This window comes from Bradyrhizobium sp. CCBAU 53421 (genome assembly GCF_015291625.1).
Classification (GTDB): domain Bacteria; phylum Pseudomonadota; class Alphaproteobacteria; order Rhizobiales; family Xanthobacteraceae; genus Bradyrhizobium.
Genome location: NZ_CP030047.1, coordinates 57,672 through 512,205 on the forward strand (window position 1 = coordinate 57,672; position 454,534 = coordinate 512,205).

The window sequence follows — 454,534 nt, forward strand, 5'->3', positions numbered from 1 at the left end:
TCGTCAACGGCATCGTCAAGCGCGTCGAATACGGCAGCGTGATCGTCGACCTCGGCCGCGGTGAAGCGATCGTGCGCCGCGACGAGATGCTGCCGCGCGAAGTGTTCCGCAACGGCGACCGCGTCCGCGCCTATATCTTCGACGTCCGCCGCGAGACCCGCGGTCCGCAGATCTTCCTGTCGCGCACCCATCCGCAGTTCATGGCGAAGCTGTTCGCGCAGGAAGTGCCGGAAATCTATGACGGCATCGTCGAGATCAAGGCGGTCGCCCGCGATCCCGGCTCGCGCGCCAAGATCGGCGTGATCTCGCGCGATTCCTCGGTCGACCCGGTCGGCGCCTGCGTCGGCATGCGCGGCTCGCGCGTGCAGGCCGTGGTGAACGAGCTGCAGGGCGAGAAGATCGACATCATTCCGTGGTCGCCGGACATCGCGACCTTCGTCGTCAACGCGCTGGCGCCGGCTGAAGTCGCCAAGGTCGTGATCGACGAGGACCGCGAGCGCATCGAGGTCGTGGTTCCCGACACCAACAACCAGCTGTCGCTGGCGATCGGCCGCCGCGGCCAGAACGTCCGCCTCGCCTCGCAGCTGACCGGCTGGGACATCGACATCCTGACCGAGCAGGAAGAATCGGAGCGTCGCCAGGCCGACTTCGAGAACTCGACCCGCGTGTTCATGGAAGCGCTGAATGTCGACGAAGTCGTCGGCCAGCTGCTCGCTTCCGAAGGCTTCACCTCGGTCGAGGAACTCGCGCTGGTCGATGTCAAGGAACTCGCCGGCATCGAAGGTTTCGATGAGGAGACCGCGACCGAGCTGCAAACCCGCGCCCGCGAATATCTGGAACAGCTCGAGGCCGAGCTGGAAGCCAAGCGCAAGGAACTCGGCGTCGAGGACGCCATGAAGGACGTCCCCGGCATCACCGGCAAGATGCTGGTGAAGCTCGGCGAGAACGACGTGAAGACGGTCGAGGATCTGGCCGGCTGCGCCACCGACGATCTGGTCGGCTGGACCGAGCGCAAGGAAGGCGGCGAGCCGACCAAGCATGCCGGGTTCCTCGATGGCATCGAGATCTCGCGCGACGAGGCCGAGGCCATGATCATGCAGGCCCGCCTGAAGGCCGGCTGGATCACCGAAGCCGACCTCGCCAAGCCTGCCGAGGAGGCCGAGGCCGCCGAAGCAGAAACGGCGTCGTAAGGAGATGCCCCACGGATGCTCGCTCAGGCTGACCCCGATCTCGACGATGGGCCGCGGACGCAAAAGTCCGCGACCACGCGGATGTGCGCGGTCAGCCGCGAGGTGCGTCCGATCGACGAGCTGATCCGGTTCGTCGTCGCGCCCACGGGCGAGGTGATCGCAGATCTCAAGCGCAAGCTGCCGGGCCGCGGATTATGGGTTTCCGCATCGCGGCGCAGCGTTGCGGAAGCGGTCCGTCGTCACCAATTTAGCAAGGGATTCAAGCACGATGTCCGCGTCGCGCCGACCCTTCCCGCCGACACCGAGGCCCTCCTGGTCCGCAGCGTCACCGAGGCCCTGGCGATGGCCGCCAAGGCCGGTCAGGTCGTCGCGGGCTTCGGCAAGGTCGAGGACGCACTCAACCGGAACGAAACTGCAGCCCTGATCCACGCTTCCGACGGCGCAGCCGACGGAATCCGCAAATTGGACGCGATCGTCAGGCAAAGGGGCGAAAAACGTGGTGAATCGCCGGTAATCGCCGTCGTCAATGTTTTGACGTCGGAAGAATTGGATTTGGCACTTGGGCGGTCAAATGTGATACATGCTGCGCTGCTCGCGGGCCCGGCGAGCAAGACGTTCCTGTCGCGCTGCCAGATGCTGGTCCGATACCGGATGGCCGACGACGACAAGACCGCCGAAGCGGCCAGAAATTCCAGAGCCTGATCCAGGAAGGCGGATGCCGTCTTTCCGACCGGATCATGCTCAGCAAACGACGACACGTTGAAGGATTTGTGCGGCAAACGCACAGCGAAACGAGATTAGGACTGCTGAATGGTTGATACCAAGACCCCTGGCGACAAGACTTTGAGTGTCCCGAGCAAGACGTTGTCGCTGAAGCCGCGCGTCGAGACGGGCACCGTGCGCCAGAGCTTCAGCCACGGCCGGACCAAGCAGGTCGTGGTCGAGAAGCGCGGCAAGCGCCGCGTCGGCGGCGACGGTCCCGGCGAGGCGCATGCGCCGGAACCCGTGGTTGCAAAGCCTTCGGCGCCCGCGCCCAGGCCGCCGCAGGGCCGCCCTGCGGGCCCGGCTCCCGGCCAACAACAGCGCAACACCCGCTCCGGCGTGGTGCTGCCGACATTGACTGAAGACGAGCGTTCCGCGCGCGCCAGCGCGCTGGCCGACGCCCGCCAGCGCGACATCGAAGAGCGCCGCCAGGCCGAAGAGGAAGCCAAGCGCCGTGCCGTCCGCGAGGCTGCCGAGAAGGCAGAGCGCGAGGCCGCCGAGGTCCGCCGCAAGGCGGAAGAGGAGCGTCACCGCCACGAGGAAGAGGCCAAGCGCAAGGCCGAGGTCGAGGCCAAGCGCCGCTTCGGCGAAGGCGAGGCCAAACCCGGCGCGGCGCCCGCCGCTGCTGCACCGGCCAGGCCCGCGACACCCGCACCCGCATCCGCTCCGGCCGCCCGTGCGCCCGCTGCCCGCCCGGCGACCACGACAACCGCGCGCACACCAGCCTCCGCGCCGAGGCCGGCGGCGGTTGCGGCCGGGCCCGACGAAGACGAGGGTCCGCGCCTGGTACGCCGCCCCGGCGGCGCCGTGCGCCCCGCCGCGGCTCCGAAGACCACCCACAAGCCCGGTCCGCAGAAGGAGCGCGGCCGCCTCACTCTGACCACTGCGCTCAACGCCGATGACGTCCGCGAGCGCTCGATCGCCTCGTTCCGCCGCCGCACCCAGCGCCTGAAGGGGCATGCGTCGAACGAACCCAAGGAAAAGCTGATCCGCGAAGTCACCATCCCGGAAGCGATCACGATCCAGGAACTCGCGAACCGCATGTCGGAGCGCGCGGTCGACGTCATCCGCATGCTGATGAAGCAGGGCGCGATGCACAAGATCACCGACGTGATCGACGCCGACACCGCGCAGCTGATCGCCGAAGAGCTTGGTCACAGCGTCAAGCGCGTTGCCGCGTCCGACGTCGAAGAGGGCCTGTTCGACGTCGTCGACAATTCCACCGACACCGAGCCGCGTTCGCCTGTCGTCACCGTCATGGGTCACGTCGACCACGGCAAGACGTCGCTGCTCGACGCGCTGCGCCACGCCAACGTGGTATCTGGCGAAGCCGGCGGCATTACCCAGCATATCGGCGCCTATCAGGTGCTGTCGCCCGAGAGCGGCACCAAGATCACCTTCATCGACACGCCCGGCCACGCCGCGTTCACCGCGATGCGCGCCCGCGGCGCCAAGGTCACCGACATCGTCGTGCTGGTGGTCGCGGCCGATGACGGCGTGATGCCGCAGACGATCGAGGCGATCAACCACGCCAAGGCGGCCAAGGTGCCGATGATCGTGGCGATCAACAAGATCGACAAGCCCGATGCGCGGCCCGAGCGCGTCCGCACCGAACTGCTGCAGCACGAGGTGCAGGTCGAATCGCTCGGCGGCGACGTCGTCGACGTCGAGGTTTCCGCCAAGAACAAGACCAATCTCGACCGCTTGCTCGAAATGATCGCGCTGCAGGCCGAAATCCTCGATCTGAAGACCAACTCGGAGCGTCCGGCAGAAGGCACCGTGATCGAGGCCAAGCTCGATCGCGGCCGCGGTCCGGTCGCGACCGTGCTGGTACAGCGCGGCACGCTGCGGATCGGCGACATCATCGTGGCCGGCGCCGAGATGGGCCGCGTCCGCGCGCTGATCTCCGACCAGGGCGAGAATCTCGAAGAGGCCGGCCCGTCGGTGCCGGTCGAGGTGCTCGGCTTCAACGGTCCGCCGGAAGCCGGCGACCGCCTCGCCGTCGTCGAGAACGAAGCCCGCGCCCGCCAGGTCACCAGCTACCGCGCGCACCAGAAGCGCGAGAACGCGGCGGCCTCGATCTCCGGCATGCGCGGCTCGCTCGAGCAGATGATGTCGCAGCTCAAGACCGCGGGTCGCAAGGAGTTCCCGCTGATCGTGAAGGCCGACGTGCAGGGCTCGCTGGAAGCGATCCTGGGCTCGCTGGAGAAGCTCGGCACCGACGAAGTCGCCGCCCGCATCCTGCATGCCGGCGTCGGCGGCATCTCGGAGTCCGACGTCACGCTGGCGGAAGGCTTCAACGCCGCGATCATCGGCTTCTCGGTCCGCGCCAACAAGGAAGCGGCCGCCGCAGCCAAGCGCAACGGCATCGAGATCCGCTACTACAACATCATCTACGACCTCGTGGATGACATCAAAAAGGCGATGTCCGGCCTGCTCGCGCCGACGCTGCGCGAAACCATGCTGGGCAACGCGCAGATCCTGGAAGTGTTCAACATTTCCAAGGTCGGCAAGGTCGCGGGTTGCCGCGTCACCGACGGCACCGTGGAACGCGGCGCCAACGTTCGCCTGATCCGCGACAACGTCGTGGTGCACGAAGGCAAGCTGTCGACGCTGAAGCGCTTCAAGGATGAAGTGAAGGAAGTGGTCTCCGGCCAGGAGTGTGGCATGGCATTCGAGAACTACGGCGACATGCGTGTCGGCGACGTGATCGAATGTTACCGCATCGAGACGATCCAGCGCTCTCTGTAAGTCCAAATCTTACGAAGAGCAGATCTTGCTAAGCGTTGGGTCCATTTAACTGAAAATGCGACGGCGTGGCCGGACTTTGGTCCGGCCACCAGCGCATTGTCTGATTGAAAGCAAAGCTAGGACATTGATGCCCGCGGCCACGGCCTGCGGGCGCGACGGTTTTGGAAAAGGTCATGTCCCGTCAAAAGAAGAGTTCCAGCCCAGGCGGCTCGCAACGTCAGCTGCGCGTCGGCGAAACGGTTCGCCATGCGGTTGCCGAAATTCTGTCACAGGGTGAGGTCCACGATCCCGATCTCGAAGGCCACATCATCACCGTTCCCGAGGTGCGTATGTCGCCGGACCTGAAGCTCGCGACGATCTACGTGATGCCGCTCGGCGGCCGCGACACCGAGACGGTGATATCAGCGCTCGAGCGCAACAAGAAGTTCCTTCGCGGCGAGATCGCGCATCGCGTCAACCTGAAATTTGCACCCGACATTCGCTTCCGCGTCGACGAGCGGTTCGACGAGGCGGAGCGCATCGAGAAACTACTGCGGACACCTGCGGTGCAGCGAGACCTTGCACCCGATTCGGACGACGAGGAATGACTGTGATGACGACCAACAGCGTGATCGACGCGAAGAATACCGACGCGCGCGACGCTGAGCGGGATGCTTTTGCCGGGCAGCGCAGCGACGATGCGCGCCGCACCAACAACGACCCGCGCCAGAAGCAGGGCAGGCAGAACCAGCAGCCGCGCCGCGACAAGCGCGACGTCCATGGCTGGGTGGTGCTCGACAAGCCGATCGGGATGACCTCGACGCAGGCGGTCGCCGTGCTCAAGCGCCTGTTCCAGGCCAAGCGCGCCGGGCATGCCGGCACCCTCGATCCGCTCGCCTCCGGCGGGCTGCCGATCGCGCTCGGCGAAGCCACCAAGACGGTTCCGTTCGTGATGGACGGCCGCAAGCGCTACCGCTTCACGGTGTGCTGGGGCGAGGAGCGCGACACCGACGACACCGAGGGCCGGCCGGTCCGGACCAGCGAGAACCGGCCGACCGCCGATTCGATCCGCGAGCTGCTGCCGCGCTTCACGGGGGTGATCGAGCAGATCCCGCCGCAATATTCGGCCATCAAGGTCCAGGGTGAGCGGGCCTATGATCTGGCGCGTGACGGCGAGACCGTGGAACTGAAGCCCCGCCCGGTCGAGATCCACGAATTAACCCTTGTGGAACACGGAGATAACGGACAATCCGTGTTCGAGGCCGAGTGCGGCAAGGGAACCTATGTCCGGGCCCTGGCCCGCGATATGGGCCGGATTCTGGGCTGTTTCGGCCATATCTGCGCCCTGCGGCGGACCCTTGTGGGCCCGTTTACCGAACGGGACATGATTCCGCTGGAACAGTTGGAGGCTTTATGCAATAGAGCCGCGTCTGGCGAGGGCAGCCTCGCCGACGCGCTTTTGCCCGTTGAGACCGCGCTGGACGACATCCCGGCACTGGCCGTCACACGGGCTGATGCGGCAAGGCTCCACAGGGGCCAGGCCGTTTTGTTGCGCGGACGGGATGCGCCCAATACTAGCGGCACAGTCTATGTCACGGTGGCAGGCCGGCTTCTCGCGCTTGCTGAAATTGGCAATGGCGAACTCATCCCCAAGCGCGTGTTCAACCTGAACGGACTGACTGCCGGTCCGGCTCGCAACAATGAAAGTAACTGACGATGTCGATTACCGCAGAGCGCAAAGCGGAAGTCATCAAGACGAATGCCACCAAAGCCGGCGACACCGGCTCGCCCGAGGTCCAGGTCGCGATCCTGTCGGAACGCATCAATAACCTCACCGAGCACTTCAAGAGCCATGTGAAGGACAACCATTCACGCCGCGGCCTCCTGAAGCTCGTGTCGACGCGCCGCTCCCTGCTTGACTACATCAAGCGCAAGGACGAGGCGCGCTACAAGGCGCTGCTCGAGAAGCACAACATCCGTCGTTGATTTGAGAAGCACGCGCGCGAGGTTCGCGCGCGTTTTCGCATGGTCGTCCGTGAACTCGGGCTTTCGAATTGTCGAAAGAGGATCATGCGCAACAGCATGGCAATCGCGCCATGCACACTAGCGTCCAGCAGCAATCCGGCCGCTGGACCGGGCAAGATGCCCAGATGACCGAAAGGATGGACGCCATCCGAAATCCAGGGACCATGGCAGGATCGCCGGATGCTGGTCGCGACAAGCGCATCAGTGTCTCGCCGTCTTGGCATGGTCTTTGTGTTTCAGGGCGCCGTGCTTTCGTGAAACCATGAAAGAAAACCGAAATGTTCAATTCACATTCCGTCGAGATCGACTGGGGTGGACGTCCCCTCAAACTTGAAACCGGCAAGATCGCCCGCCAGGCCGACGGCGCCGTGATGGCGACCTATGGCGAGACCGTGGTGCTCGCCACCGTCGTCGCGGCGAAGGCGCCGCGCGAAGGCGTCGACTTCCTGCCGCTGACGGTGGACTACCAGGAGAAGACCTACGCCGCGGGCCGCATTCCCGGCGGCTATTTCAAGCGCGAAGGCCGTCCGACCGAGAAGGAGACGCTGGTCTCCCGCCTGATCGACCGCCCGATCCGTCCGCTGTTCGTCGACGGCTGGCGCAACGAGACCCAGGTGATCGTCACCGTGCTCTCGCACGACATGGAGAACGATCCGGACATCGTGTCGCTGGTCGCCGCCTCCGCCGCCCTGACGCTGTCGGGCGCACCGTTCAAGGGCCCGATCGGCGCCGCGCGCGTCGGCTTCGCCAATGACGAGTTCATCCTCAACCCGACGCTGGACGAGATGACCGAGACCCAGCTCGACCTCGTCGTCGCCGGCACCGCCGACGCCGTGCTGATGGTCGAATCGGAAGCCAAGGAGCTCAACGAAGACGTGATGCTCGGCGCGGTCATGTTCGGCCACCGCCACTTCCAACCGGTCATCAACGCGATCATCGAGCTCGCCGAGAAGGCCGCCAAGGAGCCGCGCGAAGTCACCACGATCGACAATTCGGAGATCGAGAAGGAAATGCTCGGCATTGCCGAGCAGGAGCTCCGCAAGGCCTACGCGATTCCGGTCAAGCAGGAACGCTATGCGGCGGTCGGCGCCGTCAAGGAGAAGGTGCTGGCGCACTTCTTCCCGGAAGGCCAGGAGCCGAAATACGACAAGCTCCGTGTCGCTGCCGTGTTCAAGGAACTGGAAGCCAAGATCGTTCGCTGGAACATCCTTGACACCGGCAAGCGCATCGACGGCCGTGACGTCAAGACCGTCCGCAACATCATCGCCGAAGCCGGCGTGCTGCCGCGCGCCCACGGCTCGGCGCTGTTCACCCGCGGTGAGACCCAGGCGATGGTGGTGACCACGCTCGGCACCGGCGAGGACGAGCAGTACATCGACGCGCTGTCGGGGACGTACAAGGAAACGTTCCTGCTGCACTACAACTTCCCGCCCTACTCGGTCGGTGAAACCGGTCGCCTCGGCGGCACCAAGCGCCGCGAGATCGGCCACGGCAAGCTCGCCTGGCGCGCGATCCACCCGGTGCTGCCGCCGCATCACGAGTTTCCGTACACGATCCGCGTGGTCTCCGAGATCACCGAGTCGAACGGCTCGTCCTCGATGGCCTCGGTCTGCGGCGCCTCGCTGTCGCTGATGGATGCCGGCGTGCCGCTGAAGCGGCCGACCGCCGGTATCGCCATGGGCCTGATCCTCGAAGGTCAGCGCTTCGCGGTGCTGTCGGACATCCTCGGTGACGAGGATCATCTCGGCGACATGGACTTCAAGGTCGCCGGCACCGATCACGGCATCACCTCGCTCCAGATGGACATCAAGATCGAGGGCATCACCGAGGAAATCATGAAGGTTGCGCTTGGCCAGGCCAAGGAAGGGCGCATCCACATCCTCGGCGAGATGGCCAAGGCCCTGACCGCTGCGCGCGCCGAGCTCGGCGAATACGCGCCGCGCATCGAGACCTTCAAGATCGCCACCGACAAGATCCGCGAAGTGATCGGCACCGGCGGCAAGGTGATCCGCGAGATCGTCGAGAAGACCGGCGCCAAGGTCAACATCGAGGACGACGGCACCGTGAAGGTCGCCTCCAATGACGGCGAGGCGATGAAGGCTGCGATCAAGTGGATCAAGTCGATCGCCTCCGATCCGGAGGTCGGCCAGATCTACGAGGGCACCGTCGTCAAGGTGATGGAGTTCGGCGCGTTCGTGAACTTCTTCGGCGCCAAGGACGGCCTCGTCCACATCAGCCAGCTTGCGGCCAACCGCGTGCAGAAGACCTCCGACGTCGTCAAGGAAGGCGACAAGGTCAAGGTCAAGCTGCTCGGCTTCGACGATCGCGGCAAGACCCGCCTGTCGATGAAGGCGGTCGACCAGGAGACCGGCGAAGACCTCGAGGCCAAGCAGAAGACCGACGCGCCCGCGGCGCCGCGCGAGGCTGCCGGCGAGTAAGCCAAGACGAACTGACCATTACGAAAGGGCGGCCGCAGTGGCCGCCCTTTTTTCGTTTGGGGATTGGACGCAAATCTATCTCAGCTGATCGGGATGCGCGGTTTTGACCCGGGATTGTGACCGGCACTGTTGGAACCCGTTCACAACTTGCGCCTATCATCAGGACGGCCTTTCCCAGCATGGAGAATCACGATGTCCTCGATGTCCCGACGCCAATTGATCATCGCAGCAAGCGGCATTGCCGCGGCCGCCGCCTCGTCGCGCGCAGCGTTCGCGCAGACTGCGGCGCAGGCGCCGAGTGGTCCGTTCAAGATCGATCCACTCGCCTATCCGACCAACGCACTGGAGCCGCATATCGACGCCAAGACGATGGAGATCCATCACGACCGGCATCACCAGGCCTATGTCACCAACCTCAACACATTCGCCAAGGACAATCCGCAGATCGCGGAGAAGCCGGTCACCGATGTGCTCGCCAACCTCGGCAGCGTGCCGGACGCGATCCGCACCGGCGTGCGCAACAACATGGGCGGCCACGCCAACCACACGATGTTCTGGCAGATCATGGGACCGAACGGCGGCAAGGCGGACGGTGAGGTGCTCGCCGCCATCGACCGCGACCTCGGCGGCATGGAAAAATTCCAGACCGACTTCAACGCTGCCGGCGGACGCGTGTTCGGCTCCGGCTGGGTGTTCGTCACGGTGACCAAGGACGGCAAGCTCGCGATCGAGACGCGGCCGAACCAGGACAATCCGATCATGGACGGCAAGCGCGCGCTGCTCGGCAACGACGTCTGGGAGCACGCCTATTACCTGACCTACCAGAACCGCCGGCCCGACTACCTCAAGGCGTGGTGGAATACGGTGAACTGGAAGGCCGTGGCTGAGCGTTATGCCGCCGCCAAGGCCGGCACACTCGGCGTGTGAGCCGCCGCAAAGGCTCGCTCGCCACAAACGGCTACGCTAGAGTTGAAAGCTCCGCGAACTGATCGCAGGGCTTTCCCACCTTGTACAGCCGGAGCTTCGCACTCCGGATAGCGAGCGCCACGCAAACAATGATGACACTGCCGATCGTCCGCCCTGCCCGACCCGACGAACTTGATGCGATCGCGCGCGCCTGGATGGACAGCTGGGCTTCGACCGGGCTCTCGCAGGCCAGCGAAAGTCTGTTGAACGATCTGCGTGCCCGTCTGCCACGCGAGATCGCGGGTGGCTGGAGTCTGTTCGTCGCCGACGATCGCGGCGCCATCGCCGCCATGCTGGCACTGCACCTGCCGACCTTGCTGCTCGACCAGCTGATGGTCGCGCCAAGCCATCAGGGCCAGAGCCTCGGACGCCATCTGCTCGCATTCACGCGCCGGCAAATGCCCGACGAGATCTGGCTGAAATGCGTCCGCGAGAACGAGAAAGCGTGGCGCTGGTATGAGCGCGAAGGTTTTGTGTTCGAGAAAGAAGCGATCAATCCGGTCACCGGCTTCATGATGAAGCACTACCGGTGGAAGCGAACACCGCAAATTGGAGGCTAACCCATGATCAAGCTGTACTGGTCGCCGCGCTCGCGCTCGTTCTCCGCGATCTGGTTGCTGGAAGAATCCGGCCTACCATACGAGCGGATGCTGACCGACATCAGCACCGGCGCGCAGAAGGCGCCGGACTTCCTCAAGATCAATCCGATGGGCAAGGTGCCGGCGTTGACCGACGGTGACGCCCAACTCGCCGAGGCCGCCGCAATCTGCGCTTACATCGCCGACCGCTATCCCGAAACCAAGCTTGCGCCGGCCGTGACCGACCCGAAGCGCGCACGCTATCTGCAATGGCTGTTCTTCTCGCCGAGCTGCATCGAGCCGGCGCTGATCCAGCTCTTCACCAAGCTCGAAGTGCCGACCAGCACCGCGGCATGGGGCAGCGCGGCGCAGGTGTTCGACGTGCTCGATGCCGAGTTGCAGAAGGGGCCGTGGATCCTCGGCGAGCAGTTCTCCGCCGCCGACATCGCGATCGGTGCCGGGCTGAACTTCGCGGTGCGCGTGTTCAAGATGGTGCCGCCGCGGCCGTCATTCGAGGCCTATATCGACCGCTGCGTGGCGCGGCCCGCATTCCAGCGCGCAGAGAAGATCGCGGCGGGATAGCGCAGCGATGTAGCCCGGATGGAGCGAAGCCGTGAATTTCCGAACGGCCTAGCCTGGCACGACGCGCGGATCGACGTCCTGCGTGTAGTCGACGCCGTCGATGCCGAAGCCGAACAGGCGGAGGAACTGGCTCTTGTACTCCTGGAGATCCGCCAATTCGCCGAGCGTCTCGGTGGTGAGCAGCGGCCAGCGCCGCGACACTTCCGTCTGCACTTCGGGCGAAAGCTCCCAGTCGTCGACCCGGACGCGCTGCGCGTCGTCGAGCGCGACATCCTTGCCGAGCTTCGTGCGGAACAGGCGGTCGATCTGCTCGATGCAGCCTTCATGGAGGCCGAGCTGCTTCATCACCTTGAACAGCACCGTGCCGTAGAGCGGCACCACCGGGATCGCCGAGCTCGCCTGGGTGACCACGGCCTTCAGCGCGACGACGCGGGCGGCATCCGCATCAAGCCGGCCCCGGATCGCTTCCGCCTTGTTGTCGAGATCGACCTTGGCGCGGCCGAGCGTGCCGTTCCAGTAGATCGGCCAGGTCAGCTCGCTGCCGATATAGGTGTAGTTGAGCGTGCGGAAGCCCGGCGCCAGCACGCCGGCATCGGCCAGCTGGTCGATCCAGCGCTTCCAGTCATCGCCGCCCATCACCGCGACCGTGGCCGCGGTTTGCTCCTCGTTCGCAGGCTCGAGGGTGGTCTGGAACACTTCGCCGGTCTCGGTGTCGAGCGTCTTGATCTCGACCGGCGCACCCAGCGGCTTGATCACCGAGCGATAGGTCTTGCCGGTGTCCGGGTCGGTGCGGACCGGCGCGGCCATGCTGTAGACCAGCATGTCGAGCTGTCCGAATTTTTCGCGGACGCGCTCGATGAAGTCCTTCTTCATCTCGTCGGAGAAGGCATCGCCCTCCAGCGTGAGCGGCGAGCGTCCGATCTTCCCGGCCTCGATCTCGAAAGCGCGATTATTGTACCAGCCGGCGCTGGCGTTTCGCTTTTCCGAAGGCTCGCGCTCCAGCGACACGCCGATCGTATCGGCGCCGCCGGCGAAGGTCGCGACGATGCGGCTCGCGAGACCGTAACCCGTCGAGCAGCCCAGCACGGCAACGCGTTTCGGGCAGCCGGCGATCGGGCCCTGTTTCAGAACGTAGGCGATCTGTTCGCGGACATTGGTGGCGCAGCCGACGGGATGTGCCGTCGTGCAGATGAAGCCTCGCACGCGCGGTTCAATAATCATTCCCACCCCACTTCGGATCGTTGCAATGTCCCCATTCGCGGCCCGCGGGCTTCGCGCCGCAGGCGAGAGGATGTGAAAACCGGATCAGGCATCAAGCCGCTTGAACACCAGCGTGGCGTTGGTCCCGCCGAAGCCGAACGAGTTCGACAGCACCGTGCCGAGCTTGGCGTTGTCGATGCGCTTGCGCACGATCGGCATGTCGGCGAAGGCCGGATCAAGCTCGGTGATATGCGCGCTCTCGCAGACGAAGCCGTTGTTGAGCATCAGCAGCGAGTAGATCGCCTCCTGCACGCCGGTGGCACCGAGCGAGTGGCCGGTCAGCGCCTTGGTCGCCGAGATCGGCGGGCACTTGTCGCCGGTACCGAACACCTTGCGGATCGCCTCGATCTCCGGCGGATCGCCGGCCGGCGTCGAGGTGGCGTGCGGATTGATGTAGTCGACCGGCGTGTTCACCGTCGACATCGCCATGCGCATGCAGCGCTCGGCGCCCTCGCCCGATGGCGCCACCATATCGTAGCCGTCGGAGGTCGCGCCGTAGCCGACGACCTCGGCGTAAATCCTCGCGCCGCGCGCCTTGGCATGCTCGAGCTCTTCGAGCACCACGACACCTGCGCCGCCGGCGATCACGAAGCCGTCGCGGCTGATGTCGTAGGGACGCGAGGCGGTCGCCGGCGTGTCGTTATACTTCGACGACATCGCGCCCATGGCGTCGAACAGCACCGACAGCGTCCAGTCGAGTTCCTCGCAGCCGCCGGCGAAGATGATGTCCTGCTTGCCGATCTGGATCGTCTCATAGGCGTTGCCGATGCAATGGTTCGACGTCGCACAGGCCGAGGAGATCGAATAGTTCACGCCCTTGATCTTGAACCAGGTCGCGAGCGTCGCCGATGCGGTCGACGACATCCCCTTCGGCACTGCGAACGGACCGACGCGCTTCGGGCCCTTGGCGCGCGCGATGTCGGCGGCCTCTACCAGCGTGCGCGTCGACGGTCCGCCGGATCCCATGATGATGCCGGTGCGGATGTTGGAGACCTCGTTCTCCTCGAGGCCGGAGTCGCGGATCGCCTGTTCCATCGCAACGTGATTCCAGGCCGCACCCTCGGCAAGGAACCGCATCGCGCGGCGATCGATCACCTCGGCGGGATTGAGCGTCGGTGCACCGTGAACCTGCGACCGGAAGCCGAGCTCGGCGGCCTTCTCCGCACGCGTAATGCCCGACTTCGCCTCGTAGAGGCTCGCAAGCACTTCCTGGGTGTTGTTACCGATGGACGAGACGATACCCATCCCCGTGATGACAACCCGCCTCATGTTCGCCTCGCCCTGCCTTTATGTTGCCGCATGATGATCCTGCTCAAGATGGCGCCGTGCCCTGCTTGAACAAACCGACCTTCAAGTCCTTGGCGCGATAGATAATCTCGTCGTCCATGGAAAGCCACCCGTCGGCAATTCCAAGCACGAGCTTTGACCGCATCACGCGCTTGATATCGATGTTGTACACAACCTTGCGCGCGTGCGGCAGCACCTGTCCGGAGAACTTCAGCTCGCCGAGACCGAGCGCGCGGCCACGACCTTCGCCACCGATCCAGCCAAGGTAAAAGCCGACCATTTGCCACATGGCATCGAGGCCGAGACAGCCCGGCATCACCGGGTCGTTCTTGAAATGACAGCCGAAGAACCAGAGATCCGGTTTCACTTCGAGCTCGGCGCGCACCAGCCCCTTGCCGAACTCGCCGCCATTCTCCGAGATCTCGCTGATCCGATCGAACATGAGCATCGGCGGCAGCGGCAACTGGGCGTTGCCGGGACCAAAAAGCTCGCCCCGCCCGCAAGCCAGCAAATCCTCGTATTCGTAACCGCCGCGCCGATCCAGCATCCTCTTTCCACCTCTGATGTCCCGATGAAGCGCTTTTGCTTGGTCGGACCTTAATCTACCCACGGGAACCGGAATATCCCGTCCCGCATCTTGGCGCTACCTGGGTACGCCACCGGCCTGTTATCTCTGCCGAAAGCGCATATGTGGTCCGCGCGCTCTCTAACATACGGCTAACTGGGCGGCAAAGCGGCATTCCCATGATAAATTACCGCTTCTCCTTAGGTTTCTACCGCAGCTTGGATTCGTTCTAGTTGCGAAAAACTTGCATCTGATAGGCATCCTTTTTATATTTATGAGGAATATTGCCTGAGTTGGGTGCATAGAGTGGATATGAACGAGCAAGTACCGGCTGTGAACGATGATGCCGTGCACCCGGCTGCGCGGGGCGCGGGGCACCACCCTGCCCTGACCGGCTGCCCGTGGCATGACGTCAACGAGATGCTGCAGTCTGCCGGCCTCCGGCCGACCCGCCAGCGCATGGCGCTGGGTTGGCTGCTGTTCGGCAAGGGCGCCCGCCACCTGACCGCTGAAATGCTGTACGAGGAAGCTACGCTGGCCAAGGTTCCGGTGTCGCTGGCGACCGTCTACAACACGCTTAACCAGCTGACCGATGCCGGCCTGCTGCGCCAGGTCAGCGTCGACGGCACCAAGACCTATTTCGACACCAACGTGTCGACCCACCACCACTTCTATCTCGAGCACAATCACGAGCTGGTCGACATTCCCGACCCGAACCTCGTGCTGTCGAAGATGCCCGACGTGCCCGACGGTTACGAGATCTCCCGCGTCGACATGGTCGTGCGGCTGCGCAAGAAGCGCTGAGCCCGGCATCGGTTGTCATGCGCGGGCTTGACCCGCGCATCCAGCGCTCTCAATCAAGAATCTTCTTTGATGGATCGCCGGGTCAAGCCCGGCGATGACCAGTGGCCTGTTGCGTCAGTCCACCTTCTCGTCGGCGTAGACGCCCCACAGACGCTGCTGCTCGATCCAGCCGTCGAACCCGTTGCCGGTGACCCGGCACCAGTTATTGGCGCATTTCTTGACCTGGGCGACGACGCCGGCCTGGAGCCGCGCCGCGATGGCGCTGGTGGCGTCGGGACGATCGTACAGCGAGGCCAGATCGTCCTTGTTCTTCATCGTGACGACCGCGGTGCGGCGGCCGGACAGCAGGGAGTGATAGACCCAGCCCTCGGCGCCCTCGGAATCGCGCACCCGGCGCCAGTTCTCGAACTCGGCGGTGATTTCGACCGGCAGCCCCGAGCGCGTATAGACCCAGGCGACGTCATTGTCCTTGGTCGGGCCGGCGCGGACATTCACATGATCGGATTTCAGGCTGACATAGCGCGGAATCGGCAGGCCGCTGGTGGTTGGGCTCAAATCCTTGGCGGAATGTCCCGGGCTGACCGACGCACTCAGCATGCTCCCGACCAGGGCCACCAATGAACCGAAACGCCAGACCATCAACTCGTCTCCTGCCGAGATGCCCAACCCGCATTCGGCGAGCTGCAACCCAAACCCAATCGAAACCCATGCCCGAAGGCCGCTGCGCCTACGCTGTTCGTTCCCGCCCGCATGGCTCCGAGGGGTTCTTGTCTTGGCCCGGCCTTCTGCTAGAGAGGACGGAACGTCTGAGAGCCAGAACACCCGAATTTCCCGACGTCGCCCCTTTGCGAAAGCCGGGACAAGTATCGGGGAACCCTAGGAAACGCGAAGGAAACGCCGGGACAGCGCGGCTATCAGCAGTGTCGAACAACCGGGTTAATGAGGCCTCAACGGCTCGGTTTTTGACGGGCCGCGCGCCTCATGAAAGCAGGACATGTCGGTGAAGAAAAAGCCTCTCGTCGTCGTCACCCGCAAGCTGCCGGACTCGATCGAGACCCGGATGCGCGAGCTGTTCGATGCCAGACTGAATCTCGACGACACGCCGATGACGCCGGAACAGATCGCCGAGGCGGCGAGGACCGCCGACGTGCTGGTGCCGACCGTGACCGACCTGATCCGCGAAGACGTGATCAATCAGCCCGACTGCAAGCTGAAGATGATCGCCAATTTCGGCAACGGCGTCGACAACATCGACGTCACCGCGGCGCATGCCCGCGGCATCACCGTGACCAACACCCCGAAGGTGCTGACCGAGGACACCGCCGACATGACCATGGCGCTGATCCTGGCGGTGCCGCGGCGCCTGATCGAGGGCGCCTCGATCCTGACCGAAGGCAAGCAGCACTGGGCCGGCTGGTCGCCGACCTGGATGCTCGGCCACCGCATCGGCGGAAAGAGGCTCGGCATCGTCGGCATGGGCCGCATCGGCCAGGCCGTGGCGCGCCGTGCCCGCGCCTTCGGCCTGCAGATCCACTATCACAACCGCCGCCCCGTGGCGCCCATGATCGCCGAAGAGCTCGGGGCGACCTATTGGGAAAGCCTCGACCAGATGCTGGCGCGGATGGACATCATCTCGGTGAATTGCCCGCACACGCCGGCGACCTATCATCTGCTCTCGGCGCGGCGGCTCAAGCTGATCCGCAAGGAAGCCTATGTCGTCAACACCGCGCGCGGCGAGGTGATCGACGAGGACACGCTGATCAAGCTGATCGAAGCCGGCGATATCGGCGGCGCAGCCCTCGACGTCTATGAGCACGAGCCCGCGGTGAACCCGAAGCTGGTGCGGCTCGCCCGGGCCGGCAAGGTCACACTGCTGCCCCACATGGGCTCGGCCACCATCGAAGGCCGCGTCGAGATGGGCGAGAAGGTGATCATCAACATCCGAACCTTCCTCGACGCCCACAAGCCGCCGGACCGCGTGCTGCCGAGCATGCTATGATTTCGTAGCCGGGATTACGCCGCGTTCCATCTACGCCACGCAGCTCCAACCTCCCCTTGAAAAGGGGGGGTCGCTTTGCTCGCCAGAGCAAAGCGGGTGGGGATCATCTCTCTCCGCGAGCGACGGTGCGCGTGGCTGGACCCCCATCCCGACCTTCCCCCTTTCAGGGGGAAGGGGGGAGAGAGACCTGTAGCCCTGCCGTTGCACGGGCGAGCTGCCAAAATATCGAAAACAACCCCATGCAAAGTAGCCGGTGCGGCCGGCACCCTCCCCTGGAGGGGGAGGGTCAGCTCACATGAAGCGAAGCGGAATGTGAGCTGGGGTGGGGTGGGGTGATCTCTCAAAGCGGACAGCGTTCGAGTGGAGAGACTGTCACCCCACCTCGTGGCTCATTTCATTCGCGCCGATCCCAGAGCGAGCTTCGCTCGTCTCGACCCCTCCAGGGGAGGATAAGAACCATCTATCTGGTCTTCCGCCGCACCTGCTTGCGCCAGTCGGCGACGAACGCCACGAACGCGGCGAGTGCGGGCGGCGGCTGGCGGCGGCTTGGATAATAGAGAAACGGTCCGTCAAACGGAGGGCACCAGTCGTCGAGCACGCTGACCAGGGCGCCGGACTTCACGCCGTAGCGGACATAGCCCTCGAACGTCGCCCAGTAGCCGACGCCGTCGTGCACGGCACGCAGCGCGAGGCCGAGATAGGTCGCGATCAGCCTGGCCGGCGGTGAGACCTTCACGACGCGGCCGTTCTTCTCGAACTCCCAGTCGAAGATCGCACCGCTGCCGAAGCGGGTGCGGATGCAGGCATGCTTGAGCAGATCCTTCGGATGCATCGGCCGGCCGTGCCTCGCGACATAATCGCTCGACGCCACCACCGCGTAGCGCTGCTGTGCGCCGAGCGGGATCGCCACCATGTCCTGCGCCAGATGCTCGCCATAGCGCACGCCGGCGTCAAAACCCTGCGCGACGATGTCCACGAACGCGCTCTCGGCCACGATATCGAGATCGATCTGCGGATATCTGGCGAGGAACGGCGCGATCATCGGCGCCAGCACGAGATCGACCGCCGGCGGCGGCGCGTTGATGCGCAGCCGCCCCGACGGTTCGGCGCGCAGGCCGCGCACCTCGGTGATCGCGTCGGCGACGTTGACCATGGCCGGCGCGACCCGGGCGAGCAGCAACTCGCCGGCCTCGGTCAGCGCGACGCTGCGGGTGGTGCGGTTCATCAGGCGAACGCCGAGCCGCTCCTCCAGGTCGCGCAGGCGCTGGCTGAGGCTCGAGACCGAGACGCGGCTCTCCAGCGCCGCGCGTCGGAAGTTGCGCGTGCGCGCCACCGCCACGAAGGCGTCGAGGTCGCGAAGGTCGAAATCCTGCATTGTTCGATATAGTGAACAACCCATTCGGCATTGTCCAGCTTATCCCAAAGGCCGGATCGGCCCATATCAGCCGCGTCGTTTTGGCGGCGGATCATCCGTCGCAACATCTTGGGAACACCACCATGGACGCACGCAAACTCGGTTCCACCGGCCCGACTGTTTCGCTGATCGGCCTCGGCTGCATGGGCATGTCGGACTTCTACGGTCCGACCGACCGCAGCGAGAGCATCGCTACCATCCATGCCGCGCTCGAGGCCGGCATCACGCTGCTCGACACCGGCGACTTCTACGGCATGGGTCACAACGAGATGCTGATCGGCGAGGCGATGGAGAGCCGTAGCCGCGACAATCTCGTGATCAGCGTCAAGTTCGGCGCGCTGCGCGACCGCAACTACGGCTTCCTCGGCTACGACTGCCGGCCCAATGCCGTGAAGAATTTCGTCGCCTATTCGCTGCAGCGGCTCGGCGTCGATCACATCGATATCTATCGCCCGGCGCGGCTCGATCCCAACGTGCCGATCGAGGACACGGTCGGCGCGATGGCCGACATGATCAAGGCCGGCTGGATCAGGCATATCGGCCTGTCGGAGGTTGGATCCGACACCATCCGCCGCGCCCACAAGGTGCATCCGATCGCCGATCTGCAGATCGAGTATTCGCTGATCTCGCGCGGCATCGAGACCGACATCCTGAAGACCTGCCGCGAACTCGGCATCGGCATATCAGCCTATGGCGTGCTGGCGCGCGGGTTGATCAGCGGACACTGGTCGAAGCACCACGCAGGCGAAAAGGATTTCCGCCTGCTGAGCCCCCGCTTCCAGGCCGGCAACATCGACACCAACCTTGCGCTCGCCGATCGGCTGCGCGCCATCGCCGGCGAGATCGGCGCCTCCCCGGCGCAGGTCGCGATCGCCTGGGTCGCAGCGCAAGGCAAGGACATTGTGCCGCTGGTCGGCGCACGGCGGCGCGAGCGGCTGACCGAAGCGCTCGGCGCGCTCGACGTGAAGCTGACCGCGGCGCATCTTGCCGCACTCGCCGAAGCATTTCCGCCTGGCGCTGCCGCCGGCGGACGCTATCCGGAGGAGCACCTGCGGCACATGGACAGCGAGAAGCCTGCGACGGCGTCGTAACGGACTACCGATGCGCGCTCAGGTCGGTGATGCCTGGTGCATCACCGTTGAGCGGGTTCTGCGGATCGCGCGCGTAGCGCAGGGTTTCGAACCGCATCGCGCGCGCATCCACCATCAGGAGGCGGCCGACCAGGCCCTCACCGAAACCGACGATCTCGCGGATCGCCTCCAGCGCCATCATCGATCCCATGAGGCCGGCCAGCGCCCCCATCACGCCGGCCTCGGCGCAGGCCGGCACCGTGCCCGGCGGTGGCGCCTCCGGGAACAGGCAGCGATAGGTCGGGTTGAACACGCCGTCCCCATTCTTCTCGTGCGCGCGGATCGTGGTCAGCGAACCGTCGAACTGGCCGAGTGCCGCCGTGATCAGAGGCCGCTTGGCGAGGAAGCAGGCATCGGCGACGAGATAGCGGGTTTCGAAATTATCGGAGCCGTCGAGCACGAGATCGTAATTTCCGATCAGCGCCATCGCATTGTCGGCGGTGAGTCGCATCGGATGCGCCTCGAATTTCACGTGCGGATTGAGCGCATGAATCTGCGCCGCCGCGCTGTCGACCTTGCGCTTGCCGATGTCGGACGTCGTGTGGATGATCTGGCGCTGCAAATTGGAGAGCGAGACGATATCGTCGTCGATCACGCCGAGCCGGCCGACGCCGGCGGCGGCCAGATACATCAGCACCGGCGCGCCGAGGCCGCCGGCGCCGATCACCAGCACCGACGCATTCTTCAGAGCATTCTGGCCGGGGCCGCCCACCTCGCGCAGCACGATGTGACGGGCATAGCGTTCAAGTTCGTCGGCACTCAGCATCTTGATGTCCTGCGCGCTGTTCCCTGAACCGGAGCGCGGTTGTTGCCGACCAAGCAGATGTGCTTAATTGCGTGGACGTCAATGGTATCAGTCATTTCCCCCGGATTTGTCATGAGATTGATGCTTTCGGCAACATTGATGGTCGCCGCCATCGGTACTGCGCACGCCCAATTGACGCCGCCGACGACGGCCGGGGCCAAGCCGAAGACGGTGACGACCGTGCCGGTTCGTCCCGCGTTGCAGAAGCCGGAGGATACCGCGGGCGCGATGGCGCAGGCCGAGCGGCTGGCGCTGCAATCCGACCTCGCCTGGGTCGGCGAATATAACGGCGCGATTACCGGCGACGTCAGCGAGCGCATGGTCAATGCGATCAAGGAATTCCAGAAGAACCGCGGCGGCAAGCCGACCGGCGTGCTGAACCCGCAGGAGCGCGGCGTGCTCGCCGACACCGCGCGGCGCAAGCAGGAGAGCGTCGGCTGGCGGATCGTCACCGAACCCGCAACCGGCGCGCGGCTCGGCATCCCCACCAAGCTGGTGCCGCAGCTGACCAGCGACGCCTCCGGCGCCAAATGGACCTCGCCGACCGGCACCGTCCAGGTGCTGCTGGCCCGGCGCAAGGAGGCAAGCCCGACCACCGCGAAGCTTGCCGAGCAGGAAAAGAAGGAGCCGGCCGGCCGCACCATCGACTACACCGTGGTGAAGCCGGATTTCTTCGTGCTGTCGGGCATGCAGGGGCTGAAGAAGTTCTATCTGCGGGGCACCTTGAAAGGCGACGAGGTCCGCATCCTCACCATCCTCTATGACCAGGCGATGCAGACCACCGTCGAGCCGGTGGTGATCGCGATGTCGAGCGCCTTCAACGCATTTCCGTCCGGCGTGCAGGTCGGGCCGCCGCCGCGCAAGACCGTCGAATACGCCACCGGCGTCGTGGTCAGCGACGATGGCGCAATCATCACCGATCGCGTCGCGACCGACGATTGCATCGCGCTGACGATCCCGGGCTATGGCAATGCCGACCGGGTCGCCGCGGACAAGGAGCACGATCTCGCTCTGCTGCGCATCTATGGCGCGCGCGGGCTGAAGCCGCTCAACATCGCCGGCCAGGCGACGCAGACCGCGCTCGACATCACCGGCATCGCCGACCCGCAGAACCAGGGCGGCGGCGCGGCCGCGAGCAACGTCAAGGCCTCGGTGGCGCAACTCGGCGGCGGCGACCAGGCGCTGTCACCGCCGCCCGCGCTCGGGTTCTCCGGCGCGGCGGCCCTCGACGGCGGCGGCAAGTTTGCCGGCATTGCAGTGCTGAAGCCGGTCATCGTTGCAGGCCCGGCCAATGCTGCGCCACAGGCGCAGGCCGCTTTGGTGCCGGCAGAGACGGTGCGCAACTTCCTGAAGGCGCACGGCGTCACCGCGTCAGGCGAATCGGCGGACGCCAAGGCCGCCGTGGTCCGCGCGATCTGCGTCAGGAAGTAGAACTCCGTAGCCCGGATGGAGCGAAGCGCAATCCGGGGCGGCTCTCGCCGCCGGCGCGACCGGTCCCGGATTGCGCTTCGCTGCATCCGGGCTACGAGCTTTCGCGCGTATGACATCCACAGCTCTTCCCACACGTCGTCCTGGCGAAAGCCAGGACCCATAATCACCGCATTCAGCGATGAAACCGGATCGCGGCCCCGTCATCGCACAACAATGAGATCTGGGGTAATGGGTCCTGGCTTTCGCCAGGACGACGCTGAGGATGGTGCTCGGTTCAACCTGTCAAACAGCGTAGTCGACCTCACCTCAACGCAAACCGCACCCCGGCACGAGCAAGGCCGCCGGCAATGCCGACCGGCGTGCCGTCGGCGCGCCAGCAGGCCGCGCCCGACATGGTGCCGTCGCCGTGGAACTGGATCGCGTTCATGCCGCCGGCAACCGTCGGCACGACCTGCACCTTGTGGCCTTTCGCCGACAGCGCGGTACGAATGCTCTCCGGCACCGCCTGCTCGACCTCCAGCGCATTGCCCTCGGTCCACACCCGCGGCGCCTCGACCGCCTCCTGCAGGTCCATGCCGTGATCGATCAGATTGATCAGCGCCTGCATCGCGCTCGGGAAGATACGCTTGCCGCCGGGCAGCCCGAGTGCGTAAGCCAGTTTGCCGTCGCGCAGCGCCATCATCGGCGACATCGAGGTGGTGACGCGCTTGCCTGCCGCCAGCGACAGTGCGTGGCCCGGCCGCGGATCGAACAGGTTCATGTAATTGTTCGGCACGGTGCCGAGGCCCGGGATCAGGATCTTGGCGCCGAACAGATTGTTGATGGTCTGGGTGGTCGCGACCACGTTGCCCATCGCATCCGCCGCGGTCATGTGCGTGGTGTGCGCGCCTTCGAGCTGGCTGACGCCGGCACCCCACACCTGCGCACGATCGGGATCGATGGCGCGGCGGCGCTCGTCGGCGTAGGCCTTCGAGGTCAGCCGTTCCACCGGCACGTTGATATAGGCGGGATCGCCGCTTGCGGCTTCGCGATCGGCAAAGGCGATCTTCAGCACCTCGGCAAGATAATGGATCGTCTCGGCCGTGCCGAAGCCGAGGCGCGCGATGTCATAACCTTCGAGGATGTTGAGCATCTCCGTGATGTGCACGCCCGACGCCGCGGGCGGCGGGGGCCCGAGGATTTCCCAGCCGCGATAGTCGCAGCGGATCGGCTGCCGCTCGACTGTCTTGTAGGTCGCGAGATCGCCCTGCGCGATGAAGCCGCCATTCTTTTTCATGTAGTCGACCAGGATGTCGCCGAGCGGCCCCTGGTAGAGCGCGTTGTCGCCATGATCGGCGATGTATTTGAGCGTCTCGGCATATTCCGCCTGCACCACGCGCTCGCCCGGCTTCAGCGGCTTGCCGTCGGGCAGATAGATCGCCGCAATCGGCTTGTCCTTCAGCATCTCCGCGGCGCCGTCGGTGATGCATTCGTGCAGATAAGGCGTCGCCGCGTAGCCGCGCGCGGCATGCTTGATCGCGGGCTGCATCACGTCGGCCAGACTCATGGTGCCGAAGCGGCGCAGCGTTTCGCACCAGGCCTTCAGCGACCCCGGCACCGCGACCGCCTTCGGCCCGTTCAGATTCTCGTTGCCGACGGTGTCGAACACGTCATGCGCCGAACCGGGCTTCGAGGTGTAGGTATCCGGCTTCACCGCCTGCGGCACCGTGCTCTGGCCGTCGATGAAGCGATGGCTGCCGTCGGCGAGACGAATATGCGCCATGCCGCCGCCGATGATGCCGACCATCATCGGCTCGACCACGGTCAGCGTGAACAGAGTGGCGATCGCCGCGTCGATCGCATTGCCGCCGGCAGCTAACATCTCGGCGCCGGCGCTCGATGCCAGCGGATGATTGCTCACCACCATGCCGCGGCTGCTGGTAGCCGGCTGCTTCTCGCACTGAAAGCTGGTCGCGGCACGATCGCGCCAGTTGCCGTTCATCGCCATTGTGTTCTCGTTTTTTGGGGAGCGATGGGCGCCATGTTCTCCGGCCTCGCAGGCGCGGTCAAGCCGCCGCAACCTTCCTCGCGGCGGCATTCGCAACTGGGGTCACGTCGCCGCGCGATCGCGCAGCCAGGTCTCGCGCGTGACCTTCCACTTCTCCGCCCGTGACTCGCCATTGTGGTGCGAAAGCTCGACGAAGCCGACAAATTCGGCGCCGGTCTTCTGCTTGACCCGGCGCGAGGCGACGTTGGACTGCGCGTTGCAGACATGGAAGTGATCGAGGCCGAGCGTCAGGAAGGCGAAATCATTCACCGCGGCGATCGCCTCGGTCATGAGACCCTGGTTCCAGTAAGGCTCGGCGAGCCAGAACCCGCGATTGCCCTTGCGACCGTCGGCGCGCGGACGGAAATTGATGTTGCCGATCGCCCCGCCATCGCCGGCACGCAACACCAGCACCCATTGATAGCTTTCCTCGCCGGCGGCGATCTTGTCGAGCTCGCGCTTGATAAAGCTCTCGGCGCCGTCGTCGGGATACGGCCACGGCACCACGGTGGCGAGCGTCCTGATCACGTTCCAATTGTTGAAGTGACGCTGGATCGCTGCGGCATCCGACAGTGCAAGCGGCCGCAGGATCAGGCGTTGCGTCTCGATGCGTGGCGTCGCGAACATGCTATTTCTGGCACTTCGGGCACCAGAACGTGGAGCGGCCGTTCTGGGTGAAGCGCCGGACGATGCCCCCGCAGCCAGAGGTGCGGCAGGTCTCGCCCTCACGGTCGTAGACCTGGAACGAATGCTGGAAATAGCCGAGATCGCCGTTGGTCAAGCGATGGTCGCTGATCGAGGAGCCGCCGGCCTTGATCGCCTGGTTGAGCACCGAATGGATCGCGTTGACGAGCCGCCTGGCGTGGTCGGTGGGCTCGGCTTTCTTCGTTGCAAGCGTCGCGGCCAATCGCCGCGGCGACAGATGCGAGCGAAACAGCGCCTCGCAGACATAGATGTTGCCAAGTCCCGCCACCACGCGCTGATCGAGCAGCGCGGCCTTCAGGCTGGTCTTCTTGTTGTGGCAGGAGCGCGCCAGCATCGCCGCATCGAACTCGTTGCCGAGCGGCTCGGGGCCGAGCCCCTTCAGCAGCGGTTCATCCTCGATCGCATTGCGGGCGATGATCTTCATGTAGCCGAAGCGCCTGGGATCGTTGAACACGACGGCCGCGCCCGACGACATGTGGAACACGACGTGATCGTGCGCGCGGTCCTCGCTGCGCGGATGGTGGAATTGCCCCGGCGCCGCCGCGCCCTCCTGCTTCAGCACGCGAAACGAGCCCGACATGCCGAGATGCATCAGCAGCACATCGCCGGAGTTCAGGTCCGCCATCAGATATTTGGCACGGCGGCCGAGCCCGGTGATGGTCCGGCCCTCGAGGCGGGCGATAAAGTCTTTTTGAAACGGAAACCGCAAATCCTTGCGGCGGGCCTCGGCCTTGAGGATTTTGGACCCTTCCATGGCCGGTTGCAGGCCACGGCGGACGGTCTCGACTTCGGGTAATTCCGGCATGGCAGGCATTCACCTTTTGGAAGTGACGTGATAGCGCCATTGCGGCCGCCGCGCTATGGTTTGGCTGGGGCGTTTTCGAGCGAAGAAAACGCGACCAACAAGGGTAAGAGTTCTGAGTGATGGATCGGCCGGATCAAACCACCCATTTCGGCTTCAGGGACGTGCCCCTGGGCGAGAAGCAGACGCTGGTGAACGACGTGTTTCACAGCGTGGCGTCGCGCTACGACCTGATGAACGATCTGATGTCGGCAGGCCTGCACCGGGCCTGGAAGGACGTCATGATCACGGCGCTCGACCCGCCAAAGGGCGACCGGCCGTTCGCGCTGCTCGATGTCGCCGGCGGCACCGGCGATATCTCGTTCCGGGCCGCCAGAAGCGCGGGCGCCGGCTTCCATGCCACGGTCTGCGACATCAATACCGACATGCTCGCGGTCGGCCGCGAGCGCGCCACCAGGCAACATCTCGACGACCACGTGTCGTTCGTCGAAGGCAATGCCGAGACGCTGGGCTTCGCCGACCGTTCGTTCGACGCCTACACGATCGCGTTCGGCATCCGCAACGTGCCGCAGATCGACCTCGCACTGCGCGAAGCCTACCGGGTGCTCAAGCCCGGCAGCCGCTTCCTGTGCCTGGAATTCTCCACCGTCGACGTGCCCGGCCTCGACAAGATCTACGATCTGTTCTCCTTCAAGGTGATCCCGCCGCTCGGCCGCGCCGTCACCGGCGACGCCGAGTCCTATCAATATCTCGTCGAGTCGATCCGCAAATTCCCGCGGCCGAGCGCGTTCGCCGACATGATCGGCGCCGCCGGCTTCGCCCGCGTGAAGTGGCAGAGCCTCTCCGGCGGCATCGTGGCGCTGCATTCGGGCTGGCGTTTGTGATCTCTGCATTTTCCCACATCGCGCGCCTTGCCCGCGCCGGTTTCGTGTTTGCGCGCGAGGGCGTGTTCGGCGTCGTCGATCCCGCGCTGGTGCCGCCGCCCGGGCAACTCGCACTGAAGCTGGCGCGGCTGATCGAGCGCCGCACCGCCAAGTCCGGTCCGCGGCTGTCGCGCGCGCTGACCCGGCTCGGGCCCGCTTATCTCAAGCTCGGGCAATTCCTCGCCACCCGGCCCGACGTGGTCGGCGTCGCGATGGCGCGCGATCTCGAAAGCCTGCAGGACCGGCTGCCGCCGTTCGCGCAGGAAGAGGCCGAGACTGTCATCGCGCAATCGCTGGAACGGCCGCTGGCGCAGGCCTTTGTGCAGCTCGGTCCGGCGGTCGCCGCCGCCTCGATCGCACAGGTGCATCGCGCCGAGGTCGAGCGCGACGGCGTGCGGCACCAGGTTGCGGTCAAGGTGCTCCGACCCAACGTCGCCGCACGCTTCCGCCGCGACCTCAGCGACTTCTTCTTTGTCGCGCACAAGGCGGAGGCGCATTCCGCCGAGGCGCGGCGCCTGCGGCTGATCGAGGTCATCAACACGATGTCGCGCTCGGTCGCGATGGAGATGGACCTGCGGCTCGAGGCGGCCGCGCTGTCCGAGATGGCCGAGAACACCCGCGACGATCCGGATTTCCGCGTGCCCGCGGTGGATTGGGATCGCACCGCGCACAGCGTGCTGACGATGGAGTGGATCGACGGCATCGCGCTGAACGATCACGCCCGGCTGAAGCAGGCCGAGGTCGATCTGCCCGACCTCGGCCGCAAGGTGATCCAGAGCTTCCTGCGCCATGCGCTGCGCGACGGCTTCTTCCACGCCGACATGCATCCGGGCAACCTGTTCCTCGACGAGACCGGCCGCCTCGTTGCCGTGGATTTCGGCATCATGGGGCGGCTCGGGCTGAAGGAGCGGCGCTTCCTCGCCGAGATCCTGCTCGGCTTCATCACCCGCGACTATCGGCGGGTCGCCGAGGTGCATTTCGAGGCCGGCTATGTGCCCGGTCATCATTCGGTGGAGAATTTCGCGCAAGCCATCCGCGCCATCGGCGAGCCGATCCACAACCGTACCGCCGAGGAAATCTCGATGGCGAAGCTCTTGACGCTTCTGCTCGAGGTCACCGGCCTGTTCGACATGCAGACGCGGCCCGAACTGATCCTGCTGCAGAAGACCATGGTGGTGGTCGAGGGCGTGGCGCGCGGCTTCGACCCCAAGCTCGACATCTGGAAGATCGCCGACCCCGTCGTGCGCGAATGGATCACGCAGAATCTCGGCCCGGCCGGACGCATCCAAGGCGCGCTATCGGGTGTTGGCGAGCTCAGCCGCATCATCGCCAACCTGCCGTCGATCGCCAACCGCGCCGTGACGGTGCTCGAACAGTTGGAGACCATGACGCTGGAGGGCCACATGTTGTCGTCGGATTCGATCGACGAAATGGCCCGCGCCGAGGCCCGCAAGGCGCGGGTGCAGACCGTCGGCCTCTGGGTCATTGCGATCGCCTCCATCGCGATCTTTTTCGCCATCCGGGCGCACTGATTGCAATGCATGCACTATATGATAGCATCGCTATCATATTTGAGCATGATGCCGGGGGCATGCCATGGCCAGCCTGACCATCCGCAAACTCGACGACACGCTGAAGGCCTATCTGCGGCTGCGCTCCGCCAGGAACGGGCGCTCGGTCGAGGAGGAGATCCGGGTCATCCTCCGGGACCTCGCAGACGGCGGTACGGAGCCCGCTGAGGCGCCCGGCGCGGGTTCCCTGGCGGTTGCAGCCCCCGCTCCACGGGTCACCGGCGTGGCCGGCGAGCCCCGCGTGACCCTGATCATCGGCGGCGGCATCGCGGCCTACAAGGCGCTGGATCTGATCCGGCGGCTCAAGGAGCGGCACATCCAGGTCCGCTGCGTGCTGACCAAGGCGGCCCAGCAGTTCGTCACGCCGCTGGCCGCCAGCGCGCTGTCGCATGAGCGCGTCTACACCGACCTGTTCGACGCCGAGAGCGAGTTCGACGCCGGCCATATCCGCCTGGCGCGGGACTGCGATCTGATCGTGGTGGCACCGGCGACCGCCGACCTGATGGCCAAGATGGCGCAGGGCCACGCCGACGACCTCGCCACCGCCACCTTGCTGGCGGCCAACCGGCCGATCCTGCTGGCGCCGGCGATGAACCCGCTGATGTGGAACAACCCGGCCACCCGCCGCAACGTGCTGCAACTGCGCCGCGACGGCGTCCACACGGTCGGCCCCAACGCCGGCGAGATGGCGGAGGCCGGCGAGGCCGGCATCGGGCGGATGGCGGAACCTGTCGAGATCGCCGCCGCCGCCGACCGCATGCTGCGGCCACCGCAGCCGCGCCCGCTCGCCGGCAAGCGCGTGCTGATCACCGCCGGCCCGACCCATGAGGCGATCGATCCGGTCCGCTACATCGCCAACCGCTCGTCCGGCAAGCAGGGCTTTGCCATCGCCGCCGCCGCGCGTGCCGCCGGCGCCGAGGTGGTGCTGGTGACCGGCCCGGTCGAGCTCGGCGACCCCCAGGGCATTTCCGTGATGCGCGTGGAGTCCGCGCGCGACATGCTGCACCGGGTCGAGGCGGCGCTGCCGGTCGACGTCGCGATCTTCGCGGCTGCGGTCGCCGACTGGCGGGTCGCGACCGAAGGCAGCCAGAAACTGAAGAAGACCGCGGCCGGCATGCCGCCGCTGCAACTGGTCGAAAATCCCGACATCCTCGCGACGATTTCGAAGCTGAAGGAGAAGCGGCCGCCGCTGGTGATCGGCTTTGCCGCCGAGACCGAGCATCTGATCGAGAACGCCAAGGCCAAGTTCGCGCGCAAGGGCTGCGACTGGATCGTCGCCAACGACGTCTCGCCGGCAACCGGCGTGATGGGCGGTGACCGCAATACCGTTCATCTGCTCTCGCGCGAGGGCAAGGATGTCACCGTCGACTCCTGGCCGGTCATGACCAAGGAAGAGGTCGCGACCGCGCTGGTGTCGCGCATCGCCAGAGCCGTAGGAACCGCATCGTGAGCGCCACCATCAAGGTCGAAGTCCACCAATTGCCGCATGGCGCAGATCTTCTGCTGCCGATCTACCAGACCGCCGATGCGGCCGGCCTCGACCTGCTTGCGGCGGTGCCGCGGTCGGCACCGCTGCTACTGCTGCCGGGGCGCTACGAGATGGTTCCGACCGGGCTGACGATCGCGCTGCCGCCGGGCTATGAGGCGCAGGTGCGGCCGCGTTCCGGCCTCGCCGCCAAATACGGCGTCACGGTGCTGAACTCGCCCGGCACGATCGACGCCGACTATCGCGGCGAGATCAATGTGCTGCTGATCAATCACGGCCACGAGGTATTCTCGATCCGGCGCGGCGAGCGCATTGCGCAGATGGTGATCGCACCGGTCACAAGGGCCGAGCTGGTTCCGGTCGACGTGCTGCCGCCGACCGGGCGCGGCAGCGGCGGCTTCGGCTCGACCGGACGCTAAAGCGCGACGACAAGTGTGCGGACCTCTCCGCGAGATCACGCTTCGAACGCGCGCTCCGCACGAATACGGAGTCAATTCGCGTAAAATCCACGTCAGCCGCCGCATTTTTTCACAGCGGATTCTGCGTTCACGGTCTGGACTCTTACTCGCCGAGTCCCGTTGGGACTATTCTGGATTGATTCGAGCGCGACGGGGGGTCTTCGTCGGGCTGTCGGGTCCTGCTTGGGCATGATCCCCGGACAAACGTCCAACGTTTGCCGTGAGGGAATACCGGTTCTGCTGTTTTCCGGATCATGCCTTAAGGTTTGTGCGTTCTGGGGCAACATATGTCGGGCGTAGTCGCGGCAATGCGTCGAACCCTGCTGTCATGCACCTCACTGGCGCGCGACGGCATGCTTGGGCTCGCCATCACCGCATTGCTGCCGGCTCGCACCTCGTTCGCCGCCGAGAGCCTGGTGACCCAGGCGCTGTCGGATCATTTCGGCTTCAATCACCAGGAGGTCGCGGTTCTCGCGACGTCGTTCGCGCTGGTCGGCTTCTCCGCCGTCGCCGCGATCCTCCTGATGCGCACCCGTCTGCGCGCGACGCGGAACGAGGAGCAGCTGCAGTCCGAGATCACGGACCTGCAGGCGCAATCGGACCGGCTGCGCGCGCTGCTGTTCGTCGAACCGCAGGTGCTGATCTCCTGGGCCGCGGGCGACAACCGGCCGCAGATCTCGGGCGACGTCTCGCTGGTGATGTCGCAGGAGAGCGCGCCGCAACGCATCCTGGCATTCGGAACCTGGCTGCCGCCCGAGCCGGCGCTGCAGATGGACCACGCGGTCGACGCGCTGCGCGAGAAGGGCGAGGCGTTCCTGCTCAACCTCTCGACCTCGGCCGGCCGCGCCATCGAGGCGATGGGCCGCGCGATCGGCGGCCAGGCCATCGTGCGGATCCGCGAACTCGGCGGCCTGCGCCGCGAACTCGCCGAATCCAACCTGCGCTACAAGACGCTGCAGGAGGAGACCGAGCTGCTGCGCGATTTCGCCGCCGCCGCGCCGTGGCCGATCTGGGCCAAGAGCCTCGAGGGCAATCTGCGCTATGCCAACGCGGCCTATGTCCGCGCCACTGAGGGCAAGAGCGTGTCGGACGCGCTGCAGCGGAACCTCGAGCTGCTCGAAAGCGACCAGCGCAGCGAACTGACCCGCGCGCTGAACGACAATGCCAATTATGCCGCACGACTGCCGATCGTGGTCAGCGGCGAGCGGCGGATCTACGACGTCCAGGCGCTGAAACTCTCCGGCGGCAGCGCCGGCATCGCGATCGACGCCAGCGAAGCCGCGGCGCTGCGCGCGGCGATCGCGCGGATGGTCGAGGCGCACCGGCGCACCCTCGACCAACTCTCCTCGGGCGTCGCGGTGTTCGATGCCGACCGGCGGCTCACCTTCTACAACGAGTCGTATCGGCGGCTGTGGGGCCTCGACCAGGCCTTCCTCGACAGCAATCCCGACGATTCCAGCGTGCTCGACCGGCTGCGCGCCAATCGCAAGCTGCCCGAGCAGCCGGACTTCCGCGCCTGGAAGGCCAAGCTGCACGAGGCCTATCGCGCGGTCGAATCCGAGAGCTACACCTGGTTCCTGCCCGACGGCCGCGCCATCAGCGTCGTCACCACGCCGAACCTCGAGGGCGGCGTCACCTACCTGTTCGACAACGTCACCGAGAGCCTCGACCTTGCGCGCCGCTACGACCGCCTGACGCGAGTGCAGCGCGAGACCCTCGACAATCTCGGCGAAGCGGTCGCGGTGTTCGGCAGCAACGGCCGCGCGGAACTGTTCAATCCGCCGTTCGCCAAGATGTGGAAGCTGCCGGCCGATGCGCTGCAGGGCGAACCGCACATCGAGGCGGTGGAAGCGCTGTGCCGGCCGCTATTCGACGACGCCCTGACCTGGCGGACGCTGCGCGAATCGATCACCGCGATCGAGAACCGCGCCCAGGTCGCGCTCAAGCTCGAGCGCAGGGACGGCAGCGTGCTGAACTGCATGACCGTCCCGCTGCCCGACGGCAAGACCTTGCTGGCCTTCCAGGACATCACCGACACCGAGAATGTCGAGCGGGCGCTGCGCGAGCGCAACGAGGCGCTGGAGGCCGCCGACCAGATGAAGGTGGATTTCGTCCACCACGTCTCCTACGAGCTGCGCGCGCCGCTCACCACCATCATCGGCTTCGCGCATTTCCTCAGCGATCCCTCGACCGGACCGCTGACGCCGAAGCAGGCCGAATATCTCGACTACGTCACCAAATCGACCAACGCGCTGCTGGCGCTGACCAACAACATTCTCGATCTCGCCACCATCGACGCCGGCGCGATGAAGCTCGAGCTCGGCCCGGTCAATATCGGCCAGGCGATCGAGGCCGCCGCCGAAGGCATCCAGGACCGTCTCGCGACCGACCGCATCACGCTGAAGGTCGATATCGAGCCCAATATCGGCGCCTTCATCGGCGACGAGCGGCGCGTGGTGCAGGTGCTCTACAATCTGCTCGCCAACGCGGTCGGCTTCTCGCCGCATGACGCCACCGTCACGATCAGCGCGCAGCGCACCGAGCATAGCGTGGTGTTTTCGGTGACCGACGCCGGTCCCGGCATTCCGGCCGAGATGCGCGACAAGGTGTTCAACTGGTTCGAGAGCCATTCGCACGGCTCGCGGCATCGCGGCGCGGGGCTCGGCCTGTCGCTGGTCCGCTCCTTTGTCGAACTGCATGGCGGACGGGTGCGCGTCGATTCGACCGTAGGCCGCGGCACGACCGTGACCTGCGACTTCCCGATCGACCAGACCGCACATCGCAACGCTGCTGAATGACGGCGACCTCGACATTCTCGGTGGCGCTCGCGAACGAAACCGCGACGTCAGAGCTGATGGCCGACCTCGCGCTGCTGATCGGCGCCGGCGACGTCATCACGCTGTCGGGCGATCTCGGCGCCGGCAAGACCGCGGCCGCCCGCGCGCTGATCCGCTACATCGCCGCCGACGATGCGCTGGAAGTGCCGAGCCCGACCTTCACGCTGGCGCAGACTTACGAGCTGCCGTCGTTTCCGCTGGTTCACGCCGACCTCTACCGGATCAACGATGCCAGCGAGCTCGAGGAGATCGGGCTGTCGCCCATGCCGGACGACATCGTCGCGCTGATCGAGTGGCCCGAGCGCGCGCCCGACGCCATGCCCGCTGACCGCATCGACATCGCGTTCAGCCACCGTCCGGCGCTCGGATCGGCGGCGCGCGCGGCCGAGATCACCGGCTATGGCAAGGGCGCGGCGAAGGTCGCGCGGCTCCACGAGCTGCGCCAGTTCCTCAAGCGCGCGGGCTTCCTCAACGCCCGGCGCGAGCGGATGCCGGGCGATGCCTCGACGCGCTCCTATGCGCGGCTGCGCAACGACGACGGCAGCGTCATCCTGATGAACTCGCCGCGCCGTCCCGACGGCCCGGCGATCTACAGCGGCCAGTCCTACAGCGCAGCAGTGCATCTCGCCGAGGACGTCCGGCCGTTCGTCGCGATCGGAAACGGCCTGCGCAAGCATGGCTTCTCCGCACCCGCGATCCGCCACATCGATCTCGAATCCGGCTTCCTCATCACCGAGGATCTCGGCGCCGAGGGCGTGATCGAGGGCGATCCGCCGCAGCCGATCGCCGAACGGTACGAGGCCGCGGTCGACATGCTGGCGGCGCTGCATCGCGAGGTGCTGCCGGAGCAACTGCCGCTGACATCGCACGAGAGCTACGACATCCCCGTGTTCGACATCGACGCCTGGCTGATCGAGATCGGGCTGATGCTGGAATGGTACCTGCCCGACCGCGGCGTGCAGGTAAGCGAGGAGCTCCGCACCGACTTCCTCGGGATGTGGCGTGGCGTCTTGCAGAAGCCCGCCGCGGCACCGCAGACCTGGGTGATCCGCGACTTCCATTCGCCGAACATCATCTGGCTGGCCGAGCGCACCGGCATCCTGCGCGTCGGCATCATCGACTTCCAGGACGCGCTGCTCGGCCCTGCGGCCTATGACGTGGTGTCGCTGCTGCAGGATGCCCGGATCGACGTGCCCGAGCAGCTCGAGCTGTCGCTCCTGACCCGCTACATCAAGGCGCGGCGCGCCACCGACGAGAACTTCGATGCCGCAGGCTTCGCCGAGCTCTATGCGATCATGTCGGCGCAGCGCAACACCCGCCTGCTGGGCACCTTTGCGCGGCTCAACCGCCGCGACGGCAAGCCGCAATATCTGAAGCACCAGCCGCGGATCTGGACCTACCTCGAACGGTCGCTGGCCCATCCGGCACTGGCCACCTTCCGCATCTGGTACACAGCCAACGTCCCTCCCCCAGTACCTTAGTTTACGGGTTATTAGCCGTTTATTAGTCTTGGGTCTCCTAAGGTTGCGGAGGCCGCATGTCATCCAGGGTGCGGCCTGATCGGGGAGCAGGACCACACGATGGGGACGGAACGACGCAAGGGCGATCGTGTCACGTTTGAGCGCGGCATAGCCGCGCACATGATGGGCATTGACGGCACCTGGCGGCGCGACTGCACCATGGAAGACGTGTCGGAGACGGGCGCCAAGCTCTCCGTCGAAGGCTCGGTCGAGGGCCTGAACCTGAAGGAGTTCTTTCTACTGCTGTCGTCCACAGGATTGGCCTATCGCCGCTGCGAATTGGCGTGGGTCAATGGCGACCAGATCGGCGTCAACTTCCTTAAACAAGGCGACAAGAAGAAGAAAACTGCCAAACGCGGCGCGCAAGCCGACGTCTAGAGCATGATCCGGAGAGAGGAGACGGCTTTCCGGCAAGATCATGCTCCAACGGGCGCAAAGGTCGCCATTGCCGTCTTACGGCCGTCATGTCCCGTGACTATGGCGTCTGATCGATGTGCTTGCCGAATCGCCGTGATATGATCGGCGCATGAGAGATAATGACCGAGAATATCCGGAAGATGCCCGTCACTCCCCATAAAGCCATGGTGCTCGCTGCGGGTCTCGGCGTGCGCATGCGTCCCCTGACCAACACGATGCCGAAGCCGCTGGTCAGTGTCGCCGGCCAGCCGCTGCTCGACCATGTGCTCGACAAGCTCGCCGGCGCCGGCGTCAGCGAAGCGGTCGTGAACGTGCATTATCTGCCCGACCAGATCATCGAGCACGTCAAACCCCGCAGCCTCCCGCGCGTGATCATCTCCGACGAGCGCGACGAGGTGCTCGGCACCGGCGGCGCTGTCGTGAAGGCGCTGCCGCTGCTCGGCGAGGCGCCGTTCTTCCATCTCAACGCGGACACGATGTGGATCGACGGCGTGCGCTCCAACCTGGCGCGGTTGGCGGAAACCTTCGACCCCGCGCGGATGGATATTCTGCTGCTGATGGCACCGACCGCCTCGAGCATCGGCTATAGCGGGCGCGGCGACTATTCGATGTTGCCGGACGGCGCGCTGCGCAAGCGCCGGGAGAACCAGGTCGTGCCGTTCGTCTATGCCGGTGCCGCGATCATGTCGCCGGCGCTGTTCGCCGACGCGCCGGCCGGCGAATTCTCGCTGACCAAGATGTTCGACCGCGCCAACGAGCAGGAGCGGCTGTTCGGCCTGCGCCTCGATGGCGTCTGGATGCATGTCGGGACCCCCGACGCAATCCAGGCCGCAGAAGACGCTTTCCTGGAAAGCGTCGCGTAGAGCGTTTTCGAGCGAAGTGGATACCGGTTCGCGTGAAGAAAACGCGTCAAGACTAGAATCTGGCGCCGCCCTCAACCCTCGACATCGATAGCGAGCACCGCAAAACTCGCGAGCCAGTGTTCGCCCATATAGTCGCCGGCGATATGCGGCAGGCCGGCGTCGAGATGATCTCGCGCAGCATCGAGCAGGATCGGGCGACGCGCATCGGCTTCCGGCAACGCGCCGGCGAGCGCGCGCCAGCACCAGGCTCGGCTGAGATTGAGTCCGTCGAGATGCGCAAGCTTGCCGTCGGTGCGATCGGTGACCGTCGCGGGCCGGAACAGGGTTGCGGGCTTGCGCTCTGCGAGCCGTGGCAGGAAACGGTCGAACCAGGGCAGGAAGTCGCCCGGCGACAGCAGCCGGCGCATGCATTCCGCTTCGATCAGCGCGGACGACTGGAAATCGTCGCCGCTCGGCTCACCCCAGGCGGGGCAATCCTGATCGGCGCCGTACCAGCGCAGCGCGGTCTCGCGCAGCAGCGCACCGAGCGCATCGTCCTGCGTCACCGCGGCGTAGTCGGCGGCCATCCGGAGCCCGAACGCGGTGTTGAAATGGGTGCCGACCCGCACCGGATAGGTGGCGAGCGGCAGGAAATCGCGAAAGCGCTGGCCGAAGATTGCGGCCAGCGGCGCGATCTGCTCGCGCCAGCGCGTCTCGTCGAGCAGCGAGAGCTCTGCCGCGAGCTTCAGCAGCCAGCCCCAGCCGTAGGGCCGCTTGAAACCGCGCGCCGTCGGCGCCGCCAGATAGGCACATTCGGCCGCGACCTTCTCCGTGACAAACTGCGCGTCGAACAGAGTGCGGATCTCGTCCGCTACTTCGGACGCCGGATAACGGCGCAACAGCCGGGCGAGCATCCAGGTGCTGTGGACGCAGGAGTGCCAGTCGTAGCTGCCGAAGAACACCGGATGCAGCTCGCGCGGCGTGCGTGCGTCCTGCGGCCCGGCCAGCACATGATCCGGCTTGTTCGGATATTCGCGCGTGACATGGCCGAGCGCGATGCGGGCGAAGCGGACGGCGAGGTGTTCGGTCAGGATCGTCTCGCTCATGATGAGGCTTTCTCCCTGCGCTCGCGCCGAACCAGCATCTCGATCAGCCGCGGCATCATATAGATCGGAAACTGTGTGGCGGCGAAGAACAGCGCCGTCATCGGCGACACCGCCGCGCCCATCGCCGACCAGACCAGCCCGACATTGCGGTTGCTGAGAATGAGGCCCGTGGTCAATCGTTCGGCCAGCGGTCCCGGCGTGAGCAAGGCGCCGAACGCCTGCAAAGCGAGATTGCAGGCGAAGGCAAGGCCCACCAAGGTCAGCGCGGTGGCCGGCTGCGCTTCGATCTGTGCACGCACCCCCGCCATGGTCGAGATCGCGAACACGAGCAGCGAGGCGAGCACAAGCGCGTCGATGATATGCGAATGCTGCACCAATCGCGCAGCAGCCTGACGGCGCAGCAAGAGCGCCAGCGCGCCGGCGCCGACAACCAGCAGCGCGAGCCGCGCGGCGAGCGCCAGCGGATCGAGCGCAAGACCGGCAAACCCCGCTGCGATCAGCGGCACCGTCACCGGGGCCAGCGCCATCGACAGCAGCGTCACGGCGAGCGGAATGGTCGCGTCGAAGCCGAGCATGCGCGCGACCGCGGCGGTGCCGGTCGATGGCGGCGCGCACACCGACAGCACCAACGCGACGATCAGCTCCGGCCGGAATCCGGCGCCGCGTGCTACGAAGCCGACCGCAAGCGGGCAGGCCAGCATCGCCAGCGCCGGCAGCAGCAGCGAGACCAGCGGACGCCCCAGCGCCCGCCGGAACGCCGCGCCGTCGACCTGGAGAAAGGTCCCGAGCACCAGGACAAAGATCGCCGCCGCCATCAGCGGCCGCACGCTGGCCGCCAGGGCAGGGAAAGCCAACCCGGCCAGGACACCGATGACCAGCAGTGTCGGCCCGCGCGGCATTAATCTCGCGAATGATCGTCCCAAGTCGTTCCGCCTTGTCGCCATGTCCGGCGCGACCGTAGGCTCAGGCAAATCATTGTTGAAATCGATTATTCTTATAGCCAGTATTGTTGTAATGAATTTAGCCGCCGTCGATCTCAACCTGTTGGTCGCCTTCGAGGCGCTGATGGAGGAGCGCCACGTCACCCGCGCGGCCGAGCGCATCGGGCTCGCCCAGCCATCGATGAGCAGCGCCTTGCGCAGGCTGCGCGCGCTGTTTGCGGACGAACTGTTCCTGCGCGCCGGCGCCGGCATGCAGCCGACCGAGAAGGCATTGGCGCTGGCCGGGCCGATCGGCGAGGCGTTACGGCAGATCAGGGGCGCGCTGGCGCCCGACCGGAGCTTCGATCCGGCCATCGCACGCCGGCGTATCACCATCGCTGCGACCGATTATGGCGACCTCGTTCTGGTGCCGGAACTGAGCCGCTTGCTGCGCATGGAAGCACCTAATATCGACCTTGCCGTACGGCCGCTGACTGACACGACGGCAGCGCTGGCAAAACTCGAGCGCGGCGAACTCGATGCACTGATCGGCGGCCATCTGCCGGACTCGCCGCGCTGTGTCCGGCACCGCCTGTTCGAGGAACGCTTCGTCTGCATCCGCGACGGCGCGCGTGCGAGCCGATCGGAAGCCCTCAGCCTGGAGGATTATGCGACCCTGCCGCACGCGCTGTTCTCGGCGGCCGGCGGCGACGGGCTGCCGAGCGTGATCGACGCGCTGCTGGCCCGCCATCGGCTGAAGCGGCGGGTGGCGGTGACGCTGGCGCATGTGGTGGCCGTTCCCTTCGCCGTGGCCGGCACCGATCTCATCGCCACCATGGCCGAACGCGTCGCCCGGCGCTTCACGCATCTTGCCGAAATCGCCGTCGTGATGCCGCCGATCGACATCGCCGCCTTCGCGATCGACCTGATCCATACGGTCCGCGCGGCCGAGGATCCGGCGCTGCGCTGGTTCCTGGATGCCGTCGATCGCGCCGCCGGCCAGCTGCGTCATTGAGCTGTTATGGCTGACCTGCGGGGGTGGCTAACGATGGTCGCCGCTTCCTATATTGGCGCCTGATTCGAATAAGGCAGCCCATGCGCGTTTTCAGCGTTCCCGTCTCTGCGCCGTTCCTGCGCACCGTCATTTCGGCGCTGGTCGATGGCCGGCTGGTCCCGGGATTCGAGGCGCGACACGATCCTGCAAAGCTCGCCGGCGCCACGCTCTATCTGCCGACCCGCCGCGCCGGACGGCTGGCGCGCGAAATCTTCCTCGATGTGCTCGATTCCGACGCCGCGGTGCTGCCGCGCATCGTCGCGCTCGGCGAGATCGACGAGGACGAGCTTGCCTTCGCCGACCAGGGCGAAGACGTCGGCGGCGCCGCACCGCTGGAGATCCCGCCGAGACTCGGCGAGCTCGAGCGACGGCTGACCTTGGCACATCTGGTCGCGGCCTGGGCGAAGACACCGGTGTCGGCGCCGCTCGTGGTCGGCGGCCCCGCCTCGACCTTGCAGCTCGCCGGCGACCTCGCGCGGCTGATGGACGACATGGTGACGCGCGGCGTCGACTGGCGCGCACTCGACCGCCTGGTGCCGGACCAGCTCGACAAATACTGGCAGCATTCGCTCGAATTCCTGCGCATCGCGCGCGACGCCTGGCCCAGCTACCTCAAGGAGATCGGCCGGATCGAACCCGCCGCGCGGCGCGATCTGCTGATCGAGGCGGAAGCGGCCCGGCTGACCGCGCATCCCACGGGCCCGGTGATTGCGGCCGGTTCGACCGGCTCGATGCCGGCCACGGCGAAATTCCTGCACGCGGTGGCGAAGCTTCCGAACGGCGCCGTGGTGCTGCCCGGGCTCGACACCGATCTCGACGAAGATTCCTGGGACACGATCGGCGGCGAGCGCGGCGACGACGGCAGATTCAAAACGCCGCCCTCGTCGAACCACCCGCAATTCGCGATGCACGCGCTGCTCGACCGCTTCGGCATCAAGCGCCGCGATGTCGAGAGCCTCGCTGAGCCTGCGCCGCAGGGACGCGAGGTGCTGGTGTCGGAGACGATGCGCCCCTCGACCGCGACCGCGCAGTGGCACGACCGGTTGGAGCGACCCGAGATCGTGGCGCGGATTTCCGCCGGGATGACCAACCTCACCGTGGTCGAGGCGCCCAATCCGGAGATGGAGGCGCTGGCGATTGCGGTCGCGATGCGCGAGGCGCGGCATCTCGGCAAATCGGCCGCGCTGGTGACGCCGGATCGCGCGCTGGCGCGCCGCGTGATGGCCTCGCTGACGCGCTGGAATCTGGAGTTCGACGATTCCGGCGGCGACGCGCTGATCGAAACCCCGGCCGGCGTGTTCGCCCGTCTCACCGCGGAGGCCGCGGCCAAGGGACTGGAGCCGCCGACCTTGCTCGCGCTGCTCAAGCATCCGCTGTTCCGGCTCGGCGGCGCCCATGGCGCACTGAAGCGCGCGACCGAGGTGCTGGAGATAGCGCTGCTGCGCGGCACCCGGCCGCAAGCGGGAAGCGGCGGCCTCGCGCGCGACTTCGCGCGTTTCCGTGCCGAGCTCGTCAAGCTGCATGGCGGCGAGACCTCGTCGCTGCACGCGATGGAGCCGCGCGCCCGGCTGCGCGACAATGAGCTGAACCAGGCCGAGGGCCTGATCGCCAGATTGCAGGCAGCGCTGGCGCCGCTCGAAGGCATGGCGTCGTCGAAACCCTATGACTTCGCCGAGCTGGCCGCGCGTCATCGCGAGGCGCTGATCGCGCTGTCGGCCGATCAGAACGGCGTCGCCATCGTGTTCGAGGAGCGCGCCGGGGCGTCGCTGGCGTCCGCTTTCGACGAGCTGCTCGCCAAGCAGCAGCCGAGCGGGCTGGCGACGCCGCTCGCCGATTACCCCGAGGTGTTCCAGACCGCGTTCGCCGACCGCATGGTGCGGCGGCCGGAATCGGCGCGCGCGCAGCTCAACATCTTCGGCCAGCTCGAGGCACGCCTGACCGAATCGGATCGCGTCATCCTCGGCGGTCTGGTCGAGGGCGTCTGGCCGCCGGCGCCGCGGGTCGATCCGTGGCTGAGCCGGCCGATGAGGCACGAGCTCGGGCTCGATCTCCCCGAGCGGCGCATCGGCCTCTCTGCGCACGACTTCGCGCAGCTGCTCGGCCATGACGAGGTGATCCTCACTCACGCCGCCAAGGTCGGCGGCGCGCCGGCGGTCGCTTCGCGCTTCCTGCATCGGTTAGAGGCGGTTGCGGGCGAGGCGCGCTGGAAGGCGGCGACAACGGCCGGCGAAACCTACGTGCAATATGCCGCCGAGCTCGACCGGCCCGATACGGTCGAGCCGATCCCGCAGCCGGAGCCGCGGCCGCCGCGCGAGGCGCGGCCGCTGAAAATGTCGGTCACCGCGATCGAGGACTGGTTGCGCGATCCCTACACGATCTATGCGCGCTACATCCTGAAACTCGATCCGCTCGATCCCGTCGACATGCCGCTGTCGGCGGCCGATCGCGGCTCGGCGATCCACGAGGCGCTCGGCGAGTTCACGCAAACTTACGCCGACGCACTGCCTCCCGACACCATGCGCACGCTGCGCGAGATCGGCGCCAGGCATTTCGCACCGCTGATGGAGCGGCCGGAGGCGCGCGCGCTGTGGTGGCCGCGCTTCCAGCGCATCGCGGCGTGGTTCGCCGAATGGGAGCAGGCCCGGCGCGGCAATATTGCGGCGATCAAGGCCGAGATCCGCGGCGAGATCGGCATCCCGCTCGACGACGCCAGGACATTCGTGCTCTCGGCGCGCGCCGATCGCATCGAGCGACGCGACGACGGCAGCTTTGCGATCCTCGACTACAAGACCGGGCAGCCGCCGACCGGCAAGCAAGTGCGGATGGGCCTGTCGCCGCAGCTGACGCTGGAAGCCGCGATCCTGCGCGAGGGCGGCTTTGCCGAGATCCCGGCCGGACGCTCGGTCGGCGACCTCGTCTATATCAGGCTGAGCGGCAACAACCCGCCGGGCGAGCAGCGTTCGCTGGAACTGAAGATCAAAACCAGCGACACGCCGCAGCCGCCCGATGAAGCCGCCGACAGCGCGCGGCGCAAGCTGGAAGCGCTGATCCGCGCCTTCGACGACGAGAGCCAAGCCTACACCTCGCTGAACCTCTCGATGTGGGCCAATCGTTACGGCGCCTATGACGACCTCGCGCGGATCAAGGAATGGTCCGCGGCCGGCGGCCTGGGGATCGAGGAACGGTGAAGGCACCCAGACCCATCCCGCCGGCGGTGCGCGACGCGCAGGCGCGCGCGTCCGATCCGAAGGCGTCGACCTTCGTGTCGGCCAATGCCGGCTCTGGCAAGACCCACGTGCTGGTGCAGCGCGTGATCCGCCTTTTGCTGTCAGGCGTGCCGCCGGAGAAGATCCTCTGCATCACCTTCACCAAGGCGGCCGCGGCCAACATGGCCGAACGCGTGTTCACGACGCTCGGCCATTGGGTGACGCTGGATGATGCCGGGCTCGATGCCGCGATCCGCGAGGCCGGCATTGCGCATCCCTCCGCCTCGCTGCGGCGCGAGGCGCGAAAACTGTTTGCTTGCGCGCTGGAGACGCCCGGCGGGTTGAAGGTGCAGACCATTCACGCGCTGTGCACCCGATTGCTGCAACAGTTCCCGTTCGAGGCCAACGTGCCGGCGCGCTTTGCCGTACTCGACGACCGCGACCAGAACGAGATGATGGAACGCGCCAATCTCGCGGTGTTCCTCGAAGCGTCGCGGATTCCCGACAGCCCCATCGGCCGCGCGCTGCGAACGGCGATGGCAAATGCCGCCGACGTCACCTTCAAGGAGGTGGTCCGCGAGGCCTGCCTCAGCCGCGACCACTTCATGGCCTGGACCGATGCCGCCGGCAACGCCGCGGCCGCAGCCGCGCAGATGTCGGCCGCGCTCGGCGTTCCTTCCGATATTCGCATCGAGGATGTCGAGCGCGAGATCGTCGACGGACCGAACCTGCCGCGCGCGAGCTGGAAGGAGCTGGCGACGCTGCTCGACACCAGCAGCAAGGCGGACCAGAAGCAGGCCGAGCGGCTGCGCAGCGCGCTGACCTTTACCGGCGCGGCCCAGGTCGATGAATATCTCGGCGTATTCCTGACCGACGACCGCGCGCCGCGCGCGTCGGTCATCACCAACAGCTTCATCAAGAAGAACGCCGTCGCGGGCCATCGGTTCGAGGCGGAGATCGACCGGCTCGGCCCCTTGATCGAGCGCCGCCGCGCCGTGGTCGCGCGCGATCGCACCGAGGCGCTGATCCATATCGCGACCGCGGCTGCCGCGCACTACCGGCGCGAGAAGCTGGAGCGCGGCCTGCTCGACTATGACGATCTGATCGACAAGACGCTGGCGATGCTCGACCGCGTCTCCTCGGGCTGGGTGCATTACAAGCTCGACCGCGGCGTCGATCACGTGCTGATCGACGAGGCGCAGGATACCAGCCCGCGGCAATGGGACATCGTCGCGCACATCATCTCGGAATTCACCTCCGGCGCCGGCGCGCGCGACGGCCTCGTGCGCACGGTGTTCGCGGTGGGCGACGAGAAGCAGTCGATCTTCTCGTTCCAGGGCGCCGCACCGCGCGAATTCGATCTGCGCCGGCGCGAGCTGAAGCGGCGGTTCGAGGAGGCCGGGCTGAAATTCGATCCGGTGTCGTTCACCTATTCGTTCCGCTCCGGGCCGGTGATCCTGCATTCGGTCGACCATGTGTTCCGCGAGCAGGAGATCTTCCGCAGCATTCATGCGGTCGAGAACGGCTATCCGATCCATAATGCGATGACTGACGCCGGCCCCAGCCTGATCGAGCTGTGGGATCTCGCCGTCGCCGACGACCGCCAGGACATCGAAGGCTGGCGCGCGCCGTTCGATGGCGTCTCGGTGACCAGCCCCGAGGTGAAGCTGGCGCGGCGCATCCAGGCCGAGATCAAGCGTCTCGTCTCCAGCGGCACCATGACCGGCAGCGAAGGCGGACGGCGGCCATTGCGTTACGGCGACATGCTGATCCTGGTGCGGCGGCGCGGCAACGCCTTCGACGCGGTGATCCAGGCACTGAAGCACGCGGGCATCCCGGTCGCCGGCGCCGACCGGCTGAAGCTGACCGAGCACATCGCGATCATCGACCTGATGAACCTCGCCGACGCGCTGCTGCTGCCGCAGGACGACCTCGCGCTCGCTGTGGCGCTGAAGAGCCCGCTGTTGGGCCTCGACGACGACGACCTGTTCAAGCTGGCGTATCAGCGTCGCGGCTCGCTGCGCGAGGCACTGACCGCGCAGGCACCGAGCGACGAACGGTTCGCGGCGGCGCTGGGGCGGCTCGAACAATGCGAGCGCCGCTTCACCGCGGAGACGCCGTTTGCGTTCTACGCCTGGCTGCTCGGCGGCGACGGCGGGCGCGCCCGTATCCTGCGCCGGCTCGGCCACGAGGCCAATGACGCGCTCGATGAATTCCTCGAACTGGCGCTGAGCTATGAGCGCAAGGCACCGGCCTCGCTGCAGGGCTTCATTGCCTGGCTGCGCGCCGCCGACACCGAGGTGAAGCGCGACATGGAGATCTCGCGCGACGAGGTCCGCGTCATGACCGTGCACGGCGCCAAGGGCCTCGAGGCATCGGTGGTGTTCCTGGTCGACACCACGACCTCGCCGTCGGACACACAGCGGCTGCGACTGATCCATCTGCCGCAAGGCAACGCGGCGCCGAACGCGCCCGGCGTCGTGGTGTGGGCGGGCAAGAAGGCCGAGGATCCGCCCGGCGTCGCCGACGCGCGCAAGGCGATGCTCGGCGACACCGAGGACGAATATCGCCGCCTGCTCTATGTCGCGATGACGCGTGCGGCCGACCGGCTGATCGTCGGCGGCTGCATGCCCGGCAACATGAACACGGTGCGGAAATCCTCCTGGTACGATCTGATCACCAAGGGGCTCGCCAATGCCGGGCTGAAGCTCGAAGAGATCGAGATGCCGTCTGGCAAGGTGATGCGCTATTCGCGCCCGGACGACGCGGCCGATCTCACCGGCGCTGCGGCGTCAACGGCGGTAGCGCCGATCGCGCTGCCGTCCTGGCTGCGGACGGCGGCCGCACCTGAAGCCTCCGCGATGGGTGTGCTCCGCCCATCCGACCCGGCTGACGGCGACAGCCATCCGATCCGAACCGGCGAATCGGTGCTGCTGCGCGCCCGCGCCCTGCAACGCGGCACGCTGGTGCATCGCCTGCTGCAATCGCTGCCCGATGTCGCGGTGGAACGAAGGCTCGGCGCGGCGCTCGGCTATCTTGCGCGCAACGCCGATGGCTGGAGCGAGGAAGAGCGCGCGGCGCTGGCTCGCCAAGTGGTCGCCCTGACCGTCGATCTGCGCTTCGCGCCGGTGTTTGCCCCCGGCAGCCGTGCCGAGGTTTCGATCGTGGGCCGGCTGGAGCGGCCGGGCCAGCCGAAGGCGCTGGTCTCGGGCCAGATCGACCGGCTGATGGTGACGCCGAATGAGGTCCTGATCGTCGATTTCAAGACCAACCACGCCCCGCCAAAGACCGCCGCCGAGGCCCCCAAGGGTTATATCCGGCAGCTCGCGCTGTACCGTGCGGTGCTGGCAAAGCTTTATCCCCAAAGGATCATCCACGCCGCCCTGCTCTGGACCGAAACCCCTGAAATGATGGAGATTTCCGCCCACGCGCTGGACGCCGGGCTGGCATAAGTTCATGTCGGCGTGAGCGAGCTTGACCCGGCAAGGGGGCATTCATACGTTTGCCCCATGCTCCCGGGCGCGATTCTCAACCGCGCCCTTTGTCTCAACCGAACGAGGTACTCACATGGCCGTTGGCAAGGTTTCTGACGCCGATTTCGAAGCCGAAGTGCTCAAGGCGACCGGGCCGGTGGTCGTCGACTTCTGGGCCGAATGGTGCGGCCCCTGCCGCATGATCGCGCCCGCTCTCGATGAGATTTCCGGCGCGATGGGCGACAAGGTCAAGATCGTGAAGCTCAACGTCGACGAGAGCCCGAAGACCGCGTCGAAGTATGGCGTGATGTCGATCCCGACCCTGATGATCTTCAAGGGCGGCGAGATGGCCTCCCGTCAGGTCGGCGCCGCGCCGAAGGCCAAGCTGCAGCAGTGGATCACCGCTGCGGTCTGATCCGTTTCGAATTAGCTGATTTGTGCAAACGGCCGGCGTCATGCCGGCCGTTTTGCTTTGCGCAAGACGCCCTGCTCGGAAGCAGTGTTCTTGCAAAGGTCGGTGGATATGCGATGCGAGCCCACATATGGCCAATCTCGCCCGCGGCACGGTCAGTCGTCGCGGCATCCCGATCCTGCTGTCGCCCCGCCGCGAATAGGAACCCGAGCGATCGGCGCAAGTTCTGGTGTCAAATGGCCCTCAGGAGGGATCCATGTCGAACCCCAGATCAACCGCGCAGGTCGCGGGACATCCTATCCATCCGATGCTGATTCCATTTCCGGTCGTATGCTTTGTTTTGACCTTCGTTGCCGATCTCGCATTCTGGAAGACGGGCACTGACTTCTGGTCCAGTGCCTCGCTCTGGCTGCTTGGCATCGGCTTGATCATGGCCGCACTCGCCGCCGTCGCCGGCGTGATCGATCTCCTCGGAGACGATCAGGTCCGCAACCTGTCCGATGCGTGGCAGCACGCCGGCGGGAACGTGATCGCGGTGCTGATCGCGCTGTTCAATTGGTATTCGCGCTTCGAGCACGGCGCATCAGCCATCGTGCCGACCGGCCTCGCCCTATCGCTCATCGTGGTCCTGATCCTGCTGTTCACCGGCTGGAAGGGCTGGGAGATGGTCTATCGCGAGCATGTCGGCGTGTCCGACGAGGCGCATATCCACTAGCTGGCGAATCCGCCATGTAGCCCGGATTTCGCTGCGCTCCGTTCGGGCTGCGCGCCGCCGATTACCTGATCGGCGCCGCCGATTACCTGATCCATCCCGTCGCCAGCGCCGAGGCGAGCTCGGCCTGGCCATTGCGCCGCGCCAGCGCGGCCATCGCCTCGTGATCGTAGGGGATATGGCGGAAGGTCACCTGCCAGTCGCGATCGACCCGTTCGAGGATCGCGTAGCGCGCATCGGGCGAGCCGGCCTCGACGACATGCGGATGCGGCTTGCCGGCGCGATAGCCGGGTGAGCCGACGCTGCCGGGATTGACGATCAGCCGGCCGTCACGAAGCCGCACCGCGCGCGCGGTATGGGTGTGCGCGCAAAGGATCAGCGATTGCGTGACGCCGTCCGCCCTCGCCTCGATCGCTTCCAGCGCGGACATGCAGACTTCGCCGCCCGGCAGCACCGTGTCGAGCCAATAGGTCTCGTCGTCCTGCGGCGTGGCGTGACAGAGGAACACCGCGTCGCGATAGACCGCATTCGCCGGCAGCGTGCGCAGCCAGTCGAGATGCCGCGGCTCGAGCTGGGTATAAGTCAGCCGCTCCCAGGCGCCCATTTTCTCGTGCGGACGGTCGATCAGATAGCGGTCGTGATTGCCAAGCAGATGGACCGCGTCGAGCGCCATCAGCATGTCGATGGTCGGCCGGGCGTCGAGCGGCCCGCTCACCATGTCGCCGAGACCGACGATGTCGGAAATGCCCTGCGCGCGAATGTCCGACAGCACCGCTTCAAGCGCGAGATGGTTGCCGTGGATGTCGGCGATCGCAGCAAAACGCATGGTGTGTTGTCCTCCCGTAGCCCGGATGGAGCGAAGCGTAATCCGGGAGGGCTTCCGTGACGGATTGAAGGGCCCCGGATTTCGCTTCGCTCCATCCGGGCTACGACACCGACATCATGCAGGAGGCGTGCCGTTGGCCGCAAGCACCGGGCCGGCGAGGTACAGCGAGCCGGTGATCAGGATGCGCGGCGGCACCTCGTAGGCCAGCGTGGCGAGCCGTTGCAGCGCGGCGTCGACGCCAGTTGCGATCTCGACGCGCATGCCGAGCGCACGCGCGGCGTCGGCGAGCTTGTCCGGCGCCATGCCGTTGTCGCGGCCGGGCACCGGGACCGCGATGATATGGCGCGTCAACCCGGCGAAATTGGCGAGGAAGGCGTTGGCATCCTTGTTGGCCATCATGCCCGCGATCACGACCAGCGGCCGCGACACGCGCTCCTCGAGATCGCCGAGCGCCGCCGCGGCGACGCGGCCGCCCTCGGCATTGTGGCCGCCATCGAGCCAGACCTCGGAGCCCTGCGGTCCCTGGCAGACGAGGCTGCCCGCGACCAGCCGCTGCATCCGCGCCGGCCATTCCGCATTGACGATGCCGGCCTCGAAGGCCGCGATGTTGAGCTTGAAGGTACCGATCGCGCGCAAGGTTGCGATCGCAAGGCCCGCATTGTCGAACTGGTGCCGGCCGAACAGTTTTGGCGCGGCGAGATCCATCAGGCCACGCTCGTCCTGATAGACGAGGCGGCCGCGCTCGACGCCGACATGCCATTGCTGGCCGGCGGCATGCAGCGGTGCGCGCATGCGGTTCGCTTCCGCCTCGATCACGGCCATCGCATCCGGCGCCTGCTCGGCCGAGATCACAGGCACCTTGCGCTTGATGATCGCGGCCTTCTCGCCGGCGATCAGGGCCAGCGTATCGCCGAGGAATTCCATGTGATCCATGCTGACCGGGGCGATCACCGAAGCCAGCGGCGTCTCGACCACATTGGTGGAATCGAGCCGGCCGCCGAGGCCGACCTCGAGCAGCGCGACGTCGGCCGGATGCTTCGCGAACAGGCAGAACGCCACCGCGGTTTCCATCTCGAAGATGGTGATGGGATGGCCAGCGTTGATCCGCTCGCAATGCTCGAACGTCTCGCGCAGCTCGTCGTCGCCGACGAGCTTGCCGCCGCCGGTTGCACCCAGCCGGTAGCATTCGTTGAGCCGCACCAGATAGGGCGAGGTGAAGACGTGCACGTGCAGGCCGGCGGCTTCGAGGATCGCGCGCAGATAGGCGATCGTCGAGCCCTTGCCGTTGGTACCGGCGACATGGATCACCGGCGGCAGCTTGCGCTCGGGATGATCGAGCCGCTCCATCAGGCCGCGCATGCGATCGAGGCTGAGATCGATGCGCTTCGGATGCAGCGCCGATATCCGCGCGATCAACGCCTCGAACGAGGGTTGCGATGGGGCGGCGCTTGCGGTCACGCGTGCGGCGCGGCCGGCACCGTCTCCGGGGCCGTGACGATCTGGGCCGGCTCGGTGACGGCAACCGTGGGCTTGGACGCGGTTTCGAGCGCCGGCGCCCTGGTCAGCAGGCGGCACAGCCGCGCCAGCGTGGCTTTCATCTCGTGGCGATGCACGACCATGTCGACCATACCGTGCTCGCGCAGATATTCGGCGCGCTGGAAGCCTTCCGGCAGCTTCTCGCGGATGGTCTGCTCGATCACGCGCGCGCCGGCAAAGCCGATCAGCGCGCCTGGCTCGGCGATCTGGATGTCGCCAAGCATCGCGTAGGACGCGGTGACGCCGCCGGTGGTCGGATTGGTCAGCACGACGATGTAGGGCTGGCGCGCTTCGCGCAGCATCTGCACGCCGACGGTGGTGCGCGGCATCTGCATCAGCGACAGGATGCCTTCCTGCATCCGCGCGCCGCCGGATGCGGCGAACACGATGAAGGGCGACTTCTTCTCGACCGCGAGCTCGAGCCCGCGCACCATCGCTTCACCGGCGGCCATGCCGAGCGAGCCGCCCATGAAATCGAAATCCTGCACCGCGACCACGACGCCGGCGCCCTCGAGCTTGCCGTAGCCGACCTTGATCGCGTCGTTCAGCCCGGTCTTGGTGCGGGCATCCTTGATGCGGTCGGCATATTTGCGCTCGTCGCGGAATTTCAGCGGATCGGCCGTCACCTCGGGCAGCGCGACGTCGAACCAGGTCTCGTTATCGAAGATCGACTTCAGCCGCGCCACCGCGCCCATGCGCATATGGTAGTTCGAGCCGGGGATCACGAACTGGTTGGCCTCGACGTCCTTGTAGAACACGAGCTGCCCGGAATCCGGGCACTTGATCCAGAGGTTTTCCGGCGTCTCGCGCCGCAGGATGTTGCGGATCTTCGGCCGGACGACGTTGGTGAGCCAGTTCATGGTTCGCTCCGAAATGCGGGTCGGTCCCGCACCAGCTGGATATATGGCGGGCCGGGCGAACCCGGCAAGCCGCCGTCTGCGGCCTTGTTGCCGCAAAATGTGGCTTATTCAGCGGCCTGCTTGGCGCCCCGGACCCCCTGGGCCAGCGCCGACACCAGGTCCGCCACCGCGCTCACGGTCTTCGGCGTCGCGCGGCCCTCGGCATCGAGATTGGCACGCACCACATCGACGATCGCGGTGCCGACCACGGCGCCGTTAGCGTTCTCGGCGATCGCGCGCGCCGTCTCGGGAGTGCGGATGCCGAAGCCGACGCAGACCGGCAGCTTGGTGTGCCGCTTGATGCGGGCAACCGCTTCCGCGACCACCTTCGAATCGGCCGTCGCAGCGCCGGTGATGCCGGTGATCGAGACGTAATAGACAAAACCCGAGGTGTTCGCGAGCACCGCCGGCAGGCGCTTGTCGTCAGTGGTCGGCGTCGCCAGGCGAATGAAATTCAGCCCGGCCTTCAGCGCGGGGATGCAGAGCTCGGTGTCTTCCTCCGGCGGCAGGTCGACGATGATCAACCCGTCGACGCCGGCCGTCTTGGCATCGGCCAGGAAGCTTTCGACGCCGTAGATGTAGATCGGATTGTAGTAGCCCATCAGCACGATCGGCGTCGCGTTGTCGTCCTTGCGGAAGTCGCGGACCATCGCCAGCGTCTTGCGCAACGTCATGCCGCCCTTGAGCGCGCGCAGGCCGGCCGCCTGGATCGACGGGCCGTCGGCCATCGGATCGGTGAACGGCATGCCGATCTCGATGACGTCGGCGCCGGCCTTCGGCAGCGCCTTGAGGATGTCGAGCGAGGTTTTTGCGTCGGGATCGCCGGCCATCACGAAGTTGACGAAGGCGGAGCGGCCCTGCTGCTTCAGTTCGGCGAAACGTGCGTCGATACGGGTGCTCACTTCTTCCTCGCCTTCAAGATATCGCCGACCTGCGGCACGTCCTTGTCGCCACGGCCCGAGAGGTTGACCACCATCAGGTGGTCCTTCGGCCGCTGCGGCGCGAGTTCGGACAGTTTCGCGATGGCATGCGCGGATTCCAGCGCGGGGATGATGCCCTCCAGCCGCGAAAGCAGCTGGAACGCGGCGAGCGCTTCCTCGTCGGTCGCCGAGAGATATTTGACGCGACCGGTCTCGTGCAGCCAGGCGTGCTCGGGGCCGATGCCGGGATAATCGAGGCCGGCGGAGATCGAATGCGCTTCCTCGATCTGGCCGTCGGCGTCCATCAGGAGATAGGTGCGGTTGCCGTGCAGCACGCCGGGGCGCCCGCCGGCGAGCGAGGCGGCATGCAGCTGCGTCAGGCCATGGCCGGCGGCTTCGACGCCGAAGATCTCGACCGAGGGATCGTCGAGGAACGGGTGGAACAGGCCCATCGCATTGGAGCCACCGCCGATGCAGGCGATCAGCGAGTCCGGCAGGCGGCCTTCGGCCTCCTGCATCTGCGTGCGCGTCTCGTGGCCGATGATCGACTGGAAGTCGCGCACCATCATCGGATAGGGGTGCGGCCCCGCCACCGTGCCGATGCAATAGAAGGTGTTGTGCACGTTGGTGACCCAGTCGCGCAGCGCGTCGTTCATCGCGTCCTTCAGCGTCCGCGCGCCCGACTGCACCGGAACGACCTTGGCGCCCAGCATCTCCATGCGGATCACGTTGGGCTGCTGCCGTTCGACGTCGACCGCGCCCATATAGACCACGCATTCGAGCCCGAACCGCGCGCACAGCGTCGCCGTCGCAACGCCATGCTGGCCGGCGCCGGTCTCGGCGATGATGCGCTTCTTGCCCATGCGGCGCGCGACCATGATCTGGCCGAGCACGTTGTTGACCTTGTGCGAGCCGGTGTGGTTGAGCTCCTCGCGCTTCAGATAGATCTTAGCGCCGCCGAGATGCTCGGTGAGCCGCTCGGCGAAATACAGCGGCGAGGGCCGGCCGACATAGTCCTTCAGATAGACGTTCATCTCGGCCTGGAACGCCGGATCGGCCTTGGCGTCGGCGTAGGCCTTTTCCAGATCGAGGATCAGCGGCATCAGCGTTTCCGCGACGAAGCGTCCGCCGAAAATGCCGAAATGCCCGCGCTCGTCGGGGCCGCTGCGGAAGGAATTGGGCAGGTTTTGATTCATCGAACCATCAGTTCTTCTGGCCGCGTCGCGGCGCTGTTTCCACTCCCTCGCCCCGCTCTTGCGGGGAGAGGGTTGGGGTGAGGGGTTCTTCCAATTGCTCGATCGTCATTGCGGCGCCCCTCACCCGCCCGCGCGTTGCGCGGTCGACCTCTCCCCGTAAACGGGGAGAGGCGAAGAGGAGTCGGTTGCGCGTGCGGCGCGGATGAAGGCGCGGATCAGCTCGGGATCCTTGACGCCGGGCGTGCGCTCGACGCCCGACGAGACGTCGACCCCGCCGGCGCGGGTGACGCGGACAGCTTCAGCCACGTTATCGGCATTGAGCCCGCCGGAGACCATATAGGGCAGCGCGAGATCGAGATTTTCCAGCAGGTGCCAGTCGAACGGCGCACCGAGACCGCCCGGCCGCGTGGCATCCTTCGGCGCGCGGGCATCGAACAAGATCCGGTCGGCGACGCCGGCATAGCCCGGCAGCGGAGCGAGATCGGCTGCGGTCTCGACCGGCAGCGCCTTCATCAACGGCAGGCCGAACTTCTGCTTAATGTCTCGCAGCCGCGCGGTGGTTTCCTTGCCGTGCAGTTGCAGGATATCCGGCCGCAGCGTCTCGACGATGTTCTCAAGCGTCGCGTCGTCGGCATCGACGGTCAGCGCGACCTTGACGGCGCGGCCCTTGGCGCGGCCGCCGAGCTCGCGCGCGGTCTCCAGGCTGACGTGGCGCGGCGACGGCGGAAAGAACACGAACCCGACCATATCCGCGCCGCCGTCGAGCGCGACGTCGAGCGTCTCGCGCGTGGACAGGCCGCAGATTTTGACGAGCAGGGGCATGGTCTCGAAACGGGTCTTTCAAAGCGGTTTTCGGGCGTCCGGAACAGGGGCTGGCCCGGGTCCGACGGGGCGGGTTCTACAACGTCGCGCCCTGCTTGTCTCGCCCATTGGGCCCGTAAAACCCAAGCTGGGCCGGGGCCGAACGGCGCTGGGCGTCGTCCCGGGAGGCAGCGGCCCTGAGGTCGGCGAGCTCGGCGCGGACGTGGCGGGCGTCGGCCTCGTGCTGGCGGGCGGCGCGACGCCAGCGCCCTTGCTTGAACCAGGTTCCGATGCCGCCGGCGATCACGCCCAGGATCGCGGAGGCGATGATGACGACGAACAGCGGCAGTGTGACCGCGACCGTCGGCGTCACAGAGTTGAAGGGATCGAACGACACCGTCACCCAATGACGGTTGGCGACGGCAAAGATGATGAAGATCAGTCCGAGTGGAACGACGATGATTGCCGTGAAAAACCTTCGCATGACCATCTCTCGCCGCGATGGAGAAAGTGCGGGCAGATCGCCCGCCGCACGGCAACGCCGGACGTCGCGCTAAGCGTCCGCCTTGTCAGGCGTCAGCTTTGGGCGCTTCGATCTTGGAAGCTCCCGCCTCGGCCTCGTCGCGATTGAGGCGCTCGCGCATTTCCTTGCCGGTCTTGAAGAACGGCACGCTCTTCTGATCGACCGGCACATGCTCGCCGGTGCGCGGATTGCGGCCGGCACGCGCCGGGCGATGCTTCACCGAGAAAGCGCCAAAACCACGCAGCTCGACGCGGTCGCCGCGCGCCAGCGCTGCGACGATTTCATCGAGAATCGCATTCACAATATTCTCGACATCCCGCTGGTAGAGGTGCGGGTTGTGCTCGGCGATGCGCTGAACAAGTTCGGATTTGATCATCGAAAGTGGGATCCGGGCTCTTGCGGAAACCCATTTCCGTGAAAATGCCGTGCACTGTCAAGACGCTAAATCGATTTAGGACGTCGCGAAATCACGTGACAAATAGCCCAATTGGGGCATGCGGCGATTCCCGCAGAGCGGGAATACCCTGATCACTACGCCTTTCGCTCCCGACCAGAGCCTGTTCGTTCCGATTGAATCGGAACGGGCTCTAGATTTTTGCTTTGACGCGTTTTCTTCACGCGAACCGGTGTCCACTTCGCTCGAAAACGCTCTAGTCGGTTCCTCCGGGAGTCCACAGCGCCAGCATGCCGTCGAGGCCGAAGCGGTCGACCGCCTGGGCCACGCCGCCCTGCTCGATCCGCCGCGCGATGGCGCCGAGGCCGACCGCATCGAGCGTCATCGACGCTGCGGTGCGCAGGAAGGTCAGGTCGCTGAATCGCGGATTGAGCTTGTAATTGCGCACCGGCAGGTCGCTCTTGACCTTCTTCTCCGCAACCAGCCAGGCGATCGCGGTCTTCTCGTCCCCGAGCTGATCGATCAGCTTGAGATCGACCGCCTGCCGGCCGGTGAAGACGCGTCCATCCGCGACCTTCTCCAGCAGGGCGTCGTCCATGCCGCGCCGTTCCTTCACCAATCCACGGAACCAGGCATAGGAGTCCTTGACCAGGCCGTCGATCGCGGCGCGGGCCTCCGGGCTGGTCGGCTCGAACCCGTTGGGCGCGGCCTTCAGCGGCGAGGATTTGATTTCCTCCATCTTCACGCCGACGGTCTTGAGCAATTCGGACACGTTGGGAAACTGGAACAGCACGCCGATCGAGCCGACCAGCGAGGTCTGCTGGGCGACGATATGGTCGGAGGCAATCGCCGTGATGTAGCCGCCCGAGGCCGCCAATCCCTCGACCACGACGACGAGCGGCTTCTTGGCCTTCAACTGCACCAGCGAGTCGTAAAGCTGCTCGGAGCCCGCGGTCGTGCCGCCGGGCGAATTGATATGCACGACGACCGCCGCGTAGCTCGACTTGCCGAGCCGCTCCAGCGCCTCGACGCGCTCCTGGTCGCTGCGGATCAGTCCGTCGATGTTGATCCGCGCGATCGTGTTCGACGTCGCGAAGCTGCCGCGTCCGCCGGCGGCGATCACGCCCACGCCGACGATGGCCGCGATCGCAATGACCGCAGCGGCGACGCGCCAGAACGTCAGCTTGCGCCTGATACGGCGACGGTCGACGATCACGTCTGAATCCAGCGACATCCGATCTCTCCAGAAATGGTCAGCGCGCAATCCGCGCGTTTTGCAGTCGCAGCGTCACTTTCCGCTTAGCCAAATACATCAATTGCGACGCAATATGAAGAAAACAAGGCCCACACCTCCCCTTGAAAAGGGGAGGTCGCTTTGCTCGTCAGAGCAAAGCGGGTGGGGATCTGCTCTCTCCGCATGCAGCATCGCCTGCGGCTGACCCCCATCCCGACCTTCCCCCTTTCAGGGGGAAGGGGAAGACTCAAACAAAAGGGCCCCGGCTTGCGCCGGGGCCCCAATGTTCGCCTCAACGAGACGAATGCTTACTTGTCGGTGCCGCGGTTCTTCAGCGCGGTGCCGAGAATGTCGCCGAGCGTCGCTCCCGAATCGGAGGAGCCGTACTGCGCGATGGCTTCCTTCTCTTCGGCAACTTCCAGCGCCTTGATCGAGACCTGCACCTTGCGGGCCTTCTTGTCGAACTGGATGACGCGGGCATCGACCTTCTCGCCGACGGCGAAGCGTTCGGCGCGCTGGTCGTTGCGGTCGCGGGCCAGCTCGGACCGCTTGATGAAGGTGGTGAACTCGGTGCCCGAAATCCGGACCTCGATGCCGCTCTCCTTCACTTCGAGCACTTCGCAGGTCACGACCGCGCCCTTCTTGACGTCGCCCGGCTCGGCGAAGGGGTCGCCTTCGAGCTGCTTGACGCCGAGCGAGATACGCTCCTTCTCGACATCGACATCGAGCACCACGGCCTTGACCATGTCGCCCTTCTTGAAGTTGTCGATGACCTGCTCGCCCGGAAGCTTCCAGTCGAGGTCGGAGAGGTGGACCATGCCGTCGACGTCGCCCTCGAGACCCAGGAACAGACCGAACTCGGTCTTGTTCTTGACCTCGCCCTCGACAACCGAACCGACCGGGAACTTCTCGACGAAGACTTCCCAGGGATTGCGCATGGTCTGCTTGAGGCCGAGCGAGATGCGGCGCTTGACCGAATCCACTTCGAGCACCTGCACCTCGACTTCCTGCGAGGTCGAAACGATCTTGCCGGGGTGCATGTTCTTCTTGGTCCACGACATCTCGGAGACGTGGATCAGGCCTTCGATGCCCGGCTCGAGCTCGACGAACGCGCCGTAGTCGGTGATGTTGGTGACGCGGCCGGTGAAGCGGGCACCCAGCGGGTACTTGGCTTCGATGCCCTGCCACGGATCATCCAGCAGCTGCTTCATGCCGAGCGAGATGCGGTGCGTCTCGTGGTTGATCTTGATGATCTTGACCTTCACGGTCTGGCCGATGGTCAGCACCTCGGTCGGGTGGTTGACGCGGCGCCAGGCGATGTCGGTCACGTGGAGCAGGCCGTCGATGCCGCCGAGATCAACGAACGCGCCGTAATCGGTGATGTTCTTGACCACGCCGTCGATCACCTGACCCTCTTCGAGGTTCTGCACCAGCTCCTGGCGCTGCTCGGCGCGGGTCTCTTCGAGAACCGTGCGGCGCGACACCACGATGTTGCCGCGGCGGCGGTCCATCTTGAGGATCTGGAACGGCTGCGAGTTGTTCATCAGCGGCGCAACGTCGCGGATCGGACGAATGTCGACCTGCGAGCGCGGCAGGAAGGCCACCGCACCGTCGAGGTCGACCGTGAAGCCGCCCTTGACCTGGTTGAAGATGACGCCGTTGACCTTTTCGTTGTTCTGGAACGCCTTCTCGAGCTTGCCCCAGCTTTCCTCGCGGCGCGCCTTGTCGCGCGACAGCACGGCTTCACCGAGCGCATTCTCGATCCGGTCGAGGAACACCTCGACTTCGTCGCCGACCTTGAGGTCGCTGTCACGGCCGGGGCCGGCGAATTCGCGCAACGCGACGCGGCCCTCGGTCTTCAGGCCGACGTCGATGACGGCCATGTCCTTCTCAATTGCAACCACCTTGCCCTTGATGACCGAGCTTTCCTGCAGATTGCCGCCGGCAAAGGACTCATCAAGCATCGCCGCGAAATCGTCGCGGGTCGGGGTATAAGAAGACGCAGAATTCGAAACCATTTGATCTCCAGATGCGGAATCTCGCCGGCCATTCGGGTTGATGGGCGCACCGCGCGTGAAGTGTCAGGGTTCCGCAAACCCTGACGACCGCTCATTGCAGGAGGTGCAACAGCGGGCCGGCAGCAAGACTGCACGTTCGGTACGTTTTGATATTCCGGAGCCTGAAACGAAAATATCGACTTCAAGACCTGGGAGCGGGCGTTCCTCCAGATGCGGCGAGGGTTCAAACCCGGCGCCGGCCCGCTCAGACACGGCCTCGACACCGTCGATGCTGCTCCGAACGGCGCTGATATAGCTCCGGGGCCCATTTTGGGCAAGCCGGAAATGCCCGATTTACGGGCGCTTAAGGCTGATCTCGTCACCGGCGGCGCCGCAACGCCGGCCTCTCAACGCGCTGTTGACCGAGTCACACGAAATGCCCCGCAAGCGGCCGGCCCGGAACCGGCCCTTAAGCAGCACCCCATACGATAGCACCGCTCAAAACAGGGGGATTACCAATGAAAAGCTTTGTGGTGCTGGCGGCGATCGCCGTCCTGACCGTCGGAAATGCGATTGCCGGGATGCCCAATGCTACTCCGGCCGCGCCCGGCACGTCTGTCGTGGCGGCGCAGCCGCTGCTCAGCATGGCCGAGCAGGAATTGCCGTTCGACCGCTACTGGTCCAAGAACTAACTGATCCAACGCGGGTCCAAAGTGAACCTGGCGCGATGACCCCGTCATCGCGCTTTATCTTTGCCCCGGCCTGACCGATCAGCGCCGGGCGCGCGCTGCCTCGACGATGGCGATGGCAGCGCGGACGCCGGCCTCGATGTCGAGATTGGAATTATCCAGCGTGTGGGCGTCCGCCGCCGGCCGCAACGGCGCAATGGCGCGGTTCTTGTCCCGCTCGTCGCGCTTGAGGATGTCGGCCAGCACCGCCTCCTCGTCGGCGTCCTCGCCACGGGCGCGCGCCTCCAGGGTGCGACGCTGCGCCCGCACGCGGGGGTCGGCGACCACGAAGATCTTCACGTCGGCATCCGGGCAGATCACGGTGCCGATATCGCGTCCATCCAGCACCGCACCGGGCGGATCGGCGGCGAACTGGCGCTGGAAGCTGACCAGCGCCTCGCGCACCTTCGGAAAGGCCGAGACGACGGACGCGCCCTCGCCGACCTTCTGGGTCTTCAGGATCGGATTGCCGAACTTCTCGGGATCGAGCTCGAGCGCGACGGCCACCGCCAGCGCCTCGTCGTTGAGGTCGGCGCCCTGCGCCATCATCGCATAGGCCACCGCACGATAGATCACGCCGGTGTCGAGATGGCGGTAGCCGTAGTGGTGGGCGAGCCGCTTGCCGAGCGTGCCCTTGCCGGAGGCGGCGGGTCCGTCGATGGCGATGATCATGCGAAGTCAGCTCCGAGCGCGCGCATCATCGGAATGAAATCCGGGAAACTGGTGGCGATGAAGCCGGTGTCATCGATCTTGACCGGCCGATCCGAGGCACAGCCCATCACCAGCGCCGACATCGCGATGCGATGATCCATGTGGGTGGCGACGAGGCCGCCGCCCGGGACGTGGCCGCGCCCCTCGACGATCAGATCATCGCCGGAAACCTCGACCTTGACGCCGTTGACGCGCAGCATATCCGCGGTGGCTTCGAGACGGTCGGATTCCTTGACACGCAGCTCCTGCAAACCGCGCATGATCGTGGTGCCTTCGGCAAACGCCGCGGCAACCGCCAGCACGAGATACTCGTCGATCATCGACGGCGCGCGCTCCGGCGGCACCTCGACGCCCTTCAGCTTCGAGGCCCGCACGCGCAGCTGCGCCATCGGCTCGCCGGCATCGCCGCGCACGTCGCTCTCTTCGATCGAGGCGCCCATTTCGCGCAGCGTGGTGAACAGACCGGTGCGCAGCGGATTGGTCATCACATCGGAGAACACGACGTCGGACCCTTCGACGATCAGTGCGGCCACGATCGGGAATGACGCGGAGGACGGATCGGCGGGCACCACGACGTTGGCGCCGTGCAGCTCGGGCTCGCCGTTCAGCGAGATCCGGCGGCCGTGGCTGCCTTCCTTCTCCGAGGAGATCTCGGCGCCGAAATGCTTCAGCATCAGCTCGGTGTGGTCGCGGCTCGCCTCCTGCTCGATGACCGTGGTGATGCCGGGCGCGGACAGCCCCGCCAGCAGCACCGCGGACTTGATCTGGGCCGAGGCGACCGGCGTCTTGTAGACGATCGGCACCGGATAGCGGGCGCCATGCAGGGTCAGCGGCAGCCGGCCTCCCTCCCTGATGTCGCTGGTCCGGGCGCCCATCAGCTCCAGGGGATCGAGAATCCGGCGCATCGGCCGCGAACGCAGCGAGGCGTCGCCATCGAAAATGGCCGCGATCGGGCAGCCGGCCACCGCGCCCATCACCAGCCGGCAGCCGGTGCCGGAATTGCCGAAATCGAGCGGCGCGGCAGGCTGGGCGAAGCCGCCGACGCCGACGCCTGCAACCGACCAGGTAAACGGCGCCGTCCGCTCCACCCTGGCGCCCAGCGCGCGCATGGATTTGGCGGTATTGAGGACGTCTTCGCCCTCCAGAAGGCCGGAAATGCGGGTTTCGCCAACCGAAAGCGCCCCCAGGATCAGGGCACGGTGGGAAATCGATTTGTCGCCGGGAACGCGGACCTTGCCGGCCAGGGGGCCGCAAGCGCGTGATTCCAGCGGGGTCGGGGTGTCGGAATGGGCCAAGATTGTGTCCTCTCGCGCCGCGGCAGGTATCACATAGGCAACACCGCGTCACGCGCCCGTCACTTGCGCGCAAACCGCTATTGACAGCGGCTCCTCAACTAGCCAAGTGAAGCACCGTTTTTCAGCAAAATTCTGGGATGACCACGTTGGCCAAGTCCGAGCTCGGAACCAAGCGCATTTGCCCGACCACGGGCAAGAAGTTCTACGACCTCAACAAGAATCCGGTGATTTCGCCCTACACCGGTGAGGTCGTGCCGATCGCGCCCGTCGCGCCGCCGCGGGGCCGTGGCGCCACCGTCAGTTCCCCTGCGACCGCCGCCGAGATGCCCGAGGCGGCCGAGACCGAAGAGATGGTCTCGCTCGAGGAGGCCGATGCCGAGGAGAACACCGGCAAGGTCAAGGCCCAGGTTCCCGAATCCGAGGACGATATCGAGGTCGATGAGACGATCGACGACGATGACGACGACGATTCGACCTTCATCGCCGACGAGGAAGAGGGCGATGAGGACGTGACCGATATTATTGGTGACGTCGGCGGCGACGAAGAGACTTGAGAGAAGAGACTTGAGATCGGCGCCGATCTATGATCAACGGTGCTGCCGCGCGAGTCATCCAGGCCGCGCGGGCCGGGATTGATCCCCCAGGATCATCCCAATTGGATAAGGGGCCATAGCTCAGCTGGGAGAGCGCTTGCATGGCATGCAAGAGGTCGGCGGTTCGATCCCGCCTGGCTCCACCAGCCTTCGCTGGCTTCGCCAGCTTCGGCTCGGCAAGCCCTATCGTAGCGAAGGCTGCCGCGGCGTAGCCCGAAGGGCGAAGCCGGGCTCTCTCCAATATTCAAATGCGTTAGCATCGGCCCTATCAACTGGGTGGGGCCTGATGAAATACGTCTACATTCTCGAAAGCCTCGACGGCGTGCACTTCTACGTCGGTCTCACAGACGACCTGCGAGCTCGACTGGCCAAGCACAATGCTGGCGAAGTGCCCCATACATCCAAATATGGGCCTTGGCGGCTGAAGACTTACGTCGCCTTCAGCGATAAGAAACAGGCCGTCGCTTTTGAAAAATATTTGAAGTCCGCATCCGGCCGCGCCTTCGCCAAGAAGCGCCTCTGACCCGCCTGATCGCGCACCGCGCCAATCTCCGCCCCGCCCTTTTGATCCAGAACAAAGCTCGACAATCCATTGCCTGCTACCCTACGCGGCGCCAACGGACGCCAAGCCATGAGTGATTCCACCTGGACGGAATTCTTGCGGTGCCCGAGGTGCCAGCGCGCGGGCCATGCCCGGCTCTCGGAAATTGCGCCCTTCAGAAACCGGATCGAACAGGTCCCGGAGGGCTTCGAGATTCGTCACGACGAGCGCGGCAGCGATTTCCAGTGCGCAGCTTGCAGGGTGCCGGTGCTGCCATAGCGGGCGCGCCGCAGTCCGCGCCCGCTACTCCCCCAGCACCGCATTGAGCCGGTCGCGCAGTGCGACGATCTCATCCTTCATCGCCAGCAGTTCGCCGACCGTGCAGTCCGAAGCCGCGAGGATCGACTGCGGAACAGCCTTGGCCTTTTCACGCAGCGCATGGCCCTGCGCCGTCAGCGCGATCAGCACCACCCGCTCGTCTTCGGTGCTGCGGGTCCGCTTGATCAGCTCCGCCGCCTCCAGCCGTTTCAAGAGCGGCGTCAGCGTGCCGGAATCGAGGAACAGGCGCTCGCCGAGGTCCTTCACCGGCACGTCGTCGCGCTCCCACAGCGCCAGCATCACCAGGTACTGCGGATAGGTCAGCCCGAGCCGGTCGAGCAGCGGCTTGTAGACGCGGTTGAAGGCATGCGCCGTCGAATAGACCGCAAAGCAGATCTGGTTGTCGAGCCGCAGCGCCTGGTCCGCCGCCGTCGGTTTCCTGGCCATGATTCCCATCGAATCCATCTCGTTTCCGGGTCATTCTGGGCTCTCGGGACCGCGAATTCAATTGCGAACAATTAAATGTGAGGCTTCATAATTTATATTGTGTACAATCTATTTGCGTGCAATACATAGGCCATCGATTTCAAGCCCAGCCCACTCAAGTCCAGAACCAAGGGAGACCACGATGTCTGTGAACGTGCTCTACAAGACCAGCGCCAAGGCAACCGGCGGCCGCGACGGCCATGCGGCAACGCTCGACGGCGCGCTCGACGTCAAGCTCACCACCCCGAAGGAGCTCGGTGGCGGCGGTGGCGCGGGCAACAATCCGGAGCAGCTGTTCGCGGCCGGCTATGCCGCCTGCTTCATCGGCGCCATGAAGTTCGTGGCCTCCCAGGGCGGCCCCAAGGTTCCCGCCGACACCTCGGTGACCTCGACGGTCGGCATCGGCCCGCGCTCGGAAGGCGGCTTCGGCCTTGCCGTCGAGCTCGCCGTCTCGCTGCCCGGCCTGTCCCGCGCCGACGCCGAGGCGCTGGTCGAGAAGGCCCACCACGTGTGCCCCTATTCCAACGCCACCCGCGGCAATGTCGACGTCAAGCTGAGCGTCGTCTAATTCACTAACTACCAATGGTCCGCCACGTCCCGCGTGGCGGACTATTGCGTTTCAGCGGATCATTGCATTGCAGATGCCAGTTCGCTCTTTTCAGTTCGCTTGGCGAACGCACGCGCCGCCTGCTGCATGGGCCTGCGCCGACGGAAGCATTGCTGCCTCGCCTGAAGACCGTTAGCTCTGGGATCGCATTTTTCTGATCCCAACTGAGCGAAGGTTGCTTCCATGAATACCCCAGCGGCTACGGGCGCGATGACCGGACTGCGCGTGATCGATCTGACGCGCGTGCTCGGCGGCCCGTATTGCACCCAGATCCTTGCCGACCACGGCGCCGACGTGGTCAAGGTCGAGCCGCCCGCCGGCGACGAGGTGCGCGACTGGGGTCCTCCCTTCCACGAGGAAGACGCGGCCTATTTCGTCGGCATCAACCGCAACAAGCGCTCGATCGGCCTCGACCTCGCCTCCGAGGGCGGCCGCGCGGTGCTGATGAAGATGCTCGAGACCGCCGACGTGCTGATCGAGAACTTCAAGCCGGGCACGCTCGACAAATGGGGCATCGGCAACGACGTGCTGCGCGCGAAGTTTCCGCGGCTCGTGCATTGCCGGATATCGGGCTTCGGTGCGGACGGCCCGCGCGGCGGCAATCCCGGCTATGACGCGATCATCCAGGCGATGACCGGCATGATCGCGGCGACCGGCTCGCCGGAGAGCGGCCCGATGCGGATCGGCGTGCCGCTGGTCGACATCACCACCGGCCTCTATGCGGCGATCGGCATCCTGATGGCGCTGTCGGAGCGGCAGCGCTCCGGGCTCGGCCAGTTCATCGAGACCACGCTGTACGAGACCGGGCTTGCGATCATGCATCCGCACACCGCGAACTATTTCATGCATGGCAAGCCGCCATCGCTCACCGGCAACGAGCATCCGAACCTCGTGCCTTACGCGATCTTCCCGACCAAGACCGACAACATCTTCATCGGCGTCGGCAATGACGGCACCTTCCGCAAGCTCGCCAAGGAGATCGGCAAGCCGGAGCTCGGCACCGATCCGCGCTTTGCCCGCAACAAGGACCGCATCGCCAACCGCGATGCGCTGCGCGTCGAACTCGCCGCGGTGTTCAACCAGCACGAGGCCGAGCCGCTGTGCAACCGGCTGCTCGCCGCCGGCCTGCCGGCCGGCCCGGTGCAGAAGATCGACCAGGCGCTGACCAACCCGCACACGATCCATCGCGGCGACGTCATCGAGAAGGATTGGTACAAGGGCGTCGCCTCCCCGATCCGCCTCGAACGCACCAAGCCGAGCCTGCGCCGCACGCCGCCGAAGTTCAGCCAGCACGCTGCGGAAGTACTCGGCGAGTTCGGCTACTCCAAGGATGAGATCAAGGGCCTGGTCGACAAGGGCGTGGTCTGCGGTCCCCAGCGCAAGCGCTGACGTATCATGAAGAGCCAGGCGCCGGCTCGTATCGAACCGGCGCCAACGCATCGCCCCTGCGGTGCAACGTCGCGTCCGGCATTGCACCGCACGCACGCGACCGCGATGTCAGTCTTTTTTACCGCTTCCCTTCGCCTCGGCTTCCCCCCTACCATGGCTTTCGTTTATACGGTCATTTGAACGTCATCCGGCGCTGATAACGCGCGCAACGAAAGATGGTGTTCCAACCGGGAGGGGCTTTTGATGATTTTTCGACGATTAGGCGCTGCCGCGGTAGCTGCTGCCACGCTTGCATTCGCGTCGCCTGCGTTTGCGGTGACGGAGATTCAGTGGTGGCACGCGATGACCGGTGCCAACAATGACGTCATCGTCAAGCTGGCCAACGACTTCAACGCCTCGCAGTCCGACTACAAGGTGATCCCGACCTACAAGGGCGGCTACGCCGACACCATGAATGCCGGCATCGCCGCATTCCGCGCCGGCAACGCGCCGGCCATCATGCAGGTGTTCGAGGTCGGCACCGCAACGATGATGGCCGCCACCGGCGCCGTCAAACCGGTCTACAAGCTGATGGCCGACGCCGGCGAGAAGTTCGATCCGAGCGTCTATCTGCCCGCGATCACCGGCTACTACTCGACCTCGAAGGGCGAGATGCTGTCGTTCCCCTTCAACTCGTCGTCGACCGTGATGTGGGTCAATCTCGACGCGCTGAAGAAAGCCAACATCGCGGAGATCCCGAAGACCTGGCCGCAAGTGTTCGAGGACGCCAAGAAGCTGAAGGCGGCTGGCTACACCACCTGCGGCTTCTCCGGCTCGTGGGTCACCTGGGTCAATCTCGAGCAGCTCTCGGCCTGGCACAACGTGCCGCTCGCCAGCAAGGCCAACGGCCTCGACGGCTTCGACACCGTGCTCGAATTCAACGGCCCGCTGCAGGTCAAGCATCTCGAGAACCTGGTCGAGCTGCAGAAGGACAAGACCTACGACTATGCCGGCCGCACCAACACCGGCGAAGGCCGCTTCACCTCGGGCGAGTGCCCGATCTACCTGACCTCGTCGGCCTTCTTCGGCAACGTCAAGGCGCAGGCCAAGTTCAACTTCACCGCCGCGCCGATGCCCTATTATCCCGACGTCAAGGGCGCGCCGCAGAACTCGATCATCGGCGGCGCCTCGCTCTGGATCATGGGCGGCAAGTCGGCCGAGGAATACAAGGGCGTCGCCAAGTTCCTGACCTTCCTCTCGGACACCGAGCGCCAGGTCTGGATCCACAAGGCATCGGGCTATCTGCCGATCACCAAGGCCGCCTACGCCAAGGCCAAGGAAGAGGGCTTCTACAAGGATCAGCCTTATCTGGAGACCCCGCTGCTCGAGCTCACCAACAAGGAGCCGACCGAGAACTCCCGCGGTCTGCGCCTCGGCAACATGGTGCAGCTGCGCGACATGTGGTCGGAGGAGATCGAGCAGGCGCTGGCCGGCAAGAAGACCGCCAAGCAAGCGCTGGACTCGGCCGTCGAGCGCGGCAACCAGATGCTGCGGCAGTTTGAAAAGACCGCCGTCCGCTGACATGATGATGCCTTGAGGCCATCAACCGGCAGGCCGCAAGCGCGGCCTGCCATTTTGCCGAGATCATGCAAAAGCAAGCGATTTTCCAATCAAAGCTGTTGCCTTATGCGCTGGTTGCCCCGCAACTCGCGATCGTCCTGATCTTTTTCTACTGGCCGGCCGCGCAGGCGGTGATCCAGTCCTTCCTGTTGCAGGACGCCTTCGGCCTTTCGACCAGCTTCGTGTGGTTCGAGAACTATCTCGAGCTGTTCAAGGAGCCGGCCTATTTCGCGGCCATCGTGCGCACCTTCGCGTTCTCGTTCGCGATCGCGGTGTCCTCGCTGTCGTTCGCGCTGCTGCTCGCCGTCATGGCCGACAGGCCGCTGCGCGGCTCGACTCTCTACCGCACGCTGCTGATTTGGCCCTATGCCGTCGCCCCGCCGGTGGTCGGCGTACTCTGGGTGTTCATGCTGCACCCCTCGCTCGGCGTGCTGTCGCGCTATCTGCGCGCCATGGGCGTTGACTGGAATCCGCTGCTCGACGGCGACCAGGCGGCGGCCCTGATCATCCTCGCCGCGGCCTGGAAGCAGATCTCCTACAATTTCTTGTTCTTCCTCGCCGGGCTGCAGAGCATCCCGAAGAGCGTGATCGAGGCCGCCGCGATCGACGGCGCCCGTCCGATGCGGCGGTTCTGGACCGTGATCTTCCCGCTGCTGTCGCCCACCATCTTCTTCCTGCTGGTCATCAACATCGTCTACGCCTTCTTCGACACCTTCGGCATCATCGACACGATGACCCGCGGCGGCCCCGGCAAGGCGACCGAAACGCTGGTCTACAAGGTCTACACGGACGGCCTGCTGGGCGGAAATCTCGGCTCGTCGGCGGCGCAATCGGTCATCCTGATGGTCATCGTCGTCGTGCTGACGGGGATCCAGTTCCGCTTCGTCGAACGCAAGGTGACCTACTGATGGTCGAGGAGGAGGGCTTCCAGCGCTATCTGGCTCATATCATCCTGTGGATCGGGATCGCGATCGTCGCCTTCCCGGTTTATCTCGCGATCGTCGCCTCGACCCAGGACAACGCCGTGATCGCCAACGGCCAGATGTCGCTGTTGCCCGGCGGCCATTTCCTCGAGACCTACTACCAGACGCTGTTCGTCGGCACGAGCGGCTCGACCCGCGAGCCGGTGCTCAACATGATGCTGAACTCGCTGGTCATGGCGCTGCTGATCGCAGTCGGCAAGATCGCGATCTCGATCATCTCGGCCTATGCGATCGTCTATTTCCGGTTTCCGTTCCGGATGGCGATCTTCTGGATCATCTTCATCACCCTGATGCTGCCGGTCGAGGTGCGCATCTATCCGACCTACAAGATCGTCGCCGACCTGCATCTGCTCGACAGCTATGCCGGCCTGTCGCTGCCGCTGATCGCCTCGGCCACCGCGACGCTGCTGTTCCGCCAGTTCTTCATGACCGTGCCGGATGAATTGCTGGAGGCCTCGCGCATCGACGGCGCGGGCCCGTTCCGCTTCTTCTGGGATACGCTGTTGCCGCTGTCGCGCACCAACATGGCCGCGCTGTTCGTGATTTTGTTCATCCTCGGCTGGAATCAGTATCTCTGGCCGCTGCTGATCACCACGCGCGACGACATGCAGACCATCCAGGTCGGCATCCGCAAGATGATCACCACGACCGACGCGCTGACCGAATGGCCTGTCGTGATGGCGACCGCGCTGCTCGCGATGCTGCCGCCGGTGTTCGTCGTCGTCGTGATGCAGAAACTGTTCGTGCGCGGATTGGTGGAGACGGAAAAGTAATGGCTAACGTCACGCTGCGCAGCGTCCGCAAGACCTATCCCGGCGGCTTCGAGGCCATCAAGGGCGTCGATGTCGACGTCGGCGACGGCCAGTTCTGCGTGCTGGTCGGCCCAAGCGGCTGCGGCAAGTCCACGCTGCTGCGCATGGTCGCGGGGCTCGAGACCATCACCGGCGGCGAGATCGACATCGGCGGCCGCGTCGTCAACCAGGTCGAGCCCGCCGATCGCGACATCGCGATGGTGTTCCAGAACTACGCGCTCTACCCGCATATGAGCGTCTACAACAACATGGCCTACGGCCTGCGCAACCGCGGCATGGCCGAAGCGGAGATCAAGACCCGCGTCGAGGAAGCCGCGCGCGTGCTCGAGCTGTCGCCGATGCTGGAGCGCAAGCCGCGCCAGCTCTCCGGCGGCCAGCGCCAGCGCGTCGCGATGGGCCGCGCCATCGTCCGCCAGCCGAAAGTGTTCCTGTTCGACGAGCCGCTGTCGAACCTCGACGCCAAGCTGCGTATCGCGATGCGGGTCGAGATCCGCAAGCTGCAGCGCCGGCTCAACACCACCTCGATCTACGTCACCCACGACCAGCTCGAGGCGATGACGCTGGCCGACATCCTCGTGGTCATGAACGGCGGCCAGGTCGAGCAGATCGGCAATCCGCTGGATATCTACCAGAAGCCGGCGACCACCTTCGTCGCCTCCTTCATCGGCGCGCCGCCGATGAATTTGATGCCGCTGCGTTCGGACGAGCTGGCGTCCCAGATCGCGGCCGCAGATGGCGCCGGCATCGTCGGCATCCGGCCGGAGGACTTCGTGATCACCGGAGAGACCGCGTCCGGCGGCGTCGCGCTCGGCCTGACGGTCGAGGCGATCGAGCATGTCGGCGCCGAGACCTTCGTCTATGGCAGCCGCCAGCGCGAGGAGCAGGGCGTTGCCGCCAATCCGGGCGAGTTGCCGCCGGGCGAGGTGATCGTCCGGGTTCCCGGCGCCACTGGACCTGCCATCGGCGAGCGGATCCGGGCGGTCGCGCCGCGCGACAAACTGCATCTTTTTACCGCCGACGGCCGCAAGCGCGTCGGCCCGTAACCGATCGGGAAGAATTTACCCTCATGTTGCGGGCGTTTAGGCTGGTTTCGGGGCTGCTTGAACGCTATCCAGATCGCCCCCATATCCCTCACTGACCGGCGGGCCAGACGGCCCGCCGGTTGCATGGGGTGCCGCAAGGGCCCCTCAAAGTCGCTTCGAGAGGACTTTGTAATGTCTCGTGTTCCATCGTTGTCCAGTCCGTTCCTTCTGGGATTCGACGAGATCGAGCGTGCGCTCGACCGCGTCGTGAAGGGCGCTGACGGCTATCCTCCGTACAACATCGAACGGTGCGACCGTACCAACGGGCAGCCCGAGCGGCTCCGCATCACGTTGGCGGTGGCGGGCTTCACCCGCGACCAACTCGATGTAACTATTGAGGAAAATCAGCTCGTCATCCGCGGCCGCCAGCAGGACGACAAGGCTCGGCAGTATATCCATCGCGGCATCGCCGCGCGCCACTTCCAGCGCACCTTCGTGCTGGCGGAGGGGATGCAGGTGCTGGGCGCGGATCTGAAGAACGGGCTGTTGTCGATTGACCTGGCGAGGCCAGAACCTGAACGGGTCATTAAGACAATCGCTATCAATGAACACGAATAATAGAAACAAGGAGCGGACTCGACCGCTTATCTGACTGAGGAGTCGAGACCATGAGTGAAGTGAGTACCATCTTCCAATCCGATAACGTCAGCCCGGAAGCGCTGGCCCATCTGGGCGAGGGTCATATCGCCTATGTGAAGCAGGTCCGTTCCGAGGACGTGCCCGATCTCTTTCCGCAGGCGCCGAAGATCGCGCCGGGCCTCAAGCTGTTCGCACTGCATGCCGCCGACGGCACGCCGATCATGCTGACCGACAGCCGCGAAGCCGCGATCGCGAACGCCTGGAGCAACGAGCTGCAAGCCGTCAGCGTGCACTGACGCGGATCTATTAGCGGACCGCTGAATCAAGCATCCGCGAATTTTAATGCGCGGGCGTGCCTCGATACCGAGGCGGCCCGCGCATTTTTTTGCCGACGTCGCTTTGATCATTCGATCAAGGCCTGTCGTGCTCCTCGGAAATGTCCTTGTTGGTGTAGTCGGGCATCAACGCGGTCGCGACAATGCTGACCACCGCGCAGAACAGGATGTAGAGCGCGATCACATAGCCGGAGCCGGTCGCGGCCAGCAGCGCGGTGGCGATCAACGGCGCCGGTCCGCCTGAGATGACCGAGGAGAGCTGGTAGCCGATCGAGCAACCGCTGTAGCGCAGCCGCGGCGTGAAGCATTCGGCGATCAGCGCCGCTTGCGGACCATACATCAGGTCGTGCGGCACGAATGACAGCACGATGGCGATGAAGATCAGCGCCGGCGCTGCCGTGTTCAGCATGCCGAAATAGGCGAAGCCGAACAGCCCGGTCAGGACCGCGCCGATCAGGTACATCCGCTTGCGCCCGATGCGATCCGACAGATGCCCGGCCAGCGGGATGGTGACGAGCGAAACCAGGCCGGCACAGATCAGGCAGATCAGCAGGAAGTCGCGGTCTTGATGGATGACCTGGGTGCCATAGGCGAACACGAAGGCGAGATAGATGTAGGCCGGCGCCTGTTCGGCCATTCGCGCCAGCGCCGCCAGAATGATCGATCGCGGCTGCCTCCTGATCACCTCGATCACCGGTACGCGCGCGACGCGATTCTCGGCCACGATCCGCCGGAACGTCGGCGTCTCCATGATGCCGAGCCGGATGTAGAGCCCGATCGCGATCATCACGAGGCTGAGCAGGAACGGGATGCGCCAGCCCCAGACCAGGAACTGGTCGCCGGAAATGCGGCTGAACACCAGCACCGCGATGTTTGCCAGCAGCAACCCGGCGGGGCCGCCAAGCTGCGGCCACGAGGTGATGAAGCCGCGGTGCTGGTTGGTTCGCGCCCACTCCATCGAGAGCAGCACCGAGCCGCCCCACTCGCCGCCGACGCCGACGCCCTGGAGGAAACGGATCACGGTCAGGATGACGGCGCCCCAGATGCCGATCTGGTCATAGGTGGGGACGAGACCGACCGCCGCCGTGGCGAGCCCGGTCAACAGCAGCGTTGCGATCAGCGCCCCCTTGCGGCCGATGCGATCGCCATAGTGACCAAAGATCGCGGCACCGATCGGCCGCGCGATGAAGCCCACCGTGTAGATGGCGAAGGCCTCGAGCACGCCAACCAGGGGATCGGACTTGGGAAAGAACAGCTTGCCGAAGACGAGGCCGGTCACCGTGCTGTAGAGCAGAAAGTCGTACCATTCGATGGTGGTGCCTACCGTGCTGGCAATCAGCGCGCGACGCAATTGCGCCCGATGCTCGGCTTCCGGGAGCGGGGCGACTGCAATGTCCAATGTCGTCATTGTACATCTCCCTGGCCCGGCATATTCGGGCCATCTGGAATGCGTTTCGTCCCCCGGCCACGGCAGCGGACGAGGGTATCGATGCCCGGTTATTTGTTTGGTTGGGGCAGGGCCGCAATTGCGCGGGGCGTGCCCATGCAGGCCTTAGGGAAGCCGGTCCTGGATTGCGCGCGGCCTAACCGATCGCCATCGCGGGAATACGACATCCCTCATGACACGGTCTTGCGCTCGGAAATCTAGCCGTTCGGCGAACTCGGTAAATTCGACCTTGGTCTGTGGCGCTTGCCGTCGAACCTCTCGCAGGCGACCGCTGCAGCGCGGCGGCGGCCCGCGCCTTCATGGCGACGCGGTCGACGCGGTGAGCGGCGGCCCCATGTTGAGCTGCACTTCGCCCGGCACGTTGTAGTCGCGCATCAGCGTGCGGGTGTTGCGCAGGCCACATGATTCGCGCTGCACCACGAACATCCACAGCGCATGGCCGGCTTCCCGCACCAGGATGCGCCGCGCCTGTCGGGCGGATGCCGGTGCTTCGGCGCGCGGATGGGCCGCATCGAACTCACGCAATTTCGCAAGAGCTTGTTCCAGCGCGCGGCCCATGCGCCCGAGCGCACTCGCCCTCTCCTCGGCGAGCTCATAGGTGAGAACGTCGACGGGAACGCGATCAAGGCGAAAGTCGCGGGACATCAGCCATCCCTGGTTCGCACGCGCAATGTTGCGCACGACCGTCTTCTGGCGTCACCGGCTGGTTGTCAATAGCTGCTCCTGCCGCCCAATGCTGCACGTGCCACGCGGCTCAATTTGCCGGCTTCCGGTGCGTCGCTTGGACAGGCATGGCCGCGTCTCCGTTTCGCTCGGCGCATTTCCGTGCTGTAATCCGCTCCCGTGACCAAATGGTCCGCACAATCCCGAGCCTTGCAGAGGCCCACGCGATAAGGGGAATTTCCAGCAAGAATTATTCGCCGCCAAATCGATTGAAGGAGATGCGACTATGCAGAAGAGCTCGCTGATCAATCTCGTTGCGTCGGTGTCGATTTCCGTCCTGGCGACTGGTGTCGCGATTTCAGCGCAGGACAAGTACAGCCTGCAAGTACCGAACGGCCTCGCGTTCTCCGAGTTCAGGGGATACGAGGATTGGGCAGTGATCGCGATCAGCGAGAACGAAGGCGTCATCGCCGCGATCCTGGGCAATCCGGCGATGATCGGAGCCTATCGCGAGGGCGTGCCTGGCAATGGCAAGCCGTTCCCGGATGGCGCCAAGATGGCGAAGATCCATTGGATCCCGAAGAAGCAAGAAACGTATCCCGGTCAGCCAACGGTGCCGGGCGCGCAGCACGACGTCGATTTCATGGTGAAGGACAGCAAGCGGTTCGCAGACAGCGGCGGATGGGGATACGGCGCGTTCGAGTACGACGCGGCGTCCGATACGTTCAAGCCCGCAACGACAGCGGACAATCCGCCACAGGAGAACGACGCCAAGTGCGGCTACGCCTGCCACACCGTGGTGCAGAACCGCGACTACGTGTTCACCGAATACGGCAAGCGATGAATGCTGAATGATGCGAGCTAGGGCAATCTCGGTTCTGATTGAATCAGAACCGAAGCTCCGGACTCTCGTTTTGACGCGTTTTCTTCACGCGAACCAGTGTCCACTTCGCTCGAAAAACACACTAGCGCTCCGCCAGCCGCGCGCGGATGTCCGGCTTCAGCACCTTGCCGACCTTGGACCGCGGAAGATCGTCCCAGACCTCGATCTGCTTCGGCGTCTTGATGCTGCCGATCTGCTGCTTGACGAACGCCGCCAGCGCCGTCGCATCGACGGTGTGGCCGGCGCGCGGCTGCACCACCGCGACGATGCGCTCGCCCCATTTGTCGTCGGGCAGTCCGATGACCGCGCAATCCTGCACCGCCTCATGGACCCGCAACGCATTCTCGACCTCGATCGAATAGACGTTGAAGCCGCCGGTGATGATCATGTCCTTGGCGCGATCGACGATGTAGAGATAGCCGTCGCCGTCGATGTAGCCGATGTCGCCGGTGTGGTGCCAGCCATGCGCCGAGGCCTCGCGCGTGGCCCCCGGGTTCTTGTAGTAGCCTTCCATGACCAGCGAACCGCGCACCACGATCTCGCCGCGCGATCCCGCGGGCAGCAGCTTGCCGTCGCCATCCATGATGCCGGCCTGCACCAGCGGGCCGATCCGCCCGGCCGACGCAAGGCGCTCCATCGCGATCCTGCCGTCTGCATTGTAGTGATCGGCCGGCGCCATCATCGAGATCATCATCGGCGCCTCGGTCTGGCCAAACAGCTGCGCCATCGGCCCGATCCGCTGTAACGCTTCGGCGAGCCGCGTCGCCGAGATCGGCGCTGCGCCATACCAGAAGCATTGCAGCGAGCTGCGGTCAGTCGCATCGAGCCTCGGATGATCGAGCAGCATGTAGATCACGGTCGGCGGCAGGAAGGTGTGGGTGACGCGATAGCGTTCGATCAGCGCGAGGAACTCGCCGATATCGGGGTGATGCATGATCACGACGCGGCCGCCGAGCGTCATGATCGGAAAGCAAAGCACGCCGGCGGCATGGGTCAGCGGCGCCAGCGCGAGATAGATCGGACGGCCCTTGAACGGGTAACCCATCAGGGTCAGCGCGGTCATCGCCTCGATATTGCGCCCGGAGAGCATCACGCCCTTGGGCTTGCCGGTGGTGCCGCCGGTGCCGGGGATCATCGCGAGATCGTCGATCGTGTCGCGCTGATAGACATCATCGGCAAGCCCGCCGAGCCAGCGGTCGAATGACGGCGCGAACGGCAGCTCGGTATCGAGGCAGACCAGCGCGCGCAGCTTGGGCAGATCCTGCCTGACGGCTTCGACCATCGGCGCGAAGCTCGAATGGAACAGCAGCAGGTTGCAATCGAACTGGTCGAGGATGAACTTGTTCTCGGTCGCCTCGTTGCGCGGATTGATCGGACACCACACCGCCGCGGCGCGCGAGATGCCGAATACGCAGGCGAAGGCGAGCGGATCGTTGCCGGACAGGATTGCAACCTTCTCGCCGGGAGCGATGCCCGACCGCTCGAGCCCGCGCGCGATCCGGTAGCTCAGCCGCTGCACCTCGCCATAGCTGAGATCGCGGCCGTCCATGGTGAGACACGGCGCGTCGATGCCGAGCGAGGCTCCCTTGTCGAGATAATCGATGAAGCGCATGGCGGACCTCGCGCGAGGGGGCGGGTGACGCGCGACTGCGTCACCCGCGGGAGGGGCGTTTTCGCGCAAGGCGAAAACGCTTCAGGGAAGGCAGTGTTGAGCCCCGATCCGATCGGGGCCCAAGCTCAATCGTGCACGGTCAGGACCGGCTTGCCGACCAGGCCGAAGCTGCGCAATTGCCCGAGCAGCTCGTGATGGCCGAACGCCTGGCAGCCGGAGGCGAAGCCGACGCGCTTGGGCGGCTGCTGCAGCAAATACGCCGCGGCAAAGGCCTGCAGCATGCCGGTCTGCTTGTAGTTGCTGTTGCCGTAAATGACGCAGTGGGCGCGCCCCAGCGGGCCGGAGGCATACACCGAATCCATCGACTTGTTGACGCGCGGGTTCTCGCGCGGCGGCATCGTGTTCATCACGCCGGCCGCGGTCTGCGCCAGCGCGGCGTAGCGCTCGTCGGGCTTCATGTCCTTGGTCGCCTCCAGCGCGGCGGCGACGATCTGCGGCACGCCCAGCATCAGCGCGCGGTTGAACACGCCGCCCAGCACCTTCACATTGGCCACACGCGGATCGCGCTTGAACCATACCGGATGCGAGGTGCCGCCCCAGGGCAGCGCCAGCGCCAGCTCGTGCTGGCCGGGGATTGCGAGGTTGGTGAGGCCGGCATCGGGCTGATGCTCGACGTACTTGTTCTGCTCCAGATAGTAAGCCTTGGCCATCGCGGCGTTGACCAGGATGGTCTGCGTCGAGGCGATGGTCGGGCTGCCGCCCCAGAACACGGCGATATCAAGCGTATCGAGACCGGGCGTCTCCAGGCACAGCTGCGCGGCGATCTCGCCGGTGGTGTACATCTGCGCGATACCCGGCGACAGCAGCAGGCCCGCATTGGCGAACTTCGTGCCGAACTCCTGATCCAGCATGATCAGCCAGTCCTGCTCGCCGGTGGTGTCGGTGTAGTGGCACTTGGCAGCGAGGCAAGCCTGCACCACTTCGATGCCGAACTTGGCGAACGGGCCGACGGTGTTGAGCACCACCGAGGCGCCCTTGAACAGTTCGGTCAGCGCGGCCACGTTGTGCGGCACCGTCACCACCTCATAGTCCGCGGTCTCGATGCCGGCTACGTTCGACTTCATCGCGGCGTTGAGCTTGTCGGCGCTGCGGCCGGCGGCGATGAAGGGGATGTTGTACTCGCGCAGATACTCGCAGACCAGCCGGCCGGTGTAGCCGGACGCGCCATAGACGATGACGGGCTTCTTCTCGCTCATTGCGATCCTCCGAAATGGTTGTTGTCGGCTTTGCTGCTACATGCCCATGCCGCCATCGACCGGCAGGCCGATGCCGGTGATGAAGCGGGCATCGTTCGAGCACAGGAACACCGCGGCGTCGGCGATGTCGGAAACCTCGGCGAGCTTGCCGAGCGGCGTCTGCTCCACCACCGAGCCGACCGCGGCATTGACATCGGGGGCGAGGCCGATCTTCACGATGTCATTGGCGAGCTGCAGGCCCATGTCGGTCGGGATCAGGCCGGGATAGATGCAGTTCACACGCACGCCGAAGCCGAGCTTGCCGGCTTCCATCGCCGCGACCCGCGTCATGCGGTCGACCGCGGATTTGGTGCCGGAGTAGACGGCGATGCTCGGGAAGGCGATCGTCGCCGCGACCGACGCGATATTGACGATGGCGCCGCCTTTGCCCGCGGCTCCGCCTGGCCGCATCGCGCGGAAGGCGTGCTTCATGCCGAGCACGGTGCCGACGATGTTGACGTCGCACATGCGGCGCGCATCCTCGGCCTTGATCTCGCTGACCAGCGAGGTGATCTCGATGCCGGCATTGTTGATCAGGATGTCGTAGCCGCCGAGGGTTTCGACCGTCGCGGCGGCGGCCCGTTCCCATTGCGCGTCGTCGGTGACGTCGAGCTTGACGAAGCCGGTTTTGACGCCGGCCTTGGCGATCTCGGCGGCGCTTGCCTTGCCGGCATCGTCGAGGATGTCGCCGATCATGACCGCGGCGCCGGACCGCGCCAGCGCCTGCGCGATTGCCGCGCCGATCCCCCGGGCGCCGCCGGTGACCAGGGCTTTCCTGCCTTCAAGGCTCTTCCCACTCATGACGTAGTCCTCCCTTTGCTTGGTGATTTTGATCGGTGCCACGACCGGCGGCAGCTGCGGGCCCGCGGTCTGCATGGTCTCAGCGCATTGGTGGTGACGGCCGACGTCGGCGGGGCGCAGCGTTGGCGCGCCCGGCAGTGCATTTCCTCCTTGATATGGTTAGGTCAGCCGTCTTGACGGTTGTCCAAATTATTTCGCCAACCCTCGTCCAGGAACTTGACACTTGTCAAGCCTGAATTTGACAAGTGTCAAAGATGATGATTGTGAAGAGATGGAGTGCGCTGCGGTTCGCGCGGTATAAGTTGCTGCAGCGACGAGACAGAGGAAAGGCACGAGATGGCGCGGCAAGCGACAGGAGCGGCCCAACGCGTGGCGGTGGCGGCCGAGACGCTGCGCGACGAGAAGTTCAACGCGCGGCGCGTCGAGCTTGCCGAAGCCGCGCTGGAAACGCTTGGCGAGCTCGGCTTCGCGCGCACCAGCCTGCGCGAGATCGCGCAGAACTCCGCTTTCACGCACGGCGTGTTTCACTACTACTTCAGCGACAAGCTCGACCTGATCTGCTGCTGCGTCCGTCACTACAAGGCGAAATGCGTGACGCGCTACGACGAGGTGGTGACGACGGCACGCAGCCGCGACGAATTGACCGAAGGCTTCCTCGCCAAGCTCGCGGCGACGTTGCGCGACGAAGCCCGCATGCACCGGCTCTGGTACGATCTGCGCTCGCAGGCGATGTTCGAGCCGGCGTTCCGCAAGGACGTGCTCGAGATCGACAAGAGCCTCGAAGCGATGATCTGGCGGATCGCCACGCGCTACGCGGAGCTCGGCAACAGGAAGCCGGCATCGTCTCCGGCTGCGCTCTACGCGCTGTTCGACGGCCTGTTCCAGAGCGCGCTGCTCAGGCACCTCGCCAGCGACGAAAAGGCGATCCCCGATCTGCTCGACGAAGTCCGCCGTCTGCTGCCGACGATCTGCTGAAGCATTGCGAATGCGTCGTAGCCCGGATGAAGCGCAGCGAAATCCGGGATTCGCGCCAGCTGCGAGATTTTCCCCGGATTGCGCTTCGCTTCATCCGGGCTACGGGGATTGAGATGATCGCGCAGTGGCGCGCGCCATCGCGTGACGAACGAACTATGTCTTGATGACGGTTGCCCGAATGAAGGCTTCGCGAATGCGGATGACTACGCCGCGCTCGCCGGCGGCAGCGCGAGCACCGAGTAGATCGCCTGCGCATCGCGCGAGGCACGCAGCTTCTTGGCGACGTCCTGGTCGCGCAGCAGGCGGGCGATGCGCGCCAGCGCCTTGAGGTGGTCGGCGCCGGCGCCTTCCGGTGCGAGCAGCAGGAAGATCAGATCGACCGGCTGGCCGTCCATCGCCTCGAAATCGATCGGGCGTTCGAGGCGGGCGAAGAAGCCGAACAGCTTCTCGAGCTTGGGCAGCTTGCCGTGGGGAATGGCGACGCCATAGCCGACCGCCGTGGTGCCGAGCTTCTCGCGCTGCAGCAGCACTTCGAAGATCGCGCGCTCGTTCTGCCCGGTCAGCGCGGATGCACGCGCGGCGAGTTCCTGCAGCGCCTGCTTCTTGCTGATGACTTTCAAAGCCGGAAGTATCGCCTCGGGTGCGACCAAATCGGTAATCGGCATTGGGACGTTCCGAGGTGAATGAACCGTCAGGTTGCGAAATAGGCTTTACAGCGGCGGCGTCAAGAAGTTGAGGTGGGATGCGGGCTTAGCCCGGGTCCAGCTGGCAGGGCTTCTACTCCAACGTATCGGCGGTGCCAACACCTGCGAACCCTGTTCCGCCCCCCTTATTCCTGGAGGCGGCGGACCATAAGCAGGGCTGGCTTCGGACGTCAATGCCATCTGCCATATATCCTCAGGGGCCCACCGCCGGCGGATCGACCCAGCCGACATTGCCGTCCGTACGGCGGTATATGATGTTCAACCGCCCACTGCCGCCGTGCTGGAACACCAGGCAGGAGGCGCCGGTGAGATCGAGCTCCATGACGGCTTCGCTGACCGACAGCCGCTTCAGCGCGGTGGTTGCCTCGGCAATGATCACGGGGCTGTATTCGGTGACCTCGTCCTCGTTCTCGGGCGCCTCGATGACGTAGCTCGGCGCGTCGAGGCCTGCACTGTTAAGGCCTGCGCCGTTCAATTCGGCCAGCGCCGCGTTGGCGGCGTAGGTCTTGCGGGCCGAACGGTCCTTGAGCCGGCTCTTGTAGCGGCGCAGGCGCTTCTCGATCATCAGGAGCGCGGCGTCCGCGCTGGCATAGGCGTCGGCGGCGTTGGACTCGGCTTCCAGCGTGATGCCGGAATCCAGATGCAGCGAGCAATCGGTGCGGAAGCCGAAGCCATCCTTGCTCAGCGTGATGTGACCGGAATAGTTGCCATCAAAATACTTTCGCAGGACCTCGTCGGTGCGCTCGCTGACGCGCGCGCGAAGCGCCTCGCCGATGCTGATGCTCTTTCCCGAGATTCGAAGGGTCATTTGATGCCTCAATTGCTGGATGCCTCGATCACTCTTGCAGGAGCATGATGTTTGCTGGGCTTCCGGTCACCTCCCTTGCTGGACGACGTTTCGCCAGGAAAGATTGAGACTATCGCGATTTGACGCGAACGCAACGAGCGCTTGACCCGGTCCGTGCTCGGACGGGGTCATGCTCAAGAAATAACCTAAACGGGGGCTGTATCGCGCGAGCGGTCGGGCGAGGAGGCAGGAGCCGAAAGGGCATTACCGAGCATGCTCTGTTTGTCACGGCGGCGCTGCACCGAGGATGGTATCCGCATCGCCTCACGGTACTTCGCGACGGTGCGGCGGGCAATATCAATGCCCGAAGCGCGCAAACGTTCCACGATCGTGTCGTCGGACAGGATCGCCGACGGCGCCTCGCCGTCGATCAATTGCTTGATGTGATGACGCACCGCTTCGGCCGAATGCGCCTCGCCGCCGTCGGCAGACGCAATCGATGCGGTGAAAAAATACTTCAATTCAAAACTACCGCGATTGGTCGCCATGTATTTGTTGGCGGTGACGCGCGACACTGTCGATTCATGCATCTGGATCGCATCCGCCACCGCTTTGAGATTGAGCGGCCGCAGGTGCGCGACGCCATAGGTGAAGAATCCGTCTTGCTGGCGGACGATTTCGGTTGCGACCTTCAGGATGGTGCGGGCGCGCTGATCGAGCGCACGCACCAGCCAGGTCGCGTTCTGCAGGCAGTCGGTGAAGTACGACTTGTCACCGTCCTTGCGGATCGTCTTCGACAGCTCAGAGTAATAGGTCTGGTTGACCAGCACGCGCGGCAGAGTGTCGCTGTTGAGCTCGACATGCCAGCCGCCGTCGGGACCCGGACGCACATAGACGTCGGGCACCATGGTCTGCGTCCGCGACGTCCCGAACTTCAGCCCGGGCTTCGGATCGAGCCGGCGGATCTCGGCGATCATGTCGGTGATGTCTTCGTCGTCGACGCCGCAGAGCTTTCGCAGGGCCGCGATGTCGCGCTTGGCGAGCAGATCGAGATGCTCGACCAGCGCCTGCATCGCCGGATCGTAGCGATCGAGCTCGCGCAGCTGGATCGCCAGGCACTCGCTCAGGTTTCGCGCGCAGACGCCCGGCGGATCGAACTTCTGCAGCACCGCGACGACCTCGTCGACCGCTTGCTGCGACGCACCGAGCCGCTCGGCGGCCTGGCCGAGGTCGGCCGGCAGGTAGCCGGCGTCGTCGACCAGGTCGATCAGATACTGCCCGATCATGCGCTGCGCCGGCGCCGAGAACGCCACCGCGAGTTGTTCGGCGAGGTGGTCGGCGAGCGTCAGCTCGGCGGCGACGAACGCCTCGAGATTGTATTCGTCGTCGCTGGAGGCGCCGCCACCCCATTCGGTATAGACCGACGGCGGCGCGTCCTGGGCGGCGCGCGCGGCGGCTTCGGCAGGTTCCTCGGAGAACACGTTGTCGAGCCCGGTATCGAGCGTCTGCTCGATCTCGGCGCGGGTGCCGAGGTCGCGGTTCAGCCATTCCTCCTGACCAGGCTCGAAGGCCGCCTCGCCGCCCGAGCCGGCGGCCATGTCGGAGGAGTCGCCGTCATCGCCATAGCTGTTGGAACCGTCGGAATCGCCGTAGTCCGGCCGCTCCATGGCCGGCTCGCCCGCCACCAGCGGTTCCGGCCCGTCGGCCGCCCGCTCGAGCAGCGGATTGCGCTCCAGCTCTTCCTCGACAAAGGTCGACAGATCCAGGTTCGACAGTTGCAGCAGCTTGATCGCCTGCATCAGCTGCGGCGTCATCACCAGCGACTGCGACTGGCGGAACTCTAGTCTTTGCGTCAGCGCCATGGAGGCAAGATCGATTCCAGAAAGTTGGCTCGATTCTTGCTTATCTTAGTCCGCAGCCGTTGTACACGGCTTGACGGATGGGATTTTTTGGCTAGAGCCGGAATTCCTCGCCAAGGTAAAGCCGGCGTACATCGGGATCATTGACGATCTCCTCCGGGCTTCCCTCAGTCAAGATCTCACCGGCATAGACGATGTAGGCACGGTCGGTCAGGCCGAGCGTCTCGCGGACGTTGTGGTCGGTGATGAGCACGCCGATGCCGCGGTTGGTGAGATGGCGGACGAGGTCCTGGATGTCGCCGACCGCGATCGGGTCGATGCCGGCGAACGGCTCGTCGAGCAGCATGTAATTGGGGCGCGTCGCCAGCGCGCGCGCGATCTCGACGCGGCGGCGCTCGCCGCCGGACAGCGCGATCGACGGGCTCTTGCGCAGCCGCGTGATGTTGAACTCGTCGAGCAGCGAATCCAGCTCATGCTCGCGCTTCTTCTTCGAGGGCTCGACGACCTCGAGCACGGCGCGGATGTTCTGCTCGACCGACAGGCCGCGGAAGATCGAGGCTTCCTGCGGCAGATAGCCGATGCCGAGCCGCGCGCGCTGATACATCGGCAGCTTGGTGACGTCGTGGCCGTCGAGCTCGATCGCGCCGCGATCCGCCTTGATCAGGCCGGTGATCATGTAGAACACCGTGGTCTTGCCGGCGCCGTTGGGCCCGAGCAGGCCGACCGCCTCGCCGCGGCGCACATAGATGCTGACGCCGCGCACGACCTGACGGCTGCCGAAGCTCTTTTCCACGCTATGCACAGCCAGGTAACCCGGCCGCTTGATGAGCTGCGGCGCAGCCGGGGCGCTGCTCCTGGCAGGCCTCGCCCGCGCCGGGGCGGGCGCAGCTGCGGGCTGCGATCGCGGCAGCTCGACGCCGGGAACCGGCGCGGCGCGCGCCATCGGCGGCGCGTCGCGCACCGGCGACGTCAGCATCTCGCCGAACTGGTCGCCGAGCGCCGTGATGTCGTCATGCGAACGCGCAAATCCGGAGCTGCGTTTCGCAGGGCGCCGCCGGAACATGCCGAGAAAATCCACCATCCCCGCTTCGCTTCAGCCTTTCACGGTGATCCCGCGACCTTGCCTGTGGACCGATCGATTCGCACGCCAAGGCGCAAGCATGAGCCGGAAAACTGGATACCGGCCTTCCCTCGCGGCAAAAGCGGACGCGTCTGCGCGGAGATCATGCTCAAACAACACGGCAAAGCGCGATCACCCGCGCCTTGAATGAATGGATGCCCCTGTCCCGGCCAATATAACTCCCCCCTCGAAGGCGCATCGTTCGGCCGGGCCGCTGGAGTAGATACAGTCTCGCTCCGCGCGCTTCAACCTCGCGGCCGCAAAATATTATCTAATGCATTGATTCATCTTGATTTTGATGGCTTGGCGGAAGCTGACGGGAGGCTTACAGGTGCGGCCGGCGCCGGCGCGCCGCCGCAGTCCTGTCCCTGAACGACCATGGCCTGCACCCTGCCGGTGTCGGATTCCACGCGCGAGACGCCGGTCGTCATGTCCACGAGCAGACGGTCGCCGCGCACCACGTTCTGGCACTGCGTCAGCACCACCTGGCTGCCGCTGCCGCCGAGCATGGTGATCAAATTGGTCTTGGTGTCGAAGATCGCGGTGGTGCCGGTGACGACCTGATCCTTTTGGGTCACGACGACATCGCCTTTCGCTTCCAGCCGCTTGATCGAGGACGCGCCGGCGGGGCCGGGCGTCGCCGATTGCGGCGGCGGCGCCTTGGGCGCGGAGGCCCCTGGTGCGCTCGCCGGAGGCTGGGTGGATTTATCCTCGTAGAACACCACCAGCACCTTCGAGGTCATGGTGGTGTCGCCCTGGACGACTTTCACATTGCCGGAGAAAGTTGCCTCCTTCTTCTTGTCACGCATTTCGAGCACGGCCGCCTCGATCTGGACCGGCTGGTCGCGGTTCTGCGCAAAACCCTGCATGGCATTGGGCACGGACGCGGTGCCCTGTCCGCGCGCGGTGTCGAACGCGGCCAGAGCGAAGAGGGCGACGATTGCGGCGCGCGAAAGCATCGGCATGACGATCCTCGCGCCAGCGGCGCTTATTTCGACTTGCTACCCGGAAGCAGTTGAAGCGGCGACGGGGCGGGGGCCGCGCCGGGAGCCACCGGCGTTCCGCATTTGCCGTTCTGTCCGCCCTGCGACTGGATGAACAGGCCCTGCACCTTGCCGCTGTCGGATTCCACCCGCGAGACGCCGGTGGTCATGTCGACCAGCAGGCGGTCGCCGCGCAGCACGTTCTGGCACTGGGTCAGCACCACCTGGCCGCCACCGCCGCCGAGCATGGTGATCAAATTGGTCTTGGTGTCGAAGATCGCGGTCTCGCCGGTGACGACCTGATCCTTCTGGGTGACGACGACATTGCCCTTCGCCTCCAGCCGCTTGATCGAGGACGCGCCGCCGGGGCCCGGGGTCGCCGATTGCATCGGCGCGGCGCCCTTGGCGGCAGCACCCTTGGTGCCTGTCGGAGCAGGCGCCGGCGCCTGCGTCGATTTATCCTCGTAGAACACCACCAGCACCTTCGAGGTCATGGTGGTGTCGCCCTGCACGACCTTCACATTGCCGGAGAAAGTCGCCTCCTTCTTCTTGTCGCGCATTTCGAGCGCGGCGGCCTCGATCTGGATCGGCTGGTCGCGGTTCTGCGAAAAACCCTGCATGGCGTTGGGAACGCCACTCATCGAGCCCTGCGCGGACGCGGCAGCGGCTGCGAACAGCGCGAGCAGAAAGGCCGCAATTGCGATGCCGTGCGGAAAACGTCTCATCATCAAATTCATTTCGGGTTGGCGGATTTGCGCGCTTTCGGCGGCGGTGGAGGAGGAGCGGCCTCGGCGGGCGGGCTCGGATTGCTGTCGCCGAGCTTGTCCAGATTCATCACGACATTGCCTTCGAACCGCACGAGCTCGCCGCTGTTGTAGATCCTGAGGCGGTCGGAGGTCAGCGTGCCCTCAAGCAGCTTGACGTCGACATGCTCGTCCGACGACACGTTGCCCTTGTTGATGTCGACGAAGGCCTGCGTCAGCTTCGCTTCATAGCCGGTGGACGATTGCAGGAAGATATCCTGGCGCAGGTCGAGCAGCTGCTTCTTGTTGTCGAAGAAGCCGGTGCGCGCATCCATCGTCACCGTCGACTGATCCTGCTGCGCCACCTTGGCGCGGATCGTCTTCAGCTCGACATGGTCAGGGTCGGTGACATCCTGGATCGCCGCCTTGGCCCACATCTCATAGGGCCGGCCGTCGGCGGAGAAGCCGGCGATGTGCGGCGATTCCATCGTGATCTTGGTGCCTGAGACGACGAGGTTGTCCATCTCGACCGGCAGCTTGGGGATCATCTCACGGAATGGATTGTAGACCGAGACGAAGATGATCGAGGCCATCGACAGCCCAACCACCGCAGGCACGGCGATGCGCAGGATCCGCACCATGCGGCTGTGCCGCGCGGCGGCGGCAAAGCGCGCCTCGAGACCCGTAACATAGGTTGGATTCTGAACCGAATTCACCTGAGCTCCAGAGGCGCGAAACCGCCCCCATTCTAGCCGGAGCCGCCCGAATATGCAGCCCGGACCTCGCGTCGCGCCCCCAAGCCGGCTTCAAGGCGGACCACGCGTGAACAGTTTGGCCGAAACGGGGCGGAATTGGCCCCGCTGCGACGAATTCGGCGCCCAACATGAACGGGCGGAATCATGAATGGGCGAAGATGTCCTCGGCCTCCCAGCCGTCGAGATCGAGCCGGGCGCGGGTGGGGAGGAAATCGAAGCAGGCCTGGGCGAGATCGATGCGTCCCTCGCGCGCCAGCATCACATTCAACTTGTCGCGCAGCGCATGCAGGTGCAGCACGTCGGAGGCGGCGTACGCGAGCTGGGCCTCGCTCAGGCTCTGCGCACCCCAGTCGCTCGACTGCTGCTGCTTCGACAATTCGACGTTCAGCACTTCGCGCACCAGATCCTTCAGGCCATGGCGGTCGGTATAGGTGCGCGACAGGCGCGAGGCGATCTTGGTGCAATAGACCGGCGCCGGCATCACGCCGAACGTGTTGTAGAGCACCGCGACGTCGAACCGCGCGAAATGGAAGATCTTGGTGATCGCAGGGTTCGCGAGCAGCGCCTTCAGGTTCGGCGAATCGGTGTGGCCCTTCGGAATCTGGATCACGTCGGCGGTGCCGTCGCCGTTCGACATCTGCACCACGCAGAGCCGGTCGCGATGCGGATGCAACCCCATGGTCTCGGTGTCGATCGCGACGGAATCGGTGTAGCGAGTGAGATCGGGCAGGTCGCCGCGATGCAGGCGGATGGTCATGAAATAAAGCCTCGGGTCTCGGTTCGATTCGACAGACGACACTAGCCCCCAAACGCCCGGGATGCGAGCGGATAGGCGGGCACCGGGCCGCTCAGCCGGGGGTTACGCCCCGCTCTTGCCATATCCCGACAGGGCTGCCCAGCACCGCGCGAACCCTGTTGCATTTGGATCACGCTGCAATTCAAACGATTGGCGACGGGATGATCCGAGGCTCCGCGATACCCATATGGAGGAGCGGGCATTTCGCGGTTCTTGATCACACTTCCGCGCATTTTTTTGCTTGTTCGCGCCGATGAAATCCACGAACGGCGCCCTATCTCTGCCCAGCCGCTCGCACGTCCTACTCATCTTCAGAAATGAGCCTCATGTCGGAACAGACCATCGCCGCGCCGATCGACGCCGAGCCGCAGGAACGCGGCTTTTCGCGTTATCAAGCGTTCCTGATCGCGCTGCTTGCGTTCACGCAGTTCACCCTGATCCTCGACTTCATCATCATGTCGCCGCTCGGCGCCATCCTGATGCCGTCGCTCAACATCACGGCCGGGCAGTTCGGCGTCGCGGTCTCGGCCTATGCCTTCGCGGCCGGCATCTCCGGCATCCTCGCCGCCGGCTTTGCCGATCGCTTCGACCGCAAGCGGATGTTGCTGTTCTTCTATGTCGGCTTCACCTTCGGCACCGTGTTGTGCGCGGTGGCGCAGAATTTCCATGTGCTGCTGCTCGGCCGCATCGTCACCGGCCTGTTCGGCGGGGTGATCGGCTCCGTCGTGCTCGCCATCGTCACCGACCTGTTCCCGCTGCATCTGCGCGGCCGGGTGATGGGCTTCATCCAGACCGCATTCGCCGCGAGCCAGGTGCTCGGCGTGCCCGCCGGACTTTTCCTGGCCAATCACTGGAACTGGCACGTCTGCTTCGTCGCCATCGTCGGCCTGTCGATCGCGGCGATCGCGACCATCGCGCTTGTCATGGAGCCGGTCGACGGCCATCTCAAGCTGCAGCACGACCGCAACCCCTTCCAGCATCTGATCTCGACCGTGGCGCAGCCGCGCTACACGCTGGCCTTCCTGGTGACGACGCTGCTGGCGACCGGCGGCTTCATGCTGATGCCGTTCGGCAGCGCCTTCACCGTGCACAATCTCGGCATCGACATCGTCCATCTGCCGACGATCTATCTGGTCTCCGGCCTGTTCAGCATCCTGATGGGGCCGCTGGTCGGCCGCGCCAGCGATGCGTTCGGCAAATATCCGACCTTCATCTTCGGTTGCGTGGTGTCGGCCATCATGGTGCTGATCTACACCCATCTCGGCCACGTCTCGCTGCTGACCGCGATCATCGTCAATGTGCTGATGTTCGTCGGCATCTTCTCGCGCATGATCCCCTCACAGGCGCTGATGTCGGCGATCCCCGACGCCAGCCAGCGCGGATCGTTCAGCGCGATCTCAGCGTCGGTGCAGCAATTGTCAGGCGGGCTGGGCTCGGTGGTTGCCGCCGCGATCGTCGCCGAGAATGCCGACGGCTCGCTGCTGCATTTCGACCGGATCGGCTACGTCGTCGTGGCGAGCTCGATGATCTCGATGATCGCGATGTACTTTGTGCAGAAGCCGATCGCGCGGCGGGCGGGGCGACGGGTGGTGTGAGGGGAAGCGCCGACTCGACACCGACCGAGGGAATGTAGGCTCCGGTCATCACTTCGGGCCAGCTGCAGCCCGACACGCAGAGCATAGATAGCGGTCACGAGGCTACGGCCTCGCCGCACCCACCCTCCGGATGCTGAGCGATTTCAATCGCTTAAAAAGGGGTGGTGCCCAGGAAAGGACTCGAACCTTCACGGCCGTTAAGCCACTGGCACCTGAAGCCAGCGCGTCTACCAATTCCGCCACCTGGGCATGTGGAGCGGCTTAGTAAGGATCGGTTACGCGCTTGTCAAATTCGCGATCGAAAATTCAAATAGCCTGTACAGGATTGGGCTGATGGCGTATCGCGTGAAGCGCTAAATACGCCCAATCGCTCTCGAATCCGGCAGGAATGGACCTCATGGCATCGAACCTGGAAACGCTCGTCACGGTATTCGGCGGATCCGGATTTCTGGGACGGAACGTGGTCCGGGCGCTCTGCAAGCGCGAATACCGGGTGCGAGTCGCGGTGCGGCGGCCCGAACTGGCCGGCCATCTGCAGCCGCTCGGCCGCGTCGGGCAGATTCACGCGGTCCAGGCCAATGTGCGCTACCCGGCCTCGGTCGAGGCGGCGATGCGTGATTCGCATATCGCCATCAATTTGGTCGGCATCCTGGCCGAGGGCGGCGGGCAGACTTTCGATGCCGTGCAGGTGAAGGGCGCCGAGACCATCGCCAAGGCGGCGGCCGCGAACGGCGCCCGGATGGTCCACGTCTCGGCGATCGGCGCCGACGCGGATTCGCTGTCGGGCTATTACCGCGCCAAGGCGGAAGGCGAGAAGGCGGTGCAGTCGGCCCTGCCGCAGGCCACCATCATGCGTCCGTCGCTGCTATTCGGGCCCGAGGACGAGTTCACCAACCGTTTTGCGGCGCTGGCGCGGATGTCGCCGGTGCTGCCGCTGGTCGGCGGCGGCGTCAACAGGCTGCAGCCGGCCTATGTCGCCGACGTCGCGGATGCCGTGGCCGATGCGGTGGACGGCAAGGCGAAGGCAGGCGCGACCTACGAGCTCGGCGGGCCGGAAGTGCTGACCATGCGCGAGGTGATGCAGATCATCCTCAAGATCACCCAGCGCGACCGCATGCTGGCGCCGCTGCCGTTCGGCCTCGCCAAGCTGCAATCGTATGTCCTGCAATACGCGCCGGGGCCGTTCACGCTGACCCCGGACCAGGTCGCGATGCTGCGCGCGGACAACGTGGTGTCCGACGCCGCCAAGGCCGCCGGCCTCACTTTCGCGGGCCTCGGCATCACGCCTGACTCGATGGAAGCGGTCGCCCCGCAATATCTCTGGCGCTTCCGCGCGGCGGGGCAGTTCCAGAAGAAGAGCGCGTAGTTCACGCTCCCTAACCCCGTCATCCTGAGGTGCGAGCGCAGCGAGCCTCGAAGGATGAATCGGCCACAGTCGGGCCGTCGACCCTTCGAGACGGCCGCTTTGCGGCCTCCTCAGGGTGACGGTGATGGATGGTGCCTGTGGCGGCCTTTACCGTCCCATCGCCAGCGCGATCAGGCCGAGCGTGCCGACGATCACGCGCCACCAGGCGAAGAAAGTGAAGCCGCGGCGGGTGACGAAGTTGAGGAAGGCCCGCACCACGATCATTGCCGTGATGAACGACACCACGAAGCCGACCGCGATGACGCTGAGATTGTCCGAGGTGAAGTCGGCGCGGTTCTTGTAGAAATCGTAGACGAACGCGCCGACCATGGTCGGGATCGCGAGGAAGAACGAGAACTCCGCCGCCGAGCGCTTGTCGGCGCCGAGCAGCATCGCGGCGACGATGCTGGCGCCGGAGCGCGACACGCCGGGGATCATCGCAAGGCACTGCGCGACGCCGATCCAGAAATACATCAACAGCGGGAACCGGGTCGCGTCGTCCTCGTACACTTTGAGATCGAGCTGATCGACCCAGAGCAGGACGGCGCCGCCGACGATCAGCGTGAAGCAAACCACCCACGGATTGAACAGGAATTCCTTGATGTATTTGCCGGCGATCAGGCCGATCACGACGGCGGGCAGGAATGCCACCAGCACGCCGATGACGAAGCGGCGGTCGTCGGGATTGGAGAACATGCCGAGCGCGACGCGCCACAATCTGGTGAAGTAGAGCACGAGGATCGCAAGGATCGCACCGAGCTGAATCAGGATCGCGAAGCTCTTCCAGAAATTGCCTTCGCCCAGATTGAAGAAGCGTTCCGCAAGCAGCAGGTGGCCCGTCGAAGAGACCGGCAGGAACTCGGTGACGCCCTCGACGATGCCGAGAATCACCGCCCGCAGCATATCCGTCATCATGATCTGATCTGCCCTGTGTGGAAAACCGAATTCTTCTCGCTTATTCGCACATTGGCCGCAATCGCAAAAAATCGTCAAACAATGGGTTACCCGGCCGATTTGCTGAGCTATAGCGTTTTTGTGACCCGCACCATCTGCGGGGGTGGCTACCGGTTTGCGTGCTGACGCGACATAGAGACGAGCGGAACTTGCCTGGCAAAATCACACGGTCAGGTCACACAGGTTGATGGTTTCTTAAGCGCCGCGAAACTACCAAGGGCTCCATGTATACGCTGTATCACCATCCGTTCTGTCCGCATTCGCGCTTCATTCGCCTCGTGCTCGGCGAGTATGGCCTCGATCTGCGCCTGGTGGAGGAACGGGTCTGGGAGCGGCGCGAGGCGTTCCTGGCGCTCAATCCGGCGGCAACCACGCCGGTGCTGATCGCCGAGGGCTTTCCGCCGATCCCGGGTGCGCCAATCATCGCCGAATATGTCGACGAGACGCATGGCCTCGATGCCGGCGAACGGCGGCTGCTGCCGACGTCTTCGGCCGAGCGCGTCGAGGTGCGCCGGCTGATGGCGTGGTTCAACGAGAAATTCTTCGAGGAAGCCTCCAACCCGCTGGTGACCGAGCGGATCTACAAGCGCTTCATGAGCGAGGACAATGGCGGCGGCCCGCCGGCACCGGACATCATGCGCGCCGCCAAGGTCAATGTGCGCTATCATCTGAGCTATATCGGCTGGCTGGCGAAGACGCGGAACTATCTCGCCGGCGACCGCCTCACCTACGCGGACCTCGCCGCCGCGGCGCATCTCTCGGCGATCGACTATCTGGGCGACGTGCCATGGAGCGAGGACGACGCGGCAAAGTCGTGGTACGCGCGGGTGAAATCCCGCCCGTCGTTCCGCCCGCTGCTCAGCGAATGGCTGGCGGGGGTGCCGGCCTCGCGCACCTATGTGGACCTCGACTTCTGAACCAGGCGGTCCGGCTCTCCCCGTCCGATCTCAAGGCAGCGCTCGAGCGCGAGGCGCGCGCACTCGGCTTCGATGCCGTCGGCTTCACCACGCCTGATGCGACGGCAGAGGCCGGAAAACATTTTTTGGAATTCCTCGGCTCCGGCGGCCATGGCGACATGGACTGGCTCGCGGCCAGTCCGGAGCGGCGCACCGACCCGCGCGTGCTGTGGGGCGGCGTGCGTTCGATCATCATGCTCGGCGTCAATTACGGGCCCGACGACGATCCGCTGAAAATTCTCGCGCGCCGGTCGCATGGCGCGATCTCGGTCTATGCGCAGGGCGACGACTATCACGACGTGATCAAGAAGCGGCTGAAGATTCTCGCGCGCTGGCTCGCTGCCATGACCGGCGACGAGGTGAAGGTGTTCGTCGACACCGCCGCGGTCATGGAGAAGCCGCTGGCGCAGGCCGCCGGCATCGGCTGGCAGGGCAAGCACACTAACCTCGTCTCGCGCGAGTTCGGCTCCTGGCTGTTTCTCGGCGCGATCTATTCCGCCACCGAGCTGCCGCGCGACGAGGGTGAAGCCGATCATTGCGGCAGCTGCCGCGCCTGCCAGGACATCTGTCCGACCGCGGCATTTCCAGCCCCCTACAAGCTCGATGCGCGGCGCTGCATCTCGTATCTGACGATCGAGAACAAGGGTCCGATCCCGCACGAATTCCGCAAGGCCATCGGCAACCGCATCTATGGCTGCGACGATTGCCTCGCGGTGTGCCCGTGGAACAAGTTCGCGATGGCGGGACGCGAGCAGAAGCTCGCGGCGCGCGATGCGTTGCGCGCGCCTGCGCTCGCAGAGCTCGTGCGGCTCGACGATGCGGCGTTTCGCGCGCTGTTCGCGAAATCCCCGGTCAAGCGCATCGGCCGCGACCGCTTCATCCGCAATGTGCTGATCGCGATCGGCAACTCCGGCGATCCCAACCTCGCCGGTGAGGCGCGGCGTCTGCTCGACGATGCGAGCCCGCTGGTGCGGGGCGCGGCGGTGTGGGCGCTGTCGCAACTGATGCCGCGTGATGCGTTCGCCGCGCTGGCTTCACGCGCCGGCGGCGAGCCCGATCTCAGCGTGCAGCAGGAGTGGCGCGCGGCAGCGGCCTCTTGATTTCATCGCGCCGTTCCCGTCATGGTCGCACGCCATGACAAACCAGCCTTTCTTCACCAGACACGGCGACGGCTTCATGCCGACGTCAGTTGCGAACGGACCGTGGAGCCCGGAATCGATGCACGGCCGCGTCGTGATCGGCCTGCTCGGCTTCGTCATCGAGGAGCGCCACGGCTCCAACGATTTCGTCCCCGCACGGTTCACCGTCGACATGTTTCGGCTGCCTAACATCACGACGCCGGTCGAGGTGACGACGAGGCTGGTGCGCGACGGGCTCCGCATCAAGGTGATCGAGGCCGAGTTCGTCTCCGGCGGCACCAGCATGGCGCGCGCCTCCTGCCAGTTGTTGCGCAGGACGGAAAATGCGCCCGGCAATGTGTGGTCGCCGCCGAACTGGCAGGTCCCGGCGCCCGCGGAGATTCCGAAACCGGCCGATCCGAGGCTCGGCATGAACGGCAAATGGGAGACGCGGCCGATTGTCGGCCACATGGGTTCGCTCGGCGAGCGAAGGCTCTGGATGAGCGAAGTCCGCGAGCTCGTCGCGGGCGTGAAGATGACGCCGTTCGTCCATGTCGCGACCGGCGCGGATTTCGCGAGCCCCTTCGCCAACGCCGGCGATCAGGGCCTCGGCTACATCAACAGCGACGTCACGATCTATCTGCACCGTTTGCCGGTGAGCAACTGGATCGGCTTCGAGGTGGTCAACCATCACGCCACAGACGGCATCGCGATCGGCGAATGCTGGCTCTATGACGAGCAGGGACCGATCGGCACGTCCACAGTGGCAGCCCTCGCCCAGCGCAAGCCGATGACCAATCCGCCGCCGCCGTAAGCTCCCACCGTCGCGCAACTCATTCCAGATGCCGCCGCATCTCCGGCCGCGCCTTGAGCGCGGTGCCCTGCTTGCCGACGATCTTGGCGATCCGCTCCGGCGCGAAGTTCAGATCGAGGAACGCCGGTGCGGTGTTGGCGACCTCGTGATATTCCGTGATCTTGCCGTCGCGCAGCCGCATGATCGCGACGCCCTCGAACATCGCACGCGCGCCGTTGGCTTCCGGCAGGGTCGAGCGATAGCTGAACGTGTAGCGCGCGTAGAGCGTCGTGCCGTCGCTGATGGGATCGTGCATCACCCAGCGGAAATCGGTCGCGGTCCGGTAGAACCAGTCGTCGACCATCTCGGCGATTCTAGCGTGGCCCGCGAACGCGCCGTAGAACACGTCGTGATAGACGCCGTCCTCGGTGAAGAGGCTTGCGAAGGCCTTGCCGTTGCGCTGCTCGACCGCGTCGCAGAATGCGCGCAGCATCGTTGTTGTGTCCATTGGCGTCTCTCCCTGTGCGCGCGGCCCATCCTTCGAGGCTCGCTTTCGCTCGCACCTCAGGATGACGCCTATTTCCGTAGCCGTCACCCTGAGGTGCGCGCCCTTGCGCGCCTCGAAGGGCGGCGGCGTGGCTAGATCTCCGCCACTGCCGCGATGATGCGCGCGATGTCTTGCGGCCGCGACAGCCGGTGATCGCCGTCCTGGATCATGGTCAGCACCACATCCTCGGCCGGCAGCCGATGCACCAGCGCGAAGGCGTGCTTCCACGGCACGTCGGGATCCTGCGCGCCCTGCAGGATGCGCACCGGGCAACCGACGTCGATCTTGCTGCCGAGCAGGAGGTGGTTGCGGCCTTCCTCGATCAGGTTGCGGGTGATCGGATAGGGCGAGCCGTCGCCATATTCGGATGGCCTGAGCCAGACGCCCTTGGTCTCGATCTCGGCGCGGATCTCCGGCGAGAAACCCTTCCACATCAGTTCCTCGGTGAAGTCGGGCGCCGGTGCGATCAGCACGAGGCCGGCGAGCCGCGCCTTCGCGTTCCCACGTCTGGCGATCTCGCGCGCCAGCAGCAGCGCCATCCAACCGCCCATCGAGGACCCGATCACGACCTGCGGCCCGCTGCAGAACTGCGAGAAGACAGCGACGCTCTCCTCGAGCCAGCGGCCGATCGTGCCGTCGGCGAACTCGCCGCTGGATTCGCCGTGGCCGGAATAGTCGAACCGGACGCAGCTGCGGCCGTGCTCGGCGGCCCATGCATCGAGCGCGAGCGCCTTGGTGCCGGTCATGTCGGACTTGAAACCGCCGAGCCAGATCAGGCCCGGAGCGCCACTTGCGCTGCCGGGATTGCTCCCGGCACGGGCGCGTACCGCGATCCGGCGTGCCCCGCTGCCCTCGCCAACCTCGATGAAGGCGGGTTCCTGTTCGGATGCAGCGGTTTGGCTCATGGTTCGGTCACTCGCGTGTTAGGTATCTGCTTTTCAATCGTCTGATGGCAGCGGTCAACGGCAGCCGGGCCGCCTTGCGGAGCTGATGTGCCGGCCATATGTGCCGGGCGTGGCTAAAATGCCTCGCAATTGACGGTTTTGCCGCTTAAGGAAGCGAGTTCGCTTGCCCGTAGCAGCGTCTTGCTTCAAAATATCCGCCTTCCCTTTCACAACTTTGGAGAGTTACCCATTCGCCGTCCCAATAGAGCCCCGCCCACAGTCGCCAAAGACGGGCCGCGCACCAATGACGAGATTCGCAACGCACAGATCCAGCTGATCGATGCCGATGGTGTCAACAAGGGCACCGTCGAGACCATGGTGGCCATCAAGATGGCCATGGAAGCCGGGATGGACCTCGTCGAGATTTCGCCGAACACCAGTCCTCCGGTCTGCAAAATCATGGACTACGGCAAATACAAGTATTCCGCGCAGAAGAAGGCCGCCGAAGCCCGCAAGAAGCAGAAGGTCGTCGAGATCAAGGAGATCAAGCTCCGCCCGATGATCGACGATCACGACTATGACGTGAAGATGCGCGCGATGCAGCGCTTCTTCGAGGAAGGCGACAAGGTCAAGATCACCTTGCGCTACCGCGGTCGTGAGATGGCGCACCAGGAGATCGGCACCAAGCTCTTGGACAAGGTGAAGGCCGACGTTGCCGAGTTCGCCAAGGTCGAGCAGGACGCGAAGTTCGAGGGCCGCCAGGTCGTGATGGTGCTGGCGCCGCGCTAATTCGAATTAGTCGCTTTGTTGAAATGGAACAGCCCGCCAGGACCTCTGGCGGGCCGTTTCATGTCTGGAGGGCTCTCGTAGCCCGGATGGAAAGCAGCGAAATCCGGGAAGGTGCGCCCGCGGGTCGACCTGCCCCGGATCTCGCTTCGCTCCATCCGGGCTACGCGGTTCCGGCCGCGATTTCCGGCTTCAAACGTTGCAAAACCGCCGATCCTCTGTCATAAGCCGGGCCTTCGCCGCCCGGCTGATCAAGGGCTGCCGTGGCGACGTCCAGTGCAGGTTCTTTCAATTCGGAAAAAACCTTAGCACTTTCAACGCTCTAACGAGCATTTTAGCCGGCCGGACGCCCCTCGGGGCGATCTTCGTGCTGTGCGACAGGAGAGCTAAATGCCCAAGTTGAAGACCAAGTCGGGCGCTAAAAAGCGCTTCAAGGTGACCGCCACTGGCAAGGTCATGCACGCCCAGCGCGGCAAGCGCCATGGCATGATCAAGCGGACGAAGAAGCAGATCCGTCAGCTCCGCGGCACCCGCGTGCTGTTCAAGACCGACGGCGACAACGTCAAGAAGTACTTCTTGCCGAACGCCTGATCGCGCTCATCCGCTTGAACCCGGCCCGCGTCTGCGCGAGCCCCCGTCTCATCTTCCAGATCAAGGATTTCCGTCATGTCTCGCGTCAAACGCGGTGTGACCGCCCACGCCAAGCACAAGAAAGTCTACAAGGCCGCCAAGGGCTATTACGGCCGCCGCAAGAACACGATCCGCGTCGCCAAGCAGGCCGTCGAAAAGGCCGGCCAGTACGCCTTCCGCGACCGCAAGCGCAAGAAGCGCACCTTCCGCGCGCTCTGGATCCAGCGCATCAACGCCGCGGTCCGTCCGTTCGGCATGACCTACAGCGTGTTCATCAACGGCCTGTCGAAGTCGGGCGTCGTGGTCGACCGCAAGGTGCTGTCGGATCTCGCGATCCACGAGCCGGTTGCGTTCCAGGCGATCGCCGAGAAGGCCAAGGCGGCCCTCGCAGCCTGATCCGAGCATGATCCGGAAAAGTGGATACCGGTTTTCCCTCGCGACAAACGCGGAACGCGTTTGCGCGGAGATCATGCTCAAATAAAAGGGCCTAGCGGGCCTTGGGGCCCGCTTTCAGCGCCTTTTGCGAATAGCGCTGGGCGACGATCGCGCGGCAGAACGCTGTGAACGAGCGGTACATGGTGCCGCTTTCGTTGTCGTATTTGTGGTCGCAGCGCTTCAACTCGCCGGCGTAGGCCTTCTTCGGCGCGCCCTTGAGGCCGGACAGGAAGTCCGCCTCGCATTTCTTCTCGACCACCTCGCCGAACTGGACGTCTCCGCTGGCGCCGTATTCGCACGCCTCGAAAATCTTCATCGCGCGGTTGCAGCTCGGCGCCTTCTCGAGCTCAGCGATGATGTCGTCCATCTGGGTCGATTTGGCGGGACATTCCTCGGTCGCGGCATGCGCCGTGGCAAGCATCAACAGCACCGCCGGCACGGCCAGGCAAGATCGCAGCAACATCGCGTGGGTCTCCTTGAACTCCCCTTGGGTAGCCCGAGCGCCACGCGGGGTTCAATGCTGCCGGCCGTTGGGCCCGAAATGACCGGCTTTTTGCTTGACGTTACGGCCTTCGGGCGGCGACAACCCAGCCGAATTTTGGCGCATGGTTCGGAAGCCACCTCTTCCCGCCGGATCATGCTCAGCGCAGGAATTGACCGTGTCCGACCTCGCAACGCTCGAAACATCCATCCTCGACCAGATCGCCTCGGCCGCTGACGAGGCCGCCCTCGAGGCGGTGCGCGTCTCGGCGCTTGGCAAGAAGGGCTCGATCTCGGCACTGCTTGCTACCCTCGGCAAGATGTCGCCGGAGGAGCGCAAGACCGAAGGCGCCAGGATCAACCTCGCCAAGGACGCCGTCACCCAGGCGCTCGCGGCCAGGCGCGACGTGCTGAAAGCGGCCGCGCTCGATGCCCGGCTCGCCGCCGAGACCATCGACGTCACGCTGCCGCTGCGCGAGGCGCCGGCCGAGACCGGCCGCATTCACCCGCTGAGCCAGGTGTTCGATGAGGTCAACACCATCTTCGCCGACATGGGATTTGCGATCGCCGAAGGTCCCGACATCGAGACCGACGATTACAACTTCACCAAGCTGAACTTCCCCGAGGGCCATCCCGCCCGCGAGATGCACGACACCTTCTTCTTCAATCCGAAGCAGGACGGCTCGCGCATGCTGTTGCGCACCCACACCTCGCCGGTGCAGGTGCGTACGATGCTGACCCAGAAGCCGCCGATCCGCATCATCTGCCCGGGCCGCACCTACCGCATCGATTCCGATGCGACGCATACGCCGCAATTCCACCAGGTCGAAGGCCTCGTGATCGACAAGGGCTCGCATCTCGGGCACCTGAAATGGATCCTGCACGAGTTCTGCAAGGCGTTCTTCGAGGTCGACCACATCAACATGCGGTTCCGGCCGTCGTTCTTCCCGTTCACCGAGCCGTCGCTCGAGGTCGACATCCAGTGCCGCCGCGACAAGGGCGAGATCCGCTTCGGCGAAGGCGAGGACTGGATGGAGATCCTCGGCTGCGGCATGGTGCACCCGAACGTGCTGCGCGCCTGCGGCATCGATCCCGACGTCTACCAGGGCTTTGCCTGGGGCATGGGCCTCGACCGCATCACGATGCTGAAATACGGCATCGCCGACCTGCGCCAGCTGTTCGAGAACGACATCCGCTGGCTCGACCACTACGGCTTCAAGCCGCTCGACATCCCGACGATCGCGGGAGGCTTGAGTTCGTGAATCTCGTTCTCAACCATACTCGCATCGGGACTCTCTCCGTTCCCTCCCCCCTTGTGGGGGAGGGTCAGGGAGGGGGGTAGCCCAGGATGCCGCACGCAGTCGTCAGCGAACGTCAGCGCAACAGAGCGAAGCAGCTTCGCCAGACGATGACGCGCGCCGAAACGCTGCTGTGGCGCCATTTGAAAGCCAATCGAATGGACGGCATCGGATTTCGTCGTCAAACGCCGATCAAGAACTACATTGCCGATTTCGTCTGCTTCTCCGCAAATCTCATCATCGAACTCGACGGTGAGTCGCATGATTTCGAGGATCGCCAGAAGGCGGACGAACGTCGCGACGCGTTCTTCACCTCTGAGGGCTTCCGGGTTCTGCGCTTCACCAATGAGCAGGTGATGTCGAATCTGGAAGGAGTCGTAGAAGCGATCCGCGAGGCGACTCGCATCGGAGCAAGCGGCTCACCCCCCTCCCTGACCCTCCCCCACAAGGGGGGAGGGAACGGAAACACCGATCAAGATCAATTAGTCAACACCAACAAGAACCGAGGCATGCAGCCGTGAAGTTCACCCTCTCCTGGCTGAAGGAACATCTCGAGACCGACGAGCCGCTCGACAAGCTCGCCGACAAGCTCACCATGATCGGGCTCGAGGTCGAGAACATCGAGGACAAGGCGAAAGCGCTCGCGCCGTTCACCATTGCGCGCGTGATCTCGGCCGAGCAGCATCCGAACGCGGACCGGCTGCGCGTCTGCATGGTCGACACCGGCGACGGCGGCGCGCCGGTGCAGGTGGTGTGCGGCGCGCCGAATGCGCGTGCGGGGCTGATCAGCGTGTTCTCGCCGCCCGGCACCTACATCCCCGGCAAGGACATCACGCTCGGCGTCGGCACGATCCGCGGCGTCGAGAGCCGCGGCATGCTGTGCTCGGCGGCCGAATTGCAGATCTCGGAAGATCACGACGGCATCATGGAGTTGCCGGCGGACGCACCGCTCGGCAAGGGCTATGCCGACTGGGCCGGGCTCGGCGATCCCACCATCGAGATCAATTTGACGCCGAACCGGCAGGACTGCACCGGCGTGCACGGTATCGCGCGCGATCTGGCCGCGGCCGACATGGGCAAATTCAGAGATCCCGGCATCAGGCCGATCAAGGGCGAATTCCCCTGCCCGGTTCAGGTCAAGGTGGAAGACGCCACCCTGTGTCCGGGCTTCGCGCTGCGGCTGGTGCGCGGGGTGAAGAACGGCCCGTCGCCGGAATGGCTGCAGAAGCGGCTGACCTCGATCGGCCTGCGCCCGATCAACGCGCTCGTCGACATCACCAACTTCATGACCTACGACCGCGCCCGCCCGCTGCACGTGTTCGACGCGAAGAAGGTGCAGGGCAACCTCAGCGTACGCCGCGCCAGGAACGGCGAGACCTTGCTTGCGCTCGACGGCCGCACCTACACGCTCGACAGCAATGTCTGCGTGATCGCGGATGAGCATGGCGTCGAATCGCTGGCCGGTATCATGGGCGGCGAGGCCTCGGGCTGCGACGACAATACCACCGACGTGCTGATCGAGTCGGCGCTGTGGAACGAGATCAACATCGCGCAGACCGGCCGCAAGCTCGGCATCAATTCCGATGCGCGCTACCGCTTCGAGCGCGGCGTCGATCCGGCCTTCATGGTGCCCGGGCTCGAGCTCGCGACCAAGCTGGTGCTGGAGCTGTGCGGCGGCACGCCGTCCGAGAACGTCGTGGTCGGCAAGCAGTTCGGCGAGGATCGCGTCATCGACTTCCCGCTCAGCGAGGTCAAGCGTCTCGCCGGCATCGAAGTGCCGCTGGTCGAGGTGAAGCTGATCCTGACCCGGCTCGGCTTCATGCTGGCCGGCAACGGACCCGTCGTGAAGATCGCGATCCCGTCCTGGCGCACCGACGTGCAGGGCAAGGCCGACATCGTCGAGGAGATCGTGCGCATCGTCGGCGTCGACAAGGTGCCGATGACGCCGTTCGATCGCGGCGAGGAGCCCCGCAAGCCGGTGCTGACGGCGATGCAGCAGCGCACCCGCCGCGCCAAGCGTGCGCTCGGCGTCCGCGGCATGGTGGAGGCCGTGACCTGGTCGTTCATCACCAACGAGGCGGCAAAACTGTTCGGCGGCGGCCAGAGCGAGCTCGTGCTTGCCAATCCGATCGCGGCCGATCTCTCCGACATGCGGCCGAGCCTGCTGCCCGGCCTCGTCGCGGCGGCTCAGGCCAATATCAACCGCGGCTATCCAGATGTGGCGCTGTTCGAGGTCGGCCAGCTGTTCCGCGGCGACAGACCCGAGGACCAGCTCGTGGCCGCGTCCGGCGTGCGCCATGGCTGCGCCTCGTCGAAGGGCATAGGGCGGCACTGGACCGGCTCGACCACGGCGGATGCGATGGATGCCAAGGCCGACGCCTTCGCCGTGCTGGCGGCCGCCGGCGCACCGATGCAGGCGTTGCAGATCGTGCCGGGCGGTCCGGCGTGGCTGCATCCGGGACGTTCGGGCACCATCCAGATCGGCCCGCAGAACGTGCTCGGCTATTTCGGCGAGCTGCATCCGCGTGCGGCCGAGGCGCTCGGCGCCGACGGTCCGATGATCGTGTTCGAAGTGATCCTCGAGCGCATCCCGCAAGGCAAGCAGAGGGCGACGCGCGCCAAGCCGGTGCTGGAGCTCTCCGCGTTCCAGCCGGTGTCGCGCGACTTCGCCTTCATCGTCGACCGCGGCGTCAAGGCCGGCGACATCGTTCGCGCGGCGCAGAATGTCGACAAGAAGCTGATCACCGACGTGACCGTGTTTGACGTCTACGAAGGCAAGGGCATCGATCCCGATAAGAAGTCGATCGCGATCGCGGTGACGATCCAGCCGCGTGAAAAGACGATGACCGACCAGGAGATCGACGCCGTCGCCGCCAAGGTCGTCGCCGAGGTGACCAAGAAGACCGGCGGCACGCTGCGGGCGTGAGCTTCCCCAACCCTCTCCCCGTTCTTACGGGGAGAGGGTTGGGGTGGGGGCTCGCTCCGCAAAACGTGGTGAAGGGCGGAGCAAGTGGAGGCTCCCCCTCACCCGAAATTCAAGCTCCGCTTGAATTTCGACCTCTCCCCGCAAGCGGGGCGAGGTAAGATCACAGATCGCCTCCAAGCGTCCTCCCATGACCTCCTTCAGCCTGATCCCCTCCGATATCTCGGCCAGCATCGCGCTTGCGATCTGCGCGATCGCGTTCGTGTCGGGCACGGCGCGCGGCTTCTCGGGCTTCGGCTCGGCGCTGATCTTCATGCCGCTGGCGAGCAGCGTCGCGGCGCCGCGGCTGGTGGCGGCGCTGCTGCTGATCATCGATTTCGTCGCGGCCACGCCGCTGCTGCCGAACGCCTGGACCCATGCCGACCGCAAGGCAACCGCGGTCATGGTCGCCGGCGCGCTGGTCGGCGTTCCCATCGGTACCTATTTCCTGACCGTGCTCGAGCCCGTGACGACGCGCTGGATCATCTCCTGCTTCGTCGCGGCGCTGCTCGCGCTGCTGCTGTCGGGCTGGCGCTATCACGGCAAGGATCACCCCGCGCTCTCGATCGGCGTCGGCGGCCTCTCCGGCTTCTGCAGCGGCCTCGCGCAGACCGGCGGCCCGCCGATCGTCGCCTACTGGCTAGGACGCCCGATCTCCTCGGTGATCTCGCGCGCCAATATCGTGCTGTTCTTCGGCGCCTCGGATTTCTTCTCGCTCGTCAGCTACTGGTTCACCGGATTGGTCACGATCGAATCGATCAAGTTCTCGCTGATCGTCGGCCCGGTCTACGGCATCGGCGTCTGGTTCGGCGCGTCGCTGTTCGGCAAGGCCAGCGAGCAGGTGTTCCGCGCGATCTGCTACGCGCTAATCGCGGCTGCCGTCATCGTCGGCCTGCCGGCGCTTGATGGCATTTTGCGCGGCGGGTAGGGTCCGGAAAACAATACGGGAGAGAACCGATGATCGATCGCCGCAACGCATTGAAACTGGCGCTCGGCAGCGCTGCCATGCTCGCGGCACCGGCGGTCCGCGCACAGGACACAAAGCCGCGCACGCGCATCGTGTTCCTCGGCACCAAGGGCGGCCCGCGGGTCGGCATCGGCGCCGCCAACCCGGCCAATCTCGTCGTCGTCAACGACACGCCGTTCGTGATCGATTGCGGCATGGGCGTCAGCCGCCAGCTGGTCAGCGCCGGCGTGCCGATCCCGTCCGTGAAGTACATCTTCATCAGCCACCACCATTCCGATCACAACCTCGAATACGGCAATCTGTTCTACAACGCTTGGGCGGCGGGCCTCTCGACGCCGATCCATTCGTTCGGCCCCAAGGGCATCGAGGCGATGACAAAAGAATATTGGGAGCTCAACAAGTTCGACGTCGAGACCCGGATCGAGGATGAAGGCCGGCCCGATCCGCGCAAGCTGCTGGTCGCCAAGGACATCACCGACGGCGGCGTCGTGCTGAAGACGCCTGACGTCACCGTCACCGCGTTCCGCACGCCGCATCCGCCCATCGTCGACAACTTCGCCTACAAGTTCGAGACCCCGGACGGTGTGATCGTGTTCTCCAGCGACACCGCCTACAATCCGAAGCTGGCCGAGTTCGCCAAGGGTGCCGACGTGCTGGTGCACGAATGCCTCTACATTCCCGCGGTCGATCGCCTGGTGGCAAAGACCAAGAACGGCGCGACCTTGAAGAAGCACCTGCTCGACAGCCACACCTCGACCGAAGACGTCGGCCGCATCGCAGCCGCCGCCGGCGTCAAGACGCTGGTGCTGAGCCACTTCGTCCCCGGCGATGATCCCACCGTCACCGACGACGACTGGACACGGGACGTGAAGACGAATTTCAAGGGCCGCATCGTGGTGGCCAAGGATCTGATGGAATTGAAGCTGCCGGTGTGAGGCGGGCGCACTCCCTCCACCCTTCCGGGGCGTGCGAAGGCGGATGTGTGACTCAAAGATCGTGCAACAAACACGCTGCCGTCCCGGGCAAGCGAAGCGCGACCCGGGACCCATAACCACAAGCGATCATTGCAGCGCAACGCTGGGGCCACAGCTCGCTTCCGCAATTGGTTTCAGTGGTTATGGGTCCCCTGATTTCGCAGGGACGACATCGGTTGTGCGGCGGTCTACTACCCGAACATCTACCCGCGCTGCCCAGTCTACCCCAGCCGTCAATTCATCGGCCCGGCGGAGCGCGGCGCGCGGCGTTTGTGTTTTGCGGCGGGGGCTGCCGGCTCCGGCGTCGCTTCCTTCACGCCGCCGATCCTGCGCAGCGCGGCGTCCGCGGCGCGCTCGCCGCTATCCCAGGCGCCATCGACCGTTCCCCACAGCGTCTCGTGGGTGGCCTCGCCCGCGAGATACATCGCGCCGATCGGCTCGGACAGGATCCTGCGCGAGAATTGCGCGCCGGGCGCTGCGGCCGACATCGCACCGAGGACGAAAGGCTGCGCATTCCAGCGCGTCGCGCTGGTCTTCTTCACGGCGGCGCCGACCTCGCTGCCATAGAGTTTGCTCAGCCATTCCACCGCGAACGCAGTCATCGCCTTCTCGCCCTGCGCCGACAGGTCGCGGCCAAACGAGCCGGCCACATCGATCGTGCACAGCGAGGAGCCGGCGATGTTGCCGTAAAACAAGGCCGTCTTGGTCGAATTGCTCTGCTCGATGATGACGTCGTCGCGCGACAGCCCGAGCGGATTGCTGGGAACCTGCAACGCGATGCGATCGTAGCTGCCGAGGCTCAGCTTGGCGGCGGCGTCGAGCGCGCGCTTCGGAAGCTCGGGCGCAAACTTGATATTGCCGCTCGCGAGCACGTTGCTCGACACGGTGACGATGGCGGCGCGCGCGACAATCTTGCCGGATGCCGTCTCGACCGTCACGTCGCGATTGCTCCACAGGATGCGCTGCGCCGGCGTCGACAGCACGAGCGGCAGCCCCTCGCCGAGCTTTGCGATCAGCGCGCCGAGCCCCTGCCGGCAGGCGATTGCGGTGTTGCGATCCTGCGCGCGCACCTTGTCGACGGCCGAGAGGTCCTTCAGGTCCTTGCCGCTGAAATTGGCGCCGAGCAGGAATTCCGCGGTGCCGGCCCAATCGCCGAGATCCTTCGGCATGGCGGCGGCGCAGGCGATATCGGCCTTGCGCGCGGCGTCGTCGATGGCACGATTGGCGCGCACCAGTGCCGCCAGAAACTCCTCGGTCTCGCCGGGACGGGCGTAGCGCCGGCCGATGCGAATTTTCTGGCCGGCAGGCGCCGTGACGATGTCGAGGCCCGCGGAGCGCGCCAGCCGGATCATCGGATTGGTTTCGGGATTGTGCATCCAGCGCGCACCGCGGTCGAACGGCACGTCGAAGGTCGATGCATCGGTCTGGCAGCGACCGCCGACCTGGCCGGATGCCTCTACCACGATCACCTTGCGGTTCGCGGCGACGATCCGTCGCGCCGCGGCAATGCCCGCGGCTCCCGCGCCGATCACGACGATGTCGGCCTCGCGCGGCGGTGGCGCGGCGAGAACCCGCCCGCCGAGCACGGGCGCCAGCGCGAGAGCTCCGGACGCCGACAGGAAATCGCGGCGGGTCACTGTCATGACATAGCTTCTGGCATGGTTTCCGCCGACTTGCAGAGAATGGGAACGCTTCGCGAACTGTGCCGCATCTCACCGATCGCAGCAACCATCATGGTAAATCAATCATGATTGATCCGGCGATGGCATGAACTAAATTGCAACGGCTTGCGACCATGATTAAGTGAACAGAAGCGGTCGTAGAACCGCTGGGGGGAATCCATGGGCGTAATGCTCGATACCGTCGGTAAATGGATTGCGGGGTACCTGTCGAAGGAAGTCCCCGGTTACGAACCGTTCACGCCGAGCGACCCGGACCATCTGCGGAGCATCCTGCAGCCCGGCGATGTGCTGCTGGTCGAGGGCAACAACCGGATTTCCGGCATCATCAAATACCTCACGCAGTCGACCTGGTCGCACGCCGCGCTGTTCGTCGGACCGATCGACGGCGCGTTCGAGCCTGACGGCGAACAGCATGTGCTGATCGAAGCCAATATCGGCGAAGGCGTCACCTCCGCGCCGCTGTCGAAATACCTATCCTATCACACCCGCCTCTGCCGGCCGGTCGGGCTGTCCTTCGAGGACCGCACCACGGTGTGCCGCTACGCCATCAACCGCATCGGCTTCGGCTACGACACCAAGAACATCGTCGATCTCGCGCGCTATCTGTTTCCGCTGCCGATCCCGCAGCGCTGGCGCCGCCGGATGATCGCGTTCGGCTCCGGCGATCCGACCAAGATCATCTGCTCGGCGCTGATCGCACAGGCCTTCGACGCCGTGCGCTATCCGATCCTGCCCAAGATCACGCGCGCTGCCAGCCGCAAGGCGCGCCGCGAGATCCTGCACATCCGCGATTCCTCGCTCTACATGCCGCGCGACTTCGACATCTCGCCCTATTTCGAGGTCGTCAAACCCACCATCGTGCACGGTTTCGACTACACGGCCCTGCACTGGGCCGACAAGCAGAAGCCGCTCCAGGAGGTAGCCGGCGAATTCAGTGTGTTTCCAGAGCGCAAATCGCCGCCGCTTGTTCCTGAAGCGACTGACGAAGAGGCGCCGCTTCCGGCTGCGGAAGTGACCGAGGCCGAGAGCGCGTCGGTGTAACGGGCGCAGGCATCAGGCTCGGAATGTCGGGCGTTGGCCGCGTCAACCATGATCTGGAATCCGTCTCATCGTCCGGCTTCGACGTTGAGTTCTCGGTGCCACATCAATAGGGTGCGCGCGCTTCAAGCTTGCTTTCATCCGGTAGTTTTACGGTGCTTTCGATCATCAATTTCTCGGCGATGGCCGCGGCGTCGGAGAAGGACCCGGCGCGCTGGCGCCGTCCGTTGATCAAATGGCTGGAGGGAATCGAGACCGGATGGTCGATCCCGATCCTGCTCGTCCTGTTTGTCGCGATCTGGACCGCGTATCTCGTCATCGCCTATCTCGGCGCCGGCCTGCATCCCGACGTGCTCGAGACCTGGACGCTCGGCCGGCACCTCGCATGGGGCTACCCCAAGCATCCACCCTTGATGGGCTGGATCGCACGGGGATGGACGGCGGTCTTCCCTCTGGCTGATTGGTCGCTGCAGCTGATGGCGATGGTCAACGCAGCGGTGGCGCTGTGGGCGGTCGACCTGGTCTCGCGCCGCTTTGTCCGCGGCGAGAAGCGGGCGATCGTGCTGCTGCTGTTGATGCTGCTGCCGGTCTATCAATTCCATGCTCAGCGGTTCAACGCGAACACGGTGCTGCTGGCAGCCTGGCCGCTGGCAACTTACTGCTTCCTGCGTGCGTTCGAGGCGCCGAGGCAGCTCGGCTGGGCGATCGCGGCAGGCGCGGCGGCTGCACTCGCGATGCTCGGGAAGTATTATTCGATCTTCCTGGTCGCAAGCTTCGTCTTCGCTTCCGTGCTGCATCCGGATCGCCGCCGCTATCTGCTGTCGGCCTCGCCCTGGATCTCGACGCTGGCCGGCCTGCTCGTGCTCGGCCCGCATCTGCACTGGCTGGCCACCACGGGCGCGACGACGTTCGACTATGCGCTTGCGCATGCCGGCGCCGATCATGTCGCCGCGTTATGGGAAGTCACCTACTTCATCCTGGGGCTGATCGCGGCGCTCTCGATTGCGGCGGTGACCTGGGTGTTCATTGCCGGCCCGCGGCTGGCGCGGCTGCCGGCCGATCTCCGCGCGATGAACCCGGGGCTTCGCCTGTTGCTGCTGGTCGCAATCGGGACCATCCTGTTTCCGGTGATCGTCTCGCTCGCGGTCGGCACCGACCTGCCGTCGCTCTGGGCGGTACAGGGTCTCTTCCTGTTTGTGGTCCTGATCGTGTGCACAACGAGCTACCCGATCGAGCGCTTCTACGCGGTCAACCTGGCGGTCATGGTGGCGAGTATCGCCATTCTCGCGGTCGTTGTCGGCGCGCCGATCCATGCCCTCTATCGCAATGCTTACGGCTACGAAGAAGGCCGCGACTTCTATCATGCAGCCGCGGCGGAGCTCACGATGCGATGGCGCGACGCCGCCGGGACGCCGCTCGCCGCCGTCAGCGGCGACGATGCGCTCGCCTTCGCTGCCGCCTTCTACAGCCCGGATCATCCGCGCTATGCCCGGCCGTTCGCCTATCAATACACTTGGGGCTTGCCGCGCAAGACCACGCTCGATCGCGGCTGGGCCGCAATGTGCTTCGCCGACCAGCCGGACTGCCTGAGCTGGATGGCGCGCACGACGTTGCGCGCGACCGACGTCTTTCGCTCCGAGTTTGATGCCCAGGCGACATTGCTCGGCAGGCCCGGTCGGACACGGCGGATCGTGATGCTGATCGTACCGCCCTATCGCGAAACACCCCCTATGCAGCCCGACGTCGAGGACTTCAGTTCGATCCGCCGCACGCGCGACTGATCGGAACGTCCTCGCCAGCGTCAGACGCACGCGTGGGCATCGGCACGACTGAAGATGCTTACCTCGCCCCGCTTGCGGGGAGAGGTCGGATCGCATCGTTAGATGCGATCCGGGTGAGGGGGTACAGCTCCGTCCACGCGCTTCACTCGCGGAGAATACCCCTCACCCCAACCCTCTCCCCGCAAGAGCGGGGCGAGGGAGAAGAGCTACGCCGCCTTCGCCTTGGTGCCGCGCGGCAGGCCGGCGCGGGCGAGGCCGCCATAGAGCTGCTCGTTCGGCATCTCGGCTTTCAGGATCGACCGCACCTCGACCAGCCGATCGAGATCGATGCCGGTCGGAAAACCCTTGCTCTCACAGAGGAAGACGAGGTCCTCGAACACGACATTGCCGGTGGCGCCCGGCGCGAACGGGCAGCCGCCGAGGCCGCCGAGCGAGCCATCAAGCACGCGGGCGCCTTCGTCGAGCGCAGCGGAGGCATTGGCGATGCCCATGCCGCGGGTGTCGTGCAGGTGGACGCAGACCGGCCTGGCGCCTGCGATCTTCACCGCGCCTCGCGTCAGCTCGCCGACCTGCTTCGGCCCGGCATAGCCGACGGTATCGGCGATCGCGACCATGTCGACGCCGACCTCGTACAGCTTCTCAGTGAGGCGCAGCACCTCCTTCGGATCGACCGCACCCACGATCGAGCAGCCTAGCCCCATCGAGATCGCGGCATTGACCAGCGGCTTGTGCGCGCTTGCGTCGCGCAATTCACAAAGCCGCTTGATGTTCTCGATCGCCGACTCGCGCGAGCGGTTGGCATTGGCCTGGCTGTGCTCCTCGGTCGCCGACACCACCGAGGCGATCTCGGCAACGCCGGACGCCAGCGCCTCGTTGACGCCACGCTCGTTCAGCGCCAGCGCGACGCCATGCGCGCCGGGCAGCGCCGCAATGATGGCGACCACATCGCGTACGTCGACGAATTGCGGGAAAGTCTTGGCCGGCAGGAACGAGCCGACCTCGAAATGCCTGACGCCGGCGGCATATTCGTCGCGCACCCAGCGCTGCTTCGCGGCGGTCGACGGGAATGTCTTCACGAGCTGCAGGCCGTCGCGCAGACCGACCTCGCGCAGGCTCACTCTGTCGTTGGGATAGATATCGTGGACGCGGGTCATGTCAGCCTCACGCAGCGTTTCCGGTTGATGAAATCTTCTGTTGTGCGAGCTCGGCGCGGACCGCATCGGTATCGGCGCCAAGCACCGGCACCTTCAAGCCTTCGCCGATATGGCGGCCGTTCCATTCGACCGGCAATGCGGGAACGCGGAACGGCTTGCCGTCGGCGTTGAGATTGTTGACGAGCCCGCCGGGCCGCAGCACATGCGGATCCCCGAGCAGATCCTCCGGCCGATTGATCGGCGAGAAGCAGATGTTGAGCGCGTCGAGCCGCGCCGAAAGGTCGGCGACGTTCCAGCCCTTGATCACCTCGGCAACGCGCGGGATGATCCGGTCGCGCGCCATGATGCGGTCCGTGGTCGAGCGCAGCGTCGGATCGTCGGCGAATTCCGTCAACCCAAACTCGCGGCAGAAGCTCTGCCAATGGCCTTCGGTAACGACCCCGATGAAGATGCGGTCGCCGCCGGCGGCATCGAAGATGTCGTAGATCGGCCAGGCGTGCTCGCGCTCCGGCATCGAGCGCGGCTTGCGCCCGGTCATCTCGTACTCGACCATGTGCTGGGCGACCAGGAACAGGCAGTTCTCGAACAGGCCGATGCGGATGTCGGCGCCATCAGCCTTGCCGCCACGCTTCTGATAGAGCGCGGCGAGGATCGAGATCACGCCGAACATGCCGCCCATGATGTCGTTGGCGGAAGAGCCGACGCGCTGCGGCTTGTCGCGCGTGCCGGTCATCGCCGCGAGTCCCGACATCATCTGCACGACCTCGTCGAGCGCCGGGCGATGATCGTAGGGCCCGGAGAGAAAGCCCTTGTGGCCGGCGATGATCAGATGCGGATATTTCGCGCGCAGGTCCTCAGGCCCGAGTCCCTGCTTGTCGAGCTGGCCATCGCGGAAATTCTCCAGGAACACATCGGCGCCGGCGAGCAGCCGGTGCATGGTGTCGCGGTCCTCGGACCTCGCAAGATCGAGCACGACGCTGCGCTTGCCGCGATTGAACAGCGGGAAGAACGAGACGCCCATGCCGCCGAGCGAGCGGGTCTTGTCGCCGGCCGGAGGTTCGACCTTGATCACCTCGGCGCCGAGTTGCGCCAGGATCATGCCGCAGGTCGGCCCCATCACCATGTGGGTCATCTCGACGACCCTCACGCCTTCCAGCGGCAATCCGCTCCCGGTCATCGGTTTCTCCGTGCTCGTTGCGCTCTTGTTCAGACGCGTTTTCTTCACGCGAACCGGTACTCACTTCGCTCGAAAACGCTTTGTGATCGGCGCAGGTTAGGCTTCCGCACGCTATCTGAAAAATATAATCTGTCGAATAGTGCATTCGTCGTTCTAGAACGCAGAACCTTCATGGATTCGCGCCAGCTTCGCTATTTCATCGCGGTCTACGAGCAGCGCAACCTGTCGCGGGCGGCGGATCAGGCCAATGTCGCGCAATCCGCGCTCAGCCACCACATCGCCAATCTGGAGGCGGAATTCGCCACGCCGCTGTTCGAGCGCAAGCCGCGCGGCATGGAACCGACCGCGGCGGGCGAGCGGCTGTATGAGCATGCCCGCATCATCTTGCGCGCGATGGCCGCGGCCGAGCGCGAGATCAAGGAAGGCGGCAGCGCCATTGCCGGCGAGATCTCGATCGGCATGGCCAATTCCGGCATGAAGTCGATCGGCGTGCCGCTGATGCGGACCGTGCTGACCAAATATCCGAACCTGAAGCTGTCGCTGACCGAGAGCCTCTCCGGCGCGACGCTGCTGCATCTGATGAGCTCCGAGGTCGATCTCGCGCTGGTCTACAACCCGCCATCGGAAAAGGATTTGATCGCGGAGCCAGTGCTGGAGGAGCAGATGTTCTGCGTCGGCACCGAGAAGCTGATCGGCAAGAAGGGACCGATCACGTTCGAGCAGGTGGCGCAGCTGCCGCTGATCCTGCTGCGGCACGGGCTGTCGGCCCGCGCCCTGCTGGACGACCCCGTGCCGCTGAAGCGGCTGGAGGCCAATGCGATCCTGCACCTCAATTCGACCAGCGGTATGATCGGCGCGCTGACCGCGGGCCTCGGCTGCACGATCGCGACGACGCACTTCGTCAGCGAGCCATTGAAAGCGCGATTGCTGGTCGCACGCGAGGTGATCGAACCCAGGCTGAGCCGCACCCTCTATCTCTGCCGCTTGCGCAACCGGCCGATGACCTATGTCATGGAGGAGATGTGCCGGCTGATCCGCTCCCTGATCGCCGAACAGGTCGGGCGCGGCGCGTGGGAGGCAACGCTGCTGATCTGAGGCGCATTCGAGCGCGTCAGGCGCAGCGCTATCGAAAATATCGAACGTTTCCTTCGATATGTTCGTCTGGATTTCTGGCACCCGGCTGCCAAACATGCCTGGCCGGCACGCCTACGCAAGAAAGGCGGCCGCTGGAGCATTCGGGGAGGACCATCATGAGCGCCGTCGAACTCGGCTCGGTTGCCGATCTTGCCAACACGACAAGCGGACCTGACGAGATCTCGCGGCGGCTCGAGGCGCTGCCCACCTCGGGCTATGTCTGGCGGCTGGTGATCCTGCTCTCGCTCGGCGGCTGCTTCGAAATCTACGATCTGTTCTTCACCGGCTATATCGCGCCGGGCCTTGCCCGCAGCGGGCTGATGACCACGACGACGCAAGCGTTCTTCGGCTTCTCCGGCATCGGCGCCTTCGTCGCGGCGACCTTCGCCGGCCTGTTCATCGGTACCTTCTGCCTCGGCTTCCTCGCCGATCGCTACGGGCGAAAGGCCGTGTTCACTTATTCGCTGCTGTTCTACAGCGCGGCATCGGTGATCATGGCGTGCCAGACCACGCCAGGCGGCCTCTTGCTGTGGCGCTTCATCGCCGGAATCGGGATCGGCATCGAGGTCATCACCATCGACGCCTACATCACCGAGCTGGTGCCGAGCTGGATGCGCGGCCGCGCCTTTGCGATCAACCAGGCGGTGATGCTGTCGGCGGTGCCTGTTGTCGCCGCGCTGTCGTGGTGGCTGGTGCCGCTCTCGCCTTACGGCATCGATGGCTGGCGCTGGGTTGTGCTGATCGGCGCCGCCGCCAGCATGATCATCTGGGTGCTGCGGCTGTACGTGCCGGAGAGCCCGCTCTGGCTGGCCCGCCATGGCCGCGTTGCCGAGGCCGAAAAGATCATGCGGACGCTCGAGGCTGCATCGCCGGCGGCCGCGCCGCGCGCTGCGACTATGGCCGCGATGGCGCCGGCACGTGCGCCGGTCGAGACCGGTTACGCCGATTTGTTCCGGCCGCCCTACGCCTCGCTCGTCGCGCTGTTCATGATCTTCAACCTGTGCCAGGCGTTCGGCGTCTACGGCTTCTCCAACTGGGTGCCGGCACTGCTGGTCGAGAAGGGCATCAACGTCACCAAGAGCCTGCAATATTCCTTCATCATCGCCTTCGCCTATCCGCTCGCGCCGCTGCTGGCAGCAACCTTCGCCGACCGCTTCGAGCGCAAATGGATCATCTGCGGCGCGGCCGCCGCGATCTCGGTATTCGGCCTCGCCTTCGCGCAGCTCACCGAGCCGGCGCTGTTGATCGCCAGCGGCGTGCTGGTGACCGGCGCCAACATGACGCTGTCCTACGCCTACCACGCCTACCAGACCGAGGTGTTCCCGACCGCGATCCGGGCACGCGCGGCGGGCCTCGTCTATTCGATGAGCCGGCTCAGCGCGACCTTCTCCGGCTTCATCGTGGCGTTCATGTTGAAGGAGGCCGGCGTCGGCGGCGTATTCGGCCTGATCACCGCGGCAATGGTCATCGTGATTGTTACGATCGGTGTCTGGGGACCCAACGTCCGCGGCAAGCCGCTCGACGCCTAGCGCATTAACGCTCTAACCGCGACACACGCGGCACTTGCCGAAGCCATATTGGGTGGCTACCTCTCGCTCGTCAATTTGCAGAGGTAACCCGGTCATGTTCGACGCCGCCGTCAAGGCGCTTTCGCAAATCCTGTCGCCGCCGATGCGCACGATCCTGTGGCGCTCGATCGGGCTTGCGCTGGTGCTGATCACCGTGCTGGCGATCGGATTGCAGCGGCTGCTGAGCTGGTTTGCCGACGCCGGCGAGGTCTGGGCCGAAGGCATGCTCGGCCCCAGCTTCCATTCCACGCTGCACGTACTGTCCTGGATCATCTCGATTTCGGCGGGCCTTGGCGTCGTGCTCGGCGGCATCTTCCTGATGCCCGCGATCACCTCGCTGGTGGCGAGCCTGTTCGTCGACGACGTCGCCGACCATGTCGAGCGCGAGCACTATCCGGCCGACCATCCCGGCACGGCGCTGCCGGTCACGCTCGCGACCATCGAGGGCGTCAAGACGGCACTGCTCACCGTCCTGGTCTACCTGGTCGCGCTGCCGTTCGTGCTGTTTGCGGGCGCGGGCTTCATCATCTTCTTCATCGCCACCGCCTGGCTGCTCGGCCGCGAATACTTCGAGCTCGCGGCGATGCGCTTCCGCTCGCCTGATGACGCCAAGGCGATGCGCAAGGAGAATGCGGCGACCGTGTTCACCGCGGGCCTGTTCATCGCGGCCTTCGTCTCGATCCCGATCGTCAACCTTGCGACGCCGCTGTTCGGGATGGCGTTCATGGTGCACATGTACAAGCGGCTGTCCGGCCCGCGGCGCGAGCTGATCGAACCGGTGCGGCGAAGCAACGTGCCTTCGATCTAGGCCGCATCCCGAGGCACCTGCACCGATGCAGGCGTCCGATCGCGCGCCAATGGCACCAGCAGAAACCCGACAATAGCCACGCAGGCGAGCATCGCCCATGCCTCGTTGACGCTGAGCGCGAGCGATGCCCGCTCGACCAGCGGCCGGACAAACGCTACCGCCGCCTCGTCCGGCGGTCCCGGCGGACGGTTGATCAGCAACATCGGATCGAGGCCGATCGCCTGTGCCGCGTTGAGATCGCCTGCCAGCAGGCGTGCACGAAAATCCTCACCATAAATTGGGCTTCGCCCGTAGAGGATCGTATCGATCAAGGCGATCCCGATCGCGCCACCCAGATTGCGCGTCAGGTTGAACAGTCCGCTGGCGTCGGCAACCTCTGCCTCCGGCAGGGTGCCCAACGCAATGCGCGTCGGCGGCAGCAGGCAGAACATGATCGCGACGCCGCGCACGATCTGCGGCCAGAACATCTCGCCGAAATCCGCCGTGCGGGGCTGAAAAGCGCTCAAGCCGAGGCCGAGCGCGAACAAGGCGAAGCCCGCGCTCGTCAGCGCAAGCGCGCCGAGGCGGCTTTCGAGGATCGCCGCCAGCGGCGCGGCGACGAGCTGCGCAACCCCCGTGACCAGCATGATGGTGCCGATCTCGAACGCATCATGGCGGCGGACGAAGCCGAGGAAGACCGGCATCAGATAGGTCGATCCATAGAGGCCGATGCCGAGGCAAAAGCTCAGGGCGCAACCGATCGCGAACGAACGCCGCTTGAAGAGCGTCAATCGCGCGATCGGATCGGCCGCGCCGAGCGTGCGCCGGACCAGCAGCGCCATCCCGGCCATGCCTCCGGTCAGCAGGCTGAGGCAAAGCATCGAGGCCCAACCGCGCTGCGGTGCTTCCTTCAGGCCGATCATGAGGCTTGCAAGCACGGCTGCGAGCAGGACCAGCGACCATGCGTCCAGTCTGGCGAACGCGCGGAGGTTCACGCCCTGCTTCGGAAGCAGCAACGGCGTGACCGTGGCTGCAATCGTTCCCGGAACCAGGTTGATCAGGAACAGCCACGGCCATGACCAGGTCTGCGTGATCCAGCCGCCGACCACAGGTCCAACCGTCGGCGCGAGCACCGCGACGACACCACCGATCGTGGTAGCTACGGCATGAAGCCGTGCTGGGAACAGCATGAACACGGCCGAGAACACCGCGGGGATCAGCACGCCGCCGGAAAATCCCTGCAGCACGCGAAACACCAGCAGCACGGCAAAGCCACCGCTGAAGGCGCAGCCGAGCGAGGCGACCGTGAACAGGCTCACGGCGATCGCGAACAGCCATCTGAGCGACAGCGCATGGGTGAACAATCCGGTCAGCGGGATCGCGATCACCTCCGCGATCAGATAGGCGGTCTGGATCCAGCTCATCGCGGAAGGCGAGATCGCGAGCGCACGCTGAATCGTCGGCAGCGACGTCGCCACCACCTGGATGTCGAGGATCGCCATGAACATGCCGAGGCACATCAGGAGGAAGCCTGCCCAGGTCGCCGCCGATGGGCTGTCGGTTGGATGATCCGCGGGGTCGCTCATGGCGTGCTGACGCGCGGCCAGTCCGCAACCACGAGGGCACGGCTCTCGGCGCGAACTCGGATCGCAAGCACCGCGAGATTGAGCGCGGTGAAGATCAGCGCCAATACCGGCAGATGCAATGCAAGCGGAAGCAACGCGATTTCACCGACGACGACGGCATAGTTTGGATGCGGAAAATATCGGTACGGCCCGGATGCGACCAGCGGCGCGCCCGGCAAGACGATGATCCGCGTGGTCCAGCGCGACCCGAGCGCTGCGAGGATCCATAGCCGCAAGCCTTGCAGCAACAGAAAAGCCGCAAGCATGGCCAGGTTGACATCCTGGTTGCCGCCCCAGATCCACAGCGCGGTCAGCCAGGCTGCGTGAACCAGCACAATGAGCGGGTAGTGACCAGCACCGACCTCGATCGCACCGCGCGCCAGCAGCCGCGCCGTGTTGTGGCGTGCCAGCGCGAGCTCGCCGAGCCGCTGCAAGGTGACCAGCGCAAGGATGACCGGAGCAAGGCTCATGCCGCGTGCCTGAGCGCAACGCAGCTGAGCGTGAAGCCGGGCCCGAGCGCCGTGAGCAGCGAGCGCGGCGGCAAACCCCTGGCGCGGGCGCGTTCGAGCACGAAGAGAACCGTCGGGGCCGACATGTTGCCGCAAGCCGCGATGACGTCGCGCTCGTGATCGAGCGTGCCCTGGTCGAGCGCGAGCGCCCGCTCCAGCGCGGCGATCACCTTGGCGCCGCCCGGATGGCAGAGGAAGCGGTCGATGTCTTCGGCCGTCAGCTCCATCCGCGCCAGGATTTCGCTGACGGCCGGCCCGACATGGTCGCGGACGAAATCCGGAATGGTGCGTTGAAAGACGACGCCGAAGCCTTCCGGATCGACCGTCCAGCCCATGATGCCGAGCGTATCCGGCCACAGCTTTTCGCCGGTCGCCTCGACCCGCGTCGCGCCGCCGTCGCCGGCGCGCAGCACGATCGCCGCGGCGCCATCGCCGAACAGGCTGGCGGCAACGATGTTCGCCTTGGTGAGCTCGTCATGGCGGACCGCGAGCGTGCAGAGCTCGAGCGCGACCAGCAGCACGTTCGCGCCCGGCCGCGCCTGCGCCAGCCGCGCCGCGATCGACAGGCCCGACACGCCACCCGCGCAGCCGAGGCCGAACACCGGCACGCGCGACACATCGGTCCGCAGGCCGAGCTTGCCGGCGACGCGCGCCTCCAGCGTCGGCGTCGCGATACCCGTCGAGCACACCGTGACCACGATATCGATGTCGCTGCCGGTCAAGTCGGCACGGGTGATCGCCTTGCGGGCGGCATCGACGAACAGCGCCTCCGCGCCTTCCAGGAACGCCTGCGTCCGCTCCGGCCAGCCGCGCCGTTCGAGATACCATTCGATCGGCTTCACACCGTAGCGATGCTGGATGCCGGTGTTGACGAACAGGCTGGAGAGTGTCTCGAATTCGGGATAACGGTCGGCGAGAAGGTTGCGCGCGGCTTGCAGGACTTGTCCCTGATGGAACAGATGCGGTGGAACCGCCGTCGCCATGGAAACAAGCGCGGCCGTCTGCTTGGTCTCGATCATCGTGGCTCCAAGTTCCCCCGGTTGTGGAACCACGCGACGTGCAAAATATTTCAGACGCCCGCGAGATAGCTGGAGCGTCGCATTCACTATAAATTGACTCCAGCGGCGCTAGCCGCGCCGGGCCGCTCGCAAATCAGGAAGCGGCGGCGTCTTGCTTGCGCAGCATGTTCCTCACGAAGCCAAGCGGCGCCGGCGACAGTGGACCCTGCGGCGCCCGCGTGATCAGCGCGACCAGGAACAGCGCCAGGATCGCCAGCCAGAAGCACAGCCAGAAGCCGTCGATGTAGGCGAGCGTGTTGGCCTCGCGCTGCACGAGGGCCGCGAGCGTACCGACCGCGCGCCCCGTCGCCGCTCCGACGCCATGGCCGGAAAATTCGCCCGCCAATCGCTTCAGCAGGTTCACGACGTCGACATCGCCGCTCTGGACGTGCTGTCCGAGATAGTTCGAATGGATCTGCTCGCGGACCCGCAGCCAGGTCCCCATCAGGGCGATGCCGATCTCGGCGCCGCCGAGCCGCATGATCTGGATATAGGCCGCGAATGCCGTCGCCCGCGACGGATCGGAATTGGACAGCGCCATGATGATGATCGGCAAAAGCGTAAGCGCCTGCCCGACCGACGTGAGCAGGACGATGCCGACGAAGTCCTCGCGCGCCCAGACGTGGCTCAGCTGCGTGCCCCAGAGATTGGCGGCGGCGAATGCCGAGAACCCGAGCACCACGACGATGCGCGGATCGAGGTGGCGGAGCAGCAGGATCGAGATCGGCACCAGCACGAACATCGGCAGTGCGCCGTAGGTGAACAGCAGCGCGCCCGACTGTTCCGGCCGCAGCGCGCCGACGCTGCCGAGGAAATTCGGCACCAGCGACGAGTTCGACAGGCTGGTCAGCGTGTAGAGCAGGATGACGATCAGCGAGAGCCCGATATTGCGCGAGAACAACACGTTGAAATGTGCCCAGGGCCGGCGCGCGACCATCTCGTTGATCATGAAGGCAACGATCAACAGCCCGCCGCCGATCAGGAGCGCCATCACGGTGCCCGAGGACAGCCAGTCCAGCCGGTTGCCCTGATCGAGCCCGGCATAGACCATCGACACCCCGGCGCCGAGCAGCAGCATACCGCCCCAATCGGCATGGTGCAGCAGATCGCGATTGACCGGCTCGTTCGGCGTGCCGAGATACACCATCAAGCCCATCAGCGGCGCGACCACGACGCCCTGCCAGTACAGCCACTGCCAGCCGAGATGCTCGACATAGAAGCCGACCAGCGAGCTCGATGAATCCAGCGCGAAGCCGACCCGGATCGAATACATTGCGATCGCCGGCACCCACCAGCGGATCGGCAGGTTGCGCAGGATGATCATCAAGGTCGCCGGCACGAAGGTGCCGAGCAGCATGCCGTGCGCGATGCTGAGCACGATCAGCGTGGTGTAGTCGTGCACGAATGGAATGGTCAGCGAGACCACGGCGTAAACCAGGCTCGGAATCCCGAGCACGCGGCGCAGGCCGAACACGGTGGCGAGCCAGGCCACCGCGGGTGCGATGAAGATCTGGGAACCGATCGCCGCCGTCGAAAGCCAGGCGCCCTCGTCGAAGGTAAGCGAGAACGCGCCGCGCAGGTCGGGCAGACCAACCGTGGTCAGGCGGCTGTCGAAATTCGCCAGGAACGCGCCGAGCAGCACGGCGACGACGGCGAACAGCGGATAGCGCGCGACATCTCCGCGCGAGACCGGGCCGCTGTTACGGTCGTCATTTTCCGCCATTGGCGACCGCCTCGCCGGTGTTGATCCGCGTCACCACCGACATGCCCGGCAGCAGGCGCTCGAGCAGCGGCTGGCCCTTGTCGAACTGGATGCGCACCGGGATGCGCTGCACCACCTTGGTGAAATTGCCGGTGGCGTTGTCGGGCGGCAGCAGCGCGAATTGCGATCCGCTCGCCGGCGCGATGCGCTCGACGACGCCGCGCAGCGTCTGACCGGAGAATGTGTCCACGGTGACCTCGACCGGCTGGCCCGGCCTGACGTTGGTCAGCTGGGTCTCCTTGTAGTTGGCGATCACATAGACATTCGGCAGCGGCACGACATTGACCAGATTGGTGCCGATGTTGACGTAATCGCCCGGCTGCACCTGGCGCTCGCCGGTGATGCCGTCGAACGGCGCGGCGATCCTGGTGTAGCCGAGTTTGAGCTTGGCCGATGCCAGCAGTGCCTTGGCGGCGTCGAGATCGGCGGCACGCTGCTTCTTGGTGCCTTGCAGGACCTCGAGCTGATGGCGCTGCGCGGCGATCACCGCACGGCTGGCCTGCACGTCGGCCTCCGACTTGGCGTAGGATGCGGTGGCCTGCTCGAGCCGCTGCCGCGTGCCGGCGTCGGTTTGCGACAGCGACTGCTGACGCTCTTGCTCCTGACGTGCCAGGGTCTGCTGCGCCTCCGCAGACAGCCGCGAGGCCTCGGCCTGCGCGATGGTCGCATATTGCAGCTCGACCTGGTTGTTGAGGTTGTCGAGCGCGGCCTGCGCGCCGACCACACCCGCCTCGGCCTGCGCAACCTGCGCCTGATAGTCGGCAGGATCGATCTGCACCAGCAGATCACCGGCCTTGACGCGCTGGAAATCGGAGACGGCGACGGTCAGCACCTCGCCCGAGACGCGGCTGGAAAGCTGGGTGAGCTCGGCCCGGACATAGGCATCATCTGTGGTCTGGATTTTGGCGCTGCCGACCCACGCGTTCCAGCGCGAGGTCGCCACAACGACGAAGGCGAGCGCGACGAGCACCGCAAACAGCGGAATGGCGAAGCGGCCCCAGAAGCCCTTGGTCGCAGATTTCGGTGTCACTGGCGCCGTCGCCGGAGCAAGAGCCGGCTGGGTGACCCGTGAGGCACCGTCTTGAACCTGCTCAGTCACACTACACTCCTCAGTCACGCACCGGAACGCCGGACGAGCCTAATAACACATGATGACGATCATGGCTTAGACGGTCTTCTCCGGCCACCGGCAAAGATCATTGATCAGACAGACATCGCAACGCGGACCGCGGGCGAGGCAGGTATAGCGGCCGTGCAGGATGAGCCAATGATGGGCGTGCAGCATGAATTCGGTCGGGATCACCTTCTCCAGTCCCAGCTCGACCTCGAGCGGCGTCTTGCCGGGCGCGAGGCCGGTGCGGTTGCCGACGCGAAACACGTGGGTGTCGACCGCCATCGTGTGTTCGCCGAACGCCATGTTGAGCACGACATTCGCGGTCTTGCGGCCGGCACCGGGCAATGACTCGATCTCGGCACGGGTGCGCGGCACCTCGCCGCCGAATTCGGCGATCAGCTTCTCGGACAGCGCGATGACGTTCCTGGCCTTGTTGCGATAGAGCCCGATGGTCTTGATGTAGTCGCGCACTCTGTCTTCGCCGAGCTCAAGCATCTTCTCCGGCGCGTCGGCGACCGCGAACAGCGCCCGCGTCGCCTTGTTGACGCCGGCGTCGGTTGCCTGCGCCGACAGCACCACCGCGACCAGCAGCGTGTAGGGGTTGAGATGCTCGAGCTCGCCCTTCGGCTCGGGATTGGCTTTGCGGAACCGGTCGAAGGCCTCGTAGACCTCCTCCGCCGTCCATGGTTTTGGCTTTGCGGTTTTCTTGACGACCTTGGTCGTCGGCTTCCTTGCCGCGCGTTTGGACAGCGGCGTTGCCGCTTTCGCAGCTTTCTTCTTCGGCGCGGACCGAACGCTTGAGGTGCTGGCGCGTTGAGAGCGGATGATTTTGGCCATGAACGGGATATACTGATACGTCATGACCGCAGGCAACGACTTTGATCCGGGCCAAGACCCCAAGAAAGACCTCGGGGCCAATGACCTCGACGTCGATGCGCCCGAGGCTGAGCCGAAGCTGTTCTCGGCGCTGCTCACACCGCACCGCTCGCTCAACCGCACCGGCTTCATCGTGCTGATGTCGTTCGTCGCGGTGGTCAGCTTCGTCGCCGGCGCGGTGTTCTGGTGGCTCGGCGCCTGGCCGATCTTCGGCTTCTTCGGTCTCGACGCGCTGGTGATCTATTGGGCGTTCAAGGTCAATTTCCGTACCGCCAGGGCGAGCGAAGAGATCACCGTCACGCCGTCGGAACTGCGGGTGCGCCGGATCAGCCACCGCGGCCATGTGGCCGAATGGGTGCTCAATCCGCTGTGGGTGCGGTTCGAGCAGATCTCGCATGAGGAGTTCGGCATCGAGCGGCTTTATCTGGTGTCGCGGGGCCGCCGCGTCAGCGTCGGCAGCTTCCTCGGCCCGGACGAAAAGGCAAGCTTTTCCAAGGCCTTGACGGCCGCCTTGAACGCCGCGAAACGCGGTCCGACTTACAATCCCGTTCACTAGGCCAGCTTGTCAGAAATCGGGTGGTTTGGACGCGCCATGGCTCCTAAATCAGACACCATGATGACACTCGCCATACATGACCAGCGCCTGGCCAAGCCGGGCCTCCAGAGCGCCGCGCTGCGCGACTATGATTCGGTGCGGCGTGCCATCGCGTTCATCTCGGAGCACTGGCGCGCGCAGCCGACCATCGAAGCGATGGCCGATGCCGCCGCCGTCACGCCGGATGAACTGCACCATCTGTTCCGCCGCTGGGCCGGGCTGACGCCGAAGGCCTTCATGCAGGCGCTGACGCTCGATCACGCCAAGAACCTGCTGCGCGATTCCGCCAGCGTGCTCGATGCCGCACTCGACTCTGGTCTTTCAGGCCCGGGACGGCTGCACGATTTGTTCGTCACGCATGAGGCGATGTCGCCGGGCGAATGGAAGACCGGCGGCGGCGGCATGACGCTGCGCTACGGCTTCCATCCCTCGCCGTTCGGCACCGCGATCGTGATCGCAACGGACCGCGGGCTCGCGGGGCTTGCCTTCGCCGACCCCGGCGACGAGCAGACGGCATTTGCCGACATGAAGCGGCGCTGGCCGAACGCGACCTATGTCGAGGATACCGGCGGCACCACCGCATTGGCGCAACGGGTGTTCGATACAAGGCTGTGGCGGGCGGACCAGCCGCTGCGCGTCGTCCTGATCGGCACCGACTTCGAGGTGCGGGTGTGGGAAACGCTGCTCAAGGTCCCGATGGGCCGCGCGGTGAGCTATTCCGACATCGCCTGCAAGATCAACAGCCCGAAGGCCTCGCGCGCCGTCGGCGCCGCGGTCGGCCGCAATCCGGTGTCGTTCGTCGTCCCCTGCCACCGCGCACTCGGCAAGAGCGGCGCGCTGACCGGCTACCACTGGGGCATCACCCGCAAGCAGGCGATGCTGGGCTGGGAAGCCGGGCAGGTGGGCTTGCACTAAACCGACGCGCTCTTTCACCGTCACCCTGAGGTGCGAGCGGAGCGAGCCTCGAAGGGTCGATGGCCCGGCTGGTGGCCGTGCATCCTTCGAGGCTCGCAAGCGCTCGCACCTCAGGATGACGGGTCGACTATCGACCGCTTCGCTTACCCCGCCAGATCGACCTTCGACGCCACGGTGGAATCGGCGTTGAGCCGATAGACCACGGGGGCACCGGTCGCGAGTTCGCGCTTGAGGATCTGCTCCGGCGAGAGCTTCTCCAGCACCATGATCAGCGCGCGCAGCGAATTGCCGTGGGCGGCAATCAGCGTGCGCTGGCCGCGCAAGACGCCGGGCAGGATCTCCTGCACATAATAGGGCAACGTGCGCGCCAGCGTATCCTTCAAGCTCTCGCCGCCGGGCGGCGGCACGTCGTAGGAGCGGCGCCAGATCAGGACCTGGTCCTCGCCCCACTTCTTGCGAGCGTCGTCCTTGTTGAGGCCCGAGAGATCGCCGTAGTCGCGCTCGTTGAGCGCCAGATTCTTCGTGGTTGGCAGTCCGGTCTGACCGATCTGCTCCAGCATCAGCTTCAGCGTATGCTGCGCGCGGGTCAAATCGGACGTGAAGGCAACGTCGAACGACAGGCCCTGCGCCTTCAGCTTGCGGCCGGCGTCGTTGGCCTCGGCGATGCCCTGCTCGGTGAGGTCAGGATCCTTCCACCCGGTGAACAGGTTCTTCAGATTCCATTCGCTCTGACCATGACGAACGAGCACAAGAAGACGATCACTCATTTCAGATTCCGTTTTCGCTTGGCTGGATTTGATCTCGTCGAGCGGCAAAGCACGATGATATCTGGTTGAGTCAACATCGCGCTTTGGCTTCTCGTTTGAGCATGATCGTTTCGGAAAACCGCTTCACACTTTTCCGGATCATGCTCTAGTCACTCAACCCGAGAACGTCGGTCATCGAATACATGCCGGGCTTCTTGCCGTGCGCCCACAGCGCCGCCTTCAGCGCGCCCTGCGCGAACAGCGCGCGGTCCTCGGCATGATGCGACAGCGTGATGCGCTCGGAGGGGCCGGCAAAGATCACGCTGTGATCGCCGGCCGCGGTGCCGCCGCGCAGCGAGGCAAAGCCGATGTCGCCGGCGCGACGCGCGCCGGTCAGGCCGTCGCGGCCGCGCGCCGAATGCTGATCGAGCGCGATCTTGCGTCCCGCGGCGGCGGCTTCGCCGAGCATCAAGGCGGTGCCCGACGGCGCATCGATCTTGGACTTGTGATGCATCTCGAGGATTTCGATGTCGAAGCTCTGGTCGAGCGACTGCGCGACGCGCTTGACCAGCGCCGCGAGCAGATTGACGCCGAGGCTCATATTGCCCGACTTCACCACTATGGCACGGTCGGTGACGCTGCGGATCACCGCATCGTCGGACTGCGACAGGCCGGTGGTACCGATGACGTGAACCAGGCCGCGCTCGGCCGCGATCGCGACATTGGCGATGGTCGCGGCCGGCACGGTGAAATCCAGGATGCCGTCGGCGTTCGCCGACATCGACCACAGATCGGCCGACAGCTTGACGTCGTTGGCAGGAAGGCCGGCGAGCACGCCGGCGTCCTTGCCGAGCAGCTCCGAGCCCGGCGCTTCCAGCGCGCCGACCAGCACCGCCCCCGGGGTTTCGGAAATCACCCGCGTCAGCGTGCGGCCCATTCGGCCGCCGGCTCCCGCAACGATCAAACGCATGTCAGCCATGGCTCACCTCTCACCGCCGTATAAAGCATGATCCGGCAAAGGGGAAACCGGTTTTCCCTCGCGACAAACGCGGAACGCGCTTGCGCGGGGATCATGCTTAAACGGCGATCATCGGCGGCTGTTCCGGCCGGCCGAACCGACGGCCCGGTGTCCGGACCTACGGGCTGTCGTGCCCCTCGATGATGATGAGATCGGCGATCGAGTGCGGCTGCCGCACCTTGATGTTGGCCTGGTATTCCGGCGAATTGTAGCAGGCGAGCGCGGTGGCGTAGTCCGGGAATTCGATCACGACGTTGCGCGAGCGGCTCTGACCCTCCACGCCGGTGAACTTGCCGCCGCGCACGATGAACTTGCCGCCGAACTTCTGGAAGATCGCCGGGTTGGCCGCCATGTAGGGCTTGTAGCCCTCCTCATTGTGAACGTCGACGCGTCCGATCCAGTATCCCTTCGCCATCTCTGTTCTCCCTTGTTGTTAGTTCAGGCGAGTGCCTGGGCGATCTCGGTGTGAATGGCTTCGGCGGCGGCCTTCGGATCGGCGGCTTCCATCACCGGACGGCCGACCACCAGATAGTCGGCGCCGGCGGCAATGGCGCGGGCCGGCGTCATGATGCGTTTCTGGTCGCCGGTCGCCGAGCCCGCGGGACGGATGCCCGGTGTCACGAGGTTCATCCGATCGCCGACGATCTTGCGCAGGGCGGCAGCTTCCTCGGGCGAGCTGACGAGGCCGTCGACACCGAGCGCCTGCGCCTGCCTGGCCCGTGCTTCGACGAGATCGGAGACGTTGAGGCGATAGCCCGCCGCGTGCAGGTCGCTGTCGTCGTAGGAGGTCAGCACCGTCACCGCGAGGATCTTCAGGGCCGAACCCGCGCGCGCCTCGGCCGCTGCCTTCATGGTCTGCGGATAGGCGTGCACGGTGAGAAAGGTCGCGCCGAGAGCGGCGACGCTTTCGACGCCGCGCGCGACGGTGTTGCCGATGTCGTGCAGCTTGAGATCGAGAAAGACCTTCTTGCCGCTGCCTGCGAGCTGCTTCGCCAGGACAAGGCCGCCGGCATAACCGAGCTGATAGCCGATCTTGTAGAAGGTGACGGCGTCGCCAAGCCTGTCGATCATCGCCTCGGCGCTTGCGACCGACGGCAAATCGAGCGCCACAATCAACCGGTCTCTTGGAGCGATCCCTGGAGCGGTCTTGGCTGGCTGCATGTCACCTCACATCATGCGTTGGGAATGGTCGATCAGCTGGCGCACCAGCGCCCGCATCGTGTCGATGTCGGCCTGGTGCTTCAGACGATCCATATCGTCATAGGCCTGCTCGGCGAATGACAGCGCGAGCTGGTTCGGGATCACGGCGGCATGGCACGCGGTCAGGATCAGGCGCAGCGCCGCCAGCGCGCGGGTACCGCCGAGCCGGTTGCCGGACGCCGCTGCGATCGCAAAGGCGCGGCCGTGGAACACCTGGCCGCGGGCCTCGTGCTGATCCTGCACGCGGCTGACCCAGTCGATCGTGTTCTTCACCAGCGCCGGCACCGAGGAGTTGTATTCCGGCGTCACGAACAGCACGCCATGATGGGCGCCGATCATCCGCTTCAGATTGACGGCGTGCTGCGGCACGCCTGATTTGGCCTGCAGGTCGCCGTCATAGATCGGCAGCGGGAAATCGCCGAGCGAGATCCGGGTGACGTCGGCCCCGAGCTGCGCGAGCTCATGCGCCAGCACGGCGGCGAGCTTCGCATTGAGCGAGCCCGATCGAAGCGATCCCGGGATCACGAGGATTTTCAGCGCGGACATTTTGAAATCGCAGGTACAGGTCGCACCCAGCGCGACGGCGCTGGAAGCTCAGCCCTTGCGATACACCCAGACCCGCGCGGGCGGAAGGTTCATCCAGATCCGCTCGGAGGCCTCTGTGGACACGCCGGGCAGCGACTTTGGAATCGGAGGCGCCACCGAATAGGTGAACTGGACGAACGGCGCACCGGGCGCGAGTGCCAGGAAGGCGTCGCGGACCAGCTTCAGGCGGGTCAGCATCGGCTTGGTGACCAGCGGCAGGCCGGAGACCACGGCGGAGGCCGGCGTCTTCAGGACGTCCCACAGCGTATCGCGAAGCCGGTAGGCGTCGCCCTGGACCACCTTGGCTTGCGGATAGCGTTCGCGCAGCAAGGCACAGAAGCCGGGATTGTATTCGACCAGGACGAGACGCTTTTGATCGACACCGTGCTCGATCAGCGCATTGGTGATCGGCCCGGTGCCGGGTCCAAGTTCGACAACCGGCCCGTCGGCTTCAGGATCGACATATTGCGCCATGGTGCGCGCAAGCAGCCGTCCGGACGGCATCACCGCGCCCATATGCAGCGGCTTCTCGATCCATGAACGGAGGAAACGAACCTCGTCGTCGAGACGGAGGGGCTTCTTCGACGCACGCACGGACGATTGCAGAGGCATGTCGCTACCAGGCGGGACCGCGCACAATCGAGCGGTTGTCAGAAAACGGTCATAAACACGTATAGATCGAAGTCGTTACGGTCAAGCATAACGACTGCGGCTAGACGGAGCGGCTTCCGAAGAAGTCCTTGACCTTAGAGAAGAAACCCGCTGCCTCCGGTTGTGTTGCGCCGGACGAGAGTTTTTCGAACTCCATCAGCAATTCTTGCTGCTTCTTGGTCAGATTCTGCGGCGTTTCGACCACGACCTGGACATACATGTCGCCGGTCTGGCGCGAGCGGAGCACCGGCATACCCTTTGATGCGATGCGGAATCGGCGGCTGGACTGGGTCCCGGCCGGCACCTTCACCTTGGTCTTGCCCTTGTCGATGGTCGGCACCTCGAACTCGCCGCCGAGGGCTGCGGTCACCATCGAGATCGGCACGCGGCAGTGCAGGTCGGCGCCGTCGCGCTGGAAGAACTGGTGGGTGGTCAGCGACAGGAAGATGTAGAGGTCGCCGGGCGGGCCACCGCGAACACCGGCCTCGCCTTCGCCGGCGAGACGAATACGGGTGCCGTCCTCGACTCCCGGAGGAATGTTGACCGATAGCGTGCGCTCGCGCGTCACCCGGCCGGAACCGGCGCAGGAGGTGCAGGCGTCCTCGATCATCTGGCCGCGGCCCTGACAGCCGGGGCAGGTCCGCTCCAGCGTGAAGAAGCCCTGGGCCTGCCGGATACGGCCGGCGCCGCCGCAATGCGAGCAGGTCTTCGGCTTGGTGCCGGCCTTGGCGCCGGTGCCGGAGCAGGATTCGCAGGTCACCGAGACCGGAATCTCGATCTGCGCGGTCTTGCCCTGGAAGGCCTCCTCGAGCGTGATCTCCATGTTGTAGCGCAGGTCGGCACCGCGTTCGCGGCCACCGCCGCGGCGCTGCCCGGCCATGCCGAACAGATCCTCGAAGATGTCGGAGAAGGACGAGGCGAAGCCGGCGCCGAAGCCGGGACCGCCGCCGCCCATGCCCTGCTCGAAAGCGGCATGGCCGAAGCGGTCGTAGGCGGCGCGCTTGTCGCCGTCCTTCAATACCTCATAGGCTTCGTTGATTTCCTTGAACCGGACCTCGCTGCTGGCGTCGCCCGGATTCTTGTCCGGATGCCATTTCATTGCGAGCTTGCGGAAAGCCGATTTCAGCTTGGTCTCGTCCGCGTTCCGCTCGACCTCGAGGGTCTCGTAATAGCAGCGCTTGGTGGACATCCTTCAATTCCGTCCGAAGTTCATCGCGATCGCCAAAGATTGCGCCAGAGACTGCGCTGAGGATTGCGTCAAGGATTGCGCCTGTCTGGAAGATGCAGCGATCGCCTTAAAGAAAAATGACCCCCACTCCTCCGAGACGCGTCGCGTGCTCTTTGGTGTGAGGGTCATGATCGCAAACCCGCTTAGGCAGACTTCTTGTTGTTCTTGTCGTCGTCGACCTCGGTGAACTCCGCGTCGACAACGTCGTCCTTCGCAGCGTCCTTGGCCGCATCGGCCTCGGCCTGCTGCTTGTACATGGCCTCGCCGAGCTTCATCGAAGCCTGCGCCAGCGTGTTGGTCTTGGCCTTGATGGCCTCGGCGTCGTCGCCCTTCAGCGCTTCCTTGAGGTCGCTGACGGCGTCTTCGATCGCGCGACGGTCGGTGTCCGGGATCTTCGAGCCGTGCTCGGCCAGGGCCTTCTCGGTCGAATGAACCAGGCCGTCGGCATGGTTCTTGGCGTCGACCGCCTCGCGGCGCTTCTTGTCCTCGGCCGCATTGGCCTCGGCGTCCTTGACCATCTTGTCGATGTCGGCCTCGGACAGACCGCCGGATGCCTGGATCCGGATCTGCTGTTCCTTGCCGGTCGCCTTGTCCTTGGCCGAGACGTTGACGATGCCGTTGGCGTCGATGTCGAAGGTCACCTCGATCTGCGGCATGCCGCGCGGAGCCGGCGGAATGCCCATCAGGTCGAACTGGCCGAGCATCTTGTTGTCGGCCGCCATTTCACGCTCGCCCTGGAAGACGCGGATGGTGACGGCGCCCTGATTGTCTTCGGCCGTCGAGAACACCTGGCTCTTCTTGGTCGGGATCGTGGTGTTGCGGTCGATGATGCGGGTGAACACGCCGCCCAGCGTCTCGATGCCCAGCGACAGCGGGGTCACGTCGAGCAGCAGCACGTCCTTGACATCGCCCTGCAGCACGCCGGCCTGGATCGCAGCACCGATCGCGACGACTTCGTCGGGATTGACGCCCTTGTGCGGCTCCTTGCCGAAGAACTGCTTCACGACTTCCTGGATCTTCGGCATGCGGGTCATGCCGCCGACCAGCACCACTTCGCCGATCTCACCGGCGGTCAGGCCGGCATCCTTCAGCGCCTTGCGGCACGGCTCGATGGTCTTCTCGACGAGGTCGGCCACCAGCGCCTCGAACTTGGCACGGGTCAGCTTCATCGTCAGATGCTTCGGACCGGTCTGGTCCGCCGTGATGAACGGCAGGTTGATTTCGGTCTGCGTGGTCGACGACAGCTCGATCTTGGCCTTCTCAGCGGCTTCCTTCAGGCGCTGCAAAGCAAGCTTGTCGTTGCGCAGGTTGATGCCCTGCTCCTTCTGGAACTCGTCGGCGAGATAGCCGACCAGGCGCATGTCGAAATCTTCACCGCCGAGGAAGGTGTCGCCGTTGGTCGACTTCACCTCGAACACGCCGTCGCCGATCTCGAGGATCGAGACGTCGAAGGTGCCGCCGCCGAGGTCGTACACGGCGATCGTGCCGGACTTCGACTTGTCGAGACCGTAGGCGAGCGCGGCAGCCGTCGGCTCGTTGATGATGCGCAGCACTTCGAGACCGGCGATCTTGCCGGCGTCCTTGGTGGCCTGACGCTGCGCGTCGTTGAAATAGGCAGGAACCGTGATGACCGCCTGCTCGACCTTCTGGCCGAGATGCGCCTCAGCGGTCTCCTTCATCTTCTGCAGGATGAAGGCCGAGACCTGCGAGGGCGAATAGGTCTTGCCGTCGGCTTCGACCCAGGCATCGCCGTTCGATGCTTTGACGATCTTGTAGGGAACGAGCTTCTTGTCCTTCTCGACCATCGGGTCGTCGTAGCGGCGGCCAATGAGGCGCTTCACCGCAAAGAACGTACGCTCGGGATTGGTCACCGCCTGGCGCTTCGCCGGCTGGCCGACGAGGCGCTCGCCATCGTCAGTGAAAGCAACGATCGACGGCGTCGTTCGCATGCCCTCGGCATTCTCGATCACCTTGGCGTTCTTGCCATCCATTACGGCGACGCACGAATTCGTGGTGCCGAGGTCGATCCCAATGACCTTACCCATGGTTTTGATATCCTCTTTGCTACGGCAGGTTGGTTGGGCCCTGACGGCGCTCCGTACCGAACCCCCAGACGTTCACATACTCGCGATATTGCGACGGTGAGCCTGATATAGGAGAGAGGGTCCTGCCCGCAAGGACTGGCCGCAACGTTGAGGCCTGAAAAGACTGACGTTTGAAAGATTGTGTCAGCCCGGCCGCGGGGCCGGTTCAAGCCCCCGGCGAGCCCGAGCCAAGTTAACAAATCGGCAATGATGCCGCCCGCGGTCGACCGCAAACCTCCGCAGCGCGACGTCAGCGCTGTTGAGTGAACGCTCACAAACGTCGTATGCGAGAGCGGCGCACGGGTCGGGGGCGCGCTGTTTGGCCGCTGGCGGCCTCAGGTGAGCGTGCTCTGGGACATGCCAGGAAACTGGAAAGTACCTGCCAATCAAGGCGAAAAGCCCATGGAATCGAGCCTGCGGGCCGGAAGCGGAGATTTGGCGGCCTGTTGCAGGGCCATCAAAACCGCTAAAAGCGGTCCGACTGAAAGAGGCCATCCAGCCCTGCACCGGCCCCGTTGCGCGGCCACCAAGCAAAACCGGTAGATCCCCCATGACGTCTTTTCGAGTTCTCGTTGCGGTTGCCTTGCTGATTGCCGCCACCTGTCGTGGCTTTGCCGCCGACGTGGTGTTTCCGCCGGGCGCGCATGTCGGGATGAAACCGCTGGTGGGCCTCGTCCGCGCCAAATCGTTCATCGGCTTCGAGACCGAGGATCAGGGCGTCAAGGTCCTGATCGCCGACCTGCCGGCGGACGCCTACAACGAGGTCGTGACCGCCTTCAAGACCAACCCCGCCGGCACCGGAAACATCAAGCCCGAGAGCCTCGAGACGCCGGCCGGCCTCGCCTACTACACCGTGGAGAGCGCCCGCGACGGCGCCAGCAATGTGCGGCGCTATTCCATGATCCTGCCGGGGCCGACCTTCTCCGGCTATGTCGCGGTCCAGGTGCCGGAGAACGCGAGCAAGATCTACACCGACGACGCCGTCCGGCAGATGTTCGCCTCCGCCGAAATCCGCAAGGAGGTGCCGGTCGACGAGCAGCTCGGCATGATGCCGTTCAAGGTCACCGAGATCGGCAGCTTCAAGAATATCCGCATGCTGGCGCCGGGCGCGGCGCTGCTGATGGCCGACGGCGACGAGAAGAGCCTTGAGACCAAGCCCTTCATGCTGCTCGGCGTCATCGGCTCGGCGCCGGCCACGCCCGATGATCGCGGCCGCTTTGCCCAGCAGATCGCCACCACGATCCCCGGCGTGCGCGACGGACGGATCACCATGTCCGAACCGATCCGGATCGACGGCCAGCCCGGCTTCGAGACCCGGATCGACGCCGTCAGCGGCAAGGACAACACCCCGGTGACCATCGTGCAGTGGCTGCGGTTCGGCGCGCAGACATCGGTGCGGATCATCGGCAGTTCGCCGCGCACCGATTGGGAGACCGCCTTCCCGCGCTTCCGCGCGGTCCGCGATGGCATCCAGCCGCGCGGCTGATCGGCCGCCCGCAGCCCGATAGGAAAAATCCCGCTTTCGTCGTTCGCCGAACGGAACTAGCCTCCTCGCGCGGTATCAAAGCGAGGAGGGGCGCGATGTTGGATCGACGACAGATAGTTGCAGGCCTCGGCACGTTGGCGCTTGCGACCCTGATTCCCAAGAGTCTCTGGGCGGCTGCGATCAAGCCCGACGACGGCTCCGCGCTGCTCGTGATCGACGTGCAGAACTGCTTCCTGCCCGGCGGCAGCCTCGCGGTGAAGGACGGCGAGCAGGTGGTGCCTGTCATCAACAAGATCGCCAAGAGCTTTGCCAATGTGGTGATGACCCAGGACTGGCACACGCCCGGGCACGTTTCGTTTGCCTCGGTCCATGAAGGCAAGAAGCCGTTCGAGACCATCGACCTTGCCTACGGCAAGCAGGTGCTGTGGCCGGACCACTGCGTGCAGGGCACCGACGGCGCCGCGCTGTCGAAGGAACTCGCGATCCCGCAGGCCGAGCTGATCATCCGCAAGGGTTTTCACAAGGACGTCGACAGCTACTCCGCCTTCACCGAAGCCGACGGCAAGACCACCACGGGGCTTGCCGCCTATCTGAAGGCGCGCAACGTCGAGCGGGTTTTCGTCGCCGGGCTCGCCACCGATTTCTGCGTGGCATGGACCGCGCTCGATGCGCGCAAGGCCGGCTTCGAAACCTATGTCGTGGAAGACGCCTGCCGCGGCATCGACACGCAGGGATCGCTGGCCAAGGCCTGGGCCGACATGGACAAGGCCGGCGTCAAGCGCATCCAGTCGTCGGATATCGGGTAAGACGCTGCCTCGCGGGAGATCCGCATGGCCGAGCCTGCGGCGCCCGCCGAATTCGACTTCGCCTGGCGTCCGCCATCGCCGCGGATGGCGGGCCTGATTGTCGGGATCACGGGCTATCGCGAGACGGCCCCGGGCCGGTTCTTCCACCGCCAGACCGCGCCGCTCATTGTGCCCTTCATCGTCAGCTTCGGTTCGCCCTATCTGATCGCGCTGGCGCGCCAGCCCGGACCGTCCGACCTTCAGCTCAGCTTCACCGCGGGACTGCACGCCGGACCCGTCAACATCGAGTCCGACGGCCGCGCCGAGTCCGTGCAAATGGATTTCACGCCGCTCGGCGCCTATCGCTTCTTCGGAGGTGCGATCACCGAGCTCGTCGGGCGCATGGTCGATATTGGCGATGTGCTGGGCCACGACGCGCGGCGGCTCCGCGATCAGCTCGGAGCCGAGCCGTGCTGGCAGCACCGCTTCGATCTGCTCGAGGATTTCGTGTTGCGCCGCCTTGGCCGCGAACCGTCGGACGAGATCGCATTTGCCTATCGACAATTGGCGCGGTCGGGGGGTGGCGCGCGGATTGCGGCGATCGCGTCCGAGATCGGGTGGAGCCGCAAGCACCTGGTCGACCGGTTCAGGTCCGAGCTCGGACTGGCACCCAAGCCGCTCGCACGCATGATGCGCTTTCATCAGGCCTGCCGGCTCGCGCAGTCCGGCACGGCACGCGGCTGGGCCGCGATCGCCGCGGAGAGCGGCTACGCCGACCAGGCCCACCTCGCCCGCGAATTCGTCGAATTCGCCGGGGAGCCACCGACCGCCTGGGCGCGCCGGCTCGCAATGACCGATGGCCGGCTGGCTCATTCCGGCGACCTGCAGGCTGACGGGTAACAAACCTTCAAGCCGAAGCCGAATTGCCTCGTGCAGATTGGCGCCATCAGCCAAGGAGGTAAGCCGCCATGACGCACGACATCGAACCGCCCCGCATCTACCCGACCCTGCGCTGCAAGGACGCCGAGGCGATGATCGGCTGGCTCAAAGCTGTGATCGGATTCACCGAGCACGTGGTCTACCGCGACGGCGGCGTGATCCATCACGCCGAACTCGCTTACGGTTCCTCGATGCTGATGCTGGGCCAGAGCCGCGACGATGCCTATGGCGGGCTGGTCGGCGATCTCACCGGCCGCCGCACCGATTCAATCTACATCGCCGTCGACGATCCCGACGCCCTGCATGCGAAGGCGAGAGCGGCGGGCGCAAAGATCGAAATGGAACTGCGTGACACCGATTATGGCAGTCGCGATTTCGCCTGCCGCGATCCGGAGGGAAATCTCTGGAGCTTCGGCACCTATTGGCCGAAGGCGCATGAGAAGCCGCTGCCGTGAAGCCACGACAGCGCGCTCACACCTTCGCAGTCAAAGCCTGACGGATCAGACCGTGATATCGGCGTTCGGGGCGGCCTTGGCGCCGCCCTTGGAGACGCCGACCAGCGCCGGACGCAGAATGCGCTCGCCGATCATGTAGCCGGCCTGCACGACCTGCACCACCGTGCCCGACGGCACCGAGGTGTCCGGCACCTCGAACATCGCCTGCTGGAAGTTCGGATCGAACTTCTCGCCGATCGGATCGAACTTCTTCACGCCGTTCTTCTCCAGCGCGTTGAGCAGCGAGCGCTCGGTCAGCTCGACGCCTTCGATCAGCGCCTTCAGGCCGGGATCGGCGGCTTCCTTGGTCTCGGCCGGCACGGCGTCGAGCGCGCGCTGCAGATTGTCGGCGATATCGAGCACGTCGCGGGCGAAGCCGGTGATGCCATAGGTCTTGGCGTCGGCAACCTCGCGGCGGGTGCGCTGACGGAGGTTCTCCATCTCGGCCAGCGTGCGCAGCGTGCGGTCCTTCGCCTCGGCGAGTTCCTTGGCCAGCGCCTCGGCCGATCCCACCTCGGGATCGTCAGGCATGATGTAGGGCTTCGAGACCACGGGCTCACCCGTCGGCGCCGAATTCTCGGTGTTGTCATTGGCCCGGTTCGGATCGGTCATGGCTTGCCTTCTCGAAAACTCGCGTCGGTTCAAATCTTGGGGATTGCTGCCCGGCATATCGTGCTTGAGCGGCGAAAATCAAGCGCAACATGCCGGTTTCGGGAACAGGGACCTCCGGTTCGGGTGAAGAAAACCCGTCAAATGAAAGCGAAATCGCCTCCGGTCAGCCACCCAGCATCTTGCTGACGATGCGCGCGGCATAGTCGACGGTCGGGATCACCCGTGCATAGTTCAGCCGCGTCGGTCCGATCACGCCGAGCACGCCGACGATCCGGCCCTGGGCGTCGCCATAGGGCGCGATGATGGTGGAGGAACCCGACAGCGAGAACAGCTTGTTCTCCGAGCCGATGAAGATCCGCACGCCCTCGCCGCGCTCGGCACGGCCGAGCAGATCGATCACGCCGCGCTTGGTCTCGAGATCGTCGAACAGCGACTTGATCCGCTCGAGATCGTCCAGCGCATGCAGATCCTCAAGCAGATTGGCGTGACCGCGCACGATCAGCTGGCGGTCCTCGTTGGCGCCGCCGGACCAGCTCGCGATGCCGGCCGCGACGACCTTTTGCGTGAGCTGATCGAGCTCGGCGCGGTTTTGCGTCAATGCCGTCTCGAGCTCGAGCCGGGCTTCGGCCAGCGTCCGGCCACGAATCCGCGCATTGAGGAAATTGGTCGCCTCTGTGAGGGCCGAGGACGGCACGCCCGGCGGCAACGCCAGCACCCGGTTTTCGACCTGGCCGTCTTCACCGACCAGCACGACCAGCGCCTTCTCCGGCTCCAGCCGCACGAATTCGATGTGCTTGAGCCGCGCGTTCGACTTCTGCGTCAGCACCACGGCCGCGGCACGGGTCAGCCCCGACAATTGCGTCAACGCCTCGCCAAGCGCCGCCTCGACCGATTGGGCACGGCCGACGGCAGCCAGCTGGGTCTGGATCGATTGCCGCTCGGCCTCGGTGAGGTCGCCGACCTGCATCAGGGCGTCGACGAAGAAGCGCAGGCCGAGTTCCGTCGGCAGCCGGCCGGCCGAGGTGTGCGGCGCATAGATCAGGCCGAGCTGCTCGAGATCCGACATCACATTGCGGACCGAAGCGGGCGACAGCGGTAATGCGATCAGGCGCGAGATGTTGCGCGAGCCCACCGGCTCGCCGGTCGCGAGATAGCTTTCGACGATTTGGCGAAAAATGTCGCGCGAACGCTCGTTGAGCTGGGCGAGCCCGGCATGCGGCGCGATCAGGCCTATCGGATCGTGGTGCGTCACACTCCAGTCCTTCACAATTGCCACCTAATTTGTCGCTCCCGGAGGCCGGTGACAAGCATGCATTCGCGCCCCCGGCACCGGACCCTGCCAGGGGCCGAAAACCCCCGCCAATACCCTTGCCAAAACCCTTGCCGCTGCCGCTTCCCCCTCCTACAAGCACGCCCAGCCCTATCTCTCGGATTTCTGGAGGATTTCCATGCGGCCAAGCCGCCGTGCGCCCGATGAACTGCGTCCCGTGTCGCTGGAACGCGGCGTCGTCAAATATGCCGAGGGTTCCTGCATGGTGAAGTTCGGCGACACCCACGTGCTGGTGACCGCCACGCTGGAAGAACGGTTGCCGCCATGGCTGAAGGGCCAGGGCCGCGGCTGGGTCACCGCCGAATACGGCATGCTGCCGCGCGCCACCCTGGAACGCACCCGCAGAGAGGCCTCCGCGGGCAAGCAGGGCGGCCGCACCGTCGAGATCCAGCGGCTGATCGGCCGCTCGCTGCGCGCGGCCGTCGATCTCGAGGCGCTCGGCGAGCGCCAGATCACGGTCGATTGCGACGTCATCCAGGCCGATGGCGGCACCCGCACCGCCTCGATCACCGGTGCCTGGGTGGCGCTGGCCGACTGCATCAACTGGATGAAGACCCGCAACATGCTGAAGACCAACGTGTTGCGCGACAACGTGGCGGCGATCTCCTGCGGCATCTACCAGGGCACGCCGGTGCTCGACCTCGACTATGCCGAGGACTCCGAGGCCGACACCGACGCCAATTTCGTGATGACCGGCGACGGCCGCATCATCGAGGTGCAGGGCACCGCCGAGAAGACGCCGTTCTCGCAAGACGAATTCCTGGCGCTGATGGCCCTGGCGCGCAAAGGTGTCGCGCGTCTGGTCGACTTGCAAAAGATCGCGGTGGCGTAGTCTGATTGGTCATGCACCGCCGAATCACCGGAAGGCTCGTCATCGCCACCCATAATCCCGGCAAGCTTGCCGAGATGCGGGAACTGCTGGCGCCGCACGGCGTCGAGGCGGTGTCGGCCGGCGAACTCGGCCTCGCCGAGCCCGAGGAGACCGGCAAGACCTTTCGGACCAACGCGGCGATCAAGGCGCTCGCGGCGGCGAAGGCTGCCGGACTGCCCGCCTTTGCCGACGATTCCGGCCTCGTGGTGGATGCACTCGACGGCGCACCCGGCATCTACTCGGCGCGCTGGGCCGGCGAAGGCAAGGATTTCATGGCGGCGATGACGCGGATCGAGCGCTTGCTGCAGGAGCGCGGCGCCACCGCGCCGGCGCAGCGCAAGGCGCATTTCGTCTCGGCACTGTGCGTGGCCTGGCCGGACGATCACCTCGAAGAGGTCGAGGCCCGGGCCGACGGAACCCTGGTCTGGCCGCCGCGCGGCACCGCCGGATTCGGCTATGATCCGGCGTTCCTGCCCGACGGTTACACGCGGACCTTTGGCGAGATGAGCAGCATCGAGAAGCACGGCCTGCCGCCGCTCGGACTCGGCCTGTCGCATCGCGCCCGCGCCTTCGTGAAGCTCGCGGAGATCTGCCTTGAGCCACGCTGAACGAGAAGCTTTCGGCGTCTACGTGCACTGGCCGTTCTGCCTGTCGAAATGCCCGTATTGCGATTTCAACAGTCACGTGCGCCACGCGCCGGTCGACGAGGCGCGCTTCGTGCGCGCGTTCGCCCGCGAGATCGAGACCACGGCCGCGCGGGTGCCGGGACGCGAGGTCTCCTCGATCTTCCTCGGCGGCGGCACGCCGTCGCTGATGCAGCCGCAGACCGTCGGCGCCGTGCTCGATGCGATCGGCAAGCACTGGCAGGTCTCGCGCGACGTCGAGGTCACGCTCGAGGCCAATCCGACCAGCGTCGAGGCGACGCGCTTCCGCGGCTATCGCGCAGCCGGCGTCAATCGTGTCTCGCTCGGCGTGCAGGCGCTGGATGATGCCTCGCTCAAGGCACTCGGCCGGCTGCACACCGCGCGCGAAGCGCTCGACGCGGTTGCGATCGCGCGAAGCGCATTCGACCGTTACTCGTTCGACCTGATCTACGCGCGGCCCGACCAGACGCCGCAGATGTGGGCCGACGAGTTGAAGCAGGCGATCTCGGAAGCGGCCGAGCATCTGTCGCTCTATCAGCTCACGATCGAGGAAGGCACGCCGTTCTTCGGGCTGCATGCCGCCGGCAAATTGCAGACCCCGGATGAAGCGACCGCGCGCGCGCTCTACGATGTGACGCAGGAGGTCTGCGCTCGGGAGGGACTGCCGGCCTACGAGATCTCCAACCACGCCCGCACCGGTGCCGAGTGCAAGCACAACCTCGTCTATTGGCGCGGTGAGGAATATGCCGGCATCGGCCCCGGCGCGCACGGCCGGCTCGACATCGATGGCGTCAGGCACGCGACCGCGACCGAGCGGCGCCCCGAGGCGTGGCTGTTGAACGTCGAGGAGCGCGGCCATGGCGTCGTCACCGATGACAGCCTCAACAGCGAAGAGCGCGCCGACGAATTTCTCTTGATGGGGCTGCGGCTCGCGGAAGGCATCGACCCCAAGCGCTATGCGAAGCTCTCGGGCCGAAAGCTCGACCCGCACCGGATCGCGATGCTGCGCGAGGAAGGCGCGATCGCCGTCGACGCCGACGGTCGGCTGCGCGTCACGAAATCGGGATTCCCGGTGCTCGACGCGGTCGTCGCGGATCTCGCCGCCTAGACCAGAGCGTTTTCGAGCGAAGTGGGCACCGGTTCGCGTGAAGAAAACGCGTCAAAACAAGAAGCTGCCAAAATATCGAAAACAACCCCATGCACAGTAGCCGGCGGGTGCCGGCGCTCGACAGGGCAGCTTGACCGCCTGACGAAAATCAAGCGCCAAAACTCTTCGGCGAGCCTGCGACCGGCGTGCTGCCGCCTGAGGCCACCTTCATGACGGCGAGGCCGCGCTCGTTGGTGCCGTCGGAGCGGAAGCGGAACAGGCCGTCGATGCCGGCGAAGCCGGACGGATTGGTCAGCGTCTCCGGCGCAAAGCGCTGCGCGCCCTGGGTGCGCGCCAGCGCCGCCATCAGCGCCACGGCGTCATAGGCAAGCGTCGCGGTGCGCACCGGCTCGCCGCCGAACTTGGCGCGGTAGCGGCCGGCGAAGCTGCGGAAGCCGGACGGATCGGGCGCGGCGTAGAGGCCGCCCTGCAGGACGGGGCTCGCGAACACCCGCGGATTGTCCCACAGCCCGGTGCCGAGCAGCTGGATGTTGCGCAGATTGGCGCCCGCCGCGGTCAGCGCATCGGCGGTCGCGACCACCGAATCGCCGTCGTCGGCGATCAGCAGCGCATCGGCCTGGCCGAGCGCCTGGGCCACGCTCCGCGCCGGCGTTGCGCGATCGGCACCATATTTCTCGAATGCGACGACGCGGCCGTTCTTGCGGCCGACCGCCTGCTTGAACGCGGCCTCGACGACGTTGCCATAGGCGTTATCCGGCACCATCGCGGCGAATGACCGTTTCCCGATCCCGGCGGAATAATCGACGATCCGGTTGATGTCGGACTCCGGCAGGAAGCTCAGGAGGTAGACGCCGTGCCCGGCGACGCTCGAATCGGTGGAAAACGCGATCACCGAGGTTCCGCGCGGCCGCGTCAGTTGCGCGACGGCCGGCACGGAGCCTGCGAACAACGGGCCCAGGATGATCTCGGCCCCTTCGGATACGGCCTGCTGGGCACCCTGCGACGCGCCCTGCGGGCTGCCGCCGTCGTCCTTGATCAGAAGCTGGATGTTCGGGTTCTGAAATTCCGCGAGCGCCATTTCGGCGGCATTGCGCATCGACTGCGCGGCGAGCCCGGCATTGCCGGACGCCGACAGCGGCAAAATCAATCCAATTTTGACCTGCCCGGTGCCGACCGCCTGCGGCTGTTGCTGCGGACCGGCAGGACCGGCTTCCGGGTTGCTGCTGGAGAATTGGCTCAAGCTCTGCTGGATGCCGGAACAGGCCGTCAGCAACGGCGCGCCCACGATCAGGCCAAGCGCGGTCCGCCGGGTCGTGCCCGACGGCGGGGACGTGCGGTGATGCGGGCCTTCCATCGTCTCTCTTCTCTTGGCCGACCGTGATCGGCCAGGACTCCATCCAGCTCTGATGAGGCGGGTGGATTCAGGCATATTGTCGGCGAATAGTTAACTAAAACAAAAGGATTATGGCCCCGCGGCGCCGTTGCCGCAGCCTCCATTTCCCTCCCCTCAAGCAGCGTTCCGTCACTGCCCTTTGCGGATGTGGCGCTAGCGCCGCCATCCCTCTAGATTGGCATTATGCGCGCAAAAGCCAGTTCCCTCCACAGTTCGGATGCCACGACAAGCGCTTCGGCCAGAACCTTTTCGATCGGCGGCCAGCAACTCGCCGCGCCGAAAGCCAAGCCCGGGCTGCATCTGGTCGCGACCCCGATCGGAAATCTCGCCGACATCACCCTGCGCGCGCTGGAGACGCTGGCCGGTGTCGACGTCATCGCCTGCGAGGACACCAGGATTACCCGCCGGCTCACCGAGCGTTACGCCATCAGCGCCGAGCTCGCGCTCTACCACGAGCACAATGCGGCGCAGGCCCGGCCCAAGATCCTCGAACGGCTGGCGCAGGGCGCTGCGATCGCATTGGTCTCGGACGCCGGTACGCCGCTGATCTCCGATCCCGGCTTCAAGCTGGTGCGCGACGTCTGCGCCGCCGGGCATGCCGTCATCGCGGTGCCCGGACCGTCATCGGTGCTATCGGCGCTGTCGGTCGCGGCGCTGCCGACCGACCGGTTCTTCTTCGAGGGATTTCTGCCGGCCAAGGAGCATGCGCGCCGCGCGCGGCTCACCGAGCTCGCCCGGATCGATGCGACGCTGGTGATGTTCGAATCCGGCAATCGGGTGCAGGAGACGCTGCGCGATCTCGCCGCGATCATGGCTGGACGTGATGCCGCGATCTGCCGCGAGCTGACCAAGCTGCACGAGGAGATCAAGCGCGCGCCGGTGACCGAGCTTGCGGCAGGCGCGGACGCGCTGGAGACGCGCGGCGAGTTCGTGCTCGTGATCGGACCGCCGGCCGACGACGCCGGAGTGATGGACCAGGATGCGCTCGACGATCTGCTGCGCGCACAGCTCGCGCGCGGCAGCGTCAAGGATGCGGTGGCGCACGCGGTCGAGCTGTCGGGCCGGCCGCGCCGCGAGGTCTACGCCCGCGCGCTCGAATTGGCGAAAACCGCCGGGGACGGCGATGGCGAAGACTGACGGCGCCTCGCCCGAACGCGTCGCCGCGTTCCGCACCGGCCTGTCGGCCGAAAGCCGCGCCGCGGCGCTCCTGATCGCCAAGGGCTATCGCATCCTGGCGAAACGCTTCCGCACCCCCTATGGCGAGATCGATTTGGTGGCGCGCCGGCGCAATCTGCTCGCCTTCGTCGAGGTCAAGGCCCGGGCCAGCCTCGACGACGCCGCCTATGCGGTGACGCCGCGCCAGCAGCAGCGCATCGTCAATGCCGCCCAGGCCTGGCTGATGACGCATCCCGAACATGCCGAATTTGATCTCAGATTCGACGCCGTGCTGATTGCGCCGAAGAGCCTGCCGCGCCATCTGTTAGCGGCATTCGACGCAAGCCCTTAAAGTTACCCTCAGACCTCGCGGGACACGCTTATGAAATTGAAGATCGCCGTCCAGATGGATCCCATCGCGCGCATCAACATCCGCGGCGATTCGACCTTTGCGCTGCTGCTCGAAGCACAGAAGCGCGGCCACGGTATTTCCTATTACACGCCCGACAAGCTGTCGCTGCGCGGCGAGGAGCTGGTGGCGCCGGTGCAGCCGCTCACCGTGCGCGACGAGGTCGGCGCTCACTTCACGCTGAGCGAGCCGAAGCGGGAGGCCCTCAACGGCTTCGACGTCGTATTGCTGCGGCAGGACCCGCCGTTCGACCTCGCCTACATCACCTCGACGCATTTGCTCGAGCGCATCCATCCGAAGACGCTGGTGGTGAACGATCCGGCCAGCGTGCGCAACGCGCCGGAAAAGCTGTTCGTGATGAACTTCCCGCAGCTGATGCCGCCGACCCTGATCTCGCGCGACCTCGACGAGATCAACGCCTTCCGCGACCAGCACGGCGCCGTCGTCATGAAACCGTTGCACGGCCATGGCGGCGCCGCGGTCTTCCGCGTGATGCCGCAGGACATGAACTTCGGCTCGCTGTTCGACATGTTCTCGGTCACCTTCAAGGAGCCCTGGGTGATCCAGCGCTTCCTCCCCGAGGTGAAGCATGGCGACAAGCGCATCATCCTGGTTGACGGCGAATTCGCCGGCGCCGTCAACCGCGTGCCGGCGGCGGACGATCTGCGCTCCAACATGGTGCGCGGCGGTGCGGCCAAGGCGACCGAGCTGTCGGATCGCGAGCGCGAAATCTGCGCCACCGTCGGGCCCGCGCTACGCGAACTTGGTCTGATGTTCGTCGGCCTCGACGTGATCGACGGCAACCTGACCGAGATCAACGTCACATCCCCGACCGGCATCCGCGCAATTGCGCGGCTCAACGGCCCCGACGTCGCGGCCAAGATCTGGGATGCCATCGAGAAGAAGCGCGCCGCGAAATAATACTCCTCCCTTGTGCATTGCACATGCTGGCTGAAATTCAGCCAGCGTACGGGCGCGTGTGCGTTCGCCTTATTCTACTTGCCAGCTTGCGCCGGCGAGGGCAGCATTCTCTTGCCTGCGTCAGGTCAAGCGGCGGGCCAACGCGGGCGACAACGCGAAAACATCATAAAAATTGTGGAGGAAGACGTTATGACGCTCAATGTCTCACGACGATCCTTGCTCGCGCTCGGTGCCGGTCTCGGCGCCAGCACACTACTCGGCACCACTGCGCAGGCGCGCGCGCCGAAGCTCGGCACGCAGACACCCTATTGGCACCGCTTCGTGCTCGGCGACGCCGAAGTGACCGTGGTGTCCGACGGTCCGCTTCCGCTCGGCGATCCCTCCGGCACCTTCACCGGCGTGCCGAAGGAAGAAGTGAAGAAGATGCTCTCCGACAATTTCCTCTCGCCCGACAATGTCGTGCTCGAGCAGAACTCGCCGATCGTCAACACCGGCGACAAGCTGATCCTGTTCGACACCGGCATGGGCACCTCGAAGGCGTTCGGTCCGACCACCGGGCGGCAGCAGAAGAGCATGCAGGAAGCCGGCATCAAGCCGGAGGACATCGACGCCGTCGTGCTGTCGCACGCGCATATCGATCATATCGGCGGCATCGTCGGCGCCGACGACAAGCCGCTGTTCCCGAATGCGCAGTACTACATCGCGCAGAGCGATCTCGATTTCTGGACCGACGAAGGCAAGATGGGCAGTCCGTTGAAGGACTTTGTCGTGCACGCCCGCAAGAACCTGCTGCCGGTGCGCGACCGCATCGTGTTCTTCAAGGACGGCCAGGAATTCCTGCCCGGCGTGCAGGCGATCGCGGCGCCCGGCCACACCGTGGGCCACACCATCTTCATGGTGAGCTCGGGCGGCAAGTCCTTTGCCTTCCTCGGCGACCTCTCGCATCACGCGGTGCTGCTCTTGGAGCGGCCGCGGATGGAATTCTCCTACGACACCGATCCGAAGCAGGCGGCGAACTCGCGGGTCAAGCTCTTGGAGATGCTGGCCGCGAACAAGACGCCCGTGATGTCCTATCACTTCGCCTGGCCGGGCTACGGCCACGTCGCCAAGGCCGGCGAGGGCTTCCACTACTATCCCGAGCCGATGCAGATGACGCTGTGACGGCGGCGCATCCGGGGCGGCCCCCCTTCGCCTCGGATGTTCCCTTAATGTTCTTGCACTGCGCAGCCCGCTCCGCTACCTTGGGTGGCGGAAGATAGGGGCAGCATGGTCCAGCGGGTTTCTACCGTCGCATTCGAGGGGATCGAGGCCCGTGCGGTCGACGTGCAGGTCCAGGTCGCGCCGGGACTGCCGGCGTTCGCGATCGTCGGGCTGCCCGACAAGGCGGTGTCGGAGGCGCGGGAGCGGGTGCGCTCGGCGCTGATCGCCTCTGGGCTGGCGCTTCCCGCCCGCCGCATCACCGTCAACCTCGCACCGGCCGACCTGCCCAAGGAGGGCAGCCATTACGATTTGCCGATTGCGCTCGGCCTGATGGCCGCGATCGGCGCGATCCCGCCGGATGCGCTGAGCGGCTTCACCGTGCTCGGCGAACTCGGGCTCGACGGCTCGATTGCGCCGGTGGCGGGCGTGCTGCCGGCGGCGATCGGCGCCAATTCGCGCGACGAGGGATTGATCTGCCCGGCTGCCTGCGGCTCGGAGGCCGCCTGGGCCAGCCCGGACATCCAGATCATCGCGGCGCACTCGCTGATCCAGATCGCCAACCACTTCAAGGGCACGCAGGTGCTGTCGCGGCCGCAGCCGAAGGTGCGAGACCAGAACGAGGCGCGCGAGGAAGCGCTGCTCGATCTGCGCGACATCAAGGGCCAGGAAAGCGCCAAACGCGCGCTCGAGATCGCGGCTGCCGGCGGACATCATTTGCTCATGATGGGCTCGCCGGGCGCCGGCAAATCGATGCTGGCGGCGCGGCTGCCTTCGATCCTGCCGCCGCTGTCGCCGTCCGAACTGCTCGAAGTCTCGATGATCGCCTCCGTCGCCGGCGAGATCCGCGATGGCGCGCTGACCGCGCGGCGCCCGTTCCGCAGCCCGCATCATTCCGCCAGCATGGCCGCGCTGACCGGCGGCGGCATGCGCGCCAAGCCGGGCGAGATCTCGCTCGCGCATCAGGGCGTGCTGTTCCTCGACGAATTGCCGGAGTTCGATCCGCGCGTGCTGGATTCGCTGCGCCAGCCGCTGGAGAACGGCGAGGTATCGGTGAGCCGGGCCAATCACCGCGTCACCTATCCGGCGCGCTTCATGCTGGTCGCGGCGATGAACCCGTGCCGCTGCGGCCACGCCTATGAGCCCGGCTATTCCTGCAAGCGCGGCCAGCTCGACCGCTGCACTGCCGACTACCAGATGCGGATCTCCGGCCCGCTGATGGATCGCATCGACCTGCGGATCGAGGTGCCGGCCGTGACCGCGGCGGATCTGATCCTGCCGCCGCCGGCGGAGGGTTCGGCCGAGGTCGCCGCCCGCGTCGCGGCCGCGCGCGACATCCAGCTCGCGCGCTACGCGGCGGCCGGCATGCCGCATGTCCGCACCAATGCGGAAGCACCGAGCGCGCTGCTCGAGACCATCGCGCAGCCCGACGCGCATGGCCAGAAGCTGCTGCGCGAGGCCGCCGACAACATGCGCCTCACCGCGCGCGGCTATCATCGCGTGCTGCGGGTGGCGCGCACGCTCGCCGATCTCGACGGCGCCGAGACCATCGGCCGGCTGCATCTCGCCGAAGCGCTGTCCTATCGTGCATTGGCGGATGATCTGCGCCGCGCGGCGTGATCTCCCCCGTTTTCCACCCCGCGGCCCACCGCGTCAACGTGACGGTAGCCACTCTCATTTACGCTCCGCAAACCATAAGCACCGCGATCTGCGGCAAGCTTGGGTCGAGCGAGTTGTGTCATGTTGCGTATGAAGGTTCTGGCCTCGGTGGTCCCGCTTGCCGTGGCCGCGGTATTTGCCCGCGCTGAGTTGCTGCCGGGTCCTCGGCCCTGCATCGACGTGGGCGGCGCTACGATGCAGATCGCATCGGTCCCCTGGCAGGCCCAGTTTCACGTCAGCTTCACCGACGACCCCGGCCTTGCCACCGTCCGGGTCCGGATTGCCGACAGCGCCGAAGCCGCCGACTTCACCGTGATCGACGACATCGACGATGCCGAAGCCGGCGCCTGCGAAAGCAATTCGGTGCCGCAGCTGATCGGGATTTCCGGCCAGCCGACCGCAGCCGGCCCCGTCATCTATCTTTCCCGTGACGGTCCGTTCGACTACCGCGTCTACGTGCAGTCGAGGACGTTCTCGGTGCGCGATGCGGCGGCCCTGATCGTCAGCGCCCGCGGCGGACACCGCCGCCTCGAAGCGGCATCGCTCGCGCCTCCCGCGCATGTCCGCGGCCAGGCCATGGCGGAATTAACTACCCGCTAACCCTGTTCCGAGGGCGGCGCGAAACGGCCACCAACCTCAAGCACTTTGCAAGGTGCAAGACGCATGGTGATCACCAGATCGGGCTAGCTCAGGACCACCATTGATGGGGCGTTTCTTCCGGATCAAGTTACGCCTTCGCCGCTTCCTGCGACGCCATTCCTGGGTCGCGACGATCATCCGTTCCTTCACGATCTTCTCCGTCGCATTCGGCAGCGCCTTCGGGTTCATCTCCGGCGCCCTCTCGCCGCACAGCGGCTACGACCCCAATGCATTCGCGATCGGCGTCAGCTTCCTGTTCGCGCTCGCCTGCCTCTGGATCGTGACGCTCGGCATCCGGCTGCGGCTGATGCGCAGGCGGCTGCGCACCATCGCCATGCACAATGAGGCGATGGCCGACCGCAACTGGGAACTGCAGGAGGCCGAACAGCGCGCCTCCACCCTGTTCGAGGCACAGGACGATCTGATCGTGCTGCGCGACCTCGACGGCCGCATCACCTACGCCAACGACGCCTATTGCGCCCTGGCACAGATCCCGCGCGGCGAATTGATCGGCAGCACCGCCACGCTCAAGCTGCTCGAGCAGGGCGCGACCGCGCTCGAATCCAACGGCACACGGGCCTACGACCAGAAGATCGAGGGCCCGCTCGGGCCGCGCTGGATCGCCTGGCGCGAGGGCCTCGTGCGCAATGATGCCGGCGCGCCGGCGGAGATGCAGAGCGTCGGCCGCGACGTCACCGACCGCACCGAGAGCGAGCACGCGCTGGCCGACGCCCGCGATCAGGCGGATGCCGCCAATCGCGCCAAGTCGCGCTTCCTGGCGATGGCGAGCCACGAGATCCGCACCCCGCTGAACGGCATCATCGGCATGAGCGGGCTGCTGATGGACACCCAGCTGACGCCGGAGCAGATGACCTACGCCAAGGCGGTCAAGACCTCGGGCGACGCGCTGCTGGCGCTGATCGAGGAGCTGCTCGACTATTCCAAGATCGAAGCCGGCAAGATCGATCTCGAACACCGCGCCTTTGCGCTGTCCGGCCTGATCGAGGACATCACCGAGCTGCTGGCGCCGCGCGCGCAGGCCAAGGGCATCGAGATCGCCGCCTATGTCGACGAGCGGCTGCCGATGCAGGTGACCGGCGACGCCGCGCGGCTGCGCCAGGTGCTGCTCAATCTCGCCGGCAATGCCATCAAGTTCACCGCGACCGGCGGCGTGGCGCTGATCGTCGAGCCCGGCATCTGGCCGAACGAGATCAGCTTCCTGGTGCGCGACACCGGCATCGGCATCGCACCGGAAGCGCAGCAGCGCATCTTCCGCGAGTTCGAGCAGGCCGACGACCGCATCGCGCGCAGCTATGGCGGCACCGGCCTCGGCCTCTCGATCAGCGACCGCATCGTCAGGCGCATGGGCGGCCGCATCACGCTGGCGAGCACGCCGGGCGCGGGCTCGACCTTCGAGGTCTCGATCCCGCTGGCCGCCGCCGATACCGGCGAGACGAAAGGCTTCACCGCGCCGGACCTCGCCGGCCAGTCGATCATGCTGGTCGCGCCGCACAGCATCGAGGCCTCGCTGATCTCGCGGCGCTTGCAGCGCTGGGGCGCGCAGACCTGCATCGTGTCGGATGCCAATGTCGCCGAGGCGCTGCTGCCGGAGCGGAGCTGGCACACGGTCCTGATCGACCACGCGCTCGGCACGCAGGTGGTGGAGGCGTTCGCCGAAGCCGCCCGCATCCACGCAACCCATCGCATCGTGATGGTCACGCCGGCGACGCGGCAGGACCTTTCGGCCTCCGAGACCACCATGTTGACCGGCTATCTGGTCAAGCCGCTGCGCGCGTCGTCGCTCGCCGCACGCCTGACGGCGTCACCCGAGATCGCCGCACCAAGCCTCGTGATCGAGACGGTCGCCGAGTCCGCGCCGACTGCGCCGGCGGCCGCGCCGCCGCACAAGGGGCTCTCGATCCTGGTCGCCGAAGACAACGAGATCAACGCGCTGCTGATGCGCTCGCTGCTCGCCCGGCTCGGCCACACCGCCGTCATCACCACCAATGGCGAGCAGGCGATGGAATCCTGGCTTTCGGCGACCTCGGCCGGCACGCCCTACGATCTCGTGCTGATGGACATCCAGATGCCGCGCCTCAACGGCATCGAGACCACCAAGCAGATCCGCGCCCAGGAGTCCGGCGGGCTGGCCGGCCAGTCCGGACGTCGGACGCCGATCCTGGCGCTGACCGCCAACACGCTGGTGGAGGATCGCTACGCCTGCTTCGAGGCCGGCATGGATGGCTTCCTGATCAAGCCGCTCGATCGCGAGAAGCTGGAAGAAGCGCTCGCGGGCCTCGCCGCCGCGCGGCATATCGCGGCGTAGCAGCTGCAAACTCGCTGTCGTCCCGGCGAAGGCCGGGACCCATAACCACCGAATTTGGTTGTTGCGACCAGCAGCGGCCACAGCCCTGCAAATTGCTGGCGCCTGTGGTTATGGGTCCCCGCGTTCGCGGGGACGACAGCTGTGGATGCAGCCGACTTAACCGAACAACGACTACAGCCGCCGCAGCGCGACCGACTGCACCACGTGGTCGGCGCCCTTCTTCAGGACCAGCGTCGCGCGCGGGCGGGTCGGCAGGATGTTGTCCTCGAGATTGGCGAGGTTGGTGCGCTCCCAGATCGCGATCGCGGTCGCGGTCGCTTCCTCGTCCGACAGCAGCGCATAGCGGTGGAAGTAGGATCTCGGATCGGTGAACGCGGTGTCGCGCAGCGCCAGGAAGCGCTTGATGTACCACTCCCGCAGCACGGCCTCGTCGGCGTCGATATAGACCGAGAAATCGAAGAAGTCGGAGACGAACGGCACCGCCTTGCCGTCACGCGGCAGCCGCCCGGTCTGCAGCACGTTGACGCCCTCGACGATCAGAATGTCGGGCTGGTCGATCTCGACCCATTTGTTCGGCACGATGTCATAGGTCAGATGCGAGTAGACCGGCGCGCGCACGCGGCGCCGTCCCGCCTTGATGTCGCTGAGGAACGACAGCAGCGTCGGCAGATCGTAGCTCTCCGGAAAGCCCTTCTTCTGCATGATGCCCTGCCGCTCGAGCACGGCATTCGGAAACAGGAAACCGTCGGTCGTGATCAGGTCGACCTTCGGACGCGGCGACCAGCGCGCCAGCAGCGCCTGCAACACGCGGGCCGTGGTCGACTTGCCGACCGCGACCGAACCGGCGACGCCGACGATGTAGGGCATCTTGCGGTCGCGGATGTTGAGGAACTGGCGCTGCGAATAATACAGCCGCTGGGTCGCATCGACATAGATCGAGAGCAGCCGCGACAGCGGCAGGTAGATGTCCTCGACCTCCTGCAGATCGAGGCGGTCATGCATCGAACGCAGGCGATCGAATTCGCCCGGCTCCAGCGTCATCGGCGTGTCGTCGCGCAGATGCGACCATTGCTGGCGCGTGAAGATGCGATAGGGGTTGTATTGCTGATCTGGTGCCCGGATGTCCATGAGGCCGCCCCTCTCAATGCGCTCGATCATTTGCGCTAGTCGCGCTTGCGCGACGCCTTCTCTTCCAGTCCCGACATCGCGGTGCGCTTCTGAAGCGCCGCCTCGACATCCTCCAGCTTCACGCCACGTGACTTCAACAGAACCAGCAGGTGAAACACCAGATCGGCGCTCTCGGCGATCAGATGATCGCGATTGTTCTCGACCGCGGCGATCACGGTCTCGACCGCTTCCTCGCCCAATTTCTTGGCGCAATGCTCCGCGCCCTTGTCGAGCAACTTGCGGGTGTAGGACGCCTCGCCGCCCGTTGCAGCGCGGGCGTCGATGGTGGCGGCCAGATCGTGGACCGTGAAACGCGACATCAACTCAACTCAAGCATGCGCACCGGCACCGCGAGGGTGCCATCCCTAGGTGGGGACTTAGCATTTTTGTGACAAGGAGTCCCAGATCACTGTGTTTCCGAACCGCGCGCTACGGATCGAGCCGCATCGGCAGACCGGCGCGCACCATGTGATCCTTGGCCTGGCGGATGGTGAATTCCCCGAAGTGGAAGATCGACGCCGCCAGCACGCCGGTGGCGTGACCCTCGCGGACGCCGTCGACCAAATGATCGAGATTGCCGACGCCGCCGGACGCGATAACCGGTACGGGGACACTGTCCGCGATCGCCCGGGTCAGCGGCAGGTCAAAGCCCTGCCGCGTGCCGTCCCGGTCCATCGAGGTCAGCAGGATCTCGCCGGCGCCGAGCGCGACGACCTCCTGGGCATACTCGATGGCGTCGATCCCGGTGGCATTCCGTCCACCATGGGTGAATATCTCCCAGCGGTCCGAGCCGCCGGCCCGCTTGACCCGCTTGGCGTCGATCGCGACCACGATGCATTGCTCGCCGTACTTCTCGGCGGCCTCCTTGACGAATTCGCGCCGGCTGACCGCCGCGGAATTGATCGAGACCTTGTCGGCCCCGGACCGCAGCAGGGTCTTGATGTCGTCGACGGTGCGGACGCCGCCGCCCACGGTCAGCGGCATGAAGCAGGCCTCCGCCGTCCGCCGCACCACGTCCAGCATGATGCCGCGGTTCTCATGGGTGGCGGTGATGTCGAGGAAGGTGAGCTCGTCGGCGCCGGCGGCGTCATAGGCAATCGCAGCCTCGACCGGGTCGCCGGCATCGCGCAGATCGACGAAGTTGACGCCCTTGACCACGCGCCCGTCCTTGACGTCGAGGCAGGGGATCACGCGAACCTTGAACATGATGTTCTCCCGATAGCGTTTTCCAGCGAAGTGGGTACCGGTTCGCGTGAAGAAAACGCGTCAAACATAAGACTACGCGCTGCGGATCAGCTGAAGCGCGGCGGCGGGATCGAGCCGCCCGTCATAGAGCGCGCGGCCGACGATGGCGCCGGCGAGCTTCCTGGCGCGCGGCTCCAGCAGCGCCTTGACGTCGTCGATCGAGGCAAAGCCACCGGATGCGATCACCGGAATCGAAATGCGGTCGGCAAGCGCGATGGTCGCATCGAGGTTGAGGCCCTTGAGCAGGCCGTCGCGGGCGATGTCGGTGAAGATGATCGCGGCAACGCCGGCATCCTCGAAGCGCTGCGCGATCTCGAGCGCGGTCACATGCGAGGTCTCGGCCCAGCCCTCGACCGCGACCTTGCCGTCGCGCGCATCGAGGCCGACCGCAACGCGGCCAGGGAATTTCCTTGCCGCGCCCTTCACGAGCTCAGGATCGCGCACCGCCGCGGTGCCGATGATGACACGCGTGATGCCCTTGTCGAGCCAGGCCTCGATGGTCTCGAGGTCGCGGATGCCGCCGCCGAGCTGCACCGGCACGGTGACGGCCTTCAGCATCGCCTCCACCGCATGGGCATTCATCGGCTTGCCGGCGAAGGCGCCGTCGAGATCGACGACGTGGAGATATTCGAAGCCCTGCGCGGCAAAGCTCTTGGCCTGCGCCGCCGGATCGAGATTGAACACGGTGGCGCGCGCCATGTCGCCCTGCTCCAGGCGCACGCACTGGCCGTTCTTCAGATCAACCGCTGGAAAAAGAATCACGGCTTCCACTTCAAGAAATTGGCGATCAGAGCGAGGCCGAAGCGCTGGCTTTTCTCGGGGTGAAACTGGGTGCCGATCGCGGTGTCCTTGGCGACGATCGCGGTCACCGGCCCGCCATAGTCGGCGCGCGCCAGCACGTCCGCCTCGTTGGCGGCGTTGAGGTGATAGGAGTGCACGAAATAGGCGTGGCGCCCCTTCGGCCCGAGCGGCAGCCGCTCCAGCACCGGGTGCTCGCGCACCATGTCGAGCGTATTCCAGCCCATATGCGGGACCTTCAGGCTCTCGTCGCGCGGCTCGATCTTCTCGACATCTCCGCCGATCCAGTTGAAGCCCTCGGTGATCACGTGCTCCTTGCCGCGCGTCGCCATCAGCTGCATGCCGACGCAGATGCCGAAGAACGGCCGCGCCTTGACCCGCACCGCTTCGGTCAGCGCTTCCAGCATGCCGTCGACCGCGTCGACACCGCGGCGGCAATCGGCGAACGCGCCGACACCGGGGAGCACGATCCGATCGGCGCGATACACCGCATCGGGATCGCGCGTCACCTTGATGGCTTGCGAGTCCTCCATGCTGCGCGCGGCGCGCTCAAAGGCCTTCGCCGCCGAATGCAGATTGCCGGAGCCGTAATCGATGATTGCAACCGTCATCGCGATCCTCCTGGCTCTGGAAACAATCCGATGATGCCGCCCTGCGGCATCGGCGGGGGTTTTGAGAATGATTGACCGGGAACGTCCCGGGTCGGCGGCGGCCCGCCGCGATCGACGGACCGCTGGTCGTTGAAGCCGCCGCGATGCCGTGCGGTCCAGCGCTCGAAGAAGCGGTGTTCGGCGTCCAATACATTGTCGGCCACGACGATGTCGAGCTGGCGCCATTTGCGCCGCGACAGCGTCCAGCGTTGCAGGGTTGCCGCCTCCAGCCCGATCAGCACCATCAACACCAGGTCGACGAGGAAGATCGCGCCGCGGCCGATACCGAGCTTGGTCAGCGCAAAATCGATCGCGAAGGTCAGGACGAGCCAGCCGATCAGCGCCAGCCAGAGCCTGTTCCAGGCCAGCCAGATCACGCCGGCGACCGCGGCCCAGAAATGGAAGCCGTCGCGCACGAACACGAACTTGTCGGTCGCCGCGAGATCGGCGCCGTTGGCCACGGGGGCATGCACTGTATAGACCGGCATCGAACGCTCCGCCGAGGATGGACTTTTACTTACCGCATGATCTCCGGGACAACCGGTGCCACCGGGTCCGGATCATGCTCCCGGGGTCAGCCGCCGAGCTGACCCTTGGTCGAGGGCACTTCGCCCTGGGCACGCGGATCGATCGCAACCGCGGTCCGGAGCGCCCTCGCCAAACCCTTGAAGCAGGATTCGGAGATATGATGGCTATTCTCGCCATATAGGGTCTCGACGTGGAGAGTCACGCCGGCGTTCATCGCGAAGGCATTGAACCACTCGCGCACCAGCTCGGTGTCGAACTCGCCGATCTTGTCGCGCGGGAACTCGACCTTGAACACCAGCACCGGGCGGCCGGAGATATCGATCACGACGCGCGACAGCGTCTCGTCCATCGGCATGTGGATCGAGGCGTAGCGGGTGATGCCGGCCATGTTGCCGAGCGCTTGCTTCACGGCCTGCCCGAGCGCGATCCCGACGTCTTCGGTGGTGTGGTGGTAATCGACATGGAGGTCGCCATCCGCCTTCACCGTGATGTCGATGCGCGAATGCCGGGCCAGGAGGTCGAGCATATGGTCGAAGAAGCCGATCCCGGTCGAAACCGTGGATACGCCTGCTCCGTCGAGGTTGACCGTCACCTCGATGTCGGTCTCCTTGGTCTTGCGCTTGATGGTTGCGGTGCGCATGAAGATTAAGCTTTCCCGTGCCGAAAACGCCGGTCTTTTAACAGGCTGATGTCACCTTCGCTACTGCGGGATGACCCGGAAACGCCCCAACTTCGGGCCATGGTGACCGGAAATCCTTGTCGATTTAGTTTTGACGCGTTTTCTTCACGCGATCCGGTGCCCACTTCGCTCGAAAACGCTCTGATTTCCCCCGATTGTAACCCCCTGCCCGACCGCCTAAATCTGCCCGGAAGAGAGGTAACCTATGCAAGTATCCCAAAATGAGCTGCCGGTCTGGCATGGCACCACGATCTGCACCGTCCGCAAGGGCGGCAAGGTGGTGATCGGCGGCGATGGGCAGGTCTCGATCGGCCAGACCGTGATCAAGGCCAACGCCAAGAAGGTCCGCCGGATCGGCAAGGGCGACGTGATCGGCGGCTTTGCCGGCGCCACCGCCGACGCCTTCACCCTGTTCGAGCGCCTGGAGAGCAAGCTGGAGCAATATCCGGGGCAATTGACCCGGGCCGCCGTCGAGCTCGCCAAGGACTGGCGGACCGACCGCTATCTGCGCCGGCTGGAGGCCATGATGATCGTGGCCGACAAGGACGTTTCCCTGGTGCTGACCGGCACCGGCGACGTGCTGGAGCCCGAGTCCGGGGTCATGGCGATCGGTTCCGGCGGCAATTACGCCCTCGCCGCGGCCCGCGCGCTGGTCGATACCGACAAGGACGCCGAGACCATCGTGCGCCGCGCGCTGGATATCGCCGCCGATATCTGCGTCTACACCAACCGCAACGTGACGATCGAGACGATCGGCGGCTGAGCATGGCCGGCGCCTATCATTTCCGCCCGATGACGACCGCCGACCTGCCGCGGATCAAGCAGTGGCTGACGTTGCCGCATGTCCGGGAGTGGTGGGGCGATCCGGCCGAGCAGTACGCGCTGGTCAGCGGTGACCTCGACGAGGCGGCGATGGACCAATTCATCGTTAGCACCGAGGGCAACGATTTCGGCTACCTCCAGTGCTACGACCTGACGGCCTGGAATTCCGGTTTCGGCAAGCAACCAGACGGCACGCGCGGAATCGATCTCTTCATCGGCGAGCTCACCATGGTCGCGCGTGGCCACGGCTCGGCGCTTATCCGTGCCTTTGCCGACGACCGGCTGGCGCAAGGCGCGCCACGCATCGTCACCGACCCCGATCCGGCCAATGCGCGTGCCGTGCGCGCCTATGCGAAAGCGGGCTTTCGGGAAGCCGGAATGGTCGACACGCCCGACGGGCCGGCACTGCTGATGGTCCGCGACGCATGATGATCGCGCAAAAGTCCGGCACCGGCGTTCCGGCGTGGCAGTGGTTCGCGATTGCCGCCGCGCTGCTCGTGCTGCAGGCTGCGCTGCTCTATGCGATGGGCCGCCTGCCGATCTGCGCCTGCGGCTATGTCAAGCTCTGGCATGGCACGGTGCAGAGCTCGGAGAATTCGCAGCACATCGCCGATTGGTACACGCTGTCGCATGTGCTGCATGGCCTGTTGTTCTATGGCCTGACCTTCCTGGCGCTGCCTCAGCTCGCCTGGCCGGGGCGGCTGATTGTCGCGATGCTGATCGAAGGCAGCTGGGAGCTCGTCGAAAACTCCAACTGGATCATCGAGCGCTACCGCGCCGGCACGATCTCGCTCGATTATTACGGCGACACCATCGTCAATTCGGTGTCGGATACGCTTGCGATGGTTTTCGGCTTCCTGCTGGCGCGCAAGCTGCCGATCGCCGCGACTGTCGCACTCGGCGTTGTGTTCGAAATCGTGATGCTGCTTCACATTCGCGACAATCTGACACTCAACATCATCATGCTGATCCACCCGTTCGAGGCGATCAGGCAGTGGCAAGCCGGGCCGCCCATCCTTTAGGCGGATCATGACCACCGCTTGCCGAGACCCCGATTTCAACCTAGCTAGAGCCAATGACCGACTTCTCCCCCCGCGAAATCGTTTCTGAACTTGACCGTTTCATCGTCGGCCAGGCCGATGCCAAGCGCGCCGTCTCGATCGCGCTGCGCAACCGCTGGCGGCGGCTGCAGCTTTCCGGTTCCCTGCGCGAGGAGGTTCTGCCCAAGAACATCCTGATGATCGGGCCGACCGGCGTCGGCAAGACCGAGATCGCGCGGCGGCTGGCCAAGCTCGCGGGCGCGCCGTTCCTCAAGGTCGAGGCCACCAAATTCACCGAGGTCGGCTATGTCGGCCGCGACGTCGAGCAGATCGTCCGCGACCTCGTCGAGGTGGCGATCGCGCAGACCCGCGAGCGCAAGCGCAAGGACGTCCAGGCCCGCGCCCAGCTTGCCGCCGAGGAGCGCGTGCTGGATGCGCTGGTCGGCCCCGGATCGAGCCCGGCGACGCGGGAGTCGTTCCGCAAGAAGCTGCGCGCCGGCGAGCTCAACGACAAGGAAATCGAGATCGAGACGCAGTCGGGAAGCAGCGGCATGCCGATGTTCGAAATCCCCGGCATGCCCGGCGCCCAGATGGGCGCGATCTCGCTCGGCGACATCTTCGGCAAGATGGGCGGACGCAGCAAGACCCGCCGCCTGACGGTGGAAGGCTCGCACGAGATCCTCGTCAACGAGGAATCCGACAAGCTGCTCGACACCGACCAGCTGGTGCAGGAGGCGATCAACGCCGTCGAGAACAACGGCATCGTCTTCCTCGACGAGATCGACAAGATCTGCGTGCGCGAGAACCGCGCCGGCGGCGACGTCTCCCGCGAGGGCGTGCAGCGCGACCTGCTGCCGCTGATCGAAGGCACCACGGTCTCGACCAAGCACGGCGCGGTCAAGACCGACCACATCCTGTTCATCGCCTCGGGCGCCTTCCACATCGCCAAGCCCTCGGACCTGTTGCCCGAATTGCAGGGCCGCCTGCCGATCCGCGTCGAGTTGCAGGCGCTGACCCGCGACGACATGCGCCGGATCCTGACCGAGCCGGAAGCCTCGCTGATCAAGCAATATGTCGCGCTGCTGAAGACCGAGGGCGTCACGCTCGACATCACCGACGGCGCGATCGACGCGCTGGCCGATGTCGCGGTCGCGGTCAATTCGACGGTCGAGAACATCGGCGCGCGGCGGCTGCAGACCGTGATGGAGCGGGTGCTGGACGATATCTCCTTCACCGCCCCCGATCGCCACGGCGAGACCATCCAGGTCGACGCCGACTACGTTACCAAGCATGTCGGCGACCTCGCCAAGAACGCCGATCTGAGCCGGTTTATTTTGTAAGCGGCCACCGCAGTCGTCCCGGCGAAAGCCGGGACCCATAACCACTGATGCCCGTGTTGACCAAGACTCGGGCCGACATTCCTTCTAGAACTGCCTTCGGTGGTTATGGGTCCCGGGTCGCGTGGAGTTTATCATCGGGCGGCGCTTGGCGCCGACCTGGTGGCTTGCCCGGGACGACGAGAGTGGGCGATCGATGAGTCTGCGAGTCTGGGAGAGACCCTGGCGCTTGATGCTGGCCGTCAATGCGGCCGTGCTGGTCGGGGTGTTCCTGCACAAGATCGCGCTGCCGCCCTTCGTCCCCTACATCCACCTGCTGGTCGACTATCACTACGGCTTCACCAAGCGCGCGCTGGTCGGCGCGATCGTGTCGCTGTTCACCGACAAGGTGCCGGTATGGCTGGTGTTCGCGCTGGCCGGCGCGATCTGGCTGGTGACGCTCGGACTGTTCGTCAAACTGTTTCGGCGCACATTCGGCTTCGACGATGCGCATTGGCCGCTGTTCGTCTTCATCGCGGGCTCGCCGTTCTTCCTGAAGAATTTCATGCACACGCTCGGCCATTTCGACATCTATGGCTGTGCGCTGGCGATCGTGCTGCTGCTGATCCCGGCGCGCTCGGTCGTCTACGTGCTGATCGCGGCGCTGTTCTCGATCCTGCTGATCCTGGTCCATCACATCTTCGTCCTGATGTATGTGCCGACCATCACGGCGATCGTGGTGCTGCGCTTCTATCTGATGCAGAACGCGACGCCGCGGAACATCGCCGTCGGCCTCGCGGCGCTCGCCGCGGTCGGCATCCTGTTCCTGGTCGCGCAGTTCGCCGGCACGGTCGAGGTGCCCTATGACGCGTTCATCCGTCACCTGCAGAGCCGGATGGCCGATCCGTGGCGGACCGATCTGCTTCAGTTCGGTTACATCTGGTACCAGCCGCTGTCGAAGGAGTTCGCCGACACCTGGGCGCGGATGCCCTCGAACATCCTGGGCGTCCCGGTGTTTGCGCTGCTGATCTGGCTGCATGCGCCGCTGTCGCGCTATTTCGCGCGGCTGATCGGCGCGCTGGCGAACGAGCTGCATCGGCGGATCGTGCTCGCCGCGCTCGTCATGATCAGCGCAGGTTATCTCGTGATGTTCGTGACCGTGTTCGACTATTCGCGCTGGATCTCGAACTGGGCGGTTTGCATTTTCCTGATGCTGCATGCGGTGAAGATGCTGCCCGCGTCGAAGGACGTGCCGCCGATCCCGTCAGATGATCGCAAGACGACGGTCTTCGGCTGGGTCATCACGCTGATCCCGCGCGTCGGAATTGTCCGGCCTTTTTAGCGTTAGCCCCGCGCGCGCCGGACGCGGACGTAAAGCGCGCCCTCGCCGCCATGGCCGATATGCGCTTCCTCGAAACCGACGACGAGGGAGCGGAATTCCGGAAGGCTGAGCCATTCCGGAACCTGGCGGCGCAGCACGCCGCGTTCGGACTCCAGACCGCCGACCTTGCCCTTGCCGGTGATGACGAGCACGAAAGTGAGCCCGTCGCTGTGCGCGCGCTGCAGGAAGGTGAAGAGCACACGATGCGCGCGCATCTGGGTCATGCCGTGCAGATCGAGCCGCGCATCGATCTCCTGCCGGCCGCGCGACAGCCTTGCACGTTCGCGGCGACCGATCGGTGCCAGCGGCGGCACGTGTGGACGCGGCGCCGGCGCCGCCTTGGCTGACGTCGCCGGCTTGATCGGGATGGGCTTGGTCGCGGCGTGATGCGTGGCCGGGTCAGCGGCGACGCCGTGGGCTTTCGGTGCGGCCGGCTTCTTGCGCAGCGGCTTGACCTGCTTGGCGACGCTTTCCCAAAGCGCACGCTCCTCTTCGCTCAGCGCGCGCTTGCGCCGCGACGGAGCGGACGGATCGGGGATCGGCGCGGGTCGTTTCATTGATCGCGGTGATGGCGAGTGCGCCTGTAGCGCCGCTTCTCCGGTTGCTGCGGAATGTCGGGCCGGGCAACCGGCAACGGCACCGGTTCTGCCACAGGCGCAGCCTGCGCGACAGGGGTTGTTGCCGGAGCAGCGGCGGGCGCGGCATCCTTCGCGGCCGGGCTCTTGGCGGCGTGATTGGCCGCGTCCTTGCTCCCGGCCTTGGCGATGGTCACCGTCGGCACATCCGCAGGCTTCGCCGCCGCCTTGTCCTTCTGCGGATCGGTCTGCGGAAACAGTTTTGCGATCTTGGCCGACGGCCGCTCGTCAGGGATCGGCAGCTTGTGGCCGCGCGCGACGGGGTCGAGCCCCTTCGGCACCAGTATCACGAACTGCATATTGTGCCGCAGCCGGCCCGAGACCTTTCCGGCATCCGCGCCGGCGCCGAAATAGAGATCGGCGCGCGCCGGGCCAACGATCGCAGACCCAGTATCCTGCGCGATCATCAGCCGGTGGAACGGCGTCTTCGACTGCTCGGATTCGATCGGCAATTCGCCCGCGATGAAGAACGGCGTGCCGTAGACATGCAGCGCCTTGTCGACCGCGATCGAGCGGCCGGGCGTCAGCGGCACGCCCTGCGCGCCGACGGCCTCGTCCTTGTCGGACAGCGGCACCTCGCGGAAGAACACGTAGGCGCGGTTCTGCCGTCGCAGCTCCTTGGCGCCGTCGGGGTTCTGCTCCATCCACTCCCTGATCTTCTGCATCGACATCTGCTCCTTCGGGATGATGCCGCGCTCGATCAGCACGCGTCCGACCGGCGTGTAGGGATAGCCATTATGCGCGTCGTAATTGATGCGCAGCGTGGTGCCGTCCTCGAGCTTGATCCGTGCCGAGCCCTGGATCTGCGTGAACAGCAGGTCGGTCTGGTTCTTCAGCCAGCAGATCTCGAGCCCGCGGCCGGCGATCGCGCCGTCCTCGATCTGGCCGCGGTCGTAATAGGGCACCAGCTTGCGGCGGCCGATCTTGCGATACACCGGACCGCTGTTGGGCAGGCCGACGGACGCTTGCGTCTTGCCGCGCACGAACAGGTTGGACGGCCGGCGATAGACCGGAACATTGTAGACGTCGGTCTGGGTCCGCGATCCCTCGAGCACCGGCTCGTAATAGCCGGTGACGAAGCCGGCCTCCTCGCCGAGCCGCGAGATGCGCAGCGGCACGAAGTTCTGCTCGAAGAACTCCCTGGCTTTCGCGCCACTGGCGAGATCGAGTCCCTTGGCGATCCGGCAGGGATCGCGCAGCGAGCTGCCGAGCGCCTTCGACTCCGCGGGCGCGCCCTGCTGGGCCGCGATCGGCTTGCAGCTGGTGCGAAACGCCTTGTAGGCCGCGAGATGATCGTCGTCGCTCCAGCCGGCGACATTGGCCCAGGCCAGTGGTTCGTACTGGCTGCCGCTGAGCTGCAGCGGCAATTCCAGATCGGGATAGGGGATCGGGTGGGTGTGCTCGTGTCGCGGCGCGGCGTGCCGGCTCGACCTGTAGCGCGCGGCGATCGCCGCGGTGGAGCACACAACCGCGAGCGCGCAGCACGCGATCGCGAGGCGCCCGTAGCTGAGATGTTTAGTGAGCGCTTCCAGTGCCAACCAGCTTCCAGTTCGGATCGCGGGAAGTCGAGTCGCGGGCGAATGTCCAGATATCGGTGATGTCGGCGACCTTGTCCGGGCTGCCGTCGACGATGGTTCCCGTCTTGTCGCGGGTGACCGAGATCATCTGCGACACGAAGCGGACGGTCAGCTGGGTCGAGCGATCGCGCGTCTCCGCGCCGACGATCTCGGCCTTGTCGATCGACACGAACCGCGTCTCGGTCTTCTGCTCGTGCTTCTCGCGATCCTTGATCGCGGCCTCGAAGCTCTCATAGACCTCGGTCGACAGCAGGTCGCGCAGCGCACGGCGATCGCCATTGGCGAAGGCCAGCACGATCATTTCGTAGGCCGAGCGGGCGCCCGAGAGGAAATGCCGCGGATCGAACGAGGAATCCTGGAGGGCAACCGCGTCGAGACCCTGGGCCAGCGGCGTGCCGGGCTCGGCGATACCCTTCCAGCGTTCGGTGGGTTCGGCCGGTTCGGCGGGCGCGGCCGGGGCCGGCTGATCGATCACCGATCCCGGGATCGGCACGACGTTGTTATCCTGGCCGCGCTGCAGGACGTTGGGTGCTGCACGATCATACGGCGGCCGCTCGCTTCCCGTGCGCTGGCCAAGGACGCTGCGCAGGCGCAGGAAGATAAATACGGCCAGCGCCAGGAAGATGATGGTGTAGATATCCACGTCGAGTTCGCTTTCTGGTCTCTGCCGGCAACGGGCCGGGCATCAAAGCGTTCCCGGTGGGGAACGGCAGAGATTACATCACCGATTGAGTCCGCAGCATGTAGGCACGAAACTATGCCCGGCCAATGGCGCTTTTTGGCACGGGCAAGTGTAGCGCGTTTTGACCCCGGGAGGAAACCCGTTCCAAGCCGGAAATCGCGCATCTTCAATAATTTAGGAAGCCGTTAAGAGATTGGGCGGAGTTGCGCTCGCCGTCCGGTTGCCGGAGATTTGGCCACCGGCTCGCCCGGGGCGCGGTCGTTCGTCGTCCTTGTGGACCGAGCCGGGCCTATGATAGCCACTCGCCGGCATCGGCATTTCCAAACCTTAACGCGTGCCGTCGGACATCCTGTCCCGAGCGCCGCTCCTGGAGACATTTTCATGACCAATGGCAACGGCACCCCCGTCGAACAGCCCGCCCCCCAGCTCAACGTGCTGGCGCAGTACACCAAGGACCTGTCGTTCGAGAACCCGAATGCGCCGGCCTCGCTCGGCCAGCAACAGCAGCAGCCGGCGATCAACATCCAGATCAACGTTTCCGCCAACAACCTGTCGGAGAACGAGTACGAGGTGATCCTCTCGATCGAGGGCAAGGCCGAGTCGGCGGGCAAGGTGATGTTCAGCTTCGACCTCGCCTATGCCGGCGTCTTCCGGATCGTGAACGTGCCGAAGGAGAACCTGCATCCGCTGGTCATGATCGAGTGCCCGCGACTGCTGTTCCCGTTCGCGCGCGAGATCGTCGCGACCTCGGTCCGCGATGGCGGCTTCCCGCCCCTGTTGCTCGACCCCGTCGATTTCGTCGGCCTCTACCGCCAGAACATGGAGCGCCAGGCCGCCGCCCAGGCCGCTTCCGGCGTCAAGCCGAGCTGAATCACAGTTCGAGAAGCATAACGCCCGGCGAGGTGTAATCCGTCATCCTGAGGAGCCCGCACTTGCGGGCGTCTCGAAGGATCGACGGCCACCGGCCGGGCCGTCATCCTTCGAGACGCCGCTTCGCGGCTCCTCAGGATGACGGGGATATAGAGATCAAGCCGCCGGCGCTGCAGCAGGTGCCGGCGGCGGCAAATAATCGTTCCAGATCGGCTTGTCGCCGAGCGTCGCGACAAAGGCCCGGTGGGCTTCGCGATCCGCGTCGTTGACCCGCGCAACCAGCGGCGTCTCGCGCTGCCGCCGCGGCGCATCACCGTAGCTGCCCGCGCGTGCATCCGACGTTTTCGAGGCCAGGATGAGCTGCGACTGCCGCGCTCCGATCAGGTCGATGTAGACCTCGGCCAGCAGCTCGGCGTCGAGCAAGGCGCCGTGCTTGGTGCGGCGGGAATTGTCGATCTGATAGCGCGAGCAGAGATCGTCGAGCCGGTTCGACACGCCGGGGTGCTTGCGTCGCGCCAGCAGCAGCGTATCGACCAGCCGGTCTTTCGGGATCGCCTTGCGCTTGATGCGGTCGAGCTCGGCGTTGATGAAGCTGATGTCGAACGACGCGTTGTGGATCACCAGCGGCGTATCGCCGATGAAGGCCAGGAACTCGTCGACTACTTCGGTGAACAGCGGCTTGGAGGCCAGGAACTCGGTCGACAGCCCGTGCACGTTGAACGCTTCCAGCGGCATGTCGCGCTCGGGGTTGATGTAGACGTGGTAGGTCTGCCCGGTCGGCATGCGGTTGAAGATCTCGACGCAGCCGATCTCGACCAGCCGGTCGCCGCGCAGCGGATCGAGGCCAGTGGTTTCGGTATCGAGAACGATTTCGCGCATGTCGTGAAGGAATCCGGAAAAGCGGGCCGAATCAGGCGCGCCGCTCCGGCATCTTAACAACCTCGGCCAGAATGTCGCGGATGCGCGCCCGCACCGGATCAAGTCCATGCGAGGTATCCACTATGAAATCCGCGCGCTTGCGCTTCTCGGCGTCCGGCATCTGCTTGGCGATGATGGCATCGAGCTTGGCGGCATCCATGGTGCCGCGCGCCAGCACGCGCTCGCGCTGCAGTTCCGGCGAGGTGGTGACGACGACGACGGCATCGACGCGCTTCTCGCCGCCGGTCTCATACAGCAGCGGCACGTCGACGACGACGATCGGGTGACCGGCGGCCTCCGCATCGGCAAAGAATTTCTGGCGCGACGCGCCGAGCATCGGATGCACGATCTGCTCGAGCTGCTTCATTGCCGCAGGGTCGTGCACCACGCGTGCCGAGAGCTTGGCACGGTCGACCTTGCCGTTCGCAGTGGTACCGGGGAAGGCTGCCTCGATCGCAGGCGCGGCTTCGCCTTCGTAGAGCTGATGCACAGCCGCATCGGCGTCGTACACCGGCACGCCGGCCTCCATGAAGAGTTTGGCCGTGGTGGATTTCCCCATCCCGATCGAGCCGGTCAGTCCAAGAATCAGCATCGCATCAACATCGGTTCAGCATCTCTCCGTCGCCACGCCTCGGCACCTCACACCGCGAGCAGGTTTTCGCGGCGCAGGAATGCGAGCAGCGACAATAGCGGCAGGCCGAGGATGGTGAAATGGTCGCCTTCGATCCGCTCGAACAGATGCACCCCGAGACCCTCAAGCTGGTAGGCGCCGACGCTGGTCGTCACCGCCTCCCCGGCCTGGTCGAGATAGGCCTCGATTTCGCCGGCCGCGAGCCGCCGCATCGTCATCCGGGCGACGCTCACGTTGTCGAACAGGGTCTTTCCATCGCGCGCGACCGAGACGGCGGAATGCAACGCGTGGGTTTGCCCGGCGAGCAGGCCGAGCTGCTCGGCAGCCTGGGCACGGCCGGCAGGCTTGCTGAACATCCGCTGCCCCAGCGCCAGCGTCTGATCGGCACCGACGACATATTGACCCGGCTTCTGCCGCGATATGAACAGCGCCTTCTCGCGCGCCAGCAGCGATGCGATCTCGCCCGGTGCCGAAAGGCCGGAATTTTTCTGCACCGCGCGTTCATCGATATCGGCCGGCAGCGCCTCGAATTCGAGCCCGGCGCTTTCAAGCAGCATCCTTCGCGCCCGGCTTTGCGACGCAAGGATCAGCTTCTGCGGGCCGCGCCAGATGCTCATGATTTGGTGGTCACTCCGACGGCCGCGCGCGCTGGCGGTCGTTATAGAGCTTCAGGATCGCAGCCGCCGTCTCCTCGATCGAGCGACGCGTCACGTCGAGCAATGCCCAGTTGAACTTCGCGCTCAGGCGCCGCGCGAATGCGACCTCGTCGGCCACCGCCTGCTTGTCGATATAGGTGTCATTGTCGCGGTCGCCCATCGTGAGCAGGCGGTTCTGCCGGACCTGGATCAGGCGTTCCGGCGTCGCATGCAGGCTGACCACCAAAGGCTTCTTCAGATTCTCGAGCTGGTGCGGCAGCGGAATGCCCGGCACCAGCGGCACGTTGGCAGTTCTTATGCCGCGGTTGGCGAGATAGATCGAGGTCGGGGTCTTCGACGTGCGGGACACGCCGACCAGGACGACGTCGGCCTCCTCAAGGCCTTCGACATGCTGACCGTCGTCATGGATCATCGTGTAGTTCAGCGCGTCGATCCGGCTGAAATATTCCGCGTTCAGCACATGCTGCGCACCGACGCGTCCGGTCGTCGCGGCACCCAGATACGCCTCGAACAGCTGCATCACCGGCCCGATGATCGACAGGCTCGGCACGTTGATCTCCTTGCACTTGCCCTCAAGCCGACCGACCAGATCCTTCTCGAGCAGCGTGAACAGGACGATGCCGGGCGATTCCTCGATCTCGTCGAGCACGCGATCGAGCTGCTTCTGGCTGCGCACCAGCGGATAGACATGCTCGACCGCGGTCACGTTGGCGTATTGGGCGGCGACCGCGCGCGCCACGGTGATCAGCGTCTCGCCGGTCGAATCAGACACCAGATGCAGGTGGAAATAATTGGAAGTCGTCGGCACCAGAGCCCCTGTCTGTCCTGTGAATCCCTGTGGAGGTCGAGGAGAAGAATCCGGGTCCGCCGCCAGGCCTTTGTATATCTCGTCCCTTTCTTCACAGCACCGCGGAAAAGGATAAGTCGACGTCACGGCAAGGATGATAGTGAACCGGTGTGGATTTGTCTCTTGATAAGCTGGCCGCAGAGCCACGCAACCAATTGAGTCGAGCAACAGATTCCGGATTTTCGCCGCGGCTGGCCGGAATGTTGAGGGATGTGAACAAGCCCCGAAGAATGGCTGGATCGCATTGCATGAGTCAAATTCACCGCCACTAAGACTCAAACCTTAGATTCTAAAATTAATTAGGTTTAGGAGAGCCGTGTGTGCGGATATGTATCCGTCCCTCGCCGGCGGAGCATGGCTCGCAACGCCGAGACCGCCCGAGCTGTTCCCTGAAAGGCATCGCTGCGATGTTGTATGACTGGATCAAGGCCCTGCACATCGTTGCCGTGATCTCCTGGATGGCGGGCATGCTCTATCTGCCGCGGCTGTTCGTCTATCATTGCGAGGCCGAGACCGGCTCGACGCAGTCCGAGACCTTCAAGGTCATGGAGCGGCGGCTTTTGAAGGCGATCATCAACCCCGCGATGATCGTGACCTGGCTTGCCGGGCTTTATCTGGTCTGGGCCGGACACTGGTACCTATCGGGCTGGTTTCACGTCAAATTTACGCTGGTGCTCATCATGTCGGGTATCCACGGCTTTTTGTCCCGCTGCGTGAAGGATTTCGCCGCCGACCGGAATCAGCGGACTCAGAAATTCTACCGTATTATCAACGAGGTGCCGACGCTTCTGATGATCCTGATCGTGATCATGGTGGTCGTGAAGCCGTTCTAGACATCGCGATGCCTAAGAAGCATGCTTCAGTCCTTCTTGCGAAGGACGAATCGATTTTCTATATAAGGTTTATCCCACCCCACGCAGGCGGATGTGGTCGCGTTTCGGTTCTTTTCGGGCCGGCGCCGCATCAGGTTTGAAAGCCCAAACGGCACTTTCCTGGCTGAGACCTGCGGACCTTCCTTTGGCGTCCGCTTTTTCCAAGCCACCTCGCACCCCTTCCCTACTTACTTCCTCACAGGACGACCCCGATGCGGGAAATCAAACTCCAGGACCTCAAATCGAAAACGCCGGCCGAGCTCGTCTCGTTCGCGGAAGAGAATGGGGTCGAGAATGCCAGCACCATGCGTAAGCAGGAGCTGATGTTCGCAATTCTCAAGAACCTCGCCGCCGCCGAGACCGACATTGTCGGCGAGGGCGTTGTGGAGGTGCTGTCCGATGGATTCGGCTTCCTTCGTTCGCCCGACGCGAACTACCTGCCCGGTCCCGACGACATCTACGTCTCGCCGTCGCAGATCCGCCGCTTCGGCCTGCGCACCGGCGACACCATCGAAGGCCACATCCGCAGCCCGAAGGAAGGCGAACGCTATTTCGCGCTGCTGAAGGTCAACACGCTCAATTTCGAAGACCCGGAAAAGTCGAAGCACAAGGTCAATTTCGACAACCTCACGCCGCTGTTTCCCAATCAGCGTTTCCGCATGGAGCTCGAGGATTCCACCAAGAAAGACCTTTCTGCCCGCGTGATCGACATCGTCGCGCCGATCGGCAAGGGCCAGCGCGCGTTGATCGTGGCGCCGCCGCGCACCGGCAAGACGGTGCTGATGCAGAACATCGCGCACTCGATCACCGCCAATCATCCGGACTGCTATCTGATCGTGCTGCTGATCGACGAACGTCCGGAAGAAGTCACGGACATGCAGCGCTCGGTGAAGGGCGAGGTGGTGTCGTCGACCTTCGACGAGCCGGCCGTGCGTCACGTCCAGGTCGCCGAGATGGTGATCGAGAAGGCCAAGCGCCTCGTCGAGCACGGCCGCGACGTCGTGATCTTGCTCGATTCGATCACGCGCCTCGGCCGCGCCTACAACACCGTCGTGCCGTCATCCGGCAAGGTGCTGACCGGCGGTGTCGACGCCAACGCCCTGCAGCGTCCGAAGCGCTTCTTCGGTGCCGCGCGCAACATCGAGGAGGGCGGTTCGCTGACCATCATCGCGACCGCGCTGGTCGACACCGGCAGCCGCATGGACGAAGTCATCTTCGAAGAGTTCAAGGGAACCGGTAACTCCGAACTGATCCTCGACCGCAAGGTTTCGGACAAGCGGACCTTCCCGGCGATCGACATCGCCCGCTCGGGCACCCGCAAGGAGGAACTGATCACCGATCCGCAGGTGCTGAAGAAGATGTACGTCCTGCGCCGCATCCTCAATCCGATGGGCACCATGGACGCGATCGACTTCCTGCTCGACAAGCTCCGGAACACGAAGAGCAACTCGGAATTCTTCGATTCCATGAACACCTGAGGCCATAACACTTGAGGCCATGGGCCGAAAGGAAAGGGCGCTCCGCACAAGCGGGGCGCCCTTTTTCATGCTGCGGGTTTGCTGCAGCATAACGCAGCATGAATTGGGGTCGGCTGCTGCGCAGGCATTCATTTAACTGTCTGATATAATTTATATTTATATCCTGGCTTTGTGAGCAGGGTGGTGACACCGCAGCAAAATTGCTGCGCGGCTGCTGCGCAGGAAAGCAGGGCGCATGTTGCATTGCAGCATTATACCCTGGGGGCATGCGAGATCGAAGCGGCATTGCCTTTGCTGATTTGCTGGAAGAAATAAGCGATGCATCCGCGCGACCAGACCATCTTCGCACTATCCTCCGGCCGGCCGCCGAGTGCGATCGCCATTGTCAGGCTGTCTGGCCCAATGGCCGAGTCGGTCATTGCGGGACTTGCAGGCAAGATGCCGACCCCGCGAATGGCAACCCGCGCGCTGCTCCACGATTCGAACCATCAGCCAATCGATGACGCGGTCGTGTTGTGGTTTCCTGGCCCAGCGAGTGCGACCGGCGAGGATGTCGCCGAGTTCCATGTCCACGGCGGACGCGCGGTGTTGGCGGCGCTATTCGATGCCATCGCCGGGTTCGAGAATGTGCGGCCGGCCGAGCCCGGCGAATTCACTCGGCGGGCATTCGAGAACGGCAAGCTCGACCTGACCGAGGCCGAAGGCCTCGACGATCTGATCCACGCCGATACCGACCGCCAGCGGCGGCAGGCGCTGCGCCAGCTCAAGGGGTTGCTCGGCGATCGCGCGCGTGACTGGCGCGAGCGGATCATCGCGGCGTCGGCGTTGATTGAGGCCGGCATCGATTTCTCCGATGAAGGCGATGTGCCGGCGGAGCTGATCGCGCCGGCGCTCGAGCGGATCCGGGCGCTGCACCATGAGATAAAGGGAGTGCTTGCGGGGCAGGGGCAAAGTGAGCGGCTGCGCGACGGCCTGGTGGTCGCGATCGCGGGCCCGCCGAATGTCGGCAAATCGACCCTGATCAATCAACTTGCCAAGCGCGAGGTCGCGATCGTCTCGCCGCATGCCGGCACGACCCGCGACGTGATCGAGGTCCAGCTCGATCTCGACGGCTATCCCGTCACGGTCATCGACACCGCCGGAATCCGTGAGACCAATGACCCCGTGGAGCAGGAGGGGGTCCGCCGCGCCCGGGCCCGCGCCGCGGAAGCCGATCTCGTACTGTGGCTGGCGGACAGCGGCAGCGCGGAGGTGGGACATGGCGGCTCGACCCCAACCTGGCTGGTGCGGAACAAGATCGACCTCGTCAGGAACCTACGGGGCGAGGGAGGTAGCTATCCCGAATTCAGGATCTCCGCTGCCCGCGGCGATGGCCTCTCTGAGCTGATCGCCGCACTGGTCGGTTTCGCTCACGACTATTTCGCGACCAGCGAGGGAGGTCTGATCAGCCGGGCCCGGCAGCGCGGATTGCTTGAGGAGACCGTCGAGTCCCTTCAGCGCAGCATCGACGTGGTCGGGCAGGGCGAGGAACTCGCCGCTGAGGAACTTCGCCGTGCGGCCACCTCACTTGGCCGCCTGCTTGGTCGGGTCGACGTCGAGGACATCCTGGACGTGATCTTCCGTGAGTTCTGCGTCGGCAAGTAGCCGTCAGCCATCTGTTTCACGTGAAACATGGTTTCGATTTGGTTAAGAAGGCCGTGCTGTTTCACGTGAAACAATGCCCCTGAGGCGACTGACCTGTTTCACGTGAAACAGCCCGTGCCGTCATTGCGTGCGAAACGACGCAATCCATATCTCGCTGGGATGGCCGGGTCGCGGATCGCGGCCCCAACTTCGTTCTTCCGGCTTTCATCACTCCACGATAGAAGTCCCGCCATGACATCCAAGGCAGACTCATTCGACGTCATCGTTATCGGCGGCGGCCATGCCGGCTGTGAGGCCGCGAGCGCGGCCGCCCGGATCGGCGCGAAGACCGCCCTGGTGACCCATCGCTTCGCGACCATCGGCGCGATGTCGTGCAATCCCGCGATCGGAGGGCTCGGCAAGGGCCATCTGGTCCGCGAAGTCGACGCGCTGGACGGTCTGATGGGTCGTGTCGCCGACGCCGGCGGCATCCAGTTCCGCATGCTCAATCGCCGCAAGGGTCCGGCGGTCCGCGGACCGCGGGCCCAGGCCGACCGCAAGCTTTATGCGGCCGCGATGCAGGCGGCGATTGCCGAGACCGCGAACCTCAGCGTCATCGAGGGCGAGGCGGATGAGCTGATTGTCGTTGATGGACGCGTGACCGGCATCCGCCTGGGCAACAGCCGCCAGCTTGCGGCGGGTGCGGTTGTGATCACGACCGGGACCTTCCTGCGCGGTCTGATCCATCTCGGCGAAAAGAACTGGCCGGCTGGCCGGGTGGGCGAGGCGCCGGCCATGGGGCTGTCCGCCTCGTTCGAACAGGCCGGTTTTGTGCTCGGCCGGCTCAAGACCGGAACGCCGCCGCGTCTCGACGGCACCACGATCGACTGGTCCGCGGTCGAAATGCAGCCCGGAGACGAGCCTCCGGAGCCGTTGTCGGTCATGACGGACCGGATCACGACCCCGCAGATCCAGTGCGGCATCACCCGGACCACGCCGGCGACCCATGAGGTGATCCGGGCCAATGTGCATCGCTCGCCGATGTATTCCGGCCAGATCAAGAGCTCCGGACCGCGCTATTGCCCTTCTATCGAGGACAAGATCGTCCGGTTCGGCGATCGTGACGGTCACCAGATCTTCCTGGAGCCGGAAGGGCTCGACGACAGCACGGTCTATCCCAACGGCATCTCGACCTCGCTTCCGGAGGAAGTGCAGCTCGCGATCCTCGCCAGCATCCCCGGTCTTGAGCGGGTGAAGATGGTCCGGCCGGGCTATGCGATCGAATACGACCACGTCGATCCCCGCGAGCTCGATCCGACCCTTGAGACCAAGCGCCTGCGCGGGCTTTTTCTCGCCGGCCAAATCAATGGCACCACGGGATACGAAGAGGCGGCCGGGCAGGGCATCGTTGCCGGGCTCAATGCCGCATTGGCCGCCAGCGGGACCGATCCGATCGTATTCGACCGCGCAGACGGCTATCTCGGGGTGATGATCGACGACCTCGTGACCCGCGGGATCACCGAGCCCTATCGCATGTTCACCTCGCGCGCCGAGTATCGGCTGACGTTGCGGGCCGATAATGCCGACCAGCGGCTGACCGACAAGGGGATCGCGCTCGGATGCGTCGGTGGGGCACGCGCGGAGCGTCACCGGACCAAGATGGCGGCCTTGAATGCGGCCAAGACCTTGGCGAAGTCGCTCGCGATCACGCCGAATGAGGCTGCAAAGCATGGACTGGCACTCAATCGCGACGGCCATCGCCGGTCCGCCTTCGAGCTGCTGGCCTATCCGGAGATCGAGTGGCCGGCAGTCCGGGCGATCTGGCCGGAGCTGTCGGCCATTGACCCTGCGATCGCTGTGCATCTCGAGATCGATGCCAAATATGATGTCTATCTGAAGCGCCAGACCGCCGACGTTGACGCCTTCCGGCGTGACGAGGGCCTGGTCCTGACCGATGTCGACTATGCCGATGTACCCGGCCTTTCGAACGAAGCGCGCGCCAAGTTGCAGAAGGCGCAGCCGCGGACGGTCGGGCAGGCGGGCCGAATCGACGGCATGACGCCGGCGGCGCTAGGTATCCTGGCGGCCTATCTGCGGCGCGAGGCGCGACGGAAATCAGCCAAGGCGATGGCCTGACGTTTCACGTGAAACGGGAGGGATGAGCGCCTATCTTTTGCAAGGGCGAATCGACGGATCCCGGCGCTCTTCGGCCTCCCGCTCGGTTTTCATTTCGTCAGACGGTACGGCCTGCACCAAGAATGGCTCCTGCCCCGCAATCCGCACAACTCAGCGTCTCCGCCAAGGACAAGGCGGCGGCGCTCGCGCTGACGCCTGTTTCACGTGAAACAGAGGCCCGGCTCGATCGCTACATCGCCCTCCTTCTGGAGTGGCAGGCCAAGACCAATCTCGTCGCCCCCTCCACGCTCCCGAATCTCTGGACCCGCCACGTCTCCGATTCGTTGCAGCTCCTGAGCCTTGCGCCAACAGCAAGGTCCTGGGTCGACCTCGGCAGCGGCGGCGGCTTTCCCGGCGTCGTGCTCGCCTGCGCGTTGGCCGAGACACCTGGCGCGTCGATCCATCTGGTTGAGCGAATCGCCAAGAAGGCCGCATTCTTGCGTGAGGCGATTCGGGTCACGGCGTCTCCTGGGACGGTGCACTTGGCTGATATCGGGGATACTGTGGATAGAATCGCGGGCCCCATCGATTGCGTCACCGCGCGGGCGTTGGCTCCGTTACATCAACTGATCGGCTTTGCAGAGCCGTGGGTCAAAAAGGGCGCTAAGGCGCTGTTTTTGAAGGGTCAAGATGTAGATGCCGAATTGACCGAGGCTACTAAATATTGGAATATTGAGCCAAAGCTACACGCCAGCCGGACCGGCGGACAGGGCTGGATCGTCGAACTCGGGTCAATCGAGCGGCGCTAGGGGACTCCGCAAGAGCAAATGGTATTTTGGTATGACTGTGATGGACGAGGTTTATCAAGGGGATAAGGCGCTTCAAGCGCCGGGCCATCCGCGCATCCTGTCGCTCGCCAACCAGAAGGGCGGCGTCGGCAAGACCACCACAGCGATCAATCTTGGCACCGCACTCGCTGCGATTGGCGAGCGTGTGCTGATTGTCGATCTCGATCCGCAGGGCAACGCCTCGACCGGCCTCGGCATCGATCGCCGCAATCGCAGCTGCTCGACCTACGACGTGCTGATCGGCGAGGCGCCGCTGCGCGATGCCGTGGTCGCGACCGCGGTGCCGCGGCTGCATATCGCCGCCTCCACCATGGATCTCTCCGGCCTCGAGCTCGAGCTCGGCACCACGCCGGGCCGCGCGTTTCGGCTGCGCGATGCGATCGCGGGGCTGAACAACAACGTTTCGCCGGACTCTGATTACACCTACGTGTTGATCGACTGCCCGCCCTCGCTCAATTTGCTCACCGTGAATGCAATGGCCGCGTCGGATGCGATCCTGGTGCCGCTGCAATGCGAGTTCTTCGCGCTCGAAGGTCTGTCGCAATTGCTGCAGACGGTGGAGCAGGTGCGCTCGACGCTCAATCCGACCCTGTCGATCCACGGCATCGTGCTGACCATGTTCGACTCGCGCAACAACCTCTCCAACCAGGTGGTTGCGGACGTGCGCCAGTTCATGGGCAACAAGGTCTACGACACCATGATCCCGCGCAACGTGCGCATCTCGGAAGCGCCGTCCTACGGCAAGCCGGTGCTGGTCTACGATCTCAAATGCGCCGGCAGCGATGCGTATCTCAAGCTCGCCACCGAAGTGATCCAGCGCGAGCGCGAGCTGCGCGCAAATTGACGATGTGGAGGATGGGCGCAGTGACGCGATCCCCATCCTGGCCCGCAACGAGAGCGATGGGTTTCGCTGCGCGCGACCCGTCCTGCGATTCTGAAATTCAAGTCTGGAGTAGTGCGCGTGAATCCAAGGGAGCTCGCAACAATGGCCGATGAAGCGCGTTCGCGACTGGGGCGCGGGCTGGCAAGCCTGATCGGAGATGTCGGCGGCGAGGCGGCCGCGCATGTCGAGCGGCCGCGCTCGCAGCGCAAGGTGCCGATCGAATTCCTCAAGGCCAACCCGCGCAATCCGCGGCGCAGCTTCGCCGATGCCGAGCTCGGCGAGCTCGCCGATTCGATCAAGGCGCGCGGCGTGATCCAGCCGATCGTGGTGCGCGCGATCAAGGGCGCGCAGGACCGCTTTGAGATCATCGCCGGCGAACGCCGCTGGCGTGCCTCGCAGCTCGCCGGCCTGCACGAAGTGCCGATCGTGCCGGTCGAGGTGAACGATGCCGACGCGCTCGAGATCATGATCATCGAGAACGTCCAGCGCGAAGACCTCAACGCGATGGAAGAGGCGTTGGGCTATCATTCGCTCGCCGACGAGTTCAAACGCAGCCAGGAAGACATCGCCAAGATCGTCGGCAAGAGCCGTAGCCATGTCGCCAACATGATGCGGCTGACCAAGCTGCCCGCCGAAGTGCAGGCGCTGATCTCGAAGGGCGATCTCTCCGCCGGCCACGCCCGCGCGCTGATCGGCGTGCCGGATCCGCTCACTGCCGCAAAGCGCATCGTCGCCGAAGGCCTTAACGTCCGCCAGGCCGAGGCGCTGGCGCATGAGGAGGGCGTGCCGGAGCGCAAGCCGCAGAAGGCGCGGAGCAGCGCCGCGGCCAAGGTCGACAAGGACGCCGATACGCTGGCGCTGGAGAAGCGCGTCAGCGATGCGCTCGGCCTGACCGTCACCGTCAGCCATCGCGATCCCGGCGGCACCGTCCAGATCAACTACCGCAATCTCGAGCAGCTCGATGAGGTGGTACGGCGGCTGGAAGGCGGTTAGCGGTTTCGTCATTCCGGGGCGCGCGTCAGCGCGAACCCGGAATCTCCTTCCATCACCTCCAGATTCCGGGTTCATGCCTCGCATGCCCCGGAATGACTCCAATATCACCCCCGCCGCTTCGCATTCGCTGCGATCGACAGCAGCGCGCGCTGCGCGATGACCGCGGCGAGCGAGGCCTGCTTGCGCATGTCGAGCGCCGCGGTGGCGAGCTGATCGATCACGTTCACCAGCCGCTGCGGCGTGAAATTGCGCAGCGCGATCTCGACCGCCGGCTTGCGCGAGAAGTGCAGCCGCGGAAATCCGCCTTCGAGCACGACCGACGCCGGCGTGCCGTCGGCGATCGCGAGCGCCGATTTATGCAGCCACGCCGCCTGGCGCTGCGCGGCCGAGATGATCACGCCGGGATAGGTGCCGGCGACCATCGCCTTGGTGAACTCGGTTTCGACCAGCGCAGCGTTACCGGCGAACGCGCCGTCGACGATCGGATCGAGCTTCAGTTCGGAGGCGTCGGAGACCACGGTCATCACGTCGTCGAGCGTGATCTCGCCCTTGCCGTGTGCGAACAGCGCGAGCTTGCGCAGCTCGTTGCGCGAGGCCATGCGGTCGCCGCCGAGCAGCGACATCAGCACCGCGCGCGCATCCGCCGCGAGCCGCAGATTTGAAACCCGCAGCTCGTCCTCGATCAGCTTGGTCAGGTCGCGTTCGGTGTCGGGATAGCAGCCGATCGCGACCGCATTCTTGGCCCGCTCGCAGATTTTGCGCAGCGGGGATTCCGGCCTGAGCTCGCCGGCCTCGATCACGATGCGGCAATCCTTCAGGGCTGGGGTCTCGGTTAGCGTCTCGACACCGCTGGAGAAGTTGCGCGAGCCGGCGCGGACGCGGATCGCGCGGCGGCCGCCGAACAGCGGCACCGTCATGGCTTCATCGACCAGCCGCGACGGCTCGGCGGCGAGCTCGTCGCCATCGAGCCGCACCACCGAGAATGGATCGTTGGGATCGTCGACCGCGGAGGCCATCAGCGCGTCTGCGCGCTCGCGCACCAGGCCGAGGTCCGGGCCGTAAAGCAGGATGATCGGACGGCCGGCATCAGGCCGGGCGAGGAAGCTGTCGATCTCTTTTCCGCGAAGCGCGACCAATGCGGCGATCAGGTCCCGGCCGAGAAGAACGAGGCGAGCCGGGTCTGGATGTTGTCGGCGATCTCCTGCGCGGCGCGGTCCTCGGCGTCGCGGAGGGCGCGGGTCCGGGCGAAGCGCTGATAGGAGCCCGGCATGTCATAGGACACGCGCGAGAAGGTGGTGCCGGTCATGACCGATTTGTTCGACGCGATCTCGACCAGGTTGAACTGGGCGTCGATACCGTAGTTCTCGCTGGTCGGCAGCGCGGTGGTTGGATCGATCATCAGCGAGGAGCGGCTGGTATAGAAGCGCAGCACCAGCCGGTGCGTCGGCGGCGCGCCGGTGGCGGTGCCGTAGAGCTTGAAGGCGAGGGCGTTGCGGACCTCGACGCCGACCCGGGCCTCGCGGGACGCGTTCGCCTTGTCGACCGGGGGAACCTCGACACCCATCAGCTTTTCGCGCAAGGCGGACGACTGACCGTCGAGCGTGCGCTCGGCATACATCGGCTGGAAGCATCCGGCCGTCAGCGCGGCCAAGGCAGCCACGGCCACGAGCCGGGCGGCGATCCTGATCCTAGCCGACAACATTGACGATCCTCATGGGCACCACGATCACCTTGCGGACGGGTTTGCCGCCCAAGGCGGCTTTTACCGCATCGAGCGCCAAAACGGCAGCCTCTATATCCGCATTTTGCGCCGCCCGTGGCACGGTAACATCACCTCGTTTTTTACCGTTGACCTGGACGACCAGGGTCACCGTTTCGGAAACCAGTAGCGCCGGCTCAATTTTGGGCCAAGGGGCTTCCGTTACCAGGGTTCCGTGACCGATTGCGTGCCAACACTCCTCAGCCAGGTGTGGCATCATGGGTGCAATCAATTGTACGAGCACGTCAAAGGCTTCACGCGCCGCGGCCCCATAAATGGGGTCGCGCTCAATGTGACGCAGCGGGTCGTCCGCAATTTCGGACAGGTCACTGACAAAACTGTAGATTTTTGCCACTGCTGTATTGAAGCGCAGGCGCTCAATGCAACCGGACACGTCGGCTAGCACCTGATGCGTAATCATCCTTAGCGCTTTGGCACTTGGATGGTTATTGGCGACATCGGGCTTCGTGCCCGGCGGAGGCAGATGGGGTGCGACAGTGTTGATCAAGCGCCAAATTCGCTGGACGAAGCGGCCGGCTCCTTGAATGCCGTCCTCGCTCCACACGACATCCCGATCTGGAGGGGAGTCCGACAGCATGAACCAACGTGCCGTGTCGGCCCCATAACCGGTGATTATATGGTCGGGGTCGACGGTGTTCTTCTTCGACTTCGACATCTTCTCGATCGGGCCGATCTCGATGTCCTCGCCGGTGGCCGTCAGCATCGCGCGGCGGCCGTTGCTGCCCACCTCGATCTTCACCTCGTCCGGCGTGACCCAGCTGCCGTCGGCCTTCTGGTAGGTCTCGTGCACCACCATGCCCTGGGTGAACATGCCGGCGAACGGCTCGCTCATATCGATATGGCCGGTGGCCTTCATCGCGCGGGTGAAGAAGCGGCTGTAGAGCAGATGCAGGATCGCATGCTCGACGCCGCCGATATACTGGTCGACCGGCATCATCCGGTTGGCGACCGCGGGCGTGGTCGGCGCGGTTGCGTTCCAGGGATCAGTGAAGCGCGCGAAGTACCACGACGAATCCACGAAGGTGTCCATCGTGTCGGTTTCGCGCACGGCCTTGCCGCCGCACTGCGGGCAGTTGACGTGCTTCCAGGTCGGATGATGGTCGAGCGCGTTGCCCGGCCTGTCGAAGCTGACATCCTCGGGCAGCGTCACCGGCAACTGGTCGTCGGGCACCGGCACCACGTCGCACTTCGGACAATGGATCACCGGGATCGGGCAGCCCCAATAGCGCTGCCGCGAAATGCCCCAGTCGCGCAGCCGGAAATTCACCTGGCGTTCGCCGACCGGTGCATTACCGCGCAGTTCGCTCTCCAGCCGCTTCGCGACCTCTTCCTTCGCCGCTTCGATCGTCATGCCATCGAGGAAGCGCGAATTGATCATGCGGCCGTCGCCGTCATAGGCGGTGTCGGTGATCACGAACGTCTTGGGGTCCTGGCCTTCGGGGCAAACCACCGGCACGTTGCCGAGGCCGTATTTGTTGACGAAGTCGAGGTCGCGCTGGTCGTGCGCCGGGCAGCCGAAGATCGCGCCGGTGCCGTATTCCATCAGCACGAAGTTCGCGACATAGACCGGCAGCTTCCAGCTCGGATCGAACGGATGCACCGCCTTGATGCCGGTGTCGAAGCCCTGCTTCTCGGCGGTGTCGATGATCGATTGCGCGGTGCCGATCTTCTTGATGTCGGCGATGAACTCGGCGAGCTTCGGGTTCTTCGCGGCAGCAGCTACCGCCAGCGGATGATCCGCCGAGATCGCCATGAATTTTGCGCCGAACAGCGTGTCCGGCCGCGTGGTGAAGATCTTCAGCTCGCTCTCGCCGTCCGGCGTCGTCGCCGGATCCAGCGCGAAGCGGATCAGCAGGCCTTCGGAGCGGCCGATCCAGTTGCGCTGCATCAGCCGCACCTTGTCCGGCCAGCGGTCGAGACCATCCAGCGCTTCCAAGAGCTCCTGCGAGTACTTCGTGATCTTGAAGACCCACTGGCTCATCTCGCGCTGCTCGACGACGGCGCCCGAGCGCCAGCCGCGGCCGTCGATCACCTGCTCGTTGGCGAGCACGGTCATGTCGACCGGGTCCCAGTTCAGCTTGCGCTTCTCGCGCTCGGCGAGGCCGGCGCGCAGCATGTCCAGGAACATCTTCTGCTGATGCTTGTAGTAGCTGGGGTCGCAGGTCGCGAACTCGCGGCTCCAGTCAAGAGACAACCCCATCCTCTGAAGCTGCTTCTTCATCGCGGCGATGTTGTCGTAGGTCCAGGCCTTCGGCGCGACCTTGCGCTCGATCGCGGCATTCTCCGCCGGCAGGCCGAACGCATCCCAGCCCATCGGATGCAGCACGTTGTAGCCCTTGGCGCGCATGAAGCGGGCCAGCACGTCGCCCATCGTGTAGTTGCGCACGTGCCCCATATGGATGCGCCCCGACGGGTAGGGGAACATCTCGAGCACATAGTATTTCGGCCGCGGATCGTCGTTCTTGGAGGCGAATATCGCCTTTTCGTCCCAGGTGGCTTGCCAGCGGGGTTCGGATTCACGGGCGTTGTAGCGTTCGGCGGTCATGAAATAGCTGGGCTTTTGGTGATTTTCGGGTCCCGTCCGGGGACGGCGGACTAGGCCACAAAAGCGCCTGCGGGGTCAACGGCTTGGAGCCTGCCAAATGCTCATGGCCCGCCATCGGTGATGGTGAGGCCAGGCTGAGAAGGTCGCCCCACGGGAGCCCGTCGGGAACCCACCGCGCATGACGTCCGAGGAAGGCCCTGCATATCTCAGGGTTTCGGTTGCATGCCCTGCAGGAGGCGAAGCGGGTTGAGCGGGCCGATGGGGATCAGTTCGAAGCTCATCATGTGCGCTTTGCCCAACGGCAGCTTCTCGAGCATGTCGTGGGCGACAGCCGGATCGGTGGCGTCGATGATGAACGCAACGCCCCGCTTTCCTCCCTGCAGCGAGTACCACTGCTCGATCTTGCCATCGAGGTAGAGGTCGACCGTTTCGCGAACTTCGTCCGGTAGGACAGCAAACACCTGCGATTGTTCAAAGCCGGGATTGATGGTCCCAATGGCGAGAATCTTGGTTGTCGGCGTTGTCTTCATGGCGGCTCCTTGTGCGTTTGCGGAATTGAAGCCGACAAGGCAGCCCACAAGTGCCAATGCGGCGGCAGATACGAATTTCATGTTATCTCCCCTCTGTTGTTTCACTCAGGCGACCGGTGAACCCGTTGGGAGAGCATAGGCGAACGTTGCCGTGTCGGTTCAATCGATTTGCCGTGAGCACAACGGACCGGCGCGTCGGACTTCAGCTCAACGCGCAGCCGCTGGCGGCTCATCGGAATGCGGCGCGAACCTCATCGATGGCCCGTGCTGGGTTCTGCAAATGGGGGAAATGGCCCATGCCGGGAAGCAGGGTGAGCTCCGCACGCAGCCTTGCGGCGAACTCCGCTCCCATCGCCTTGTTGATGTAGAGATCTTCCTCGCCCCAAACCACTTTCACGGGTGTCTTGAGCCGCGCCAGTTGCGATTCGAAGTGATCCTGGTCTCGCGTAAAGTGCGAGTAATAGTGGGAGAACGCGTCCGCGGTCGTCATCGCTCCATGAGTCCATGCCCGGGACATGTCGTCCTTGAATTCGCGCGCGACTTCAAAATGCCCTTCCTTGGGCAAGCCCCGCGTGAAGGTGTTCTCCAGGATCTCGTCGCGATTGCTGTTCAGGGCGGCGCGGACCTGGTCCATCGCAGGCGCCGCCTTCAGGGCTTGCAGGCTCGCATACATGAACTGGGGCCGGTTGAACGGGGCGAAATCGCCCACGATGATCGTCCTTGCGATATCGGGTTTTTCAAGAGCCAGCAGAAGCGCCGGCAGCGCTCCGATATCGGTTGCGTAGATCGTGAGCTTCGATGTGTCGATGCCTGCCTTTCCGATGTATCGATCGAGAACACGCGCGTAGTCCTTCGGCGCATAGGAAAACCTGTCGGCCGTCGGCCGCGACGACAGGCCGTAACCTGGCCAGTCGAAAGCGTGGACCTCGTAGTCAACAGCCAGAGCTTCGGCGATACCCTTCCAGGCATGCAGCGTTTCCGGAAACCCATGCAGGAAGAGAACGGTCCCCTTCGGGTTCGCGTTGCGCAGAACCATGCGCCTGAGCGTGATATCCCCGTCGATCTCGAAGAAGCCGATCGCGTCGTCGTTCACTGGCTGTGACATGATGCATATCCCTTCGCTGCTTGGCGGTAATGGATAGGCTCTTCCGAAATTGATCGGTATCTGGCAGTATCGAGATACATTCTTCCAAAAAATGGAAGTAACAAATGGATCGCTTCGAAGGAATGTCGATCGTATTGGCAGTGGCCGAAGCCGGAAGCCTGACTGCTGCGGCCCGTCGCAGGAAAATGCCGCTGGCGACCGTGAGCCGCAAGGTGTCGGAGCTGGAAGCGCATCTTCGCACGAAGTTGTTCAATCGGTCGACGCGCGCATTCGTCCCGACCGATGCGGGGCTCTCCTACATCGCCGCAGCAAAGCGAATCCTTGCCGATGTCTCGGAAGCCGAGCGGGCTGTTGCCGGCGAGTACGAAACACCGCGAGGGGAGCTGAGTGTTTCGACGCTCGTCGCGCTCGGGCGCTCATGTCTGCAGCCGATTCTGTCAGAGTTCCTGAAGACGTTCCCCGAAGTGGACGTTCATCTCAATCTAGAGGACCGGACGGTCAATCTCCTGGAAGAGCACATTGACGTTGCGCTTCGCGTCGGCGAGCTGGCTGACAGCAGCCTGATCGCGGTCCGCGTGGGGGAAATCCACCGCGTGGTTTGTGCCAGCGCGGAATATCTGGAATCTCGCGGAATGCCCAAATCGCCTGACGACCTCCAGGCGCACGACTGCATCAGTTATCCGCCGATGCAGTCGCCATCGACATGGAGATTCAAACGAGACCGGACCGACTATGTGGTGCCCGTTCGGTCGCGCTTCGTCGCGAGCAATCTCGAGTCGGCGTGCGATGCTGCACGCGGAGGCCTCGGAATCACCGAGGCGTTCTCTTATCTCCTCGCCGACTCGATAAGTTCGAGGCGGCTGATTCCGCTTCTGCAGGATTTCCAGCCGCCGCCGCAACCCGTCAACTTCGTGTACTCGCCAAATCGCTTCATGCCGGCGAAATTGCGCGTGTTTCTCGACTTCGCGGTGCCGCGTCTCAGGGAGCGCCTCGCCGTACCAAACGGCATGACCTCGAAAGGCGGCCCCCGTAACCGTGCTGCTCGTGGATAGAATTGCTCGCGTCTTCGCCCTGCACGGCGAGCACGCTCAACTCGCAAGCGCCATTCCCGCTTCATCCAGCGTCTGCAGGAACCCGTGCTCGATCACGGCATTCCTGCCGCGGCGCTTGGCGGCGTAGAGGGCGGCATCCGCGGCTTCGATCAGGTCGCCCGGGCGCTGGGTCTCGTTCGGCTTGGTCGTCGCGACGCCGACGCTGACGGTGACGATGCAATGGCTCGACGGCGCGTGCGGCACGGCGAGGCCGAGCACTGCGGTGCGCACGGTCTCGCCGATCGCGAGCGCATGCGCGGCATCGGTGTTCGGCAGCAACAGGCAAAATTCCTCGCCGCCGTAGCGGCCGGCAAATCCCATGGTGTCGGCGGCGATCCCGGACAGCGTCTCGCCGATCCGGGTCAGGCAGACATCGCCTTCGGGATGGCCGTAGGTGTCGTTGTAGAGCTTGAAGTGATCGACATCGATCATCATCAGCGACAGCTCGCATTCATATTGCTGCGCCCGCATCCACTCGAAATCGAGCCGGCTCTGGAAGCCGCGGCGGTTGGCAAGGCCCGACAGCGCATCGATCGAAGCCATCACGGTGAGGCGGTCGTTGGAGGCGACGAGCTCGCGCTCGCGCTGGCTGAGCTGCGCCGCCATCGCGTTGAAGGCGCGCGCCAGCGGCACGAATTCCGACGGCAGCTTGTGCTTGGCGACCCGGGCCGACCAGTCGCCCTCGCCGAAGCGCCGCGCCATGCTGGTCATCAACTCGATCGGGTGGATCACCAGTCGCTCGGCGCCGACGAGAGCACCCAACAAAACGAAAAGACAGACGAAGCCAAGCTGCAGATAGGCGGTGCGGATCTCGCGGCTGATCGCCGCCGTCACCTTGGCCTCGTCCATGCTCACGATCAGGCGGGATTGCGTTCCGGTGATGCGGGCGAAGCTCAAGGTCCGCTGCGCGCCGTCGGACGCCGTGAACGAAACCGAGCCTGATGGTTCGTCATAGCTCAGCGCCTTCTCCGCGATCGCGGCCATCAAGGGGATGGTGTCGAGCGAACGACCGATCAGGCTCGCATGGTCCGCGGGTGCTGCGACCACGACGCCGGTCGAGTCGACCAGCACGGCCGACATGCCGGGCTGGCCGCCGAGATTGGCCATGATCTGCGACAGCCAGTCGATATTGATGCCGGCGACGACGACAGAGTCCAGTTCCGGATTGATCGCGGACACCGGATAGGCGGCCATCATCATCGGCCGGCCATTGGTCCGGCCGCGCAGATAGTCGCTGAACACGAAGCCGCGATTGTCCTGCGCCTTCTTGAAATATTCGCGGTCGCCGAGATTGAGCCCGACCTGGCTGTTGAGCGTCGAGCACTGCACCAGCCCGTCCCTCGAGACGAACATGATGCTGCGGATCCATGGCAGCACCGTCGGCAGGCTGGCGCGCAGCACCTCACAGCTCTGCCCGATGCCGCCGGAAGCGCGGATATAGGCGGCCGATTTCAGCATGGTCTCGACCGAGGAGACCACCTCGCGCTGGGTTTCGGCGGCGTGCGCGGTGAGGTTGGCGTAGCCTGCCGCGGCCTGCGCAATCTGCGTTGTGCGGAAATTCTCCAGCGTGCGGACGCGGTCGAGCATCAGGGGCGCGACCAGCATCACCGCAAGCAAGGCGAGCCGGGCACGAATGCCCAGAACCTTCTTGAGTCTGACCCGGTTGCGGTTGAAAGTGACGCCCGACATTCTATTCCCTTGCCCGCGTGCAGGGTAAAATGCAGGGCTTCAAAAAGCCTTTCCCGAATTTGGTAAAATTCGAGCCAACACCCGCATCTGTCAGAGAACGGCACAAGCATGACACAAAGCCCGACCGCGCCGTTATCGGCTGATTCACCACACGGCCTTGCCGCCGTGGAGCGGGAGATCGCGCACGCCTGCAAAGAGGCGCGGCGCGACCGCGCGTCGGTGACCTTGATCGCGGTGTCGAAGACATTCGCGGCCGACGCAATTTTACCGATTATCGGTGCCGGACAGCGCGTATTTGGCGAAAATCGCGTGCAGGAGGCTAAGGGGAAGTGGCCGGAATTGATCCAGGCCAACCCCGGATTGCAGCTGCATCTGATCGGGCCGTTGCAGTCGAACAAGGCCAAGGAGGCGGTCGCGCTGTTCGATGCCATCCATTCGGTCGACCGCGCCAGCATTTGCGAAGCGTTAGCCAAGGAAATCAAAAATCAGGGCAAGCATCCGGATCTGTTCGTCCAGATCAATACCGGCGAGGAGCCGCAGAAGGCCGGCGTCGCGCCGCAGGACGCGGATACCTTCATCGCCGCATGCCGCGACAAATATGGTCTTCAGATTTCAGGACTGATGTGCATCCCGCCAGTCGACCAGGCGCCGGCGCCGCATTTCGCGCTCTGCGCCAAGATCGCCGCGCGCAACGGGCTGAAGAATCTCTCGATGGGCATGAGCGCGGATTTCGCCGTGGCGATCCAGATGGGCGCGACCCATGTGCGGGTAGGCTCGGCGATCTTCGGGACGCGGACGGTGCCACACAACTAGTGTCGTTGAGCTGCTCGCTAGGATCACATCGAGGATTGCCGTCACCAGACCCGTCACCCTGAGGAGCGCCAACGGGTCCGCGCAAAGCGCGGCCCGATGACAGGCTCCGCGCGTCTCGAAGGGTCGACGGCCATCAGCCGGGCCGTGCATCCTTCGAGGCTCGCTCCGCTCGCACCTCAGGATGACGGTGTTGCACCAATTGGGATGTGGTCCCTGCGAAAGCAGGGACCAATAACCACCAATGGCCATCGTTGAGCGACGGTGGAACGACGAGTCCCTTCAACAATGAAAGCTGCGGAGTATGGGTCCCTGCTTTCGCAGGGACGACAGCTGCGTGCGTGGTGAGCGGGGTAGCCTACGCAAACCTCACCGACACCTTTCCGATCGCGCCGAAATCGGCCGCGAATACGTCGCCGGCCTGAATCGGCAGTGGTGGATGGCAGGTGCCTGTCGTGACGACCTCGCCTGCCCGCAACGTCAGCCCGAGCGCGCACAGCTCGTTGGCGCACCAGGCGAGCGCTGCGCGGGGATCGCCGAGCACGTTCTTGCCGTGGCCGATGTAGCGCTCGCCGCGCAGCGTGATGGTCGGGCGCTCCTCGACCAGGTCGATCGCGCGCCAGTCGGCCGACGTTGCAGGTCCGAGCACGAACAGATGCGCGCAGGCATTGTCGGCAATCAGCTGCGCTTCGCCGGCGGAGACGAAATCGGCGAACCGCGAATCCGGAATCTCGATCGCGGGATGCAGCGTGCCGACCGCATCGAGTACCTCTTGCACGCCGTACGGTGTGGTGCGCGGCACGAGATCGCGCGCCATGCGGAAGGCATACTCCGGCTCGCCGACACGCATCTCGTTGCCCTTCATCGATGCGGTGCCGCCATCTGCGATCAAGGTTTCAGCGAGGATGCGTCCGGCCAGCGGGCCGGCGACGTTGATGTGCTTCTGGCCGGCCTCGCTGGTCGCGGCGATCTTCCAGCCGAACAGTTTTTCGCGCGAGGTCTTCTCCAGCTGCGCCTGCACGGCGTAACCCTCGGCGCGGTCGCGCGGCCGCATCGCGCCCTCGAGCGCGCCGAGTTTCGTTCCCGCGTGCCAATGATCGTGCAGAACCTTTGCAGCGGCGGCGATCTGGTTGTTGTCGAGCATGGTTTTTCGCTTCCCCCGTGAGTCGTCCTTGGGAATGTTTTTGTGCTGCGCGCAATCTCAGCACAAACGCGTCGCGCCTGTCGCGTGGGAAAACCGATGCTCAGCCATTCGAGAATTTTACCCGATGACGATCCTGGTCCGCGGCGACATCCGCCGCAACAACCGCAGCATCGACGCCTTGGTCATCGAGACGCAGCCCGCGGTCGGCCCGAAATTCGGCCGCGCCAGATGCAGGAACACGGCGCTGCCGCGGCCGGCAATGCGCGGCGCGGCGTTGTGGTCGATCTCGACGATGAAGTCGTAGAGATGGTCCTCGCGGGTCAGGCGGTCGCCGCCCTGCTCGCGGTCGAGCCGGATCGGTTGGTTGTAGTGCCGGTCGGCGGGGTCCTCGCACCAGGCGTCCTCGCGGCGGATCGGCCGGGCCGGCAGCAAGGTCACGGGACGCCGGTGCCGGTCGGCGCGCCACCAGAGCTGCCGCGGATGGAAGATGCCGCGCGGCGTGCCGCCGTCGCCCTCGCGCTTGTTGGCGAGGATTCCGCCGCGTCCGAGCGCCACGGGAATGGTCCAGCCGTCGGCGGTCAGCCAGCCCCGGCGCGGGTCGCCCGCGGCGCGGTGGACCTCTACGGCGGAGAGCGGGCGATCACGTTTCTCTGTCATATAAGTGATTGAAATAGCTGATCTTCCTTTAAGAATCGTTCAAAACTGAGCTTGCCTTGGAAGCCCCAAACATTCTATCTCCCGGCATTACAGGACATTCACGTCCTGCCCCGCCGGATTTGAGGTAGACTGCGTTGCCTTGTGAATCGGTAACGACGGCCTACCTGAGCACGTATCTAGCCGATGCTACGGCCATAAGCGCCCTCCGCTTCTGACCGCCCCGCCCCCGAAGGATTGTACCTATGGCCAATGCCCGCAAGATCTTGATCGTGGATGACGATACCGATCTGCGCGATACGCTGGTCGAGCAGCTGTCCCTGCACGAGGAATTCGAAGCCTCCGCAGTCGACACCGGCGCCAAGGGCGCCACTGCCGCCAAAGCCAATTCTCCCGATCTGGTCCTGATGGACGTCGGCCTGCCCGACACCGATGGCCGCGAGGTGGTCCGCAGCCTGCGCAAGGGCGGCTTCAAGGCCCCGATCATCATGCTGACCGGCCATGACACCGATTCCGACACCATCCTCGGCCTTGAAAGCGGCGCCAACGACTATGTGGCCAAGCCCTTCCGCTTCGCGGTGCTGCTGGCCCGGATCCGGGCCCAGCTGCGCCAGCACGAGGCCAGCGAGGACGCGGTGTTCTCGGTCGGCCCCTACTCGTTCCGGCCCGGCTCGAAGATGCTCACCGGCGCCAATGCCCGCAAGGTGCGGCTGACCGAGAAGGAAACCGCGATCCTGCGCTTCCTCTACCGCGCCGGCCAATTGCCGGTGTCGCGCGAGACCCTGCTCCAGGAAGTCTGGGGCTACAATTCCGGTGTCACCACCCACACGCTGGAAACCCACATCTACCGCCTCCGCCAGAAGATCGAGAAGGACGCCGCCAACCCGGAAATCCTGGTGACGGAAGCCGGTGGCTACAAGCTGGTGCCGTGATACGCTCCGCGCTCAACGATTCGTGAAATCGAGGCGCACCGCGGTTACCGGACCTGAATGTCGATCGATGATGACGTAGCCCTGCTTGAGCGGGTCCCGACGATGCGTCTGTTGGGCGAGAGTTCCTTGCGCATGCTGGCGATCGGCTCCGAGCAACGTGACTTCAACGCAGGCGAAGTGCTGTTCAAGGTCGGCGACGCTGCAGATGCGGGCTATGTCGTGCAGCGCGGCACGTTCCGGGTCGAGGAAGGCGGCGCCGAAATCATCGCCGGTCCCGGTGCGCTGATCGGCGAGCTCGCATTGATCGTCGCGATGAAACGGCCCTCGACCGCGACCGCGCTGGAGCGCGGCTCGGTGATCCGCGTCGCGCGCAGCCTGTTCCAGCGCGTGCTGGAAAGCGATCCGGCCGCGGCCCGTCGTCTCCGCGACGAACTCGCGCTGCGGACGAGCCAGCTGGCGAGCGATATCCTGATGGCGGGCGGGAAGCTGAGCACGTAGTTGCTCTTAGCGACAATTCATCGATCCGTCACCCTGAGGAGCGCGCCCTTGCGCGCGTCTCGAAGGGTCGACGGCCACCAGCCGGGCCGTGCATCCTTCGAGACGCGCGTTCCGCGCTCCTCAGGATGACGGGTCAAGGTTCGGCGACGCCTTCAAACCTCCATCACCGCCGTGACCGGCACGTGGTCCGACGGCCGCTCCCAGCTGCGGGCGTCGCGGGTGATCTTGAAGTCGCTGACCTGATCCTTCAGCGCGCGCGAGACCCAGATGTGATCGAGCCGACGGCCGCGGTCGCCGACGGTCCAGTCGGCGGCGCGATAGCTCCACCAGGTGTAGACTTTCTCCGACATCGGGATCCGCTCGCGTGCGATGTCGAACCATTCGCCATGCGCTTGCGCCGCAAGCAGCTTCTCGGTCTCCACCGGCGTGTGCGAGACCACCTTCAACAGCTGCTTGTGCGACCACACGTCGTTCTCATGCGGCGCGACGTTGAGGTCGCCGACCAGGATGTGACGGTCGTCGCCGCGCGGATGCAGTGGCTCGCAACTCTTCATCTCGTCGAGGAATTGCAGCTTGTGCTCGAACTTCGGATTGAGCGCGGGATCGGGAATGTCGCCGCCGGCCGGCACGTAGAAATTATGCAGCACCAGCGGTTTCGAAAGCTGAGCTTTCTCGCCGAAGGACACTGATATGTGCCGCGAGTCGATCTTGTCGCAGAACGTCCGGATGTCGGTCGTCTCGAACGGCAGCCGCGAGACGATGGCGACGCCGTGATAGCCCTTCTGCCCGTTCAGCGCGACGTGCTCATAGCCGAGTCGCTTGAAGCGCTTCAGCGGAAACGCATCGTCGATGCACTTGGTCTCCTGCAGGCACAGCACATCCGGCCGCGCGCTCTTCAGGAATTTAGCGACGATGTCGATGCGCAGGCGCACCGAGTTGATGTTCCAGGTGGTGACGGAGAACCGCATGAGAGCTGCGTCTTAGCACGGTTCGCGCGGTGGATTTCAATTGTCCACAGGACGGACGCTTACCTCGCCCCGCTTGCGGGGAGAGGTCGGATCGCATGCAATGCGATCCGGGTGAGGGGGACTCACCGCGTACTCATACCTCTCGTGTTCGTGGAGGCAGCCCCTCACCCCGACCCTCTCCCCGCAAGAGCGGGGCGAGGGAGAAGGAAGGACGCTAGCCCGGCGAAGAACCCGGATAGGTCGTGAAGTCGATCTTGAACAGCCCGGGATCCGGCTTCTGCGTCGCGTCGAGATTGTAGACCGCAACCGTGGTGTCGTAGCCCTGCGGGTCGGTGACGGTCCACTGCTTGAGCTTGCCGTCCTTGGCGCCGATCATCAGCAGGAAGCGGCTGGTGCCGACCAGCGCCTGCTTCTCCTCGATCGTGATGCTGACGAACACGTCGTCGGCGGTGACGCTGATGACGTTGGTGTCCTTCATCAGGTCGATGCGGTCCGACAGCAGATAGCGCAGCGGGGTCTGCGACAGCGGATAGACGTCCTGGGTGGCGAGCCTGCGGTCGCGCACCGCGACCGACGAGCCGTCGGCGATCACCTCGATGGTGCTCGGATTGTCATACTCGAAGCGCAGCTTGCCGGGCTTCTGGATGTAGAAATCGCCCTTGGTCTTGGTGCCGTCGGGTCCGACCTGGACGAAATTCCCGACCAGCGTCTGCAGCGACGACAGATAGGCCGAGACCTTGGCGGCCTGCGCCTTCTGGTTGGCGTCGAAGGTCTGGAAGATGTTGGCGGGCACGTTGCGGCGCGGATCGGGAATCACCGGGTCCGGTGGTGCCTGGGTGGCGCCCGTGGTCGTCGGGCCCTTGTCCGCATTGCTCTGCGCGCCGGCGTCCTTGGCCTTCGGCGCAGACTTCGGCGTCGTCGGCGCATTCTGCGCAGTCGCGCCGCCGGCGATCGCGGCGGTGACGAGAAGAGCCAGCGCTGTGCGCGCGCCGCGGTCAATGAGATGTTTTGCCATCAGATATGTCAGGTCTCTGTTCGACGCTCGTCCCGCTTCGTCGGATTTTATCCCGCCTCTTCCGAGGGAGATATGGTTTTTCCGTGATGATCGCCCCCGATCAGAACTGGCCTTCTTCCTCCCCGACCAGGATTTCGCGCTTTCCGGCGTGATTCGCCGGGCCGACGATGCCCTCAAGTTCCATCCGCTCCATCAGCGAGGCTGCGCGGTTGTAGCCGATCTGCAGCCGGCGCTGGATGTAGGAGGTCGACGCCTTGCGGTCGCGCTTGACGATCGCAACCGCCTGCGTGAACAGATCGCCGCCGCCGTCGCCACCCATGCCGGTGGCATCGAACACGGCGCCGTCCTCGTCGGTCGGCTCTTCCGCGGTGACGGCTTCGAGATATTCCGGCTGGCCTTGCGTCTTCAGGTGACGCACCACCTTCTCGACTTCCTCGTCGGAGGCGAACGGGCCGTGCACGCGGCTGATGCGGCCGCCGCCCGCCATGTAGAGCATGTCGCCCTGGCCGAGCAGCTGCTCGGCGCCCATTTCGCCGAGGATGGTGCGGCTGTCGATCTTCGAGGTCACCTGGAAGGCGATGCGGGTCGGGAAGTTGGCCTTGATCGTGCCGGTGATGACGTCGACCGACGGACGCTGCGTGGCGAGGATCACATGCAGGCCGGCGGCGCGTGCCATCTGAGCGAGGCGCTGCACCGCGCCTTCGATGTCCTTGCCGGCGACCATCATCAGGTCGGCCATCTCGTCGACGATGATGACGATGTAGGGCAGCGGCTCGAGGTCGAGCTTCTCTTCCTCGTAGATCGCCTTGCCGCTCTCCTTGTCGAAGCCGGTGTGGACGGTGCGCGTCAGCTCTTCGCCCTTGGCCTTCGCTTCGACGAGGCGCGCATTGTAGCCGTCGATGTTGCGCACGCCGAGCTTGGCCATCCGCTTGTAGCGCTCTTCCATCTCGCGCACGGCCCATTTCAGCGCGACGACGGCCTTCTTCGGATCGGTGACGACGGGCGTCAACAGATGCGGGATGCCGTCATAGACCGAGAGTTCGAGCATCTTCGGATCGACCATGATCAGGCGGCACTGATCCGGACGCAGCCGGTAGACCAGGCTCAGGATCATGGTGTTGATCGCGACTGATTTGCCGGAGCCGGTGGTGCCGGCGATCAGCATATGCGGCGTGCGCGCGAGGTCGATGATGACGGGATCGCCGCCAATCGTCTTGCCAAGGCACAGCGGCAGCTTCGCAACCGACTCCGTGCTTTCCTTGGCGACCAAAAGCTCGCGCAGATAGACCTTCTCGCGATGCGCGTTCGGCAGCTCGATGCCGATCGCATTGCGGCCGGCGACAACGGCGACGCGGGCCGACAGCGCGCTCATCGAGCGGGCGATGTCGTCGGACAATCCGATCACGCGCGACGACTTGATGCCGGGCGCGGGCTCCAGCTCGTACAGCGTGACGACAGGACCCGGGTTGGCCTTGACGATCTCGCCACGCACGCCGAAATCCTGCAGCACGCCTTCCAGCGAGCGCGAATTGGCTTCGAGCTCGGCCTTGCTCAGCGGCTGGCGATCGCTCGCCTTCGGCGCGCTGAGCACCGAGACCGACGGCAGCTCGAACTTGTCGGAGTTCTTCTTCTTCGGCTTCGGCTCGGCCTTCTTGCGCGGGGCACGGGCGACGGGAGCTTCCTCCCCGTCGTCCTCTTCTTCCTCGTCGTCGAAAGCCTCGGCCTCGTCTTCGTCCGCGTCATGGTCCTCGGCCGCCGGTGCGATCGAGGGCGCCGTGCGGCCGCCGCCGATATTGGGCTCCTGGCGCTCGAACGCTGCGCTGCGGCCCTGCGATCCGCTCGACACCAGCGATCTGTAGGCGGTGCCGAACAGCCAGCCGAGCCGGGCTTTCGCGCTCATCAGCGCGTGGAACAGCCAGCCCAGCGAGACCGAGCTGCGGTCGTTGTCTTCGTCCTCGACGAACGGCTCGTCGTCGTCAGAGATCGGCGTCAGCTCCTCGTCCTGCTCCTTGGCGCCCCAACCGCAGGCGAACAGGAAGCATGCCGCCATCGCGACAAACAGGATCAGGCCGAGCACGACGCGATAGATGAAGCCGGGCGGGCCGAACACCACGGCCGGGGCGCGCAGCAGCGCGTCGCCGACCACGCCGCCGAGCCCGGTCGGCAGCGGCCATGCCGTATTGTGCGGCCAGCAGCTGGCAAACCCCGCCGCGATCACCGTGCACAGGATCCAGCAGCCGAGCCGCAACGCTTCGCGGTCGAACGGACGATGCGTCAGCATCCGCCAGCCCCACACCGCCACCGGCAGCAGCAGCATGATGGCGCCGAGGCCGAGAATCTGCATCAGGAGGTCGGCGCCGATCGCGCCGGGATAGCCGAGCACGTTGCGGATCGCGCGCGAGGTGGCGTGGCTCAGCGACGGATCCTGCACCGACCAGGTCATCAGCGCGGCGGTGATGGCGCCCGACAGCGCGATCAGGCCGAGCCCGGTGAGCTCGCGCAGCCGCCGCGCCAGCGCCTCGCGGAGCGAGAGCGGCAGATGGCCGACCAGGGGGATGACACGTTCGATCGCTGGCATACTCAATCTTCGCGCTTCGCGATTAACCCAGGGTTTCGACCAGGCGATGCATCGCCTCGGCCGTCGATTCACTGTCGGAGACCAGCGCAAGGCGGATATAGCCCGCGCCCGGATTGGAACCGTCGCTCTGCTCGCGCGCCAGATAGCTGCCCGGAATCACGCGAACGCCGGCGTCGCGATAAAGCCTGACGGTCACCGCCTCGTCGCCGCCGCGATCGGAGACGTCGAGCCAGACGCAGAAGCCGCCGGCGGGACGCTTGTAGCCGTAGCGGTTGCCGAGGATCTGGTCGGCGAAATCGAACTTGATGCGATAGAGCCTGCGGTTCTCCTCGACATGCGCCTCGTCGCCATAGGCGGCGACCGCGACGTGCTGCAGCGGTACCGGCACCTGCGGCGCCGCGACATTGCGCAGCTCGAGGAATGCGGCGAGAAACTTCCGGTCGCCGGCGGCGAAACCGACCCGCATGCCCGGCAGGTTCGAGCGCTTCGACAGCGACTGAAACGCAACGACATTTTTGAAGTCGGGCCCGGCGCATTCCAGCATGCTGCCCGGCGCCTCGCGGGTGTAGATCTCCGAGTAGCACTCGTCGGAGAGGATCATGAAGCCGAAGCGGTCGGCGAGCTCTTTCAGCCGCGCGAAATAGGCGCGCGAGGCGACCGAACCTTGCGGATTGGCGGGCGAGGCGATGAAGAACGCGACGGTGCGGGCCCATGTCGCCTCGTCGATCGCATCAAGGTCGGGCAGGAAGCCGTTGGCGAGCGTGGTCGGCAGATGGATCTGCTCGCAGCCGGCCGCGCGCGCGCCGGCGCCATAGGCCGGATAGAACGGATTCGGCATCAGGACCGCCGGCCGCCCCTTGCGCGGGGCAACGTAGCGCGCGGCCGCGATCGCCGCGAAGAACAGCCCCTCGCGGCTGCCGTTCAGCACCAGCACCTCGCTTTCCGGATCGACCGGACGCGGCAATTGGAACCGGCTTCCCAGCCAGGTCGCGACCGCACGGCGGAACGGCTCGATGCCCTTGGCCATCGGGTAGCGGCCGAACTCGGCAGTGTGCTTCGCCAGCACCGGCCCGACGAACTCAGGCACAGGATGCTGCGGCTCGCCGACCGACAGTGTAATCAAGGGCTTAGCTGGCTGGTACGGCGCCAGCAGTTCGGTGGTTCGCACGAATGGGGAGCGCTCGGCCTGGCCGGCGGATGTGGCATCGGCGGCGCCCTGCGCCAGGCCGGATGAGGCGGTCATTGCCATGATTGAAAAGCCAGCACTTTCACTGCGGTCGGAGGGGTGGGGGAGCCGACCGTAAACCGATCAAATCACCATAGATAGGGCGAGGTTAAGACGCGATTAACCATCGGCGGCGCCCACGGCGGGCCGCTGCGTGATATCAGCGCTCACCCAAGAAAAACCGCATCGAAAACCACAGCGAAATTGCTCCGAGACATGATCGACCGCCGCGCCGTCAGGGCGCTCATCATCACGAGCGCGCGCGAAGTCCTGCTGATGCGGATTCGCCCGCCGCACGGCGGCGCCTGCTTCTGGATCGCGCCCGGCGGCGGCATCGAGGACGACGAGACGTCGGAGGCTGCATTGCAGCGGGAACTGGCGGAGGAGCTGGGGCTGATCGATTTCGAGTCCGGTCCCGCGGTCTGGCGGCGTCACCACACCTTCAACTGGGGCGGCCGGCGAATCTCCCAGAAGGAAGAGTACCGGATCGTTCACGCCGATCGATTCGACCCCGTGATGGCCGACGAGGCCGAGACGAAGGTGCTCGATTGCTTCCGCTGGTGGCCGATCGCCGATCTATCCGGCGCCGAAGAGCGCCTCACGCCGCTGTCGCTGGCCAACATCCTTGAAAGCTATCTGCGCGCCGGCGCGCCGGCCGAGCTGCCGGACGAGGAAGTTCTGGTCGACTGACAGCGCTTGCCGCGCATTCGAGCGATCCGCTTTACCCGCCATTAAGGCCAGCGCGCGCGCGTCACGAGTTCCTTCAGCAATTGGCAACACAGCTCGACCGAATGATCCCGGTATTGCGAGGATTTGCGGACGGACATGGCCATCAGGATCGAGACACGCGGCGATGTTCTGCGCCGGACCGGCAAGGTGATGGTCACTGCCGCCGGCATGACCGCGGTGATGTCCTTCATCTTGGGCATGCTGGTGTTCGGCCGCGATCTGGCCGCGTCGATCACGGTGGGCCAGATGCAGCTGTTCGGGCTCACCGCCGGTGTCTTCATTTCGATCGCGCTCAGCGGCGCGATGTCCTGGCGTGCCGGCATGTTGATGCTGGAGCTCGCGCATACCCGCCGCGAGCTTGCCCAGATCTCGCAGACCGATCAGCTCACCGGCCTGTTGAACCGCCGCGGCTTCGACGCTGAGGCCGTCGCGGCGCTCGATCAGGCGCAGGCGGACGGTGCGTCGGTGGCGGTGCTGATGTGCGACATCGATCATTTCAAGTCGATCAACGATCGCTACGGACACGAGATCGGCGACAAGGTGCTGGTCGAGATCGCCGACGTGCTGCGCCAGTTCGCGATCCGGCATGGCGCGCTGGTCGCCCGCTACGGCGGCGAGGAATTCGCCGCTGTCGTGACCGGCCTGAGCCACGAGCAGGCCGCGCACGGCGCCGAGGAAATCCGCCGCGGCTGCGCAGGCCGGACCATCCTCGACGGCGTGACCCTGCTGCCGGTGACGATCAGCATCGGCTTCACCTTGAAGGATTCCGGCTTCGATCTCGGCAGCCTGATGCGAACCGCCGACCAGGCGCTCTACGCCGCCAAGCGCCACGGCCGCGACCGCGTCGAGCACGCCCGCGACGCGGCGTGAGCTTGTCGAGGCAATACGCGGTCGCTCGCGCCGGCGAGCCACAGTCTGTCGGCCCCTTCCCCCTGAAAGGAGGAAGGTCGGGATGGGGGTCAGCCGCAGGCGGCGCTCTGCGTTGAGAGAGCGGATCCCCACCCGCTTTGCTCTGACGAGCAAAGCGACCTCCCCTTTTCAAGGGGAGGTTTGAGCCGCGCACGCGATGTATCTACCGTGCCGGCAACTTCTCGAACGACGGCTTGCCCTCGGGCAGATGGTGGAAGGTCTGCTTGTCGCAGGTGTAGATCGTCATCTGCGGGGTGAACACGCTGGGGTCGTCGAGGGTGCCGACCTTCAGGATCGTGGCGGGCAGGCCCGGCACCTTGGTGACGAGATGGGTGCCGCATTCCGGACAGAACTCGCGCGTCACCGCGCGGTCGAGGTCCTTGCGGGTGAACTGCTTGGGCTCGCTGGCGGTGTATTTGAAGCCGGTGGCCGGCATCGCCATGAACATGTTCGGGCCGCCGCCGGTGATATACTGGCATTCGCGGCACAGGCATTGCGCCGCCATCATCGGTTCGCCCTCGGCCTCATAGCGCACGTTGCCGCAATAGCACCTGCCTTGCACCTTCATGACGTCCTCCCTGTTGGTCGTTTTGTTATTGGTAGCCTGTCCTTCCACAATGGCAGGCAATTTCGACATTATTTTCTCAAGCCGCAAAAAAAGAAAGGGGCTCCAACTTGCGCTGGAGCCCCTCAACGGCCCGGACATTGCCGGGTATGTGCCCGGACCGTAGTTCTGGGAACGACCGCTTGGGGAGGTCGCGCCCCGGGAGAACTCTTACATGTTGTAGGCGCGCTCCGTATGCTCGGTGATGTCGAGGCCTTCACGCTCGGTCTCGACGTTGGCACGCAGGCCGACGATCACGTCGACGACCTTGTAGAGGATCGCCGAACCGATGCCCGACCACACCAGCGTGGTAGCGACGCCCCAGCACTGCGAGATCATCTGCGCCGCGAAGTCGTAATCGGCGACCTTCGGCGGGATCGCGGTGTAGTCGATGATCCCCGCGCCGCCGAGCGCCGGGTTGACCAGGATGCCGGTGCCGAGCGCGCCGATAATGCCGCCGACGCAGTGGACGCCGAACACATCGAGCGAGTCGTCATAGCCGAGCGCGTTCTTCACGACCGTGCAGAAGAACAGGCAGACCACGCCGACCACGAGGCCGAGCACGATGGCGCCCATCGGACCGGCGTAACCGGCCGCAGGCGTCACCGCGACGAGGCCCGCCACCGCGCCCGAGAGCGCGCCGAGCAGCGAGGGATGGCCCTTGATGATCCATTCCGCGAACATCCAGGCCAGCGCCGCCGCAGCCGTGGCCACGAAGGAGTTGGTCATGGCGAGCGCAGCGCCGCCATTGGCTTCGAGGTTCGAACCAGCGTTGAAGCCGAACCAGCCGACCCAGAGCAGCGAGGCGCCGATCATGGTCATGGTCAGCGAGTGCGGAGCCATCAGCTCCTTGCCGTAGCCGGTGCGCTTGCCGATCAGGAGCGCGCCGACCAGGCCGGCGATGCCGGCGTTGATGTGCACGACGGTGCCGCCGGCGAAGTCGATCGCACCCTTCTTGAAGATCCAGCCGGCGTCGGCATTGACCGCGTCGAGGGCGGCCTGCGCCTTCGTCTTGGCATCGCCGTCAGCTGCGGCGGCAAGCGCCTTGGCGGCATCCTGGATCGCGTCCGGGCCAGCCCAGTACCAGACCATGTGCGCGATCGGGAAGTAGATCACGGTGACCCAGATCGGGATGAACAGCGCGATCGCCGCGAACTTCATTCGCTCGGCAAAGGCGCCGACGATGAGGGCCGGCGTGATCGCCGCGAAGGTCATCTGGAAGCACACATAGACGAGCTCCGAGATGTTGGCGTCGACCGAGAAGGTCGCAGCCTTGGAGTCCGTCGTGACGCCCATCAGGAAGGCCTTGGAGAAGCCGCCGATGAAGTCGGAGCCGCCGGTGAAGGCGAGGCTGTAGCCGTAGAGGGCCCAGAGCACGGTGACGATGCAGACGGTGTAGAACACCTGCGCGAGCACCGAGAGCATGTTCTTGGAGCGGACGAGACCGCCATAGAACAGCGCAAGTCCGGGGATGGTCATCAACAGCACCAGCACCGTCGAGGTCAGCATCCAGGCGTTGTCGCCCTTGTTGACGGTTGGCTCGGCGTAGGCGGCGGTCGCGGCGAACAGGCCGACTGCGAGGGCCGCCAGTCCCGCGCCATAGGGACGCTTGAACGTCATGTTATTTCACTCCTGAGGTCTTAAAGGTTGAGCGCGAAATCAGAGGGCCGCGGCATCGGCTTCGCCGGTGCGGATGCGCACGGCGTGTTCGAGGCTGATGACGAAGATCTTGCCGTCGCCGATCTGTCCGGTCTTGGCGGCGGAGGTGATGGCGTCGATGGTCTTGTCGACCTGATCGGAGGCGACTGCGACCTCGATCTTGATCTTGGGCAGAAAGCTCACCGCATACTCGGCGCCGCGATAGATTTCCGTGTGGCCCTTCTGACGGCCGTACCCCTTGACTTCCGTCACCGTGAGACCGTGAACGCCAATGGCGGTCAGGGCGTCACGGACCTCTTCCAGCTTGAATGGCTTAATGATCGCCATAACAATTTTCATGAGTCCTATCCCCGCTTGGGCCCGGTGCGAATGAGCACCGGGAGTTTCGACTGAGGTTCACCACGCGGAGGACATCCACTACGCGGGCACAGCCGGGACCCTTAGAATCAAATGCCGTGCCAAACGGCTCGGGTTCGCTAATGGATTATGAATCCGGACCTTTTCCCGCATTGCGGGAGCAAGCTGCCCCTGCGCTATTCCGTCGCGCCTAAAATATCATCACGTCTGTTTAAAATGCGGGCACGACAGGCTCTGGACACAATGATGCCCAGAGCTGCGGCAAGTTTGCGGTATTATGATAGTTTGTGCGGCGCGCCGGCGTCCGCTTCTGCGTCACGGCAACCTATCAGGGAGCGCTGGCGGTCGGATGTCCGTAGCAATCCGAGCCTCTCCCATCGCGCTTCCGGTCACTTCCCGGCCAGTTGACGCTCCAGTCCGGCGGTGTCGACCAGGTCCCAATGCTCGGCGAACTTGCTGTTCTCGACGCGCCAGATGTCGATGGTCGCAAACGAGATTGTCCTGCCGGTGGCGGCAAATCCGCGAACGGTGTGGTCGTGCGTCGCCGTATAGGTGCAGCGGGCGACGACTTTGTCGCCGTCGATGATCCGATCCTCGACGTGCATTTGAATATCGGGCCAGGTTTCCTGGATCCGATGAAAGTTCTCGACCTGCGCAGCTAGCCCGGACGGGCTGCGTCCCGAGTGCTGGATGTAGTTCTCGCTGAAGATTGTCGGGAACAGGGTGGTGTCGTGCGCATTGATCGCGGCCGCATAGCGATCGAGCAGCGCGGAGTTGGCGGCGCTCGCACCGGCCGACGACGCAGCTTGCGCCATTGAGCGCGGCGCGATCGCGGCAGCCGCGCTGGCAAGGGTGAGAAAACTGCGACGACTGGTCATCTCGAGACGTCTCCGGAGATAAGGGTTAGAGGTCAAATCGCAGGCGCGCTGTTGCAACAAGTGACGTCACCGCGTGAATGCTGGCGACGAGCACGGCGACAAGCGCGACCTCGATCCCGATTGACGCGATTGGGATCCAGTGCGAGATCGACCATCCGGCTTCGGACAGCCGAAGCGTGGTCAGGACGATATCGGCGAGCACCGAGCCCGTCAGCGCAGCGACGGCAACGGCCGACAGCATGAACGATCGCTGCAACCGGGTTTTGTCGAGCTTGTCCGACGGCATGCGGGAGGCGTAGACCCATGCACACAGTCCGACGATCAAAGCCAAATAGAACGCATAGCGGTCGAACGCGTATGCAACGACGCCGAGATCCTGGAATCCTGCAGGATTGCTCGCGGTCCAGCCTGTCGCACCGTACCACGCGACCCGCGATTTCATGGCAATGAATACGCCAAGCACGATCAGAGGGACGATTGGTCCAACGGCTCGGGATTGCTTCAGGAGCGACGTCGCCGCAAATTGCGCGGCAATGGTCTTTGCGGGGCCGAAGCGTTCAATTGCTCGCCGTTCCGCCTCCATGCGGTCGCTGCCAGGTTGGCGTTCTGCGGATTCGCGAAGATGCTCCTCGACCTCTTCACACACCCGGCGCGCCAACGCCCGATCAAACGACAGTTCACGCCCGAGCGCCTCGACATATTTGGCGATCAGGTGGGTCACGATTTCGGCTCCGCAAGGAGAGCACCGACCGCGCTCGAGAACTGGGCCCATGCAGTCTTGCGCTCGGTCAGCGATGCATTGCCGCGCTTGGTGAGCGCGTAGACCCGGCGGCGGCGGCCAATCGGAGACTTTTCCCAATGGCTGGAGAGCAGCTGCGATGTCTCCAGGCGATGCAACACCGGATAGACCGTGCCTTCCGGCAGATCGAAAGCTCCGCCACTTCGGCGTCGGATTTCATCGATGATCGCATAACCGTGCGCCGGAGCCGCCTCGACAGCGGCGAGCACGATCATGTCGAGATGCCCTTTGAGGATTTCGCCTTCCATACCTAGTAACACTAGGCAAAGATACACTAGGTGTCAAGCGCTCGTCGCCGCAACCTCTGTGCAACCCCGCAGGGAGCAGCAAACGAAGCGGGCGAGTCGAGCTGAGATCAGGCGGCGTCGCGCGCGGCAAACACCCTGTCGATCAGTCCCCATTCGAGCGCCTGCTCCGCCGACATGAAGTGATCGCGGTCCAGGGTCCGTTCGACGTCCGCCTCGGTGCGCCGGCAGTGTTGCGCATAAAGCCGGATGATGCGCCGCTTGGTCGCCTGCATCTCGGCGGCATGGATCTGGATGTCGGAGGCCTGGCCCTGGAAGCCGCCGAGTGGCTGATGCACGTGGAGGCTGGCATTCGGAAGCGCGGCGCGGTGACCGGGTTCGCCTGCCATCAGCAGGAACGATCCCATCGACCGCGCGGTGCCCATGCACAGCGTGTGCACCGGCGCCTTGATGAACTGCATGGTGTCGTACATCGCAAGGCCGCTGGTGACCACGCCGCCATAGGAATTGATATAGAGGTTGATCGGCTTGTTCGGGTTGTCAGCCTCGAGGAACAGCAGCTGGGCACAGACCAGCCCGGACATCGCATCATTGACCTCGCCGTTCAGGAAGATGATGCGTTCGCGCAGCAGCCTGGAATAGATGTCGAAGGAGCGCTCGCCGCGGGACGACTGCTCGACGACCATCGGGACGAGTTGCATCATGTCGCGCATCGGCGACCTCCATGTCTGCAGGTGATGAAGTCTCAGCGGGTGATGAAGTCTGGGATCAGGCCGCGCGCATCATTGTGCGGCTGTTGCTGTTGGCCGCTCGCGGCCGGTTTGCGCGCTCGCCGCAGGCTTGCTGGATGATGCGAAACCGGGTGCCGCCGGCCTCGTTCGGTTCGATCCGGAAGGTGACGTGACTCTCGCGAAACGGCGGCTCGGAATCGCGCAGCCGGTAACGCACCTCTTCGCCTGCGATCGATGATTCTGGCTCAGCGCCGGCGAGATCGGAATCCGGCAGCCAGCGCTCGCGCAAGGCCGGAATGGTGACGGCGCGCCATACTTTCTCAGGCGGTGCGTCGAGCTCGTATTCGATCACCAGGGCCGCGTCGGCGTCAGTCTCAACCGTGTCGCTCATTGATCCATGTCCTTCAAGAGGTCGGAGAGCGCTTCGATGCGCTTCGGCCAATAGGCGCGGTAGCGGGCGAGCCAGGTCCCGATGCTGGCGATCCCGTCCGGGTCGACTTCATAGTTCACGAAGCGGCCCTGGCGCTGCTCGCGCACCAGTCCGGCCGCGCGCAGCACCGCCAGATGCTGCGACATCGCCGGCTGGCTGATTTCCAATCCGTCGCGCAAGGCGCTGGCGTTCAAGCTGCCGCCGGCGAGCTTCTCGAAGACCTTGCGGCGGGTCGGATCGGCCAACGCCTTGAAGATATCGGTATCGACCATGACGACACATAAGCACATACTTATGTGTCGTGCAAGCCTGAACTGTCCCGTGCAGCGTGGCGTCGCGGCGCTCGGGTACTTTGCATGGGGTTGTTTTACGAATTCGCCCTCGCGGCGCCGATCTCGTCCCGGCGATACGAGCCCGGATGCTACTGCAACGCCTCGCCGTGCTGCGAGATGTCGAGGCCCTCCAGCTCCTGCTGCATCGAGACGCGCAGCGGGACGAAGGCGCTGACCAGCTTGAGCAGCACGAAGGTGATGCCGCCGCACCAGACCAGCGTGACCACGACGCCGTAGAGCTGGATCAGGAGCTGCTGCGGATTGCCCTCGAGCAGGCCGGAGGTGCCGCCGATCGCGGCGGTGGCGAAAATGCCCGCGAGCAGCGTGCCGGTCAGGCCGCCGATGCCGTGCACGCCGAACACGTCGAGCGAGTCGTCATACTGGAAGCGATGCTTCAGCCAGGTACAGGCCCAGAAGCAGACCAGGCCGGCAATGATGCCGATGATGACGCCGTGCCACGGCGCGACGAAGCCGGATGCCGGGGTGATGGTGCCGAGCCCCGCGACCGCGCCCGAGATCATGCCGAGCACCGACGGCTTGCGGCGCGTCGCCCATTCGATCGCGCCCCAGGTCAGCGCGCCGGCGCAGGCCGCAAGATGGGTGGCGGTGATCGCCAGCACCGCGCGCGAATTGGCCGCCAGCGCCGAGCCGCCGTTGAAGCCGAACCAGCCGACCCAGAGCAGGCCGGTGCCGACCACGGCGAGCGACAGGTCGAACGGCGACAGATTGTCATGGCCATAGCCGTGCCGGTTGCCCATCACCTTGGCCGCGACCAGGCCACTGATGCCGGCGGAGAGATGCACGACGAGGCCGCCGGCGAAATCCATCACGCCCATCGAGGCGAGGAAACCGCCGCCCCACACCCAATGCGCCAGCGGCACATAGACGAAGATGAACCAGCCGATCGAGAACAACACATAGGCCGAGAACCGCATGCGGTCGGCGACCGAGCCGGCAACCAGAGCCACCGTGATGATCGCAAACGTCATCTGGTACAGCATGAACAGCGCTTCCGGGATGGTCTTTGCCGCCGGATTGACGCTGTCCATCGTGATGCCCGCAAGGAACCAGCTGTCGAGCGAGCCGAGCCACGGGCCGTTGCCGACGAAGGTCAGCGAATAGCCGAACGTGACCCAGAGGATCGAAATGATCGCAACGGCCGAAAGGCTCTGCGCCATCGTCGCCAGCACGTTCTTCTTGCGCACCATGCCGGAGTAGAACAGCGCGAGCCCCGGGATCGTCATCATCAGCACCAGTGCGGTGGCGACGATCATCCAGGCGGTGTCGGCGGCGTTGATGCCGGAAGAGCCGGAGTCTTGCGCTGATGCCGGCGCGCCCCATGCGAGCAGGATTGCAGCAGTGATCGGCGCAGCTGATATCGCTGCACGAAGAGCTCGTGCCCCCATCATCATTCCCCGGCGTGTCGTGGTTTCTTGGTGCGGTTTTTGGCGTGCGCCGGCGTCGTTGCTGGCGGTGATCTCGAATTTAGAGCGCGTCGTTGTCGGTCTCGCCGGTGCGGATGCGCAGGGCGTGGTCGATCGGCGTCACGAAGATCTTGCCGTCGCCGATCTGGCCGGTGCGGGCGTGCTGGGTGATGACGCTGACCGCCTTGTCGGCGAGCTCGGTATCGACGGCGATCTCGATCCTGAGCTTGGGCAGGAAATTCACGACATACTCGGCGCCGCGATAGATCTCGGTGTGTCCCTTCTGGCGGCCATAGCCCTTCACCTCGGTCACCGTCATGCCGTGGACGCCGATCGCGGTCAGGGCCTGGCGTACCTCATCGAGCTTGAACGGTTTGATGATCGCGACGACGAGTTTCATGGTCAGGCCTTCATTCCCTTGAGGTTTTCCGTGTGCGCCCGTCCCCGGAGCGGCAATCTGCCGTCTCCGGAGCGGCAATTCGCCGTCCCTGGAGCGACAACTTGCCGCCACCAAATCTGGCAGCTTTCTGGGCAAATGGCACAAAAAACTTGCAGGTTGAAGGGGAAAACGTGCGCAGCGCGTGAACTCCGTCACTGTACGGGACGACAACCGTCGGCCAGAATATGGCTTTCCCGCCCCGGCCAGCGCCTCCCGCTGGCTCGTTCTCGCCACAGCGCGTGCACCCGCGCCCCGAGGAACCAATAAAATGTCGAACCGAAACTGGTTTTATGCATCCGAAGGCCAGCAAAAGGGCCCCTTGCCTGAAGCTCAGCTCCGCGACCTGATCACCCGTGGCATGGTGGGGGCCGATACCCTGGTGTGGACCGAGGGCATGGCCGGCTGGCAGAAGGCCGGAGAGATTCCCGGCCTCATTCCGAGCGCGGGCGCGCCGCCGGCGTTCCCGCAGGCCGGCGGACCGCCGCCGGTGGCGGCCTCGGCGAGCTATAGCGGCGGCGCATTGTCGGCCGACTTCCCGATCTGGGGCCTGTTCGGACGCAGCCTGCTGATGTTCATCGGCCAGATTTTCGTCATCCCCGCGCCGTGGACCGCGACCGGCCTGTACCGCTTCGCGATTCCCTATATCCGCGTGCCGGGCCGGCCGCATCTCGGCTTCACCGGGCAGCCGCTCGACATCTGGTACGTCTTCATCGTGCTCGGTCTTCTGACCTATGCCGGCGCGGCCAACAGCACGATCGTGTCGCTGCTCTCGCTGGTGGTGCAGGGTTTCCTGAGCTGGATGATCGTGCGCTGGATCTTCGGCCGTCTCAGCTCGAGCGGCCAGGAACTGCCGATCTCGTTCAACGGCAGCCCGGTCGTCTATGTCGGCTGGTACGTGCTGATGGTGATCGCGGCCATCACCATCATCGGCTGGGCCTGGGTGATGACGGCATGGCTGCGCTGGATCTGCCGCAACGTCGAAGGCACGCGCCGCGAGGTCAGCTTCAATGCTTCCGGGCTCGAGGTGCTGTGGCGAACCATCGTGTTCACCATCGGATGCGGATTCCTGATCCCGATCCCGTGGGTGCTGCGCTGGTACGCCAACTGGTTCATCTCGCAATTCGCGCTGACCGAGCGCGGCGCCTCTGCCAACGGCTAGGCGCGCTAAAGCGCGATGAGGTCAGGTTGAACCGTCATCGCGCTTCAGGTTCTCGTTTGAGCATGATCTCAGCGCAAACGCTCCGCGTTTGTCGCGCAAAAACCGCTTCGCACTTTTTCCGGATCATGCTCACGCCTTGCGTTCGCGCACCGAACCTTCTTGCGCGACGGACGCCACCAGCGTGCCGTCGGGCTTGAAGATCTGGCCGCGGGTCAGGCCGCGGCCGGACTGCGCGCTCGGCGAATCCTGCGCGTAGAGCAGCCATTCGTCGGCGCGGAACGGGCGATGAAACCACATCGCGTGATCGAGGCTCGCCGGCATCATGCGCCGGTCGAACAGCGTGCGGCCGTAGCGCGCCATCACGGCGTCGAGCAGCGAGAAATCCGACGCATAGGCGAGCGCGCACAAATGCAACGCCGGATCGTCGGGCAATTTCGCCGCGGTGCGGATCCAGACGTGGATGCGGCCGTCGTCGATCTTCTGGCCGAAATAGCGGCCGAGCTCGACCGGGCGCAGCTCGATCGGCCGATCGCTCTCGTAGTAGCGGCGGATGAACTCCGGCATCTCCTTGAACATCGGCTGCTTCGACACTTCCTCCGCGGTCAGCTTCTCCGGCGGCGGCACGTCGGGCATCTTCTCCTGGTGATTGAAGTTGGTCTCCTCATCTGAATGGAACGAGACCATGATGGAGAAGATCGCGTTGCCGTGCTGGATCGCGGTGACGCGGCGGGTGGTGTAGCTCTTGCCGTCGCGCAGCCGCTCGACCTGGTAGATGATCGGGATCTGCGGATCGCCCGGCAGGATGAAATAGCAATGAATCGAATGCGGCAGGCGACCCTCGACGGTGCGGCAGGCCGCGACCATGGCCTGGCCGATCACCTGGCCGCCGAACACGCGCTGCCAGCTGGTCTTCGGGCTGTTGCCGCGGAACAAATTCACCTCGAGCTGCTCGAGATCGAGGATGGACAACAGGTCGATCAGGCTCTTGGACATTCGGTGGCTTTCGGTCGGTTAAACGGTCATGCCGGGGCGATGCGACAGCATCGAACCCGGAATCTCGAGATTCCGGGTTCTCGCTGCGCGAGCCCCGGAATGACGATCGGTCTTGTTTCTGCCCCCTGTTTCGCCCAGCTATTATCAGGTAGCAAGCACAGTCTGACGGCGCGGGGCGCGTAAGGAAAAGGCATGCCGGCACAACGAAGTATCGTGATCTGCGGGGGCGCATTTGCAGGACTGGCGCTGGCCGTGGCGTTGCGCCAGGGGCTTGGGCCGGACATTCCGGTCATCGTGTCGGATCCGGCGCTGAGCCAGCGCCCGAGCCGCGATCCGCGCGCGACCGCGATCGTGGCGGCCTGCCGGCGGCTGTTCGAGACCCTCGGCGTCTGGGGGCAGGTGGCGCCGACCGCACAGCCGATCACCGACATGGTCGTGACCGATTCCAAGCTCGAGGACGCGACCCGTCCGGTGTTTCTGACCTTCGCCGGCAATGTCGAGCCCGGCGAGCCGTTCGCCCATATGGTCGAGAACCGCTATCTGATCGATGCGCTGGCGACCCGCGCCGAGGCCGAGGGCGTCGAGCTGCGCGCCACCGCGGTGTCGAGTTTCGATTCGCGGCCTGACGGCGTCAGCGTCCGGCTTGCCGATGGCACCGATATCGATGCGAGCCTCTTGATCGCCGCCGACGGCGCGCGCTCGAAGCTGCGCGAGCGCGCCGGGATCGCGACCCACGGCTGGGACTACGACCAATCCGGCATCGTGGTCACGGTCGGGCATGAGCGCGCGCATCACGGCCGCGCCGAGGAGCATTTCCTGCCTGCTGGTCCGTTCGCGATCCTGCCGCTGACCGGCAATCGCTCGTCGCTGGTGTGGACCGAGACGCGCAAGGACGCCGCGCGTATCACGGCGCTCGGCGAAGAGGAATTCCACGCCGAGCTCGAGCAGCGGTTTGGATTGCATCTCGGCGAGATCAAGGCGCTCGACAGACCGCGCGCGTTTCCGCTCGGCTATTTCGTCGCGCGCTCCTTCATCGCCGAACGGCTGGCGCTGATCGGCGACGCCGCGCACGTGATCCATCCGATCGCGGGGCAGGGGCTCAATATGGGCCTGAAGGATGTCGCGGCACTCGCCGAGGTCGTCGTCGATGCGGCGCGGCTCGGCATGGACCTCGGGCAAGCCGACGTGCTCGAGCGCTATCAGCGCTGGCGGCGCTTCGACACGATGGCGATGGGCGTTGCCACCAACTCGCTGAACTTCCTGTTCTCCAATGAATCGACGCTGCTGCGCACCGTGCGCGACATCGGCCTGGGCCTCGTCGATCGCGCGCCGCCGCTGAAGAGCATGTTCATCCGCCAGGCGGCGGGTCTATCGGGCGAGGTGCCGCGGCTGTTGAAGGGCGAGGCGCTCTAAGGCTTGCGCGTTGCGGTAGCCCGGATGAAGCGAAGCGAAATCCGGGACTACTTTCTCCGCCGATAGATTCCCCGGATTGCGCTGCGCTTCATCCGGGCTACGACCTTGCGGCGCAGCTGCTCATTTCTGCCCAATGAAGCCAGCCACCGCGTCGATCAGGTCGGGATCGAGCGGCCGCTCCGGCTCATTGTAGCTCGCCACATCGTCCGCCGCGTCGGTGACGTCGACCAGCACGTGATTCATATCCGGCAGCCACAATGATTTGGCCGCGATGTCGGCGGTGGTGAGCGCGAGGAAGTCGAGCCGCGCCAGCTGATGGTCGCGGCCGCCCGCGACGACCAGAACCGGCCCGGTGATCTTCTTCATCGGATCGATCGGATCCTCGGTGAAGGCAGATGCGATGGCGGGCTGCATCGCCGGCGCGATCGCCAGTCCCGCCGGCGGCGGATCGACGATCTGCCCGGCCATGATGTCGTCGATGGCCTTGCCGACCGGCGCAAATTTGTCCGGCGGGAGCTGGTTCTCGAGCAGCGCCTTCAACACCGCGCCCTGCTTGCGCGCCGCGGTCGCGAGCAGCACCAGCCGGTCGATCTGCACGCGCTGGGCGGCGAGGATCGCGACCAGGCCGCCCTCGCTGTGCCCGACCACCGCAACATGAGCGAACTTGCCGCTGCCGCGCAGATAGTCGATCAGTGCTGCCGCATCGCCGACATAGTCCTTGAAGCGGAAGTCCTCCGGACGACCGAACTCCTTCTTCCATTCGCCGGCGCCGCGCTTGTCGTAGCGCAGCGTCGCGATGCCGCGTGCGACCAGCTGCTCGGACAGTTTCTTCAATGTCGCCGGCTTGAGCTGCGGCCCGTTGCCGTCATGGTCGGTCGAGCCGGAGCCGGCGATCAGCAGCGCCACCGGCGGTCTTGCGATGTCGGGCGGCACCGTCAGCACCGCGTCAATCGGGCCGATGCGCAGCTCGCTCTCGTCGGCTGCCGCGCTCGCCATTGAGGCGAGCAGCAGCAGCCATGTGACGAGGGCGCGCATGTGATCCTCTTATCGGAGCATCCGGATCATGCTCTAGATTCTAGTTTTGACGCGTTTTCTTCACGCGAACCGGTGCCCACTTCGCTCGAAAACGCTCTAGTCGATCTTGCGCGCCTCTTCCGGCAGCATGATCGGGATGCCGTCGCGGATTGGATAGGCGAGCTTCGCGGAGCGCGAGATCAACTCTTGCCGCGTGGCGTCGAATTCCAGCGGCCCCTTGGTGATCGGGCACACCAGGATTTCGAGCAGCTTCGGATCGGCGGTGCTCTCGAGATGATCGGTCGTGGAATTCATCGGTGTCTCCAACTTGCCACCGTGTAGCACAGTCAAATACCGGCTGTCAGCGCCTGGTCATCCGCAACAGCTCGTCGATTGCGGCCTCTTGGCGCGGCTTCGGCAGCGTTTGCTCGGACAGCGCGTAGCCGATGAACGCCCAATAGAAGATCTGCGCCCGGCCGCGCGCCACGGCGTCGGCGAATCCGGCATGCCGGAGCAGGGTTTCGATATAGCCGATACGGCGCTGATCGACCTCGAGCACGGCGGCGCGCGCCGCGGCATCGGCGGTGGCCCAGCTGCGCACCGCGCGTTCCAGCGCCATTCGCGCCGAGAAGGTCCGGCGCAGCAGCAGCGCCAGCGCATCGCCGCCTTCCGGAATGGTCTCGAGTTCGGCGATCACCTGCTCGGCGGCGACCTCGCGCCAGTGCTCGAGGATCGCGGTGCGGTAGGCGCCGATGTCGGCGAAATGCCAGTAGAAGCTGCCGCGCGAGACGCCCATCGCCTTGGCCAGCGGCTCGGCCTTGAGCGCCGTGAAGCCGCGCCGCGCCAGCGTCTTCAGGCCCTGATCGAGCCAGTCCTTGACCGAGAGCTGTTCCGTCATGGTTCCCGTTCCGCGCTCCAACCATACACAAGTGTATTGACAGGCGCCAGCGGTTGATGTCTTCTCCATACAGTACTGTATGGAGATATCGCGATGCGTGATCTTCTGCTGCAAGGCGCCGGACTCATCGCCATCCTGGTCAGCCTGATCCATGGCGTTCTCGGCGAGACCAAGATCTTCGCGCGCGCCACCGTCGAGCCGCCGCGGCTGCGTCTCTTGCTTCGTCTGGTCTACCAGGCCGGCACGGTCGCCTGGATCGGCGGTGGCGTGCTGCTCGTCGCTGCGCCTGCGATGGCGTCCGATGCCGCGCGGCACTGGATCGTGGCGACGCTCGCCATCGTGTTCGGCAGCGCCGCGCTCGCCAATGCAGTCGCGACCCGCGGCCGGCACTTCGGCTGGATGGCGATGAGCGCCGTCGTGGCGCTCGCCGCCGCCGGCTATTAGCGCGCGCGATCATGATGACCGATCGCATCAGCCTCAGCATCGCCAATGGCGTCGCCGACGTCAGGCTCAACCGTCCGGACAAGCTCAATGCGCTGGATCCGGCGATGTTCAGCGCAATCGCCGACGCGGGCGCACAGCTCAAGGACAACCCAAAGGTCCGCGCCGTGGTGTTGTCGGGCGCAGGCCAGGCGTTCTGCGCCGGCCTCGACATCGAGCGTCTGGTCGCGACGACGGAGGGCGAATCGATCCTGCCGTTTGCCGATCTCGGCCAGCGCACCCACGGCATCGCCAACTTCGCGCAGCATCTGGTGTGGCTCTGGCGCGAGCTGCCGGTGCCGGTGATTGCCGCCGTCCACGGCGTCGCATTCGGCGGCGGCTTTCAGCTGATGCTCGGCGCCGACATCAGGTACCTCGCGCCGGCCACGCGTCTTGCCATCATCGAAGCCAAATGGGGACTGGTGCCCGACATGGCCGGAACGCAACTGATGCGCCATCTCGCGCGCGAAGACGTGGTCCGCGAACTGACCTACACTGCGCGCGTGTTCTCCGCGGAGGAGGCGCTCGGATACGGCTTCGCCACCCGGATCGTCGAACAGCCGCGCGACGCCGCACTGGAGACGGCGCGGATGATCGCCGAACGCAGCCCGGATGCGATCCGCGCCGCCAAGCGGCTGCTCAATCTCGCGGCCGATCGCGATGCGGCGACCGGGCTCGCGGCCGAAACGGCCGAGCAGGCGCTGCTGCTTGGCACGCCCAACCACGTCGAGGCGGTCAAGGCGAATCTCGAACGGCGACCGCCGCAATGGAGTTTTGCATGACCACTGCAGCGGGATTCGATCTGGCGCGCCTGATTGCGACCAATGCGTCGGCGGCCTTCAACCGGCTTGTCGGCCTCGAGGTGGTCTCCGCCGGTGCCGGCACAGTGGAGCTGCGCGTGCTCTGGCGGGATGATCTCACCCAATATGCCGGCCACCTGCACGCGGGGATGATCGCGGCCTTGCTCGACACCGCCTGCGGCTTTGCGGCGGCGTCGATCGTGGGTTCCGTCACCGCATCGCATTTCTCGATGAATTGCCTGAAGCCCGCGGTGGGCCGCTGCTTCATCGCCAAAGGCGTCACGTTGCGCGCCGGCCGCAGGCAAGTGTTCGCGCGCGCCGAGCTGTTTGCGGAGAACGAACAGGGCGAGGTGTCGCTGGTCGCAACCGGCGAAACCGTTCTTGTTCCGCTCGAGGGGTGAGCGATCGCGACCGCAGGCATGTGCCTGAATTTATGGGGCCATCAATTTCCGTGTGGAATCGGCTTACGCGCGGATAACCATGCCACTGAAAGTTGTAGAAAATTATCGAGAAGACAATTCAATCGGCCTAGCTTGTCCGCGCGGACAACCATGGACCGACGCATGTTTCGTGTTCTTACGTGTCTTTCAGGTGAGCATGACTGGCGGCTCGTTCTGCTCGCCGGACTGGTCTGCTTCGTCGCCAGCATTGTCGCCGTCAACATCTTCCATCGCGCGATCGCATCACAGGCGAGGACGCGGCTGATCTGGATCGCGATCGCCGGAGCCGCGATCGGCTACGGCATCTGGGCAACGCATTTCATCGCCATGCTCGCCTATGAGCCGGGCGTGCCGACCGGCTACGGCATCGTTCTCACGGCGCTGTCGCTTGTCGCAGCGATGATGCTGACATCCGGCGGCCTCGGTCTTGCCGCCGGCGATTCCAGCCCCTGGCGTGCGCCGGTCGGCGGCGCGGTGATCGGCGCAGGCATCGCCAGCATGCATTATCTCGGAATGTGGGCGCTGGAAGTCCCGGGCCACGTGGTGTGGTCGATGGATCTCGTGGCCACCTCCATCGTGCTCGGCATGCTGTTCGGTTACGCCGCGTTGTCGGTCGCGGTCCGCTACCAGGATCGCTGGATGTCGCTCGTCGCGGCGCTGTTGCTGACACTTGCGATCGTCTCGCATCATTTCACTGCGATGGGCGCGGTCGAGATCATCCCGGACCCGTTGCTGGCGCCGGAGGCGTTATCGCTCTCTCCCGCCTTCCTCGCCATCGTGATCGCTGGCGTGGCGCTCTCGGTGCTCGGGATGAGCCTGGTCGGCGTGCTCGCGGACCGGCGTCTCGCGCTTCGTACCCGCCGCTTCGAGGAAATCATCAGCCAGCTCTCGCTGGCGCGGCAGCAGGTCGAGGCGTCGCAGAAGGAGCTGGAGGAACAGAGGTTCCGGCTCGATACCGCGATCAACCATATGGGCGAGGGTCTCTGCATGTTCGATGCCGAGAAGCGCCTCGTCGTGTGCAACGATCGTTACGCCAAGATGTACCGGCTGCCGCCCGAACTGCTGCTGCCCGGCACCGCCCATCGCCAGATCATCACGCATCGGATCGCCAACGGCATTCTCAAGGGCGAGACCAGCGACACCGCCGCGACCCAGGTGCTCGCGACATTGAACGCGCTGCCGGCCGACGAGATCAGCAGCCGGGTCGACGAGCTTGCCGACGGCCGGCTGATCTGCGTGACGCGGCAGCCGATGCCCGGTGGCGGCTGGGTGGCGACGCATCGCGATGTCACCGAGCAGCGGCGCTCCGAGGCCAAGATCACCCATATGGCGCAACACGACGCGCTGACCGATTTGCCGAATCGCGTGCTGCTCAAGGAGTGGATGGAGCAGGCGCTCTCCGGCGCGAGAAGCGGCGGACCGAGCCTTGCGGTGCTGATGCTCGATCTCGATCGCTTCAAGGAGGTCAACGACACGCTCGGGCATCCGGCGGGCGATGCGCTGCTCAAATCGGTGGCCGCGCGGCTGCGCAGATGCGTCAGCGACACCACGCTGGTGGCGCGGCTCGGCGGCGACGAATTCGCTGTGATCGACTACGTCAGCGATCCGGTCGCGGAAGCCGGCGTGCTCGCCGAGAGGATCAGGAAGGCGCTCAGCGAGCCGATCGATCTCGGCGATCATCGGGTGACCACCACGACCAGCATCGGCATTGCGATCGCGCCACGCGACGGCACCTCCCCCGACGAGGTGCTGCGCAGCGCCGATCTTGCGCTGTACTCGGCCAAGAGCGGTGGGCGCGGCTCGTTCCGCTTCTTCGAGCTGGAGCTCGATCGGCAGCTGCAGACCCGGCGCAGCCTCGAGCGCGACATGCGTAGCGCGCTCGCCAACGGCGAGTTCGAGCTGCATTATCAGCCGTTCATCCATGTCGCGAGCGGGGAGACCTGCGGCTTCGAGGCGCTGCTGCGGTGGCATCATCCAGAGCGCGGCATGGTGTCCCCGGCGCAGTTCATCCCGCTGGCGGAAGAGACCGGCCTGATCGTGCCGCTCGGCGAATGGGTGCTGCGCACCGCGTGCGCGGAAGCCGCCAAATGGCCCGATGACCTGAAGATCGCGATCAATCTGTCGCCGGTGCAGTTCAGGAGCCCGGAATTGGTCCCGGTGATCGTGCACGCGCTGGCGAGCGCGGGAATTTCGCCGGACAGGCTCGAGCTCGAAGTCACCGAAACGGCGATCATCCAGGACAGCGAGGCGGTCTTCGCGGCGCTCAGCCAGCTGCATGATCTCGGGGTGCGGATCGCGCTCGACGATTTCGGCACCGGCTATTCCTCGCTGAGCTTCCTGCAGAGGTTTCCGTTCGACAAGGTCAAGATCGACCGCAGCTTCGTCTCCGAACTCTCGGGCGCAACGGACGAGTCGCGCCGGATCGCGCGCGCGATCGTCCGTTTCGCCGTCAGCCTCGGCAAGACCACGACGGCCGAAGGCGTCGAGACCAGGGAGCAGCTCGACATCCTGCGCGCCGACGCCTGCGTGGAAGTGCAGGGCTTCCACTTCAGCCCGCCGGTGCAGAGCGAGAAGGTCGCACAGATGATCGGCGGTCGGGCCCCGGCAGCCGCCGAACGCCCCGCGGTACGTTTGGCAATGGCGGGTGCCGCGTCCTGACGGAGAGGCCGCGTCATCAGACCAGGATCCCGTGAGGCGTAAGGCCGCAGCACGCGGTCAAAACTAATTTGTGCGTGGAGCGCAAAGCGGTTTTCGTGACCGTTAGAATTTCTCTAAAGCGCGCCGCGTCGGCGCTTCCTTGACTTGGCAATCACCTCAGCATTGTTCACGCATGTGCCCGGCGCGATGGCGTCGTGGGCACGATCGTCAATGGAGGGGAGATGCGCGTGAGAGTGATTTTGACCGCTGCGCTTGCAGCTGGTGTTCTGGGGCTTACCGGATCGGCGGCGCTCGCCGACGGCTACAAGACTTGCACCAAGCTCGACAAGGCGTCGTGGAAGCCGGCAAGCGAAGCCGAAGCCAAGGCCAAGGCGCTCGGCTACGAGGTGCGCCGCTCGAAGGTCGAGGGCTCCTGCTACGAAGTCTACGGCGTCAAGGAAGGCAAGCTCTACGAGCTGTTCTACAGCCCGGAGGATCTCAGCCTCAAGCACACGATCGCCAAGTGAATCGCCAAGTGAATCGCCGAGTGAAGCGGGCGCGATGACGGAGGCGGCGCCGGGTGCCCGTGGCGCGACCAGCGTGCAGGTCTGGGACCTGCCGCTGCGGCTCTGGCACTGGACGCTCGCCATCCTCGTTCTGGTCGCCTGGGTGACGCCCAACGTCTATGACCGGCTGCACCGGCTGACAGGTTATTCGGTGATCGCCCTGTTGGCGTTCCGGTTGATCTGGGGCTTTGCCGGCACGCGCTATGCGCGTTTCGGCAAGCTCGGCATCCGGCTGCGCGCCGCGCCGCGCTACATCTGGAATCTCCGCCGCGGCATCACCGGTCGCTATATCGGGCTCAATCCCGCGGGCACCGTGATGCTGGTGGCGCTGCTGCTCACGCTCGCGGTCTCCACGATCACGGGCGCAATGGAGGTCACCGTCGCCTTCTTCGGCGTCTGGTGGGTCGAGGACACCCATGCCTATGCCTCGGATGCGGTCATCATCCTGGCCGGCCTGCACGTGCTCGGCGTCATCGTTGTGGGATTGCTGCAGCGTCAGAACCTGGTGCGCGCGATGTTCACCGGACGGAAGTCCATTCACCGGCGGCATTGAGCGACGTCGAATCCGTGAGCCCGAGGCCCGCGAACAACTCCTGTGAAGTCAAAAACCCCAGTTTGTTTTTATTCTAATTCTAAAATGGAGTGATTCTAACGGCGAATCACTTCGGGAGGCTTCCGAAACGTTTCGAAAGAATGCTGTGCAGTGCTAGGTGCGCCCTTATGTCGCGGATCTTCTATTTCCGCCGATCCAGGGGGAGCAAATGTCATCGCATCACCGCACGGGCTTCGGTGCATCGAAATTCGAGCTCGGCTTCAGATCGAGGCGCGCGGCGCTGCTCGCCGCGACCGCGCTGTCGGTCTTCACCAGCGCCAGCGCCTTCGCTGCAGACGATAGCGCGAATGAGGCATTGCTGAAGAAGCTCGACAAGATGGAGCGGCGCATCGAAGCCCTCGAAGCCGAGTTGAAGGAAAAGGACAGTCATCCTCAGGCCGGCGTCGATGCAAAACCCTCTTCGCGGTCGACCTCGACCCGCAGCGTCACCGCGACGGCGTCACCCGCCGATGCGAAGGAGCCGGCGGACGCAAAGCAGGAAACGAAGGGGAGCAAGGGCAAGCTCGCAGCCCAATCCGCGGAGGCGCCCGCCAAGCCGATGCTGAATCTGCCGCCGCTGCCAGCGGCGGGAGACAAGCCCATTCTCGGATTAGTCGATTCACCCGTGCCCGGCCTCAGCATCGGAGCCTATGGCGAAATCAAGTTCGGCAGCGCGCAAAATCCGGCTGCCAATGGCCAATGGCAAAAGGGCTTCGATGCCCAGCGCTTCGTCCTGTTGCCGACCTATGCAATCACGCCAAACATCATCTTCAATGCCGAGATCGAGTTCGAGCACGCAGGCTCCGGATTCGACAACGACGATAAGCTGCACGGTACCGCCGAAATCGAACAGGTCTGGATCGATTTCAAGATCATCGATCAGTTCAACTGGCGCGCGCCGGGTATCGACCTTGTCCCGTTCGGCTACATCAACCAGCATCACGAGCCGACGCAGTTCTACAGCGTGAACCGGCCCGAGCTGTATCTCGGCCTCATTCCGTCAACATGGAAGGTTCCGTCAAGCAGCGTCTACGGGACGATCACCGAAGACATCAAGTACCAGGTGATGGTTGCGACCAGTAACGAAGACTTCGGCGATTCCTTCGACAATCGCACCGCGGCCAAGACCGTGCCGCTTCCGGGTACGGCGTACGCGGCGGGCATCGATGGCCTGAACGGGCTCGCCTTCTCGCGGCCCCCGCTCGGCGACTTCCAGCAGCTCAACAATGCGGTCGCGGTGGCAGGACGGCTGGACTTCACTCCGACATTCCTGCCGGGCTTCGCCGGCAGCGTCAGCACCTATTTCTCGCCGAATACGACGCCGCGCGGGGCGCACGACGATCTCGGCAATTTCCTCGGTCACTCGAGCCTGACGATGTTCGACGCCGAGTTCCGCTATCGCGTGCCTCAGACCGGCGTCGAGCTTCGCGGCGAGTATGTCCGCGCGGATTTCGGCCATCCGGAGAATCTGCGCGCGAACAACGATTCGGATCCCACCAACAACGTCGGCAAGTCGATGTATGGCTATTCCGGCGAGATCGCCTATCACGTGCAACTCGGTACCGTCCTGAACAGCGAGTGGGAGGCGGTACCGTTCTATCGTTACACCTACCAGAACCTGCAGACCGGTGGCTTTGCCGGCACGGACGCCAACACGCCGACCGGCGCGGGCCAGCGACAATATCATACGGCCGGCTTCGCGCTGTTCCCGTCGCCGAAGGTCGCGCTGAAGGCGACCTACCAGCACGTCATCGACAAGAGCATCACCGGCGCGATGTCGGATTCGTTCCTCGGTGGCGTCGGCTTTTTCTTCTGAGACCGACGTGGCGCGCAAGACATGGGCGCCGTGGCATGACGAAACCATGGGAGCGAAGTGAAAGATGAGTTGGGTTCGATATACGCTGCCGGCCGCGGCGATCGTGTCGGCAGCTTCGCCGGCCTATGCGGTTCAATATCTTTCGATCGAGGAGGCGCAAAAGCAGGCGTTTCCATCGGCGACGCATTTCACCGAGGTCCAGGCCGGCCGGGTCTGGAAGGCTGAGGCCGGCGGCAAGGTCGCGGGCTTTCTCGTCTTCGATCGGGTGATCGGCAAACACCTGTTCATTGACTATGCGGTGGCGCTGACGCCGGGCGGCGCGGTGCACAGGGTCGAGATCTTGCAGTACCGGGAATCCTACGGCGGTGAGATCACGAGTCCGAGCTGGCTTGCGCAATTTGTCGGCAAGACCAGCGGCAGTGCGCTCAAGATCAACGGCGACATCAGAAACATCTCGGGCGCGACGCTGTCGTCGACGCATGTCACCGAGGGCGTGAAGAGGATCCTGGCCGCCTATGCCAATCGCCTCCGATAGCACTCGCCGTGCGCGGCCATTGCTCGGTACCTTCGTGGAGATCGAGGTCGCAGCCGCCGGCCCCGAAGCGGATGCTGCCGTTGACGCCGCATTCGGTGCGGTCGCGCAGGTTCATCGGCTGATGAGCTTTCATGAGCGCGACAGCGATGTCAGCTGCCTCAATCGAGAGGCCGGCGTTCGGCCGACGCAGGTTCATGCCTGGACATTCGAGGTGCTGGAGGCGGCGGTCGAGATGCACCGGCGCTCCGGCGGGGTCTTCGACGTGACCGTTGCACCGGCGTTGCAAGCTGCCGGCCTGCTGCCCGGACCGGACAGCGGTCGGGCCGTCGCGCCGTGGCCGCGCGTCGGCGATGCGATCGAGTTGTTGCCAGAACGCACCGTGCGCTTTCGAGCCGCTGACATCACAATCGATCTCGGAGGAATCGCCAAGGGCTTTGCGGTTGACCGCGCCATCGAGGCGTTGCGCGGTTTCAACGTTCCGGCGGGGCTGGTGAATGCCGGCGGCGATCTTCGGGTGTTCGGAGCCGGGCCGTACACGGTCGATCTGCGCGATCCGCGCGAGCCGCTGCGCGTCTTCGCGCGTGTCGAGATGGCTGGAGACGCGCTGGCGTCGACGGCGCGCCGGTTTGATCTGGTTGAGGGTCCTTGTTTGGGCGCTTCTGCGATCATCAATCCCGCAACCGGGGAGCCGGCCGCTGCGATTATCGGCGCCACGATACACGCGCCCTCATGCGTGACTGCCGATGCTCTGACCAAAGTCGCGATGATCTCGGGGACGGATGCCGGCGACCTGCTCGAGCATTACGGAGCAAGCGCCCTGCTGATCGGGGTTGACGGGGACATTCTGATCACCTCCGGCTGGTCACAGGCGGTGCACCTTGCGGCTTAAACGTTCATTTCGTTACGCGATGTACGCCGCGTTTGCGGCGTTGTTGCTGACCGGCGTCGGCTGGTTGGTGGCGGATTGGCAAAAGAACATCGACGGCGCCGAGATATGGCAGCAGGTCGCCGCCAACCTGCTGATGGTTCATGGCGGTGTCGCCATGCTGGCGCTGCTGTTGCTTGGAGCGCTCGTTCCCGTGCATCTGCTACGCGCGTGGCGGAGCCGGAAGAATCGCATTTCGGGATCGATCATGGCGACGTTCAATGCCGCGCTGATCGTGACGGCCTTCGGGCTCTACTACCTCGGCTCCGAGGTAGTCAGGCCCTGGATGAGCTGGATCCATCTCAGCGCAGGACTTGTCCTGTCGCTGATGTTTCCGCTTCACATCTGGCTGGGCCGGCGCGAGCCGCGGTGAAGGGCCCTACTGCACCGGCGGGTCGCCGGAGGTGCGCTTCTTGGCGAGGTCCATCTCGGTGACGGCGATCAGGATCTCGGCGCGGGTCTTCAGGTCGGGCGCCTCGAGCATCGCCTGCTTCTCGGCCGGTCCATAGGGCGACATCATCGCCAGCGCATTGACCAGCGCCTCGTTCGGCGCGGATTCGATGCCCTCCCAGTCGACCTTCAGATTGTTGGCTTCCAGGAAATCGGCGAGCACTTCCAGCAGCGCCTTGCGGTCGACGGCATCCTCGCCCTTGCGCGCGGTGAAGTCGCCGGTGAAGGAGAAGAAGTCGACCTTGCACTGCCGGTACGGCGTCTGCACGTTCAGCTCCTCGACCACCTTGAAGCGCGCGACGCCGGTCAGTTCGAGGATGTAGCGGCCGTCACCGGATTCGGCGAGCTGGGTGATGCGGCCGACGCAGCCGATGCGGAACAGCGCCGGCTTCGCCTCGTTCTGTGAATGCGCCACGTCAGGCTGGATCATGCCGATCAGGCGGTGACCGTCGCGCAGCGCGTCGTCGATCATCGCGAGGTAACGCGGCTCGAAGATGTTGAGCGGCATCTGGCCGCGGGGCAGCAGCAGCGCGCCCGGCAGCGGGAACACCGGGATCACCTCGGGGAGCTCGCCGGGCCCGCGATATTCGGCATTGATCGGCATCTGCGGCCCCGCTGCTGTGACGGGCGTGCGTTACGAGAACAGGATCGTCGACAACCGCTTGCGCCCCTCGACGGTTGCCTCATCGGTGCCGCCCCACGCCTCGAAGAACTGCACCAGCTGCTTGCGCGCGCCGTCGTCGTTCCACTTGCGGTCACGCTTGACGATCGCGAGCAGCTGCTCGGTCGCCTCTGCGCGCTTGTTCATCGCATTGAGCGCGGTCGCGAGATCGAACCGGGCCTGATGATCGAGCGGGTTTGCGGCAACTTTCTGTTCCAGCTCCGCGATCGGGCCGACCGACTGCGCCTGCTCGGCGAGATCAATCGCCGCTTGCACCGCCTTTACCGCGGCGTCATTGCGCTTCGATTCCGGCACCATCGCGAGCGTCTGCTTGGCCTGCTCGACCGCGCCGGTCGTCATGTAGCATTTGGCAAGGCCGGCCAGCGCCGCGATGTTGGTGGCGTCATGCGCCAGCACCTCGGCATAGATCTGCGCCGCCGCTTCGGCATCGCCCTCGGCGAGCACTGCGTCGGCCTCGGCCAGGATCTCCGTGAGATTGGGCTCGCCGGCGGCCGGCACGCCCTTGGTGATCTTCTCGATGAAGGCGTTGACCTGGCTCTCCGGCACCGCGCCCATGAAGCCGTCGGCGGGCTGGCCGTTGACGAACGCGATCACGGCCGGGATCGACTGGATGCCCATCTGGCCGGGAATCTGCGGATGCTCGTCGATATTCATCTTGACCAGCTTGACCCGGCCCTTGGCGTTGCGAACCGCCTTTTCCAGGATCGGCGTGAGCTGGCGGCACGGACCGCACCACGGCGCCCAGAAGTCGATCATGACCGGCTGGCGGCGCGATTCCTCGATGACGTCCTTGACGAAGGTCTGGGTCGTCGTCTCCTTGATCAGATCGGGCGCTGCCTGGGGCGTGGGGTCGCCCTGCTCCATTATCGTCACGTTGTCCTCGCCTGCTTCTGAGGTCGGAAATCCGGGGCGTTCTAGCACGCTCCGCACGGCTCGTTCAGCCGTTCTGTCAGCCTAAATGGCGGTCACCCAAGCAAAGTTCAATCGTTTCCTGCCCGGCCTGTTCCATCGGAGATCGGGTGGGTTCGCGCCCCCGAACCGCCGATGATGGCACACCTTCATCGCAGCAGGGGATCGCCCATGGCAAAGGCCTATTACAGCACCGTGTTCGAGCAGCCGGCCGGTGAGGTCTGGAAAATCATCCGTGATTTCAACAATTACCCGGTCTGGGTCCATGGCGCGGGCGCCAGCGAGATCGAGGACGGCAAGTCCGGCGACACCATCGGGGCCGTACGCAATGTCCTGTACCGGGAACGGCGGATCCGGCAGCGGCTGCTCGCACAATCCGACATCGAGCGTTTCCAGACCTACGAATTTGCCGGTCCCCCGACCCTGCCGATGACGGATTTCAGCGCCACCCTGCGGGTGACCCCGGTGATCGACGGTGACCGGGCCTTTATTGAGTGGTGGGCGGTGTTCGATTGCGACGCGGACCGCCGCGTCGAACTGGCGCGGACGCTGACCGGCTGGTTCGAGACCTGGCTCGAATCGCTCCGGGATGAGATGGCTCTGAGGCTGGTTCCGGCCGAAACATAAAAAGAAATCGTCGCGACGACCGATTTTGGCCGATTCGGGGTCGATTTTTAAGGAAACCGTGCGATTTCGTGAAGCTCGGACCGCGCTCTTGTGTTGCATTCACAGACAGCTTTTGGCATAGGTCTGCCGTTGCCGGCGAGCGATCGCCGCCATTTCGGATGCGGGTGTAGCTCAGTGGTAGAGCACGACCTTGCCAAGGTCGGGGTCGAGGGTTCGAGCCCCTTCGCCCGCTCCAAAACATCTCGCTGACCGAGCTGACAGTCCGATGAAGGCCCGCCCGTTGGTGCGGGCTTTTTTGTTGCTCGGATCTCGCGACCGAGATGCCGCGCACCCGGGTCTACACGCGGTCGGGCAACCGGCAGAATTTCTGCGTCAGGATCTGCGATGGCCGCTTCTTCCCGCTGCCGCGCGTGAGCGACGCGGCGGATGTTGGGACCTGCGAGGCGGTGTGTCCCCCCGCCGAACTGAAGCTGTATTCCGGCTCCGACATCGACAGCGCCAGAACCGAAACGGGCGAGACCGACAAGGCGCTCGCAAACGCATTCCGATTCCAGTGCGAGATCGTGCCGCAATGCGCGTGCAGTGCCGGCGCGTCGACCGGATTGTCGCCGATTGCGATCGAGGACGACATGACGCTGCGGACCGGCGACATCATCGCTGCCGATGACGGCTTCAAGATCGCGGCGATCACCGGCGGGCAGCAGCGCAGCGTGTTGTTCAGGCCGCTGCCGAAAGCGAGGGCGCAAGCGCTCGGTCTATCGCGCCTCTCGTCGCGATAGACGCGGCGATATGCGTTAGCTTCATTTGAATATTACGCTGCGCTGCAGAATGCCTTGTTTGCAGGCAGCCTGCGCAGGAAAATTACATCTCAAATTACATCTCAAATTTCGTCTCAAATTTCGTCTCAACTTGTTTTGACGCAGCGCACACCACTGCACGCGCTTTTCAGCGTCGTTGGATGTGCTACCATTTTGCGGTCTGACCTACCTCACAGACCGCCACCATCATCTCTCAGGGCGTTCAAAATCAATAACAGGCAAGCTGCAACGGCTTGCGTAGGGGAGTGACGCGATGAAATCGGCTTTCAATCGATCCATACTTGCGTTCGCGGCGATTGCGCTGCTGGCGGGGACAACCTTCGCCAATGCGCAGCAACAAACCGACAAGAATCGTGCGTTGAAGAAGTACGAGTCCGGCACCAAGGAATTCTGGACCCATCCGCCGGATGACTGGTTCCTCGGCGACGAGACCGAAGCGCAGAAGGGCCTTGCCCCGCCGTCCGGTCCGCCGACCGGCGCGTCGGATTCCGAGCTCGCGGCGATGATGAAGAAGATCAAGCTGCCGCCGGGCTTCAAGATCGAGGTCTACGCCTCGAACGTGCTCGCGGCGCGGCAGATGGCCTGGGGCGACAAGGGCACGCTGTTCGTCGGCTCGTTCGGCCTCGGCAACGTCTATGCGATCAAGGACAACAACGGCAAGAAGGAGGTCAAGACCATCCTCAAGGGCCTCAACATGCCGACGGGCCTCGCCTTCAAGGACGGCGCGCTCTACGTCATCGCGGTCGACAAGCTGATCAAGTACGACAATGCCGAAGCCAATCTCGACAATCTCGGCAGCGGCAAGGTGGTGTATGACGACATGCCGTCCTACGCGGCGCATGGCTGGAAATACATCGCCGTCGACAAGGACGGCTGGTTCTACATTCCGTTCGGGCCTCCCTTCAACATCGGCATCCCGCCGACCTCGGTGTCGCAGATCCGCCGCGTCGATCCCAAGACCGGCAATGCGGAGATCTATGCGCTCGGCGTGCGCAACTCGGTCGGCGGCGACGTCGATCCGCGCACCGGCAAGTACTGGTTCACCGAAAATGCCCGCGACTGGATCAGCGACGATCTGCCGAGCGACAAGCTCAACATGATCTCGAAGATCGGCGAGCACTTCGGCTATCCCTATTGCCACCAGGGCAATCTGCCGGACACCAAGTTCGCGATGGGTCACAAGTGCTCGGAGTTCACCCCGCCGGTCTACAATCTTGGTGCGCACGTGGCTCCGCTCGGCATGAAGTTCTATACCGGCAGCCAATTCCCGGCCGATTACAAGAACAGCATCCTGATCGCCGAGCACGGCTCCTGGAACCGGCACAAGTATCAGGGCGGCCGCATCGTGAAGATCACCGCGAGCCCCGACGGCAAGAACGCCAAGCAGGAAATCTTCGCCTCCGGCTGGATCGAGGGTGACCAGGGCTATCTCGGCCGTCCGGCCGACATCCTGCTCGACAAGGATGGCTCCATCCTCGTCGCCGACGACTGGGCCGGTGCGATCTATCGCATCAGCTACAGCAAGAAGTAACGGTTGAACGCTTAAGAGGCTGCGGTAGCCACGTGGCGGCCGCAGCCTCTGTTGCGATCGGGCAACGGAACCCCTCGTCATGCCCGGACTTGATCCGGGCATCCATCCCAACAAAAACCCTTCAGCAAGCGCGATGGATTGCCGGGTCGAGCCCGGCAATGACAGCCGGAGAAACTGACAATGCGTCATGCGTCGTTTGGAGTCCTATCAGCGGCCATGCTGCTGGCATCTTCCGCCCAGGCTGCCGACGTCGCGGCCGGCAAGGCGAAGGCCGAGATCTGCGCCGGTTGCCACGGCGACAACGGCATCTCGCAGACCGAGAACATTCCCTCGCTCGCCGGCCAGCTCGACCAGTTCATCCAATGGCAGCTGGTGTACTTCCGCGCCGGCGCGCGCAAGAACGAGCAGATGCAGCCGATCGTCGAGCAGCTCAACAACGACGACATCCGCAATCTCGGCGCCTATTTCGCGTCGCTGACGCCGTTCAAGGGCGGCAAGGACGACAATCCGGACCTGTCCGAGAAGGGCAAGCAGGCTGCGGCCGGCCGCCGCTGTGCCTCTTGCCACGGCGACGGCTTCGCCGGCACCAAGGCGGTGGCCCGCATCGCCGGTCAGCGCGAGGAGTATCTCGTCAAGGCGCTGCACGACTACAAGTCAGGACAGCGCTCCGGCGGCGCGCAGGCCGCGATGGCCGATGTGGCGTATCCGTTGAGCGACGAAGAGATCACCGCGCTCGCGCATTATCTGGCGCATTTGTGAGAAGGCGCTCGCGCTCTCTTATCCTCCCCTGGAGGGGGAGGATCGGCGCGAATGAAATGAGCGACGAGGTGGGGTGACGGTCTCTCCACTCAAACAGTGCCCGTGTTGAGACATCACCCCACCCCGTCTCACATTCCGCTTCGCTTCATGTGAGCCGACCCTCCCCCTCCAGGGGAGGGTGGAAGTTACCCGCGCTGCTTCTCATATGCCTTGAGATGCGTATAGGCCGTGCGCAGCTTCGGCACCGGGATCTTGGCGGCGTCGGCGCGCACGATCAGGTCGCCGATCACGTGGTCGGCCTCGACCGGCTGCCCGGCCTTGATGTCGCGGAACATCGATGCGGTCATCGGCGAGCCTTCGGTGGTCAAGAGCCCGCGGGTGCGCTGGAAGAACGGGCCACCCGGCGAATGGCCGGCGTCTGCCGCGATCGCGCTGCATTCGTCGAGGATGCCGAGCAGGAAATCCTTGCCGCCGGGCGCGGCCAGGATATTGCCGACCGAGGTCCGCATCAGGCTGGTGGAGGCGGCGAGCGATGCCAGGAACACCCACTTCTCCCACATGTCCTGCATCACGTGCTCGCTGGCGGCGGCACCGTTGATCGCGGAGAAGGTCTCGGCGATCGCGCGCACCCGGTCCGACAGGCCGCCGGCGCGCTCGCCGAAACCGAGCGACTGCATCGGCTGCAGCTGCACCACCTCGCGCTTCTCGTTCAGCGTCGCCGCGATCGCGCAGAGGCCGCCGAGCACATGCTGCGCGCCGAATGTCTTGTCCAGCGCATCGAGATGCAGCATGCCGTTGAGCAGCGGGATGATCGCGGTTTTGTCGCCGATCGCGGGTGCAAAGGACTTGATCGCGTCGTCGAGGTCGAACGCCTTGCAGCTCAACAGTACGACGTCGAACTTGTCGGACAGTTTGTCGGCCTGCACGGTCGGCGGATTGTTCAGCGTGACATCGCCGTTCGGGCTCTTGATCACGAGGCCGGCGGAGGCGAGCTCGGCGGCGCGGCGGGGCCGGACGAGAAAGGTGACGTCGCGCCCGGCCTGAAGCATCCGGCCGCCGAAATAACCGCCGATCGCACCGGCGCCGACCACGAGAACGCGCATGGGAATTTGTCCTTCTTTGTTGTTGCCCGCGAGCGAGCGAAGAGCGAATGAGGAATGGCGAATAGATAGGGATGTCGCTCGACTATTCGCTACCTGCTATTGGCCATTCCCTCATCTCACTTTCCCGACACCAGTTCCTCGACTTCGCGCAGCTGCTCCTTGCCGAAAAAGATCTCGCTGCCGACGAAGAAGGTCGGCGAGCCGAACGCGCCGCGCTCGACGGCGGCCTGGGTGTTCGCGATCAGCTTGGCCTTGACGTCGGCGTCCTGCGCGCGGGCGAACAGCTTTGCGGCGTCGAGGCCGGAGGCGGCGATGGCTTTGCCGGCCACTTCCGGATCGTCCATCTTCTTCGGCTCGACCCACATGTGGTGGAAGGCGGCCTCGATGTATTTCTCGAACACGCCCTCGAACTGGGCGGCGACTGCCGCGCGCATCAGGTTCAGCGTATTGACCGGGAAGAACGGGTTCCAGACGTAGGGCTTGACGCCAAAGCGCTTGAGGAAGCGCTCGGTCTCGATCTTCATGAACTCGGGCTTGTTCTTGACGCCAGCCAGCGTCTCGGCGGGCGACTTGTTGTTGGTGGCCTTGAAGATGCCGCCGAGCAGGACCGGAACATATTCGAACTTGACGCCGGTGCGCTGCTCGATCGCCGGGATCGCCTCGTGGCTAAGGAAGGCGTTGGGGCTGCCGAAATCGAACAGGAATTGCGGGTTCTGGCTCACGGCGGTCTCTCCCTCGGCTTGTCTCGTTTGGGCTTTTAGCATGAGCCTGCTGCCGCAGGCGCCATCCGTAGAATATGATACTCATCATGTGAGCCGCAGCGCGCGATGTCAAATCAGCCGCTTGATGGTCTGCTTGCGCCATACCAGGGTGTAATAGGCCATCTGCAGCAGGAACATGGTTGCGAAGGTGACGGGATAGGCGATCCAGATGCCGCTGACGCCGATGCTGCGGCTCAGCAGGGTCGCGACCGGCACCTCGACCAGCGCGATCGCCAGGGTCGAGATGAACAGCGGCATCCACACCGTGCCGCCGGCACGCATCGCGCCCGAGAACACCGTCGCCATGCCGAACAGCACCATGCTCCACAGCACGATGTAGAGGAGCTGCTGCGCCAGCGCGAGCACCGCGGCATCGACGATGAAGAAGCCCATCAGCGGCCGCGCAAAGAGATAGCCGAGCGCGACAAGTCCGCCGGTCAGCGCGAGATTCATCTCGATCCCGGTGCGGACGATGGCGCCGACCCGGCCGGAATCGCCGCGGCCGATCGCCTGTGCGCCGAAGATCGACACGGATATGGCGATCGAGATCGCCGGAAACTGCACATAGCCGATCACCTGGTTGACCGCGCCATAGGCGGCGGTGGCGTCCGAGCCGAACCCGTTGACGAGGCCGAGCAGCACCAGTTCGGCGAGCGAGACCACCACCATGCCGATCGCGGTCGGAATGCCGAGCCGCAGTACGATGCGCAGTAGCGCGCCGTTCGGCCGCATCGCGCGCAGGAACGCGGCGTCGAAGGCCAGCGGATGCTTGTGCCTGAGCATGTGGACATGCAGCCAGAGCAGCGTGACGACGCCCGAAATCGCGGAGGCAATTGCGGCACTGGCGACGCCGAGCATCGGCAGGCCGAGCCAGCCCTGGATCAACGCCGGCGTCACGACGAGGCCGACGATGGTCGACACCGTCAGCGCCACCAGCGGCGTCACCGTGTCGCCGACGCCGCGCATCATTGCGGTGAGCAGCAGGAAGGCGAAGGTCACCGGCATCGTGATCATCATGATCCGTGCATAGGACACCGCGGCGTCGAGAACGTCGGGCGGTGTCGCGAGCGCGATCAACAGCGGCCGAGCGAACAGGCCGCCAAGGATCGCTATCGCCAGCGCCAGCAGCAGCGTCACCGTCATGGTGGTGCCGGCGACCGCCTTAACCCGGTCGGGCTCGCCGGCGCCCCAGGCCTGGCCGATCATGACCGACGCACCGGCGCTCAGCCCGATCACGAAGGAGATGAAGAAGAACATCACCGGAAAGAACACCGACGCCGCCGCGAGCGCGTCGACCCCGATCATCTGGCCGAGATAGATGCCGTTGATGGTGCCGAACAGCGACTGCAGCACGTTGCTCAGCAGCATCGGTGCAAGGAACGACAGGAAGGCTTTGCGTAGAGAAGGAGGCTTGGACACGTTCAACTTCCAAAAATCGAGGCAGTGAGGACGGCCGGAGCGGGTCTGCGGTTCTGCCCTGAAAGCCGAATCGCCGGCCCGTGGCCGTCACCTGTTTCGCGCGAATGTGCGTCAGTCCGCTTGATCGCTATAGGCGAGCTTGATCGCGTGGTCGCGGATATCGGCCGGCCAGTCCGCGATCAGCGTCGCAAAACGCCGCCGGTCGTGGGCGAACAGGGCGCGGATCGCATCCTCATAGTTCGGCCGGTTGCCGGCCATCGTTGTCATGAAGCGATAGGCCGCATCCTGCGCGCTGCGCGTGCGGTCCTTGTCGCCGCTTGAGCGCCGCGCTTCGTCGATCAACTTGCGGATCGCCACCGATGCGCCGCCCTTCTGCTGCGCGAGCCAGTCCCAATGGCGCGGCAACAGCGTGATTTCGCGCGCGACGACGCCGAGTTTCGGCCGTCCGGGACCGCGCGGCGCGGCCGGTGTTGCCGGCTCCTCGTCGAGGAGAGGCGCGGGCTTCGGCAACCGCGCCAGCACGTCGTCGACCGAGCCGCGGAAATCGATATCGACCAGCGCCGAGGTGCGGCCGTTGAACACCAGGACCGCAGCATCCTTGCGCTGGTCGAGCAGCTGCTTGGCGGCGCGCGCGACCTCCGGGAGGTCGCCGGCCCCGATGCGATGCTCGCCTTCGAAGGCGACATAGGCAGGATTCATGGTAGACCTCTCCGATTGCGCGACGTATTGCCCGGGTCATTTCCAGCAAGCACGGCGCGTCGATCTCGACTTTCCTGTTCCCGGCTGGCACCAAACGCCGCCCGATAGCGCCGATATTTCAGAGGACGCCCATGCTGACGGTTCATCATCTCAACAATTCCCGCTCGCAGCGCGTGCTGTGGCTGCTCGAGGAATTGGGGGTGCCCTATGAGATCGTGCGCTACCAGCGGCAGCCCGACATGCGCGCGCCGAAGGAGCTGCGTGCGATCCATCCGCTCGGCAAGTCGCCGGTCGTCACCGACAACGGCAACACCATCGCGGAATCCGGCGCGATCCTCGAATACATCATCGCGACCTACGGCAATGGACGCCTGATCCCGCCGGCCGATACGCCGGAGCGGCTGCGCTACACCTATTGGCTGCACTATGCCGAAGGCTCGGCGATGACGCCGCTGCTGCTGAAGCTGCTGTTCACGCTGATGCCGAAGCGCGCGCCGGCGCTGCTCAGGCCACTGGTACGCAAGGTCTCGAACCAGGCGCTGTCCACGCTGGTCAATCCGCAGCTCAAGCAGCACATGACCTATTGGGAAGGCGAACTCGGCAAGAGCGAGTGGTTCGCCGGCAACGAATTCTCCGGCGCCGACATCCAGATGAGCTTTCCGCTCGAGGCGGCCGCCGCGCGCGGCGGGCTCGAGGACGGCCACCCGAAATGCGTCGCGTTCCTGGAGCGCATCCACGCCCGCCCGGCCTATGCGCGGGCGCTGGAGAAGGGTGGACCATACGAGGTCGGCCGCTAGCATCTCGCTCATCGCGGCAGCTCGACCAGCGGCAGCAGCCGCGAATCGGCCAGCGCCGCGGTGCGATGCCCGCGAGGTAGGCCTCCGCCACCGCGAAGGCCAGGAACTCACCGCGGCTCTTCTGCCGGATCAGCATCGCGCGATCCCAGCGCTCGCCCTCGGGCCCGATCAGGAACGAGCCGCCTTCAGCCATGAACAGGATGTCGCCGCCGCTCTTCTGCAGATGCGGAAGCGTGTGGGCGACATAGCGGTCGTAGGCTTCCGCACCCGTGATCGGCTGCAACGGGGCCAGCTCCGGGCTTTGCGAATAATCGGCGATCTCGCGGAAGCGCAGCAAATTGAGCATCACCAGCTCGCCGGTGATCGCGCGCTGGGCAAAGTCGCGCCCAGCGTTCCAGGTCGGCTCCAGATAGCAGGCGGTGTCCATGTCAGCTCGTCCCATTCGCTCTTGATGGCGAGATTTTACCCGGGTGTAATTGCCTTGTCAATAATATCCGGGTATAAACTGCGGACTGATCCGACAGGAGCCGCCATGAAGACCGAGGACCGCAAGCTGGCCATCGCCGACTACAAGAAGCGTGCTGCCGTCGCCGGCGTGTTCGCGATCCGCAGTCGCGCGACCGGCGAGGTCTGGGTCGGGCAGGCTCTCGACCTTGAGAAAATCCAGAACCGGATCTGGTTCACGCTGCGGATGGGCAGCCATCGCAATGCCGAGCTGCAGCGCGCCTGGTCGGCGCATGGTGCCGACAATCTCTCGCTCGAAACGCTGGAGCGGATCGAGGATGAGGAGCTCGGCTATGTGCGCGATACGCTGCTCAAGGAGCGCGTGCAGCACTGGCGCTCACTGCTGAACGCGTCCACAGTCTAGCCGCCTAGCGCGACGTCTGCGCGCCGCCGACCGACGGCAGAGGCTGCACGGTGACCCCGGGCGGCGGCACGTCGTCGTCGGGCACGAAGAAATCCTGCATCAGCGGCACCGAGGGATCGACGCGATAGCGTTCGAAGTCGCGTATGCCGTTGGCATAGAGCACCTTGTCGTCGATGCAGAAATTGCCGGTGAATTCGCGCGATGGCCGCGTGATGATCGCGTAAGCCGCATCGCCCATGATCTCGGGCGTGCGGCTCGCCCGCATCATGGCGTCGCCGCCGAGCAGATTGCCGACCGCGGCGGTCGCGATCGTGGTGCGCGGCCACAATGCGTTGACGGCGATGCCGGCGGATTTCTGCTCGCCGGCCAGCCCGAGCACGCACATGCTCATGCCGAACTTTGCCATCGTGTAAGCGGTCGAGTGCTCGAACCATTTGGTCTTCATGTCGAGCGGCGGCGACAGCATCAGGATGTGTGGATTCTCCGCCTTCTTCAGATGCGGAATGCAGTATTTCGACACCATGAAGGTGCCGCGGGTATTGATCCCCATCATCAGGTCGTAGCGCTTCATGTCGGTCGTCTGCGAGGGCGTCAGGCTGATGGCGCTGGCATTGTTGACGCAGACGTCGATGCCGCCGAATTCGGCGACGGTCTGCTCGATCGCCGCCATCACCTGCGCCTCGTCCCTGATGTCGCAGATCACTGGCAGCGCCTTGCCGCCCGCGGCGCGGACCTCGTCGGCGGCGGTATAGATCGTGCCCTTCAGCTTCGGATGCGGCTCGGTGGTCTTCGCCGCGATCGCGACATTGGCGCCGTCACGCGCCGCGCGAAGCGCAATCGCCAGCCCGATGCCGCGGCTCGCACCCGAGATGAACAGCGTCTTGCCTTTGAGCGATGTCATGAAAATGGCCTCCAGTTAGGGACGCACACTATCAGGGCTCCCTCCCCCCTTGCGGGGGAGGGTTGGGGAGAGGGGTAAGCCACATACACCGTCTTCGCGGCCACCCCTCTCCCTAGCCCTCCCCCGCAAGGGGGGAGGGAACGACGGAGCAAGCGGCGCGATCGTCGCGCCACTGCGACAACGCTACCCACCCGCATGCAGCACACGGCCGCGGGTTTCCGGCAGCGCGTAGGCGGCGATGAAGAATACGGCATAGGCCGCCACCGCAAAGATCGCGATCGCGTTGGCGAGCGTCGTCGTGGTCGAGAGCGCGCCGACCAGGAACGGAAACAGCGCACCGACGCCGCGGCCGAAATTGTAGCAGAAGCCCTGGCCGGAGCCGCGCAGCCGGGTCGGATACAGCTCGGTCAGGAACGCGCCCATGCCGGAGAAATAGCCCGAGGCAAAGAAGCCGAGCGGGAAGCCCAGCACCCACAGCACCTCATTGGACAGCGGCAGCTGGGTATAGAGCAGCACCACCGCGATGGCGCCGAGCGAGAAGATCAGGAACAGGTTGCGCCGGCCGATCCGGTCGGCAAGCCAGGCGCCGACCAGATAGCCGATGAAGGAGCCGATGATCAGCGTCGCGAGATAGCCGGTCGAGCCGACCACCGAGAGCTTGCGCTCGGTGGTGAGGAAGCGCGGCACCCAGAAGGTGATGGCGTAATAGCCGCCCTGCATGCCGGTGCCGACCAGCGAGGCCAGCAGCGTGGTCTTCAGGATCGGTCCCTGGAAAATCTCCCACAGCGCCGCGGGCCCGCTGCCGGATGCCTGCTGCTGCGCCATCGTCGCGGCGGAGATCTCCGGCTCGGTGACATAGCGGCGCAGATAGAACACCAGCAGTGCCGGCAGCGCGCCGATCACGAACATCCAGCGCCAGGCGTTTTCCGCCGGCAGGATCGAGAACAGCACCGCCTGCGCCAGCACCGCAAGGCCCCAGCCGACCGCCCAGCCCGACTGCACCGAGCCGACCGCGCGGCCGCGATATTGCGGCCGGATCGCCTCGCCGATCAGCACCGCGCCGGCCGCCCATTCGCCGCCGAAGCCGAGACCGAGCAGCGCGCGGGCGATCAGCAGCTGGTCGAAATTCTGCACCAAAGCGCAGACCAGCGAGAAGAACGAGAACCAGATGATGGTGAGCTGCAGCGTCTTCACCCGCCCGATCCGGTCGGAGAGATAGCCGCCGAGCCAGCCGCCGACGGCGGAGGCCAAGAGCGTCACGGTGCCGGCGAGGCCGGCTGTGCCGGCATCGACCTTCCACAGCGTGATGATGGTGCCGATCACCAGCGGATAGATCATGAAATCCATGCCGTCGAGCGTCCAGCCCGAGGCGCAGGCCCAGAATGTGCGCCGCTCCTGCAGGTTCATGTCGCGATAGAAGGCGAGGAGGCTGGTGTCCTCGATCTCTGCGACTTCGATTGATTTGGATTCGGCCGTGCTCATGCGCGTTCCCCGGAGAAATCTATCACCGGCTGTTTGCGATCCGCGGCCGGAGTTACGCGGACCGCCAATCTATCGCGATGTTGCAGGAGGGGCAAAGGCGGCTTTGCCAGCCTTTAGTACCCTGCAGCCTCCGAGCCGCGTGTGCGTGGATCGGGCGCGCCGAGCAGACCGCTGGTCGTGACGACGATCGAGTTCGCGGAGGAGTAGCCGAGCGGCTCGACCGGCTTGTGGCCCTTGGCGCGCAGCTCGGCGAGCACCTCGTCGGGAAAACCTTTCTCGATCCGGACCTCGTCGGGCAGCCATTGGTGATGCATGCGGGGCGCCGCAACCGCGGCCGCGATGTCCATCTTGTAGTCGATGACGTCGACGATGATCTGCGTCACCGCGGAGATGATGCGGCTGCCGCCGGGCGATCCCGTCACCAGCACCGGCCTGCCGTCCTTCAGCACGATGGTCGGCGACATCGACGACAGCGGGCGCTTGCCGGGTCCCGGCAGATTGGCCTCGAAGCCGACCAGACCGAAGGCGTTGGAGGCGCCGGGCGCCGCGGTGAAATCGTCGAGCTCGTTGTTGAGCAGCACGCCGGTGCCGTCGGCGACGAGGCCGACGCCGTAGGGGAAATTCAGCGTATAGGTGTTGCTGACGGCGTTGCCGGCGGCATCGACCACCGAATAATGCGTGGTGTTGTCGCCCTCGTGCGGCTGCTTGGCGTTGCGCACATCGGTCCAGGGCGTGGCGCGGGCAAGATCGATGGTCGCGCGTTGCCTCGCGGCATAGTCCTTGTCGATCAAGAGCTGCGTCGGCGCGTCGACGAAGGCGGGATCGCCGAGATAGCGCGCGCGATCGGCATAGGCCCGCTTCATCGCCTCGATCATGACATGCAGCGAGGCGGCCGAGCCTTGCTTCAGGTCCGACATCGGAAAGCCTTCGAGGATGTTGAGGATCTCCAGCAGCACGACGCCGCCGGAAGAAGGCTGCGGCATCGAGACGATGTCGTAGCCGCGATAGGTGCCGCGGATCGGCGTGCGGATCACCGGCTGGTAGGTCTTCAGATCCTCGAGCGTAAAGATGCCGCCGGCATTCTTGATGCCGCTGACGAGCTTCTCGGCGACGGCACCTTCGTAGAAGCCGCGCGGGCCCTGTTCGGCAATCGCGGTCAGTACGCCGGCGAGATCGCCCTGGATCAGGCGGTCGCCCTCGTGCAGCGGCGTGCCATCGGCGTGCGAGAACGTCCTGGCCGAATTCGGCCAGCGCGACATGCGGCGATACATGTCCGCCAGCGTATCCGATGTATCGTCGGTGACGATGAAACCATCGCGCGCCAGATCGACCGCGGGCTTGAGGATCTGCGCCAGCGTGAACTTGCCGGAGCCGTATTTCTCGAGCGCCAGCGCGAGGCCCGCGACCGTGCCGGGCACGCCGATCGCGAGCGCGGAATTGCGCGACCTGTCCGGATCGGGCTTGCCGTCGGCATTGAGGAACATGTCGCGGGTTGCGGCCTGCGGCGCGGTTTCGCGATAATCGATAGCGACGTCTTCATTGCGGCCGGCGAGATGGATCACCATGAAACCGCCGCCGCCGATATTGCCGGCGCGCGGATAGGTCACCGCCATCGCAAAGCCGGTGGCGACCGCGGCGTCGACTGCGTTGCCGCCTTGCCGCAGGATGTCGGTGCCGACGCGCGCCGCCAGCTTCTCCTGCGCCACCACCATGCCGTTTTCGGCGTGAATGCTTTGAATGGCAGCGTTGGCTGAGGGCTCGTAAGCGCGGCGTTGCACCTGGCCCAAGGCCGGTGTCGCGATGCCGATCATCAGGAGCGCGGCAAACAGCCGTCGCGACATATTTGCCGTCAGCGCCATCGAATTGTCCTGCCCTGTTCGTCGCCGTATCAGCAAAACCGGCCCATGCTATATGGGAGCGGATTGGAGCGGCAAAAGCCTGCCCGTGGTTCGAGTTGGGGAATATCTTTCGCGATGACGGCAACAATGCAGACGGGCACCGGTGATGCGAAGGTCTATCCGGGACGCGCAGCCGTCATCAGCTGGATCTTCTTCGATTGGGCCGCGCAGCCCTATTTCACGCTGATCACGACCTTCGTGTTCGCGCCGTATTTCGCGAGCTTCGTCGCGCCCGATGCCGCGAGCGGGCAGGCGCTGTGGGGCTTTGCCACCGCGGCGGCGGGACTTGCGATCGCGCTGCTGTCGCCGGTGCTGGGCGCGATCGCCGACGCCAGCGGCCGGCGCAAGCCATGGATCGCGGTGTTCGGCGCGCTGCTGGTGATCGGCTCGAGCGCGATGTGGATCGGCACGCCGGGCAATCCCGACATCATCCCCATGCTGCTGCTGGCCTATGCGATCGCCAGCGTCGGCGTCGAGTTCGCGACTGTGTTCAACAACGCGATGATGCCGACGCTGGTACCGCCCGACCGGATCGGACGTCTCTCCGGCACCGGCTGGGCCACCGGCTATGTCGGCGGCATCCTGAGCCTCGTGCTGGTGCTCGGCTTCCTCGCCGCCAATGCCGAGACCGGCAAGACGCTGTTCGGCTTCACGCCGCTGTTCGGGCTCGATCCGGTCATGCATGAGGGCGACCGCATCACGGGACCGCTGACCGGGCTGTGGTTCATCATCTTCGTGACGCCGATGTTCCTGTTCACGCCGGACTATCCGGCGAAACGCCCGATGCGCGAGGCGCTCGGCGAGGGCCTGCGCGAGCTCAGGGAATCATTGGCGAGCCTGCCGAAGCAGAGGTCGCTGGCGCGATTTCTGCTGGCGAACATGATCTACACCGACGGGCTGGTCTCGCTGTTCGCGTTCGGAGGCATCTATGCCGCCGGCACGTTCGGCTGGGACACGATCCGGATCGGCACCTTCGGCATCATTCTCGCAGTCGCCGGCACATTCGGCGGCTGGCTCGGCGGCAAGCTCGACGATCGGTTTGGGCCGAAGCGCGTGATCACGGGCAGTCTTGTGATCCTGCTGTTTGCGATCGTCGTGATCCTCACCGTGAACAAGGATTCCATCCTGTTCATCCCGGTGGCGCCACCGGTGCCCGGCGGTCCATTGTTCGCAGGCGCTGCCGAGCGCGCCTATATCGTGCTGGGCTGCCTGATCGGCGCCACCGGCGCGCCGCTGCAGGCGGCCTCGCGCTCGCTGCTGATCCGCCTCGCGCCGAAGGATCGCATCGCGCAGTATTTCGGCTTGTTCGCGCTGACCGGAAAGGTCACGTCGTTCATCGGCCCGCTGCTGATCGGCGCGATCACCGCGGCGACCGCGAGCCAGAAGTACGGCATGGCGGTGCTGGTGGCGTTCTTCGTGGTGGGCCTGGCGTTGCTGGCGAAGGTGCGAGAGTAAACCACCGCCGTCGTCCCGGCCTTCGCCGGGACGACAAGCCGATGGGCTAATGCCTGAAATGCCGCACGCCGGTGAACACCATGGCGATGCCGTGCTCGTCGGCGGCCTTGATCACCTCGTCGTCGCGCATCGAGCCGCCGGGCTGGATCACCGCGGTGGCGCCGGCCTCGATGCAGGCCAGCATGCCGTCGGCGAACGGGAAGAACGCGTCGGAGGCGACCACCGAGCCCTTGGTCAAGGGCTCGGCGAGCTTCAGCTCGGCCGCCGCATCCAGCGCCTTGCGGGCGGCAATGCGCGCCGAGTCGACGCGGCTCATCTGGCCGGCACCGATGCCGACGGTGGCGAGGTCCTTGGCGTAGATGATGGTGTTCGACTTGACGTGTTTTGCAACCCGGAAGGCGAATTTGAGATCGCGCAGCTCGGCGTCGGTCGGCGCGCGCTTGGTCGCGACCTTCAGGTTCATGTCCTCGACAACAGCATTGTCGCGGCTCTGCACCAGGAGGCCGCCGGCGACGGTCTTGGCGGTGAGCCCGATTGCGCGCGCGTTCGGCAAGCCGCCGGCGAGCAAGAGGCGCAGATTGCGCCGGCCGGCGATGATCGAGATCGCCTCTTCGGTCGCATCGGGCGCGATGATCACCTCGGTGAAGATGCCGATGATGGCGCGCGCGGCATCCGCATCGAGCGTGCGGTTGACCGCTATGATGCCGCCATAGGCCGAGGTCGAGTCGCAGGCGAGCGCGCGGGCGTAGGCGGTGGCGAGATCCGGTCCCTCGGCGACGCCGCAGGGGTTGGCGTGCTTGACGATCACGCAGGCCGCGGTGCGCTGCGGGTCGAACTCGCCAACGCATTCATAGGCCGCGTCGGTGTCGTTGATGTTGTTGTAGGACAGTTCCTTGCCCTGCAGCTGGCGCGCGGTCGCAACGCCCGGCCGCTTCTCCGGCGTGGCATAGAATGCCGCAGTCTGGTGCGGGTTCTCGCCATAGCGCAGCGACTGGATCAGCCTGCCGCCGAAGGCGCGGAAGTCCGGCGCCTTGGTGTCGAGCTGCACCGCGAACCAGTTCGAGATCGCAGCGTCATAGGCCGCGGTGCGCGCATAGGCCTTGGCGGCGAGCCGCCGGCGCAGGCCGAGCGAGGTCGCGCCCTTGTGCGCGGCGAGCTCGTCGAGAACAGACTGATAGTCGTTCGCTTCCACCACCACTGCGACGTCGTCATGGTTCTTGGCCGCGGCGCGGATCATCGCGGGGCCGCCGATGTCGATGTTCTCGATGCACTCCTCGAAGCCGGCGCCTTTGTCGACGGTGGCCTCGAACGGATAGAGATTGACGACCAGGAGGTCGATCGGCGCGATGCCGTGCGCGGCCATCGCCGCCGCATGTTCCTTGTTGTCGCGGATCGCCAGCAGGCCGCCATGCACTTTCGGATGCAGCGTCTTGACCCTGCCGTCCATCATCTCGGGGAAGCCGGTGAGCTCGGAGACGTCCTTGACCTTCAGCCCGGCCGCCGCGATCGCCTTGGCAGTGCCGCCGGTCGAGACCAGCTCGACGCCGTGGTCGGCCAACGCCTTGGCGAAATCGATCAGTCCGGTCTTGTCGGAAACGGACAACAGAGCGCGGGTCACGCGGCGAAGCTGCTCGGTCATATCGGAAAATCCCTGGCTGTTAAGGCAGCCGGGTAGCATGGTTTCGTGCGGCACGAAACCGCTTCTCGAGGCCGATTCCCCTGAAAATGGCGATGATTGGGTTGAAATCCTGTCTCCCCGTCATCCTGAGGTGCGAGCGCAGCGAGCCTCGAAGGATGCACGGCCCGGCTAGTGGCCGTCGACCCTTCGAGACGCCGCTTCGCGGCTCCTCAGGGTGACGGGTCCGGCAGTTGCGTTGCCGACACCCCGCCCTACAGCGGCAGTTCCGGCTCGCGGCGGGCGTTGCGGCGGGCGTTGGTGGCGGTGGCCGAGGTCGAGGAGCGCATGAAGCTCCAGCGGATGGTGGCGGCCTGCCTGGCGTCCTGCCGGATCACGATCTGCGAGGTGCGGCGCGGGCCGTCATTGCCGGCCAGGAACACGCTGTCCTCGAGATCGACCTTGTCGTCCATCGCCTCGAAGGTCCAGACGTCGCGGTTGGGCAGCACCAGCATGACGCCGCGGGCATCCGACAGCCGGCTCGCCTTCACCGAGGGGTGCAAATGGAAGCGCAGCGCGAAGTCGGCCTCGCTGCCTTTGATGCGGCCGCCGGGCGCCGGCGTCAGCTGGTCCTCGCCCTCGAGCCGGGTGCCGTCCTGGGAGACCATCAGCACGCGGCGGTGGATCACGCCGAAGCGCGAGAGATAGCCGTCATGCGAGGCGGTCAGCACATCGCCGCCGGAAACGGCTTCGCGGTAGCTCTCGACATTGCTCGGGCCGCTGGTGATCGGCGCGCCGCGCAAAAGCCGCTTCATCGCCGACAGCTCGACGAACTGGCACGACGAGGTGTCGCGGTAGGTCAGCGTCGAATGCGCCGCGGTGGAACGCGCGAACGGCCGCCAATTGTCGCGCCCGGTGTTCGGCATGCCGCAATTGACGACGATGCGGCTCACCCCGGAGGAGAGCTCGAACGACAGGCAGCCGGCATGCGCATCCTGGCTGACGCTGGCCGGCGGCGGCGGACCGGTGTCGATGATCAGCGTCATGTTGCCGGCATCGAGCCGCTGGAAGCCGGTATGCGGCATGCTCGCCATCGGCACGCCGCGGGTGTCGTCATAGGCGAGCAGCGTCGCGACCAGATCGGACGGCGCGGTCGACATGCCGTTGAACAGCGCGAAGCTGCCGTCGCCGTGCCGGAAGAAGCGCAGCATCGGCATCATGCGGTCGATCGCGTTGAGCAGCGCCGGCGGCGGCGCGATGTTGCGCGCGGCAAAGGTTTGCCGCAGCGGCAAGAGATCGCTGAGCAGCTCAACCAGCGCGCCGGGATTGCGCGAGATATGGCCGCCATCGGGCAGGATCTGGCGCTGCAATTCGTCAGAAAGCCTGCGCGTGGCGGATTTGATGTTGCGCGCCTGGTTGGCGAGGCAGAGCGAGGCGTAGCACAGCGCGATCAACACCTGCAGGCGCGGCACGCCGTCATTGTCGAGCGTCGCGTGGCGCAGATAGCGGATCTCGCGCGCCAGCCCGCGCAGATATTTGCGGTAGAATTTTCCGTCGGTGTCGCCGAGCACCAATGGCGCCTGCGACAGCAGCGAGATCACGCGCCGTGCGCGCACGTCGGCGCGGCGCTCCAGCGGCCGCTTGCGCGCCTGGTTGGAGATCCAGTCGTCGACCAGCGAACGGGCATTGGCGCGGGTCAGCGCGGTGTCGGCGGCGCGCAGATGGCGCAGCCAGCCGAAGCCAAGCAGGGCGGCTTCCCAATCCTCCGACGGCGGTTCGAGATCGAAGATCGAGCGGCCGTGGCAGGTGACGATCTTGCCGGCGAACACGAATCGCCCGGCATAGATCTCGGCGGCGCGGGTGGCGTCGGCGGTTCGCAGGTCGTGCGGCGCGATGATCAGCCGGTCGGTGCGGCCGGGCCAGAGCCGCGACAGCGCAACCGTGCTTCCGCTCGCGCGTGCCATTATGCTGCGCGCAAAGCGGCCAGCAATCAGCGTCGAGATGCGTCTGCTTTGAGCGACCGACACGCCTAACCTTGCGGGGAGGGAATTTTCAACGAATCCTTATTTAATCCGGAAACGCGGCCAAGACACCTTCTTGATATTCAAGACACCCTCTTGATACCGCACGAATCACTTCGAGCTTAGAAGACTGAAGTTTAAAATCAGGATTTGACCAGCCGGGCGGCGTAAAAACCGTCCAGCCCGCCCAGCCGCGGGTCGGCGTTGGGCAAATGGCTGGGCAGGGTGCGCAAATCGCCGTCGGCGGTAATGGTGTCGTCGAGGCCGGCGACCTCGCTTGTCGCGACCGGCGCACGGCGCAGGCCTGATTCGCTCGCCAGCAGCGCGGCAATCGCGTGCTCGCCTTCCTCGGGCTCCAGCGAACAGGTGCAGTAGACCAGCGTGCCGCCGGGCTTCAGCAGATGGATGGCCTTTTGCAGCAGCCGCTTCTGCAGCGCCGCCAGCGCGGCGATGTCGCCTTCCTGGCGCAGCCAGGCGACGTCGGGATGGCGGCGGATGGTTCCCGTCGAGGTGCAGGGCGCATCGACCAGGATACCGTCAAAGCTTCCGGCCTCCGCGGGCCATTCGGCGGCGTCGGCGACGACGGTCTCGGCTTGCAGCGCCAGCCGCGTGAGATTGTCGCGCAGCCGCGCCACCCGCGCCGGCGAGCGGTCGACCGCGGTGACCTGCGCGCCGGCCAGCGCCAGCTGGGCGGTCTTGCCGCCGGGCGCGGCGCAGAGATCGGCGACCCGCTTGTCCTTGACGTCGCCGAACAGCCGCACCGGCAGCGCGGCGGCTGCGTCCTGCACCCACCATTGGCCTTCGGCAAAGCCCGGCAGCATCGTGACGGAACCCTGCAGCAGCGTGCGCACGGTTCCCGTCGGCAGTATCTCGCCGTGCAAGCGGCTCGCCCATTGCGGCGCGTCGGACTTCACCGTGAGATCGAGCGACGGTTCGTGGCCGAGCGCCAGCGCCATCTCGCGCGTAGTGGCTTCACCGTAATGCGCATTCCAGCGCGCCAGCATCCATTGCGGCAGGTCCAGCGTCTGCGTTCCGATCTCGTCGATCAGGCCCTGGCCCTCGCGCGCGCAGCGGCGCAGCACGGCGTTGACGAGGCCGGCATATTTCGCCGCGCGGCGGTCGGACTGCACGAGCCGCACCGACAGATCGACCGCGGCGTGATCGGGCACGTCCATCCAGAGGATCTGCGCGGCGCCGATCAGCAGCGCACTCTGCGCGCGCGGCGCATCGGTCGGCACGCCGCGGTCGAGCAGCCGCGACAGCAGATGGCCGAGCGTGCCGAGCTTGCGCAGGATGGTCGACACCAGCCGGCGCATCAGCGCGCGGTCGCGATCGGCCAGCGATTTCAGGCCGGGATGCGCGCCGGCGCCGTCGAGCTGATCGTCGAGCGTGCGATGCTTGTGCAGCACGCCATCGAGGATGTCGGCCGCGATACGGCGCGCCGCGAGACCGGGGACTTCGGCAGGAACTGCAAATCTTGAAGGGGGCATGAAGCGGAGATATCTCGAAGGTGCTGAGTTACATTCGGCTCATGCCCATCAACTCGAAAACACCTCTGGCATGCGAATATGCCAAATGTAAGAATCGTCTTGCGGAATTCGTGATCGTGATGTCGTCACTGAGCCAACACAGAGATACGGAATTCGCCGGCAGAAAGTTTTGCCGAGAAACGTTCGCCAAGTAGGCCCGCCATGTCTGAGAAATCGCCATCGCCCTCGCCGCCGGAACCCGCGCCGCGCAAGCCGCTGACGCCGGCCGCGGAGCGTGCGCTCGCCGAGGCCGCGGCGCGGCGCAAGGCCGCCGAGGAGCTGGCCGCGAAGGATGCGGCCGCGCGGCCGAAGGAATTCCAGGGCCCGAAGGGGCCGGAACCGACGCGCTACGGCGATTGGGAGACCAAGGGCATCGCCTCGGACTTCTGAGAGTCTTGCCTGGGGGCTCGACTCAAGCCAGTCTGGGAATATGTCCCCATATGAGAGAATAAATCCTTATCGTGGGACGGGACGTCCGCCCTTCCGCCGCTCGCCTTGGGGCCGCCGCGTCTCGGCGGCGCTGCCCTGGGTGTTCGTGCTCGGCATCGCCGTCGGCAGCACATTGCCGATCCGCCAATATGTGCCTCAATGGATGCCCTTGCCGTCGCACTGGTCGTTGAACCGGTCGCGCGATGCCGAAATGATCTGGCAGCGAGCCGGCACGCCTGACGCTCGCCATGCTGTCGATGTCGTCAGGACCATCGATGGCGACACGTTCGAGGCGCGGGTGCATCTCGCGCCGGGCCCCGATTTTTACACGCGGGTCCGGCTGCGTGGCATCGATGCGCCGGAGCTGAAGGCGTCCTGTGCGCGCGAATTGCAAATGGCGCAGGCGGCGACGGTGGCGCTGCGCGATCTGCTCGGCCAGGGTGATGTCGCGATCTACAATGTCGGTCCCGACAAATATCAGGGACGCGTCGTTGCCGATGTCGCGACCAGGAAGACCGACAATGTCTCGGCTGCGCTGCTCGCGGCCGGTCATGCCCGCGCCTATAATGGCGGGCACCGCTTCGGCTGGTGCGGAACTTTTGCGCGGTAGAGCATGATCCGGAAAAGTGCGAAGCGGTTTTCCGAAGAGATCATGCCAAAGCAAGAATCTAAAGCGCGATGACGATTCAACCCAATCTCATCGCGCTTTAAGCGTCATCGGCGTGAAGGCGCAGGACAGCCAAACAAAAAGCCGCGCAGTGGCGCGGCTTTTCTTTCGGCGCAGTGCTCTGCGCGATCAGCGGGTGACGACGACAGTCGTGCCGACCGAGACGCGCGAGTAGAGGTCGGTGATGTCAGTGTTCAGCATGCGGATGCAGCCGTAGGAGACGAAGCCGCCGACCGAACCGGGCACGTTGGTGCCGTGGATGGCGTATTCGCCGCCGGCTAGCGTCATCGCGGCGACGCCCATCGGGTTACGCGGCGAGCCGCCGGCGATCACGTCCGGGATACTCGGCTTGTCGCGCTTGACCTCGGCGGGCGGCGACCAGGCCGGGTTGCGGTATTTGCCGTCGATCTTGGTGGTGCCGGCCCATTGCTTGCCGGACTTGCCGACGCCGACCGGGTAACGCATCGCGTGGCCGGAATCGAGAATGAGATAGAGCCGCCGTTCGTTGGTCTTCACCACGATGGTGCCCGGCTCATAATTGTCGGCGTGGATTCCGACCATTTCCGGCCGCGCTTCGGCCGTCTGCGACATCACAACAACGGCACCAAGGGTGGCAGCGAACGCCACCGCAAACTTCATCGACATCAAACTCTCCACTTCCCAACAGCTCCGGTGAGGGAGCCAAAAACGAAGGTGCAGAGCCCTGAAAAAACCCGGGCCCGCCGGTCTCACGCACGCAATATTAACCGCGTGTCTTAACCGGGTGGTTTCACACCGGCCGCGAGACACGTCCTGATGGCGGGCAGAAGAGGAAAAGTTCGGATTAAAGTAAATGACCTGAAAACAACACTTGGTCACAAACACGCCGCAATGGCGCCGCGCCTCTGACAATCCCGTGAAAGGGCCGCGCTGGGCGTTTTTTGAGCGAAGCCTGTCCCGCCGGTGATGCGGGATGGATGCCGGTTCGCGCGAGAAAGCGTGGGCAAGCGAAAGGCCGCGGCGGAGATCGCGCGCGGCCCTTCTTCAACGTCCCGATATTGCCGTTGCCGGATTACTTCTTGTTCTGCCGGTTCTGCACGAGGTCGTCGACCACGGCCGGATCGGCCAGGGTCGAGGTGTCGCCGAGGCTCGACGGTTCGTCCTCGGCGATCTTGCGCAGGATGCGGCGCATGATCTTGCCGGAGCGCGTTTTCGGCAGGCCTGGCGCGAACTGGATGAGGTCCGGCGAGGCGATCGGGCCGATGTCCTTGCGGACCCAGGCGACCAGCTCCTTGCGCAAGGCTTCGGTCGGCTCGGTGCCCTTCATCAGCGTGACATAGGCGTAGATGCCCTGGCCCTTGATGTCGTGCGGGTAGCCGACGACGGCGGCTTCCGACACCGCCTCATGCGCCACCAGCGAGCTCTCGACCTCGGCGGTGCCCATGCGGTGGCCGGAGACGTTGATGACGTCGTCGACGCGGCCGGTGATCCAGTAATAGCCGTCGGCATCGCGCCGGCAGCCGTCGCCGGTGAAGTACTTGTTCTTGTAGGTCGAGAAATAGGTCTGCTCGAACCGCGCATGGTCGCCGTAGACCGTGCGCATCTGGCCCGGCCATGACTTGGTCAGGCAGAGATTGCCCGAGGTCTCGCCCTCCAGCGTCTTGCCGTCGGCATCGACGATTTCAGGCACCACGCCGAAGAACGGCCGCGTCGCCGATCCCGGCTTCAGCTTGGTCGCGCCGGGCAGCGGCGTGATCAGGATGCCGCCGGTCTCGGTCTGCCACCAGGTGTCGACAATCGGGCAGCGGTCGTCACCGACCACGCGGTAGTACCACTCCCAGGCTTCCGGATTGATCGGCTCGCCGACCGAGCCGAGCAGGCGCAGCGATTTGCGCGAGGTCTTCTTCACCGGCTCGTCGCCGCCCTGCATCAGCGCGCGGATCGCGGTCGGCGCGGTGTAGAAGATGTTGACCTTGTGCTTGTCGACGACGTTCCAGAAGCGCGAATTGTCCGGGTAGTTCGGCACGCCTTCGAACATCAGCGTGGTCGCGCCGTTGGCGAGCGGCCCATAGAGGATGTAGCTGTGGCCGGTGACCCAGCCGACGTCGGCGGTGCACCAGTAGACGTCGCCGTCGTGGTAGTCGAACACGTATTGATGCGTCATCGACGCGAATACGAGATAGCCGGCCGAGGTGTGCAGCACGCCCTTCGGTGTACCGGTCGAGCCCGAGGTGTAGAGGATGAACAGCGGGTCTTCGGCATGCATGTGCTCGGCCGGGCATTCCGTCGTCACCATCTCGGCGGCCTCGTGATACCAGAGGTCGCGGGTCGGGTTCATGTCGATCTTGCCGCCGGTGCGCTTCACCACCACGACCCAATCGACCCCGCCGGTTTTGCCGATCGCGGCATCGACATTGGCCTTCAGCGGCACCTTCTTGCCGCCGCGCAAGCCCTCGTCGGCGGTGATGACCACCTTGGAATCGCAATCCTTGATGCGTTGGGCGAGGCTGTCCGGCGAGAAGCCGCCGAACACCACCGAATGGATCGCGCCGATCCGTGCGCAGGCCAGCATGGCGTAGGCCGCTTCCGGAATCATCGGCAGATAGATCGTGACGCGGTCGCCCTTCTTGACGTTTCGGGTGCGCAGGATGTTGGCCATCTTGCAGACTTCGTCATGCAGCTGGCGGTAGGTGATGTGCTTGGACTCGGAAGGGTCGTCGCCCTCCCAGATGATCGCGGTCTGGTCGCCGCGCTTCTCGAGATGGCGGTCGATGCAATTCCAGGCGACGTTCAGCACGCCGTCCTCGAACCATTTGATCGAGATGTTGCCGGGCGCGAAGGAGACGTTCTCGACCTTGGTGTAGGGCTTGATCCAGTCGATCCGCTTGCCGTGCTCGGCCCAGAAGCCGTTCGGGTCCTTGACCGAGTGCGCGTACATCTCGCGATATTTGGCGTCGTTGACATAAGCGCGCTTGGCCCAGTCGGCCGGCACGTCATAGATCTTCTCGGACATCATTTTCCTCCACTCATTGCCGATCGCAAACGTCGCGACGGCAAGCCGCCTTGATCATTGCCGCGATTATGCGTTGCCGCATTCCGGCCCGGCAAGGAAAAAGGACTGTCACTTTCGTCGCGTCGAAGCCGCCGGATATCCCGCCGGCTCCTGCATTTGATGGGACGATTTACCGTGCCTCATTGACGATGGAAACCTATGCTCCATCGTCCGCTCCGGGTCACTGGTCTCTTGGTCGTAGTGATGTCGCTCCGTGAGCTGTCGGTCAGCCATCGCAACGACGATGCGCTGGTGCCGATCCTGATGGATGGCGCCACGCACGTTTGAGTAGACTATCGGGCGTCGCCGCAATGATCTGCGTCAACATTGGTTCTTCGGCGATTTGCGTGACCCGATGGTTCGCCGGCAAGAAGCGCGTCGGAGCGATGCCTGTGGTGACGCAATAGAGCCTGCCGGCAAGCCGTTCGGTCAGTCGATGAATCCCTCGAGATACGACCGTGTGCGGTCGGGGAGCAGCGCAAGAAAGGGCACCATCTCTGACCTGTTCGGCCGCGGCAGATCGTCCGGGTCGGCCCATCGGGATGCGGTTCCCGGACCGTGCTCGCGTCATTTTGAGCGATCCCGGAGAGGTCGAAATCACGGTTAGCGGGCGAATGGCACCCATGAAAGGTATTTAGGAACCTTCTGTAACCGATTCGCGACTCGCAATGTCGGTCCCGACGCCCTAAATCGCCAATCCGAGGCCGGACGGCCCCACCGGAACGAAGCCCGAAGCAACGGCATTACCGGGAGAACAGCGGAACAAGGCGTCTTGGGAAGTATGATGGATCAGCAGAACATCGCGGCTGTGCGGCCCATGTCCGCCGATCCCGCTGTCGCCCTGGCGAAGGCGCTAGGCCAATGGCCCAAGCCGCCGCAGGCAAAGCCGCCCAGGATCAAACTCGACGCCCCCGCCGCCATCAAGACCTCCGTTGAGGAGCTGGCGCGCGACCTCGGCCTGCGGCTCGGCGATCAGAACGAGCTGACCATCCGCCGCATCAAGCGTGGCAAGAGTTATTCATTCGTTCGCGCCAACGGCTCGCACGTTCGGGATGCCCGTACGATCCGCCGGCTGCACGCGATGGCGATGCCGCCGGCCTATCGTCAGGTCCGCTACTCCACCGATCCGAATACGCATTTGCAGGCAGTTGGCCTCGATGCCGCGGGCCGGTTGCAATACCGCTATCACGCCGACTGGGAGAAGGTCCGCGAGCAGCGCAAGGCGCATCGCCTGGGCAAGCTGGTCGCAGCGCTGCCGAAGATCCGGCGCAAGGTCTCGGCGTTTTTGTCCGGCGACGAGCCGACGCGCGAATTCGCGCTGTCGGCGGTGATCGAGCTGATCGCGCGCACCGCGATCCGGCCCGGCAACGAATCCTATGCCCGCCTCAACGGCACCCGCGGCGCCACCACGCTTCTGAAGTCCAACGTCACGCTGGAAGATGATTCTCTCGTGCTGACCTTCAAGGCGAAGGGCGGCAAGGCCGTGCGCAAGGAATGCGACGCGGCCAAGCTGGTGCGCGCGATCGGCATTCTGCGCGGCGTGCCGGGCAAGCGCATGTTCCAGTACTACGACCGCTCCGGCGTCGTCCGCGCCGCCTCGACCACGGCGGTGAACGCGTTCCTGCGCGAGCTCGCCGGCATCAAGATCTCGCTGAAGGATTTCCGTACCCTGATGGCGTCGGCCGTCGTCGTCGAATCGCTGTCGCGGATCACGCCGGCCGCCAGCCAGCGCGGCCGCAAGCGCCAGGTGCTGGACGCGATCCGCGCCGCCGCCGACCAACTCTCCAACACGCCGGCGATCTGCCGCAAGAGCTACGTTCACGACACCATCGTCACCGCGTTCGAGGACGGCATCCTCGAACGCTTCGCCGCGACGATGGGCGGTTACCGCACCCAGTCCAAGCGCGAGCAGTTGCTGGCGCAGGTGGTGATGGCGGCCGGGGCGTAACTCTCTGTCGTCCCGGCCAAGCGAAGCGCGAGCCGGGACCCATAACCACGAATGTTGATTGTGGAAACGAGCTGGGGCCCCAGCGCGCTGCCGCTACGCGGGCCTGTGGTTATGGGTCCCTGCTTTCGCAGGGACGACAGCGGTTAAACCCCGCCCATCTTGCAGACGTACTTCCATTCTTCCGCGGTCACCGGCTGCACCGAGAGCCGCGAATATTTCACCAGCGCCATGTCGGCGAGCTTCTTGTCGGCCTTGATCGCGGCCATCGTCACCGGGGTCTTCAGCGGCTTGTCGGCCTTGATGTCGACGCAGACGAACTTGCCGGTCTTGTCGGTCGGATCGGGATAGGCTTCCTTGATGATCTCCGCGATGCCGACGATCTCCTTGCCCTCGTTGGAATGATAGAAGAACGCCTTGTCGCCCTTCTTCATGTTGACGAGGTTCTGCCGCGCCGTGAAGTTGCGCACGCCGGTCCAGGCTTCGCCCTTCGCACCCTTGGCGACCTGCTGGTCCCACGACCACGTCGACGGTTCGGATTTCACCAGCCAGTAATTCATCGCAACTCACCCCGTTCACGAGCGTCCATTGCGCGGCAATCTACAGGCAGCCGGATGCCCGCGACAAGCGCGGGCATCCGATCCAAAGCGTTTTCGAGCGAAGTGGATGCCGGTTCGCGTGAAGAAAACGCGTCAAACGAAGAAGCCCAGCACTCACTGCTTCAGATATCGATCGAAGAATTTAGCGATGTCGGTGAAGGCTTCCTTGGTCTCGGGCGCATCGATGTTCATCTGGTACTGCGCGTGGGATTGCCCCTCATAGACGTTGAGATCGGCGATCACGCCGGCGCGCCGCAGTTTGCGATGCGTGCGAACCGTGTTGCTGAGGAACAGGTCGCGCGTGCCCGAGGTCAGGATGGTCGGCGGAAAGCCCCTGAAGTCGCCATAGATCGGCGAAATGTAGGGGTTCTTCAGGCTGGTCCCGTTGGCGTAGAGTTTTGCCGCGCGGCCGAGCCAGCCGTCCCAGGTCACCAGCACATTGTCGACCCACTCGTTGCTCGCGTAGCTGTCGCCGATCTTGTCGATGTCGGACCAGGGCGTACCCGGCGCGATCGCGGCAGGCAGCGGCAGCTTCTCATCCCTCGCGCGCAGCACCATCGCAAGTGTCATCGCGCCGCCGGTCGAGGTGCCGAAGATCGCCAGCCGGTGGCGCTCGTGCGACTTCAGGACTTCCTTCCAGACCGCCATCGCATCGTCCATCGCGGCCGGATAGGGGAAGTCCGGCGGCATCCGGTAGTCGACCGAGATGACCTTGTAGCCGCCGAAGCCAGCCATCATGATGGCTTCCGGCAACGCGGCCTCGCCGGGGCCGAACACGTAGCCGCCGCCGTGGACGTGGATCAGCAGGCGCCGCCGGTTCTCGAGCGCGATCTTGTTCGGCGTCACGATGTAGCAGTGCACGCCGGCAAGTCTGGTTTCCTCGACCTTGACGCCGAGCTTCGCCTTCATCGCCGGGATATTCGCGATGGCTTCCTTGGCGCGGCGATCGATCAACTCCTTCCACTCTGCAGGGGTCTTCGGGTCGGCGTTGAAATGCGGCGGGTAGGGCGTGCCGATCATCGCCTGCATGTCCGGGGAGACCTCGGCGGAGGGATTGCCGATCGATTTGAGCGGGGCGACCCGCTTGCCATCTTCGGCGTTCGCCGCGGCCTCGCGCTTGGCGAGCTCGTCGTATGAGGCTGCGGTCTGGGCGCGGGCGGTGGCGCAAGAGGTGGCGACGGCGAGTGCAAGGCTGATCGAGAGGAGGCTGATCGAGAGGAGGCTGAGCGAAACGATGGCGCGTTGCGGTTGACGCATGTGTTTTTCCCTTGGGATCCGCCTTTCGATGGTTCGACCGGGATCCGACGGTTCGCCGCCACGCTAGTACAGCGTCTTCAGGACGTGAAGGCCGGCCTGCTACCCCGATGCGGGGCCGTTATTCCGACTTCGATTGCGGTGAATTCCGGAATGGTCTGTGCCGCAATCCGGCGATTGTGCCGAAGCGCTTCTTCGTGACATGTGGAGGCTCGTTCACAGGAGATCATATGCTTCTGAATCGCCGGGCCTTCACGGCTTTGACCGTAGCTTCGGTCACCGCGGCGGTGCTGCCGGACCAGGCGCGCGCCGCGGAGCGTTCGTCATTCAAGGCGATCGCCTTCGACGGCTTCCCGATCATCGACCCACGTCCGGTGTTCGCGCGTGTGGAAGAGATGTTTCCAGGCAAGGGTGCCGAGTTGAGCGCCTCCTGGCGCATTCGGCAGTTCGAGTATGGCTGGCTCAGGACCCTTGGCGGTCGCTACACCGATTTCTGGCGCGTCACCGAGGACGCGCTGATCTTCGCAGCCAGGGCAATGAAGATCGAACTGTCATCGGAGCAACGCGACCACCTGATGCAGACGTATCTGGAGCTCAAGGCGTGGCCTGACGCACAGCCCGCGCTGCGGCAGCTTCGTGACGCAGGTGTGCGCATGGCGTTCCTGTCGAATCTCACCGCGCCGATGCTCGATGCCGTCATCAGGAACTCCGGGCTCGAGGGGCTGTTCGAGGCTCATCTGTCGACCGACCGGGTTCAAGCATTCAAGCCCGATACCCGCGCCTACCAGATGGGTGTCGACGCATTCGGGCTGCGCAAGGAGGAGATCGTCTTTGCGGCGTTCGCCGGTTGGGATGTCGCCGGGGCGAAGTGGTTCGGCTATCCGACCTTCTGGGTCAACCGCGCCAACGCGTCAGCCGAGGAGCTCGGCGTCGCGCCTGACGGGATGGGATCGGGATTGAACGATCTCGCCGCCTTTGTGATGGCGCGGTGATCAGCCTTCCGCCTTGAACGGCCGCGTCAGCAGGCCTTCGATCGCGTCATCGATCGTGAGCCGGTCGCCCAGGATCGCGGCGACCGCGTTCGACACCGGCATGTCGACCTTCTGCGCAGCGGCGAGCTCGCACAGCACCGGCGCGGTGAAGGCGCCTTCGGCGAGTTTGCCGACCGGCGCTGCTTCACCGCGGCCGAGCGCGAGGCCGAGCGCGAAATTGCGCGATTGCGCGGTCGAGCAGCTGAGCAGGAGATCGCCCAATCCCGACAGGCCGGCGAGGGTTTCGGTGCGCGCCCCGCAGGCGCGGCCTAATCTTGCGAGTTCGCTGAAGCCGCGCGTGGTCAGTGCCGCGAGCGCGGACGCGCCGAGATTCTTGCCGACGACGATGCCGGCGGCGATCGCCAGCACGTTCTTGGCCGCGCCGCCGATCTCGACGCCGCGCACATCTGACGTGTGATAGGGCCGGAAAGTCGCCGAGCCGAGCGCCTGGACGAGCGCGCGTGCCAGCGCCTCGTCTTTGGTGGCGAGCGTCACGGCCGTCGGCAATCCGCGCGCGACGTCGTCGGCAAAGCTCGGCCCCGACAGGATCGCCGGCACGGCGCGCGGCGCGGCTTCCGCGATCACCTCGGTCATGAATTTGTGCGTGCCGTGCTCGATGCCCTTGGCGCAGGCGATGACAGGCGTGTCGGGTTTGAGGTGTGGCGCCAGATGGCTGACCGCCGCGCGCAAATGCTGCGCCGGGGTTACCGCGAGGACGATGTCCGCGCGCGCCGCAGCCGCAATATCCGGCGTCACGGCGATACCGGGATGCAGCTGGACACCGGCCAGCTTCGGATTGATCCGCGTCGCCTGGATCTGCGCGGCATGCTCGGCATTGCGCGCATAGAGCGTCACCGTGCGTCCGGCGCGCGCCGCGACCTCGGCCAATGCCGTGCCCCAGGCGCCGGCACCGATCACGCTGACTGACATATGCGCGGGCATTTGACCCTCTAGCTCGGCTGCGCTCCCTCGCCCCGCTCTTGCGGGGAGAGGGTTGGGGTGAGGGGCTGTATCCGCAGGCACCGAATGTGCGGTGAGTCCCCCTCACCCGGATCGCATTCCGCTGCGCTGCATGCGATCCGACCTCTCCCCGCAAGCGGGGCGAGGTGAAGGAGTGTCTGCGGCGCACTTCGGAAAAACATCACTCAATATCCGGCGCGGCTGTTGGCGTGGCCGGCCGGCGCCTTGGCGTTGGCATCGAGCAGCCAGCGGGCGCGCGGCGGCGCTTCCAGCGTGTCGGTCATCCCGAGCGCCATCCGCTCGGCACCGGCCCAGGCGATCATCGCGCCATTGTCGGTGCAGAGCGCCGGCGGCGGGATGATCAGCGTGGTCTGCGCTTTCGCCGCGACATCCTGCAGTGCGCTGCGGATGGCATGGTTGGCGGCGACGCCGCCGGCCGCAACCAGCGCGCGCGGCGTGCCGAACCGCTCCTCGAACAAGCGCAAGCCGACGGTCAGCCGATCCGCGGTCGCTTCGAGCACCGCGGCCTGGAAGCTCGCGCAGAGGTCGCTGATGTCCTGCGGTTCCAGCGGCTCCAGCCGGCTCGCTTCATTGCGCACCGCGGTCTTCAATCCCGACAGCGAGAAATTCGCATCGGGACGGCCGAGCATCGGGCGTGGAAACGCAAACCGCGTCGGGTCGCCGCCGGCCGCCGCGCGCTCGACCTCCGGGCCGCCGGGATAGGGCAGCGATAGCATCTTCGCCACCTTGTCGAACGCCTCGCCCATCGCGTCGTCGACGGTGGTGCCGAGCCGGACATATTCGCCGACGCCGACCACGGCGACGATCTGGGTGTGGCCGCCCGAAGCCAGGAACAGGCAATAGGGAAACGCCAGCGCGCAGGTCAGCCGCGGCGTCAGCGCGTGCGCCTCGAGATGGTTCACCGCGATCAGCGGCGTATCGTGCACCATCGCGATCGCCTTGGCGGTGGTGAGACCGACGATCACGCCGCCGATCAGGCCGGGTCCGGCGGCGGCCGCGACCGCCGACAATTGTCCGTAGCCGACACCGGCCTCCTTCATCGCTGACGCGACGATCCCGTCGAGCAGGTCGACATGGGCGCGCGCCGCGATCTCCGGCACCACGCCGCCGAAGCGGGCGTGCTCGTCGGTCTGCGAGCGCACCACGTTGGAGAGGATCCTTGCCTGTCCGTCAGGCTGGCGCTCGACCACGGCGGCTGCGGTTTCATCGCAGGTGGTCTCGATCCCCAGCACCAGCATCGGTGGTTCGTGTCCCAATTTCGGCCCTTGTGCTACCAGCATGATCCGGAGAAGCCGGAACCGGTTTCCGGCAAGATCATGGTCATCAAAAATGTCCCCCTCCGGGGTAGCATTGCGAGGTCTCAAAGTGCAATCGGTCGGCAAGGTCCAAATCGCAAGGCGGGAGGCCTGACGCCGTGACCATCCTTGTCACACGACCGCATCCGGACAGTGAAGCGACGCTCGCGACGCTGCGCCAACGCGGCTTTAAAGCCCTCGCAGCGCCGGTGCTGCGCTTCGAGCCGTTACCGTTCCATGACGACGATGCGGATTATGACGCGATCATCCTGACCAGCGCCAACGCGCCGCGCGCCATCGATCTCGCCGGCAGCCGGCTGTTGCGGCTGCCGCTGTTCGCGGTGGGCGCACACACCGCCGATGCCGCGCGCGCCGCGGGCTTCGACAGGGTGATCGTGGCCAAAGGCGATGCGGTGAGCTTGCGCGATCTCGTGCTGGCGCGGGTCAAGTCCGGAGAGCTGGCGGCGTCAGCCACGCTGCTCTACCTCGCCGGCGCCGACCTGTCGCGCGATCTGGCCGGCGAGCTCAGCGAAAAGGGCTTGAGCGTCGTCACCCACACCACCTACCGGATGGCGCCGGTGACCGGCTTCCCGACGGAGGTCGGTGACGCCTTCCTGGCGAACCGGATCACGGCGGTGCTGCATTATTCCCGCCGCAGCGCGCAGGCGTTCCTGGATACGATCCGGGCCGACGGAATCGAGGTTTCGGCGCTCGCGCTGCCGCAATGCTGCATCTCGGCCGCGGTCGCCGCGGTGCTCCATGATGCCGGCGCGACCAAGGTGGTGGTTGCGGCGCGCCCGGACGAAAATGCCCTGCTGGAAGCGCTCAGCCGTGCCCTGCGGCCGTGACTGGAATTAATTCTTTCGTCTGACCATGATGTTAGGCAATGCTCCGATTTTCTGATCGTGCTCTAAGAACCCGGGCCGATTCTGGTAGAATATGCGGCCAGTAGTTTTGAGGACCCTCGCGATGGCTGAAGAAAGGCCCGACGACACAGGACCTTCGCCGGATTCCCGGCCCAAGCGCGCGCCGCCGACCATCGATCTTCAGGCGACCGAGATCTCCAGCGAGCCACCAAGTCCTGCGGGGGGGCCGGAAGCCGGCAACGACACCGACAAGGCGGCGGAAGCGGCGGCGCCCGAGGCGCAGCCCCACCCCGATCCTGCTCCCCACGCAGAGCCGCAGCCCGAGGCCGCATCCGCGGCGTCCGGCGCGGAACCGTCGCGGCCAGTGTCGCCCTGGGTGGTGGCGCCGGTATCTGGCGCGGTCGCGGCCGCGCTGGTGATCGGGGTCGGCTGGCTGCTCGGCTGGCCCGCGGTGCAGCCTGTGTCCGCGCCGCCGCCCGGTGCCGTAACATTGGACGAGCTCGGTACGCGCCTCGCCGCGCTCGAGTCAAAGACGAGCAAGCCTCTCGCTGCGGCCGCCGATCCTGCGGCAACGGCGCGGCTGGAGGCGCTCGACAAATCGATCGCGGCACTGCGCACCGAGCTCGCCGCAACGCGCGCGCAATCCGACAAGCTTGCGGCGGCGGTCAATGACGCGAAGGCCGCGCCGCGCGATGGCGCGGCTGCATCCGACATCTCCGGCATCACGGCGCGCATCGACAAGGTCGAAGGTGCGGTGAAGGCGCAGGGTGCCGCCATCGCCAGGCAGGACGGCAAGATCGCCGACAGCAAGGCCGAGGCGAAGGCAGATGACGTGCCGCTGCGCCGCGTGGTCGCGGCATCGCTGCTCGACGTCGCGGTTCGTCACGGTGATCCCTATGCCTCGTCGCTCGAGGCCGCGAAAGCGATCGCCGATAATCCCGACCTGCTGAAGCCGCTCGACGTCTTCGCCGCGTCAGGCGTACCCAATCCGAATAAACTGTGTCGCGAGCTGATCGAGATCGTGCCGCAACTCGCGCCGCCGCCGCCGGAAGCTGCGTCAGCCAGCGCCGGCCTGGTCGATCGTCTGCAGGCCGGCGCTTCCAAGCTGATCCTGATCGAGCGAACCGATGGCACCGGGACCGACCGCGGCAGCATCGTCGCGCGCGTGACATCGGCCGCCGTGCATAATGATCTCGCATTGACCGAGCGCGAATTGAAGTCGTTGCCGCCGGCTGATCGCACCGCGGCGCAAGCCTGGCTCGCCAAGGTGGACGCGCGCCGCGCCGCGCTCGACGCGTCGCGCAAATTTGCCGACAACGCCATGGCGGCGCTCGCCACCGTCAACCAGTAAGTCTTTGCAATAGGTTCTTGATGATCCGGATCATTCTGTTCCTGCTGCTGATCGCCCTCGCCGCAGCGGGTGCGGCCTGGTTGGCCGATCAGCCCGGCGATCTCGTGCTGAACTGGGGCGGTCTGCGCCTGACGTCGAAGCAGCCGATGTATCTGCTCGGCCTCGTCATCGTCGTCGCGATGGTCGCAGGCGTGATCCTGCGCGGCCTGTGGAAGATCCCCGGACACATCCGCCGCGGCCGGCGCGAACGACGCCACGCGCGTGGCCGTCACGCCATCACGCAAGGCCTGCTCGCGATCGGGCATGGTGATTCGTCGGCGGCGCGCGCGCATGCCGAAGTGGCGCGGCGCCACGCCGGAGGCGATCCGCTGGCGCTGTTGCTGCACGCACAATCGGCGCAGCTCGACGGCGATCGCGACGGCGCGCAGCGCGCCTTCCGCGCCATGGCCGAGCGCCCCGATACGCGGCTGCTCGGCTTGCGCGGCCTGTTCATCGAGGCGCAGCGTGCCGACGATCCGGTGGCGGCGGTGATGATTGCCGAGGAAGCGCTGAAGATGTCGCCGTCCTCGTCATGGGCTTCGCATGCGGTGCTCGGCTTCTGCTGCGCCAAGGGCGACTGGGCCGGCGCGCTCTCGATCATCGACAACAACCAGGCCGCCGGGTTGATCGACAAGGCGACCTACCGGCGGCAGCGCGGCGTGCTGCTGACGGCGCGTGCGCTGGAGTTCGAGACCGTCGATCGCGACCTGTCGCGCTCGAGCGCGATGGAGGCGCTCAAGCTGGCGCCGACGCTGATCCCGGCCGCGGTGCTTGCCGCCAGGTTCGAGAGCGAGGCGCATCAGGTGCGCCGTTCGATGCGCATCGTCGAGACCGCGTGGCTGGCGCAACCGCATCCCGATCTCGCCGATGCCTATTCGCATGTGCGGCTCGGCGATTCCGCGCGCCAGCGCCTGGTGCGCGTCGAGACGCTGGCGGCGAAAACGCCTGGCCATATCGAAGGCGCGCTGGCGATCGCGCGCGCCGCGATCGATGCCGCCGAATTCGCCAAGGCGCGTGCGGCGCTGGAGCCGTTTGTCGCGGCGCCGACGCAGCGCGTCGCGCTATTGATGGCGGAGGTCGAACGCACCGAGCATGGCGACAGCGGCCGGGCGCGGGCCTGGACCTTGCGCGCGGTGCGCGCGCTGCACGATCCGGTGTGGACCGCGGACGGCTATGTCTCGGACCGATGGCGTCCGGTGTCGCCGGTCACCGGCCGTCTCGACGCCTTCCAGTGGCAGACGCCGGTGGCGGCGCTGCCCTCCGACAAGGGCCATGCGATCGAGCCCTCGCCGTTCGAGGAGGCGATGCTGGCGCCGCGGCGGGTCGAGCCGCCCAAGGCGGTGGCCAGCGAGCCCGAGGTGGCGGAGCCGGTCGAGGCCAGGGTTGAGGTCAAGTCCGTCGAGCCGGCCGCGCCGCCGGTGCAGGATAACGCCCCGCTCCCGGCGACCATTGAGGCCGACCCGGCCCCAGTTCCGGCCGACCCGCCCGCGCCGGAGCCGGCCCCGCCGCCGGCCGCCGAATCGGCTCCCCCGGCGCCGGCCCCCCTGTTCCGTTCGAGGTCCGACCTGCCCAAGGCGGCCCCTGCGCCGATTCCGGCCGTGATCCCCATCGTCCGGGCCCCCGACGACCCCGGGGTCGACGAGGACGGCGCCGTGGACGAATTTGCGGAACAAATCGGCCCGCCCAAGGCCCAGATCGGCGGTTGGCGCGGATTTCTGTCACGTTTGGGAAGCTAATTCGCGGTTAGATAACCGGTGTGCGGTTAAATAACCGCGCCATCCTTGCCAATCGGGGTCATGCCCGATATCAGGTGGCGCGAATTGTCAGGCCGTCGCCGAACGGTTCGCCGCAATAGCTCAGTTGGTAGAGCACGTCATTCGTAATGACGGGGTCGGGGGTTCGAGTCCCTCTTGCGGCACCACCGCTCAGGACCATCTTTCGCCTCGATGCGCAGGTGAGCTTTGCTCGCCTGGATTCTCGGGCGGCACAATCTGCATATGAGCGCAATCGCAACCGCGCCGCCTGTTGCGGGCCCGACTGCTGTTGGCGACTGGCGCCGCCACCCGATGCGTCAACGCACCGCACAACCCCGGCGGGAGACGCGAAAACACCAAGAAAACGCCACCAAGCCAAGTAGTATCGATGTGGTGCACACCCGCGTCGAGACGGCGTGGTATTCAGATAGGTGACGATGCGCGTGGCGAGGTCAATGCGCGCGACGATCCGTAACACGCGTCACGCATCAGCCGGTAGTGACACGAACGCCACGCGAGCCGCACCTAACGCGCAAGCCGCCTAATTGATTGGTGAGATGGGACGCGACATGGAGCACAATGACCGCCGCGGAATCGGTGTTCGTTGATTGTGTGTTTTCGCGCTGAAGTTTAATACCTGAATACGATTGCTGGGGAATGACGTTGGGACCAAAGGATCGCGATAGCGAGTTTCAACTACAGCTTGCCTTTCTGAGGGAGTTCCAGCGCGCCCATAACCGCCCGCTCCGCGTCCTGCATATCGGCAATATCGCCAACAACGCCTACAACAATGCCTTGATTCAGCGCCGCTTCGGAATCGAGGCGGATGTCATTTGCTATAACTACTATCACGTCATGGGTTGCCCCGAGTGGGAGGCCGCAAGCTTCGACGGCAACGTCGACAACATGTTCCCGGATTGGTGGGCCACCGAGTTGGGTGGTTGGCGGCGACCGGACTGGTTTGTGCAAGGCCCCGTTCTCGATTGCCTCGCGTATCTTCGTGCGAAGAACGCCGGCGACAGCGGAGCTGCAGCATTTTTTTGGACGCTGCTGCAGGCGAGATATTGGGAGATGCTTGATGGCATCGCTGCTGCAGAGAGTCGCGTCCGTCCACCGATGCCGGCGCATCTGGCAGACACGATCTCGATTGCGCGCGATTTTCGGGACTTCCAGTCGAGTCAGGCATCCAGAATCCCGCAGCCGCTCGATCAGCCGGCCATCGTCCTGCCAGAGGCGGCCATCGAGCCTGAGTCTGCACTCTCCCCCATTTCGCCGGCCTCGTCGAAGGCAGTCTCACCAAATCCGCAGATCGAGCAAAGCCGGGTTCTCGCCGACGAATATCCGAATCCCGAAGGACCAGGCCGCCTCGTCTCGACCTATCGCTCCTTGCTTGCGAAGTACGTCTTTGTTCATTTGCGGCGTGAGGCGGAAACCGGCGTGGTCGCCGGGCCGAGCTTGGCGGTCGCCATCTGGCGAAGCCAGAGACGCAGCCGTGGCTTGCCACGCTTTGGATTCGAGTTTCCCGCGGATGTCTTCACGATGCCGGATCTCGTCACCGCGACGCCGGCTGCAAGCCAAAGCCATGAGTATGTAGCGTCTCGCCGTTCGCGGTCAGCGAATCCCGAAGGACCTGGCCGCCTCACATCGATCTATCGAGCCTTGCTGGCGAAGTACGTATTTGTTCATCTGCGGCGTGAGGCGGAAACCGGGGTTGTCTCCGGGTCGAGTTTGGCGGTCGCAATTTGGCGAAGTCAGAGGCGCAGCCGCGGCTTGCCGCGCTTCGGCTTCGAATTTCCCGCTGAGGTGTTCACGACGCCGGATCCTGACGCCGCGACGCCGGTTGCAGGCGAAAGCAATGAACATGGGACCCTTCGCGATCTGTCGTCAGCAAGTCCCAAAGGACCAAGCTACCTCACATCGGTCTATCGCTCTTTACTGACGAAATATGTGTTTGTTCATTTGCGGCGTGAGGCGAAAACCGGCGTTGCCGCCTGGTCGAGCTTGGCGGTCGCGTTTTGGCGAAGTCAGCGGCGCAGCCGCGGCTTGCCGCGCTTTGGCTTCGAGTTTCCCGCTGATGCCTTCACGACACCGGACCCCGACGTCGCGGCGCCAGTTGCAAGCGAAAGCAACGTCTTCACGATCCCAAATCCTGACACCGTGATGCCGGCGGCAAGCAGCGCGGCTGCTGACGTCGGATCATCGGTCGTTCCCGTGGAGATCCGCCCGGAGATCATCGATCGCCCGGAGTTTCGCTATTTCGAAAAATACGGCAAGGGGGAGGATCGAAACGCCGCGCAACGTGCGGCACTGCTTGGAGACGTGCTGCGGCAGTTCACGGATTATCCGGCAGAAGCCCTGGTTTCCGTCGAAGCCTTCGCATCCACGGTTGCCAATGAGTTCGCCGACATCTTGGAGCAATACGACATCATTCAGGGTTATTCGATCGACGGGTTCATTCCGTTCATCAACGGATTCAAGAATTACACGTGTTACGAACACGGAACGTTGCGTGAGGTGCCCTTTGAGAGGAGCTACAATGGCATTCTTTGTTCGGCGGCGTACAAGAATGCAGCTTTTTCGTTCGTGACCAATTCGGACGTGCTGCCGTCCGTGCAGCGGCTGAAATTGAAGAGGGAGCGGACCGTTTACCTTCCGCATGCCTTCGACGACGAAAAGATTTCAACCTTTCGGGCAGGGCTCAAGATCCCGAAGCGGAACTCCAACATCACCACGTTCTTTAGCCCGACGCGCCACCACTGGCACGCTGCACCCGCTTCGATGCAGAAGGGCAATAATCTCTTCTTGAGAGCGGCCGCGCAGGTTGCGCAAACGGATCGCGATTTTCGTATCATCCTGGTCGAGTGGGGCGTTGATGTTCACCGAAGCAAGGACCTCATTCAGGAACTCGGAATTGAAGACATGGTTTCGTGGATACCGTCGTTGAACAAGGCGGAGCTGCGCCAGCTGTACTGCTCGAGTGACGTCGTCGTCGATCAGTTCAGGATCCCGGCGATCGGCGGAGTGACCTTTGAGGCAATGGCGCTCGGCCGCCGCGTCATCACAAATCTCGATGAAACCCAATCGGCGGAGTTCTTTGGAGCGGTGCCGCCCTGCCTGGCCGCCGACAGCGTCGAGACGTGCGCGGCCCGGATTCTTGAGGTTCTAGACGATCCGCTGGACGACAATCGCCGCGGCGATGCCGCGCGTCTGTGGTTCGAAAAATGTCATTCCGCGCAACGCGTCGTCGCGCTTCAACTGGCGGCCTATCAGACGATTTGCGCCGCCTAGAGCATTTTCGGTCCTGATTGAATCAGAACCGAAGCTCTAGATTTTTGTATTGACGCGTTTTCTTCACGCGAACCGGGTGTCCACTTCGCTCGAAAATGCTCTAGATGCGCGCGCCGCACAGTCCGCTCATGATCGCAATCGCGATCAGTCCGGCGGCCGCGAGCCCGGTTGCCCAGATCCGGTTGGCGAGCGCCGTCGCCATGCCGTGCGCGATCAGGACGCCGCGCAATCCCGATACGAGATGGGCGAGCACGAAGAAGACGCCGAGTGCATAGTGCGGCACCAGGCGAATGCTCCAGGCGTCGTGGATCAGGCCGGTCGGCGCGCCCGATGCCCAGTCCCAATTGGTGTCGACGTGGTGCACGGCCCGCGCCGAGACGAATGCGGAGTTCAGATGGGTGACGATGAACGCCGCGAGGTAGACGCCGGAGCCGATCTGAAACACGCGGAATGCGTCCGCCGGCCCTGAGCTCCAGCGCCAGGCGAGCCGCACGCCAACGGCGACCTGGAACAGCATCAAGGCGACAAGGATGGGCTCGATCACGGACGATCGATAGACCGTGCGGCCCAACTTCATCACGGTGGCATGAACCTCGGGTCCGAGCAGGCCGAGCAGATGATTGGTGAGGTGGAACGCGACATAGAGAAGGATGACGGCTGCGGCGACGCCATGCGTGACGCGCCATCTTGCGATCGGCGGAGCAATCGCGGCTGATGTTGCCGGCCGTTCTTGTTCACTGCCGAGCAGGACGTAAAGGCAGGCGGCCAGCCAGCCCGCGATCCATATGAGCTCGTCGCTGATATGGATGTGCAGCAGTCCGAGGCCGACGCCGGTCAGCACGAACAGTGGCGGGGCACCGATGCTGAGATAGGCGAGTCGCCGGGCGCGCAGCTCGAACGACGACGGCGCTGCTTTGGTCATCCAATAGGCGCAGGCTAGACCCAGCAAGGGGGCGCCCGTCGCGGCCAACAGGCAAAGCGCTGCCAGAACCAGTCGCCCAAACGACATCGGACCATCGGCGGGAGAGACAGTGAGATGAAAGCCGTCGAGCAGGAACGGATACGCCATCGCCCCGGCCGCCGGGGCCATCGAACGCAGCTTTTCCGCGGCCGCATTCGCCAGGCCATCGCCGCCGGGCCGTACGCGACCTTGTTCAAATGCACTCACTGAGGTCTCCAGAGTTCAGGCATTGTCCAAAGGAGAGGGTCAAACCGACTGATCTATTCCCGGGTCGTCATTGGAGACGCAGCACACAAGATAGTGCGGTAGACGCTGGCGTGCCCGGGCGAGCGGCGTTGCACTGAAACCATGTCTCGAAGCCAGAACCTACGGTGATACGGGCCCACGCATAGGACCAAGTTCCAACAATCCGACTGGACCACGCGAACCCGTTGACGGCTACTGTGCTGGCAGCGTGATGCATCTCACAAAATCCTGAGCCCGGCGTGGCTAGTCTCCCGGCCACCAACGGGAGAACAACAATGCGCAAACTCATCCTGATCGCGGCGATGGTTTTGGCTTCCGCTTCCGCGCAGGCCGGCGAACGAAGCCTGTCGTTGGGCGGGGTAGCGGCGCTACCGGCCGCGGTGTCGAACTCGGTCAATGCTGTGGACAAGGTTGCCGATGCGCCGGCGGCGCCCGCCGTCGCGCCACTAATGCCGCCGGAAGCGCCAAAATATGCCGAGCGGGCAGCGCCGGTTGCGGCGCCGGCTCCGGCTTCGCAGCCGCAAGCCCAGACGGCCTTGCAGCAGGCGCCCATGCAGCAGCAAGCCGATGTTCAGCCTTCGGTGTTGGACGCAGGGCCGGCACCGGAGCAGCGGACGGCTTGGCACAGGTCGAGCCATCGCCGCCACGCCCGGCGCTGGACCGAGGGCCGCATCATCGGCGAGCTGCATCGCCACGGAATTTACTGGTAGCCACACGTTCAGTTTCGTCATGCCCAGGCAGGCGCGCGAGGGCGCGCCTTCAAGCAAAATGGCCCGGACATCCACGTCCTTGCCCGACGGTCAAGTTGCCTTGTCGAGCGCCGGCGCCCGCCGGCTACTGTGCATGGGGTTGTTTTCGATATTTTGGTGAGAGCCGTAGCCGCCGGGCGCGATGGTGCCATTCGCGACGGCGCATCGGCGCTCCAGATCGTCCGGCGGTGCCGGACCGGCAGAAGGTGGCTGCACTCAGAAAGCGAAAGCGCCCCTGGACCCGGGTCCAGGGGCGCTTTGCGCGTATTCAATGCGTGGCCGGCGTTACTCGGCGACCGTCTGCACGACGTTGCCGATCGGCCGGCCCGTTGCGATCGGCTTCTCGGTCTTTGCCATCATCGCGTCGTATTCGGGCAGCGTCTCGATCTGGGTCTTGGCCTTCATCCAGACCACCTTGTAGCCGCCCGCCTTCAGCTTGCGCAGCAGCGTCGGCAGCGCCTGCGCGGTGTGCTTCTGCAGATCGTGCATCAGGATGATGCCCTTGTGCTCCTTGTCGAGCTTGGTCATCACGTTGTTGATCACTTCGTCGGCGCTCTTGGATTTGAAGTCGTTGGAGTCGACGTCGACCGAGAACATCGCGATGTTGCGCGTGCCGAGATAGGCTGTCGTCGCCGGGGTGTGCGCCAGCGCTGGGAAGCGGAAGAACGGAGCCGGGTTGCTGCCCAGCGCCATCTTCACCGCGCTGAAGCCCTTCTCGATCTCGTCCTTGGCTTGCTGCTCGGTGATCTTCTTGCCGGCCAGGTGTGCGTGCGACCAGGTGTGGGCGCCGATGGTGTGGCCGGCGGCGGCGACCTGGCGCAGGATGTCCGGGTGATAGGTGGTGTGCAGGCCGATCGGGAAGAACACGGCCTTGGTGCACTCGTCCGCCAGCGCCTTGAGCACGGCGGGCGTGGTCGGCCACGGACCGTCGTCGAAGGTCAGCACGACCTCATGGTCGGTCAGGAAGTCATATTGCTTGTACTGCAGGAAGCCGAAGCCCGGGCCGCCTGTGGTGTCGACCACGACGGTGCGGCTGATGCCGAGCCCATCGGGATTGGCGCATCTGGGCGCGGCCGCGACGGGAGCCGGCACCGGCGCCGGTGCGGGGACTGCGGCCGGAGCTGCCGCCTGGGTCGCATCGGCGCGCTTCGACAGCGCCGCGGTCGTCTCGACATCGTCCCTGGCGGCCTGCTTTGCCGCCGCCGCTGGAAGCGGATCGGGCCGGCTTGCTGCCGTTGTCTGCGGAGGAGCCGCGTCGGCACGCGGCGAGGAGGTCCAGAACCACACGCCGGCGATCACGATCGCCGCTACAACACTGGCCAGCATCAGGCCCAACGCACTACGCATCGCTACACACTCTCTCGAAACTCAAGGATACGTCACCGCCGTAACGAGCGATTAATGCCAACAAGGTCTTAACGCGATCCCAACAGGGCGCCGGAAGCAGAAGAAAAAGTGCGGCTTAGGCGTGCGTGATGACCATCACAGTCGGTCAGCTCGCGCCCGTGCAGGATCGGCCCATCAGACAACGGGCCCGCTATGTGCGGTGCCGATGGGAGCCGATCATGACCACCATGTTGAAGCGCCGGGTTCTGGAGCGTGCGGTTCGCGGCGCCGGCGTCACGCTGGCTCTTGCGGCCACCGTTTCCGTCCTGTCGTCGACCGCGAGCTTTGCGTTCAGCGCCGAGGCGCAGCAGATGTGCTCGGGCGACGCGTTCCGGCTGTGCAGCGCGGAGATCCCGAACATCCCGAGGATCACCGCCTGCATGGTCAAGAACCGCTCCCAGCTGAGCAGCGGCTGCCGCGTCGTGCTGGATCGCGATCTCGCCGCGCAGCGCAGGGCTGCCGCCGAGTGATCGGCGCCGTCGTCTGGGCCGGACCTGCGGTGACGAGACGCAGGTCGGTCTCCGGGCGGTCGCCTCGGACCGGAACCAGCCGGTTCGGTCCACCGTTTCAAGCTTCTTCGCGACCCTGAAACGCTATAGAACCAGCCTTCTGTTCGTTTGAGGCTTTGAGAGATGACCCGATTTCTGTTCGCCGTCGTTCCGCTGGTTCTGTTGACGTCGGCCGCCTCGGCACAGCAGCAGGGGCGTGATGCCTGCTCGCGCGACGCTTCGCGGTTCTGCCGTGCCCATCTCAGCGAGGGCGATCAGGTCGTGCTGGCTTGCCTGAAGGAGCATCGCAGCCGCCTCAGCAAGGCCTGCCAGCAGACGCTCACCGATAACGGGCAGTAACGATCTCGTTGTCATTCCGGGTTCGATGCTTCGCATCGCCCCGGAATGACTGTCTAGACCTAAGTACTACTTCCCGCCGCGGTCGCGACCACCGGGATCACCTCCTTGGCGGCGCGGTCCGGGGTCTCGTCCTTCCAGCGCACCGAGCCGAATGGACGCTCCAGCATCCGGCGCACGCGGATCGGCTCGGCGCCGATGTGGAAGTCGGCTGCCTTCTGATGCAGCTCGCGCTCGATCTGGGTGGCGCGGTTGCGCTGGCGCAGGAAGTCGAGCCAGGTCGGACAATGATAGCGCTCGGTCCACAATTCGGGATCGGCGATGTCGCGCGCGATCGACCAGCCATAGGCGCCGTTGCGCTGGCGGCTGAGCTGCACGTCCTGCATCACATTGTGGAAGGCGCGGGCATTGTCCTGCGCCACCCGGTATTCGATCTCGACCACCAAGGGCCCGCTGCGCCCGGTCAGTTGCAGCCGCACCTCGGGATCGGCCAGCATATCGGTCGCATCCTCGTTGCGCGCGCCGACCGGCGGCATCCGGAGCCAGATGCCGAGCAGCGGCGATGCCAGCATCAGGCCGGCGGAGATCAGCAGCGCCATCTCGACGCCGCCGAGGTCGGTGATGCGGCCCCAGCACCAGCTTCCGATCGCAATGCCGCCGGCGATCGAGGCCTGGAAGGCCGCCAGGGAACGGCCGGCGACCCAGCGCGGCGCCGACAGCTGCACGCCGATATTGAACAGCGCGACCGCAAGCATCCACACCGCGCCGGCCACCACCAGCGCCGCGGCGGTCAGCACCGGCTGCTTGCTCACGGCGACGATTGCGATCGCAACGCCCATCAGGAGCGCGCAGGTTCGCACCGCGGCCTCGCCGCTGAGCCGGCTGCGGATCTCGCTGATATTGAGCGCGCCGATCACCGCGCCCATGCCGAAGGCGCCGAGCATGATGCCGTAGGTCTGCGCGCCGCCATGCAGGAGATCGCGCGCCACCAGCGGCATCAGCGCCGAGACCGAGCCGCCGATGATGCCGGTCACCATGGTGCGGGTCAGCACGATCCTGATCGACGGCGAGTTGGTGATGTAGCGCACGCCGGAGACGATGGCGCGGTTCAGCCGCTCACGCGGCAGCCGCGACGGCTCGCTGACGCGATTCCACAGGAACAGCACGGCCAGCAGCGGCAGATACAGCACGGCATTGGCGGCGAAGGCCGCCACGGCGCCCGCGGAGGCGACCACGATGCCGCCGATCGCAGGTCCAAAGCTGCGCGCGATGTTGTAGCTGATGCCGTTCAGCGCGACCGCGGCGGGCAGCGTCTCCGACGGCACCTGCTCGCTGACCGAGGATTGCCAGGCCGGACCGAACAGCGCCATGCCGCTGCCGACGACGAAGCACAGCGCCAGCAGGATGTTCGGCGTCACCAGATTGAGCCAGGCCAGCACCGTCAGCGTGGTGGCGCCGGAGAGCGCGATCGCGAGCGAGACCAGCGCCACGATGCGGCGGTCATGCATGTCGGCGATGGCGCCGGCCGGCATCGAGATCAGCATCACCGGCAGCATCAGCGCGGTCTGTACCAGTGCGACCTTGTCGGCCTCCGCGGTCATCTGGGTCATCGCCCAGGCAGCGCCGACGCCCTGGATCAGGATGCCGAGATTGGAGAGCAAGCTGGCGAGCCAGATTCGCCTGAAGATTGAATGCCGCAACGGTGCAGTGATACTGTCGGGTCGATCACGCGCTTCGGTCATATCCGGTTCCGGTTGGCCTGCTATGATTTGCTGAATGATTCCGGCTGCATCAACTGATGCCCGCGAAACGCGTGTCCTGTCCAGAGATTACGGTATTTTTGGCCGGTGTAGGACACAGCTAAAGCCCTGAAAGGGTTGGGGAAGGGGACCAATGGCGCTGTCGCGGCGGAGTTTATTGCAAGGGGCCGGCGCCCTCTCCCTGTTGGCAGGCCGCTTTGCCGCCCCGGCTTTGGCCCAGCCGACACCCGCCGGCGACCTCCCGCCGATCCTGTTCGTGCACGGCAATGGCGACCACGCAGCGCTTTGGTTGACGACGCTCTGGCGGATGGAATCCAACGGCGTGCCGCGCGAGCGCATGGCCGCGATCAATTTCACCGATCCCCTGGCGCGCACGGACGACAAGGTCGAGCAGGCGGGCCGCTCCTCGACCGAGGACCAGCGCCGCGAGCTTGCCGAGGCGATCAAGGACCTAAAGCAGAAGAGTGGCGCCGCACGCATCGCGCTGGTCGGCAATTCGCGCGGCGGCAATGCGATCCGCAACACCATCAAGAACGGTGGCAGCGGCGACGTCAGCCACGCGGTGCTGTGCGGCACGCCGAACCACGGTGTCTATGCCTGGGACGATGGGCTCGGCAACGAGTTCAACGGGCGCGGTCCGTTCCTGCGCGGGCTGAACGACGGCGACAGCGAAGTGACATCAGGCACCGCCTTCCTGACCTTGCGCAGCGATGGCCTCGACAAATATGCCCAGGCCGACGGCCGCTTCGTCGGCAAGCCGGGCACGCCGACCAATGTCACGTCAGAAGGTCCGGCGCTGAAAGGCGCGACCAATCTGGTGCTCGGCGCGGTCGACCATCGCGAGACCGCGTATCATCCGCGCGCCTTTCGCGAGATCTACAAATTCATCGCGGGGCGCGAACCGTCGCGGATCGAGATCGTGCCGGAGACGGCGGTGCGCCTGAGCGGCCTCGTCACGGGCACGCCCGGCGGCATGCCGACCAACCGGCCGGTGTCGGGTGCCACGGTCGACATCTATCATGTGTCGGCGGAAACCGGCGAGCGCCTCAGTGGCCCACTGCACAGCTCGCAGACCGGCGCCGACGGCCGCTGGGGTCCGGCGCAGGTCGATCCATCCTGGTCGCTCGAATTCGTGCTGACCTCGCCCGATGCGGTGACGACGCATATCTATCGTTCGCCCTTTGCACGCTCGTCCGAGATCGTGCATCTGCGCGCGGCGCGGCCGCTGTTGCCGGCCGATGCCGGTGCGGGCGCCATCGTGCTGATGTCGCGGCCGCGCGGCTATTTCGGGCTGCCGCGCGACATCGTGCTGTTCGACGGCAAGGAACCGGCCGATGTCAAATCCGGCGTGCCGACGGATGCGGTGACGACGTTGCGGCTCGCCGCAGCCGATATCGGCCGTCCGGTGGCTGCGATCTTCAACGGGGAGCGCATCGTGGCGCGGGCCTGGCCGGCGTCGGAGAACCGGATTGCGGTCGCCGAGCTGACTTATTAGGTCTGGTACAGGGTCCGCGCGCCTTCATGGCGCCGGGATCGCATGGCCGGATCGGCCGTTGCGTGAGGCAGGAAGCGAGGACCATGAGCATAGCCGAAGTCTACGATATCACGGTCACGCGGCGTCCCCTGGTCCCGCCGGCGCCGCCGCGCGCGCCCGCGGACATGGGCGCGTTCCAGCGGATGCGGGTGATGCGCAACTCGCCGATCGAGACCTGGGGCCAGCGCGCCTATGAAGACGACATCGTCCATGGCCGCTTCCTCAACCACTCGAGCTTCATCCTCAATACGCCGGATGCGATCCGCCACGTGCTGGTCGACAATTACGAGAACTACACCCGCACGCCCGCCGGCCTTCGCGTGCTGCGTCCGATGCTGGGCGAGGGACTGCTGATCGCCGAGGGCCGTGCATGGAAGCATCAGCGCCGGACGCTGGCGCCGGCGTTCACGCCGCGCGCGGTGACGACGCTGGTGCCCTACATGATCGCGGCGGTCGACGAGACCATCGCCAAGCTGAAAGCCGCGAGCGGCGGGCCGGTCGATCTGCGCGAGGTGATGCAGCGCATGACGCTGGAGATCGCCGGCCGCACCATGTTCTCGTTCGGCATGGATCGCCACGGTGCCGCGCTGCGCGATTTCGTGATGGAGTATGGCGACACGCTGGCACGGCCGCATATGCTAGATCTGGTGCTGCCCTTGAGCTGGCCGACCCCGCAGGATTTCCGGCGCGCCCGCTTCCGCAAGCGCTGGACCGCGTTCGTCGGCATGTTGATGGCCGAGCGCCGCGCCGCCGGCAAGGATGACAACGCACCGGCCCGTGACTTGTTCGACCTGATGGGTGCCGCGCGCGATCCTGAAACCGGCCAAGCCTTCACCGACGCCCAGCTCGGCGACCAGGTCGCGACCATGATCCTGGCCGGCCATGAGACGACCGCAACCGCGCTGTTCTGGGCGCTCTATCTGCTGGCGCTCGATCCCGAGACCCAGGAGCAATTGGCAGCAGAAGTCAGGAGCGTGACGACGTCAGGCGCGCTCGACATCGAGCGGTTGAAATTCACCCGCGCGGTGATCGACGAAACCATGCGGCTTTATCCGCCGGCGTTCCTGATCGCGCGTGCGGCAGGCGGTCCCGACACCATCGCGGGCCGTCCGGTCAGGAAGCATGACGTAATCCTGATCGCGCCGTGGCTGTTGCACCGGCATGAAAAGCTGTGGCGCGATCCCAACGCGTTCGTACCACAGCGCTTCTTGACGGAAACGCCGCCCGATCGCTTCGCCTATCTGCCGTTCGGCGTTGGCGCGCGGGTCTGTATCGGCGCGCATTTCGCGCTGGTCGAGGCGACGCTCGCGCTGGCGCGGATCATCGGCGCGTTCCGCGTCGCGCTGGCCGACAAGGATCCGGTGCTTCCGATCGGCGTGGTGACAACCCAGCCGAACCGCTCCCCAGTGTTCACGATCAAGCCGCGCTGACCTTGCGCGGCGGTGTCCCAATGCTCATCTTGGGCGGGATGACACTTCGTCGAATCGTCATCCCGCTCTATCTCTCTGTTTTGAGCATGATCTTTTCGGAAAACCGTTACACACTTTTCCGGATCATGCTCTAGGGTCTCACCATGAGCGATACGCAAGCCCACTTCGCAGTCCTCAGGCAGACGACCGATCCGGCCGTGGTCGATGCCATGCAGCAGCTGATCGTCGATGGTCATGATCGCGAGCTCAATCGCATCAACGTTCTGGATTTCTCCAACCGTACCGGGCTCGACCAGGAGAAGGTGATCTCCGGCTTCCTGCATGCCTCCCGGCTCGGCCTGTTCGACATGAGCTGGAACGTACTGTGTCCGGGCTGTGGCGGGGTGCTCGACGCCCACACCACGCTGAAGTCGCTGCGCCATGACGACTACAATTGCGCGCTGTGCGCCGCCGGTTACGAGGCTTCCGTCGACGAGTTGGTCGAGGTTGCCTTCACCGTCAGCCCGCGGGTCCGCCGCATCGCCGCGCATGATCCCAATACGCTGCCGATCTGGGAATACTTCCGCCAGATGTTCTGGAGTTCAGGGATCGAGTTTGACGAGAGCTCGGTGTCGACCCTGATCAACGAGGTCACGCTGGAGGGGCTCGAGCTCCCGCCCGGCGAAAAGGCGATCCTGTCGCTCAATCTGCCCAATCAGTTCGTCATCGTGTTCGAGCCGGTGACGCATTCGGCGCACTTCTTTGCTGTCGAAGGCGAGCCGACCACCGAGCGTCAGCAGTTCTCGATCGCATTCAACAAGTCTCATGCGCCGACCGGCACCTCGACGATGCGGCCGGGGCCGCTGCGGCTCGCGCTGGAGAATCACGCCGATGTCCGCGTGCTGCCGTCGGTGTGGATCGCGGGCGATCCGCTGCACAAACTGCTCGGCAAGCGCAAGCCGATCCTCACCGCGAAGCGAATGCTGTCGAACCAGACTTTCCGCGACGTGTTCAAGGCCGACAACCTCACCGTCGACCAGCGGCTCAAGATCACCGCGCTGACCTTCCTGTTCACCGATCTGAAGGGCTCGACCGCGCTCTATGAGCGGGTCGGCGATCTCGCCGCGTTCGATCTGGTGCGCGCGCATTTCCACGCGCTGCTCGAGATCATCGCCTCCGAGCACGGCGCCGTCGTGAAGACGATCGGCGATGCCGTGATGGCGACCTTCATCCGGCCCGAGCATGCATTGTCGGCGGGCCTGCGCATGCGGGCGGCGATGAAGCAACTCAACACCGAGCGCGGCAAGGAGGATCTGGTCGTCAAGATCGGTATCCATGAGGGTCCGTGCCTCGCGGTGACGCTTAACGAACGGCAGGATTATTTCGGCCAGACCGTGAATATCGCAGCTAGGGTGCAGAGCCTGTCGACGTCTCAGGAAATCCATTTGACCCAGCCGGTGATGGAATCGGCCGAGGTCGCCGGCATCCTCGATCGCGCGGCGATCAAGCCGATCCAGAAGGAAGCGGCGCTGCGCGGCATTGCCGACAAGCTCGTGGTGTACGAGATACCGTAGTCACATTGCCGACACGTAATGCTTGCCGAAACGTAATGCCGCAGCGGGAACCCGCGCGGATTGCACCGGTTCTGTTTCCACGCCATATAGATTTCAACGGCGCATGATCCGGAAGCTTTCCGGACCGATGCTCAAATCAAAGCTTCCAGGCTTCATCCCACAGAGAGAGCGATGCTCGACGGACTCCGCCAATTCATTGCCGATATCGTCTCCCCCGATGCCCAGGCCGACCGCAGCTTCGACGACAGCGATTATCGTCTGGCGGCGACCGCGCTATTGGTGCATGTCGTCTCGCTCGACGGCGAGCCGACGCCTGCCGAAAAGCTCAAGCTGCACAGCCTGATCGAGAGCCGTTTCCAGCTCGATCCCGGCACCGCCGACAGGCTGATCGCCTCCGCCATGCGCGTCGAGGGCGAGGCGGTCGATCTCTATCACTTTACCAGTGTGATCATGCGCTCGGTGAATGAGGAGGGACGGCTGCGCATCGTGGAGATGATGTGGGAGCTGGTCTATGCCGACGGCCAGGTCAGCGAGTTCGAAGACAATGTGGTCTGGCGTGCTGCCGATCTGCTCGGCATTTCCTCGCGCGACCGCATCGATCTCAAGCACCGGGTCGCCGAGAAGCAGGCCGAGCTGCCAAAGGGCCCCTGGGGCACGGTAGACGCGGCAATCTGACACGGCTGCCTGCGCAAGCTGACGCCTCCTTGCCGGCGTGGCGGATGGCGAAACTTTAAGAAACTTTAATGTCCGCCGCGATTGTGGGCGATCCGACTGAAAATCGGTCGTTTCGTCACCAAACCAGCGCCTCCAATGCTATCCACAAGCCCATACGCGGCTTGCGTCACACCGCATCCCTATGCTCTCGTCGCCCCGTTGGGGACCTCACTAGAATTTGCAGTAAGAGTTTGAAACGTGACTGAGCGTGTGACGCTGATAACCGGGGCATCGGCGGGCATAGGCACCGAACTGGCGCGCGTGTTTGCATCGAATGGCCACCGTGTGGCGCTGGTGGCACGGCGCGCCGACCGCCTGACGGCGCTCGCAGGCGAGCTCGGGGCCAAGGGCGGCGCGGCGCCGATCGTGATTCCCTGCGACCTCCAGCAGACCGATGCGGGCGACAAGATCGCGCAGGCCCTGGCCGAGGCCGGGGTCGAGGTCGAATATCTCGTCAATAATGCCGGTTTCGGCCTGTTCGGCCTCGCGGTCGAGCGCGATCGTGCCGAACAGCTCAACATCATCAACGTCAATATCCGCGCGCTGACCGACCTGACGTTGCGTTTTGCCGATCAGCTGATCCGCAACCGCGGCGGCATCCTCAATCTCGGCTCGATCGCCGGATTCCTGCCGGGCCCCGGCATGGCCGTGTACTATGCCAGCAAGGCCTATGTGCTGTCGTTTTCCGAGGCGTTGCGCTGCGAACTGGCGCCGAAGGGCGTGCGCGTCACCGTGGTTTGCCCCGGTCCCGTGCCGTCCGAGTTCCAGGACCGCGCCGGCTTTGCCCCCGGATTCGATTCCGCCATCCTCAACGTGGCGCCGGCCGAGGTCGCCCGCCAGGCCTATCGCGGCCTGATGGCCAACAAGCGCGCCGTGCTGCCGGGCGCCTTCATCAAGATAGTGCCGTTCCTGCTCCGGCTGTTTCCGCGCTCCTTCATCCTGACGGCGGTCGGCGGCTTTCAGCTGCGCAAACGCTAGATTCGCCCGAAAGCCCATTCATCGCCGTTAAGGCTGTTTCTGGCCCGCGATTTGCTTTGTGCCTGTGTGCGCAAACTCACACGATGTTAACGACCACTTAGCTATGATCGCGCCTTACGTGCCGAATCTTCAAGCAGAGGCCAAATCTTCAAGCAGAGGCAATGTCGTTCCGGTCTGACCAGAGCCGTGTCGTGGTGCCCTTCGCGAGCCGAAGGCCGGCCGCGGTCACGCCCAAGGATCGGGTTACGGATCAGATCTCGGATCGGATGCTGGATCAGGCTCCGCTGCGGCCGGTGCTGATCGTGCTGCATCAGGAGACATCGACCCCCGGCCGGATCGGCAACGCCCTGCGTACGCTGGGCTACCCTCTCGACATCCGCCGGCCGCGCTTCGGCGACCCGCTGCCCGCAACGCTCGACGCGCATGCCGGCGCGGTGATCTTCGGCGGCCCGATGAGCGCCAATGATCCCGATGATTACGTGCGCCGCGAGATCGACTGGATTGCAGTCCCGCTGCGCGAGCAGCGTCCGTTCCTCGGCATCTGCCTCGGTGCGCAGATGCTGGCGCGGCAACTCGGCGCCAAGGTCGCACCGCATCCGCAGGGCCGTGTCGAGGTCGGCTATTACCCGGTCAGGCCGACGGAGGCGGGCCGCGCATTGTGCCCGGACTGGCCGGCGCGGGTGTATCACTGGCATGGCGAGGGCTTTCAATTGCCCGCGGGCGCGGATTTGCTGGCGGCGGGCGATGATTTCCCGGTGCAGGCGTTCCAGTTCGGCAACGCCTTCGGCCTGCAATTCCATCCCGATGTGACCTACGCGATGATGCATCGCTGGACCGCGCGCGGTTGCGTACGAATGGATTCGCCGGGCGCGCAGCCGCGTCATCAGCACTTCGCCGAGCGCGCCGTGCACGATGCCGCCGAGCGCGCTTGGCTGAAGCATTTCGTCGACGGCTGGATCGCGCGCGTGCCGCGGCCGGTGATGCTGCAGGCCGCCGAATAGCCGCCGCGCGGAATTTCGCGCCACCTTTTCATTCTGATGGATGTGCTACTGTCGGCTGCCGCGCGCGGGCCACATCGCCGCGCGTCTCAATAACAACAAGGCACAGGGAGATCGCCGTGAGCTACCAGCACATCCTCTACGAGGTCAGCGACCGGATCGCGACTATCACGCTCAACCGCCCAGACCGCATGAATGCCTGGACCGCGATCATGGAGCGTGACGTGCGCCACGCGATGGAGACGGCGGCCAATGACGACGATGTTCGCGTCATCGTGCTGACCGGTGCGGGCCGCGGCTTCTGCGCCGGCGCCGACATGGAAGCGCTGCAGGGGATCGATCCCAACGAGGTCAGGCGCGGCGAGAGCATTCCGTTCGACATGAACCGCCGTGCCGACTGGCAGACCCGCTACGCCTATTACCCCGCCATCAAGAAGCCCGTGATCGCGATGCTCAACGGCGCTACCGCCGGCATCGGCCTGGTCCACGCGCTCTATTGCGATTTGCGCTTCGCGGCCGACAGCGCCGTGTTCACCACCGCCTTCGCGCGGCGCGGCCTGATCGCCGAGCACGGCATCAGCTGGATGCTGCCGCGCATCGTCGGCCACGCCAACGCGCTCGACCTGTTGATGTCGGCGCGGCGCGTGTCGGCTGCGGAGGCGCTGCGCATCGGCCTCGTCAACCGGCTTTCGTCGCCGGAGAAACTGCGCGAGGAGACCTATGCCTATGCCCGCGACCTCGCCGATTTCGTCTCGCCGAGCGCGATCGCCGTGATCAAGCGCCAGGTCTACGACGTGCCGTTCCAGTCGCTGGCGGAGGCCACCATCGACGCCAACCGCGAGATGCAGATCGCGCTCAAGGGCAATGATTTCAGGGAGGGCGTGGCGAGTTTTGTGGAGAAGCGCCCGCCGCGGTTTACGGGGACGTGAGGGGGGAAACCGATAAAGTCCGTCTTCGCCCTTTGGGCTTCGCCGGACACCACGCTTCGCCCTTCGGGCTCTGCGCGGCTGCGCCACGCGTAGCCCGAAGGGCGAAGCGTGGTGGAGCCAGGCGGGATCGAACCGCCGACCTCGTCATTGCGAACGACGCGCTCTCCCAGCTGAGCTATGGCCCCATCGCGGCCGGGTGTTGCTGAGTATCCCGGCCGTCAGTCGGGCGCCATTTACAGTCCCGCCCAAGGTCAAGTCAAGAACGGTGAAACAACGGTTTTCGGCCTGTCCTGCCGGGAACTTCCCTTGTTTGCGGGGGGATGAACCGATATTTAGAGCGTGATCCGGACCCGGCGGACCGCGTTAGCGAAAGTACGTAGCGGTTTTCCGAGAAGATCCTGCTCAAACGAGAGGCGCGCTGGCCCTTCAGTCCGGTCTCGTCGCGCTTCACCTGGTCGTCCCACCCGCGAGCCCCCATCATATGCGCGCTGTTCTCGATATCGTCATCATCGTCCTCGACCTCTATGTCTGGCTGTTGATCGCCTCCGCCATCCTGTCCTGGCTGGTCGCCTTCAACGTGGTCAACACGCGCAACCAGTTCGTCTCCGCGGTGGCCGAGTTCCTGTACCGGATCACCGAGCCGGTGCTGCGGCCGATTCGCAACGTGATGCCGAATCTGGGCGGGCTCGATATCTCGCCGATCATCGTGATCCTGATCATCATGTTCATCCAGCGGGTGATCGCCTATTACATCTATCCCAACGTGATCTGATCCTGCGCGATGGACGCTCGTTGATGGAGCCTTGCTGATGGATCCTTGGCGCTATTCCACCGAGGGCATCAGCATCGCCTTGCGCGTGACGCCGCGCGGCGGCCGCGACGACATCGACGGGATCGAGACGCTGGCCAACGGCCGCTCGGTGGTGAAGGTGCGGGTCCGCGCCATTGCGGAAGGTGGCGAGGCCAACCGTGCGGTGACCGAGCTGCTCGCCAAGGCGCTCGGCGTGCCCAAGGCCAGGGTGAAGCTGTTGTCAGGCGCCACCTCGCGGCTGAAGCAGGTGGCGGTCGACGGCGACCCGAAGGGGCTTGGTGAAACGTTGCGGAAGTTGACGGCGGCCAAGCCGAACCAGGAAACAAAGGACTGACATGACTGCCCGCATCATCGACGGAAAAGCCATAGCCGCCGAGCTCAGAGCCCGCGTTGCCGACGAGGTCGCCCGCGTCAAGCGCGATCATGCGCTCACGCCGGGGCTCGCCGTCGTTCTGGTCGGCCATGATCCCGCCAGCGAGGTCTACGTCCGCAGCAAGCACACCCAGACCCAGGCCGCCGGGATGGCCTCGTTCGAGCACAAGCTGCCGGAGGACGTGTCGCAGGCCGATCTGCTGGCGCTGATCGCGCAGCTCAACCGCGATCCGAAGGTGCACGGCATCCTGGTGCAACTGCCGCTGCCGAAATCGCTGCACACCGAGACCATCATCAACGCGATCGACCCGGCCAAGGACGTCGACGGCCTGCACCCGAACAATGCCGGCCGGCTGGCCGGCGGTCTCGCCGCGCTGTCGCCCTGCACGCCGCTCGGCTGCATCATCCTGACCAAGAGCGTGCACCCCTCGCTCGAGGGCATGAACGCGATCGTGATCGGCCGCTCCAATCTGGTCGGCCGTCCGCTGGTGCAATTGCTGCTGAACGAGAACGCGACGGTGACGATCGCGCATTCGCGCTCGCGCGATCTGTCGAAGCTGTGCGCCCAGGCCGATCTGGTCTATGCGGCGGTCGGAAAGCCCGAGATGGTGCGCGGCAACTGGCTGAAGCCCGGTGCGACCGTGATCGATGTCGGCATCAACCGCATCCCGGTGCCGGGCGGCAAGCCGAAGCTGGTCGGCGACGTCGCATTCCAGGAAGCGCTTGGTATAGCGGGCGCGATCACGCCGGTGCCTGGCGGCGTCGGGCAGATGACGGTCGCGTGCCTGCTGGTCAACACGCTGCGCGCCGCCTGCGCGATTGCCGGCCTGCCGGCGCCTGCGGTTTAGCTCTTACCTCGCCCCGCTTGCGGGGAGAGGTCGGATTGCATCGTCAGATGCAATCCGGGTGAGGGGGTACCAGTCTCTCGACGTTCGTAACTCGTGGAGGGAAGCCCCTCACCCCAACCCTCTCCCCGCAAGAGCGGGGCGAGGGAGCCTAGGCAGCGTGCCTATTTCTTCTTCGCGCGCTCGATGCCTTCGAGGATCAGCTTGCGGGCCTCGTCGGCGTCGCCCCAGCGCAGCACCTTCACCCACTTGCCCTTCTCCAGATCCTTGTAGTGCTCGAAGAAGTGCTGGATTTGCTGCAGCGTGATGTCGGGCAGGTCGCTGTAGTTCTGCACCTTGTCGTAGCGCTGGGTCAGCTTCGACGACGGCACCGCGATGATCTTCTCGTCGCCGCCGGCCTCGTCTTCCATCAGGAGCACGCCGACCACACGCACGCTCATCACCGCGCCCGGCACGATCGCGCGGGTGTTGACGATCAGCACGTCGCAGGGATCGCCATCGCCCGACAGCGTGTGCGGGATGAAGCCGTAATTGCCGGGATAGCGCATCGGCGTGTAGAGGAAGCGGTCCACCACCAGTGTGCCGGCCTCCTTGTCCATTTCGTACTTGATGGGCTCGCCGCCGACGGCAACCTCGATGATGACGTTGACGTCGTGGGGCGGATTTTTTCCGATCGATATGGCGTCGATACGCATGGATTGCTCCGCGTGGCCTTTGGAAGTTGAGAACGATGTGATTTTTTGGTTGGCGCCGACAGGCCGCAAAACAGCATCAGGCCCGGCCTTGGGGCCGGGCTGGCCATCGCGCGGAGCGCTGAGGGCTGGTTTAGCCTTGCTGCAGCTGCGAGAGAAGCAGGATTTTCAGTTGGACCAGGCGAAAGCGACCTTGTCGAGCGACTTCGGCCCGAACCGCTCCGAGGAGCGCGCCACCATGCGGCCGCCCAGCGCGCGGTAAAACTCGGTCGCCGGCTCGTTGTCGGAGAGCGCCCAGATCACCATGGTCTTCAGGCCGCTCTGCAGCAGGTCGCGGCGGGCTGCGGCGAACAGGCGCCGGCCGAAGCCGAGTCCCTGGAATTCCGGGCGCAGATAGAGCTCGTAGATCTCGCCTTCGAAGTGCAGGCTGCGGGCGCGGTTGCGGCCGTAATTGGCGTAGCCCGCGATCCGGTCGCCGAACACCAGCACGCTGACGCGGCTGCCCTTGCGGATGGCACTGTCCCACCACTGCGGGCCACGGCGGTTGATCAGCTTTTCGAGTTCGGCGCCGGGGATGATTCCCTGATACGCCGAGCGCCAGGCTTCGTCATGGGTAGACGCCACCGAGGCTGCGTCTGCAGCTTTGGCCGGCCGGACCTCGATTAGCGTTGTGCTCATGGTTGTAATCAAAGCAAGTCGGAGGGCCGCCTTCAAGGTCCATCGTTAATTATCGGTTAACCTGTGGGCTTTTTGCATCAGTGTCATGAAAACTTGTACCGAAAGAGGACACTGGCCAGGCTCGCGCGACCAATCACCGATCCCGGCCTGTGCAAAGCTGGATCGCGAGCGCTCTATGACAATGCCGCCGTTCAGGAAAAGACGATCCGGAGCTGATTCGCCGCGGCAATTTTGCCAGCGAATCCAGTCGCGATGCGGGCCCGTGGCGTCCACGCCGCCGCAGTGGATTTCCGCGCGCGCCCGGCCTATGGCTGCGGCGGTATTTCTGCGCGCCGAAATCGGCCCGACCGCGAGCGGACTGCGATGACGCTCTACTTCCTGATCAAATATCTGCATGTGCTCGGCGCCATCGTGATCCTCGGCACCGGGACCGGGATCGCCTTCTTCATGCTGGCGGCGCATCGCACGCGCGATGCGGCTTTCATCGCGCGCACGGCGGCGACCGTCGTCATCGCGGACATGATCTTCACGCTGAGCGCCGTGCTGCTGCAGCCGGTGAGCGGCGGATTGCTGATGATGCTCTCGGCAACAGGCTTCACCGAGCGCTGGCTGTTGGTGTCGCTGGCGCTCTACGCGCTGGCCGGCGTGTTCTGGGTTCCCGTCATCTTCATGCAGATGGAGATGCGCGATCTCGCGCAGGCGGCCGCCGACAAGGGTCTTCCGCTGCCGCCGCGCTACGATGCGCTGTTTCGCCGCTGGTGCCTGTTCGGGATTCCCGGCTTCGGATCGGTGATGATCATCCTGTGGCTGATGATCGCGAAACCGTTTTAGTTCAGTGTCGTCATTCCGGGGCGCGAAGCGAACCCGGAATCTCGAGATTCCGGGTTCGATGCTTCGCATCGCCCCGGAATGACGATACTGGATAGTTTATGAGTGACGCATCACACAATATCCTCGTGCTCGGCGCGTCGGGATTGATTGGACGGTACCTCACCGACGATCTGCGGGCGCGCGGCTTTCATGTGATTGGGGTCGCGCGACATTTCACGCCTGCACAAAAGATGAGCGCGGCCGACCTCGAGCTTCCCGTGATGTCGATGGACGCCGCGGCGCTGGCGCAGCTTATCCGCACCCACGAGGTCGACGTCGTCGTCAATTGCCTCGGCGTGCTGCAGGATGGTCCGGGCAGCGACACAAGCGCGGTGCATCGCGACTTCGTCGCGCGATTGTTGCAGGCGATCAGCGACAGCCATCGCGCCATCCGTCTCGTCCACATCTCGATTCCCGGCGCGGCCAGTGAGGATCGCACCGCCTTCAGCACCACCAAGCGCGAGGCGGAACGGCTGATCGCGGCGTCAGGGATCGCGCACGCGATCCTGCGCCCGGGCTTTGTCATCGCGCCTTCGGCCTATGGCGGCAGTGCCATGCTGCGGGCACTGGCGGCGCTGCCGGTCGATTTGCCGGCCGACGACGCCGCGACGCCGCTCCAGCCGGTCGCAGTCGAGGATATCGCCGCCACCATCGCCTGGCTTGCGGCGCGCGATACCGCCGACGAAGCGGTGCGATCGGTGACATGGGATCTGATGCAGAAGCAGCCGATCTCGCTCGGCGGCGTCATTGCCCAGTTCCGCTGGTCGTTCGGCACGGCAAAGCATTTCCGCATTCCGACGCCGTCGTTCCTGATCGATCTCGGCGCCCGCCTCGGCGATCTCACAAGCCGCCTCGGGTGGATGCCGCCGCTGCGCTCCAACGCAATCGCCGAGCTGCGCCGCGGCGTCACCGGCGATCCCACGGCCTGGATGACTGCGACCGGCATCGTGCCGAAGACGATCTCACAAGCCATCGGCGGGCGGCCCGCGACCGTCCAGGACAAATGGTTTGCGCGGCTGTTCCTGATCAAGGCGCTGATCTTCGCAAGCCTGGTGCTGTTCTGGGTCGCGTCGGGCTTCATCGCGCTGGTCATCTCCTATGACGCCGCCGCCGGCATGTTGAGCGCGCACCATTTCCCGCCTGCATTGGTCGGGCCGGTGACGGTGCTGACAAGCCTGATGGACATGAGCATCGGCGTGCTGATCGCGATCCGCCGCACCGCGGCGTTCGGTCTTGTTGCAGGCATCATTGCCTCGCTCGGCTACATGGTGGGGTCGGCGATCCTGACGCCCGATCTCTGGATCGAGCCGCTCGGCGCGCTGGTGAAGACCGGGCCCGCGATCGTGCTGATGCTGGTCGCATTGCTGACATTGGATAACCGGTAGCGTTTTCGAGCGAAGTGGGAACCGGTTCGCGTGAAGAAAACGCGTCGAAGGAAATCAAGATGACCGCGTGGCCCGACGACGACGTGATCCTCTACGACGGCGTCTGCATCTTCTGCTCACGCTGGGTCCGCTTCGTCGTCGCACGCGACGCCGAGAGGCGCTTCCGCTTCACGCCGATCCAGTCCGACTACGGCACGCGGCTGGCAAAGACTTTTGGCATCGACCCTGATGACCCCGACACCAACGCCGTGGTCCATGACGGCATCGCCTGGATGAAGTCGGATGCGGCGCTGACGGTGCTGAGCCATCTCCCCGGCTGGCGCTGGACCCGCGCGCTGTTCGTCGTGCCCAAGCCGCTGCGCGATGCGGTCTACAGCCTCATCGCCCGCAACCGCTACAAGATCTTCGGGAAGTACGAGACGTGCTTCGTGCCGGATGCAGATAAGCGGGCGAGGGTGCTGGAGTAGGTTGTCAACGGAACAAGTGGGCCTTACTCAGACTGCGCGCCGCCATCAATGAAATGACGCCGCGAAGGAGAGCGGCTCAAGTCGAACAAGTTTCTCGATGGGAGGCTCTAGTTCGAACAATTTCGGCTTTCTGGAGAAGTCGTAAAGTCGACATATGCGAAATTCCCTTGGCCTCTCGTTTGAAAAGGAGAGTTCGTTCCTTGTCAGATAGAACGGGGTGGTTTGAAGGCCGTTGGTTGTCTTAACCTCGATCAGACGTTCTGAGCCGTTGTGATCGAACGAATGGATGTCGTACCCGGCTCCGTCTCCATCTTCTTGGGAGACCCATCTGACCTTCCGCGCAAGGTCAGTGCGGTCATGTGCAATCAGACGCTGCCGCTCAAAGGCAAAGATTAGTTCTTCGCCTGCCTTTCCTAAGGACCTGTTCCGGAAGTCGCGCTCGACGGGGTCAAACTTCCTGACCAAGCGCACCAGCTCCTTATCCCTATGAGCGACAGTCTGAAGGACTGGCGGCTGTTCGACAAATAGACTCGGCGCTTCGCCGAAGCTCTTAGCCGACGGCTCTGGAATCAAATCTCCCGGATTGCGAGTCAAATAGCGCTCGATGCCTTCGATAATCGACTTTTGGAAATTTGGAAGCGGCTTGTAGCCAGAGATTGTCGGCAGCGCGAGCTCAATGAGAACCGCGGAAATGTTCTGGTGCTTGCGTTCGACCGATCCTTCGGTTCGCCCTATGCGCTCCACAAGAGAGCGGCGACGCGCAGATTTATTGTAGTCGACACCATTCAGTTCCGCGCGGAGCATCGCGAAATAGTCGGCGATGATGAAGTCTACTTCATCATCGCTCCAATCCAATCCGAATCTATTCTCGTCGGCCATGTGCGTTCAACAAGGAAACAATTATTTCATCCACACAAGTGGCCAAACATTTGCCTCGGGTCGAGATCGTATTTGTTTCCAAACCACGACACAAAATCAAACGGAGCTTCCTTCTCTTCCCAATGGGACTTGAGAAGCTCGCGGTCGATACCTGCGTCATCAATGCTGATCGCGTAAATATACTTGAGCCGTCGATTGACGGCCATGCTCCACTCGGAGAAAGTCATGTCTGTCCACGCCCAGCCACCTTCAAGACTGTTCATTTTGAGGCCTTAGTCTATCGCGAGTACGGCATCTATTGCGACAGAGTAGATCAGCTTAAGCGATACATCCAGCTACTGAGAGCTAGGAGCGACGGCCGCCAACACTTCCTTCGCCGCCCGCTCCCCGCTGTCCCTCGCGCCATGCGCCGTCGAGAAGAAATGCGGCGACGTCGCTTCGCCTGCGAAGAACAGCCGGCCGTCAACCGGTGCGGCCAGCACGGCGCGCTTGTCGGCGTGGCCGGGCAGCGCGTGCGAGTAGGAGCCGCGGGCGAACGGGTCGTGGGCCCAACGGGATTCGCTGAGCGGCTTCAGCTTGCGGCGGAAATCATTGCCGAGGAAGGAGACGATCTCGTCGATGCTGTGCGCGGCGATGGCACCGTCGCCGGCGTCTTCGAGCTGTCGCGCGAAGCGGCCGCCGAAGAAGCCTTCGATGCAGGGCTGGCCGAACGGGCGGATGTGATAGGTGCCCATCTCGGTGCGCATGGTGGCGCCGCGCAGATTGCCTTCCCTAGGCAGCGCCTCGGGCTCGGCGAGCGCCAGCGTCACCTTGTCGGCGAGGCCGAGCGGGAGATTGCGCGCGGCGTCGAGCTTGTCCGGCAGCGCAGGCGAGAAGCGGATCGCTTCTTCGGCGATCAGATTGGTCGGCACGGTGACGATCACCTTGTCCGCCTCCAGCACGCCGCGCGAGGTCTCGATGCGGATACGCTTGCCGGAATGATCGATCAGCCTGACCTCGCAGTTCAGCGCGACCGGCACCTGCTCGCCATAGGCGGCGACCAGCGCGCCATAGCCGCGCCGCACTCGCCAATTGACGTTGCTGTCCTCATAGGCGTCGAAGTCGAGGATCGAGACTTGATCGAGCTCGCAGCCGTTCACATAGGTCGAGATCGCATCGATCATCGGGTTCCAGCGGTTACCGGGCTCGAGATAGCGATCGGCTGAACCATCCTTGCCGCCGCGCGCGGCCTGCTCGAGGCGATCATAGAACTCGTCGAGCGCAAGCATGAACGCATCGCGGTCGGTCTGCGGGAATGCCTTGCCATAGGCGCGTTCGCGCCAGGGCGGCAGGTCCTTGTTGAGCTCGAAATCGAGTTGCTTGGCGATGCCGACGAAGCTGTTCTGGTCGGCCGAATGCAGCCAGCCGCAGCCGACGTCGAACACCACGTCAGGCGCGGCCTGGATCGTATGGGCGCGGCCGCCGAGACGGTCGCGGGCTTCCAGGACGATGGCGGAGAGGCCGCTGCCCTTCAGCGCATGCGCGGCGCCGAGGCCTGCGGCACCGGCGCCGATGATGGCGACATCGATCGTAGAGGGAAGGGAAGTCATGCCTCCGGCTCTAGCACGTTCGCCGCCGGGCCTGAAGCCGCCGCATGCATGACTGTCATCACCCGCGCATGCGGGTGATCCAGTATTCCAGAGACAGTGGTGATTGAGCCGAGAGGCCGCAGCGTACTGGGTGCCCCGGAACTGTTTAGTCATCGGGCGGCGCTTCGCGCCGACCCGGTGCCGGGGCACGACAGTTCGGCTTACGTCACCGCTTACGCTACGGCTTCCTTGGCCTTCTCGGCGCGCTTGCGGTCGTTCGGATCGAGGTGCTTCTTGCGCAGCCGGATCGACTTCGGCGTCACCTCGACGAGCTCGTCGTCCTCGATATAGGCGAGCGCCTTTTCCAGGGTCATGCGGATCGGCGGCGTCAGCCGCACCGCCTCGTCCTTCGAGGTGGTGCGGATGTTGGTGAGCTGCTTGCCCTTCAGCACGTTGATCTCGAGGTCGTTGTCGCGGGTATGCTCGCCGACGATCATGCCCTTGTAGACCTTCCAGCCCGGCTCGATCATCATCGGGCCGCGGTCTTCCAGCTTGAACATCGCATAGGCCACCGCTTCGCCCTGGTCGTTGGAGATCAGCACGCCGTTGCGGCGGCCCTGGATCTCGCCCTTGTAGGCGGCATAGCCATGGAAGATGCGGTTCATGATCGCGGTGCCGCGGGTGTCGGTGAGGAGTTCGCCCTGGTAGCCGATCAGGCCGCGGGTCGGCGCGTAGAACACCAGCCGCAGGCGGTTGCCGCCGGACGGCCGCATCTCGATCATCTCGGCCTTGCGCTCGCTCATCTTCTGCACGACGACGCCGGAATGCTCCTCGTCGACGTCGATCACGACCTCTTCGATCGGCTCCTGCCAGGCGCCGGTGGCCTCGTCCTTCTGCAGCACGACGCGCGGTCGCGACACCGAGAGCTCAAAGCCCTCGCGGCGCATGGTCTCGATCAGGATCGCGAGCTGCAATTCGCCGCGGCCGGAGACCTCCATGGAGTCCTTGTCGGCGGCCTCGACGACGCGCAGCGCGACGTTGCCCTCGGCCTCGCGCATCAGGCGGTCGCGGATCATGCGCGAGGTCACCTTGTCGCCTTCGGTGCCGGCGAGCGGCGAGTTGTTGACGATGAACGACATCGACACCGTCGGCGGATCGATCGGCTGCGCCGGCAACGGCGTCTCGACCGTGGGATCGCAGAAGGTGTCGGCGACGGTGCCCTTGGTGAGGCCCGCGATCGCGACGATGTCACCGGCCTCGGCTTCCTCCAGCGGGGTACGCTCGAGGCCGCGGAAGGCGAGGATCTTGGTCAGGCGGCCGGTCTCGATCAGCTTGCCGTCGGCGGACAGCACCTTGACCTGCTGGTTCGGCTTGATCGAACCGGAGGAGATGCGGCCGGTGATGATGCGGCCGAGATAGGGGTTGGCCTCGAGGATGGTGCCGATCATGCGGAACGGACCTTCCTCGACCTTCGGCGGCTCGACATGGCGCACGATCAGGTCGAACAGCGGCTGCATGCCGAGGTCCTTCGGACCCTCCGGGCTCTCCGCCATCCAGCCCTGCTTGGCCGACCCGTACAGGATCGGGAAGTCGAGCTGCTCCTCGCTGGCGTCGAGCGCCGCGAACAGGTCGAACACCTCGTTGATGACTTCGGTCGGCCGCGCGTCGGGACGGTCGACCTTGTTGATCACGACGATCGGCTTCAGGCCGATCTTGAGCGCCTTCGACACCACGAACTTGGTCTGCGGCAGCGGACCTTCGGCGGCGTCGACCAGCACCAGCGCGCCGTCCACCATGTTGAGGATGCGCTCGACCTCACCGCCGAAATCGGCGTGGCCGGGGGTGTCGACGATGTTGACGCGGATGTCCTTCCACTGCACCGAGGCCGCCTTGGCCAGGATGGTAATGCCGCGCTCACGCTCCAGGTCGTTGGAGTCCATGGCGCGTTCGGTGACCTTCTGGTTCTCACGGAAGGTGCCGGATTGCTGCAGCAGGCGGTCGACGAGGGTGGTCTTGCCGTGGTCGACGTGGGCGATGATGGCGACGTTGCGAAGGTTCATGGCTCTTCTTCTGGTCGTGCAATGGTCAGATGCGCGATCTCGCCGGACCAATTTGGCCGGCCGCTCGCTCGCGTGGCCCAATCGGGGCCCGGATCACGCTCATACCCAAGAAATTTGACGGGGACGCATCACCCCAAAAAGGAAGCCCGGTCAGAGGACCGGGCACCTTGCGCGTTGCGGCGCAATATAGTCAGAAAACGCCAAAAAACAATGATTTATTGGTGGTTTGGTCGATCGAAATTAGGGCCGGAAGGGCCGGAAGGGCCGATTTTGGCAGGTTCCCGTGTCCGGCATCATTTCCGGGAACGGGCCAAAACGATCAATACGACGCCGCCAAGCGCGATCAACATCACTACTGGCGTGAATGGGTCCGTGCCCGGTTCGACCGAGGTGACGATCACGATTGCACACAGCACGCCGGGCAGCAGCAGGATGACGCCCAGAAACAGCATGAACGAGGTCAGACAGCCGCTGCTTTGGCGCGGTTGCCAAGAACTGTTCGGCGGCGGTTGGTCCAGGCTGCTCATGATTCGTCGCGCCTCCTACGGCTACCGCCCCTTGATCGCAGCCCGGATCAGCATGATGCCGGCGAACCCGACCAGAAGGCCGAGCAGGATCAGGAAGAGAATGGAGGGATCGGTTCTCGACTCGCTGAGGACGCCGAACCCGAACAGGAGGGCGCAGAGCCCGGGCAGCAGCAGGATCAGTCCGAACAGCACCATGAACGCGGTGGCGCAGCCGCCGCGTGGCGGCGGGAGCGGCGGAGGGGGCGCCTGCGCTGGTGCAGGCGGTACGGGAGGAGGATTGGTCTCGCTCATGGCTGTTGGTCCACCCGTGGGTTCATGATGCGAGCCGTCCCTAGAGCCTTTCCCGTTCCGATTGAATCGGAACGGGGCTCTAGATTCTTGTTTTGACGCGTTTTCTTCACGCGAACCGGTATCCACTTCGCTCGAAAACGCTCTAGGAGCCAGGTCTGCGGATGGCCCACCAGATCAGCGCCACACCGAAGCACGCGACAAGCAGGCAGGCGGCGACGAACTGAAGATCATCGGACGCCATTTTGGCGACGCCGGCAAATACGAAGAGCAGCGCGCAGAGGCCGGGCAGCAGCAGAATGATGCCGGCGACGATCATCAGCGCGGTCACGCAGCCGTTGCGCTTCTCCGGAGGGCGCGGCGAAAGCGGTGCGCCGGTCTCGCTCATCGCGGCACCTCCTCGCCTTGCCGTGCCTCCCGGTAGGTCTGGCCAGCGAGCGCGGTGCGAATGCCGTCGATCTTTCCATCGCGGTAGAACAGATTGTAGGTGTCGAACGGGATGATCGCGCCGCTCTCGGTGACGAAGTGGATGCAGCTTCGCTTGACGTTGCCGACGCAGAAATTGAAACGATCGAGAAACTGCACGATGGTGACGCGGAACACGTTCTCGTAGGTGAGGCCATCCGGCACCTCGAAGCTCGGCAGGCAGCACAGCAATTCGCAGACGCGCTCGGAGGTGTTCAGCGGCCCCGACGACAGAGAGAACAGATCGACGAACTTCTCCCGCAGCACCGGATATTTCTCCGGGCTGATCGTGTTGGGCATCACGGCGACGAGCTGCTCCTGCGGAAACAGCGAGGTCAGCGGCAGCACTTTCTCGCCGTTGCGCAGGCCGTAGCCGATCGAGATGCTCTCGGGGTTGCACGGCAGCGGGATCATGTCCTTGTCGCCGAACACCCCGGTCTCGACCACGCGATTGCGGATCTCCGACAGCATGATGCGGTCGGTGTCCTTGTTGAAATGCTCGTTGCGGCCGGCGTCCTGCACCGGCTGCAGCGTGACGCCGCGCACGCATTTCCAGGTCAGTGCGTGGCGGACGATATCGCCGATCTCGGCATCGTTGACGCCGCGCTTGATGGTGGCGACCAGCGTGGTCGAGACGCCCAGACGCTCGAGATTCTCCAGCGCCTGCTGGCGGATCCTGCGCAAGTCGGCGCCGCGCAGATTGACCAGCGCGTCGCGCCTGAGCGAATCGAATTGCAGGTAGACCTCTAGTCCGCGCTTGTTCTCGGCGAGTTTTGCGACGAAGTCCGGCTCCTGCGCGATCCGCAAGCCATTGGTGTTGATCATGACGTGGCGGATCGGCCGCGCCCGCACCGCGTCCAGAATGGCGAAGAAATCCGGATGCAGGGTCGGCTCGCCGCCGGAGATCTGCACCAGATCGGGCTCGCCCTCGCTTGCGACCAGCGCATCCAGCATTTTCTCGATCTTGGCCAGCGGCGTGAAGCTGGTACGCGCCGGCGAGGAATCCGCAAAACACACCGGGCAGGTCAGGTTGCAGTGCTCGGTGATCTCGATCAGCGCCAGGCAGGAGTGCTGCTCGTGGTCCGGGCACAGCCCGCAATCATAGGGGCAGCCGAATTCGGTGTGGCGCTGGAAGGCGAGCGGCCGGTCGCCCGGCTTGATGAAATCCTTGCATAGCCGCCAATAGGCCGCATCGGTCGAGACCAGCGTCGACTGCACGCCGTGCTGCTTGCAGCGCTTCTCGTACCAGACCTCGTTGCCCGATATCTGGATCTTGGTCGGCACCAGGGTCAGGCAGGTCTCGCAAAGCGACTGGGTCTGGCCCCAGAAGATGTAGGGGCGGGACTTACGCAGTGGCGCGTTCATGCTTCACACTCACATTCGGGGCCGTCGCCAGCATGACGGCGGCATAAATCATGACAAACAGCGACAGCAGGTGGAACAGCGAGAACGGGCCGATCAGCGCGCCGTAGGGCTTGATGAACTCCCACACGAAGCGCTGCAGGCCGTAGTAGAACAGCACGAGGTAGAATCCATTGGTGATGATTGCCGCGTTGCGGTTCAATACGGCCCAGACATAGCAGGCCGCGAACGCGGCCATTGCCAGGCTTTCATAGAACTGCACCGGATGGCGCAGCATGCCGTCGCCGAAATCGTGGCCCCAGGGCAGCGTGGTCGGGGTGCCATAGGTGAAATCCTCGAGCCCCGCGAAATAGCAGCCGAGCCGGCCGACCGCGACGCCGATCGCGAGCGGCAGCGCGAACCGCGCCCCGGTGCGCAGCGAGATACCGTGCAGCCATTTGTAGAGCTCGATCGCGACGATGCCGCCCGCCAGCGCGCCCTCGACCGAGCGGGCGATGCCGGACAGGCCCGAGAACCACAGGTTCAACGTGCCGAAGATGTAGGCGCCGATGCCGGCGCCGAACACCAGCGCGGCGATATACGTCAGCTCGAAGGATTGCCGCGGGAATTGCAGCCCGCGCACCCGGGACAGCCACCACATCGCGAAGGCCGCCGCGCACCATGCTGCGATGTCGAAGACGGCGTGAAGTTCAGCCCCACTCATGAGGCGAGTGTAGCGCGAATTTCGCGGCCTGCGATAGTTGATGCGCGGGCAGTTATGCTCCCTCTCCCCGTTCTTGCGGGGAGAGGGTTGGGGTGAGGGGCTGTCTCCGCGAGTTCTGACCGCGGTGAGACCTGTACCCCCTCACCCGGATTGCATCTGCGATGCAATCCGACCTCTCCCCGCAAGCGGGGAGAGGTAAGCGGCAGCGTCAATTCGCCGGGTTGTCCTCGCTCGGATATACCCCGCGCAGCACTTCCTCGAAATGATCCTTCACCGCCTCGTTGCACAGGCACGAGCGCAGCTTGAGCTTGTCCGGGTCGCGGATCACGATCGCGCCGCGACGCGTGTCGAGCACACCCTCCGCCTTGAAGTTCTGGATCACCCGGCTGGTGTAGCTGCGGCCGACGCCGAGCAAGGTCGAGAGCTGCTCATGCGTCAGCGGCACGACGCCGTTGCCATTGGTGCGCTCCATCGCCGAGATGATCCATTTCGCGGCGCGCTGCTCGATCGAGTGGATCGCATTGCAGGCGGTCGACTGGAAGATCTGCGCGAGCATGCAGTCGGCATAGCGCGCGAAGATGTTGCGCACCGAGATCGACTTCAGCTTGGCGGCGTCGAGCTTGCTGATCGGCAGCCGCAGGAACGGCCCGCCGAACTTGACGGTGATGCGCGTATACGCCGGCAGGAAGCCCTGACTGACGATGCCGCCGACCGCGCCCTCGCGGCCGACCAGGATGGTCTCGACATCGCGGCCGTCCTCGTTGGCCACCATGTAGGACGCAAGGCTCGGTCCGCATGGGAAATGCACGATCTGGACGTCGTCGCCGGGATTGTAGAGCAGGTCGCCGGCCGCAGCCTCGACCACCGCAAGATGCGGCGCGATCAGCTCGTAATCGGCGGCATTCAGCCGGCGCACAAGATTGTTGAACGGCCGGTCGCACGTCCCGGCCAAATCGGTCCGTTTCGCAATCATTGGAAAATCCTGAAAACCCAACGCGGACCATACTGAAAATGTTCCAGCTTTTATGTTCACTAGTGAACAGACGCGGCGGCTTGCGATGTGATGGCTTTCATCCCGGGAACAGCCGGCGTGCTTTCGGGCGCCGGTCGCGGGCCATCCGGCCGGACTGATCCGGTCTCTCATCCATCATCGAAGCAATGGACACCGCGTCATGGAATCCGCCAGCAATGCCTGCATGCCCGGTGACGTCCTCGTGGTCGAGGACGATCCGATCATCTCGCTCTATTTCGAGGACACTATCCTGGGCTTCGGCGCCCGGACGGTGCGCACGGCTGCGAACGTCGCGCGCGCGCTCGAATTGATCGCCGAGCGCGCGCCGGATTTCGCGCTGCTCGACGTCGGCCTCGTCAGGGGCGAGAAGACCTTCGCGATCGCCGAACAGCTCGATGTGCTGAAAGTGCCGTTCGCGTTCGTCACGGGTTATGGCGCCGATATCAGGCTGCCGGAATCGCTCGCCGGCAAGCCGCGGCTGACCAAGCCGTGTACCAGCGAGACGCTGGAAGCGGCGCTGCGAAACGGACGCTGACGGATTGCCGGGCTTTCTGCCTCGCAGTCGGCGCGTTCGTCGTCTACGATGCAAGTTGTCGGATTCGGGCGACGCACAGCCCTCGGGAAGCCGTCATGGCGATCAGGACATCTGCCGCTGCGCTCGCAGCAGCGCTCTTGCTCGGGCTGCTGCTCGCGCAGCCGCGGCCTTCGGCCATCGTTGGTCGCTTCGTATCTCCCGCCAGCGCCGAGCCGGCCGCGCTCACGAGCGGGCAATCGGCGGCGCTCAACGCCTACGATAATGCCGTGAAGGACTTCGTCTCGATCCTGCGCCAGCGGCGGGCGCAGATCGATTCCCGTCAGCCGCTGCCCGATCTGCCGGGCCAGGCGCTCTATCTTGCCCGTGTCGGGATGATGAGCGCCTACAAGGATCTCACCGATGCGCTTCCGTCCAGGATCGGAAGACCCAATAGATTCGGAATCCCTCCGGCCTATTTCGACGCCGACAATGAGCCGCTGCTCGATGAGTACAGGAAGCTGTTCGACGTGATGGAGGCGCCGCCCGCCAGTGCGCAGAGCTCCGAGACGCCGTTCAAGGACGTGGTCGACCTCGCGACGGTGATCGCGCGCGCCAGGGGGCTGGATGCCGCTGACGCCGCGACTGCCGGCCGGATCAGCCTTGGCCTGTTCTTCGCCGAGACCAACGGCAAGCAGAATGCCGGAAATGCGCGGTCGAACACCTACAAAGGCAGCCTGCAGACCGGTCCGTCCGAAGATCGCAACGGTCGAAAGAAGTGGGCCGCAATCAAGCAATCGATCGCGGCCCTCGATCCTGCGCTGGACCGCCGCGACGACATGGAAGAAGCGCGAGCCGGCAATCTCGATCACCGGTTCAATCACTGGACCGCGGTGCGCGATGCGCTCATGAACGAGCACGCGGATATTTTCCCGCAGGTTCCCGCGATCGCAAAAGCCCTGCCCGATCCGATCGATCAGATGAAGCTCTTCGAGCTCATCCAGATCATTCCCAGCCCGACCAGGGCGGCGCTGAAGTCGGGCAATCTCGTCAACTACAGGATCTCCGAGCCCAGGATCATGGGATATCTCCGCAACAACAGCATCTTCGCCTTCGGTCGGGCCGACAGGGCAAGGACATCCGCAAGCTTCCGCGAAATCCTCGACGCAATGTGGCTCTTCAGCCCCAAGTTCGAACAGGCGCTCACCAAATTTAACGAGATCAAGGCCGGCAAGCCGGGCTGAACCGGGGGAAGTGGATCGCCCGGCCGTCAGAGTGGACCGAGCAGGGCCCATCGCGGCTCGCAGAATTCCTTCACCGCGGACACGACGCTGCTGCCGATCGCGTTGCGCCGCTCGGGCGAGTCCATCTTGAGTTCTTCGTCGCGGTTGATGATCGAGCCGGCTTCCAGCAGGACGGCCGGCATCGCGGTCTTTCGCAGCACGATCAGCTCATCATAGCTGTAGACGCCCGTGTCCTTGTTCAGCAGCGGGTGCTGGTTGCTCCCCATGATGGGCAGGCTGTATTGCGCGGCATATTGCAGCCCCTGCGCCTTCATTTCCTTCGCGATCAGTTCGGCAAACCGGAGGCTCGCCCCGAAGTCCGGATTCTCGCGGGAGACGAACACAGAGTAACCGCTGAAGCGGTCGCTGAAGTGGCGTTTCTTGCCCTCGAATTCCCAGTCCTCGAGCATCTTGTTGGGCACGGAATCATGATGGATCGACAGCAGGAGGTCCGCGTGCAGGTGGTTGGCAGCGGCGACCCGCCTGAACAGGCTGGGTCGTGCTTTGCCTTCGGTCAGAAGCAGCTTGGTTGCGGCAAAGCCTTCAGCCTTCAGCTTCTCCTCGATCAGCCGCGCAAGGCGCAAATTGAAGGCGAACTCGGCGACATTGCGCGCGCTGATCGCGCCTTCCGATTCCGCGGTATGTCCGACATCGAGCACGATCCGCAGTGTCGCGGGATCGCATTTGGCTGCGGCCGGCTTGGCAACGGTAGGCGGCAGCGCGACCGGCCCAAGGGCGGCAAGCCGTGTGGCGCGTGGCTTTGATGGCGCGTGGTGCCTTGCCAATCTGGCAGGCTTCGCCGATTTCGCGCGCTTTGCCGCTTTGGGATGCTTCGGTGAGCTCTTGAAGAGATCAGGCAGCCAACCGGCATCGCTCACGTCGATCGGCAGCAGCGCGAACACCGCGATCGCGACGACAAGCAAGCGACGAGGCCGAAGCCTCGCGACGATGCCACCAAGCACGCGAATCGATTCGCAGCGCCTCATGCTCCGCCCCTCCGGGCCCCCAGCATAACGGCTCTGACATCGATACCGGAAGAGGCAGGTCGCGTCCATCCCCTGTCAATCGCGGCAACGCCGTTGCCTTGTTCGCCCTTGCCTTGGAGCAAGGGCGTTCAGCGCGGGGAGCGCGGTTCCGTCGCGCCGGCGACCTGATTACACCGGCTTCGGATCGAGCGTGATCGCCCACAACTCGGCGTCGACCCGGTCGCGCAGGCTCACCGTCATCTGGCCGCTCTTGCCGTCGATCTTGACGTGGCCGAAGAACTGCATGCCGGCCGACGGCGGCAGGTTCTGGTTGGCCTCGCCTGGCGCCTTGACGAACTTCACCTCGGGGCCAAACGTGTTGTCGAGCTCGTTCGGACCGAACGTGCCGGCATGCAGCGGGCCTGAGACGAATTCCCAGAACGGATCGAACTCCTGGAACTGGGCCTTGTTCGGGTTGTAGTAATGCGCAGCCGCGTAGTGCACGTCGGCGGTCAGCCACACCGTGTTGACGATGCCGGCGGTCTTGATGAAGCGCAGGATGTCGACGATCTCGAGCTCGCGGCCGCGCGCCGGTCCGTCGCCCTGCGCGAAGGCTTCCGAGCCCTTCTTGTTGGTCGCGTCGTCATAGACGATCAGCGACAGCGGCATGTCGGAGGCGATCACCTTCCAGGTGGCGCGTGAGTTGAGCAGTGCACGCTTCAGCCAGGCCATCTGGTCCGGCCCGATGAAATAGGCGTCGGGGCCGTAAGTCTCCTGTAGGTTCGGACCGTTCGGGCCGCGATAGCTGCGCTCGTCGAGCATGAAGACGTCGAGATGCGGGCCGTAGCTCAGCGTGCGATAGACGCGGCCCGGCTCGACGATGCTCTCGCGCATCGGATACATCTCGTGGAAGGCTTTGGCCGCGCGCGCGGCGAGCACGTTGATGTCGCGCTCCTTGTAGGCGGCCGGCAGCTGCTTCGACAGCGACCAGTTGTTGGTCACCTCGTGGTCGTCCCACTGCACGAAGATCGGCACCTCGGCATTGAAGGCGCGCAGGTTACTGTCGAGGAAATTGTATTTGTGCGCGGCGCGGTATTCGTCGAGCGTCTCGGCGACCTTGGCCTTCTCCGGGATCGTGATGTTCTTCCAGATCTTGCCGTCGGGCTGCTTCTGCTCGGCGGTGATGACACCGTCGGCATAGATGGTGTCGCCGGAATGCAGGAAGAAATCCGGGGCGTGCTTCTTCATCGCGGCAAAGGTGATCATGCCGCCGTCGTCGGGATTGATGCCCCAGCCCTGGCCGGCGACATCGCCGCCCCACACGAAGGAGACGTCGCGGCGGTCGCTCGGCGCGGTGCGGAAGCGGCCGACCACGGGCTCGCCGACGATGTCGATATGGGCGAGGTCGCGGAAGCGGACGCGATAGAAGATGTCCTGGCCCGAGGGCAGGTTCTCCAGCAGCATCTTGGCGGTGAAGTCGCTCTCCGGCAGCGCCGTGATCGGCGGCAGCGTATGGGCGTCCTTGAACGATTCTGACGTCGCGACCTCGACCATCATCTGCGACGGCCGGTCCGCACGCGCCCACACCACGCCGCCGTCGACGCCGACATCGCCGGACTGCACGCCATGGGTGATCACCGGGCGATCGGCCGCGCGCGACAGATAAGGCATCGCGACCACGCCGGCGCCGGCCGCAGCCGCCGTGGAAAGAAAGCGTCGGCGGGTGAGGTTTCGCGAAAACCGGATCGTCATGGGGAGCCTCCTTAAGGTCACAGCGACAATGCGCCGCGGGCCGGGACAGACCTAGAAAAATTCCATGACGGTGAGATTACAGGGGGATGGAGAGCGGATCGTCAGAGAGGCCGCGCCCTTCGTAAGGTGAGCACGCACGTTAGGCTCCCTCCCCCTTGTGGGGGAGAGTTGGGGAGAGGGGTAAGCCCCGGGCGGTGACGCCAGAGACGAAATGACACTCGCGCAATCGCGGCGACGTTCTCGGGATCAAGCTTGAACGGAGCAAGCGGCACCCCCCTCCCTGACCCTCCCCCACAAGGGGGGAGGGAACGGAGAGAGTTCGTTCGCCGATGGCGAAGCTGTGCAAGTATGGAGACCTACGCCGTGCCCGCCGCCCTGAACTGGCTCGCAGTCCGCTGCAAGTTCTGCGGCATGCTGAGCAGCAGCGCCTTGCGGTCGGCGACGGCGTTGTGGAACTGCTCCAGCGCGATGTTGAAGGCGGTCAGCGTGCCTTCCTCGATCGCGCCGTGCTCGAAGCAGTCGAGCGTGTGGCGCAGGATGTCGTCGGCTTCCGCCTGCAGCTGGTCGAGCTCATCGGTCGAATCGCTTTGCCGGGCGGTCTTCAGCATCTCCAGCAGGCGTTCGCGTTGCGAGGTGTTGGTGTTGCGCTCGTCCTGCTTGAGATAGCCGGCGAACCACGCGCCGGCCGAGCCCATCGCGGAGAACGCCATCAGGCTCCACCAGATGTAGTCGCTGTAGCGGTCGAGGAAGGTCTTTTCCTCGCCGTCGACGAAGGCGGCCGCGCCCGGATGCACCGGGATGGTGGCGTCCTTGTCGGTGTCGGGCGTCTCGATCTTGGCGGCGAGCGGAAAATCGTTCTTGAGCGATTGCCGGATCGCGAACAATTGCCGGGTGAAGGCCGCGACGGTCGCGTCCGATAGGCCCTTTCGCGCGACGATGTGGTGCGAGAAGCTGATCGTCTTCACCTCATCCTCGGGCCGGTCGGCCGAGCCGAGCGAGCCGGCGGGGATTTCCGCGGCCTCATAGGCCGGATGGTTCTGCGCGATCGCCTCGGAGGCGTCGATCGCCAGGAAGGTGGGTTCGCCGCCGTCCTTGGTCGATGCCGTGATCGCATCGATCGTGATCTTGCTGTTGGCCGGGCCGACGGCGAGATAGGCATCGGCCTTCAGGTTCTTGATGGCGTCGATCGCTTCATTGGCCGGGAATTGCACGATCTCGACCTTCATCGGATCGACGCCGTATTGCGTCAGGATCAGCTTCAGCAGATTGACGTTGGCCGGGGTGCGGCCGACGACGCCGATCTTGCGGCCGGCAAGCTGCGCGATCTTGGTGATCTTTGCGGCCTTGCGGCCCTTGCCCTTGGCCGCGGGCGGCACCCACATCACCACGACGTTCTTGCGCAGGGTTGCGACCGCCTGCGCATTCTTCGGCACTTCGAGGTCGCCGCGGATGATGGCGAGATCGGCCTTGCCGTCGGCCAGCGTCTGCGCGCTGGCGCTGGCGCCGTCGGTCTGCACCGGTCTGAGTTTGACCTGGGTGTGCTGCTGGTTGTTGAAGGCCTGCGCCAGCGCCTGCACGACCTTGAGGTCATCGCTGCTCGCGGGGCCGACCGCGATCCGCAGCGTCACCGGACGCACCGCGAAATAGTAACCGGCGATCAGGGCGCCGACGATGGCGAGCGCGCCCGCGATCAAAACGAACATCAGCCGTCGCTTTGCAGAGCGCAACGGCTTGGGCGATATGCTGGCGGAGCCGTCTGTCATCGATCTCGCAAACAATCGTCGGGGCTCAATCTCGCAAAATTGCCAACGCGCACATATCAGGCATTTGTAGCAAATTCCTGGAGCCACAGATGTTACATCTGCGTCATGGTTACCAGCGGCGATAGGACGCTATTTCGGCCTTATTTTCGGCATGGATCCCATCCTTGAGGCCGGCGGTTAGACTAGGGTGGGTGCCAAACGGGAGGGTTATCATGGTCGAGAGGCTGTCAGCGGAAGCAAGGAAGGCCGCGCTTTGGGAACTGGCCGGCTGGTCCGAGCTGGCCGGGCGCGAGGCGATCGCAAAGACCTTCGTGTTCAAGGACTTCAACGAGGCCTTCGGCTTCATGGCACGCGCCGCCCTGATTGCCGAGAAGAGCGACCATCACCCCGAATGGAAGAACGTCTACAAGACGGTCGAGGTCGTGCTGGCGACCCACGACGTCGGCGGGGTGACCAAGCGCGATATCGACCTCGCCAAGGCCATGAATGCGATCGCAAGGCAGCTCGGGGTCAACTGACCCGGCCGCGCGCAACCTTGCGCCGGTTGGCCGACATCCCCAGATTCGCAGCGTCCGCCGCCGATTCGGCGCGCGGCACCGAGGGAACCTGGCGATGCCATCGACCGACACCGGCGTGGGATTTGGGCCTGCCGACCGGCTGGCGCAGGACCCCGAAAGCGTGCGCCGTCGCTTCTGGATCAAGTTCAAGAAGGTCGTGGCGCGGCTGCCCTTCGCCGAGGATCTGCTGGCTGCGTATTACTGCGCCTTCGACCGCCAGACGCCGCGCCATGTGCAGGCGGCGCTGCTCGGCGCGATCGCCTATTTCATCCTGCCGTTCGACTTCATTCCGGACATGCTGCCCGTGCTCGGCTTCACCGACGATGCCGCGGTGCTCGCAACCGCGATCCGCATGGTGGCCAGCCACATCACGTCCGAGCACCGCGAAGCCGCGCGCGCCGCGCTGAAGCGCGGAGTGCCTGCCGAAGAGTAGCCCGGCTCTCGCTGCGCTCCATCCGGGCTACAAATCACTCGACCCGTCATCCTGAGGTGCGAGCTCTTGCGAGCCTCGAAGGATGCACGGCCACCAGCCGGGCCGTCGACCCTTCGAGACGCGCGCGAGAGCGCGCTCCTCAGGGTGACGGTGATTGCAAGGCGCGCGGTTAACCGCTTCCTCAGCTGCCCGGATGCAGGATCACCTTGCCCATCGCCTTGCGGCCGGCGAGCACCTTCAAGGCTTCCGCGGTCTGCGACAGCGGGAAGGTGCGGTCGACATGCGAGGAGATCTTGCCTTCCGCGGTCCACTGCACGAGCTTCTCGAGGTTCTTGCGGTTCTTCTCCGGATTCTGCCGCGCCCACGCGCCCCAGAACACGCCGCGGATGTCGCAGCCCTTCAAGAGCGCGAGGTTGAGCGGGATCTTCGGAATGTCGCCGGCGGCAAAGCCGATCACCAGGAAGCGGCCTTCCCACGCGGTCGAGCGCAGCGCGGCCTCGGCGTAAGAGCCGCCGACCGGATCGAACACGATGTCGGCGCCCTTGCCGTCAGTCAGCTTGCGCAGGCCCTCCTTGAGATCTTCCTTGGCGTAGTTCAGCGTCAGCTCGGCGCCGTGCTGCTTGGCGAATGCGAGCTTCTCGTCGGACGATGCGCAGGCGATCACCTTCAGGCCCATCAGCTTGCCGAGCTCGCACGCGGCAAGGCCGGTGCCGCCAGCGGCGCCCAGCACCGCGAGCGTCTCGCCCGGCTTCGGGCTCGCGCGATCCTCTAGCGCGTGCAGCGCGGTGCCGTAGATGATGATGATGCCGGCGGCGCGATCGTAATCGAGATTGTCGGGAATCTTCACGATCGTATTCGCCGGCAGCGCGATCTTGTCGCGCGCGCCGTTGTGGCCGCATGACGCAACGACGCGGTCGCCGACCTTGAGATCAGTGACGCCGGCGCCGATGCTCTCGATCACGCCGGCGACTTCGGCGGCCGGCGAGAACGGGAACGGCGGCTTGATCTGGTACTTGCCCTGGATCATCAGGATGTCGAAGAAATTCAGCGCCGCCGCCTTGATCGCGATCACGGCTTCGCCCGGGCCGGCCACCGGATCGGGCACGTCAGCCAGCACGAGATCGTCGGGTTGACAGTATTGCGAGCAGAGGATGGCTTTCATGGACACACCTGAGTATCGGACGCAAAAAGAGCTGCAGGATCTTGGACTACAAGCTTCATGCCGGATTTGCGGCGGAGCGACAATACAGTGCGGAGGGATCAAACTATGTTTGAAAAAGGCCTGCTAGCGAAAAAGCGCATCCTGATCACCGGCGGCGGCTCCGGCCTTGGCGCGGCGATGGGAGGGCGCTTCGCCGAGCTCGGTGCCGAACTGATCATCTGCGGCCGGCGCGAGGGGCTGCTGGAGGAAACCGCAGCAAAATTCCGCAGCGAGCTCGGCGCCAAGGTGTCGATCGCGCGCTGCGATATCCGCGACGGCGCGGCGGTCGAGGCGATGATGGATCAGGTCTGGCAGGAGGCGCCGATCGACGTACTCGTCAACAATGCTGCCGCAACCTTTATTGCGCAGAGCGAACATTTGTCATTCCGTGCGGCGGACGCGATCCTCGCACCGACGCTGCATGGCACGATGTACTGCACGCTCGCCGCCGGCCGCCGCTGGATCGAAGGCAAGCACAAGGGCGTGGTGCTCTCGATCCTCTCGACCTCGACCATCACCGGTCGCGCCTTCACGGTGCCGTCGTCGATGGCCAAGACTGCCGTGCTGGCGATGACCAAGAGTCTTGCCGTCGAATGGGGTCCGAAGGGCATCCGCACCGTCGCGATCGCGCCCGGCGCGTTCCCGACGCCAGGTGCGACCGGACAGTTGCGCCCCGAGGCGCGCGGCGAGACCTGGTCGCATCGCAATCCGCTCGGCCGCGCCGGCGAACATTCGGAGCTGGCCAATCTGGCGACCTTCCTGATCTCGGATCAGGCCGGCTACATCAACGGCGAGATGGTGGTGCAGGACGGCGGCTCGCATTTGCGCAGTTCCGGCGCCGAGGACCTGCTGCAATGGACCGATGCGCAATGGGAGAGCCAGCGCGCGGCGCGCACCAAGGCAAGGGCTGATCGTCGATAACAAGCACTGAGCTGGAATCGACGCGCGCGCGGCTGTGGCCGGCGCGCGCGTCCGGGCCTAACTGCCTTCCCAAAAAAGCGTTTCCCGGTTATCCATCCGAGCCGGCGGAGGGGGAATCGCCGGGCCATCTTGCAGTCACAATGATGGGGGAACCAATTGGCCGTGCGGCAGATTCTGACATCACTGGTGGCTTGTGTCCTGTGCGGGATCATCTCCCTCGCGGCGGTGCAGGCTGCGCCCAAGAAGGATGCGGCCAAGGAAGCAGCAAAGCCGGCGCCTTCGGCCGCCGCGGCTGCGGCCGGCGGTGCGGAGCCGACGCTGATCGGCCAATTCGGGACCTGGGGCGCCTACACCGCATCGCCCAACGGCAAGAAGGTGTGCTTTGCGCTCGCCAAGCCGTCGTCGTCGAAGACCAACCCGCCGAACCGGCCGCGCGACCCGGCCTACGCCTTCATCTCGACCCGTCCGGCCGAGAAGGTCGTCAACGAAGTCTCGATCATGATCGGCTACACCGTGAAGCCGGGTTCGGAATCGACGCTCCAGGTCGGCGGCGGAACCTATGCGATGTACACGCAGGGCGACGGCCTCTGGATCAAGAATGCGGCCGAGGAGGAGCGGATGGTGGAAGCCATGCGCAAATCGGCCGATCTGACGGTAAAAGCCGTCTCGGCGAAGGGCACCGAGACGATCGACAGCTTCTCGCTGAAGGGTCTGGCACAGGCGCTCGACCGGCTTGGGCAGGATTGCCGGCGTTAGAGCATGGTCCGGAAAAGTGTGGAGCGGTTTTCCGAAGAGACCATGCTCCAATAAAGACCGGCTCAAAGACGTAAAATTGAGGTATTTGGCGGCTTTCCAGCACCGGCTGGAAGGCCTATTTGAGGTTTCATGACCGACACCGTGACCACCCATGCCGTGTCCGGCGCCAGCGCGCTGGTCGAAAAGGTTCCGCTCGAGACCTATGTGCCGCCGGCCAAGCCGTCGCTGATCGGGCTGTCGCGCGCCGAGATATCAGATCGCCTCGGCGAGATCGGGGTGCAGCCCGCGCAGCGCAAGATGCGCACCCAGCAGCTCTGGAACTGGATGTATTTTCGCGGCGCCAAGAGCTTTGCCGAGATGACCAACGTCTCGAAGGACATGCGCGCCGAACTCGAGAAGCATTTTACCGTCGACCGCCCCGAGGTGGTCGCCGAGCAGATCTCCAATGACGGCACGCGCAAATGGCTGCTGCGGTTGCCGAGCGGCGACAAGGTCGAGCGGGCGCACGAGGTTGAGTGCGTCTACATCCCCGAGACCGATCGCGGCACGCTGTGCGTTTCCTCGCAGGTCGGCTGCACGCTGAACTGCTCCTTCTGTCACACCGGCACGCAGCGGCTAGTGCGCAACCTGACCGCCGGCGAGATCGTCGGCCAGGTAATGGTGGCGCGCGACCGGCTCAACGACTGGGCCGACCGCGAGGACGGCACCCGCCGCGTCACCAACATCGTGATGATGGGGATGGGCGAGCCGCTCTACAATTTCGATGCGGTGCGCGACGCTCTTTTGATCGTCGGCGACAATGAAGGCATCGGCATCTCCCGCCGCCGCATCACGCTCTCGACCTCGGGCGTGGTGCCGAACATCAAGCGCACCGGTGACGAGATCGGCGTGATGCTCGCGATCTCGCTGCATGCGGTGCGCGACGAGCTGCGCAACGAGCTGGTGCCGCTGAACCGCAAATATCCGATCAAGGAATTGCTGCAGGCCTGCCGCGATTATCCCGGCGCCTCCAACGCGCGGCGCATCACCTTCGAATATGTGATGCTCAAGGGCGTCAACGATTCGCTCGATGACGCCAAGCTGCTGGTCAAGCTGCTCAAGGGCATTCCGGCCAAGATCAATCTGATCCCGTTCAATCCGTGGCCGGGCACCGCCTACGAATGCTCGGACTGGGAGCAGATCGAAAAATTCTCCGAATATATCTTCAACGCCGGCTATTCCTCGCCGGTGCGCACGCCGCGCGGCCGCGACATCCTCGCCGCCTGCGGCCAGCTCAAGTCGGAGACCGAAAAGCTCTCCGCCCGCGAGCGCCAGGCGCTGCGCGCGATGGCGATGACGGATTGACTAGATGGCCTTGATCGGCCGCCTCTTCGTCGTCGCCTTCGGCTTCCTGATGGCCTGCTTCGTGGCCGGGATCATCGTGGTCGTCGCGGTGCTGTATCCCGAGATCAGCGATTTCGGCGGCCAGATCGACCAGAGCGCTGTTAACGTCGTGCTCGGCTTCGGCTTCATCTTCATATCCGGCTTTGCATTGTTGCCCGCGCTGATCGTGGTGCTGATCACCGAGGCGTTCTTCATCAGGAGCGTCTTGGCCTACGCCGTCGGCGGCGCGATCGTCGGCGCGGCCTGCTATCTCGGCCTGGTTCCGTTCGATCCCGACATGATGCAATTCCACGGCATCGTGCGCCGGCACATGGAGATCATGACCGGCGCCGGCATCGTCGCGGGCCTGGTCTACTGGCTGATCGCCGGCCGCACCGCCGGCGCCTGGCGCGAGCCGGCGCGACCGTTGCCGCCGCCTCCGCCGTTGCCGTCGCAATCACCGCGGCCGTGAGGCTCGTCATTGCGAGGAGCGAAGCGACGAAGCAATCCATTCCTTCGTCATGCGGCGCGATGGATTGCTTCGCTCCGCTCGCAATGACGGGTGGGGGTTTTCATGCTCATCCGCCTCAGCTAAACCGCGCGCCATGAACCGGACCGGACTTTTCATCGCGCTGGCGCTCGCGCTCATCATCGGCATCCTGTTCGGGCTCTACCCCGAGCTCGACCTGAAGCTCGCGGCCTTGTTCTACGATGCCGCGGAAAAAACCTTCCCCATGAAGCTCGACGCGGTGGCGTCGTTCGCCCGCGATGCGGCGATGTGGATCGCTTGGGCGCTGGTGCTGCCGGCGCTCGTGACCATCGTCTGGAAATTCATCCGCCCGGACCGCCCGATGCTGATGTCCGGCCGCGCCGCGGTGTTCCTGCTGACCACGATGCTGCTGTCCGCCGGCGTCCTCACCAACCTCACCTTCAAGAACTATTGGGGCCGGCCGCGACCGGTGTTCGTGACGCAGTTCGGCGGCGACCTGCAATTCATGCCGTGGTGGGACCCGCGCGGCGGCTGTCCGCGCAACTGCTCGTTCTTCTCCGGCGAGGGCGCCACCGCGTTCTGGACCTATGCGCCGGCGGCGCTGACGCCGCCCGCCTGGCGGCCGCTGGCCTTTGCCGGGGCGACCGTGTTCGGCATCGTCACCAGCGGGCTTCGCATGGCGTTCGGCGGCCATTTCTTCACCGACGTCGCGATTGCCGGCCTGGTGTCGTTCTTCACCGTCTGGCTGTTCTATGCGCTGATCTACCGCTGGGCCGCGACCCGGCTGACCGACGCCCAGGTCGATGCCACGCTGACGCGGCTGGCGATGCCGGGCTACCGGTGGATGCAGCGCTGGCGCCGGGGCGGCAAGGCCGAGCCTGGTGGCACGGAAGCCTGATTAAAGGCGTGCCCAGGCTCCGGAAATTTGATATTCGCCCAGCATAATCATCCCGATTTCGACCGATTGGACCGTCCCATGAGTACGATTCTGAAAAGCCTGCCCACCGGCGAGAAAGTCGGCATCGCGTTCTCGGGCGGGCTCGACACCTCAGCGGCGCTGCTCTGGATGAAGCTGAAGGGCGCCAAGGTCTTCGCCTATACCGCCAATCTCGGTCAGCCCGACGAGGCCGACTACGACGCGATCCCGCGCAAGGCGATGGGTTTCGGCGCCGAGAAGGCCCGCCTGGTCGATTGCCGCACCCAGCTGGTGCATGAGGGCATCGCCGCGATCCAGTCCGGCGCGTTCCACATCTCGACCGGCGGCATCACCTATTTCAACACCACGCCGCTCGGCCGCGCGGTGACCGGCACGATGCTGGTCGCGGCGATGCAGGAGGACGGCGTCAACATCTGGGGCGACGGTTCGACCTACAAGGGCAACGACATCGAGCGCTTCTACCGCTACGGCCTGCTCACCAACCCGAGCCTGCGCATTTACAAGCCCTGGCTCGACCAGCAGTTCATCGACGAGCTCGGCGGCCGCGCCGAGATGTCGGCGTTCATGACCGCGCAGGGTTTTGCCTACAAGATGAGCGCGGAGAAGGCGTATTCGACCGACAGCAATCTGCTCGGCGCGACCCATGAGGCCAAGGATCTCGAGAGCCTTGCGAGCGGCATCACCATCGTCAACCCGATCATGGGCGTGCCGTTCTGGCGCGCCGATTGCGACGTCAAGCCCGAGAAGGTCGTGGTGCGCTTCGAGGAGGGCCAGCCGGTCGCGCTGAACGGCAAGACGTTCGCCGATCCGGTCGCGCTGTTCCTGGAGGCCAATGCGATCGGCGGCCGCCACGGCCTTGGCATGAGCGACCAGATCGAGAACCGCATCATCGAGGCCAAGAGCCGCGGCATCTACGAGGCGCCGGGCATGGCGCTCTTGCACATCGCCTATGAGCGCCTCGTCACCGGCATTCACAACGAGGATACGATCGAGCAGTACCGCATCAGCGGCATGCGGCTCGGCCGTCTGCTGTATCAGGGCCGCTGGTTCGATTCGCAGGCCTTGATGCTGCGCGAGACCGCGCAGCGCTGGGTGGCGCGGGCCGTCACCGGCGAGGTGACGCTCGAGCTGCGCCGCGGCAACGACTACTCCATATCAAACACCGAGAGCCCGAACCTGACCTATGCGCCGGAGCGGCTCAGCATGGAGAAGGTCGAGGACGCCGCCTTCACGCCGGCCGACCGCATCGGCCAGCTGACGATGCGCAACCTCGACATATCAGACACCCGTGCCAAGCTCGGCCTCTACAACAAGACCGGCCTGCTCTCGGGCGGCGAAGGCTCGCAGATCTTCCAGCTCGAGAACGACAAGGACTGAGGCGGCGCTCCATCACCGTCATCCCCGCGCAAAGGCTTCGGCTTTGTCGCTGGAGGTGCGAGCGGAGCGAGCCTCGAAGGATGCACGGCCACGCTGGCGGCCGTCGATCCTTCGAGACGCGCTACGCGCTCCTCAGGATGACGGAACTATGAGCGCGGCGACACCGTTCACTTCAACCTGAGCGCATCGAGCAGCGAGCGAAACGCGCGCGCGTAATCGGTGCCGGTCTTGCCGATGTCCGGCCCCGCAGAGACCGCGACCGCGGCTTCCGTTACCGCGCCGAGCAGCAGCCGCGCCAGCGGCTCGACCGGCTGCTTCGCGATCACGCCGGCATCCATCGCCGCCGTCAGCGCGCGCGGAAATTTGCCGCCGAAATGCTTGGCGTCGATCTCGCGCCAGCGTTCCCAGCCGAGCACGGCGGGGCCATCGCGCAAGATGATCTGGCCGGTAGGGCCCTTCGAGCACGCCGCGAAATAGCCCTGCGTGCCCGCCGCCATCGCCGCGAGCGGATCGTTCTCGGCGCGCGAGATGCGGTCGAGATCGGCGACGAGGTCGATCGACACCTGCTCGAACACCGCCTCGAACACCGCCTCTTTCGTCGCGAAGTGATGATAGACCGCGCCCTTGGCGACGCGCGCGCCGGCGGCGATGTCATCCATCGTCGCCGCCGCAAAGCCGCGTTCGCCAAAGATGCGCCGCGCCGCCTTGACGATGGCAGCTCTGGTCTTCTCGCGTCGTTCGGCCTGGGTTGCCATCGCTTCGCTCTTGTTTGAGCATGATCTCAACGCAAACGCTGCGCGCTTGTCGCCGGAAAACCGCTTCGCACTTTTCCGGATCACGCTGTCTAGCCCAGGTTCCAGATCGGCGCCAGTTGACTTACCGACTACCAGTCGATAAATACCGACTATCAGTCGGTAAATGGAGATTGCCCGATGCCCTCGCTCACGACGCTGCAAGCCTTCGCCGACACGGTCGAATCCAACGACCATGTCGGCGCGATCAGGAAGTTCTATACGGCCGATGCACGGACCCAGGAAAACGACGGCGAATGGCGCGTCGGCCGCGAGGCGCTGGCGGCGCGCGAGGCGGCGGTGCTGGCCGCGGTCTCGGGTGTGAAGACCACGCGGCTCGGGCCGCTGCTGCTCGACGGCGACCACTCGGCGATCTGCTGGCGGTTCGAGTTCACCGGCAAGGACGGCAAGGTCCGCAGCATGGAGGAGGTCGCCTGGCAGACCTGGCGCGGCGAGGAACTGATCGAGGAGCGCTTCTTCTACGACCCGCAGCAGATGGCGCGGTGAGAGCTCGCATTGGAGACAGGCTCCATCCTCGCTACGCAGCTCCAACCTCCCCTTGAAAAGGGGAGGTCGCTTTGCTCGTCAGAGCAAAGCGGGTGGGGATCTGCTCTCTTCACGCACAGCGTCGCCCGTGGCCGACCCCATCCCAGCCTTCCCCCTTTTAGGGGGAAGGAGAAGAAAACAAAAATGGCCGGGATCGCTCCCGGCCATTTCGGATCGTGATGTCGCGCCGGCTCAGCGCGGCGGGGCGGCGGAGGCGGAGCCGCCGTTGAGCAGCGGGGTGATGCGGCGGACGGTGACGCGCCGGTTGATGCGGCTCGGTCCGTCGGTCTGCTCCTTCAGGTATTGCGAGCCATAACCCTGCGAGGTCAGGTTTTCCGCCGGCACACCGAACTGCTGCGTCAGCAACTCCGCGGCGGACTGCGCACGGCGGTCGGACAGCGACAGATTGTCAGTGTCGTTGCCGGTCGCATCGGTGTGGCCTTCGATCAGGAACACCTCGCGCGGATTGCGCTGGATGGCCCGGTTGAGACCGTCGGCGATCACCTGCAGCCTCGCCGCCTGATCCGGCGGGATGGTCCACGATCCGGAGTCGAAGTTGATCGTGTTGAGGTCGATGCTCGGCATCTGCATGCGAACATTGGGACTGTAGCGGATCTCTTCGAGCGAGTAGCGCCGATCGATCCGCTGCACCGGCGGTGCCTCCATGGTCTCGTAGATCACGTCGGGCGACGCGTCCTCAGCGTCGACGATGTAGCGATCATAGGGAATGTTGACGACCGGCGGCGGTACGTCGACATAGAAGCCGCCGACCGCGCGCGGATCGCGATAGCTGTTGTCGATGATGACGAGCTCGCGCCCGCCCGGGTCCCTGCGGATCCGGCGCAGCATCTGGCCGTCGGCACCGACCACGGTGATGATCTCGCTGCCGTCGGGACGAACCACCACGGTGCGGGTTTCGCCGCCGATCGTTTCGGTGCGGATGTCGCGCGCGCCATAGCGGAAACGATAGACGTCGTCGCCGCGCACATAGGCCTGGCCGCCCGGGTCGCGGATGATGACGCGGTCCGGCTCGGTGTAGATCGTGCGGCCGCCTTCGACCACTTCCTGCCGCTGGCCGCGCAGGTCGGCGATGCTCCCGCCGATGATTGCGCCAGCCACCACGCCCGCACCGACCGCGGCGCCGATCGCAAGCGGCGTAATGTTGTCATGCCGTGGCGGCGGCGGCAGCGGCGCTGCGACCGCAGGCGCGGCCCGGAATGCCGGTGCAACCGTCGGCGGGGCGTATTGCGCCTTGCCGGGCGGAGGCGTTGCAGCCGCCGAGCCGGGGACGACCGTCGGTGCCGCGGGCGCGCCCATGGCAGCTCCCTGGGCCGGCGTTACGCCGGGCGCTGCGCCCGGGCGTGCTGCCTGACCCGGAGCCGGAGTTGCAGCAGGAGCAGCGCCGGGAGCGCCCATTGCCGCGCCCGGGGCCGGAGGCGTGCCGGGCGGTGTGGCTGGACGTCCCTGCTGACCCGGTGCGGGCGGCGTCGGCGTCGCGCCCGGAGGCGTGGTCGCGGCGGGCGGTGTGCCGGGTGTCCCGGGCCGTGCCGGCGGCTGTCCGGCGGCGGGAGGCGTCGTTGTCGAAGGCGCTGGCGGCGACGTCGCGCCGGGCGGAGGCGCGGGCGGTGTGCCCGGCGGTTGCTTGGCGCCGCCAGGGCGTTCGCCAGCGGGACGCTCGCCACCCGGGCGATCGCCAGGCCGGCGTTCGGCCGGCGCCGTTGTCGGAGCTCCCGGAGCTGGCGTTGCAGCTCCCGGCGCTGCGGGTGTTGGCGTTGCGGCGGCGGGCGGCGTGCCGGGGCGTGCTGCGGGAGCTGCGGCGCCCGGCGCTGCGGCACCCGGGGCGGGCGTCGGCGGCGTGTGCGCGGGACCCGCGCCGGGCGGCGGTGTGCCCGGGCGCTGCGGTGCTGCGGCAGGTGGCGGCGGGGTCGGCGTCGGATGTGCGGGCGCAGCTGCCGGCGGCGGTGGCGTCGCAGGCTTCGCGGGTGCCGCTGCAGGCGGCTCCGGCCGTGCAGGTGCTGGCGCCGGCTTCGCGGCCGGCGGTTCGGGCCGTGCGGGCGCGGCTGCCGGTGGAGGCGGTGCCGGACGCGCGGCGGGCGGTTCGGGCCGGGCGGGAGCCGGGGGCGGCGCCGGATGCGGTGCGGCTGCCGGGGGCGGCGTCGGCTTTGCGGGCGCAGCTGTGGGCGGCTCGGGCCGCGCCGGAGCCGGTGGCGGGGTCGGCTTCGCAGGTGCAGCTGCCGGCGGCGGAGCCGGGTGCGCAGGCGGCGCGGCTGCCGGAGGCGGCGCTTGCGGATGCGGTGCGGCGGCGGGCGGTGCCGGATGCGCGGGAGCGCCCGGCGCGGGCCGCGGCTTCGGCTTTCCGTCAGGTCCGAGCTCTTCCTTTGGCTGCGCCTGAGCGACGACCAGCGGCGAAGTTTGTGCGTGCGATGCTGAGGTGGCGAACTGCATCACCGTCAGCGCAGTCGTGGCAAGCAGCACGAGACGAAGCTTTGTCATGGTCTTGGAGTCCCCGGCGGAAAGTCTGGGCGGGAAGGAAAGGAAGTGAGAGCCGAACAATTCGGCAGCACGATGAATTGCCAGCGGTTAGGCCGGATTGTGGCGAGTGCCGAATCATCGGCGAAGTTTATTTCGACATTATAACGGGTTGCATGTGCGTTTGTTCACTGGACATTCAGAAGAAACGCTTCGACACAGTCGCAATCGATGCGGAACTAAGGCGCGCGCGTGAATCACTGCGCTGCGGGGCGATCTGTCGCAGGCGGCGGGCCGGATGGTCCGGGCGGTCCGCGCACCGGTGATTCGTCAGGAGTCTTGCCGGGCAATTCGTCCGGTCGCGGCGGCTCACCGGGTTCGCGCACCGGCGGCGGCACCTCCGGCTGCGGATTGCCGGGCGGAATTCCCGGCGGCGGCTCGCTCGGGTTGCCTGGCGTGGTCGGCGGAATCTCGGGCGGTTCGATCGGCATCAGATCGAGATCCTGTTGCCGGTGTCAGGTCCGCCGATGTCAGGTCGCGTCGCGCGCATCGATCGCTCCATCGAAGTTCGAAGCGACAACGAATCGCGCGCCGCGCCGTTCCCGTTATCCGGGCGTGTGGCAGACCGCCTCGATGTTGTGGCCGTCGGGATCGAGCACGAACGCGCCGTAATAATTCGGATGATAATGCGCGCGAATGCCGGGCGCGCCGTTGTCGCGGCCGCCGGCTGCCATCGCAGCCTTGTAGAAAGCGTCGACGGTGGCGCGGTCCTTGGCCACTACCGCGATATGCACCGGCTTGTTCATCGCGCCCTCGCCGCCGATCCAGAAATCCGGCTTGCCGTCGGCGCCGAAGCCCGCCGCAGGCGCGTGCCCGGTGACTTCAGCGGGCACCTCCATGATCAGGCCATAGCCGAGCGGCGCCAGCGCCGTCTGGTAGAACGCCTTCGCGCGTTCATAGTCGGATACCGAAAAGCCGATATGGTCGAGCATCGCGAGGCTCCCTTGTTGTGATGCAGTTTATCTCGATCTCGCTTCACCTCCCCTTGAAACGGGGAGGTCGCTTTGCTGGTCAGAGCAAAGCGGGTGGGGATCTGCGCTCTCCGCAGACAGCGTTGCCTGCGGCTGACCCCATCCCGACCTTGCCCCTTTCAGGGGGAAGGAGAAGACAGGCGTTGACTGGCGCGGCCGATTTCAGCCGCGCGCCATCTCAACCGCGCACAAGCAGCGTGTTGCTCCGCGTCCGACCCTGATCGACGTAACCACGCGTGTGCATGTCCGCAATGCAGTCGTCGGTCCATTCGTCCTTTGACAGATGCTCGATCACGACCGCGCGGGGCCACAAGCGTTCCGGCGCGTCGCGGAAGAAGCCGGTGAGCACGCGGTCCTCGAATCCCTCGACGTCGATCTTCAGCGCATCGACCTTGCTCGCACCGGCCTCCTCGAGAATGCGCTGCAGCCGCAGAGAGGGCACCTTGTACGCCTTGCCGGTGGGCGTGCCGGTGACGATGTGGCTGGCGCCGAGATTGTCGCCGTCGGTCTCGATCATCAGTTCGCCATCGGTCGGGCCAGCGGCCGCCGCAACTAGGCGCACCTGCGGAAAGCCGGAGGCCTCGGTGTTGAATTTGAGCCGCGCATGCGTCACCGGATGCGGCTCGATCGCGATCACCTTGCCACCGGGCCCGACATCGCGCGCCAGCGCCAGCGCATAGGTGCCGACATTGGCGCCGAGATCGACGAAAGTGCCACCCGCGCCGACATGCGCCCGCAGGAACGTGAGTTCTTCAAGGTTGTAATCGGGATTGAACAGCGCGCCGCGCTCGGTCGCGCTTTGCTGATGATAGAAGCGGAACGATGCGCCCTGATAGGTCACATCAAGTGGTCCCGAACCGAACAGATTGACCAGCCGCGACAGCCAGGGCCGGAACGCGCCGCGCTTCAATCCGCTAGCATGCGCAAGCCGGATGATGGCGGCCTGCGCCGCATTGGGCGCCAGGGCGCCGAACGGCGCCGGCGATATGTCGTTGCTGGGGATCACGCATGGCCTCGTCAAAAGCGCGGCATGCATAGCCGGTTTTGCCGGCAGCGCCAACGCCCGTTATGCCGCCTTGCCCGATGCCTGCCGTTGCCGCAGGAAGCGTCCGAGCAGCCGCCGCTTGCCCTTGCGCGGGATCAGATCGACGTCGCTGACCAGTTTGGCGCCGCCCTTGCGGCGCTCCAGCACGATCTTGCGGCTATGGAACGCTTCGAGCTCGACGCGATGGGCGACGCTGACGATGGTCGCTTTCGGCAGTTCCGTCGTCACCGTCTCCATCATCTTGTCCTGGCTCTTCTCGTCGAGCGCGGAGGTCGCCTCGTCGAGCACGACGATGTCGGGGCTGTGCAGCAGCAGGCGGGCAAAGGCGAGCCGCTGCTTCTCGCCGCCGGACAGGGTCTGGTCCCACGGCGCGTCCTCCTCGATCTTGTCCTTCAGATGGTCGAGGCCGACCTTGTGCAAGGCATCGCCGATCTCATCGACGCTCCAGTCCTCCGCCGCGCCGGGATAGGCCACCGCGCGCCGCAGCGTGCCCGAGGGCACGTAGGGCTTTTGCGGCAGCATGAACAGGCGGCGGTCCGCGTGCAGGCCGACACTGCCGCCGCCCCATGGCCACAGGCCGGCGATGGCGCGCACCAGCGTGCTCTTGCCGGTGCCGGATTCGCCGGCGACCAACAGCCGCTCGCCCGGTTCGATCACCACTTCGGTCTCCCCGACCACGGCGGTGCCGTCGTCCAGCGTGACGGAAAGGTCGTTGAGGCTCAGCATGGCATCGCCCTCGGTCTCGCCGCGCTCGATGCGGCCGAAGCCGTCGCCGGTCTCGGCGCGTTCAAGCCCGTCGAGCGACATCATCAGCGAGGCGATGCGCCGTGCGCAGGCGTTCCAGTCGGCGAGCCGCGGATAGTTGTCGACCAGCCAGCCGAACGCGGTCTGCACGATGGTGAAGGCCGAGGCCGCCTGCATCACCTGGCCGAGCGACATGCTGCCGTCGAGGAATTTTGGCGCGCACAGCAGCAAGGGGACCACCGGCGCAATGAGATTCGATCCCTGCGACACCAGCGTCGTGCGCATGTGCTGCCCGGCGAGCCGCGCCCATTGCCGCAACACGTTCGAGAACGTCTTGTCGATGCCGTCGCGCTCCTCGGTTTCGCCGCCGAGCAGCGCGATGCTTTCGCCATTCTCGCGCACGCGGGTCAGGATGTAGCGGAATTCCGCTTCCGCCTGGTTCTTGTCCTCGGAGATCTGCACGAAGCTGCGGCCGATCGCCGTGATCGAGCCCGACGCGACCGCCGCATAGATGATCGCGGCAATGACCAGGAAGCCCGGGATGCTGATGGACGAGCCGCCGAGCGTCACCGTCAGCGCGCCGCCGATGGTCCAGAGCACGACGATGAAGGTGACGGCCGAGAGCAGTGCCGACGTCACGCCGGCGATGAAGTCGACCGGAGAATCGGTCGCGATCCGCAGATCCTCGGCGATGCGGTATTCCGGATTCTTGTGATCGCCGTCGACGAGGTTGAGCTGGTAGTAGCGGCCGTTCGCCAGCCAGCGCGAGACGACGGCGTTGGTCAGCCAGGCGCGCCAGCGCCGCTGAATGCCCATCCGGCCGAACACCTGGGCGACACCCAAGAGCACGCTGCCGATTGCGAGCGGAAAGAAGACGGCCGTCAGGTGGAAGACGCTGGCCGAATCGCGCTTCTCGATCGCATCGAAGATTGCGCGATTCCAGACATTGATGCCGTACTGGACGGCGACATTGGCGACGATCAGCAGCAGCAGGCCGATCGTGAACAGCCATGCCAGCCGGTCGCCGCTTTGGCCCCAATAGCCGCGTGCGCTGATCCAGAACCGCGTCAGCAAATAGTCCTTGCGCGCCTGTTCGGCCTCTTCGGTCGACAGCTCGGGATCGGGTTCGACGATTTCCGGCGGCGGCGGTTCGACATCGTCGCCGCCTTCGGCAATCACCTCGACGAATTCCGATTTGTCGTCGGCTTCGCCTGCTGCGGGATCCTTGCGCTCTTGATCGGCCGCCTTTGCGCTCGCTTTCCGCGGCGATGCAGTCTTGGCCGACGACGGCCTGTCCGACGATTGGGATTTTGCCTCAGCTTTGCCCATGGCACGATAACGCCAGGCAAATTACCCGGTTCCGTGCAGCTTCCGGCGGTTAGTCGCGTGCTCCGGAAGAGACGCGCGACAGAATAGCCCGACGGGCAACTCAGCAAAACCTGCCAATCCTTGCGTGGCGCAACAATCTCAGCGTCGTCCCGGCCTAGCGCGCAATCACTTCGCCCCCGCCGGCGCCTGATCCCGCTTCAGCCGGCGCGAGCGCGTGGCCTTGTGCAGCACGCGCGCCAGCTGCTCGGCCGAATACGGCTTCTGCAGCAGCTCGAAGCCGCCGCTGCCCTGCTGCGACAGCACCTGGCTGTAGCCGGAGGCGAGCACGATCGGCAGATCGAGCCGCTGCCGGCGGATCTCCTCGGCAAGCTCGATGCCGCTCATGCCGGGCATCACGACATCGGTGAACACAAGGTCGAACCTGTCGGGGTCGACGGCCAGCTCCTCCAGCGCGTGGGTGGCGTTCTCCACCAGCACGCAGGTGCAGCCGATCTGGGTTAGCGTGTCGGCGGCGAACTTTCCGACCTCGGCATTGTCCTCGACGATGAGGACCGACGCACTGGTCGGCTCGACCGACGGCGCATCCTCGGTGAGCGGCGATTGCGCGTTGTGCCCGCCGACGACACGCGGGAGATACAGCGTGAACGTCGAGCCCTTGCCGATTTCGCTGGTCACGGTGACCTCGCCGCCGGATTGCTTGGCGAAGCCGAACACCTGCGACAGGCCAAGGCCCGTGCCGTGACCGACCTCCTTGGTGGTGTAGAACGGCTCGAAGATGCGGCCGAACAATTCCTGCGGAATTCCGACGCCGGTGTCGGTCACCGACACCGCAACATGGCCGTGCGAGCTCGGCTGCGTGCTCGCCCCGGACGGCAGGTTCTTCACGGCGCGGACCGCGATCGTGAGCCGCCCGACGCCGTCCATCGCGTCGCGCGCATTCACCGCCATATTGATGATGGCGGTCTCGAACTGGCCGGCATCGGCGTTGACGAAGCAGGTTTCGTCCGGCACCTGCGCCGTGATCTCGATCCGCGAGCCGATCAGGGTCGTGATCATCTCGCTCAGGGTGCGGACGTTCAGGCAGGCGTCGAATACCTCGGGCTTCAGGGTCTGCCGGCGCGCGAACGCGAGCAGCTGGTTGGTCAGCTTGGCGGCACGGTTCACGGTGTTGGAGATCGCATCGATGTAGCGCTGCCGCCGCGGCTCCGGCAGGTCCGGCCGCCGCAGCATGTCGACCGACGCGCGGATCACGGTGAGCAGATTGTTGAAGTCGTGCGCGACGCCGCCGGTGAGCTGCCCGAGGGCTTCCAACCGCTGGCCGTGCCGCAACGCCTCCTCGGCTTCGATGCGCCGGTCGGCCTCCTCCTCCAGGCGTTCGGTTCGCTGATAGGCGAGCATGAGCAGGCCAAACAGCAGCGCGGTCGCCGGGATGCCGAAGATCAGGTGCTGCGCCATGGTCGAGATCCAGCGCGCCTGGATCGCCGAGGTTTCGAGCCCCGCGCTGACATAGATCGGGTATTCGGCCAGCCGCTGATAGCGCATGCGCCGTTCGATGCCGTCGGCCGGGGAACGGATCGTCATGCCGCCGGTCTCGGGATTGGCGACGATCTGCCGCCCAAGCGGCCCGCTCGGCTCGAACCTGGCGTCGTGGTCGATCACCGGGAAATGCGCCAGTATCGAGCCATCGGTTCGGATCAGCGTCAGGAAGCTGCCGGGCTCGCGGCCGATCTTGGCGTAGAAATTCTCGAAATACTCCGGAAGCACGGAGGCCTGGATCACGCCGCCAAAGCTGCCGTCCTCGTTGTTGCGGCGGCGGCCGACGCTGAAGAACCGCGCGCCCTGATAGGGCGCCCGCGGCGTCAGCACCTCGCCGATATAGGTGCCGATGTCGCGCTCGGCGTGGATGCGGAAGTAATCCCGATCCGAGAAATCGATGTCGGGGGCCGGTTGCACCAGGCTGTTGACGAGGGCATGGCCGTTGGCATCGAACACCCAGATCGATTTCACCTGGGGCAGCGCCTCGGCGACCCGGCGCAGCCGCTCGTGCAGGCTCTTCTCGCGCGCGACGATATCGGCATCGCTCATGCCGCGGACGACCTCGGTGACCTCGGCGAGGCTCCGGTCGATGGTCTCGAACACCTTGAGCGCGTGCTCATGGGCGACGTCAAGCGTGCGCTGGATTTCCTGGTCGGCGGCCTCGCTGGTCGAGATCCGGGACATCGAGGAAGCGAACAGGAACAGCGCCAGCGGAAGGGCCAGCGAGGCGGCCATCATCCATTGCAACAGTCTCAGCGAATTGCGTTGTGCGGTCGGCACGGGCGCTCCGGCTCCTTGTGGACCTTAACGCAAACCGTCGCACCGGAGGAAGCGAAACCCCGCATCGGCGCCCGGCGCGGCGGCTGCCTCGTCATCCATCCGCCGGTCAAGGTTACCGGAGGCCAACCCGGATCGATCAATTGGGAGCCGGCACTCGTCCGGGGCGACGCAGGGCGGATGCCGCCCGGCGTCATCACGACCCCGTTAGCGCCGCGCCGGCCGTCAAGCGGAAAAACCACCCGGATGACGCTTCCCGGCACTGTTTTTAGGAGTTCTAAAACCTCTCACGGGCAAATGCTTGACCCTGTGACTACCTGCTGAAAAACAGGCCGCATGACAGGCGATCCAAACTCCTCCCAGGATAATCTACAGGACATCCGGCTCGGACATGCGGATCGCGGTTTTGTCGGCAAGATCATCAGGCTCGATGCGCTCGTGACGGGTTCATCGCTCTCTCCGCAGGAGCTCGAGCAGCGCCTGGTGGAGATGGGATTTGTCGAGGGCGCGCGCGTGGAAATCCTGCATGAAGGCACCATCCGGCGGGATCCGATCGCGGTGCGCGTCGACAACATCACGATCGCGCTGCGCCGGAGCGAAGCCATGGCTGTAATCGTCGAATGACAACTGCATCGCTACGCCTGGCGCTGGTGGGCGCGCCGAACACCGGCAAGACGTCGCTGTTCAATAGCCTGACCGGCAGCCGCCAGAAGGTCGCCAACTATCCCGGCGTCACGGTCGAGCGCAAATCCGGCGGCTTCGTCACGCCGGAGGGCCGCAGCGTGACGGTGCTCGACCTGCCCGGCACCTATTCGCTGCGCGGCCGCAGCCCGGACGAGGAGATCACCCGCGACATCGTGCTCGGCCGCTTCGACGGCGAGGCGGTGCCCGATCTCGTGCTCTGCGTCGCCGACGCCACCAATCTGCGGCTGACCTTGCGGCTGGTGCTCGAGCTGAAGCGCGTCGGCCGGCCGATGATGCTGGTGCTCAACATGATCGACATCGCGAAGCGCCGCGGCGTGACGATCGATCTCGATCGCATGTCGCAAGAGCTGGGGCTGCCGATCGTGACCTCGGTCGCGGTCCGCAAGGGCGGCGTCGACGAGCTCTTGAAGCGGACCGACGAATTCCTGGCTCGGTCGCACGAGGCGGCGGCCAGCCAGTGGACGACGCCGACGATTGCCGACCTCAAGGCGGCGCAGCGCGAGGCCGACCGCATCATCGCCGCGGCGGTGACGCTGCCGACCAAGCCCGACACGCTGACCAACCGGATCGATTCGGTCGTGCTGCATCCGGTCTGGGGTCTCCTGATCCTGGCCGTGATCCTGTTCGTGATGTTCCAGGCGGTGTTCACCTGGGCGCAGCCGGCGATGGAATTGCTGTCGGACGGCTTCTCCGCGCTCGGGCAGCTGATCCACGATTTGTTGCCCGAAAGCTGGGGCCTGTTGCAGAGCTTCCTGCAGAACGGCCTGATCTCCGGCGTCGGCAGCGTCATCGTGTTCCTGCCGCAGATCATCATCATCTTCCTGTTCATCCTGCTGCTGGAAGATTTCGGCTACATGGCGCGCGCCGCATTCCTGATGGACCGCATCATGGGCGGCGCCGGGCTGCATGGCCGCGCCTTCATTCCGCTGCTGTCGAGCTTTGCCTGCGCCATTCCCGGCATCATGGCGACGCGGGTGATCGACAATCGCCGCGACCGCCTGACCACGATCCTGATCGCGCCGCTGATGACCTGCTCGGCGCGGATTCCGGTCTATACGCTGATCATCTCGGCCTTCGTTCCGGCGACCACGCTGTGGGGCTTCGTCAATCTGCAGGGGCTCGTGATGTTCGGCCTCTATGCCGCCGGCATCACCAGCGCGTTGACGGTCTCGGCGATCGCAAAGTTCTTCCTGTGGCGCGACCATGCGCCGGCGCCGTTCATGCTGGAATTGCCCGACTACAAGGTGCCGCGGCTGAAGAGCATCGCGATCGGCGTGCTCAATCGCGCCAAGATGTTCCTGTATCGCGCCGGCACCACGATCCTCTCGATGATGGTGCTGATCTGGTTCCTGGCCTCGTTCCCGACCGCGCCGACCGGCGCCGAGGGGCCGGCGATCAACTACAGCTTCGCGGCGATGATCGGCCATGCGCTCGAGCCGCTGCTGCGGCCGATCGGCTTCAACTGGCAGATCGCGGTGGCGCTGATCCCGGGTATGGCGGCGCGCGAGGTCGCGGTCGCGGCGCTCGGCACCGTCTATTCGATCGAGGGCGGCAAGGAGGCGGCGGAACAGATCGGCCAGGTGCTGGCGCAGAAATGGACGCTGCCGACCGCGCTGTCGATGCTGGTCTGGTACATCTTCGCCCCGCAATGCGCCTCGACGCTCGCGGTGATCCGCCGCGAGACCGGCGGCGCGAAGTGGATGGTGGTGACGTTCCTGTACATGCTCGCGCTGGCCTATGCCGCGAGCTTCCTGACCTTCAATCTGGCGCAGGCGCTGGGGCTGCATTAGTCGCATTCCGTCGCGGCCGCGACGGGGTGCAACGGGCCGGACGACGAAGTAGAGTTCATTCGCGGACGCTCATGCGCGTCCGCGGGTTCCCTGCGAGACTGCGCAATGTCGACGTACGGCCTGGAGCGGCTATTTTCGCCTCGAAGCATCGCCATCGTCGGCGGCAGCCCGCGGCCGTCGTCGCTCGGCGCCGCTCTCCTCCGAAACATCAAGGCGAGCGGCTTTCCCGGCAGGCTGGGCGTCGTCAACCGGCACTATGCGGATGTCGACGGCGAGCCCACCGTTGCCGACCTGAAGTCGCTGCCGTTCGTTCCGGACCTCGTCGTCATCAGCGCGCCGCCGGCCGCGATCCCGGAGATCGTCGCGCAGGCTGGCATCGCCGGGGTCGCCGGTGCGGCGATCCTGTCGGCCGGCCTCGGCCACGGCGCGGGTTCGCTCGCGGAGGTCGTGGAGCAGACGGCGCGGCGGCACGGCATGCGCCTGGTCGGGCCGAATTGCCTCGGCATCATGGTGCCGCGAGCGAAGCTCAATGCGAGCTTCGCCTCGCATCAGCCGTCCGACGGCCATGTCGCGCTGATCTCGCAGTCCGGCGCGGTCGCCTCGGCGATGATCGAGTGGGCGGCGGAGCGGCGGCTCGGCTTCTCCGGCATCGCATCGATCGGCGATCAACTCGATGTCGACGTCGCCGATCTGCTGGATTATTTCGCGCTCGACGATCATACCAGCGCGATCCTGATCTACCTCGAAGCGGTCAAGGATGCCCGCAAGTTCATGTCGGCGGCGCGCGCCGCGGCGCGCATGAAGCCGGTCATCATCGTCAAGTCCGGGCGGATGGCAGAAGGCGCAAAGGCAGCCGCGACCCACACCGGCGCGCTGGCCGGCTCCGACGCGGTCTATGACGCCGCGTTCCGCCGCGCCGGCATATTGCGCGTCTACGACCTTCGCCAGCTGTTCGACTGCGCCGAGCTGCTCGGCCGCGGCTTCGTGCCGCGCGGCAACCGGCTCGCGATCCTGACCAATGGCGGCGGGCTCGGCATCCTCGCGACCGATCGGCTGGCCGAGCTCGGCGGCGTCCCCGCGACGCTGACGACGGAGACGATCGAGCGGCTCGACAAGATGCTGCCGCAGGGCTGGTCGTGCGCCAATCCCGTCGATATCGCGGGCGATGCGGATGCCGCCCGCTACGTCGTGGCGCTTAATGCGCTGCTCGACGATGCGAACAGCGACGCGGTGCTGGTCGCGAATGTGGAAACCGCGGTGGCGCCGGCCGAGGGCATTGCCGAGGCGGTGGCGCAATGCGTGCGCGAGCGCAGGACGAAGCGGAGCGCGGTGGCGGCGCTGGTGCTTGCGGCGTGGGTCGGCGCCGACGAGCGCACCGGCGCGATCTTCGAGGCGGCGCGGATTCCGCATTTCCCGACCGAGGACGATGCGGTCCGCGCCTTCATGTATCTGGTGCGCTATCGCGAAGCCTCCACGGCGCTCGCCGCGACCCCGCCGGGTGTCGCGTCGGTATTCACGCCGGAGACCGCGGCGGCGCGGCACGTCGTCGTGAAGGCATTGTCGGAGGGGCGCGCCTGGCTCGATCCAGCCGAGATCGTCGCCCTGTTCGAGGCCTACCGCATTCCGATCGTGACGACTGTCGTCGCCGACAGCGCCGAGGACGCCGCCGAGAAGGCAGCGCCGTTCCTCGCCGAGGGGCACGCGATCGTGGTCAGGGTGTTCTCGCGCGACATCAGGCACGCCGCCGATGTCGGCGGCGTCATCCTCGACCTGCGCACCAGGGAGAGCGTCGTCGAGGCAGCCAGGACCGTGATGGAGCGGGCACGCAGCGCGCGGCCGGATGCCAGGCTGCAAGGCGTGACGATCCAGCCGATGATCGTGCGGCGCGCGGCGCGCGAATTGATCCTCGGCATCGCCGACGATCCGACCTTCGGCCCGGTGATCGTGTTCGGCCGCGGCGGCCCCGCGGTCGAGGTGATCAACGACAAGGCGCTGGCGCTGCCGCCGCTCGACATGAATCTCGCCCACGAACTGGTCGGGCGGACGCGTGTCTCGCGGCTGCTCGGCGGCTATGGCGATGTGCCTGCCGTTTCCGCCGACGTGGTGCCGCTCACTTTGGTCGAGCTGGCGCAGATGGCCGCCGACATTCCCGAGGTCGCCGGGCTCGATATCAATCCGATGCTGGCGGACGAGACCGGCGTGCTCGCGCTCGATGCGCGGGTGGCGATCCGCAAGCCGGCGCGGCTGTTCGCCGGTCAGACCCGGCTCGCGGTGAGGCCCTATCCGTCGCAATGGGAGGGCGAGCTGGCGCTGCGCGACGGCTCGCGCGTCATGGTGCGACCGATGCGGCCGGAGGACGAGCCGATGGTCGCCGAGTTCTTCAAGCGCGTCACCGCCGAAGACCTCAGGCTGCGCTTCTTCCACGCGATGAAGGAATTCTCGCATGCCTTCATCGCGCGCCTGACCCAGCTCGATTATGCGCGCGCGATGGCGTTCGTCGCGCTCGATCCGGCGACCGGCGAGATGATGGGAGCGGTCCGGCTGCACTCGGACTCGCTGTACCAGAACGCCGAATACGCGATCCTGCTGCAGTCCGATCTGAAGGGCAAAGGGCTTGGCTGGGCGCTGATGCAGCTCCTGATCCACTATGCGCGGTCGGAGGGCTTGAAGCGCCTGTCCGGCCAGGTGCTGACCGAGAACACCACGATGATCGGGATGTGCCGCGATCTCGGCTTCACCGCGACGATGGATCCGGAGGATCACAGCATCGTCGACGTCGTGCTCGATCTCGATCGACCTGCCGTCGATGCGGTCGGCGCCGACATCCTGATCCGGCCTTCAGCGGCTGGCCGCTGACAACAGCGCCAGCCGCGGCGATATCGGATCAGATCTGGCGTTCGACCATCTTGAACTTGAGCTCGGCGATCGCTTCGGAGGGATTGAGACCCTTCGGGCACGCCTTGGCGCAGTTCATGATGGTGTGGCAGCGGTAGAGGCGGAACGGATCCTCGAGATTGTCGAGCCGCTCGCCGGTCGCCTCGTCGCGGGAATCGGTGACCCAGCGCGTTGCCTGCAGCAGCGCGGCGGGGCCGAGGAAGCGCTCGCTGTTCCACCAATAGCTCGGGCACGAGGTCGAGCAGCAGGCGCACAGGATGCACTCGTAGAGACCGTCGAGCTTCTCGCGGTCCTCGTGGCTCTGCCTCCACTCCTTCTGCGGCGTCGGCGTCGTGGTCTTCAGCCACGGCTCGATCGAGGCATACTGGGCGTAGAAATTGGTGAGGTCGGGGACGAGGTCCTTGACCACCGGCTGGTGCGGCAACGGATTGACCTTCACCGCGCCGCCGGCGCCGACGTCGTGCATCGACTTGGTGCAGGCCAGCGTGTTCTGGCCGTCGATGTTCATCGCGCAGGAGCCGCAGACGCCTTCGCGGCAGGAGCGGCGGAAGGTCAGGGTCGGATCGATGTGGTTCTTGATCCAGATCAGGCCGTCCAGCACCATCGGACCGCAATCATGGGTGTCGACATAGTAGGTGTCGACGCTCGGATTCTTGCCGTCGTCCGGGTTCCAGCGATACACCCGGAATTCGCGCGTCTCGGTGGCGCCGGCCGGCTTCGGCCAGGTCTTGCCGCCTGAAATCTTCGAATTCTTCGGAAGTGCGAATTCAACCATGCTTGCTCGCCTTCGTTCTCAGTAGACCCGCGCCTTCGGCGGGATGTACTGCACATCATTGGTCATCGTGTAGTCGTGGACCGGACGATAATCGATCGCGGTCTTGCCGGCCGGATCGATCCAGGTCAGCGTGTGCTTCATCCAGTTCTTGTCGTCGCGGGCGGAGAAGTCCTCGCGCGCATGCGCGCCGCGGCTCTCGGTGCGGTTCGCCGCCGAATCCATCGTCACGACCGCCTGCACGATCAGATTGTCGAACTCCAGCGTCTCGACCAGGTCGGAATTCCACACCAGCGAGCGGTCCGAGACCGAGATATCACTGACGCCGCCATAGACCTTGTGGATCAGGTTCTGGCCTTCCTGCAGCACGTCGCCGGTGCGGAACACCGCGCAATTGTTCTGCATCACATGCTGCATGCTGTCGCGCAGCTTCGCGGTCGGCGTGCCGCCGGAGGCATGGCGGAAGTGATCGAGCCGGCCGAGCGCGCGGTCGGCCGAATCCTTCGGTAGCTCCGGCTGCTTGGCGTTCGCGGTCAGCTTGTCGGCAAGGCGCAGCGCCGCGGCGCGGCCGAACACCACGAGGTCGATCAGCGAGTTGGAGCCGAGGCGGTTGGCGCCGTGCACCGAGACGCAGGCGGCTTCGCCGATCGCCATCAGGCCCGGCACCACCGAATTGTCGTCGCCGTTGCGCTTGGTCAGCACCTCGGCGTGATAGTTGGTGGCGATGCCGCCCATATTGTAGTGCACGGTCGGCACGATCGGGATCGGCTCGCGGGTAACGTCGACATTGGCGAAGATCTTCGCCGATTCGGAGATGCCCGGCAGCCGCTCGTGCAGCACCTTCGGATCGAGGTGATCGAGGTGCAGGAAGATGTGATCCTTCTTCTTGCCGACGCCGCGGCCTTCGCGGATCTCGATCGTCATCGCGCGCGAGACGACGTCGCGAGAGGCGAGGTCCTTGGCCGAGGGCGCGTAGCGCTCCATGAAGCGCTCGCCTTCGGAGTTGACGAGATAGCCGCCTTCGCCGCGCGCGCCCTCGGTGACGAGACAGCCCGAGCCGTAGATGCCGGTCGGGTGGAACTGGACGAACTCCATGTCCTGCAGCGGCAGGCCGGCGCGCAGCACCATGCCGCCGCCGTCGCCGGTGCAGGTGTGGGCCGAGGTGCAGGACGCATAGGCGCGGCCGTAGCCGCCGGTCGCCAGGATCGTGGTCTGGGCGCGGAAGCGATGCAGCGTGCCGTCGTCGAGCTTGAGCGCGACCACGCCGCGGCAGACGCCCTGGTCGTCCATGATCAGGTCGATGGCGAAGAACTCGATGAAGAATTCGGCCGCGTGGCGCAGCGACTGGCCATACATCGTATGCAGCATGGCGTGGCCGGTGCGGTCGGCGGCGGCGCAGGTGCGCTGTGCCTGGCCCTTGCCGAAATCCAGGGTCATGCCGCCGAACGGGCGCTGATAGATCTTGCCGTCCTCGGTGCGCGAGAACGGAACGCCCCAGTGCTCGAGCTCGTAGACCGCGTCGGGCGCGTTGCGCACCATGTATTCGATCGCGTCCTGGTCGCCGAGCCAGTCCGACCCCTTGACGGTGTCGTACATGTGCCAGCGCCAGTCGTCGGGGTGCATGTTGCCGAGCGAGGCCGAGATGCCGCCCTGCGCCGCAACGGTGTGCGAGCGGGTCGGGAACACCTTGGTGATGCAGGCGGTGCGCAGTCCCGCTTCCGAGCAGCCGACCACGGCGCGCAGGCCCGCGCCGCCGGCGCCGACCACGACGACGTCGTAGGTGTGGTCCTCGATCGGGTAGGCCTTGCCGTTCGTGGCCGGGCCGCCGTTGGTGGCCTTGCCGTTTCCTTCACCGGCCATGGGTCAAACTCCCGACGACAATTTGAGGATTGCGTAGATCGAGGCCAATGCGACCGCGACGCAGAAGAAGTTGTTCGCCATCACGCTGGCGATCTTCAGCTTCTCGTTATGGATGTAGTCCTCGATCACGACCTGCATGCCGATCTTCATGTGCCAGGTGCTAGCGGCGATGAAGAGCAGCAGGATGATGGCGATCGGGATCGAGCCGAGGATCTGTGCCGCGCCGGCATGGTTGCGGCCGATCAACATGATCACCACGACGATGACGGGAACGATCAGCAGCGTCATCGCGACTGCGGTGAGGCGCTGGCGCCAGAAATCGCCGGTGCCGGTATGGGCGGAGCCGAGGCCGCGGACGCGCTCCAGCGGCGTGCGCATCGAAGAGGGGCCGCTCATCGCCCACCTCCAATCGCGTAGGCAATGATCCAGACCAGCACGGTCAGCGCGATGCCGGCGACCAGCGCGCCCCAGGTCAGGGCTTCGCGCTCATTGGCCTTGAAGCCGTAGCCGAGGTCCCAGACGAAATGCCGGATGCCGCTGCACAGATGGTGCATCAGCGCCCATGTGTAGCCGAACACGATCAGCTTGCCGATCGCGCTGCCGGTGAAGGCCTGGACGTTGGCGTAGGCGGTCGGGCCTGTGGCGGCGGCGATCAGCCACCAGGCCAGCAGCAGCGTGCCGAAATAGAGTGCCAAACCTGTGGCACGGTGGACGATGGACAGCGCCATCGTCAGCGTCCACCGGTAGGTCTGAATATGGGGTGAAAGCGGTCGTTCGATCCTGGCGGTCATCGGCGGGCTTTATGATGTGAGGGGCCGCGCCCGGCCCATCGGGGAACGCGGTAGAGGAGTTCTATTTACGGAGTCGCACCCCGCCGCGCAACGGCCAAATAGCCTTCGGTCGAACCGAAGTTCATTGTTAGAGTTGCCGAATTCTGGTTGATCCGCAGTGTGGTATACCAGATGCAAGGTTGCGCGAACTAAAAACTGAATCTAAATCCGCAAGATCGATCGGCGCGTTCACGGACGCACGGGCGTCGTCCGGAAGGCGTCGATTCTGCCCCATTGTTCCACCAGATAATCGACGAATGCCCTGATCTTAGGCGATGCCAGGCGTGACGGCTGTAGCATCAGATGCAGCGGCGTTGGGCCCGGCTCATGCTCGATCAGCAGGCGTTGCAGGCGGCCGTTCGCAAGATCGGACTGCACCTGCCACGACGGCACGCGGACGATGCCCGCGCCATCCCGCGCCGCAGCAACGAGCGTGTCGAGGCTATTCATCCAGAGCCGACCGGATATGCGGAATTTGCGACCCGTCTTCGAACCGTCGGCAAAGCGCCACTCCGCACTCCCAGGCGAATCGGAAAACACCAGGCAGTCATGCCCGGCAAGATCGTCCGGCGCTCGCGGTTCACCGCGCCGCGCCAGATAGTCCGGTGACGCGCACACGATCATCTGCAGGTCGGTGAGCTTGCGCGTGACGAGCTGTGAATCGCGCAGGCGGCCGATGCGGACAGCGAGATGGATGTCCTCCTCGACCAGATCGACGGCGCGATCGATCAACAGCAGGTCCACCGAGAGTGCCGGATAGCGACGTAGAAATTCCACCAGCAACGGCGCGATCACGAGCCGCCCGATCAGGCTCGGCGAGCTGACGCGGATCCGGCCCGACGGTTGATGCGGGTCGCGCGCCAGCGCCGCCTCGATTTCCCTGACTTCGCCGAGAATCGATTTCGCGCGTTCGTAGAGAATTCGACCGTCGTCGGTCAGCGCGAGCTGCCGGGTGGTGCGCAGCAGCAGGCGGGTGCCGAAATGCTCTTCGAGCGCGCCGATCTGGCGGCTGACCGAGGTCAGCGAGGTCGGCAGCGAGCGCGCCGCCGCCGACAGGCTGCCGGTCTCGACCGCGCGGACAAAGGCCGCCATCGCCGCAAGCTGGTCCAAGCTCTATCCTTCCGTATTTCGCGAGAGAGCCTGCTCACGAGCATAGATACTCCCGAATCCAAAAAGCGGCTATTGCTCTGCGCGAAAACTCTCAAGACGGACGCCAAGGCATTCGCCGCAGGCGGCTGCCAAGCGTTGCGTTAAGGACATGATGGCCGGTCTCGATCCCAGGGAATTGCTCGAGCTTGCACTGCTGCTGATCGCGGTCGGGGCGCTGTCCGGCTTTCTCGCCGGGCTGTTCGGCATCGGCGGTGGCGCGATCCTGGTGCCGGTGTTCTACGAATGCTTTCGTCTCGCCGGCGTGCCGCTCGAGGTGCGGATGCCGCTCTGCATCGGCACCTCGCTCGCGATCATCATCCCGACCTCGCTGAGCTCGTTTCGCGCCCATTATCGCCGCGGCGCGGTCGACATGACGATCCTGAAGCGCTGGTGGTTGCCGATCGTGATCGGCGTCGTCGCCGGTAGTGTCACCGCGCGCTTCGCGCCGGAGCGGCTGTTCAAGATCGTGTTCGTGATGGTGGCCTGGTCGGCGGCGGCGCGGCTGCTATTGGCGCGCGAGACCTGGAAGTTCGGCGACGACGTGCCGAAGGGTTTCCTGATGCGCGTCTACGGCTTCTTCGTTGGCCTGCTGTCGACGCTGATGGGCATCGGCGGCGGCCTGTTCGCCAACTTGCTGATGACCTTCTATGGCCGGCCGATCCATCAGGCGGTCGCGACGTCTTCCGCGCTTGCGGTGCTGATCTCGATCCCCGGCGCGCTCGGTTACGTCTATGCCGGTTGGCCCGCCGCCGCGCGCTTTCCCGACGTCACGGCGCTACAACTGCCGTTCGCGCTCGGCTATGTCTCGCTGATCGGTGCGCTGCTGGTGATGCCGACCACGCTCGTCACTGCACCGCTCGGCGTCAAGGTCGCGCACGCGCTGTCGAAGCGCGCGCTGGAGGTGGCGTTCGGGGCCTATCTCTTCATCGTCGGCGGGCGGTTCGTGATCAGCCTCGTCGGCGGACATTAGCCGCAGCGCGTAGCCCGGATGAAGCGCAGCGCAATCCGGGGTCCTGGCCGGCAATCGACCGCTCCCGGATTTCGCTTCGCTCCATCCGGGCTACGAAACTACGCGCTAGTCTTGCAATCGCACCTGGCTTTGGGAGGGAGAGCGGAGATGACCTTCAGCTTCGATTCGACCCGTATCCCATAGATATCGCAGACGTGCCGCCATCATGTGATAGCTGAACGGCAATCCCAGCTCTTCGGAACGTACGATGCCTTTTCCCAGAACCAGCGCGACCTTTTGCCAGTACGGCTCCAGCAGCGACATGAGGAAATCGTCGAGCGCTGCTGTGGTCGCGCCACGCGGTAGTTTTATGTCGCGCCATGCCACGTCGGTGATGGGGGCCGGGACAGGCATTTCTTCAAGAAGCGCGGACGGCAGCAAGTCAGGAAATTTTTCGTAAAGTGGCAGCATCACTTGCCATTGCAACTCAACCAGAAGCTCGAAGAGCGGGCCGTCGAATTCTAGCTGCTCTTCTTCTCCGAGTTCTGCAATAGCCGTTCGAGCCTTCATCATCGCCTCGTTGGCGATGACGAGCTGGTCACTTAGCCGAACAGCCTCTTTGCGGTTCATCGGTTATCGCGACATCGTCGCGCCCCTCACCCCTTCGCGTAGATATCCTTATACGTTTCGCGCAAAATGTTCTTCTGCACCTTGCCCATCGCATTGCGCGGCAATTCGTCCACCACGAAGACCCGCTTCGGCATCTTGAATTTGGCGAGCCGCCCGTCGAGCGCCTTCAGCACCGACGCCTCGCTGACATCGGCGCCTTTGCTGCAGACGAGGACGGCGGTGACGCCTTCGCCGAAATCGGCATGCGGCACGCCGATCACGGCGGACTCGATCACGCCGGGCATGGCGTCGATCTCGCTCTCGATCTCCTTCGGATAGACGTTGAAGCCGCCGGAGATCACCAGATCTTTGCCGCGGCCGAGGATGTGGACATAGCCCTTGCCGTCGATCTTGCCGAGGTCGCCGGTGATGAAGAAGCCGTCGCCGCGGAATTCGGCCTTGGTCTTCTCCGGCATCCGCCAATAGCCCTGGAACACGTTGGGGCCCTTGACCTCGATCATGCCGATGGTTTCGCGCGCGAGCTCCTTGCCGGTGTCGGGTTCGGTGACCCGCACCGTGACGCCGGGCAGCGCGAAGCCGACCGCGCCGGGCACGCGGTCGCCGTCATAGGGGTTGCTCGTGTTCATGTTGGTCTCGGTCATGCCGTAGCGCTCGAGCACGGCGTGTCCGGTCCGCGCCGACCATTCGCGATGGGTGTCGGCGAGCAGCGGCGCCGAGCCCGAGATGAACAGCCGCATGTGTTTGGTCGCGTCCTTGTTCAGGCCGGGGTTCTGCAACAGGCGGGTATAGAAGGTCGGCACGCCCATCATCACGGTGGCGCGCGCCATCAGCTTCAGGATCGCGTCCGGATCGAACTTCGGCAGGAAGATCATCGAGGCGCGCGAGAACAGCGTCACGTTGCTCGCCACGAACAGGCCGTGGGTGTGATAGATCGGCAGCGCGTGGATCAGCACGTCCTTGTCGGTGAAGCGCCAGTAGTCGACCAGCGAGTACGAGTTCGACGCCAGATTGTCGTGCGACAGCATCGCGCCCTTGGAGCGGCCGGTGGTGCCCGACGTGTAGAGGATCGCGGCGAGATCGTCATTGCCGCGCGGCACGGTCGTGAACTCCTTCGGCGCCTTGTCGGCGGCCTCGGTCAGCGAGCCCTTGCCGGTGGCGTCAAGCGTCTCGACCTTGGCGCCCACCTTGGCGGCGATCGCCTTGATGCCATCCAGCTTGGAGGGGTCGCAGGCCACCAGCGCCGGCTCGGCGTCGGTGATGAAGTATTCGAGCTCGTTCAGCGTATAGGCCGTGTTGAGCGGCAAATAGACGCCGCCGGCGCGCACGGTGGCGAGATAGAGCACGAGGGCCGAGACCGATTTCTCGGTCTGCGCCGCGACCCGGTCACCCGGCTTGACGCCGCGTTCCACCAGCACGTTCGCCATCTGGCCCGCGCGCGCGATCAAATCGCCATAGGAAATGCGGCTGCCGTCGAGCTGCTCGATCGCAAGCCGGTCGGGGTCGTCGAGGCCGTCGAACAGGCGGGAAAACAGGTTGGCGTTGGTGGTCGTGTTCATGCAACATCCCCTGAGGGGCGAAAAGCGCCGGTAAGAGTCCGGCTGGATTAGCAAAAACGCCCTTCGGAAAGCAACGGAGACAGTTTGCATGACAAATAATGGGAAACGCGTGGCCTGGGTCACCGGCGGCGGCACCGGTATAGGCGAATCCGGGGCGGAATTCCTGGCTGCGGACGGCTGGACGGTGGTGGTCTCCGGCCGCCGCAAGGAAGAGCTCGACCGCGTGGTGGCCAACATCACGAAAAAGGGCGGCAAGGCCGAGGCGATCCCGCTCGATGTCAGCAACAAGGCCGACGTCAACAAGGCCGCCGAGGCGGTCGTCAGCAAACACGGCCGCATCGACCTTTTGGTCAACAGCGCCGGCATCAACGTGCCGAAGCGCAGCTGGGCCGACATGGAACTGGAAGGCTGGGACAAGCTGGTCGAGGTCAACCTCAACGGCGTGCTCTATTGCATGCGCGCGGTGCTGCCGACGATGCGCCAGCAGAAGGACGGCTGCATCATCAACGTCGCGTCCTGGGCCGGCCGTCATGTCTCGAAGATGCCGGGCCCGGCCTACACCACGACCAAGCACGCGGTGCTGGCGCTGACGCATTCCTTCAACATGGACGAATGCGTCAACGGCTTGCGCGCCTGCTGCCTGTCGCCGGGCGAGGTCGCAACGCCGATCCTGAAGCAGCGGCCAGTGGTGCCGAGCGAGGCCGAGCAGGCCAGGATGCTGCAGCCGGAAGATTGCGGCCGCACCATCGCCTTCGTCGCCAGCATGCCGGCGCGGGTCTGCATGAACGAGATCCTGATCAGCCCGACGCATAATCGCGGCTTCATCCAGACGCCGGCGAACCGGGATTGAACCGAAAAGCGCTTTGTAGCCCGGATGGAGCGAAGCGCAATCCGGGGCGGTCTTTCCGCGGAGGGGCCGTCCCGGATTTCGCTTCGCTTCATCCGGGCTACAATATAGCGCGCCTCACTCGCTGATCTCGTTGAGCTCCTTGCCGGTATGCTCCGGCACGCAAAAGAACACGCCGATCGCCATCGCGATCATCAACACGGGGATGCAGAGGAACGCCAGCGCGAACGAGCCGGTGTGCTGCTGCAGCGCGATCGAGACGAACGGGAACAGCACGAAGCCGACGAAATAGGCGATCGCCCAGACCACGCCGTTGGCGGCGCCGCGGATCCGGGTCGGGAAGATCTCCGCCGTCAGCGTCGTGCTCGGGCCCCAGAAGCCGAGGAAGCCGAGACACCAGAGCAGCCCGAACGTCCACAGCAGCACGCGGTCCTCCGAATAGACCCAGAGCGTCATGAAGATCGCGCCCTCGATCAGGGTCACGATGAAGGTGCGGCGGCGGCCGATCTTGTCGATCAGCCAGCCGACCAGGCACAGGCCGAGGAAGCCGCAGAGGCCGTAGAACACGTAGAACAGGCTGTATTCGGTGGTCGACCAGTGTTTCTCGGTCGAGAGGTAAAGCGGCATCCAGGCGCCGACCGTGCCGTAGATGCAGGTCGAGGCGCAGGCCACGAACAGCGCGACCAATGTCGACGGCAGCACGTCGGGCATGAACACCTGGCGGATGCCGACCGATTTGGCCTTGCCGAACCAGGCGCTGTCCTCGGCGCCCACCGTGCCGCCGCGCGCCAGCGTCTCCGTGATGCGCCGCTTGCGATCCTGCTCGCGCACCCAATAGGGCGATTCCGGACAGGTGGAGCGGATATAGATCGCGAGCAGCGCGATCACGCCGGGCACCATGACGGCGATGCGCCAGCCGAAATTGGCGGCGACGAGGCCGGTGATCGCGCCGGCGAGCGTGGCGCCGAGGCACCAGGCCGAGCGCGTGATGCTGATGACGCGGCCGCGTAAGCGCGCCGGCCAGGTTTCCGCCACCAGCATCGAGCCGAGCGACCATTCGCCGTTCAGCGCGAAGAACAACAGCGAGCGCGCGATCACGAAGACCGTAAAGGTCGGCGACAGCGCCGCGACCGGCATCAGGAGCGAGAACAGCGCGATGTTGACCGCGAGCAGCGTGCGGCGGCCATAGCGGTCGGCGAGCCACGGCCAGAAATAGAGTCCGGCGATGCCGACGAACAGTGCGATCTGCATGCCGGAACGATATTCCGGCAGGCTGAGCTGGAATTCCTTGATCACCATCGGCGAGATCAGCGCGAAGATCACGCCGTCCATGCCGTCGAAGCCCCAGCCGAGCGCGTTGGCGGTGGCGATGTGCCAATGGGTTTTCGTCAGCTCGGTGCTGCCGGCGACGGCGCGGTAATTGGCGTATTGCAGATGCTTCTGTTCGAGCGGGCCGACGTCGCCGTCGCCATCGTTCACTATGGGCGCGGCGTGTCCGTCCGCCGTGATGCTGCTCATGATGCCTCCCCGCGGCCGCTCTCTGCGAAGCCGTACCGCAATCTCAGGCTGAACCAATCGCACCATGGCGGCAAGCGAATTGCTCGCGGCAGCGCACGCGTCCATTCCGTTGAATGGAATGCGCGGGCGCGCACATGTACGAAGCGCGCCCCGCCCGGTTTCAGGAATCACAAAGAGTTATTTCCGGAAACCGCCCGGAAAACCTCCCGTAGCTCAGGCCAACGACGACGCACACCGATCAACCCGCGCCGTTGTTGCCCCTTCATCGCCGGCGAAAACTGAGCCGGCCGGATTACCCATCGGGAGACGAACCATGTCGAAGCGTATTGCCTATCTTGCCGCCGCCGCCTTCAGCGCGCTTGCGATCACCTCAACCGTCGTGGCGCCGGTCCGCGCCGAGGAGAAGACCGTGATGGTCGGCGGCGCAGCGATGTTCCCGTCCAAGAACATCGTCCAGAACGCCGTCAATTCGAAGGACCACACCACCCTCGTCGCCGCGGTGAAGGCCGCCGGCCTGGTTGGCACGCTGGAAGGCAAGGGCCCGTTCACGGTGTTCGCGCCGACCAACGCCGCGTTCGGCAAGCTGCCGGCCGGAACCGTCGACAATCTCGTGAAGCCCGAGAACAAGGCGACGCTGACCAAGATCCTCACCTACCATGTGGTGCCGGGCAAGCTCGAGGCCTCCGACCTCACCGACGGCAAGAAGCTGAAGACCGCCGAGGGCGAGGAACTGACCGTGAAGCACCAGGACGGCAAGGTCTGGATCGTCGACGCCAAGGGCGGCACCTCGATGGTGACGATCTCCAACGTCAACCAGTCGAACGGCGTCATCCATGTGGTCGACACCGTGCTGATGCCGGCGACGTAACACCCGGCGGCCCGTTTTACTCCAGAACGCCTTACGAAACCGCGAGCCGGCGCCTCGCCCCGGCTCGCATTTTTGTGACCATACGAAGTGGCGTATATCGAACTGATGATACGCGCCCCCGTAACGGACCGCCGGTTCCGGGCGTATAACCCGGTAGCGACCACGAGCAGAGAACTTCCATGACGAGCCTTGCCGTCAGCGACCACCAGGCAGAGACCGCGGCGCCCGCGAAGGTGATCCAGCCGGTCTGGGTCCGCATGGTGCACTGGATCAACGCATTCGCGATGATCCTGATGATCATGTCCGGCTGGCAGATCTACAACGCCTCGCCGCTGTTCGGCTTCACCTTCTCGCGGAACATCACGCTCGGCGGTTGGCTCGGCGGCGCGCTGCTCTGGCACTTCGCCGCGATGTGGCTACTGATGGTCAACGGCCTGATCTATCTGGCGCTCGGTTTCGCCACCGGCCGCTTCCGCAAGAAGCTGCTGCCGATCACCCCCGGCGGCGTGATTGCCGATACCAAGGCGGCGCTGACCTTCAAGCTGTCGCATGACGATCTCAGCAAGTACAATTCGGTGCAGAAGCTGCTCTATGCCGGCATCATCACCGTCGGCGTCGTCATCGTGCTGTCCGGCCTGTCGATGTGGAAGCCGGTGCAGTTGCATTGGCTGGTCTCGCTGTTCGGCGGCTACGATTTCGCCCGCTACGTCCACTTCACCTGCATGGCGCTGATCGTCGCCTTCCTGGTGATCCATGTCGCGCTCGCGCTGCTGGTGCCGAAGAGCCTGCGCGCCATGATCATCGGGCGCTGAGGGAGGAGGGTATAATGGGTCGTCTCAGAAAACTCCTGATCCCCGGTGTCGACAAGAAGCTGCTGGTCCGCGATGCGGTGAAGACGATGCCGGAGCTGACCCGCCGCCGATTCATCACGGCCGGCACCAGCCTCGGCGCGCTGACGCTGTTGACCGGCTGCGACGTGGTCGATTCGTCGTCGGCGGAGGAATTGCTGAAGAAGGTCTCGAAGTTCAACGACGCGGTGCAGGCCTGGATGTTCAATCCGGATGCGCTGGCGCCGACCTTCCCTGAGAGCATGATCACCAAGCCGTTCCCGTTCAATGCCTATTACGATCTCGACGACGCGCCTGAGATTGCGGCAGCGGACTGGAAGCTCGAGGTGCGCGGGCTGGTCGAGAACAAGAAGTCGTGGACGCTCGACGAATTGTACAAGCTGCCGCAGGAGAAGCAGGTGACGCGCCACATCTGCGTCGAAGGCTGGAGCGCGATCGGCAGCTGGACCGGCACGCCCTTGCGCGACTTCCTCAAGCTGGTCGGTGCCGACACGCGCGCCAAATATGTCTGGTTCCAGTGCGCCGACAAGGACGGATACAATTCACCTTTGGACATGCGCACCGCGCTGCATCCGCAGACCCAGATGACGTTCAAATTCGCCGACCAGATCCTGCCGCGCGCCTACGGCTTCCCGATGAAGATCAGGGTGCCGACCAAGCTCGGCTTCAAGAACCCGAAATACGTGCTCTCGATGGAAGTCACCAACGACTACAAGGGCGGTTACTGGGAAGACCAGGGCTATAATTCGTTCAGCGGGAGCTAGCCGTCGTCCCGGCGAAAGCCGGGACCCATACTCCGCGGCCGAGGGAATAGGTAAGCGGAGAGACGCTTCCTTCCATCACAACCACTTGTGGTTATGGGTCCCGGCCTGCGCCGGGACGACAGAAGATCATGGCCCCACCTTCCTCTGAAACGCCGACAACACCGCCCCCAGCGCCAGCATCGCGGCCGAGACGTTCAGCGCAAATGACAGGCTGCCGACCGCATCGGTGATCGCGCCGACCACGATCGGGCCGAGTGTCTGGCCGATGCCGAAGGAGATCGTCAGCACGGCAATCGCGGTCGGCCAGGCCTCCGGCGGGTAGTTGAGGCGCACGAAGGCGGTGGTCGAGCCGACCACGGCGAAGAACGCAACGCCGAACACCAGCGCCGAGATCGCAAGCAACAGCGGCGAATGCCCGAAGATCGGCAGGCTGGCGCCGAGCGCGTTGACGCCGAGGATGATGGTGGTCGCAAGCCCGCCGCGGTCGAGCGCCAGCACCCGCCGCCAGAACCAGGGCGTGACGAACGCGCTGATGCCGATCAGGCTCCAGAACGCACTCTGTGCCGCCGCGCCGCCACCGCCGTCGCGGACATAGGCGATCATGAAGGTCATGTAGGCGATGTAGCCGGCGCCGAACAGGAAATAGGCAGCGAGGTAGATCAGGACCGGCATCACAGCGAATTTGGTCCGCACGATGCCGCCAGCGGCAGCATTGGCGTGAAATGGCGCCAGCAGCAGCGGCACGATCATGATCGCGGAGAGTAACGTCATCGCCCACCACACGATCCACCAGGACCCCGCGCCAAAGCCCTGCAGCACGAACGGCGCGATCAGGCCGGAGGCCAGGATGCCGACGCCCGGCCCGGCATAGAACAGGCTGAGCAGGAAGTTGGCGCGCTCGGGGCGCGATTGCGCGATCGTCGCCGCGAGCGCGCCGCCGCCGACGAAGCCGAACGCGGCGGCGAAGCCGGCCAGCAGGCGGGCGAAGCTCAGCACGGCGAAATTGCCCGAGAGGGCGCACAGCGCCAGCGACAGCACGCAGGCCAGCGTCGACCAGCGCACCGATGCGGCGAGCCCGAAGCGCTGGATCAGGCGCGAGGCGACCAGTGCGCCGGCCAGGTAGCCGGCGGCATTGATCGTGTTCATGAAGCCGGCGGCCGAATACGACCAGGCCAGCGAGTCGCGCATGTCAGGCAGCACCAGCGAATAGGCGAAACGGCCGATGCCGAGACCGACCGTCGGTGCGAGGGACAAAATCAGGATCAGCCGCGCGGGATGCGGGTAGGACGGGGCGGGGGCTCTCACAATTCACTCCGGCAACACAGCCATTGTGGCAGGCCGCGCCGCGGCTGCCCAGCGCCGTCGGCCGCAACACTGTCTTGCATATCGGGCAATCAGGCGATCAGGACCAGCGCGACGCCGATCACGGTCAGCAGGGTTCCGGCGACGATCCGCGCGGTGATCTCGACATGCTTGAGCATGACAGCGCTCAGCGCCACGGTGACCAGCGGATAGACCGCGGCGAGCGGCGCCACCAATGTGATCGGCCCGTTGCGGACCGCGGCGAACAGGCTGAGCGCGCTGAGTCCGTTGCTGATCCCGGTCAACGCAAACCAGAACCGGCCGTCACGCGGCGCCTGCACCATGAAGCTGCCCTTGCGAATGCGCTGGACCGTCAGCACCACGATTGACGACATGATGTAACCGACCAGGCAGGCCCATAGCGAGCTCGGCCAGATCGCCAGCCCGAGCTTGGCGATCGGCGGCACGATGCCGCGAACCAGCGCGCTGGCAAGCGGCAGCAGCAGAGCCCAGCTTCGCCAATGACCGAGGTCGCGGGGCCGGGTCACGGTAATGATTGCGGCACCGGCCACCGCGACCACGAGGCCGATCAGCTGTTGCGGCGCGAGCGGCTCGTGCAGCAACACGACGGCGGCGGCGACCGCAAGCAACGGCGCCAAATTGCCCAATGTCGAGGTGATGACAGGCCCGAGCGCCCGGTTCGAGGCAAAGGTCAGCAGCGTCAGCGAGGCCGGGAAGAACAGGCCGATCGCCATGAAGATCGGCAGGCCGCGCCAGACCACCGGCTCGCCATGCAGGATCAGGGGTGACAGCACGAGGAACAGCAAGGTGAAGGATGGTACGCTGATCGCGGCGCCCGACAGCGGCTCGACCGTGCGCAGGCCAAGCTGGGCCAGCACGACGCCCGCGCCGAGGAAAATGGCCGAGGCGAAGGCGTAGACGATGGCTGCGGTCATGAAGGTCCGTCTTGTTGGCTTCTTTGGGGCGCGGTTGGCTCTGTGGGGCTATTTTGGCCCCGTCCGAGGCGCCTTGCCAATCGGTGCGGGGCGTTTTAGCACTCGCGCCTGACGATGACGGGCATGCCCGATTGAGTGAGGAACGAACCATGGCGACCCATAAACTGCTGCTTCTCCCCGGCGACGGCATCGGCCCTGAAGTGATGGCCGAGGTCCAGCGTGTGATCGACTGGCTGAATGCGCAGGGCATCGCGAAGTTCGAGACCGAGCAGGGCCTGGTCGGCGGCTCCGCCTATGACGCGCACAAGGTGTCGATCTCCGAGGGCGACATGGCCAAGGCCAATGCGGCCGATGCCGTGATCTTCGGCGCGGTCGGCGGTCCGAAGTGGGACAGCGTGCCCTATGAGGTGCGCCCGGAGGCCGGCCTGCTGCGGCTGCGCAAGGATCTCGGCCTGTTCGCCAACCTGCGTCCGGCGGTGTGCTATCCGGCGCTGGCGGATGCCTCGAGCCTCAAGCGCGAGGTGGTCGAGGGCCTCGACATCATGATCGTGCGCGAGCTCACCGGCGGCGTCTATTTCGGCGAGCCGAAGACCATCACCGATCTCGGCAACGGCCAGAAGCGCGCCATCGACACCCAGGTCTACGACACCTTCGAGATCGAGCGCATCGGCCGGGTCGCCTTCGAGCTGGCGCGCAAGCGCAAGAACAAGGTGACCTCGATGGAGAAGCGCAACGTCATGAAGTCGGGCGTGCTCTGGAACGAGGTCATGACCCAGGTCCACGCGCGCGAATACAAGGACGTCACGCTGGAGCATCAGCTCGCCGATTCCGGCGGCATGAACCTGGTCAAGACCCCGAAGCAGTTCGACGTCATCGTGACCGACAACCTGTTCGGCGACATGCTGTCCGATATCGCCGCGATGCTCACGGGCTCGCTCGGCCTGCTGCCGTCGGCGTCGCTCGGCAAGGAGGACGCCAAGACCAAGGAGCGCAAGGCGCTGTATGAGCCGGTGCACGGCTCGGCGCCGGATATCGCCGGCAAGGGCCTCGCCAATCCGATCGCGATGATCGCCTCGTTCGGCATGGCGCTGCGTTATTCCTTCGGCATGGGCGATCTCGCCGACAAGGTCGACGCCGCGATCGCGGCCGTGCTCGCCAGCGGACTGCGCACCGCCGATATCAAGTCGGGTGGCACCACATCCGTCAGCACGGCGCAGATGGGCGAGGCGATCCTGCAGGAATTGCAGAAGCTGCACGCGTGACGGCTCTGCCGTCATTCCGGGGCGATGCGAAAGCATCGAACCTCAGATGCGCAATTGCGCATCGGGGAATCTCGAGATTCCGGGTCTGGTCCTTTGGACCATCCCGGAATGACAGAAACAAAAATGCCCGGCCGGAGCCGGGCATTTTCGTATCGGCCGTTCGCCGGAATTCTCAGTACAGCGGGAAGTTCCGCGGATAGCCGCCGAGATCGGCCGGCGGGCTGAGCGGCTGGCGATCGATCGGGCGGTTGTTGTTCTCGCGCGCGAACGAGGGATAGCCGACATCCGGCGGATAGGCGTAGTCGTTGAACTTGCGGTCGCCCGGCAGCACTTCGGTGCCGGCGTCGAGCCACGAGCGCGTGGTGACGTAAACGCGGGTCCGCGGACCCTGCTGGTAGACCCGGTTCGGACCCTGCGCGCCGTAATAGCGGCGGCCGTCGCGGTCATACTGCTCTTGCTGCTTGCGCTTGCTCGGGGTCTGCTGCGCGCTGGCCGCGGTCATGCCGAATGCGGTTGCGGTGACGGCAGCCGCGGCAAGCAACACCACGAGCTTGTTCGCGGCAGGGAATTTCAAGGTCATCGCATCCTCGTCATTACGGCCCCGTCAGGGGCTGGCGTATCAGCCAAAATCACTCGGAACACATTGTAGCCATGGTGGGGAGGCCGTCACTAGGTCAATTGCGCCACACCGGCAGAGATAATGCGTGTCCGAGCGCAAAAGTTTCATGAAAACCAGTGCCTTGCCACGGTCTCGCCATCAAAGCGCGCCGCGCAGCCTCGGGTTCGCGCTGCCCATCACCCAGTCGGCCGAAAGGGCCGGCGGGCCGGAGGTAACGCAGTCGGTGCGGCGCAGCTCGGCATGCGCGAACAGCGCGGCGAGCCTTGGGTCGTTGCCGGCGGCCAGCAGGGTCAGGCGGTTGAGCATGCAGACGATCGCGGCGCGCTGGGCCGGCAGGCTGGCGCCCTGGCAGGTCCAGCCGGAGATGCGCAGATCGGGCGCGTCGGCCTGCTCGAGGAAGCCGAGGCAGGCGCGGCTGCCGTCCTGCCGCGCCGGGCGCAGCAAGGTGACGCTGCCGAACTTGCTGTCGACGATGCCGGCGGCCTCGAGCTCGCGCACCCCGCCCGGGTCGAGCCGCGCGGCAATCTCGGTGACCGCGGGCCCCGCGGCCTCGCCGCCGGGGCGGTAGATCTCCAGCTCGGCCACCGGCACGCCATCGGCATCGGTCCAGCGGAAGACGTCCTTGCGGCCGCCCTCGGGATGCCGGAGGACTTCGTAAGCCTCTGTTTTATCTCGCGGATCGAGCTTGCTGATGGCGAAAGCCGGCGCCGGGCGGGCAGCCAGGCTCCAGCCTGTAGGGGCGGCGGGGGCCGCCGTCGCCGTTGCGTCCGGCAGTTGCTTCCATAGATGGGTGCCGAGGACGACGAACAGCGCCAGCACGGCGGCATAGGCGAACAGTCCGGAGAGCGTGGCGTATACTTCATCGACGAAGCTCGTCAGTGCCGACGGATTTCTCGTATGATGGGGCGCGGCCGGATCGGCCCGAAATAAACGCATCAAAACGCTCAAAAGCTACGCAACGTTGTCTTGACGGGGTTTCTCGCATAGAAGCGCTGCCTCTTCCCTTTCCTTGAGTTGCGGGGGAACGGGCATTTTTCGTCGGAGAGTGAACGATGGGTTACAAAGTCGCGGTGGTCGGAGCGACCGGCAATGTCGGGCGCGAAATGCTCAACATTCTCGACGAGCGTAAATTTCCCGCCGACGAGGTCGTCGTGCTGGCCTCGCGCCGCAGCGTCGGCATCGAGGTCTCCTATGGCGACCGCACCCTGAAGGTGAAGGCGCTCGAGCACTATGATTTCTCCGACATCGACATCTGCCTGATGTCGGCTGGCGGCTCTGTCTCCAAGGAATGGTCGCCCAAGATCGGCGCTGCCGGTGCGGTCGTGATCGACAATTCCTCGGCCTGGCGCATGGATCCCGACGTGCCGCTGATCGTGCCGGAGGTGAACGCGGATGCGGCCGCCGGCTTCACCAAGAAGAACATCATCGCCAACCCCAACTGCTCGACCGCGCAGCTCGTGGTCGCGCTGAAGCCGCTGCACGACAAGGCGACGATCACGCGCGTCGTGGTCGCGACCTATCAATCGGTGTCGGGCGCCGGCAAGGACGCGATGGACGAATTGTTCTCGCAGACCAAGGCCGTCTATACCAATGACGAGCTGATCAATAAGAAGTTTCCGAAGCGCATCGCCTTCAACATCATTCCGCAGATCGACGTCTTCATGGAAGACGGCTTCACCAAGGAAGAGTGGAAGATGATGGCGGAGACCAAGAAGATCCTTGATCCCAAGATCAAGCTGACCGCGACCTGCGTGCGCGTGCCGGTCTTCGTCAGTCACTCCGAGGCCGTGAATGTCGAGTTCGCCAATCCGATCACGGCGGACGAGGCGCGCAACATCCTGCGCAACGCGCCGGGCTGCCTCGTGATCGACAAGCACGAGCCGGGCGGCTACGTCACGCCCTACGAGGCTGCCGGCGAGGATGCGACCTATATCAGCCGGATCCGCGAGGACGTGACGGTGGAGAACGGTCTGTCGTTCTGGTGCGTGTCGGACAATCTGCGCAAGGGGGCCGCGCTGAACGCGATCCAGATCGCCGAAGTGCTGATCAACCGCAAGCTGATCACCGCGAAGCAGAAAGCGGCGTAAAGGCGGGGACCAAGGGGGCGCAACCATGTCGGAACAGCTGGCTCCCACCCCATCGAGCCCCTCGACGCCGCGCATCATGCGCGGCTTCGAATACGTGCTGTTCAACAGCCGCTGGCTGATGGCGCCGTTCTATGTCGGCCTCGTGGTGGCGCTTGCGGTGCTGCTGCTGAAATTCGTGCGCATGCTCTGGGAGTTCGTCCTGCATGCGTCCGGCTACAAATCGACCGAAGTCATCCTCGATGCGCTGGCGCTGATCGACGTCACGCTGGTCGCTAACCTCGTTCTGATCGTGGTCTTCTCAGGCTACGAGAACTTCGTCTCGCGCATCGACACGTCGGGCAATCCGAACTGGCCGATCTGGATCACCAAGATCGATTTTGCCGGGCTGAAGCAGAAGCTGCTGGCGTCGATCGTCGCGATCTCCGCGATCCACGTGCTGGAAGCGTTCCTGAACATCGATGCCGCGTTCGACGCAACGCGGATGACCTGGCTGGTCGCCGTGCACCTGGTGTTCGTGATCTCGGCGCTGTTGCTGGCGCTGTCCGATCGCTGGGGCGCCGATCACGGGGAGTAGCCGGTAGCGCTACGCGCCGGCCTTCACGGCATCGGTGGCGCTGATGAATTCCTTCGCGACCCGATCCAGCACGAACAGCGAGCCCTCTGCAACGCCGAAATAGGCGCCGTGCAGCTGCATCTCGCCGCTCTCGACGCGCTCGCGCACGAACGGGAACGTCATCAGGTTTTCCAGCGAGCGGAACACCGCGGCCTTCTCGATGCGGGTAACGAAGTCCTGCATGCTCTCATGGTTGCGCTGCTCGACCACCTCGCCCGGCTTGATGAACATCTGCATCCATTTGCCGATGAAGTCGCCGGGCGTCAGCGGCTTGATCTTGTCGACGAAGGCGCGGATGCCGCCGCACTGGGCATGGCCCAGCACCACGATGTTCTTCACTTTCAGCACGGTCACCGCATATTCCAGCGCGGCCGAGACGCCGTGGGCATTGCTGTCGGGCTGATAGACCGGAACCAGATTGGCGATGTTGCGGACCACGAACAGTTCGCCCGGGCCGGCATCGAAGATCACTTCCGGCGAGACGCGGGAATCGCAGCAGCCGATCACCATGGTTTCGGGAAACTGGCCGCGTTCGGACAGGTCGCGGTAGCGCGACTGTTCAGTCGGCAGCCGCTGGGTCGCGAAGGTCCGGTAGCCGTCGATCAACTGCTTCGGAAAGAATTGCATGGCCTCTGGCTAACCACATGCTGGTGACGGGAACAAGACTTTCGGCGTGCGGCCTGAGATGATACGGCAGCGTTGAAGGATGGTTCCTGCCGATGCCCAAACAATGGACAGTGGCGGAGCCCAAGCCCCCAGGAGAATGCCGATGACCCGTCCGCGCCGCAGCCTGTTGTTCATGCCGGGATCGAATGCACGAGCGCTGGAGAAGGCCCGCACGCTGGCGGCGGACGGCATCATTCTCGACCTGGAGGATTCCGTTGCCCCCGAGGCCAAGGCGGTGGCCCGCGAGCAGATCGCCAAGGCGGTCGCCGCCAAGGGTTTTGGCAAGCGCGAGGTGCTGATCCGCATCAACGCACTCGACTCGCCCTGGTGGGTCGACGACATCGGCATGGCCGGCAAGGCGCAGCCGGACGGGATCCTGGTTCCGAAGATTTCAACCGTCGACGATCTCAACGCCGTCGCCGATCGCCTCAGCGACATCAATGCCCCTGCCTCGATCCGGGTCTGGGCGATGATCGAGACCGCGCGTGCGGTGCTCGACGCCGACAAGCTTGCCGCGGCATCGAAGGATTCCGAGACCCGGCTCGCCGGCTTCGTGTTCGGGCCGAACGACATCGCGCGCGAAACCCGGATCCGGATGAAGCCGGGCCGCGCGGCGATGATCCCGATGATCACGCATTGCATCCTGGCGACTCGCGCGCACGGGCTCGAGATCCTTGACGGCCCCTATGGCGACATCAGCAATGTCGACGGCTTTGCGGAAGAATGCGCGCAGGGCCGCGATCTCGGCTTCGACGGCAAGACGCTGATCCATCCGAGCCACATCGATGCCTGCAACGCGATCTTCACGCCGCCGGAGGCCGAGGTCGCCGAGGCCCGCAAGATCATCGCCGCCTTCGAGCAGCCGGAGAACGCCTCGCGCGGCGCGATCCAGCTCGACGGCCGCATGGTGGAGCGCCTGCACGCCGAGATGGCCAAGCGCACCATCGCGATCGCGGACGCGATCGCTGCGATGGGGCATTAGTTCAGCGAAGATTGTTCCCTTCTCCCCCTGTGGGAGAAGGTGGCGCGAAGCGCCGGATGAGGGGTCCTCTCCGCAAGCGAGATTTATCCGTGCGGAGAGGAACCCCTCACCCGCACTCGCTTCGCGAGCGCACCCTCTCCCACAAGGGGAGAGGGTAAGATCGCGCCCCAAACCTCTCCGACGCCCATGATATACCATAGCCGCGGGATTTCGGAATAATAGAAGAATGCCGCTGAATTGCCCGACGAGTCAAGGTGCTATGCCGAACATCGGCAGCCGACGGCTACTTTGCATGGGGTTGTTTTCGATATTTTGGCGGTGCTCCCCTCCAGGGGAGGGTGATTATATCACCCCAAACTTCTCCGCCGCCCACGCATAGAGGCTGCCCGGGATCGGCGCCTCCTTGCCGCGTCCTTTCGGCGAGATGTGCAGGCCGATGATTGCGGGATCGTTCAGGTAGCCGGAGAAATCCGACGGCTCGAAAAACAGTCTCGGCTCGGCGTGCACCGCGTAGAACGAGCGCTTCGGCAGCGCGTGCTGCAACTCGCCTTCGCGGCGCGCCAGCGCGGTCAGCGCGGCGGGGCCGTAGATCGCGATGCGGATGTCGGAGAGGCGATTGGATTTGCCGCGCAGCTTGCGCATCGCAAAGGTCACGCGGTGGCGCAGCGCCAGCCAGTCCGGCGTCAGCTCGTCCTGCTTCATCAGCGCTTCGAATGCCTGCACGATCGGATCGTCGTGCGGCAGGTACAGCACGGAGTTGCCGAGCTGCCGCGGCCGCTCCCAGGCGAAATAGGGCTTTGCCGGATCGATCTCGACCGGCCTCAAGAGCAGCACGTCGGCGTCGAGCCAGAGCCCGGCGCGCTGTGTCATCAGCCGCATCCGAAAGAAGTCGCTGAATTGCAGGATGGTCCAGTCGCGCCACGAACCGTCGCGCTCGGCCGGACGCAGCTTCTCCGAGAACGAGTGCGGCAGCACCGCTTCGGCCGCGGCGTTGCCGATGCCATCGGGCAGGCCGGGAATTGGATCGAAGCTGTAGACGGTCACCCTGTGCCCGGCCGCCAGCTGCGAGCGCAGGCAGGTCTGGCGCAGCGCGTCCATCGAGCCGTGCCAGAAGGTGACGATGTCAGGCAGCATGCGCGTCAGCCATCAGCAGGTTAGCGAAGCGGCAAAGAAAAACCCCGGCGCCTGAAGGCACCGGGGCGCGATGAAAGCCAAAGCGTTTTCGAGCGAAGTGGGCACCGGTTCGCGTGAAGAAAACGCGTCAAAACTAAAGCCTCAAGCCCAAGCACGCTCCTTGAGTTTGGCCTCGTAGCTGTCGATCGACTTCTTCTTCTCCATCGTCAGGCCGATGTCGTCGAGGCCGTTGATCAGGCAGTGCTTGCGGAACGGATCGATCTCGAACTTGACCGTGCCGCCGTCGGGGCCGCGGATCTCCTGGTTGGGGAGATCGATGGTCAGCGTCGCATTGGCGCCGCGCTCGGCGTCGTCGAACAGCTTGTCGAGGTCCTCTTGCGACACGCGGATCGGCAGGATGCCGTTCTTGAAGCAGTTGTTGTAGAAGATGTCGCCGAACGAGGTCGAGATCACGCAGCGGATGCCGAAGTCGAGCAGCGCCCACGGCGCGTGCTCGCGGCTCGAGCCGCAGCCGAAATTGTCGCCGGCGACCAGCACCTTCGCGTTGCGATAGGCGGACTGGTTGAGGACGAAATCGGGGTTCTCGCTGCCGTCATCCTTGTAGCGCTGCTCGGAGAAAAGCCCCTTGCCAAGGCCGGTGCGCTTGATGGTCTTGAGGTACTGCTTCGGAATGATCATGTCGGTGTCGACATTGATGATCTTCAGCGGTGCCGCGACGCCTTCCAGCGTAGTGAACTTGTCCATCGGTGCTCTTCCCGGGCAAAAAGTGGGGATAGGGGCCGGATATCTATCGCGAATGTGACAGCGGTAAAAGGGCCATTTCTGCAAAGCTGGAGCTCCCATTCCGATGGGAGCTCCAGATTCTTGGTTTTTGCGCGTTTTCTTCACGCGAACCGGGGTCCACTTCGCTTGAAAACGCTTCAGCCCGCATCGGCCTCAATCGCCTCCATATCGGCGTCCGAGAGGCCGAAATGGTGCCCGATTTCATGAATCAGCACGTGGCGGACGATGTGGCCGAGGGTCTCGTCGTGCTCGGCCCAGTAGTCCAGGATCGGCCGCCGGTAGAGCCAGACCAGGTTGGGGAGGCGGGCCGCGTCGCCATGGCTCTGCTGCGGCAGGCCGATGCCGTGAAACAGGCCGAGCAGGTCGAATTCGCTCTCGGCCTGCATCTCGTCGAGCACCTCGTCGGTCGGGAAGTCGTCGACACGGATGATCAGGCCCTCGCAGAGGGCCCGGAACGTCTTCGGCAGGCGCTCGAAAACCTCGTGCGCCATGGCCTCCATCTCGGCGAGCGAGGGGGCTTTTTCTGTGGTCCACATGACACTCCTTTAGCGCGAGTGCCTCGGGCCGCGCCAGCGCAGTTGACCTTGGCGGCGCAATGGGAGACCGTGCGGCCCAATAATGGGGCTTGGGTGGCGTGATGAAACGGATCGTGACGGCAACGCTGTTGGCGGTAGCAGTCGGGCTCTCGCTCCCGGTGGGAGAGGCGCGGGCGCAGAGCGCGGCGGCCGAAGCGCGCATCGGTGAGACGGCGCCGGTCGCGCGCGAGCGGGTCGTCGAGCACCGCCGGCTGAAGCGGGTGCCGATCTACCGGTCGCGGCCCGATCATTGGGAACCGGATGTCATCCCGCGCTACAATCCCGGTCCGAACGCCGTGCGCGATTGCACCGCGACCTATGTCCAGGAGCATCGGCCGAGCGGTACCGTGATCACGCCGCGCATGAACTGTTTCTGGCGCCCGGGCTAGCTTCGCAAGCCGCGGCGCGCAAAGCCGATCAGTCCGGCAGCAACAACGATCACTGCCGCCGTTCCGTAGACCGCGAGCGCCATCAGCATTTGCGTGAGAGGGCTCGCCGTTCCCATGCCGCCGCCCGGACCTTGCGAGGCGAGCGCGACATCAACTGAAATCATGGAACCGGTGAGCGCAGCCGCGCCAAGCGCAAACCATTTGCGCGAGTTTTGTCGTGTCATCGGCGATCTCCTGCGAGAGCCACCTCAAAACATACGACCATTGTCTATGCCGGGTTTACGCGCAGACACGAAAATTCACGCGGCTGAATCGGAACCTGATCGCGCCCGCGGCATTCATGATCGTGGCGCAGATTTTCACATCCCATTCACGTCGCCCGCATTCCGCTTGCGATCTGCGTCGCGGCAACGGGGGTCGATTCGAATGCTGGAGCGTTTTCGAGCGAAGCGGATACCGCCTCGCGTGAAAGCGCCTCGAGCGAGACGTTCAAGTCGTCGTTGCAAGACGTGACATCAAGGGATCAAGGAGACGACTCATGAAGGTGATGAAGGTTCTGGCTCTTGCGGCCGTCGGTGCCGTTATGGTTTTGGCGGCACCAGCCGAGCGCGCGAGCGCGATGTCGCTTGCGACGCCAGGCACTGCCGCAACGGTTCAGGACAACGCGAACCAGACGACCACCCAGGTGCGCTGGGGCCGTGGATATCACCGCGGCTGGCATCGCGGACATCACCGTGGCTGGGGCCATCGTCGCCACTGGCGCCGCTGATCGCGCGGCCTATCAGCGCAGTTGAGACACAGGCCCGTGAGTAGCGGGCCTGTCGTCGTTCTCAGCCATCAAACCGGCAGATTCGCGCGCGCGAGATGATATCAATCGCAATCTGCAGGAGTTGATCATGATGAGATGGATCGGTGTTGCCGCTGTAGCCTGTGCGCTGGCAATGACGGCGCCGGTATCGGCAAGCGCCGCGACGTCAGCCGGGCCGCAGGCCGCGGCACCACAGCGGCAGGCCGGCAAGGCGACCGACTTCAGCGCGCAGCGCCACCATCGCCATTACCATCGTCACCATTATCACCACGGCTACCGGCCATACTACCAGCCCTACTCCCATTACCGGCCGTACGGCTCCTATTATTACGGGCGGCCTTATTACTATCGGCCGTATCCATATGCTGCACCGGCGCCGTTCACCTTCGGCTTCGGGTTCGGCCCGTTCTGGTGATGCGACTGGCGGCGCTGCGCGCGTCGCCGGCATTCCCCGCTCGGAATTTTCGTCGCAGCGTTTCGCGCATTCATGGCGCATTCAGTCGGGCATCTCTAGCGTCACGCCGGGAGCGACTGCAAGCGATGAGACCGGCTGCCCTGTAGCGCGGCACCCATCGCTGTTGTCAGGGAGGTCCGGAGATGAGGGAGAGCAATCTGCGGCGTGGACTGCTGCGTCGCCTCGGTGTTGCCGCGGCCGCGGTCTTCGCCTTATCGATCGCCGCGCAGCAGCGCGCCGAAGCGCTGTCGCTGGCGAGCCCGGGCACTGTGCCCGCGGCAAAGTCCGCGGCCGATGCCCTGACGACCCAGGTTCGGCATGGCGGTGGTGGCGGCGGCCACGGCGGTGGCGGCTTTCATGGCGGTGGTTTCCACGGCGGCGGCTTTCATGGTGGTGGCTTCCATGGTGGCGGTTTCCGCGCCGCGCCGGCGTTCCATGGCGGCTATCGCTATGGTGGCTACCATCGCCACTACGGCGGATACCACCGCTTCTATGGTGGCGGATATCGTTACGGCTATCGCCGGCACTTCCATCACCGGCGCTACTACTATGGATCGTCCTACTACTACCCGGCCTACTATCACCATCGCCGCTGCCGGGTGGTCTGGACCTATTACGGGCCGCGCCGGATCTGCCGGCCATACTGGCACCACCGTCACTACTGGCGGCCGTATGGCTATTGGTAAGGTCTGAAACGACGGCGGGCGCCTAGCGGCGCCCGTCTTTTCAGATACCCCTCGCTGAAGGGCGCGTTAGTCCCAGTCCTTCAGCTTCCAGGGCTTGATCTTCCACGGCGTCAGGTTCTCCATCCGCCATTGCGTCCAGCGGTCCGGCGGCCAGTGGCTGAGGCGTGAGGTTTCCTTCACCTCGGGAAGCGGATCGATGATGCGTGGTGCGGCGCGACGGCGTTTCTGCCGCGTCGCCTCACTGATCATGTCGACGAATTCGTTCTTGTCGGCCACGTCCGGCTCCCTACGAAGCATGTGTTCGCAAGGAGCCAGTGTGCGTGTGGCTCGTTAACGAGCCGTTTCGACAACGGCTCGAGGTTGAAGCGAAAACCGCGCTAAGCTTACCGCCAGTCGCGGACGTCGACGAAGTGGCCGGCGATCGCGGCGGCCGCGGCCATCGCGGGCGACACCAGATGGGTGCGGCCCTTGAAGCCCTGGCGGCCCTCGAAGTTGCGGTTCGAGGTCGAGGCGCAGCGCTCTTCCGGCTTCAGCTTGTCCGGATTCATCGCGAGGCACATCGAGCAACCCGGCTCACGCCATTCGAAGCCAGCCTTGATGAAGATCTTGTCGAGGCCTTCGGCTTCCGCCTGCTCCTTCACGATGCCCGAGCCCGGCACGATCATCGCGTTGACGTTGGCGTTGACGGTCTTGCCCTCGGCGATCTTCGCCGCGGCGCGCAGGTCCTCGATGCGGCCGTTGGTGCAGGAGCCGATGAAGACGCGGTCGAGCTTGATGTCGGTGATCCTGGTGCCGGCGGTCAGGCCCATGTATTTCAGCGCGCGGTGCTTGGAAAGCCGCTTGGCCTCGTCCGCGATCTTGTCCGGATCGGGCACGAAGCCGGTCACCGAGATGACGTCCTCGGGGCTCGTGCCCCAGGTGACGATCGGCGGCAGCTTTGCAGCGTCCAGCCGCAGCTCGTGGTCGAAATGCGCGCCCTCGTCGGAGCGCAGCGTCTCCCAGTAGCGCATCGCGGCATCCCAGGCGGCGCCCTTCGGCGCCTTCGGGCGGTCGCGCAGGAAGTCGAACGCCTTCTGGTCAGGCGCAACAAGGCCGGCGCGCGCGCCGCCTTCGATCGACATGTTGCAGACCGTCATGCGGCCTTCCATCGACAGCGCACGGATCGCCTCGCCGGCATATTCCAGCACATAGCCGGTGCCGCCGGCGGTGCCGATCTCGCCGATGATCGCCAGGATGATGTCCTTGCCGGTCACGCCGTCGGGCAATTTGCCGTCGACGATCGCGCGCATGTTCTTGGCCTTCTTCTGGATCAGCGTCTGCGTCGCCAGCACGTGCTCGACCTCGGAGGTGCCGATGCCGTGCGCGAGCGCGCCGAACGCGCCATGCGTCGAGGTGTGGCTGTCACCGCAGACGATGGTGGTGCCGGGCAGCGTAAAGCCCTGCTCCGGGCCGATGACGTGGACGATGCCCTGACGCTTGTCGAACTCGTTGTAATATTCGATGCCGAATTCCTTGGCGTTCTCCGCCATCACGCGCATCTGCTCGATGCTCTCCGGGTCCGGGTTCGGCTTCGAGCGATCGGTGGTCGGGATGTTGTGGTCGACGACGGCAAGCGTCTTCTCCGGTGCGTGCACCTTGCGGCCGGCGGCGCGCAGGCCTTCGAACGCCTGCGGCGAGGTCACCTCGTGCACCAGATGGCGATCGATATAGAGCAGGCAGGTGCCGTCCTCGGCCTCGTGGACCAGGTGGTCGTTCCAGATCTTGTCGTACAGCGTGGTCGGTTTGGACATGAGCTTCAGCTCCAGAAGAAATTCGGTGGTGAATGGCGTGAGCGCGGGCAGGCCGCGTCAGCAGGCGAGAGCGTCCAGGCAGCGTTACGCTGCGGGTCTAAGCTCGGATGTCGCCGACGTCGCAAAGCGCCCGAAGAAGCGGCCGGGCAGCCGCGAGCGATCGTCGATCACGACGCGCTGGCAGGGTTGGCTTGCTTGATCCGGAACCATTCTAAATTTCTAACACAGGGCTTGCGCCCGCGACAATCGATCGATGCGCGGGCCTGTCCATCAGATAGGTATGCCGCAACAAAAAAGCGCGGGGCTGGCCCCGCGCTTTTTCGTCAAAACCCTTGCGGGATGGATTACTCGCCGACGGCGGTCTGGCGGTCCTGCTTCTCGACGATGCGGGCCGACTTGCCGCGCAGGTTGCGCAGGTAATAGAGCTTGGCGCGACGCACCTTGCCGCGACGCACGACCTTGATCGAGTCGATCATCGGCGACATCACCGGGAAGACGCGCTCGACGCCCTCGCCGTACGAAATCTTGCGCACGGTGAAGCTCTCGTTGAGGCCCTGGCCGGAACGGCCGATGCAAACGCCTTCATAGGCCTGCACGCGGGTGCGTTCGCCTTCGACCACCTTCACGTTGACGATAACGGTGTCGCCGGGTCCGAATTCCGGGATATCCTTGGTGGCGGCGAGCTTGTCGAACTGCTCTTTTTCGAGCTGCTGAATCAGGTTCATTGAAATCTCCATCGGCGGCGCGCCCAGCCTGTGCGGGCTGCGCAAACGTCCATCTATCCTGCGCGTGTGCGGATTAGGCCGTGCCTATAAGGCAAAGCGCAGGGTTTGTCACCCGTCTGTCTTGTTTTTTGTCCCTCGCGGAGCGGCTTTTTGGCCGGCCTTCCGGGCCCAGAGATCGGGCCGCCGGGCCGCGGTTAAGGCCTCGGATTGGGCCAGCCGCCATGCCGCGACCTTGGCATGGTCGCCGGAAATCAGGATTTCCGGGATTTGCCGGCCCTCGAACTCTTGCGGACGGGTATATTGGGGGTATTCAAGTAGTCCTTCGGAGAAGGTCTCCTCGGTTCCCGAAGCCAGCTTCCCCATCACCCCCGGCAGCAGCCGAACGCAGGCGTCGATCAGGGCCATTGCGGCGATTTCGCCGCCGGACAGCACATAGTCGCCGATCGAGACCTCCTCTAAGCCCCGCGCCTCGATCACCCGCTGGTCGATACCCTCGAAGCGGCCGCAGACGATCAGCGGGCCGGGCCCGGCTGCGAGCTCGGCGACGTGGGTCTGGGTCAATGGCCGACCCCGCGGGCTCATTAGGAGGCGCGGGCGGTCAGGCGCGATGCCGGCGGCATCGATTGCCGCCGCCAGCACGTCGGCGCGCAGCACCATGCCCGGGCCGCCGCCGGCCGGGGTGTCGTCGACGCTGCGGTGCTTGTCGGTCGCCGACGCCCTGATGTCGCGCGCCTCCAGCGTCCAGAGGCCGGTGGCCAGCGCCTTGCCGGCCAGGCTGACGCCGAGCGGTCCCGGAAACATGTCCGGGAACAGGGTCAGCACGGTGGCGCGCCATAGCGTCGCCTGGGGCGGGGTCTCTTGCGGTGTCATGGCCTCTGGTTACGGCACCACGGCCGTGAGGTCGAGGCTCTGCATCATCGCGGCCGCGTCGACCGCGCGGCGGAAGTCGGCGAGCTTGAAGCTCACGACGTTGATCTTGCGCAGATCGAGCAGGCCTTCGGCGGCGAGGCCGGCGAGCTGGCCAGGCGCCGTGCGGTCGTACATGAACTGCCCGACCACTTCCCAGTCGTTGGCCAGCATCTCGCGGAACGAGAGCTCGAGCGATACCTCGGCGCTGCCCATCAGCACCATCCGCCCGCCGCGGCGGAGCGCGCGCAGAGAGGACAGCGTGGTCGAGGTGCTCTTGGCGGCGCCGAGCAGGTCAAGCGCGACATCGGCGCTGCCGCCGGCGGCGCGGCGGATGATCTGAAGATCGGCCGCGGCATCGCCGGTGACGACAGCGGGAATGACGCGCGGGCCGAATGCATCGCGCAATTGCTCGAGCGCGGCCTCCTTGCGTCCGACGGCGACGACGCGGCCCGCGCCCATCGCGACCGCGAGCATCACGCCGCCCGAGCCGAAATAGCCGGTCGCGCCGTTGACGATGATGGTCTGCCCGCCGCGCAGGCCGGTGCGCTGCAAGCCGCCGAACGGCACGATCAGTTTTGCCAGCCCGATCAACTCGGTCACCGGCTTGTCGTCGAGATTGGCAAGGGGCGTGACGCAGGCGGCAGGCCAATGCGCGATCTCCGCAAATACGCCGTCGCGCCAGCGCGCCTGCAATGCGAGTGCCTCCGGTGTCGTCACCGTGGCGGTGAGGCCGATCAGGATCTGCGGCGGGTCGCGATCCGGCACGTCGCCGCGCAGGTGCGGGCTCAGGAATACGCGGTCGCCGTTCTGCACATGCGTGACGTTCTCGCCGGTAGCGACCACGCGCGCAATCGCGTTGGTGCCCGGCACGAACGGCATCGGCGGCAGGCTGTAGGGCAGTGCGCCGGATAGGAGCTTGTTGGTATAAGACAGCACCATGCCGGCTTCGATCCGGACCACGACGCCGTCGGGCGCGGGCCCCGGCGTCGCGACATCGTCGAAGCGCAGATCATTGTGGGCGTGCAGCCGCCAGGCCTTGTGCGTGCTTGTCATTATTGTCCTCCGTGGCACCATTGCTTAGGTAGCCCGGATGGAGCGAAGCGCAATCCGGGAATCGGGCCGCCGGTGAGCGGCGGCCCCGGATTTCGCGGAGCCTGTCATTGGGCGCGCTTGCGCTGCATCCGGGCTACGGGCTTAGGGGTAATCGGTGAACGAGAAGGCGGAGAAACTCCTGTCTGAAATTGTGGGGCTTTCACTGCCGCTTGCGGATGTGCATCGCGGGACCATCGACGATTGGGCTCCAGAGCGTCCGCCCGCTACGATCGCTTATGGGGCAGTCGGCACGAAGCTCGTGGATATATTCGACGAGCTAGACCCGAATACACGAAGGTCCATTTTCGCGTTGGTCGAGGATGGAATGCAGAGCGACGATGAGGCGACTGGAACAGCAGTCGCCACGGGCTTGATTGAAGCATTGGCCGGGCGCGCGTCAAGAACCGGACGATGGGAGCGTGTGCGCGCGGAGCTTGGTTCTCTCTCAAGGTCCCACGCGGAAGCGTGGCTTCAGGGTTAGAGGCGTTAAGCGTCACGCCTCCGGCGGATCATCGCCGAGATGCCGCGCCAGCGCCACTGCCAGTGGACAGATCGCCAGCGCGGTAAGCGCGGTCGCTGCGGTGGCGAGTGTCGGGCCGAGCGCGTCGCCAAGCAGGCCGTAGATGACCGGCGCGACCGCACCCGATCCGATCGTGCCGGTATAGAACAGCGCGAAGGCACGTTCGGTTTGATGTGCCGGCGTGAGCTCGGGCACCGTGCCATAGAGCACCGAGGAGGTGCCGTTGAGCATCACGCCGAGCAGCGGCAGCAGCACGATGGCCGGCGCAAGCGGCAACACCAGCACGGCCACGATCAGCGCCGCCGTGCCGCCTTCGGTGATGAGCACGGTGCGCAGCGTGCCGACCCGCGCCCCGAGCCAGCCGCAGGTGAATTTTCCCGCGGCGCCGCCGATGAAGACCAGCGCCAGCGCAAGGCCGTTGGTCGGTAGCGAGGCGCCCTTGTCGCGGAGCAGGAACGGCAGGAAGGTGAGAAAACCCATCCTGACTGCGGTGTCGAGAATGCCGATAGCGAGCAACCAGTAGAAGCCGCTGCCCGCGCTTGCGTGATGTGACGCGGCGGCTGTCTTGCGCTCGGCGCCCTTGCCGACCGACGGCATCCAGAGTGCGATGCAGGCCGCGACGAGCAAGCCCGCAAGCGCGAGCACGAGCAGCGTGTGCCGCCACGACATGATCACCAGCAGGATCGAGGTCGCTGCCGGGATCGCCGCCTTTCCGAGATCGCCGGAGAAATTGTAGATGCCGAGCGGCCCGCGCGCGGCCGCGCCATAGGCGCGCGACACCGCAGCGGAAGCGATCGGATGCTGCGTGCTCGAACCCGCGCCGGAGAGCGCAAGGGCCAGGCCAAGTCCGATTACGCCGCCGGAGAAGCCGGCGAATACATAGCCGAGCGCCGACAGCGCCGTGCCAGCGATCAGGATGATCTTGCCGTCGATCCGCTCCGCGATGTGTCCGACCGGGATCTGCAGCCCGGCCATGGCGCCGGCATAGAGCCCGCGCAGCAGCGCCAGCAGCCCGTAGCTCAGGGCGAATTCGGCCTGCCAGACCGGCAACAGCACATAGATCAGGTCGGTGTAGCCGTCGTGGAGGGCGTGGTTGAGCCCGGTCACGGACAGCGTTCGGGTCGCCTGAGCGTGGTCGGGGCGGGATGTATTGGCTTCTACGGACACGCTCATTGCCACCATCCAGTGCAAGAAAATCTAAAGATAGAACGGGCGTGCATTGGGCGGAGGCCTCGAAAAGGAGCGACATATGAGTGGCTTGCTGCGCAATATGCGCTCGATGGGTCGCTGTCACAAACCAGTAATAATCGGATCATGTGTTAGAAAATCTGGTATGAAGGGATCATGTTCGTCCCACGCCGCAGCCTGCCGCCGCTCAACGCGGTCCGCGCCTTCGAGGCCGCCGCGCGGCTCGGCAGTTTCAAGGAAGCCGCTGCCGAACTCAGCGTGACCCACGGCGCGGTCAGTCAGCAGATCCGGCTGCTCGAGGAGTGGCTCGGCGCGCCGTCGCTATTCCGGCGGTCGGTGCGGCGGGTGGTGCTGACGCCGGCGGGCGCGGCGCTGCTCGCGGAATTCGCTCCTGCGCTCGACCGGATCTCGGCCGCCGTGCAGCAGCACCGCGAACGGCGCGGTGACGCGGCGGTGGCGGTGTTGCGCGTCAATGCGCTCGCGACCTTCAGCCTGCGCTGGTTGCTGCCGCGGATGAGCCGGTTTCGCACCGAGCATCCCGATATCGAGGTGCGCCTCAGCACGTCGAACGATCCGGTGGATGCGCTGCCTGACACATTCGATGTCGTGATCCGCGGCGGACCCGACACCTTTCACGGTTTCTCGTCGCGCTTCCTGGTGTCGGAGCGGCGATTGCCGGTGTGCAGTCCGAAGCTATCAGCGCAACTGCCGCTGCGTGAGATCGCGGACCTCTCGCGGCATACGCTGCTGCATGTCACCTCGATGCCGCGGCTGTGGCGCGACTGGCTCACCGAGGCCGGGCAGTCCGCGCTGGAGCCGGCGGCCGCGCTGACCTTCGATCATTTCTATCTGACGATCCAGGCCGCGCTCGATGGTCTCGGCGTTGCGATGGGCCCGACCGCGCTGATTGCCGATGATCTCGCGGCCGGGCGTCTGGTGACGCCGTTTCCGGCCGTCAGCCTGCCGGCGCGAAGCTACTTCGCGTATTTTCCGGCCGGCCGCAGCAACGATCCGCACAGCGCGGTGTTCTGCGACTGGCTCGAGCAGCAGGGCCGGATGACGAGCTGATATTTTTTTTCAGGCTGCCGACGGATCGTCGCCGTCGATCTCCTGCGGCAGCACGATCACGACGCGGCCGGCATCAAGATCCACGGTCGGTACCACGGCATTGGTGAACGGCAGCAGCATCGTTGCGCCCTGCGGCGGGGCGATCTCGATAATGTCGCCGGCGCCGAAATTATGGATCGCGATCACCTTGCCGAGCGGTTGCTCTGTCGTCGTCACCGCGGCGAGCCCGATCAGGTCGGTGTGGTAATATTCGCCGTCGTCGGTGTCCGGCAGCCGGTCGCGCGGAACGTAGAGCTCCAGACCGTTGAGCCGTTCGGCGTCATCGCGGCTGGCGACGCCCTTCAGCGTTACCACCAGATGATCATTGGCCTCGCGCATATGCGTGACCTCGAACTGGCGCGTGCCGTCCTTGGTCATCAGCGGGCCGTAGTCCTTCACCGCCAGCGGATCTTCGGTGAAGGTCCACAGCCGGACGGCGCCGCGCACACCATGCGCAGCGCCGATACGGGCGACACAGACCGGTGCAGCCACCGTGGTCGCCGTTCAGCCTTAGGCCTTGGCGGCGGCTTCGGCCTGCGCCTTGCGCTCCTTGCGCGGCACGGCCTTCTCGGGGTTGTTGCGCGCGGTGCGCTTCACGACGCCGGCGGCATCGAGGAAGCGGGTCACGCGATCCGACGGCTGCGCGCCCTTGGCGAGCCAGGCCTTCACCTTGTCCATGTCGAGCTTGAGGCGGGCCTCGTTGTCCTTCGGCAGCAGCGGGTTGAAGTGGCCGAGACGCTCGATGAAGCGGCCATCGCGCGGGAAGCGCGAGTCGGCGACGACGACGTGATAGACCGGACGCTTCTTGGTGCCTGCGCGAGCGAGGCGGATAACAACGGACATTTAGTTCTCCTTCAAAGTACGATGTGTTCGATTGATTGGCATTCCGCGTTGCGCCGGCCGCATGCGAGCCGTCGCGACGAATTCCTCATTTCTTCTTGCCCGGGAAGCCGCCGAGGCCCGGCAGCATCGGCTTGCCGGACAGGCCGGTCAGGCCCGGCACGTTCGGCAGGCCGCCGCGCAGCCCGGCCGGCAAATCCTTCGGCAGATTGGGCAGGCCGCCGCCGGCGCCGCCCTGCATCTTCTCGGCCAGCGCCTTCATCTCTTCGGGCGAGGGCGGCTTCATGCCGCCGCCAAAACCCATCGCCTGCGCGATGCCGGCGAGCGGGCCGCGCTTGCCGCTTCCCATGGCCTTCATCATGTCGGCCATGTTCCGGTGCATCTTCAGCAGCTTGTTGACGTGCTCGACGCTCTGGCCGGCGCCGGCCGCGATGCGCTTCTTGCGGCTCGCCTTCAAGAGGTCCGGGTTCTTGCGCTCCTGCCGCGTCATCGAATCGATGATCGCGACCTGACGCTTGAGAATCTTGTCGTCGATGCCGGCCGCGGCGATCTGGTTCTTCATCTTGGAGATGCCGGGCATCATGCCCATCAGGCCGCCGATGCCGCCCATATTGGCCATCTGCTGCAGCTGTTCGCGCATGTCGTTGAGGTCGAACTGACCCTTGCGCATGCGCTCGGCGGTGCGCGCGGCCTTCTCGGCGTCGATATTGGCCGCAGCTTTCTCGACCAGCGAGACGACGTCGCCCATGCCGAGGATGCGGCCGGCGATGCGGCTCGGATGGAAGTCTTCCAGCGCGTCGGTCTTTTCGCCGGTGCCGATCAGCTTGATCGGCTTGCCGGTGACCGCGCGCATCGACAGCGCGGCGCCACCGCGGCCGTCGCCGTCCACCCTCGTCAGCACGATGCCGGTGAGGCCGACGCGCTCGTCGAACGAGCGCGCCAGGTTGACCGCGTCCTGGCCGGTGAGGGAGTCGGCGACCAGCAGCACTTCGTGCGGGTTGGCGGCGGCCTTGATCTCGGCCGCCTCCTTCATCATGTCTTCGTCGAGCGTGGTGCGGCCGGCGGTGTCGAGCAGCACGACGTCGTAGCCGCCGAGCTTGCCGGCCTCGAGCGCGCGCCGTGCGATCTGCGGCGGCATCTGGCCGGCGACGATCGGCAGCGTCGGAATGTCGAGGTCGCGGCCGAGCACCGCGAGCTGCTCCATCGCCGCCGGGCGGTAGACGTCGAGCGAGGCCATCAGCACCTTGCGCTTGTCGCGCTGGACCATGCGGCGCGCGAGTTTTGCGGTGGTGGTGGTCTTACCGGAGCCCTGCAGGCCGACCATCATGATCGGCACCGGCGGCACGGAATTGATGTCGATGGTCTGGCCGTCGGAACCGAGCGTGGCGACCAGCTCGTCATGGACGATCTTCACCACCATCTGGCCCGGCGTCACCGACTTGACGACGGTGGCGCCGATCGCCTGCTCGCGAACCCGGTCGATGAAGCTGCGGACCACCTCGAGCGCGACGTCGGCTTCGAGCAGCGCGCGGCGCACCTCGCGCATCGCGGCATCGACGTCCTTTTCGGTCAGCGCACCGCGCCCCGTCAGACGATCGAGAATGCCACCAAGCCGTTCCGACAGATTGTCGAACAATGCCGTTGTCCTTCGTTGCGCCCGTGAGCGCTCGCTTCATTCACTTGCCGTCATAACCCGCTAAAGCGGGGTATTCAGTACGCCGCGGCTCCTCGGTTCAAGCCGAACTGCCTCTGGCATACTGGATCACCCGCTTTCGCGGGTGATGACCAGATAGTTTGCTTTGGCACCGCGCCAAGACGGATCGCCAAGACGATGGTCCAAACACTTTCGCGCCCGAGGGCGCATCGCGCTGTCGGGCGTTGGCCTCCGGCCTCCAGGACCAGTCGGCGGGTCGAAAAGACGGAGCTTTCCGAGAAAGTGGCTGCGTTAAACGCTGCCGGGGCGGCAAAGTCAAGGAAAGTTTCGTCGCAATTCGCGCGGTTCAGATCCTAAGGCATTGAAATTGCGCCAATTTGACATGCCGGTTCCGAATTCGCCGGTGCCACCCATATAACCGGAGCCAGCCTCCTGTTTGGGAACCCGCTTGCCGATCATCACCCGCCGCCGCCTTCTCGCAACCTTGACCGGAGCCGCCGCTGCGCTCGGCGTGCCCTCGATCTGGATGTCCTACATGAAAACCTACGACGGCCTCGTCTCCGATCATTTCGACGGCCTGCACTTCTTCGACCCGGACGGATCGCCGCCGAAATCGCTCGGCGAGGTGCTGCGCTGGCAGTTCGGCAGCGGCAGGCAGCGCGCGGTCTGGCCGGACTGGGCGCCGAGCCCCTTTGCCGATACGCCGCCGCCCCGGGTCGATGGTGACAAGGTGCGGTTCTGCTTTGTCGGTCATGCCAGCTGGCTGATCCAGACCGGTGGCCTCAATATCCTCGTCGATCCGGTGTGGTCGATGCGGGCCTCGCCGTTCAGCTTCGCAGGTCCGAAACGGCACAATGATCCCGGCATTGCCTTCGGCAAGCTGCCCAGGATCGACGTCGTGCTGGTGTCGCACGGCCATTACGACCATCTCGACGTCGCGACGCTGTCGAAGCTCAATGCCACGTTTGCGCCGCGCGTGATCACGCCGCTCGGCAACGACGTCACGATGCGGGCCTCCGATGCCGCGATCAAGGCCGAGGCGTTCGACTGGCATCAGCGTGTCGAGCTCGGCGGCGGCCTTGCCGTGACGCTGGTGCCGACGCGGCACTGGTCGGCGCGCGGCCTGTTCGATCGCAACAAGGCGCTGTGGGCGAGCTTCGTGCTGGAGACGCCGGCCGGCAAGCTCTACATCGTCTGCGATTCCGGCTATGGCGACGGCCGGCATTTCCGCCGGGTGGCCGAGGCGCATGGACCCTTAAGGCTGGCGATCCTACCGATCGGGGCCTACGAGCCACGCTGGTTCATGCGCGACCAGCACATGAACCCGGAGGACGCGGTGAAGGCGCTGGCCGATTGCGGCGCGGCGCAAGCACTGGCGCATCACCACGGCACCTTCCAGCTGACCGACGAGGCGATCGACGCGCCGGCAATCGCGCTTCGCGAAGCGCTCGACGCGGCGAAGGTGCCGCGCGAGAGGTTTGTGGCACTGAAGCCGGGTCAGGTGTTCGAGATTTGAAAGCTGTCGTCCCGGGCAAGCGAAGCGCGGGACCCATAACCACCGTCATCGGTCGTCTTGAGCGGCTGTGGCCACAGCGAATTCGAACGACTCGATCCTGTGGTTATGGGTCCTGCTTTCGCAGGGACGACAATAACTGCTACTTCTCCTTGATCGCCCAGGAGGCGCTCACATTGACGGTCAGCGTTTCCTCGCCCTGCGCCACCGGCGTCGGTGCGGCGAATCCTGCGGTGGCCATCTTGGCGCGGAACATCGGCACCGGCGCCGAGCCGACTTCCGAGATATTCAAGGGAGCGCCGAGCGTGACGCCGGCGGCCTTGGCGTAGATCTCGGCCTTGCGGCGGGCATCGGCGATCGCCCGCTCGCGGGCGTCGTCGAGCAGCTTCGAGGCCTGCGACACCGAGAAATTGAGCCCGCCGATATCATTGGCGCCGGCGCCCACCAGCACGTCGATGACCCCCGCGACCTTGCTGACATCGTGCAGCTTGATCGTGACGCGATTGCTGGCGTGGTAACCGACGATGCTGGGCGGGGCGTTCGGCGACGACGGCGGGCGGTTGGCGAATTGCGGCTGCAGCGACAGCCGCGAGGTCTGATAGTCCTTCTCCGCGATGCCGGCGCCCTTCAGCGCGGCCAGCACCTTGCCCATCGTCACATTGTTGGCGTCGGTGGCCTCGCGCGCGGTCTTGCCGTCGGTGGTGACGCCGGCGTCGAGCTGCGCCTCGTCGGGCGCGGCCGACACGGTCGCCTCGCCGGTGACCGAGATCGCCGGCGGAAAGTCGCTGTCGGCGAATGCGGGCGCAGCCAGCAGCGTGGTCGCGATGAGGGCGGCAGCGAAAGGGAGGCGGTTGGTCATCTGGCTCACTTCAGGGGTACGTAGACGTTGATCACAAGTTTGTCTTCGGCGGTCTTCAGCGGATCGGTGATGTATTCCTCGATGAAGGTGTCCTTGGCTTCGAGCTTCTTGTCGTCGAGGTGATTGGTGATCGCCTCATAGGTGTTGTCCATGTTGTCGTAGGAACCGCGATGGACGAACTTCAGCGCCTTGCCGTCGGGCGAATTGCCCATGCTCATGTTCTTGCCGAGATTCTTCAGATCCTGATCGACCGGGATCTCGGCGATGAAGGTGAAGCCGGTGTCGTCGGTCGAGGTGTAGACGATCATCGGATTGCCCGCTGCCTTGATGCCGTCCTTGTCGAGCAGCGCGGTGAGCTGCTTGAACGCCTCGATCAGCGCGTCGAAGGCAGAATCCCAGTTGGCGGTGCCCTTCAGCATCACGACCTTCTTCGGCTCCAGCGTGAACGGCTCGCCGAAGGGATCGGCGGTCTGCACCGGGGCGGCCGGCGGCGGCGTCGGGGACTGCGATGCGGCGGGACTGTCGGCCGGTGACTTGGTCTCGGCCGGCGGTGGCACCGGGGTTGCCGACGGTGCAGGCGTGGGGGTTGGGGTCGGGCTTGCCGCGGGAGCGGGCGAGGTGGCCGGGGACTGGGCCGGCGCCGGGCTTGCCAGGGCGATCGCGGCCAAAGGGAGCAGCGCGACCAGGGCCGCGCGGAGCGTGTTGATACGGTTCATTTGTTATTCTCCATCCCCTTCCTCAAACGGCCGCTCTGTCCCGGCGCGCGGTCCGCGAGGTGCGATATTCCTAACACGCCAGTTCTGCATTCGTCCCATGACAGATGTGTCATAGCCGCCTGCGGACTGGCCAACAGGCCACCACTCGCCATATAACCGGGCAGAATTTGGGAAAATCGATGAGCGCGCTCGCCAATCACGCATTCGCCAAGATGAACGGCATCGGCAACGAGATCGTCGTCGTCGACCTGCGCGATTCCAAGGCACAAGTTACCGCAGCGGAGGCGCGCGCGGTGGCGTCGCCGGCCGGAGCGCCCTATGACCAGCTGATGGTGCTGCAGCCGCCGCGGCTCGACGGCACCGAAGCGTACATCACGATCTACAACAATGACGGCTCGGAGGCCGGGGCCTGTGGCAACGGCATGCGCTGCGTGGTGCGGCGAATCTTCGAGAAGACCGGCCAGACGTCAGCGACGTTCCAGACCCGCGCCGGCCTGCTCAATTGCTGGCAGGGGCCGGCGCCCGATCTCTACACCGTGGACATGGGCGCGCCGAAGTTCGGCTGGCAGGACATTCCGCTGGCTGAGGAATTTCGCGACACCCGCTATATCGAGCTGCAGGTCGGGCCGATCGACAGTCCGGTGCTGCATTCGCCCTCGGTTGTCTCGATGGGCAATCCGCACGCGGTGTTCTGGGTCGATGACGTCAATGCCTACGACCTCGAGCGTTTCGGGCCGCTGCTGGAAAACCATCCGATCTTCCCGGAACGCTCCAACATCACGCTGGCCCATATCGTCGATCGCGACCACATCACGATCCGCACCTGGGAGCGCGGCGCCGGCCTCACCCGGGCGTGCGGCTCGGCGGCCTGTGCGACGGCGGTTGCGGCGGCGCGGCTCAAGCGCGCGAATCGCATTGTCGAGATCACGCTGCCCGGCGGCAAGCTCGGCATCGAGTGGCGCGAGCGCGACGATCACGTGCTGATGACCGGCACCGCCGATTTCGAATATGAGGGCCGCTTCGATCCGGCGCTGTTCGCCAGCGTTGCTTGATCATTATGGGTGTCGACGTCGTCACCTTTGGCTGCCGCCTCAACGCCTTCGAATCCGAGGTGATCAGGCGCGAGGCGGAGCAGGCCGGGCTGACCGACACTATCGTCATCAACAGCTGCGCCGTCACCAACGAGGCGGTGGCGCAGGCCCGGCAGTCGATCCGCAAACTGAAACGCGAGCGCCCGGCGTCGCGCATCGTGGTCACCGGCTGCGCGGCGCAGACGCAAAGCCAGATGTTTGCCGAGATGGTCGAGGTCGATCGCGTCGTCGGCAATGACGAGAAGATGCGCGGCGACGCGTGGCGCGCGACGCGTGCAGCTTTCGATATCGATGCAAGTGAGAAGGTCGCGGTCGCCGACATCATGGCGGTGACGGAGATGGCGCCGCATCTGCTCGACGGTTTCGCGCGCGGCTTGCCGCGGGTGTTCGTGCAGGTGCAGAACGGCTGCGATCATCGCTGCACCTTCTGCATCATCCCCTACGGCCGCGGCAATTCGCGCTCGGTGCCGATGGGCGCGGTGGTCGATCAGGTTCGTACGCTGGTCGAGCGCGGCCACGCCGAGATCGTGCTGACCGGCGTCGACCTCACGAGCTATGGCGCCGACCTGCCCGGCACGCCGAAGCTCGGTCAATTGACCCGGCAGATCCTGCGCCATGTGCCCGAGCTGAAGCGGCTACGGATCTCGTCGATCGATTCGATCGAGGCCGACCGCGACCTGCTCGATGTCATTGCCGACGACCCGCGGCTGATGCCGCATCTGCATCTGTCGCTGCAATCCGGCGACGACATGATCCTGAAGCGGATGAAGCGCCGGCATTCGCGCCGGGAGGCGATCGACTTCTGCGCGCAGCTGCGCCGGCTGCGGCCGGACATCGCGCTCGGCGCCGACATCATCGCGGGCTTTCCGACCGAGACTGAAGAGATGTTCGCGCGCTCGCTCGATCTGGTCGAAGAATGCGATCTCACATTCCTGCACGTGTTTCCCTATTCGAGGCGTCCGGGCACGCCGGCCGCGCGGATGCCGCAGGTCGCGGGCGGCGCGATCAAGGAGCGCGCGAAGCGATTGCGCATGGCAGGCGAAGCCGCGCTGCTGCGGCGGCTGGCCGCCGAAGTCGGCACGACGCGCGAGGTGCTGATCGAAAGCGGCAAGCAGGGCCGGACCGAGCATTTCCTGCCGGTTGCGATCAATGGCGATGTACCCGGTGCGGTGCGGCGGCTGACCGTGAGCGGTCATGATGGCACACGCCTCGTCGCATAGGACGGCTGAGACGCTCGTGCCGGCTCCTCAATGCAGTACGCTGCGGCCTCTCCGCTCAAGCACTGGCGTCTCTGGAATACTGGATCACCTCGTTTTCGCGGGTGATGACACCGAACAAGCTGTTCGACGTCTTGAATCGAGCTATCCCCATAGTCGTCCTGGCGAAAGCCAGGACCCATTACCCCACATGAGAATTGTTGCACGAGGCTGGGGCTACGATCCCGTTCATCATCAGATTCGGTGGTAATGGGTCCTGGTCTTCGCCAGGACGACGCGCGGGAAGAGCCGTGGACTCACGATGATCATCCGCACGCGGGTGATCAAACGGAACAAGCTGTTTGACAGCTTAAATCAGAACCAGTCGCATCGCGCACGAGGCTCTCAGTGCGCGCGTCCACCGGGCCGTGGAGGCTGCGACGCGCGAACCTGCCAGAACCGCAGCAGGCGATCGGCGTTTGCGCGGGTCATCTTGGTGAACTGGCTCTTCGCGTGGGTCAGCTCGAGCGCTCCCATCGAGCCGGTCGCATAGCGGCATTGCATCACCGCGGCGGTGGTCTCCCAGCTCAGGCCTGCGGCCCGGCATGGTACCAGCAAGCCTTCACTGCGCAGGCTTTGCATCAGAGAGCGGATCACCTCGATGTTCGACTGCGCAAGATTCGCCAACGCAACGACGGTCTCTTCATATTTTCGCTGCCTGGCGAAGCCGAGCAGGGCGGCCTCGTCGAGCTCGTCGCTGTCCTTCAACTTTGCAACGTGGCGCTTGGCTGCGGTGAAATCGCGCACCTGCGACATGTCGCGCTCGACGCCCGCGGCGACCGCGGCGATCGCGTGCCGGATTTCCTCGTACAGATATGGCGGGGCGCGTTCCAGCAAACGGCCGCGAACCTCTTCCGTTGCATCGCGCAGGAGCTGAAGACGGAGCTCAGCCGGCAGGTCCGCGCGGATCCCGGTCTCGACTGCGAGGACCGGATCGTGCTCGGCCTGTGCGAGGATGACCGCAAATCCGTCCGGCGATACCTTGGCGCCTGGATTGGTGACCAGGCGGTGGCTCACGCTGGCAAAACGTCGCGCCAGAAGTGCGTCGGTGACAACTTCCTTCAGCCACCAGCGGCCGGCGACGGCGAGCAAATGCTGCTCGCTCTTGGTCTGCGCGATCTCGACCAGATCCTCGGCGCTGAGGCGCGAGGATTCCTGCAGCATCGGCCGCGCGATCCGGATCTCGTCGTTGCTGGCGAGGCGGCGAACGATCGCGGGCGGTGCCTGCGCGACCGGAGCGAGCTGCTCGCTGATGTCGGTGAGCGCCATCCGGGCGCTGATCTCGGCGAGTGCGCGCAGCTCGATGGTCTTGACCAGCCGTTCGAGCACATTGTCGAACAGCTCGATCTGCTCGCTGTTGAAGCTGCCGGCGGAGATGAGAAATAGGTCAGTGACGCGCTTCGCCGTGGCGATGCATTTTTCGGCGGAGCCGGCGCGTATTGCAGCCTCGACCTCGTCGACAATTGCCTGCCCGGCAGTCAGCATTGCTCGTCCTGAGCCCGTCCCGATACGCTTGTTCTAAGCCAGCTTGCAGCTCTATCGGACGGACCTGAACGTTTCGTAAGGATAAAGATCAGTAGAATCCCGGAGGAAGCTCTACATCTTGACGCGAACCGGTATCCATCCCGGGTCAAGTCCGGGACAGGCTTTCGCTGGAAAACGCTTTACTCGCCGTTCCAGCCGCAGGCCTTGAGCCGCGGCTGCATGTGCTCGGGCGCCGGCGCGACGACGTGCACCGGGTCCTTGTTGCGGGAAATCGGGATGCCGATTGCGCGGGAATGCAGATGCAGGGTCGGCTCGCCGAAGCGCGGGCCGTTGCCATAGATGTTGTCGCCGACGATCGGCCAGCCCATCGCCGACGCATGCACCCGGAGCTGATGGGTGCGGCCGGTGACCGGCTCCATCGCGAGCCAGGCGAGGCCATCGCCGCGGCCCAGCGCCTTCCAATTGGTGATGGCCTTTTGGCCATTTGGATCGGGCTTCTGCCACCAGCCGCGCTCGGCGTTGAGCCGGCCGAGCGGCATGTCGATGGTGCCTTCGTCCTCGGCGGGGCCGCCCTCGACCACGGTCCAGTAAGTCTTGGAGATCTTGCTGTGCTTGAACAACAGCCCGAGCGAGGCGGTCGCCTTGCGGTGGCGTCCCAGGACGAGGCAGCCGGAGGTGTCCTTGTCCAGCCGATGCGCCAGCACCGGCGGCCGCGGCAGGCCGAACCGCAATGCGTCGAACGAGGCCTCCAGATTGGGGCCGCCCTTGGGGCCGCGGTGCACCGGCAGGCCGGCCGGCTTGTCGATGACCAGCATCAGCCCGTCGCGGTGGAGCACCCGCGCCAGGATTTCTTCCGCGGTCAATTGGGGAACATCGATCAATTCGTCGAGACTTTCGTTTGTGAAGCGAAACGGCTAACACACCCCCGCCATGAACGATACCACTGCGGGAACTCCCAAACAGAGCTGGTGGCAGCGGCTGAAAGGCGGCCTGAAGCGGACCTCGAGTTCGATCGGGACCGCGGTCGCCGACCTCGTCACCAAGCGCAAGCTCGATTCTGCCATGCTCGATGACATCGAGGATGTGCTGCTGCGCGCCGACCTCGGCACCGACGTCGCGGTCCGCATTGCGGAGGCCGTCGGCAAGGGCCGCTACGACAAGGCGATCTCGGCCGACGAGGTCAAGGACGTCGTTGCGACCGAGGTCGAGAAGGTGCTGGCGCCGGTGGCCAAGCCGCTCGAGATCGATGCCGGGAAAAAGCCCTTCGTCGTCCTGGTGGTCGGCGTCAACGGCTCCGGCAAGACCACGACGATCGGCAAGCTGGCCGCGAAATTCTCCGCCGAGGGCCGCAAGGTCATGCTGGCCGCCGGCGACACCTTCCGCGCCGCGGCGATCGAGCAGCTCAAGGTCTGGGGTGAGCGCACCAAGGCGCCGGTCATCGCTGGGGCCCAGGGCTCGGATTCGGCAAGCCTCGCCTTCAACGCGCTGACCGCGGCCAAGGAGCAGGCGCGCGACGTGCTGCTGATCGACACCGCCGGTCGGCTGCAGAACAAGTCCGAGCTGATGAACGAACTCGAAAAGGTCGTGCGCGTGATCAAGAAGGTCGATGCGTCGGCGCCGCATGCGGTGCTGCTCGTGCTCGACGCCACGGTGGGACAAAATGCGCTGTCGCAGGTCGAGGCGTTTCATCGTACGGCAGGCGTCACCGGCCTCGTGATGACCAAGCTTGACGGCACCGCACGCGGCGGCATCCTTGTCGCGCTGTCGGAGAAGCACAGACTGCCGGTGCATTTCATCGGCGTCGGCGAGGGCGTCGAGGACCTCGCGCCCTTCACGGCGAAGGATTTTGCCAAGGCGATTGCCGGGATCGAATAATTCATCCTTCGAGACGCGCGCAAGTGCGCGCTCCTCCAGCAACAACGGCAAAGCCGTTGTGCAGGGATGACGGTGGGATACGAAGGTCGTCATCCTGAGGAGGCGCGGAGCGCCGTCTCGAAGGATGGCCAAGACACGAGTTCACAAGACACGAGTTCGATGGATTGAATTAATGGACAAGACCCAGCCACACCCGCTGTTCAAGCTCGCGACCGAACTCGGGCCGCTGCTCGTGTTCTTCGTCGCCAACGCCAAGTACCATCTGTTTGTCGCCACGGCTGCGTTCATGGTGGCGATCGTAGCTGCCATGATCGCGTCCTATGTGGTGACCAGGCACGTGCCGATCATGGCGCTGGTCACCGGCGCGATCGTCTTGGTGTTCGGTACCCTGACGCTGGTGCTGCACGACGAGACCTTCATCAAGGTCAAGCCGACTATCATCTACGGCCTGTTCGCGGCCGTGCTCGGCGGCGGGCTGCTGTTCGGCCGTTCCTTCATCGCCGTCATGTTCGACCAGATGTTCAATCTGACGCCGCAGGGCTGGCGCATCCTCACCATGCGCTGGGCGCTGTTCTTCGCCGGCATGGCTATTCTCAACGAGATCGTCTGGCGGACCCAGACCACGGATTTCTGGGTGAACTTCAAGGTGTTCGGCGTGACGCCGCTGACCATGATCTTCGCCATCGCCCAGATGCCGCTGACCAAGCGCTATCATCTGGAGCCGGTCTCGCTGGAAACCAGCGAGGCGGAAGCCGGCGACCTCAGAAAGTAAATCCGAACGCAGCGCGGGCGATTGCGCCGCGCTGCGTCCGAGGCCTCAGGGCTCAGCTCTTCTGCTTGGCGACGATCTTGTCCTTGATCTTGTCGTAGGTCGCCTGCGGCAGGATGTGCTTCTGCACCAGTTCATCCTTGCCCTTGTAGGGGCGGCCCTTGATGATCGCGGCCGAATAGGCCTTGCCGACACCAGGCAGCGCGTCGAGCTGGTCGGCGCCGGCGCTGTTGATGTCGAGCAGGTCGTCCTTCGCCATTCCCGTCGTCTTCAAGTCGGGGGTGGCGGCTTTCGGCGCGGGAGCCATCTTGCTGTCGGACTTCGCGGCGGGCGCAGCCGGCTGCGGAGTTTGGGCCATCGACGGCGTCGCCGTGATCATGCCGAGTGTGAGCGCGGTGGCGAGAAGTGAAGCGAGCGTGGTCTTGCGCATATGTCCCCTCCAGAGGAACGTTGATGTCAACGCCACTGAGTTGGGGCTGCGTTCATGGCGTTGCCATGGCCGCGAAATGAACCGCAGATAAACGCGTTGAAGTATTATGCCGCAGGTGATTTCTCGCGTCATTCATGTGCGATACATGTTCGCGAGTCACGGCATGCCGATGCGGTTACTGTCCCGCGCGCAGCGCCTTCTCGATCTCGGCCTTCAGCACAGTGTTGACGTTGTCTGATGTCACCGGGCCGACCAGCTTGTAGACGATCGTACCCTCGCGTCCGACCAGGAAGGTCTCGGGCACGCCGTAGACGCCCCACTCGATCGAGGCGCGGCCGTTGCCGTCGACGCCGACGATGCCGAACGGATTGCCGTAGCGGCCGAGGAAGCGCCGCGCGTTCTCGGGCGAGTCCTTGTAGTTGATGCCGATGATCTGGAAGCGCTTGTCCTTACCGAGCTCAGTCAACAGCGGCGCTTCGTCATGGCAGGGCACGCACCACGACGCCCAGACGTTGACGATTGAGACCTTGCCTTTGAAGGCCGCGGGATCGAGGCCGGGGACGGGCTCGCCGTCCTTGACGAGGCCGTCGAGCGCGGGCAGGGCGGTCTGCGGCGCCGGCCGGCCGATCAGCGCCGACGGAATTTTGGAGGGATCGCCGCCATAGAGTCGCAGCAGGAACAGCCCGGCGAGCCCGAGGAAAACCAGCAGCGGCAGCACCACCAGCAGGCGGCGGGCCTGTGGCGGGCCGTTGGTCGCCTGCTCGCTCATCTGATATCCGCCGCGCTGCGGCCGGAGCGGCGCGTGATGCCGCTGGCCTCGATCTCCTTGAGGTGCGCCTGCTGGCGGCGATAGTCGGCGATGATCCAGACGATCAACAGCAGCACGACGGCTGCGACCAGCGCATAGGACGTCACGATGAAAGACGCGTAGGGGCCAAGCGACATCGTGTCACGCCGCTCCGATTTCTTTTGGACCGGCGGCCGCTTCGCCGGTGAACGCGACGCGGCTGGCCTGCATCATCTGCAGGCTGCGCACGCGGCGGCGCAGGATCTCGTTGCGCATCGCCGCCAGATGCAAGGTGATGAAGAGCAGCGAAAATGCGATCGCCATCACCAGCAGCGGCCACAGGAACGCCTTGTCGAGCGTCGAGCCGCCCATGCGGAGCACGGAGGCCGGCTGATGCAGCGTGTTCCACCAGTCGACCGAGAACTTGATGATCGGGATGTTGATGGCGCCGACCAGGGTCAGCACCGCCGCCGCCCTTGCCGCCCGCGACGGGTCCTCGACCGCGCGCCACAGCGCCATCAGGCCGAGATACATCAGGAACAGGATCAAGACCGAGGTCAGCCGCGCATCCCACTCCCAATAGGTGCCCCACATCGGCCGGCCCCACAGTGAGCCGGTGACCAGCGCAAGGAAGGTGAAGGCGGCGCCGATCGGTGCTGCGGCCTTGGCGGCGACGTCGGCGAGCGGATGCCGCCACACCAGCGTGCCGAGCGCAGCCACGCTCATCACGCCCCAGACGAACATCGACAGCCACGCATTCGGGACGTGGATGAACATGATCTTGACCGTGGCGCCCTGCTGGTAGTCGTCGGGCGCCATCGCCGACTGGTAGAGCCCGATTGCGAGCAGGACCGCGGTCACGCCCGCGAGCCACGGCAGGATGCGCGCGGTCAGCGCCAGAAACCTGGTCGGATTGGCGAGGTCGGTCAGCGTCTCGGTCAGCTTCATGGCACCCTGATAATCGTCCGCTGTGAACGAGGCAATTGGCCGAACTCCCCTCGGCGAGATTTGATCGGGTCCATCTCAGTCCAGCCCGTGCCGCAGGCTCGCGGCGGCCGCAAACGGGCCGATCACGAGGCTGGCAAGCGACAGCGCGCAAAGGATCGAGAACGGTGTTCCAAACGGCAGCGGCCCCGAGATCGCCGCCTGCGAGGCCGCAACGCCGAAGATCAGCACCGGGATCGACAGCGGCAGCACCAGCACCGCGAGCAATAGCCCGCCGCGATGCAGCGTCACCGCCAGGGCCGCGCCGATCATGCCGGTGAAGGTCAGCGCCGGTGTTCCCGCCAGCAAGGTCGCGGCAACCGCAAGCGTCGCGGTGCCGTCGAGATTAAGCAGCAGGCCGAGCACCGGCGTTGCGATGATCAGCGGCAGGCCGGCGGCGATCCAGTGCGCCAGCGCCTTGGCCGCGCAGGCGAGTTCCAGCGGCGTCCGGCTCATCACGATCAGGTCGAGCGAGCCGTCCTCGTGGTCGGCCGTGAACAGCCGGTCGAGGGTGAGCAGGCTCGCCAGCAGCGCGCCGAGCCAGAGGATCGCGGGCCCGAGCCGCGACAGCAGCGCCAGATCCGGCCCCACCGCGAACGGCATCAGCACCGTGACGGTGAGGAAGAACAGCACCCCGATCAGCGCGCCGCCGCCGACGCGCAGCGCGATCCGGATGTCGCGCCGGATCAGAGCAGTGAGCGCGCTCATGCCGCGCCTCCCATCCGCAGATCGCGCGCATCGATGCCGAGCGGCAAATGCGTCGCGGCGACGATCAGGCCGCCGCGGGCGAGATGGTCGCGCATCAGGCCGACGAACAGCGCCTGTCCGGCCGCATCGAGCGCCGATGTCGGCTCGTCCAGCAGCCAGACCGGCCGCCGCACGGAGAGCAAACGCGCGATCGACAGGCGGCGGCGCTGGCCGGCGGAGAGGTAGGCCGCCGGCAGATGCGCGGCATGGTCGAGCGCCACGGCGGCAAGGCAGCGGGCAGCATCCTCCGTCTCGCCGCCGAGGAATTCTCGCCAGAAGGACAGATTTTCCGCAACGCTCAGCGCCGGCTTCAGGGCGTCGCGATGGCCGAGATAGTGGGCCTGCTCAGGCAGGCCGAGCTCGGCATCGCCGCCTTCGAGCGCGATCGATCCTTCGGCCGGAACCAATAGCCCGGCGAGGACGCGCAGCAGCGAGGTCTTGCCGGCGCCGTTGGGGCCGGTGACGGCAAGCGCCTCGCCGGCGGCGGCCGACAGATCGAGGCCGGAAAACACCTCGCGCCCGCCGCGCACGCATTTCAGATTTCGTCCCGAGAGCCGCATGGTTCGTTGTGTCACAGCCCTCTGAAATCTTTCGCTACCGCGTGAGAATTTTTGGGTCGCGCAGCGCTGCCGCACGCTTGTCGGTGTGGCGGCGCTTCTAGAAAGGTTCTATAAGCCCGGAACTTGATGCAGCACACACAATCGGCGGCCGCAACCCACCCAGGCCATCCCCTCGGCCAGTGTCGGTCGCCGGTGTTTAGTTACCCTTGCCGGGTATAACTGAAGATTGGGATTCCTCGCATGACCTCGCTCGACAGCTTCAAATGCCGCAAGACCATGAAGGTCGGCGGCAAGTCCTACGTCTATTACAGCCTGCCCCAGGCAGAGAAGAACGGACTGAAGGGTATTTCGAAGCTGCCGTATTCGATGAAGGTTCTGCTCGAGAACCTGCTGCGCAACGAGGACGGCCGCACCGTCAAGAAGGAAGACATCGTTGCGGTGTCGAAATGGCTGAAGAAGCGCCAGCTCGAGCACGAAATCGCGTTCCGTCCGGCGCGCGTCCTGATGCAGGATTTCACCGGCGTTCCGGCCGTGGTCGATCTCGCGGCGATGCGCAACGCGATGCAGAACCTCGGCGGCGATGCCGAGAAGATCAACCCGCTGGTGCCGGTCGATCTCGTCATCGACCACTCGGTGATCGTCAACTTCTTCGGTGACAACAAGGCGTTCGCGAAGAACGTCACCGAGGAATACAAGCAGAACCAGGAGCGCTACGAGTTCCTGAAGTGGGGCCAAAAGGCGTTCTCGAACTTCTCGGTGGTGCCGCCCGGCACCGGCATCTGCCACCAGGTCAATCTCGAATATCTCGCGCAGACCGTGTGGACCAAGAAGGAGAAGATGACGGTCGGCAAGAAGACCGGCACCTTCGAGGTCGCCTATCCCGATTCGCTGGTCGGCACCGACTCGCACACCACGATGGTCAACGGCCTCGCCGTGCTCGGCTGGGGCGTCGGCGGCATCGAGGCTGAGGCCTGCATGCTCGGCCAGCCGCTGTCGATGCTGCTGCCTGAGGTGGTCGGCTTCAAGCTCAAGGGCCAGCTCAAGGAAGGCGTCACCGCGACCGACCTCGTGCTGACAGTCACCCAGATGCTGCGCAAGCTCGGCGTGGTCGGCAAGTTCGTCGAGTTCTTCGGCCCCGGCCTCGATTTCCTGTCAGTGGCGGACAAGGCGACCATCGGCAACATGGCGCCCGAATACGGCGCGACCTGCGGCTTCTTCCCGGTCGATGCGGCGACCATCGACTACCTGAAGACCTCGGGCCGAAAGGCCGATCGCGTCAAGCTGGTGCAGGCCTATGCCAAGGCGCAGGGCCTGTTCCGCACCGCCAAGTCGACTGACCCGGTGTTCACCACCACGCTGACGCTGGACCTCGCCGACGTCGTGCCGTCGATGGCCGGACCGAAGCGCCCCGAAGGCCGCATCGCGCTGCCGGCGGTGTCGACCGGTTTCGCGACCGCGCTGGTCAGCGAGTACAAGAAGCCCGATGGTGAAGCGAAGCGCTTCGCGGTCGAGGGCCGCAACTTCGATCTCGGCCATGGCGACGTCGTGATCGCCGCGATCACCTCCTGCACCAACACCTCGAACCCGAGCGTGCTGATCGGCGCCGGCCTGCTGGCGCGCAAGGCGGCCGCCAAGGGCCTGAAGGCCAAGCCGTGGGTGAAGACCTCGCTCGCGCCGGGCAGCCAGGTGGTGGCCGAATATCTCGCCAATTCCGGCCTGCAGGCCGATCTCGACAAGGTCGGCTTCAACCTGGTCGGCTTCGGCTGCACGACCTGCATCGGCAACTCCGGCCCGCTGCCGGAAGACATTTCCAAGTCCATCAATGAAAATGGCATCGTCGCCGCCGCCGTGCTCTCGGGCAACCGCAACTTCGAAGGCCGCGTCTCGCCCGACGTGCAGGCGAACTACCTCGCCTCGCCGCCGCTGGTGGTCGCGCATGCGCTCGCCGGCACCGTGACCAAGGATCTCGCGGTCGAGCCGCTCGGCATCGGTAAGGACGGCAAGCCGGTGTTCCTCAAGGACATCTGGCCGACCGCCAAGGAGATCAACGCCTTCATGAAAAAGTACGTCACCGCGACGATCTTCAAGAAGAAGTACGCCGACGTGTTCAAGGGCGATACCAACTGGCGCAAGATCAAGACCACGGAAAGCGAGACCTATCGCTGGAACATGAGCTCGACCTATGTGCAGAACCCGCCCTATTTCGAGGGCATGAAGAAGCAGCCGGACCCGGTCACCGACGTGGTCGACGCCCGCATCCTCGCGATGTTCGGCGACAAGATCACCACCGACCACATCTCGCCGGCCGGTTCGATCAAGCTGACCTCGCCCGCAGGCAAGTTCCTCAGCGAGCACCAGGTGCGTCCCGCCGACTTCAACCAGTACGGCACGCGGCGCGGCAACCATGAAGTGATGATGCGCGGCACCTTCGCCAACATCCGCATCAAGAACTTCATGCTGAAGGGCGCCGACGGCAATATTCCGGAAGGCGGTCTGACCAAGCACTGGCCCGACGGCGCGCAGATGTCGATCTACGACGCGGCGATGAAGTACCAGCAGGAGAACGTGCCTCTGGTGGTGTTCGCCGGCGCCGAATACGGCAACGGCTCGTCGCGCGACTGGGCCGCGAAGGGCACCCGCCTGCTCGGCGTGCGTGCGGTGATCTGCCAGAGCTTCGAGCGCATCCATCGCTCCAACCTGGTCGGCATGGGTGTGCTTCCGCTCACCTTCCAGGACGGCACGTCATGGTCCTCGCTCGGCCTCAAGGGCGACGAGAAGGTCACGATCCGCGGCCTGCAGGGCGATTTGAAGCCGCGCCAGACGCTGACGGCAGAAATCGTCTCCGCCGACGGTGGCAAGCGGGATGTCCCGCTGCTCTGCCGCATCGATACGCTGGATGAGCTCGATTACTATCGCAACGGCGGCATCCTGCACTACGTGCTGCGCAAACTCGCGGCCTGAGGGCCTTTTGTTGGATCATGGTCTATTTGGACCATGCTCCAACGCGGATTTGTGATCGGTGCCTCACCGCTTAGTGAGTAGCGGCAAAAAAGAAGGCGGCCTATGAAAAGGCCGCTTTCTCGCGTTTTGGGGCACGCAAGTTCAGGGACAGACTTCATGCTCCGTACAATTACGGATAGAAATCATCACGACTGGTTCGCAGTATGACAGCGATGATGGCCTATAATTGTATCTCGCGATGGTCCAGCGCCCTTGGTATCTGCGCAATCGTCGCGATCATCCGCCCCGCTCACGCCGATCCGCGTGCTGTCGTCGAACTCTTCACTTCGCAGGGATGCTCGTCCTGTCCGCCCGCGGACAAGATCATCGGTGACCTCGCGAAAGACCCCAACGTCATCGCGCTCAGCATGCCGATCGACTATTGGGACTATCTCGGCTGGAAGGATACGCTGGCCGATTCCCGTTTCAGCGCGCGCCAGAAAGCGTACTCGCATATGCGCGGCGATCGCGACGTCTACACGCCGCAAGCGGTGATCAACGGCTCCGCGCATGTGATCGGCAGCGACCGCGCCAGCATCGAGAGCGCGATCAAGGACACCGAGAAGAGCGGCGCCGTGATGTCGGTGCCGGTGACGATGACGCTGACCGGCAAGCAGATCAACGTGTCGGTCGCGGCATCCAAGTCGCCCGCGGTGTCGCGCGGCGAAGTCTGGATTTGCTCGATCTCGAAGTCGGTGCCGATCTCGATCGCGCGCGGCGAGAATCGCGGCCACGAGATCACGTATCACAACGTGGTGCGCAACCTGCTGAAGGTCGGTGACTGGAATGGCTCGTCCGGGAGCTGGACCGTGCCGCTGGAGAACATCACGCGCGATGGTGTCGATGCCGCGGCCGTGTACGTCCAGGACGGCAACCGCGACAAGCCGGGCCCGATGCTGGGCGCCGCATTCACATCGCTTCACTAGCGCGTCGCTGCGCTAGCCTGCGTCAGTCGCGTCGTTGAGCCGCGCGCATGTCATGGCGCCTGCCTGACGCGGCGGACAAGCGTGCATCCGACAAGCGTGCATCCAGTGACGCGCTTAAAGGAAGGCGCCGAAAGCTCGGCTCGCGCATCCTGTTGGCGCGGGATTGATTGAGCCGGTCCCAAAAACAAAAAGGACCAACTTTCGTTGGCCCAGTGTTTGGGATTTGACTCCCCTGCGAACAGGCCCGATCCCGACGGCCCCGGGGGGCTGGGGGCTGAGGAATCCGGAACCGAAAGGACCGGGCCAACGCAGGATTTTCTTTTCGCAGGGCAGCGGGGCGGGCGATTGGCGGAAGTGGGGCAGCAATATGATTCCGCTAACGTTCCCGTGAATCTTTGGCGCTGTCCCGACCTAGTCCCTCGTGTCCGCATTCGCGCTTGCGGGACGTCCTATTCAAGCGGCCAACCCCTTGGTTTCGCTTCCCGATCCGAACCAAGCACCGGGCGCTGCGTTATTTCAGCGGGACAGAGTTGCAGAGGAGGATGCCATGACGAAAGTTTTGGCGCTCGTTGCAGTGGTCGGCCTTATGGCCGCGACTTCCTCGACCGGTTATGCACGAGGCGGAGGAGCCTCAATGGTCGCGCCGGGAACATCATTCCATACGCGCGGATCGGTCGCAGGTCATCCTGGTGCGTCGGGTTATGCGCCGGGTCATTTGTTCCGCGCGCATGGGAGCCTTCGCGGCCATCCGGGCGCTTCGGGCTACGCGCCTGGACATAGGTTTACACATCGCATGATGTAGTGAAGCCAAGTGAGGCGAGATAGCGGGGTGATAGCAAGGCGTCGTCAGTCCCTCCATGGGGCACTTGCAGCGCCCCTCGCTTAGCGCGATCATGTCACTCTCGTGACGATCCCGAACAGGGGGCATCGGCCTTCGGGACCTGATCGTCACTGGAATGACAGGAGGCGCTCGATGAGTTTGATCTCGGAGGACACTGATCCGAGCGGGAGTCGCGCCGCGGCGCGTCCCGTCGCGGCGACCCCTCAGTCCAACTGCGTGACATTCAATCGACTTGAGCTCAATCGCATTCTCAATCTCTATGGCCGCATGGTCGCCGATGGCGAGTGGCGCGACTATGCGATCGACTTCCTGAAGGACCGCGCCGTGTTCTCGGTGTTCCGGCGGGCGTCCGAAGTGCCGATCTACCGGATCGAGAAGGATCCCCGGCTGGCGCGCAAGCAGGGCATGTACAGCGTGATTTCGGCGACCGGCCTGATCCTGCGCCGCGGCCACGAACTCGAACGGGTGCTGTTCGTAATCGATCGCAAGCTGTCGCTGGTGTAGCGCCGGAGCTTGGCGCTTCGTAGCCCGGATGAAGCGAAGCGAAATCCGGGACTGCTGAAGCCGCGGATAACCTGTCCCGGATTGCGCTCCGCTCCATCCGGGCTACGCCACATTCCCCCCCCCGCAAAAGAAAGCCCCGGCCGCTAGGCCGGGGCTTGGATCGATCGGCTCGCTCGAGGCGCTTAGTCGCGCTGGCCGAGCAGCTGCAGCAGCAGCGTGAACAGGTTGATGAAGTTCAGGTAGAGCGACAGCGCACCAGTGATTGCCGCACGCTCTGCCATCACGCCACCCTGCGAGGCGTAGCCGTAGATGTAGTCGTTCTTCAGCCGCTGGGTGTCCCAGGCGGTGAGGCCCGCGAACACCAGCACGCCGACCACCGAGACGATGAACTGCAGCGCCGAGCTCGCCAGGAACAGGTTGACGAGGCTCGCGATGATGATGCCGATCAGGCCCATGAACAGGAACGAGCCCATGCCGCTCATGTCACGCTTGGTGGTGTAGCCGTAGAGGCTGAGCGCACCGAACGTCGCCGCGGTGATGAAGAACACGCGCACGATCGAGGTGTGCGTGTACACCAGGAAGATCGACGACAGCGACAGGCCCATCAGCGCCGAGAACACCCAGAACAGGAGCTGGGCGGTCGCAGGCTGCAGACGGTTGATGCCGGCCGAGATGACGAACACCATCGCCAGAGGGGCGAGGATGAACAGCCACTTCAGCGGGCTGACGAACATCGCGTAGCCGAACTGCGTCAGATAGGCGTTGCCAAACTTGGCGACGGCGGCCGACTGGTCGGTGGTCACCGCGCCCATGTAGACGCCGAGCGCGGCCAGGCCGGTGATGGCGAGGCCAATGCTCATGTAGTTATAGATGCGCAGCATGTAGGCGCGCAGACCGGCGTCGACGGCCGCAGCGTCAATGCGCCCGGCGGCCCGGCCGAAAGGAGAAGCGTAATTGCGGTCTAGGTCCGACATGGTCGAATTCCCGTGGTTGGTCCCGGTGGAGCGCAAGGGATTTGCGGCGCCGGTCGTAAATCTATCTCAGATGGCTCGGTTTGCGGAACATTAATTGCGTGTCATTCAAACCGATTATCCGACCCGAGTGGTATGTGGGAAATTAACACATCCGACGCAAGCTTCCACGCGCGGCCGAATGTCGCTCTAGCCTAGCATTTATAGGCAAAACGGCGCTGCCGCCGCTACAAATTGTCACAAATTCCGCAGCACCGAGGCCGGCTTCTGGTTCAGCGCGAGCAGCGTTCCCGCCAGCCCCAATCCGACCGTCACAACCAGCGCGGCGACCACGACCAGGGCGGCGCTGCCGGCCTGCCAGCTGAAACTCAGCGTCATCAGCCGCGTCACGATCAGCCAGGCCGCGACCGAACCGGCGATCACCCCGAATATTGCGGTTGCAAAACCGATCATCAGGTACTCCAGCGCGTAGGCGCCGAGCAATCGCACCCGCGTGGCACCGAGTGTCTTGAGGATCACGGCGTCATAGACGCGGTGGCGATGCCCGGCGGCGAGCGCGCCGCCCAGCACCAGGATCGCCGAGATCAGCGTCACGGCGCTGGCGCCGCGGATCGCCAGCACCAGATTGCTGACGACGGTGCCGACCGTCTCCAGCGCCTCGCGGACCCGGACGCTGGTGACCATCGGGAACGCGTCGGCCACCTGCTTGACGATGCGCGCGTCGTCGTTAGGGCCCGCTTGGGTCGAGCTCGCGTGTGGTTCCGTCAAGGTCGCGACGTGGCTGTGCGGGGCGCCCTTGAAGGCATTCGGCGAGAATACCAGCACGAAGTTGATGCCGAGGCCCTGCCAATCGATGTTGCGCAAATTGGCGATCTTCGCCGGCACGTCGCGTCCGAGCACGTTGACCACGATCTCGTCGCCGATCTTCAAGGACAGGCCGTCGGCGATCTTCTTCTCCATCGAGACCAGCGGAGGCCCGCTGTAGTCCGGCCCCCACCACTCGCCCTCGACGATCTTCGAGCCTTTGGGGATCTCGCCGGTGTAGGTCAGGCCGCGGTCGCTCTGCAGCACCCACTCCGAATCCACCGACGGCTTGAGCTGGTCGGCCTTGACGCCGCGCGCGGCGACGATGCGGCCGCGCAGCATCGGCACGTCCTCGACGGTCGAGCCGGCCGCGATCTGGCCAAGGAAGGTAGCGAAGCGGTCGGCCTCGGTGGAGGGGATGTCGATGAAGAAGAACGACGGTGCCCGTTCCGGCAACGCGGCCAGGAATTGCCGGCGCAAATTGCCGTCGATCTGGGTGATGGTGACGAGCACTGCGAGGCCGAGGCCGAGCGACAGCACCACCGACGGCGTCAGCGCGCCCGGTCGGTGGATGTTGGCGATCGCGAGCCGCAGCATGGTCATGCGGCTGCGCGGCAGCCGCCGCGCCACCGCCATCAGGATCTCGGCGATCCCGCGCAGCAGCAGGAACACCGCGATCGACGAGGCGACGAACACCGCGGCGACCCGCTTGTCATAGGCGAGCCCGATCGCAACCCCGATCAGCAGCGCGACCACCACGGCCATCAGCGCGAGATAGCTCCAGCGCGGGCGGTGCCACTCGCTGGCGACGGTCTCGCGGAACAGTGCGGCGACCGGCACGTCATGGACCCTGCCGAGCGGCCACAACCCGAACGCCAGCGCGGTGAGCTGGCCGTAGATGAAGGAAAGCGCGAGCTCGTCCGGATGCAGGGCGGGTACCACCGGCAGCGGCAGCAGCTTGCCGAACAGGCCGACGATGACGAAGGGCAGCGCGGCGCCGAGCACCAGCCCGATCACCGAACCGATCCCGGCCAGGACCACCACCTGCGTACAGTAGATCGTGAAGACGTCGCGGCCGGTGGCGCCGAGCGCCTTGAACGAGGCGATGACGTCGCGGCGGCGGTCGATGTGGCTCTTCACCGCGTTGGCGACGCCGACGCCACCGACCAGGAGGGCGGCGAGGCCGACCAGGGTCAGGAACTGGGTGAAGCGGTTGATGGTGCGCTCGAGCTGCGGCGAGGCGTTGCTGCGGCTGCGGACCTCCCAGCCGGCTTCCGGCGCAGCCGCCCGCGCGCCATCGATCAGCGCGGTGGTGGCGCGATCGTCGTTGGCGCCGTCGGGCAGCTTCACCCGGTAGATCCAGCGCACCAGGCTGCCGGGCTGCAACAGGTCGGTGGCACGCAGGCTGGCTTCGCTGATCAGGAAGCGCGGCCCGAGGCCGACGCCGCCGGCGAGCTTGTCGGGCTCGGCCGCCACCACGCTGCGGATCTGGTAGGTCGCGCTGCCGATGGTGACGCGGTCGCCGAGCTTGAGGTCGAGCCGCGCCAGCAGGGTTGAATCGGCGGCCGCGCCATAGACGCCGTCGCGCTCAGTGAGCAGGTCGGCGACCGGCATGTTCGGCTCGAGCGTCAGCTCGCCGAGCATCGGATATTTGCCGTCGACCGCCTTGAGCTCGACCAGCGCGAGCTTGCCGTCATTGCTGCGGGCCATCGCGCGGAGCGTGGCTGCGACCGAAACCTCGCCGCGGGTGCGCAGATACGCGACCTCCTCGGGCTTGGCCTGGCGCGAGATCAGCGAGAATGCGACGTCGCCGCCGAGCAGCGTGCGTCCCTCGCGCGACAGGCCGTCGCCGAGGCTTGCGGCGACCGAGCCGACGCCGGCAATCGCCATCACGCCGAGCGCGATGCAGGCAATGAACACGTAGAAGCCGCGCAGGCCGCCGCGCAGTTCGCGCAGCGCGTAACGGAAGGCAAGCGACGACGCGCGGCCCTGCACCGCGACTTCGGACGCAATACTCATGTCGCGGCAAAGCTCATGTGGTTGATTGTCCGTCGATGCGGCCGGAGCGCAGCCGCACCACACGATCGCAGCGCTGCGCGAGCGCGAGATCATGCGTCACCAGCACCAGCGTCATGCCGCGCTCGGCGTGCTTGGTGAAGAGCAGGTCGACGATTTGCTTTCCGGTCGTCTCGTCGAGATTTCCGGTCGGCTCGTCGGCAACCAGGATCGCGGGGTCGGGCGCCAGCGCGCGCGCGATCGCGACACGCTGCTGCTCGCCGCCGGAGAGTTGCGTCGGATAATGATGCAGGCGCTCGCCGAGCCCGACCGATTGCAGCTCCTGCGCGGCGCGCGCGGCGGCATCGGGATTGCCGGCGAGCTCGAGCGGCACCGCGACGTTCTCCAGCGCCGTCATGGTCGGGATCAGATGGAACGACTGGAAGACGATGCCGACCTGGCGGCCGCGGAAGCGCGCCAGCGCATCTTCATCGAGGGCATTGAACGAGGTGCCGTCGACGACCACCTCTCCGCTGTCAGGACGTTCAAGCCCCGCCATCACCATCAGCAAGGTCGACTTGCCCGAGCCCGACGGGCCGATCAGGCCGATGGCCTCACCCGCTGCCACACGAAGGCTGATATCTTTGAGGATATGAACCCGCGCCGCGCCGGTGCCGAGCGAGAGATTGACGTTCTTGACGGCAATGGTGTCCGGCTCGACGTCGGCCAATGAAGAGGATTCGATGAGACTGTCCATGGTTCGGTCATATGGCACTTCCGCGGCTGCGGTCGAGGGCCGGTTGAGAATCTTCGTGCACATACTCGTGTTGCTTATGGGCTTGATGACGGCGGCAAGTGCGCAGACGCCAGCCCAGGGGAAAGCTGCGGCAAAGCCGATCAAGATGGTGGTTCTGGGCGATTCCCTGAGCGCCGGGTACGGCCTTCCGGCCGATGCGGCATTTCCGGTCCGGCTGCAAAAAGCCTTGGAAGCCAAGGGGATAAAGGTCGAGATGACCAATGCCGGGGTGTCCGGCGACACCGCCTCGGGCGGCCGCGAGCGGCTCGACTGGTCGGTGGCCGAGGGAACTGACGCCGTGATCGTCGAGCTCGGTGCCAACGATGCCTTGCGCGGCATCGATCCCGCGGTCACGCGTGCCGCGCTCACCGACATCATCACAAAGTTGCAGGCGCGCAAGATCGCCGTGCTCTTGTGCGGCATGCTCGCGCCACCGAACTATGGCAGTGAGTATGCAGCGAAGTTCAACGCGATCTATCCGGATCTGGCGAAATCGCTTGGCGTGCCGCTCTATCCGTTCTTCCTCGATGGAGTTGCTGCTAATCCGAAGATCAATCAAGCCGACGGCATGCATCCGACGGCGGAAGGTGTGGACATCGTTGTGAAGAATATCCTGCCCACGGTGGAGGCATTTCTCGGTGCATTATCAGGGCAACGCAGCTGAAACACAGGCAGCGAGCCGTGTCGTGTCCGTAGGTTTACGAGCTGTTAACGGGTCGTGCTTCGCAGAGTCACATATCTCGGGTACAAATAGGCATCGGTGATTCGTCGCCGGGCTGTTACAGGGTGCGGGCTCCCAAAACCCGCGCCAAGCATCGAGGATTATTGCGATGCCGCGTCTGTTCACTGGTCTGGAAATTCCGGCCGATATCGGCCAAACCCTCTCCAGCTTGCGTGGTGGCCTTCCTGGCGCACGCTGGATCGATCCCGAAAATTATCACGTCACCCTGCGCTTCATCGGCGATATCGACGGCCTCTGGGCCAACGAGATCGCGACGATGCTGTTTCGGGTGAACCGAAAGCCGTTCGAGGTCAAATTGCAGGGCCTGTCGAGCTTCGGTGGACGCAAGCCGCGCGCGGTGGTTGCCGCCGTCGAGCCCAGTCGGCCGTTGATCGAACTGCAGGCCGAGCTCGAGCGGATGATGCAGCGGATGGGGCTCGATCCCGAGGGCAGGAAATTCACGCCCCATGTCACGCTCGCGCGTCTGCATGACGCATCGAGCCAGGACGTCGCGGATTATCTGTCGGTGCGCGGCTACTTCCCGAGCCGCACCTTCATGGCGGACCGCTTCGTGCTGTTCTCGTCGCGCGCGTCGACGGGCGGTGGGCCCTACGTGGTCGAGGATTCCTACGCGCTCTGCGCGTAAGGCGTCGCAGATCGCGGCTTGAGGCGTTGTGCAGCGGCCGGTGCGGTCGGCCGTGGTATGCAAGGGTTTGCGCTTGCATACCCCATTGGCACAATTCACGGCTTGCAATTTGTCGCGCACTAGGGCCGTAAGGTGGGCTCATGCTGTCCACCTCGCCGAGTTCCTTTCTCGAACACTACAACGCCCTGGTCGCCTCCGGCGCGATCGAGGCCGATCCTGCGCAGGCCCGTGCCGCCGATGCGTTCGGCGCGCTGGACGAGCGGCTGGCAAGCTACAAGCCGCAGCGCAAGCAAGGCCTGTTCGGACGCCTGTTCGGCGGTGACAAGGACGACAAGCCGCCGCGCGGCCTCTACGTCCACGGCGAGGTCGGCCGCGGCAAGACCATGCTGATGGATCTGTTCTTCCAGCAGAGCCCGGTCGAGCACAAGCGTCGTGCGCATTTCCACGAATTCATGGCCGAGGCGCATGAGCGCATCTATGGCTACCGCCAGCAGATCGCGCGCGGCGAGATCTCGGACGGCGACGTGATCGCGCTCACCGCGCAGGCGATCTTCGACGAGGCGTGGCTGCTCTGCTTCGACGAATTCCACGTCACCGACATTGCGGATGCGATGATCCTCGGGCGGCTGTTCGCGAAGCTGTTCGATCTCGGTACCGTCGTGGTCGCGACCTCGAACGTCGCGCCCGACGATCTCTACAAGGGCGGTCTCAATCGCGCGCTGTTCCTGCCGTTCATCGCGCAGATCTCGGACCACATGGATGTGCTGCGGCTCGATGCACGCACCGACTTCCGGCTCGAGAAGCTCGTCGGTGTGAAGATGTGGCTGGTGCCCGCGGATGACGCGGCTCGCGATGTGCTCAGCGCGGCGTGGCGCAAGATGACCGGCAACGCGCCGTGCAGGGCGCGCCTTATCGAGATCAAGAAGCGTTTGCTGACTGTGCCGTGCTCGTCGCATGGCGTCGCGCGCTTCAGCTTCGCCGATATCTGCGAGAAGCCGCTCGCCGCGTCCGACTACCTCAGGCTGGCGCACGATTACCACACGATCCTGATCGACCATATTCCGGTGATGGATTACGCCGAGCGCAACGCCGCCAAGCGCTTCATCTCGCTGATCGACACGCTCTATGACAATGCCGTGAAGCTGATGGCCTCGGCCGAGGCCGATCCGGTGTCGCTGTACCTTGCGGATGAGGGCGTCGAGGCGATGGAGTTCAAACGCACGGCCTCGCGCCTGATCGAAATGAGCTCGGAATCCTATTTGGCGCTGCCGCACGGCCGGAAGGACTCCTCCGCGAGCGGAGCGACGACCGGCCTGGTCGAGACCTAAATTTTCAGCCGCGAAATTCGGTCTTGAAATTGGTCTTGCGCGCGGTCCGGATCGGAGCAACTTTTCGTGTCTCCGGGGCGGTTGTTGCTGGCATGCCTGATCGAATTGCAGGCAGGGCCCGCGATCGGGCAGGCCGCGACTTGAATGGATCATTCGAAAGGGATAACCACCCTTGCAACCGACTTCCCTCCCTCCTGCACCAGTTCAAAGGACTGATTTCCCATGGCACGCGACAAGATTGCACTGATTGGCTCCGGACAGATCGGCGGAACGCTGGCGCACCTCGTTGGCCTCAAGGAGCTCGGAGACGTCGTGCTGTTCGATATCGCCGAGGGCGTGCCGCAGGGCAAAGCGCTCGACATCGCGCAGTCGTCGCCGGTCGACGGCTTCGACTCCAACCTGGTCGGCGCCAACTCCTATGAAGCGCTCGACGGCGCCAAGGTCTGCATCGTCACCGCCGGCGTGCCGCGCAAGCCCGGCATGAGCCGCGACGATCTGCTGTCGATCAACCTCAAGGTCATGGAGCAGGTCGGCGCCGGCATCAAGAAGTACGCGCCCGACGCCTTCGTCATCTGCATCACCAACCCGCTGGATGCGATGGTCTGGGCGCTGCAGAAGGCCTCCGGCCTGCCGCACAAGAAGGTGGTCGGCATGGCCGGCGTGCTCGACTCCGCGCGCTTCCGCTATTTCCTGGCCGACGAATTCAACGTCTCGGTCGAAGACGTCACCGCCTTCGTGCTCGGCGGTCACGGCGACACCATGGTGCCGCTGACCCGCTACTCGACGGTTGCCGGCATTCCGCTGCCCGACCTCGTCAAGATGGGCTGGACCTCGCAGGCGCGCATCGACGAGATCGTCGACCGCACCCGCAACGGTGGCGCCGAGATCGTCAACCTGCTCAAGACCGGCTCGGCCTTCTATGCGCCGGCGGCGTCCGCGATCGCGATGGCCGAGAGCTATCTGAAGGACAAGAAGCGCGTGCTGCCCTGCGCCGCCTATCTCAACGGCGAGTACGGCGTGAAGGACATGTATGTCGGCGTCCCCACCGTGATCGGCTCCAAGGGCGTCGAGCGCGTCGTCGAGATCGAGCTCGCCGGCAAGGACCGCGAAGCCTTCGACAAGTCGGTCGGCGCGGTGCAGGGCCTGGTCGACGCCTGCAAGAAGATCGCGCCTGACCTGCTCGGCAAGTAATCTTGATCGGCAATGGCCCGATAGGCGATTTCAATCGCCTATCGGGTGCAAGATGATGAAATTCCGGCGAATTTTGTAGTTGCGCGAGCCTTGGTATATGGTATGCCAGTCGCAAGGCTGACGTAAGAGGTCGCCGCACGAGGGTTTGGGAGCGTCTTTCCATGAATATCCACGAATACCAGGCCAAGGCTCTGCTGCATGAATTCGGCGTGCCGATCTCGCGCGGGGTTCCGGTGCTGAAGCCGGACGATGCCGATGCGGCGGCCAAGCAGCTGCCCGGCCCGATCTGGGTGGTGAAGAGCCAGATCCATGCCGGCGGCCGCGGCAAGGGCAAGTTCAAGGAGGCATCCGCCGGCGACAAGGGCGGTGTCCGCATCGCCAAGTCGGTTGCCGAGGTCGACGAATTCGCCAAGCAGATGCTCGGCGCGACGCTGGTCACGGTGCAGACCGGCCCGCACGGCAAGCAAGTCAACCGCCTCTACATCGAGGAAGGCTCCGACATCGACAAGGAGTTCTATCTCTCGATCCTGGTCAACCGCGAGACCTCCGAAGTGTCTTTCGTGGTCTCGACCGAAGGCGGCGTCAATATCGAGGAGGTCGCGCATTCGACCCCGGAGAAGATCGTCTCGTTCTCGGTCGATCCCGCCACCGGCATCATGCCGCACCACGGCCGCACCGTCGCCGAGGCGCTGAAGCTGAAGGGCGATCTTGCCAAGCAGGCCGAGAAGCTGACCGGTCAGCTCTATAACGCCTTCGTCGCCAAGGACATGGCGATGCTCGAGATCAATCCGCTGGTCGTCACCAAGCAGAGCCAGCTCCGCGTGCTCGACGCCAAGGTGTCGTTCGACAGCAACGCGCTGTACCGCCACCCCGACGTCGTCGCGCTGCGCGACGAGACCGAGGAAGACGCCAAGGAGATCGAGGCGTCGAAATACGACCTCAACTACGTCGCGCTCGACGGCACGATCGGCTGCATGGTCAACGGCGCCGGCCTCGCCATGGCGACGATGGACATCATCAAGCTGTACGGCATGGAGCCGGCGAACTTCCTCGACGTCGGCGGCGGCGCCAGCGTCGAGAAGGTCGCGGCCGCGTTCAAGATCATCACCGCCGATCCGAACGTGAAGGGCATCCTGGTCAACATCTTCGGCGGCATCATGAAGTGCGACGTGATCGCCGAGGGCGTGGTCGCCGCGGTGAAGCAGGTCGGCCTCAAGGTGCCGCTGGTGGTGCGCCTCGAAGGCACCAATGTCGAGCTCGGCAAGAAGATCATCCGCGACAGCGGTCTCAATGTCCTGGCCGCCGACAATCTCGATGACGCGGCACAGAAGATCGTGAAAGCCGTCAAGGGAGGCTAACAATGGCCGATCATCTCGACGCCCCGACACCGCTGGACGAACACCGCAAGCTCGCGGTTTTCGCGGGCGAGTGGAACGGCGAAGAGGTGGTCTATCCCTCGCGCTGGACCGCCGGCGGTCCAGCCACCTCGCATGTCACAGCGCGCATCGCGCTCAACGGTTTCTACCTGATCCAGGACAGCGTGCAGACCCGCGACGGCAAGGAGAGCTTCGCCACCCACGGCGTCTTCACTTTCGACCGCGAGGATCGAGCCTACAAATTGTTCTGGCACGATTCACTCGGTTACTACCCGCCGTCGCCGGCGTCCGGCGGCTGGGCGGGCAAGTCGCTGATCCTGGTGCGCGGCTCGCTGCGCGGAAATGCCCGTCACGTCTACGAGGTCGTCGACGACAACACCTACAACATGAAGATCCAGTTCTCGCCTGACGCGGAAGGGTGGGCCGACGTGCTCACCGGCGTGTACCGGCGTATCCACTAAACCCTTCTCGTCTCGCGAAAGCATCCCATGTCCATTTTGATCGACAAGAACACCAAGGTCATCTGCCAGGGCTTCACCGGCAAGAACGGCACGTTCCATTCGGAAGCGGCGATCGCTTACGGCACCAAGATGGTCGGCGGCGTGGCGCCGGGCAAAGGCGGCTCGACCCATCTCAACCTGCCGGTGTTCGACACCGTGGCGGACGCGCGGGCGAAAACCGGCGCCGACGCCAGTGTGGTCTATGTGCCGCCGCCGGGCGCGGCGGACGCGATCTGCGAGGCAATCGATGCGGAGATCCCGCTGATCGTCTGCATCACCGAGGGCATCCCGGTGCTCGACATGGTGCGCGTCAAGCGCTCGCTGTCGGGTTCGAAGTCGCGGCTGATCGGGCCGAACTGCCCCGGCGTGATGACCGCCGGCGAATGCAAGATCGGCATCATGCCGGCCAACATCTTCAAGCCCGGCTCGGTCGGCATCGTCTCCCGCTCCGGCACCCTGACCTATGAGGCAGTGTTCCAGACGACCCAGGAAGGCCTCGGCCAGACCACCGCGGTCGGCATCGGCGGCGATCCGGTCAAGGGCACCGAGTTCATCGACGTGCTCGAGATGTTCCTGGCCGACGAGAAGACCAAATCGATCGTCATGATCGGCGAGATCGGCGGCTCCGCCGAGGAAGACGCCGCCCAGTTCCTCAAGGACGAGGCCAAGCGCGGCCGCAAGAAGCCGATGGTCGGTTTCATTGCCGGTGTCACCGCACCTCCCGGTCGCCGCATGGGTCATGCCGGCGCGATCATCTCGGGCGGCAAGGGCGATGCCGGTTCCAAGACCGCAGCGATGGAAGCCGCCGGCATCAGGGTGTCGCCGTCCCCGGCGCGGCTCGGGCACACGCTCGCGGAGATGCTGAGGTAACCAACGTCGACGAGGTTCCCTTCGCGGGTTTGGCGAGGTTTCGGGCGGGTTCTCCTTGGAGAACCCGCCTTTTTAATGCGTTTTGCCGTCAGACCGCCCATCAATTAAATATGAAAATAGATTCATACCTTAGTTCTTTTAGGCAGGAATATCCGACCTAGATAGGGTAAAGGGTATCAATCGAGCCGGCGCACTTCCAGACCGGCACCAGCGCCGTCTCCTACGCGCGAACCGAAAAAAATCACCAGGACTGCCCCATGTCTCGCCAAGACGCGAATGCTGCTTTTGCTCTCTCATCATTCCTGCAGGGCACCAACGCCGCCTATATCGACGACCTCTATGCCCGCTATGAGCAGGATCCGTCGTCGGTCGACGCCGAATGGCAGGATTTCTTCAAGAGCCTGAAGGACGCCCCGGCGGACGTCCAGAAGAACGCCGACGGTGCCTCGTGGGGCCGCGCCAACTGGCCGGTGACGCCGCGCGACGAGCTGACCTCGGCGCTCGACGGCAATTGGGCCCAGGTCGAGAAGGCGGTCGGCACCAAGCTTGCCGCCAAGGCGCAGGCCAAGGGTGCCGCGCTGTCCGACGCCGACGTGCATCAGGCCACCCGCGATTCGGTTCGCGCGCTGATGCTGATCCGCGCCTATCGCATGCGCGGTCATTTCCACGCCAAGCTCGATCCGCTCGGCATCGAGGCGCCGCGCGATCGGGAGGAGCTCGATCCGCGCTCCTACGGCTTCACCGAGGCCGACTTCGACCGCAAGATATTCCTCGATCACGTGCTCGGCCTCGAATACGGCACGCTGCGCGAGATCGTGCAGATATGCGAACGCACCTACTGCCAGACGCTCGGCGTCGAGTTCATGCATATCTCGAATGCCGCGCAGAAGGCATGGATCCAGGAGCGCATCGAAGGCCCGGACAAGGAGATCAGCTTCACGCCCGAGGGACGCCGCGCGATCCTCAACAAGCTGATCGAGGCCGACGGCTTCGAGAAGTTCTGCGACACCAAGTTCACCGGCACCAAGCGCTTCGGCCTCGACGGCGGCGAATCGCTGATCCCGGCGCTCGAGCAGATCATCAAGCGCGGCGGCAATCTCGGCGTGAAGGAGATCGTGTTCGGCATGCCGCATCGCGGCCGCCTCAACGTGCTGACCCAGGTGATGGGCAAGCCGCACCGCGCGCTGTTCCATGAATTCAAGGGTGGTTCGGCCAACCCGGACTCGGTCGAAGGCTCCGGCGACGTCAAGTATCACCTCGGCGCCTCCTCGGACCGCGAGTTCGACGGCAACAACATCCATCTGTCGCTGACTGCAAATCCGTCGCATCTCGAGATCGTCGATCCGGTCGTGATGGGCAAGGTGCGCGCCAAGCAGGACCAGCACGGCGATCCGCCTGACATGCGCATCTCGGTGCTGCCGCTGCTGATGCACGGCGACGCGGCGTTTGCGGGCCAGGGCGTGGTGGCGGAATGCTTCAGCCTGTCCGACCTCAAGGGCTACCGCACCGGCGGCTCGCTGCACTTCATCGTCAACAACCAGATCGGCTTCACCACCTATCCGCGCTACTCGCGCTCGTCGCCCTATCCGTCCGACGTCGCGAAGATGATCGATGCGCCGATCTTCCATGTGAATGGCGACGATCCGGAGGCCGTGGTGTTCGCGGCCAAGGTCGCGATCGAGTTCCGGCAGAAATTCCACAAGCCGGTCGTCATCGACATGTTCTGCTACCGGCGCCACGGCCACAATGAGGGCGACGAGCCGGCGTTCACCCAGCCGGTGATGTACAAGCGCATCGCCTCGCATCCGACCACGCTGGAGATCTACGCCAAGCGGCTGGTTGCCGACGGCGTGTTGACCGACGGCGAGGTCGAGAAGGCCAAGGCCGACTGGCGCGCGCGGCTCGATGCCGAGCTCGAAGCCGGCTCGGGCTACAAGCCGAACAAGGCCGACTGGCTCGACGGCAAATGGGCCGGGTTCAAGTCGGCCGATCAGGAAGAAGACGCGCGCCGAGGCGTCACCGGCGTCGATGTCGCCGTGCTCAAGGATATCGGCCGCAAGATCACCAAGGTGCCGGACGGTTTCCGCGCCCACCGCACCATCCAGCGCTTCCTCGACAACCGCGCCAAGGCGATCGACAGCGGCGTCGGGATCGACTGGGCGACCGGCGAGGCCCTGGCGTTCTGCACGCTGCTGCAGGAAGGCCATCATGTGCGCCTGTCCGGTCAGGATTCCGAGCGCGGCACCTTCTCGCAGCGCCATTCGGTCCTGATCGACCAGGAGGACGAGAGCCGTTACACGCCGTTCAACCATCTCGGCGGCGAAGACACCGGCCATTACGAGGTCATCAACTCGCTGCTGTCGGAAGAGGCGGTGCTCGGCTTCGAGTACGGCTACTCACTGGCCGAGCCGAACGCGCTGGCGCTCTGGGAAGCGCAGTTCGGCGACTTCGCCAACGGCGCGCAGGTGGTGTTCGACCAGTTCATCTCCTCGGGCGAACGCAAGTGGCTGCGCATGTCGGGCCTCGTCTGCCTGCTGCCGCACGGCTACGAAGGGCAGGGACCGGAGCACTCCTCCGCGCGCCTCGAGCGTTATCTGCAGATGTGCGCCGAGGACAACATGCAGGTGGTCAACCCGACCACGCCGGCGAACTACTTCCACGTGCTGCGGCGCCAGCTGCATCGCGAAATCCGCAAGCCGCTGATCCTGATGACGCCGAAGTCGCTGCTGCGTCACAAGCGTGCGGTGTCGCGGCTCGAAGAGCTCGGCAAGAACGCCACCTTCCACCGCATCCTGTACGATGACGCGCAGATGCTGCCGGACGAGAAGATCAAGCTGGTGCCGGACGACAAGATCCGCCGCGTCGTGCTGTGCTCCGGCAAGGTCTATTACGACCTGTATGAGGAGCGCGAGAAGCGCGGCATCGACGACATCTATCTGATGCGCGTCGAGCAGCTCTATCCGGTGCCGCTGAAGGCGCTGGTGCAGGAGTTCGGCCGCTTCAAGAATGCCGAGATGGTCTGGTGCCAGGAAGAGCCCCGCAACATGGGCTCCTGGCATTTCATCGAGCCCTATCTGGAATGGGTGCTAAACCAGGTCCACGCAGCCAACAAGCGCCCGCGCTATGCCGGACGTCCGGCATCGGCAGCGACCGCCACCGGTTTGATGTCGAAACATCTCGCGCAGCTCAAGGCGCTGCTCGACGACGCACTGAACTAACGACCTTCACTGAAGCCATGCCCCGCTCTGTGCGCAATTGCGCACCGGAGCGGGGCATCCGGTATCCCGCGTATCCAGCCTCACCGCTGTCGTCACGGAGTACCGGGTCGTTCGCTTTGGCGAAGGGTGGCTGGACCAATTTTGCGACCGCAAGGTTATCGAGGAAAAGATCATGACTGAAATTCGCGTTCCAACGCTCGGCGAATCCGTAACCGAGGCGACGATCGGCCGCTGGTTCAAGAAGGCCGGTGAGGCCGTCGCGGTCGACGAGCCGTTGGTGGAGCTGGAGACCGACAAGGTCACCATCGAGGTGCCCGCGCCGGTCGCCGGCACGCTCGGCGAGATCATCGCCAAGGACGGCGAGACCGTCGCCGTCGGCGCGCTGCTCGGCCAGATCAATGACGGCGCTGCCCCGGCGGCCAAGCCGGCTGCTGCTGCCGTTGCTCCCGCCAAGGCCGCCGCGCCGGCACCGGCAGCGGCTCCTGCCGCGCCCAAGGTGCCGCCGGCGGATGCGCCGCTCGCGCCGTCGGTGCGCAAGCTGTCCGCCGAAAGCGGCGTCGACGCCTCCACCGTTCCGGGCTCGGGCAAGGACGGCCGCGTGACCAAGGGCGACATGCTGGCCGCGATCGAGAAGGCCGCCTCGGCGCCGACCCCGGTCAACCAGCCGGCCGCCGCCGTGCAGGTTCGTGCGCCGTCGCCGGCCGACGACGCCGCGCGCGAGGAGCGCGTCAAGATGACCCGGCTGCGCCAGACCATCGCGCGCCGCCTCAAGGACGTGCAGAACACCGCCGCGATGCTGACCACCTTCAACGAGGTCGACATGACCGAGGTGATGAAGCTGCGTGCGCTCTACAAGGATACGTTCGAGAAGAAGCACGGCTCGAAGCTCGGCTTCATGGGCTTCTTCACCAAGGCGGTGGTGCAGGGGCTGAAGGACATTCCGGCGGTCAACGCCGAGATCGACGGCTCCGACCTGATCTACAAGAATTATTACCACATCGGCGTTGCGGTCGGCACCGACCGCGGCCTCGTGGTGCCCGTGGTGCGCGACTGCGACCACAAGTCGATCGCGGAGATCGAGAAGTCGATCGCCGATTACGGCCGACGCGCCCGCGACGGCCAGCTCAAGATCGACGAGATGCAGGGCGGCACCTTCACTATCACCAATGGCGGCATCTACGGCTCGCTGATGTCGACGCCGATCCTCAACGCGCCGCAATCCGGCATCCTCGGCATGCACAAGATCCAGGAGCGGCCGATGGTGGTCGGCGGCAAGATCGAGGTGCGCCCGATGATGTATCTGGCGCTGTCCTATGATCACCGCGTGATCGACGGCAAGGAAGCGGTCACCTTCCTGGTGCGCGTCAAGGAGAGCCTGGAAGATCCGGCCCGCCTGGTGCTGGACCTCTAAGGTCATATCGCGCGCGGCGCCCGATCGGCTCGGGCGTCGCGATTGGTTGGGTGCTCACCTTTGGGGATCAATGTGACGGACAAGGTCGTTGTCATCACCGGCGGCAGCCGCGGCATCGGCCGCGCCACCGCGCTTGCTGCTGCCGCGCGCGGCTACCGCGTCGTGGTCGGCTACGCCACCAACCAGGCTGCGGCGAACGAGGTCGTTGCCGCGATCGAGGCGAAGAACGGCAAGGCGATCGCGGTGAAGTGCGACGTCGGCAGCGAGCAGGACATCCTGGCGCTGTTCAAGGCGGCGGACGGCTTCGGCACGCTCGGCGCGCTGGTCAACAATGCCGGCATCGTCGGCAAGAGCGGCGTGCGGGTCGACGAGATGTCGGCCGAGCGCATCCAGCAGATGATGGCGGTCAACGTCACCGGCAGCATCCTGTGCGCCCGCGAGGCGGTGAAGCGCATGTCGACCAGGCACGGCGGCAAGGGCGGCGTCATCGTCAACCTCTCCTCGGTCGCGGCAAAGCTCGGCGCGCCCAACACCTATGTCGATTATGCCGCCTCCAAGGGCGCGATCGATTCCTTCACGGTTGGCCTCGGCTACGAGGTCGCGGCTGAAGGCATCCGCGTCGCCGGCATCCGGCCCGGCCTGATCGACACCGACATCCACGGCGCGGGCGGCGAGCCCGATCGCGCGCATCGGCTCGCCCATATGGTGCCGATGAAGCGCGTCGGCACCGCGGACGAGATCGCCAACGCCATTGTCTGGCTGATCTCGGACGAGGCTTCCTACGTCACCAGCGCGATCCTCGACGTGTCGGGCGGTCGCTAGAACACGATCAAGCAGCGGGACGCATTCTTCCGATCGGATCGCGCCCGCCCAACTGTCACAGAATTTAGCTACAGGACCTCAATCATGGCTTCTTACGATCTCGTCGTCATCGGCACTGGCCCCGGCGGTTACGTCTGCGCGATCCGCGCGGCGCAGCTCGGCATGAAGGTTGCCGTCGTCGAGAAGAATGCGACCTTGGGCGGCACCTGCCTCAATGTCGGCTGCATGCCGTCGAAGGCGCTGCTGCACGCCTCCGAGATGTTCGAGGAAGCCGGGCACTCCTTCGCCAAGATGGGCGTCAGCGTCCCGGCGCCGAAGCTCGATCTGCCCGCGATGATGAACTTCAAGCAGCAGGGCATCGACGGCAACGTCAAGGGCGTCGAGTTCCTGATGAAGAAGAACAAGATCGACGTGCTCAAGGGCACCGGGAAGATTCTCGGCGCCGGCAAGGTCGAAGTTTCCGGCGACGGCAAGTCCGAGATCGTCGAGACCAAGAACATCGTGATCGCCACCGGCTCCGACATCGCCCGCCTGAAAGGCATCGACATCGACGAGAAGCGCATCGTGTCGTCGACCGGCGCGCTGTCGCTGGAGAAGGTGCCGGAGAAACTGCTGATCATCGGCGCCGGCGTGATCGGGCTCGAACTCGGCTCGGTCTGGCGCCGCCTCGGGGCGGAGGTCATGGTCGTGGAATTCCTCGACCGCATCCTGCCCGGCATGGACGGCGAAGTGGCAAAACAATTCCAGCGCATGCTGGAGAAGCAGGGCTTTGTCTTCAAGCTCGGCACCAAGGTCACCGCAGTCGACACCTCGGGCAAGACGCTGCAGGCCAAGGTTGAGCCGGCCGCCGGCGGCGCCGCGGAGACCATCGAAGCCGACGTGGTGCTGGTGTGCATCGGCCGTGTGCCCTACACCGAGGGCCTCGGGTTGAAGGAAGCCGGCGTGGCGCTCGACAATCGCGGCCGCGTCGAGATCGACGCGCACTTCTCGACCAATGTGAAGGGCATCTACGCGATCGGCGACGTCGTCGCTGGGCCGATGCTGGCGCACAAGGCGGAAGACGAAGGCGTTGCCTGCGCTGAGATCATCGCGGGCCAGGCCGGTCATGTGAACTACGACGTCATTCCAGGTGTTGTGTATACCACGCCGGAAGTGTCGTCGGTCGGCAAGACCGAGGAAGATCTCAAGCAGGCCGGCGTCGCTTATACCGTCGGCAAATTCCCGTTCACCGCAAACGGCCGCTCCAAGGTCAACCAGACCACCGACGGCTTCGTCAAGGTTCTCGCAGATGCGAAGACCGATCGGGTGCTCGGCGTGCACATCGTCGGCATTGAGGCCGGCGAAATGATCCACGAAGCCTGCGTCCTGATGGAATTCGGCGGTTCGGCCGAGGATCTGGCGCGCACCTGCCACGCCCATCCGACCCGCTCCGAGGCGATCAAGGAAGCCGCGCTTGCGGTGGGCAAGCGCGCCATCCATATGTGATCGACCATCCCGCGCGAGCGGGGTAGAGATCATAGCGATGTTGCGCCGCCTGCTTCAGCCGTTCTGGGTCCTGCTTGCGATCATCTTCCTGATCGAAGCCTGGCTATGGGATCACCTCGAGCCGATCGTGGCCCGGGTGGTCGCCTGGATTCCGCTCCGCGCGTTCAAGCAATGGCTCGCCGACCGGGTCGATTCGCTGTCGCCGGCGATGACGCTGATCGTCTTCGTCGTGCCGCTGATCCCGCTGTTTCCGCTCAAGCTGGTCGGACTCTGGCTGCTGGCGAACCAATACTGGTTCAGTGCGGTCTCGCTGATCCTGTTCGCCAAGTTCGTCGGCGTCGGCGTCACGGCCTTCCTGTTCGACGTGACGCGGCCGAAACTGCTGGAGATGCCCTGGTTCGAGGCGCTCTATAATTTCGTGATGGCGCTGCGGGCCAAGGCCACGGCGCTGGTCGAGCCGATCAAGCAGCGCATCCGCGAGATGATCAGTGGCGATGGCGAGGGTTGGACCGCGCGCACTCTGCGCCTGATCGCGCGCTTCCGCAAAAGCGTCCACCAGACCAGCAAGGTTCTTTAGTCAAGGCTCCGTGGCTCGGTCACCCTGAGGAGCGCGCTCTTGCGCGCGTCTCGAAGGGTCGACGGTCACCGGCCGGGCCGTTCATCCTTCGAGACGCCGCTACGCGCCCCTCAGGATGACGGTTGAGCAGGGGGACCTGCACCTCAATGCAGATGCAGCAGATGCGGCTGGAACAGGCCGAGCAAGGTCATCGCAACGCCGGCGAGCGTCACCAGGCCGGATATCCAGGCCAGCGCGGCGATGCCGGTGATGATGGTCGCGGACGCCAGCACGATGGCGATCTGGAAGGCGGCGGAGGCAAGCTCGAAGTGATGATATTTCGCGGTGGCCTCGTCGCGCTCATGCTCGGCGTGCTTGGCGCGTTCGGAGAGCTGCTCCGAACCCTCGCCGGTCTCCGGCTCCGAGCGGTAGCGTGCCGCGGTCTTCTGCCAGTCGTCGATCTGCTTCTGCAGCGCGGCCTTGGCCGCTTCGTCGGTGGTGGTCGCGAGGTTCAGCTTGCCCTGTTCGGCCGCGGTCTGCACCGCGGTGCGGCGGATGCTCTTGGCCTGGAAGAAGGCCCAGAGGTTGGAGGCCTCGACATTCTTGCTGATCGATTCGGTCTGGGCGCCCTTGCCGAGCGTTTCCGACAGCGCCAGGCAGAGCGCGATCACTGCGATCAGGAGCGCGATCTTCTTGTTCTCGCCCGACGCATGCTCGGCATGCTCCGCCTGCTCCATACTTTCATGTGCGCTCATGATTCCCCTCCGGATGAGACCGCGCCACGATTGCCGAATGCGGCGCACAAGGCAAGTGCCGAGCGTTTTGTGGCAGCCGTATGAACGAATATGAACGGCGCAAGATGAACGGCGGATCGGCGGGCGAGGCCTGCGCCTTACGTTGAGCTGACAACGAAGCGTTCAACCGCGCGGGTGCGCCGAGCGATAGACTTCCAGCAGACGCTCGCTGTCGATGCCGGTGTAGATCTGCGTGGTCGACAGCGATGCGTGGCCGAGCAATTCCTGGATCGCGCGCAAATCGCCGCCGCGGCTGAGCAGATGCGTGGCGAAGGAGTGCCGCAGCGCATGCGGCGTTGCGCTGTCGGGCAGGCCGAGCGCGCCGCGCAGCCGCTCCATGGTGAGCTGGATGATGCGCGGGCTGAGCGGACCGCCGCGCGCACCGACGAACATCGGCCCGGTCGGGCTGAGCTGATGCGGACAGATCGCCGCATAGTCCGCGATCAATTGCAGCACGTTCTGCAGCACCGGCACCATGCGGGTCTTGTTGCCCTTGCCGGTCACGACCAGCACATCGCCTTCGCCCGGCTTCGGCACGTCGCGCCGCTTCAGTCCGAGTGCCTCGGAGATGCGGAGACCCGAACCATAGAGCAGCGCCATCACGGCGGCGTCGCGCACCAGGATCCAGGTCTCGCGGGTTTCGCCGGCGCGCTCGTCGGCGTCGGCAAAGCGCTTCGCCGCTTCCATGTGGATCGGCTTCGGCAGGCTCTTCGCCACCTTGGGGGCGCGGATCGCCGAGAGCGCGCCGACCTTGCCCTTGCCTTCGCGTTCCAGGAAACGTCCGAATGAGCGCAGGCCCGCCAGCGCCCGCATCAGCGACCGTCCGCCGATCTCATCCGCGCGGCGCATCGCCATGAAGGCGCGGACATCGCTCGCCTCGAGCGCGGAAAATGCCGCAAGCGTCACGCGCGCGCCCCAATGCCCGGCCAGGAAGGCCAGGCATTGCCGTACATCGCGCGCATAGGCCTCGAGCGTCTTCGGCGACAGCCGCCGTTCGGCGCGCAGATGCGACAGCCAGCGCGTCATCTCCTGCGTGACCGTGGCGTCGGCGCAGTCGAGCTCGAGCGGTGGGATGGGCTGATCGGTCCGGGCCATGTCTCGAGGGCTATTGGCGCTGCTCATCTCCTGATTATATCGCACTGCCTTCGTTTACTGTTCGCTAAAGCGGCGAAGCGGTGCTAGCCCGATCGGGTTCAAGGTTTCTGATTCAATGGACCACACCACGCGCCCCGGCACGGCTTCCACATCGACGACACGTGTCGTCGACGTGCTGGTGCCTGTCGCGCTGAACCAGACCTATTCCTACCGCGTGCCACGCGGCATGGAGCTTGCGCCCGGCGATGTGATCGCTGTTCCGCTCGGGCCGCGCGAAGTGGTTGCGGTGGTGTGGGCCGAGAATGCCAGGCCCGATCCGCGGCTGCACAACCGGCTTAAGGACGTCAGCGAGAAGCTCGATGTTCCGCCGCTTCGGGCGGAGCTGCGCCAGCTCGTCGACTGGGTCTCCAATTACACCCTGTCGGCGCGCGGCATGGTGCTGCGGATGACGCTGCGGATGGGCGACAATCTCGGGCCGGAGCGGACGCGGCTCGGCGTGCGGTTGGTCGGCGAGCCGCCGCGGCGCCTGACACCGGCGCGCCGGCGGCTGATCGATGTGCTGTCGGATGGCTTGCTGCACGGCAAGTCGGAAGCGGCGCGGGAGGCCGGCGTCAGCACGGGCGTGGTCGACGGCCTGGTCGACGAGGGCACGCTGACGGTCGAGGCGATGCCGCCGCCCGCGCCGCCACCGATTCCTGATCCCGCCTTTGCGCAGCCGGATTTCTCGCGCGAGCAGCGCAGTGCGGTCGACGTGATGCGGACGCTGGCGGCGAGTGGCAGCTTTCACGTCGCGCTGCTCGACGGCGTCACCGGCTCCGGCAAGACCGAAGTCTATTTCGAGGCGATCGCGGAGAATATCCGCCGCGGCAAGCAGACCCTGATCCTGATGCCGGAGATCGCGCTGACCGGCCAGTTCCTCGACCGCTTTGCGCAACGCTTCGGCGTGCGCCCGCTGGAATGGCATTCGGAGCTGACGCCGCGCACGCGGGCGCGCAACTGGGCCGCGATCTCCGAGGGCAAGGCGCCGGTCGTGGTGGGCGCCCGTTCGGCGCTGTTCCTGCCCTATGCAGACCTCGGCCTCATCATCGTCGATGAGGAGCACGACCAGGCCTACAAGCAGGATGACGGCGCGCATTATCACGCGCGCGACATGGCCGTGGTCCGCGCCCATATCGCAAAAATCCCGATCGTGCTGGCGTCGGCGACGCCGTCGGTCGAGAGCGAGGTCAATGCGCGCAAGGGGCGCTACCAGCGCGTGGCGCTGCCGTCGCGGTTTGGCGGCCAGCACATGCCGCATATCGAGGCGATCGACATGCGCCGCGCGCCGCCGCCGCGCGGGCGCTTCATCTCGCCGGTTCTGGCCGAGCAAATCCGCCACGCGATCGAGCGCCGCGAGCAGGCGTTGCTGTTCCTCAACCGCCGCGGCTATGCGCCGCTGACACTCTGCCGCGCCTGCGGCCACCGCTTCGCCTGCACGATCTGCGACGCGTGGCTGGTCGATCATCGGTTCCGCCAGCGGCTGGTCTGCCATCACTGCGGCTTCTCGATGCCGCGCCCGAACATCTGCCCGCATTGCGCGGCAGAGGAATCGCTGGCTGCGGTCGGCCCCGGCGTCGAGCGCCTGCAGGAGGAGGCTGCTCACATCTTCCCCGAGGCCCGCACCATGGTGCTGTCGAGCGATCTCATCACCTCGATCGAGACCATGCGCAGCGAGCTCAACGAGATCGCCGAGGGCCGCGTCGACATCATCATCGGCACCCAGCTGGTGGCCAAGGGGCACAACTTCCCGCGGCTCAATCTGGTTGGAGTCATCGATGCCGATCTGGGCCTCAGCAACGGCGATCCGCGCGCCGCCGAGCGGACGTTCCAGCTGCTGAACCAGGTGGTCGGCCGTGCCGGCCGCGAGCAGGGCCGTGGCGTCGGCTATCTGCAAACCCATCAGCCGGAGCATCCGGTCATCAAGGCCTTGATCGCGAACGACCGCGAGGCGTTCTACGCCAGCGAGATCGATATCCGCGAGCGCACCGGCTACCCACCGTTCGGCCGGCTGGCGAGCCTGATCGTCTCCGCCGGCGACCGTCCGACGGCGGAGGGATTTGCCCGCAAGCTCGCCGCGGTCGCACCGCTCGACGAGCGGATTCAGGTGCTCGGCCCCGCCGAGGCTCCGCTTGCCGTCATCAAGGGCCGCTACCGCTTCCGCCTGCTGGTGAAGTCGCTGCGCAATGTCGACCTGTCGCAATATCTGCGCGAATGGCTGGAGGCCGGTCCGAAGACCAAGGGCAATCTGAAGCTCGAGGTCGACGTCGATCCGCAGAGTTTTCTGTAGAGCGTTTTCGAGCGAAGTGGATACCGGCTCGCGTGAAGAAAACGCGTCAAAGCAAGAACCAGGAGCCGGCAAAGAAAAAGCCTGCCGTCATTCGCGACGGCAGGCCATTCTGGCGCGAGGCAGGCCTCGCGGCCGTTACGCAACGCAACGCTTACTGAAGCGCTTAGGAGACGACCTCGGCGGTGACGCGGCCGACGCCGGCACCGGTCAGGCCGATGGCGCGGGCTGCGCCGGTCGAGAGGTCGAGCACGCGGCCGCGGACGAACGGGCCACGATCATTGATGGTGACGACGACGCTGCGGCCGCCATGCGTGACGCGGACCTTGGTGCCGAACGGCAGCGAACGGTGGGCGGCGGTCATGGCGTTCTGGTTGAAGCGCTGACCGGAAGCGGTGCGGCTGCCCGACTCATTGCCGTAGAACGAGGCCATCCCCGAGAACGCGTGGCCGCCGGACGGCTGGATCGATGCATTGGCGTCGCGCCAGGATGAACCTTCGGCGCGGGCGTGGTGATGATGATGGTGGCGCTGATGGTGGTGCCTGGACTTCGCGGACGCCTCCGTCACGCTGCCCCCGACCAGGATAGTTGCGGCTACAAACGCAAGCGCCGTACGCGAGCGGGTTATATTGCCCGCCGCCTTCTTGATATTCAGCATTGATAAGACCCTCAGACAGTATTGCCGCTAACACGGCAAGTGGAACCCCCGTCCCTTCGTTGACCAAGGCCGTTTGGTTTCCCAATGAGGCACGAATTAGGCAGTAAATCCCGATTGTCTCGCACTGAAATATCTTGTTACCGCCTTGGGGTATTCAATCGAGGTTCCGTAATCTTGTGCGTTAATAGATTTTTAACGATTAATATACTTTCGAATACTGATTAGATCGCCGGCGGTAAGTTTTCAGTAAGTAATCGCCAAATGAAACGGCGGCGCGTTTGGGGTTCCGTGCGCGCTCGGCCATAGGCCCATGCAAATTTCGATGGAACAAATCCGCGGTGACGCGAATCGGAGCCCGCGCCCTGAATTTCCGCGCACCGAATTTTCCTGATTCGACCGCCGGCCGCGGTCGCCAAAATCCGCATGCGACAAGGCGGCTCTCACGATGCCGTCATGTTGCACCTGCGCGATTGCTATGTTAGCAAAGCCGCGATTTTAACGGTCCCGGCACGTCCTGTGCCGGTCGAAAATCGAAGTCCCGCTTGAATTCCAAGGGCTTGGATCGCTAGGCGCTGCTTTGGTGGCGACGGTTTTTCCCTTGCGAATTTGACAGCAAAAAAGAGCGAGCTCGTGGCTGCTGAAGATCCGTCCGTTTCGGGAGTGTCCGGTCGTTACGCAACGGCCCTGTTCGAGTTGGCGCGCGACGAGCAGTCCGTCGATCAAGTCCGGGCCGACCTCGACAAGTTCGAGGCCATGCTCAACGAGAGCGCCGATCTCAAGCGCCTCGTCCGCAGCCCGGTGTTTGCCGCCGACGCCCAGCTGAAGGCGCTGACCGCGGTGCTCGACAAGGCCGGCATCTCCGGCACGTCGGCCAAATTCCTCAAGGTGCTCACCGCCAATCGCCGGCTGTTCGCCGTTGCCGATGTGATCCGCGCCTATCGCGCGCTGGTGGCGAAGTTCAAGGGCGAAGCGACGGCGGAAGTCACCGTCGCCGAGCAGCTCAGTGACAAGAATCTCGACGCGCTGAAGGCCGCACTGAAATCAGTGACGGGCAAGGACGTCGCGCTCAACGTGAAGGTCGATCCCTCCATTATTGGTGGCCTGGTGGTCAAGCTCGGCAGCCGCATGGTGGATAGTTCGCTTCGCACCAAACTCAATTCGATCAAGAACGCGATGAAAGAGGCAGGCTGATGGACATCCGCGCCGCAGAAATTTCTGCGATCCTCAAGGACCAGATCAAGAATTTCGGCCAGGAAGCCGAGGTCACCGAAGTTGGCCAGGTGCTGTCGGTCGGTGACGGTATCGCCCGCGTCTACGGTCTCGACAACGTTCAGGCCGGCGAAATGGTCGAGTTCGAGAACGGCACGCGCGGCATGGCGCTCAACCTCGAGACCGACAACGTCGGTATCGTGATCTTCGGCGCCGACCGCGAAATCAAGGAAGGCCAGACCGTCAAGCGCACCCGCGCGATCGTGGACGCGCCGGTCGGCAAGGGCCTGCTCGGCCGCGTCGTCGACGCGCTCGGCAATCCGATCGACGGCAAGGGCCCGATCCAGGCCACCGAACGCAAGCGCGTCGACGTCAAGGCGCCCGGCATTATTCCGCGCAAGTCGGTGAACGAGCCGATGGCCACCGGCCTGAAGGCGATCGACGCGCTGATCCCGATCGGCCGCGGCCAGCGCGAGTTGATCATCGGCGACCGTCAGACCGGCAAGACCGCGATCGCGCTCGACACCATCCTGAACCAGAAGCCGCTCAACGCCCAGCCGGACGAGAGCCAGAAGCTGTACTGCGTCTACGTCGCGGTCGGCCAGAAGCGCTCCACGGTTGCGCAGTTCGTCAAGGTGCTCGAAGAGCAGGGCGCGCTGGAATACTCGATCGTCGTTGCGGCGACCGCGTCCGACCCGGCGCCGATGCAGTACATCGCGCCGTTCACCGGCTGCACGATGGGCGAATACTTCCGCGACAACGGCATGCACGCCGTGATCATCTATGACGATCTGTCCAAGCAGGCCGTCGCCTATCGCCAGATGTCGCTGCTGCTGCGCCGCCCGCCGGGCCGCGAAGCTTATCCGGGCGACGTGTTCTATCTGCACTCCCGCCTGCTCGAGCGCGCCGCCAAGCTCGGCAAGGACCATGGGCTGGGCTCGCTGACGGCGCTGCCGGTCATCGAAACCCAGGCCAACGACGTGTCAGCCTACATTCCGACCAACGTGATTTCGATCACCGACGGCCAGATCTTCCTGGAAACCGATCTGTTCTTCCAGGGCATCCGCCCCGCGGTGAACGTCGGTCTGTCGGTGTCGCGCGTCGGTTCGTCGGCGCAGACCAAGGCTACCAAGAAGGTCGCCGGCAAGATCAAGGGCGAGCTGGCGCAGTACCGCGAAATGGCGGCGTTCGCGCAGTTCGGCTCCGACCTCGACGCGTCCACGCAGCGCCTGCTCAACCGCGGCTCGCGCCTGACCGAGCTGCTAAAGCAGCCGCAGTTCTCGCCGCTGAAGATGGAAGAGCAGGTTTGCGTGATCTGGGCCGGCACCAACGGCTACCTCGATCCGCTGCCGCTCAACAAGGTGAAGGCTTTCGAGGATGGCTTGTTGTCGCTGCTGCGCGGCAAGCACGTCGACATCCTCAACGCGATTCGCGACAGCCGCGATCTGTCTGACGACAGCGCCACCAAGCTGAAGTCGGCGGTCGACGGCTTCGCCAAGACGTTTGCATAACGAATGGGGCGTCGCCCGGCTCGCCGCCGGGCGTGACGAACGGAGGCTTGCGATCTGACCATTGTGGTCGGATCGCCGGGGTGAACGAAGAATGGCGTCACTAAAAGACATGCGGGTCCGCATCGCCTCGACCAAGGCGACGCAGAAGATCACCAAGGCCATGCAGATGGTCGCAGCCTCCAAGCTGCGCCGCGCGCAGAACGCCGCCGAAGCGGCGCGGCCCTATGCCACCAAGATGGATGCGGTGATTTCCAACATCGCCGCCGCCGCCAACGGCTCGCCCGGCGCACCGGCGCTGCTCGCGGGCACCGGCAACGACCAGGTGCACCTGCTGCTGGTCTGCACCGGTGAGCGCGGCCTGTCCGGCGCGTTCAACTCCGCGATCGTGCGCCTGGCGCGCGAGCGGGCCCAGTCGCTGCTTGCGCAGGGCAAGGAAGTCAAACTCTTCTGCGTCGGCCGCAAGGGCTACGAGCAGCTGCGGCGGACGTTCGAGAAGCGGATTGTCGAGCACCTCGACCTGCGTTCGGTGCGGCAGATCGGCTTCGCCAACGCCGAGGACATCGCCAACAAGGTGCTGGCACGGTTCGAGGCCGGTGAATTCGACGTCTGCACGCTGTTCTATTCGCGCTTCCAGTCGGTGATCGCGCAGATTCCGACCGCGCAGCAGATCATCCCGCTCGAGGTGGCTGCGCCCGCCGCGGGCGCGGCGCCCGCCACGTCCTACGAATATGAGCCGGAAGAGGACCAGATCCTCGGCAGCCTGCTGCCGCGCAATCTCGCGGTGCAGATCTTCCGCGCGCTGCTCGAGAACAACGCCTCGTTCTACGGCGCGCAGATGAGCGCGATGGACAGCGCGACCCGCAATGCCGGCGAGATGATTCGCAAGCAAACCCTGATTTACAACCGAACCCGTCAGGCCCAGATCACGAAGGAGCTGATCGAGATCATCTCCGGCGCTGAGGCGGTCTAAGGCAGATTTTCGAAGGAGAACAGTCCATGGCTACAGCAGCCAACCAGATCGGTCGCGTTACCCAGGTCACGGGCGCCGTGGTCGACGTGCAGTTCGAAGGCCACCTCCCGGCGATTCTGAACGCGCTCGAGACCAAGAACGGCGGCAACCGCCTGGTGCTCGAAGTCGCCCAGCATCTCGGCGAATCGACCGTCCGCACCATCGCGATGGATATCACCGAGGGCCTGGTGCGTGGCCAGGAAGTCACCGACACCGGCGAGCCGATCCGGGTGCCGGTCGGCGAAGGCACGCTCGGCCGCATCATCAACGTCATCGGCGAGCCGATCGACGAAGCCGGCCCGATCAAGGCCGAAGGCGTGCGCGCCATCCATCAGGAAGCGCCGACCTATACCGACCAGTCGACCGAAGCGGAAATTCTCGTCACCGGCATCAAGGTCGTCGACCTCCTTGCTCCGTACGCGAAGGGCGGCAAGATCGGCCTGTTCGGCGGCGCCGGCGTCGGCAAGACCGTGCTGATTCAGGAACTGATCAACAACGTCGCGAAGGCGCACGGTGGTTACTCCGTGTTCGCCGGTGTCGGCGAGCGCACCCGCGAAGGCAACGACCTCTATCACGAGTTCATCGAATCGAAGGTCAACGCCGATCCGCACAATCCGGATCCGAGCGTGAAGTCGAAATGCGCGCTGGTGTTCGGCCAGATGAACGAGCCGCCGGGCGCCCGCGCCCGCGTCGGTCTGACCGGTCTGACCGTCGCCGAGCACTTCCGCGACCAGGGCCAGGACGTGCTGTTCTTCGTCGACAACATCTTCCGCTTCACCCAGGCGGGTTCGGAAGTGTCGGCGCTGCTCGGCCGTATTCCCTCGGCGGTGGGTTATCAGCCGACGCTCGCGACCGACATGGGCGCGCTGCAGGAGCGCATCACCACCACCCAGAAGGGTTCGATCACCTCGGTGCAGGCGATCTACGTGCCGGCCGACGACTTGACCGACCCGGCGCCCGCCACCTCGTTCGCGCACTTGGACGCCACCACGGTGCTGTCGCGCGCGATCTCGGAAAAGGGCATCTATCCGGCGGTGGACCCGCTCGACTCGACCTCGCGCATGCTGTCGGCGCTGGTCGTCGGTGAAGAGCACTACAACACCGCGCGTCTCGTCCAGCAGATCCTCCAGCGCTACAAGTCGCTGCAGGACATCATCGCCATTCTCGGCATGGACGAATTGTCGGAAGAGGACAAGCTGACGGTCGCCCGCGCCCGCAAGGTCGAGCGCTTCCTGTCGCAGCCGTTCCACGTCGCCGAAATCTTCACCGGCTCGCCGGGCAAGTTCGTCGACCTCGCCGACACCATCAAGGGCTTCCGCGATCTCTGCCAGGGCAAGTACGACCATCTGCCGGAAGCGGCGTTCTACATGGTCGGCACCATCGAAGAAGCCGTCGAGAAGGGCAAGAAGCTCGCCGCCGAAGCGGCCTAAGCTTCAGGATGTCGTCATCGCCGGACTTGATCCGGCGATCCATCGCACGAGAAGTATGTTGACTGATGGACCCGCGGGTCGCGCCCGCGGGTGACAGCGCAAAGAACGGAAAGACCATGGCCACCTTCCACTTCGATCTCGTCTCTCCCGAAAAGCTCGCCTTCTCCGGCGAGGTCGATCAGGTTGACGTCCCCGGTGTGGAGGGTGATTTCGGTGTGCTCGCCGGCCACGCTCCCGTCGTCGCCACCGTTCGTCCGGGAATCCTGACGATCACGGCCGCCGGCAAGCGCGAGAAGGTGATCGTGCTCGGCGGCCTCGCCGAGGTGTCGGACAAGGGCCTCACCGTGCTCGCCGACGTCGCGACCACGATTGCCGAACTCGATCGTGCGAAGTTCGCGGAGACCATCAAGGAGATGGAAGAGAAGCTCGCCGAGAAGGAAGGCTCCGAGCTCGATCACGCGATCGAGCGGCTCGACCACTTCAAGAGCATCCAGCACGAGCTCAATACCACGGCCATGCACTAAGGCGCGATTGCCGACCAGCGATCGCGCCACGGCGCTCAATTCGAGCGCGGCTTTGTGAAATCGCTCACACTTTCCGCTTCGGCTACCAGGACTTGAACGATTCAACGCTCGCCGTACCTCGGCGGGCGTTGAATGTTTATTGCGCGCGGGAGCATCTGGCGGCATGCTGCCCGGCATATTTGGGTTCCGGGGCTGGTCCTCATGAAGCGCAAGATCGCAGCGATCTTCGCGGCCGATATTGCAGGCTATAGTCGATTGGTTGCCGAGGATGAGGAAGAGACGCTGCGGCGGCTCGCCTCCTATCGTCAGGTCACCGACGATTTCATTGCAAAATGCGGTGGCCGCATCTTCAACACCGCGGGCGATGCGGTGCTCGCGGAATTTCCCAGCGCCGTCGAAGCGGTGCGCTGCGCGATCGACATCCAGGAGAGCCTGCGCACGCGTAACATGGCCTATCCGCCGAGCCGGCAGATGGCGTTCCGGATCGGTATCACCATCGGCGACGTGGTCGAGCGCGACGGCGATCTGCTTGGTGATGGCGTCAATATCGCAGCAAGGCTCGAGGGCCTCGCCGAGGTCGGCGGCATCTGCGTGTCGCGCGCGGTGCACGAGCAGGTCGCCAACAAGCTGTCGGTGCAATTCGCCGACATCGGCGCGCAGGAAGTGAAGAACATCCCGACCCCCGTGCACGCCTACATGGTGGCGATGCGGCGCGAGGACGGCTCCTACGCGACGCCGCAGGTCAAGAAGCCGGTCAAGGCTGCGCCTGCGGGCGCACCGGCCTGGATGTGGCCCGTGGCCATCACCGTGGTGCTGCTCGCCGCGATCGGTGTCGGCGGCTTCCTCTATTACACCAAGCTGGAAACGTCGGTGGCGAAGCCCGCTGCCGTGGCAAGCTCCGCTCCGGCATCCACGCCGCTGGTATCGGCTTCACCGGCACCATTGGTCGCACCGTCGCCGCCAGCCTCGACCGGGCCGTCGGCGAAGCCCGCGCCGGCGCCGATGCCGGCTGGGCCGGCATCGGCGCCTTCGATCGCTCCAGGCGACAAGCTTGCCGCCGATATCGTTCCGTTCGTCAGCGACCGCACCCGCAACGTGCTCGCGACCGAATATCTTCCTGCCGGCGATTCCAAGGCGGTTGCGCTCAACATCAACGGCTTCGTCGGATGGAGTGTGGCACAGCCGAACGAGGAGGCGGCGAAGACGGCCGCGCTCGATCTGTGCCAGAAGCGCGCCGACAATGCGGGCTCGCCGCGGAAGTGCGAACTGTACGCCGTCGGCAATGCCGTCGTGTATGCCCATGGCCAGCCGCCGGTCCCGCCCTTGCCGTGGGTCAAGCGCGATGTGCTGGTCGAGAAGCCGTACGCCACCAAGGACGTTCCGCTGCTGCGCGATGCGGCGAGGGCCAGGCTCGACAGCCTGTTTGTGCCGGGGCGTAAGACGCGAACCATCGCGCTCGGTCCGGGCGGTCACTACTTCTTCAACGCGGGCATCGATTCGCTCGAAGAATCGGCGCGGCGCAACCTGCAGGCCTGCGGCGCGGTCGCAGGCGTGCCCTGCACGATCGTCGCGGTCGACGATGTCTTTGTGGTAGCGATTCCGGCGACGTTGCGCGTGACCGGTTTCTTCAAGGCCGCAGACAGCTCGGTTATCGTGCCAAGCGAGCGGAGCGACGTCGCGCGGAAGCTTGCCGATGCGACGGCAGGCTGGAATGCGGTTGCGGTCGGGACGCAGGGACGGCCGGGACTGGGATTGAAGGCGGAGAACGAGCAGGGCGCGGTCAACGCCGCGCTCGGCGACTGCGCCAGGCGCGACAGCGATTGCCATGTCATCGCGATCGGTCCGTTCACGGTCGGCCCGAACTGAAGCGCAATCGGGGAAATGTGAAGCAGCTTACAGCAAGGATCGTGCACCAATGAGATGCTGCGGCGCGATGATGAAATTGGCCCGATCGCATCGAGAAGATGCTGGCCCTGATGTAACGGACAGAATGCCGTGCTGACTTTCTCCACTGATGCCCTCCGCCCGCAGGACCGTTTCGAGCACTGGTGCGATGTGCGCGGCAAGAGCCTGTTCGGGGTTACCATTGAGCTCGAGCGCGACAAGCGGCCCGAATTCCGCGGGCGCTTTTCCGCGACGCCGGTCGGCGATGCCGTGCTGGCGGAGATGTCGGCGTCCTCCTATCGCGTCAGCCGGACCTCAACGGACATTGCGCGCGTCCCGAGCAACAGCCTGCAACTCGCCTGGCAGGTACGTGGCCCCGGCCACCTGAATATCGGTCGCGATCGGGTTCATTTCGTGCGCAACGGAGATCTGGTGTTCGGCCACTCCAATCTCCCGTACTTCTCGACGCCCGAACGGACCGATGGTTTTCATTTTTTCAGTCTCAAGATCCCGGTCACCAGCGAGCTGGTGCTCGGCGCGCGAATCGAGGATGCGCCGCCGGTTGCGCTGGCGCGCGATGCGGGCCTGACCCGGCTGGTCGGCGCCATGTTCCGCTCGATGACGCGCGATCCGGCGCAGGCCGGACAGTTCGCCGGCGAGGTCACGCACATGGCGCGACTGGCGCTGCTTGCACGCGGACGCTTGCGACCGCGCCAGGATGAGATCCGTGCCGCGCTGCATGCGGGCTACCTGCATGCCGTGCGCGAAATCCTGCTGCGCGATCTGCATCGCGCCTCGCTCACGCCGGCCGCAGTCGCTACCGAGCTCGGCATTTCACTGCGGCAATTGCATGCGCTGTTCGAGCCGACCGGTCTGTCGTTCGCGCGAACGCTGACGGCGGCAAGGCTGAAGGAGGCGAAGCGGCTGCTCTCCTCGATGCAGGATCGCGGCATCGACGAGATCGCGTTCTCGTGTGGTTTCGACAGCATCGCGACCTTCTACCGCGTGTTCCGTGCGACCTACGGGATGACGCCGGGCGATGCGCGGCGCCTTCCGTCGCAGGATCAGCTAGAGCATGATCCGGAAAAGTGTGAAGCGGTTTTCCCTTGCGACAAACGCGGAACGCGTTTGCGCGGAGATCATGCTCGAACAAGAATCTAAAGCGCGATGACGATTCAACCTAATCTCATCGCGCTTTAGCGAATTCCGCGAACCGGATCACGACCGCGCGATAGACCTCGCGGCGGAACGGCACCACCAGGTCGGCGACGCGATCGAGACGCTCCCAGCGCCATCGATCGAACTCGGCGGGCTGGCCGTTGCGCGGCGTCAACGGATCGATCTCGTCGTCGCGTCCGGTGAAGCGCAGCGCGAACCATTTCTGCCGCTGGCCGCGGAATTTCGCCAGCCGATGCGATGCCGGGCCGTCATAGGCCGGGAATTCATAGGTCATCCAGTCGGTCTCGCCGAGATAGTCGGCGTTGACCGCTCCGGTCTCTTCCCACAATTCGCGCATCACCGCCTGGCGCGGATCCTCGCCGTCGTCGATGCCGCCTTGCGGCATCTGCCATTCGAGGCCGGGCAGCACGATCTCCGGACCGTCGTCCTTGATCCGGTGGCCGATCAGCACGCGTCCGTCGCCGTTGAACAGCGCGATGCCCACATTGGGGCGATAGGGTTTATCTGATGACATCTCGATCGGTGCGTCGCGCGTTGATCTGGCCGATCTTCAGGCCTTCTACTTGGCCGCCAGACCGGCGAATTCCTTCACGACGCGCTCATAGACCGGACGCTTGAACGGCACAATCAGCTCCGGCAGATTCTTCATCGGCTCCCAGCGCCAGGTGACGAACTCGGCCTTGTGGCCGCCGCCGGGGTGGGCGACGTTGATCTCGTTCTCGTCGCCGGTGAAGCGCAACGCGAACCACTTCTGCCGCTGGCCGCGGTAGCGGCCCTTCCAGGCGCGGCCGGCGACGGTGCGCGGGATATCGTAGATCAGCCAGTCCGAGACCTCGCCGAGCTTCTCCACGGACTTGATGCTGGTCTCCTCATAAAGCTCGCGCCGTGCGGCCTGAAACGTGTCCTCGCCGGGATCGACGCCGCCCTGCGGCATCTGCCAGACATGCGCGTCGTCGACATGCTCGATGCCGCCGGCTCGGCGCCCGATGAAGACCAGCCCGGCCGTATTGAGCAGCATGATGCCGACGCAGGTTCGATAGGGCAGGTCTTCATAACGTGCCATGCTGCCGCTACCTCGCACAGTTCCCGGCGCCACCCGACCCGGCCCCCCGGCAGGGTCTTAGGTTGCGCCAACAGATTGATCTCTAGCCCGATTTTGATTTCAGCATCGCCGTTGTCAATGGCACAAGCATGATGCCCTTGGAGTCCAGTGTCTTGAGCCAGGCGCCGAGCCGCTCGATCGAGACCGGCAGCGCCGAGGCGACGCCCACGGCCGTGCCGCGCTCCTTGGCAATCGTTTCCAGCTTGACCAGCGCGCGGTCGATTTCCGCCGATGTCGGCACCACGTCGATCGCGAAATCGGCCTTGGCGAACGGCAACGACTGGCTGGCCGAGAGGCTCTGCGCGACGCTGCGCGGGGTGGAACCGTCGTCGAAATAGCTGAGGCCGCGCTTGGCCGCCTCGCGCACGATGGGCTGCATCACCGGATCGGTCGCGACGAACCGGGCTCCCATGAAATTGGCGATCCCGGCATAACCCTGCAGGCGGCTGAGGTGCCAGTAGAAGCGATCGAGGTTCTGCTCGCCGCTCAATGTGGTCAGCAGGGTCTGCGGGCCCGGATCGTTGTCGGGATAGTCGAACGGCTCCATCGGGATCTGCAGCAGGATCTCGTGGCGCTGTGCCCGGGCGCGTTCCGCGAGCTTGCTAGGGTCGGCGCCGTACGGCGTGAAGGCCAGCGTTACGGCCGGCGGCAGCTTCATGATGGCATCGGCGGTCTTGGCGGCGCCGACGCCGAGGCCCGCAACCACGATGGCGACGACGGGCATCCGGGCCGCCTTGGCGCGGTCGGCCTCGGCCGCGTAGACCGTGAACGGCTTCAGGCCATCGGCGACAACAGGGATCATGCCGTAGCGCGACTTTTCCAGCAGGCGCGGATCGATCCCGGTCATCGCGAGCGGGGCCGCGTCGCCATCCGCCGTCTTTTCGGCCGGATCGCCGGCGCCGATCACCACGTCCTGGCGCTTGCCGCTGGAGCCGTCGATGATGGTGACCGTTCTGGCATCGCCGGCTGCGGCCGGCGCCTTGGCGGCGGATTTGACCGCCGGCTCAGTCGGCTGGCCGGCCGGGGCGTGCTTGTCGTCGGCTGCTGCGGGCGGGGGATTGCGCAGCGTGATCCGGGCCATCGGCTCGCCGCCGAGCGGGTTGTCGTTGAACAGCGCGACGCCGGCGAAGCCGACCAGCACGAGGCCCAGCAGGACGGCGAGCGCCTGCATCGCCGTGAACGGCAGACGGAAACGGCGCGTCCTGCCCACGGCGTTCTGCCCAAGCGGCGTGCTCAGTTCGTCGGCCGCTTCTGCCATGACCCTCCCCGAATCAACAGCGCGAACGATAGCACGATGCGGTGCATTCCCGCGCGCCGGCCGCCCCGTCAAAGCACGGTTGGGGGTGGACACCCAAAGCAGAAAGGGCGGCCCGAGGGCCGCCCTTTTCGTCGAATCAATTGGACCGGATTAGTTCGCGGCCTTGTTGCCGGGCTTGTCGACCGCGGCCTTGTCGCCGGGGGTCGCGGGCGCCGGTGTGGCGCTCGAGGTCGACTTGATGCCGTGCAAGAGGTCGTCGGCCATCTTCAGCGCCTTGTCGTCCTTGGCGTCCGGCGGGACGTAGGACTGTGAGCCGGTCTTCTCGTCGCCGTCGTTCTTCAGATGGCCGCGCAGCGAGGCTTCGCCCTTGGTGTCGGTGCGCGCCTTCAGCTCTTCCGGCACGTCCTGCAGCACCTCGATGTCGGGCACGATGCCCTTGGCCTGGATCGACTTGCCCGACGGCGTGTAGTAGCGCGCCGTGGTCAGGCGCAGCGCGCCGTTGCCCGAGCCGAGCGGAATGATGGTCTGCACCGAGCCCTTGCCGAACGAGCGGGTGCCGACCAGCGTCGCCCGCTTGTGGTCCTGCAGCGCGCCGGCGACGATTTCGGACGCCGAGGCCGAGCCGCCGTTGATCAGCACGATGACCGGCTTGCCCTTGGTCAGGTCGCCGGGGTGAGCGGCGCGGCGCTGGGTTTCTTCGGCATTGCGTCCGCGGGTCGAGACGATCTCGCCGCGCTCCAGGAAGGAGTCGGACACGGTGACGGCTTCCTCGAGCAGGCCGCCGGGATTGTTGCGGAGGTCGATGATGTAGCCCTTCAGCTTGTCGCCGATCTGGCTCTGCAGATTGGAAACTTCCTTCTTCAGGCCTTCGGTGGTCTGCTCGTTGAAGGTCGTGATGCGGATATAGGCGATGTCGTCGGCCTCGACGCGCGCACGCACCGAGCGGACGCGGATGTTGTCGCGCACCAGCGTGACGTCGATCGGATTGTCCTGGCCCTTGCGGATGATCTTGAGCTTGATCTTGGTGTTGACCGGACCGCGCATCTTCTCGACGGCCTGGTTCAGCGTCAGGCCCTGCACGGCTTCGTCATCGAGGGTGGTGATGATGTCGTTGGCCATGATGCCGGCCTTCGAGGCCGGGGTGTCGTCGATCGGCGAGACCACCTTGATCAGGCCGTCTTCCATCGTGACTTCGATGCCGAGGCCGCCGAACTCGCCGCGCGTCTGCACCTGCATGTCGCGGAAGCTCTTGGCATCCATGTAGCTCGAATGCGGATCGAGGCCGGACAGCATGCCCGAGATCGCGGACTCGACCAGCTTGCTGTCGTCCGGCTTCTCGACATAGTCGCTGCGCACCCGCTCGAACACGTCGCCGAACAGATTGAGCTGGCGGTAGGTGTCCGACGTCGCGGCGCGCGCGCTCGATCCCATCAGCACAGCGCGGGGCTGCGTGACGAAAAGCGTCAGGGCCGCGCCGGTGGCGGCGCTAAGGAGAATTACCGAAGTCTTGCGCATCATCCGCGAACCTTTTCGCCTTCATTTGCGGCCCACCATGGACCTGGATCGATTGGAGTGCCGTCTTTCCGGAACTCGACATAGAGCACTGGCTGGCTCGCATTGGTCGCGAGAATGGATGCAACCTGGGACGTCGACCCCATGGTCGCAACCGGCTCCCCCGTAAGTACAAACTGGCCGATGTTTACCGAAATACGCTCCATCCCGGCGATCAGGACATGATACCCGCCCCCGGCATTGAGGATCAAGAGTTGTCCATAGCTGCGGAATGGACCAGCGTAAACAACCCAGCCGTCACACGGGGTTGTGACCTGGGCGCCCGGTTTGGCCGCCAAAGAAATGCCTTTTTGTACGCCCCCCGCGCCGTCGGAACCGCCAAATTCGCGAATCTTGGTGCCATTCACGGGATAGGAGAACAGGCCCTTGGCCGAGGCGAAGGCGACCGCCGGGCTCATGCGGGCCGGGTCCTTCAACGCCCCCAGATTGGGCTTGCCGTTAACCGTCGCCGGGGCCCCCTGGAGGCTCGCGGTGGCGGCGGCCTTGGCCGCGCTCTTGAGATCCTGCTCCATCTTGGCGATCAGGCCCTGCAGATCGGCGGCCTGCTTCGACAGCGCGATGGCGCGGGCGCCTTCGGCCTCCATGTCCTTTTCCGCCGCGCTCTGCTGCCGCTGCCGTTCGTCGACCAGCGCCGCAAGGCGGGTCTGGTCCTCCTTCAGCTTGTCGCGGTCGGCCGCCAGCGCATCGCGCTCGGTCGAGATGGTCTTGCGCAGCGCGACCAGTTCGCCGAGATCGGCCGCAAGCTTCTCGGCGCGAACGCGCAGCTCCGGCACCACGGCGCCGAGCAGCATCGCGGTGCGCAGCGATTGCAGCGCGTCCTCGGGCCGCACCAAAAGCGCCGGCGGCGTGCGTCGTCCGGCGCGCTGCAGCGCGGCCAAAACCTCGATCACCTCGGAGCGGCGTGAATCGAGCGAGGCGCGGATGTCGCGCTCGCGGCCGTCGAGCGGCTGCAAGCGCGCTTCGGCGTCCGCGATCCGCGTCTCGACGCCGCGCACCTGGCCGGCAATGTCGATCAGCTGCTGATTGAGCTTGCTGCGGTCCTGGCCCATCGCGGCGATGTCGGCCTTCAGCTTCTCCTGCAGCTCGGTCGCCTTGCGCTGCTGCTCGCGCGCGGCCTCGAGCTCCTGCTCGCGCTGCTTGATGGCGTCGGGCGATGTCTCCGCTGTTGCGGCCTGCTGTGCAGGCGGCGCGGGTTGCTGCGTGGATGGTGTCGATTGCGCATGTGCCGGCGTCAGCGCGCATGCGGCGAACATCGCGATCGACAGCGGCACCGACGCCGGCAACCAGCCGCGGCGCGCGGTGCCGAGATACGATGCTATGTCCCGCTTGTGCTGCATTCGCTTGGCGCTCAGCGCTTTCGACTGTCCGTCACCGCATCTCAGACGCGATGATAGGGATGGCCGGCCAAAATGGTCGCGGCCCGATAAATCTGTTCCAGAAGCATGACGCGGACCATTTGGTGCGGCCAGGTCGCGGAGCCGAATGCAATACGCAACGAAGCCCTGCGCTGCAATTCAGGCGAAAGTCCGTCGGCGCCGCCGATCACGAAGACAGTATGCGCTAAGCCGTCGTCGCGCCAGCGCCCGAGTTGCTGCGCGAAGCTTGCGCTGTCGATGCTCTTGCCGCGCTCGTCGAGCGCAACCAGCGCGTATTTGTCGGGCAGCAGCGCCGCGATCGCCGCGGCCTCTTCCGTGATGCGCGTCGCCGCGTCACGCGCGCGGCTCTCCGCAATCTCATGGACATCGAGACCGCGAAAGCCGAGCTTGCGGCCGATGTCGTCGAAGCGCCCGCGGTAACGTTCGGCGAGCTCCCGTTCAGGGCCCTGTTTCAGGCGGCCGATGCAGATGACGACAAGGCGCATACACGCGTTTTCCGGCAAAGTGGAATCCGGTTTGCCGTAGAAAACGCGTCAAGTCTATAACTCGCGCGCCTCCAGGCGCGCACCCAGACTAGCTGCGCCGCAGCCGATTCGCATCGGCTTGATACCCCTTAGACCGCCGCGACCGCCGGGTTCTGAGTCCACAACCGTTCGAGATTGTAGAACTCGCGCACCTCAGGCCTGAACACGTGCACGATCACCTCGCCGGAATCGATCAGCACCCAGTCGCAATTGGGCAAGCCCTCGACGTGGATGTTCTTGACCCCGTTTTCCTTGAGGCTCTTCGTCACATTTTCCGCGATCGCGCCAACGTGCCGGTTCACCCGGCCGGTGGTGACGATCATGTAGTCGGAATATGCGGATTTGCCGCGAAGGTCGATGGTGACCGTTTCTTCCGCCTTCATATCCTCGAGGCGGGAGAGGATCAGGCTCAGCGTCTTGTTGGCATCCGGTTTGTCGGCATCCGGTTGCGCCTGCAAGGCTGCGGTTTTCGTCGATGTTTTACGCGCAGTCTTCGGACCTGAAGTCTTTGGAACCTTGGGTAAAACAGACTTTGACAATACAGATGTGGCCAGGGACCATTCCTTTCACTGTATCGCGGGCGCCGAATCCTCGGCCCCACGCGCCATACTACGCATGTGGGGTTAATGGTTTCAATATTCCAGTAACCCTTTTGCGCCTCACGCCGTCCTCCAGCTCCCGTCCGGGTTCCGGAGTCCGGTCGAAGACAGATTGGATTTCATTCCTGTCAGGAAGACCCAGGCCGGCGCCCGTTGGTCGGCCAGCCGTGTCGCCTGATTTTCGGGCATGCGATAGCGCATGAGCGCCTGCGCCGCCGGTGCGGCCAGGGCGCGGAAGCTCTGGGGCGGACGGTCGATCACGGCAATCGGCACATCGGACGCGATGCGCCGCCAATCTTTCCAGCGATGAAATTGCGCGAGATTGTCAGCGCCCATGATCCAGACGAAGTGCACGCCGGAGACACGGCGGCGCAAGTGGATGATCGTGTCCACAGTGTAGCGGACACCGATGACAGCTTCGAGACAGGAGATGTCGATGCGCGGATCGTCGGCAACGCGGCGCGCGGCCGCGGCGCGCTCGTTGAGCGCATGCAGGCCGTCGTGGTTCTTCAGCGGATTGCCCGGCGTCAGCAGCCACCACACGCGGTCGAGCTGCAAGCGCTTGAGCGCGAACAGGCTGATGGCGCGATGCGCAGCATGCGGCGGATTGAACGAGCCGCCGAGCAGCCCGATGCGCATGCCGTTGGTGTAGAACGGAAGCGCCTGCGCTGCGGATAGCGGCACGGTGGAAGCTTGCTGCAAGGGTCTACCGTGCGCGTGCGACAATGATCACGGCCGTGTCTGCCCGGTGCCGTGGACGCGGTATTTGAAGCTCGTCAACTGCTCGGCGCCGACCGGGCCGCGGGCGTGGAATTTGCCGGTGGCAATCCCGATCTCGGCGCCGAAGCCGAACTCGCCGCCGTCGGCGAACTGGGTCGAGGCGTTGTGCAGCACGATCGCCGAATCGACCTCGTTGAGGAATCTCTGCGCGGCAGCGGCATCCTCCGTCACGATCGCATCGGTGTGATGCGAGCCGTGATTTTGGATATGCGCGATCGCTGCATCGAGACTATCGACGATCTTCGCCGAGATGATCGCGTCCTCGTATTCGGTGGTCCAGTCCTCGTCGGACGCGGGCTTCACCCGGGCATCGGCGCTTTGCACGATGTCGTCGCCGCGCACCTCGCAGCCGGCATCGATCAACAGCTCGACCAGCGGCTTCAGCTTGGTCGCGGCGGCGTTGCGATCGATCAGCAGGGTTTCGACGGCGCCGCAAACGCCGGGACGGCGCATCTTGGCGTTCAGCACCACCGACTTGGCCATATCGAGTCTGGCGCTGGCGTCGACATAGATGTGGTTGACGCCTTCCAGATGCGCGAACACCGGAACGCGCGCCTCGGCCTCGACGCGTGCGACCAGGCTTTTGCCTCCGCGCGGCACGATCACGTCGATGCCGCCGTTCAGTCCGGTCAGCATCAGGCCGACGGCCGCGCGGTCACGGGTCGGCACCAGGGTGATCGCGGCCTCGGGCAGGCCGGCTTCACGCAGGCCCTGCACCAGGCAATCATGGATCGCGCGGCAGGAGCGGAAGCTGTCGGAGCCGCCGCGCAGGATCACGGCGTTGCCGGACTTCAGGCACAGCACGCCGGCGTCGGCGGCAACGTTGGGGCGGCTCTCGAAGATCACGCCGATCACGCCGAGCGGCACACGGACGCGCTCGATCGTCATGCCGTTCGGACGCTGCCAGCTTTCGGTGACGGCGCCGACCGGATCGATGATCTCGCGCACGGTCGCAACGCCATCGGCCATGCCGTCGACGCGCGTCTGCGTCAATGTCAGGCGGTCGACGAAGGCGGAGGTCATGCCGCCGGCCCGCGCCTCCGCGACATCCTCGGCATTGGCGGCGAGGATCGCCGGCGCGTTGGCGCGGATCGCGCGTTCGATCGCGGCGAGCGCCCGATTCTTCTGCTCCGGCGGCGCCAGCGCCAGCACACGCGCGGCAGCGCGCGCCTTGGCGGCGAGGTCGGTCATCAGGGCGGCGAGATCGGCGTTGCCGTCGATCGCCTTCAGGGGGGCGCTCATGAAACTACCAGCTTTGGACTAAGGCCATGTTCTAGCATGGCAATTGAGGGGTGGCGAGGCGCGGAACCGGCATGGCAGGTGGGCGGCAGGCCGCCCCGCTCGGCCAATGGCCGACCCAAGGCCTATTTGGCCGGGATCGCCCCGGCCGGGCCGATCACGAGATCGTCGCGGTGGATCATCTCGGAGCGGCCGCTGATGCCCAGGATGGCCATCACGTCGGGCGAGGAGCGGCCCTTGATCTTCTCGGCATTCTCGGCGTCGTAGGCGACGAGGCCACGGCCGATCTCGTGGGTGTCGGGGCCGCGCACCACCACGGCATCGCCGCGGGCGAACTGGCCGTCGACCCGGGTCACGCCGGCCGGCAGCAGGCTCTTGCCGGCACGCAGCGCCGCCACCGCGCCGGCATCGATGGTCAAGGTGCCCTTCGGCTCGAGCGAGCCCGCGATCCAGCGTTTTCGCGCGGTGACCGGATTTGCGGGGGTCAGGAACCAGGTGCAGCGGCCGCCGTCGGCGATCGCCTGCAAGGGATGCTCGATCTTGCCGGAGGCGATCAGCATATGGGTGCCGGCGGTGGTCGCGATCTTCGCGGCCTCGATCTTGGTGGTCATGCCGCCGCGCGACAGTTCGGAGCCGGCCGAGCCGGCCATGCCCTCGATCTCCGAGGTGATGCTTTCGACCACCGGGATCAGCTTGGCGTCGGGATCGAGCGCGGGCGGCGCGGTGTAGAGGCCGTCGATGTCGGACAGCAGAATCAACAGATCCGCGCTCGCCATGGTGGCGACGCGGGCGGCGAGGCGATCATTGTCGCCGTAGCGGATCTCTGTCGTGGCGACCGTGTCGTTCTCGTTGATCACGGGCACCGCGCCCCACTCCAGCAGCTTGGCGATGGTCGAGCGCGCATTGAGGTAGCGGCGGCGCTCCTCGGTATCCTGCAGCGTCACGAGGATCTGCCCGGCGCCGATGCCGTGATGGCCGAGCACCTCCGACCAGATCCGCGCCAGCGCGATCTGGCCGACCGCGGCCGCAGCCTGGCTCTCCTCGAGCTTCAGCGGACCGCGCGGCAGCTTCAGGCGGCTGCGGCCGAGCGCGATCGAGCCCGACGACACCACCATGACCTCGCAGCCGCGCTTGTGGAGTTTTGCGATGTCCTCGACCAGCGCGGCGAGCCAGGACGCGTGCACCTCGCCGGCCTGCGAGTCGACCAGCAGCGACGAGCCGACCTTGACGACGATGCGGCGAAAGTTCTTGAGCGCGGGGCGTTTCATGGGTTCGGTCTGGCAGGGAGGTGGAAGCAAGAGGCGCCACGACGTGGCTTGAGAGATCGATGTGCCGCTCAACCCTGCGGCAGCGGCGTCGCCCACGGCTCCGCCTGGCTCTTGGCCTTGTTGGATACCGGCGCTTCGCCGATCACCTCGACCAGCGCGCGCAACGCATCCTGCACGCCTTCGCCGGTCGCGCCTGAAAGCAGCAGCGGCGTCTTCTTCGCCGCCCGCTTGAGGCGGTCCTTCTGCTTCTTCAACTCGTCGGGCGTAACCGCGTCGATCTTGTTGAGCGCGACGATCTCGATCTTGTCAGCGAGCTGGCCTTCATAGGCCTCGAGCTCGGTGCGCACCGTCTTGTAGGCCTTGCCGGCATGCTCGCAGGTCGCATCGACCAGATGCAGCAGCACCCGGCAGCGCTCGACATGGCCGAGGAAGCGGTCGCCGAGTCCGGCGCCCTCATGCGCGCCTTCGATCAGTCCGGGGATGTCGGCGAGCACGAATTCGCGGCCGCCGTAATTCACCACGCCGAGCTGCGGATGCAGCGTGGTGAAGGGATAGTCGGCGATCTTTGGCCGCGCCGCGCTGACCACCGACAGGAAAGTCGATTTGCCGGCATTGGGCAGGCCGACCAGGCCGGCATCGGCGATCAGCTTCAGCCGCAGCCAGATCCAGCGCTCTTCGCCCGGCGCGCCCGGATTGGCGTTGCGCGGCGCACGGTTGGTGGAGGATTTGAAATGCGCATTGCCGAAGCCGCCATTGCCGCCTTCAGCCAGCACGAACTTTTCGCCGAGCTCGGTGAAGTCGTGCAGCAGCGTTTCGCGATCCTCGTCGAACACCTGGGTGCCGACCGGCACCTTCAGCACGATCGGCTTGCCGTTGGCGCCATGGCGGTCCTTGCCCATGCCATTGGTGCCTTTTTGTGCCTTGAAGTGCTGCTGGTAGCGGTAGTCGATCAGCGTGTTCAGCCCGTCGACGGACTCGATGATGACGTCGCCGCCGCGGCCGCCATTGCCGCCGGAGGGACCGCCGAACTCGATGAACTTCTCGCGCCGGAACGCGACGCAGCCGTTGCCGCCGTCGCCCGAGCGAATATAGACCTTGGCTTCATCGAGAAATTTCATGATCCGTACTAGTTAGGGCAGGGGGGCTGCGGCGGCAACCCGGAAAGGCCCTGACTTCGGCGAAAAGCCTTAATTTTCGGGCCTTTTTGCGGCCCAAGCTCCTTGTTTGAGCATGATCTTATCGGAAAACCGCTTCACACTTTTCCGGATCATGCTCTTAGCTCGGCCGCCTCCGGACCAGGAATTTCTGCATCCCCTCCAGCACCAGCTCGCGGCGCTGGTTGTGCACGGTCGAGCGCAAGGTCACGACGCCGGTGGTCTTGCCCGGTGACAGCTCGATCACCTCCAGCGCGGGGTAGATGGTATCGCCGGCATAGACCGGCTTCAGGAACTTGCTCGACTGTTCCAGGAAGCCGACCAGCGACTCCTCCACGACATAGGGAAACAGCCCGGCGCCGGGCGCGGTGTGCACCAGGGTCTGGAAGCCGTGCGCGAGCAGATCGGGCATGCCGCGCGTGCGACAATATTCGACGTCGTAATGGATCGGATGGGTGTCGCCGCTGGCGGTCTGGAACGCAGCGAACACGGCCGAGGTCTGGGTCCGGCTCGGAATCACGAAGCGCTCGCCGAGCACGAAATCCTCGAACCAGCGCTGCGCGGGGACCATGCGATGCTGGGTGGGGTCGAATTCGCTCATGCGGCGTTTCCTGCTCTTTTTGTTGCCGGGATGAGCTACCGGTATCGCAGCAGTGCAGGTGCGGCAATCCGTTCAATTCGTCATGGGCGGGCTTGTCCCGGGCACCCACGTCTTTAAAACCGGACGACTCGGGAACAAAAGCGCAAGTCGATTCATGAGCCTGTTCGCAAAACTGTCCTCCTACGACGATCGATCGGCGCGGCTCGCCGGCATCGGATTGATGCTGCTGTCGATCTTCATGTTTTCGTTCGGCGATGCGATGGGCAAATTCATCGTCGCCACCTATTCGGTCGGGCAATTGCTGTGGCTGCGCGCCTGCGCGGCGCTGCTCGTGCTGCTGCCGATCGTGTGGAAGCGGCGCGCCGATTTCCTGCACCTGGAGCGCCCGTGGCTGCAATTGCTGCGCGTCACGCTGTCGACGCTGGAGGTCGCCGCGTTCTTCCTGGCGACCGTCTATCTGCCGCTCGCCGACGTTATCACCTACTACCTCGCCGGACCGATCTTCGTCACCGCGATGTCGGGCCTCGTGCTCGGCGAGCATATCGGCTGGCGGCGCTGGACCGCGATCCTGGTCGGCTTTTGCGGGGTGCTGATCGCGCTCAGGCCATCGGCGCAGACCATCAGCTGGCCGGCGATGATCGCGCTTGGCGGCAGCCTGTCGTTTGCGGTGCTGATGCTGATCACCCGCTCGCTGCGCGAGACGCCCGATATCGTGCTGGCGACATCGCAATTCGGCGGCACGTTCATCCTGGGTCTCGTGCTCTCGCCGTTCGGCTGGGTGACGCCATCAGCCGGCAGCCTCGTGCTGTTCTTCACCGCCGGCATCATCTCGGTCGCGGCGCTGCTATGCGTCAATCGTTCGCTGAAGCTCGCGCCGGCAAGCGTGGTGGTGCCGTACCAGTATTCGATGATCGTCTGGGCGGTGATCTTCGGCTTCGTGGTGTTCGGCGATGTGCCGTCCTGGGCCACGATCGTCGGCGCCGCGATCATCATCGCGGCAGGCCTCTACATCTTCGTGCGCGAGCAGCAGCTCGGACGCACGGATTCCGCGATCAATCCGCCGGCATAGGGTTGTTCGACAAAATTCCGTCATTGCGAGCGAAGCGAAGCAATCCATGGCGCCGCAAGCGGAGAGATGGATTGCTTCGTCGCTTTGCTCCTCGCAATGACGGGTGCTAGCTCTCCCGCCGGGTCGAGTTGTTCCAGCTCTTCAGCGAGGCCCAGACGCCGCGTGACAGGCGGAAGGCGTCGACCGGGCTCGATGACCCCAGTGCCTCGAAGCGGTGCAGCTCGACGCCGCTCCACTGGAAGCCGCACTTCTCGAGGATGTTGCGCGATGTCGGGTTGACGACGCGGGCGCCGGCGATCAGCTGATCGAGATCGAATTCCTCGAAGAAGTAGTCGATGACCGCGCGCGCGGCCTCGGTGCCAAAACCCTGGCCCCAATAATCGACGCCGAGCCAGTAGCCGAGCTCGGCCGCGGTCTCCTCGCGCCAGTCGACGCCGACCATGCCGATCGGCGTGTGATTGTTCTCGATCAGGAAAACGGTTTCGCGGCCGCCCGCGCCGAGCGCGCGCACGAAGTCGATGGCGTCGTCCTGGGTATAGGGATGCGGCAGGCGGCGGGTGTTCTCCGCGATGCGGCGATCATTGGCGAGGCGTGCGATTGCTTTTACGTCCGCGAGCGTCGGCTTGCGCAATGTCAGCCGTTCGGTCTCGAGGACGCAAGCTCTTGCCTCGCGCAAGGTCGGCGTCGGGATGTCCTGCAACATGTCGAGCTCCTGTGATGCGAAAAATCGATACGCAACGCTTGGAACGTTGCGCGCGGTCGAACCGGATCGCGCGCAACAAAAAGGGGAGGCCGGTCATCCCGCCTCCCCTTGGAGCCCTTTGCGACTCCGCCGGTTCAACAGGACCCGGCGGACTCATGTGTGTCCACCGTCTACTCGGCCGCCTCTGCCATCGGAATAACCGATACGAATGTGCGGCCATTGGCTTTGGCACGGAACTCGACATGACCCTCGACCTTGGCGAAGAGAGTATGATCGGTGCCCATGCCGACATTAAGGCCAGGATGCCAGGTGGTGCCGCGCTGACGCGCGATGATGTTTCCGGGGATCACGCGCTCGCCACCGAACGCCTTGATGCCAAGGCGCTTGCCCTTGGAATCACGTCCGTTGCGCGATGAACCGCCTGCTTTTTTATGAGCCATAGCTCGTCTCCGACTTCGCTTTGATCTCTAGATCAATTCCTTGACGGAATCATTTCACGTTTTGTCACGCTTCACATCTGGAAGCGCGACGATCACTTCTTCTCAAGCCTTGGCCGCGGCCTTCTTCGCCGGAGCCTTTTTAGCGGCCGGGGCCTTTGCGGGCGCCTTCTTCTTGGCCGCCTTCGGTGCTGCGTCCTCGCCATCGGCGGGCGCTGCGACCTTTTCCTTCTTCGGCCGCGGGCCGATGGTCGGCTTGGCGTTATCGGCGAGGATCTCGGTGATGCGAAGCACCGTGAGCTCGTCGCGATAGCCGCGCTTGCGGCGTGAATTCTTGCGGCGACGCTTCTTGAACGCGATCACCTTGGCACCGCGCTTGTGCTGCAGCACTTCGGCCGCAACGGTGGCGCCTGCCACGGTGGGCGTTCCCAGCACCGGCGTGTCACCGCCGAGCACCAGAACTTCGCCTAGCTGCACGATCGTGCCGACATCGCCGGCGATCTTGCCAATCTCGAGTACATCATTCGGAACGACACGGTACTGCCGGCCGCCGGTTTTGATGACTGCGAACATCGTTTGATTCCTTCGTGTTCGGTTCCGGCCTCGGACGGTTCGCCCGGGTCGGCTTTTTGTTCAGTCGCTATGGGTTATGTGTTTCGCGCGAAGGGAATGAATTCCCAAACTGGATCGCACAAAAACGATCGGCGCGAGAAATCCCCGCGCCGGATGGGCGGACTTATAGCCGCAATCGACCGAGAGTCAAGGTAAAGCAGGGCAAAAACCGGCCAAAAATGAAGGGTTTGGCGCGGTTTTGGTCCCGGATCGGCCGTCAGGCCGCGGTTTGCACGGCGGCCCGCGCGTGCCGGCGGATGGCCTGCGGCGGCTGGCCCAGCACCCGCAGGAACGCCCGCCGCATCCGTTCGCGATCGGCAAAGCCGGTTTCGACGGCAATTTCGTCCATCGAATGGCGGCCGTCGCCGATCAGTTCGCGCGCCGCCTCGACCCGGAGCCGCTCGATCGCCTTGGCCGGCGACTGGCCGGTCTCTGAACGGAAGGCGCGGCTGAACTGGCGCGGGCTGAGCCGTGCCACCTCGGCCAGTTCCTCCACCGACAGCTCGTTGCGCAGGTGCGCCTTGGCGTAGTGGAGCGCGTTCTGGATGCGGTCGGACTTCGGGTCGAGCTCGAGCAGCGCGGAGAACTGCGACTGGCCGCCGGTGCGGCGGTGATAGACCACGAGCTTGCGGGCCACCGAGCGGGCGACCTCGACGCCCATATCATGCTCGACCATCGCCAGCGCCAGATCGATCGTCGCGGTCATGCCGGCCGAGGTCCAGATCGGCCCGTCGACGATGTAGATGCGGTCCTGCTCGACCTTGAGCCCGGGGAATCGCGCCTGCAATTCCGGGGCGAACTGCCAGTGCGTGGACACGCGCCGGCCGTCGAGCAGGCCGGCTTCAGCGAGTGAGAACGCACCGATGCATGGCGCCGCAACACGCTGCGAGGTCGTCATCGCGCGTCGCATGTAGTCGATCAGTTTTGGGGATGCCGGATGAAGCTCGTGGCCGGCGCCGATGAACAGCGTGTCGAAGCTGCGCGCGCCAAAGGCTTCGGTCTCGACATTGAAGCCGGCGGACGACCGCACCGGGCCGCCATTCTCCGACAGCAGCGTGACCTCATAGAAGCGCTGGCCTGCGATCAGGTTGGCGACCTCGAAGGCGGTGATGGCGGTGAAGCCCATCACCTGGAACTCCGGGAAGACGACGAAGCCGATCTCCTGCATGGCACTCTCCAACGGCAATCTGTGTCCTAAAAAGGTGTATATATGACATTTGAGACATGCAAGGGGGCCTGTAGAACCTGACCGGCGGCCAAAATCGGCCGTCCAGGGTCAAACAGGAGACCAGCATGACCAAGTCAGCCAAAGGAACGGCGCTCGTTACCGGTGCGTCGTCCGGAATCGGTGCCATCTATGCGGACCGGCTCGCACGGCGTGGCTACGATCTGATCCTCGTCGCACGTAACCGCGAGCGCCTCGATGGGCTCGCCAAGCGTCTCGCGACGGAGACAGGCCGATCGATCGAGATCGTCGCCGCCGACCTCACCAAGCGCGGCGATGTATCGCGGGTCGAATCCATTCTGCGCAGCAATGCCGGCATCAGCGTGCTGGTGAACAATGCCGGCGTCGGCGCCACCGCGCCGCTGCTCGCATCCGACATCGACAAGATGAGCGAGATGATTGCGCTCAACGTCGACGCGCTGATGCGCCTGACCTATGCGGCAGTGCCGGGATTCGTGGCGCGCGGCGGCGGCACCATCATCAACATCGCCTCGGTCGTCGGCGTCCAGCCGGAACTGCTCAACGGCGTCTACGGCGGCAGCAAGGCCTTCGTGCTCGCGCTGACCCACTCGCTGCAGCACGAGCTGAAGGACAAGAACATCCGGGTCCAGGCTGTGCTGCCCGGTGCCACGGCCACCGAGTTCTGGGATATCGCCGGCACGCCGGTCGCGCATCTGCCCGGCGAGATCGTGATGAAGGCCGAAGACATGGTCGATGCCGCGCTCGCCGGCTTCGACCAGGGCGAGGTTTTCACCGTGCCGTCGCTGCCGGAGGCCGCCGACTGGCAGGCTTATGAGGCAGCCCGCCAGAATCTGATACCGAACCTGTCGCGCAGTTCGCCTGCGGCGCGTTACGGGGTGAAGGCGGCCTGAGGCCCCCGCGATAATTGCGTCCCGCGGGCCAGGCGCTGGCTTTGCGGGACGCAACCATTTGAGTTCCCGGTTGTTAGTGCTGGGAACCTCAAGCGGGCAGGCGAATGGCCGAAGACACCGGACTGACGACAGGCATCGCGCACCACGGTGCCGCGCGGCTGCCATCCGTCGACATCGACAGCTTCAACATCGAGCTGAAGGACGACGAGGGTTTTCTCGGCGATCGCGCCTCCAAGGGCGCTTTCCGCAAGATCTTCGACCGTTGGCGCAAGCCGCTGCGCAAGTCCGGCGAGGATCCGTTCGGCGACGAGCCGTCGGACAAGATCAGCAAGAAGAAACTCGACGAGATGCTGGTCGGCGACGACACCGAGGCCTCCGCGGTCGTGCACAGCGCGATCGAGGAGTTTGCCCAGGAGCTCGCCTATGTGACGCGGCGCTTCCTCAACACCAAGGCCTGGGCCAAGACCGAGCGCATCGTGGTCGGCGGCGGCTTTCGCGACTCCAGGCTCGGCGAGCTCGCGATCGCGCGCACCGACATCATCCTGAAGTCGGAGGATTTCAAGGTCGACATGGTGCCGATCCGCTTTCATCCCGATGATGCCGGGCTCATCGGCACGCTGCATCTGGCGCCGTCGTGGATTTTCGAGGCCCATGACGGCGTGCTCGCCGTCGATATCGGCGGCACCAATATCCGCTGCGGCGTGGTCGAGACGCGCTGGAAGAAGGCGCCGGATCTGTCCAAGGCGGCGGTGTGGAAATCGGAGCTGTGGCGTCACGCCGATGACGAGCCGACCCGCGAGGGCGCGGTGAAGCGGCTGGTGAAGATGCTGAAAGATTTGATCGCGGTCGCCGAGAAGGAGAATCTCAGGCTCGCGCCGTTCATCGGCATTGCCTGTCCCGGCGTCATCAAGGAGGACGGCGGAATCGAAAAGGGCGCGCAGAACCTGCCGGGCAATTGGGAGAGCAGCAAGTTCAACCTGCCGGCGAGCCTGGTCGAGGCAATCCCGCAGATCGGCGATCATGACACCGCGATCGTGATGCACAATGACGGCGTGACGCAGGGACTGGCCGAGGTGCCGTTCATGCAGGATGTCACGCGCTGGGGCGTGCTGACGATCGGAACCGGGCTTGGCAATGCCCGCTACACCAATCGCAAGAAGGACAACGGCAAGGGCGAGAACAAGGCCGAAAAGAAGGACAAGGACAGCGAGGACGAAAAGGACGAGAAGAAGGCCAAAAAAGCCAAAAAGGCCGACGCTTGAGCTCGCGCGCGGTGGCGATCGCGCGGTAAGGTTGACCGGTTAGGTTAAAATCGGGTTCGCGTTGCCGATCCGGCGCCGGCCGCTACCGTGGGCCGTGTCGCTCCCGCCGACCGGCGAAGCCGCACTTCCCGGCCAGCAATACTGGAAAGCGGCACGGGACCGCCAGTTTTTGTCGCGTCCTGGCGGTCCCACCACTTTCTACCTCCAATTGATCCGCGCGAAGAAGCCGGCGATCTCGCTAGCCGCGCGGTCGGGGTCCTCGCGATGCGGGAAATGCCCGACATCGGGGAACATCTTCAGATCCATGTTGGAGAAGGTCTCGCCCAACCGGTCGGTCCAGGCATAGGGAAACAGCGGGTCGTGCTCGGCCCAGCGGATGCAGGTCGGCACCGTGATCGGCGGCAGCGCGGGGGCCTCGCCCTGCATCATCCTCACGCGGCCCGCATGTGACGCGCGATAATGCGCGAAGCCGCCGGCGAGGTTGCCGGGCTTGAAGAAGTTGTCGGCGAAGTCCTCGATCACGTCGTCGAACGCGGCCTTGCGGTGCGTCCAGTTGTGCAGGAAATGGCCGATATAAATGCGGCAACTGTCCCTGCTAGCACCGACCAGCGCGGGCGCCATCTCCATCTGATGGAACGACTGGTACCAGATGTGATTCAGCCGGTCGGGCGCGGCCATCCGCGGACCAATGCCGGGATAGACGAAATCGAACAAGAACAGCCCGGCGATGCGCTCCGGCGCCTTGCGGGCGAGCGGCTGCATCACCGCGCCGCCGACGTCGTGACCGACCACGCCGGCCTTGTCGATCCGGAGTGCGTCCAGCAGCGCCAGCATGTCGTCGGTATGCTGATCGGGGCCGTAGGCGCCTTGCGGCTTGTCGCTGTCGCCGAAGCCGCGCAGATCGGGCGCGATCAGCGTGTAGCGGTCGGCGAGGCGCGCCATAACAGGCTTCCAGGTCAGCCAGAATTCCGGCCAGCCGTGCAACAGCAGCAGCGGCGGGCCGCTCCCGGTCCGCGCGACGTGGAACGCCGCGCCATTGGCTCGAATCGTCACATGCTCCATGGGGCCGCTCCTGCTGTTCTGCGTCGCCCGCGCGCCGACCGGACCAGAACCGTCCAGCTAGCGCGTTGTTTCCCCGCGCTTTCTCGCGCTGCCCCGGTGCTTCGATGGGGCGATGCGCCAGTGACGGAAATATTATTGCAGCGCCTTGTCTGGCCCGCCATCCTCGCCTAGAACACGCCCCGACCTCGGGTGGCGCAAATCACCCGGACCACTGGAGAGGTGGCAGAGTGGTTGAATGCACCGCACTCGAAATGCGGCATAGGTGCAAGCCTATCGGGGGTTCGAATCCCTCCCTCTCCGCCACCCTGCGCCCTGCCGGGCTTCAGGTGGCAGGCCACCCTTTCAGACCAGGGCGAAGGGTGTCTCCCCGAAGCTTCGTGGAAGCGTAGGGCCACAGCCCCCTGACATTCCAACGATCTCGACCGCTCGCCTGACGCTCCGTGCGCAGGTTGTCGACGACTTCCCCGCCTACCAGGCGTTCCTGGCTTCGTCCCGGTCCGCCGGCTTCGGGTATCGGACGCGTTGGAGCTGACTCAACCCGAGATAACCGCTACCCGGCCTCTGGACAGTGATGCAACCTGCCCTTCGCGTCCATCCCTCGGGAGTGCGCCCTCGATGCCGAACGTTGTGGCGAGATCTCTGACACCAGCAGGCGTCACGACGAGCGCACGGCTATCCCTGACATGCTCGACCCAATCGTGCTCGAGAGCGTGATGAAGGATGGCAGCGCCGAGCGCGCCGGCCAGATGCGGTCGGCGCTCGCTCCAGTCGAGACAGGGGCGACAGAACACGCGGCGCTTGGAGGCGAGGCGAAGATCGACGCCGAACTCATCGAAGAATGACCGACCGGCATCGGTGAGTTGTCCGCCATCCTCGTCGAGCAGAATAAACGACTGTTGGACAAGGCGGTCGGCGATTGCGACGGCGATGCGGCCGGCCATGTGGTCATAGCACGTCCGCGCGTGTCGGAGCGTCTCTCCGCCGCGCCAGAGATTGCGCTGCCGGGCGGGGCCGTCCTGCGCCACGACCATGAGGCCTTCCAGCACGCGCGCGACGTGCGGAGAGGCCAGGCGAAAATATCGTCGTCGGCCCCGCTTTGCGAGCGCAAGCAATCCGGCGTCGCTGAGTTTCGCAAGATGGCCACTCGCTGTCTGCGGCGCCACGCCGGACAGATAGGCGAGCTCGGTGGCAGTCAACGTTCGGCCATCCATCAGCGCACTGAGCATGTTGGCGCGCGCCGGATCGCCGATGAGTGCCGCGACCTGGGCGATTTTAGGTCCCGTATCCATGTCTTGTTTTTACGCCGACGAGGACGCAGCGCCAAGCACGAATACTTCGGCCGAGATCGTAGTGTTTCTGCAAGACCGGTTCAATCGCGGGACATAGGTTGTCTGGACACCACCAGGCCGCAGCGAAAGGCATCGCCGCGACGGGACGAAAGTCTCGCGGCTCCAAGTATTCGATCGGCATCGAATGAAAATCGCAAAGCGGGCTGGTCTGAGTCATCAAAGTCTCACAGACAACCGAGTGTGATCAATGCAAGCAACTTCGCTCAACACAAGGCAGCCGGAACAAGCCGGCTCTGACAGCATGTCATCCCGTTCGCCTCTCGCCGCGGCGCTGGCGCTTGCCGCCACGAGCCTCGGCCTCGGCGTCGTGCAGCTGGACATCACCATCGTCAATACCGCGCTGAGCAGCATCGGCACCTCGCTCGGCGGCAGCGTGGCCGAGCTGCAATGGGTGGTGACCGCCTACACCATCGCATTCGCTGCCTTCATTCTGACCGCCGGTGCGCTCGGTGATCGCGTCGGCGCCAAACGGATATTCATAGGGGGCTTTGCAATCTTCACGTTGGCTTCGCTCGCCTGCGCCTTGGCTCCGTCGACGACGTTCCTGATCGTTGCTCGCTCCGTGCAGGGCCTGGCGGCGGCAATCCTGGTGCCGAACTCGCTGACGCTGCTCAATCACGCCTATACCGATCCGAAGGCGCGCGGCCGCGCGGTCGGCTTCTGGGCCGCGGGTGCGAGCGTTGCGCTGACTGCGGGGCCGCTCGTTGGCGGCGCGCTGATCGCACTGGTCAGCTGGCGTGCGATCTTTCTCGTCAACCTGCCGATTGGCGCCGCCGGCCTCTGGCTCGCCTGGCGTTACGCCGAGGAGACGCCGCGGCTCGCGCAGCGCGAGATTGATCTGCCGGGACAGATCGCGGCGATTGCAACCCTCGGCACGCTGGCCAGCGCCCTGATCGAGGGCGGCGCGCTGGGCTGGAGCCATCCGCTCGTCATCATGGGCTTCGCCGGGGCGGCCGTAATCGGACTCCTGTTCGTATGGCGCGAGGCGCGCGCGCCGCAACCGATGCTGCCGCTGTCGCTGTTCCGCCATCGCATGTTCGCGCTGACCGCTCTGGTCGGGCTTCTCTTCAACATCGCCTTCTACGGCCTGATCTTCGTGCTCAGTCTCTACTTCCAGAACGTCAACGGCTGGTCGCCGTTCGCAACGGGCCTTGCCTTCGTGCCCATGATGGCCATGGTGCTGCCCGCCAACCTGATCACCGCGTCGGTCAGCGAGCGCCTCGGCGCGCCGCAAACCATTGCGCTCGCTTGTGTGCTCACCGCCGCGGGCTGCGTTGCGCTGCTGCCTATCGCCTCAGGCACCAGCTACTGGGCGATCGGCGCTCAGCTCATCATCCTCGGCGGCGGGCTCGGCCTGCTCGTGCCGTCCTTGACCTCGACGCTGCTCGGCAGTGTCGAGAAATCGCGATCCGGCATCGCCGCCGGCGTGTTGAACGCGACGCGGCAGACCGGCAGCGTGCTTGGCGTTGCCCTGTTCGGCTCGCTGGTTGCCGGGAACGACGCGTTCATGGCAGGTGCACATGCCTCGCTGGTGATATCGGCCGCTGTGTTGCTCGCGGGTGCGGTCGCGATCGTGCAGGGCCGAGCAAAGGAGGGACGATGACAGGGGGCAGGTCGAACTCATGCGGCAAACAGGTACGCTGAGCGGAGACGCGTGAAGCGCGATCAGTTCCGCCAGCCCGTCACATCAGGCACGTTGTGCAGCTTGTCGGGATTGCGGGTCACATAAACGGCGACGATCCGTTCGTTCTCGATATGCAAGGCGGTCGTTTGAACGAGGTCGTCCTCGATGGTGATGAAGCCCGGCAATCCGTTGATAATCACGTAGCGAATCAATCGTGAGGGATGCACGGCGAACAGGCGGGCGAGCCCCGCGAAACGCTCCAACGCGGCTTCGAGTCCGACCAGAGGTCGCGTCGGTGCCGGGACCCGGCCACCGCCATCCGCATAGACCGCGACATCTTCGGCGAGCATGGCGCGGAGCGCAGCAAGGTCGCCGGTCCGCGTTGCCGTGAAGAACGCATCTGCGAGCCGCAGGCCTTCTTCGCTCCCGACGACGAACCTGGGTTTGGCAGCGTGGATATGCGCGCGGGCGCGGCTGGCAAGCTTGCGGCAGGTCGCAGCCTCGCGCCCGATCGTCTCCGATACGGCATCGAACTCCAGTCCGAACACATCATGCAGCAGAAAGGCCGCTCGCTCCAACGGCGACAAGCGTTCCAGCGCCATCATCAGCGGCAGGGTCAGATCGTCGGCGGACTCCTCGTCTTCAGGGTCGAAGAATGGCTCGGGCAGCCACGGTCCGACATAGGTGACGCGCCGACGCCGTGCGGATTTCAATTCATTGAGGGCCAGGCGCGTGACGATGGTGTGCAGGAGTGCCTTGGGATCGCGCACCTGATCGCGATCGGCGGCGAGCCAGCGCAGCCAGGCGTCGTGCACGACGTCCTCTGCGTCGGCGACCGAACCGAGCATCCGATAGGCGAGCCGGACCAGCCGCGGCCGCAGCTCGGCGAAGATTTCTGCCGCCGATGCTTTAGCCGCTTTTGTCATGACGCTGCCCGAACGGTCGCTGTGGCCGCGTCACGGCCGCGCGCAAATTGCAGCGCTGTCTTCGCCACGCGCTGTCCGAGGTGACGGGCGGTTGCAAGATCGGATGCCGGCGGCGCGGTATCTGCGCCCTCATCGGTATTCGATTGCGCGCCGGCTCCGAGCCAGAACCCCAGCCTGTTCGGATCGGCATCCGATCCCGAAGCGGAGTTGTTTCCCGGCGGCAGGTCGAGATTGACCCAGTGCATGCCATGCTGGGCAGCGAACAATGCAAGCTGGATCAAAGTGGAGAGCTTGTCGCCGGCGTGTGCCCCCGAATTGGTGAAGCCGGCCGCGAGCTTGTCCTTCCACCGATAGCCCTTGGACATCACCGCACTGGACGTCGCTTCCTGGAAGGCTTTGAAGGCCGCCGACGCAGCGCCCATGTAGGTCGGCGTGCCGAAGATCAAAGCTTCCGCAGCCATCAGCCTGTCCCAGTTCTGCTCCACGCTCTCGACAGGCACCAGCAGCGCCTCCGCGCCGTCGACGTCTCCAACGCCGGACCCGACGGCCTCCGCCTGACGCCGGGTGTGGCCGTAGGCGCTATGATAGACGACCGCGATCAGGGTGCGACCGCCTTCGGTTCCGATACTATGCATGGTGTCCTCTGCTGCTGGCATTGCAGAAGTTAAGACAAGGCAGCGCGTCGAAACGTGACATGCCCTCGGAACATTCCTCCGGAGGATATTGCGCCAATTGACCGCCGCTCGGGCTGGGGTGGCGCCTGCTCGCTACTGTGCATGGGGTTGTTTTCGATATTTTGCCGGGAGCCGGTCCCTCTGGACGCGATCGACCATTGTCGGCGCGCCGACGGGCATCGGTAACCTTAATTTTTCGTTTCGATTGTCGTTAGAATTTTATCGATTATCCTCGTGACAGTTGAGCGGTGTGACGAGCCGCACGATGAGAGGCAACAGCCGAGTGGCTTGACGACCTCTCTGGAATCGAAGGGTGGGCAGAGCGCAGTGCCAGCCACCTTTCGGGCTGTCCGGCGGCGGCCGGCAGGGCAAATCAATTCTGAAGTGCATTTGATTGCCAGGTTGCGGTGCATGTCGCGCCGCACGATGCTTCTCAATTGGGATTTCCAAGATGACGTTCGCGCATTTTTTGCTCGCGGCCGGTGGCGGCTTTTTGTTGCTGGCAGGCTTCGTCGCATTTGCTCTCTGGAGAAACGCGCTCCATTCGACGGCGCGGATTTAGCAATAGGCGATATCAGCTCCGACGGCCTCGCTCATGGGGATGAGCGAAGCTGGCGGAACGGCCGCACCGCCGCGCGGCCTGACAGCCGAGCACCGCGCCTACATCCTGCCCCCGGCGACGCGTGCTCGGCTGTTCATTTCCTGGCCGGCCTCGAAACGTTGAATTGCGCACATCACCTGCACTCGGCGAGATCCAACCTGCGCGTGATTGCGATGGCATCGAGGAAGGTCTCGTCGTGGCTGACGACCAGCAGCGCGCCGTCATAGGCGCGCAGCCCGGCCTCGACCGCTTCCATCGATTCGATGTCGAGGTGATTGGTCGGCTCGTCGAGGATCAGGAGCGGCGGCGGGCTTACGCCACCCAGCACGCAGGCGAGGCCGGCTCGCAGCAACTGGCCGCCGCTGAGGCTGGAGACAGTCTGCAGCGCGGCGTCGGCGCGAAACATGAATCGCGCCAGCGCCGCTCGACAGGCGTTCTCGTTGGCATCCGGATTGATGCGCCGGAAATTATCCAGGATCGAGACTGACGCATCGAGCAGGCTGACGGCCTGATCGAACATCGCAAAGCGGGTCATCACCTCGACGGTGCCGCGCATCGCGGTCAGTTCGCCGCTGACGAGCTTGAGCAGTGTCGTCTTGCCGGCGCCATTGGGGCCCGTGATTGCGACGCGCTCCGGACCCGACATCGCGAAGGTGAGACCGCGCAGGATCGGCGCCTCCGCAGTGTAGCCGGCATCGGCGGCTTCGATCCGCAGCACCATCCTGCCGGCGGCCAGCTGCGTCGACGGCAGTCGCACCGAGAACGGTTGCAGCACCTCGATACGCTGGCGCGCCGCGGTCGCCAGTTCGAGCGCTTGCGTCCGCCGCCGCTCGGCGAGGCGGGCATGCTCGCCGCCGGTGTCCTCGCTGCGATCCTTGCGCAGGCCGGCGGCGATGCGCGGCAGATCGCCCTTGGCGCGCTTCCTCGCGCCGGCGCCGTCCCTGCGCGCCTGCCGTTCGGACGTGTCCCTTGCCTTGCGGTCGATCTCGGCGACGCGCTTCTCGGCATCGGCCAGATCGTGGCGTGCCGCCGACAGCTCGATCGCCTTGCGCGCACGGTACGCGCTCCAATTGCCGCCGTAGCGTTGGGCTTCCAGCGAGGTCAGTTCGACGATCGCGTCCATGGTCTCGAGCAGTTCGCGGTCGTGGCTGACGATGATGGTGCCATGCCGCCAGCCGGCGAGCAGGTCGACCACCGCCTGACGTCCGGCGCGGTCGAGATTGTTGGTGGGTTCATCCAGCAGCAGAAAGTCGGGTTCTGCAAAGGTCAGCGCGGCGAGGCGCGCCCTGGTCGCCTGTCCGCCGGACAGCACCGCCAGCGGGGCGTCGAGGGCATCGCTGAGACCCACACGCGCGAGCGCGGACGCAATACGGGTGTCGAGCGTCCAGTCGATATCCGCAAGCTCTTCGGTGCTCGCAAGACCCTGTCCGGCGCGGCGCAATGCGGCCAGCGCGTGCCGCGCGCCGAACAGATCGACGACGCATTCGCCCGGTTTCACCTGCACCGTCTGATGCAGCATCGCGACGCGTCCCTGAACCGTGACCGTGCCGGATTGCGGCGCGCGCGCGCCTGCGATCAGGCCGAGCAGCGTCGTCTTGCCGACGCCGTTGCGGCCGACAAGGCCGGTGCGTTCGGGGCCGAAACTGAGATCGATGTTGGAGAGGAGAACCCGGCCGTCAGGCGCGGACAGGGTTAGATGGGAGAGCGTGATCGATGCAGGCATGGTGATGGATTTCCCGGTGGGCAAGGCAGATCGGCTTTGCGGTCCGGATGAAATCCATGGCTGTCGGCATCCTCTCGAATTAATGATTGAACTGATGTAATCCGGCATTGAGCCGGGATCAAGGCGCGAAGCGAGCCGTCACGCCGCTTCGGCGAAGGTCCAGCGGTCGGGATCAGGCGTGTTGCCGATCAAGGCGAGACCATAGGCGATCGATTCGAATTGATCCGCCGAGGTCAGCCGCGCCTCGCCGAAGCGCTCGGCGAACAGGCGCTGCACCGCCGGCACGAACGAGGTGCCGCCGGTCAAAAACACCTTCTCGACGTCGCGCGCGGTGATGCCCGACTTCGCCAGCGCTTCGTCGACGGTCGCACCGAGTCGCTCGATATCGTCGGCGATCCAGGATTCGAAATCGTCGCGCGTCACGGTCGCGCCGATATCGATGCCTTCGCGGGCAAAGCGGAACTCGACGCAGTCGCGGCTCGACAGTGCGACCTTGGTGTCGGACACGGCGCGGTAGAGCGCGAAGCCGAGATCGTGGTCGACGATGGTGATGAAGTCGTGCAGCGGCGCCGGATCGAGCGCGGTGCGCGCCAGCTGCTGCAATTCGCGCAAATCGCCGTTGCCCCGCATCATCGCGAGCTGATGCCAGCGCGCGAGGCTCGAATAATAGTGATTGGGGATCGGCAGCACCTTGTCGAACGAGCGGTAGTTGGTGCCCTTGCCGAGCCGCGGCGAGACGATGTGGTCGACGATGCGGTAGTCGAAGGTGTCGCCGGCGATGCCGATGCCGGAATGTCCCAGCGGCTCGGCGCGCAGCACGCCGCCCTTGCGCGAGAAGCGCATGACGGAGAAGTCGCTGGTGCCGCCGCCGAAATCGGCGACCAGCACCGTGGCGTCGTGGTCGAGGCTGCGCGCGAAGGAGAACGCCGCGCCGACCGGCTCGTAGACATAGCGCGCGTGGCCGGCGCCGAGCCGCTCGAATGCGGCCCGGTAGCGCTGCATCGCGAGCTCGTCGTTGGGATTGCCGCCGGCAAACTTCACCGGGCGGCCGACCATGATGGTCGGCGCGCCCAAGTCGAAACCCTCGCCGGCATGGCGCGTCAGCGTGCGCAGGAATGCCGCCAGCAGATCCTCGAACTTGTAGCGCTGCCGGAAGATCTGCGTGGTGTTGAAGGCCGAGCTTGCCGCAAAGGTCTTGAACGACTGGATGAAGCGATGGATCGTGCGTCCCTCGAGGAACTGCTCGATCGCCCACGGGCCGCCCTCGGCGCGCGGATGCAGGCCGGCGCCGGGCCGTTCCTCCCAGAAGCACAGCGCAGACACATAGACGCTATGCGTGCGGCCGCCATGGTCGAAGCGAACAGCTTCGACGCGGCCGTCGCCGTCGGATAGGGCAACCACGGTGTTGCTGGTGCCGAAATCGACGCCAATCGAGACGGCGGGCGGGGCGCTCGTCATGTCATGCTCGGATTGTCTGTGAAAGGGGGCGGACCTTTAGCGGCTTTGACCGCGTTTGCCAACCCTTGCGGACGCCGCGGAGGTCACGATCAAGCGAATGACAACGGCGTCATGCGCGCGTCAGAAATTCGCGACCGTCTTCAGGCCGAACACCAATGCGTTCGCGTTCCTGCTGGTGCCGCCTGGGTCGATCACGTACTGGACGTTCGGCCGCACCTGCAGGCCGGCAAGCGGTCGGTAGGTGTAGTAGAGTTCCATGACATATTCGTTGCCCTGGACCGCGACCGGACCGAGGCCGGCCAGATTCTGCAGCTCCTCCGACCAGGCGATGCGGCCGTTGACATGGGTGGTGCCGACGGCAAATCCGATGTCGTCCTCGGGTCGCCCCTGAAGTGGGCCGGTATAGGTCAGGCCGCCCGCGATCTGATAATCGGTGGTGGCCGTGCGGCGGTCGGCCATGGTCGCATTGAAGAACAGGCTGAGCATGCCCGCGGAGCTCGCTTGCGATGGACGGATGACCTGCTGGACGAAGCTGACATACGCCCCGTAACGTCCGCGGCTTTGCAATAGCGGCTGCCCGCTGAGCACGGCCGGGTTGCCGTTGGCGTCGGTGACCACGTCGGGGGCGATCGATGTGTCGTACCAGCCGCCGAACTTGTAGCTGCCTTGCAGATTGCCGAACCTCGGCAGCCAGGCGATCTCGGCCGGGATGAGCAGACCCGTGGATCCAGAGTAGAACACGGGAAGCGCCGACTGCGAGACTTTCAGGTAATTGGGATTGGAGTCGTACACACCGAACTGAAAATAGCCGAAGCCTTGCAGGTTGAATTTCAGCCGGGTGGCCCAATAGCTGACCGGCCAGTTGTAGATGTAGTTGCCGACGAGGTTGCCGGGCTGCGCGCCGCAGAAGGTCAGGTTCTGGAAATCGCAGGCGAAGGTTGCGAAATCCTCGCCGAACGGCATCCGCCCGATCTTCCAGTCGACCAGGCCGCCAGCGAACTTCTGGTCGTACCAGAAGTCCGTGAGCCGCAGGGTCTGGCCGCGTCCGAACAGCTCCTGCACCTGCTGCAAGGTGCCGAGGCCGGCGTCGTCGCTCAGATTGCTGCCGTTGCGGTCGGTCCATGTGACCTGGACCGTGCCGCCGGGCACGACGCCGAGCTTTGCAAGATCGAACGTGGCGCCGAAGGTCCATTGATCGGTGTAGGCGACCTGCTGCCGCTGACCGCCCGTTGCATTGCCGGCGAGCTCGCTGGTGTAGCCGAACTGAAAATCGATGCCGGCGTTCAACAGCCTGGTGCGCGCGCCATTCCAGTCGCCGAGCAGCCAAGGGACTGGTGCTGGCGCCGGATTGGCCGCTGCGCCGGCGACCGTCAGATCGGCAGCGCGTGCGATGTTGGATACAGAGACGAAGATTGCCGAGAGACCGAGCCAAAGGTAGATCGCCGCTGGATGCTTCGCCCGGTCACCGGATAACGCAGCCATGACGACGCTCTCCCGGTTCAATCCTTCAACGCATAGGCGATGACGTAGTCGCCGCGCTTGGTGCCGAACGAGCCGTGGCCGCCGGCCGCGGTGACGATGTATTGCTTGCCGCCGGCCTCGTAGCTCATCGGCGTCGATTGCGCGCCCGCGGGCAGACGATCTTCCCACAGCACCTTGCCGTCGCGCACGTCGTAAGCCCGGATCGTGTACTCATAGGTCCCGGTGTAGAACGCGACGCCGCCGGCGGTGGTGATCGGTCCACCCAGCATCGGCACACCCATCTTGAACGGAAGCGGCAGCGGCGTGGTGTCCCTGATCGTGCCGTTGGGATGCTGCCAGACGATCTTCATCGTCTTCAGATCGATCGCGGCCATCGAACCCCATGGCGGCCGATAGCACGGCACGGAGAGCGGCGAGAGGAAGCTCGAAATATCCACACCGAACGGCGTGCCGTACATCGGCTGCGTCCCGACCTCGCTGCCGACCGGCTTCTCGGCCGTCGGCGCCGGAGGATTTTGCGGGCCGCGCGGAATCAGCCGCGAGGCGAACGGCAGCGACATCGGATTGGCGATCGCGATCTGCCTGACAGGATCGATCGCGATGCCGCCCCATTCGAACATGCCGAGATTGCCGGGGAAGACCAGCGTGCCCTGCAGCGACGGCGGCGTGAACGTGCCCTCGTAGCGCAGCCGGTGGAACATGATCCGGCACAGCAGCTGATCGAAGATCGTGCCGCCCCACATGTCCGCGCCGGTCAGCTTTGCCTCCGGGCGGAAGGTCAGGTCGGAAAACGGCTGGGTCGGCGCGGAGCGGTCGCCGGGCGCGGCGCCCTGCGGCACCGCGCGTTCCGGCGCCGGCACGATCAACTCGCCGGTCCTGCGGTCGAGCACGAAGATGTTGCCCACCTTGGTCGGCTGGATGATCGCGGGAACGACGCCCTTGGCTGTCGTCACGTCGACCAGGCTCGGTTGCGAGGGAACGTCCATGTCCCAGAGATCGTGATGCACGGTCTGGTACGACCAGGCGCGCTTGCCGGTGTTGACGTCAAGCGCGACGATCGAACTGGAATAGCGTTCGACCAGCGCATTGCGATTGCCGCCCCAGATGTCAGGCCCGTTGTTGCCGGTCGGAATGTAGACCAGGTTCAGTTTCGGATCGAACGAGGCCGTGATCCAGGAGTTCGGCGAGCCGTTGGTGTAATGCCGCGTCGGCGACGGCAGCGCGTTCTCGTCGGCCGCGGCGGAGTCCCAGGCCCAGACCAGTTTGCCGGTGTAGACATCGAAGCCGCGGATCACGCCCGAAGGCACCTCGACCGCGTAATTGTCGATCACCGCGGCGGCGACGACCAGGATCTTTTCACTGACCACAGGCGGCGACGTCGGCTCGAAGAACCCTGCGGTCTTGATCCCCATGCCCTGCTGCAGGTCGAGGATGCCGTGATCGGCAAAACCATCGCAGAGCTTGCCGCTGTCGGCATCGAGCGCGATCATGCGGCCGTCGTTGACCGGCAGGAAGATCCGGCGCGGACATTCGGCGGGCGCCGGACTGCCGCCAGAGTCGACGGCACCCGCCGCGGTCTCGTGATAGGAGACCCCGCGGCAGGTCATGTGCTGGAACGTCTTGTTGTGCACGAGCTTGGGGTCGTAGCGCCAGCGCTCGGTGCCGGTCCTGGCGTCGAGCGCGAACAGCACCTGGTGCTGCGTGCAGAGATAGAGCGTGTCGCGCACCTTGATCGGCGTGACCTCGAAGGTGGTCTCGCCGGAATCCTCCGGTGTCTTCACGTCGCCGGTACGGAAGGTCCAGGCGACCTTGAGGTTGCCGACATTGTCGGGCGTGATCTGTTTCAGCGGCGAGTAGCGCTGGCCGAATTGCGTGCGGCCGTAGGCGCGCCAATCGCCGTCGGGCTGCGGATCGGCCTCGCCTTGCGGCACGGCAGGCCCGGCTTCGGCGATCGTGCCGTTGATGTCGTGATAGCTCGACAGCAGCCCGGCCACGAGGACGACTGCTGCCGCCACCACGCCGATCCAGAGCGGCGCCGTCGCGCGTGCGTACGACACCGGCTCGTTGCGCAACAGCCCGCGAGCCATCACCGGCGTCAGCAGCCAGAGCGCCATCGGGAAGATGATGTCGCCGCGCGCCGCGAGCGGCCACCAGTCGAATTTCACCTCGTAGACGGCCCATGCCAGCGTGCCGACCAGCACGATCGCAAACAGCCAGAGCGCGGAACGTCGCTGCGCCAGCAGGAGCGCAGCGGTCGCGAGAATGCCTATGCCGATGACGATGTAGGAGATCGATCCGCCGAGTGCGGCGAGCCAGATGCCGCCGCCCGCGAGGGCCAAACCGATCAAGGCGTAGACGATACCCGTGACAAAGACGGCGCTGGATCGCTGCATGGCTGCACCAGTGCGGAAGAGGCACCGGGCTTGTCCCGCGCAAGCGCAACAGACCGCGTCCGCTTTCAAGAACTGTGGTTCAATCAACCGTAACTTGCAACTGGGAACTGCGACGTTGGTGCAACACAGGCGTGCAAAGTTGCGCTGCTTGCCGAAGCAAGATCATTCAAACTGCGCGCACCTTGTTCAAGAAGCAGCTGCGCCGGGGCCTTGGCGCTGACGCAAAGGTGACGGGCTTCAGCGCATTTTGCATCGATGCGCTCTTCCAGTTCTGCGCTGGCGCTGCTCTATAGTCCCAGGCAGATTTGCCGGCTCGCAGGAGAAGCAAAGATGACACTGAATCCTACGGCCAAGAATTATCGTGTCGCGGTCGCCGCCTATGAGGCTGGCCGGCCCAGCTATCCGGCGGAGATCATCGCCGCGCTGCCGCTCAAGACCGCACGCTGCGTCGTCGATCTTGGCGCCGGAACCGGCAAGTTCACCCGCCTGCTGCTGCCGCATCTGTCCGAGACGGCGCGCCTGGTCGCGATCGAGCCGGTCGCCGAGATGTCGGCAAAACTCGCGAACGAAGCCGGGATCGAGGTCATCAACACCCGCGCCGACGCGACCGGCCTCGAGACCGGCAGCGTCGATCTCGTGACCTGCGCGCAGGCGTTCCACTGGTTCGACAACGAGCCGTCGGTCGCCGAGATCGCGCGCCTGCTGCATCCCGGCGGTACGCTGGCGCTGGCCTGGAACAACAGGGACGACCGCGCGCCGTGGGTCGATGCGTTGTCGGCGATGATTGAGAAATACGCGGGAGACACACCCCGGCAACGCTCCGGGCACTGGCGCTGGATCTTGAACGACCCTCGCTTCGTGCTCGAGAAGGAAATCGTGCGGGAGCATCCGCATCGGATGCCAAGGCAAGGCGTCTATGAACGCGTGGTGTCGACGAGCTATGTCGCCAATCTTCCCGATGCGGCGAAGGCGGATATTCGCGACAAGACCGACGCCATCCTTCGTGACGCCGGTCTCGGTGATGCCGACGAGGTGGTGTTTCCTTATGTCACGCAGCTCTTTCTGCTGAAGCGGACGTAGATTTCGTTACTACGCGGCGCGTCCGTGCTCGACGGCCTGCTTCAGGCGCGGCAGCGCCATGCGCCAGTAGAACGCGACATGTTTCGCGCCTGAGTCAGACCCGATTTCCCACCCTTGCCCGCGGCGAACCGGCGATGGTGGCACCTGCTGGGTGACGGTCAGCACCGTCTCGCCGCCGTCAGCCGCGAGCGTCATCGTGATCGTCGCATAGGATTGCGGAATATCCGGCAGGCCGGAGACCTGCGACCAGTAGGAATATGCGAGCCGCGACGGCGGCTTGACAAGCAGGACGAGGCCCTTGTCGCGATAGCGCTTTGCGCCGATCTCCGCCTCGATCTCGATCGGTGTGCCGATCTGCCAATCGGTCCTGAAATGCGCGTTGCGCCATATCTCGCCGCCGTTGGGGTCGACGATCGCGTCCCATACCTGCGTTGGTTGAGCGGCGATGCGAATCGACTCGGTGACAGTCTGCAAGGTCAGGGGCTCGTTCGTCATCGCACGCTCATTTGTCGCCGACGATCTTCCATTTTCCATCCGCACCACGCCGCAGCGCCGGATCGCCGATGCGGATATTGCTTGCGAGAAAATCGATGAAGGCGCGCACCCGGGCCGGCAGCGGGCCGGCGTGGCCGACATAGACCGCATGGATGTCCTCGCGATCGCCGGGATTGAGATTTTGCAGCACCGGCACCAGACGCCCGGCCTCGATGTCGGGACCGATGTGGAACAGCGCCAGCCGTCCGAGCCCAGTACCGCCGAGCGTGAGCTGGCGCGCGGCTTCGCCGTCGCTGACGCGGGCGACCGGCGGCGGCAACGCCTCCTCGATCTTCTCGGCGCGGCGGAACGGCCAGCCGCGGATGCTGCGCGGAAAGGTCCAGCCGATGCCGCGATGCGCGGCGAGGTCGGCCGGCGTCTTTGGGGTGCCGAAGCGCGCGAGGTAGGAGGGTGCTGCGACCACCACCATGCGGCTGGTGCCGAGCTTGCGCGCGATCAGCCGCGAGGCGCCGAGCGGGCCGACGCGGATCGCGACGTCGGCGCGCGCCTGCATCAGATCGACCAGCGTGTCGGTCAGCACGATGTCGAGCGTGATGTCGGGATGCTCGCGCATGAAGCGCGGCAGCAGCGGCATCACATGCAGCATGCCGAACGGGATGTTGCTGTTCACGGTGAGATGGCCGCGCGGCACGCATGAGGCGGCCTCGCGTTCGGCCTCGTCGATATCGGCGAGGATGCGCTGGGCGCGCTGGTAGAAGGCCTGGCCCTCCTCCGTCAGTTGCAGCTTGCGGGTGGTGCGGTTGACCAGCCGCGTGCCGAGCCGGGTCTCGAGCCGGGAGACCAGCTTGCTGACGCCCGATGGCGTCAGGCGCAGGCTGTTCGCGGCCGCCGTGAAGCCGCCGAGATCGACGACGCGGACGAACACGTCCATCTCCCCGGAGCGGTTGGTGTCTGTTCGGGACATCTTGAATTCAGGTCACAAATGATTGGATTGCGGCCATTCTAATCCTTCCTCGCCCGGACCGCTATCTCGCATTGCGGAATCCTCACCCTCCGGAGCGACACATGCCTGCTGCAGTCCTTGCCTTGACCGCCGGTGCCTTTGGCATCGGCACCACCGAATTCCTCATCATGGGCCTGTTGCTGCAGGTCGCCGCCGACATGCACGTGTCGGTATCGGCGGCGGGGCTGCTGATTTCCGGCTACGCGCTCGGCGTGTTCGTCGGCGCGCCGATCCTGACGCTCGGAACGCGGCGGATGCCGCGCAAGGCGGTGCTGCTGGCGCTGATGGCGATCTTCACGCTCGGCAACGCCGCCTGCGCGCTGGCGCCGAACTACGAACTGCTGATGGCAGCGCGCATTCTCACGTCACTGGCGCACGGCACCTTCTTCGGCGTCGGCTCGGTGGTCGCGACGAGCCTCGTGCCGGAAGACAAGCGTGCGTCGGCGATCGCCACGATGTTCATCGGGCTGACGGTCGCAACCTTGCTCGGCGTTCCCTTCGGCGCCTGGTTCGGCCTGATGCTCGGCTGGCGCGCAGCGTTCTGGGCGGTCGCCGTAATCGGCGTGGTCGCGTTCATCGTACTGGCGATGCTGGTGCCCGGCCATGTCGGCGCCAACGACAAGCCCGCGCCGCTGCGCGATGAACTCGCCGTGCTCGGCCGCCCGCAGGTGCTGCTTGGCCTTGCGATGACGGTGTTCGGCTTCGGCGGCCTGTTCGCGGTCTTCACCTATGTGCAGCCGATCCTGACCCGGCTCACCGGATTCTCCGACGCCGCGGTGTCGCCGATCCTCCTGGTGTTCGGCGCCGGCCTTGCGATCGGCAACGTCGCGGGCGGCCGGCTCGCCGACAAGGGACTTGCCCGGGCGTTGCTGGTGTCGCTCGGCGGCCTCGCCGCCGTGCTCGTGGTGCTGGCGGCGGTGGTCTCGATCAAGGCGCTGGCGGTGGCGCTGCTGTTCATTCTCGGCATCGCCGCGTTCGCGACCGTCGCGCCGCTGCAGCTCCGTGTGCTGGAAGCCGCCGGTGTCGAAGGGCGGACGCTGGCCTCCAGCCTGAACATCGCGGCTTTCAATCTCGGCAACGCGCTCGGCGCCTGGGCCGGCGGCGTCGCCATCGATCGCGGCCTCGGTCTCGGCGCGCTGCCGCTGGTCGCCGCCGTCATCACCGCGGTCGGACTCTTGCTCGCGCTGTGGAGCCTGCGCCTCGACCGGCCGGTCGTCCTCGCCACGCAGTGCGCGGCCGAATGAACCTTATTGAAGGAGTATGACCATGGACTATCGCAATCTCGGCGCGTCCGGCCTGAAGGTCCCGGTGCTCAGCTTCGGCACCGGCACGTTCGGCGGCCAGGGACCCCTGTTCTCGGCCTGGGGCCGCAGCGGCATCGATGAGGCGCGGCGGCTGATCGACATCTGTCTCGAGGCCGGCGCCAATCTGTTCGACACCGCCGATGTCTATTCCAACGGCGCGTCGGAAGAGATCCTCGGCGCCGCGATCAAGGGCCGCCGCGACAAGGTCTTGATCTCGACCAAGACCGGCCTGCCGATGGGCGACGGTCCGCTCGATGCCGGCACGTCGCGCCATCGTCTTGTCGCGGCCGTCGACGCCGCGCTGAAGCGGCTCAACACCGACTATATCGACCTGTTGCAGCTTCACGCCTTCGATGCCTTCACGCCGGTCGACGAGGTGCTGTCGACGCTCGATGCCCTGGTGCGCGCCGGCAAGCTGCGCTACGTCGGCGCCTCGAATTTCTCCGGCTGGCACCTGATGAAATCGCTCGGTGTCGCCGAGCGGCACGGTTGGCCGCGCTACGTCGCGCACCAGGTGTATTACTCGCTGGTCGGCCGCGACTATGAATCGGAGCTGATGCCGCTCGCGCTCGACCAGGGCGTCGGCGCGCTGGTCTGGAGTCCGCTCGGCTGGGGCCGACTCACCGGCAAGATCAGGCGCGGGCAGCCGCTGCCGAAAACCAGCCGTTTGCACGAGACCGCGCAGTTCGGGCCGGCGGTCGATGACGAGAAGCTGTACGCGATCGTCGACGCGCTGGACGTTGTGGCCGGCGAGACCGGCCGCAGCGTGCCGCAGGTCGCGATTGCCTGGCTGCTGACGCGGCCAAGCGTGTCCTCGGTGATCCTCGGCGCCCGCGATGAGACGCAGCTGCGTGACAATCTCGGCGCAGTCGGATGGTCGCTCTCGGCAGTGCAGATCGCGCGCCTCGACAAAGCGAGTGCGGTGATGCCGGCCTATCCATACTACCCCTACCGAATCCAGGAAGGGTTCGCGCGGCTCAATCCGCCGCCGGTGTAAGCCGGGCCGCGGGCCTGCCGTCTCACCCCTGCGCGGAACGTTCGCAGACCTGCCGGCGGTATTCCGCCGGCGTGACGTTCATGTGCTGCCGGAACACGCGATTGAGATGGCTTTGATCGGCAAAGCCGCTCAGCAGCGCGATCTCCTTCAGCGCCACGCGGTCCTTGCGCAGATGCTGGCACGCGTGCTCCACCTTGCGCCGCAGGACATAGGCATGCGGCCGCGTGCCGTAATGTGCGCGGAATTTGCGGGCGAACTGGATCGGCGTGCAATTGCAGATGTTCGCCAGCTCCTCCAGCGTGATGTTCCGGAAGATGTTCTGCTCGATATAGTCCTCGATCAGCCGCGCATGCGCCGGGCGAAAGCGCCCTTGCGCGCACGGCATCTTGAACTCGATCGCCGCATATTTCCGCAGGATATGCACGCTGGCTTGCAGCGCCAGCGCGTCGTAGCAGAGGCGTCCGCCCGGGCCGCCTGCGGCGACCTCCTGAACCATCTGGTCGTTGATCCAGGTCAGCATCGGATCTTCTGCCTTGAGCAGGTCGTGAAGTTCGACCGCTTCGGCGTCGCGATCGAAGGCATCGCTCGCGGTCTTCATCATGAGGGCAGGCGCGATATAGAAATGGGTGACCTCGATGTCGTTCTTCCAGTGCCAGCTCGATGGCTCGGCGCGGGTCAATAGCGATGTGACGCCGCGGCCGACGTGATCCTGCTTCCACGCACCGGTGACGCGCCGGTTCATCGCCGTCACGCCGTCGCGATACAGCACGAGCAGGAAGTTTTCCGACGGCGGAACCCAGATGTCCGACGGTTCATAGCGGAATATCCGCAGCCGGAAGTCGCTCCTCCCGACCGAGGCGCTGTCCAGCTTCATCTCTCCGGGAGCGTAGCGCGGCAGCTCCTCGACCGTGATCAACTGGCCCATCGCGCGAGCCTCCTCCCTGGATCCGTGGCGTGGTCGACGCTTCTTCTTGGCCGGACGTCTGAGCGCAGGATAGGCCGCTTTCGCGGTTTGCCAAGCCGACCAACGGCCGATGCCGCGATTGAACGGCGGCGTTCCAGAGATTGTCGGTTTCATCCAAGCCGCTGGGGCGAACGGCCCGTAGCCTGCTTTGCGTCTCGGCGACAGCGCCAGCGGCCAAGACCCAATTGACGCAACGCACCATCTCCCGGCGACACGGCGGGTGTGAGCGCGTGCGAGCAAGACAACAGGAGGAAACGATGACCGAGACCGTCACAAGGTCGAATGGAAGCAATGGTGCGCGTGCAACGACCAAGCTCGACGCCGTGGTCGTCGGCGCCGGCGTCGCCGGTCTTTATCAACTGTTCCGCCTGCGCGAGCAGGGGCTGAGCGTCAGGGCGATCGATGCCGGGTCAAGCGTCGGCGGCACTTGGTACTGGAACCGCTATCCCGGCGCTCGCTTCGATTCCGAAGGCCATACCTATCAGTACCTGTTCTCCGAGGACCTGTACAAAGGCTGGAGCTGGACCGAGCGGTTCCCGGGCCAGCCGGAGATCGAGCGCTGGCTGAATTATGTCGCCGACCGCCTCGACCTCAGGAAGGACATCCAGTTCGGCACCACGGTGAAGAGTGCACACTTCAACGAGGCGACGCAGCGATGGCAGGTCGCGACGGACAAGGGCGAGGTGATCGATGCACAGTTCCTGGTCACCTGCTGCGGCATGCTGTCGGCCCCGCACGTGTCCTTCCCGGGACAGGAGACATTCAAGGGTGAGCTGTTCCACACCGCGCGCTGGCCCAAGGGACCCATCGAGCTTGCCGGCAAACGCGTCGGCGTGGTCGGCAACGGCGCGACAGGGATCCAGGTGATCCAGTCGATCGCCGGCGAGGTCGGTCATCTCAAGGTGTTCATCCGCACCCCGCAATACATCATCCCGATGAAGAACCCGAAGTGGGACGCGGCGGACGCCGAGGCCTACAAGTCGAAGTTCAAATTCCTGACCGAACGGCTGCCGAAGACATTCACCGGCTTCGAATTCGATTTCGAGCACGCCTGGGCCGACCTGACGCCGCAGCAGCGCCGTCAGGTGATTGAGGACTGCTGGAATGACGGATCGCTCAAATTGTGGGTCTCATCATTTGCCGAACTGTTCTTCGACGAAGCCGTCAACGCCGAGATCACCGAATTCGTGCGCGAGAAGATGCGTGAGCGGATCAGGGATCCCAAACTGTGCGAACAGCTAATTCCGTCCGATTACGGCTTCGGCACGCACCGGGTGCCGTTGGAGAGCAATTTCCTCGAGGCCTTCCACCGTCCCAATGTCGAGATCGTCAGTGTCAAGAACAATCCGATCCTCCGCATCACGCCTGAGGGCATCCAGACCGCCGATGGCACGGTGCACGCGTTCGACGTCATCATCCTGGCCACCGGATTCGACGCCGGAACGGGGGCGTTGACGCGGATCGACATCCGCGGTCGCGAAGGGCGATCGCTGAAGGATGATTGGGGCAGGGACATCCGCACCACGATGGGCTTGCAGGTTCATGGCTATCCGAACCTGTTCACGACAGCGGTGCCGCTCGCGCCATCGGCCGCGCTTTGCAACATGACCACCTGCCTGCAGCAGCAGGTCGAGTGGATCGCCGATTGCATCAAGTATTTGCGCGGCAAGAACCTGAACGTGATCGAGCCGACCAGGGATACCGAGGATCAGTGGGTGGCGCATCACGACGAGACCGCCAACGCAACGCTGATCGCCAAGACCAACTCCTGGTACCTCGGCTCGAATGTCGAGGGCAAGCCGCGCCGGGTGCTGTCCTATTGCGGCGGCGTCGGCACCTATCGCCAGAAATGCGACGAGGTCGCCGCGAGCGGCTATCAGGGCTTTGCCATGCAGTAGCGCCCGATCGGGATACGGCGCCGCGGTCTTCACTGACCGCGCCGCCGCCCACGATCGATCACATCACAAAGCAGAATATCGGAGGACGACAATGAGCACGAATTTTGGTGCGGCAGCAGATGCGATTCTCGACGGCGTCGTGACATCCAACCCGCGCGTTCCCGGCGTCGTTGCCATGGTGACCGACCGCCACCGCAACATCTACGAAGGCGCGGCCGGCAAGCGCCGCCTCGACCAACCGGCGGACATGACGACCGACAGTGTGTTTGCCATCTTCTCGACCACCAAGGCGATCACCGGGACGGCGGTCCTGCAACTCGTCGAGGAAGGCAAGCTCGATCTCGACGCGCCGGCCAAGACCTACGCGCCCGACCTCGGCAAGCTCCAGGTCATCGAGGGCTTCGACGACAAGGGCGAGCCGCGACTGCGTGCGCCGAAACGCGACATCACGACACGCATGTTGATGGTCCACAGCGCCGGCCTCGGCTACGACTTCATCAATCACACCTATAATCGCCTCGCGCAGGAGAAGGGGCAGCCCAGCGTGATCACGGCGTCCAAGGCTTCGTTGATGACGCCGCTGTTGTTCGATCCCGGCGAGCGATGGGAGTACGGCACCAACATGGATTGGTGCGGCCAGATCGTCGAGTCGATCGCCGGCCGCCGGCTCGGCGAGGTCTTCAAGACACGGATCTTCGAGCCGCTCGGAATCCTGGACACGGCCTTCGAGCTCACCGACGCGATGCGTCGCAAGCTCGCCGGCATTCACGCCCGCAACGCCGACGGCTCGCTCACGCCGATGGATTTCGAGCTGCCGGCCAATCCGGAGATCCATATGGGCGGCCACGGGCTCTACGGCACGATCGGCGACTACATGCGCTTCATCCGGATGTGGCTGAACGACGGCGCCGGCGGGCATGGCCGGGTCCTGAAGGCCGAGACCGTGCGGATGGCGGAGAAGAACCATCTCGGCAACAACAAGGTCACCGCGATCACCGGCGTGATCACCTCGCTCGCCAACGACGCCGAGTTCTTCCCCGGCCAGTCGAAATCATGGGCGCTCAGCTTCATGATCAATGACGAGCAAGCTCCGACCGGCCGCCCCGCCGGTGCGCTCGGCTGGGCCGGTCTTGCCAATTTGTTCTACTGGATCGATCGTCAGAACGGCTTCGGCGGATTCTGGGCGACGCAGATCCTGCCGTTTGGCGATCCGACATCCTTCATCGGCTACATCAACTTCGAGACCGCGTTCTACGAGGCCCTGAGGCTGCGCAAGGCGGGTTAAGGCGTCTTCGAGCAAACTCGATAAGAAAAGCTCGTGAAGATGAGAGCCCAGAGCGCGTTCCGATTTTATCGGAGCGGCTCTGGTCGTGGCCGCCGCTGCTCGATCAGCACGCCGGCTGAAGCGTTGGAAACACCACGCGCATGCAGGCGCCGCCGGACGGCGCCTGATCGACCTCGATCCGGCCGCCATGCAGGCGCATGATGGTCTGCACCAGATCGAGGCCGAGACCGGCGCCGCGCCCGCCGGGATGCAGCCGGCGGAACGGCTCCAGGATCTGCTCGCGCTCGTCGGGCGGAATGCCGTCGCCATCGTCGCAGACCTCGATCCGGCCGGCTGCCCCCACCCGAACCAGGATCGTGCCGCGCCGCTGCCCGTGATCGACGGCATTCTGCACGAGATTGGTGAGGGCGCGTTCGAGCGAGGTCTGGTCGCCGGTCACCATGATTCTCTCGACGTCGTGTTCGAACGACATTTCGTATCCCGCCGCGAAAGCCAGCGGCGCGAGGTCGAGGACGACCTGCCGCGCGATGCCGACGAGATCGACCGGGCCGAACGTGTCGGCGCGCTGGTCGAGCCGCTGCAGGTCCAGCAGCTGGCCCGCCATGACGCTGAGCCGGGTTGCGTCTTCGAGCAGATGGGTCTTCTCCGGTCCAGCCCGCAGCGAAGCGACCCGTGTCGAGAGGATAGCGATCGGCGTGCGCAGCTCATGCGCGGCATCGGCGAGGAAGCGGCGGTGGCGTTCGTAACCCTTGTCGAGGCGGTCGAGCGCGGCATTGATGGCCTTGACCAGCGGGGTGATCTCGACCGGGACCTCGTCGAGCGGCAGCTGCACGCCGCGCTGGTCGATGTCGATGCGTTCGGCCTGCGCCGCGACCATTGCGAGGCCCTTCATGGCCCGGCGCACCACGAACGGGGTCGCGACCAGCGTCGCCAGCGTCATCAGCACGATGATCGGCAGGATCATATTGAGGAACAGCAGCGGCGTGCTCTCCAGCGCGCGCCACACCGAGAGCTGGCCGTATGTGCCGGTCAAGATCTGGATCCGTCCCGCAGGCGTGTCGACCCATTTGACGAGACCCGCGGGCCGCGCGGCTTGCGCGGCATTCCATTTGAGCCGCGCCTCGCTGACATGATCGAGGCTTGACGCGATCGGCGCGAATTGCGCGGGCACCGCACCTTCGGCGAGCTGATGTCCGTCAATGTCGCGGATGATGAACCAGAGGTCGGCGTGCTCGGCGCGCAGGGCAGCCAGCTCCGGCGTTTGGCGCAGCGTCAGTCCGCCGGCTTCGTCGCGGGTGACGGCGTCCCGCAGCGTATCGAGCGTGCTGCCTTCGTACTCGCCGATCAAGAGCCCCGCCCGCAGCAGCCCGATGGCGGCGGCTCCGATCAGCAGGATCAGAAGGGTCAGCGTGACGGCTTGCAGGCCGGCGAGGCGCCCAACCAGGCGCCAGGTGAGGGATCGCGGTCGCAGCACGCTCACGATATCTCTCGCAGCACATAGCCGAGGCCGCGAACGCCGTTGATCGTGACGCCGGCGTCGGCCTCCGTGAGCCTGCGGCGCAAACGCGACACATGACTGTCCAGCGCATTGGGCTGCACGTCGTCGTCGAGCCCGTAGACCGCCTCCATCAGCGCGGAGCGCTGCACCATGCGTCCCATCCGGTGCATCAGCGTCTCGAGCACCAGCCGTTCGCGACGCGGCATCTCCAGGGGGCATCCGTCGACATTGGCCTCGCGATGGGTGAAGTCGAACGCCAGGCGGCCGATCCGCACGACATGCTGCTGCACATTGGCGGGCCGACGCAACAGCGCCCGCAGCCGCGCCAACAACTCCTCGAACGCAAACGGCTTGCCGAGATAATCGTCGGCGCCGCTGTCGAGGCCCGAGACACGATCGGCGAGCTCACCGCGGGCAGTCAGCACCAGCACCGGCACGGTATTGCCGCTCGCGCGCAATTTCGGAATCAGCGACAGCCCGTCGCCGTCGGGCAATTGCCGGTCGAGCACGATCGCGTCGTAGCTTCCCGCCGCGGCAATCGCCTCGGCTTCCATAAGATCCGGCGCGTGATCGACCAGCATGTCGTGGCGCGCGAGTGCCGCCCGCAGCGCCGCGACCATGTCCGGCTGGTCCTCCACCAACAGCACTCGCATTCGTTGTCTCTACCTCTGCATCGATCTGCCGGCTTTATGTCCCATTCATTGCGGCAACCTTGCGGTTTGCGCCGCGTGAATGCGTCGCAGGCCAAAATTTCGCACGCGCGCGCAGTCGCGACAGGCTCGCGCAAGCTTCGCATGAGACAGAGGCGTGCATCGGGCGGTCGAAACGTCCCATCACCGACCGGCACTGCTCAACCGGCGGGAGCCTTCCACGCATGATGGTGGGTACCTGCAATGCGAAAGACACGCGAATGGCCTTGTTGACGAATCCATGGCGCTGGACCGGCTGGGCGCTGATTGTGCGGGAGCACCAGCATGTCGGCCGCTGACATCCTGCCGTTCTTCCGCGCCTGGGTGCGCAATCCGCTGCGTGTCGCCGCGGTGGCGCCATCGGGGCCCGCCGTCGCGTCCCTGATGGCGCAGGAGATCACCGCGGACACTGGCCCCGTCATCGAGCTTGGCCCCGGCACGGGCGTCTTCACCCGCGCGTTGCTGAATCGCGGCGTGAGGCAGCAAGATCTGACGCTGGTGGAGTATGGCTCCGAATTCATCCCGCTGCTGCAGCGGCGCTTCCCGGGCGCGCGGGTGCTCTGGATGGATGCGGCCTGGCTGCGGCGGGAGAAGCTGTTCGACGGGGCACCGGTCGGCGCGGTCGTCAGCGGCCTCGGGCTGCTCATGATGCCGCCGGAGAAAGTCACGACCATCCTGCACGCCGCCTTCGGCTATCTCCGCCCCGACGGGGCGTTCTACCAGATCACTTATGGACCGCGTTGTCCGGTCGCGGACGCGATCCTGGATCGCCTCGATCTGCAGGCGAGCTGCATCGGGCAGACGTTCCGCAACCTGCCTCCGGCGTCCGTGTACCGGATCAGCCGCCGCCACTCTCACGCTTGATCGGGGCGCCATGGACACGTCGAGCACGATCGCGATGTTTCTGCACTTCGGCCTGGTAGGAGTTGCCTGCCTCGCCGTCGCCGAGAAGTTCATTCCGCTGCTGCCGTCCTACGTGCTGCTGATGCTGCTCGGGTTGACGGTCCCCGACGGCTCGACGCTCGCGATGACCATCCTCGCGACCAGCGCGGGATCCGTCGTCGGCGCCATCGGCTGGTACGGGCTCGGCCGCGCGCTCGGCTCGCGGCGCATCGAAGGGCTGGTGACGCGTTACGGCAAGTTCGTGCTGCTGCGGCCGTCGCTCTACCAGCAGCTCACCGACGCCTATCGCGGCAATCATTTCTGGGTGACGCTGATCGGTCAGACCCTGCCCACCGTGCGGATTTACCTCGCGCTGCCGGCCGGCGTGCTGCAGCTCGAGCCGCGCGCCTTCGTGATGGCGACCGCGATCGGCACCGTGATCTGGAACATGCCGTTCCTCAGTCTTGGCTATGCGCTGCGCGGCAGCGGCCATGATCCGGTCAGCCTCGGCTTCTGGGTGGTGGTCGTCCTGATCGCCGTGGAGGTCGCGCTGTTCCTGGGATTTCGTTTCTACAAGCGCTCGCTCGCGCCGCGGAGCGTCGCGCCGCCGCTCGCGCTCCCCTCACGCTTGACGGTGGAGGAAGGTGCATGAGAGCCCTGTTGTCCCGCCTGCGGCCCGGCTCGGATGCGCTCGAGCGCGCTGCCGCGATACTGCTGGTCCTGGCCGCGAGCTATCAGTTCGGTCACGCGGCGTCCGGCGGGCGATATCGCGCGGCAGAGTTCGCGCTGCTGGTGCTTATCGCAGGCATCTACTGGCATCGCTCGATCTTCAGGCGGTGCGCCAGCCGCGATGTCGCGAAGCTTCTCGCGGGATTGGCCGAGGCCATCGCGGCGGCGTTCCGGCCGGACGGCGGCAATGCCGATCCTCTGTCGCATGGCGTGCGCGCCGGCGCCACGCAGGCCACGCCGCGGGATGTCGTCAAGGTCAGGAGCCTGTTCGTCTCCGACGTCCATCTCGGGACCAGGGGATGCCAGGCCGAGCGGTTGATCGACTTCCTTCGTCACCATGATGCCGAAACCGTGTTCCTGGTCGGCGACATCGTCGACGGCTGGTGCCTGCGCTCGAGCTGGTACTGGCCGACGTCGCACAATGCGGTCGCGCGGGAGCTGATCGAGCTCGCGCAACAAGGTCACCGCCTCATCTACATTCCCGGCAATCACGACGAGTTCCTGCGTGACTATGCCGGCGCGGCATTCGGCGGCGTCGAAATTGCTGAGCGGGCGATCCATCGTGGCCTCGACGGCCGAGATTATCTCGTGGTTCACGGCGATCATTATGATCTCGTGGTGCGCCATGCGCGCTGGCTCGCGCTGGTCGGCGATGTCGGCTATCGGGCCGCGCTGGCCTGCAACGTCTGGCTCAACCGGATCAGGCGCCGGTTTGGCTTCGGCTATTGGTCGTTCTCGTCCTGGGCGAAACTGCGGGTCAAGAATGCGGTCAACCACATCGGCCGGTTCGAGGAGGTGCTGTCATCGGAGGCCGCGCGCACCAATGTTCAAGGCGTGATCTGCGGCCACATCCATCACGCGGCGCTGCACGACGATTTCGGCGTCCGCTACATCAACACCGGGGATTGGGTGGAATCCTGCACCGGTGTGGTCGAGCGCTACGACGGGCAGTTTGAAATCGTCCGATGGACGGATGCGCAGGGAGCGCTGGATACGCCAGCCCCCGCGCCGCTAGTGCAGGCGGCCGCCTGATGCGCGTGCTGGTCGCAACCGACGCCTGGCGGCCGCAGATCAATGGCGTGGTCCGCTCGCTCGAATATCTCGCCAGCGAAGCGCCGTCGCTTGGCGCGGAAATCACCTTCCTGACTCCGGCCGATTTTCGCACCGTGCCGTTGCCGGGTTATCCGGAGATCCGCCTCGCGCTGCCGACGATCCGGCGGATCGCGCGCGCCATCGCGGCTGCGCGCCCGGACTCGGTGCACATCGCGACCGAAGGTCCGATCGGCTGGATCAGCCGGCATGTCTGCCAGACGCGCGGCTATCCGTTCACCACCAGCTATCACACGCGCTTTCCCGAATATCTCGCGGCGCGGCTGCCGGTGCCGCTGCGGTGGAGCTACGCGGCGCTGCGCCGTTTCCACAATGGCGGTGACGGCATCATGGTGGGTTCGCCGTCGCTCGAGCAGGCGCTGAGGGCACATGGCTTCCGAAGGTTGATGCCATGGTCGCGCGGCGTCGATGCCGAGCTGTTCTGTCCACGCGCGGAGCGGCCGCTGGCCTTCCCGGCGCCGGTTTTCCTCTATGTCGGGCGTGTCGCAGTCGAGAAGAATCTCGACGCCTTTCTCGGTCTCGACCTGCCGGGCTCGAAGGTCGTGGTCGGGGATGGCCCGCTGCGCGGCAGTCTGCAGGCCCGGTTTCCGCAGGTGCATTTTCTCGGCACGCGAACGGGCCGGGCGCTCGCCGACGTCTATGCGTCCGCCGACGTCATGGTGTTTCCAAGCCTGACCGATACGTTCGGGATGGTGATCCTCGAGGCGCTGGCTTGCGGCCTGCCGGTTGCGGCGTTTCCGGTGATGGGACCGCTCGACGTAATCGGCAAGTCGGGCTGCGGCTGTCTCGATCACGACCTGCGTCGTGCAGCGCTCGGCGCGCTGCTGGTGCCGCGGGAAAAATGCCGCGCCCACGCCCTGACCTTTACCTGGCGGGAAAGCGTGCGACAGTTCCTCGACAATATCGGGCGGGCGCACGCGGCACCGGCGCGCGCAGCCGTCACAGGAGCGACCGCCTGACTAGCTGCCCAGCAGCTCCGTGATCAGCCCGGCTGCCTTGATCCCGGTGCCACTGATGATGACGACGGTGCGCTCCGCCGGCCGGATCGCGCCGCGTTCTTCCAGCACGTCGAGCGCCGCGGCGGCCGAGGCCGAGGTCGGCTCGACGAACAGGCCGCTCCGCGCCAGCCGCTTCAGCGCGGCGACGATGCCGTCTTCGGGAATCGCGACCGTGCCGCCGCCGCTCTCCCTCAGCGCCGCGATCATCTGCTTCAGGCGCAGCGGATGCTTGATCGCGGTGCCCTCGGCGATGGTCTTGTGGACCGCGCGATCGACCGGCGTTTCGACGCCGGCGGCAAAGCTGGCATCGACCGGCGAGCAATTGAGTGGTTGAGCAGCAAAGAGCCGCGGCAATTTCTTGATCTGACCGGCCGCAAGCAGTTCCTTGAAGCCGATATAGCAGCCGAGCAGGCTGCTGCCGGCGCCGACCGGCATGATGATGTTGTCGGGCGCGGTGAAGCCAAAGTCTTCCCAGATCTCGTAGGCCAGCGACTTGGTGCCCTGCAGGAAGAAGGGCTGCCAGTTGTGGCTGGAGTAGAAGATCTGCTTCGACTGGCGGATCGCTTCCGCCTCGGATTCCTCGCGCGGGCCCTCGACCAGCTGCACGTCGGCGCCGAAGGCGTGCATCTGCGCCACCTTCATCGGCGATGTCGTCGCCGGTGCAAGGATCCTGACCCGCATGCCGCCCGCCGCGCCATAGGCCGAGACCGACGCGCCGCCATTGCCGGAAGAGTCCTCCAGCACAGCGTCGACGCCGAGCTGGCGCAGGAACGACAGCATCACCGTGGTGCCGCGATCCTTGAAGCTTGCGGTCGGATTGAACCATTCGAGCTTGAAATGCGGCCGCAACTCGCCCCACGGCTTCTCGACCGCAGGCGTGCAGCCTTCGCCCATCGTGATCGGCTGCCTGATCTCGACCGGCAGCGCTGCGCGGTAGCGCCACAGCGACCGCGTCCCGCGCTCGATGTCGTCGCGGGAGATGCCGGGCAGCGGCGTGACGAGCAGCGGCTTGCCCTCGTCGGAGCACCAGCGCGGGACATCCAGCGGATAGAGCTTTCCGTTGAGCGGGTCGATGTAGCTGGGTGATGGCATCTCTATTCGGTCCTCAAGAGGCGCGCGGGCCGGACAAATCGCGACCGAGCACGAAAGCCGGCAGGGTCGCAAGGCTGTCGCGAACCATGATCGGGGCGGGCGCCCCGTCCGGCGGGTTCATTGCGGCCCGATTATGCCACCAAGTCGGCAAGTTCACACGTGCCGTGCCGAACAGATCATAGCCCGATCCCGCGACGAACAGGCATCGATCGGCCGGGACCGGCAGTTCGTCGAGCGCGAGCTGATAGGGTTCTGGCTGCGGCTTGTAATGGCCGGCGCGCTCGGCCGTCACGAACACGGTGAGAGGGACGCCGAGGCGATCGGCAGCGATGCGGCCGAGCCGTTCCGAGCAGTTCGTCACGACGCCGAGCGCGACGCCGGCGTCATGCAGCGTTTGCAGGACGTCGCGAACCTCGGGCCAGGGATCCAGCTCCGCATAGCGCGCGCCGAGCTCCGCGGCCCGTTCGAACGGCAGCCCGACATTGCGCGCCGCCTCGCCCACCAGATCCTCATAGGGACGATAGCGTCCGGTGGCGTAGGTGTTCCTGAGATACTCGGCGCGCCAGCGCAGCCCGGCTTCGTCGGCGCCCGCGACCTTGTTCCAGAGTGTCCAGCTGTCGAGCAGCGCGGTCAGCAGATCGAACAGAACAGCGTCATAGGCTCGGATCATGGGCGCGCTCCGTCTCCTACCATCCGCGAAACCGTTCCCACTGCCTGACCGAGTCGGAGCCCGCGGCGACGACATGATAGCGGTCGTGCTGGGCTCCGGTCGCGCAGGCATGGTTCGGCAGTATCCGCACCTTCGCGCCGACCGGCAGCGCAACTTGCGGCGCGGTGCTGCCGGGACGGAGCGCGATGATGCCGTGCTCCTGATTGGTCTCGGTCACGATCAGGTCGCGATACGGCCGTCCATCGATGTCGCAGACGATGCCGTAGCCCTGGTCGACCGGTTGCTTTGCGGTGCCGCGATCGCGCGACAGCGCCATCCAGCCGGCGTCGATGAAGGTCCAGCCGCGATCGGCGCGATGGCCGATCACCGTCGCGAGCACCGACAGCGCGATGTCCTCGACCGCGCAGACCCCGATCCCGGCCATCACGAGGTCAAACATCACGAAGACGCCGGCGCGCACCTCGGTGACGCCATCGAGCCGGCGCGCGAAATGGGCTGTCGGCGTCGAGCCGACGCTGACCACGGGGCAGGGCAGTCCGGCTCCGCGCAACGCTTCCGCGCAGGCGACCGCCGCGGCGCGCTCCTGCTCGGCGGCCTGCTCCAACGCCGGCACGCTGCGGCAGGAATAGGATTCGCCGGCATGTGCCATGACGCCACGCAACTCTGCGCCGCCTTGATGCAGCGTGCGGCCGATCTCGACCAGCAGCGGGTCGCGCGCGCCGACGCCGGCGCGATGGCCGTCGCAATCGATCTCGATCAGCACGGGAATGCGGTCGTTCGTCGTGCGCGCCATCGCGGTGACGGCGGTCGCCTGCTCAATGCTGTCGAGCACCACGGACAGGTCCACGCCCTGCCGCCGCAGCGCCGCGACGCGATCGAGTTTTTGCGGCGCGATGCCGACCGCATAGAGGATGTCCTTGACGCCTGCCGCGGCAAACACCTCCGCTTCCTGCAGGGTCGAGACCGCCGCCGGGCCGCCCGGGCCGTCCATCACGGCGCGCGCCGCCGGAATGGATTTCGCGGTCTTCAAATGCGGGCGCAGCGGCACGCCGAGTCGCGACAGCCGCGTCTTCAGGCGGGCGATGTTGTGCAGCATCCGGTCTTCGTCGAGCACGAGGCAGGGCGTCTCGATTCCGGCAAGCGGATGCGGTGCGTTCAAGGCAAGGGCTGATGACATGCGGCAAGACTAGCTGTTTCCATGCCAAGCACAATTTACCGAACGTCATTCTTAGATTAAGTTTCGACTTAATGCTCGCGACCGACGATATCCGCTTCTTCCTGGCCATCGCCGCGGCCCGGTCGCTGGCGGCCGCGGCACGGGCGCTCGACGTCACGCCATCGGCGGTGTCGCAGCGGTTGCAGAACCTCGAGCAGCGCCTGGGCGTTCAACTGGTCAGCCGCTCGGCCCGGCGGCTGACACTGACCGATGAGGGCGATCTGCTGGTGCTGCGCGGCGGCGCGCTGCTCGACGAGGCGACGGAATTGACGGAAGCGCTGCAGGCGCGTCGCGGCACCATCGCCGGCCATCTGAAGATTCTCGCGCCGCTCGGCTTCGGACGCCGCTACATCGCCCCGGTCGTAGCTCGCTTCCGATCCCGTCACCCCGACGTGTCGGTCGAGCTCGAGCTGTCCGATCGGCCGGGGCGCGCTGCCGCGGGCGCGTGGGACGTCATGATCCATATCGGCGCGTTGAAGGATTCCACGCTGCGCTTGCTGCGCCTTGCGCCCAACGAGCGCTTGCTCTGTGCCTCGCGGGACTATCTGAAGCGCAAGGGAATGCCGGCGAGACCGCAGGATCTGCGCGGGCATGATTGCATCGCGCTGCGCGAGAATGAGGAGGACGTGACGCTCTGGCGGTTTTCCCGCAGGCGTGGCGCGGCGGAGCCTGATGTCGTCAGGATCGAGCCGATGCTGTCGAGCAATGACGGCGAGGTCGTGAAGGCCTGGGCGCTCGCGGATCACGGTCTGATTGTCAGGTCGGAGTGGGATGTCGCCGAGGATCTCGCCTCCGGCCGGCTGGTGCGGGTGCTCGCGAACCTCCGCCTGCCGCCGGCCGATATCGTTGCGCTGCTCAATCCGGGCCGCGGCGGGCGGGCCCGGCGCACGCAGGCTTTCGTGGAGCACCTGCGTGCCGCGCTCGCGCCGCCGCCGTGGCGCGGCAGGCCGCGCTGACCGTCGGCGCGATCGCCTACGCCGCGCCGGCCTGCCTGCTCAGATAGCCCTTGGCGAAATCGAGATACCAGTCGAGGCAGCCTGGATTGGCCATCGCGTCGCGGTTGATGACCTTCTCGAGGGGATGGCCGAGCAGCAGCTTCTTGACCGGCAGCTCCTGCTTCTTGCCGGATAGCGTGCGCGGAATTTCCGCGACGACGAAGATGTCGTTGGGCAGGAAGCGGCGCGACAGTCCGGCTTCCACCGCCTTGTTGATCTTCGCCTTCATCGTTGCATCCAATGCGATGCCCTCGCGCAGCACCACGAACAGCGGCATGTAGCTGTCGCGGCCGAGATATTCGAGGTCGACGACCATCGAATCCAGCACCTCCGGCAAGGCCTCGATCGCCGAATAGAGTTCGCTGGTGCCCATTCGCAGGCCGTGGCGGTTGATGGTGGCGTCGCTGCGACCGTAGATCACGCAGGAGCCGTCGGGGTTGATCTTGAGCCAGTCGCCGTGCCGCCACACCGGGCCGCGGCCGCTGCCGTCGAAATTGTCGGGATAGGTCTCGAAATAGCTCGACAGATAGCGCGCGTTGCCGGGATCGTTCCAGAAGCGCAGCGGCATCGAGGGCAGCGGCTCGGTGCAGACGAGCTCGCCGACCTCGTCGATCACGGCGCGGCCCTGCTCGTCGAACGCATCGACCGCGCAGCCGAGCAGGCGGCATTGCATGATGCCCGGCATCTGCGGCAGCTCGCGATTGCCGCCGATGAAGGCGCCGGCGAAATCGGTGCCGCCGGAGATGTTGGCCCACCACATGTCGGCTTGCACGGCGTTGCCGTTGCGCTTCGAAAGCGCGGCGAAGCGTTCGTTGAACCAGGCTTGCGTGTCGGCTGAGAGCGGCGAGCCGGTCGAGCCGAGTGCGCGCAGGCCGGAGAGGTCGCCGACCTCTGCGAGATCGATCTCGGCCTTGGTGCAATTGGCGAAGAACGCCGCGCCGGCGCCGAAGAAAGTCGCCTTGGCGTCGGCGACGAAGCGCCACAGCGTGGTCCAGTCCGGCTTGTCCTTGGTGCCGCCCGGGCTGCCGTCGAAGATGCAGCAGGTCGTGCCGTTGAGCAGGCCGTTGGCCTGGCAATTCCACATGATCCAGCCGGTCGACGAGTACCAATGGAAACGCTCGCCGAACGAATTCGGGTGGTAGCTGCAACCGATGTCGTTGTGCAGCGTCGAGAGCGGCAGCGCCACGACGATGATGCCGCCATGGCTGTGCAGGATCGGCTTCGGCAATCCCGTGGTGCCCGAGGAATAGACGATCCAGAGCGGATGATCGAACGGCAGCCATTCCGGCTCGAAGGCGTCGATCTCCGCGCCCCGGCCCGCGAGGATGGACGACAATCGTGTCTCTGACGGCGCGGCATCGCTGTGCAGGATGACGTGCTCGACCGTCGGCAGCGCGTGCCGCAATTCCTCGATTACCGACTTCCTGTCATGGCGCTTGCCGGCATAGGTCACGGCGTCGCAGGCGATCAGCACTTTCGGTTCGATCTGCTTGAAGCGATCGATCACCGCGGGCGCCGCCATGTCGGGCGCGCAGACGCTCCAGATCGCGCCCAGGCTCGCGGTCGCCAGAAACGCGATGATGGTCTCGGGGATGTTCGGCAAGTATGCCGCGACGCGGTCGCCGGCGCGGACGCCATTGGCCTTCAGGTGCAGCGCCAACGCCGCCGATTTGCGCTGCAGCTCCGGCCAGCTGGTCTCCGACAGCTTGCCGTCCTCGCCGCTCGAGATCAGGGCCGGCAGACCGGCGGCATGCGCCGGCGCGACGTGCCGGAAAACCTGGCGCGCGTAATTCACCGAGGCGCCGGGAAACCAAACCGCGCCCGGCATCTTGCGCTCGGCCAGCACCGCCGAATGCGGCGTCGGCGAGCGCAGGTCGAAATAGTCCCAGACGCTCTGCCAGAAGGCGTCGATGTCGGTGACCGACCAGCGCCGCATCGCCTCGAAATCCGCAAACGCGAGGCCGCGCGTGTCCTTCAGCCATTGCCGGTAGAGGGCCATTTGCGGGACGTAAGGTGCTGTCATGGGCGTTTCCGAAATATTGTGTGTTGTGGCATGCGCGATCGAGGCAAGCCTTCGTCTCTTAACATAGTGATGCGAGCGCGGGGAACGCAGTCGAGGTCGCGGCTTGCGTCATATTCTTACCGTCGCCGCAGCGTGCTATTGCTTCGGGTGCGGCGTTGATTCCATGCCTATCCGAGAGCGAGCGGCCATGACCGTCGGCGAACTTTTCATCCTCGGCTTCCACGGCAAGGTCATTCCGCGCTGGCTTGAGGAGTTTGCCGCGCAATTCGGGCTCGGTGGGGTGATCCTGTTCGATTACTCCTGCCAGACCCGGCAATACGACAACAACATCGCTTCGCCCGCGCAGCTGCAGTCGCTGTGCGCCGAGATCGCAGGCCTTCCGTCGCAGCCGCTGGTCTTCATCGACCAGGAGGGCGGTCTGGTGCGCCGGCTGAAGGAGGGCCTCGGCTTTCAGCCGCTGCCGAGCGCGAAGGATTTCAACCGGCTCGCGCAGGCGGAGAAGCAGACGATCCTGGCTGCAAGCTATGGCGAGTTGCGGCGGCTCGGCATCCGCTACAATTTCGCGCCGGTCATCGACGTCGACTTCAATCCCGATAATCCCAACATCGGCAAGATCAAACGATCCTATTCGTCCGATATCGGCGAGGTCGCGGCCAATGCGCGCCTGGTCGACGCCGCGGCGCGGCAGGCAGGCGTGGGGCTTTGCCTGAAGCATTATCCGGGCATCGGCGGCGCGCACGTCGATTCGCATCTGGAGTTCATGGACATTTCCGATGCGCTGCGGCCGGAGCAGGAAGAACTGTTCTACATACTGGCGCCGCAAGTCTTCGGCGATGCGGTGCTGGTCAGCCACGCCATTGTCCGCCAGTGGGACGCCCGGCACCCGATGACTTTGTCACCGACCGGAATAGGCCGGCTTCGCCGCCGGCTGCCCGAGACGCTGCTGATCACCGACGACATGCAAATGCAGGGGCTGCAGAAGGCACTCGGCACAAGCGCGGCCAGCCTGCAGGCGATCGCCGCCGGCATGGACATGATCTGCATCGGCAACAACCTGCTCGACCAGGAGCAGGCGATCGCCGGCATCGCCGCCGCGGTCGCGGGTGCAGTGCAGGACGGATCACTGGATCAGGCCGCGGTAGGCCGATCCATTGCGCGGGTGCAACGGCGCAAGGCGCTGCTCGCCTGACGGCATTGAACCAAATTTTGCGCCGGGCGACCACAAGGAGCGGAACCAAATTTCATTACCGCGATTTAACAAAGACGCTCATCGGGGCTAACAACCATGAAGATGCTCAAGCGCCTCTTCCGATTGACCTGGTTGCGCCGCATCGCACGCAACTCAGCCGATTTGCCGCCAGCCTCCATCGATCCCGACGAATTCAGCCGGCTGCTTTGCAGCGGGCGCGCCGAGGATTTGCGGATACTGGCGAAGCGGCTGAGCCAGCGCTCGCGGGCCCACGCGTAGCCAGCGGATTGGGTCCAATGGTGAGCTGGTTCTGACCGAATCAAAGCCGGCAACTTCGGGGTGCGGCCTGCGCCTTCAATTCACAATGCGATTGGTTACTGCTTCGCCTTCTCGTGATTGCCGATCCCGACCGCCTTGTAGTCGTAGGTCGGATAGAATTCGGTGCGATAGGCGCCCCAGGCGCTGTTCTCGATGACCCGGTTGACCTCGCGCAACCGCGAGGCCGGCAGCCGCAAAGTCACCACCTGGCCGACCCCCATCATCACGTACCAGCTCACGACCTCGACACCTTCGGGCGGGAACGCCTTGTAGAAGCCCTGCCGTTCAAGCTGCGCATTCAACTCGCTGAGCGGGTGCGACTGATCATGCTTGAAGAAGATGGTGACCATGATCGCGTTGTCCGACGTCGGCGCTGCATTGCCGGTCGGCGCAGTCTGAGCGCGTGCGCCGGTGCCGGCCAGCAATGCTGCGGCGAGCGCCGCAATCGTGATCCAGTGTCCGTTCCGCCCTCGCTTCATTGCCGCGCCCTTTTGTTGTTGATCGAGAGGCGGCGATCATCGGGGCGCACCCCGGGGGCTGTAAATTGACATTTACCTGACCGGGCGCCGTCTACCTGACCGGGTGCTGTCGGCGCCCGCCCGGGCCGATGTGATCCGCCTCATACGCACGTGGGCCAACCTGCGGTAAGCCGGCGCGATCCCGGTGTCCGGAGGGATTGGTCGATGTCGACCCGGCGAATCGCGTTTTGGTGGTTCAGGTTCGTTCTTTCGGGACGCTTCCTGCAGAAATTCCTTCGGCTCCGGCGCCCTTGATGTCCGATGGGCGACGCAAATCCTGCCCATCCAACCCAAAGCGAGCGGCGGATGCGCCCGGGAAGGCCCTTATGGAAGGTAAAGATCCACCTGCGGGATAACAAGAACGGAACGCTCCAGCGTCCCGTAAGAATACCGTAATTCGAGTCAAATAAGCGAGATTCGTTGCCAAATCAGCGGTAATCTGCGCCTGCTTCGCAGGTCGGGGCCCGAGGTCACAGTTGCGTCACCCGTAGTTCTACGGAGTCCCGCGTTAACGCGGCCACAAGTTCACCTTCGGTAAACCATACTTATGACGCAACATGACAACCGAGCCGAGGCCCGCCTTCCGACATGGATGAGCGGAACTGCGACGCTCGAGGCACAGCCGCCTGAGACCCAGGGCGCCGCGGTGCCGCGAACGCAGGTGACCGCGGACGCCGGTGCGGCGATCGTCCGGCAGTTCAATGGGCCGGTGACGGCGCTGCTGCTCTACATGAATGAGCTCAAACAGCACAGTCAGCAGTTCGCGCACGCGCCCGGCAACGGCGTCTATCTGCGGCAGGTGATCGAGAACGCGCTCGAGCAGACCGAGCGGGTGTCCGCGATGCTGAAGCAGATTTCCGATCTCTATCCGAATGCGATTCCGGCCACCGATCTCAGGCCGCAGCTTGACGACAAGCCGGCAGGCGCCCGAACGCCCGATGTCATGTTCGCGCCGGAGGCAGGCCGCAAGCCGTTGACCAAGCGCGAGCGCGAGGTGCTCAGCCTGATCAGCGACGGCTATTCCAACAAGCAGGGCGCGCTGCGAATGAACATCAGCCCGCGCACGTTCGAGAGCCATCGCGCCGAAGCCATGCGCAAACTCGGTGCCCGCAACACGGCCGATCTGGTCCGCAAGGCCTTGTTGCATTCCGCATAGAGCGTACCGGTTCGCCAGGACGCGGCTCGCTAGGACCCGGTCCTCAGAAATCGTCTTCCGCGGCGAAGCACAGGCGCGGCGCGAGTCGCATGGCGGAGGCGGCGGGCTTCGGTTCGTCCGGAACGATCGTGACCACCCATGCCGCCATCGCGCCGGACTTGCTTTCGACGATCGCGCGCACACGTCCCGTGACGGTCGCGCCGGCGGACCTGACGGTGGCGGGCCGGCCGTTGAACTGGGCCATGCGGAAGCGCCGGGCTTCCTTCCGGTCGGTCGTCTCGTACGTGAACATCGGCTCCCCCGTGCGT

The 454,534-nt window shown here is 65.2% G+C and carries 435 protein-coding genes and 6 tRNA genes (1 of these 441 running past the window's edge); 215 read left to right on the plus strand and 226 right to left on the minus strand.

Annotated features, from left to right (window positions below; translation table 11 throughout):
• The 10 genes from nusA to XH92_RS00295 all read left to right on the plus strand — a co-directional run.
• Positions 1-1,190, plus strand: partial view of a transcription termination factor NusA gene (nusA, locus tag XH92_RS00250; protein ID WP_194457454.1) — the 3' portion only. 424 nt of this gene lie to the left of the window's left edge; 1,190 of the gene's 1,614 nt are visible here — the last part of the coding sequence; its start codon lies beyond the left edge, outside the window; the stop codon is at positions 1,188-1,190.
• A gap of 15 nt (positions 1,191-1,205) precedes the next feature.
• Complete coding sequence (locus XH92_RS00255) at positions 1,206-1,892, plus strand: RNA-binding protein (RefSeq protein WP_194457455.1); 687 nt, start codon at positions 1,206-1,208, stop codon at positions 1,890-1,892.
• A 108-nt stretch (positions 1,893-2,000) separates the two neighbouring features.
• Positions 2,001-4,703 (plus strand): translation initiation factor IF-2, encoded by a 2,703-nt coding sequence (gene infB, locus XH92_RS00260; protein WP_194457456.1) that lies wholly within the window; start codon positions 2,001-2,003, stop codon positions 4,701-4,703.
• 173 nt (positions 4,704-4,876) lie between these two features.
• Positions 4,877-5,290: a 30S ribosome-binding factor RbfA gene (gene rbfA, locus XH92_RS00265; RefSeq protein ID WP_194457457.1), complete on the plus strand. Its 414-nt coding sequence runs from the start codon at positions 4,877-4,879 to the stop codon at positions 5,288-5,290.
• Positions 5,287-6,396 (plus strand): tRNA pseudouridine(55) synthase TruB, encoded by a 1,110-nt coding sequence (gene truB / locus XH92_RS00270; RefSeq protein ID WP_194457458.1) that lies wholly within the window; start codon positions 5,287-5,289, stop codon positions 6,394-6,396. Before rbfA ends, truB begins: the two co-directional genes overlap by 4 nt.
• Before the next feature lie 2 nt (positions 6,397-6,398).
• Complete coding sequence (gene rpsO / locus XH92_RS00275; protein ID WP_050406190.1) at positions 6,399-6,668, plus strand: 30S ribosomal protein S15; 270 nt, start codon at positions 6,399-6,401, stop codon at positions 6,666-6,668.
• Positions 6,669-6,985: 317 nt separating this feature from the next.
• Positions 6,986-9,145, plus strand: a complete 2,160-nt coding sequence (gene pnp / locus XH92_RS00280; protein WP_194457459.1) for a polyribonucleotide nucleotidyltransferase — start codon at positions 6,986-6,988, stop codon at positions 9,143-9,145.
• A gap of 192 nt (positions 9,146-9,337) precedes the next feature.
• On the plus strand, positions 9,338-10,072 hold the full coding sequence (locus XH92_RS00285) for a superoxide dismutase (RefSeq protein WP_194457460.1): 735 nt from the start codon (positions 9,338-9,340) through the stop codon (positions 10,070-10,072).
• A 131-nt stretch (positions 10,073-10,203) separates the two neighbouring features.
• A complete protein-coding gene (locus XH92_RS00290) occupies positions 10,204-10,671 on the plus strand; it encodes a GNAT family N-acetyltransferase (protein ID WP_194457461.1) in 468 nt (155 codons plus the stop codon).
• 3 nt (positions 10,672-10,674) lie between these two features.
• Positions 10,675-11,271 (plus strand): glutathione S-transferase family protein, encoded by a 597-nt coding sequence (locus tag XH92_RS00295; protein ID WP_194457462.1) that lies wholly within the window; start codon positions 10,675-10,677, stop codon positions 11,269-11,271.
• 48 nt (positions 11,272-11,319) lie between these two features.
• Here XH92_RS00295 and fabV read toward each other — a convergent pair whose 3' ends face one another.
• The 3 genes from fabV to fabA all read right to left on the minus strand — a co-directional run bounded on the left by fabV (position 11,320) and on the right by fabA (position 14,365).
• Positions 11,320-12,492, minus strand: coding sequence for an enoyl-ACP reductase FabV (gene fabV, locus XH92_RS00300; RefSeq protein ID WP_194457463.1), 1,173 nt, complete (start codon positions 12,490-12,492; stop codon positions 11,320-11,322).
• 84 nt (positions 12,493-12,576) lie between these two features.
• Complete coding sequence (gene fabB, locus XH92_RS00305; protein WP_194457464.1) at positions 12,577-13,800, minus strand: beta-ketoacyl-ACP synthase I; 1,224 nt, start codon at positions 13,798-13,800, stop codon at positions 12,577-12,579.
• Positions 13,801-13,843: 43 nt separating this feature from the next.
• Complete coding sequence (gene fabA, locus XH92_RS00310) at positions 13,844-14,365, minus strand: 3-hydroxyacyl-[acyl-carrier-protein] dehydratase FabA (protein ID WP_016844716.1); 522 nt, start codon at positions 14,363-14,365, stop codon at positions 13,844-13,846.
• A gap of 330 nt (positions 14,366-14,695) precedes the next feature.
• On the opposite strand from fabA, the gene irrA reads away from it, so the two are divergent.
• Positions 14,696-15,187: an iron response transcriptional regulator IrrA gene (gene irrA / locus XH92_RS00315; protein WP_305825865.1), complete on the plus strand. Its 492-nt coding sequence runs from the start codon at positions 14,696-14,698 to the stop codon at positions 15,185-15,187.
• A 114-nt stretch (positions 15,188-15,301) separates the two neighbouring features.
• Here irrA and XH92_RS00320 read toward each other — a convergent pair whose 3' ends face one another.
• On the minus strand, positions 15,302-15,826 hold the full coding sequence (locus XH92_RS00320; protein ID WP_371817912.1) for an SH3 domain-containing protein: 525 nt from the start codon (positions 15,824-15,826) through the stop codon (positions 15,302-15,304).
• Between the two features lie 355 nt (positions 15,827-16,181).
• Here XH92_RS00320 and XH92_RS00325 point away from each other — a divergent pair, with 355 nt between their 5' ends.
• Positions 16,182-17,186, plus strand: coding sequence for a D-glycerate dehydrogenase (locus XH92_RS00325; protein WP_194457466.1), 1,005 nt, complete (start codon positions 16,182-16,184; stop codon positions 17,184-17,186).
• A gap of 460 nt (positions 17,187-17,646) precedes the next feature.
• On the opposite strand, the gene XH92_RS00330 is transcribed toward XH92_RS00325, so the two are convergent.
• Entirely contained in the window at positions 17,647-18,561 is a 915-nt protein-coding gene (locus XH92_RS00330) for a LysR family transcriptional regulator (protein WP_194457467.1), read from the minus strand.
• Positions 18,562-18,683: 122 nt separating this feature from the next.
• On the opposite strand from XH92_RS00330, the gene XH92_RS00335 reads away from it, so the two are divergent.
• Positions 18,684-19,691 carry an aldo/keto reductase gene (locus XH92_RS00335; protein WP_194457468.1) on the plus strand — a complete coding sequence of 336 codons (1,008 nt, stop codon included), beginning with the start codon at positions 18,684-18,686 and terminating at the stop codon, positions 19,689-19,691.
• Between the two features lie 4 nt (positions 19,692-19,695).
• Here the strand turns inward: XH92_RS00335 and XH92_RS00340 are convergent, their stop codons facing one another.
• Entirely contained in the window at positions 19,696-20,496 is an 801-nt protein-coding gene (locus XH92_RS00340) for a molybdopterin-synthase adenylyltransferase MoeB (protein WP_194457469.1), read from the minus strand.
• A 111-nt stretch (positions 20,497-20,607) separates the two neighbouring features.
• Here XH92_RS00340 and XH92_RS00345 point away from each other — a divergent pair, with 111 nt between their 5' ends.
• Positions 20,608-21,966, plus strand: coding sequence for a serine protease (locus tag XH92_RS00345; RefSeq protein WP_194457470.1), 1,359 nt, complete (start codon positions 20,608-20,610; stop codon positions 21,964-21,966).
• A gap of 301 nt (positions 21,967-22,267) precedes the next feature.
• On the opposite strand, the gene ggt (XH92_RS00350) is transcribed toward XH92_RS00345, so the two are convergent.
• The 3 genes from ggt (XH92_RS00350) to mutM form a co-directional block, all read right to left on the minus strand.
• On the minus strand, positions 22,268-23,947 hold the full coding sequence (gene ggt / locus XH92_RS00350) for a gamma-glutamyltransferase (protein ID WP_194461038.1): 1,680 nt from the start codon (positions 23,945-23,947) through the stop codon (positions 22,268-22,270).
• Positions 23,948-24,055: 108 nt separating this feature from the next.
• On the minus strand, positions 24,056-24,619 hold the full coding sequence (locus tag XH92_RS00355; RefSeq protein ID WP_194457471.1) for a GNAT family N-acetyltransferase: 564 nt from the start codon (positions 24,617-24,619) through the stop codon (positions 24,056-24,058).
• Position 24,620: 1 nt separating this feature from the next.
• Positions 24,621-25,502, minus strand: a complete 882-nt coding sequence (mutM, locus tag XH92_RS00360; protein ID WP_194457472.1) for a bifunctional DNA-formamidopyrimidine glycosylase/DNA-(apurinic or apyrimidinic site) lyase — start codon at positions 25,500-25,502, stop codon at positions 24,621-24,623.
• 119 nt (positions 25,503-25,621) lie between these two features.
• On the opposite strand from mutM, the gene ubiE reads away from it, so the two are divergent.
• From ubiE to XH92_RS00400, 8 genes are all read left to right on the plus strand, one after another.
• Positions 25,622-26,383 carry a bifunctional demethylmenaquinone methyltransferase/2-methoxy-6-polyprenyl-1,4-benzoquinol methylase UbiE gene (gene ubiE, locus XH92_RS00365; RefSeq protein WP_194457473.1) on the plus strand — a complete coding sequence of 254 codons (762 nt, stop codon included), beginning with the start codon at positions 25,622-25,624 and terminating at the stop codon, positions 26,381-26,383.
• Positions 26,380-27,954, plus strand: coding sequence for a 2-polyprenylphenol 6-hydroxylase (ubiB, locus tag XH92_RS00370; protein WP_194457474.1), 1,575 nt, complete (start codon positions 26,380-26,382; stop codon positions 27,952-27,954). The genes ubiE and ubiB overlap by 4 nt, the downstream gene beginning before the upstream one ends.
• A gap of 64 nt (positions 27,955-28,018) precedes the next feature.
• Positions 28,019-29,443 carry a bifunctional phosphopantothenoylcysteine decarboxylase/phosphopantothenate--cysteine ligase CoaBC gene (gene coaBC / locus XH92_RS00375; RefSeq protein WP_210345530.1) on the plus strand — a complete coding sequence of 475 codons (1,425 nt, stop codon included), beginning with the start codon at positions 28,019-28,021 and terminating at the stop codon, positions 29,441-29,443.
• Entirely contained in the window at positions 29,440-29,898 is a 459-nt protein-coding gene (gene dut / locus XH92_RS00380) for a dUTP diphosphatase (RefSeq protein ID WP_194457475.1), read from the plus strand. Before coaBC ends, dut begins: the two co-directional genes overlap by 4 nt.
• Before the next feature lie 326 nt (positions 29,899-30,224).
• On the plus strand, positions 30,225-32,735 hold the full coding sequence (locus XH92_RS00385; protein WP_194457476.1) for a PAS domain-containing sensor histidine kinase: 2,511 nt from the start codon (positions 30,225-30,227) through the stop codon (positions 32,733-32,735).
• Positions 32,732-34,255, plus strand: a complete 1,524-nt coding sequence (tsaE, locus tag XH92_RS00390) for a tRNA (adenosine(37)-N6)-threonylcarbamoyltransferase complex ATPase subunit type 1 TsaE (protein WP_194457477.1) — start codon at positions 32,732-32,734, stop codon at positions 34,253-34,255. The genes XH92_RS00385 and tsaE overlap by 4 nt, the downstream gene beginning before the upstream one ends.
• Positions 34,256-34,354: 99 nt before the next feature.
• Positions 34,355-34,672 (plus strand): PilZ domain-containing protein, encoded by a 318-nt coding sequence (locus tag XH92_RS00395; RefSeq protein ID WP_194457478.1) that lies wholly within the window; start codon positions 34,355-34,357, stop codon positions 34,670-34,672.
• Between the two features lie 179 nt (positions 34,673-34,851).
• Positions 34,852-35,574 carry a nucleotidyltransferase family protein gene (locus tag XH92_RS00400; protein ID WP_194461040.1) on the plus strand — a complete coding sequence of 241 codons (723 nt, stop codon included), beginning with the start codon at positions 34,852-34,854 and terminating at the stop codon, positions 35,572-35,574.
• 71 nt (positions 35,575-35,645) lie between these two features.
• Here XH92_RS00400 and XH92_RS00405 read toward each other — a convergent pair whose 3' ends face one another.
• Complete coding sequence (locus XH92_RS00405; RefSeq protein WP_194457479.1) at positions 35,646-36,659, minus strand: DUF2891 domain-containing protein; 1,014 nt, start codon at positions 36,657-36,659, stop codon at positions 35,646-35,648.
• Positions 36,656-37,582, minus strand: coding sequence for a hypothetical protein (locus tag XH92_RS00410; protein ID WP_246788156.1), 927 nt, complete (start codon positions 37,580-37,582; stop codon positions 36,656-36,658). Before XH92_RS00410 ends, XH92_RS00405 begins: the two co-directional genes overlap by 4 nt.
• Before the next feature lie 91 nt (positions 37,583-37,673).
• Here XH92_RS00410 and XH92_RS00415 point away from each other — a divergent pair, with 91 nt between their 5' ends.
• The 5 genes from XH92_RS00415 to XH92_RS00435 all read left to right on the plus strand — a co-directional run bounded on the left by XH92_RS00415 (position 37,674) and on the right by XH92_RS00435 (position 46,439).
• Positions 37,674-38,594 carry a LysR family transcriptional regulator gene (locus tag XH92_RS00415; protein WP_194457480.1) on the plus strand — a complete coding sequence of 307 codons (921 nt, stop codon included), beginning with the start codon at positions 37,674-37,676 and terminating at the stop codon, positions 38,592-38,594.
• 80 nt (positions 38,595-38,674) lie between these two features.
• The gene (addB, locus tag XH92_RS00420; protein WP_194457481.1) at positions 38,675-41,821 is read left to right on the plus strand and encodes a double-strand break repair protein AddB; all 3,147 of its coding nucleotides are present in this window, start codon (positions 38,675-38,677) and stop codon (positions 41,819-41,821) included.
• Complete coding sequence (gene addA, locus XH92_RS00425) at positions 41,782-45,291, plus strand: double-strand break repair helicase AddA (RefSeq protein WP_194457482.1); 3,510 nt, start codon at positions 41,782-41,784, stop codon at positions 45,289-45,291. Before addB ends, addA begins: the two co-directional genes overlap by 40 nt.
• Before the next feature lie 115 nt (positions 45,292-45,406).
• Positions 45,407-45,727: a thioredoxin gene (gene trxA, locus XH92_RS00430; protein WP_016847387.1), complete on the plus strand. Its 321-nt coding sequence runs from the start codon at positions 45,407-45,409 to the stop codon at positions 45,725-45,727.
• 253 nt (positions 45,728-45,980) lie between these two features.
• Entirely contained in the window at positions 45,981-46,439 is a 459-nt protein-coding gene (locus XH92_RS00435; RefSeq protein ID WP_194457483.1) for a DUF2231 domain-containing protein, read from the plus strand.
• A gap of 82 nt (positions 46,440-46,521) precedes the next feature.
• Here XH92_RS00435 and XH92_RS00440 read toward each other — a convergent pair whose 3' ends face one another.
• From XH92_RS00440 to rpsA, 10 genes are all read right to left on the minus strand, one after another.
• Positions 46,522-47,262: a metallophosphoesterase gene (locus XH92_RS00440; RefSeq protein WP_194457484.1), complete on the minus strand. Its 741-nt coding sequence runs from the start codon at positions 47,260-47,262 to the stop codon at positions 46,522-46,524.
• A 114-nt stretch (positions 47,263-47,376) separates the two neighbouring features.
• Positions 47,377-48,621, minus strand: a complete 1,245-nt coding sequence (locus XH92_RS00445) for a folylpolyglutamate synthase/dihydrofolate synthase family protein (protein ID WP_371818117.1) — start codon at positions 48,619-48,621, stop codon at positions 47,377-47,379.
• A gap of 95 nt (positions 48,622-48,716) precedes the next feature.
• Positions 48,717-49,658 carry an acetyl-CoA carboxylase, carboxyltransferase subunit beta gene (gene accD / locus XH92_RS00450; protein WP_194457486.1) on the minus strand — a complete coding sequence of 314 codons (942 nt, stop codon included), beginning with the start codon at positions 49,656-49,658 and terminating at the stop codon, positions 48,717-48,719.
• Positions 49,659-49,762: 104 nt separating this feature from the next.
• Positions 49,763-50,599 (minus strand): tryptophan synthase subunit alpha, encoded by an 837-nt coding sequence (trpA, locus tag XH92_RS00455; protein ID WP_194457487.1) that lies wholly within the window; start codon positions 50,597-50,599, stop codon positions 49,763-49,765.
• The gene (trpB, locus tag XH92_RS00460; protein WP_194457488.1) at positions 50,596-51,813 is read right to left on the minus strand and encodes a tryptophan synthase subunit beta; all 1,218 of its coding nucleotides are present in this window, start codon (positions 51,811-51,813) and stop codon (positions 50,596-50,598) included. Before trpB ends, trpA begins: the two co-directional genes overlap by 4 nt.
• 120 nt (positions 51,814-51,933) lie before the next feature.
• Positions 51,934-52,635, minus strand: coding sequence for a phosphoribosylanthranilate isomerase (locus XH92_RS00465; protein WP_194457489.1), 702 nt, complete (start codon positions 52,633-52,635; stop codon positions 51,934-51,936).
• A gap of 76 nt (positions 52,636-52,711) precedes the next feature.
• Complete coding sequence (locus tag XH92_RS00470; protein ID WP_194457490.1) at positions 52,712-53,098, minus strand: lipopolysaccharide assembly LapA domain-containing protein; 387 nt, start codon at positions 53,096-53,098, stop codon at positions 52,712-52,714.
• An 85-nt stretch (positions 53,099-53,183) separates the two neighbouring features.
• On the minus strand, positions 53,184-53,513 hold the full coding sequence (locus XH92_RS00475) for an integration host factor subunit beta (RefSeq protein WP_194457491.1): 330 nt from the start codon (positions 53,511-53,513) through the stop codon (positions 53,184-53,186).
• A 274-nt stretch (positions 53,514-53,787) separates the two neighbouring features.
• On the minus strand, positions 53,788-54,765 hold the full coding sequence (gene sppA, locus XH92_RS00480) for a signal peptide peptidase SppA (protein ID WP_194457492.1): 978 nt from the start codon (positions 54,763-54,765) through the stop codon (positions 53,788-53,790).
• A gap of 308 nt (positions 54,766-55,073) precedes the next feature.
• Positions 55,074-56,783, minus strand: a complete 1,710-nt coding sequence (gene rpsA / locus XH92_RS00485; RefSeq protein ID WP_194457493.1) for a 30S ribosomal protein S1 — start codon at positions 56,781-56,783, stop codon at positions 55,074-55,076.
• Positions 56,784-57,280: 497 nt separating this feature from the next.
• Between rpsA and XH92_RS00490 the strand changes: the two genes are divergently transcribed.
• Positions 57,281-57,454 (plus strand): hypothetical protein, encoded by a 174-nt coding sequence (locus tag XH92_RS00490; protein WP_194457494.1) that lies wholly within the window; start codon positions 57,281-57,283, stop codon positions 57,452-57,454.
• Between the two features lie 78 nt (positions 57,455-57,532).
• Here the strand turns inward: XH92_RS00490 and cmk are convergent, their stop codons facing one another.
• Entirely contained in the window at positions 57,533-58,162 is a 630-nt protein-coding gene (gene cmk / locus XH92_RS00495) for a (d)CMP kinase (RefSeq protein WP_194457495.1), read from the minus strand.
• On the minus strand, positions 58,159-59,496 hold the full coding sequence (gene aroA / locus XH92_RS00500) for a 3-phosphoshikimate 1-carboxyvinyltransferase (protein ID WP_194457496.1): 1,338 nt from the start codon (positions 59,494-59,496) through the stop codon (positions 58,159-58,161). Before aroA ends, cmk begins: the two co-directional genes overlap by 4 nt.
• A 146-nt stretch (positions 59,497-59,642) precedes the next feature.
• On the opposite strand from aroA, the gene XH92_RS00505 reads away from it, so the two are divergent.
• From XH92_RS00505 to XH92_RS00515, 3 genes are all read left to right on the plus strand, one after another.
• Positions 59,643-60,050 (plus strand): TIGR02300 family protein, encoded by a 408-nt coding sequence (locus XH92_RS00505; protein WP_194461042.1) that lies wholly within the window; start codon positions 59,643-59,645, stop codon positions 60,048-60,050.
• A gap of 109 nt (positions 60,051-60,159) precedes the next feature.
• Positions 60,160-60,235: transfer RNA gene (locus XH92_RS00510), tRNA-Ala, on the plus strand.
• A 140-nt stretch (positions 60,236-60,375) separates the two neighbouring features.
• On the plus strand, positions 60,376-60,612 hold the full coding sequence (locus XH92_RS00515) for a GIY-YIG nuclease family protein (protein WP_194457497.1): 237 nt from the start codon (positions 60,376-60,378) through the stop codon (positions 60,610-60,612).
• A 321-nt stretch (positions 60,613-60,933) separates the two neighbouring features.
• On the opposite strand, the gene XH92_RS00520 is transcribed toward XH92_RS00515, so the two are convergent.
• Positions 60,934-61,395: a MarR family winged helix-turn-helix transcriptional regulator gene (locus XH92_RS00520; RefSeq protein ID WP_194457498.1), complete on the minus strand. Its 462-nt coding sequence runs from the start codon at positions 61,393-61,395 to the stop codon at positions 60,934-60,936.
• Between the two features lie 181 nt (positions 61,396-61,576).
• Here XH92_RS00520 and XH92_RS00525 point away from each other — a divergent pair, with 181 nt between their 5' ends.
• The 8 genes from XH92_RS00525 (at position 61,577) to XH92_RS00560 (ending at position 68,781) form a co-directional block, all read left to right on the plus strand.
• Positions 61,577-62,002: an organic hydroperoxide resistance protein gene (locus XH92_RS00525; protein WP_194457499.1), complete on the plus strand. Its 426-nt coding sequence runs from the start codon at positions 61,577-61,579 to the stop codon at positions 62,000-62,002.
• A gap of 222 nt (positions 62,003-62,224) precedes the next feature.
• Positions 62,225-63,430 (plus strand): CaiB/BaiF CoA-transferase family protein, encoded by a 1,206-nt coding sequence (locus XH92_RS00530; protein ID WP_246788159.1) that lies wholly within the window; start codon positions 62,225-62,227, stop codon positions 63,428-63,430.
• A 243-nt stretch (positions 63,431-63,673) separates the two neighbouring features.
• Complete coding sequence (ugpB, locus tag XH92_RS00535; RefSeq protein WP_194457500.1) at positions 63,674-64,990, plus strand: sn-glycerol-3-phosphate ABC transporter substrate-binding protein UgpB; 1,317 nt, start codon at positions 63,674-63,676, stop codon at positions 64,988-64,990.
• Between the two features lie 65 nt (positions 64,991-65,055).
• Positions 65,056-65,937 carry a sn-glycerol-3-phosphate ABC transporter permease UgpA gene (gene ugpA / locus XH92_RS00540; RefSeq protein WP_194457501.1) on the plus strand — a complete coding sequence of 294 codons (882 nt, stop codon included), beginning with the start codon at positions 65,056-65,058 and terminating at the stop codon, positions 65,935-65,937.
• Positions 65,937-66,785 (plus strand): sn-glycerol-3-phosphate ABC transporter permease UgpE, encoded by an 849-nt coding sequence (gene ugpE, locus XH92_RS00545; RefSeq protein ID WP_050628063.1) that lies wholly within the window; start codon positions 65,937-65,939, stop codon positions 66,783-66,785. The genes ugpA and ugpE overlap by 1 nt, the downstream gene beginning before the upstream one ends.
• Positions 66,785-67,867, plus strand: coding sequence for a sn-glycerol-3-phosphate import ATP-binding protein UgpC (locus XH92_RS00550; RefSeq protein WP_194457502.1), 1,083 nt, complete (start codon positions 66,785-66,787; stop codon positions 67,865-67,867). Before ugpE ends, XH92_RS00550 begins: the two co-directional genes overlap by 1 nt.
• Before the next feature lie 171 nt (positions 67,868-68,038).
• Entirely contained in the window at positions 68,039-68,464 is a 426-nt protein-coding gene (locus tag XH92_RS00555; protein WP_021082592.1) for an Hsp20 family protein, read from the plus strand.
• A gap of 50 nt (positions 68,465-68,514) precedes the next feature.
• A complete protein-coding gene (locus XH92_RS00560) occupies positions 68,515-68,781 on the plus strand; it encodes a DUF1150 domain-containing protein (RefSeq protein WP_194457503.1) in 267 nt (88 codons plus the stop codon).
• Between the two features lie 115 nt (positions 68,782-68,896).
• On the opposite strand, the gene XH92_RS00565 is transcribed toward XH92_RS00560, so the two are convergent.
• Positions 68,897-70,228, minus strand: a complete 1,332-nt coding sequence (locus XH92_RS00565) for an MFS transporter (protein ID WP_194457504.1) — start codon at positions 70,226-70,228, stop codon at positions 68,897-68,899.
• Between the two features lie 336 nt (positions 70,229-70,564).
• Positions 70,565-70,912 carry a DUF6665 family protein gene (locus tag XH92_RS00570; protein WP_194457505.1) on the minus strand — a complete coding sequence of 116 codons (348 nt, stop codon included), beginning with the start codon at positions 70,910-70,912 and terminating at the stop codon, positions 70,565-70,567.
• 304 nt (positions 70,913-71,216) lie between these two features.
• Here XH92_RS00570 and XH92_RS00575 point away from each other — a divergent pair, with 304 nt between their 5' ends.
• Positions 71,217-71,774 (plus strand): cytochrome P460 family protein, encoded by a 558-nt coding sequence (locus XH92_RS00575; protein WP_194457506.1) that lies wholly within the window; start codon positions 71,217-71,219, stop codon positions 71,772-71,774.
• Positions 71,775-71,895: 121 nt separating this feature from the next.
• On the opposite strand, the gene XH92_RS00580 is transcribed toward XH92_RS00575, so the two are convergent.
• The 3 genes from XH92_RS00580 to XH92_RS00590 all read right to left on the minus strand — a co-directional run bounded on the left by XH92_RS00580 (position 71,896) and on the right by XH92_RS00590 (position 75,521).
• Complete coding sequence (locus tag XH92_RS00580) at positions 71,896-73,425, minus strand: AMP-binding protein (protein ID WP_194457507.1); 1,530 nt, start codon at positions 73,423-73,425, stop codon at positions 71,896-71,898.
• Positions 73,426-73,550: 125 nt separating this feature from the next.
• Positions 73,551-74,681: a DUF5938 domain-containing protein gene (locus XH92_RS00585; RefSeq protein WP_194457508.1), complete on the minus strand. Its 1,131-nt coding sequence runs from the start codon at positions 74,679-74,681 to the stop codon at positions 73,551-73,553.
• A 36-nt stretch (positions 74,682-74,717) separates the two neighbouring features.
• Positions 74,718-75,521, minus strand: a complete 804-nt coding sequence (locus tag XH92_RS00590) for an SDR family NAD(P)-dependent oxidoreductase (protein WP_194457509.1) — start codon at positions 75,519-75,521, stop codon at positions 74,718-74,720.
• Between the two features lie 336 nt (positions 75,522-75,857).
• Here XH92_RS00590 and XH92_RS00595 point away from each other — a divergent pair, with 336 nt between their 5' ends.
• Positions 75,858-76,496 (plus strand): TetR/AcrR family transcriptional regulator, encoded by a 639-nt coding sequence (locus XH92_RS00595; protein ID WP_194457510.1) that lies wholly within the window; start codon positions 75,858-75,860, stop codon positions 76,494-76,496.
• Between the two features lie 203 nt (positions 76,497-76,699).
• Here XH92_RS00595 and ptsN read toward each other — a convergent pair whose 3' ends face one another.
• From ptsN to XH92_RS00635, 8 genes are all read right to left on the minus strand, one after another.
• Positions 76,700-77,161, minus strand: coding sequence for a PTS IIA-like nitrogen regulatory protein PtsN (gene ptsN, locus XH92_RS00600; RefSeq protein WP_016843543.1), 462 nt, complete (start codon positions 77,159-77,161; stop codon positions 76,700-76,702).
• Between the two features lie 232 nt (positions 77,162-77,393).
• Positions 77,394-78,008: a ribosome hibernation-promoting factor, HPF/YfiA family gene (hpf, locus tag XH92_RS00605; RefSeq protein ID WP_194457511.1), complete on the minus strand. Its 615-nt coding sequence runs from the start codon at positions 78,006-78,008 to the stop codon at positions 77,394-77,396.
• A 185-nt stretch (positions 78,009-78,193) separates the two neighbouring features.
• Positions 78,194-79,849 (minus strand): RNA polymerase factor sigma-54, encoded by a 1,656-nt coding sequence (rpoN, locus tag XH92_RS00610; RefSeq protein WP_194457512.1) that lies wholly within the window; start codon positions 79,847-79,849, stop codon positions 78,194-78,196.
• 91 nt (positions 79,850-79,940) lie between these two features.
• The gene (gene lptB / locus XH92_RS00615; protein ID WP_194457513.1) at positions 79,941-80,927 is read right to left on the minus strand and encodes an LPS export ABC transporter ATP-binding protein; all 987 of its coding nucleotides are present in this window, start codon (positions 80,925-80,927) and stop codon (positions 79,941-79,943) included.
• A 323-nt stretch (positions 80,928-81,250) separates the two neighbouring features.
• Positions 81,251-81,931, minus strand: a complete 681-nt coding sequence (locus XH92_RS00620) for an LptA/OstA family protein (RefSeq protein WP_194457514.1) — start codon at positions 81,929-81,931, stop codon at positions 81,251-81,253.
• Between the two features lie 23 nt (positions 81,932-81,954).
• Positions 81,955-82,677 (minus strand): LptA/OstA family protein, encoded by a 723-nt coding sequence (locus XH92_RS00625; protein WP_194457515.1) that lies wholly within the window; start codon positions 82,675-82,677, stop codon positions 81,955-81,957.
• A 5-nt stretch (positions 82,678-82,682) separates the two neighbouring features.
• On the minus strand, positions 82,683-83,408 hold the full coding sequence (gene lptC / locus XH92_RS00630; protein ID WP_194457516.1) for an LPS export ABC transporter periplasmic protein LptC: 726 nt from the start codon (positions 83,406-83,408) through the stop codon (positions 82,683-82,685).
• 181 nt (positions 83,409-83,589) lie between these two features.
• A complete protein-coding gene (locus tag XH92_RS00635) occupies positions 83,590-84,204 on the minus strand; it encodes a ribonuclease D (protein ID WP_194457517.1) in 615 nt (204 codons plus the stop codon).
• 365 nt (positions 84,205-84,569) lie between these two features.
• On the opposite strand from XH92_RS00635, the gene XH92_RS00640 reads away from it, so the two are divergent.
• On the plus strand, positions 84,570-85,838 hold the full coding sequence (locus XH92_RS00640; protein WP_194457518.1) for an MFS transporter: 1,269 nt from the start codon (positions 84,570-84,572) through the stop codon (positions 85,836-85,838).
• 162 nt (positions 85,839-86,000) lie between these two features.
• On the opposite strand, the gene XH92_RS00645 is transcribed toward XH92_RS00640, so the two are convergent.
• Positions 86,001-86,087 (minus strand) — tRNA-Leu (locus XH92_RS00645).
• A gap of 148 nt (positions 86,088-86,235) precedes the next feature.
• Here XH92_RS00645 and XH92_RS00650 point away from each other — a divergent pair.
• Positions 86,236-87,204 carry a complex I NDUFA9 subunit family protein gene (locus tag XH92_RS00650; RefSeq protein ID WP_194457519.1) on the plus strand — a complete coding sequence of 323 codons (969 nt, stop codon included), beginning with the start codon at positions 86,236-86,238 and terminating at the stop codon, positions 87,202-87,204.
• A gap of 147 nt (positions 87,205-87,351) precedes the next feature.
• Here the strand turns inward: XH92_RS00650 and XH92_RS00655 are convergent, their stop codons facing one another.
• Complete coding sequence (locus tag XH92_RS00655; RefSeq protein ID WP_194457520.1) at positions 87,352-88,158, minus strand: undecaprenyl-diphosphate phosphatase; 807 nt, start codon at positions 88,156-88,158, stop codon at positions 87,352-87,354.
• Between the two features lie 263 nt (positions 88,159-88,421).
• Between XH92_RS00655 and XH92_RS00660 the strand changes: the two genes are divergently transcribed.
• The 3 genes from XH92_RS00660 to XH92_RS00670 are packed head-to-tail and all read left to right on the plus strand — an operon-like array spanning position 88,422 to position 91,085.
• Positions 88,422-89,114: a glutathione S-transferase family protein gene (locus tag XH92_RS00660; protein ID WP_024584298.1), complete on the plus strand. Its 693-nt coding sequence runs from the start codon at positions 88,422-88,424 to the stop codon at positions 89,112-89,114.
• Positions 89,063-90,253 (plus strand): tRNA epoxyqueuosine(34) reductase QueG, encoded by a 1,191-nt coding sequence (gene queG / locus XH92_RS00665; RefSeq protein WP_194457521.1) that lies wholly within the window; start codon positions 89,063-89,065, stop codon positions 90,251-90,253. The genes XH92_RS00660 and queG overlap by 52 nt, the downstream gene beginning before the upstream one ends.
• Positions 90,254-90,287: 34 nt before the next feature.
• On the plus strand, positions 90,288-91,085 hold the full coding sequence (locus tag XH92_RS00670; RefSeq protein ID WP_194457522.1) for an acyl-CoA thioesterase domain-containing protein: 798 nt from the start codon (positions 90,288-90,290) through the stop codon (positions 91,083-91,085).
• A gap of 19 nt (positions 91,086-91,104) precedes the next feature.
• Here XH92_RS00670 and XH92_RS00675 read toward each other — a convergent pair whose 3' ends face one another.
• Both XH92_RS00675 and XH92_RS00680 read right to left on the minus strand, forming a co-directional pair.
• Positions 91,105-91,572: a nuclear transport factor 2 family protein gene (locus XH92_RS00675; protein WP_194457523.1), complete on the minus strand. Its 468-nt coding sequence runs from the start codon at positions 91,570-91,572 to the stop codon at positions 91,105-91,107.
• 131 nt (positions 91,573-91,703) lie between these two features.
• Positions 91,704-92,516: a carboxylesterase gene (locus XH92_RS00680; RefSeq protein ID WP_194457524.1), complete on the minus strand. Its 813-nt coding sequence runs from the start codon at positions 92,514-92,516 to the stop codon at positions 91,704-91,706.
• A 228-nt stretch (positions 92,517-92,744) separates the two neighbouring features.
• Between XH92_RS00680 and infC the strand changes: the two genes are divergently transcribed.
• The 3 genes from infC to rplT all read left to right on the plus strand — a co-directional run bounded on the left by infC (position 92,745) and on the right by rplT (position 94,307).
• A complete protein-coding gene (gene infC / locus XH92_RS00685; protein WP_194461044.1) occupies positions 92,745-93,284 on the plus strand; it encodes a translation initiation factor IF-3 in 540 nt (179 codons plus the stop codon).
• 387 nt (positions 93,285-93,671) lie between these two features.
• The gene (gene rpmI, locus XH92_RS00690; RefSeq protein WP_008539890.1) at positions 93,672-93,872 is read left to right on the plus strand and encodes a 50S ribosomal protein L35; all 201 of its coding nucleotides are present in this window, start codon (positions 93,672-93,674) and stop codon (positions 93,870-93,872) included.
• 75 nt (positions 93,873-93,947) lie between these two features.
• Positions 93,948-94,307 (plus strand): 50S ribosomal protein L20, encoded by a 360-nt coding sequence (rplT, locus tag XH92_RS00695; RefSeq protein WP_018269297.1) that lies wholly within the window; start codon positions 93,948-93,950, stop codon positions 94,305-94,307.
• Between the two features lie 91 nt (positions 94,308-94,398).
• Here the strand turns inward: rplT and XH92_RS00700 are convergent, their stop codons facing one another.
• Positions 94,399-94,809 carry a hypothetical protein gene (locus tag XH92_RS00700; RefSeq protein WP_194457525.1) on the minus strand — a complete coding sequence of 137 codons (411 nt, stop codon included), beginning with the start codon at positions 94,807-94,809 and terminating at the stop codon, positions 94,399-94,401.
• Between the two features lie 196 nt (positions 94,810-95,005).
• On the opposite strand from XH92_RS00700, the gene pheS reads away from it, so the two are divergent.
• From pheS to XH92_RS00725, 5 genes are all read left to right on the plus strand, one after another.
• The gene (gene pheS, locus XH92_RS00705) at positions 95,006-96,088 is read left to right on the plus strand and encodes a phenylalanine--tRNA ligase subunit alpha (RefSeq protein WP_194457526.1); all 1,083 of its coding nucleotides are present in this window, start codon (positions 95,006-95,008) and stop codon (positions 96,086-96,088) included.
• Positions 96,089-96,174: 86 nt separating this feature from the next.
• Positions 96,175-96,645: an endonuclease domain-containing protein gene (locus tag XH92_RS00710; RefSeq protein WP_194457527.1), complete on the plus strand. Its 471-nt coding sequence runs from the start codon at positions 96,175-96,177 to the stop codon at positions 96,643-96,645.
• On the plus strand, positions 96,642-99,050 hold the full coding sequence (gene pheT, locus XH92_RS00715) for a phenylalanine--tRNA ligase subunit beta (protein ID WP_194457528.1): 2,409 nt from the start codon (positions 96,642-96,644) through the stop codon (positions 99,048-99,050). Before XH92_RS00710 ends, pheT begins: the two co-directional genes overlap by 4 nt.
• Before the next feature lie 187 nt (positions 99,051-99,237).
• Positions 99,238-100,014 carry a sulfite exporter TauE/SafE family protein gene (locus tag XH92_RS00720; RefSeq protein ID WP_194457529.1) on the plus strand — a complete coding sequence of 259 codons (777 nt, stop codon included), beginning with the start codon at positions 99,238-99,240 and terminating at the stop codon, positions 100,012-100,014.
• 29 nt (positions 100,015-100,043) lie between these two features.
• The gene (locus XH92_RS00725) at positions 100,044-100,988 is read left to right on the plus strand and encodes an MBL fold metallo-hydrolase (protein ID WP_194457530.1); all 945 of its coding nucleotides are present in this window, start codon (positions 100,044-100,046) and stop codon (positions 100,986-100,988) included.
• Between the two features lie 272 nt (positions 100,989-101,260).
• On the opposite strand, the gene XH92_RS00730 is transcribed toward XH92_RS00725, so the two are convergent.
• Positions 101,261-102,670 (minus strand): NAD(P)/FAD-dependent oxidoreductase, encoded by a 1,410-nt coding sequence (locus XH92_RS00730; protein WP_194457531.1) that lies wholly within the window; start codon positions 102,668-102,670, stop codon positions 101,261-101,263.
• A 198-nt stretch (positions 102,671-102,868) separates the two neighbouring features.
• Between XH92_RS00730 and XH92_RS00735 the strand changes: the two genes are divergently transcribed.
• Together XH92_RS00735 and XH92_RS00740 are read left to right on the plus strand one after the other, a co-directional pair.
• Complete coding sequence (locus XH92_RS00735; protein WP_246788161.1) at positions 102,869-103,750, plus strand: YiiX/YebB-like N1pC/P60 family cysteine hydrolase; 882 nt, start codon at positions 102,869-102,871, stop codon at positions 103,748-103,750.
• A 179-nt stretch (positions 103,751-103,929) separates the two neighbouring features.
• Positions 103,930-105,528 (plus strand): glycosyltransferase family 39 protein, encoded by a 1,599-nt coding sequence (locus tag XH92_RS00740; protein WP_194461046.1) that lies wholly within the window; start codon positions 103,930-103,932, stop codon positions 105,526-105,528.
• A gap of 206 nt (positions 105,529-105,734) precedes the next feature.
• Here XH92_RS00740 and XH92_RS00745 read toward each other — a convergent pair whose 3' ends face one another.
• Together XH92_RS00745 and XH92_RS00750 are read right to left on the minus strand one after the other, a co-directional pair.
• Entirely contained in the window at positions 105,735-106,682 is a 948-nt protein-coding gene (locus tag XH92_RS00745; protein WP_194457532.1) for a hydroxymethylglutaryl-CoA lyase, read from the minus strand.
• Between the two features lie 7 nt (positions 106,683-106,689).
• A complete protein-coding gene (locus XH92_RS00750) occupies positions 106,690-107,859 on the minus strand; it encodes a CaiB/BaiF CoA-transferase family protein (protein WP_194457533.1) in 1,170 nt (389 codons plus the stop codon).
• Between the two features lie 171 nt (positions 107,860-108,030).
• Here XH92_RS00750 and XH92_RS00755 point away from each other — a divergent pair, with 171 nt between their 5' ends.
• From XH92_RS00755 to XH92_RS00765, 3 genes are all read left to right on the plus strand, one after another.
• Positions 108,031-108,954: a LysR family transcriptional regulator gene (locus tag XH92_RS00755; protein WP_194457534.1), complete on the plus strand. Its 924-nt coding sequence runs from the start codon at positions 108,031-108,033 to the stop codon at positions 108,952-108,954.
• A gap of 155 nt (positions 108,955-109,109) precedes the next feature.
• Positions 109,110-110,522 carry an MFS transporter gene (locus tag XH92_RS00760; RefSeq protein WP_194457535.1) on the plus strand — a complete coding sequence of 471 codons (1,413 nt, stop codon included), beginning with the start codon at positions 109,110-109,112 and terminating at the stop codon, positions 110,520-110,522.
• A 94-nt stretch (positions 110,523-110,616) separates the two neighbouring features.
• On the plus strand, positions 110,617-111,369 hold the full coding sequence (locus tag XH92_RS00765) for a sulfate transporter family protein (protein WP_194457536.1): 753 nt from the start codon (positions 110,617-110,619) through the stop codon (positions 111,367-111,369).
• On the opposite strand, the gene XH92_RS00770 is transcribed toward XH92_RS00765, so the two are convergent.
• The 6 genes from XH92_RS00770 to nth form a co-directional block, all read right to left on the minus strand.
• Positions 111,366-112,868, minus strand: a complete 1,503-nt coding sequence (locus XH92_RS00770) for a DHA2 family efflux MFS transporter permease subunit (protein ID WP_246788642.1) — start codon at positions 112,866-112,868, stop codon at positions 111,366-111,368. The genes XH92_RS00765 and XH92_RS00770 overlap by 4 nt on opposite strands.
• Positions 112,869-112,930: 62 nt before the next feature.
• On the minus strand, positions 112,931-113,443 hold the full coding sequence (locus tag XH92_RS00775; protein ID WP_194457538.1) for an isoprenylcysteine carboxyl methyltransferase family protein: 513 nt from the start codon (positions 113,441-113,443) through the stop codon (positions 112,931-112,933).
• Positions 113,440-114,501 carry a type III polyketide synthase gene (locus tag XH92_RS00780; protein WP_194457539.1) on the minus strand — a complete coding sequence of 354 codons (1,062 nt, stop codon included), beginning with the start codon at positions 114,499-114,501 and terminating at the stop codon, positions 113,440-113,442. Before XH92_RS00780 ends, XH92_RS00775 begins: the two co-directional genes overlap by 4 nt.
• 133 nt (positions 114,502-114,634) lie before the next feature.
• Entirely contained in the window at positions 114,635-116,263 is a 1,629-nt protein-coding gene (locus tag XH92_RS00785) for an MFS transporter (protein ID WP_194457540.1), read from the minus strand.
• On the minus strand, positions 116,250-117,332 hold the full coding sequence (locus XH92_RS00790; RefSeq protein ID WP_246788643.1) for an HlyD family secretion protein: 1,083 nt from the start codon (positions 117,330-117,332) through the stop codon (positions 116,250-116,252). The genes XH92_RS00785 and XH92_RS00790 overlap by 14 nt, the downstream gene beginning before the upstream one ends.
• A gap of 135 nt (positions 117,333-117,467) precedes the next feature.
• The gene (gene nth, locus XH92_RS00795) at positions 117,468-118,253 is read right to left on the minus strand and encodes an endonuclease III (RefSeq protein WP_194457541.1); all 786 of its coding nucleotides are present in this window, start codon (positions 118,251-118,253) and stop codon (positions 117,468-117,470) included.
• Positions 118,254-118,275: 22 nt separating this feature from the next.
• Here nth and XH92_RS00800 point away from each other — a divergent pair, with 22 nt between their 5' ends.
• Both XH92_RS00800 and XH92_RS00805 read left to right on the plus strand, forming a co-directional pair.
• Positions 118,276-118,848, plus strand: a complete 573-nt coding sequence (locus tag XH92_RS00800; RefSeq protein WP_194457542.1) for a DUF2244 domain-containing protein — start codon at positions 118,276-118,278, stop codon at positions 118,846-118,848.
• 57 nt (positions 118,849-118,905) lie between these two features.
• The gene (locus tag XH92_RS00805) at positions 118,906-119,802 is read left to right on the plus strand and encodes a bifunctional helix-turn-helix domain-containing protein/methylated-DNA--[protein]-cysteine S-methyltransferase (RefSeq protein WP_194461048.1); all 897 of its coding nucleotides are present in this window, start codon (positions 118,906-118,908) and stop codon (positions 119,800-119,802) included.
• Positions 119,803-119,945: 143 nt separating this feature from the next.
• Here the strand turns inward: XH92_RS00805 and XH92_RS00810 are convergent, their stop codons facing one another.
• From XH92_RS00810 to dnaK, 8 genes are all read right to left on the minus strand, one after another.
• On the minus strand, positions 119,946-120,569 hold the full coding sequence (locus tag XH92_RS00810; RefSeq protein ID WP_194457543.1) for a 2,3-bisphosphoglycerate-dependent phosphoglycerate mutase: 624 nt from the start codon (positions 120,567-120,569) through the stop codon (positions 119,946-119,948).
• A 145-nt stretch (positions 120,570-120,714) separates the two neighbouring features.
• Positions 120,715-121,527: a 4-hydroxy-tetrahydrodipicolinate reductase gene (gene dapB, locus XH92_RS00815; protein ID WP_194457544.1), complete on the minus strand. Its 813-nt coding sequence runs from the start codon at positions 121,525-121,527 to the stop codon at positions 120,715-120,717.
• 157 nt (positions 121,528-121,684) lie between these two features.
• Positions 121,685-121,981, minus strand: a complete 297-nt coding sequence (locus XH92_RS00820) for a DUF1330 domain-containing protein (RefSeq protein ID WP_194457545.1) — start codon at positions 121,979-121,981, stop codon at positions 121,685-121,687.
• A gap of 23 nt (positions 121,982-122,004) precedes the next feature.
• A complete protein-coding gene (gene pyrF, locus XH92_RS00825; protein ID WP_194457546.1) occupies positions 122,005-122,727 on the minus strand; it encodes an orotidine-5'-phosphate decarboxylase in 723 nt (240 codons plus the stop codon).
• A 6-nt stretch (positions 122,728-122,733) separates the two neighbouring features.
• A complete protein-coding gene (locus tag XH92_RS00830) occupies positions 122,734-123,312 on the minus strand; it encodes an NADPH-dependent FMN reductase (RefSeq protein WP_194457547.1) in 579 nt (192 codons plus the stop codon).
• Between the two features lie 48 nt (positions 123,313-123,360).
• The gene (locus XH92_RS00835) at positions 123,361-123,963 is read right to left on the minus strand and encodes a class I SAM-dependent methyltransferase (protein ID WP_194457548.1); all 603 of its coding nucleotides are present in this window, start codon (positions 123,961-123,963) and stop codon (positions 123,361-123,363) included.
• A gap of 100 nt (positions 123,964-124,063) precedes the next feature.
• On the minus strand, positions 124,064-125,191 hold the full coding sequence (gene dnaJ, locus XH92_RS00840) for a molecular chaperone DnaJ (protein WP_194457549.1): 1,128 nt from the start codon (positions 125,189-125,191) through the stop codon (positions 124,064-124,066).
• A gap of 182 nt (positions 125,192-125,373) precedes the next feature.
• Positions 125,374-127,275: a molecular chaperone DnaK gene (gene dnaK / locus XH92_RS00845; protein WP_194457550.1), complete on the minus strand. Its 1,902-nt coding sequence runs from the start codon at positions 127,273-127,275 to the stop codon at positions 125,374-125,376.
• A 589-nt stretch (positions 127,276-127,864) separates the two neighbouring features.
• Between dnaK and XH92_RS00850 the strand changes: the two genes are divergently transcribed.
• The 4 genes from XH92_RS00850 (at position 127,865) to XH92_RS00865 (ending at position 130,979) form a co-directional block, all read left to right on the plus strand.
• On the plus strand, positions 127,865-128,800 hold the full coding sequence (locus XH92_RS00850) for a hypothetical protein (protein ID WP_194457551.1): 936 nt from the start codon (positions 127,865-127,867) through the stop codon (positions 128,798-128,800).
• A gap of 95 nt (positions 128,801-128,895) precedes the next feature.
• Positions 128,896-129,606, plus strand: coding sequence for a bifunctional nicotinamidase/pyrazinamidase (gene pncA, locus XH92_RS00855; protein WP_194457552.1), 711 nt, complete (start codon positions 128,896-128,898; stop codon positions 129,604-129,606).
• Between the two features lie 24 nt (positions 129,607-129,630).
• The gene (locus XH92_RS00860) at positions 129,631-130,485 is read left to right on the plus strand and encodes an AraC family transcriptional regulator (RefSeq protein ID WP_194457553.1); all 855 of its coding nucleotides are present in this window, start codon (positions 129,631-129,633) and stop codon (positions 130,483-130,485) included.
• Positions 130,486-130,553: 68 nt separating this feature from the next.
• Positions 130,554-130,979 carry a VOC family protein gene (locus tag XH92_RS00865; RefSeq protein WP_194457554.1) on the plus strand — a complete coding sequence of 142 codons (426 nt, stop codon included), beginning with the start codon at positions 130,554-130,556 and terminating at the stop codon, positions 130,977-130,979.
• Between the two features lie 45 nt (positions 130,980-131,024).
• Here XH92_RS00865 and grpE read toward each other — a convergent pair whose 3' ends face one another.
• Together grpE and hrcA are read right to left on the minus strand one after the other, a co-directional pair.
• Positions 131,025-131,630, minus strand: coding sequence for a nucleotide exchange factor GrpE (gene grpE / locus XH92_RS00870; RefSeq protein WP_194457555.1), 606 nt, complete (start codon positions 131,628-131,630; stop codon positions 131,025-131,027).
• A 163-nt stretch (positions 131,631-131,793) separates the two neighbouring features.
• Positions 131,794-132,882 (minus strand): heat-inducible transcriptional repressor HrcA, encoded by a 1,089-nt coding sequence (hrcA, locus tag XH92_RS00875; protein WP_029081002.1) that lies wholly within the window; start codon positions 132,880-132,882, stop codon positions 131,794-131,796.
• A gap of 196 nt (positions 132,883-133,078) precedes the next feature.
• On the opposite strand from hrcA, the gene rph reads away from it, so the two are divergent.
• The 3 genes from rph to hemW are packed head-to-tail and all read left to right on the plus strand — an operon-like array spanning position 133,079 to position 135,583.
• Positions 133,079-133,792, plus strand: a complete 714-nt coding sequence (gene rph / locus XH92_RS00880) for a ribonuclease PH (protein WP_021078183.1) — start codon at positions 133,079-133,081, stop codon at positions 133,790-133,792.
• Positions 133,793-133,803: 11 nt separating this feature from the next.
• Positions 133,804-134,439, plus strand: a complete 636-nt coding sequence (gene rdgB / locus XH92_RS00885; RefSeq protein ID WP_194457556.1) for an RdgB/HAM1 family non-canonical purine NTP pyrophosphatase — start codon at positions 133,804-133,806, stop codon at positions 134,437-134,439.
• Positions 134,426-135,583, plus strand: coding sequence for a radical SAM family heme chaperone HemW (gene hemW, locus XH92_RS00890; protein WP_194457557.1), 1,158 nt, complete (start codon positions 134,426-134,428; stop codon positions 135,581-135,583). Before rdgB ends, hemW begins: the two co-directional genes overlap by 14 nt.
• A 148-nt stretch (positions 135,584-135,731) precedes the next feature.
• On the opposite strand, the gene XH92_RS00895 is transcribed toward hemW, so the two are convergent.
• Positions 135,732-136,937, minus strand: a complete 1,206-nt coding sequence (locus XH92_RS00895; RefSeq protein WP_194457558.1) for a penicillin-binding protein activator — start codon at positions 136,935-136,937, stop codon at positions 135,732-135,734.
• 222 nt (positions 136,938-137,159) lie between these two features.
• Here XH92_RS00895 and rsmI point away from each other — a divergent pair, with 222 nt between their 5' ends.
• The 7 genes from rsmI (at position 137,160) to XH92_RS00930 (ending at position 145,282) form a co-directional block, all read left to right on the plus strand.
• Positions 137,160-138,113: a 16S rRNA (cytidine(1402)-2'-O)-methyltransferase gene (gene rsmI, locus XH92_RS00900; protein ID WP_194457559.1), complete on the plus strand. Its 954-nt coding sequence runs from the start codon at positions 137,160-137,162 to the stop codon at positions 138,111-138,113.
• Complete coding sequence (locus XH92_RS00905; RefSeq protein ID WP_194457560.1) at positions 138,100-138,483, plus strand: YraN family protein; 384 nt, start codon at positions 138,100-138,102, stop codon at positions 138,481-138,483. Before rsmI ends, XH92_RS00905 begins: the two co-directional genes overlap by 14 nt.
• Positions 138,484-138,513: 30 nt before the next feature.
• A complete protein-coding gene (gene gshB, locus XH92_RS00910; RefSeq protein WP_194457561.1) occupies positions 138,514-139,461 on the plus strand; it encodes a glutathione synthase in 948 nt (315 codons plus the stop codon).
• 189 nt (positions 139,462-139,650) lie between these two features.
• Positions 139,651-140,622 carry an MBL fold metallo-hydrolase gene (locus XH92_RS00915; protein WP_194457562.1) on the plus strand — a complete coding sequence of 324 codons (972 nt, stop codon included), beginning with the start codon at positions 139,651-139,653 and terminating at the stop codon, positions 140,620-140,622.
• A gap of 105 nt (positions 140,623-140,727) precedes the next feature.
• A complete protein-coding gene (locus XH92_RS00920) occupies positions 140,728-142,278 on the plus strand; it encodes a YifB family Mg chelatase-like AAA ATPase (protein ID WP_194457563.1) in 1,551 nt (516 codons plus the stop codon).
• A gap of 120 nt (positions 142,279-142,398) precedes the next feature.
• Positions 142,399-142,917: a hypothetical protein gene (locus XH92_RS00925; protein WP_194457564.1), complete on the plus strand. Its 519-nt coding sequence runs from the start codon at positions 142,399-142,401 to the stop codon at positions 142,915-142,917.
• Between the two features lie 103 nt (positions 142,918-143,020).
• Positions 143,021-145,282, plus strand: a complete 2,262-nt coding sequence (locus tag XH92_RS00930; RefSeq protein WP_194457565.1) for a PAS domain-containing hybrid sensor histidine kinase/response regulator — start codon at positions 143,021-143,023, stop codon at positions 145,280-145,282.
• A 171-nt stretch (positions 145,283-145,453) separates the two neighbouring features.
• Here XH92_RS00930 and coaA read toward each other — a convergent pair whose 3' ends face one another.
• The 7 genes from coaA to hisB all read right to left on the minus strand — a co-directional run bounded on the left by coaA (position 145,454) and on the right by hisB (position 150,310).
• Positions 145,454-146,410, minus strand: a complete 957-nt coding sequence (coaA, locus tag XH92_RS00935) for a type I pantothenate kinase (protein WP_194461049.1) — start codon at positions 146,408-146,410, stop codon at positions 145,454-145,456.
• A 35-nt stretch (positions 146,411-146,445) separates the two neighbouring features.
• Positions 146,446-146,769 (minus strand): phosphoribosyl-ATP diphosphatase, encoded by a 324-nt coding sequence (locus tag XH92_RS00940; RefSeq protein WP_194457566.1) that lies wholly within the window; start codon positions 146,767-146,769, stop codon positions 146,446-146,448.
• Between the two features lie 109 nt (positions 146,770-146,878).
• Positions 146,879-147,655: an imidazole glycerol phosphate synthase subunit HisF gene (gene hisF / locus XH92_RS00945; RefSeq protein ID WP_028335794.1), complete on the minus strand. Its 777-nt coding sequence runs from the start codon at positions 147,653-147,655 to the stop codon at positions 146,879-146,881.
• Positions 147,656-147,727: 72 nt separating this feature from the next.
• The gene (gene hisA / locus XH92_RS00950) at positions 147,728-148,456 is read right to left on the minus strand and encodes a 1-(5-phosphoribosyl)-5-[(5-phosphoribosylamino)methylideneamino]imidazole-4-carboxamide isomerase (protein WP_194457567.1); all 729 of its coding nucleotides are present in this window, start codon (positions 148,454-148,456) and stop codon (positions 147,728-147,730) included.
• Positions 148,453-149,103, minus strand: coding sequence for an imidazole glycerol phosphate synthase subunit HisH (gene hisH / locus XH92_RS00955; RefSeq protein ID WP_194457568.1), 651 nt, complete (start codon positions 149,101-149,103; stop codon positions 148,453-148,455). Before hisH ends, hisA begins: the two co-directional genes overlap by 4 nt.
• Entirely contained in the window at positions 149,100-149,630 is a 531-nt protein-coding gene (locus XH92_RS00960) for a DUF2628 domain-containing protein (RefSeq protein WP_194457569.1), read from the minus strand. Before XH92_RS00960 ends, hisH begins: the two co-directional genes overlap by 4 nt.
• 86 nt (positions 149,631-149,716) lie before the next feature.
• Positions 149,717-150,310, minus strand: coding sequence for an imidazoleglycerol-phosphate dehydratase HisB (hisB, locus tag XH92_RS00965; RefSeq protein WP_021078165.1), 594 nt, complete (start codon positions 150,308-150,310; stop codon positions 149,717-149,719).
• A gap of 244 nt (positions 150,311-150,554) precedes the next feature.
• Between hisB and hslV the strand changes: the two genes are divergently transcribed.
• The 5 genes from hslV (at position 150,555) to XH92_RS00990 (ending at position 154,869) form a co-directional block, all read left to right on the plus strand.
• Positions 150,555-151,112 carry an ATP-dependent protease subunit HslV gene (hslV, locus tag XH92_RS00970; RefSeq protein WP_194457570.1) on the plus strand — a complete coding sequence of 186 codons (558 nt, stop codon included), beginning with the start codon at positions 150,555-150,557 and terminating at the stop codon, positions 151,110-151,112.
• Positions 151,113-151,114: 2 nt separating this feature from the next.
• On the plus strand, positions 151,115-151,600 hold the full coding sequence (locus XH92_RS00975; protein WP_194457571.1) for a GNAT family N-acetyltransferase: 486 nt from the start codon (positions 151,115-151,117) through the stop codon (positions 151,598-151,600).
• A complete protein-coding gene (locus XH92_RS00980; RefSeq protein ID WP_194457572.1) occupies positions 151,597-152,193 on the plus strand; it encodes a DUF2585 domain-containing protein in 597 nt (198 codons plus the stop codon). Before XH92_RS00975 ends, XH92_RS00980 begins: the two co-directional genes overlap by 4 nt.
• A 53-nt stretch (positions 152,194-152,246) precedes the next feature.
• Entirely contained in the window at positions 152,247-153,551 is a 1,305-nt protein-coding gene (gene hslU / locus XH92_RS00985; RefSeq protein WP_194457573.1) for an ATP-dependent protease ATPase subunit HslU, read from the plus strand.
• Between the two features lie 193 nt (positions 153,552-153,744).
• A complete protein-coding gene (locus XH92_RS00990; protein ID WP_194457574.1) occupies positions 153,745-154,869 on the plus strand; it encodes a hypothetical protein in 1,125 nt (374 codons plus the stop codon).
• A 2-nt stretch (positions 154,870-154,871) separates the two neighbouring features.
• On the opposite strand, the gene XH92_RS00995 is transcribed toward XH92_RS00990, so the two are convergent.
• Genes XH92_RS00995 through XH92_RS01005 form a run of 3 tightly spaced genes read right to left on the minus strand, consistent with a single transcriptional unit; the run spans position 154,872 to position 157,763 of the window.
• Positions 154,872-155,465, minus strand: coding sequence for a Smr/MutS family protein (locus XH92_RS00995; RefSeq protein WP_194457575.1), 594 nt, complete (start codon positions 155,463-155,465; stop codon positions 154,872-154,874).
• Positions 155,462-157,081, minus strand: coding sequence for a murein transglycosylase A (locus XH92_RS01000; RefSeq protein ID WP_246788162.1), 1,620 nt, complete (start codon positions 157,079-157,081; stop codon positions 155,462-155,464). Before XH92_RS01000 ends, XH92_RS00995 begins: the two co-directional genes overlap by 4 nt.
• Positions 157,059-157,763, minus strand: a complete 705-nt coding sequence (locus XH92_RS01005) for a Tim44/TimA family putative adaptor protein (protein WP_194457576.1) — start codon at positions 157,761-157,763, stop codon at positions 157,059-157,061. Before XH92_RS01005 ends, XH92_RS01000 begins: the two co-directional genes overlap by 23 nt.
• A 420-nt stretch (positions 157,764-158,183) precedes the next feature.
• On the opposite strand from XH92_RS01005, the gene secB reads away from it, so the two are divergent.
• Positions 158,184-158,672, plus strand: a complete 489-nt coding sequence (secB, locus tag XH92_RS01010) for a protein-export chaperone SecB (protein WP_194457577.1) — start codon at positions 158,184-158,186, stop codon at positions 158,670-158,672.
• A gap of 156 nt (positions 158,673-158,828) precedes the next feature.
• Here the strand turns inward: secB and dnaQ are convergent, their stop codons facing one another.
• From dnaQ to XH92_RS01030, 4 genes are read right to left on the minus strand one after another with little or no spacing between them, the layout of a single operon-like run.
• Complete coding sequence (gene dnaQ / locus XH92_RS01015; RefSeq protein WP_194457578.1) at positions 158,829-159,551, minus strand: DNA polymerase III subunit epsilon; 723 nt, start codon at positions 159,549-159,551, stop codon at positions 158,829-158,831.
• A 31-nt stretch (positions 159,552-159,582) separates the two neighbouring features.
• Positions 159,583-160,182, minus strand: coding sequence for a dephospho-CoA kinase (gene coaE, locus XH92_RS01020; RefSeq protein WP_194457579.1), 600 nt, complete (start codon positions 160,180-160,182; stop codon positions 159,583-159,585).
• Between the two features lie 47 nt (positions 160,183-160,229).
• A complete protein-coding gene (locus tag XH92_RS01025) occupies positions 160,230-160,838 on the minus strand; it encodes a Maf family protein (RefSeq protein ID WP_194457580.1) in 609 nt (202 codons plus the stop codon).
• Positions 160,839-160,848: 10 nt separating this feature from the next.
• On the minus strand, positions 160,849-161,685 hold the full coding sequence (locus tag XH92_RS01030) for a pyruvate, water dikinase regulatory protein (RefSeq protein WP_194457581.1): 837 nt from the start codon (positions 161,683-161,685) through the stop codon (positions 160,849-160,851).
• Positions 161,686-162,134: 449 nt separating this feature from the next.
• Between XH92_RS01030 and hemJ the strand changes: the two genes are divergently transcribed.
• The 7 genes from hemJ to XH92_RS01065 all read left to right on the plus strand — a co-directional run bounded on the left by hemJ (position 162,135) and on the right by XH92_RS01065 (position 170,536).
• Entirely contained in the window at positions 162,135-162,557 is a 423-nt protein-coding gene (gene hemJ / locus XH92_RS01035) for a protoporphyrinogen oxidase HemJ (protein ID WP_194461051.1), read from the plus strand.
• 251 nt (positions 162,558-162,808) lie between these two features.
• Entirely contained in the window at positions 162,809-164,074 is a 1,266-nt protein-coding gene (gene rho, locus XH92_RS01040; RefSeq protein WP_016841461.1) for a transcription termination factor Rho, read from the plus strand.
• Between the two features lie 318 nt (positions 164,075-164,392).
• Positions 164,393-165,718, plus strand: a complete 1,326-nt coding sequence (gene mnmE, locus XH92_RS01045) for a tRNA uridine-5-carboxymethylaminomethyl(34) synthesis GTPase MnmE (protein WP_194457582.1) — start codon at positions 164,393-164,395, stop codon at positions 165,716-165,718.
• A gap of 231 nt (positions 165,719-165,949) precedes the next feature.
• Positions 165,950-167,833, plus strand: coding sequence for a tRNA uridine-5-carboxymethylaminomethyl(34) synthesis enzyme MnmG (mnmG, locus tag XH92_RS01050; protein WP_194457583.1), 1,884 nt, complete (start codon positions 165,950-165,952; stop codon positions 167,831-167,833).
• A 122-nt stretch (positions 167,834-167,955) separates the two neighbouring features.
• Entirely contained in the window at positions 167,956-168,621 is a 666-nt protein-coding gene (rsmG, locus tag XH92_RS01055) for a 16S rRNA (guanine(527)-N(7))-methyltransferase RsmG (RefSeq protein ID WP_194457584.1), read from the plus strand.
• Between the two features lie 31 nt (positions 168,622-168,652).
• Complete coding sequence (locus tag XH92_RS01060; protein WP_194457585.1) at positions 168,653-169,504, plus strand: ParA family protein; 852 nt, start codon at positions 168,653-168,655, stop codon at positions 169,502-169,504.
• Between the two features lie 141 nt (positions 169,505-169,645).
• Complete coding sequence (locus tag XH92_RS01065; protein WP_194457586.1) at positions 169,646-170,536, plus strand: ParB/RepB/Spo0J family partition protein; 891 nt, start codon at positions 169,646-169,648, stop codon at positions 170,534-170,536.
• 104 nt (positions 170,537-170,640) lie between these two features.
• On the opposite strand, the gene holA is transcribed toward XH92_RS01065, so the two are convergent.
• From holA to XH92_RS01090, 5 genes are all read right to left on the minus strand, one after another.
• Positions 170,641-171,672 (minus strand): DNA polymerase III subunit delta, encoded by a 1,032-nt coding sequence (holA, locus tag XH92_RS01070; protein WP_194457587.1) that lies wholly within the window; start codon positions 171,670-171,672, stop codon positions 170,641-170,643.
• Positions 171,673-171,680: 8 nt separating this feature from the next.
• Positions 171,681-172,238 (minus strand): LPS assembly lipoprotein LptE, encoded by a 558-nt coding sequence (gene lptE, locus XH92_RS01075; protein WP_194457588.1) that lies wholly within the window; start codon positions 172,236-172,238, stop codon positions 171,681-171,683.
• Positions 172,225-174,861 (minus strand): leucine--tRNA ligase, encoded by a 2,637-nt coding sequence (leuS, locus tag XH92_RS01080; RefSeq protein ID WP_194457589.1) that lies wholly within the window; start codon positions 174,859-174,861, stop codon positions 172,225-172,227. The genes lptE and leuS overlap by 14 nt, the downstream gene beginning before the upstream one ends.
• A gap of 206 nt (positions 174,862-175,067) precedes the next feature.
• The gene (locus tag XH92_RS01085; RefSeq protein ID WP_210345531.1) at positions 175,068-175,472 is read right to left on the minus strand and encodes a hypothetical protein; all 405 of its coding nucleotides are present in this window, start codon (positions 175,470-175,472) and stop codon (positions 175,068-175,070) included.
• A gap of 148 nt (positions 175,473-175,620) precedes the next feature.
• Positions 175,621-176,496, minus strand: a complete 876-nt coding sequence (locus XH92_RS01090; protein ID WP_194457590.1) for an alpha/beta fold hydrolase — start codon at positions 176,494-176,496, stop codon at positions 175,621-175,623.
• Between the two features lie 104 nt (positions 176,497-176,600).
• Between XH92_RS01090 and XH92_RS01095 the strand changes: the two genes are divergently transcribed.
• On the plus strand, positions 176,601-177,548 hold the full coding sequence (locus XH92_RS01095) for a LysR family transcriptional regulator (protein ID WP_194457591.1): 948 nt from the start codon (positions 176,601-176,603) through the stop codon (positions 177,546-177,548).
• A gap of 36 nt (positions 177,549-177,584) precedes the next feature.
• Here XH92_RS01095 and XH92_RS01100 read toward each other — a convergent pair whose 3' ends face one another.
• Positions 177,585-179,276: a diguanylate cyclase domain-containing protein gene (locus tag XH92_RS01100; RefSeq protein ID WP_194457592.1), complete on the minus strand. Its 1,692-nt coding sequence runs from the start codon at positions 179,274-179,276 to the stop codon at positions 177,585-177,587.
• A gap of 108 nt (positions 179,277-179,384) precedes the next feature.
• On the opposite strand from XH92_RS01100, the gene XH92_RS01105 reads away from it, so the two are divergent.
• Positions 179,385-180,089, plus strand: a complete 705-nt coding sequence (locus tag XH92_RS01105) for a YggS family pyridoxal phosphate-dependent enzyme (protein WP_194457593.1) — start codon at positions 179,385-179,387, stop codon at positions 180,087-180,089.
• Positions 180,090-180,444: 355 nt separating this feature from the next.
• Here the strand turns inward: XH92_RS01105 and XH92_RS01110 are convergent, their stop codons facing one another.
• Together XH92_RS01110 and XH92_RS01115 are read right to left on the minus strand one after the other, a co-directional pair.
• Entirely contained in the window at positions 180,445-181,230 is a 786-nt protein-coding gene (locus XH92_RS01110) for a 2-keto-4-pentenoate hydratase (RefSeq protein ID WP_194457594.1), read from the minus strand.
• A 117-nt stretch (positions 181,231-181,347) separates the two neighbouring features.
• The gene (locus tag XH92_RS01115; RefSeq protein ID WP_194457595.1) at positions 181,348-181,887 is read right to left on the minus strand and encodes a L,D-transpeptidase; all 540 of its coding nucleotides are present in this window, start codon (positions 181,885-181,887) and stop codon (positions 181,348-181,350) included.
• Positions 181,888-182,129: 242 nt separating this feature from the next.
• Between XH92_RS01115 and XH92_RS01120 the strand changes: the two genes are divergently transcribed.
• The gene (locus XH92_RS01120; protein ID WP_194457596.1) at positions 182,130-182,816 is read left to right on the plus strand and encodes a response regulator transcription factor; all 687 of its coding nucleotides are present in this window, start codon (positions 182,130-182,132) and stop codon (positions 182,814-182,816) included.
• Between the two features lie 57 nt (positions 182,817-182,873).
• Positions 182,874-183,314 (plus strand): Crp/Fnr family transcriptional regulator, encoded by a 441-nt coding sequence (locus XH92_RS01125; protein WP_194457597.1) that lies wholly within the window; start codon positions 182,874-182,876, stop codon positions 183,312-183,314.
• Between the two features lie 152 nt (positions 183,315-183,466).
• On the opposite strand, the gene XH92_RS01130 is transcribed toward XH92_RS01125, so the two are convergent.
• The 4 genes from XH92_RS01130 to XH92_RS01145 all read right to left on the minus strand — a co-directional run bounded on the left by XH92_RS01130 (position 183,467) and on the right by XH92_RS01145 (position 189,124).
• Positions 183,467-184,282 carry an exodeoxyribonuclease III gene (locus tag XH92_RS01130; protein WP_050401307.1) on the minus strand — a complete coding sequence of 272 codons (816 nt, stop codon included), beginning with the start codon at positions 184,280-184,282 and terminating at the stop codon, positions 183,467-183,469.
• A gap of 214 nt (positions 184,283-184,496) precedes the next feature.
• Positions 184,497-185,297: an outer membrane lipoprotein carrier protein LolA gene (locus tag XH92_RS01135; protein ID WP_194457598.1), complete on the minus strand. Its 801-nt coding sequence runs from the start codon at positions 185,295-185,297 to the stop codon at positions 184,497-184,499.
• Positions 185,298-185,397: 100 nt separating this feature from the next.
• Positions 185,398-187,881, minus strand: a complete 2,484-nt coding sequence (locus XH92_RS01140; protein WP_194457599.1) for a DNA translocase FtsK — start codon at positions 187,879-187,881, stop codon at positions 185,398-185,400.
• Positions 187,882-187,897: 16 nt separating this feature from the next.
• Positions 187,898-189,124 (minus strand): aminotransferase class I/II-fold pyridoxal phosphate-dependent enzyme, encoded by a 1,227-nt coding sequence (locus tag XH92_RS01145; protein ID WP_194457600.1) that lies wholly within the window; start codon positions 189,122-189,124, stop codon positions 187,898-187,900.
• Positions 189,125-189,316: 192 nt separating this feature from the next.
• On the opposite strand from XH92_RS01145, the gene XH92_RS01150 reads away from it, so the two are divergent.
• On the plus strand, positions 189,317-189,790 hold the full coding sequence (locus XH92_RS01150; RefSeq protein ID WP_194457601.1) for an NUDIX hydrolase: 474 nt from the start codon (positions 189,317-189,319) through the stop codon (positions 189,788-189,790).
• A 135-nt stretch (positions 189,791-189,925) separates the two neighbouring features.
• Positions 189,926-190,699 (plus strand): GGDEF domain-containing protein, encoded by a 774-nt coding sequence (locus XH92_RS01155; RefSeq protein ID WP_194457602.1) that lies wholly within the window; start codon positions 189,926-189,928, stop codon positions 190,697-190,699.
• A 202-nt stretch (positions 190,700-190,901) separates the two neighbouring features.
• On the opposite strand, the gene XH92_RS01160 is transcribed toward XH92_RS01155, so the two are convergent.
• From XH92_RS01160 to XH92_RS01210, 11 genes are all read right to left on the minus strand, one after another.
• Complete coding sequence (locus XH92_RS01160; protein ID WP_194457603.1) at positions 190,902-191,306, minus strand: GFA family protein; 405 nt, start codon at positions 191,304-191,306, stop codon at positions 190,902-190,904.
• 207 nt (positions 191,307-191,513) lie between these two features.
• The gene (locus tag XH92_RS01165; protein WP_194457604.1) at positions 191,514-192,962 is read right to left on the minus strand and encodes an ammonium transporter; all 1,449 of its coding nucleotides are present in this window, start codon (positions 192,960-192,962) and stop codon (positions 191,514-191,516) included.
• A gap of 39 nt (positions 192,963-193,001) precedes the next feature.
• A complete protein-coding gene (locus XH92_RS01170) occupies positions 193,002-193,340 on the minus strand; it encodes a P-II family nitrogen regulator (protein WP_029080945.1) in 339 nt (112 codons plus the stop codon).
• A 407-nt stretch (positions 193,341-193,747) separates the two neighbouring features.
• Positions 193,748-194,296: an ester cyclase gene (locus XH92_RS01175; protein WP_194457605.1), complete on the minus strand. Its 549-nt coding sequence runs from the start codon at positions 194,294-194,296 to the stop codon at positions 193,748-193,750.
• Positions 194,262-194,957, minus strand: coding sequence for a hypothetical protein (locus XH92_RS01180; RefSeq protein ID WP_194457606.1), 696 nt, complete (start codon positions 194,955-194,957; stop codon positions 194,262-194,264). Before XH92_RS01180 ends, XH92_RS01175 begins: the two co-directional genes overlap by 35 nt.
• Entirely contained in the window at positions 194,954-195,250 is a 297-nt protein-coding gene (locus tag XH92_RS01185) for a PadR family transcriptional regulator (RefSeq protein WP_210345532.1), read from the minus strand. Before XH92_RS01185 ends, XH92_RS01180 begins: the two co-directional genes overlap by 4 nt.
• Before the next feature lie 140 nt (positions 195,251-195,390).
• Complete coding sequence (locus XH92_RS01190; RefSeq protein ID WP_092121107.1) at positions 195,391-195,993, minus strand: ATP-dependent Clp protease proteolytic subunit; 603 nt, start codon at positions 195,991-195,993, stop codon at positions 195,391-195,393.
• A gap of 55 nt (positions 195,994-196,048) precedes the next feature.
• The gene (locus tag XH92_RS01195; RefSeq protein WP_194457608.1) at positions 196,049-196,402 is read right to left on the minus strand and encodes an SRPBCC domain-containing protein; all 354 of its coding nucleotides are present in this window, start codon (positions 196,400-196,402) and stop codon (positions 196,049-196,051) included.
• A complete protein-coding gene (locus XH92_RS01200) occupies positions 196,399-196,713 on the minus strand; it encodes a helix-turn-helix transcriptional regulator (RefSeq protein ID WP_016841428.1) in 315 nt (104 codons plus the stop codon). The genes XH92_RS01195 and XH92_RS01200 overlap by 4 nt, the downstream gene beginning before the upstream one ends.
• A 149-nt stretch (positions 196,714-196,862) precedes the next feature.
• Positions 196,863-198,179 (minus strand): ammonium transporter, encoded by a 1,317-nt coding sequence (locus tag XH92_RS01205; RefSeq protein WP_194457609.1) that lies wholly within the window; start codon positions 198,177-198,179, stop codon positions 196,863-196,865.
• 79 nt (positions 198,180-198,258) lie between these two features.
• Positions 198,259-198,597 (minus strand): P-II family nitrogen regulator, encoded by a 339-nt coding sequence (locus tag XH92_RS01210; RefSeq protein WP_016841426.1) that lies wholly within the window; start codon positions 198,595-198,597, stop codon positions 198,259-198,261.
• Positions 198,598-198,904: 307 nt separating this feature from the next.
• Between XH92_RS01210 and XH92_RS01215 the strand changes: the two genes are divergently transcribed.
• Positions 198,905-199,795, plus strand: a complete 891-nt coding sequence (locus tag XH92_RS01215; protein WP_194457610.1) for a DUF4339 domain-containing protein — start codon at positions 198,905-198,907, stop codon at positions 199,793-199,795.
• Between the two features lie 129 nt (positions 199,796-199,924).
• Here the strand turns inward: XH92_RS01215 and tesB are convergent, their stop codons facing one another.
• On the minus strand, positions 199,925-200,788 hold the full coding sequence (gene tesB / locus XH92_RS01220) for an acyl-CoA thioesterase II (RefSeq protein ID WP_194457611.1): 864 nt from the start codon (positions 200,786-200,788) through the stop codon (positions 199,925-199,927).
• A 192-nt stretch (positions 200,789-200,980) separates the two neighbouring features.
• Between tesB and XH92_RS01225 the strand changes: the two genes are divergently transcribed.
• Positions 200,981-202,201 (plus strand): ubiquinone biosynthesis hydroxylase, encoded by a 1,221-nt coding sequence (locus XH92_RS01225; protein ID WP_194457612.1) that lies wholly within the window; start codon positions 200,981-200,983, stop codon positions 202,199-202,201.
• A 120-nt stretch (positions 202,202-202,321) separates the two neighbouring features.
• On the opposite strand, the gene XH92_RS01230 is transcribed toward XH92_RS01225, so the two are convergent.
• The 3 genes from XH92_RS01230 to XH92_RS01240 all read right to left on the minus strand — a co-directional run bounded on the left by XH92_RS01230 (position 202,322) and on the right by XH92_RS01240 (position 204,113).
• Entirely contained in the window at positions 202,322-203,236 is a 915-nt protein-coding gene (locus tag XH92_RS01230; RefSeq protein WP_194457613.1) for a S9 family peptidase, read from the minus strand.
• Between the two features lie 96 nt (positions 203,237-203,332).
• Complete coding sequence (locus tag XH92_RS01235) at positions 203,333-203,530, minus strand: Trm112 family protein (RefSeq protein ID WP_194457614.1); 198 nt, start codon at positions 203,528-203,530, stop codon at positions 203,333-203,335.
• Positions 203,531-203,576: 46 nt separating this feature from the next.
• The gene (locus tag XH92_RS01240) at positions 203,577-204,113 is read right to left on the minus strand and encodes a TetR/AcrR family transcriptional regulator (protein WP_194457615.1); all 537 of its coding nucleotides are present in this window, start codon (positions 204,111-204,113) and stop codon (positions 203,577-203,579) included.
• A gap of 93 nt (positions 204,114-204,206) precedes the next feature.
• On the opposite strand from XH92_RS01240, the gene XH92_RS01245 reads away from it, so the two are divergent.
• The 10 genes from XH92_RS01245 (at position 204,207) to XH92_RS01290 (ending at position 213,277) form a co-directional block, all read left to right on the plus strand.
• Positions 204,207-204,557 (plus strand): hypothetical protein, encoded by a 351-nt coding sequence (locus XH92_RS01245; RefSeq protein ID WP_097676238.1) that lies wholly within the window; start codon positions 204,207-204,209, stop codon positions 204,555-204,557.
• Positions 204,558-204,571: 14 nt separating this feature from the next.
• Positions 204,572-205,375, plus strand: a complete 804-nt coding sequence (locus XH92_RS01250) for a crotonase/enoyl-CoA hydratase family protein (protein WP_194457616.1) — start codon at positions 204,572-204,574, stop codon at positions 205,373-205,375.
• Positions 205,372-205,794, plus strand: a complete 423-nt coding sequence (locus XH92_RS01255) for a PaaI family thioesterase (RefSeq protein WP_194457617.1) — start codon at positions 205,372-205,374, stop codon at positions 205,792-205,794. The genes XH92_RS01250 and XH92_RS01255 overlap by 4 nt, the downstream gene beginning before the upstream one ends.
• 162 nt (positions 205,795-205,956) lie before the next feature.
• On the plus strand, positions 205,957-208,491 hold the full coding sequence (locus XH92_RS01260) for an EAL domain-containing protein (RefSeq protein ID WP_246788163.1): 2,535 nt from the start codon (positions 205,957-205,959) through the stop codon (positions 208,489-208,491).
• A 221-nt stretch (positions 208,492-208,712) separates the two neighbouring features.
• Positions 208,713-208,997 carry a PepSY domain-containing protein gene (locus XH92_RS01265; RefSeq protein WP_194457618.1) on the plus strand — a complete coding sequence of 95 codons (285 nt, stop codon included), beginning with the start codon at positions 208,713-208,715 and terminating at the stop codon, positions 208,995-208,997.
• A gap of 34 nt (positions 208,998-209,031) precedes the next feature.
• Entirely contained in the window at positions 209,032-209,589 is a 558-nt protein-coding gene (locus tag XH92_RS01270) for a cytochrome b/b6 domain-containing protein (protein WP_194457619.1), read from the plus strand.
• A gap of 208 nt (positions 209,590-209,797) precedes the next feature.
• On the plus strand, positions 209,798-211,444 hold the full coding sequence (locus tag XH92_RS01275; RefSeq protein ID WP_246788164.1) for a hypothetical protein: 1,647 nt from the start codon (positions 209,798-209,800) through the stop codon (positions 211,442-211,444).
• A gap of 64 nt (positions 211,445-211,508) precedes the next feature.
• Positions 211,509-211,979 (plus strand): FMN-binding protein, encoded by a 471-nt coding sequence (locus XH92_RS01280; RefSeq protein WP_194457620.1) that lies wholly within the window; start codon positions 211,509-211,511, stop codon positions 211,977-211,979.
• Between the two features lie 19 nt (positions 211,980-211,998).
• Positions 211,999-212,868 carry an FAD:protein FMN transferase gene (locus XH92_RS01285; protein ID WP_246788166.1) on the plus strand — a complete coding sequence of 290 codons (870 nt, stop codon included), beginning with the start codon at positions 211,999-212,001 and terminating at the stop codon, positions 212,866-212,868.
• 43 nt (positions 212,869-212,911) lie between these two features.
• Entirely contained in the window at positions 212,912-213,277 is a 366-nt protein-coding gene (locus XH92_RS01290; RefSeq protein ID WP_194457622.1) for a hypothetical protein, read from the plus strand.
• Positions 213,278-213,283: 6 nt separating this feature from the next.
• Here the strand turns inward: XH92_RS01290 and XH92_RS01295 are convergent, their stop codons facing one another.
• The gene (locus XH92_RS01295; protein WP_050401328.1) at positions 213,284-213,958 is read right to left on the minus strand and encodes an LON peptidase substrate-binding domain-containing protein; all 675 of its coding nucleotides are present in this window, start codon (positions 213,956-213,958) and stop codon (positions 213,284-213,286) included.
• Between the two features lie 30 nt (positions 213,959-213,988).
• Positions 213,989-214,900, minus strand: a complete 912-nt coding sequence (trxA, locus tag XH92_RS01300; RefSeq protein WP_371818118.1) for a thioredoxin — start codon at positions 214,898-214,900, stop codon at positions 213,989-213,991.
• 216 nt (positions 214,901-215,116) lie between these two features.
• Here trxA (XH92_RS01300) and XH92_RS01305 point away from each other — a divergent pair, with 216 nt between their 5' ends.
• From XH92_RS01305 to XH92_RS01325, 5 genes are all read left to right on the plus strand, one after another.
• Entirely contained in the window at positions 215,117-215,572 is a 456-nt protein-coding gene (locus tag XH92_RS01305; RefSeq protein ID WP_246788168.1) for an SRPBCC family protein, read from the plus strand.
• Positions 215,573-215,732: 160 nt separating this feature from the next.
• Positions 215,733-215,807: transfer RNA gene (locus XH92_RS01310), tRNA-Gly, on the plus strand.
• Positions 215,808-215,892: 85 nt separating this feature from the next.
• Complete coding sequence (locus tag XH92_RS01315) at positions 215,893-216,351, plus strand: DUF2865 domain-containing protein (protein WP_194457625.1); 459 nt, start codon at positions 215,893-215,895, stop codon at positions 216,349-216,351.
• A gap of 292 nt (positions 216,352-216,643) precedes the next feature.
• Positions 216,644-217,921, plus strand: coding sequence for a sorbosone dehydrogenase family protein (locus tag XH92_RS01320; RefSeq protein WP_194457626.1), 1,278 nt, complete (start codon positions 216,644-216,646; stop codon positions 217,919-217,921).
• A gap of 180 nt (positions 217,922-218,101) precedes the next feature.
• The gene (locus XH92_RS01325) at positions 218,102-218,680 is read left to right on the plus strand and encodes a cytochrome c (RefSeq protein WP_194457627.1); all 579 of its coding nucleotides are present in this window, start codon (positions 218,102-218,104) and stop codon (positions 218,678-218,680) included.
• 185 nt (positions 218,681-218,865) lie between these two features.
• Here the strand turns inward: XH92_RS01325 and panE are convergent, their stop codons facing one another.
• From panE to XH92_RS01345, 4 genes are all read right to left on the minus strand, one after another.
• A complete protein-coding gene (gene panE / locus XH92_RS01330) occupies positions 218,866-219,783 on the minus strand; it encodes a 2-dehydropantoate 2-reductase (RefSeq protein WP_194457628.1) in 918 nt (305 codons plus the stop codon).
• 116 nt (positions 219,784-219,899) lie between these two features.
• Positions 219,900-220,505, minus strand: a complete 606-nt coding sequence (locus XH92_RS01335; protein WP_371817916.1) for a 2-hydroxychromene-2-carboxylate isomerase — start codon at positions 220,503-220,505, stop codon at positions 219,900-219,902.
• A 108-nt stretch (positions 220,506-220,613) separates the two neighbouring features.
• The gene (locus XH92_RS01340) at positions 220,614-221,969 is read right to left on the minus strand and encodes an MATE family efflux transporter (RefSeq protein ID WP_210345533.1); all 1,356 of its coding nucleotides are present in this window, start codon (positions 221,967-221,969) and stop codon (positions 220,614-220,616) included.
• Positions 221,970-222,074: 105 nt separating this feature from the next.
• Positions 222,075-222,662, minus strand: a complete 588-nt coding sequence (locus tag XH92_RS01345) for a DUF2239 family protein (protein ID WP_194457630.1) — start codon at positions 222,660-222,662, stop codon at positions 222,075-222,077.
• A 131-nt stretch (positions 222,663-222,793) separates the two neighbouring features.
• Between XH92_RS01345 and XH92_RS01350 the strand changes: the two genes are divergently transcribed.
• Entirely contained in the window at positions 222,794-223,459 is a 666-nt protein-coding gene (locus XH92_RS01350; RefSeq protein WP_194457631.1) for a glutathione S-transferase family protein, read from the plus strand.
• Between the two features lie 532 nt (positions 223,460-223,991).
• Positions 223,992-224,327 carry a GIY-YIG nuclease family protein gene (locus XH92_RS01355; protein ID WP_194457632.1) on the plus strand — a complete coding sequence of 112 codons (336 nt, stop codon included), beginning with the start codon at positions 223,992-223,994 and terminating at the stop codon, positions 224,325-224,327.
• Positions 224,328-224,331: 4 nt separating this feature from the next.
• On the opposite strand, the gene XH92_RS01360 is transcribed toward XH92_RS01355, so the two are convergent.
• From XH92_RS01360 to ggt (XH92_RS01370), 3 genes are all read right to left on the minus strand, one after another.
• Positions 224,332-225,228 (minus strand): NAD(P)-dependent oxidoreductase, encoded by an 897-nt coding sequence (locus XH92_RS01360; RefSeq protein ID WP_194457633.1) that lies wholly within the window; start codon positions 225,226-225,228, stop codon positions 224,332-224,334.
• Positions 225,229-225,411: 183 nt separating this feature from the next.
• Positions 225,412-226,710 carry an MFS transporter gene (locus tag XH92_RS01365; RefSeq protein ID WP_194457634.1) on the minus strand — a complete coding sequence of 433 codons (1,299 nt, stop codon included), beginning with the start codon at positions 226,708-226,710 and terminating at the stop codon, positions 225,412-225,414.
• A 113-nt stretch (positions 226,711-226,823) separates the two neighbouring features.
• Positions 226,824-228,569 carry a gamma-glutamyltransferase gene (gene ggt / locus XH92_RS01370; RefSeq protein WP_194457635.1) on the minus strand — a complete coding sequence of 582 codons (1,746 nt, stop codon included), beginning with the start codon at positions 228,567-228,569 and terminating at the stop codon, positions 226,824-226,826.
• Between the two features lie 126 nt (positions 228,570-228,695).
• Here ggt (XH92_RS01370) and XH92_RS01375 point away from each other — a divergent pair, with 126 nt between their 5' ends.
• Positions 228,696-230,063, plus strand: coding sequence for an MFS transporter (locus XH92_RS01375; RefSeq protein WP_194457636.1), 1,368 nt, complete (start codon positions 228,696-228,698; stop codon positions 230,061-230,063).
• A gap of 46 nt (positions 230,064-230,109) precedes the next feature.
• Here the strand turns inward: XH92_RS01375 and purH are convergent, their stop codons facing one another.
• The 3 genes from purH to XH92_RS01390 form a co-directional block, all read right to left on the minus strand.
• On the minus strand, positions 230,110-231,702 hold the full coding sequence (gene purH / locus XH92_RS01380; protein ID WP_194457637.1) for a bifunctional phosphoribosylaminoimidazolecarboxamide formyltransferase/IMP cyclohydrolase: 1,593 nt from the start codon (positions 231,700-231,702) through the stop codon (positions 230,110-230,112).
• A gap of 251 nt (positions 231,703-231,953) precedes the next feature.
• Positions 231,954-233,705: a heparinase II/III family protein gene (locus XH92_RS01385; RefSeq protein WP_194457638.1), complete on the minus strand. Its 1,752-nt coding sequence runs from the start codon at positions 233,703-233,705 to the stop codon at positions 231,954-231,956.
• 137 nt (positions 233,706-233,842) lie between these two features.
• Positions 233,843-235,189, minus strand: a complete 1,347-nt coding sequence (locus XH92_RS01390) for an RsmB/NOP family class I SAM-dependent RNA methyltransferase (protein ID WP_194457639.1) — start codon at positions 235,187-235,189, stop codon at positions 233,843-233,845.
• A 201-nt stretch (positions 235,190-235,390) separates the two neighbouring features.
• Between XH92_RS01390 and XH92_RS01395 the strand changes: the two genes are divergently transcribed.
• Positions 235,391-235,618, plus strand: coding sequence for a DUF1674 domain-containing protein (locus XH92_RS01395; RefSeq protein ID WP_194457640.1), 228 nt, complete (start codon positions 235,391-235,393; stop codon positions 235,616-235,618).
• A gap of 40 nt (positions 235,619-235,658) precedes the next feature.
• Positions 235,659-236,267 carry a thermonuclease family protein gene (locus tag XH92_RS01400; protein WP_194457641.1) on the plus strand — a complete coding sequence of 203 codons (609 nt, stop codon included), beginning with the start codon at positions 235,659-235,661 and terminating at the stop codon, positions 236,265-236,267.
• Between the two features lie 186 nt (positions 236,268-236,453).
• Here the strand turns inward: XH92_RS01400 and XH92_RS01405 are convergent, their stop codons facing one another.
• On the minus strand, positions 236,454-236,969 hold the full coding sequence (locus XH92_RS01405) for a L,D-transpeptidase (protein ID WP_074130831.1): 516 nt from the start codon (positions 236,967-236,969) through the stop codon (positions 236,454-236,456).
• Between the two features lie 406 nt (positions 236,970-237,375).
• A complete protein-coding gene (acs, locus tag XH92_RS01410) occupies positions 237,376-239,316 on the minus strand; it encodes an acetate--CoA ligase (RefSeq protein ID WP_194457642.1) in 1,941 nt (646 codons plus the stop codon).
• Between the two features lie 198 nt (positions 239,317-239,514).
• Between acs and XH92_RS43560 the strand changes: the two genes are divergently transcribed.
• Positions 239,515-239,643: a hypothetical protein gene (locus tag XH92_RS43560; RefSeq protein ID WP_256437550.1), complete on the plus strand. Its 129-nt coding sequence runs from the start codon at positions 239,515-239,517 to the stop codon at positions 239,641-239,643.
• A 493-nt stretch (positions 239,644-240,136) separates the two neighbouring features.
• Positions 240,137-241,303, plus strand: coding sequence for a DNA topoisomerase IB (locus XH92_RS01415; RefSeq protein WP_194461056.1), 1,167 nt, complete (start codon positions 240,137-240,139; stop codon positions 241,301-241,303).
• A gap of 143 nt (positions 241,304-241,446) precedes the next feature.
• Here the strand turns inward: XH92_RS01415 and XH92_RS01420 are convergent, their stop codons facing one another.
• Complete coding sequence (locus XH92_RS01420) at positions 241,447-241,860, minus strand: EVE domain-containing protein (RefSeq protein WP_194457643.1); 414 nt, start codon at positions 241,858-241,860, stop codon at positions 241,447-241,449.
• A gap of 153 nt (positions 241,861-242,013) precedes the next feature.
• The gene (locus XH92_RS01425) at positions 242,014-243,156 is read right to left on the minus strand and encodes an alpha/beta hydrolase (protein WP_194457644.1); all 1,143 of its coding nucleotides are present in this window, start codon (positions 243,154-243,156) and stop codon (positions 242,014-242,016) included.
• Positions 243,157-243,383: 227 nt separating this feature from the next.
• On the opposite strand from XH92_RS01425, the gene XH92_RS01430 reads away from it, so the two are divergent.
• A complete protein-coding gene (locus XH92_RS01430) occupies positions 243,384-244,145 on the plus strand; it encodes a haloacid dehalogenase type II (protein WP_194457645.1) in 762 nt (253 codons plus the stop codon).
• On the opposite strand, the gene XH92_RS01435 is transcribed toward XH92_RS01430, so the two are convergent.
• Both XH92_RS01435 and tsaD read right to left on the minus strand, forming a co-directional pair.
• Positions 244,146-245,126, minus strand: coding sequence for an NAD(P)H-dependent glycerol-3-phosphate dehydrogenase (locus tag XH92_RS01435; protein ID WP_194457646.1), 981 nt, complete (start codon positions 245,124-245,126; stop codon positions 244,146-244,148).
• Positions 245,127-245,329: 203 nt separating this feature from the next.
• A complete protein-coding gene (gene tsaD / locus XH92_RS01440; RefSeq protein ID WP_194457647.1) occupies positions 245,330-246,403 on the minus strand; it encodes a tRNA (adenosine(37)-N6)-threonylcarbamoyltransferase complex transferase subunit TsaD in 1,074 nt (357 codons plus the stop codon).
• A gap of 176 nt (positions 246,404-246,579) precedes the next feature.
• Between tsaD and XH92_RS01445 the strand changes: the two genes are divergently transcribed.
• From XH92_RS01445 to XH92_RS01465, 5 genes are all read left to right on the plus strand, one after another.
• Entirely contained in the window at positions 246,580-247,308 is a 729-nt protein-coding gene (locus tag XH92_RS01445) for a uroporphyrinogen-III synthase (RefSeq protein ID WP_194457648.1), read from the plus strand.
• Between the two features lie 121 nt (positions 247,309-247,429).
• Positions 247,430-248,677, plus strand: a complete 1,248-nt coding sequence (locus XH92_RS01450; protein ID WP_194457649.1) for a COG4223 family protein — start codon at positions 247,430-247,432, stop codon at positions 248,675-248,677.
• Between the two features lie 20 nt (positions 248,678-248,697).
• Entirely contained in the window at positions 248,698-250,452 is a 1,755-nt protein-coding gene (locus XH92_RS01455; RefSeq protein ID WP_194457650.1) for a heme biosynthesis protein HemY, read from the plus strand.
• A 109-nt stretch (positions 250,453-250,561) separates the two neighbouring features.
• Positions 250,562-250,637 (plus strand) — tRNA-Thr (locus XH92_RS01460).
• Between the two features lie 490 nt (positions 250,638-251,127).
• The gene (locus XH92_RS01465) at positions 251,128-253,758 is read left to right on the plus strand and encodes a glycosyltransferase (RefSeq protein ID WP_194457651.1); all 2,631 of its coding nucleotides are present in this window, start codon (positions 251,128-251,130) and stop codon (positions 253,756-253,758) included.
• 100 nt (positions 253,759-253,858) lie between these two features.
• Here XH92_RS01465 and XH92_RS01470 read toward each other — a convergent pair whose 3' ends face one another.
• Positions 253,859-254,926, minus strand: coding sequence for a hypothetical protein (locus tag XH92_RS01470; RefSeq protein WP_246788170.1), 1,068 nt, complete (start codon positions 254,924-254,926; stop codon positions 253,859-253,861).
• Positions 254,927-255,240: 314 nt separating this feature from the next.
• Between XH92_RS01470 and XH92_RS01475 the strand changes: the two genes are divergently transcribed.
• Positions 255,241-255,675, plus strand: coding sequence for a hypothetical protein (locus tag XH92_RS01475; RefSeq protein ID WP_194457652.1), 435 nt, complete (start codon positions 255,241-255,243; stop codon positions 255,673-255,675).
• Between the two features lie 324 nt (positions 255,676-255,999).
• On the opposite strand, the gene XH92_RS01480 is transcribed toward XH92_RS01475, so the two are convergent.
• A complete protein-coding gene (locus tag XH92_RS01480) occupies positions 256,000-257,061 on the minus strand; it encodes a polysaccharide deacetylase family protein (protein ID WP_194457653.1) in 1,062 nt (353 codons plus the stop codon).
• A gap of 218 nt (positions 257,062-257,279) precedes the next feature.
• Here XH92_RS01480 and XH92_RS01485 point away from each other — a divergent pair, with 218 nt between their 5' ends.
• Together XH92_RS01485 and XH92_RS01490 are read left to right on the plus strand one after the other, a co-directional pair.
• Positions 257,280-257,570 carry a hypothetical protein gene (locus XH92_RS01485; protein ID WP_371817918.1) on the plus strand — a complete coding sequence of 97 codons (291 nt, stop codon included), beginning with the start codon at positions 257,280-257,282 and terminating at the stop codon, positions 257,568-257,570.
• Between the two features lie 162 nt (positions 257,571-257,732).
• Positions 257,733-257,948: a cysteine rich repeat-containing protein gene (locus XH92_RS01490; protein WP_050631287.1), complete on the plus strand. Its 216-nt coding sequence runs from the start codon at positions 257,733-257,735 to the stop codon at positions 257,946-257,948.
• 59 nt (positions 257,949-258,007) lie between these two features.
• On the opposite strand, the gene XH92_RS01495 is transcribed toward XH92_RS01490, so the two are convergent.
• Positions 258,008-259,687, minus strand: a complete 1,680-nt coding sequence (locus tag XH92_RS01495; protein WP_194457654.1) for an MFS transporter — start codon at positions 259,685-259,687, stop codon at positions 258,008-258,010.
• A 151-nt stretch (positions 259,688-259,838) separates the two neighbouring features.
• Between XH92_RS01495 and XH92_RS01500 the strand changes: the two genes are divergently transcribed.
• From XH92_RS01500 to XH92_RS01530, 7 genes are all read left to right on the plus strand, one after another.
• A complete protein-coding gene (locus XH92_RS01500) occupies positions 259,839-261,200 on the plus strand; it encodes a hydrolase (protein ID WP_194457655.1) in 1,362 nt (453 codons plus the stop codon).
• An 83-nt stretch (positions 261,201-261,283) separates the two neighbouring features.
• Complete coding sequence (locus XH92_RS01505; protein ID WP_194457656.1) at positions 261,284-262,669, plus strand: cytochrome P450; 1,386 nt, start codon at positions 261,284-261,286, stop codon at positions 262,667-262,669.
• A gap of 143 nt (positions 262,670-262,812) precedes the next feature.
• A complete protein-coding gene (locus XH92_RS01510) occupies positions 262,813-264,222 on the plus strand; it encodes an adenylate/guanylate cyclase domain-containing protein (RefSeq protein WP_194457657.1) in 1,410 nt (469 codons plus the stop codon).
• Positions 264,223-264,393: 171 nt separating this feature from the next.
• Complete coding sequence (locus tag XH92_RS01515) at positions 264,394-264,897, plus strand: TerB family tellurite resistance protein (protein WP_194457658.1); 504 nt, start codon at positions 264,394-264,396, stop codon at positions 264,895-264,897.
• 237 nt (positions 264,898-265,134) lie between these two features.
• Positions 265,135-265,914, plus strand: coding sequence for an SDR family oxidoreductase (locus XH92_RS01520; RefSeq protein ID WP_194457659.1), 780 nt, complete (start codon positions 265,135-265,137; stop codon positions 265,912-265,914).
• Between the two features lie 161 nt (positions 265,915-266,075).
• Entirely contained in the window at positions 266,076-266,915 is an 840-nt protein-coding gene (locus tag XH92_RS01525; protein ID WP_371817919.1) for a glutamine amidotransferase, read from the plus strand.
• Between the two features lie 116 nt (positions 266,916-267,031).
• Positions 267,032-267,841, plus strand: a complete 810-nt coding sequence (locus tag XH92_RS01530; RefSeq protein ID WP_194457660.1) for an enoyl-CoA hydratase — start codon at positions 267,032-267,034, stop codon at positions 267,839-267,841.
• Positions 267,842-267,950: 109 nt separating this feature from the next.
• On the opposite strand, the gene XH92_RS01535 is transcribed toward XH92_RS01530, so the two are convergent.
• Positions 267,951-268,026 (minus strand) — tRNA-Ala (locus XH92_RS01535).
• 296 nt (positions 268,027-268,322) lie between these two features.
• Here XH92_RS01535 and XH92_RS01540 point away from each other — a divergent pair.
• The 3 genes from XH92_RS01540 to folD are packed head-to-tail and all read left to right on the plus strand — an operon-like array spanning position 268,323 to position 269,872.
• On the plus strand, positions 268,323-268,613 hold the full coding sequence (locus XH92_RS01540; protein ID WP_021078230.1) for a YggT family protein: 291 nt from the start codon (positions 268,323-268,325) through the stop codon (positions 268,611-268,613).
• A gap of 37 nt (positions 268,614-268,650) precedes the next feature.
• Entirely contained in the window at positions 268,651-268,986 is a 336-nt protein-coding gene (locus XH92_RS01545) for a DUF167 domain-containing protein (RefSeq protein WP_021078231.1), read from the plus strand.
• A 1-nt stretch (position 268,987) separates the two neighbouring features.
• Entirely contained in the window at positions 268,988-269,872 is an 885-nt protein-coding gene (folD, locus tag XH92_RS01550; protein ID WP_194457661.1) for a bifunctional methylenetetrahydrofolate dehydrogenase/methenyltetrahydrofolate cyclohydrolase FolD, read from the plus strand.
• Between the two features lie 161 nt (positions 269,873-270,033).
• Here the strand turns inward: folD and ppa are convergent, their stop codons facing one another.
• The 3 genes from ppa to XH92_RS01565 all read right to left on the minus strand — a co-directional run bounded on the left by ppa (position 270,034) and on the right by XH92_RS01565 (position 271,635).
• The gene (ppa, locus tag XH92_RS01555) at positions 270,034-270,564 is read right to left on the minus strand and encodes an inorganic diphosphatase (RefSeq protein WP_016847249.1); all 531 of its coding nucleotides are present in this window, start codon (positions 270,562-270,564) and stop codon (positions 270,034-270,036) included.
• Between the two features lie 165 nt (positions 270,565-270,729).
• Positions 270,730-271,239 (minus strand): GNAT family N-acetyltransferase, encoded by a 510-nt coding sequence (locus XH92_RS01560; protein WP_194457662.1) that lies wholly within the window; start codon positions 271,237-271,239, stop codon positions 270,730-270,732.
• 45 nt (positions 271,240-271,284) lie between these two features.
• Positions 271,285-271,635: a hypothetical protein gene (locus tag XH92_RS01565; protein WP_194457663.1), complete on the minus strand. Its 351-nt coding sequence runs from the start codon at positions 271,633-271,635 to the stop codon at positions 271,285-271,287.
• Between XH92_RS01565 and XH92_RS01570 the strand changes: the two genes are divergently transcribed.
• From XH92_RS01570 to XH92_RS01580, 3 genes are all read left to right on the plus strand, one after another.
• Positions 271,603-272,070: a DUF2269 domain-containing protein gene (locus XH92_RS01570; protein ID WP_194457664.1), complete on the plus strand. Its 468-nt coding sequence runs from the start codon at positions 271,603-271,605 to the stop codon at positions 272,068-272,070. The genes XH92_RS01565 and XH92_RS01570 overlap by 33 nt on opposite strands.
• Positions 272,071-272,168: 98 nt before the next feature.
• Positions 272,169-273,494 carry an SDR family oxidoreductase gene (locus XH92_RS01575; RefSeq protein WP_194457665.1) on the plus strand — a complete coding sequence of 442 codons (1,326 nt, stop codon included), beginning with the start codon at positions 272,169-272,171 and terminating at the stop codon, positions 273,492-273,494.
• Between the two features lie 59 nt (positions 273,495-273,553).
• The gene (locus XH92_RS01580; RefSeq protein ID WP_194457666.1) at positions 273,554-273,961 is read left to right on the plus strand and encodes a thiol-disulfide oxidoreductase DCC family protein; all 408 of its coding nucleotides are present in this window, start codon (positions 273,554-273,556) and stop codon (positions 273,959-273,961) included.
• A gap of 45 nt (positions 273,962-274,006) precedes the next feature.
• Here XH92_RS01580 and XH92_RS01585 read toward each other — a convergent pair whose 3' ends face one another.
• From XH92_RS01585 to XH92_RS01630, 10 genes are all read right to left on the minus strand, one after another.
• Positions 274,007-274,840 carry a DUF3883 domain-containing protein gene (locus XH92_RS01585; RefSeq protein WP_194457667.1) on the minus strand — a complete coding sequence of 278 codons (834 nt, stop codon included), beginning with the start codon at positions 274,838-274,840 and terminating at the stop codon, positions 274,007-274,009.
• Between the two features lie 26 nt (positions 274,841-274,866).
• Positions 274,867-275,103 (minus strand): hypothetical protein, encoded by a 237-nt coding sequence (locus XH92_RS01590; RefSeq protein WP_194457668.1) that lies wholly within the window; start codon positions 275,101-275,103, stop codon positions 274,867-274,869.
• Between the two features lie 72 nt (positions 275,104-275,175).
• Entirely contained in the window at positions 275,176-276,429 is a 1,254-nt protein-coding gene (locus XH92_RS01595; RefSeq protein WP_194457669.1) for an NAD(P)/FAD-dependent oxidoreductase, read from the minus strand.
• 212 nt (positions 276,430-276,641) lie between these two features.
• Complete coding sequence (typA, locus tag XH92_RS01600) at positions 276,642-278,468, minus strand: translational GTPase TypA (protein ID WP_194457670.1); 1,827 nt, start codon at positions 278,466-278,468, stop codon at positions 276,642-276,644.
• A 293-nt stretch (positions 278,469-278,761) separates the two neighbouring features.
• Complete coding sequence (locus XH92_RS01605; RefSeq protein WP_194457671.1) at positions 278,762-278,995, minus strand: hypothetical protein; 234 nt, start codon at positions 278,993-278,995, stop codon at positions 278,762-278,764.
• 21 nt (positions 278,996-279,016) lie between these two features.
• A complete protein-coding gene (locus XH92_RS01610) occupies positions 279,017-279,286 on the minus strand; it encodes a hypothetical protein (protein ID WP_194457672.1) in 270 nt (89 codons plus the stop codon).
• A 142-nt stretch (positions 279,287-279,428) separates the two neighbouring features.
• Positions 279,429-279,671 (minus strand): hypothetical protein, encoded by a 243-nt coding sequence (locus XH92_RS01615; protein ID WP_194457673.1) that lies wholly within the window; start codon positions 279,669-279,671, stop codon positions 279,429-279,431.
• Positions 279,668-281,113: a radical SAM protein gene (locus XH92_RS01620; protein WP_194457674.1), complete on the minus strand. Its 1,446-nt coding sequence runs from the start codon at positions 281,111-281,113 to the stop codon at positions 279,668-279,670. Before XH92_RS01620 ends, XH92_RS01615 begins: the two co-directional genes overlap by 4 nt.
• Positions 281,094-281,813 (minus strand): prolipoprotein diacylglyceryl transferase, encoded by a 720-nt coding sequence (locus XH92_RS01625; protein WP_194457675.1) that lies wholly within the window; start codon positions 281,811-281,813, stop codon positions 281,094-281,096. Before XH92_RS01625 ends, XH92_RS01620 begins: the two co-directional genes overlap by 20 nt.
• 208 nt (positions 281,814-282,021) lie before the next feature.
• The gene (locus XH92_RS01630; protein WP_194457676.1) at positions 282,022-282,786 is read right to left on the minus strand and encodes a Crp/Fnr family transcriptional regulator; all 765 of its coding nucleotides are present in this window, start codon (positions 282,784-282,786) and stop codon (positions 282,022-282,024) included.
• A 199-nt stretch (positions 282,787-282,985) separates the two neighbouring features.
• Here XH92_RS01630 and XH92_RS01635 point away from each other — a divergent pair, with 199 nt between their 5' ends.
• Both XH92_RS01635 and XH92_RS01640 read left to right on the plus strand, forming a co-directional pair.
• Positions 282,986-283,360 (plus strand): response regulator, encoded by a 375-nt coding sequence (locus XH92_RS01635; protein ID WP_194457677.1) that lies wholly within the window; start codon positions 282,986-282,988, stop codon positions 283,358-283,360.
• 95 nt (positions 283,361-283,455) lie between these two features.
• Positions 283,456-284,580, plus strand: a complete 1,125-nt coding sequence (locus XH92_RS01640) for a hypothetical protein (RefSeq protein ID WP_194457678.1) — start codon at positions 283,456-283,458, stop codon at positions 284,578-284,580.
• Positions 284,581-284,606: 26 nt separating this feature from the next.
• Here XH92_RS01640 and XH92_RS01645 read toward each other — a convergent pair whose 3' ends face one another.
• The 3 genes from XH92_RS01645 to XH92_RS01655 all read right to left on the minus strand — a co-directional run bounded on the left by XH92_RS01645 (position 284,607) and on the right by XH92_RS01655 (position 289,039).
• The gene (locus XH92_RS01645) at positions 284,607-285,605 is read right to left on the minus strand and encodes an N-acetylmuramoyl-L-alanine amidase (protein WP_246788172.1); all 999 of its coding nucleotides are present in this window, start codon (positions 285,603-285,605) and stop codon (positions 284,607-284,609) included.
• A gap of 168 nt (positions 285,606-285,773) precedes the next feature.
• Positions 285,774-287,336, minus strand: a complete 1,563-nt coding sequence (locus XH92_RS01650) for an alkaline phosphatase (protein WP_194457679.1) — start codon at positions 287,334-287,336, stop codon at positions 285,774-285,776.
• A gap of 356 nt (positions 287,337-287,692) precedes the next feature.
• Positions 287,693-289,039: a TAXI family TRAP transporter solute-binding subunit gene (locus XH92_RS01655; protein WP_194457680.1), complete on the minus strand. Its 1,347-nt coding sequence runs from the start codon at positions 289,037-289,039 to the stop codon at positions 287,693-287,695.
• A 272-nt stretch (positions 289,040-289,311) separates the two neighbouring features.
• Between XH92_RS01655 and XH92_RS01660 the strand changes: the two genes are divergently transcribed.
• Complete coding sequence (locus tag XH92_RS01660) at positions 289,312-289,617, plus strand: 4a-hydroxytetrahydrobiopterin dehydratase (RefSeq protein ID WP_194457681.1); 306 nt, start codon at positions 289,312-289,314, stop codon at positions 289,615-289,617.
• 94 nt (positions 289,618-289,711) lie between these two features.
• The gene (locus tag XH92_RS01665; RefSeq protein WP_194457682.1) at positions 289,712-290,089 is read left to right on the plus strand and encodes a YkvA family protein; all 378 of its coding nucleotides are present in this window, start codon (positions 289,712-289,714) and stop codon (positions 290,087-290,089) included.
• Positions 290,090-290,270: 181 nt separating this feature from the next.
• Here the strand turns inward: XH92_RS01665 and XH92_RS01670 are convergent, their stop codons facing one another.
• Positions 290,271-291,251, minus strand: a complete 981-nt coding sequence (locus tag XH92_RS01670; protein ID WP_194457683.1) for an NADPH:quinone oxidoreductase family protein — start codon at positions 291,249-291,251, stop codon at positions 290,271-290,273.
• A 105-nt stretch (positions 291,252-291,356) separates the two neighbouring features.
• Here XH92_RS01670 and XH92_RS01675 point away from each other — a divergent pair, with 105 nt between their 5' ends.
• The 6 genes from XH92_RS01675 to argG all read left to right on the plus strand — a co-directional run bounded on the left by XH92_RS01675 (position 291,357) and on the right by argG (position 297,133).
• A complete protein-coding gene (locus XH92_RS01675; RefSeq protein WP_194457684.1) occupies positions 291,357-292,211 on the plus strand; it encodes an SDR family oxidoreductase in 855 nt (284 codons plus the stop codon).
• 171 nt (positions 292,212-292,382) lie between these two features.
• Positions 292,383-292,967 carry an invasion associated locus B family protein gene (locus XH92_RS01680; protein WP_371818119.1) on the plus strand — a complete coding sequence of 195 codons (585 nt, stop codon included), beginning with the start codon at positions 292,383-292,385 and terminating at the stop codon, positions 292,965-292,967.
• 129 nt (positions 292,968-293,096) lie between these two features.
• Complete coding sequence (rlmN, locus tag XH92_RS01685; protein WP_194457686.1) at positions 293,097-294,311, plus strand: 23S rRNA (adenine(2503)-C(2))-methyltransferase RlmN; 1,215 nt, start codon at positions 293,097-293,099, stop codon at positions 294,309-294,311.
• 4 nt (positions 294,312-294,315) lie between these two features.
• Entirely contained in the window at positions 294,316-294,801 is a 486-nt protein-coding gene (locus XH92_RS01690; protein WP_038387260.1) for a hypothetical protein, read from the plus strand.
• Between the two features lie 133 nt (positions 294,802-294,934).
• On the plus strand, positions 294,935-295,717 hold the full coding sequence (locus XH92_RS01695) for a phosphatase PAP2 family protein (protein WP_194457687.1): 783 nt from the start codon (positions 294,935-294,937) through the stop codon (positions 295,715-295,717).
• 78 nt (positions 295,718-295,795) lie between these two features.
• Entirely contained in the window at positions 295,796-297,133 is a 1,338-nt protein-coding gene (gene argG, locus XH92_RS01700) for an argininosuccinate synthase (RefSeq protein ID WP_194457688.1), read from the plus strand.
• Positions 297,134-297,300: 167 nt separating this feature from the next.
• Here argG and XH92_RS01705 read toward each other — a convergent pair whose 3' ends face one another.
• Positions 297,301-297,888: a TetR/AcrR family transcriptional regulator gene (locus XH92_RS01705; protein WP_194457689.1), complete on the minus strand. Its 588-nt coding sequence runs from the start codon at positions 297,886-297,888 to the stop codon at positions 297,301-297,303.
• A 177-nt stretch (positions 297,889-298,065) separates the two neighbouring features.
• Here XH92_RS01705 and XH92_RS01710 point away from each other — a divergent pair, with 177 nt between their 5' ends.
• Entirely contained in the window at positions 298,066-298,431 is a 366-nt protein-coding gene (locus XH92_RS01710) for a nuclear transport factor 2 family protein (protein ID WP_194457690.1), read from the plus strand.
• Between the two features lie 231 nt (positions 298,432-298,662).
• Here XH92_RS01710 and XH92_RS01715 read toward each other — a convergent pair whose 3' ends face one another.
• From XH92_RS01715 to XH92_RS01740, 6 genes are all read right to left on the minus strand, one after another.
• Positions 298,663-300,963, minus strand: coding sequence for an OmpA family protein (locus XH92_RS01715; RefSeq protein WP_194457691.1), 2,301 nt, complete (start codon positions 300,961-300,963; stop codon positions 298,663-298,665).
• A gap of 233 nt (positions 300,964-301,196) precedes the next feature.
• Entirely contained in the window at positions 301,197-301,430 is a 234-nt protein-coding gene (locus XH92_RS01720) for a hypothetical protein (protein ID WP_194457692.1), read from the minus strand.
• A gap of 114 nt (positions 301,431-301,544) precedes the next feature.
• Entirely contained in the window at positions 301,545-301,931 is a 387-nt protein-coding gene (locus XH92_RS01725) for a VOC family protein (protein WP_194457693.1), read from the minus strand.
• A gap of 217 nt (positions 301,932-302,148) precedes the next feature.
• A complete protein-coding gene (locus tag XH92_RS01730) occupies positions 302,149-303,006 on the minus strand; it encodes an FkbM family methyltransferase (protein ID WP_194457694.1) in 858 nt (285 codons plus the stop codon).
• Positions 303,007-303,036: 30 nt separating this feature from the next.
• Complete coding sequence (locus tag XH92_RS01735) at positions 303,037-305,088, minus strand: ABC transporter ATP-binding protein/permease (protein ID WP_194457695.1); 2,052 nt, start codon at positions 305,086-305,088, stop codon at positions 303,037-303,039.
• 165 nt (positions 305,089-305,253) lie between these two features.
• On the minus strand, positions 305,254-307,404 hold the full coding sequence (locus tag XH92_RS01740) for a hybrid sensor histidine kinase/response regulator (RefSeq protein ID WP_194457696.1): 2,151 nt from the start codon (positions 307,402-307,404) through the stop codon (positions 305,254-305,256).
• Positions 307,405-307,737: 333 nt separating this feature from the next.
• Between XH92_RS01740 and XH92_RS01745 the strand changes: the two genes are divergently transcribed.
• The 3 genes from XH92_RS01745 (at position 307,738) to XH92_RS01755 (ending at position 312,752) form a co-directional block, all read left to right on the plus strand.
• Positions 307,738-308,025: a FeoA family protein gene (locus tag XH92_RS01745; protein WP_029081252.1), complete on the plus strand. Its 288-nt coding sequence runs from the start codon at positions 307,738-307,740 to the stop codon at positions 308,023-308,025.
• Complete coding sequence (locus XH92_RS01750) at positions 308,022-309,896, plus strand: ferrous iron transporter B (protein ID WP_194457697.1); 1,875 nt, start codon at positions 308,022-308,024, stop codon at positions 309,894-309,896. Before XH92_RS01745 ends, XH92_RS01750 begins: the two co-directional genes overlap by 4 nt.
• Before the next feature lie 105 nt (positions 309,897-310,001).
• Entirely contained in the window at positions 310,002-312,752 is a 2,751-nt protein-coding gene (locus XH92_RS01755; RefSeq protein WP_194457698.1) for a bifunctional acetate--CoA ligase family protein/GNAT family N-acetyltransferase, read from the plus strand.
• A gap of 28 nt (positions 312,753-312,780) precedes the next feature.
• Here the strand turns inward: XH92_RS01755 and XH92_RS01760 are convergent, their stop codons facing one another.
• The 5 genes from XH92_RS01760 to XH92_RS01780 all read right to left on the minus strand — a co-directional run bounded on the left by XH92_RS01760 (position 312,781) and on the right by XH92_RS01780 (position 317,363).
• Positions 312,781-313,566 (minus strand): succinate dehydrogenase iron-sulfur subunit, encoded by a 786-nt coding sequence (locus XH92_RS01760; protein WP_050402509.1) that lies wholly within the window; start codon positions 313,564-313,566, stop codon positions 312,781-312,783.
• A gap of 18 nt (positions 313,567-313,584) precedes the next feature.
• Complete coding sequence (sdhA, locus tag XH92_RS01765; protein WP_194457699.1) at positions 313,585-315,423, minus strand: succinate dehydrogenase flavoprotein subunit; 1,839 nt, start codon at positions 315,421-315,423, stop codon at positions 313,585-313,587.
• A gap of 3 nt (positions 315,424-315,426) precedes the next feature.
• Positions 315,427-315,801: a succinate dehydrogenase, hydrophobic membrane anchor protein gene (gene sdhD, locus XH92_RS01770; protein ID WP_194461061.1), complete on the minus strand. Its 375-nt coding sequence runs from the start codon at positions 315,799-315,801 to the stop codon at positions 315,427-315,429.
• Positions 315,802-315,815: 14 nt separating this feature from the next.
• Entirely contained in the window at positions 315,816-316,214 is a 399-nt protein-coding gene (sdhC, locus tag XH92_RS01775; RefSeq protein WP_194457700.1) for a succinate dehydrogenase, cytochrome b556 subunit, read from the minus strand.
• A gap of 228 nt (positions 316,215-316,442) precedes the next feature.
• The gene (locus XH92_RS01780) at positions 316,443-317,363 is read right to left on the minus strand and encodes a LysR family transcriptional regulator (protein ID WP_194457701.1); all 921 of its coding nucleotides are present in this window, start codon (positions 317,361-317,363) and stop codon (positions 316,443-316,445) included.
• 148 nt (positions 317,364-317,511) lie between these two features.
• On the opposite strand from XH92_RS01780, the gene XH92_RS01785 reads away from it, so the two are divergent.
• Entirely contained in the window at positions 317,512-318,372 is an 861-nt protein-coding gene (locus XH92_RS01785; protein ID WP_194457702.1) for a sulfite exporter TauE/SafE family protein, read from the plus strand.
• Between the two features lie 105 nt (positions 318,373-318,477).
• Here the strand turns inward: XH92_RS01785 and XH92_RS01790 are convergent, their stop codons facing one another.
• Positions 318,478-318,981, minus strand: a complete 504-nt coding sequence (locus XH92_RS01790; RefSeq protein ID WP_194457703.1) for a hypothetical protein — start codon at positions 318,979-318,981, stop codon at positions 318,478-318,480.
• Positions 318,982-319,007: 26 nt separating this feature from the next.
• Positions 319,008-320,537, minus strand: a complete 1,530-nt coding sequence (locus tag XH92_RS01795) for a malonyl-CoA synthase (protein ID WP_194457704.1) — start codon at positions 320,535-320,537, stop codon at positions 319,008-319,010.
• Positions 320,538-320,625: 88 nt separating this feature from the next.
• Between XH92_RS01795 and XH92_RS01800 the strand changes: the two genes are divergently transcribed.
• The gene (locus XH92_RS01800; RefSeq protein WP_194457705.1) at positions 320,626-321,387 is read left to right on the plus strand and encodes an SDR family oxidoreductase; all 762 of its coding nucleotides are present in this window, start codon (positions 320,626-320,628) and stop codon (positions 321,385-321,387) included.
• 114 nt (positions 321,388-321,501) lie between these two features.
• On the opposite strand, the gene XH92_RS01805 is transcribed toward XH92_RS01800, so the two are convergent.
• The gene (locus XH92_RS01805; protein ID WP_194457706.1) at positions 321,502-322,902 is read right to left on the minus strand and encodes an MFS transporter; all 1,401 of its coding nucleotides are present in this window, start codon (positions 322,900-322,902) and stop codon (positions 321,502-321,504) included.
• Between the two features lie 313 nt (positions 322,903-323,215).
• Between XH92_RS01805 and XH92_RS01810 the strand changes: the two genes are divergently transcribed.
• The 3 genes from XH92_RS01810 to XH92_RS01820 all read left to right on the plus strand — a co-directional run bounded on the left by XH92_RS01810 (position 323,216) and on the right by XH92_RS01820 (position 325,382).
• Positions 323,216-323,770 (plus strand): fasciclin domain-containing protein, encoded by a 555-nt coding sequence (locus XH92_RS01810; protein ID WP_194457707.1) that lies wholly within the window; start codon positions 323,216-323,218, stop codon positions 323,768-323,770.
• 179 nt (positions 323,771-323,949) lie between these two features.
• On the plus strand, positions 323,950-324,582 hold the full coding sequence (locus tag XH92_RS01815; protein WP_194457708.1) for a cytochrome b/b6 domain-containing protein: 633 nt from the start codon (positions 323,950-323,952) through the stop codon (positions 324,580-324,582).
• Between the two features lie 14 nt (positions 324,583-324,596).
• On the plus strand, positions 324,597-325,382 hold the full coding sequence (locus tag XH92_RS01820; RefSeq protein WP_194457709.1) for a molybdopterin-binding protein: 786 nt from the start codon (positions 324,597-324,599) through the stop codon (positions 325,380-325,382).
• 126 nt (positions 325,383-325,508) lie between these two features.
• Here the strand turns inward: XH92_RS01820 and XH92_RS01825 are convergent, their stop codons facing one another.
• Together XH92_RS01825 and XH92_RS01830 are read right to left on the minus strand one after the other, a co-directional pair.
• Complete coding sequence (locus tag XH92_RS01825; protein ID WP_194457710.1) at positions 325,509-326,687, minus strand: YbfB/YjiJ family MFS transporter; 1,179 nt, start codon at positions 326,685-326,687, stop codon at positions 325,509-325,511.
• Positions 326,688-326,776: 89 nt separating this feature from the next.
• Positions 326,777-327,640 (minus strand): EamA family transporter, encoded by an 864-nt coding sequence (locus XH92_RS01830; protein WP_194457711.1) that lies wholly within the window; start codon positions 327,638-327,640, stop codon positions 326,777-326,779.
• Positions 327,641-327,789: 149 nt separating this feature from the next.
• On the opposite strand from XH92_RS01830, the gene leuB reads away from it, so the two are divergent.
• Positions 327,790-328,902, plus strand: a complete 1,113-nt coding sequence (leuB, locus tag XH92_RS01835) for a 3-isopropylmalate dehydrogenase (protein WP_194457712.1) — start codon at positions 327,790-327,792, stop codon at positions 328,900-328,902.
• Between the two features lie 172 nt (positions 328,903-329,074).
• On the opposite strand, the gene XH92_RS01840 is transcribed toward leuB, so the two are convergent.
• A complete protein-coding gene (locus tag XH92_RS01840) occupies positions 329,075-329,482 on the minus strand; it encodes a hypothetical protein (protein ID WP_050402523.1) in 408 nt (135 codons plus the stop codon).
• A 177-nt stretch (positions 329,483-329,659) separates the two neighbouring features.
• Positions 329,660-330,457, minus strand: a complete 798-nt coding sequence (locus tag XH92_RS01845; protein ID WP_194457713.1) for a hypothetical protein — start codon at positions 330,455-330,457, stop codon at positions 329,660-329,662.
• 116 nt (positions 330,458-330,573) lie between these two features.
• Here XH92_RS01845 and XH92_RS01850 point away from each other — a divergent pair, with 116 nt between their 5' ends.
• Both XH92_RS01850 and XH92_RS01855 read left to right on the plus strand, forming a co-directional pair.
• Complete coding sequence (locus tag XH92_RS01850) at positions 330,574-331,608, plus strand: aspartate-semialdehyde dehydrogenase (protein WP_194457714.1); 1,035 nt, start codon at positions 330,574-330,576, stop codon at positions 331,606-331,608.
• Positions 331,609-331,633: 25 nt separating this feature from the next.
• A complete protein-coding gene (locus XH92_RS01855) occupies positions 331,634-332,182 on the plus strand; it encodes a TIGR00645 family protein (RefSeq protein WP_194457715.1) in 549 nt (182 codons plus the stop codon).
• A 9-nt stretch (positions 332,183-332,191) separates the two neighbouring features.
• Here XH92_RS01855 and XH92_RS01860 read toward each other — a convergent pair whose 3' ends face one another.
• Positions 332,192-332,848 (minus strand): carbonic anhydrase, encoded by a 657-nt coding sequence (locus XH92_RS01860; protein ID WP_194457716.1) that lies wholly within the window; start codon positions 332,846-332,848, stop codon positions 332,192-332,194.
• A 142-nt stretch (positions 332,849-332,990) separates the two neighbouring features.
• Here XH92_RS01860 and XH92_RS01865 point away from each other — a divergent pair, with 142 nt between their 5' ends.
• Positions 332,991-333,869, plus strand: coding sequence for a CoA ester lyase (locus XH92_RS01865; protein ID WP_194457717.1), 879 nt, complete (start codon positions 332,991-332,993; stop codon positions 333,867-333,869).
• Positions 333,870-334,211: 342 nt separating this feature from the next.
• Here the strand turns inward: XH92_RS01865 and XH92_RS01870 are convergent, their stop codons facing one another.
• The 3 genes from XH92_RS01870 to XH92_RS01880 form a co-directional block, all read right to left on the minus strand.
• A complete protein-coding gene (locus XH92_RS01870) occupies positions 334,212-335,003 on the minus strand; it encodes a hypothetical protein (RefSeq protein WP_194457718.1) in 792 nt (263 codons plus the stop codon).
• Between the two features lie 141 nt (positions 335,004-335,144).
• Positions 335,145-335,747: a 3-isopropylmalate dehydratase small subunit gene (gene leuD / locus XH92_RS01875; RefSeq protein WP_194457719.1), complete on the minus strand. Its 603-nt coding sequence runs from the start codon at positions 335,745-335,747 to the stop codon at positions 335,145-335,147.
• Between the two features lie 176 nt (positions 335,748-335,923).
• On the minus strand, positions 335,924-336,322 hold the full coding sequence (locus XH92_RS01880; RefSeq protein WP_194457720.1) for a metallopeptidase family protein: 399 nt from the start codon (positions 336,320-336,322) through the stop codon (positions 335,924-335,926).
• A 101-nt stretch (positions 336,323-336,423) separates the two neighbouring features.
• Here XH92_RS01880 and XH92_RS01885 point away from each other — a divergent pair, with 101 nt between their 5' ends.
• Positions 336,424-336,750, plus strand: a complete 327-nt coding sequence (locus tag XH92_RS01885; RefSeq protein WP_194457721.1) for a hypothetical protein — start codon at positions 336,424-336,426, stop codon at positions 336,748-336,750.
• On the opposite strand, the gene XH92_RS01890 is transcribed toward XH92_RS01885, so the two are convergent.
• Positions 336,747-336,974 carry a hypothetical protein gene (locus tag XH92_RS01890; RefSeq protein ID WP_194457722.1) on the minus strand — a complete coding sequence of 76 codons (228 nt, stop codon included), beginning with the start codon at positions 336,972-336,974 and terminating at the stop codon, positions 336,747-336,749. The two genes, XH92_RS01885 and XH92_RS01890, sit on opposite strands and share 4 nt — an antisense overlap.
• 314 nt (positions 336,975-337,288) lie before the next feature.
• Here XH92_RS01890 and XH92_RS01895 point away from each other — a divergent pair, with 314 nt between their 5' ends.
• From XH92_RS01895 to XH92_RS01905, 3 genes are all read left to right on the plus strand, one after another.
• Entirely contained in the window at positions 337,289-337,519 is a 231-nt protein-coding gene (locus XH92_RS01895; protein WP_194457723.1) for a hypothetical protein, read from the plus strand.
• 127 nt (positions 337,520-337,646) lie between these two features.
• A complete protein-coding gene (locus tag XH92_RS01900) occupies positions 337,647-337,973 on the plus strand; it encodes a hypothetical protein (protein WP_194457724.1) in 327 nt (108 codons plus the stop codon).
• A gap of 182 nt (positions 337,974-338,155) precedes the next feature.
• Complete coding sequence (locus XH92_RS01905) at positions 338,156-338,698, plus strand: hypothetical protein (protein ID WP_194457725.1); 543 nt, start codon at positions 338,156-338,158, stop codon at positions 338,696-338,698.
• A gap of 66 nt (positions 338,699-338,764) precedes the next feature.
• Here XH92_RS01905 and XH92_RS01910 read toward each other — a convergent pair whose 3' ends face one another.
• From XH92_RS01910 to XH92_RS01930, 5 genes are all read right to left on the minus strand, one after another.
• A complete protein-coding gene (locus XH92_RS01910; protein ID WP_194457726.1) occupies positions 338,765-338,974 on the minus strand; it encodes a hypothetical protein in 210 nt (69 codons plus the stop codon).
• A 107-nt stretch (positions 338,975-339,081) separates the two neighbouring features.
• Positions 339,082-340,488, minus strand: coding sequence for a 3-isopropylmalate dehydratase large subunit (leuC, locus tag XH92_RS01915; protein WP_194457727.1), 1,407 nt, complete (start codon positions 340,486-340,488; stop codon positions 339,082-339,084).
• Positions 340,489-340,832: 344 nt separating this feature from the next.
• On the minus strand, positions 340,833-341,213 hold the full coding sequence (gene rplS, locus XH92_RS01920) for a 50S ribosomal protein L19 (RefSeq protein WP_018269387.1): 381 nt from the start codon (positions 341,211-341,213) through the stop codon (positions 340,833-340,835).
• 108 nt (positions 341,214-341,321) lie between these two features.
• The gene (trmD, locus tag XH92_RS01925) at positions 341,322-342,083 is read right to left on the minus strand and encodes a tRNA (guanosine(37)-N1)-methyltransferase TrmD (RefSeq protein WP_194457728.1); all 762 of its coding nucleotides are present in this window, start codon (positions 342,081-342,083) and stop codon (positions 341,322-341,324) included.
• Between the two features lie 9 nt (positions 342,084-342,092).
• Positions 342,093-343,175 (minus strand): zinc-binding dehydrogenase, encoded by a 1,083-nt coding sequence (locus tag XH92_RS01930; protein WP_194457729.1) that lies wholly within the window; start codon positions 343,173-343,175, stop codon positions 342,093-342,095.
• A 154-nt stretch (positions 343,176-343,329) separates the two neighbouring features.
• On the opposite strand from XH92_RS01930, the gene XH92_RS01935 reads away from it, so the two are divergent.
• Positions 343,330-343,695: a hypothetical protein gene (locus XH92_RS01935; RefSeq protein WP_194457730.1), complete on the plus strand. Its 366-nt coding sequence runs from the start codon at positions 343,330-343,332 to the stop codon at positions 343,693-343,695.
• Between the two features lie 12 nt (positions 343,696-343,707).
• Here XH92_RS01935 and XH92_RS01940 read toward each other — a convergent pair whose 3' ends face one another.
• Positions 343,708-344,907, minus strand: a complete 1,200-nt coding sequence (locus XH92_RS01940; protein WP_194457731.1) for an MFS transporter — start codon at positions 344,905-344,907, stop codon at positions 343,708-343,710.
• 171 nt (positions 344,908-345,078) lie between these two features.
• Between XH92_RS01940 and gcvA the strand changes: the two genes are divergently transcribed.
• Positions 345,079-345,990: a transcriptional regulator GcvA gene (gcvA, locus tag XH92_RS01945; protein ID WP_194457732.1), complete on the plus strand. Its 912-nt coding sequence runs from the start codon at positions 345,079-345,081 to the stop codon at positions 345,988-345,990.
• 9 nt (positions 345,991-345,999) lie between these two features.
• Here the strand turns inward: gcvA and rimM are convergent, their stop codons facing one another.
• The 3 genes from rimM to ffh all read right to left on the minus strand — a co-directional run bounded on the left by rimM (position 346,000) and on the right by ffh (position 348,505).
• Positions 346,000-346,521, minus strand: a complete 522-nt coding sequence (gene rimM / locus XH92_RS01950; RefSeq protein WP_194457733.1) for a ribosome maturation factor RimM — start codon at positions 346,519-346,521, stop codon at positions 346,000-346,002.
• Between the two features lie 18 nt (positions 346,522-346,539).
• On the minus strand, positions 346,540-346,872 hold the full coding sequence (gene rpsP, locus XH92_RS01955) for a 30S ribosomal protein S16 (protein ID WP_029081296.1): 333 nt from the start codon (positions 346,870-346,872) through the stop codon (positions 346,540-346,542).
• 85 nt (positions 346,873-346,957) lie between these two features.
• Positions 346,958-348,505 carry a signal recognition particle protein gene (ffh, locus tag XH92_RS01960; protein ID WP_194457734.1) on the minus strand — a complete coding sequence of 516 codons (1,548 nt, stop codon included), beginning with the start codon at positions 348,503-348,505 and terminating at the stop codon, positions 346,958-346,960.
• Between the two features lie 553 nt (positions 348,506-349,058).
• On the opposite strand from ffh, the gene XH92_RS01965 reads away from it, so the two are divergent.
• Positions 349,059-350,039: an MBL fold metallo-hydrolase gene (locus XH92_RS01965; protein ID WP_371818120.1), complete on the plus strand. Its 981-nt coding sequence runs from the start codon at positions 349,059-349,061 to the stop codon at positions 350,037-350,039.
• A gap of 139 nt (positions 350,040-350,178) precedes the next feature.
• Here the strand turns inward: XH92_RS01965 and XH92_RS01970 are convergent, their stop codons facing one another.
• Positions 350,179-350,895, minus strand: coding sequence for an SIMPL domain-containing protein (locus XH92_RS01970; RefSeq protein ID WP_194457736.1), 717 nt, complete (start codon positions 350,893-350,895; stop codon positions 350,179-350,181).
• A gap of 5 nt (positions 350,896-350,900) precedes the next feature.
• Positions 350,901-351,611, minus strand: a complete 711-nt coding sequence (locus XH92_RS01975) for a GyrI-like domain-containing protein (protein ID WP_194457737.1) — start codon at positions 351,609-351,611, stop codon at positions 350,901-350,903.
• A 179-nt stretch (positions 351,612-351,790) separates the two neighbouring features.
• Here XH92_RS01975 and dapF point away from each other — a divergent pair, with 179 nt between their 5' ends.
• Both dapF and mtaB read left to right on the plus strand, forming a co-directional pair.
• Complete coding sequence (dapF, locus tag XH92_RS01980; protein ID WP_194457738.1) at positions 351,791-352,663, plus strand: diaminopimelate epimerase; 873 nt, start codon at positions 351,791-351,793, stop codon at positions 352,661-352,663.
• Between the two features lie 5 nt (positions 352,664-352,668).
• Positions 352,669-353,922, plus strand: a complete 1,254-nt coding sequence (mtaB, locus tag XH92_RS01985; RefSeq protein WP_194461062.1) for a tRNA (N(6)-L-threonylcarbamoyladenosine(37)-C(2))-methylthiotransferase MtaB — start codon at positions 352,669-352,671, stop codon at positions 353,920-353,922.
• Between the two features lie 381 nt (positions 353,923-354,303).
• Here the strand turns inward: mtaB and XH92_RS01990 are convergent, their stop codons facing one another.
• Both XH92_RS01990 and XH92_RS01995 read right to left on the minus strand, forming a co-directional pair.
• Positions 354,304-355,443 (minus strand): DUF2336 domain-containing protein, encoded by a 1,140-nt coding sequence (locus XH92_RS01990; protein WP_194457739.1) that lies wholly within the window; start codon positions 355,441-355,443, stop codon positions 354,304-354,306.
• Between the two features lie 179 nt (positions 355,444-355,622).
• Positions 355,623-356,324 carry an RluA family pseudouridine synthase gene (locus XH92_RS01995; RefSeq protein WP_194457740.1) on the minus strand — a complete coding sequence of 234 codons (702 nt, stop codon included), beginning with the start codon at positions 356,322-356,324 and terminating at the stop codon, positions 355,623-355,625.
• 49 nt (positions 356,325-356,373) lie between these two features.
• On the opposite strand from XH92_RS01995, the gene ftsY reads away from it, so the two are divergent.
• A complete protein-coding gene (gene ftsY, locus XH92_RS02000) occupies positions 356,374-357,318 on the plus strand; it encodes a signal recognition particle-docking protein FtsY (RefSeq protein WP_194457741.1) in 945 nt (314 codons plus the stop codon).
• A 172-nt stretch (positions 357,319-357,490) separates the two neighbouring features.
• Positions 357,491-358,090 (plus strand): septation protein A, encoded by a 600-nt coding sequence (locus tag XH92_RS02005; protein WP_194457742.1) that lies wholly within the window; start codon positions 357,491-357,493, stop codon positions 358,088-358,090.
• Positions 358,091-358,142: 52 nt separating this feature from the next.
• On the opposite strand, the gene XH92_RS02010 is transcribed toward XH92_RS02005, so the two are convergent.
• The 6 genes from XH92_RS02010 to ccmA all read right to left on the minus strand — a co-directional run bounded on the left by XH92_RS02010 (position 358,143) and on the right by ccmA (position 361,595).
• The gene (locus tag XH92_RS02010; protein ID WP_194457743.1) at positions 358,143-358,517 is read right to left on the minus strand and encodes a helix-hairpin-helix domain-containing protein; all 375 of its coding nucleotides are present in this window, start codon (positions 358,515-358,517) and stop codon (positions 358,143-358,145) included.
• Positions 358,518-358,692: 175 nt separating this feature from the next.
• Positions 358,693-359,286: a DsbE family thiol:disulfide interchange protein gene (locus XH92_RS02015; RefSeq protein ID WP_194457744.1), complete on the minus strand. Its 594-nt coding sequence runs from the start codon at positions 359,284-359,286 to the stop codon at positions 358,693-358,695.
• Positions 359,283-359,462: a heme exporter protein CcmD gene (ccmD, locus tag XH92_RS02020; RefSeq protein WP_173639646.1), complete on the minus strand. Its 180-nt coding sequence runs from the start codon at positions 359,460-359,462 to the stop codon at positions 359,283-359,285. Before ccmD ends, XH92_RS02015 begins: the two co-directional genes overlap by 4 nt.
• Before the next feature lie 4 nt (positions 359,463-359,466).
• Complete coding sequence (locus tag XH92_RS02025; RefSeq protein ID WP_194457745.1) at positions 359,467-360,252, minus strand: heme ABC transporter permease; 786 nt, start codon at positions 360,250-360,252, stop codon at positions 359,467-359,469.
• Between the two features lie 75 nt (positions 360,253-360,327).
• Positions 360,328-360,996 carry a heme exporter protein CcmB gene (gene ccmB, locus XH92_RS02030; protein WP_097675938.1) on the minus strand — a complete coding sequence of 223 codons (669 nt, stop codon included), beginning with the start codon at positions 360,994-360,996 and terminating at the stop codon, positions 360,328-360,330.
• Positions 360,993-361,595, minus strand: a complete 603-nt coding sequence (gene ccmA / locus XH92_RS02035; RefSeq protein ID WP_194461063.1) for a heme ABC exporter ATP-binding protein CcmA — start codon at positions 361,593-361,595, stop codon at positions 360,993-360,995. Before ccmA ends, ccmB begins: the two co-directional genes overlap by 4 nt.
• Positions 361,596-361,835: 240 nt before the next feature.
• On the opposite strand from ccmA, the gene acnA reads away from it, so the two are divergent.
• The 3 genes from acnA to XH92_RS02050 all read left to right on the plus strand — a co-directional run bounded on the left by acnA (position 361,836) and on the right by XH92_RS02050 (position 366,866).
• Positions 361,836-364,556, plus strand: a complete 2,721-nt coding sequence (gene acnA / locus XH92_RS02040; protein ID WP_194457746.1) for an aconitate hydratase AcnA — start codon at positions 361,836-361,838, stop codon at positions 364,554-364,556.
• A gap of 203 nt (positions 364,557-364,759) precedes the next feature.
• A complete protein-coding gene (locus tag XH92_RS02045) occupies positions 364,760-365,521 on the plus strand; it encodes a thioredoxin family protein (protein WP_194457747.1) in 762 nt (253 codons plus the stop codon).
• Positions 365,522-366,494: 973 nt separating this feature from the next.
• Complete coding sequence (locus XH92_RS02050; RefSeq protein ID WP_194457748.1) at positions 366,495-366,866, plus strand: DUF2794 domain-containing protein; 372 nt, start codon at positions 366,495-366,497, stop codon at positions 366,864-366,866.
• Between the two features lie 182 nt (positions 366,867-367,048).
• Here XH92_RS02050 and XH92_RS02055 read toward each other — a convergent pair whose 3' ends face one another.
• The 3 genes from XH92_RS02055 to XH92_RS02065 all read right to left on the minus strand — a co-directional run bounded on the left by XH92_RS02055 (position 367,049) and on the right by XH92_RS02065 (position 371,393).
• A complete protein-coding gene (locus XH92_RS02055) occupies positions 367,049-367,840 on the minus strand; it encodes a Bax inhibitor-1/YccA family protein (protein WP_021078796.1) in 792 nt (263 codons plus the stop codon).
• A 234-nt stretch (positions 367,841-368,074) separates the two neighbouring features.
• Positions 368,075-370,660 (minus strand): ABC transporter permease, encoded by a 2,586-nt coding sequence (locus XH92_RS02060; RefSeq protein ID WP_194457749.1) that lies wholly within the window; start codon positions 370,658-370,660, stop codon positions 368,075-368,077.
• 13 nt (positions 370,661-370,673) lie between these two features.
• A complete protein-coding gene (locus XH92_RS02065) occupies positions 370,674-371,393 on the minus strand; it encodes an ABC transporter ATP-binding protein (RefSeq protein WP_194457750.1) in 720 nt (239 codons plus the stop codon).
• Positions 371,394-371,448: 55 nt separating this feature from the next.
• Between XH92_RS02065 and XH92_RS02070 the strand changes: the two genes are divergently transcribed.
• The 12 genes from XH92_RS02070 to XH92_RS02125 all read left to right on the plus strand — a co-directional run bounded on the left by XH92_RS02070 (position 371,449) and on the right by XH92_RS02125 (position 385,577).
• Positions 371,449-372,096: an arylesterase gene (locus XH92_RS02070; protein ID WP_194461064.1), complete on the plus strand. Its 648-nt coding sequence runs from the start codon at positions 371,449-371,451 to the stop codon at positions 372,094-372,096.
• A 166-nt stretch (positions 372,097-372,262) separates the two neighbouring features.
• The gene (gene thpR / locus XH92_RS02075) at positions 372,263-372,799 is read left to right on the plus strand and encodes an RNA 2',3'-cyclic phosphodiesterase (RefSeq protein ID WP_194457751.1); all 537 of its coding nucleotides are present in this window, start codon (positions 372,263-372,265) and stop codon (positions 372,797-372,799) included.
• A gap of 140 nt (positions 372,800-372,939) precedes the next feature.
• Complete coding sequence (gene zapE / locus XH92_RS02080; protein ID WP_194457752.1) at positions 372,940-374,127, plus strand: cell division protein ZapE; 1,188 nt, start codon at positions 372,940-372,942, stop codon at positions 374,125-374,127.
• A gap of 222 nt (positions 374,128-374,349) precedes the next feature.
• Positions 374,350-375,318, plus strand: coding sequence for a malate dehydrogenase (gene mdh, locus XH92_RS02085; RefSeq protein ID WP_021078790.1), 969 nt, complete (start codon positions 374,350-374,352; stop codon positions 375,316-375,318).
• A 161-nt stretch (positions 375,319-375,479) separates the two neighbouring features.
• Positions 375,480-376,676, plus strand: a complete 1,197-nt coding sequence (gene sucC, locus XH92_RS02090) for an ADP-forming succinate--CoA ligase subunit beta (RefSeq protein ID WP_194457753.1) — start codon at positions 375,480-375,482, stop codon at positions 376,674-376,676.
• A gap of 2 nt (positions 376,677-376,678) precedes the next feature.
• Positions 376,679-377,155, plus strand: coding sequence for a DUF1579 family protein (locus XH92_RS02095; RefSeq protein WP_194457754.1), 477 nt, complete (start codon positions 376,679-376,681; stop codon positions 377,153-377,155).
• A 27-nt stretch (positions 377,156-377,182) separates the two neighbouring features.
• Positions 377,183-378,064: a succinate--CoA ligase subunit alpha gene (gene sucD, locus XH92_RS02100; RefSeq protein ID WP_194457755.1), complete on the plus strand. Its 882-nt coding sequence runs from the start codon at positions 377,183-377,185 to the stop codon at positions 378,062-378,064.
• 257 nt (positions 378,065-378,321) lie between these two features.
• Positions 378,322-381,282: a 2-oxoglutarate dehydrogenase E1 component gene (locus XH92_RS02105; RefSeq protein ID WP_194457756.1), complete on the plus strand. Its 2,961-nt coding sequence runs from the start codon at positions 378,322-378,324 to the stop codon at positions 381,280-381,282.
• Positions 381,283-381,454: 172 nt separating this feature from the next.
• Positions 381,455-382,693: a 2-oxoglutarate dehydrogenase complex dihydrolipoyllysine-residue succinyltransferase gene (gene odhB, locus XH92_RS02110; RefSeq protein ID WP_194457757.1), complete on the plus strand. Its 1,239-nt coding sequence runs from the start codon at positions 381,455-381,457 to the stop codon at positions 382,691-382,693.
• Between the two features lie 72 nt (positions 382,694-382,765).
• A complete protein-coding gene (locus XH92_RS02115) occupies positions 382,766-383,515 on the plus strand; it encodes an SDR family oxidoreductase (protein WP_194457758.1) in 750 nt (249 codons plus the stop codon).
• Between the two features lie 84 nt (positions 383,516-383,599).
• Complete coding sequence (gene lpdA, locus XH92_RS02120; protein WP_194457759.1) at positions 383,600-385,000, plus strand: dihydrolipoyl dehydrogenase; 1,401 nt, start codon at positions 383,600-383,602, stop codon at positions 384,998-385,000.
• A 37-nt stretch (positions 385,001-385,037) separates the two neighbouring features.
• Complete coding sequence (locus XH92_RS02125; protein ID WP_194457760.1) at positions 385,038-385,577, plus strand: hypothetical protein; 540 nt, start codon at positions 385,038-385,040, stop codon at positions 385,575-385,577.
• Positions 385,578-385,720: 143 nt separating this feature from the next.
• On the opposite strand, the gene XH92_RS02130 is transcribed toward XH92_RS02125, so the two are convergent.
• Both XH92_RS02130 and XH92_RS02135 read right to left on the minus strand, forming a co-directional pair.
• Complete coding sequence (locus XH92_RS02130) at positions 385,721-386,311, minus strand: DUF4337 domain-containing protein (RefSeq protein ID WP_194457761.1); 591 nt, start codon at positions 386,309-386,311, stop codon at positions 385,721-385,723.
• A gap of 162 nt (positions 386,312-386,473) precedes the next feature.
• Positions 386,474-387,445, minus strand: coding sequence for a tyrosine recombinase XerC (locus XH92_RS02135; RefSeq protein ID WP_194461065.1), 972 nt, complete (start codon positions 387,443-387,445; stop codon positions 386,474-386,476).
• Between the two features lie 115 nt (positions 387,446-387,560).
• On the opposite strand from XH92_RS02135, the gene XH92_RS02140 reads away from it, so the two are divergent.
• Entirely contained in the window at positions 387,561-389,771 is a 2,211-nt protein-coding gene (locus XH92_RS02140) for a primosomal protein N' (RefSeq protein WP_194457762.1), read from the plus strand.
• A 163-nt stretch (positions 389,772-389,934) separates the two neighbouring features.
• Here the strand turns inward: XH92_RS02140 and XH92_RS02145 are convergent, their stop codons facing one another.
• Positions 389,935-390,426, minus strand: a complete 492-nt coding sequence (locus XH92_RS02145; protein ID WP_194457763.1) for a septal ring lytic transglycosylase RlpA family protein — start codon at positions 390,424-390,426, stop codon at positions 389,935-389,937.
• Positions 390,427-391,056: 630 nt separating this feature from the next.
• Between XH92_RS02145 and XH92_RS02150 the strand changes: the two genes are divergently transcribed.
• The 7 genes from XH92_RS02150 (at position 391,057) to XH92_RS02180 (ending at position 399,154) form a co-directional block, all read left to right on the plus strand.
• A complete protein-coding gene (locus XH92_RS02150) occupies positions 391,057-391,617 on the plus strand; it encodes a F0F1 ATP synthase subunit delta (protein WP_194457764.1) in 561 nt (186 codons plus the stop codon).
• Positions 391,617-393,146: a F0F1 ATP synthase subunit alpha gene (gene atpA / locus XH92_RS02155; protein WP_194457765.1), complete on the plus strand. Its 1,530-nt coding sequence runs from the start codon at positions 391,617-391,619 to the stop codon at positions 393,144-393,146. The genes XH92_RS02150 and atpA overlap by 1 nt, the downstream gene beginning before the upstream one ends.
• 91 nt (positions 393,147-393,237) lie before the next feature.
• Positions 393,238-394,116: a F0F1 ATP synthase subunit gamma gene (locus XH92_RS02160; RefSeq protein ID WP_194457766.1), complete on the plus strand. Its 879-nt coding sequence runs from the start codon at positions 393,238-393,240 to the stop codon at positions 394,114-394,116.
• Positions 394,117-394,142: 26 nt separating this feature from the next.
• A complete protein-coding gene (atpD, locus tag XH92_RS02165) occupies positions 394,143-395,585 on the plus strand; it encodes a F0F1 ATP synthase subunit beta (RefSeq protein WP_146989834.1) in 1,443 nt (480 codons plus the stop codon).
• Positions 395,586-395,701: 116 nt separating this feature from the next.
• A complete protein-coding gene (locus XH92_RS02170) occupies positions 395,702-396,109 on the plus strand; it encodes a F0F1 ATP synthase subunit epsilon (protein WP_194457767.1) in 408 nt (135 codons plus the stop codon).
• Between the two features lie 201 nt (positions 396,110-396,310).
• Positions 396,311-397,975 carry an adenylate/guanylate cyclase domain-containing protein gene (locus XH92_RS02175; protein ID WP_194457768.1) on the plus strand — a complete coding sequence of 555 codons (1,665 nt, stop codon included), beginning with the start codon at positions 396,311-396,313 and terminating at the stop codon, positions 397,973-397,975.
• 129 nt (positions 397,976-398,104) lie between these two features.
• On the plus strand, positions 398,105-399,154 hold the full coding sequence (locus XH92_RS02180; protein WP_194457769.1) for an AraC family transcriptional regulator: 1,050 nt from the start codon (positions 398,105-398,107) through the stop codon (positions 399,152-399,154).
• A gap of 25 nt (positions 399,155-399,179) precedes the next feature.
• On the opposite strand, the gene XH92_RS02185 is transcribed toward XH92_RS02180, so the two are convergent.
• The 12 genes from XH92_RS02185 to XH92_RS02240 all read right to left on the minus strand — a co-directional run bounded on the left by XH92_RS02185 (position 399,180) and on the right by XH92_RS02240 (position 410,645).
• Positions 399,180-399,686, minus strand: a complete 507-nt coding sequence (locus tag XH92_RS02185) for an RNA pyrophosphohydrolase (RefSeq protein WP_194457770.1) — start codon at positions 399,684-399,686, stop codon at positions 399,180-399,182.
• Between the two features lie 45 nt (positions 399,687-399,731).
• A complete protein-coding gene (locus tag XH92_RS02190; protein WP_050400866.1) occupies positions 399,732-400,235 on the minus strand; it encodes an RNA pyrophosphohydrolase in 504 nt (167 codons plus the stop codon).
• An 82-nt stretch (positions 400,236-400,317) separates the two neighbouring features.
• Positions 400,318-401,532, minus strand: coding sequence for a divergent polysaccharide deacetylase family protein (locus tag XH92_RS02195; protein ID WP_194457771.1), 1,215 nt, complete (start codon positions 401,530-401,532; stop codon positions 400,318-400,320).
• A 150-nt stretch (positions 401,533-401,682) separates the two neighbouring features.
• Positions 401,683-403,050: a S41 family peptidase gene (locus tag XH92_RS02200; RefSeq protein WP_194457772.1), complete on the minus strand. Its 1,368-nt coding sequence runs from the start codon at positions 403,048-403,050 to the stop codon at positions 401,683-401,685.
• The gene (locus tag XH92_RS02205; protein ID WP_194457773.1) at positions 403,047-404,441 is read right to left on the minus strand and encodes a murein hydrolase activator EnvC; all 1,395 of its coding nucleotides are present in this window, start codon (positions 404,439-404,441) and stop codon (positions 403,047-403,049) included. Before XH92_RS02205 ends, XH92_RS02200 begins: the two co-directional genes overlap by 4 nt.
• A 41-nt stretch (positions 404,442-404,482) precedes the next feature.
• On the minus strand, positions 404,483-404,965 hold the full coding sequence (rlmH, locus tag XH92_RS02210) for a 23S rRNA (pseudouridine(1915)-N(3))-methyltransferase RlmH (RefSeq protein WP_194457774.1): 483 nt from the start codon (positions 404,963-404,965) through the stop codon (positions 404,483-404,485).
• A gap of 128 nt (positions 404,966-405,093) precedes the next feature.
• The gene (rsfS, locus tag XH92_RS02215; protein WP_016847840.1) at positions 405,094-405,462 is read right to left on the minus strand and encodes a ribosome silencing factor; all 369 of its coding nucleotides are present in this window, start codon (positions 405,460-405,462) and stop codon (positions 405,094-405,096) included.
• 201 nt (positions 405,463-405,663) lie between these two features.
• A complete protein-coding gene (locus XH92_RS02220; RefSeq protein ID WP_246788175.1) occupies positions 405,664-406,242 on the minus strand; it encodes a nicotinate-nucleotide adenylyltransferase in 579 nt (192 codons plus the stop codon).
• Between the two features lie 90 nt (positions 406,243-406,332).
• Positions 406,333-407,625: a glutamate-5-semialdehyde dehydrogenase gene (locus XH92_RS02225; RefSeq protein ID WP_194457775.1), complete on the minus strand. Its 1,293-nt coding sequence runs from the start codon at positions 407,623-407,625 to the stop codon at positions 406,333-406,335.
• A 122-nt stretch (positions 407,626-407,747) separates the two neighbouring features.
• Positions 407,748-408,890: a glutamate 5-kinase gene (gene proB, locus XH92_RS02230; protein ID WP_194457776.1), complete on the minus strand. Its 1,143-nt coding sequence runs from the start codon at positions 408,888-408,890 to the stop codon at positions 407,748-407,750.
• A gap of 68 nt (positions 408,891-408,958) precedes the next feature.
• Complete coding sequence (gene obgE / locus XH92_RS02235) at positions 408,959-410,008, minus strand: GTPase ObgE (protein ID WP_194457777.1); 1,050 nt, start codon at positions 410,006-410,008, stop codon at positions 408,959-408,961.
• 157 nt (positions 410,009-410,165) lie between these two features.
• On the minus strand, positions 410,166-410,645 hold the full coding sequence (locus XH92_RS02240) for a MaoC family dehydratase (protein ID WP_024583284.1): 480 nt from the start codon (positions 410,643-410,645) through the stop codon (positions 410,166-410,168).
• Between the two features lie 154 nt (positions 410,646-410,799).
• Between XH92_RS02240 and XH92_RS02245 the strand changes: the two genes are divergently transcribed.
• Entirely contained in the window at positions 410,800-411,714 is a 915-nt protein-coding gene (locus XH92_RS02245) for a DMT family transporter (protein WP_194457778.1), read from the plus strand.
• A gap of 106 nt (positions 411,715-411,820) precedes the next feature.
• Here the strand turns inward: XH92_RS02245 and XH92_RS02250 are convergent, their stop codons facing one another.
• The 4 genes from XH92_RS02250 to XH92_RS02265 form a co-directional block, all read right to left on the minus strand.
• Positions 411,821-412,417, minus strand: coding sequence for a GNAT family N-acetyltransferase (locus XH92_RS02250; protein ID WP_194457779.1), 597 nt, complete (start codon positions 412,415-412,417; stop codon positions 411,821-411,823).
• A gap of 170 nt (positions 412,418-412,587) precedes the next feature.
• Entirely contained in the window at positions 412,588-412,857 is a 270-nt protein-coding gene (rpmA, locus tag XH92_RS02255; RefSeq protein WP_016847848.1) for a 50S ribosomal protein L27, read from the minus strand.
• A gap of 102 nt (positions 412,858-412,959) precedes the next feature.
• Complete coding sequence (gene rplU / locus XH92_RS02260; RefSeq protein WP_050424272.1) at positions 412,960-413,427, minus strand: 50S ribosomal protein L21; 468 nt, start codon at positions 413,425-413,427, stop codon at positions 412,960-412,962.
• 256 nt (positions 413,428-413,683) lie between these two features.
• The gene (locus tag XH92_RS02265) at positions 413,684-414,634 is read right to left on the minus strand and encodes a GlxA family transcriptional regulator (protein ID WP_194457780.1); all 951 of its coding nucleotides are present in this window, start codon (positions 414,632-414,634) and stop codon (positions 413,684-413,686) included.
• A gap of 125 nt (positions 414,635-414,759) precedes the next feature.
• Between XH92_RS02265 and XH92_RS02270 the strand changes: the two genes are divergently transcribed.
• Positions 414,760-415,563, plus strand: coding sequence for an SDR family oxidoreductase (locus tag XH92_RS02270; RefSeq protein WP_194457781.1), 804 nt, complete (start codon positions 414,760-414,762; stop codon positions 415,561-415,563).
• A gap of 104 nt (positions 415,564-415,667) precedes the next feature.
• Positions 415,668-416,825 (plus strand): ROK family protein, encoded by a 1,158-nt coding sequence (locus XH92_RS02275; RefSeq protein WP_194457782.1) that lies wholly within the window; start codon positions 415,668-415,670, stop codon positions 416,823-416,825.
• A gap of 198 nt (positions 416,826-417,023) precedes the next feature.
• Here the strand turns inward: XH92_RS02275 and XH92_RS02280 are convergent, their stop codons facing one another.
• Positions 417,024-417,887: an alpha/beta fold hydrolase gene (locus XH92_RS02280; protein WP_194457783.1), complete on the minus strand. Its 864-nt coding sequence runs from the start codon at positions 417,885-417,887 to the stop codon at positions 417,024-417,026.
• A gap of 213 nt (positions 417,888-418,100) precedes the next feature.
• Between XH92_RS02280 and XH92_RS02285 the strand changes: the two genes are divergently transcribed.
• Positions 418,101-418,190 (plus strand) — tRNA-Ser (locus tag XH92_RS02285).
• 230 nt (positions 418,191-418,420) lie between these two features.
• On the opposite strand, the gene XH92_RS02290 is transcribed toward XH92_RS02285, so the two are convergent.
• Entirely contained in the window at positions 418,421-419,113 is a 693-nt protein-coding gene (locus tag XH92_RS02290) for a helix-turn-helix transcriptional regulator (protein WP_246788177.1), read from the minus strand.
• A gap of 364 nt (positions 419,114-419,477) precedes the next feature.
• Here XH92_RS02290 and XH92_RS02295 point away from each other — a divergent pair, with 364 nt between their 5' ends.
• Positions 419,478-420,839, plus strand: coding sequence for an MFS transporter (locus XH92_RS02295; RefSeq protein ID WP_371817922.1), 1,362 nt, complete (start codon positions 419,478-419,480; stop codon positions 420,837-420,839).
• A 62-nt stretch (positions 420,840-420,901) separates the two neighbouring features.
• On the opposite strand, the gene XH92_RS02300 is transcribed toward XH92_RS02295, so the two are convergent.
• The 6 genes from XH92_RS02300 to XH92_RS02325 form a co-directional block, all read right to left on the minus strand.
• Complete coding sequence (locus tag XH92_RS02300; RefSeq protein WP_194457786.1) at positions 420,902-421,786, minus strand: sigma-70 family RNA polymerase sigma factor; 885 nt, start codon at positions 421,784-421,786, stop codon at positions 420,902-420,904.
• Positions 421,783-422,421, minus strand: coding sequence for a flavodoxin family protein (locus XH92_RS02305; RefSeq protein ID WP_194457787.1), 639 nt, complete (start codon positions 422,419-422,421; stop codon positions 421,783-421,785). The genes XH92_RS02300 and XH92_RS02305 overlap by 4 nt, the downstream gene beginning before the upstream one ends.
• A 773-nt stretch (positions 422,422-423,194) precedes the next feature.
• Positions 423,195-424,784, minus strand: a complete 1,590-nt coding sequence (locus XH92_RS02310; RefSeq protein WP_194457788.1) for an ABC-F family ATP-binding cassette domain-containing protein — start codon at positions 424,782-424,784, stop codon at positions 423,195-423,197.
• A gap of 138 nt (positions 424,785-424,922) precedes the next feature.
• Positions 424,923-426,242: an Hsp70 family protein gene (locus XH92_RS02315; RefSeq protein ID WP_194457789.1), complete on the minus strand. Its 1,320-nt coding sequence runs from the start codon at positions 426,240-426,242 to the stop codon at positions 424,923-424,925.
• Positions 426,243-426,362: 120 nt separating this feature from the next.
• On the minus strand, positions 426,363-427,724 hold the full coding sequence (locus tag XH92_RS02320; protein WP_210345534.1) for a carbohydrate porin: 1,362 nt from the start codon (positions 427,722-427,724) through the stop codon (positions 426,363-426,365).
• Positions 427,725-427,741: 17 nt separating this feature from the next.
• On the minus strand, positions 427,742-430,117 hold the full coding sequence (locus XH92_RS02325; protein ID WP_194457790.1) for a glucose/quinate/shikimate family membrane-bound PQQ-dependent dehydrogenase: 2,376 nt from the start codon (positions 430,115-430,117) through the stop codon (positions 427,742-427,744).
• Positions 430,118-430,447: 330 nt separating this feature from the next.
• Between XH92_RS02325 and XH92_RS02330 the strand changes: the two genes are divergently transcribed.
• Positions 430,448-431,197, plus strand: a complete 750-nt coding sequence (locus XH92_RS02330) for a class I SAM-dependent methyltransferase (protein WP_194457791.1) — start codon at positions 430,448-430,450, stop codon at positions 431,195-431,197.
• A gap of 9 nt (positions 431,198-431,206) precedes the next feature.
• Here the strand turns inward: XH92_RS02330 and XH92_RS02335 are convergent, their stop codons facing one another.
• A complete protein-coding gene (locus XH92_RS02335) occupies positions 431,207-431,692 on the minus strand; it encodes an SRPBCC domain-containing protein (RefSeq protein ID WP_194457792.1) in 486 nt (161 codons plus the stop codon).
• A 7-nt stretch (positions 431,693-431,699) separates the two neighbouring features.
• Positions 431,700-432,656, minus strand: coding sequence for a LysR family transcriptional regulator (locus XH92_RS02340; protein ID WP_194457793.1), 957 nt, complete (start codon positions 432,654-432,656; stop codon positions 431,700-431,702).
• Between the two features lie 101 nt (positions 432,657-432,757).
• Here XH92_RS02340 and XH92_RS02345 point away from each other — a divergent pair, with 101 nt between their 5' ends.
• A complete protein-coding gene (locus XH92_RS02345) occupies positions 432,758-433,939 on the plus strand; it encodes an MFS transporter (protein WP_194457794.1) in 1,182 nt (393 codons plus the stop codon).
• Between the two features lie 22 nt (positions 433,940-433,961).
• Positions 433,962-434,996 (plus strand): aldo/keto reductase, encoded by a 1,035-nt coding sequence (locus XH92_RS02350; RefSeq protein WP_194457795.1) that lies wholly within the window; start codon positions 433,962-433,964, stop codon positions 434,994-434,996.
• A gap of 22 nt (positions 434,997-435,018) precedes the next feature.
• Here the strand turns inward: XH92_RS02350 and XH92_RS02355 are convergent, their stop codons facing one another.
• A complete protein-coding gene (locus XH92_RS02355; protein ID WP_194457796.1) occupies positions 435,019-435,921 on the minus strand; it encodes a helix-turn-helix transcriptional regulator in 903 nt (300 codons plus the stop codon).
• A 296-nt stretch (positions 435,922-436,217) separates the two neighbouring features.
• Between XH92_RS02355 and XH92_RS02360 the strand changes: the two genes are divergently transcribed.
• Together XH92_RS02360 and XH92_RS02365 are read left to right on the plus strand one after the other, a co-directional pair.
• A complete protein-coding gene (locus XH92_RS02360; RefSeq protein ID WP_194457797.1) occupies positions 436,218-437,858 on the plus strand; it encodes an NAD(P)/FAD-dependent oxidoreductase in 1,641 nt (546 codons plus the stop codon).
• Positions 437,859-437,949: 91 nt separating this feature from the next.
• Positions 437,950-439,143, plus strand: coding sequence for a serine hydrolase (locus XH92_RS02365; RefSeq protein WP_194457798.1), 1,194 nt, complete (start codon positions 437,950-437,952; stop codon positions 439,141-439,143).
• 103 nt (positions 439,144-439,246) lie between these two features.
• On the opposite strand, the gene XH92_RS02370 is transcribed toward XH92_RS02365, so the two are convergent.
• The gene (locus XH92_RS02370) at positions 439,247-440,614 is read right to left on the minus strand and encodes a HAMP domain-containing sensor histidine kinase (RefSeq protein WP_194461068.1); all 1,368 of its coding nucleotides are present in this window, start codon (positions 440,612-440,614) and stop codon (positions 439,247-439,249) included.
• Positions 440,615-440,619: 5 nt separating this feature from the next.
• Complete coding sequence (locus XH92_RS02375; protein ID WP_194457799.1) at positions 440,620-441,294, minus strand: response regulator transcription factor; 675 nt, start codon at positions 441,292-441,294, stop codon at positions 440,620-440,622.
• Between the two features lie 321 nt (positions 441,295-441,615).
• Between XH92_RS02375 and XH92_RS02380 the strand changes: the two genes are divergently transcribed.
• From XH92_RS02380 to XH92_RS02395, 4 genes are all read left to right on the plus strand, one after another.
• Positions 441,616-442,194, plus strand: a complete 579-nt coding sequence (locus XH92_RS02380) for a class I SAM-dependent methyltransferase (protein WP_194457800.1) — start codon at positions 441,616-441,618, stop codon at positions 442,192-442,194.
• Positions 442,195-442,204: 10 nt separating this feature from the next.
• Complete coding sequence (locus XH92_RS02385) at positions 442,205-442,864, plus strand: DedA family protein (protein ID WP_194457801.1); 660 nt, start codon at positions 442,205-442,207, stop codon at positions 442,862-442,864.
• A 275-nt stretch (positions 442,865-443,139) separates the two neighbouring features.
• A complete protein-coding gene (locus XH92_RS02390; protein WP_246788645.1) occupies positions 443,140-443,973 on the plus strand; it encodes a UDP-2,3-diacylglucosamine diphosphatase in 834 nt (277 codons plus the stop codon).
• Positions 443,973-445,010 carry a glycosyltransferase family 1 protein gene (locus XH92_RS02395; RefSeq protein ID WP_305825866.1) on the plus strand — a complete coding sequence of 346 codons (1,038 nt, stop codon included), beginning with the start codon at positions 443,973-443,975 and terminating at the stop codon, positions 445,008-445,010. The genes XH92_RS02390 and XH92_RS02395 overlap by 1 nt, the downstream gene beginning before the upstream one ends.
• Here the strand turns inward: XH92_RS02395 and XH92_RS02400 are convergent, their stop codons facing one another.
• From XH92_RS02400 to XH92_RS02410, 3 genes are read right to left on the minus strand one after another with little or no spacing between them, the layout of a single operon-like run.
• Positions 445,011-446,141: a threonine synthase gene (locus XH92_RS02400; RefSeq protein ID WP_194457802.1), complete on the minus strand. Its 1,131-nt coding sequence runs from the start codon at positions 446,139-446,141 to the stop codon at positions 445,011-445,013.
• A 13-nt stretch (positions 446,142-446,154) separates the two neighbouring features.
• Positions 446,155-446,811 carry an HAD-IA family hydrolase gene (locus tag XH92_RS02405; RefSeq protein WP_194457803.1) on the minus strand — a complete coding sequence of 219 codons (657 nt, stop codon included), beginning with the start codon at positions 446,809-446,811 and terminating at the stop codon, positions 446,155-446,157.
• Positions 446,812-446,827: 16 nt separating this feature from the next.
• Positions 446,828-447,988 carry a DSD1 family PLP-dependent enzyme gene (locus XH92_RS02410; protein ID WP_194457804.1) on the minus strand — a complete coding sequence of 387 codons (1,161 nt, stop codon included), beginning with the start codon at positions 447,986-447,988 and terminating at the stop codon, positions 446,828-446,830.
• A 71-nt stretch (positions 447,989-448,059) separates the two neighbouring features.
• Here XH92_RS02410 and XH92_RS02415 point away from each other — a divergent pair, with 71 nt between their 5' ends.
• Positions 448,060-448,983 (plus strand): LysR substrate-binding domain-containing protein, encoded by a 924-nt coding sequence (locus tag XH92_RS02415; protein ID WP_194461071.1) that lies wholly within the window; start codon positions 448,060-448,062, stop codon positions 448,981-448,983.
• A gap of 16 nt (positions 448,984-448,999) precedes the next feature.
• On the opposite strand, the gene XH92_RS02420 is transcribed toward XH92_RS02415, so the two are convergent.
• Positions 449,000-451,045 (minus strand): acetoacetate--CoA ligase, encoded by a 2,046-nt coding sequence (locus XH92_RS02420; RefSeq protein WP_194457805.1) that lies wholly within the window; start codon positions 451,043-451,045, stop codon positions 449,000-449,002.
• 187 nt (positions 451,046-451,232) lie between these two features.
• Here XH92_RS02420 and XH92_RS02425 point away from each other — a divergent pair, with 187 nt between their 5' ends.
• Both XH92_RS02425 and XH92_RS02430 read left to right on the plus strand, forming a co-directional pair.
• On the plus strand, positions 451,233-452,234 hold the full coding sequence (locus tag XH92_RS02425) for a glycoside hydrolase family 3 protein (protein ID WP_194457806.1): 1,002 nt from the start codon (positions 451,233-451,235) through the stop codon (positions 452,232-452,234).
• Between the two features lie 96 nt (positions 452,235-452,330).
• On the plus strand, positions 452,331-452,513 hold the full coding sequence (locus tag XH92_RS02430; protein WP_194457807.1) for a hypothetical protein: 183 nt from the start codon (positions 452,331-452,333) through the stop codon (positions 452,511-452,513).
• Between the two features lie 95 nt (positions 452,514-452,608).
• Here XH92_RS02430 and XH92_RS02435 read toward each other — a convergent pair whose 3' ends face one another.
• Positions 452,609-453,031, minus strand: coding sequence for a hypothetical protein (locus XH92_RS02435; protein WP_194457808.1), 423 nt, complete (start codon positions 453,029-453,031; stop codon positions 452,609-452,611).
• Positions 453,032-453,662: 631 nt separating this feature from the next.
• Here XH92_RS02435 and XH92_RS02440 point away from each other — a divergent pair.
• On the plus strand, positions 453,663-454,226 hold the full coding sequence (locus XH92_RS02440) for a helix-turn-helix transcriptional regulator (RefSeq protein WP_246788182.1): 564 nt from the start codon (positions 453,663-453,665) through the stop codon (positions 454,224-454,226).
• 43 nt (positions 454,227-454,269) lie between these two features.
• On the opposite strand, the gene XH92_RS02445 is transcribed toward XH92_RS02440, so the two are convergent.
• On the minus strand, positions 454,270-454,518 hold the full coding sequence (locus XH92_RS02445; RefSeq protein WP_194457810.1) for a hypothetical protein: 249 nt from the start codon (positions 454,516-454,518) through the stop codon (positions 454,270-454,272).
• Positions 454,519-454,534: the final 16 nt, after the last annotated feature.

Bases quoted from the DNA above. Each gene is read 5' to 3' on its own strand.
- odhB (WP_194457757.1), top strand. From the start codon at position 381,455: ATGACTGAAATTCGCGTTCCAACGCTCGGCGAATCCGTAACCGAGGCG.
- XH92_RS00755 (WP_194457534.1), top strand. From the start codon at position 108,031: ATGGATTCGCGCCAGCTTCGCTATTTCATCGCGGTCTACGAGCAGCGC.
- XH92_RS02410 (WP_194457804.1), bottom strand. From the start codon at position 447,988: ATGTCATCAGCCCTTGCCTTGAACGCACCGCATCCGCTTGCCGGAATC.
- XH92_RS00400 (WP_194461040.1), top strand. From the start codon at position 34,852: ATGCCCGTCACTCCCCATAAAGCCATGGTGCTCGCTGCGGGTCTCGGC.
- XH92_RS00650 (WP_194457519.1), top strand. From the start codon at position 86,236: ATGGCATCGAACCTGGAAACGCTCGTCACGGTATTCGGCGGATCCGGA.
- rph (WP_021078183.1), top strand. From the start codon at position 133,079: ATGCGGCCAAGCCGCCGTGCGCCCGATGAACTGCGTCCCGTGTCGCTG.
- XH92_RS00660 (WP_024584298.1), top strand. From the start codon at position 88,422: ATGTATACGCTGTATCACCATCCGTTCTGTCCGCATTCGCGCTTCATT.
- XH92_RS01225 (WP_194457612.1), top strand. From the start codon at position 200,981: ATGCCGGCACAACGAAGTATCGTGATCTGCGGGGGCGCATTTGCAGGA.
- XH92_RS02225 (WP_194457775.1), bottom strand. From the start codon at position 407,625: ATGAGCGCCCCCCTGAAGGCGATCGACGGCAACGCCGATCTCGCCGCC.
- hslV (WP_194457570.1), top strand. From the start codon at position 150,555: ATGCAAGTATCCCAAAATGAGCTGCCGGTCTGGCATGGCACCACGATC.
- XH92_RS00865 (WP_194457554.1), top strand. From the start codon at position 130,554: ATGACGCACGACATCGAACCGCCCCGCATCTACCCGACCCTGCGCTGC.
- XH92_RS01085 (WP_210345531.1), bottom strand. From the start codon at position 175,472: ATGAAATTCGTATCTGCCGCCGCATTGGCACTTGTGGGCTGCCTTGTC.
- XH92_RS00465 (WP_194457489.1), bottom strand. From the start codon at position 52,635: ATGCCCCTGCTCGTCAAAATCTGCGGCCTGTCCACGCGCGAGACGCTC.
- mnmG (WP_194457583.1), top strand. From the start codon at position 165,950: ATGACATCCAAGGCAGACTCATTCGACGTCATCGTTATCGGCGGCGGC.
- XH92_RS02440 (WP_246788182.1), top strand. From the start codon at position 453,663: ATGAGCGGAACTGCGACGCTCGAGGCACAGCCGCCTGAGACCCAGGGC.
- XH92_RS01630 (WP_194457676.1), bottom strand. From the start codon at position 282,786: ATGATTGCGAAACGGACCGATTTGGCCGGGACGTGCGACCGGCCGTTC.
- XH92_RS01815 (WP_194457708.1), top strand. From the start codon at position 323,950: ATGACGAGCCTTGCCGTCAGCGACCACCAGGCAGAGACCGCGGCGCCC.
- XH92_RS00760 (WP_194457535.1), top strand. From the start codon at position 109,110: ATGAGCGCCGTCGAACTCGGCTCGGTTGCCGATCTTGCCAACACGACA.
- XH92_RS02280 (WP_194457783.1), bottom strand. From the start codon at position 417,887: ATGGAGCATGTGACGATTCGAGCCAATGGCGCGGCGTTCCACGTCGCG.
- ppa (WP_016847249.1), bottom strand. From the start codon at position 270,564: ATGCGTATCGACGCCATATCGATCGGAAAAAATCCGCCCCACGACGTC.
- XH92_RS02395 (WP_305825866.1), top strand. From the start codon at position 443,973: ATGCGCGTGCTGGTCGCAACCGACGCCTGGCGGCCGCAGATCAATGGC.
- trxA (WP_016847387.1), top strand. From the start codon at position 45,407: ATGGCCGTTGGCAAGGTTTCTGACGCCGATTTCGAAGCCGAAGTGCTC.
- XH92_RS01545 (WP_021078231.1), top strand. From the start codon at position 268,651: ATGGATCCTTGGCGCTATTCCACCGAGGGCATCAGCATCGCCTTGCGC.
- XH92_RS02220 (WP_246788175.1), bottom strand. From the start codon at position 406,242: ATGCGCATCGGGCTGCTCGGCGGCTCGTTCAATCCGCCGCATGCTGCG.
- XH92_RS01430 (WP_194457645.1), top strand. From the start codon at position 243,384: ATGCTTCTGAATCGCCGGGCCTTCACGGCTTTGACCGTAGCTTCGGTC.
- XH92_RS00925 (WP_194457564.1), top strand. From the start codon at position 142,399: ATGTTGCGTATGAAGGTTCTGGCCTCGGTGGTCCCGCTTGCCGTGGCC.
- XH92_RS01255 (WP_194457617.1), top strand. From the start codon at position 205,372: ATGACCACTGCAGCGGGATTCGATCTGGCGCGCCTGATTGCGACCAAT.
- XH92_RS01115 (WP_194457595.1), bottom strand. From the start codon at position 181,887: ATGACAGAGAAACGTGATCGCCCGCTCTCCGCCGTAGAGGTCCACCGC.
- mnmE (WP_194457582.1), top strand. From the start codon at position 164,393: ATGCATCCGCGCGACCAGACCATCTTCGCACTATCCTCCGGCCGGCCG.
- XH92_RS01620 (WP_194457674.1), bottom strand. From the start codon at position 281,113: ATGAACGCGCCACTGCGTAAGTCCCGCCCCTACATCTTCTGGGGCCAG.
- XH92_RS00475 (WP_194457491.1), bottom strand. From the start codon at position 53,513: ATGATCAAATCCGAACTTGTTCAGCGCATCGCCGAGCACAACCCGCAC.
- sucD (WP_194457755.1), top strand. From the start codon at position 377,183: ATGTCCATTTTGATCGACAAGAACACCAAGGTCATCTGCCAGGGCTTC.
- XH92_RS00765 (WP_194457536.1), top strand. From the start codon at position 110,617: ATGTTCGACGCCGCCGTCAAGGCGCTTTCGCAAATCCTGTCGCCGCCG.
- tsaE (WP_194457477.1), top strand. From the start codon at position 32,732: ATGACGGCGACCTCGACATTCTCGGTGGCGCTCGCGAACGAAACCGCG.
- XH92_RS00750 (WP_194457533.1), bottom strand. From the start codon at position 107,859: ATGACCGGGAGCGGATTGCCGCTGGAAGGCGTGAGGGTCGTCGAGATG.
- XH92_RS01415 (WP_194461056.1), top strand. From the start codon at position 240,137: ATGATGGATCAGCAGAACATCGCGGCTGTGCGGCCCATGTCCGCCGAT.
- tsaD (WP_194457647.1), bottom strand. From the start codon at position 246,403: ATGCTGGTGCTGGGGATCGAGACCACCTGCGATGAAACCGCAGCCGCC.
- XH92_RS02345 (WP_194457794.1), top strand. From the start codon at position 432,758: ATGCCTGCTGCAGTCCTTGCCTTGACCGCCGGTGCCTTTGGCATCGGC.
- XH92_RS02175 (WP_194457768.1), top strand. From the start codon at position 396,311: ATGAAGCGCAAGATCGCAGCGATCTTCGCGGCCGATATTGCAGGCTAT.
- XH92_RS01930 (WP_194457729.1), bottom strand. From the start codon at position 343,175: ATGACAAGCACGCACAAGGCCTGGCGGCTGCACGCCCACAATGATCTG.
- XH92_RS00295 (WP_194457462.1), top strand. From the start codon at position 10,675: ATGATCAAGCTGTACTGGTCGCCGCGCTCGCGCTCGTTCTCCGCGATC.
- XH92_RS02065 (WP_194457750.1), bottom strand. From the start codon at position 371,393: ATGGACAGTCTCATCGAATCCTCTTCATTGGCCGACGTCGAGCCGGAC.
- XH92_RS00775 (WP_194457538.1), bottom strand. From the start codon at position 113,443: ATGAGCCTTGCTCCGGTCATCCTTGCGCTGGTCACCTTGCAGCGGCTC.
- XH92_RS01850 (WP_194457714.1), top strand. From the start codon at position 330,574: ATGGGTTACAAAGTCGCGGTGGTCGGAGCGACCGGCAATGTCGGGCGC.
- infB (WP_194457456.1), top strand. From the start codon at position 2,001: ATGGTTGATACCAAGACCCCTGGCGACAAGACTTTGAGTGTCCCGAGC.
- leuS (WP_194457589.1), bottom strand. From the start codon at position 174,861: ATGACCGCCGAACGCTACAACGCCCGTGAATCCGAACCCCGCTGGCAA.
- pncA (WP_194457552.1), top strand. From the start codon at position 128,896: ATGTTGGATCGACGACAGATAGTTGCAGGCCTCGGCACGTTGGCGCTT.
- XH92_RS01490 (WP_050631287.1), top strand. From the start codon at position 257,733: ATGACCCGATTTCTGTTCGCCGTCGTTCCGCTGGTTCTGTTGACGTCG.
- XH92_RS01810 (WP_194457707.1), top strand. From the start codon at position 323,216: ATGTCGAAGCGTATTGCCTATCTTGCCGCCGCCGCCTTCAGCGCGCTT.
- XH92_RS01745 (WP_029081252.1), top strand. From the start codon at position 307,738: ATGACAGGCGATCCAAACTCCTCCCAGGATAATCTACAGGACATCCGG.
- XH92_RS02140 (WP_194457762.1), top strand. From the start codon at position 387,561: ATGGACCACACCACGCGCCCCGGCACGGCTTCCACATCGACGACACGT.
- XH92_RS01720 (WP_194457692.1), bottom strand. From the start codon at position 301,430: ATGCCGATCGAACCGCCCGAGATTCCGCCGACCACGCCAGGCAACCCG.
- XH92_RS02275 (WP_194457782.1), top strand. From the start codon at position 415,668: ATGGCCGAAGACACCGGACTGACGACAGGCATCGCGCACCACGGTGCC.
- XH92_RS01505 (WP_194457656.1), top strand. From the start codon at position 261,284: ATGAGCATAGCCGAAGTCTACGATATCACGGTCACGCGGCGTCCCCTG.
- ubiE (WP_194457473.1), top strand. From the start codon at position 25,622: ATGGATCGGCCGGATCAAACCACCCATTTCGGCTTCAGGGACGTGCCC.
- XH92_RS00290 (WP_194457461.1), top strand. From the start codon at position 10,204: ATGACACTGCCGATCGTCCGCCCTGCCCGACCCGACGAACTTGATGCG.
- XH92_RS02135 (WP_194461065.1), bottom strand. From the start codon at position 387,445: ATGGCCCGGACCGATCAGCCCATCCCACCGCTCGAGCTCGACTGCGCC.
- XH92_RS01475 (WP_194457652.1), top strand. From the start codon at position 255,241: ATGCGCAAACTCATCCTGATCGCGGCGATGGTTTTGGCTTCCGCTTCC.
- XH92_RS01710 (WP_194457690.1), top strand. From the start codon at position 298,066: ATGCCCTCGCTCACGACGCTGCAAGCCTTCGCCGACACGGTCGAATCC.
- gcvA (WP_194457732.1), top strand. From the start codon at position 345,079: ATGTTCGTCCCACGCCGCAGCCTGCCGCCGCTCAACGCGGTCCGCGCC.
- XH92_RS00995 (WP_194457575.1), bottom strand. From the start codon at position 155,465: ATGAAACGACCCGCGCCGATCCCCGATCCGTCCGCTCCGTCGCGGCGC.
- rbfA (WP_194457457.1), top strand. From the start codon at position 4,877: ATGTCCCGTCAAAAGAAGAGTTCCAGCCCAGGCGGCTCGCAACGTCAG.
- XH92_RS00675 (WP_194457523.1), bottom strand. From the start codon at position 91,572: ATGGACACAACAACGATGCTGCGCGCATTCTGCGACGCGGTCGAGCAG.
- XH92_RS01350 (WP_194457631.1), top strand. From the start codon at position 222,794: ATGCTGACGGTTCATCATCTCAACAATTCCCGCTCGCAGCGCGTGCTG.
- XH92_RS01450 (WP_194457649.1), top strand. From the start codon at position 247,430: ATGGCTGAAGAAAGGCCCGACGACACAGGACCTTCGCCGGATTCCCGG.
- XH92_RS00710 (WP_194457527.1), top strand. From the start codon at position 96,175: ATGCCGCACGCAGTCGTCAGCGAACGTCAGCGCAACAGAGCGAAGCAG.
- XH92_RS02010 (WP_194457743.1), bottom strand. From the start codon at position 358,517: ATGCGCAAGACCACGCTCGCTTCACTTCTCGCCACCGCGCTCACACTC.
- hisF (WP_028335794.1), bottom strand. From the start codon at position 147,655: ATGTTCAAGGTTCGCGTGATCCCCTGCCTCGACGTCAAGGACGGGCGC.
- rlmH (WP_194457774.1), bottom strand. From the start codon at position 404,965: ATGCGCCTTGTCGTCATCTGCATCGGCCGCCTGAAACAGGGCCCTGAA.
- XH92_RS01785 (WP_194457702.1), top strand. From the start codon at position 317,512: ATGATGGCCGGTCTCGATCCCAGGGAATTGCTCGAGCTTGCACTGCTG.
- XH92_RS00595 (WP_194457510.1), top strand. From the start codon at position 75,858: ATGGCGCGGCAAGCGACAGGAGCGGCCCAACGCGTGGCGGTGGCGGCC.
- XH92_RS00730 (WP_194457531.1), bottom strand. From the start codon at position 102,670: ATGACAGTGACCCGCCGCGATTTCCTGTCGGCGTCCGGAGCTCTCGCG.
- XH92_RS01395 (WP_194457640.1), top strand. From the start codon at position 235,391: ATGTCTGAGAAATCGCCATCGCCCTCGCCGCCGGAACCCGCGCCGCGC.
- XH92_RS00515 (WP_194457497.1), top strand. From the start codon at position 60,376: ATGAAATACGTCTACATTCTCGAAAGCCTCGACGGCGTGCACTTCTAC.
- XH92_RS01705 (WP_194457689.1), bottom strand. From the start codon at position 297,888: ATGGCAACCCAGGCCGAACGACGCGAGAAGACCAGAGCTGCCATCGTC.
- leuC (WP_194457727.1), bottom strand. From the start codon at position 340,488: ATGTCCAAACCGACCACGCTGTACGACAAGATCTGGAACGACCACCTG.
- XH92_RS01635 (WP_194457677.1), top strand. From the start codon at position 282,986: ATGGAATCCGCCAGCAATGCCTGCATGCCCGGTGACGTCCTCGTGGTC.
- XH92_RS01165 (WP_194457604.1), bottom strand. From the start codon at position 192,962: ATGACGTTCAAGCGTCCCTATGGCGCGGGACTGGCGGCCCTCGCAGTC.
- XH92_RS01320 (WP_194457626.1), top strand. From the start codon at position 216,644: ATGAAATCGGCTTTCAATCGATCCATACTTGCGTTCGCGGCGATTGCG.
- XH92_RS00445 (WP_371818117.1), bottom strand. From the start codon at position 48,621: ATGCGCGGCCTGATGGAGCGGCTCGATCATCCCGAGCGCAAGCTGCCG.
- XH92_RS00255 (WP_194457455.1), top strand. From the start codon at position 1,206: ATGCTCGCTCAGGCTGACCCCGATCTCGACGATGGGCCGCGGACGCAA.
- XH92_RS00355 (WP_194457471.1), bottom strand. From the start codon at position 24,619: ATGTTCGCGACGCCACGCATCGAGACGCAACGCCTGATCCTGCGGCCG.
- XH92_RS02315 (WP_194457789.1), bottom strand. From the start codon at position 426,242: ATGACGAGCGCCCCGCCCGCCGTCTCGATTGGCGTCGATTTCGGCACC.
- mdh (WP_021078790.1), top strand. From the start codon at position 374,350: ATGGCACGCGACAAGATTGCACTGATTGGCTCCGGACAGATCGGCGGA.
- XH92_RS01655 (WP_194457680.1), bottom strand. From the start codon at position 289,039: ATGTTCGTTTTGATCGCGGGCGCGCTCGCCATCGTCGGCGCCCTGATC.
- XH92_RS01690 (WP_038387260.1), top strand. From the start codon at position 294,316: ATGGCCTTGATCGGCCGCCTCTTCGTCGTCGCCTTCGGCTTCCTGATG.
- XH92_RS00570 (WP_194457505.1), bottom strand. From the start codon at position 70,912: ATGTCCCGCGACTTTCGCCTTGATCGCGTTCCCGTCGACGTTCTCACC.
- typA (WP_194457670.1), bottom strand. From the start codon at position 278,468: ATGAACCTTCGCAACGTCGCCATCATCGCCCACGTCGACCACGGCAAG.
- XH92_RS01760 (WP_050402509.1), bottom strand. From the start codon at position 313,566: ATGGTTGAATTCGCACTTCCGAAGAATTCGAAGATTTCAGGCGGCAAG.
- XH92_RS01210 (WP_016841426.1), bottom strand. From the start codon at position 198,597: ATGAAACTCGTCGTCGCGATCATCAAACCGTTCAAGCTCGATGAGGTA.
- XH92_RS02170 (WP_194457767.1), top strand. From the start codon at position 395,702: ATGGCCACCTTCCACTTCGATCTCGTCTCTCCCGAAAAGCTCGCCTTC.
- XH92_RS01820 (WP_194457709.1), top strand. From the start codon at position 324,597: ATGGGTCGTCTCAGAAAACTCCTGATCCCCGGTGTCGACAAGAAGCTG.
- XH92_RS01390 (WP_194457639.1), bottom strand. From the start codon at position 235,189: ATGCCCCCTTCAAGATTTGCAGTTCCTGCCGAAGTCCCCGGTCTCGCG.
- XH92_RS01830 (WP_194457711.1), bottom strand. From the start codon at position 327,640: ATGACCGCAGCCATCGTCTACGCCTTCGCCTCGGCCATTTTCCTCGGC.
- leuD (WP_194457719.1), bottom strand. From the start codon at position 335,747: ATGGACAAGTTCACTACGCTGGAAGGCGTCGCGGCACCGCTGAAGATC.
- XH92_RS01465 (WP_194457651.1), top strand. From the start codon at position 251,128: ATGACGTTGGGACCAAAGGATCGCGATAGCGAGTTTCAACTACAGCTT.
- ggt (WP_194457635.1), bottom strand. From the start codon at position 228,569: ATGGCGCTGACGGCAAATATGTCGCGACGGCTGTTTGCCGCGCTCCTG.
- ccmA (WP_194461063.1), bottom strand. From the start codon at position 361,595: ATGCGGCTCTCGGGACGAAATCTGAAATGCGTGCGCGGCGGGCGCGAG.
- XH92_RS01870 (WP_194457718.1), bottom strand. From the start codon at position 335,003: ATGCTGCCTGACATCGTCACCTTCTGGCACGGCTCGATGGACGCGCTG.
- XH92_RS00555 (WP_021082592.1), top strand. From the start codon at position 68,039: ATGTCTCGTGTTCCATCGTTGTCCAGTCCGTTCCTTCTGGGATTCGAC.
- XH92_RS02270 (WP_194457781.1), top strand. From the start codon at position 414,760: ATGACCAAGTCAGCCAAAGGAACGGCGCTCGTTACCGGTGCGTCGTCC.
- proB (WP_194457776.1), bottom strand. From the start codon at position 408,890: ATGAAACGCCCCGCGCTCAAGAACTTTCGCCGCATCGTCGTCAAGGTC.
- XH92_RS01235 (WP_194457614.1), bottom strand. From the start codon at position 203,530: ATGAATTCCACGACCGATCATCTCGAGAGCACCGCCGATCCGAAGCTG.
- accD (WP_194457486.1), bottom strand. From the start codon at position 49,658: ATGAACTGGCTCACCAACGTCGTCCGGCCGAAGATCCGCAACATCCTG.
- XH92_RS02190 (WP_050400866.1), bottom strand. From the start codon at position 400,235: ATGGCACGTTATGAAGACCTGCCCTATCGAACCTGCGTCGGCATCATG.
- XH92_RS01965 (WP_371818120.1), top strand. From the start codon at position 349,059: ATGAAAACCTACGACGGCCTCGTCTCCGATCATTTCGACGGCCTGCAC.
- secB (WP_194457577.1), top strand. From the start codon at position 158,184: ATGACCAATGGCAACGGCACCCCCGTCGAACAGCCCGCCCCCCAGCTC.
- XH92_RS02415 (WP_194461071.1), top strand. From the start codon at position 448,060: ATGCTCGCGACCGACGATATCCGCTTCTTCCTGGCCATCGCCGCGGCC.
- XH92_RS01190 (WP_092121107.1), bottom strand. From the start codon at position 195,993: ATGCGCGACATGATGCAACTCGTCCCGATGGTCGTCGAGCAGTCGTCC.
- XH92_RS00580 (WP_194457507.1), bottom strand. From the start codon at position 73,425: ATGCGCTTCATCGATTATCTCGACAAGGGAGCCTCGCTCGGCATCGAC.
- XH92_RS00990 (WP_194457574.1), top strand. From the start codon at position 153,745: ATGAGTCTGCGAGTCTGGGAGAGACCCTGGCGCTTGATGCTGGCCGTC.
- rho (WP_016841461.1), top strand. From the start codon at position 162,809: ATGCGGGAAATCAAACTCCAGGACCTCAAATCGAAAACGCCGGCCGAG.
- dnaQ (WP_194457578.1), bottom strand. From the start codon at position 159,551: ATGCGCGAAATCGTTCTCGATACCGAAACCACTGGCCTCGATCCGCTG.
- XH92_RS43560 (WP_256437550.1), top strand. From the start codon at position 239,515: ATGCTCCATCGTCCGCTCCGGGTCACTGGTCTCTTGGTCGTAGTGATG.
- XH92_RS02375 (WP_194457799.1), bottom strand. From the start codon at position 441,294: ATGCGAGTGCTGTTGGTGGAGGACCAGCCGGACATGGTCGCGGCGCTG.
- XH92_RS02105 (WP_194457756.1), top strand. From the start codon at position 378,322: ATGTCTCGCCAAGACGCGAATGCTGCTTTTGCTCTCTCATCATTCCTG.
- XH92_RS00670 (WP_194457522.1), top strand. From the start codon at position 90,288: ATGACAAACCAGCCTTTCTTCACCAGACACGGCGACGGCTTCATGCCG.
- gshB (WP_194457561.1), top strand. From the start codon at position 138,514: ATGAAATTGAAGATCGCCGTCCAGATGGATCCCATCGCGCGCATCAAC.
- rplS (WP_018269387.1), bottom strand. From the start codon at position 341,213: ATGAACCTGATTCAGCAGCTCGAAAAAGAGCAGTTCGACAAGCTCGCC.
- XH92_RS00740 (WP_194461046.1), top strand. From the start codon at position 103,930: ATGGCCGCGGCGTCGGAGAAGGACCCGGCGCGCTGGCGCCGTCCGTTG.
- XH92_RS00720 (WP_194457529.1), top strand. From the start codon at position 99,238: ATGACCTCCTTCAGCCTGATCCCCTCCGATATCTCGGCCAGCATCGCG.
- XH92_RS01425 (WP_194457644.1), bottom strand. From the start codon at position 243,156: ATGCGTCAACCGCAACGCGCCATCGTTTCGCTCAGCCTCCTCTCGATC.
- coaE (WP_194457579.1), bottom strand. From the start codon at position 160,182: ATGCTGATTCTTGGACTGACCGGCTCGATCGGGATGGGGAAATCCACC.
- XH92_RS01615 (WP_194457673.1), bottom strand. From the start codon at position 279,671: ATGAGCGAGACCGGCGCACCGCTTTCGCCGCGCCCTCCGGAGAAGCGC.
- XH92_RS01145 (WP_194457600.1), bottom strand. From the start codon at position 189,124: ATGGCAATGACCGCCTCATCCGGCCTGGCGCAGGGCGCCGCCGATGCC.
- XH92_RS01715 (WP_194457691.1), bottom strand. From the start codon at position 300,963: ATGACAAAGCTTCGTCTCGTGCTGCTTGCCACGACTGCGCTGACGGTG.
- XH92_RS00930 (WP_194457565.1), top strand. From the start codon at position 143,021: ATGGGGCGTTTCTTCCGGATCAAGTTACGCCTTCGCCGCTTCCTGCGA.
- dapF (WP_194457738.1), top strand. From the start codon at position 351,791: ATGAGCGCGCTCGCCAATCACGCATTCGCCAAGATGAACGGCATCGGC.
- XH92_RS02015 (WP_194457744.1), bottom strand. From the start codon at position 359,286: ATGAGCGAGCAGGCGACCAACGGCCCGCCACAGGCCCGCCGCCTGCTG.
- XH92_RS00800 (WP_194457542.1), top strand. From the start codon at position 118,276: ATGACCGCAGGCAACGACTTTGATCCGGGCCAAGACCCCAAGAAAGAC.
- mutM (WP_194457472.1), bottom strand. From the start codon at position 25,502: ATGCCGGAATTACCCGAAGTCGAGACCGTCCGCCGTGGCCTGCAACCG.
- XH92_RS00785 (WP_194457540.1), bottom strand. From the start codon at position 116,263: ATGGCGGAAAATGACGACCGTAACAGCGGCCCGGTCTCGCGCGGAGAT.
- XH92_RS00575 (WP_194457506.1), top strand. From the start codon at position 71,217: ATGCAGAAGAGCTCGCTGATCAATCTCGTTGCGTCGGTGTCGATTTCC.
- hslU (WP_194457573.1), top strand. From the start codon at position 152,247: ATGACCGACTTCTCCCCCCGCGAAATCGTTTCTGAACTTGACCGTTTC.
- XH92_RS02125 (WP_194457760.1), top strand. From the start codon at position 385,038: ATGTTGCGCCGCCTGCTTCAGCCGTTCTGGGTCCTGCTTGCGATCATC.
- acs (WP_194457642.1), bottom strand. From the start codon at position 239,316: ATGTCCGAGAAGATCTATGACGTGCCGGCCGACTGGGCCAAGCGCGCT.
- XH92_RS01905 (WP_194457725.1), top strand. From the start codon at position 338,156: ATGAGGGAGAGCAATCTGCGGCGTGGACTGCTGCGTCGCCTCGGTGTT.
- XH92_RS01990 (WP_194457739.1), bottom strand. From the start codon at position 355,443: ATGCTGACTGCCGGGCAGGCAATTGTCGACGAGGTCGAGGCTGCAATA.
- sdhC (WP_194457700.1), bottom strand. From the start codon at position 316,214: ATGACCGCCAGGATCGAACGACCGCTTTCACCCCATATTCAGACCTAC.
- rlmN (WP_194457686.1), top strand. From the start codon at position 293,097: ATGACCGACACCGTGACCACCCATGCCGTGTCCGGCGCCAGCGCGCTG.
- XH92_RS02350 (WP_194457795.1), top strand. From the start codon at position 433,962: ATGGACTATCGCAATCTCGGCGCGTCCGGCCTGAAGGTCCCGGTGCTC.
- XH92_RS01135 (WP_194457598.1), bottom strand. From the start codon at position 185,297: ATGGCAAAACATCTCATTGACCGCGGCGCGCGCACAGCGCTGGCTCTT.
- XH92_RS00335 (WP_194457468.1), top strand. From the start codon at position 18,684: ATGGACGCACGCAAACTCGGTTCCACCGGCCCGACTGTTTCGCTGATC.
- XH92_RS02300 (WP_194457786.1), bottom strand. From the start codon at position 421,786: ATGACAAAAGCGGCTAAAGCATCGGCGGCAGAAATCTTCGCCGAGCTG.
- XH92_RS02290 (WP_246788177.1), bottom strand. From the start codon at position 419,113: ATGCTCAGTGCGCTGATGGATGGCCGAACGTTGACTGCCACCGAGCTC.
- XH92_RS02320 (WP_210345534.1), bottom strand. From the start codon at position 427,724: ATGGCTGCGTTATCCGGTGACCGGGCGAAGCATCCAGCGGCGATCTAC.
- dnaJ (WP_194457549.1), bottom strand. From the start codon at position 125,191: ATGTCCACCAAGCGCTGCTATTACGAGACCCTCGAGGTCGAGCGGAAC.
- XH92_RS01670 (WP_194457683.1), bottom strand. From the start codon at position 291,251: ATGAAAGCCATCCTCTGCTCGCAATACTGTCAACCCGACGATCTCGTG.
- XH92_RS00770 (WP_246788642.1), bottom strand. From the start codon at position 112,868: ATGTGCCTCGGCATGTTCATGGCGATCCTCGACATCCAGGTGGTGGCG.
- XH92_RS02420 (WP_194457805.1), bottom strand. From the start codon at position 451,045: ATGACAGCACCTTACGTCCCGCAAATGGCCCTCTACCGGCAATGGCTG.
- XH92_RS00340 (WP_194457469.1), bottom strand. From the start codon at position 20,496: ATGCTGAGTGCCGACGAACTTGAACGCTATGCCCGTCACATCGTGCTG.
- dnaK (WP_194457550.1), bottom strand. From the start codon at position 127,275: ATGGGTAAGGTCATTGGGATCGACCTCGGCACCACGAATTCGTGCGTC.
- XH92_RS00345 (WP_194457470.1), top strand. From the start codon at position 20,608: ATGAGATTGATGCTTTCGGCAACATTGATGGTCGCCGCCATCGGTACT.
- XH92_RS01510 (WP_194457657.1), top strand. From the start codon at position 262,813: ATGAGCGATACGCAAGCCCACTTCGCAGTCCTCAGGCAGACGACCGAT.
- hisB (WP_021078165.1), bottom strand. From the start codon at position 150,310: ATGCGCACCGCAACCATCAAGCGCAAGACCAAGGAGACCGACATCGAG.
- XH92_RS01895 (WP_194457723.1), top strand. From the start codon at position 337,289: ATGAAGGTGATGAAGGTTCTGGCTCTTGCGGCCGTCGGTGCCGTTATG.
- XH92_RS01540 (WP_021078230.1), top strand. From the start codon at position 268,323: ATGCGCGCTGTTCTCGATATCGTCATCATCGTCCTCGACCTCTATGTC.
- XH92_RS01345 (WP_194457630.1), bottom strand. From the start codon at position 222,662: ATGAATCCTGCCTATGTCGCCTTCGAAGGCGAGCATCGCATCGGGGCC.
- XH92_RS00960 (WP_194457569.1), bottom strand. From the start codon at position 149,630: ATGCCGGTCTATACAGTGCATGCCCCCGTGGCCAACGGCGCCGATCTC.
- XH92_RS02160 (WP_194457766.1), top strand. From the start codon at position 393,238: ATGGCGTCACTAAAAGACATGCGGGTCCGCATCGCCTCGACCAAGGCG.
- queG (WP_194457521.1), top strand. From the start codon at position 89,063: ATGGCTGGCGGGGGTGCCGGCCTCGCGCACCTATGTGGACCTCGACTT.
- XH92_RS01940 (WP_194457731.1), bottom strand. From the start codon at position 344,907: ATGAGCGTGTCCGTAGAAGCCAATACATCCCGCCCCGACCACGCTCAG.
- ftsY (WP_194457741.1), top strand. From the start codon at position 356,374: ATGAACGATACCACTGCGGGAACTCCCAAACAGAGCTGGTGGCAGCGG.
- XH92_RS02400 (WP_194457802.1), bottom strand. From the start codon at position 446,141: ATGCCATCACCCAGCTACATCGACCCGCTCAACGGAAAGCTCTATCCG.
- XH92_RS01295 (WP_050401328.1), bottom strand. From the start codon at position 213,958: ATGCCGATCAATGCCGAATATCGCGGGCCCGGCGAGCTCCCCGAGGTG.
- trpB (WP_194457488.1), bottom strand. From the start codon at position 51,813: ATGAATCAAAACCTGCCCAATTCCTTCCGCAGCGGCCCCGACGAGCGC.
- XH92_RS01315 (WP_194457625.1), top strand. From the start codon at position 215,893: ATGCCGCGCACCCGGGTCTACACGCGGTCGGGCAACCGGCAGAATTTC.
- XH92_RS01795 (WP_194457704.1), bottom strand. From the start codon at position 320,537: ATGAACACGACCACCAACGCCAACCTGTTTTCCCGCCTGTTCGACGGC.
- XH92_RS01880 (WP_194457720.1), bottom strand. From the start codon at position 336,322: ATGTGGACCACAGAAAAAGCCCCCTCGCTCGCCGAGATGGAGGCCATG.
- XH92_RS01730 (WP_194457694.1), bottom strand. From the start codon at position 303,006: ATGCATGCCGCGCTTTTGACGAGGCCATGCGTGATCCCCAGCAACGAC.
- XH92_RS00905 (WP_194457560.1), top strand. From the start codon at position 138,100: ATGGCGAAGACTGACGGCGCCTCGCCCGAACGCGTCGCCGCGTTCCGC.
- XH92_RS01890 (WP_194457722.1), bottom strand. From the start codon at position 336,974: ATGACACGACAAAACTCGCGCAAATGGTTTGCGCTTGGCGCGGCTGCG.
- XH92_RS02310 (WP_194457788.1), bottom strand. From the start codon at position 424,784: ATGCCTGCATCGATCACGCTCTCCCATCTAACCCTGTCCGCGCCTGAC.
- XH92_RS00440 (WP_194457484.1), bottom strand. From the start codon at position 47,262: ATGCGTTTTGCTGCGATCGCCGACATCCACGGCAACCATCTCGCGCTT.
- XH92_RS00320 (WP_371817912.1), bottom strand. From the start codon at position 15,826: ATGGTCTGGCGTTTCGGTTCATTGGTGGCCCTGGTCGGGAGCATGCTG.
- XH92_RS02360 (WP_194457797.1), top strand. From the start codon at position 436,218: ATGACCGAGACCGTCACAAGGTCGAATGGAAGCAATGGTGCGCGTGCA.
- XH92_RS01525 (WP_371817919.1), top strand. From the start codon at position 266,076: ATGTCGTTCCGGTCTGACCAGAGCCGTGTCGTGGTGCCCTTCGCGAGC.
- XH92_RS02330 (WP_194457791.1), top strand. From the start codon at position 430,448: ATGACACTGAATCCTACGGCCAAGAATTATCGTGTCGCGGTCGCCGCC.
- XH92_RS00435 (WP_194457483.1), top strand. From the start codon at position 45,981: ATGTCGAACCCCAGATCAACCGCGCAGGTCGCGGGACATCCTATCCAT.
- XH92_RS02305 (WP_194457787.1), bottom strand. From the start codon at position 422,421: ATGCATAGTATCGGAACCGAAGGCGGTCGCACCCTGATCGCGGTCGTC.
- XH92_RS00975 (WP_194457571.1), top strand. From the start codon at position 151,115: ATGGCCGGCGCCTATCATTTCCGCCCGATGACGACCGCCGACCTGCCG.
- rplT (WP_018269297.1), top strand. From the start codon at position 93,948: ATGTCTCGCGTCAAACGCGGTGTGACCGCCCACGCCAAGCACAAGAAA.
- XH92_RS01560 (WP_194457662.1), bottom strand. From the start codon at position 271,239: ATGAGCACAACGCTAATCGAGGTCCGGCCGGCCAAAGCTGCAGACGCA.
- zapE (WP_194457752.1), top strand. From the start codon at position 372,940: ATGCTGTCCACCTCGCCGAGTTCCTTTCTCGAACACTACAACGCCCTG.
- XH92_RS02095 (WP_194457754.1), top strand. From the start codon at position 376,679: ATGGCCGATCATCTCGACGCCCCGACACCGCTGGACGAACACCGCAAG.
- XH92_RS01865 (WP_194457717.1), top strand. From the start codon at position 332,991: ATGACCCGTCCGCGCCGCAGCCTGTTGTTCATGCCGGGATCGAATGCA.
- XH92_RS00415 (WP_194457480.1), top strand. From the start codon at position 37,674: ATGAATTTAGCCGCCGTCGATCTCAACCTGTTGGTCGCCTTCGAGGCG.
- XH92_RS00285 (WP_194457460.1), top strand. From the start codon at position 9,338: ATGTCCTCGATGTCCCGACGCCAATTGATCATCGCAGCAAGCGGCATT.
- XH92_RS01025 (WP_194457580.1), bottom strand. From the start codon at position 160,838: ATGAGCATCTGGCGCGGCCCGCAGAAGCTGATCCTTGCGTCGCAAAGC.
- XH92_RS01575 (WP_194457665.1), top strand. From the start codon at position 272,169: ATGAGTGACGCATCACACAATATCCTCGTGCTCGGCGCGTCGGGATTG.
- XH92_RS00940 (WP_194457566.1), bottom strand. From the start codon at position 146,769: ATGTCGCGTTTCACGGTCCACGATCTGGCCGCCACCATCGACGCCCGC.
- coaA (WP_194461049.1), bottom strand. From the start codon at position 146,410: ATGGACATCCGGGCACCAGATCAGCAATACAACCCCTATCGCATCTTC.
- XH92_RS02130 (WP_194457761.1), bottom strand. From the start codon at position 386,311: ATGAGCGCACATGAAAGTATGGAGCAGGCGGAGCATGCCGAGCATGCG.
- XH92_RS00640 (WP_194457518.1), top strand. From the start codon at position 84,570: ATGTCGGAACAGACCATCGCCGCGCCGATCGACGCCGAGCCGCAGGAA.
- XH92_RS01095 (WP_194457591.1), top strand. From the start codon at position 176,601: ATGGATCGCTTCGAAGGAATGTCGATCGTATTGGCAGTGGCCGAAGCC.
- ugpB (WP_194457500.1), top strand. From the start codon at position 63,674: ATGATTTTTCGACGATTAGGCGCTGCCGCGGTAGCTGCTGCCACGCTT.
- XH92_RS01495 (WP_194457654.1), bottom strand. From the start codon at position 259,687: ATGACCGAAGCGCGTGATCGACCCGACAGTATCACTGCACCGTTGCGG.
- XH92_RS01120 (WP_194457596.1), top strand. From the start codon at position 182,130: ATGGCCAATGCCCGCAAGATCTTGATCGTGGATGACGATACCGATCTG.
- XH92_RS00835 (WP_194457548.1), bottom strand. From the start codon at position 123,963: ATGCCTCTGCAATCGTCCGTGCGTGCGTCGAAGAAGCCCCTCCGTCTC.
- XH92_RS00530 (WP_246788159.1), top strand. From the start codon at position 62,225: ATGAATACCCCAGCGGCTACGGGCGCGATGACCGGACTGCGCGTGATC.
- leuB (WP_194457712.1), top strand. From the start codon at position 327,790: ATGGCGACCCATAAACTGCTGCTTCTCCCCGGCGACGGCATCGGCCCT.
- XH92_RS00745 (WP_194457532.1), bottom strand. From the start codon at position 106,682: ATGACCCGCGTCCACGATATCTATCCCAACGACAGAGTGAGCCTGCGC.
- XH92_RS00850 (WP_194457551.1), top strand. From the start codon at position 127,865: ATGACGTCTTTTCGAGTTCTCGTTGCGGTTGCCTTGCTGATTGCCGCC.
- XH92_RS01435 (WP_194457646.1), bottom strand. From the start codon at position 245,126: ATGCCCGCGCATATGTCAGTCAGCGTGATCGGTGCCGGCGCCTGGGGC.
- XH92_RS01570 (WP_194457664.1), top strand. From the start codon at position 271,603: ATGACGCTCTACTTCCTGATCAAATATCTGCATGTGCTCGGCGCCATC.
- ptsN (WP_016843543.1), bottom strand. From the start codon at position 77,161: ATGCCGATTACCGATTTGGTCGCACCCGAGGCGATACTTCCGGCTTTG.
- XH92_RS01455 (WP_194457650.1), top strand. From the start codon at position 248,698: ATGATCCGGATCATTCTGTTCCTGCTGCTGATCGCCCTCGCCGCAGCG.
- fabA (WP_016844716.1), bottom strand. From the start codon at position 14,365: ATGCTGGATCGGCGCGGCGGTTACGAATACGAGGATTTGCTGGCTTGC.
- rpoN (WP_194457512.1), bottom strand. From the start codon at position 79,849: ATGGCGCTGACGCAAAGACTAGAGTTCCGCCAGTCGCAGTCGCTGGTG.
- XH92_RS02425 (WP_194457806.1), top strand. From the start codon at position 451,233: ATGACCGTCGGCGAACTTTTCATCCTCGGCTTCCACGGCAAGGTCATT.
- lpdA (WP_194457759.1), top strand. From the start codon at position 383,600: ATGGCTTCTTACGATCTCGTCGTCATCGGCACTGGCCCCGGCGGTTAC.
- pnp (WP_194457459.1), top strand. From the start codon at position 6,986: ATGTTCAATTCACATTCCGTCGAGATCGACTGGGGTGGACGTCCCCTC.
- sppA (WP_194457492.1), bottom strand. From the start codon at position 54,765: ATGTCGCTGGATTCAGACGTGATCGTCGACCGTCGCCGTATCAGGCGC.
- XH92_RS00780 (WP_194457539.1), bottom strand. From the start codon at position 114,501: ATGATCGAGACCAAGCAGACGGCCGCGCTTGTTTCCATGGCGACGGCG.
- XH92_RS02205 (WP_194457773.1), bottom strand. From the start codon at position 404,441: ATGCAGCACAAGCGGGACATAGCATCGTATCTCGGCACCGCGCGCCGC.
- XH92_RS01970 (WP_194457736.1), bottom strand. From the start codon at position 350,895: ATGACCAACCGCCTCCCTTTCGCTGCCGCCCTCATCGCGACCACGCTG.
- XH92_RS02385 (WP_194457801.1), top strand. From the start codon at position 442,205: ATGGACACGTCGAGCACGATCGCGATGTTTCTGCACTTCGGCCTGGTA.
- XH92_RS01485 (WP_371817918.1), top strand. From the start codon at position 257,280: ATGACCACCATGTTGAAGCGCCGGGTTCTGGAGCGTGCGGTTCGCGGC.
- rpsP (WP_029081296.1), bottom strand. From the start codon at position 346,872: ATGTCCGTTGTTATCCGCCTCGCTCGCGCAGGCACCAAGAAGCGTCCG.
- XH92_RS02365 (WP_194457798.1), top strand. From the start codon at position 437,950: ATGAGCACGAATTTTGGTGCGGCAGCAGATGCGATTCTCGACGGCGTC.
- sdhD (WP_194461061.1), bottom strand. From the start codon at position 315,801: ATGCGCACGCCGCTGGAGCGCGTCCGCGGCCTCGGCTCCGCCCATACC.
- XH92_RS01260 (WP_246788163.1), top strand. From the start codon at position 205,957: ATGTTTCGTGTTCTTACGTGTCTTTCAGGTGAGCATGACTGGCGGCTC.
- XH92_RS01105 (WP_194457593.1), top strand. From the start codon at position 179,385: ATGACACAAAGCCCGACCGCGCCGTTATCGGCTGATTCACCACACGGC.
- XH92_RS01130 (WP_050401307.1), bottom strand. From the start codon at position 184,282: ATGCGGTTCTCCGTCACCACCTGGAACATCAACTCGGTGCGCCTGCGC.
- XH92_RS00550 (WP_194457502.1), top strand. From the start codon at position 66,785: ATGGCTAACGTCACGCTGCGCAGCGTCCGCAAGACCTATCCCGGCGGC.
- XH92_RS02325 (WP_194457790.1), bottom strand. From the start codon at position 430,117: ATGCAGCGATCCAGCGCCGTCTTTGTCACGGGTATCGTCTACGCCTTG.
- nth (WP_194457541.1), bottom strand. From the start codon at position 118,253: ATGGCCAAAATCATCCGCTCTCAACGCGCCAGCACCTCAAGCGTTCGG.
- XH92_RS00895 (WP_194457558.1), bottom strand. From the start codon at position 136,937: ATGGAAGGCCCGCATCACCGCACGTCCCCGCCGTCGGGCACGACCCGG.
- XH92_RS01205 (WP_194457609.1), bottom strand. From the start codon at position 198,179: ATGGGGGCACGAGCTCTTCGTGCAGCGATATCAGCTGCGCCGATCACT.
- rdgB (WP_194457556.1), top strand. From the start codon at position 133,804: ATGCACCGCCGAATCACCGGAAGGCTCGTCATCGCCACCCATAATCCC.
- XH92_RS02200 (WP_194457772.1), bottom strand. From the start codon at position 403,050: ATGATGCGCAAGACTTCGGTAATTCTCCTTAGCGCCGCCACCGGCGCG.
- XH92_RS01325 (WP_194457627.1), top strand. From the start codon at position 218,102: ATGCGTCATGCGTCGTTTGGAGTCCTATCAGCGGCCATGCTGCTGGCA.
- truB (WP_194457458.1), top strand. From the start codon at position 5,287: ATGACTGTGATGACGACCAACAGCGTGATCGACGCGAAGAATACCGAC.
- addA (WP_194457482.1), top strand. From the start codon at position 41,782: ATGGTCCGCGGCCGGCGGCCTGGGGATCGAGGAACGGTGAAGGCACCC.
- hisH (WP_194457568.1), bottom strand. From the start codon at position 149,103: ATGACGGTTGCAATCATCGATTACGGCTCCGGCAATCTGCATTCGGCG.
- ccmB (WP_097675938.1), bottom strand. From the start codon at position 360,996: ATGAGCGCGCTCACTGCTCTGATCCGGCGCGACATCCGGATCGCGCTG.
- XH92_RS02405 (WP_194457803.1), bottom strand. From the start codon at position 446,811: ATGATCCGAGCCTATGACGCTGTTCTGTTCGATCTGCTGACCGCGCTG.
- rsmG (WP_194457584.1), top strand. From the start codon at position 167,956: ATGGCTCCTGCCCCGCAATCCGCACAACTCAGCGTCTCCGCCAAGGAC.
- acnA (WP_194457746.1), top strand. From the start codon at position 361,836: ATGACCTCGCTCGACAGCTTCAAATGCCGCAAGACCATGAAGGTCGGC.
- XH92_RS01675 (WP_194457684.1), top strand. From the start codon at position 291,357: ATGTTTGAAAAAGGCCTGCTAGCGAAAAAGCGCATCCTGATCACCGGC.
- XH92_RS01185 (WP_210345532.1), bottom strand. From the start codon at position 195,250: ATGATCGTGCTCGCCGCTGTCGAGGCGGCTCCGGCGCACGGTTATGCG.
- XH92_RS01975 (WP_194457737.1), bottom strand. From the start codon at position 351,611: ATGAACCGTATCAACACGCTCCGCGCGGCCCTGGTCGCGCTGCTCCCT.
- XH92_RS01650 (WP_194457679.1), bottom strand. From the start codon at position 287,336: ATGACGATCCGGTTTTCGCGAAACCTCACCCGCCGACGCTTTCTTTCC.
- XH92_RS01625 (WP_194457675.1), bottom strand. From the start codon at position 281,813: ATGAGTGGGGCTGAACTTCACGCCGTCTTCGACATCGCAGCATGGTGC.
- trmD (WP_194457728.1), bottom strand. From the start codon at position 342,083: ATGACACCGCAAGAGACCCCGCCCCAGGCGACGCTATGGCGCGCCACC.
- lptB (WP_194457513.1), bottom strand. From the start codon at position 80,927: ATGGTGGATTTTCTCGGCATGTTCCGGCGGCGCCCTGCGAAACGCAGC.
- XH92_RS02340 (WP_194457793.1), bottom strand. From the start codon at position 432,656: ATGTCCCGAACAGACACCAACCGCTCCGGGGAGATGGACGTGTTCGTC.
- XH92_RS02195 (WP_194457771.1), bottom strand. From the start codon at position 401,532: ATGGCAGAAGCGGCCGACGAACTGAGCACGCCGCTTGGGCAGAACGCC.
- XH92_RS02185 (WP_194457770.1), bottom strand. From the start codon at position 399,686: ATGTCATCAGATAAACCCTATCGCCCCAATGTGGGCATCGCGCTGTTC.
- XH92_RS00655 (WP_194457520.1), bottom strand. From the start codon at position 88,158: ATGATGACGGATATGCTGCGGGCGGTGATTCTCGGCATCGTCGAGGGC.
- XH92_RS00520 (WP_194457498.1), bottom strand. From the start codon at position 61,395: ATGGCCAGGAAACCGACGGCGGCGGACCAGGCGCTGCGGCTCGACAAC.
- mtaB (WP_194461062.1), top strand. From the start codon at position 352,669: ATGGGTGTCGACGTCGTCACCTTTGGCTGCCGCCTCAACGCCTTCGAA.
- XH92_RS02050 (WP_194457748.1), top strand. From the start codon at position 366,495: ATGAGTTTGATCTCGGAGGACACTGATCCGAGCGGGAGTCGCGCCGCG.
- purH (WP_194457637.1), bottom strand. From the start codon at position 231,702: ATGACCGAGCAGCTTCGCCGCGTGACCCGCGCTCTGTTGTCCGTTTCC.
- XH92_RS01695 (WP_194457687.1), top strand. From the start codon at position 294,935: ATGAACCGGACCGGACTTTTCATCGCGCTGGCGCTCGCGCTCATCATC.
- XH92_RS01640 (WP_194457678.1), top strand. From the start codon at position 283,456: ATGGCGATCAGGACATCTGCCGCTGCGCTCGCAGCAGCGCTCTTGCTC.
- XH92_RS01265 (WP_194457618.1), top strand. From the start codon at position 208,713: ATGCGCGTGAGAGTGATTTTGACCGCTGCGCTTGCAGCTGGTGTTCTG.
- XH92_RS01665 (WP_194457682.1), top strand. From the start codon at position 289,712: ATGCCATCGACCGACACCGGCGTGGGATTTGGGCCTGCCGACCGGCTG.
- XH92_RS00810 (WP_194457543.1), bottom strand. From the start codon at position 120,569: ATGAGTGATCGTCTTCTTGTGCTCGTTCGTCATGGTCAGAGCGAATGG.
- sdhA (WP_194457699.1), bottom strand. From the start codon at position 315,423: ATGGCCGGTGAAGGAAACGGCAAGGCCACCAACGGCGGCCCGGCCACG.
- grpE (WP_194457555.1), bottom strand. From the start codon at position 131,630: ATGACCGATCCGAACCGGGCCAATGACAACACCGAGAATTCGGCGCCG.
- pyrF (WP_194457546.1), bottom strand. From the start codon at position 122,727: ATGCAGCCAGCCAAGACCGCTCCAGGGATCGCTCCAAGAGACCGGTTG.
- XH92_RS01360 (WP_194457633.1), bottom strand. From the start codon at position 225,228: ATGACATCGCTCAAAGGCAAGACGCTGTTCATCTCGGGTGCGAGCCGC.
- rpsA (WP_194457493.1), bottom strand. From the start codon at position 56,783: ATGGTTTCGAATTCTGCGTCTTCTTATACCCCGACCCGCGACGATTTC.
- XH92_RS01250 (WP_194457616.1), top strand. From the start codon at position 204,572: ATGACCGATCGCATCAGCCTCAGCATCGCCAATGGCGTCGCCGACGTC.
- XH92_RS01275 (WP_246788164.1), top strand. From the start codon at position 209,798: ATGTCATCGCATCACCGCACGGGCTTCGGTGCATCGAAATTCGAGCTC.
- XH92_RS01125 (WP_194457597.1), top strand. From the start codon at position 182,874: ATGTCGATCGATGATGACGTAGCCCTGCTTGAGCGGGTCCCGACGATG.
- XH92_RS01200 (WP_016841428.1), bottom strand. From the start codon at position 196,713: ATGGTCGATACCGATATCTTCAAGGCGTTGGCCGATCCGACCCGCCGC.
- XH92_RS00525 (WP_194457499.1), top strand. From the start codon at position 61,577: ATGTCTGTGAACGTGCTCTACAAGACCAGCGCCAAGGCAACCGGCGGC.
- XH92_RS01790 (WP_194457703.1), bottom strand. From the start codon at position 318,981: ATGAACCGCAAAGAGGCTGTTCGGCTAAGTGACCAGCTCGTCATCGCC.
- XH92_RS01595 (WP_194457669.1), bottom strand. From the start codon at position 276,429: ATGACTTCCCTTCCCTCTACGATCGATGTCGCCATCATCGGCGCCGGT.
- atpA (WP_194457765.1), top strand. From the start codon at position 391,617: ATGGACATCCGCGCCGCAGAAATTTCTGCGATCCTCAAGGACCAGATC.
- XH92_RS00385 (WP_194457476.1), top strand. From the start codon at position 30,225: ATGTCGGGCGTAGTCGCGGCAATGCGTCGAACCCTGCTGTCATGCACC.
- XH92_RS01160 (WP_194457603.1), bottom strand. From the start codon at position 191,306: ATGAAGGTGCAAGGCAGGTGCTATTGCGGCAACGTGCGCTATGAGGCC.
- XH92_RS01305 (WP_246788168.1), top strand. From the start codon at position 215,117: ATGGCAAAGGCCTATTACAGCACCGTGTTCGAGCAGCCGGCCGGTGAG.
- XH92_RS02060 (WP_194457749.1), bottom strand. From the start codon at position 370,660: ATGAGTATTGCGTCCGAAGTCGCGGTGCAGGGCCGCGCGTCGTCGCTT.
- ugpE (WP_050628063.1), top strand. From the start codon at position 65,937: ATGGTCGAGGAGGAGGGCTTCCAGCGCTATCTGGCTCATATCATCCTG.
- XH92_RS00470 (WP_194457490.1), bottom strand. From the start codon at position 53,098: ATGCGAAGGTTTTTCACGGCAATCATCGTCGTTCCACTCGGACTGATC.
- XH92_RS00325 (WP_194457466.1), top strand. From the start codon at position 16,182: ATGTCGGTGAAGAAAAAGCCTCTCGTCGTCGTCACCCGCAAGCTGCCG.
- XH92_RS01170 (WP_029080945.1), bottom strand. From the start codon at position 193,340: ATGAAAATTGTTATGGCGATCATTAAGCCATTCAAGCTGGAAGAGGTC.
- XH92_RS00915 (WP_194457562.1), top strand. From the start codon at position 139,651: ATGACGCTCAATGTCTCACGACGATCCTTGCTCGCGCTCGGTGCCGGT.
- XH92_RS00590 (WP_194457509.1), bottom strand. From the start codon at position 75,521: ATGAGTGGGAAGAGCCTTGAAGGCAGGAAAGCCCTGGTCACCGGCGGC.
- XH92_RS00735 (WP_246788161.1), top strand. From the start codon at position 102,869: ATGGGCGTAATGCTCGATACCGTCGGTAAATGGATTGCGGGGTACCTG.
- XH92_RS02240 (WP_024583284.1), bottom strand. From the start codon at position 410,645: ATGAGCGAATTCGACCCCACCCAGCATCGCATGGTCCCCGCGCAGCGC.
- rpmI (WP_008539890.1), top strand. From the start codon at position 93,672: ATGCCCAAGTTGAAGACCAAGTCGGGCGCTAAAAAGCGCTTCAAGGTG.
- XH92_RS01580 (WP_194457666.1), top strand. From the start codon at position 273,554: ATGACCGCGTGGCCCGACGACGACGTGATCCTCTACGACGGCGTCTGC.
- XH92_RS01885 (WP_194457721.1), top strand. From the start codon at position 336,424: ATGAAACGGATCGTGACGGCAACGCTGTTGGCGGTAGCAGTCGGGCTC.
- XH92_RS02335 (WP_194457792.1), bottom strand. From the start codon at position 431,692: ATGACGAACGAGCCCCTGACCTTGCAGACTGTCACCGAGTCGATTCGC.
- XH92_RS01725 (WP_194457693.1), bottom strand. From the start codon at position 301,931: ATGCTCGACCATATCGGCTTTTCGGTATCCGACTATGAACGCGCGAAG.
- XH92_RS01060 (WP_194457585.1), top strand. From the start codon at position 168,653: ATGACTGTGATGGACGAGGTTTATCAAGGGGATAAGGCGCTTCAAGCG.
- XH92_RS01755 (WP_194457698.1), top strand. From the start codon at position 310,002: ATGTCGACGTACGGCCTGGAGCGGCTATTTTCGCCTCGAAGCATCGCC.
- rplU (WP_050424272.1), bottom strand. From the start codon at position 413,427: ATGTTCGCAGTCATCAAAACCGGCGGCCGGCAGTACCGTGTCGTTCCG.
- ggt (WP_194461038.1), bottom strand. From the start codon at position 23,947: ATGAACGGCAACTGGCGCGATCGTGCCGCGACCAGCTTTCAGTGCGAG.
- XH92_RS01805 (WP_194457706.1), bottom strand. From the start codon at position 322,902: ATGAGCAGCATCACGGCGGACGGACACGCCGCGCCCATAGTGAACGAT.
- XH92_RS01230 (WP_194457613.1), bottom strand. From the start codon at position 203,236: ATGCGCGCCCTCGTCACATGGCTGCTGCTGCTCGCCTCAATGGCGAGC.
- XH92_RS02435 (WP_194457808.1), bottom strand. From the start codon at position 453,031: ATGAAGCGAGGGCGGAACGGACACTGGATCACGATTGCGGCGCTCGCC.
- fabB (WP_194457464.1), bottom strand. From the start codon at position 13,800: ATGAGGCGGGTTGTCATCACGGGGATGGGTATCGTCTCGTCCATCGGT.
- XH92_RS01405 (WP_074130831.1), bottom strand. From the start codon at position 236,969: ATGTCGATGAAGTTTGCGGTGGCGTTCGCTGCCACCCTTGGTGCCGTT.
- XH92_RS01610 (WP_194457672.1), bottom strand. From the start codon at position 279,286: ATGAGCGAGACCAATCCTCCTCCCGTACCGCCTGCACCAGCGCAGGCG.
- XH92_RS00625 (WP_194457515.1), bottom strand. From the start codon at position 82,677: ATGATGAGACGTTTTCCGCACGGCATCGCAATTGCGGCCTTTCTGCTC.
- XH92_RS01840 (WP_050402523.1), bottom strand. From the start codon at position 329,482: ATGACCTTGAAATTCCCTGCCGCGAACAAGCTCGTGGTGTTGCTTGCC.
- folD (WP_194457661.1), top strand. From the start codon at position 268,988: ATGACTGCCCGCATCATCGACGGAAAAGCCATAGCCGCCGAGCTCAGA.
- dapB (WP_194457544.1), bottom strand. From the start codon at position 121,527: ATGGCTGACATGCGTTTGATCGTTGCGGGAGCCGGCGGCCGAATGGGC.
- XH92_RS00820 (WP_194457545.1), bottom strand. From the start codon at position 121,981: ATGGCGAAGGGATACTGGATCGGACGCGTCGACGTTCACAATGAGGAG.
- XH92_RS01270 (WP_194457619.1), top strand. From the start codon at position 209,032: ATGACGGAGGCGGCGCCGGGTGCCCGTGGCGCGACCAGCGTGCAGGTC.
- XH92_RS01065 (WP_194457586.1), top strand. From the start codon at position 169,646: ATGGCCGATGAAGCGCGTTCGCGACTGGGGCGCGGGCTGGCAAGCCTG.
- trxA (WP_371818118.1), bottom strand. From the start codon at position 214,900: ATGGAGCAGGGCGACCCCACGCCCCAGGCAGCGCCCGATCTGATCAAG.
- obgE (WP_194457777.1), bottom strand. From the start codon at position 410,008: ATGAAATTTCTCGATGAAGCCAAGGTCTATATTCGCTCGGGCGACGGC.
- XH92_RS01100 (WP_194457592.1), bottom strand. From the start codon at position 179,276: ATGTCGGGCGTCACTTTCAACCGCAACCGGGTCAGACTCAAGAAGGTT.
- XH92_RS02430 (WP_194457807.1), top strand. From the start codon at position 452,331: ATGAAGATGCTCAAGCGCCTCTTCCGATTGACCTGGTTGCGCCGCATC.
- XH92_RS02295 (WP_371817922.1), top strand. From the start codon at position 419,478: ATGTCATCCCGTTCGCCTCTCGCCGCGGCGCTGGCGCTTGCCGCCACG.
- XH92_RS01110 (WP_194457594.1), bottom strand. From the start codon at position 181,230: ATGCTCGACAACAACCAGATCGCCGCCGCTGCAAAGGTTCTGCACGAT.
- XH92_RS02005 (WP_194457742.1), top strand. From the start codon at position 357,491: ATGGACAAGACCCAGCCACACCCGCTGTTCAAGCTCGCGACCGAACTC.
- XH92_RS02055 (WP_021078796.1), bottom strand. From the start codon at position 367,840: ATGTCGGACCTAGACCGCAATTACGCTTCTCCTTTCGGCCGGGCCGCC.
- hpf (WP_194457511.1), bottom strand. From the start codon at position 78,008: ATGACCCTTCGAATCTCGGGAAAGAGCATCAGCATCGGCGAGGCGCTT.
- XH92_RS01605 (WP_194457671.1), bottom strand. From the start codon at position 278,995: ATGAGCAGCCTGGACCAACCGCCGCCGAACAGTTCTTGGCAACCGCGC.
- XH92_RS00805 (WP_194461048.1), top strand. From the start codon at position 118,906: ATGATGACACTCGCCATACATGACCAGCGCCTGGCCAAGCCGGGCCTC.
- irrA (WP_305825865.1), top strand. From the start codon at position 14,696: ATGAACGAGCAAGTACCGGCTGTGAACGATGATGCCGTGCACCCGGCT.
- XH92_RS00560 (WP_194457503.1), top strand. From the start codon at position 68,515: ATGAGTGAAGTGAGTACCATCTTCCAATCCGATAACGTCAGCCCGGAA.
- XH92_RS00860 (WP_194457553.1), top strand. From the start codon at position 129,631: ATGGCCGAGCCTGCGGCGCCCGCCGAATTCGACTTCGCCTGGCGTCCG.
- XH92_RS00830 (WP_194457547.1), bottom strand. From the start codon at position 123,312: ATGTCCGCGCTGAAAATCCTCGTGATCCCGGGATCGCTTCGATCGGGC.
- rsmI (WP_194457559.1), top strand. From the start codon at position 137,160: ATGCGCGCAAAAGCCAGTTCCCTCCACAGTTCGGATGCCACGACAAGC.
- XH92_RS00490 (WP_194457494.1), top strand. From the start codon at position 57,281: ATGAAAAGCTTTGTGGTGCTGGCGGCGATCGCCGTCCTGACCGTCGGA.
- XH92_RS01240 (WP_194457615.1), bottom strand. From the start codon at position 204,113: ATGACGGAACAGCTCTCGGTCAAGGACTGGCTCGATCAGGGCCTGAAG.
- XH92_RS00585 (WP_194457508.1), bottom strand. From the start codon at position 74,681: ATGAGCGAGAAGAAGCCCGTCATCGTCTATGGCGCGTCCGGCTACACC.
- XH92_RS00565 (WP_194457504.1), bottom strand. From the start codon at position 70,228: ATGACGACATTGGACATTGCAGTCGCCCCGCTCCCGGAAGCCGAGCAT.
- XH92_RS01515 (WP_194457658.1), top strand. From the start codon at position 264,394: ATGCTCGACGGACTCCGCCAATTCATTGCCGATATCGTCTCCCCCGAT.
- XH92_RS01645 (WP_246788172.1), bottom strand. From the start codon at position 285,605: ATGAGGCGCTGCGAATCGATTCGCGTGCTTGGTGGCATCGTCGCGAGG.
- tesB (WP_194457611.1), bottom strand. From the start codon at position 200,788: ATGTCCAAGAGCCTGATCGACCTGTTGTCCATCCTCGATCTCGAGCAG.
- XH92_RS01155 (WP_194457602.1), top strand. From the start codon at position 189,926: ATGGCCATCAGGATCGAGACACGCGGCGATGTTCTGCGCCGGACCGGC.
- lptE (WP_194457588.1), bottom strand. From the start codon at position 172,238: ATGTTGTCGGCTAGGATCAGGATCGCCGCCCGGCTCGTGGCCGTGGCT.
- XH92_RS00980 (WP_194457572.1), top strand. From the start codon at position 151,597: ATGATGATCGCGCAAAAGTCCGGCACCGGCGTTCCGGCGTGGCAGTGG.
- XH92_RS01565 (WP_194457663.1), bottom strand. From the start codon at position 271,635: ATGCAGATATTTGATCAGGAAGTAGAGCGTCATCGCAGTCCGCTCGCG.
- XH92_RS01150 (WP_194457601.1), top strand. From the start codon at position 189,317: ATGATCGACCGCCGCGCCGTCAGGGCGCTCATCATCACGAGCGCGCGC.
- XH92_RS01245 (WP_097676238.1), top strand. From the start codon at position 204,207: ATGCGTGATCTTCTGCTGCAAGGCGCCGGACTCATCGCCATCCTGGTC.
- XH92_RS01590 (WP_194457668.1), bottom strand. From the start codon at position 275,103: ATGAACAGTCTTGAAGGTGGCTGGGCGTGGACAGACATGACTTTCTCC.
- addB (WP_194457481.1), top strand. From the start codon at position 38,675: ATGCGCGTTTTCAGCGTTCCCGTCTCTGCGCCGTTCCTGCGCACCGTC.
- XH92_RS02250 (WP_194457779.1), bottom strand. From the start codon at position 412,417: ATGTTGCAGGACATCCCGACGCCGACCTTGCGCGAGGCAAGAGCTTGC.
- cmk (WP_194457495.1), bottom strand. From the start codon at position 58,162: ATGATCATCGCCATCGACGGACCCGCCGCCTCCGGCAAGGGCACGCTC.
- XH92_RS01090 (WP_194457590.1), bottom strand. From the start codon at position 176,496: ATGTCACAGCCAGTGAACGACGACGCGATCGGCTTCTTCGAGATCGAC.
- XH92_RS02445 (WP_194457810.1), bottom strand. From the start codon at position 454,518: ATGTTCACGTACGAGACGACCGACCGGAAGGAAGCCCGGCGCTTCCGC.
- XH92_RS00920 (WP_194457563.1), top strand. From the start codon at position 140,728: ATGGTCCAGCGGGTTTCTACCGTCGCATTCGAGGGGATCGAGGCCCGT.
- XH92_RS01585 (WP_194457667.1), bottom strand. From the start codon at position 274,840: ATGGCCGACGAGAATAGATTCGGATTGGATTGGAGCGATGATGAAGTA.
- XH92_RS00635 (WP_194457517.1), bottom strand. From the start codon at position 84,204: ATGACCATCCGCCTGCATCGCGGCGACCTGCCCGATCTCACTCGCTAC.
- XH92_RS01900 (WP_194457724.1), top strand. From the start codon at position 337,647: ATGATGAGATGGATCGGTGTTGCCGCTGTAGCCTGTGCGCTGGCAATG.
- XH92_RS01750 (WP_194457697.1), top strand. From the start codon at position 308,022: ATGACAACTGCATCGCTACGCCTGGCGCTGGTGGGCGCGCCGAACACC.
- XH92_RS00700 (WP_194457525.1), bottom strand. From the start codon at position 94,809: ATGTTGCTGCGATCTTGCCTGGCCGTGCCGGCGGTGCTGTTGATGCTT.
- XH92_RS01215 (WP_194457610.1), top strand. From the start codon at position 198,905: ATGTCGAACCGAAACTGGTTTTATGCATCCGAAGGCCAGCAAAAGGGC.
- XH92_RS00330 (WP_194457467.1), bottom strand. From the start codon at position 18,561: ATGCAGGATTTCGACCTTCGCGACCTCGACGCCTTCGTGGCGGTGGCG.
- XH92_RS00725 (WP_194457530.1), top strand. From the start codon at position 100,044: ATGATCGATCGCCGCAACGCATTGAAACTGGCGCTCGGCAGCGCTGCC.
- ugpA (WP_194457501.1), top strand. From the start codon at position 65,056: ATGCAAAAGCAAGCGATTTTCCAATCAAAGCTGTTGCCTTATGCGCTG.
- argG (WP_194457688.1), top strand. From the start codon at position 295,796: ATGAGTACGATTCTGAAAAGCCTGCCCACCGGCGAGAAAGTCGGCATC.
- XH92_RS01845 (WP_194457713.1), bottom strand. From the start codon at position 330,457: ATGCGTTTATTTCGGGCCGATCCGGCCGCGCCCCATCATACGAGAAAT.
- XH92_RS02245 (WP_194457778.1), top strand. From the start codon at position 410,800: ATGAGCCTGTTCGCAAAACTGTCCTCCTACGACGATCGATCGGCGCGG.
- XH92_RS01735 (WP_194457695.1), bottom strand. From the start codon at position 305,088: ATGGGCAAAGCTGAGGCAAAATCCCAATCGTCGGACAGGCCGTCGTCG.
- XH92_RS01365 (WP_194457634.1), bottom strand. From the start codon at position 226,710: ATGAGCACGGCCGAATCCAAATCAATCGAAGTCGCAGAGATCGAGGAC.
- coaBC (WP_210345530.1), top strand. From the start codon at position 28,019: ATGGCCAGCCTGACCATCCGCAAACTCGACGACACGCTGAAGGCCTAT.
- XH92_RS02380 (WP_194457800.1), top strand. From the start codon at position 441,616: ATGTCGGCCGCTGACATCCTGCCGTTCTTCCGCGCCTGGGTGCGCAAT.
- XH92_RS02045 (WP_194457747.1), top strand. From the start codon at position 364,760: ATGACAGCGATGATGGCCTATAATTGTATCTCGCGATGGTCCAGCGCC.
- XH92_RS01375 (WP_194457636.1), top strand. From the start codon at position 228,696: ATGCAGACGGGCACCGGTGATGCGAAGGTCTATCCGGGACGCGCAGCC.
- thpR (WP_194457751.1), top strand. From the start codon at position 372,263: ATGCCGCGTCTGTTCACTGGTCTGGAAATTCCGGCCGATATCGGCCAA.
- XH92_RS01355 (WP_194457632.1), top strand. From the start codon at position 223,992: ATGAAGACCGAGGACCGCAAGCTGGCCATCGCCGACTACAAGAAGCGT.
- XH92_RS01860 (WP_194457716.1), bottom strand. From the start codon at position 332,848: ATGCAATTCTTTCCGAAGCAGTTGATCGACGGCTACCGGACCTTCGCG.
- XH92_RS01480 (WP_194457653.1), bottom strand. From the start codon at position 257,061: ATGCGTAGTGCGTTGGGCCTGATGCTGGCCAGTGTTGTAGCGGCGATC.
- XH92_RS00620 (WP_194457514.1), bottom strand. From the start codon at position 81,931: ATGCCGATGCTTTCGCGCGCCGCAATCGTCGCCCTCTTCGCTCTGGCC.
- XH92_RS00405 (WP_194457479.1), bottom strand. From the start codon at position 36,659: ATGAGCGAGACGATCCTGACCGAACACCTCGCCGTCCGCTTCGCCCGC.
- XH92_RS00680 (WP_194457524.1), bottom strand. From the start codon at position 92,516: ATGAGCCAAACCGCTGCATCCGAACAGGAACCCGCCTTCATCGAGGTT.
- ccmD (WP_173639646.1), bottom strand. From the start codon at position 359,462: ATGTCGCTTGGCCCCTACGCGTCTTTCATCGTGACGTCCTATGCGCTG.
- XH92_RS01280 (WP_194457620.1), top strand. From the start codon at position 211,509: ATGAGTTGGGTTCGATATACGCTGCCGGCCGCGGCGATCGTGTCGGCA.
- fabV (WP_194457463.1), bottom strand. From the start codon at position 12,492: ATGATTATTGAACCGCGCGTGCGAGGCTTCATCTGCACGACGGCACAT.
- XH92_RS01500 (WP_194457655.1), top strand. From the start codon at position 259,839: ATGGCGCTGTCGCGGCGGAGTTTATTGCAAGGGGCCGGCGCCCTCTCC.
- XH92_RS02145 (WP_194457763.1), bottom strand. From the start codon at position 390,426: ATGCTGAATATCAAGAAGGCGGCGGGCAATATAACCCGCTCGCGTACG.
- XH92_RS01420 (WP_194457643.1), bottom strand. From the start codon at position 241,860: ATGAATTACTGGCTGGTGAAATCCGAACCGTCGACGTGGTCGTGGGAC.
- XH92_RS01660 (WP_194457681.1), top strand. From the start codon at position 289,312: ATGGTCGAGAGGCTGTCAGCGGAAGCAAGGAAGGCCGCGCTTTGGGAA.
- atpD (WP_146989834.1), top strand. From the start codon at position 394,143: ATGGCTACAGCAGCCAACCAGATCGGTCGCGTTACCCAGGTCACGGGC.
- rpsO (WP_050406190.1), top strand. From the start codon at position 6,399: ATGTCGATTACCGCAGAGCGCAAAGCGGAAGTCATCAAGACGAATGCC.
- panE (WP_194457628.1), bottom strand. From the start codon at position 219,783: ATGCGCGTTCTCGTGGTCGGCGCCGGTGCGATCGGCGGTTATTTCGGC.
- XH92_RS02355 (WP_194457796.1), bottom strand. From the start codon at position 435,921: ATGGGCCAGTTGATCACGGTCGAGGAGCTGCCGCGCTACGCTCCCGGA.
- XH92_RS02265 (WP_194457780.1), bottom strand. From the start codon at position 414,634: ATGCAGGAGATCGGCTTCGTCGTCTTCCCGGAGTTCCAGGTGATGGGC.
- rpmA (WP_016847848.1), bottom strand. From the start codon at position 412,857: ATGGCTCATAAAAAAGCAGGCGGTTCATCGCGCAACGGACGTGATTCC.
- XH92_RS01855 (WP_194457715.1), top strand. From the start codon at position 331,634: ATGTCGGAACAGCTGGCTCCCACCCCATCGAGCCCCTCGACGCCGCGC.
- XH92_RS01195 (WP_194457608.1), bottom strand. From the start codon at position 196,402: ATGAGCGACACGGTTGAGACTGACGCCGACGCGGCCCTGGTGATCGAA.
- sucC (WP_194457753.1), top strand. From the start codon at position 375,480: ATGAATATCCACGAATACCAGGCCAAGGCTCTGCTGCATGAATTCGGC.
- XH92_RS01800 (WP_194457705.1), top strand. From the start codon at position 320,626: ATGACAAATAATGGGAAACGCGTGGCCTGGGTCACCGGCGGCGGCACC.
- XH92_RS00395 (WP_194457478.1), top strand. From the start codon at position 34,355: ATGGGGACGGAACGACGCAAGGGCGATCGTGTCACGTTTGAGCGCGGC.
- XH92_RS02025 (WP_194457745.1), bottom strand. From the start codon at position 360,252: ATGAAGCTGACCGAGACGCTGACCGACCTCGCCAATCCGACCAGGTTT.
- XH92_RS01400 (WP_194457641.1), top strand. From the start codon at position 235,659: ATGTCCCCATATGAGAGAATAAATCCTTATCGTGGGACGGGACGTCCG.